Source organism: Bradyrhizobium ottawaense, from assembly GCF_002278135.3.
GTDB classification, from domain to species: domain Bacteria; phylum Pseudomonadota; class Alphaproteobacteria; order Rhizobiales; family Xanthobacteraceae; genus Bradyrhizobium; species Bradyrhizobium ottawaense.
Genome location: NZ_CP029425.2, coordinates 4,155,000 through 4,608,231 on the forward strand (window position 1 = coordinate 4,155,000; position 453,232 = coordinate 4,608,231).

The window sequence follows — 453,232 nt, forward strand, 5'->3', positions numbered from 1 at the left end:
GGCGAGCAGGTGATGGACCTGATCGCCCAAAACATCCGGCCGCGCGACATCGTCACCCGCAAGGCGCTGGAGAATGCCGCCGCCGTGGTCGCCGCCTCTGGCGGCTCGACCAATGCTGCGCTGCACCTACCGGCGATCGCGCATGAGTGTGGCATCAAGTTCGACCTGTTCGACGTTGCCGAAATCTTCAAAAAGACACCATATGTCGCGGATTTGAAGCCGGGTGGCCGTTATGTCGCCAAAGACATGTTTGAAGTAGGTGGCATACCGCTTCTGATGAAGACGCTGCTCGACAACGGCTTCCTGCACGGTGATTGCCTTACCGTCACGGGCCGTACGATCGCCGAAAACCTCAAGAGCGTGAAGTGGAATCCGCACCAGGACGTGGTGCACCCGGCAGACAAGCCCATCACCGTGACAGGCGGTGTGGTCGGTCTGAAGGGCAATCTGGCGCCAGAAGGTGCGATCGTGAAAGTCGCGGGAATGTCCAACCTCAGGTTTACCGGTCCGGCCAGGTGCTTCGACCGCGAGGAGGATGCTTTCGAGGCGGTCCAGAAGCGCACCTACCGCGAAGGCGAAGTCATCGTGATCCGCTACGAGGGGCCCAAGGGCGGCCCCGGCATGCGGGAAATGCTCCAGACCACCGCGGCGCTGACCGGCCAGGGCATGGGCGGCAAGATCGCGCTCATCACCGACGGCCGCTTCTCGGGCGCCACCCGCGGCTTCTGCATCGGCCATGTCGGGCCGGAAGCTGCCATTGGCGGCCCGATCGGGCTGCTCGAGGACGGCGACATCATCGAGATCGACGCGGTCGCCGGTACCCTTAACGTAAAATTGAGCGACGCCGAGCTCGCCCAGCGCAAGACCAAATGGACCGCTCGCGCGACTAACCACACGTCGGGTGCGCTCTGGAAATATGCTCAACAGGTTGGACCAGCGGTCGGGGGGGCAGTGACCCATCCGGGCGGCGCGCACGAGAAACAGTGCTATGCGGACATCTAGGCGTGCCATAGTTGCGTTTGTGTTGGGGGTCGGTGCGCTGGCCGCGCCGGCGCTTGCCTTCGACGGGGCTCCAGTCAACCCGAAGGACGCGACCATCCCGGTCGTGACCACCTTGCCGGGGAGCGCGGCGACCGCACGCGGTAAAGTCGCGCCGGCGGCCGTGCCTCAGGAGACCTCGCTCAGTGCGCTGCAATATGCCGCCGAGGGTGGTCACCCCATCGCGCAGTGGAAGCTCGGCCGCATGTACGCCAATGGCGACGGTGTCGCCCAGGACGATCTGCGTGCCTTCGAATATTTCAGCCGGATCGCCAATGCGCATGCCGAGGACAGCCCGTCGGCACCGCAGGCGCAGATCGTGGCCAACGCCTTCGTCGCGCTCGGCCGCTACTATCTGAGCGGCATCCCGAACTCGAAGGTCAAGTCGGACCCGGAGCGGGCGCGGGAGATGTTCTCCTATGCTGCCTCCTATTTCGGCAATGCCGACGCGCAATATGATCTCGCCCGGCTCTACCTGAAGACGCCGGACGCCTCGCGCGAGGATTTCCGCTACGGCGCGCGCTGGCTCGGCCTCGCCGCGCAGAAGGGCCAGCACGAGGCGCAGGCGCTGCTCGGCCAGATGCTGTTCAACGGCGACCGTCTGCCGCGACAGGCCGCGCGCGGCCTGATGTGGCTGACGCTGGCGCGCGACAGCGCCGGTGCCGACGAAACCTGGATCAAGGAAAGCTACAGCCGCGCCTTCGCCAAGGCCTCCGACGACGACCGCGCCATGTGCCTGCAAATGCTGGAACAGTGGGTGCAGGGCGGCCGCCGCGAGTAGGGCGGCAACTCGGTGCCGGTAGGGTGGGCAAAGCGAAGCGCGCCCACCAACTCTGCGGACGTTAGGCTGCCTCCAGATCCAGATCCGCCCACACCGGCACGTGGTCCGAGGGCTTCTCCCAGCCGCGCACATAGCTGTCGATCCCGACATTGGCCAGCCGGTCGCTGGCCTGTGGCGACAGCAGCAGATGGTCGATCCGCAGGCCCTGGTTCTTCTGCCAGGCCCCGGCCTGGTAGTCCCAGAAGGTGTAAAGCCCGGGCTCATCCGTGACGGCCCGCAAGGCATCGGTGAGGCCGAGGCCGAGCAGGGACTGAAAGCTCTCCCGCGTCTCGGGCTTGAACAGGGCGTCCTCGGTCCAGGCGGCCGGATTGTGCACGTCGCGGGCGTGCGGGATGACGTTGAAATCGCCGGCGAGGATCAGCGGCTCCTCGGTCTTGAGGCGCTCTTTCGAATAGTCAAGAAGCCGGGACATCCATTTGAGCTTGTAGGGATATTTCTCCGTCCCGACCGGATTGCCATTGGGCAGATAAAGGCAGGCGATGCGCAGCACCCCGCGCTTGAGCGTGACCACACCCTCGATGAATCGGGCATGGGCGTCCTCGTCGTCGCCGGCGAGCCCCGACTTGGTCTCGTCGAACCGGAGCTTGGAGAGCAGCGCGACGCCATTGAACGTCTTCTGCCCGTGCGTGACCACGTTGTAGCCGAGCGCCTCGATCTCGAGCCGCGGGAAGGCCTCGTCGACGCATTTGATCTCCTGGAGGCAGACGATGTCCGGCTGGCACTCCCTCAGCCAGGTCAGCAGGAGGTCGATCCGCTGCCGGACCGAGTTCACGTTCCAGGTGGCAACTCTGATGGTCATGTCGGCGGGCTCCGGGCAGGGGCCATGGTTAGAACAAACTGCAAACGCGCCCGTCAAGGACGCCGCAAAATCTCCCACAAAATTAACCCGGCTTAAGCAGGCGGCAGGCCATTGATCGTCAAAAGGTTCCGCGAATGGGATGGCCGGACAAATCGATGAAGCGAACCGAGCCGCGTGACGGCCTGATCGGCGCGTTCCTGTATTGGCTCGGCGGCTTCGAGATCGAGGACGGCCTGACCGCCGATCTCAGCGAGCGCGAGATTCGCCGCATCCGCGCCAAGCAGATCGACGCCGTAACGCGGCTGATCCCCGTGACGATGGCGGTGACGATGCTGAACGTCGCCATCGTGCTGATCCTGTTCTGGGGCCGGGGATGGAACGACTTCCTCGCGATCTGGGGCCTGACGCTCGCCGCCACCGCCTCGCTCGCGGTGCGCGCCTGGCGGCGGTCGCATCAGAACCCGCCGCAGGAGGCCTCGCCCCGCGCCGCGCGGCAGATGCTGCGGCAGGCGGTCTTGCTCGCCGCGATCTGGGGCGCGTTGCCGCTCGCTCTGTTCAGCCGCATCGAGCCGACCAGCCAGCTGATCCTGGCCTGCCTGATGGTCGGCATGATGTCGGGCGGCGCCTTCACGCTGTCGACGTTCCCGCGCGCCGGCCTCGTCTATCTCGCCACCATGACGACCGCCTGCGCCGGGGCGCTATTGCTCTGCGGCGCCGGGCCGTATCTGGTGACGGCGGTGTTCCTGCTGCTGTTCGCATTCTTCATGGCGCGCAGCATCGTCTCGCAGGGCAATCTGTTCCTCGGCAATCTCAAGGCCCAGCTCGAACTCGAACGCCAGACCGAGATCATCTCGCTGCTGCTGAAGGACTTCCAGGAGAACGCCAGCGACTGGCTGTGGCAGACCGATGCCGAAGGGCATCTGGTCGATGTGCCCGAGCGCTTCGCGGACGTCGCTCAGTTGCCGCTGCCGCTATTGAAGGGATCGCATTTCGCCGACGTGCTCGACATGCTGTGCCCCGAGGACAAGAGCGCGGCCTACAACGTCGTCGGCCTGATGGAGCAGAACGAGCCGCTGCACGAGATGAACCTCAAGGTCGTCGCCGGCGGCGAGGCGCGGCTGTGGTCGCTGACGGCCAAGCCGGCCTATGATCGCGAGGGACAATTTTTGGGCTATCGCGGCTTCGGCCGCGACGTGACCGAACGCTGGCGCGCGGAAAAGGCCGAGGCCGAGAGCCGCGCCAAGTCGGACTTCCTCGCCGTGATGAGCCACGAGATCCGCACGCCCATGAACGGCGTGCTCGGGCTTGCCAGCATGCTGCTCGAAACCAAGCTCGATCCGGAGCAGCGCGAGGCCGTGACCACGATCCGCGAGTCCGGCGACAATCTCCAGCGCATCCTCAACGACATCCTCGACCTGTCCAAGCTCGAGGCCGGGCGCTTCACCTTCGAAGTGATCGACTTCGCCCCGCAGGCGCTGGTGGAGGCTGTCGTGACCGTGGTCCGCGCGAGCGCCAAGGGCAAGGGGCTGACGGTCAAGCTGGCACTCGACCCGAACCTGCCGCCGACGCTGCGCGGCGACGTCGCGCGCATCCGCCAGGTGCTGCTCAACCTCGCGTCCAACGCGGTGAAGTTCACCGATGAAGGCGAGGTGACGATCTCGGCGACCTGCCAGGCGCGCCGCGACTTGCTGGCGACCGTCGAATGGACGGTGACCGACAGCGGCATCGGCATCGCCCCCGAAAAGCTTGGCCAGCTCTTCAGCGACTTCGCGCAGGCCGACGCCTCGATCAGCCGCCGCTTCGGCGGCACCGGGCTCGGGCTTGCGATCTCCCGGCGCATCATCGAGCAGATGGGCGGCACTATCGGCGTCACCTCGACGCCGGGCGAGGGATCGACCTTCCGCTTCACGCTGGTCCTGCCCTGGAGCCAGGCGCAGGCCTCCGAGCAGACGGCCGGCCACGATGAGGCCGACGAGCTCAAGACCCGTATCGCCGGTCTCGATCGGCCGCTGAAGGTGCTGGTCGCGGAGGACGATGCGGTCAACCGCATGGTCGTGAGCAAGATGTTGGGGGCCTTCGACGTCGAGCTGCGCGTCGTCACCGACGGCGCTGAGGCCGTCGCGGCAGCATCCGAAGGCAATTACGATGTGGTGCTGATGGACGTGCGCATGCCCGACATGGACGGGCTTGCCGCCACCCGCGCGATCCGTGCGCAAGGCGGGCGCTTCGCGGCCTTGCCGATCGTCGCGCTGACCGCCAACGCCTTCCCCGAGGATGTCAGGATCTGCCGCGAGGCGGGCATGTCGGACTTCCTCGCCAAGCCGCTGCGCAAACAGGCGCTGGTCGCGGCCTTGCTGCGTGCGCTCGACGGCCACGTGATGTCCGAGGACGCGCCGCTGCAGCCGGAGCTGATGCCGGCCGAGATGGAGTGGACGGATGAGGAGAGGCAGATAACAGGCGCGTAGGCGGTCAGACCGAGAAGCTGGTGCCGCAGCCGCAGGATGCCGTGGCGTTCGGATTGTTGACGCGGAACGAGGCGCCGATCAGGTCGTCGACGAAATCGACCTGCGATCCCGCCAGGAACGGCTGCGAGGCGGAATCGACCAGCACCACCGCATTGTCCTGCTCGATCACGAGATCGTCGTCGGTTCGCGCACGGTCGATGTCGAATTTGTACTGGAAACCCGAGCAGCCGCCGCCCTCGACCGAGATGCGCAGCATCGCGCCAGAACCTTCGCCCTTGAGGATCTCCCCAATCCGGCGTGCGGCGCGGTCACTGATGGTCACGTCGGTCGTCATGGCTTGTCTCCGATAGTCCCGCGGTCATACCAGGTTCACTTGCCCAATTCATTTGGTATCCCGCGTCCGGCATAGTTAAGTGCAAGGATACGCAGAATCAAATGGATAGGGACTAAATTCGTCGTGTCCGTCGGAATGGCTGCCCCCCATGCGCCCTATGCCTGCGATCCCGACCGCAGCCGCGGCCGGCTGGTCGCGGAGCCGCCGAGCCGGACCCGCAGCCCGTTCCGGCGGGATTGCGACCGGGTGATCCACTCCACCGCGTTCCGCCGCCTGAAGTACAAGACCCAGGTGTTCGTGTTCCACGAGGGCGACCACTACCGCACAAGGCTGACCCATTCGCTGGAGGTGGCGCAGATCGCCCGTGCGCTGGCCCGGCAGCTCGGGCTGGACGAGGATCTCACCGAAACCCTGGCGCTGGCCCACGATCTCGGTCATCCCCCGTTCGGCCATGCCGGCGAGCGGGCGCTGGACGCCTGCCTGAAGGATTTTGGCGGCTTCGACCACAACGCCCAGACGCTCCGCGTCGTCGCTTCGCTCGAGCATCGCTACCCCGATTTCGACGGGCTCAACCTGACCTGGGAGTCGCTGGAGGGCATCGTCAAGCATAACGGTCCGCTGACCGACCGCAGCGGCGCGCCGGTGGGGCGCTATCGCGAGCACGGCATTCCCGTCGGCATCGCCGACTATATCGAGACCTACGACCTCGAATTGTGGAGCTTCGCCTCGCTGGAGGCGCAGGTCGCCGCCATCGCCGACGACATCGCCTATGACGCCCACGACATCGACGATGGTCTGCGTGCCGGCCTGTTCCATCTCGACGATCTCAAGGTGATGCCGCTCACGGCTGAGATCATCGCCGAGACCTCGGCGCACTATCCCGACCTCGAAGACCTCAGGCGCGGTGCCGAGCTGGTGCGCGAGCTGATCTCGCACCTGATCGGTGCGGTGTTCGCGCAGGCGCAGAAGAACCTCGCCGCGGTGAAGCCCCAATCGGCCCAGGATGTCCGCCAGCAGAGCCGGGCGCTGGTCGCATTTCCGGCCGAGGTCGCCGAGGAGGAGGCCGCCATCAAGACCTTCCTCTACCAGCACATGTACCGTCACAAGCGGGTGATGCGGGTGATGGGGGAGGCGGAGCAGATCCTGTTCGACCTGTTCGCGAAATACCTGAAATCCCCGGGCGAGCTGCCGCCGGAATGGTTGCTGGGGGCCGAGGCGGACGATGAGGGCGACCGGGCCCGCCGGATCGGCAATTTCATTGCCGGAATGACCGACCGTTTCGCCCTGACCGAGCACCAGCGGCTTTTTGACTCGACCCCGGATTTGCGTTAGGCGGCGGCCATGCCCGACACATCCTCAGCACTGCATCTGTTCGCCGACGTGCTTGCACGCGTGCACGCCGCCTGCCGTACGCTGGCCGTGGAAGCCAACTGGCCCGAGGGCATCGATTTCTCGCGCGTGGTGGTCGAGCCGCCGCGCGATCCCTCCCATGGCGACATGGCGACCAACGCCGCCATGGTGCTGGCGAAAGAGGCAAAGGCCAAGCCGCGCGACCTCGCCGAGCAGATCGCCGAGCGGCTGCGTGCCGACGCGCTGATCGCCAAGGTCGATGTCGCCGGTCCCGGCTTCATCAATCTGACCTTGAGGCCGGCCGCCTGGGCCGAGGCGCTGCGGATGGTCCTGCGCGAGGGCGCCGATTACGGCCGCGTCCGCGGCGGCTCCAAGGTCAATATTGAATATGTCTCGGCCAATCCGACCGGGCCGATGCATGTCGGTCATTGCCGCGGCGCCGTGTTTGGCGACGCGCTGGCGAGCCTGCTCCGTTTCGCAGGCCACGACGTCGCGCGCGAATATTACATCAACGACGCCGGCGCCCAGGTCGACGTGCTCGCGCGCTCCGCGTTCCTGCGGTACCGCGAGGCGCTCGGCGAGGACATCGGTGCGATCCCGGAAGGCCTCTATCCGGGCGACTACCTGAAGCCGGTCGGCACAGCACTCGCGAAGGAACATGGCGACAAGCTCCTCGCGATGAGCGAGGTCGAATGGCTGCCGACGGTGCGCGCCAAGGCGATCGCGATGATGATGGACGAGATCAAGGACGATCTCGCCGCCCTCAACATCCGTCATGATGTGTTTTTCTCGGAGCGCTCGCTGATCGAGACCGGCAACAACAAGGTTGCCGAGACCATCGATTTCCTGAAGGCCAAGGGCGACGTCTACGAAGGCCGCCTGCCGCCGCCAAAGGGCGCGCCGGTCGAGGATTGGGAAGACCGCGAGCAGCTGCTGTTCAAGGCGACGGCTTACGGCGACGACGTCGATCGTCCGCTGATCAAGTCGGACAATTCCTACACCTACTTCGCCGCCGACATCGCCTACCACAAGAACAAGTTCGACCGCGGTTTTGCGGAAATGATCGACGTCTGGGGCGCCGACCATGGCGGCTATATCAAGCGCATGCAGGCGGCGGTAAAGGCGACGACGTCGGGCAAGGGCTCGCTCGACGTCAAGATCGTCCAGCTCGTCAAGTTGCTGCGCAACGGCGAGCCGGTGAAAATGTCCAAGCGGAGCGGGGACTTCGTCACCTTGCGTGAGGTGGTGGATGAGGTCGGCCAGGACGCCGTCCGCTTCATGATGCTCTACAGGAAGAACGACGCCGTGCTCGACTTCGACCTCGCCAAGGTCATGGAACAGTCGCGCGACAACCCGGTGTTCTACGTCCAGTACGGCCACGCTCGTGGCCACTCGATCTTCCGCAACGCGAGGGCGGAGGTGTTCCCGGAACTGCCGGAGGATGCCGGCGAGCGGATCGCCTGGCTCGCTGAGTCGGCGGTGGAACGGCTGTCAGACGCCGTCGAGCTCGACCTGCTCAAGCGTCTCGCAATATTTCCGCGCATGCTGGAAGCCGCAGCCGCGGCCCACGAGCCGCACCGAATTGCCTTTTATCTCTATGATTTAGCCAGCGAATTTCATGCACTTTGGACGAAGGGGCGCGATTTGCCCTATTTACGCTTCATTATCAATAATGATGCAGAGCTTACAAAGGCGCGACTGGCCATGGTCCAGGGCGTCGTCTCGGTTCTGGCATCGGGCCTCGCCATCCTCGGCGTCCATGCTCCGAACGAGATGCGGTAGTTTGGGGCGAACTACTTAAGGGGAATATCGGGGGTAACCGGCAGAAGCCGGATCGCTTAGACTTGGTTGAAAGCCTTGTGGGTCGAAAGCCGTGCCTTGGTCGAGGGGCGCGCGGCTTTCCCGAAGGGACGCATCATCACGATGGCCGAACGATATCAGGACAGACCGTTTCCCTCCGATGACTATGGTCGCGGTGGCGCCCAGCATGGCAAGGCGGAGAGCGATCCCTTGGCCGAGCTCGCCCGCCTGATCGGACAGACCGATCCCTTCGCAGCTCAAGGGCGGCCCGGCGCACATCCGCCGGCAGCCCCCGCGCCCGCGCAGGGCTATCAGGACGACGACTATCGGCAAGAGGATCGACAGGACGATTATCAGCAGGACTATGCCGAGCAGGCCCCGCCGGCGCAGCCCGGGCCGCCCTCATGGATGCGGCGGGCCAACGTGCAGCCGCAGCCGGCGCCAGCTCCCGAGCCAGACTATCCCGTGTCCGTAAACCCGGTCCACCCGTTGCACCGCTATTCAGCCCAGCCTGCCGCGCCCGAGCCTGAACTTCATCAGCCCCAGGCTTATCAGGATCACGCCTATCAGGCGCAATCCTACCAGGATCAGGCCTACCAGCAGGATCAGGCTTACCAGCAACAGGCCTATCAGGAGCCACATCAGCAGCCCGATCCGGCGCGTTACGACGATGCGCTCTACGGCCGGCTGGAGGCAGGCGAGCAGGATTATCAGCGCGATCCCGCCTATCCCGACGATCCCTACGCGTATCAGAGCGACTATCCGGAGGCGGAGCCCGAAGAGCCCAAGAAGCAGCGCGGCGGCATGATGACGGTCGCAGCGATCCTGGCGCTTGCCGTGGTCGGCACCGGCGCCGCCTTCGCCTACAAGACCTATGTCGGCTCGCCCCGCAGCGGCGAGCCGCCGATCATCAAGGCCGACAACACCCCGACCAAGATCGTGCCGGCGCCGACGGATTCCTCGGCCAAGGTGCCGGATCGCATGGTGAGCGGCGATGGCACCGAGAAGATCGTGCCGCGGGAAGAGGCGCCGGTCGACGTCAACGCCAAGGCGGGCGGTCCTCGCGTGGTGTTCCCGCCGCTGAACCAGAATGCGAACCCGCCGTCGGTGGCGAGCGTGTCGCCGTCTGCGGTGCCGCCGCCGAGCACGGGCGCGAGCAACGGCACGATGTCGAACAATTCGCCGCGCCCGATCAGGACTGTCGCCGTGAAGGGCGATCAGACCGACAGCGCCACGCCGCAATCGGCCGCTGCCGCCAGGCCAACGGCTGCGCCGAAGCCTGTGGCTGCGCCCGTTGCGCCGGTCGCGCCGCGCAATCCGCCGACCTCGGCCAATGCCAGCGCCAACCAGCCGATGTCGCTGGCGCCGCAATCGGTCCCGGCAGCCGAACCGCCGCAGCGGATGGCTGCGACCACCCCGACGCAAATCGCGCCCGCCAGCAGCGGCGGTGGCGGCTACATCGTGCAGGTCTCCTCGCAGCAGAGCGAGGATAGCGCGGCCGCGTCGTATCGCGTGCTTCAGAGCAAATATGGCAGCGTGCTCGGCTCCCGTTCGCCGGTGATCAAGCGGGTCGACCTCAGCGACAAGGGCAAGGGGGTCGTCTACCGCGCCTTCGCTGGGCCCTATGGTTCGGCAGAGGAAGCGACGCACGCCTGCAACAGCCTGAAGTCCGCAGGCTTGTCCGCCTGCTTCGTCCAGAGGAATTAACGGCCGTTTCCTTGACCCCCTCGCGGGTCAGGGTTAATCGGCCGTTATGAGCACGCGGGCCTTCATTACCGGTGTATCCGGAACGGAACTGACCGCCGTCGAGCGGGAGTTTATCCGCGACCAGCGCCCATGGGGCTTCATCCTATTCAAGCGCAATGTCGCAACGCCAGCTCAAGTCGCTGCACTGGTTGCGGAATTGCGGACGGCGGCAGGTGCTGCCGACGCGCCCATCCTGATCGATCAGGAAGGCGGTAGGGTACAGCGGCTCGGTCCGCCGCACTGGCCGGTCTATCCGCCGGGCGCCGTTTTCTCGACCTTGTACGACACTGATTCGGCGCTCGGGCTCACCGCGGCGCGCCTGTCCGCCCGCCTGATCGCGGCTGATCTTGCCGATCTCGGCATCACCGTGGATTGCCTGCCGCTGGCCGACGTGCCCGTCGAGGGTGCCGATGCTGTCATCGGGAACAGGGCCTATGGCACCGAGCCCGGCAAGGTCGCGGCGATCGCGCGCGCGGTCACCGAGGGCCTGGAGCAGGGCGGCGTGTTGCCGGTGCTCAAGCACATCCCCGGCCATGGCCGGGCCACTGCCGACACCCATTTCAAGCTGCCGACGGTCGATACGCCCAGGGACGAGCTGGAACGGACCGACTTCGCCGCCTTCAAGCCGCTGTCGGACCTGCCGATGGCCATGACTGCACATGTTGTGTTTAGCGCGGTCGACCCCGCCCATCCGGCGACGACATCTGCGACAATGATTGCTGACGTGATTCGCGGCGCAATCGGGTTCCAGGGTTTGTTAATGAGTGATGACGTGTCGATGAACGCGCTGTCGGGGAATATCGCCGAGCGGACCCGCGCCATCTTCGCGGCCGGCTGCGATGTGGCCCTGCATTGCAACGGCAATATCGAGGAGATGCGCGAGGTCGCCGGCCAGACACCTGAGCTGTCGGGCAGGGCGCTGGAGCGGGCGAACGCCGCGCTCGCCGCGCGCAAGGCGCCGCAACCGCTCGATCGCGTCGCCGCACGCACTGAGCTGGACGCATTGATCGCACGGGCAAACACGGCATCGGCATGACCGCAGAAATTCTATCTTTCGAAACCGGGCGGCCCGCAGAGCTTGCCGAGGGTGAGCCGGCGTTGGTGGTGGACGTCGAGGGCTATGAGGGTCCGCTCGATCTGCTGCTCGCGCTGGCGCGGCAGCAGAAGGTCGACCTCGCCAAGATCTCGATCCTGGCGCTGGCCGACCAGTATCTCCACTTCATCGAAGCCGCGCGAAAGATCCGGCTCGAGCTCGCCGCCGATTACCTCGTCATGGCGGCATGGCTCGCCTTCCTGAAGTCGCGCCTGCTGCTGCCGGAGCCGCCGAGCGCGGAAGGCCCGAGCGCCGAGCAGATGGCGACGGCGCTCGCCAACCGCCTGCGCCGGCTGGAGGCCATTCGCGAAGCCGCCAACCGGCTGATGAACAGGCAGCAATTGCTGCGCGACATCTTCCCGCGCGGCGAGCCCGAGCAGATCGCCGAGATCAAGCACCCGAAATACACGGCGACGCTGTACGATTTGCTCACCGCCTACGCCTCGCAGCGCCAGTCGCGCGTGCTGGCGAGCGTGCATCTGGCCAAGCGCACGGTGTGGTCGCTCGCCGAGGCGCGCGCCACGCTGGAGCGGCTGGTCGGCAGCATCAGCGAGCAGGACGATTGGGGCGTGCTCGACGACTTCCTGGTCCGGCACGTCGCCGATCCGACGCAGCGCGCGACGGTGTTCGCCTCGAGCTTTGCTGCTGCGCTCGAATTGGTGCGCGAAGGTCAGCTGGAGCTGAACCAGAAAGAGGCGTTTGCGCCCATCTATTTCCGGAAGGGGCGCCCCAAACCGGTGCCGGACGCAGCTCCTGCGCCTGATGCGCCGGTCGGTTAAGTGCAAGAAGGAGAAGCTGCCATGGCAAGCCTGGCTGAAGTGCGGGTAGAAGAGGCCGAGCCGATGGAGAACGAATCCCAGGCACGTCCCGAGGAATTGCGGCTGCTGGAAGCACTGCTGTTCGCTTCGAGTGAACCGCTGGATACCGCGACGCTGGCCAAGCGCATGCCCGAGGGCGTCGACGTCAAGGCCGCGCTCGAGCAATTGCAGGCGGACTATTCCTTGCGCGGGGTGAACCTCGTTCGCGTCGCCAACAAATGGACCTTCCGCACCGCCGGCGATCTCGCCTGGCTGATGACGCGGGAGAGCACCGAGACCCGCCGCCTGTCGCGCGCGGCAATCGAGGTGCTGGCGATCATCGCCTATCACCAGCCGGTGACGCGCGCCGAGATCGAGGAGATCCGCGGCGTCGTCACCTCGAAGGGTACCCTCGACGTGCTGCTGGAGACCGGCTGGATCAAGCCGCGTGGCCGTCGCAAGACGCCCGGCCGTCCGCTGACCTTCGGAACCACCGAGGACTTCCTGTCGCAATTCACCCTGGAACAGCTCGGCGATCTGCCGGGTCTCGAGGAGCTGAAGGGCACGGGCCTCTTGGATTCGCGCCTGCCGACCGGATTCAGCGTGCCGACGCCGTCGGACGACCCGCAGCTCCGCGAGGACGAGGATCCCTTGGAACCGGGCGAGGATCTCGATCTGGCGCTGGCGCCTGCGGTTGAGCCCGAGACTCCGGAGGAGGCACCGGAAGGCGGCCAAGAGGAGGGCGGCGAAGGCGGCACCGAAGAGTGAGGCCTTTGCGTTTTACCGGTGCCCTGCGACCGGTTAACACTAGCAAGATTACGTAGTGCCAACAGCGAATTGGCGCTGCCTTGGTCCTTGTTTTTGACACCCGCCAAGCCTAGGTTTCAGTGAAGATCGGCCGGGTCCCCGGCCATGCGCGTTTGGAGGGTTGCAGGATGGGTTCACTCAGCATTTGGCACTGGATCCTGGTGATCGCAGTGGTCCTGCTGCTGTTCGGCCGCGGCAAGATTTCGGATCTGATGGGCGACGTGGCGCAGGGCATCAAGGCGTTCAAGAAGGGCATGCAGGACGACGACAAGCCCGCCGAGAAGCCCGAGCCGGCCAAGTCCATCGAGCACAACAATGCGCCGACCGCGGCGCGGTCCGACGTCGGCAGCAAGGCCGTCTGAGCCAAAGAGCACGCGAGACGCGGGGTGCGGCCCGATCCTGCGCGCAAGGGATTGGGTCGGCTGCGGCTTCGCGTGAACGGAAGACCTCATGTTCGACATCGGGTGGAGTGAACTGGTCCTGATCGGGGTCGTGGCCTTGATCGCCATCGGCCCGAAAGAGCTGCCGGGCGTGCTGCGCATGGTCGGACAGTGGATGGGCAAGGCCCGCAAGATGGCCGCCGAATTCCAGGGCCAGTTCCAGGAAGCGATGCGCGAGGCCGAAATGGCCAACCTCAAGAAGAGCTTCGACGAGGTCAAGGAAGCCGCGACCGGCTTCAATCCGCTGTCCTCGCTCCAGAAGGACGTCAGCGACGCGCTCCGCGTCGACGCGCTGGACAAGCCCGCCGAGACGCCGACCACGACGGCTGTCGAACCACCGGCGACTTCAATTGAAGCGCCTGTCACTCCTACCACTCCGGAAGCGCCGACGCCCGCGACCTTCATGGAAGCCGAGGCGCATGCGGCTGCGAACGAGCCGCTCGCCATCACCCGTGAGGTCGAGCAGGCGCAGGTTGCGCAGGACACCGCGCCATCCGAAGCGATCAAGGACGCCAAAGCGTCATGAGCGACGCCGATATCGAGGCCAGCAAAGCCCCGCTGATGGACCACCTGATCGAGCTGCGCTCGCGGCTGATCAAGGCGCTGCTCGGCTTTGGCGTGGCCTTCATCTTCTGCTTCTTCTTCGCCAAGCAGATCTACAACGTGCTGGTCTGGCCGTTCGTATGGGTCGCGGGTCCGGAGAATTCCAAGTTCATCTACACGGCGCTGCTGGAATATTTCATCACCCAGCTCAAGCTCGCTTTGTTCGGCGCCGGCTTCATCTCGTTTCCGATCGTGGCGACGCAGATCTACAAATTCGTCGCGCCCGGGCTGTACAAGCACGAGAAGCAGGCCTTCCTGCCGTACCTGGTCGCGACCCCGTTTTTCTTCGTGCTCGGCGCGGCGCTGGTCTATTTTGTCGTGCTGCCGATGCTGGTCCGCTTCTCGCTCGGCATGCAGCAGGCCGGCAGCGACGAGACCGCGCAAATCCAGCTTTTGCCCAAGGTCGGCGAATATCTGTCGCTGATGATGTCGCTGATCTTCGCCTTCGGCATCGCCTTCCAGCTTCCGGTGATCCTGACGCTGCTCGGGCGGATCGGCATCGTGACCTCGAAGATGCTGCGCGAGAAGCGCCGCTATTTCATCGTCATCGCCTTCGTCATCGCGGCGGTGCTGACCCCGCCGGACGTGCTCAGCCAGTGCTCGCTCGCGCTTCCCTTGCTCTTGCTCTACGAGGGTTCGATCATCGCGGTGGGGATGGTGGAGAAGAGGGCGGCGGCAGCCTCGCAGGCGACCACCGGCACCGACGTGTCGACGCCGGCCAATCCGGCGGAGTAGGGCGCTTTCGCTCTATCATAGCGCCATTCAGCCCATGATTCGTCATACCCGGGCTTGACCCGGGCATCCACGACTTGATCTAAGGCGGCAGATACGTGGATGGCCGGGATTAACCCGGCCATGACGGGAAGACAGCCATGCACGACATCAAATCGATCCGCGACAATCCGCAAGCCTTCGACGCCGGCCTCGCCCGGCGCGGCCTGAAGCCGTTGTCGGCCTCGCTGCTCGCGATCGACGAGACGCGGCGCGCGGCGATCCTGGCCTCCGAGCAGGCGCAGGCTCGGCGCAACGCGGCCTCCAAGGAAATCGGCGATGCCAAGAAGGCGAAGGACGAGGCGCGCGCGGCCAAGCTGATGGCCGAGGTCGCCGAGCTCAAGACCACGATGCCGCAGCTCGAGGCCGCCGCGAAAGCCGCCGATGAGGAGCTGACCAAAGAGCTGTCCGCGATCCCGAACATTCCGTTCGACGACGTGCCCGATGGTGTCGACGAGCACGGCAACGTGCAGCACCACGTGTTCGGCAACAAGCGCAACTACGGCTTTGCGCCGAAGCTGCATGACGATCTCGGTACCGCGCTCGGTGACATGGATTTCGAGGCGGCGGCAAAGCTCTCCGGCGCCCGTTTCGTCGTGCTGAAGAAGGGACTGGCGCGGCTCGAACGCGCGCTCGGCCAGTTCATGCTGAATCTGCATGTCGACGAGCACGGCTATACCGAGATCAATCCGCCGCTGCTGGTGCGCAACGAGATCATGTTCGGCACCGGACAATTGCCGAAGTTCGAGGATGATCAGTTCTGGGCGATCAAGGGCGAGCTCCTTGCCTCGCCCGACCAGGAGCGGCTGAGGACAGAGCGCCTCGGCCTCATTCCGACCGCTGAGGTGTCGCTGACCAACCTCGCGCGCGAATCCATCCTCGACGAGAAGCAGTTGCCGATGCGGCTCACCGCGCTGACGCCGTGCTTTCGTGCCGAGGCCGGCGCGGCCGGACGTGACACGCGCGGCATGATCCGCCAGCACCAGTTCACCAAGGTCGAGCTGGTCTCGATTACGACGCCGGAGGTGAGCAAGGACGAGCTGGAGCGCATGCTGTCCTGCGCCGAGCAGGTGCTGCAGCGGCTCGGGCTGCATTATCGCGTGATGACGCTTTGCGCAGGAGACATGGGTTTCTCGTCGCAAAAAACCTATGACATCGAGGTCTGGATGCCGGGGCAGGGCGAGGGCGGGGCATTCCGCGAGATCTCGAGCTGCTCGGTCTGCGGCGACTTCCAGGCACGACGCATGGATGCGCGCTCGCGCGGTCCCGACGGCAAGCCGCGTTTCGTCCACACGCTGAACGGCTCCGGCACCGCGCTCGGCCGCGCGCTGATCGCCGTGATGGAGACCTATCAGCAGGAGGACGGCTCGATCGCGGTCCCCGACGTGCTTCAGCCCTATATGGGCGGCGTGAAGGTGATCGGGCGCGAGTAGGGCGTGTTACCTGCCTGAAACGCAGAAACGTTTGGTTGCGAAGATCGGGCGGCCGGCTATCCTGCCGGCCACCCGCAACGCGAACCCTCCGTTCATGGCCTTGCACCGCGACATCTTCTGGGTCGGCCGACAATGGGCGGTGACGGGGGCCGGGATCCAGGCCGTCGATCAGCGCCTGCGCGGCGTGCTGGACATCGAGATCGCCCGGCTCTGGGACGACGATCTCGTGCAGAGCCGGCGGGCCAAGCCCGGTGTGAACGCTGCCGACTTCGACAACGCGCTGACGGTGGCGCGCGAACGCTTTCCGCGAGAGCCGGAGCCGGATGCGTTCGTTGCGCAATTGGAGGCGCTCGGCGTGATCGAGGCTGCCGTCGTCAGTCCGGCGGTGCCTGCGATGAGTCTGCGTGCTGAGGGGCGGCTGGCGCGCTTCCTTCCACAATGGCGCATCCGCCGCTAACGGGTTCAGGCAGGAACCCCTGATCAGCCGGTTTGCCTGATCGGCCGGAGCCGGATAAGACGGCTTGGACCCCGCTTTTTTGGAATCGAACCTCCGCATGCGCATTCTCTGCACCAATGACGACGGCATTCACGCCCCCGGCCTCAAGGTGGTCGAGGAAATCGCGCGCGCGCTGTCCGACGACGTCTGGGTGGTGGCGCCCGAGCTCGACCAGTCCGGCGTGTCGCACTCGCTGTCGCTGAACGATCCCTTGCGCTTGCGCGAAGTCGGGCCGCGGCACTTTGCCGTGCGCGGCACGCCGACCGACTGCGTCATCATGGGCGCGCGCCATATCCTCGGTGCCAAGCTGCCTGACGTCGTGCTGTCCGGGGTCAACAAGGGCCGCAACGTCGCCGAGGACGTGGTCTATTCCGGCACCATCGCCGGCGCGCTGGAAGGCACCATCCTGGGGTTGCCGTCATTCGCGCTGTCGCAGGAGTTCAGCGTCGAGACCCGCGAGCGCCCGCCATGGGACACCGCGCGCAAGTTCGGGCCCGACATCCTGCGCAAGGTGATTGCCGCGGGCATTCCGAAGGACACGGTCATCAACGTCAATTTCCCGTCCTGCGCGCCGGAGGATGTGCTGGGCATCCGCGTCACGCGCCAGGGCAAGCGCAATCTCGGTTTCCTCAGGATCGACGAGCGCCAGGACGGCCGCGGCAATCCCTATTTCTGGATCGGATTCGAGCGCGCCGCGATGATGGATACGCCGGCCGACGGCACTGATCTGGCGGCGCTTCGCGAGCGCTATGTCTCGGTCACCCCGCTCAGGCTCGACCGCACCAACGAAGCGTTTTCGGAAGAGCTCAGCGCGACGCTGAAGTAACGCTAAAGCGCGATGCGATCAGGATGAATCGTCATCGCGCTTTAGGTTGTCGTTTAAGCATGATCTTTTCGGAAAACCGCTGCGCACTTTTCCGGATCATGCTTTAGCCACCGCGAAGCGCGGCTTCGATGGTCTTGCCGAGCGCGTCGAGCTGGAACGGTTTCTGGAGCGCCGGCCGGTCGCGGTACTGCTCGGGCAGGCCGGAGGAGCCGTAGCCGGTGGCGAAGATGAACGGGCAGCCTTTCGCCTTGATCACGTCGGCGACCGGCGAGATCACCTTGCCGTTGACGTTGACGTCGAGAATGGCGATGTCGAACTCGGTCGCCTGGGCGAGCCGCATGGCCTCGGTGATGTCGCCCGCCTCAGCTGCGACCTTGTAGCCAAGCTCTTCGAGCATGTCCGCGACCATCATCCTGATCATCACCTCGTCCTCGACGAGGAATACAGAGCGGCCGGAAAGCCCTGTCGCGGTCATAGTTGAGTCCCTTGCCCATTGCCAAAAACGTTCGCAGATAACACGAATTGACGCAATGCGCGTTTCGACGAACGGATACCTGAAAATGGTCATCGCGGCTCGCCCATGGCAAGCCAATTTGTGGTCAAATGCTCCAGGCGAAGGTTATCATGGGTTCCTGAGCAGGAACACGATTCCTGCGCCCGGGCTTAACGTCCACCGGACCCGGCACGACAGCACAAGCAGGCAATGACCCCCGATCAGCATCCGCCGGAAAAGATGATGTTTCAGCTCTCGCTGAGGCGTCGGGGCATCAGCGATCAGGCGGTGCTGCGAACCATGGAGGAGGTGCCGCGCGAGCTTTTCGTCGACGAGGCCGATCGCGAGGGCGCTTATCGTGACAGCGCGCTGCCGATCGCCTGCGGGCAGACCATCAGCCAGCCCTTCGTCGTGGCCTACATGACCGAGCAGCTCCAGCTTCAGAAGCGGCACCGCGTGCTCGAGATCGGGGCAGGTTCCGGCTATCAGGCCGCCGTGCTGTCGCGGCTCGCCGGCCAGGTCCTGACCGTCGAACGCTATCGCAAGCTTGCCGATACGGCGCGCGCTCGGCTCGAAAAGCTCGACTGTCACAATGTCGAGGTGATGCTCGGCGACGGGCTCAATCTGGCGCCCAATATCGGCCCGTTCGACCGCATCATCGTCACCGCCGCAGTGGAGCGGCTTCCGGACAATTTGGTCGAGCGGCTCGAGGTCGGCGGAATCCTGATCGCGCCGGTCGGCCCGCATCAGGGCGTGCAGACGCTGGTCCGCCTGACCCGCACCGAAGCCGGGATCGAGCGCAAGGAACTCGTCGAGGTCCGCTTCGTGCCGGCACTGCCCGGGGTGGCGCGGGAGCTGTAGATTTCCGGATCGGCTGCGCGGCCAACATCTTATTGGGAGGGTTAAGCCGTTATTTACTCGGCGCGTGTTTACTTAAAACACCAGTTCTGTTGCGTACGAGTGAGTAACCATGTCCGTCGTCGCCGAGTTGCTTTACTCGCGCCGCGTACCGCAGGTCGCGGTGCTGGCGCTGATCTCCTTCAGCTTCGCAGGGTGCAGCGCCGACATGTCGTCGCGGCTGTCCCAGTCGAACTTCTCCAACCCCTTCTCCTCTGACCAGACCGGTTCGGTGCAGCAGGCCCCGCCGCCGCAGCAGCGCGAGCTGCCGCAATATTCGCGGCCGCAGACGCAGCCGGGCTATTATCAGTCGCAGCCCTTGCCGCCGCCGGCGGTGGCCGCACCGCAATCCTATCCCGTCACGGGTGGTGGTGGCGTGTCCGGAGGCGGGCGCGGCGTCAGCTCCTACGCGCCCCCGGCGCAGCCGCATCTGGAAACCACGGCCACCGTGCCGCCGCGTTCCGTTGCCGCGGCTCAGCCGGCCGGAGGGACCAAGATCATCGTCGGCACCAGCGATACGCTCGACGTGCTCGCCAAGCGTTATCGTGTCACGCCGCAGGCGATCCTCGCGGCCAACGGCTACAAGGGGCCGCGTTCGCTCTCGCCCGGCCAGCAGCTGATCATCCCGCATCCGGCCACCGCCGCTGCACCCGCGCCCGCGTTGGCTCCCGTCGCGGCGGCTCCCGCGATGGCGCCTGCAGCCAAGCCGGTTGCGGCGTTGGCTGCGCCGCCGAGCACCCACTTCGTCAATCACGGCGACACGCTCGCCAGCATTGCCCGCAAGAACCATATATCGTCGGCTGAGCTCGCCCGTGCCAACGGCCTCGATCCGTCGGCCAGGCTCAAGCTCGGCACCAGGTTGACCGTGCCCGGTCCCAAGACCGCTGTCCTCGCGGCGCCGGTTGCGGCGGCTCCCGTGGGGGCTGCTCCGGTTGTCGGGACGCTCCAGCCGGTTGCTGCCGCTCCTGCGCCCGCCACCAAGATGGCGGCTGTCGCCGCACCGGTGCAGAGTGCTCGGCTGGCCCAGGCCACGACCAATGTCGAAGAGAAGCCCGCCGAGGCTCCGGCGAAAGCTGCGGAGACCACCAGCGCGCTGCCGACCTTCCGCTGGCCGGTGCGCGGCAAGGTGGTCACCACCTACGGCGCCAAGACCAACGGCAAGTCCAATGACGGCATCAATCTCGCGGTGCCCGAGGGGACGCCGGTCAAGGCGGCCGAAGACGGCGTCGTCGCCTATTCCGGCAATGAGCTGAAAGGTTACGGCAATCTGGTCCTGGTTCGGCACTCCAACGGCTACGTCACCGCATATGCCCATGCGAGTGAGCTGATGGTGAAGCGCGGCGATACCATCAAGCGCGGTCAGGTCATTGCCAAGTCGGGTCAATCCGGGGAGGTGGCGTCGCCGCAGCTCCACTTCGAGATCCGCAAGGGATCGAGCCCGGTTGACCCGCTTCAATTCCTGAACGGGGCGTAAGGCCTAAATTGCCTCCGCATTGAAGCTGTCGTCGCCCGGCCTGGCCGGGCGACCCAGTATTCCAGAGACAGTCATTGTTGAGCCGAAAAGCCGCGGCGTACTGGATTCCCCGCTCCAGTGCGTAATTGCGCACAAGGCGGGGAATGACAGTTGTGGGCGGGGCTATAGCTAGCCTTACTTCGCCGTCAGCTTCACGCCGAGCCGGCCCGCCAGCTCCTGCACGAACTGCCAGGCGACGCGGCCCGAGCGGGAGCCGCGGGTGGTCGACCATTCCAGCGCCTCGCGCTCCAGCGCCTCATCGTCGACCTCAATGCCGAAATGGCTGCAATAGCCGCGCACCATGGCGAGGTATTCGTCCTGGCTGCAGCGGTGGAAGCCGAGCCACAGGCCGAAGCGATCTGACAGCGAGACCTTCTCTTCGACGGCTTCGCCGGGATTGATCGCGGTCGAGCGCTCGTTCTCGATCATGTCGCGCGCCAGCAGATGGCGGCGGTTGGAGGTGGCGTAGAGGATGACATTCTCGGGCCGGCCCTCGATGCCGCCTTCGAGCACGGCCTTCAGCGATTTGTAGGACGCGTCATTGCCGTCGAAGGAGAGGTCGTCGATGAACACGATGAAGTGGAAGCTGGCGTCCCGGAGCTTCTCCATCAGCGTCGGCAGCGTTTCGATGTCCTCGCGGTGGATCTCGATCAGCTTCACCCTGTCCGCCGGCTTGCGCTCCGCGTTGATGCTGGCGTGCGCCGCCTTCACCAGCGACGACTTGCCCATACCGCGCGCGCCCCAGAGCAGGGCATTGTTGGCGGGCAGGCCATTGGCGAAGCGCTCGGTGTTCTCCATCAGGATGTCGCGCATCCGGTCGACGCCCTTGAGCAGGAACAGCTCGACGCGGCTGACCCGCGGCACGGCTGCGAGGCGGCCGTCGGGGTGCCAGACATAGGCATCCGTCTGCTTGAACGACTCGCGTTCGAGGGCCGGCTTGCCCTGGGCGGACAGGTGCGCCGCAATTGTCTCCAGCGCGCGGACGATGCGCTCCTGGGAGAGGTCTGGGGCTGCCTTGACGGCCCCCTTGGTCGTCCCCTTGGGGCGTTTTGCCGCGACGGGGGCGGGCTTGCGGGCAGGGGTGCGGGGGCCTTTGCCGGCCGGGCTTTTGCTAAGGTTTTTGGGCATGTCCGAAGTTCCTGAGAACGCAGCCTTATCGGGCCTGACGGCGCGCCGCAAGGTGGGTCAAAAGGGCAGTCTGGCAGCGTTGCAATTGGGGCAATGGCCGCTATAGTCCGCGCGAATTTGACCGAACCGGTCGCCTTTGAGGGCCTGACCGGCTTTCCCCCGTTCTCACGAGGATCGTCCGAATGCTGATTACCCCTGCGTATGCCCAGGCCGCGGGCGCCGGCGACACCAACAGCATGTTGATGTCGCTGCTGCCGTTCGCCCTGATCTTCGTGATCATGTACTTCCTGATTCTGCGTCCGCAGCAGAAGAAGGTCCGTGATCATGCCGACCTCGTGAAGAATATCCGCCGCGGCGACACCGTCGTGACCTCGGGCGGCCTCGTCGGCAAGGTCACCAAGGTCGTCGACGACGACCAGATCGAGTTCGAGATTTCCGACGGCGTCCGCGTGCGGCAGATGCGCCAGATGATCTCGGGCGTGCGCGCCAAGGGCGAGCCGGCGAAGGAATCCAAGGATAGCAAGGAAGCCGCCAAGGACGACGCCGCCTCGAAGTGAGCGCGTCCGCGGGCATCTCAAGTCTCCTGATCTGACAGGTCCAGTCGATGTTGTATTTCACGCGGTGGAAGGCGCTCGGGATCATCCTGACGGCGCTGATCGTGTGCCTCTGCGCGGTCCCGAACTTCTTCCCCGAGGCCCAGGTCAAGACCTGGCCCGCCTGGGCGCAGCGCCGGCTCGTGCTCGGCCTTGACCTCCAGGGTGGCTCCTACCTGCTGCTCGAGGTCGATTCCAACTACGTGAAGAAGGAACGGCTCGACCAGGTCCGTGACGACGTTCGCCGCACGCTGCGCGATGCCAAGATCGGCTTCACCGGCGGCGTCACCGTGCGCAACGACGCGGTCGAGGTTCGCATCACCAAGGAATCCGACGCTCAGGCGGCGCTCGCCAAGCTGCGCGAGCTGTCTCAGCCGCTGGGCGGCCTGATGGGATCCAGCGGTCAGCGCGACCTTGAGGTGACCGATGCCGGCGGCGGGGTGATCCGCCTGAGCGTCCCGCAGGCCGCGATGCTCGATCGCCTGCGCAAGACCATCGAGCAGTCGATCCAGATCGTCGAACGCCGCGTCAACGAGCTCGGCACCGTCGAGCCCGTGATCCAGCGCCAGGGCAATGACCGCATCCTGGTGCAGGTCCCCGGACTTCAGGACCCGACCCGCCTGAAGGAACTGCTGGGCAAGACTGCGAAGATGGAATTCCGCATGGTCGACACCTCCGTGCCGCCGGATCAGGCGCAAGCGGGCAGGTTGCCGCCGGAATCCGAACTCCTGATGAGCGCATCGCCGCCGCCCACGCCCTATGTGGTCAAGAAGCAGGTGCTGGTCGCCGGTGGCGATCTGACCGACGCCCAGGCGAGCTTCGACCAGCGCACGGGCGAGCCGGTCGTCAGCTTCAAGTTCAACACCTCGGGTGCGCGCAAGTTCTCGCAGGCCACGCAGGAGAACGTGGGCCTGCCGTTCGCGATCGTTCTGGATAACAAGGTGATCTCGGCGCCCGTCATCCGCGAGCCCATCACCGGCGGCCAGGGCCAGATCTCCGGCAGCTTCACCGTGCAATCGGCCAACGATCTGGCGATCCTGCTGCGCGCCGGCGCATTGCCGGCGCCGCTGACGGTGGTCGAGGAGCGCACCGTCGGTCCGGGCCTCGGCCAGGACTCGATCGAGAAGGGCGAACTCGCGGCCTATGTCGGCTCCATCCTCGTCATCATCTTCATGCTGCTGACCTACCGGCTGTTCGGGGTGTTCGCGAACATCGCGGTGGCCATCAACGTCGCCATGATCTTCGGCCTGCTGTCGCTGCTCAACGCCACGCTGACGCTGCCCGGCATTGCCGGCATCGTGCTCACCGTCGGCATCGCCGTGGACTCCAACGTGCTGATCTACGAGCGCATCCGCGAAGAGCTGCGCGGCGGTCGCAACGCGATCTCGGCGATCGACGCCGGCTTCAAGCGGGCGCTCGCGACCATCCTCGATTCCAACATCACAACCTTCATTGCCGCCGCGGTGCTGTTCTACATCGGCACCGGCCCGGTGCGCGGCTTCGCCGTGACGCTCGGCATCGGCATCATCACCACGGTGTTCACCGCCTTCACGCTGACGCGGCTGATCGTCGCCTGGTGGGTGCGGTGGAAGCGGCCGCAGAGCGTGCCGATCTAGGAGCCTGATCGTGACTCACACCGTTCTCATCGGGCTCGGCGTCCTCATTGCCGTCCTCACCGTGGTTGCCGCGCTCGGCCTGCTGCCGTCGCTGCGTATCGTCCCTGACGAAACGCATTTCGATTTCACGCGCTTCCGCCGCATCAGCTTCCCGATCTCGGCGGCGCTGTCGATCGTCGCGATCACGTTGTTCTTCACCCATGGCCTGAATTTCGGCATCGACTTCCGCGGCGGCACGCTGCTGGAGGTCAGGGCGAAGTCGGGCGCCGCCGACATCGCCGCGATGCGCACGACGCTGGATGGATTGCGTCTCGGCGAAGTGCAGTTGCAGCAGTTCGGCGATGCCGCGAACGTCCTGATCCGCGTCGCGGAGCAGCCGGGCGGCGATGCCGCGCAGCAGGAGGCGGTGCAGAAGGTTCGTTCCGCGCTCGGCGATTCCGTCGAGTATCGCCGCGTCGAAGTGGTCGGCCCGCGCGTCTCCGGCGAGCTGCTGGCCTTCGGCATGCTCGGTCTGATGCTCGCGATCGTCTCGATCCTGATCTATCTCTGGTTCCGGTTCGAATGGCAGTTCGCGTTAGGGGCCATGATCGCCAACGTGCACGACATCGTGCTCACGATCGGCTTCATGTCGATCAGCCAGGTCGATTTCGACCTGACCAGTATCGCCGCGCTGCTGACCATTCTCGGCTATTCGCTCAACGACACCGTCGTCATCTACGACCGAATCCGCGAAATGCTGCGGCGCTACAAGAAGATGCCAATGCCGCAGCTGCTCAACGAGTCCATCAACTCGACGCTGTCGCGCTCGATCATCACCCACTTCACGGTGACGCTGGCGCTGCTGGCGCTGCTCCTGTTCGGCGGGCACGCGATCCACAGCTTCACCGCGGTGATGATGTTCGGCGTGGTGCTGGTCGGCACCTACACCTCGATCTTCATCGCGGCGCCGATCCTGATCTATCTCGGCGTCGGCGAGCATCGCGAGGATGCGCCCGATACGGCACCACCGGCGAAGAAAAGCAAGGCATGATCCGAACCGCATGCCCTCGCAGGCGTTTGCGAGGGCAGTAAGCCCATTCGGACGAAGCTCATGGCCGGCGATCCCAATGCACCGCATTTCCCGCGCTCGGCGCCGATCGAGGCCTATGGCAAGGGCGGCTTCGCCTTCGCCGGCATGTCGCATCGGGGCTCGCTGCTGTGCTTGCCCGACGCGATCTGGGCCTGGGACGTGACGGATCCCCAGAAGATCGACCGCTATTCGCTGGACCGGGTCTTCACGGCCGCCAACAGCATCGACACGCTCCTGATCGGCACCGGAACCGGGGTCTGGCTGCCGCCGCCGGCGCTGCGGCAGGCGCTCAAGGCGGTGAGGGTGGTGCTGGATACGATGCAGACCGGCCCTGCGGTGCGCACCTACAACATCATGATCGGCGAACGGCGGCGGGTTGCCGCTGCACTGATCGCGGTGCCATGAACAGCACATGAGCAGCGCCGCGCCGCCGCCCGATTCCGTCACCTTCTGCGCCGATCTCGTGCGCAGCCATGACTTTCCGCGCTACGTCGCGACGCTGTTCGCGCCCGCCGCCGAGCGCCGCGCGCTGCTGGCGCTCTATGCCTTCAATGTCGAGATCGTCCGCGTCCGCGATCAGGTGAGCCAGCCCTTGCCCGGCGAAATCCGCTTTCAATGGTGGACCGACATGCTCTCCGGCCACGTCCATGGCAGCGCCGAGGGCAATCCGGTGGCGGCGGAACTGCTGCGAGCGATCCGCGATTTCGACCTGCCGGTCGAGCCGCTGTCGCTGCTCGTCGACGAGCACCAGTTCGACCTCTACAACGACCCGATGCCGACCATGGCGGCGCTGGAAGGCTATCTGGCCGCGACCTCATCGGCGCTGTTCGCTCTGGCGGCGCAGATCCTGGCGCCGCCCTCGGACGCCACCGTGCATCTCGCCCGTCATGCCGGGCTGGCGCAGGGCATCGTCCAGGTCATTGCAAACCTGCCGCGCGATGCCGCGCACCGTCAGCTGTTCCTGCCGCAGCAGCTGCTGGCGAGCCTCGGTTGCAACATGGAAGATGTGTTCGCCGGCAAGGAGACGCCGAATTTGCGTTCCGTGCTGGAGCAGCTCGCGGGCGAAGCGAGGCAGCATCTGGCTACGGCCCTGTCGTTGCTGCCGGAGGTGCCGGCAGCGGCGCGGGCAGCATTTTTGCCGATTGGACAGGTGCGGGCCGACCTCAAGCTGCTGTCGCAACCCGGGCGCAATCCCTTCACGCCGAGGCCATCGTCCCGGCTGCGCACGCTGTGGACGCTGTGGCGGGCTTCGCGGTCGCGCGAGTTTACCAAATAGCGGCTGGCTTATCGCCTGAGCCGGCCAAATGCCCTATGCTGTCCTATGGCTGACTTGTCCCCAATCCCACCCTTTGATCTCAGCGGTCTGCCGGTCGCCCCAAGCGACATTGCTGCCGCAGCCGAGACGATCAGGGGCGCCGTCGTCGAGACGCCCTGCAGCTACAGCCGCACGCTGAGCAGCATCTGCGGCTGCGAGATCTGGCTCAAATTCGAGAACCTCCAGTTCACCTCCTCGTTCAAGGAGCGGGGCGCGCTCAACCGCCTCACCGCGCTAACGCCGGAGGAGCGCGCGCGGGGCGTGATCGCGATGTCGGCCGGTAACCACGCGCAGGGCGTCGCCTATCACGCCAAGCGGCTCGGCATTCCCGCCACCATCGTCATGCCGGTTGGCACGCCCATGGTGAAGGTTGAGAACACCAGGCATCACGGCGCTGAAGTGGTCGTCACAGGCGCGACGCTGGAGGAGGCGGCCGCGTTCGCGCGAAGCCACGGCGAAGCCAAAAGCATGATCTTCGTCCACCCCTACGACGATCCGCTGGTGATCGCGGGGCAGGGCACGGTCGGGCTGGAGATGATGAGGGCCGTGCCGGAGCTCGACACGCTGGTCGTGCCGATCGGCGGCGGCGGCCTGATCAGCGGCATCGGCATCGCGGCGAAATCGATCAAGCCGTCGCTGCGAATTCTGGGCGTCGAGGCCTGGCTCTATCCCTCGATGTACAACGCCATCCATGACGGCAATCTGCCGGCGCGGGGCGACACGCTCGCCGAAGGCATCGCGGTGAAATCGCCCGGCAAGATCACGACCGAAATCGTCCGACGCCTCGTCGACGACATTGCGCTTGTCAACGAGGCCGAGCTTGAGCGCGCGGTCGCAACCCTGATCTCGATCGAGAAGACGGTCGTCGAGGGCGCCGGCGCCGCCGGCCTTGCCGCTCTGATGTCCGATCCGTCACGCTTTGCCGGCCAGAAAGTCGGTCTCGTCCTCAGCGGCGGCAATATCGACACGCGGCTGATCGCATCCGTCCTCACGCGCGAGCTGGCGCGCGAGGGGCGGCTGACCCAGCTCTCACTCGACATTCCAGACAGACCCGGGCAATTGGCCGCCGTCGCGGCCCTTTTGGCCGAGGCCGGCGCCAACATCATCGAGGTTTCGCACCAGCGGACCTTCTCCGACCTGCCGGCCAAGGCCACGCTCCTGCAACTCGTCATCGAGACCCGCGACAGCGCCCATCTCGACGAGGTGATGGCGAAGCTCAGTGCGTCCGGGCTGAGCGCGCGCTGCACCTAGGGCACGTTGAGACGCCAGGCCGAGCCGAGCGCTACTCCGGAAGGCCTGCGATGCGGAGAGCGTCGCCGAGCGAGGAAGCGAGCGCTGGCGCGCAGTTGACGCCCTGAAATTGACGGCCATAGCGGAACGTCGGGTGCAGCTCCAGCACCCGCGCGGCCGCCGCCTTCGCCTCCTGCAATCGTCCAAGCTTTGCCAGCGCCGCGGCCAATTGCACATGGGTGATGCTGTGGCGAGAATTGGCCTGAACCGAGCGGTAAGCGGCACGGCACGCATCCTCATATCGGCCGTGATGGAAGTGCCCGAGAGCCTGGGCGTCGAAAGCGGCGAAGGCCCATGGATCGAACGGGCTGAGCCGCAGGCCTCGTTCGCTCCATTCGATAGCGCGGTCAGGATCTCCGCCCCAGCCGAGCATGACGCTGCCGAGGATGTAGGTCAGCGCCGATGATGGGCTGATGGCGAGCGCGGCCTCGAACGCGATGAAGGCTGCGGGGCGATCGTGCCCGTCCATGCCGATCGAAAAGCCTGCGAGCGTGAGAGCAAGCGCATCATCCTGGCCATGGGCGATGGCCGAGCGCGCATGGCGGATCGAGGCCTCGCGATTGGCCTCCTGCAATCCGGCTCGAAGAAACAGGCAATGATGGCACATCGCTGCATTGCCGTGCGCGAGCGCATACGCAGGTTCCAGCGCGATCGCGCGTTCGAGCAGCACGAGCGCCTGGGTGACCTGGGCCGGCATGCCGGAATCGACGTCCGGCTGGGCGCGCAGGACGAGATCATAGGCATCCAGGCTGTCCGGCCGCTTGCGCCTGACCCTGTTGATCTCGGCGCGCCGCAGGCTGGGTGCGATCGCACCGACGGTCGACGATGCGATGTCGTCCTGGAGGGCGAAGACGTCTTCGGACCGGCGGTCAAATCGCTCGGCCCATACGTGCATGCCAGTCGACGCATCGATCAACTGACCGGTGATGCGGACCAGCGTGCCGGTCTTGCGGACACTGCCTTCCAGCACGTAGCGTACGCCAAGTTCGCGGCCGACCTGCTTCACGTCCACCGCGCGGCCCTTGTACGCGAACGTGGAATTCCGCGCGATCACGAACAGCCAGTTGATGCGCGAGAGGCCGGTGATGATGTCGTCGACCATCCCGTCGGCAAAATAGTCCTGCTCCTCGTCGCCGCTCAAGTTCGTGAAAGGTAGCACTGCGATCGACGGCCTGTCGGGCAGTGACAGCAACGGCGCTTGCGGTGTTGCTCGTGCGGGATCCGGATCGGACTTCGTCACGGTCGGACCGACATAGCGATAGCCACGGCGCGGCAGCGTCTCGATCCAACGCGCCTCGCCGGAGATGTCCGCCAGCGTGCGCCGCACCGCCGCGATCTGGACGGTCAGGTTGCTGTCCTCGACGGCCTGGGCGGGCCAGGCCGCCTCGATCAAGGCATCCTTCGAAACCGGCACACCAGCCTGCCGGACGAGGACCGCCAGCAGCAGCACTGCGCGCTGGCCGAGAGCGGTCGGCTCAGCACCGTGGAACAGGATCCCCGCATCGCCATCGAGCCGAAAGGGACCAAATTCAAGGATCGTGGCCATCGCCGAAGAAGGCCACATTTCGCAGGTTTTTTGCAACGTTTTCCGAACGGCTTCGCGACTTTCCGGCTGGACGGGACCACCATCGCGCGAGCCGTGAGGAACGCTGCAACAGCGATGGAGGTGTACATGACCGCGAAACACGTCATCCGCAGGCCCGGCGAGACCGAGGGGGTCACGCTGCGCGGCCAGCCAATGGCCTTCCTGGTGACGGGCGAGGACACCAGGCACACGAGCATGTTCGACTGGACAATTCCGGCAGGATTCGCCACCGGCCGGCACGTTCATCGTGTTCAGGAGGAGACCTTCTACATGCTCGAAGGCGAGTGTGAATGGTTCGTCGGGGATGAGATTGTCCGGGCAACCCCAGGAACCTTCCTCTTCATTCCTCCCGGTGTTCCCCACAACATCACCAACGCGAGCGAGAAGCCCGCGCGTGTGCTCATGACCGTATCCCCGCCGGGACACGAGCATTACTTCGAGGAGCTGGCGAAGCTGACAGCAAGCGGTCGCCCGGATGCGAAGGCCATCAGCGAGCTACGCGCCCGCTTCGATACCGACCAGCTCTCGGCGCTGACGACAAGAGCTTGAAGCCCAGACGGCGCGACTGTGGACCGACTTCAAGGCCCGGCCGCGCCGGCCTTTTGTTACCGTGCCGCCAGATCCGCCAGATGAGCGATCAGCCGATCGATCTCGGCTTCCGTGTTGTAATAATGCGGCGATGCCCGCACGACATGCGGCAAGGCGCGAAGTTCGGCATCGATGCGCGTGCTCGACGGATCTGAAGCGCCGATGGTGATGCCTGCTGCAGCGGCACTGGCGACAACGGCGTCCGCCTCGTGCCCGTCCAGCGTGAAGCTGACGATGGCACCCGGCGCGCGTCCGAGGTCGCGAATGGTGATGCCGGGAAGGGCCGCGAGGCCGTTGCGAAGACGGCCGGCAAGCATTCGGCAGCGTTGTTCGATCGGAGCGATGCCGATCTCCAGGGCGTAGTCGACGGCGGCGCCGAGGCCCAGCCGGGCCGCGTAATTGTTCTCCCAGGTCTCGAAGCGGCGTGCATCGTCGCGAAGCCGATATTCATCGCGCGAGACCCAGGGCGCGGCGAAGTGATCGATCATCGGCGGCTCGAGCCGTTGCAGCAGTGCGCGGCGAACGTAGAGAAAGCCGGTGCCGCGCGGGCCGCGCAGGAATTTGCGACCCGTGGCCGACAGCATGTCACAGCCGATGGCTTCGACGTCGACCGTCATCTGGCCGACCGCCTGGCAGGCGTCGAGCAGATAGGGAATGCCGCGTGCCCGCGCGATCTTGCCGACCGCTGCCGCCGGATTGACCAGTCCGCCATTGGTCGGGACCCAGGTGATCGCGATGAGCTTTACGCGCTCATCGATCATGCGCTCGAGCGCGTCAACGTCGAGCTCGCCGCTGGCATCGCTCGGCACGACGTCGATCGTCGCGCCGGTCCTCTTGGAGACCTGTAAGAACGCGACATAATTGGCCGCGTATTCCGCCTCAGCAGTCAGGATGCGGTCACCCTTGCGAAACGGAAGCGCGTAGAACGCCATCTGCCAGGCGACCGTCGCGTTCTCCACGAGCGCGATCTCGTCGGGTGCGGCATTCAGCAGACGCGCCACCGAGCCGTAGACCGCTTCGAGCCGGTCGGTCTCGCGATCCGCGGCCGCATAGCCTCCGATCTCGCTTTCCAGATCGATATGCTGCTTCATCGCCGCGACAACGGAAGTCGGCATGAGCGCCGCCCCCGCATTGTGGAGATACGCGAGCCGACTGGCGGCCGGTGTGTCAGACCGAATCTGGTCGATGTCGATCACCAACGCCTCCACTTCTCGCGATCCCTCATGCATGAATTAGACGCGCCGAAGGGGCCGAGCAAGACGTCAGGCCAGGGACGTCGGCTGGATTTCAGATGCAGAGGCCGAGCAGCTTGACGTGGCAGTTGCTCGATTTGGGCTTGCTTGCGGGCGCAGCTTCCCGCTTCACGGCAATTTGGGGCTCCTTGTTCTTCTTGCCCTTGCCCTTCGGCTCATAATCGCCGGCGATCACCATGGCCCAATAGGTGCGCTTGCCGCTGGCATTCCTCGCGCTGGCGATGCCGACGCGGGAGGCGTTGTGCAGCAACAGGTTCTTGCGGTGCCCGGACGAGTCGATCCACTGTCCCAGGGTCTTCTCGAAATTGTCGTAGCCGTAGGCGATGTTCTCGGCGGCGCGGCCCGCGCCGGCGGGCGCGACGCGGCGATTGAAGGGGCCGAGTGCGTCGTGACTGAGGTCATCTTTCGCCGCCATCGCGCGGGCCTGGTCCATGGCGATGCGGTCGAGGGTGGAATCGCGGACGACGCGAACTTCACCGTGCTTGAGGCGGAAGCTGGAGATCAGCTCGGCCGGGGTCTCGGCCATTGCGGGCGCGGCCGCCAGCAGCAGAAGGCCGGCAATCAGGCCGCCCACCAGATGATGCATCATCGTCCCCTGAGCGCCCATGACCCCGCCGCGCCTGCCTTGTCCGACCGCTTCTCTATCGCCAATGTGGACGCTTCAAGGCGAGGGGGGCCGTCAGTGAGTTGGCAGATCCGCCTCGAAGTTGAAGCGGTCGCGCAGATTTTTTCGCTGTTCCAGGATGTCCTTGAGGAAAGCTCGGTCCTGGTCGTTCTTCATCATCGGCTCGATCAGGTCGAGCTGGTTCATGGCAACCAGTTGCAGGATCTCGGTGCGCGGCTTGCCGCCGGCGTCGCGCGGCAGCGCGTGCACCACTTGGATGTGCTCCGGCGGTTTCGGCCCCTTTGCGGCCGCAAGCTCGTTCCGCAACTGGCCTTCGAGCGTGGCCTGGTCGGCTTCGACGAAGGCATAGAGCCCGACGCCCGAGCGGCGGTCCGCGAAAGCCACGATGGCGGTGTCGCGCACGGCCGGGTTTTTGCGGATCAGCTCGGTCAGCACCGGCGCGTCATTCACGAGCCTGCGGCCGCCGCCCTCGCGATCGGTGAAGTTGAACAGGCCGCGCGTGATCGCGCGGTAGATCTTCTTGCCGGTGACAAGCCACAGGCTGGCGGCAAATGACTTCTTCGCAAGGATCTTTCGCTCGCGCGGCGTCAGCGCCTCAGGTGCGTAGGAGCGCTTGTGTTTGAGCAGATGCCGGAGGTCTTCATAGGCCAGGATGCGATAGAGCCGGCCGCGCCGTGCAAAGCAGGCGGCGAGCTGGAAGTCGGTGACATAGGCGAGGCCGTCGCGGCCGACCAGCCAGTTCTGTTCCTTGGCAAGATCGTTGTGGCAGATACCGGCGCGGCGCAGCCGGCGCAGGGCCGCCTTGGCCGAGCGGAAATAGGCGAGGTCGCCATGCGGCTTTGCCAGATGCAAAGCGACGCCGTCGACGAAGCCGCGCACCAGCGCACGGCGTCCGGCCCACAGCAGCTCCGGACCAACGTTGAGGCCTTTGGCGAGCGCCAGAGCGTGCTTCTCGCGGGCGAACAGATGGCGCGCCAGGAGAAACGACCACCACGGCACCTCGTCGAGCCGGCGCAGCACGGCATCGACCTCGCCGCTCTCGCCGCGGAAGCGCCCGCGCTCGACGGTCGAGAACACGTCGCGCTTGAGCAGAACGCCCTCGGTCCAGCGCGCCGAGAGCGTCGCGGCGTCGTCTTTGGGGAGGCTCATCGCAAACTCACGCGGCTGCGGCAATGCGCAAATGATCGGCGATCCAGCGATCGAGATCGGCGAGTGCCAGTGCGCTCATCGCCTGCTTCTTGGCCACCGTCTTCTCGTTACCGCGCAGGCGCGTGCCGTCGGGTTTCTTCGTCGGCGCGGTCGCAAGCGGTGGGAATAGACCGAAATTGATGTTCATCGGCTGGAACGACCGTGTGCCGGGCTCGATGGTCTCGATATGGCCGCCGGTGATGTGGCCGAGCAGCGATCCGAGCGCGGTCGTGCCAGGCGGGCTGACAAGCGTCTCGCCGCGCGCGTCCGCGGCTGCATAGAGACCGGCGATCAGGCCGACGCTGGCCGATTCCACATAGCCCTCGCAGCCCGTCATCTGGCCGGCGAAGCGCAGCCGCGGCTGCGCGCGCAGGCGCAGCTGACCGTCGAGAAGCTTTGGCGAGTTCAGGAAGGTGTTGCGATGCAGGCCGCCGAGGCGGGCGAACTCGGCCTTCGCCAGCCCGGGAATGGTGCGGAAGATGCGCTGCTGCTCGCCATACTTCAGCTTCGTCTGGAAGCCGACGATGTTGTAGAGCGTGCCGAGCTTGTTGTCCTGGCGCAGCTGTACGATCGCGTAGGCTTTGGTCGTGGGATCGTGCGGGTTGGTGAGGCCGACCGGCTTCATCGGGCCGTGGCGCAAAGTCTCGGGGCCGCGCTCCGCCATCACTTCGATCGGCAGACAGCCGTCGAAATAGGGTGTGTTGGTCTCCCACTCCTTGAACTCGGTCTTCTCGCCGGCGATGAGCGCAGCGACGAAGCCGTCATACTGCTCCTTGGTCATCGGGCAGTTGATGTAGTCCGCGCCGGTACCGCCGGGGCCGACCTTGTCGTAGCGCGACTGAAACCAGGCCACCGACATGTCGATGGATTCACGATGCACGATCGGCGCGATCGCGTCGAAGAAGGCGAGCGCGTTCTCGTCGGTCAGCTCGCGGATGGCATCGGCTAGTGGAGCGGAGGTGAGGGGACCGGTTGCAACGATGACGTTGCTCCAATCGGCCGGCGGCAGGCCCTTGACCTCGCCACGGGCGATCTGGATCAGGGGATGGTCGTTCAGCGCCTTGGTGACGGCCGCGGAGAAGCCGTCGCGGTCGACGGCGAGAGCGCCGCCAGCAGGCACCTGGTTGGCGTCGGCTGCACGCATGACCAGCGAATCGAGCCGGCGCATTTCGGCATGCAGCAGGCCGACGGCGTTGTTGGCGGCGTCGTCCGAGCGGAACGAATTGGAGCAGACGAGCTCTGCGAGCCCGTCGGTGCGGTGCGCTTCGGTCATGCGGGTCGGTCGCATCTCGTGCAGCACCACGGGCACGCCGGCCTTGGCCACCTGCCAGGCGGCTTCAGAGCCGGCAAGGCCGGCGCCGATCACGTGCACGATGTTGGATTGAGGTCCTGTCATGGGGCGGACAGGTAGCGCTTTTCGGCGGGGAGTGGAATCGCCGAGATCGAGTTTTCTGCCGCTAGATGCGACAACGCCCGCACGAGGCGGGCGCTATCGGTCCGTTCCGGTGGAAGGGCTGAAACGATATCAGCCCTGATACTGACCGGCGGCAACGCGCGGGATGTCCGAGCGATCGAGGCCGATATCGGCCAGTTCGCGATCGCTGAGCTGGGACAGCTCGGCAACATTGCGCTGATAGTCCCGGAAGGCCTGGATCATGCGGATGAGCGAGAGCAGCATTGGTAGTCTCCTGTAGTTCGATTCAGCCCTTGCCCGGACTGCATCGTTGAAATGAATATAAGTGAGAGTGGTGCAGTGCGAAAGTTCCGATGTTGCGATGCAGCTAAGCGAGTAACGCATACCGTGGGTAAGGGACGCTTAACCTCTCACCAGTCCCGCCCAAGGCTTGGACGGTATGGACCGAATCTAGCGACAAACTCCCGTGAAATCACGGATTTAAGAGCTGTCGATTGATCTCGATCATAGCCGAAATAGGTTGCATTCCTGTCACCGGCAAGTCGGACGCTCAGCTTCTATACCCAAGTCCGGCATGCGTGATTCGCATGAGACGAACCTCGCCGATCTGAATTTTAATTCACTTCTTGTAATGGTCCTAGGGGGCTTTGCCGGAGCAGGTTTGGCGACGAAATGCAGCGAACGGCCCATTCGCACCCCACGATAACGCAGCGCACACACGCCGAGCGTGTGGCGATGATTACCGAGATGTAATGAAAATCAGAAATTTCGCATGCGGCTCTGCGTGGCGCGCAACATCACGCAATTCTCGCGGGGAATTTATTGCGGCAAGTTGCCGCGTCCGGGGGAAAGTCGTGGTGCAGAGGCCGGCAATGTCGCCGGGTCTGTCCCAAGATCAAGAGAAGGAAGGTAACGTCATGACGAAGTTACTCGGGGTTATCGCAATCGCCGCCGTCGCGTTCGCCGTCGCGCCGGCCCAGGCCGCCAAGCACGCCACGGGCGGTTGCAGCTCGGCCAATCTGGAGAAGACGGAGACCGCGATCGAGAACATGGCCGACGGTGACAGCAAGTTTGTGGCGCAGAAGGAGATCGCGGCTGCGCAGGATTCGCTGCTCAACGGCAAAATGGGCGCATGCGGCGCGCATCTGAACAAGGCGATGCACGCCACCATGGGCAAGTGATGGGTAGGTAGCACAAGAGAGGGCCGGTCGCCGGGCGATCGGCCCTACGCGTTTGTTGATGGGTGTTTAGGGGGCGCGCGCCAGCTGGGTGGCGAAATAGGCGACAGTCTTGGAATAGACCTCGCTCTTGTTCCACTGCTGCAGCACCGCGAAATTCGGACTGCCCGGCTGCCAATCCTTGCCCTTTTGCCAGCCATAGCCGGCAAGATAATTGGCGGTGGAGGCGAGCACGTCGGGCGCGTTGTGCAGGAGGTCGCGCTTGCCGTTGCCGTCGAAATCGACGGCGTATTTCATCCAGGACGACGGCATGAACTGGGTCTGGCCGAGCTCGCCTGCCCAGGCGCCCTTCATCTCGGCTGGCACGAGATCGCCGCGCTGGACGATGCGCAGTGCGTCCAGCAGCTCGGCGCGAAACTGCTCCGCGCGCCGGCAATCATAGGCCAGTGTTGCGAGTGAGCGGATCGTGCCGAACTTGCCGGTGTTGACGCCGAAATCGGTCTCCAGGCCCCAGATCGCGACCAGGACCTCGCCGGGAACGCCATAGGTCTGCTCGATGCGCGACAGCACCGAGCCGTACTGCTTCATCCTGTTGGAGCCGCGTTCCAGGCGCGGCGGCACCATGCGGCCGGAAAATTCCTCGAAGGTCTGGGCGAAGACCTTTTGCGAGCGGTCGCGGTTGAGCACGCTCTGATCGAGTGTCACGCCGGCGAGACCAGATGCAATGGCCTGCTGTGAAATGCCCTTGGCCGCAGCGTCGGTCTTGAAGTCCGCAAGCCAGGCATCGAAATTGCCCGAGCCGCAGGCAACCGCGGCGAACGCTGGCTGGGCGGACAGGATTGACGCGGAGAGAGCGAAGGCTGCGAGAGCGAGACGAGAAATCGTCGAGGTCATTCGAGGTAATGAATTCCGTGAAGCGATCTGGCCGGCCGGCAATCTCGATCGGAACCGCGGCCAAAGCAAGGCGTGCGACAGGCCGCGATCCTGCCCGAACCAGGGCAGGATCGCATGTCACGATATCGTCAGGCGTCCGTCCTATTACGCCAGGGGAAGAGGTTGGCCGGGAAGTCGGCAGCCGGCTTGCGCGGACGATGCGGCGGGGGCGGCACCGGACGTGCACCGGGCTCCGAGACGATCACCTTGCGGTAGAGATGCCAGGTGGCATGGCCGAGCAGGGGGATCACCACGGCAAGGCCGAGGAACGCCGGGATCGTGCCGAGCGCGAGCAGGACCGCGACGATTACGCCCCAGGCCGCCATCGGCACCGGGTTCCTGGCGACCACGCGCAGCGAGGTGCTCATCGCCTCGAACGCGCCGGCATGGCGATCCAGCATCAAGGGGAACGACACGGCGCTGATGCACAGCGCGGCGAGCGCGAACAGGAAACCGACGCCGCAGCCGACCACGATCAGCCACCAGCCCTGCTGCGTCGTCAGCACGCGCGTCATGAAGTCCGAGAGTCCGGTCACGCCCTCATAGCCGAACGCCGCAACATAGATCGCCTGCGCGGTCGCAACCCAGGTCACGAACAGCGCGAGCAGCAATGTGCCGAGGCCGAGCATCGCTCCGAACGAAGGCGAACGCAGCACCTCCATCGCATCCCAGGCGCTGGCTTCCTCATAGCGTTCGCGCCGGCTGGAGAGCTCGTAGAGACCGAGGGCCGCGAAGGGCCCGATCAGCGCGAAGCCGGCGGCCAGCGGAAACAACAGTGGCAGCACCGAATAGCCCATCACCACGCGGGCGAGCACGAGGCCGAGCACCGGATAGATCACGCAGAGGATGATGGCGTGGCTCGGCACGGCCTTGAAATCTTCCCAGCCGCGCCTCAGCGCATCGTGCAGATCGGACAGCTGGAGGGTTCGGATCACCGGTCCAGCCGCATCAGTGGGCTGGGCCATCGTGGGGACATTGCCCTGGTAGAGTGTGGCCATGGTCGCTAGCTCCCTTGCCGAGCGGCCGAATTCGGCGCCGGCAAACGGCGCGAGCGGCCGCCATTCTCTGAAGTCCCGCGATCCCGACCAGACGCGAATTCCGGATGACATCGCGAGCTGAGCTGGAAGCGTACGCCCATTTGCGAGTCCTGTCCCTCACGCTTGGGTGAAATTCGATGCCGCAGCGCAACTCGACGGTGTCATTCGGTCGTCATTTCGCCGCAGATAAGCTGATGCTGCGTGCTGGCTCGCGGAACTTTGCGGGCGCTACGCAGTAACTTGGTCTATAAGTGCCACTCAAGGCCCTTCCAACGGATCCTTTTCGGGGAGCAGACATGAGCATTTTCGGGAAAATCATGAGCGCGATCTTCGGCAGCCAGCCGGCTTCCGCCGCGCCCGCCGGTGGCGCAGCGCCGGGCAGTGCGCCCGCAGGGGCCGCGCCGGACGCTTCGGCTCCGGCAGGCGCGCCGATGGCCGCGGTCGACGTGGCAGCGATCGTCGACAAGGCGGTGGCCGCGCACAAGGGCGAGAAGCTGGAATGGCGTACCTCGATCGTCGACCTGATGAAGGCGCTCGACATCGATTCCAGCCTCGCTGCGCGCAAGGATCTCGCCAAGGAGCTCGGCTACAGCGGCGACATGAATGACTCTGCCAGCATGAACGTCTGGCTGCACAAGCAGGTGATGTCCAAGCTCGCCGCCAATGGCGGCAAGCTGCCGCCAGAGATCAAGCACTGACTGCAAGCACTGATCGACCGCCGGTCGTGTCGCAAGGGCCCGCAGTCGCGCGGGCCCTTTTGCTTTCAGGCGACCAGATCCGCGTCCTCCGGATGCCTGTCGAGATAGTCGACGACGAAGCCGCAGCCGGCAATCACCTTGCGGCCGTCGCGCCGGATCAAATCCAGCGCGCCCTTGATCAGCTCGGAGGCGATGCCGCGGCCGCGCAGCGCGCGGGGCGTCTCGGTGTGGGTGATGATGACCGCCGTCGGGGTCAGCCGGTAATTGGCGAAGGCGACCTCGTTGCCAACATCGAATTCGAAGCGGCTCCTGTCCTTGTTGTCCCGTACCGATGCCACCATGCAAGATCCTTCCGCCGTGCGTCTGACGCGTTGATCTAGGAGCCCGTCCCCGTCCTTGGCAAGGCGCAGCCATGGGAGCTTGCCGCACGGCAGATATCTGCAAACGCGCGTGCCTGTAGCTGCAGCGCAGTACGAGAAGCCATCCTTGGTGAACACCACGCCGGCTCCAATAATTACCGGCGACACCCTTGCAAGTTCCACGGCGGCTCCCACGTCCTCTCAAGGACATACGCCCGAATGCGGCCGGCAGGGTCGCTAGACATTCGGAGTGTCATGATTGCCAGCCGCAGACGTATGCCTCTTTGCAGGAGGTTACGATGTCGGACTTTGGTTTCTTGAATACTCATCGAACATGGGAAGACTGGTGCGGGATGCTGCTCGGCGCGCTCATCGTGGCTTCGCCGTGGTTTCCCATCCAGGATCCGGCGATTGCCGGGCACCCGACGGCGATCCTGAATACGGTCGCAATCGGCCTGGTCGTATTTGGCATCAGCCAGCTCGAATATGTCGCCTTGCAGCGCTGGCAAGAGGTGACGACGATCCTCGTCGGACTGTGGCTCATCGCCTCGCCTTACGCCCTCGGCTATTCCGCTGACGGCTTTCTCCGCATCTACCACACGAGCCTCGGCGCGGCGGTGGTGCTGCTGGGCATCCTTCAGCTGTGGCAGGACTGGGATCTGAACGATCAGGACATGCTCAAGCACGGACGATAGGCCGTAGATGTCGGCAGGCCCGCTGGCTTCGGGCGGCGGGCCTGTGCTCTCACCTCGCCACGAGGTCGGAATAGTCCGGATGCTTTTCGATCCATGCCTTCACGAACGGGCATTGCGGGATCAGCTTCAATCCGGCGGCGCGGACCTGGTCGAGAGCGCCTTGCACCAGCTTCGAGCCGACGCCCTTGCCGCCGAGCTCCTTCGGCACGTCCGTATGCTCGAATGTGATGACGTTGCCATCGAGCTTGTAATGCTCGGTCGCAAGATTGCCATCCACTGCGAGCTCGTAGCGGCAGTGGTCCTTGTTGTTGATGACGTTGCTCATGTTGTCGCCCCTCCAGCTGCCAGCCTCGCGCACCAAGTCATAACGCACGGTCGCGCCGGCCGGTTTCCGATGTTGAGGTCGTTCGGTTCAATCGGCCGCTTTGGCGAGCCTGGAATCTTCGGGCTGCTGCGGCGGGCGCAGGCATCCCTGGCAGATGACCAGGGAGCGGTTGACCCTGGCATCCTGCTCGGCCTCGCTGGCATCCTGCGCCTGCCACCATTCCTTCGACTGAGGCTGAAGTCCGGCCTGCGATGTGTTGCGCTCGGATCGCGCCGCGGTCCGTGCTGGTTGTGCGGCTGCCCGCGGCCGATTGGGATCCTCGCCGGCGCCATCCCAGGCGTAACGCGCAGGCTTGAAGGCGGGATCGGAGGCCAGATGCGCCTGTGGCGCCACGGCACATCCGGCGAGCGCCAGCGACAACAGGAGGAAGGCGGGCGCTTTGACCATGACGCGGCACTCTTTACGCGAGAACTGAGCGAGGGTGCGCCGATCATGTTTAAAATTCCCTGAACGATTGCGGCCGCGCCGGCGACAAACGCGCATGCGCTATTTGATGCTTCTGCTCGCTCTGTTCGTCTCCGCCGCGCGCGCGGAGGATGCAAAGCCGTTCAATCCCTCCGACTATCCGCCCGGCGTGCAGAAGGCACTGCGCTACGCCAACGAGGAATGCACCAGCCAGGACGGTGGCGAGGTGACCTTCGCGCCCGATACGGTGCGTAAGATCGACCTGACCGGTGACGGCCGCGACGACTACATCGTCGATTTCCAGGACACCAAATGCGGCGATCGCGAGACGACCTATTGCGGAACTGGCGGCTGCGTCATCAACATCCTGGTGGCGCTGCCGGACGGCAACGTTCGCCCGGTGTTTGACGGCTATGTCCTCCGCTACAAGATCATGGCCCCGCCGATGAAGCGCGGCGCTGCGCGCACCGTCCGCTTCGATCTTCATGGCAGCTTCTGCGGCGGCTTTGGCCCGCAGACCTGCGTCAAGCAGAAGGCGATCACGGCGACGCCGTTTGCCTTCAAGCAGCCGTAGGGGAGCCGTGCATCCGCCGGCCTTGCAGGGGCGCGGGCGATGGCGATAAATGGGATGCAATGAGCCGGCGGCCAGCGCGCCGTCCGCCCTCGAAGAGGAATCCCCATGCAGCCCCTGCGCATGTCCCGCCGCGTCATGAATCTCGCTCACATGCTGACCCAGAATGCGCGGCGGCATGGCGCGCGTCCCGGTTTCGTCTGGGGTGACAAGTCCTGGAGCTGGCGGCAGATCGATGCGCAGGTCTCGGCGCTGGCGGCGGCGCTCGCCGCGCGTGGCATTGCCAAGGGCGACCGTATCCTGGTCCATTCCAAGAATGGCGACGAGATGTTCTTCTCGATGTTCGCCGCGTTCCGGCTCGGCGCGGTCTGGGTGCCCACCAATTTCCGCCTGATGCCGGATGAGGTCACCTATCTCGCAGAGGCCTCCGGCGCCAAGGCGTTTCTGTGCCATGTCGATTTTCCCGAGCATGCGGCGGCCGTGAAAGGCGGCGCGCTCGAGTTCACCTGGAGCGTCGACGGCAAGGGCGCGTTCGGCGAGCGCTCGGTTGCTGAGGCCATTGCCTCGCAGGCCGGCGCCAATGTCGCGAATGTCGCTGTCGAGCACGACGATCCCTGCTGGTTCTTCTTCACCTCGGGCACCACCGGCCGCTCCAAGGCCGCGGTGCTGACTCACGGCCAGATGGGCTTTGTGATCACCAACCATCTCGCCGATCTGACGCCCGGCGTCACCGAGAACGACGCCTCGCTGGTGGTGGCGCCGCTGTCGCATGGCGCCGGCGTGCATCAACTGGTGCAGACCGCGCGCGGCGTCTGCACTGTCTTGTTGCCGACCGAAAAATTCGACATCAACGAGGCATTCCGCCTGATCGAGATCCATCGGGTCGCTAATCTCTTCACGGTGCCGACGATCCTGAAGATGATGGTCGAGCACCCCGCCGTCGACAAATACGATCATTCCTCGCTGCGTCACGTGATCTATGCGGGGGCACCGATGTATCGCGAGGATCAGAAAACCGCGCTGAAGAAGCTCGGCAAGGTCATCGTGCAGTATTTTGGCCTCGGCGAGGTCACCGGCAACATCACCGTGCTGCCGGCAGCGCTGCACGATCCCGAGGACGGCCCGCACGCGAAGATCGGCACCTGCGGCTTCGAGCGCACCGGCATGCAGGTCTCGATCCAAGACGACGAGGGCCGCGAGCTCGCGGCCAACCAGAGCGGCGAGATCTGCGTGATCGGGCCGGCGGTGCTCGCAGGCTATTACGACAATCCCGAAGCCAATGCGAAGGCGTTCCGCAACGGCTGGTTCCGCACCGGCGACCTCGGTCACATGGATGAAGAGGGGTTCGTCTACATCACGGGCCGCGCCTCCGACATGTACATCTCCGGCGGCTCCAACATCTATCCGCGCGAGATCGAGGAGAAGATCTTGACGCATCCCGCGGTCGGCGAGGTCGCCGTGCTCGGCGTACCCGATGCGACCTGGGGCGAGGTCGGCGTCGCCGTCTGCGTGGCGCGTGCCGGCGAGAAGGCAGTGAGCGAAGCCGAAATGGCGGCGTTCCTCTCGCCGAAGGTGCCGCGCTACAAGATGCCGAAGCGGTTCTTCTTCTGGGAGGCGCTGCCGAAATCCGGCTATGGCAAGGTCCCCAAGCGCATGGTGCGCGACGAGCTCGAGGCGCGCGGGCTGCTCGATCTCGACAAGACGAAGACAGGCTGAGCGCAGGTGATGAGGAGTATCACGCAGCCGGGCGCGCCCATCGCGGAACGCATTCAATGGGTGGAGGCGAGGGGGCGCGCCTTCTCGTTCACGCTTCCGGCAGGTCTGCCGCTGCTGGAAGCCGCGCGGCGTGGCTTTGCGGCGGAGGGATTTGCCGGCGGCGTGCTCAACTTCCGGCACGGCGCGCTCGGGCCGTTCGCCTATGTCATGCCGGCGCTGTCGAAGACCGGCGAGAACGCGGCGTTCTATAGCGACACGTACCGGCCCGGCGGCGTGACGCGCACGAAGCTCGGGAGCATGACGCTCGGCATGCGCGACGGCGTGCCGTTCTTTCACTGCCACGGGCTGTGGACGGAGGCGGACGGCAAGGCGAGCGGTGGCCACATGCTGCCGGACGAGACTGTTGTCGCCGAACCGTTCGAGGTCGAGGCCTTCGGCCTTGATGGCGCGATGTTCGCCGCCGAGTCCGATCCCGAGACCAATTTCAAGCTGTTCGGGCCGGTGGCGGCTGCGAGCAGCGGCGCGCGCACCACGGCCAGCGCCTTCGCGCTGCGGCTGCGCCCCAATCAGGATTTTGCTGGCTCCCTCGAAGACTTCTGCCGCACGCATGGCATCGCGCGCGCGAAGATCCATGGTGGCGTCGGCTCGACCATCGGCGCGCGCTTCAGCCATGGCGGCGTGACCGAGCCGTTTGCGACCGAGCTTGCGGTGACGGCCGGTCTGATCGCGCCCGGGCACTCCGGTGCGATCGAAGCGGCGCTCGACGTCGCGCTGGTCGACTACACCGGCGGCTTGGCGGAGGGGCGGCTGGTCCGCGGCGACAATCCCGTGCTGATGACGATGGAGCTGGTGCTGGAGGCGCTGGACTAGGTTGCGACCGGGGCTCGCGCCGGGAGCCCCTGCCACTTGCGCGGCATCATTGTTCCCGTTACGTTCCGGTTTGAGATCGCCGGTGGCGGAACGGACGGAGAGACGACCATGAGCCGGCGAGGTCATCGCACGATCAACCTGCCGGCACCGTATCTGAAGCGGGTCTGGCTCGACCCGTCGAAAGTTCACGATCGCGAGGCCTATCCGTTTTGCCTGCCCATCTTCCCGGATGATTTCGAGCTCAATTTCGACGCTGCCATCACGATTATCGTTGGAGAGAACGGCACCGGGAAGTCGACGATCCTCGAGGGCATCGCATCACTCGCCGGCTACGACGATGCCGGCGGCGGCAAGGGCTATATGCCGGTCGACCATTCCGAGGCGCGCGAGAAGATGGGCGGCCAGCTCGGCAAGGCGCTTCGCGCGAGCTGGCTGCCGAAGATCAGCAATGGCTGGTTTTTTCGTGCCGAGAGCTTTTTCTCGGTCGCGCGGTATCTGGACAAGGCCGCGCGTGATGCCGGCCAGGCCGGTCCCGATTTCCTGTCGCACTCCCACGGCGAAGGCTTCCTGCGCTTCTTCGAGGAGCGTTGTCAGCGCCAGGGCATCTTCATCTTCGACGAGCCGGAATCGGCGTTGTCGCCGGCGCGCCAGATCGAGTTTTTGAAGCTGCTGCGACGCATGGAGGATTCCCGGATCTGCCAGGTCATCATGGCGACCCATTCGCCGATGCTGATGGCGTATCCCAATGCGCGGCTGCTGCGGCTGGCGAAATATGGGCTGGAGCCGGTGACGGTCGAGGAGACGGATCATTACCGGTTGATGCGGGAGTTTTGTGCTGACCCGCGCGGGTTTGTGGAGGCGACGCTGGAGGAATAGCTGAACGTGTCTGACGGCTGTTCTCTCCGCTGTCGTTGCGAGGAGCCCTTGCGACGAAGCAATCCAGGATCTTTCCGCGGCGGCAGTCTGGATTGCTTCGCTGCGCTCGCAATGACGGTAGGTGGAGTAGCGGCATTTTCCGCTCTGGTGTCCCGGACAAGCTGCAACGCGTGAGCGTTGCGGCGCAGAGCCGGGACCCAGGAGCCGCAGGTGTCGTTGCGGCGTGGGCCCCGGCTCTGCTGCGCATCACTTCGTGCTGCGCCGCGTCCGGGGCACGAGACTGTCGGTGAAGGTCTGGCACAGGCTTTCATCCTCGCGGCACATCGTGCCCGAGCTTTTGCTTCAGTTGCCACCCTCAAAAGTGCCGAGGGCGCAGGGAAGGCCGGGTGCCGGCTGGCACCCGCGGTCCACTGTGCGAAAGCGTGTGCTTAAAAAGCTGCACAGCGGCATACAGGTGTAGCCAAACATCCGGCCTTCCCTGCGCAGTGGGTTTACGGCTTATGTCGTGCTCTCCCCGGGGAGCGATGCACTATTGCCCCCGTCGCCTTGCGGATGGCTGATGCGCGCACCCGGTCGGGCCCGCGACATCACCGCAACACTTGGCGCACAGACCCCGGGCGCCAGGACCACACGATTTTGCCGTACGCAGGCTGCACCGGTCGTGTGCGCGTTAGTCCTTGCTCACGGTGTGACCCGCCCTGCAAACCACCTTCGCGCCGACGCCGCCTGCGTCCACCACGTCCCATCCCGCGTGTCGTGACGATCGCGTTGCGCCCCTCGGCCGGGTTGGGATGATCGTCTATACTATAATCCGAAATTCTGATAAAGAGAAATATTTCGGTTTGGCGGTGTTGACCCTCCCGTGGGTGTTTTGCCCGCCGGGTCGCGCAAGGGCTTGTGGGTCGCGCCGGGCTCCGCCGCAACGGCGCCACGAACCGGTCTCCCCTCGGCCCCAAAATGCGCTAGGATGACCGCAGCGCGCATTCCAAGTCGCGCACGATCAACTGGACGTAAGAGGAAACGAGATGAGGGTGACGATTGGACGGCGCACGGCTGTGGCTGGCGCGCTGGCTGTGTGTGGGGCGGCAGGCTTGACGGCAGCCTTCGGGCCGTTTTTTTCACCGGCGGCCTGGGCGCATGGGCCGACCCGGCAGAAGGTGCGGGAATCCATCGAGATCAACGCGCCGCAGGACAAGGTCTGGGCCGCGATCCGCAACTTCCAGGACATGGGCTGGCTTCCGCCTGTCACCAAGACCACCGGCGAGAAGGGCAACGAGATCGGCGCGACGCGCCAACTGACGCTGACGGGCGGGGCGACTGTCGATGAGGAGCTCTACAAATACGAGCCCGACATGATGAGCTATTCGTACCGGATCACCAAGGTCGACGTGAAGGTGCTGCCGGTGACCAATTATTCCTCGACGTTGACGGTGTCGCCGGCTTCCGACGGCAAGTCCAAGCTGGAATGGGCCGGGGCATTCTACCGCGGCTTTCCCAACAACGATCCGCCGCCGGAGCTGAGCGACGAGGCCGCGGTGAAGGCGGTGAGCGGGCTCTACAAGGCCGGCCTCGAAGCCCTGAAGAAGAAGATCGAGAGCGGTAGCTGATCGTGCGGATGCTGGTTCTGGCGGCGCTCGCCGCCAGCCTTTGTCATGCCAGCCTCGGCAGCGCCGCTGCCGAGGAGGCGTTCGTCACCAACCAGCTCAGCGACGATCTGATGGTCGTGGATCTCGCCGCCGCGCGTAGCGTCGCGACCATCCCGATCGGCGGCAAGCCGGCCGGCGTCGCCGTCAGCGCGGACGACCGCTTTGCCTATGTGACGAGCCCGGACGCCAAGGCGGTGACGGTGGTGGACGCCGCAGCCCGGCAGGTGGTCGGGCGGATCGAGGTCGGCGGCGGGCCGCTCGGCATTGCCGTGGCGCCCGATGGCCGCACCGTCTATGTCGCCGATTGGTATGCAGCTGCGGTGCGGGTGATCGACGCCGCGAGCCGCAGCGTCACGGCCAGCATCGCGGTCGGCGCCTCGCCATCGGGCCTGGCGGTGACGCCGGACGGCAGGCTGCTGCTCTCGGCCGACCGCGACGACGACATCGTCTCGGTCGTGGACACGGCGACGCGCCAGCGCAAGGCGACCGTCAAGGTCGGCACCCGACCATTCGGTGTCACCATCGATGCCGAGGGCAAGCGCGCCTACACCGCCAATGTCGGCTCCGACGACGTCTCCGTGATCGACATCGCCGCTGGCCGCGAGGTCGGCCGCGTGCCGGTCGGCATGCGCCCCTATGCGGTGGCGCTGACGCTGGGCCGGGGCTTCGTCACCGACCAATATGGCGGCACCGTCAGCGTGTTCGATCTGGCGAGCCTGAAGCCGGTCAAGCGCATCAATGTCGGCGACTATCCCGAAGGCATCGCTGCGACCGCCGACGGCAAGCGCGTCATCGTCGCCTGCTGGGAGAGCAACACGCTAAGCATCATCGACGCGACTGATCTGAAGGTGATCGGCGAGATCAAGACCGGCGACGGCCCAAGGGCGTTCGGGGTGTTCCTGCGCAGGACGGAGTAGGGTGTGTAGGGTGTGTAGGGCGGATTAGCGAAGCGTAATCCGCCATCTTGCATCGACGATCGGTCGGCGGATTACGCTTCGCTAATCCGCCCTACGATTACACAACACGTCCGCAATCTCGTCCATCCGCTCGAACACGTGATCCGGCCCGTGCGCGCGCAGCGCCGCCGGGGCCGCATAGCCCCAGCACACTGCGCCGCAGGCAATCCCGACGCTGCGCGCTGCCTCGATGTCACGGACCTCGTCGCCGATAGCGACGACCTGGTTTGGCGCCACGCCGGCGCGGCGGATGACGCGGTGGAATTTCGCGGGCTTGCCGAACAGCGATGCCGAGCAGTCGAAATGCGAAAACAGCGCGGCGGCCTCGCCAAGCTTTTCGCGCGCATTGGCCTCGCTGTCCGATGTCACCAGCGCGAGCTGCACGCCGTTGTCCGCCAGCGTCCGCAGCATGGTCTCGACACCTCCAAACAGCGGGATCTCGCTAGCTGCCTCTCCCTTCAGCCGCCGCGCATGCCGCGCGATTGCCGGTAGCTTCCACAAGGGTACCTCAAGGTGGCTGAGGATCTCGCGCGTCGAGGCATGCCGCAGTCCCTCGACGTCCTCATCCCGCACGCGGCGAAAGCCGAAGCGGTCGGCGATGTCGTTGACGGTGCGCAGGAACCACGGGAAGCTGTCGGCCAGCGTGCCGTCGAGATCGAAGATGGCGAGGGTGTAGGGCATGGGGGAAGGGGAGTCTGGTCGAGCTAAGTGGCCGGATGTACAAGACGGAAGCAGGAAGACAAAGATGCCGGTCGATCAGATTCAACTTAGCAAGTTCTTGAGCTTCGTGCTGAGACACAAGCCCGATGAGATCGGCTTGACGCTTAGTGCCGAGGGCTGGGTCAATATTGACGAATTGCTTGAGAAAGCCAATGCAACAGGGACGATGTTTGACCGAGCTGACCTGCTCGGCGTCGTCGCAAGCAGCGACAAGAAGCGATTTTCGCTATCAGCCGACGGACTGAAGATCCGGGCCGCCCAAGGGCACTCTGTATCGGTGGAGCTCGGCTTGCCACCCCAAGAACCGCCCTCAGTCCTCTACCACGGGACGGCGACGCGATTTGTCGAAGCGATCCTCGCGGAGGGCTTGAAACCGCAGGCGCGCCAACAAGTGCACCTGTCCTCCGATGAGGAGACCGCGCGGCAAGTGGGGCAGCGCCATGGCAAGCCCCACATCTTCAAGGTCGATGCCGGCGGCATGTATGCGCGCGGTTTCAAGTTCTATCGCGCCGACAATGGGGTCTGGCTGACCGATACAGTGCCGCCGGAGTTCTTAGCCCCGGCGACGAGCAAATGACATAATGGGAAGCCGCGGAGAGGCTGCTACTCCGCCGCCTCGCTCGTGCTCCTTCGCTTCGGCTTCCTCGCCTTCTTCAGCACCGGCTCCAGAAACTTGCCCGTGTAGCTCCGCGGCGCCTTGGCAATGTCCTCCGGCGGGCCCCAGGCGACGATCTCGCCGCCGCCGTCGCCGCCTTCGGGGCCGAGGTCGATGACCCAGTCGGCGGTCTTGATGACTTCGAGATTGTGCTCGATGACGACGACCGTATTGCCCTGCGCGACGAGCTCGTGCAGCACTTCCAGGAGCTTCTTGACGTCGTGGAAGTGCAGGCCGGTGGTGGGCTCGTCCAGGATGTAGAGCGTGCGGCCGGTGGCGCGCTTCGACAGCTCCTTGGCGAGCTTGACGCGCTGGGCTTCACCGCCCGAGAGGGTCGTCGCTTGTTGGCCCACGTGGATGTAATCGAGCCCGACGCGGTGCAGGGTCTGAAACGTCTCGCGCACGCGCGGCACCGCCTTGAAGAACTCGGCGGCTTCCTCGACGGTCATGTCGAGGACGTCGGCGATGCTCTTGCCCTTGAATAGCACCTCCAGCGTCTCGCGGTTGTAGCGCTTGCCCTTGCAGACGTCGCAGGTGACGTAGACGTCGGGCAGGAAGTGCATCTCGATCTTGATGACGCCGTCGCCCTGGCACGCCTCGCAGCGGCCGCCCTTGACGTTGAAGGAGAAGCGGCCGGGCTCGTAGCCGCGCGCCTTGGATTCGGGCAGGCCGGCGAACCATTCGCGGATCGGCGTGAAGGCACCGGTATAGGTCGCGGGGTTGGAGCGCGGGGTGCGGCCGATCGGCGACTGGTCGATGTCGATGATCTTGTCGATGTGCTCGAGGCCCTCGATGCGGTCGTGCGGGGCCGCACCCTCGCTGGCATTGTTCAGCTTGCGGGCGATGGACTTGTAGAGCGTGTCGATCAGCAGCGTCGACTTGCCGCCGCCGGACACGCCGGTGACGGCGGTGAACAGGCCGAGCGGAATTTCGGCGGTGACGTTCTTGAGATTGTTGCCGCGCGCATTGACCACCTTGATGGTGCGGCGATGGTTCGGCGGCCGCCGCTCCGGCACCTCGACCTCGAGCTCGCCGGTCAGGTACTTGCCGGTGAGCGATTTCGGGTTGCGCATGATCTCGGCGGGCGTGCCTTCGGCAATGATGTTGCCGCCATGCATGCCGGCGCCGGGGCCGATGTCGAGGACGTGGTCGGCGAGCAGGATGGCGTCCTCGTCATGCTCGACCACGATCACGGTGTTGCCGAGGTCGCGCAGCCGCTTGAGGGTGTCGAGCAGGCGCGCGTTGTCGCGCTGGTGCAGGCCGATCGAGGGCTCGTCCAGCACGTAGAGCACGCCCGTCAGGCCCGAGCCGATCTGCGAGGCCAGGCGGATGCGCTGGCTCTCGCCGCCGGACAGCGTGCCGGAGGAGCGGGAGAGGGTGAGGTAGTTGAGGCCGACGTCGAGCAGGAAGGTGAGACGCTCGCGGATCTCCTTCAGGATGCGGCCGGCGATCTCGTTCTGCTGCGCGTTGAGCGCCTCGGGCACGGTCTCGAACCATGCGCCGGCGCCCTTCACCGACAGCTCGGAAATCTCGCCGATATGCTTGCCGCCGATCTTGACGCAGAGCGCCTCGGGCTTGAGCCGAAAGCCCTTGCAGCCCTCGCAGGGCACGTCGTGGAAATACTTCGCCAGCTCCTCGCGCGCCCACTCGCTCTCGGTTTCCCGATAGCGGCGGTTGATGTTGGTGATGACGCCCTCGAACGGCTTCTTGGTGTCGTAGGAGCGCACCCCGTCCTCGTAGGAGAACTTGATCTCGTCCTCGCCGGAGCCGTGGAGGATGGCGTTCTGCGTCTTCTTGGCCAGGTCCTTCCACTTGGTGGTCAGCGTGAATTTGTAGTGCTTGCCGAGCGCAGTCAGCGTCTGCACGTAATAGGGCGACGACGATTTGGCCCAGGGCGCAATCGCGCCCTTACCGATCGCGAGCTCCTTGTCGGGGATGACGAGGTCTTCGTCGACATGCTGCTCGACGCCGAGGCCGCCGCAGGCCGGACACGCGCCATAGGGGTTGTTGAACGAGAACAGGCGCGGCTCGACCTCGGGAATGGTGAAGCCAGAGACCGGGCAGGCGAACTTTTCCGAGAACAGGATGCGCTCGGGTCCGCTCTTGTCGTGGATCTTGGCGGTCTTCTTCTTTTCCTCGGCGGGAGCCGCCGCCGGCGCGTCGGCGAATTCGACGACGGCGAGGCCTTCGGCGAGTTTCAGCGCGGTCTCAAAGCTCTCGGCGAGGCGCTGGCCGATGTCGGCGCGCACCACGATACGATCGACCACGACGTCGATGTCGTGCGGGAATTTCTTGTCGAGAACAGGCGCTTCCGCAAGCTCGTGGAAGGTGCCGTCGATCTTGACGCGCTGAAAGCCCTTCTTGAGCCATTCGGCGAGCTCCTTGCGGTACTCGCCCTTGCGACCGCGCACGACGGGCGCGAGCAGATAGAGGCGGGTGCCCTCGGGCAGCGCCAGCACGCGGTCGACCATCTGCGAGACGGTCTGGCTTTCGATCGGCAGGCCCGTGGCCGGCGAATAGGGCACGCCGACGCGGGCCCAGAGCAGGCGCATGTAGTCGTAGATCTCGGTGACGGTGCCGACGGTGGAGCGCGGGTTCTTCGACGTCGTCTTCTGCTCGATCGAGATCGCCGGCGACAGGCCGTCGATCTGGTCGACGTCAGGCTTCTGCATCATCTCGAGGAACTGGCGCGCATAGGCCGACAGCGATTCGACGTAGCGGCGCTGGCCCTCGGCGTAGATGGTGTCGAAGGCGAGCGAGGATTTGCCGGAGCCGGAGAGGCCGGTGAACACCACCAGCTTGTCGCGGGGAATCTCGACGTCGATGTTCTTGAGGTTGTGCTCGCGCGCGCCACGGATCGTAATTGCGCGCAGGCTGGAGCCCGCGTTCTGTTGTTGGCGCTTCGCCTTGATCACTTCATCCATCCGAGTTGCCCTCAAGGAATCCCATGGGTGCGCGACCGCGCCAATAAAAAAGGCGCGCTCGCCCGGAACCGGGATCGGCGCCGATGGGGTTGTCAGCGAACGTAGGAAGAACGGAGACGGATTTCCAGTGGGACTTGCGAATCGTCAACGGAATGTTGGCGCGCTGGCGGCATCTGGCAGCAGTTGCTGTGCGGAACTGCGCGGGAAGCTGCCGCGAAAACAAAAAGGCCGGCGCAAGGCCGGCCTTTCGTGACGATGGGACGTCGGTAGCGATCAGGACTTCAGATCAATACCGGGCGACCACGGGGCCGCCGAAAGTGTAGTTGAGGCGGACGGTGCCCATGTCGACGTCCTGCTTGATCCGATCGATACGGTCGTTGACGCCGAGGATCGTGAACGAGTTGTTGCGCTTGCCCATGAACAGATGGTCGTATTCGATCGCCACGGACCAGTTCGGTGCGAAGCCGAATTCGATGCCGGTGCCGACCGCGCCACCCCAGCGCGTCTCGCTTGCGCTGTCGAGGACCACGCCGCCCAGCAGGCCGTTATATTTGGCGTGCGTGACGGCCGCGCCACCCTTCACGTACCAGAGCACGTTGTTCCAGGCATAGCCGACCTGGCCGGTGAACAGGCCAAGCGCGTCGATCTTGGTCTGGTTGACCAGCGGCCCAAGCACCACGCTCGTATTCGAGCCCTTCAGGTTGGCCCAGTCGCCTTGGGCTTCAAGGCCGAACACCCAGTTGGCCGACTGCCAGCGATAACCGACCTGTCCGCCGACGACGCCGCCGGTCGCATTGTGACAGCCTTCAGCCGTGTCCGGACCCGCAACACCGAAGATGTTGTTGACGTCCCAGCAATTGCGGCTCGAGGCGCCGCCGCCGTTGATACCGATGTAGAAACCGCTCCAATTGTACATCGCGATCGGCGCGACCGGAGCCTTGGTGTAGGGGCGGGCCGCCAAATCGGCCGCCGAGGCCGGTGCCAACGCGCTGAGTGCGAACAAACCGGCCGAAGCCAGCAAAAGCTTCTTCATATCCATTCCCCAGTTCCGTTTCTCTTTCTGACCTTCCGGAAAGCGGAAGAGCCAGCGGACCTATGACCCGACTAATGTCACTGCTTTACACCATTAAAGCCAAAGGTTGTGTCACCCGGGCGCCACATCTCTCCGAAAACGCGAGCGAGCCGGTTGGCGCGCGAAAAAACAAAAAAGCCGGCGCGAGGCCGGCCTTTCGTGACGATGTGACGTCGGTAGTGATCAGTGCTTCGCAGATCAGTACTTGGCAACCACCGGGGCGCCGAAGTGGTAGTTCACGCCGACCTGCACGGTGTGGAAGTTGAGCGTGCCGGTGGTGATCGGAGCGCCGAGACCGGAGAAGTAGGTCTCGCCACCGAGGCTGCGATAGAGGTACTCGCCCTTGACCGACCACTGCGGAGCGAAGAACGCCTCGACGCCGGCGCCGACGGTCCAGCCCGAGTGGAACTTGCTGTCGGAGACAGTCACGCCGAGCGCGCTGACGCTGACCTTGTTGTCGATCCAGGCGTAACCACCGGTGCCGTAGAACAGCACGTTGTTGACGGCCCAGCCGATGCGGCCGCGGACGGTGCCGAGCGCGTCGGTCTTGGACGACACGGTGAGGCCGAGAGCGGTCGCCGAGGCGCTGACGTCAGCCCAGGAGCCATCGGCCTCGATGCCGAACACGACGTTGCCGGTCTGCCAGTTGTAGCCGGCGGTGCCACCGACGAAGCCACCCTTCATCTTCGGGTCGCCGGAAGCGCTTTCCCAGGCGCCGCCACCGACGATACCGAGGTAGAAGCCGGTCCAGTTGTAGACGGCCGCCGCCGGAGCGATCGGAGCCTTGGTGTAGGGGCGGGCTGCGAGGTCGGCCGCCGAGGCGGGCGCAGCGAGAGCGAACAAACAGGCCGAAGCCAACAAAACCTTCTTCATTTTCAACTAATCCCAGTCCCAGTTTCTGTTGTTGCCTTCCTGACCGGAAGGGCAGCGGACTCAACGGCCCAACTGACGCCGTACTTACACCACCAAAGCCGCAAGTTGTGTCTCCGAAAAGCCACAGCGGTCGAAAAGGTGATGGTTACTGACTTATTGCCTCCCGTTCATGTCGCGCCAAACGAAAAAGGCCGGCGCGAGGCCGGCCTTAGACGTCAATGATATCAGATGGATATCAGTAGCGCGCGGCGACCGGCGCACCCCAGTTGAAGTGATAGTTCACACCTGCCTTGACCGTGTGAACGGTATCGGTCCACTCGGAGCGGTTGGTCACGACGGGGCTGTACTGAATCGTGCTCTTGCCGAAATCGATGTAGTTGTATTCGACCTTGGCCGACCAGTTCGGAGCGAACATGTATTCCGCGCCGGCGCCGACGGTCCAACCCCAGCGGGTGTTGTTCTGGATGAAGACGTTTCCGGGGATGCCATCGTAGCGATGCTGAATGTCGCCGACCGCAGCGCCGCCGCTGACGAACAAGAGAGCGGGGCCGGTCGAGTAGCCGAGACGGCCCTTGATGTCGCCGAAGCCGCGGATTCTCGTGAAATAGGTGTCGCCGAGGCCGGCATTGATCTCGGCAGAACGTCCGTTGATGTCAGCCCAATGATAGTCGCCCTCGATGCCGAACACCCAATTGGCCGCCTGCCAGTTGTAGCCGACTACGCCACCGACAAAGCCGCCGGTGGTGTCGTAGTTCTGACTTCCAGCAAAGATCGCCGTATTCGGACCGCCAAAGAAGGTTTCGTCGCTGCGGCCCCAGGCACCACCGCCCTGCACACCAATGTAGAAACCGGTCCAGGTATAGATCGGAGCGGGGGGCGCGATCGGCGCCTTTGTATAGGGACGGGCTGCAAGGTCGGCAGCACCGGCCGGAGCCGAGAGGGTCAGCGCAACCGCGCCGGCAAAGCCAATCAAAATCTTCTTCACTGTAATCTCCCCAGTCGTGTCCGCCTCTCTGAGTTCCCCAAGGCGGACTATCAGGCGCGAGGCCCATTGCATCAATTCCAAGCACGACGATAGCTCGATTCTGCGGCAGAGTCCGTGCCCGGAGTGCAACAGTTGGGTGTAATCGACCTACCTCTAACTTAATGAATGTTAAGTGATTTTTGCCGTTCACGGGAACCCGATTTGGTTCCATCCCAATTGCCATCACATCGCCATTTAGACGCCATCCCGTCTCCACATTTGGTGGCGATTTCTGCAGGAACAAATCTGGAACAGACCGCCGGTCGGTGCTATATGTGGGGATAACCTTGGGGGTGACGGGCTGAGCAGCCCCTGCAAGCGTATAGGGTCGCCTTAACAGGGCGCAGAGGAACGCAGCAGCGCGCTCGGCCTTAGGAAATTCAGTGGCATTCGGAGTGGAGAGCGGCGATGGCGGGAAGCGTCAACAAGGTCATTCTGGTTGGAAATCTCGGCAAGGATCCTGAAATCCGCCGCACCCAGGACGGGCGGCCGATCGCGAATCTGAGCATCGCGACCTCCGAGACCTGGCGCGACAAGAACAGCGGCGAGCGCAAGGAAAAGACCGAGTGGCATCGGGTCGTGATTTTCAATGAAGGGCTCTGCAAGGTCGCCGAGCAGTACCTGAAGAAGGGCGCGAAGGTTTACATCGAGGGCGCGCTGCAGACCCGCAAATGGACCGACCAGAGCGGCGTCGAGAAATACTCGACGGAGGTCGTGCTCCAGGGCTTCAACTCGACGCTCACGATGCTCGACGGCCGTGGCGGCGGCGGCGGAGGCGGCAGCTTCGGCGACGAGCCGGGCGGCGATTTCGGCTCCTCCGGACCCGTCAGCAGCGCACCGCGCCGTCCCGTGGCCGCCGGCGGCGGTGGCCGCAACAGCGACATGGACGACGACATCCCGTTCTGAGCAGGGACCGGACGATGAGGGGGCGCAAGCCGGCTGAGCGGCGCCTTCCCATTTCGTGTCAGCAAACCTTACTAATCGGCAGAAAGGGCTCGGGATTTCCGGGCCCGCTTCATGTTTGGGTTGAACTCGGATTGCGCCAGCGCAATCGCGTCGATGGCGCGCGCCGGCCGCGCGATTGACGAGGTCCCGGAGGTGATTTCGGAAGGCCTGTTCCGGGTCCCTCCGAGACGCTCTCCGTAAGGCCGTAAGTTGTTGGAAAAATAAGCGGAAAAAGCGCTTCCCTGAAGCCTGCGAGGGTGGTTATCACGGTCTCGATGCGCTATATGATTCCTAGCTAAAACCTCACCGGATTTCCCCTTGGCTGACGACGACGACAAGCCCGGCGACCAGCCGGCGCAACCCTCGGATATTCGCCCCGTCTCCATCTTCGAGGAGATGAAGAAGTCCTATCTCGACTACGCCATGAGCGTGATCGTGGCGCGGGCGCTGCCTGATGCCCGCGACGGCCTGAAGCCTGTGCACCGCCGCATCCTGTACTCGATGAACGAGCAGGGGCACACACCGGACAAGAAGTACGTCAAATCCGCCCGCGTGGTCGGTGACGTCATCGGTAAGTATCACCCGCACGGCGACCAGTCGATTTACGACGCCATGGTCCGCATGGCGCAGGACTTCTCGATGCGCGTGCCGCTGATCGACGGCCAGGGCAATTTCGGCTCGGTCGACGGCGATCCTGCGGCCGCCTATCGTTACACGGAAGCGCGGCTGACCAAGGCGGCGTTGGCGCTGCTGACCGACATCGACAAGGACACCGTCGATTTCCAGCCGAACTACGACAACAACGAGACCGAACCGTCGGTCTTGCCGGCCAAGTTCCCGAACCTTCTCGTCAACGGCGCCGGCGGCATTGCGGTCGGCATGGCCACCAATATCCCGCCGCACAATCTCGGCGAGGTCATCGACGCCTGCGTCGCGCTGATCGACAACCCCGCGCTCACCATCGACGAGCTCATCAACATCGTGCCGGGACCGGATTTCCCGACCGGCGGCGTCATTCTCGGACGCGCGGGCATCCGTGCGGCCTATCACCTCGGCCGCGGCTCGGTCGTCATGCGCGGCAAGGTCGCGATCGAGACCATCCGCAAGGAGCGCGAGGCGATCATCATCACCGAGATCCCCTACCAGGTGAACAAGGCGACGATGGTCGAGCGCATCGCCGAGCTGGTCAAGGAAAAGAAGATCGAGGGCATCGGTGACCTCCGCGATGAATCGGACCGCGACGGTTACCGCGTCGTCATCGAATTGAAACGCGACGCCGTGCCGGATGTGGTGCTGAACCAGCTGTACCGTTTCACGCCGCTGCAAACCAGCTTCGGCGTCAACATGGTGGCGCTCGACAGCGGCCGTCCTCGGATCATGCATCTGAAGGACCTGCTCGCGATCTTCGTCGACTTCCGTGAGCGGGTCGTCACGCGTCGCACCAAGTACCTGCTCGCCAAGGCGCGCGATCGCGCCCATATTTTGGTTGGTCTCGCGATCGCGGTGGCCAATATCGACGAGATGATCCGCGTGATCCGGACCTCGCCGGACCCGACCACCGCGCGCGACACCCTGATGTCGCGCGACTGGCCGGCCCGGGACGTCGAGGACATGCTGACCCTGATCGACGATCCCCGTCACCGCATCAGCGCGGACGGCACGATCCGGCTGTCGATGGAGCAGGCCAGGGCCATTCTCGATCTGCGCCTGCAGCGCCTCACCGCACTCGGCCGCGACGAAATCCGCGACGAGCTCGACAAGCTCGCCGGCGAGATCGCCGATTATCTCGACATCCTGCGCTCGCGCGAGCGCGTGCTGGGCATCATCAAGACCGAGCTTGCCGAGGTGAAGGCCGAGTTCGCCACACCGCGGCGCACCGTCATCATCGAGCAGGAAGGCGAGGTCGAGGACGAGGACCTGATCCAGCGCGAGGACATGGTCGTCACGGTGTCCCATGCCGGCTACGTCAAGCGCGTGCCGCTGTCGGCCTACCGGGCCCAGCGCCGCGGCGGCAAGGGCCGCGCCGGCATGCAGACCCGCGACGAGGATTTCGTCAGCCGCCTGTTCGTGGCCTCCACGCACACGCCGGTGCTGTTCTTCTCCTCGCGTGGCCAGGTCTACAAGGAGAAGGTCTGGCGTCTGCCGATGGCCGCGCCGAACGCGCGCGGCAAGGCGCTGATCAACATCCTGCCGCTGGAGCAGGGCGAGCGCATCACCACCATCATGCCGCTGCCGGAGGACGAATCCACCTGGGGCAACCTCGACGTGATGTTCGCCACCACGGGCGGCAATGTCCGGCGCAACAAGCTGTCGGACTTCGTCGACGTCCGCCGCTCCGGCATCATCGCCATGAAGCTCGACGACGGCGAGTCGATCGTCGACGTGCAGATCTGTACCGAGCGCGACGACGTGCTGCTGACCGCCGCCGGCGGCCAGTGCATCCGCTTCCCGGTCCCCGATGTGCGCGTGTTCACCGGGCGCACCTCGATGGGCGTGCGCGGAATCGCGCTCGGCGAAGGCGACAAGGTGATCTCGCTGGCGATCCTGCGCCATGTCGAGACCACCTCGGACGAGCGTTCGGCCTACCTGAAGATGCGCCGCGCCGTCGCCGGCGAAGCTGCGGCCGAAGATGCCGCCGTGGACGCCGAGGCCGAGGAGACCTCCGGCAGCTTCCAGCTCGCGCAGGAGCGTTACGCCGAGATGTCGGCGCAGGAGCAGGTCGTGCTGACCGTCTCCGTCAACGGCTATGGCAAGCGAACCCTGTCCTACGAGTACCGCACCACCGGCCGCGGCGGCAAAGGCATCGTCGCCATGAGCGTCAACAACCGCAACGGCAATCTGGTCGCGTCCTTCCCGGTGGAGGATGCCGATCAGATCATGCTGGTCACCGACAAGGGCCAGCTGATCCGCTGCCCGGTCGAAGGCATCCGCATCGCCGGCCGCTCGACCCAGGGCGTGATCGTGTTCGACACCGCCGAGGACGAGCACGTGGTGTCGGTCGAACACATCACGGAAGAAGCGGAGAGCGGGAACGGAGCGAACGGGGAGTCGAGCGGGGAGTGATAAGTCACTCCCTGCGGCCCGGATGGAGCGAAAGCGAAATCCGGGGCTCTCACGCCTGGCGAAAATCCCGGATTGCGGTTTGCTCCATCCGGACTACGAAGCTCGCTAAATCTCCAGCTCCGTGCCGAACTCCACCACCTGCTTGGTAGGCACGCCGAAGAACGCGGCCGAGCGTTCGGCGTTGCGCTGGAGGAAGGCGAACACGCCTTCGCGCCAGACCCACATGCCCGGAATGTCCTCGCTGGGAATGATGGTCTCGCGGCCGACATAATAGGTGATGTCGGAGAGGTCGATGCCGGGCAGCTTGCTCTGGCGGCAGACGAGATTCAAGCCTTCATAGATCGTCGGGTTCTGCATGAAGCCGTAATGCAGGATCACGCGGGTGATGCCGGGAATGATCTCGATCACCTCGCCGCGTTCTTCGTCCGCGATGTGCGGCAGCTCCTCGATCAGCACGGTGACCAGCAGCACGCGTTCGTGCAGCACGCGGTTGTGCCTGACGAACTGGGTGAGCGCGAGCGGCACGCCGCGCGGTGCGGAGGCCAGGAACACGGCGGTGCCGGGCAGCCTTGCGCTGCACTTGTTCACGGCGGTCTCGATCAGATCTTCCTCGGGCTGCCGCAGCCGGCCCCTCGCGGCCTCGACCAGCTTCACGCCGGCGCGCCAGGTCAGCATCAGGAAGGCGACGAGGCCGGCGAGCAGCAGCGGAAACCAGCCGCCCTCGAACAGCTTGATCGAGTTGGCCGAGAAGAAGATCACGTCGATGACGAAGAAGGCGCCGTTCACGGCCACCACCAGCCAGGGCGAATAGCCCCACTGGATCGCGACCAGCGCGGCGAGCAGCGTCGTGATCGCCATCAGCAGCGACACCGCGATGCCGTAGGCGCCGGCAAGCGCGTCCGACGTGCCGAAGCTCAGGACCGCCCCGAGCGTCGCAGCCGCAAGCAGCCAGTTCACCAGGGGCACGTAGATCTGGCCGATCGCGTCGCTCGTGGTGTGACGGATCAGCATGCGCGGCAGGAAGCCGAGCTGGATCGACTGCTGGGTCAGCGAGAACACGCCGGAGATGATCGCCTGCGAGGCGATCACGGTCGCGACCGTCGAGAATGCGACCAGCAGATAGTGCAGGGCGTCGGGGCAGAGCTGGAAGAAGGGGTTCTCGATCATCGCGGGATCGGTGATCAAGAGCGCGGCCTGGCCGAAATAGTTCAGCACCAGCGCGGGCAGGCAGATGGCGAACCAGGCGAGGCGGATCGGCAGGCGGCCGAAATGTCCCATGTCGGCATACATGGCCTCGCCGCCGGTCACCGCGAGAAAGGCCGCGCCGAGAATTCCGAACGAGATGTGGAAATCCTGGTGGATCAGGAAGTCGAAGGCGTAGAGCGGGCTGAGCGCCACCAGCACCGCCGGCGCCTTGACGATGCCGTGGATGCCGAGCGCCGCGAGCACGACGAACCAGGCCAGCATCACCGGCCCGAAGATGCGGCCGATGAAGCCGGTGCCCTGCTTCTGCATCATGAACAGGCCGATCAGGATGGCGACGGTCACGGGCACCACGGCCGGCGCAAGCGAGGGGGCGTCGACCTTGAGGCCCTCGATGGCCGAGAGCACCGAGATGGCCGGCGTGATCGCGCCGTCGCCATAGAGCAGCGCCGCGCCGACGAGCCCGACCACCAGGAGGTGGGCGCGCCATGTGCCCGGCTGGGCGTGGCGGGCATGGAGCAGCGCCAGCAGCGCGACGATGCCGCCTTCGCCGCGATTGTCCGCGCGAAGGATCAGCAGCGCATATTTCAGCGAGATGATGAGCAGCAGGGCCCAGAGGATCAGCGAGGCAATCCCCAGGACAGCGTCGTGACTGAGTGTGCCGCCATGGGCAGCCGCCTTGGCGGCTTCCTTCAGGGCATAGAGCGGGCTTGTACCGATATCGCCATAGACCACCCCGAGGGCGCCCATGGTCATGGCAAGCGGTAGCGGATCAGGATGGTGGCCGGAAGCGACAGCGGGCGTACTGGACAATGGCACCCCCCCGATGGGATCGCGCCCGACGGGCCATTCCGGCGGGCGCGAGCAAACCAGTCTGCGACGAGACGTCGCAAAACTCCATCGGGATTATGTGACGTGAAGCTGACAGGCCAGCCTACGGGGTGCGGTTGGCGGTCACGAGGCGAGCCTCGCGGACATTCGCCTTGGTGCCGGCCTTGCGCAGGCAGGAGGCCTCGAAATTCGGCCAGGCCTGCTGCGAGCAGTCCTTCCCGATGGCGCGGATATCGAGTCGGTCACTCTTGGCCAGCGGCTGCGGCACGCTGGCCTCGACGCTCGGGGCAAAGCCGGGCAGGAGGGTAAGGGCGGCGGCGACACACGCAGACAGAGCGATCGCTGAAAGAGCCTTGATCATTTGACAGTCCCCTGTGATGCGGCCGCCTACGCCCAGTGTGCGGCCCGTCATTCGTTGGCCGGATTAGTAACCATGGCCAGTTTCCGGACGTCTTCGCCGGCACGGGAAATGGTTTCGTGTCCGCGCCGCTTTGTTTCGTGGTCGCTCTCAGGACGAAACAAACCGGCCATCGCCGACACGGCCGGCGGGATATTTCGCCGGAAACGGCTGGGGAACCGGCCCGGCTTGCCGGGCCGGGCCGGGCGCGGTAGGAGGGGGCCATGCCGCGCATTGCCTTCTATCCCGGTTCCTTCGACCCCATTACCAACGGCCATCTGGACGTGGTCCGGCACAGCGTTTCCCTGTGCGACCGGCTCGTGGTCGCGATCGGGGTCCATCCCGGCAAGAAGCCGCTGTTCTCGACCGAGGAGCGGCTGCAGATGCTCCATGACGTCTGCGGGCCGCTGGCCGCCAAGGCTGGTTGCGTGCTCGAAGCTGTGACGTTTGACGATTTGTCGGTCACGGCGGCGCGCAAGCACGGTGCGACGATCATGATTCGGGGCCTGCGTGACGGCAGCGATCTCGACTACGAGATGCAGCTCGCCGGCATGAACGAAGCGATGGCGCCGGAGGTGCACACGGTCTTCCTGCCGGCCTCTCCCATGGTTCGCCCGATCACCGCCACTTTGGTGCGGCAGATCGCCGGCATGGGCGGGGACGTCTCGGCCTTCGTCCCGCCGCAGGTCGTGGCCCAGCTCAAGGCAAAATTCGCCGCATAACGGCGCGCTTCCTTTTTCTCTCTGATCCGGAGTTGTCATGATCCGAATTCTCGCAGTTCTTGCCGCGCTTCTGTTCGCGGTGCCGGCGGTGGCGCAGCAATTGCCGGCCAACCTCGACAAGGCCAACGCCATCGTCATCGACACCACCAAGGGCCGCATCGTCATCAAGCTGCGCACCGATATCGCGCCCCAGCATGCCGAGCGCATCAAGCAGCTCGCGCGCGAGGGCTATTACAACAACGTGCCGTTCCATCGCGTCATGGACGGCTTCATGGCGCAGACCGGCGACGGCCAGAACTTCAACGGCACCGGCGGCTCGAAATATCCGAACCTGAAGCAGGAATTCTCCAAGGTGCATTTCGCCCGCGGCATCGTCGGCATGGCCCGGCGCGGCGACAGCGTCGACAGCGCCAACTCGCAGTTCTTCATCATGTTCGCCGACGGCGGCAGCCTCGATAACCAGTACACCGTGATCGGCGAGGTCGTGCAGGGCATGGACGTCGTCGACAAGCTGAAGAAGGCTCCTCCCGGCTCGGCCGGCGGCGCCGTGACCGATCCCGACAAGATGGTGAAGGTGCAGGTCGCCTCCGACATCAAATAGGAGACGGCGATGGCGCGCTGTGGCGACAAGCTCCTGCTGGTTGCTGTGGTGCTGTTGCTCGGCGTGTCCAGTGCGGCCGCCGAGGATAGGCAGGTCAATACCATCCAGGATATCTTCCGGCATCTGCGCACCTGCTGGAAACCGCCGCCGGCCGCCAAGGCCCGCCCACTCGACATCACCGTCGTCGTGAGCTTTAACCGGTCCGGCGACATTCTGGGCCATCCGAGGATCTCCTATGAATCCGCGGAGGCCTCCGACAATGACCGGCTGCAATACCGGATCGCGGTGATGGAGGCGTTGCAACGCTGCACGCCGATGCCATTTACCGAGGCAATGGCTGGCGCCGCCGCGGGACGTCCATTCGCGATCCAGTTCCGCAGCCGCAAAACGCCTGACAAGACTTCACCTCCAACTCAAGAGAGACGAGCATGAGCGCCACCGAAAACACCCTGATCCTCGAGACCACCCAGGGCCCGGTCACCATCGAGATGCGGCCCGACCTCGCGCCCGGCCATGTCGCGCGCATCAAGGAACTGGTCCGGGAGGGCTTCTACGACGGCATCGTGTTCCACCGCGTGATCGACGGCTTCATGGCGCAGACCGGCTGCCCGCAGGGCACCGGCACCGGCGGCTCGGGCAAGAAGCTGAAGGCCGAGTTCAACAAGGAGCCGCATGTGCGCGGCACCACCTCGATGGCGCGCGCCGCGAGCCCGGATTCCGGCGATAGCCAGTTCTTCATCTGCTTCGACGACGCCCGCTTCCTCGACAACCAGTACACGGTGTGGGGCAAAGTCACCGAAGGCATGGAGAACGTCGACAAGATCAAGCGCGGCGAGCCGGTGCAGAACCCCGACAAGATCGTCAAGGCGCGGATGGCCGCGGACGCTGAGTAAGCGCCGCCCCTCATCCTGAGGAGCGCGGAACGCGCGTCTCGAAGGATGAAGGCCACCCTGCTGCAGTTCGGCCTTCATGGTTCGAGACGGCGCTACGCACCTCCTCACCATGAGGGTCTGGCTCCGTCGCGCCCGGCACCCACATGCGCACCGATCTGTTCGATTTCGACCTGCCCGCCGAGCGCATCGCGTTGCGCCCGGCGAGCCCGCGCGACTCCGCGAAGATGCTGGTCGTGGAGAGCGGCGCGCTGCGCGACCAGACCATCGCCGACCTCGCACAATGGCTGAAGCCGGGCGACCAGCTCGTCGTCAACGACACCAAGGTGATCGCGGCGCAATTGAAGGGCCGCCGCATCGGCCGCGAGACCGAGCCGAAGATCGAGGCGACCCTGATCAAGCGGCTCGACGGCTCGCGCTGGCAGGCGCTCGTGAAGCCTGCGAAGAAGCTCACAGCTGGCGACCGCATCCGCTTCGGCAATGAAGGCAAGGTCTGCCTGCTCGGCCATCTCGATGCCGAGGTCGAGGCCAAGGGCCTCGAGGGCGAGGTGACGCTGTCGTTCTCGTTCCACGGCCCGGCGCTGGATCAGGCCATCGCCGAGCTCGGCAGCCCGCCGCTGCCGCCCTACATCGCCTCCAAGCGCACGCCCGACGATCAGGACCTCGCCGACTACCAGACCATGTTCGCCGTGAACGAAGGCGCGGTCGCCGCGCCGACCGCTGGATTGCATTTCACCCCGGCGCTGGAGCAGGCGCTGCGCGCGCGTGGCGTCGACATCAACCAGGTCACGCTGCATGTCGGGGCAGGTACGTTCCTGCCGGTGAAGGTAGAGGACACCGAAGGCCACAAGATGCATGCCGAGTGGGGCACGATCTCGGCCGAGACGGCGGAACGGCTCAACAGCGCGCGGAAAAATGGTGGCCGCATCATCGCCGTCGGCACCACGTCATTGCGCTTGCTCGAGAGCGCGGCGAGCGAAGACGGCACCATCCAGCCCTTCGCGGCCGAGACCTCGATCTTCATCACGCCCGGCTATCGCTTCCGCGCGGTCGATATTTTGATGACGAATTTCCATTTGCCGAAGTCGACGCTGTTCATGCTGGTGTCGGCGTTTTCGGGGCTGGAGACGATGAAGGCGGCGTATGCTCATGCGATTGCGAGCGGGTACCGGTTTTATTCGTATGGCGATGCGTGCTTGCTCTTCAGGTCGCGCGGCTAAGCGCCGGCGCTGTAGGGTGGCAAAGCGAAGCGTGCCCACGTCTTTCTTGAATAGGGAAGAGTGGTGGGCACGGCGCTTGCGCGCCTTTGCCCACCCTACGATACCTGTTCCTACGGCGCCGGTTACGCCATCACCCGCTGCGGCAACAGCTCCGCGATCTGAACCGCATTCAACGCTGCGCCCTTGAGCAACTGATCCGCCGCCACGAACATCGAGATCGAATGCCCGGAGGGATCGCTGAGATCCTTGCGGATGCGGCCGACCAGGACGTCGTCCTGGCCCGAGGCATCGATCGGCATCGGGAAGTAGTTCTTGGCGCGATCGTCGACGACCTTCACGCCGGGCGCCCGGGCCATGATGGCGCGGACCTGGTCCTCGGTGATCTCCTTCTCGCATTCGAAGGTGATGGCCTCGCAATGGGCGCGGAGCACCGGCACGCGCACGCAGGTGACGCCAATCGCGATGGTCTCGTCCTCGAAGATCTTGCGGGTCTCCTTGATGACCTTGGTCTCTTCGTCGTTGTAGCCGGTGTCAGGGTCGACGGCGGTGTTGTGGTTGAAGAGATTGAAGGCGTAGGGGTGCGGCATCACCTTCGGCGTATAGACCTGCCCGTTGAGATTGGCGCGGGTGGATTCGACCAGTTCCTCCATCGCGGCGGCGCCGGCGCCGGAAGCGGCCTGGTAGGTCGAGATGATCACGCGCTTGATGCGGTTCTTCTGGTGGATCGGCCACAGCGGCACCAGTGCGGTAATCGCCGCGCAGTTCGGGTTGGCAATGATGCCCTTGTGGTCGCGGATGCGGTTCGCGTTGATCTCGGGGATCACCAGCGGCACGTTCGGGTCCATGCGGAAGGCGGAGGAATTGTCGACCACGACCGCGCCGGACTTCACCGCGATCGGCGCATACTTCTTGGAGATGCTGCCGCCGGCGGAGAACAGGGCGATATCGACGCCTTCGAAGGAGCGCTCGGTGAGCTCCTCGATCACGACCGGCTGGCCGCGGAACGACACCGTCTTGCCGGCCGAGCGGGCACTGGCCAGCGCCTTGAGCTTGCCGACGCGAAAGCCGCGCTTGTCCATGGTGGCGATGAATTCGGCGCCCACCGCACCGGTGACGCCGACAATCGCGACGACGGGATCGTTACTCACTTTGTCCTCCATTGAATTTGCGAATGAGACAACAAAAAAGCCCCGGACCAACGAGGGCGGGGCTTGCCGTAGAGCTGATGCGTTTTAGTCGACGACTACGCGCGCACGCCTCCCCGGGCCCCTGAGGCCGTGGTGGTTTTGGTCGTGCGTTTGGTGGTCGTGAACATGGTGGCGACTTATGCGGGAGAGTTTTGCGCCCGTCAATGGCTTTTCACCCCGGTCGATGCCCGGGGCCGGACTCCCGCTATTTCGCCCTGGCGCCCGGCGGCTCGAGGGTGACCTCCTTGAGGTCGTCGCCGCTGACGACGACGATCGAAAAGTTCAGCCGGCCACGTTCGCGCACCAGCCCGCCGCTGATCGCCTTGCCCGAGGCGGCGCGTTCGGCGACGCGCACGGCATCGGCGAGGCGGTGCCTGATCGCACCGAGCGCTGCGAGGTTGTCGCGATCCTCGTGGTCGAGCTCAGTGAGGGGGAGGGCGGCTTCGCCGCCGACGAGCTCGCCGGTCGTGGCATTGATGGTGTGGCGCCAGATCCGGTCGTTGTGCAGGGTCTTCACCCGATACACCGGCACGCGGGTGGCCCCGTCGAAACTCACATCCGCCGTGGTGGCGCCGGCGTGCCGGGCTTCGGCGATCGACATGGCCTGGCTGATCGAGATCGACGAGCTGCGGAAACGCTCGATCTCACGGCTGACGGCTTGGCGGTCGGCCTCGGCATCACCATCTGTGTCGCTGTGAAGGGCGGTCGGCGTACCCGCGGTCACGATCGCCCGCGCAGGCGCGACGATGAGCAGCGCAGGCAAGGCGATCACAAGCAATCGCGAGGTCCATCGTTTGGCTGTCGTCATGCTCGAAACCCTCGGCCAGCGAGTGTGCCGGATGATCGTAAAGAATTCGCGGCCGGCCTTGGGCATCGGCCGGCCGCGGAGCGCCGCACCGGGCTGTACCCGGCACGGCGATCTCAGCGGTACGGGCCACTTTTGGGGCTGGGGAAAAAAGCGGTCCGTATCGCTTATAACTAAACCATACCGTATCGTTTTATTTTGGTCAACGGCGCGGGCGGTTTCCCATGGGGAAAGCGCGCAATCTCACGGAATTGTCAGCGCGGGGGGCGTCGCCGCGACGAGGCTTTGGTGGTGCTTTGGACGCGGTCGGCAGGTCCTAGCGCCCCGGCGAGGAACAGCTTGATGGCGGTGCGCATCCGCTTTTCGGCGGCCTTCAATTCGAGCGCAGTCCCGAACGTCGCCATGCGGTGGGTGTGACCGACGACCACGTCGAGAAACACCTCGGCGGCAATTGTGGTGTCCTCGATGTCGAGCGCGCCTTGCGCCACCAGACGGTCGAAGAAACGTGCCGTGGTGGCGACGGCTTTCATCCAGCCTTCCTCCTTGCCGAGCTTGGCAACGTCGGGGAAGTTGATGGCCTGTGACGTCATCATGCGGCTGAAGGCGACAGCGTCGGGTCCGCAGGTGAATGTCAGCATCTCGCGCCCGATCTCGACCAGCCGCTGCTCGACCGAGATGTCGGAGGCGCTGGAGAGCTGCGTCTCGGCGGCGGCCGACAATGGGGCAAGCCAGCGCGCGATCTCGCGTCTCAGCACGGCGGCAAACAGGCCGCGCTTGTCGCCGTAGCGGGAATAGACGGTGGGCTTGCTGACCCGGGCCGCTTCCGCGACCGCGTCCAGCGAGGTGGCGTCGAAGCCGCGGTCCAGGAACAGGCGGGTGGCGACCTCGATCAGCCGCAGGTCGCGCTCGATGGCGGCGGTTTTCGTCGGCCGGCCGCCGCGGGATTTCGGCACTTCGCGCCGCGGCCCTGCCGGTCTCGTCCTGGTCGCAGTCAATCCCATGCCCAGTGATTCCTGCGCGTTTCTGACAGTCGTCATTCGCTCTATATCGCGCAGGAGCGGAGGCGTCATCGCGAATCTGGCCGGATTGGCCGCATCGTCAACGGTTTCGGCAGGGCCTCGTTCCGTCTCACGGCACTGTCGAGCTCCAGGCCTGACCGGCAGCGGCCTTGTCATAACCGTATTGATAGAGCGCCCGCATATAGCCGGTGTCGAACCCTTCCGACGGCGGCGCCGGATACTCGCGCGCGATGTAGGAGAGGTGGAAGCCGAGGCGGTTGCGCTTGGCGAAATCATAGGTCGAGAAGATGATCGAGCGCGTCTGCGACTGGGTGATCGCCGACAGGCTGCGCGAGGCGACATCGATGGTGCCATTGGAGACCAGCTCGAAATTGCGTTCGATCTTCTTGTTGACGAGGATGTAGATGTCCATCTTCGCGTTGCCCGGCAGACGGTTGCCCTGGAACAGCAGGGCTTCCGGCAGCGTCAGCACCGGCGCGGTCACGCCGCCGTCGACATGCATCTCCTGAAACTTGCGGCCCTGGCCCTCGGCGTCGATCATGATCGGCGGAAATACCAGGGGAATGCTGGCGGAGGCCGCCATCACGTCGCGAAACAGTTTGAGCGCCTCGGGTGTGCCGACCGCGGCGATCTTGCCCATGTCCCAGATCGCGGTGCGCTGGGTATCGAGATCGGTCGTCACCACCAGAAGCTTCCGGCCCTTGGCATTCTCGCGCGCGACTTGCGCCATGATCTCCGGCCCGACATAGCGGGCGACGAGCTCGCGCAGCCTCGTGTTGCCGAACAGGCCGGATCCGAACAGCACGCGCATGATGCTGGGATCATTCAACAGGGTCTCGGCGATGCCGCTGGTATAGACCTCCTTCAGCGTGTCGTCGTATTGCGAGCCCAGAAACGCAAACGGCGCGATCAGGCCGCCCGTGCTCACGCCCGAGACGACGGAGAAGGTGGGGCGGGTTCTGGCCGCGGTCCAGCCGTTGAGCACGCCGACGCCGTAGGCGCCGTCGGCGCCGCCGCCGGAGAGCGCCAGATAGGACTTCGTCGCGGTGCTGGTGTCCTTCTCGAAGCTGAATTTCGTGATGGGCTCGTCGGCGTAGCGCCTGAGGCCGTCGATCTCGAGCACGCGCGAGGTGCTGGCTTCTGCGGCCGTATAAGGCGTGCGGGGCAGCGAGGTACAGGCGCCGAGCACCAGGCTGCACGCCAGGAGCAGAAATCCGGCCAGGCGGCCGCCTGTCTGCCTGATCCAGTCATGCGGGCGGCCGGCGACATCAGTCGAACAGGAAGCGAAGGGCATTGTCGGTGGCTGGCGATCACGCATTTACTGCCGCCGGCAGATTTGCCGCGGCATTCTCGTCCAGCCCCCAGGATAAAACTACACTGTATCGTTTTGTTTAACAAGGGCGGTGGCGCTAAAATCCACCGTGTCCCAGTCTGAAGCACCCGCCGGCTGCCGCGTGGCGGGTTGATCGGCCTTCTCCGACACGCAATAAGCACCGCCATGAATCCCGACAACGATCTTCCCAATCACTTTGAATTGCTCGGCACTGATGGCGCCGCGCGGACCGGGCGCCTGACCACGCCTCACGGCGTGGTGCGCACGCCCGCCTTCATGCCGGTCGGCACCGCCGGCGCCATGAAGGGCATGCACTGGCGCGAGGTGCGCGATGCCGGCGCCGACATCGTGCTTGGCAACACCTATCACCTGATGCTGCGTCCGAGCGCCGAGCGGATCGCCGGCCTCGGCGGCCTGCAGCGGTTCACCGGCTGGAACGGGCCGATGCTGACGGATTCCGGCGGTTTCCAGGTGATGTCGCTGTCGGACTTGCGAAAGGTCACCGAGAACGCCGTCACCTTCCGCTCGCATATCGACGGTGCCAAGGTCGAGCTGTCGCCGGAGCGCTCGATCGAGGTGCAGCGCTTGCTCGGCTCCGATATCGCCATGCAGATGGACGAATGCGTGCGGCTGCCGGCCGAGCGCGCCGACATCGAGCGCGCGATGCAATTGTCGCTGCGCTGGGCCGAGCGAAGCAAGCGCGCCTTCGAGAGCGCCCCCGACGGCTATATGCTGTTCGGCATCGTGCAGGGCGGCGACATCCCGCAGCTTCGCCACGAGAGCGCGCGAGGTCTCGTCGCGACCGGTTTCCACGGCTATGCAATCGGCGGCCTTGCCGTCGGCGAGCCGCAGGCGGTGATGCTGGCGATGATCGACGAGACCGCACCATTGCTGCCGAAAGAGCGCCCGCGCTATCTGATGGGCGTCGGGACGCCCGACGACATCCTCGAAGCCGTCAAGCGCGGCATCGACATGTTCGATTGCGTGATGCCGACGCGCAATGGCCGGCACGGTGTCGCCTTCACGCGCTTCGGCCAGGTGAATTTGCGCAATGCGCGCCACGCCGACGATCCGCGTCCGCTGGATGAGGAGAGCTCATGGCCGTCGGCGCGCAACTGCGCGCGCGCCTATCTGCACCATCTCGTCAAGGCGGGCGAGACGCTGGGCGCGATGCTGCTGTCCGAAATCAATATCGCTTACTACCAGTTCCTGATGCAGGGCATCAGGGACGCGATCGCGCAGGGAAGGTTCGACGAGTTCTACCAGCGTACGCGCGCGGACTGGGCGAGGGGCGATATCGCCCCGCGCTAGGTCAACGGTCCAAGCTCAATTGCACACGATCCGCTGCTTGACGGCGTGCTTGGTGACGAAGCCGTAGCCGCAATTGTCGCAGGTCCAGAGATAGCTGATGACGTGGTCCGAGATGTAGGCGGATGCTTCGGCGGCGACCATGGAATCGGCGCAGACGGGACAGGTCGGCAATTCGCTGCAACGCGGATCACGCCTTAGCGCTACGGTCGGCATCACTTCAGCAACTGCTGACATCGTGTGACCTCCCTGCTTTGAGACCTAAGTCTAACATAAGCAGAATCAGTTGACGAGGTCGCAACACAAATGCGTTGGTTTTCTGCTAATTAAAGCTCACGCGATTTTGCGATGCAGCGTATTTAACATGTGCCGCAATTGTCGCTTGCGTGTCGTCGCAGGCTATCCGTAACTGCGCATGAGCCGCGTAAGAAGCGCAAATGTGGTCACAGGGAGTTCATCATGGACGCATCGTCCAACACGGGTGCAGCGCACCAACCCGGCCGCGGCCGGATCTATGACTCGATTGTCGAGGCCTTCGGCAATACACCGACTGTGCGCTTGCGCCGGCTGCCCGGCATGCACGGCGTGAACGCGACCATTTTGGCAAAACTTGAATATTTCAATCCGGCCGCAAGCGTGAAGGACCGCATCGGCGCGGCCATGATCATCGCGATGGAGAAGGCGGGCATCGTCAAGCCCGACACCGTGCTGATCGAGCCGACCTCCGGCAATACCGGCATTGCGCTCGCCTTCGTGGCGGCTTCGCGCGGCTACCGCCTCAAGCTGGTGATGCCGGAATCGATGTCGATCGAACGGCGCAAGATGCTGGCATTTCTCGGTGCCGAGCTGGTGCTGACGCCCGCGGCGCAGGGCATGAAGGGCGCGATCGCCGCCGCCGAGGAGCTGTTGAAGACGACGCCGAACTCGGTGATGCCGCAGCAGTTCAAGAATCTCGCCAATCCCGAGGTGCACCGTCGCACCACCGCAGAGGAAATCTGGAACGACACCGGCGGCAATATCGATTTCTTCGTGGCCGGCGTTGGCACCGGCGGCACGATCACCGGCGTCGGCCAGGTGCTCAAGCCACGCAAGGCCTCACTGCGCGTCGTCGCGGTCGAGCCGGAGGAAAGCCCGGTGCTGTCGGGCGGACAGCATACGCCGCACAAGATCCAGGGCATCGGCGCAGGCTTCGTCCCTGACATCCTCGATCGCGCCGTGATCGACGAGATCGTGAAGATCAACTCGACGACGGCGATCGAGACCTCGCGCGCGCTGGCGCGGCACGAGGGGATTCCGGGCGGCATCTCCTCGGGCGCGGCGATCGCGGCCGCGCTCCAGATCGGCAAGCGGCCGGAAGCGGCGGGAAAGACCATCCTGGCGATCGTGCCGTCCTTCTCCGAGCGGTATCTTTCGACAGCGCTGTTTGAGGGAATCTAGGACATGGCGGATCAACCACCGAGGCGGCCGCGCACACTCGGCGATGCCAGGACAGAGGCCGAGGCGGCGTTCAAGAAGGTGACGGCCAAGGTCGCCGCGGCGCCGCCGAAGCCGAACGTGGCACCGGGGATCAAGGAGCAGGTGACGCTACGCATCGATCAGGACGTGCTGGAGTTCTTCCAGGAGGGCGGCCCCGGCTGGCAGGACCGCATCAACGAGGCGCTGCGCAAGGCTGCGGGGAAGTAGCCAACCTCGTCATTGCAAGCGCAGCGAAGCAATCCAGAAATGTATCCGCAGAGAGATTCTGGATTGCTTCGTCGCAAGAGCTCCTCGCAATGAGGAGCATGCTGCGACACCGTCGCACAACAGAAAAAGACCGGCGCGAGCCGGGCTTTTGTGTTTTCAACCTCACCGCATCTCAGCGGCGGAACATGCCGCCCATCATGCCACCGACGACGCCACCCACGAACGCCGCGCCGGCGGCATCGCCGGGATTGCTGCGCTGGGGAGCCGGTGCCGGTGCCGGTGCGCTGCTGCCTGCGGGCGCGGCGGCACGGCGGGCCGCCTTCTGGCTGGTGTCGCTCGCGGTCGGCGGGGCGGCCTGGACCTCCGAGATCAGGGCCTTGTGCTGGTGCTTATTGAGGTAACCCGATGAGGGATAGCCGCGCGCGGCCTGCCAGCGCTTGAGCACGGTCCGGGTCTCATCGCTGAAAACGCCGGTCTGCTTGGTATCGAAGCCGAGCCCGGTGAGACGACGCTGCACGTCGCGGCGCTGGGTCTTGTCGAGGCCGATCTGATCCTCGGTGAGCTGGGTGGCCTCGTCGGTGAAGGTCGCAGGATCGACGCCGGCGTTGAGGGTGCGCGTCGCGGTCGAGGGACCGCTCTTGATGGCCGCAAGGCGTGCCAGCGCCAGCGCCTTGAACTGACCGTTGGGATAGGCGGCGAGATAGGCGTTGAGCTCTTCCGGCTTGTTGGACTCTTTCACCGAGCGCCAATATTCGAGCTCGACGCCGTCTGAGCTGCCGCTCGCCGCCGGCACGATGCCAGAAGCGGTCGGCGCCGCGTTGGCGACCTGGGTTGTCGGAGCCTGGTTGAGATAGACCGAGCCGGTCAGGTTGGTGTGGCCCCAGGGCAGCTGACCCTTGCGGGTCTCTTCATTGACCTGGGCGCGCACCGACGTCATCGCCTGCTGGATCTCGATGCCGGGCTTGGTGATGTTGTCGATCAGCGCACGGGTGAACGGGCTGTTGTTGCCCTCCTGACCGTCGAGCGCGGTCTGGCCGGGGCCGGTGGCGAACGCGATGAGAGTGCCTTCGCCGGATTTCATCTCGGCAAGACCGCTCTGCACGTTGACGCTGCGCGTCGCGGAGTTCGACTTGATCTTGGCGGCGAACGGATTGTCGCGGCAGGCATCGAGGAACACGAGCTTGACCTTGGCATCGCCCATGGTCTGCTCGAGCGTCAGGTCGATGTTGATGGCGGCGCCCAGCTTGACGTCCATCTCCGACTTGATGTCGGCGTCGACGGGCAGCAGGTAATTGGTGCCGCTGACGGCGATGCCGTGGCCGGCATAATAGAACAGCGCGATGTCGGAGCCCTGCGCCTTGCGCCCGAAGTCGAGCAGCTTCTCCGTCATCTGGTCGCGGCTGAGATTGGAGCCTTCGATCACCTCGAAGCCGACATTGCGCAGCGTCGACGCCATCGCCTTGGCATCGATCGGCGGGTTCGGCAATTGTGCGACGTTCTTGTAGGAGCCGTTGCCGACGACGAAGGCGACGCGGCGATCGGCCTTCGCGGCACTGACCGACAGCGCCATGCACATCAGCGAAGCGAGGAGGGTGAGGTAGCGCATTCTGAAATCCCCAGAATCGAATTGCAGGCAGCAACGAATTGGCAACGAACCTACACGAAGTGCCCGACTTCGCGCCACCGAAACGGCGGTCCGTTGCATGCAACCCGCTGCTGTGTGGCCGAATGTGCACGATGGGAATGTTTCCCAACGTGATCCAAATCACACGGCCACTTTGTTTTGTCGTGCGAGGCAGCGCGAGGTTCACCCCGCGCGGGCGGGAATCGCTGAGACCGGCTTCAAATTCAGGAGATTGCCGCACAGGATCAGCACAGCACCGAGCACGGTCCAGGCGTCGAGCCGCTCGGAATACAGCAGCCAGCCGACCGTCGCCGTCAGTGGAACCCGGAGGAAGTCCATGGGAACCACGATCGTTGCGTCGGCATATCGGAGCGCGCTGGCAAGGCAATAGTGCGAGAAAGTGCCGCAGACACCGATGACGAAGAGCCATCCCCAAAGGTAGGCTGACGGCCAGGTCCACACATAGAGCGTCGGCAGCAGGCCCACGACCATCTGCACGATGATCATCCAGAACAGGATCGATAAGGCGCTCTCGGTTCGGGTCAGCGATTTCGCCAGAATCATGGATACGCTGAAGCCGATTGCGGCTCCGAGCGCGATCAGCTGGCCGGGATTGATCTCCCCGGTGGCGGGCCGCACGATCATGACGACGCCGACGATGCCGAGCACGACGGCGGCGATCTTCCAGACCGTCATGCGTTCAGACAGGAACGTTGCGGCCAGCACCGCAGTCCAGATCGGCATGGTGAACTCGATCGCCACGACCTGGCCGATTCCGATCAGCGTCAGTGCGTAGAACCAGCCGAGCTGCGCGAAATAATGGACCCCATTGCGTGCAAGGTGCTGCGGCAGGCGTTTGGTCGCGACCGCCTTGAAGCCGCCGGCGCGGTAGATGAGCGGCAGGAGCAGCGTGAGACCGATCACCGAACGCACTTCCATGATCTGGAAGACGTTGAGCTCACGCGTGGTCTCGCGCCCGGCAACCGCCATGACCAGCATCAGCGACAGCCAGCCGGCCATCCACAATGCAGCCATCGTTTTGGACGGTGTCGCGCTCATTGGGCAGGGGTTTGGGGGCAGGGTGTTGGAGGTTGGAATGTGAAAGGACGGCCGGTATCGACGACATCGCCACCGTTTGCAACGGCCAAATCTGCGGATGCAGCGATGCAGGGCGACGTGCTAAGGCATCAACGAACAACGACAAAAAATGGGAGAACTCCGCTCATGCAGATCTTGCAGCCGGCCGAATGGAAAAAACCGCGCGGCTTCTCTCACGGCGTTGTGGCGGAGGGCCCTGGTCGCTGGGTGGTTCTGGCCGGCCAGACCGGCGGCGACGAGACGGGTAGCTACGCGCCCGACATGGCGGTGCAGGTCGGAGCCGCGCTGAAGCGGATCATCAAGCTTCTGGCCGAGGCCGGTGCCGGCCCCGAGCACATCGTCCGCCTGACCTGGTATCTGACCAGCCGCAGCGAATACGAGGCCGCGGGCGTGGGTATCGGCGCAGCCTGGAAGGAGACGCTCGGCCGCAATTTCCCGCCCTCGACGCTGCTCTATATCGGCGGCCTCGTGGACGAGCGGGCCAAGGTCGAGATCGAGGTCACGGCGTTCGTGCCGAACGCATAAAAAAATCGATCCGGCGCGGGCGCCGGATCGATTGCCGTGTCACTCTACAGTCTTACTTCGACAGCGAGATATTGGCGCCGCGGAACTGGCTGTCCGCGCGGATCGAGACGTTCTGCTTGTTGCCGCTCGTCTTCAGCGCGATGTTGGCATTGAAGCCGGCCGCGGAGGCGACCACTTCGAAGTTCCCGCCGCCGCCGCGGCCCTGGAGCGAGCCGGAGATGTTGCGGCTGGCCTCTGACCAGCTGCCGGTGATGGCGCTGCCCTCGGCCCTGACATTGGCTCCGAGGTTGAACTTGTAGGCATCGCTGGCACAGGTCAGCGACATCTCCATGGTCGGGCCGATCGGGGCGTATTTGGCCCGGCAGCGGATCCGCTCGGTCGAGCCGTCGTCCAGCGTGACGACGCCGCCGCCGCTCCAGCTTCCTGCCATCGGGGCGAACGGGCCGGACTGGGCCTTGCTTTCAGAGTTGGCGATCCCTGCCGCAAACAAAACGGCGGCCGCGATCAGCAGCCGCCGCTTCCGGGCGCGAGCCACACTTGGTTTACTGGCGCGATGCTTCCCACCGCCCGCTGCACGGTATGCCTGCAGATGCTCCATTCCACTTCCCCGATCCGGCGTTGCCGTTGAGTTGACCGTTGGCATATGCACCATTGATCGAAACTTTCACAAGTCCCCCGCTACCGATGGTGCCGGAAACGTTAGCGCCGGGCGCGGTGATCCTGCCGTCGGCAACTGTCAGCATGGAGCTTGCGGTCGGCTCGCAGGTGCCGCTCTTGGTGACGATGACGACCTGCCAGTTGCCGTCATAGGGGCTCTGGGCGAGGGCGGGAGCGGCGAGGGTGCCGGTCAAAACTGAAGCGGCACAGAACGCCGCGATGCGACCAAAACGCATGAATTCCGTCCTTGAATTTGTCTGATATGCTGACGCTTATTCGGACGAAATGTGACGGAAATTTGTTGCAATGCCAAATCGAAAATTGTTCCTGTGGAAACAATGGTTTATTTGCGTTCCCGGTTCCGATTTTCTAAGCGGAATCAAGGCCCCCTCACGTTAAGGGTAAACGTCAGGACAGACTCGGTGCAGAAGTCGCGAACTGCTCGTCCTGAGTCTTGGACGGCAGCGCCTTGTGGACCTTGGCATAATCGATCACGTCGGCCAGCAATTTGAGGCCGAGCGGAGCGAGCGCGCGCTCCCAGAGTTCGCGGGCGGTCTCGCCCTTCCTGACGAAGCACCAGTCCTGGGCGGCGATGGCGCCGGCGTCCATGCGGTCGGCGAGATGATAGATCGTGCCGCCGGCAATCGGATCGCCTTCCTTGATGGTCCATTCCACGGCGGCCTTGCCGCGATGGCGTGGCAGCAGCGAGGGGTGATAGCCGATCCCGCCGAACTTGGCGGCGGCGAGCGCGTCCCTGCCGATCCGGGCGTGGCTGTGCGCCGTGATGATCAGGTCGGTATCGGGGGCAATCTCGGAGGCCACCACCAGCTTCGGATTGGCCTGGACCGCGACGTCGATGCCGGCCGCCTTGGCGGTCGCGGCGAGCCGATCCTCGGCATCGGCGACGACGACCCGGACGACCGAGACGCCGTGCTCCCGGAGCATGTTCAGGGTGGTCACGCCGAAATGGCGGGAGCCGACGAGGGTAATGCGCATGGGTGTCCGATCCGGTCTCGCAACTGCGTCATCCCCCGATAACACGTCCGGACGCCCTGTCACCACCCGCGCAGCGTTTGCGCCGGTTATCAACAATGTGCCGGCGCGGGACGCGACGCATTTCGCGATTGCGCAGGCGGCCGTTCCAGTGCTCCATACCTGCATTGCACGGCTCGGGAGCGAGTGCATGCGAGGCGCCTGGCTTTTCCTTTTCGCGACACTGATCGTAGCCCCTCCGGCTCATGCCGGCGGGCCGTACCCTGCCGTGCCGCCGGAGACCGGGGTCGCGCCGTTCATGGGGCCGACCTGGGACGCCTATCGTTGCGCCGGAGGGACGGTCACCAACTTCTATCACGGTGCCTATTACGGTGAGGAGCCGCCGGCGCTCTATCGCGGCTATGCCTACCGGCCGTATTATCGCTACGGCGCCTATCGCAGATATCCGCGCACCTATTTCTGCGTCACGGACTAGCGTTGCCGCGCGGCCACGACAGGCCGGCAAGGAGGCGATAAAACCGGTTCCTGTGTTTGGTTTTTAACAGAGGTATTCGCGGCCGGCTGCTAGACATGCGCCCACCGGGGCTGGCGACATTTCAACCCGCATCCGTTTTCGAACCCGGCTTTGGCCGCTGGCGTATTCGCCAGCGGCCTTTTCGTGCCACCCATCACGAAATCATCGAATGGTAACACGATCTCAACCAGCCTGGCGTATCGACGAATCCGTCGCGGATTTGTATTGCGTACCGCGACACCGAAAATGTCCCGCCGGCCTTTGTGCGCCGCGCGGGCCTTTTTCGCCGGGACAGATTTCATGCCGAGCGCAATTGAGCAGATCGTCGACAGCTATGTGCGGCTGAAGAACCGGCGCGGGCTCGACGAGCTGATGATGCACAGGCAGCGGCTCGCGGTCGATCTGAAGAGCAGGTCCGGCTATGATTTCAGCCTGCCGATCGGCCAGATCGACGAGGAGATCGCGATCATCGAGGTCGGCCTCAGCCGGCTCAAGGCGGAAAATTCCAGCCCGGTCTAGCGGGGGCGGCGAGGCGGGCTCTCGCGTGGCGTGGGGACGACGCATCGTCGCAGCCGGAGGCCGGTTCATGCATGGTTCAGGCCGGCCATGTCTCAATCCCCGGGTTGTTTCGTGGGACACGAATCCTGCTAGGCTTGTCCCCGTGATTTGGAGGAGACGTCATGATCGAGCTTGCGCTGGCCGGCCTGCTTGCCTTTGCAACCGTGCCTGCGGCATCGCCGGAGCCCATGGTGGAGCAAGTTCAGTTCAGGGCTGCTCCGGGCGGACGATGCCCGGACGGCTATGATTTCAACCACTCGAACGGCCGCTGCTACCCCAACGATTATCATGCGCCGGGTGTCTACACGCGGAATCCCGGGCCGCACGAATACTACGGACGCCAACGCGGCGGCGGCCTCTGTCCGCACGGCTACGATTACAACTATTCGCGCGGACAGTGCTTTCCGAACGGCGCACGCGCGCCCGGCATGTACGGGCGGTAATCGATCGCCGAGCTGAGGCGGGCGCGCTCAGTCGCGCCGGCCGCCGTCGATCACCGTGAACAGCGGCCGAGCCGGGGTCGGCTCGACCAGCAATTCCTCCACCAGCGCGGTGGCTGCATCGACATATTTGCGTGTCGGCTTGTCGAGGGGGCGCTTGGCCTCGTCGTCGAGCGCGATCTTTGCGGCTTCGACCAGCTTGCGCATCCGCGCCGCATGGTCGTCGCCCGCCGTCAGCGTCGCGCGCGCCAGCGAGCGCAGCACGAACAGCTCGCCCTCGAGGCGGAGCAGGCGGTCGTTGAGCCTGGTAAGGACGGCGTTGAGATCGGCCATGTCTGCTGTTCGGCGCGGAGGATCCGTCCTGATCTAGCGGCGATCGGTGAACGGAGTCCAAACGGTTCCGGTGCAATTCGGCCGATCCCGGTCCGTCCAGGATGACCGGCGCGGCGCAATCACAGCGCCGTGGACTGCCTACCACTCGACGTCGGCCCAGCGCCTGCCGAACACGGGCGGCCGTGTCTTCACCGCCTGCCAGCCGAAAAAATGGTGCTTGCCGGACCAGGCGTGCACCACGCCGCTGCAGATGCTGCATTTGAAGCTGCCGGTGTGGGCCTCGCTGTGCTCTTCCCTGGTCGCGGTGTAGTTCATGCCGCAACCCGCACAGGTGAATTCTTCGATCGTCCAGATGCTGTTGGCCATTTGACGGAATGCTTTTTGTTGACCTCGACCCACGGTAGTCATGGGCATTTGCAGTGGCGTAAACCAGGGCAGGGAAATCCGGTTAACGGGCGTTAGCCACGCCCGGCCGCCGTCGCGGGCCATGCGAGATCGGCGCGACCTCGCAGCCGGATCAGCTGTCGCTTCGCATGTCCCGGTCGATGCGCATCTGCACCCGCCTGACCGCGAGCTGCCGCAGCCTGCCTTGCACCCGTCCGGAGCGGACCCTGGCGCCGATCGCATAGGCGTATTGCCAATAGCCCGGCGCGGCGTTCGGCCTCAGGGAATAGCGGATGCCGCGGTGCATTCCCGCGCGTGCATCGGATTCTCCGGGAGGGTCTGTCATCGCCTTTCGAATGCGGGATGGCCCCGATGTGTTCCTAATCGTGGCCCCGAGCAGTTCCAGTCGCCTTGACGCCGGATGCGTTGCTGGCAATAACGGCTGGACCTCGCAAGCACCGGAAGTTGCGTTCATGCCGCAAGGAAAGCAGTGCCCGTGAAAAGTCTCCGTCAGCTCCTGACGGGAGAGGATGTCATCCAGCTCGTGATCCGGCTCGGCCTGCTCGCCCTGCTGATCATCTGGACCTTCCTGATCATCCGCCCGTTCGTGCCGATCCTGGCCTGGAGCGGCGTGCTCGCGGTCGCGTTCTATCCGGCCTTCAGCTGGGTCGCAAAAATCCTCGGCGGCCGGCCCAAGACCGCAGCAGTGATCCTGACCCTGATCACGCTCGGTATCGTCATTGGCCCGGCCACCTGGCTGGGCATCAGCGCGGTGGACGGCGTGCGTGAGTTGGCGCATCAGCTCGGCACCGGCGATCTGGCGCTTCAGGCCGCGCCCGAGCAGCTCAAATCGTGGCCGCTGGTCGGCCCCTTGCTCTACGAGCTCTGGGACCAGGCCTACACCAACGTCCGCGCGGTGGTACGCGAGGTGGCGCCGTATCTCCAGCCGTTGGCGGGCCCGCTGCTTTCGCTCGCGGGCGATGCCGGCGTCGGCACGCTCCAGTTCCTGGTGTCGGTGTTCGTGGCCGGCTTTTTGTTTCCACATGGGCCGCGGCTGGTCGCGGCCAGCCGCGGTTTCCTGTTTCGCATCGTGCCCGAGCAGACCGAGCATTTCCTGTCGCTCGCGGGTGCGACCATCCGCGCCGTGGCGCAGGGGGTGATCGGCGTCGCGATCGTGCAGGCGCTGCTCGCCGGCATCGGCTTCAAGCTCGCCGCGGTGCCGAGCGCCGGCCTTCTCGCCTTCATCGTGCTGCTGCTCTCGATCGTGCAGATCGGCGCCTTCCTCGTGCTGCTGCCTGTCATCATCTGGATCTGGACCGCCAAGGACGTCACCACGGCGCTGCTGCTCACCGTGTTTCTCGTCGTGGTCGGCTTCCTCGACACCATGTTGAAGCCGCTCGTGATGGGGCGCGGCCTGACCACGCCCACCATCGTGATCTTCGTCGGCGTCATCGGCGGCACGCTGGCCCACGGCATCGTCGGCCTGTTCATCGGGCCGATCATCCTGTCGGTGGCCTGGGAGATGATGATGGCCTGGATCAGGACCGAGGATCGGGCGGGAGCGGCCGAGGGCTGATCTTGCCTGGCGCGATCTTTCCGCCGTGCCGCCAGGACCCGAGGGATCGCGGCCTGTGATCAAAACGTGCCGGGAACTTGTCTGTTCGACTAGACAAGTTACGATCGGGACGATTCTGGTTTCAATGACGGCAGCAATGGCGAAGTCTTCCAAACTGGTAGCCGCCCGGCGCGGCAAGGTCTTGTTGGTCAGACGCCGGTCGGACGGCCTGTGGATGTTCCCGGGCGGCCGCAAGCGCGCGCGAGAGTCCGACAAGGACTGCCTGCGGCGTGAGATCAGGGAGGAGCTGCCCAAGCTGAAGCTCGGCAGGATCAGCCTCTGGAAGGAAGTGACGGCGAGGAACAAGCGCTCCGGTCGCAAGATGAGCGACGCGATCTTCATTGCCAAGACGGCCAAAGGCAGGCTGGCGATCGGCGACAAGAAGGAGATCGACCGCGCCGCCTGGCAGAAGCCGCGCGGCATCCGTCTGACGCCGACCTCGCGCTATATCCGCGACCGCCTGTTTCCGAGGAAGCAGAGGCGGCGGTGAGCTAGTCCTCGCGTCCCGCCGATCGTGTTCGTCCGGCGAACCTCCTCGACTGCTGCCCCTGCGGTTCGGGCGCCGCCAGCTTCGCGGCCTCGGCCTCGCGCATCTCCTTGCGGACCTTGCGCGCATCGCGCATCGCGCGCTTGACGAAGGGATGCTGGGAATCCTCGGCGAAGAACAGCACCACTTCGCAGCTCGGACATTGTCTGGAATAGCCGTCCTGCAACCGCCCGGCGCGATCGCGAAACACGTTCTTGCACCGCGTGCACTGAATCTGGACTGAACTCATGCGCGGACAACAATGATTTTGGGAGATGGATCGTCAGATGATCCCAAATGTCTGAAGAAAGCTTGAATGCATTCGTGGTCGGATGCTCGCGGATCGCGCGGGCAAGCGCCATCGGCCGCGGCCGGCGGCGGAAGAGGCCGGTTGGAAAACGGTCAGCCGCTATTGCTTGGCCGCCATCGTGTCCAGGCACTGGTTGAGAAAGGCGGTGCGATCCCTGGGCAGCACTTTCTCGAGATCCGCCTTCAGCGCGCATTCGCGCTGGCGCAACTGCTCGGCCCGGCGCTTCTCGGCCGCCTCGCGGAATTCGGGAGCAACCTTGTTGGGATCGACCAGGGGCTGTGAGCGGGCGGGAGCCGTCGCAAGCAGTGCAATGGCGGCAATGAAAAAGATTGGTTTCAAATGAGCCTCCGTAAAAGAAGGCATCCTAGCGCGCGGCGGGGGCGTGCTCAAACCGGGGGAGCGCGGTACCCCGTTCCGGCGCGATTGGCCGCGCGGGCGAACCTCAGCGGCGGCTTTGGAACGACTGGGCGCTGCAGGCGTCGAATCCAGGCTCGCGGCCCATCCCTAAGTCCCCAAAGCCCCCGGGCCGCGAGAAAACCTTCCCCACAAAGGTTGGCGACCTCGGTTCACCGGGGTCGTTTGTTTGCCGCAACATGTGAACCAGTTCACAAGCGCGGGGTGAAATCGCTGCTATCATTGCTTGACCAGTTCGTTTTGCTCGAAACGCCCCAGCGTGGCTCCAAGCGCTGGGGTTTTTCGTTTCTCTCCGGGCGCAGAATGTTTACAATCGCGCCAAGCGTCGCATCGACAGACGCAGATCTCGCGCCGCGCTAGTTCCGGCCCGAGCTCGATCAACAGCCAAATTGTCGGGATCGCGGCGCCGCGCCGAACGTTGCCACCAGGCGTGCGTTCATCGGGCAAATCCCATATGCAAGGCGAGAAGTCGCCGAATCGGAATGAGGGCGGCTGGCGTTCAGTTGACGACGGCTTACGACCAGAAACGGATTCAAGTGAGGCTTACCAAAAAGGCGCGGGTGGCCAAGACGCCGCCGAAGAAGGCGTCACCGCACAAGACGTCACCGAACAAGACAACACCGAACAAGACGTCGCCACGCAAGGCGCTGCCAAGGAAGAGCAAAGATGCGCAGCGCACTGCGATCTCGTCCTCTTCGCCGCTCGGCGTGCTGGCACTCCATCTGCTTGCCCAATGGACGCAGTCCGGACGCAGCGGCATCGTTTTTCTCGCCGAGAGCGAGAACAGGGCGGAGCGCCTCGGCAGTGTCATTCACGCGCTCGACCCCTCCTGTGAGGTGCTGGTATTTCCGCGCTTGAACACTCTGCCGTTCGATCAGCTCGAGCCGTCGCACGAGCTGGCGGGGCGCAGAGCTTCCGTTCTCAGGCGCCTTGCAAAATCCAAGAAGCCGCTCTTTCTCGTCTCGACGGCGGAAGCCGTGATGGAGCGACTGCCGCTGCCGGCGAGCCTGTCGCGCCTGAGCGTGAGCCTGAAGGTGGGCGGCACGTTCTCCGAACAGGATCTTGAGACGCGCCTTGAAGCCCTCGGATACGATCTCGATGACGAGCCGGATTATCCGGGTGGGGCGCTGTTTCACGGCCAGACCTTCGAGATTTTTCCCGCCGGCGCGCTGGGGCCGTTCCGGATCGAGCATTCGGATCGCGCGATCAGGCGGATCGTGGCGTTCGATCCGAACGAGCACAGGATCATCTTCGAGACCAAGGAGCTTATCGTCGATCCCATGTCGGAGCGGCTTGGCCTTGCCGGCAAACGCGGCAAGCGCGCGAACCTGTTCGACTATTGCGGACGCGCCAAATGGATTGCCGATGCCGGCGTGCCGATGCATGCCGACGGCTGGTTTGACACGATCGAGGAGGCCGCGCCGCGTGCGGAACGTGAGCGCGAATATCTCGGACGGCGCGACTGGAAGCAGCTCTCCCGGGGGATGAAGGTGTTGCCGCGCGCGTCGTCCTTCCAGACCATCCCGGAGTTTTCGAAATTGACCTCCTCCCGGAAGGCGCTGCGTGCCTTCGTCGAGGAGACGCGCCGGGCCGGATCGCGACTGATCCTCGCCGCAGCGCATGAGGACGATCTGCGCGTGATGGAGCGGATGAGCGGCCTCAAGGCGCCGCGCTGCGAAGATTGGGACGACGCGGCGCGCGGGCGCAGCGGCGAGGCAGCGCTGCTGGCCGATCTCGATGCCGGTTTCGTCATGCCGGGGAAGAAGCCTCTCGTCGTCGTGACGGCGTCCGACGTGCTCGGCAGCCGGGCGCATCATCCGCAGCCGATGGCGCGCGCCTGGAGCGCGGCCTTCGACCATGCCGACGTGCCCGAGCAGGGTACGGTGGTCGTCCATCTCCAGCGCGGCCTCGGCGTGCTCGACGGCCTGCAGACCGTGAACACCGGCGGCGGCGCAATGCGGGAGATGATCCGCCTGAAGTTCGCCGGCGACAATGCGGTGCTGGTGCCGCCGCCCGATCTGGCCCTGATGTGGCCCTACGCGGCCGAGCTCGGCAAGCTCTCGCTCGACAAGGCGGACGGCAGCACGTGGTGGGCCCGCCGCGGTGAGGCCGAGCGCGAAATCCAGGTGGCAGGCAAGGCGCTGGCCAAGCACATCAGCCAGCGCCGCAAGCGGCGCGGCGACAAGCTGGTTCCGCCGGGCTCGGCCTACGAGAAGTTCGTCGCGCGTTTCCCTTACTTCACGACGACCGACCAGGCCAAGGCGATAGCCGACGTGCTGGACGATCTTGCGTCCGGTCACCCGATGGACCGGGTGATCTGCGGCGACGTCGGCTTTGGCAAGACCGAGGTAGCGCTGCGTGCGGCGGCCGCCGTCGTGCTGTCGGGCAAGCAGGTGGCGATCGCGGTGCCGACGACCGTGCTGGCACGGCAGCATGTCGCAACGTTCCAGAAGCGATTTGCACCGTTCGGCATCGAGGTGGGAAATCTGTCGCGGGCAACCTCGGGCGCGGAGCTGCGCGAGACCAAGGAGGGACTGCGCAGCGGCCGGATCAAGGTTGTGATCGGCACGCAGGCGCTCGGTGGCAAGGACGTCAGGTTCGACGATCTCGGCCTCGTCATCATCGACGAGGAGCAGCATTTCGGCGCGGCCGAGAAGGCCAAGCTGTCCGGCCTCGCCAAGAATGTCCATGTGCTGATGATGAGCGCGACGCCGATCCCGCGCACGCTTGCCGCGGGCCTGGCCGGCTTCCGCGACCTCAGCGTGATCGCATCGCCCCCGGTGCACCGGCTGCCGGTCGCGACCAGGATCGCGCCGCTGTCGGATGCGGCGATCGCCTCCGCGCTGCTGCGTGAGCAGCGCCGCCACGGCCAGAGTTTCCTGATCTGTCCGCGCATCCAGGATCTCGATCCGATGCTGGCGCGGGTGCAGGCAGTGGCGCCGGACCTGCGCATCGTCTGCCTGCACGGGAGACTAGCGGCCGACGAGATCGACGACCGCATGATGAGCTTCGTCGAGGGCAGGGCCGACGTGCTGCTCGCGACCAACATCGTCGAGAGCGGCCTCGACATCCCCCGTGCCAACACCATCGTGGTCTGCTGGCCGGAGAAGTTCGGCCTCGCCCAGCTGCATCAGCTGCGCGGGCGCGTCGGCCGCGGCGGCATCCGCGCCTTCGCCCATCTGTTGACCGAGACGCAGTCCGGACAATCCGAGAAGCGGCTGGCGGTGCTCGAAGAGTTCAGCCGGCCCGGCGCGGGCTTTGCCATCAGCGAGCGCGACCTCGATCTGCGAGGCGCGGGCGACCTGTTCTCGGAGCAGCAATCCGGCCACGTCCAGGTGTTCGGGCCGGTGCTCTACAGCCACCTCCTGAAGATGGCCTCGGAGAAGCTCGATGAGGGGCAGGCGGTGTGGGTGCCTGACCTGAACCTGCCGGTCGCGGACATGCTGCCCGAGACCTATGTGCAATCCGAGCCGGTGCGGCTCGAACTCTATGCGCGCGCCGCAAGATGCACGGACGAAGACGACCTCGAAGACCTCGAAGAGGAGACCTCCCGCCGCTTCGGCCCGTTGCCGAAGGTCGCGCGCGACTTCTTCGCCGCAGCCAGGCTCAGGCTGGAGTGCAAGCGCAGAGGTATCATCCGCCTCGACGTCGGGCCTGAAGCTGCGGCCGCGACGTTCCTGCCCGGACGCTTGCGGAAGTCGAAGGGAAGGTCGCTTCAACGCGACGGCGACCGCGTGGTCCATTACGCCAAGATGCAGGATGCACCATTCGAGCGGGTCGAGGAGTTGTTCGAGGTCCTGGACGAGGGGTGAGGGGCTCGCGCGTTCGTCAGCGCGAACAACTGCGAATTCGTAGCGGAATCCCTGTTCCACCCTTATAGTCAGTTGGGGCGTGGCGAAGGAGATTGTCCGATGTCACATGCCATTCCTCCAATCATCGCGATTGTCGCAAGCTCGTGTCTGTTGGCCCTGGTGCAAGCAGGCGGCGCAAATGCCGGGTCGGCAGGAGCTGGCATGGGAACCGGGCCGGGTAGCGCTGGCGGCTCGGCGCCTTCTGGAATGGGGACGAGTGCGGGCAATGCAGGTCCTTCCGCACCCGCGGGGATGGGGACAAAGGACAGCGCCGCCGGCGGCGATCTGGGCACCAACAGCCAACCGACCAATCCGAACGTTCAGCCCGCCACGCCCGCAAGGTCGCGGGCGGCAGCTCAGGCCGCGAGAAATGCCGGGGCTGGTCACGCTCAAAATGGCCTGCCGATCGGCGCGATTGGGAGCGGCACGAGCAATGAGGATCAAACGGCCACTGGTTCGGCGTCCTCCCAAAACAGATTCCGGCCGGCAACACAGGCTCAGGGAAACAGCGGCGTTGGTTCGGTTGGTCTGGCAGGGAGAGGCTCGACCCTTTCAGAGCAGCGAGCCGCACGAGCTGGAGACAAGGTGCTGGATGCCAAGGCCCAGGTCGAGCGGCGAACGACTTTGTCGCGCAAACGCGCTACGAGCCCGATAGGACCAGATTTGTAATCTGCGAGCGGATGGAGGAGCTGTTCCGAGTGCTCGATGAGGGGAGAGCGCATCAAAATGCGAAAACAACCCCATGCACAGTAGCTAAGTGCTGCTGGCGCAAGGTGTTTTGAATCCGGCGGCAACGCCCGTTTGCTTTGTCGGGCAAAACGGTGGCATGATGCCATCTTCGGGAAATCCGCTAGTCAGGATGCGGACTTAGGAACGGCTGCCGTAGGGTAGGCAAAGGCGCAAAGCGCCGTGCCCACCATGCATCCAAGCCCCGGCGATCGAAGCGGTGGGCACGCTTTCGCTTTGCCGACCCTACGGCAATGTCAGCGTAGCGCCTCCTCTTCGCACGGTCCCCCGTAGTCGGCCGGGGGCGGCGTGCTCGGCCGCTAACGTGGAATTAATCGGAAATGCTCACAATTTTAGACAGTTGTGTAAGGGTGCTGCGTACAAGGGGTCGTCGCGAGGACGGTCCAGGGGCGGTTTCCTGTTGCTCGCTCACTGGGGTCAATGCAAATGACCACGACCTTCGAAATGCAAAGCTTCGCCGAGGAACTCGACGCTGCAGCACTTGCAGCCGCCGCAGCAGCGGACGAACCCGAAATCTCCGAAGCTCCAGCCCTGATCAAACGGTCCAGCCGGAAATCGGTCCTGGCCCTGTCGGTCTGTGCCCTGGCCATCAACGGCGCGGCGGCGATCTACACATCGCCTTCCGATTTTAGTTCGCTGAATGTCGGCAGGCTGGCTGAGCTGCTTCCGCGTTTGGAGGCGTCCGAACCAAAGCCGGATCCCGTTATCGCTGCGTTGAAGGACATTCAGGCGGCCCAGCGGCAACACACCGCGTTACTGCAACAGACCAATCAGGCAACGGACCAGAACTCGGTTATGCTGCAGCAGGATTCGATGGTGCTGCTGTCGCTGCGGCAGAGCATCACGGACGAGCGGGTCGACGTGAGGAAGATCTCGTCGCAGCTGTCCACGTTGATGGCGAAGATCGATGCGCTGCAAAACACGACGACGTCGGACGTCACCTCGTCCATCCGACGAGCGCATGCGCGCTACGGACTGTCCGCCGCGATGCGCAAGCGGATGGTTCGGGAAGCAAAGCCCCTGGGTCCCGTTTCGGTCGGAGGCGCCCCGCTGACTGTGCCGGCTGCGACGGCTGCTCCGGAAAGCTGACGACCAACTTCCGGATTGACCGAGTCGAGCCGAAATTGGCCGTCAGGTCCGACAGTCCGTCACTTCGCGGCGTGGTCGATCTTGTGCTGCAGATGCCCGGTGTCGTGATCGCGACGCAACTGGCTCAGCGACGTCTCGTTCAGCTGAAGCAGGACCTCGCTGAGCTCAGTCGTATCGGGATAGCCGGCCGCAAAACCTCTTCCGTAAATCTTGCGCAACGTGCCGACCAGCGTGTTGCCGTGCTTCTTGCCGATCGCGCCATCCTTGTCGCGGTGGCGGCCATCCAGGCCGTGTTCCTTCATGGTTCGCTCCCTGTGCGGCGTCTTGAGCGCCTCGAGAGAGCCTGCTCCCAAACGAGTTGACTGGCAATGGCATGGCGCGCGGCAGTTGCGAGCTGCTTGCACCAGCGCAGGTGCCCGCGCTTCTCTCCTGCTTGTGAAGCCGCAATCGGTTGTGGTGAGCCGATCGGGCATCAGATGACAGCGGGCGATTGCTCGATTGGAGTTGCTGCGATGCGCGCTCTTATTGCCATGGGTCTGTTGCTGGCGCTGTGCACCTCCGCAAACGCCGCGCCGGTGCATCACCCCCGCGCACGCCATCCTGCGGTGGACCGGCCCCGCGCGAATGCAACTCCGCCGGCGCGCTTTGCCGTCCCTGGCTGGAGCGACGATGCAACGCTGCGCTGGCTGAACAACGCCTCGTCAAACGTCGGCCGAGGCGGATAGCCGCGGAAGCGGAGGCTGGTGATGGCTCGAATGGCGGGGCGCTAGGCGGCCTGCTCTTCAAACGAGGTGTAGATCCGGCCGGCGGGATCAACGACCCGAACGTCCCAGCACCCGTCCTCTGTAAGCTCTTTGGCTTTCTTGAGGGCGGCGGCGAGTGACAGCCGCTTGAGACTGACGACGCCCGCCGTGTCGAAACCGTTGATTTCAAACATGCCGTTCCTCCGGTTTTGGTGAATCCTACACGTTTCCGGGGGGTTGTCAGCGGGTTTTTGGGGGCGGGCCTGGGCGAACGGCGAGCTCAGAAAATCTCGCAGCATCGGCAGGCGCAGCCTTCCGCAGGCGTGTCTTTCAATAAGCGGCGCGCCTTTCTAGGGCCGAGACGGGGCAGTCGCGGTCTTCCGCTCGAGCATGGCCATTTCAACTTGGTCAGCCAGGACCGTGAGGTGGCTTGCAAGCCGGTCGAACAATTCGCGCTTGCCTGGATCGGTTGCCAAATCGCGGATCAGGGCGCATTCGGCCGCATCTTTCCGAAGTTTCTCGATCTGGACGAGATAGTCCTTCATCGGCAATTGCTCCGTTCCCCGCAAATGGAATGGTACAGGCAATGTACGAAAGCGAACAGAAGTGATTGCCGCTTTTTCCTAGTCTACGCTTGCTTCGGCCCTTCCCAAAAGGTCCAGGCACCTCCAGCGGCCCCGGCCTCCACCCCAGAAGCCCCCACAGCCGGGGCCGTCACTGGCAATGGAGCCCGCTCGATCCCCCGTGAATCTGACCTTCTGCGCGTTCGCGATAGGGGGCGTTGAGCCTTTTGCAGCGCACGCCCGCGCCTACGGCGCGGCACTTTCAATAGGAACTGTCCCCTCGCCACCGCATTTCCGATTTGCATAGTTTTCCCGGTTGTCTCGGTCGATCTTCGAGTAGCCCAGGGGGCGTACAATGGGCACTGGTGATCACGCCGCTGTGCTGAAACAGCGTTTCGACGAGCTTGCTTCCGGGCTTTCCGAGTTAGAAAATCTGCGCTCCCGCGTGATCGCGGCTGAGCAAATGCAAAAGATGCGTAGCGCCGACCGCAAACCGGCCGCATCAATCCACCGGACTGCTAAACTCAAATCATCGTCGGCAAAATCCGATCGGCCAAAGAGGCGCCTGGCGCGGCCGCCCAGCGTCGGGCAATGACGTCGACGCCGGGCTTCCGGCAATGCCAATGCCGGCTAGACTTTGGCAACCGTCATCAGCATTCGAGCGTGGCCAAAATACTCAACTAGTGAACTACGCGGAGAAAATAGTAGCCGACGCCGCCGATGACGAGCACCGTAGGGACGGCCCAGAGTATGAATACCGGCATGTCTACCTCCTTCAGTTACCTCCGGTAGCGGGATAACTTGGCAGAGATGGTGCCGTTCCCGCCTTATAAAGGCGGGGATAATCTTCGCGTTGCACACGCGTTGCACGGCTTGAGCAGGTTGAGCTTCGAGAGATTCGGATTGGCGCGTTACGGGTGTAGCACTTGCGAAACCCATCGCTGGCAAGTCGGTCGGCCACTTCGCTGCCTTTTGAGGATTGCTCCGATAACCGATGGCGGATCGCAGCGGCGCTGATCGCACGAGTGACGGGTTTTGCAAGAGCTCAAACCGACTTAGGCGCCGAGTGCTATGCCAGCGGAATGGTGTCGACGCGCAGACAGGGGCGGCACTGGAAAGCATGGACTGCAGGCAGATTGAGGATGGCAGGAAGCGTCGCCAAGAACGTCATCGGCCGTCCGCACTTGGAGCAGATCAGAACGGGCGGGCTGTCTTTCGCTGCGCAGACCATCGCCAAAATGCCTGAAGGGGTAGGGCACAATAGGCGGATGCTGCGGGGAGTTCATCTCGGGGCGACTACTGGGGTTTTTATCGGAATCTGGCACGCTCGTTTGCGGCGACGAGCTACCAGAGCTCTATTGCGCATGAACTAGAGCGCGAACCATGCTCGGCGTCGAAATCGCGACCGGCCGTCGTCGAATTGTACATTCCTCAGTCCGGAGACGTCGATTGCGTTTTTAGCCTCACGCCGCGCTACCTTCCGAAGTTCGCGCGCGACGAGGTCGCAGGGGGAGGTGCTTCTCAGCTCTGCTCAAGCGCAATTAGCAGGTCAGAAGTCCCCGGTCGGGTGCGCTTCTACAGCGGCAAGTACGGACCAGCGACAGAAAAGTGCGATTTTTTGAAACCCGCTGTCGCTAGACGTCAGCGCATGTCGAGATGGAACGACACTCCGCTCGGAGACCGTGTTCTCGGGCTGTGGGACTGACGCGCCAAAGCGCCCTCCGGAAGGGGATGCGGACTTTTCGCGTAGGTCTAGTGCAACACGCGGGCGGCCTCGGCGAGCCGAACCCTTTCTCTCAGCTCCTCGAGCTCCTGAAGCATTTTCAGGAGATCGGGCAGGACGTTTGCCCGCTTCAAAATTCGGGTCGTTTGTCCCATCGCTATACGCCTCCATAGCCTCCTGACGGCGAGCCACATCAAGGCGCACAGAGGCAAATTTTCCCCTGCAAGGGAATGAACAATCTTAACCAGATCAGGGTGGGATGATCGCGGAGCCTGGACAACGCGAAGCGATCCTATGCCGGGGATTGCGCGTCATCCGCGATAGGCGGACCATCGGCCTTGCCGGGCCTCATCGGCTCAGCGGTTGCCACAGCCAGCGTAGACAAAGCGCGGCTCGATATCAGACAGGCGGACATCATCAGGCCAGCGATCGGCGCTCAGCGCTACGTGATGGCCGCAGTGGCGGTAGACCACGACGCCCTGCAAGCCCATCTCGCGCATCTTGCCGAACATGATCTTCACTGCTCGGCCGTCCGCGTGCCTCCGTGATGATTGCGCCCACGCGTCGAGATAACGCGCAACCGTCGCGGGTATGTCCTTAAACTCCGCAGGAATGTTCTTCATGTTCACGCGCAATCGATTCGCCAACACGGGGCCCACACAGAGCTTTTCGGTTCGGTTGGTCTTGTCGGCTAAGCTGTCGATCCGGCCTTTGGTGAGCGCGCTGGGGCTCGAACCCAGGACCCCGTGATTAAAAGTCACGTGCTCTACCGGCTGAGCTACGCGCTCCCATGGCCGCTGATGGCTTAAAGAGATCGCCATCGTGGTCGGACATTCGAGAAGCATGTCTTGCCGCTGCGCTCAAGCTGGCGTCGCGGGGAAAAACCGGCTGTTTCCGGATCATGCTTTCGGCCCGCGCTGTGTAGGGGGATGGGGCGCTGAGGTCAATAGCTTGGGTGGTTGCCGAAAGACGCGGCAGGGGCGGGGATTTGCTCGCGGTTTCCGCCGCTTAAGGCGGAAAGCTCAACCCGAATTGGCGGGCCGTCATCCACGCCGAAGACCACGTATCTTTTAATCACGAGGTCCAAAGGCTATCGCGGAGCCTCAATCACTGGGTTTCCCGCCGCACCTCGTTCGGCACCGGCTGCGGCGTGCCGGGGGCCGGCAGCGCGACCGGACGCAGGCCGATCAGCTCGGCGGTACGGATCGCGCTGTCGCGCCAGAACTGGAACGAGTTGATGCGGCTGAGCTCGAGGATGGCGATGGCGACCGCGGCCAGGAACGGCAGGCTTTGCAGCACCAGCACGCCGGCGAAGATGTAGATTTCGGTGATCTGGCGGTAGCTGTTGGTGGCGATCAGCACGCCCGCGCCGATCAGGAGCAGGGTGCCGATCACGGCCTCCCAGAACGCCTGGAACTCGATCGACATCCGGGACAGGCCGCCCTTGGAGGTGCGGGCAAAGGCGATGTGCTCGGTGATGAGGCCCTGCGCCACCGCGCGCGAGACCGTCCATTGCACGCTCATCGCCGCGATCATGGCGCCGAGCATCTGTCCGGGCTTGATGGCGACGCGGGCGCGGTACATCGACAGGAAGTGCGCCAGCGAGACGATGAAGGCGCCGATGATCGGCAGCGTCAGGATCTTGTCGGGAATGGCGATGTCGGCGAAGGCGACGATCGGCACCCAGACGAGGTTGAGCAGCGCCACGACCACGCCGAGGCTTTCCGCGCCGAGCCAGTTCAGCCAGCCCAGGCCATATTCGCGCTTCTGGTCGGGCGTCAGCCGGCTCTTGCCGGGCAGGAAATAGCGCCAGTGCTTCTTGACGATCTGGAGGCCGCCATAGGCCCAGCGGTGACGCTGCTTCTTGAAGGCCTCGTAGGTGTCGGGCAGGAGGCCCTGGCCGTAGCGGTGATTGGTGTAGTGGGTGGTCCAGCCGAGTTCCTGGATCGCAAGGCCGAGATCTGAATCCTCGCAGATCGTGTCGGACGACCAGCCTCCGGCCATGTCCATCGCCGCGCGACGGATCAGGCACATCGTGCCGTGCACGATGATGGCGTTGGCCTCGTTGCGCTGGACCATGCCGATGTCGAAGAAGCCGGCATATTCGCCGTTCATGATGTAGTGCATGATCGACAGATCGCCGTCGCGATGCTCCTGCGGCGCCTGCACGAGGCCGACACGCGCATCGGCGAAGGCAGGCACGAGGTCCTTCAGCCAGTCGGGATCGACGGCATAGTCGGCGTCGAGGATGCCGATGATCTCGGCATCGGCGGCGGTGCGCTCCATCGCAATCCGAAGAGCGCCGGCCTTGAAGCCCTGCACCTTCTCGGCGTTGATGAACTTGAAGCGTTCACCGAGCGCGCGGCAATGGTCCTGGATCGGCTGCCAGAACGCGGGATCCGGCGTGTTGTTGATGATGACCACGCATTCGTAGTTCGGATAGTTCAGCCGCGACAGCGCATCCAGCGTCTGCTTGAGCATCTCGACCGGCTCGAAATAAGCGGGGATGTGGATCGAGACCTTTGGGCAGTAATTCTCGGGAACGTTCTCGACCGGCTTGCCCTTGCTGAGCAGCCGCTGCGGCGACCGGCCGAAGGCGACGGCTGCGATCTCGTCGATGCGCGCCATCGCAATGAGGACGAGGGGCACAAGCAGGATCATGCCGAGCGTGAGTGCGAAGGCCGAGCCGATGATGAAGTAATGGCTGTTCCAGAACGCGAACACGGTCGCGGCCCAGGCGCCGACGCCGTTGGCGGTCGCCGACAGCAGGAAGGCCTGCTTCGCGGTCGGCTTTTCAATCCGCAGGATCGGCAGCGACAGCAGGATGCCGACCAGGAGCGCGATGCCCATCAGCTTCCAATAGTCGGGGTTCTCGACCGGACCGGTCCAGGCGAATTTCGGCTCGCGGCTGGCGTTGAGGATGCCCCAGTAAGGACCGACGCCGCCTTCGAAGAATTTCCAGGGCTGATCGATGGCCTCGACGATGTTGTATTCCATGCCGATGGCTTCGGCGCGGCTGACGAAATTGCGCAGGATCAGGGCTTGCTGGAACGGACCCGGATCGGCGTTGCGCAAATTGTAGCCCTGGCTCGGCCAGCCGAACTCGGCGATCACGATGCGCTTGCCGGGGAACAGGTTGCGCAAGAGATTGTAGCGGTCGACGGCCTGGTCGACCGCCTGGTCGGAGCGGAAGTTTTCCCAATAGGGCAGCACGTGCGCGGCGATGAAATCGACGCTGGAGCCGAGGTCGGGATTGTCGCGCCAGATGTTCCAGATCTCGCCGGTGGTGACGGGCACGCGGACCGAGCCCTTCACCTTCTTGATCATGTCGATGAGGTCTTCGACCTTCTGCTCGCCGCGGTAGATCACCTCGTTGCCGACGACGACGCCGACGACGTTGCTGTTCTTGCGGGCGAGCTCGATGGCGGCCTTGATCTCGCGCTCGTTGCGATCCTTGTCCTTGTCGATCCAGGCGCCGACGGTGACCTTGAGGCCGAACTCGGCCGCGATCGGCGGCACCAGTTCCACGCCGCCGGTGGACGAATAGAGGCGGATCGCGCGCGTCATGGTCGACAGCGTCTTCAGGTCGGCGCGGATTTTCTCGACCGTCGGGATGTTGTCGATGTCGGGGTGGGCCGAGCCCTCGAACGGCGCGTAGGAGACGCTGGGCAACAGGCCCTTGAAGTCGGGCGCGGGTTCCTTGTCGCGCAAGACTCCCCATAGCCCTGCGTGAAGCGCAGACACGAGCAACAAAACGGCGGCGACAACGCGCATCGCGGCTAAACCAAAAGGGGCTGAGGGGGCAGGGAAGCGGATCCGACCCCGAGATCCGACCAAGTCCGCGGCAAAGGGAGCATATCTCTGCCGCGCGGTTTCTCAACTGTCATGGCCTCATGTCCTTATGAGGGCATGGCCTTTTTCGAACGACGCGCGGCGGTGCCAACCGCGTCTATGGCCGATCGTTCCTGAACGACAGCTGAAACGATCGCGGCTATTTCTGGGGCGCCGGCGTCGGGCTTGCCGCGGGCGATGGGCTGGCGGCCGGCTGCGGCTGCGCATTGTTGGCCGCGGGAGCGGCCGGCTGTGCCGCTGCGGCCGCCGCCTGCTGCGGCTGGGCTGCCGGGTTGATCCAGCAGGCATGCACGCGGCTGTCCAGGGTCTCGGCGACCTTGGGATCGATCTGGCCGCCGAACCGGGTCAGGCAGCGGAAGGCCGCCTGGATGTGGCCGCCGGGGCAGCCGAAGCGGTCATAGAGGTCGAGATGGCGGAACGCGGTATCGAGGTCATCCCGCCACATCAGCCGCACCACGCGCCGGCCGAGCCAGACGCATTCGGGATTGCCGGCCGGGCCGCTGATGACCTGGGCCGCTTCGGCGAATTCGTCGGTGCGGCGCTGGTTCTGGGCCGCATCCTTGGCGGCGTCGGCGGGCTGGGCGGCGGCCTTGCCCTGGTCCGGCGCGGGCGTGCCGCTCTGGGCGGAAGCGCCACCGAGACCGGCGAGAACGAGAAGGCAGGAGACGGCCAAGGTGGCGGCGAACTGCCGCAGGACCGCATTTCGTGACTCGAACACCCGTTGCCGCATGAATTCCCCAATGTATCCGCTGGCCGTCCGCGTCAGGATCCCGCGGACGCGCCGGTGATGGCGTCCAAATGGGTCTCCAATGCGGCGGAAAAGTCTTTCCGAGTCCATGACCTGTATTTGGAATTTTGTCCAGCAAAGTCACGATGCTAGGCCCCGGTCGAACAGCCGCAGCCCCATTCCTTTGGGGCAGGCGCGGATCCTTGAGAGTGGATCGGCATTTGGACACCCGCTTGGACACCCTCTTTGGACACCCCCTTGGCAGACGGCGTGCAAGCAGGTAATCGACGGACCCTTCGCGGAGGACGGAACCGATTTCACTTCGTACGCCACTGGCGCTTCTGCTCGTTTCACTGGGTGCGATTGCTGCCGTGTGGTGGTGGTTGGCGACGCCGATCACGCTCGCGCGCGCCCCGATCGATCCCGCCGAGAAGGTCCAATGCGTCTCCTACGCGCCGTTCCGCGGCGAGCAGACGCCGCTGAACGCGTGGACCCATATCGAGGCCGAGCAGATCGAGCAGGACCTGCGCCAGCTCAAGGAGATCACCGACTGCGTCCGCACCTATTCGTTGGAGAACGGGCTCGACCAGGTGCCGGCGATCGCCGCCAAGGTCGGCGGGCTGAAAGTGCTGCAGGGCATCTGGCTCTCCAGCAACCGAGCCAAGAATTTTGAGCAGGCCGCGCTCGCCATTCGTCTCACCAAGGAATTCCCCGCGATCATCACCGCCGTCATCGTCGGCAACGAGGTGCTGCTGCGCGGCGAGATGACGACGGCGGACCTCGTCTCGATCATCCGCCTGGTGAAGACGCAGGTCAGCGTGCCCGTCACCTATGCCGACGTCTGGGAATTCTGGCTGAAGAACCGCGAGGTCTATGACGCCGTCGACTTCGTCACCATCCACATCCTGCCCTATTGGGAGGATATGCCGGTGAAGGCGAAGTTCGCCGCCGCCCATGTCGAGGCGATCCGCGAGCGCATGGCGGTGGCGTTTCCGGGCAAGGAAATCCTGATCGGCGAGACCGGCTGGCCGAGCGAGGGGCGCATGCGCGACGGCGCGCTGCCCTCACGCACCAACCAGGCGCGGGTGGTCTCGGAAATCCTGGCTCTGGCGAAGGCGAACAAGTTTCGCGTCAATCTGATCGAGTCCTACGACCAGCCCTGGAAGCGAAAGCTGGAGGGCACCGTCGGCGGCTATTGGGGCCTGTACGACTCGGTGCGCCGCAGCTTGAAATATCCGCCGGGCGAGCCGATCAGCAATTTCCCGTACTGGAAATGGTACATGGGCGCCGGCATGGGCCTTTCCGTGCTGGTGTTCGCGGTCGCGCTCATCACGCTGCGCCGGCGGCCGTGGACGCCGCGCTTCTCGGCCTGGCTCGGCGTCGCCATTTCGGCGACGACGGCGGGCAGCCTGCTCGGGATCGGCGCCGACAAGCTGTATTATGAGAGCTACGGCGTCGGCGGCTGGCTGCTCTGGGGCGCGCTGCTCGCGGCCGGTATCCTGTCGCCGATCTTCTGCGCGCAGGCGATGGTGATCGGCCGCAGCCTTCCGACCTTCCTCGATCTGCTCGGCCCGCGCGAGGGCCGAAAATGGTCGAAGCTCACCGCGGTGCTCGGCCTGACGCTCGCGGTGACGGCCGTGATCGCGGCCGCGACTGTGCTCGGTTTCGTTTTCGACCCGCGCTACAAGGATTTCCCCTACGCCGCGCTGACGATGGCCGTGGTGCCGTTTGCGCTGTTGATGCTGAACCGGCCGCAGATCGGCCAGCGTCCGATCGCGGAATCGGTGTTCGCGGGCGTGCTGGCGCTGTCGGCCGTCTTCGTGCTGTTCAACGAGGGCCGCGACAATTGGCAGTCGCTGTGGACCTGCACGATCTATCTGTTGTTCGCGCTCACGCTGTGGCGGGCGCGGGCCGAGCAAACCCAAGAATGAACAGGCCGATCGCCAGGCCCGACAGCACGACATTGTAGAGCACGATGCCGAGGCCGGCGGCGATGATGCCGACGGTGAGCAGCACGATCGACGGCCGCATCAGGTTCAGCGTCGCAACCACCAGCGCGACGATGCCGAACACCGAATTCTTGAACAGCACCGTCGAGACCGACCGCGCCTTGCAGATCATCGTCTGAAGCCCGGCGTCGCAGGTGAGAGCGACCTGCGACAGCTCGATCGCAAGGTAGCGCAGATAGAGCGCATAGCCGACGGACGCGAAACCGACGACGATCAGGAACTGCACCTGGTAGGGCGAGAGGCGGAAGGGCTTTTTTGTCATGGCGGCAATATGGTCGTGATGGCGCGGGCAGGCAACAGGGCAGGGGATGTTTCTGTAGATCCGGCTCGCCCACGACGTGCGCGAGGGGCCGTCAAAGCCGGCTTTGCGTCGCCCGATTCTGGTCCGCGAGCCGTCGCTCGTATTTCTCAGCCAATGCAAGCAGGCGTTTTCTGATGTAGGGGTCCGCCTGCTCGGCCAGCTCGCGGATCAACGCGAGTTGCTCCCGCAGAAACTTCGCGTCCGTCATCTCCGCTCCGAATCAAAATCCGTCGCGGATACTGCCGCCTTACGCGGACCTCTTCCCTATCATTTGGTATGTTTGCCTATTTCAATCCCAGCCGGCGCTCGACCCAGCCAAGAACGAACAGCACGAGCAGCGTGACGGCGATCGCTGCGGCGACCAGCAGCCAGGCTCCGAGCGCGCAGGCAATCCCGAGGCCCGCCGCAATCCAGACGGTTGCCGCGGTCGTGAGGCCGTGCACGGTCTTCGCCTTGGCGTCGTGCAGGATGACGCCCGCGCCGATGAAGCCGACACCGGTCAGCACGCCGGCAACGACGCCCTGAATGACCCGGGAGATCGCATCGGGGTGGTCACGCAGATTCTGGAACTCGATCACGGAGATCGAGACCAGCGCGGAGCCCAGAGCGACAAGCGCCAGGGTGCGCATTCCGACCGGCTTGTCGTTCATGTCGCGGTCGATGCCGATCAGCAGCCCTGTTCCCGCCGCGACGAGAAGCCTCAGCACATCATCCAGTTCGTTCATCGAAGCTCGTGCGTTTCGGGAGACGGACGCTTGGCGTGCGCCCGGCAGATCGGGACTAAACGCCAACTTGGTGAGAAAGAGCCGCTGAGATCCAAGCGTCCGATGGTCGCATGCCCGCGCAACTCTGAGCGATCATCGGCGATCAGGCAGCGCGAGCCGCCGTTCGACAAGGCGATGGCGCCGACCAGCCTGGTCGACGCCATCTGCCAGAGTAGAACGCGACCGCGCACCATCACTTCTTGCTGGTGTTCGAGCCCGTGGTGGTCTGCATCTTCTGTCCCGGCGCGCTCTCCGAGTGGCCCGGTCCCTTGGTGGTATTGGTCTGGTGACCAGGGGCGTATTCGGACGCGCCGGGTCCTGTCGAAGGCTTCTTTGTGTTGTGCATTTGCTGACCCGGCGCGTTGCTCGAGGCGCCCGGCGATTTCGTCGTTTGCGCAAGCGCCGGAGATGCCGCCAGAAGCGCGGCCGTTGCGATGATCAATGTCTTCACGTGGGTTTCTCCCGAGGTCATGGAGGCGGGCGCGCGTGATTTCTCACATCGGCCGCTCCGGTTCACGACCGGGACAACTTGGCAATTGACGGGTGGTTTCTCTTCTCGGACCGAAATTTAGGTTCATCGGCGCGCGCAAAAACACGCCGGCATTCACCGCCCGTTCAGGCGCAATGTTTATCGCCTGAAGAACGACGACAGCGTCGATCCCGCGGACGCAGACGCGGTCTCCGGCTTCGCCGGCGCGGGCTGCGCCGCAGGCGGGGGCGCGGGCTCTTCGCGCTTCGACGAGCGCTTGGAGGAGTAGCTGCGGCGGCGCTGCGGCTTCTCGGGCTTTGCACTCGGCGCGGGCGCGGTTTCGGCTTGCGGGACCGCGTCCTGGTTCTTCTCGGAGTTCTTCTCTTGAACTCTGTCCTGGGACTTCTCTTGTCCCTTCTCCGATCCGCCGCGCATCGAGAGGCGCTGGCCGTCGAAGACGGTGGTCTCGCAGTGACGATCGTTCTCCGCGAGGCTCGCGCAGAATTTTGCGGCGGCGGCGGCGTTGACCAGCGGACCGGCACCCAGGCGAAGCTGCATGCCGAGGCCGGTGTTGCCTTCCTTGATCATGATGATCGGTCGCAGTGCTGCGATTTCCGGATTGGTTTTGCTCAGGCCGCGCCAGAGCGCGCGCAGGCCGTCGATCGAATTGGCGCCGCCGAGGTCGATCGCGAAACGCGTCTGCTGGACCGCGATGGCGGGGGATTCGTTCTCGGCTGCCTCAGGTGCCTTCGCGGCTGTCGCGACGACTTCGGTCGGGGCGGGCGCCGGCTCGACTTTCTTCTCGGCGGCCTTCTCGTTTGTCTCGGGCTGAATCAATTTCGACGCGGCTGGATCGGGCGGCGCCATGATCGACTTGGACGGCACCAGCGGTATGGTCGGCAGCGCCGAAGTCGCTGCCAGCGGCTGCTGCACGAGCGAGGCGGCGGCGGCAGTCTGCGGTGGCAGGCTCGACGGCTCCTTTGCAACTTCCTTGAGCGTATCCTTGACCGTGACCGTATCCTTGGGCGTGTCCTTGGGCGTGTCCTTGGCGGCCTCGGTGCGGGGCTTGTCGCCGGCGGAGGCGGGGGTCGAAGCGACCGGCGCGACGCTGGGCGCCGTCGGCGTGGCATCCTGCGGCTTGCCGGGCTGCGGTGGTGCGGTGGGTTGCTTGGCGATGGCGCCGGTGACGGAATCGAGCCCTTGCTCGACCACGGTGACACGGGAATAGAGCCGGTCGCGATCCGTGTTCAGCGTCTCGATGGCGGCCGCAAGCCGGCGGGCCTCGTTCTGGCTCTCCTTGGCCAGCGCCTGGAGCCGCTCTGCCTGGCGCGCGAGATCGGCGGACGCAACCTGGTCGCGCCGCCAGCCGAGTTGGGCCTGATTGGCCATCACCGCGATGACGACGGCGCCTACGGCTGCCACACCCCAGGAGCCCAGCCGCCACATCATGCGGCGGTCGAACGCGCTTTCCTCGGCCACAAGTCCGGAGAACAGCCCGCCGGTCTCCTTGGTGCCGAAGGCATCCGCCAGTGGGTCGGAATCCTTTGCCATGAACGTTAAGTGCCCAGCCCTGTCCGGCTTCCCCGAATCAATCAGGGAACATTAACAGGAAAAGCGTGTCGCACTTGAATTCCGGGCGTTTGCGGGGGTAGCAAGGCAAGAGCTTTTGAGGGTGGTTGCCCGCCCGTCGCGCCAATTGATTCGGCCGTATCTGACAGGATTTCGATGACCGCCCGTTCCAGCCTCACGATCGTGCTCGCCGCCGGCGAAGGCACGCGCATGCGATCGAACCTGCCGAAAGTGCTGCATCCGGTAGCCCACCAGACCTTGCTCGCCCACGTGCTCGCCGCGGCACCCCAGGGAACCGGCACCTCGCTCGCGGTCGTGATTGGCCCCGATCACCAGGCGGTCGCGGACGAGGCAAAGCGCATCCGGCCCGACGCGCTCACCTTCGTGCAGGCCGAGCGGCTCGGCACCGCGCATGCGGTGCTGGCGGCGCGCGAGGCGATCGGGCGCGGCGTGGACGATCTCCTTGTTGCCTTCGGCGATACGCCGCTGATCTCGGCCGAGACCTTTGCACGGCTGCGCGCGCCGCTCGCCAGGGGCGCGGCGATCGCCGCGCTCGGCTTTCGCGCCGCCGATCCCACCGGCTATGGCCGCTTCATCGTCGAGGGCGAACGCCTGGTCGCGATCCGCGAGCAGGCCGATGCCAGCGCAGAGGAGCGCAAGATCGATCTGTGCAATGCCGGCGTGATGGCAATCGACGGGCGCCGGGCGCTCGAAATCCTCGGGCAAATCGGCAATGCGAATTCAAAGGGCGAGTATTATCTGACCGACGCGGTCGAAATCGTCCGCAAGCAGGGATGGGAGTCCGTGGTGATCGAGACCAGCGAGGATGAAGTGCGCGGCATCAACACCAAGGCGCAGCTTGCGGAAGCCGAAGCCGTGATGCAGGCGCGCTTGCGGAAAGCGGCGATGGAGGCCGGCGTCACGCTGATCGCGCCCGAGACCGTTTATCTGTCCGCCGACACATTGTTCGGCAAGGACGTGACGATCGAGCCTTTCGTGGTGATCGGCCCCGGCGTGTCGATCGCCGACGGCACCGTGATCCACTCGTTCTCGCACATCGTGCAGACCACGCTTGGCAAGAACGTTTCGATCGGCCCCTATGCGCGCTTGAGGCCCGGCACCTCGCTCGGCGACGGCGCGCGGATCGGCAATTTCGTGGAGACCAAGGCGGCGACACTGGAGGCCGGCGTCAAGGTCAATCATCTCTCCTACATCGGTGACGCCACCGTCGGCGCCAATTCCAACATCGGCGCCGGCACCATCACCTGCAACTACGATGGCTTCAAGAAACACAAGACAATCATCGGGCAGGGCGCCTTCGTCGGCACCAATTCCTCGCTGGTCGCCCCGGTCAAAATCGGCAATGGCGCCTATATCGGCTCGGGCTCGGTGATCACCCGCGACGTGCCTGACGATGCGATGGCACTGGAGCGCAACCAGCAGACCATCCGCGAAGGCGGCGCTGCGCGCTATCGCGAGCTGAAGACGGGCGGCAAGAAACCGGAGAAATAGGCACTATTCTGTTGTGTCGCAGCACACGCCGCCCTCATCCTGAGGGCCCGCTGGAAGCGGGCGTCTCGAAGGAGGGCCGCGGGCGAGATGCGGGGGCTTCATGGCTCGAGACGCGCTTTGCGCTCCTCACCATGAGGGTCTTCGTCCGTAGGCGCTATTCGTCGTCGGCGAATTCGGAGAAGATCGCGCGGGTCAGGCGCCAGCCGCGCGGCTTGGCGCGTTTGGCCGGCTCGCCTTCAGCGTGCTTCAGGAAGACCGGCTTGCTTTCCTTGCCGCGCTGGGGCGGCGGCCAATGCGCCAAATGCGTGCCCGTGGTCTCGCTGGCACGCAAGTACATCGATGACAGACCTTTGCGGTCGGACGAGCCTTTCATGGCTTTGCTCTCCTGCACCGGAATCGTTGGTCAAACATATTGACAACAAGTTAACGTGCGCTGTCTAAGGCCGGCCAATTCGACGCAGGCGAAGCTCAGGTTGCGGTCCATGCTGTCTCAATCCGCAATAATTATTGAGTATATGGTTCCCTGGGAATTTCGCTAAAAACCGGGCGCGTCGTTTAGGCGATTTTTCGACGATTTGGGGGATAGTGATCCGCATGTGCGGGATTGTCGGCATTCTCGGGCGCGAGCCGGTTGCAGAGCAGCTGGTGGATTCGCTCAAACGTCTCGAATATCGCGGTTATGACTCGGCGGGCGTCGCCACGCTCGAGGGCAGGCATATCGAGCGCCGCCGCGCCGAAGGCAAGCTGAAGAACCTGGAGAAGCGGCTGGAAGCCGAGCCGCTCCAGGGCACCACCGGCATCGGCCATACCCGCTGGGCCACCCACGGCAAGCCCACCGTCAACAACGCCCATCCGCACGCGACCGAGCGCGTCGCCGTGGTCCACAACGGCATCATCGAGAATTTCCGCGAGCTGCGCGAGGAGCTCGAGAAGAAGGGCACGGTGTTCCACACCGAGACCGACACCGAGATCGTGCTGCACCTGGTCGACGATTTGCTCACGCGCGGCAACAAGCCGGTCGAAGCCGTCAAGCTGGCGCTGGGGCGGCTCCGCGGCGCCTTCGCGCTCGGCTTCATCTTCGCCGGCGACGGCGACCTGATGATCGGCGCCCGCAACGGGCCGCCGCTGGCGATTGGCTATGGCGACGGCGAGATGTATCTCGGCTCGGACGCCATCGCGCTCGGCCCGTTCACCGACACGATCAGCTATCTCGAAGATGGCGACTGGGTCGTGTTGACGCGCAAGAGCGCGTCGATTTTCGACAAGGACGGCAATGCCGTCCAGCGCGACAAGATCAAGCATGCCGCCTCGACTTCGCTGGTCGACAAGGCGAACTATCGCCACTTCATGGCGAAGGAGATCCACGAGCAGCCGGAAGTGGTCGGCCACACGCTGGCGCGATACGTCGACATGGCGACCGAGCGCGTCTCGCTGCCGGTCAAGCTTCCGTTCGACTTCAAGAATATCCAGCGCATCAACATCACCGCGTGCGGCACCGCGAGCTATGCCGGCTACGTCGCGAAATACTGGTTCGAGCGCTTTGCGCGCGTGCCGGTCGAGGTCGATGTCGCCTCCGAATTCCGCTACCGCGAGGCGCCCTTGCGCAAGGGCGATCTCGCCATCTTCATCTCGCAGTCGGGCGAGACCGCCGACACCCTGGCGGCACTGCGCTATGCCAAGGCCGAGGGCGTGCATACGGTCGCCGTCGTCAACGTGCCGACCTCGACGATCGCGCGCGAGAGCGAGACCGTGCTGCAGACGCTCGCGGGCCCCGAGATCGGCGTCGCCTCGACCAAGGCCTTCACCTGCCAGCTCATGGTGCTCGCAAACCTTGCGATCGCGGCCGGCAAGGCGCGCGGCGAATTGTCGGACGAGGACGAGACCAAGCTGGTCCATGGCCTCGTCGAGGTCCCGCGCCTGATGGCGGATGCGCTCACCACCGAGCTGCAGATCGAAAAGCTCGCGCACAGGATCGCCAAGTCGCGCGACGTGCTCTATCTCGGCCGCGGCACCAGCTTCCCGCTTGCGCTCGAAGGCGCGCTGAAGCTGAAGGAGATCTCCTACATCCACGCCGAGGGGTATGCTGCCGGCGAGCTCAAGCACGGGCCGATCGCGCTGATCGACGAGACGATGCCTGTCGTCGTCATCGCGCCTTACGACCGGGTGTTCGAAAAGACGGTCTCCAACATGCAGGAGGTCGCCGCGCGCGGCGGCAACATCATCCTGATGACGGACGCGAAGGGTGCGGAAGAGGCGACCGTCGAGTCCCTCGTCACCATCGTCATGCCCGACATGGCGGCGGCCTTCACCCCGATGGTCTATGCCGTTCCCGTGCAGCTGCTCGCCTATCACACGGCTGTCGTCATGGGGACCGACGTCGACCAGCCTCGCAACCTCGCGAAATCGGTGACCGTGGAATAGGCAGAAGGGATATCAGTCGGTCGCGGTCTTCCAAAACCTGCTAGAAGACTCTAGCTTGTGTGCTGCGACCGACCTGGAACCCGAATGACCCCCCGCGACGACGCGCCTGCGCCTCTTGATCCCCTCCCGGAACCGCATACCGGCCTGATGGGCCGCTTCCGCAACTATTTTCTGACTGGCCTCGTGGTGACGGGGCCAATCGCGATCACCCTGTATCTGGTCTGGTGGTTCGTGACCTGGGTCGACGGCGTGGTGCGGCCGTTCGTGCCGCTGGCCTACCGGCCCGAAACCTATTTGCCGTACGTCATTCCCGGCTGGGGATTGGTCGTCGCATTTTTCACGCTGACGCTGGTCGGATTCCTCGCCGCCAACCTGATCGGCCGGACGCTGGTCGATGTCGGCGAGACCTTCCTCGGCCGGATCCCGGCCGTGCGCGCCATCTATCGCGGCCTGAAGCAGGTGTTCGAGACGCTGTTCTCGGGCAAGGGCTCGAGCTTCCGCAAAGTGGGCCTGGTCGAGTTTCCCTCGCCGGGCATGTGGTCGATCGTGCTGATCTCGCAATCGCCGAATGAAGAGGTCGCGCGCAGCCTGCCGGGGCAGGAGGAGCATGTCTCCGTGTTCCTGCCGTGCTCGCCGAACCCGACCACCGGATTCTTCTTCTACGTGCCCAAGAGCAAGATCGTCGAAGTCGACATGAGCACCGAAGACGCCGCGACCTTGATCATGTCGGCCGGCGTGGTGCAGCCGGGCTCGGCACCCGATCCGAAAAAGGCCGCCGCGCTCGCGGGCATGGCGAATGCCGCGCGCATCGCCAACGCCTCGGCGCTTCGGCCCGAGCCTGCGAAGGTGGAGTAGGGCCATTCCGCTGCGGGATGGCCGCCGATCACGCGCGCGTTCGCATCCTCTGATATTCTCCGGTTCGCCTGAGCGCCTCGCTCGGAATCGATCTGGAGTATATGATGTCCAAAACCATTGCGATCCTCGCACCCGGCGCCATGGGCAGCGCCGTCGCCCGCCGCCTCAGTGAGCACGGCGCGCGCGTGCTGACGTCTTTGGACGGGCGGAGCGAGGCGACGCGGAAACGCGCGGCGGATGCCGGCATGGTCGACGCCGATGACAATCAGATTGCGGGCGCCGATATCATCCTCTCGATCGTGCCGCCGGGCGAAGCCGTCGCGCTGGCTGAGCGGCTGGCCGCGCTGATCGTCAGGCGCGAGAAGAAGCCGGTCGTCGTCGATTGCAATGCGATCAACGTCGACACGGTGCAAAGGATCGAGGAGATCATCGGCTCGGCGCAGGCGCCGTTCGTCGATGGCGGCATCATCGGCTTTCCGCCGCAGCCCGGCGGCAAGAGCCCGGCCTTCTACATGTCCGGCGAATACGCCAAGGAGGTCGCGGTGCTGAAGGATTTCGGCCTCGACGTGCGCATCGTCGAGGGCCCGGTCGGCGCCGCGTCGGCTTTGAAAATGTCCTATGCCGGCATCGTCAAGGGCCTCGCCGGCATCGGCTCGGCGATGGTGGTCGCGGCGACGAAAGCGGGCGCAGCGGACGCGTTGCGTGACGAACTGGCGCTGAGCCAGCCCGCGATTCTGGCGCGGCTCGAGGTCGCGCTGCCTGACATGATCCCGAAGGCCTATCGCTGGGTTGCCGAGATGCGGGAGATCTCCGGATTCCTCGGCCCGGATCATCCGGCCAGCCAGATCTATGAGGGCTTTGCGAGATGGTTCGAGCATCTCGCCGAGGATGCAAATGGTGAGGCGGCGGATGCCGCGCTGATGAAGGCGTTCGCTGCGGGGATCACACAGAAGAAAGCCTAGTCGCTCCCGCGAGCCGGTTTGCTTCAGATGTAAAGGTCTCTCTCCACACGAGGGGGAGTCTCCGCGAGTCCCTTTGCGACGATCTTTGCGGAAGCCCTCAGCCCGCGCCGATCAGCGGGATCGCCTCGTCGCGCTCATACAGATACAGCAGGCACCGCAGCGCCTCGCCACGCTCGCCCTTCAGCTTTGGATCGTCCTTGAGGATGCGCAGTGCCTCGTCGCGCGCCTGGGTGATGAGCTGGCCGTGGACCTCCGAGCGCGCGATGCGGTAGCCGGGCAGGCCGCTCTGGCGCACGCCCAGCACGTCGCCTTCGCCGCGCAGCTTGAGGTCTTCCTCGGCGATGCGAAAACCGTCGGTGGTCTCGCGGATCACCTTCAGGCGTGCCTTCGACATCTCGCCGAGCGGCTCCGAATAAAGCAGCAGGCAGGTCGAGGCCTCCGAGCCGCGTCCGATCCGGCCGCGCAGCTGGTGCAGCTGGGCGAGGCCGAACCGTTCGGCGTTCTCGATCACCATGATGGTCGCCGCCGGCACATCGACGCCGACCTCGACCACGGTGGTCGCGACCAGAAGGCCGATCTCGTGGGCGGCGAACTGGCCCATCACGCGGTCCTTCTCGGCGCCCTTCATCTGGCCGTGGACGAGGCCGACGCGCTCGCCGAACCGCTTCTGCAGGCTTTCGAAACGTTTGGTCGCGTTGGTGAGGTGCTCGGTGCCTTCGGCCTCGGATTCCTCGACCAGCGGGCAGATCCAGTAGACCAGCTTGCCCGCCTGCAGCGCGCGGCCGATGCTGTCAGTGACTTCGGCGAGGCGGCTGATCGAGATGGTGCGGGTCTCGATCGGCTGGCGGCCGGCGGGCTTTTCGCGCAGCTCGGAAATGTCCATGTCGCCGAAATAGGTCAGCACCAGCGTGCGCGGGATCGGCGTCGCGCTCAGCACCAGCACGTCGACCGCTTCGCCCTTGGACGTGAGCGCGAGGCGTTCGCGCACGCCGAAGCGGTGCTGCTCGTCGACGATGGCGAGGGCGAGATCATGGAAGATCACGTCGTCCTGAATCAGGGCGTGGGTGCCGACCAGGAGGTCGATCTCTCCGGCTTCGAGCTGCGCCAGCAATTCACGCCGCTCCTTGCCCTTTTCACGGCCGGTGAGGATCGCAACCCGCATGCCGGCGCGCTCGGCGAGCGGGGCGATGGTCTTGATGTGTTGGCGCGCCAGGATTTCGGTGGGCGCCATCAGGGCCGCCTGCTTGCCGACCTCCGTGACGGCCGCGGCCGCGAGCAGCGCGACCACGGTCTTGCCGGAGCCGACGTCGCCCTGGAGCAGGCGCAACATGCGCACGGGCTGTTGCAGATCGCTGGCGATCGCCGCGGCCGCGTCACGCTGGGACAGCGTCAATGCATAGGGCAGGGCGTCGATGATCTTGTTGCGCAAGTGCCCGTCACCGGCATTGCGCACGCCGGCGGGCCGGCGCAATTGCGCGCGGATCAAGGCGAGCGCGAGCTGGCCGGCCAGGAGCTCGTCAAAGGCGAGGCGCGACCAGAACGGCTGATCGGGCAGGATGTCCGTGAGCTCGACCGGCTGGTGCACGCGGTTGAGCGCCTCGGTGATCGCAGGAAAATTGCAGCGGCGCATCACCTCCGGACTGATCCATTCCGGCAAAGCCGGCAGCTTCTGCAGCGCCTGGGCGATCGCGCGGCGGAGCGAGCCGAGCGCCAGACCCTCCGTCAGCGGATAGACCGGATCGATGCCGGAGAGCTTTGCGATCGCCTCCTCGTCCAGCACGCGGTCGGGATGCACCATCTGCGGGATGCCGTCGTACATCTGCAGCGTGCCGGAGACGAACCGCTTCTCCCCCATTGGCAGCAGTTTTTCGACATAGCCGGGCTTGGCGCGGAAGAAGGTCAGCACGACGTCGCCGGTGTCGTCGCTGGCATAGACCAGATAGGGTGCGCGCGCGTTGCGCGGTGGAGGGGGGCGGTGGCGGTCGACGGTGACCTCCAGCGTCACCATGGTTCCGACCGCGGCGTCGCGGATCTTCGGCCGGGCGCGGCGGTCGATGACCTGGCTCGGCAGATGCAGCAGCAAATCGACCAGCCGCGGCGTCTCGCTGCGGCTGAGCAAATATTGCAGCAGCTTGTCCTGCTTCGGACCGACGCCGGGCAGGCTGGTCACGGGAGCAAACAGCGGATTGAGCAGGCTGGGGCGCATGGATGCGAATCTAGGATCGTTTCGGCCCGTCATGCCCGGCTTTATGCCGGGCATCCACGGCTTTTTTCGCGGCCGCACCCGGGCGGCAGGCTTGCCAAATCGAGGGCTGACACGGCCACCCCGAATGGCTATATCAGCCCCGCCCGGCACGTCCGGGCTTTCTGCGTTTGACTGGATTTGAGACATGACGGGAACGACACGATCGAGCAGCGGGCTGGACGACCGCCGCAAGCGGCTTTTGTTCCGCTGCTGGCACCGCGGCACGCGCGAGATGGACCTGATCCTCGGCCGCTTTGCGGATGCCGAGATCGGCAATCTGTCCGAGCCTGAATTGACCGAGCTCGAGGCCCTGCTCGAGGTCAACGATCCCGATCTCTATGCCGCCATCACCGGTGACAAGGTGCTGCCGGCCGATGTGACCGGTGCGCTGTTTGCCCGCATCAAGGCCTATCCGATCGCGGACCGCGACGCATGAAGCAGGGAATGAAATCTCCGGCCGAGCTGCTAGCGCCCGGCCGTGTGCTGACGCTTGCCAATGTCGCGGAAGGCGCCGAAGGCCTGGTCGTCTCCGATCTCGCCCGTGCCATCGCGGCGCGGCCGAAGAAGCCGGCCGTCAGCCTTGCCGTGGTCTGCCGCGACGGCCCGCGCATGCAGCAGCTCGAACGCGCGCTGCAGTTCTTCGCTCCCGATCTGCCGGTGCTCCAGTTCCCGGCCTGGGACTGCCAGCCCTATGACCGCGTCTCGCCGCATGGCGGCATTTTGGCACAACGCCTGACCACGCTGGCGCGGCTGGCCTCGCTCACCGGCAGCGACAAGCCGCTGATCGTGCTGACCACGGTGAATGCGATCGTGCAGCGCGTGCCGGCGCGCGAGCTCGTCGCGGCGCAGGCGCTGTCGGTCGCGCCCGGCAACGTCGTACCGATGGACACCATCGTCGCCTGGCTCGAGCACAATGGTTACAACCGTTCCTCGACCGTGCGTGAGCCCGGTGAATACGCCGTGCGCGGCGGCATCCTCGATCTGTTTCCGGCCGGCCTCGAGCAGCCGGTGCGCTTCGACTTCTTCGGCGACAGCCTGGAATCGATCCGCACCTTCGATGCCGAGACCCAGCGCACGCTGCTCGACATGCGCTCGCTCGACCTCGTGCCGATCTCGGAATTCCAGCTCGTCACCGACACCATCCGCCGTTTCCGCATGGGCTATGTCGCCGAGTTCGGCGCGCCCGAGCGCGACGATGCGCTGTATGAAGCCGTCAGCGAAGGCCGCCGCCATCCCGGCATGGAGCACTGGCTGCCGCTGTTCCAGGACCGCATGGACACGCTGTTCGATTATCTGCAAGGCGCGCCCATCGCGATCGAGCCGCAGGCCGAGGACGCCGTCCGCGAGCGATTCAAGCAGATCCAGGACTATTACGAGGCCCGCCGCGATGCCATGGAGCATCCCGGCGGCGGCGCCATCTACAAGCCGCTGCCGCCGGACCGGCTCTATTTGACCGGCGAGGAATGGACCAGGCGCGAGAGCGACATGCCGCTGCTGCGGCTGACGCAGTTCTCGGTTCCGGCTGACGGGACCAGCGTTATCGACGCCGGTGCGCGCAAGGGCCGCGATTTCGCGCCGGAGCGCAACGACAACACGGTCAACGTGTTCGAGTCCGTGGTCAGCCACGTCATGGCGCTGCACGCCCAGCGCAAGAAGGTCGTGATTGCGCTCTGGAGCGAAGGATCGCGCGACCGCATGAATTCGATGCTGCGTGACCACAAGCTGGCCCATACCACCAGCGTCAACAGCTGGCGGACGGTGCAGGCCACCCCGCGCAACGAGACCATGCTGGCCGTGCTCGGCCTCGAAAGCGGTTTCGAGACCGATGAGATCGCGCTCATCAGCGAGCAGGACATCCTTGGCGATCGCCTGGTGCGGCCGCGCAAGGCCAGCCGCAAGCTCGACAATTTCATCTCGGAGATCACGAGCCTTGCCGCGGGCGACATCGTCGTCCACGTCGACCACGGCATCGGCCGCTTCGTCGGCCTCCAGACCCTCGACGTCGCCGGCGCCCCGCACGACTGTCTCGAGCTGCATTATGCCGCCGAGACAAAGCTGTTCCTGCCGGTCGAGAACATCGAGCTGCTGTCGCGCTACGGCTCCGACCAGACCACGGTCGAGCTCGATCGCCTCGGCGGCGGCGGCTGGCAGACCCGCAAGGCAAAACTCAAGAACCGCATCCGCGAGATCGCGGGCGAGCTGATCAAGATCGCCGCCGCGCGTCATCTGCACGAGGCGCCCAAGCTGCCGGTGCAGCAGGGCCTGTACGACGAGTTCTGCGCGCGCTTCCCGTATGACGAGACTGAGGACCAGCTAGGGGCGATCGAATCCACGCTGAAGGATCTCGAACTCGGCCGTCCCATGGACCGGCTGATCTGCGGGGACGTCGGCTTCGGCAAGACCGAGGTGGCGTTGCGCGCGGCCTTTGCCGTCGCGCTCGAAGGCAAGCAGGTCGCCGTGGTGGTGCCGACCACGCTGCTCGCGCGCCAGCACGCGAAGACTTTCACCGAGCGCTTCAAGGGCTTTCCGGTCAACGTGGCGCAGGCCTCGCGCCTGGTCGCGACCAAGGAGCTCAATCTGGTCAAGAAGGGCATCGCCGACGGTTCGGTCGACATCGTCGTCGGCACCCACGCGCTGCTCGGCAAGGCCATCAAGTTCCGCGACCTCGGCCTCGTCATCGTCGACGAGGAGCAGCATTTTGGCGTCACTCACAAGGAGCGGCTGAAGGCGCTGCGCTCCGAGGTGCACGTGCTGACGCTGTCGGCAACCCCGATTCCGCGCACGCTGCAGCTGGCGCTGACCGGGGTTCGCGAGCTCTCGATCATCGCATCGCCCCCGGTTGATCGCCTCGCGGTGCGCACCTTCGTCGCTCCGCATGATCCGCTGATGATCCGCGAGGCGCTGCTGCGCGAGCGCTACCGCGGCGGCCAGGCGTTCTACGTGGTGCCGCGCATCGACGACCTCGCCGAGGTCAAGGATTTCCTCGACAAGAACGTGCCGGAGATGAAGGTCGCGGTCGCGCACGGGCAGATGCCGCCCGCCGTGATCGAGGACATCATGACCGCGTTCTACGACGGCAAGTTCGACATCCTGCTGTCGACCACGATCGTCGAGTCCGGCCTCGACATCCCCAACGCCAACACGCTGATCGTGCACCGCGCCGACATGTTCGGCCTCGCCCAGCTCTATCAGCTGCGCGGCCGGGTCGGGCGCTCCAAGCTGCGTGCGTATGCGCTGTTCACGCTGCCGGCGCAGCAGAAGATCACCGCGCAGGCCGAGCGCCGGCTCACGGTGCTGCAATCGCTGGAGACGCTGGGCGCAGGCTTCCAGCTCGCCTCGCACGACCTCGACATCCGCGGCGCCGGCAATCTGCTCGGCGAGGAGCAGTCCGGCCACATCAAGGAGGTCGGCTTCGAGCTCTATCAGTCGATGCTGGAGGAGGCGATCGTCAACCTCAAGGCCGGCGTCTCCGAGCCCGCCGCCGACCGCTGGTCGCCGTCGATCACCATCGGCATGCCCGTGCTCATTCCGGAGGATTATGTCGGCGATCTCTCGGTGCGGCTGTCGCTGTACCGGCGGCTCGCCGATCTCGACACCGAGGAGGAGATCGAGAATTTTGGCGCCGAGATGCGCGATCGCTTCGGCGTGCTGCCGGACGAGGTGCGCTACCTCTTCAAGGTCGCCGCGATCAAGGCGTTCTGCCGCCGCGCCAATGTCGGCAAGATCGATGCCGGCCCGAAGGGCGCCGTCATCGCCTTCCGCGACAATTCCTTCGCCCATCCCGATCGTCTGGTGAGCTTCATCCGCAGCTACGGCCAGGCCGCCAAGGTGCGGCCCGACATGAAGGTGGTGTTCCTGCAGGATTGGGAGACGCCGGAAGAGCGCCTCACCGGCACCACGGAGATCATGCGCCAGCTGGCGCAGCTCGCGGAAAGCAAGAAGGCGGCGTGAGGCGCTGTGATATCTGCAGAGGCGATGCGGCTTGAATCGTTGCGCGGCCTCTGGATCCGAAGACAATGACGTATGGTCACTTGCGGAATGACCGAGCAGTATCTATATCCAAATCATCGAGTTTCGGCCGAACGACTTGGCCTCGCCGCTTTCAAGCGCGCCTGACTGACGACCCTCCCTCCAGATCTCGACGACATCGACCGCGCTTTTGAGCGTGGCCAAACGCTTATCTATCGTAAAGGACGACCCCATGACGACGGGAACTGTGAAGTGGTTTAACAGCCAAAAGGGTTTCGGATTCATTCAGCCCGACCAGGGCAGCCAGGATGTGTTCGTTCATATCAGCGCCGTTGAACGCGCCGGCATGAATACCCTCAACGAAGGGCAGAAGGTTTCATTCGAAATCGTTGCAGACCGCCGGACCGGCAAGTCTGCTGCTGAAGATCTGCGCGCCGCATAGGCTGTCGCAATCGACATGACGTTGCTTTGACCACGGATGTACTGGCAGAGCTTCGGATCTCTTGACCCGCGACCGTTCACCGGCCGCGGGTTTTTTGCACCGGTTACCGCCTGATCGCGAATGCGAATGGTGGCGTTTCGCGCGAAAATACCCATATAGACTTCATGACCAATTGGCAGAAGTCGACCACGCGACAAGCACCCAAGACCAAGGCAGAGCTCCGCCTGATGCTGACCGAAGCGGTCCGCAATACGCAACCGAGCCTCGAGTCAGAGCGAAGATTGAAAGCCAGAAAGATCGCGGCCGGGACAGCTCGCGCCGATCCAGCCTCCGGGGTCGCCTTACCGGTTCGCTAAGCCGCGAGAAGGAGCAGCATGCGCAAGCTTCCCCAGCCCACCGAGCAAGAGCTTCGGGAGGGCCCTCAGGCGGTGTCCTTCCAGATCGCGAACGGGAACACGCGGCAGAGCTGTATTCTTCAAACAAATTTCCCGACCAAGGCGCAGGCGCAGAGATACCTTCTGGCGAACTGGCCGGCCGTCGAGAAGATGGCGCGCGACGCTCTCGCGATGGGGACCGTCGAGGACGGCCAGATCAAGCTCATGATGGTTTGAGCGATCGAGCCGTGCCGGCGGATGCTACGATGCCGCCCGCGACGCATCCGCCGACAGCCGCCCCAGCAGCGACCTTGCCGTATCCGACGGCGACAGCGAGTCCACGCTGACGACGGGCTCGCTGCGCATCTCGTGCTTGCCGTTGGAGGTGTGCCGCATCACCGCCGAGAGGCGGCGGGCGATCATGTGGGCGGTACGGAAGTCGGTTTCCGCGAACACGACGATGACCGAGCCGTCCTTCTGCGCCGCGCCGAAATCCATCTGCCGCATCAGCCGGCTGAGGATCCGGGCGGCATCGAGCTGGGCGCGGGAATTGCCGGGGTCGAAGGCGAAGCGTGCGACCGACAAACCACCGCCGCGGGCGAGCGTCTGCTCGACCGCCTTGGAAAAGTCGCGGGCGAAGGCTTCCACGGTGAGCAGGCCGCTGCGCGGATCGAGCCAGCCGCCGGCATCGATCGAGCGCAGCGTGCGGCTCAATTGTGCTTCCATCGCATGCTGGCGGATCAGGGGCAGCGCATTGGCCGCGACGTTCGCCGGCTCGCCCGGGATCAGCTCGAGATTGGGCAGGTCGTAGGTCTGTGTCAGCTGGTGCGCGGTGACGATGACGGGCAGGCTGCGGAAGCGGGTGTCCTCGGCGAGCACGGTGAGAAAGGCGTCGGTGACGCGCGCGGTAAAACCTTCGGCGAGCACGACGCCGTCGAGGTCACGGGTGTTGAGATGTTTCGCGGCGGCCTCGATCGAGAGCGCGCCGACGACGCCGGCACGTTCGCCGAGCGCGACGGAGAGCGCGGGATAGGCCGAGCCGCGGCCGATCAGGAGCACGGTGGCATCGCGGGCGGGATCGCCTTGCGGCAGCGCGACCTTCACTTCCGGCAGCCGGCGCAGCACCGTGGCATGCAGGGTGCGCACGCGCAGAGCGGCGCGAAGGCGCGCGATCAGGCGGTCGGAATTGCCGCCGCGCGAGGAGAACGGCAGGGCGTTGTGGGGCAGCGTGCCTGCAGCATCGAGGGCCACGAAAGGAAGGTAGAGCGACTGGTCGGCGATCTTCTTGGCGAGCGGCGCAATATGCGGCTCATGACCGCCGGACATCTGGGCGAGAACCGCGGCCGGCTGGACCTGCTCGACGGCGCGCGCTGCGCTGGCCCAGTCGGTGTCGACGACGGGAAAGAGCCGGGCCTCGTCCAGCGCCGCAATGAAGGGCGGCCGCTCGGCATTGGACACAAACAGGATCGGGCCCGCCTGGGACATTCGCAAAACTCTGATCACGCGACAGATGCCCCGCAATCTAGTTTGGCCGCCTTAATGCAGCGTCAACGTACCAGGCGAAACCGCGCCTAGCCGGGGCCGGAACGGTCGCGAAAAGCTTCGACCATCAGGGGGTTAAGCCCGAGCTCGCTGAGCGCCTCGCGGGCCCGGGTATTGTCCTGCGCGCGTCCGGCCAGCCGGTGGCCGGAAAGCCGGTCGGGCAGCGCGGTGAGCAGGGCGCCCTGGCCGAGCCGGCGAGCCCATTCCTGAAGGTCGTTGGAGAGGAAGCGGTAGCCGCCGACGGCCATGATGCCGGAGGGGGGCGCGGTGATGCAGATCGCGCCGCTCGGACGGTCGAGCCGGGCGGCATAGCCGGTGTCGACATAATCGCGCGGCGGCTGTGCGATCAGCGTGTCGCCGACCGGCTGCGGCGGGGCATAGGCCGCGATCGGCACCATCGCGCCTCGCAGGCCGAGCGTGCCCTTCGGCGTCAGCAGGATCTCGCCCGCAATGGACGAGCCGGATTGCTCGCGCGGGGCGCCGTGCGGCCCGGGCATCACCGCAACGGGCATACCGTCCTCGCCGCGGCGGGCGCCGAACAGCCCGGCCTCGCCGAACAGGTAGACGTCGGTCAGCGGGGCATGGGGCGCGATCCAGGCATCGCTCGCCGCCACCTGCTCGGGCGCGCGCCACAGGCCGATGACATTGCGCAAGGTCGGCATCCGCGCCGCCAGGTCGGCATCGCCAAGACGCAGCGCGAGCTGCGCCGGCGCGATCAGCACCTCGCATTCATGCTCGTTGATCTGCTGCTCCAGCACCTCGTTCTCGAACGGATGATGCAGCGCCAGCGCGCCGCCGGAGAGCAGCCACACCGCGAGCGAGGAGGCGAGCCCTGCGAACGACATCGGCGTGAACGCCGCCATCACGGTCGCGCCCGGCCTGATGTCGGCTTCCAGCGACATCGCAAGCCCGCCGGCGATCAGGCTGAAATGCGGCCGCGGCACCGGGCGAAAGCCTTCGGCCGTGACGTCGAAGGAGATCATCGCCGCCTTGCGGCCGTCCTGAATCACGGCGCGCGTGGTGCCGGGCGGGCGGGCCAGCACCTCGTCGAGCGAAGCCATGCCTTCCGGTAGATCGGTGCCGAAGCCGCAGACGTGACGGATCGAGAAGGCTTCCGCGGCCGCATGCATCGCCAGATCGGCATAGCTGACGCCGTCGACCGTGCTCATGGTGACGATGGCGCGCGCCGCGGTGCGGTTCAGCGCGGCGGTCAGTTCCGCGTGCCGCCAGAGCAGCGGCAGCACCGCGACGACGAGGCCGGCGCGATGGGCGGCGAGCACGGTGAGCACGAACTCGACCGTGGCAGGCAATTGGATCGCGATGACGGAATTGGCCGGCAGGCCTGATTCGACGAAATAAGCCGACAGCGCCTCGATGGCCGTGTCGGCTTCGGCATAGGTCATCCGCCGCGGCTGGTGCCCGGTCACGCGGGCCTTGTTGAGGGGATCAAGCAGGGCGGGCGCGTGCGGCTGCCGGATCAGCGTGCGCTGAAACAACGTGTCGAGCGTCGGCGATACGGCTGGCTGGTTCACGGCGTCACTTTGCTTGATGAGCTTGCGGCTGCCCCTTCGACCACCAGGTCTCCGGCAAATAGCCTGAGAGCGAGGTGGCCTTGGGCCGTTCTATCCGATTCCAGCGCGCGATCCATTGCTCGGATACGTTAAACAGGGGGATTGTGTAGAAGCCCGCGATCAGAGCGCGGTCGAGCGCCCGCACCGACGAGACGAAATCCGTATGTTCCCGGGCCTCGAGCAGGGCGGCGATCATGGCATCGATCGCCGGATCCCTGGCGCCCATGTAGTTGCGGGTCCCCGGATTGTCCGCGCCAGCGCTGCCCCAGTAGAAATATTGCTCGTTGCCGGGTGACAGCGACTGGTCCCAGCGGTTCTGGATCATGTCGAATTCGTAAGCGAGCCGGCGTTGATCGAACTGCACGGGGTCGACCGTTCGCACGCTCGGCTCGATGCCGGCGCGCTTGAGGTCGCGCTGGAAGGCGAGCGCGATGCGTTCCTGATCGCGGGTCGTGACCAGGATCTCGAAGTTGAGGGGCGCCTTGGTCTTTCGATTGCGCAGCACGGTGCCGTCGAGCTCATAGCCGGCGTCCGACAACAGCTTCAGCGCGGCGCGCAGCGTGGTGCGGTCGCGTCCCGATCCGTCAGTCACCGGCAGACGGTAGCTGCCGTCCATGACATCGGGCCGAATTTGCGCGGCGAAGGGTTTGAGCAGCTCGCGCTCGCGCGCGTCCGCGGGCCGGCCATAGGCCGACAGGTCGGAGCCGGCGAAATAGCCGGCAACGCGCGAATAAAGCCCGAAAAAGTAATTGCGGTTGACCAGCTCGAAATCGAACAGAAGCGTCAGCGCCTGGCGGACGCGGATGTCGGCGAAGATTGGACGGCGGGTGTTGAACACCAGGAATTCGGAGGGTTGCGGCAGGCCCGGCTTGACGCTGTCGCGGATCACCTCGCCGCTTTTGGCGGCTGGAAAATCGTAGCCGTCGTGCCAGCGCAGCGGCTCGTGCTCGACGCGGAAATCATAGAGGCCGCGCTTGAAGGCTTCGAACTGGCCGTTGGCCTCGCGAAAATAGTCGAGCCGGATCTCGTCGAAATTGTAGAGCCCGCGGTTGATGGGCAGGTCGCGGCCCCAATAATCGGGATTGCGGGTGAGCGTCACGCTGGCCCCGGGCTTCACCGCCGTGACGCGATAGGGGCCTGAGCCGATCGGGCTCGTCAGCGTCGTCTCCTCGAAGGTCGCGACGTCGACGGCTTGCTTCGACAGGATCGGCATCAGGCCGAGGATCAGCGGCAGCTCGCGGTCGTTGGCGCCCGCGAGGTCGAAGCGGACGGTGAGGGGATCGGGCGCCTCGGCCTTGGCAACCTTGGCATAGTATTGCCGAAGGTTCGGACGACCGCGGTCGCGCAGGAGCTGCCAGGAGAACAGCACGTCTTCGGCCATGACCTGCTTGCCGTCGGAAAAACGGGCGCGCGGATCGAGACGGAACGTGACGAAGCTCCGCTCGTCGTCGGTTTCGACGCTCCTGGCGAGCAGGCCATAGAGCGTGAATGCCTCGTCATTGCCGCGCGCGAGCAGGCTCTCGACCACGTAGCCCCGCATCTGCTGCACGGCTAATCCCCTCACGATGAAGGGATTGAGGCTGTCGAAGGTGCCCAGAACACCCCAGGTCAAGCGGCCGCCCTTGGGGGCATCGGGATTGGCGTAGGGCATGTGGGTGAAATCGGCCGGCATGGCCGGCTTGCCGTGCATGGCGATGGCGTGGGCTTCCTCGCCCCGCGCGCTGCCAGCGCACAGCCCACCCGCGAGCATAGAGGCAAGGACGCAAAGGCGGAGACCGGGGCCCTCGAAAAGGCGCTGGAACTTGAACATCGGCACACGTTGATTCGAGGACCGGCTAGCCTCGAATCCTATCACAGGGAATTTCACCGGGCGCAGCCGCGGATGTGGCCAAAGACGGTTGTCGGCATTGATCTTTTCGTCGGCCACGTTAAGAAGGCGGGCAATCGCGCAAGAGCGCCGAGCCCGTCACTTATCTGCCTCAATTGACGGGAAGAGAGCCGCGCCCAAGGCGGCTTGGTTCGGTGCTTCGGAGCGGTTCGGGCGCTTCCCGTTCAGAAAGGGTTTTCCGCAATGAATTTCCGTTACTTGGCCGCGTCCGTCCGGCCGCGTGGGCGACTTCTCGCCCTGTTGACGGCGACGGCGTTGGCCGTTCCGTTTGCCGCCGAGGCCCAGACCCCGGCGCCGGCCCCGGCCCCGGGTGCGCCCAAGGCGGCTCCGGCCCCGAAAGCGGCTCCCAAGGCCGCCCCGAAGGCTCCGGCACCGGCTGCTCAGGCCCCCGCGCAGCAGGCTCCCGCTGCAGGCGCTCCGGCGCAGCAGGGCGCGGCCCAGCCGGCCGATCAGCAGATCCAGTTGATCTACGCCCCCTGGACCAAGTTCTGCCTGAAGGGCCAGGATGCCAACGCCAAGCAGGTCTGCTTCACCGGCAAGGACGGCCGCATCGAATCGGGCCAGCCGGTCATCGCCGCCGTCATCATCGAGCCGGAAGGCGAGCCCAAGAAGATCCTGCGCGTGACGCTGCCGCTCGGCATGCAGCTCGTGCACGGCACCCGCATCATCGTGGACAGCAACGCGCCGCTGCAGCAGCCCTATGTGATCTGCTTCCAGAACGGCTGCATGTCCGATTACGAGGCGACGCCCGAGCTCATCAACAGCATGAAGAAGGGCCAGAATCTCGTTGTCCAGGCGATCAACGCCAACGGCGCGCCGCTGACCCTGCCGCTGCCGCTCGCCGGCGAATTCCAGAAGGCCTATGACGGTCCGCCGACCGATCCGAAGGTGTTCGAGGAAAATCAGAAGAAGCTCCAGGAAGAGCTTCAGAAGAAGGCTGATGAGCAGCGCAAGAAGCTCGAGCAGAGCGGTGCTGCCCCGGGCGCGGCTCCGACCGGCCAGAAGTAATCGGGCGTCAGACGTCCAGACATGAAGAAGGCGCTCATCTCGAGCGCCTTTTTTGCTGGCTGGGTGCTGGTGGTGAAAACCTAGTTCAGCGACGGGTTGCGCGGGCGATAGCCGCCGGCCTTGTCCTTGATGAAGATCTCGGCGACCTGGGAATGCCGGACCGGCTCGCCGGAATCGTCGGGCAGAAGGTTCTGCTCCGAGACATAGGCGACGTATTCCGATTCCGCGTTCTCAGCGAGCAGGTGGTAGAACGGCTGGTCCTTGTGGGGCCGCACCTCCTCGGGGATCGACAGCCACCACTCCTCGGTGTTGTTGAATTCCGGATCGATGTCGAAGATCACGCCCCGGAACGAGAAGATCCGGTGGCGCACGACCTGTCCGATCTGGAATTTGGCGGTCCGCGCTTTAATCATTCCCCGTCGATAGACCAGGATTGTGGCCGATGCTAGTGGCCTCATCTGGAATTAACGTTCACTTTGGGGGCAGATAACCCCCAAGTCTTCAGAAAACACTTCATCAATGGTCGATATCCTCAATCTGGCGCTACCTTATTTCGGCTTGATCTTCGTCGGTTTTGCCTGCGGCAAGGTCAAGTCCCTGCCGGAATCGGGTCTCGCCTGGATGAACTTCTTCCTGCTCTACGTGTCGCTGCCGGCGCTGCTGTTTGCGATCATGTCGAAGACGCCGTTTGCGGAATTGAACAACCCGCCGTTCCTGATAGCGACCACGCTCTCCACCGTCGCCGCGTTCACACTGGCGCTGGTCGTGGGCAAGGTTTTGGGACGGCTGACATTGCGCGAGGCGACGCTCGCAGGCCTCTCCGGCGGCTACGGCAATATCGGCTATATGGGGCCCGGCCTGGCGCTCGCCGTGCTCGGGACCAAGGCGGCGGCGCCGACCGCGCTGATCTTCTGCTGCGACAGCATCTTCCTGTTCACGATCGTGCCGCTCTTGATCGAGCTGTCCGACCGCGACCATCCCTCGATCGTGCACGCCTTCGGCGTCGTGCTGAAGCAGATCGTGCTCAACCCGCTGATCATGTCGGCCTGCTTTGGCGCCGCGGTCGCGGCGCTACATATCGAGATGCCGGTCGCGCTCGACCGCACCATCACCTTCCTCCAGAACGCCGCCGCGCCGACCGCGCTGTTCGTGCTCGGCGTGACCGTGGCGCTGCGTCCGTTCGACCGGGTGCCGTGGGAAGTGCCGGGCGTGATCGCGGTCAAGCTCCTGATCCATCCGCTGGCGGCGTTCGGCCTGATGCTGGCGTTCGGCCCCTTCGCGCAGCCCTGGACTGCGACCGCCGTGCTGATGGCCTCGCTGCCGCCGGCGCTGAACGTGTTCGTGATCGCCCGGCAGAACGATGCCTGGATCGAATCGGCGTCCGTCGCGGTGCTGCTCGGCACCTTCGCGTCCGTGGTCACGCTGACCAGCGTGATGTGGCTGCTTCAGAGCGGACGGCTGGTGTTTCCGTGAGAGAAGTTACCGCCGCCAGGTCGGCGTCAGGCCTTCGCGCATCGCAAAACGCCGGAGCGGGCCGATGGCGCCGAGCAGGTGCATGCCGACGGCACGGACCGGCTGAAGCGGAAGGAAATCGTTGAGCAGCGAGCGGTTGGCGATGTCGATCGCAAAGGTGCGGCTCAAAACGTCCGGACGCCGCGCGCGGTCGTAGCGTTTGAGCACGTCGGGCGCGCCGGGATCCTGGCCGGCTGCGATGACCTCGCCCGCGAGCCTGGCAACATCGGCGGCATCGCGCAGGCCGAGATTGAGGCCCTGGGCGCCGATCGGCGGAACCACATGGGCGGCTTCGCCAACCAGCGCGATGCGGTCTCGGCCGAAGGATTTCGGACGTTCGATCGCGAGCGGAAACAGGTTGCGGCCGGGCTCGACCGTCATGCGTCCCAGGATCGAATGCGACTGTTTCTCGATCGCGGCCGACAGCTCGGCATCGCTGAGGCCGCGGAGCCGCTCCGCCTCCGCAGGCGCCGAGACCCAGACGATGCTGGAGCGGTCGCCGGGCAGGGGCACGAACACGCAGGGTCCATGCGGTGTGTGGAACTCGGTCGAGACGTTGCGATGCGGCCGCGTGTGACCGACGTTGAAGGTCAGCGCCGTCTGCGTCAGCTCGCGCCGCGTCACCGCGATGCCGGCAGCTTCGCGGCACAGCGAATGTCGGCCGTCGGCGCCGACCACCAGGCGGGCCGAGAGAAACTGCGCGGAGGCGGTGTGGACCGCGACGTCGTCGGCTTCGATGACGATGGTTTCGGCCTCGTCGTCGAAACGGATGAGATTGGGCAGCTCAGCCGCACGCTCTTCCAGAGCCAGCATCAGCGACCGGTTGTCGATGTTGTAGCCGAAGGCGTCGAGCGCGATTTCGTGACAGGAGAACCGGACCTCCGGCGCGCGGAACAGCCGGCCGGTGTCGTCGACGAGGCGCATGACCTCCAGCGCGGCGGCCTTGTCCTTGCAGCGGGACCAGACGTCAAGCGTCTCCAGCAGCTCGACGGAGGCGCCGAGCAGCGCGGTGGTGCGATTGTCGGCATAGGGAACGCGCCGCGCCACCAGCGCGGTCCGCGCACCCGCCTGCGCCAACGCGATGGCCGCCGCAAGTCCGGCCGGTCCGCCGCCGATCACGGCGGCGTCATGGAGTGTCGATGCGTCTGTCATGGAGCGACAAATGACACGCTCCGCGGCAAATTCAAGCCCGCTGATTGTGCCTGATTTTATGACAGATTGTGCGACCGGGCGTCGCAATGGCGGATGTGCAAACCGGCCTCATTCTGATAGCAGAAGCCATGGATACCCAGCAGGATTCCCTGAAGCCGAAACCGGCGATCCGCGCCGCGGCCTTCTCGGTGCACATCTTCACCGCGTTCGGCGCGGCGATCGCGCTATTGGCGATGCTGGAGGCCGTGCGCGAGCACTGGGCGGCGATGTTTCAATGGCTGGGCGTCGCCCTGATCATCGACGCGATCGACGGGCCGATCGCGCGCCGGCTCGACGTCAAGAACGTGCAGCCGAACTGGTCTGGCGACGTGCTCGATCTCGTGGTCGACTTCGTCACCTATGTCTTCGTGCCGGCCTACGCGATCGTCGCCAGCGGCCTGCTGCTGCCGGTCGCAGCTCCCTTGCTCGGCGTCGCCATCATCGTCACCAGCGCACTATATTTCGCCGATCTGCGCATGAAGGCGGACGACAATCATTTCCGCGGCTTCCCGGCACTGTGGAATGCGGCTGCGTTCTATCTGTTCCTGCTGCATTGGCCGCCGCTGTGGTCGACGCTGCTGGTGGCCGCGCTCGTCGTGCTGACCTTCGTGCCGTTCCACGTGTTGCATCCGGTCCGCGTCGTGCGGCTGCGCTGGCTGACGATGTCGCTGATCGCGATCTGGGCGCTGCTTGGCCTCTACGTGCTGGAGATGGATTTCCGCGTCGGCGCCGGCGTCACCATCGCACTCTGCGCGATCGCGCTCTGGATCAGCTTCAGCGATGCGCTGATACGTCTGGTAAGATCGTTCGCATGATGCATCTGTTGACCAGTCCCGAAGCCTGGGCCGCGCTGCTCACCCTGACCGCGCTCGAGATCGTGCTCGGCATCGACAACGTCATCTTCCTGTCGGTGATCGTCTCGCGCATCCCCCAGCAGCAGGCGGACCGCGCCCGCAAGATCGGACTCGCTCTCGCGCTGATCTTCCGCATCATCCTGCTCAGCGTCCTGGTCTGGCTGATCGGCCTGACCGCGCCGGTTTTTTCATTCAAGGGCGCGGACTTCTCCTGGCGCGACCTCATCCTGATCGGCGGCGGCCTGTTCCTGATCGCGAAGGCGACGCACGAGATCCACGCCGAGGTCGAGGCCGATGACGGCGAGGCCGATCAGAAGTCCGGCGGCAGCGCCTTCTTCTGGGTGATCATCCAGATCATCGTCATCGACATCGTGTTCTCGCTGGATTCGATCATCACCGCGATCGGCATGGCCCAGGATATCGAGATCATGATCGCGGCGGTCGTGATCGCCTGCCTGATCATGTACATTTCGTCGGGCCCGGTGTCGCGCTTCGTCGCGGAGCATCCGACCACGAAAATGCTGGCACTGGCGTTCCTGGTGCTGATCGGCGTCGCGCTGGTCGCGGACGGATTCCAATTCCACATTCCGCGCGGCTACATCTATTTTGCAATTGCGTTCTCGGCCGCCGTCGAATTCTTCAACGTGCTGGCCAAGCGCAACCGCAGGAAGATCAGCAAGCCGTCGGTTTAGGCGTTCCAGCTACATCGAGTTGACAAGGCGGGCGCGATGTCTTTCGCTGGCCTTTGAGAAGAGGAGGTCAGGTGATGACCAAAGCGGTCCGTGTGCACAAGGTCGGAGGCCCCGAAGCCCTGGTCTATGAGAGCGTCGATGTGCCGGCGCCCGGGCCCGGCGAGGTGCGCATCCGCCAGCATGCGGTCGGCCTGAACTTCATCGACGTCTATTACCGCACCGGTCTCTACAAGGCGCCGGGGCTGCCCTTCATTGCCGGCAACGAGGCCTCGGGCGAGGTCGTCGCCGTCGGGCCCGGCGTGACGCATTTCCATCCCGGCGATCGCGTCGCCTACTACCACAATCTCGGAGCCTATACCGGCGAGCGCAACCTTCCCTGGGAGAAGCTGGTCAAGCTGCCCGATCACATCACCCACGAGCAGGGGGCCGTGCTGATGCTCAAGGGCCTGACGGTCTGGTATCTCCTGCACAAGACCTTCAAGGTCGAGCCGCATCATCGCGTGCTGATCCACGCCGCGGCCGGCGGCATCGGCCTCTTGGCCTGCCAATGGGCGAGGGCGCTCGGGGCCCACGTCATCGGCACGGTCGGCTCGCGCGAGAAGGCCGAGCTCGCCGAGGCCAATGGCTGCGATCACGTCATCCTCTACAACGAGGAGGACTTCGTCGCGCGCGTCAAGCAGATCAGCCGCAACGAAGGCTGCGACGTCGTCTATGACGGCGTCGGCAAGGCGACCTTCCCGGGCTCGCTGTCGTGCCTGAAGCCGCGCGGCATGTTCGTCTCCTTCGGCAACGCCTCCGGCCCGGTGCCGCCGTTCTCGATCGCCGAGCTCAACAATCACGGCTCGCTGTTTGCGACGCGGCCGAAGCTCAACGACTACGTCGGCACGCGCAAGGAGCTGCTCGAAGGCGCCGACACGCTGTTCGCCGCCGTCATCAACGGCAAGCTGCACGTACCGATCAACCACGCCTACGCGCTGAAGGATGCCGCGAAGGCGCATATCGATCTCGAGAGCCGCAAGACCACGGGGGCTTCGATCTTGAAGCCGTAGCGCTCGTGTCCCGGACCAGCCGCAACGCCTGAAGCGTTGCGGCGCAGAGCCGGGACCCAGATGCAACACGCACTGCGGAGAGATTGGCCCCGGCTCAGCAGTGCACCGTCGAAGAGACGCTGCGTTGCGTCCGGGGCACGCGACGGGTGCTACGCCACGCGCCGTGCCGCGCCGGCCTTGGTCAAGATCCCGTCGAGACAATCGATCATCTCGGCGATCTCTGCCTTCGCGACGTTCAGCGCAGGCATGAAGCGCAGCGTGTCGAGCTGCGGCGCATTGAGGAGCACGCCGGCTTCGAACGCTTGCGCGACGATGCCGGGCGCGATCGGCAGCTTGAGGTCGAGCGCGAGCAGCAGCCCGCGTCCTCGCACGCCGCCGAGCCCATGCCGGGCCGAGACCTTCTGCAGCTCGCTTTCGAGCAGCAGGCCGGTCTCGGTGACCTGTTTCAGGAAGTCCGGCTTGCCGACCTCCTCGAGCACGGCGAGCCCCGCCGCGCACATGATCGGGTTGCCGTTGAACGTGCCGCCCTGGTCGCCGTGCTCGAAGCAGGAGGTATGCTCGGTGGCAAGCAGGGCGGCGAGCGGCACGCCGCCGCCGATGCCCTTGCCGAGCGTCATGATGTCGGGCGCGATCCCGGCGTGCTCGTAGTGGAAGAGTTTTCCGGTCCGGCCCATGCCGGTCTGGATCTCGTCGAAAATGAGCAGCAAGCCGTGGGCTTTGGTCAGCGCGCGCAGCTGTTGCAGGAACTGATCGGTCGCTGGCCAAACGCCTGATTCACCCTGGATCGGTTCGAGCATCACCGCGACGGTGTTGTCATTGATCAAGCTCTCGACCGAGGCGATGTCGTTGAGCTTCGCCTTCTTGAAGCCTGCGACCTTCGGCTCGAACAGCGGCTCGAACGCCTTCTTGCCCGAGGCCGACATCGTCGCCAGCGTTCGGCCGTGAAAGCCGCCTTCGAAGCTGATGATCTCGAACGCGCCGCCTTTGTGCAGGGTGCCATATTTGCGCGCGAGCTTGATCGCGCCCTCGTTGGCCTCCGCGCCGGAATTGGCGAAGAACACCTGGTCGAAGGCGCTGTTCGCGACCAGCGCTTGCGCCAGCTTCAGGCTCGGCTCGTTGTAGAAAGCCGGGCTCGGCGTCAGCAGCCGCCTGGCTTGCGCACTCAGTGCGTCGGCGATCGCAGGCGGGGAGTGGCCGAGGCAGTTCACGGCCCAGCCCTGCACGAAATCGAGATAGCGCTTGCGGTCGTCGTCCCAGAGGTAGGAGCCCGCGCCGCGGACGAACACGGCCTTGGGCCGTGCGGTGATGTCCATCAGCGCGTCGTACGGATGCGTGGTCATGTCGAACTCCTCTGGAGGCGGGTGGAAAACGGGCGCAAAAAGCAGAAAGGCCGCACCTTGCGGGTGCGGCCTTCTCGAAAACTTCAGCTGAATTCAGTGGTTCAGCGGCGTCGTCGGACATGGCGCACCCTCTCATCGTCGCGGGAGCGACGACGGAGCATTTCGGTGCGCAGGTGGGTCCGGGAATTGATCATGGGGCGGGTCCCTACAGCCGAATGGCAGGGCTTGTCAAGCGGTCGTTTTGCAAAACACCCGCCTGGCGTGCATCGATCAGGTCCATCTTCGTTGCCCAAGAGGCTTACTCGACGCCGTAATGGGCGAACTCGTCGACGATCCCAGCGTTGATCGCTTTCGCTGCCGCGATGTCGCGCTCGGCGCCTTCGTTGTCGCCCTTCTTCCGCTTTGCGAGCCCACGGCCGTAGAGCGAGCTGTCGTACGCGGGCTTGGTGCTCAGTGCCGCGTCGTAGTCCGCAATCGCCGCGTCGAGATTGCCGAGCTTGAGGTAGGTGAGGGCGCGGCTGTCCAGGGTGTAGGGATCGTTCGGGGCCATCGTCAGCGACTGATCGCAATCGGCCAGCGCCTCCTGCAGACGGCCGAGGATCGCGCGCGTCATGCAGCGCGAATTGAATGCGCCGGGATAGCTCGCATTGGCCTTGATAGACCGATCGTAATCCTCCAGTGCCAGCGTATAATCGTGCGCATCGAAATACATGTTCGCGCGCGCATAGAAATCGCGGTCGTTGTTCGGGCTGAGCTGCAGCGACTTGGCGAAGTCAGCCAGCGCGCGGACCCGGTCGCCGCGATCGCGGTAGAGGCGTGCGCGGTTGCCGTAAGCCGGGCCGTAGGTCGGGTCGAACTTGATCGACAGATCGAAATCCGCAAGCCCACGCTCGTCCTCGCCGTGGTTGCGATAAGCGGTGCCGCGATTGAAATAGGCCAGCGCGAATTTCGGGTCGAGCTTGATGGCCTGATCGTAGTCGGCGATTGCGCGCTCGTAGTCGTTCTTGTCGATGAGGGAGTTGCCGCGGTTGTTGTAGTAGAGCGGGTCGCGGGCGTTAAACCGGATCGCGCGTGTGTAATCGGCAATGGCGTGATCTTTCTCGCCGAGATCGTCATGGGCAATCCCCCTGTTGTACCAGAGGTCGGAATGTCCAGGATTGAGCTCGATCGCACGGTTGAAGTCCACCAGCGCACGCGCGGCGTCGCCCCTTCGCCGGAGCATTTCGCCGCGATTGGCGAGCGCATGCACATCGTTGGGATTGGCCTTGAGCACCGCCGAGCAGCCCTCGACGCGCTGCTCCTCGCGGCTCCCGTCGTCGTCCGCGTAGCACCATTGGCGCAGCTGTGCGGCTGACGGGGATCGCGCCGCGGCGGGGGCGGATAGCGCGAGCAGGGCCATCGTGAGGCCGATGGCCGACAGCTTGAACCAAATTGCTGATGTTTCGTCGTATTCCATTTGCGTACCGCGTCGAAACCATTGCGCCTCTAGCGCGTTTGTGATCGAAGGACGCGACTTGGTTCGAACCGGACGCAATTCGGGCGAGACCAAGAGGGACGGGACCAACCAGACAGTTTTCAGCCTTGTCCGATACGCCTTATCCCATCGACCTCGACAGCATTCGCGGCGCATTTCCGCCGGGTATCGAAGTGCCGCCGCTGCTTGTCGACTTTGCCACCTGGCTCAAGGGGCGTCCCTGGGGCAGCGTCGGCTGCTTCTCGCTGCAGGGGCAATTCTCGGATCACGCGCCGATCACCGACGGCAGTCCCTTGCGGGACAGGTTTTCGCTGTTCATGCGGCTGCCGGACGGCTCGGCCGTCGGCGGCTGGTACGGCGCCGGTCTCGACCGCGACAATCCGCCGATCGTGGGACTGGGCTCGGAGGGCGACTACGAGCTGCTGGCGGCGAGCCTCGACGGCCTGCTCGCCAAACTGACGTCGCAACAATTCGACAATGCCTGGAGCGATCTCAAGCCGCATGACGAGGTCGAACCGCAGACGGTCGAGCTTGCGCAATGGCTGGCCGGACGGCCGCTCGGCGAGCCGGCGACGCCCGACGACAATTCGTCGGAACTGCCCGATTTCCGCGGCTTCATGGAAAAATGGAGCCGGGATCGCGAAGATTACTGGGCCAATCACCGCCTGATGGCCGAGCTCGGCTGGCGGCTGGCCGCCCATCTGCCCAAGGGCAAGAAGCCCTGGGACCGGACGAGATTCGAGATCGCGATCGTCGGCAAGCAATACCAGGCGCGCGTGCTCTCGCACGGACCACAGCCGTTCGAGGAAGCCGCCTCGGTCGAATCCCTGCTGCGCGACCTGCGCGAGGAGATGCGCCGCGCCCAGCCCGAGCTTGGCCTGTGGTACGCGATGAATTTTGGGCTCTATGCCGACGGCCGCGTCATGCCGAATTTCGAGTACGATCTACGCCCGACCATCGACGGCGATCCAGCGCTGCTCTCCGAGGCGAAAGCCGATCTCGCCCGCGCACCCCGGCCTGAGCGCTGGGTGCCGAAATGGCTGACGGAAGCCTGAAGTCTCGGAATTCCGCGACGCTGCCGTGCAGTCGGCACGCCGAGACCTTCTGCTGTCGCACCATCAGTGCGTTGTAACTCTTGCTTGACCTCGCGGGGACGGGCACCTTCGATCCCTCTTGACTTAGAGCGCGCTCGAAGGGGTATCTGTACGTGCGTCAGTACGAGAACGGGCACACATGAAGATCGGCGACCTCGCAAGACGAACCGGCTTGTCGACCCACACGCTGCGCTACTATGAGCGCATCGGGCTGCTGCCATACGCTGACCGGGATCGCTCCGGTCAACGTGACTTTGACGCATCGATCCTCACATGGATCACATTCATCGGTCGGCTCAAGACCACGGGAATGCCGATCCGGGACATGTTGCGTTATGCGGCGCTTCGTGACGACGGCGACGCCACCGGGCCAGCCCGGCGGCAGATGCTGGAAATCCATCGCGAACAGGTTCGCACGCAGATTGCCGAACTCCAGGAATGCCTGCTCGTCCTTGATACCAAGATCGCCGGCTATGCCGGCGACGAACAGAGGACGAAGGAAAATGACGCACGCCCCGACACATGCCGAAAGCCGCTTCGATCGCGGCCAGCGGGCCCTGTCACGCATTGACGGCAAGGCCGGCGAAAAGGTCGTCGCCTCACTCGCCGACATCGCTCCGGATTTCGCACGCTACGTGATCGAGTTTCCCTTCGGCGACATTTACTGCCGCCCGGATCTCGGCCTGCGCGATCGAGAGATCGCGACGATCGCCGCGCTGACGGCGCTCGGAAATGCCGCGCCTCAGCTCAAAGTGCATATCGAGGCGGGGCTGAACGTCGGGCTTTCTCGCGACGAGATCGTGGAGATCATCATGCAGATGGCCGTCTATGCGGGCTTCCCGGCGGCGGTGAACGGGCTGTTCGCAGCCAAGGAGGTGTTCGCCGCGCAGGACGGACGGCAGGCGTCGGGAGACGCGACCTGACGAACGTCGGCGCGGTGTATCGTGCATCGCCGTAGTTCAGTGCGCGCAGCCTGAACGCGGGCAAGTTGAATGGCTGGGCGCGCGCCGGTCGCGCCCGCGAGCGCTGGGGACCGCAATGGCTGTCGGCGCCTTGGAACCTCAGAACCCCGCGACGCTGCCGTGCAGGTCGTACTGGTCGGCGCGCTCGATCTTCGCGGTGACGATCTCGCCGACGCGCAAGGGGCGGCGGCTCGTCAGATAAACCGCGCCGTCGATCTCCGGCGCATCGGCCTTGGAGCGGCCCTTGGCGACGGTCGGGCCGACTTCGTCGATGATGACCTGCTGGCGCGTGCCGACCTTGCGCTTCAGCCTGCGCGCGGAGATCTTCTGCTGCCGGGCCATCAGCGCGTTGTAGCGCTCCTGCTTGACCTCTTCCGGCACCGGGTTCTCGATCGCGTTCGATGTCGCGCCTGCAACCGGCTCGTATTTGAAGCAGCCGAGGCGATCGATCTCGGCCTCGTCGAGCCAGTCGAGCAGATAGGCGAAATCGGCATCGGTCTCGCCGGGGAAGCCGACGATGAAAGTCGAGCGCAAGGCGAGATCGGGGCACTCTTCGCGCCAGCGCTTGATCCGCGCCAGCGTCTTGTCCTGCGCCGCCGGGCGCTTCATCGCCTTCAGCACCTCCGGGCTCGCATGCTGGAACGGGATGTCGAGATAGGGCAGCACCTTGCCCTCGTTCATCAGTGCGATGACCTCGTCGACATGCGGGTAGGGGTAGACATATTGCAGCCGGACCCATGCGCCGAGCTCGCCGAGTTCGCGCGCGAGGTCGAGGAATTTGGCGCGGACCTGGCGGTCCTTCCACGGGCTCTCGGCATATTTGAGATCGACGCCATAGGCCGAGGTGTCCTGCGAGATCACCAGCAATTCCTTGACGCCGGCGCCGACCAGGCGCTCGGCCTCGCGCAGCACGTCATTGGCCGGGCGCGAGACGAGGTCGCCGCGCAGCTTCGGGATGATGCAGAAGGTGCAGCGGTTGTTGCAGCCCTCGGAGATCTTCAAATAGGCGTAGTGGCGCGGCGTCAGCTTGATGCCCTGCGGCGGCACCAGGTCCACATGCGGATTGTGCGCCGGCGGCAGCGCGCGGTGCACGGCGTCGAGCACGCTCTCGTATTGCTGCGGGCCGGTGATGGAGAGCACGCCGGGATAGGCCTGCTCGATCTGCTCGGGTTCCGCGCCCATGCAGCCGGTCACGATCACCTTGCCGTTCTCGGCCATGGCCTCGCCGATCGCCGAGAGCGATTCCTGCTTGGCGCTGTCGAGGAAGCCGCAGGTGTTGACGATGACGATGTCGGCCCCGTCATGCTTGCGGGCGAGCTCGTAGCCCTCCGCGCGCAAGCGCGTGATGATGCGCTCGGAATCCACCAATGCCTTGGGACACCCGAGCGACACAAAGCTGACCTTGGGCGCAGCCGCCTGATCCATATCCAAATCTGCCTGATTGACCGGCCTGAGCTAGTCCCAATTGCCCACAATTACAACCCTTTGCAGGGCGTTCCGGCGTGCTATGGATGAATCACCTGCCGTGAGTGAGCCATGAGCGCCGAACAGTCACCCAAAATCGTGATCGTCGACGAAAGCCCGATCCGGGCTGCGATCCTGGAGGAGGGATTGCGGGAGGCCGGATTCACGCAAGTGGCCCACATCCGCGAGATGCAGAGCCTGCTCGCCCGTATTTATGCGGTGGACCCCGACATCATCCTGATCGATCTGGAGAACCCCAGCCGCGACGTGCTGGAGGCGATGTTCCAGGTCAGCCGCGCCGTGAAGCGGCCGATCGCGATGTTCGTCGACCAGAGCGATTCAGCCTCGATCCAGGCCTCGGTCGAGGCGGGGGTATCCGCCTACATCGTAGACGGGCTGAAGAAGGAGCGCATCAAGCCGATCCTCGACCTCTGCGTGTCGCGCTTCAACGCCTTCGCCAAGCTGCAGGAGGAGCTGGAGCGCACCAAGTCGCAGCTCGAGGACCGCAAGATCATCGAGCGCGCCAAGGGCATCCTGATGAAGGTGAAGGGCCTCACCGAGGACGAGGCCTACGTGCTGCTGCGCTCCACCGCGATGCGCGAGAAAAAGAAAATCGGCGAGATCGCCCAGTCGATCATCACCGCGTCGGAGATGCTGAAATGACTGCTCCCCTCCGCATCGGGTTCATCCCGCTGGTCGATGCCGCAGCCCTGATCGTCGCCGTCGACAAGGGATTTGCCGCCGCCGAAGGGCTCGAGGTCGAGCTGGTGCGCGAGGTGTCCTGGTCCAACGTCCGCGACAAGCTCAATATCGGCCTGTTCGACGCCGCGCATCTGCTCGCGCCCGTCGCGATTGCGTCCTCGCTCGGGCTCGGTCACGTCAAGGTGCCGATCGCAGCCCCCTTCAATCTCGGCATCAATGGCAATGCCATCACGGTGTCGCCGGCGCTTCATGCGGCGCTGATGGGGGAGATTGACGGCGATCGCTTTGACCCGATGGTTACGGCGAAAGCGCTGGCGAAAGTGGTGGCCAAGCGGCGCAAGGCGGGTGCCGAGCCGCTGACTTTCGGCATGACCTTCCCCTTCTCGACCCACAATTATCAGCTGCGGTTCTGGATGGCGGCGGCCGGCGTCGATCCCGACGAGGACGTGCGCCTCGTGGTGCTGCCGCCGCCCTACATGGTCGACAGCCTCAAGAGCGGCCATGTCGATGCATTCTGCGTCGGCGCGCCCTGGAATTCGGTCGCCGTCGATCTCGGCATCGGCCACATCCTGCATTTCGTCTCCGACATCCTGGTGCGCGCCGCGGAAAAGGTGCTCGCGGTTCGTCAGGTCTGGGCCGACAAGAATCCGGACGTGGTCGCTAGCCTGGTGCGCGCGGCGGTGAAGGCCGCCGCGTTCATCGAGAGCCCAGCGAACCTGGCCGAGGCGGCGCAGATCCTGGCGCGGCCCGAGCGGATCGGCGTCGATGCCGAGGTGATCCAGCGCTCGCTCATCGGCCGCCTGAAGATCTCGCCCGAGGGAGAGGTGCGCGAAAGCGGCCGCTATCTCCTGGTGGGGCGGGAAGAGGCGGGGCGGCCCGATCCGGTCCAGGCCGCCTGGCTCTATGCGCAGATGGTGCGTTGGGGGCAGACGACGCTCAGTCCGGAGGGCGTCAAGACGGCGATGGCCGTGTTCAGGCCCGACCTCTACGATGCGGCCCTCGGCCGCCGGCCGCCCGAGCAGGCTCCCGCCGCGTTCGGGGCGTTCGCCGGGCCCGTCTTCGATCCCGACGACATCCGGGGGCATCTCGAGGCCTTCGAGGTCCGGCGTTGGAAGGCCTGATTCGGAGCTGCGCCTTTTTTAGGCAAGAAGTTTCATTGCCTAAAGTTTGATCCGGCTGCCCGAATTTCGTGAGAGTGCGCCGCCCGGGGTTTCCGGGGGAGGCGTCTAATCATCTGAAATAGCGTTGTTTTCCATTTTGGCCAAGCTGGCACGCAACTTGAATGTTGCAGTGCGGCCAGCTTGTCACAGGTGCCTGCTGAGCCGAGTCCCGCAGCAACGAAGCTGATCGGACCGTTGGGTAACGAAGCCGGCTCTTAAGGGCCAGCCCAGTTCCTCACGGGTCGCGCCAATGTCCGTCGATGCCACCCAGGTGGCCGCAGGAGCTTCGTTACCGACCATGAAAATCGATACGCTCGCAGTCGACTTTACCGACGAGCAGAAACGCTATCTCGAAGGTTTTACGACCGGTTTGCAGATCAGCCGGGTCGGTCGTGGTCTCGGCGGTGGAGGCGGCGCCGGCAAGGCGAACGCCGAGCCTGTTGGCCCCGATGCCGTGCACATCAAGGCGCAGGACAAGGTGATCGCGTCGGGCAAGAAGCTCGCCGATCAGGAGAAGTTCAAGCGCGACGAGCATCCCTTCGATGCTTATCCGCGGCTTCGCCAGCAGGCGCACGACAACACGCCGCCGAGCCCGGCGGACAATTTCCGCTGGCGCTATTACGGCATCTTCTATGTCGCGCCGACGCAGGACTCCTACATGAGCCGCCTGCGGATTCCGAACGGCATCATGAAGCATTGGCAGATGTCGGGTCTTGCCGATCTCGCCGATGAGCTCTGCGGTCCCTACAGCCACGTCACGACGCGCGCCAATCTCCAGCTTCGCGAGATTCCGCCGAAGAACGCCGTGAAGCTGATCGAGGGTATCCAGGACCTCGGCCTGTGCTCGCGCGGCTCCGGCGCCGACAACATCCGCAACGTCACGGGAACGCCGACGGCCGGCATCGATCCGCAGGAAATCATCGACACGCGACCCTATGCGCGCGAATGGCACTACCACATCCTCAACGACCGCTCACTCTACGGCTTGCCACGCAAGTTCAACGTCGCCTTCGACGGTGCCGGCAGGATCGCGGTGCTCGAGGAGACCAACGACATCGCCTTCACGGCGTATGAGGTGAAGGACGGCTTCGGCATCGAGCCCGGCGTCTGGTTCCGCCTCGGCCTCGGCGGCATCACCGGCCACAAGGACTTTGCGAAATATTCCGGCATCATCGTCAAGCCGGAGCAGGCGACGGCCGTCGCCGATGCCATCGTGCGCGTGTTCATCGACCATGGCGACCGCACCAACCGCAACAAGGCGCGGCTGAAATATGTGCTCGACGCCATGGGTCATGACGGCTTTCTCAAGCTCGTCGAGGAACGATTGAAGACACCGTTCACGCGCGTGCCGGAGGAGGCGTTCCAGCCGCGCCCTGCCGCGGACCGCATGGCGCATGTCGGCGTACACAAGCAGAAACAGGACGGCCTCAACTGGATCGGCGTTTCTCTGCCGCTCGGCAAGCTTACCTGCGACCAGATGCGCGGTCTTGCCAAGGTCTCGCGCGACCTCGGCGACGGCGAGATCCGCCTGACCGTCTGGCAGAACCTTTTGATCTCGGGCGTGCGCGACGAGAATGTCGCGCTCGCCGTTGCGGCGATCAAGCAGATCGGGCTAGCGGTCGAGGTCTCGCACATCCGTGCCGGCCTGATCGCCTGCACCGGCAATGCCGGCTGCCGTTTCGCGGCGTCCAACACCAAGCGCAGCGCGGCCGAGATCGGTGATTGGTGCGAGCCGCGCGTCGCCATGGACAAGCCGGTCAACATCCACGTCACCGGCTGCCACCATTCCTGCGCGCAGCATTACATCAGCGACATCGGCCTGATCGGTGCGCGCGTGCCGGTGAACGAGGACGACACGGTCGAGGGCTACCACCTCTTTACTGGTGGAGGGTTCGGCCCCGACGCGGACGTCGGGCAGGAGGTCTATCACGACCTCAAGGCCGAGGACGCGCCGAAGACGGTCGAGGGACTGCTCAAGGCCTATATCGCCCATCGCTCGTCGCCCGACGAAACCTTCCTCTCCTTTGCGCGCCGCCATAACGGCGAGACGCTGCGCAAGCTTGCCGATGCACAGGTGTCCGCATGAACCAGATTACGCCTCCGCCGAAACTCGATATCATTCCCGCCAGCGCACCGTTCTCTGATGCGCAGCGCTCTTGGCTGAACGGCTTCTTTGCCGGGCTGCTGTCGCCTGATGTCGCCGCGCCGCTGTCGGCGGAGCAGGGCGCCGCCGTCATGCAAGGCGCAGCCGGCGACGGTGACGACGGCGAGGCGCCCTGGCACGACCAGACCATGCCGATCGCCGACCGGATGAAGCTTGCGGAGGGCCGTCCCGTCCGCCGCAAGATGATGGCGGCGATGGCGCAGCAGGATTGCGGCCAGTGCGGCTATAATTGCCACGACTATTCGGAAGCGATCGCGGGCCGCAGCGAGGCGCGGCTCAATCTCTGCGTCCCCGGCGGCAAGGAAACCGCGCGGATGCTGAAGTCGCTGTACGAGGAGCTGGACAAGGCCCCGGCGGCCAAGACCGGTGACAAGGCAGCTGACAAGACGGATGCGGTGACCGCGCCGGCCGTGACCGTGACGATCGCAGAGCCGGGCCGCTCGCGCGACAACCCGGTGACCGCGACCTTCCTGTCGCGCCGTCTGCTCAACAAGGGCAAGTCGGAGAAGGAAACCTATCACGTCGAGTTCGATCTCTCCGAGAGCAAGCTCGACTACGTTGTCGGCGACAGCTTTGGCGTGTTCGCGCGCAACGAGGTCGGCCTCGTCGACCAGATCATCGCACTGCTCGGCGCCTCCCACACCACCAAGGTCAACGGCAAGACGTTGCGCGAGGTGCTGATCGACGACGTCTCGCTTTCGCCGGCACCCGACACGTTGTTCGAATTGATCTCCTTCATCACCGGCGGCGCGCAGCGCGAGAAGGCGCGGGCGCTGGCGCAGGGCGAGGATCCCGACGGCGATGCCGCCACGCTCGACGTCATGGCGGCGCTGCAGAAGTTCTCGGGCACGCGGCCGCATCCGGAGGCTTTCGTCGAGGCGCTCGAGCCGCTGCAGCCACGGCTCTATTCGATCTCGTCCTCGCACAATGCGACGCCCGGAAAGCTGTCGCTGACGGTCGATTCCGTGCGCTACGTCGTCGGCAAGCGCAAGCGCCTCGGCGTCGCCTCGACCTTCCTCGGCGAGCGCATCGGTGAAGGCGAGAATCTCAAGGTCTATGTGCAGAAGGCGCACGGTTTCGGCCTGCCGCAGGACCCGAAGACGCCCGTGATCATGATCGGTCCCGGCACCGGCATTGCGCCGTTCCGCGCTTTCCTGCTCGACCGCAAGGCGACCGGCGCGCCCGGCAAGAACTGGCTGTTCTTCGGCCATCAGCGCAGCGATTGCGACTTCTTCTACCAGGAGGAGCTCAATGCGATGAAGACCTCGGGTCTGCTGACGCGCATGTCGCTGGCCTGGTCGCGCGACGGCGAGAAGAAGTTCTATGTGCAGGACCGCATGCGCGAGGTCGGCCGCGAGGTGTGGACGTGGCTCGCCGAAGGCGCGCATCTCTACATCTGCGGCGATGCCAAGCGCATGGCCAAAGACGTCGAGCGCGCGCTGGTCGACATCGTCGCCCAGTTCGGGGCGCGCTCGACCGACGAAGCCGTCAGTTTTGTCGCCGAACTCAAGAAGACTGGCCGCTTCCAGGCCGACGTCTACTAAAGCGATCGTCAGGCTGCCGTCATCCGGGCCGGTTCCAAACGGCTCGGATTTGAACGAATAAGATTCTCGGAACCTGCGCCTGGAGAGAATTTACGTCTGCAATGCGGCCGCTTCGGAGGAGGCGCATCGCTATTTCCTCCGGCATCTTGCCTCCCGCCCTGGTTGATCCCTCATAATCCCTCAAATGGGGCGTTGGAGATCGACCATGCGCGAACTATCGGCGGAAGCCAGGCTGCACCTCTACGCGCGCTCGCTCTCGCGGCGGACCGGGGCGAGCATGCATCATTTCGCGCTCTACAGTGCGTTTGCCGTGATCGCGGCGATCGTGTTTGGCACGTTGTCGGTACATCCGTTCTAAAGCTCTCGTAGGGTGGGCAAAGCGAAGCGTGCCCACCAACTGCCTCAATCATGTAGGCATCGTGGGCACGGCGCTATGCGCCTTTGCCCACCCTACGGCACTACGGCACCTGTCTTGCTTCACCGCGCTTGAACGGCGCGACCTCGATCCCCGCATCCTTCAAGGCCTGACGCAAGGTCCGCGCGATCTCGACGGCGCCGTGCGTGTCGCCGTGGATGCACACCGTGTCCGTGCGCATCTTGACCACCTTGCCCGTCACCGAAACCACCGCGCCGTCCTGCACCATGCGCACCACGCGGTCGGCGATGGCCTTGGCATCATGGAGCACCGCGCCGGGCTTTTTGCGCGAGACGAGGTTGCCGTCGTCCTCATAGGCGCGGTCGGCGAACACCTCGTGCACCATCGGCAGATTGGCGTCCTCGCCGGCCTTCACCAGCTTCGAATTGGCGAGCACGACGAAGATCAGGCTGGGATCGACCGCCCTGATGCCGGCGGCGATCGCCTTCGCCGTCATGTCGTCCTCGCAGGCGACATTGGAGAGCGCGCCATGGGCCTTCACATGCGTGACCTTGTGGCCGGCAGCGGTCGCAATCGCCTGCAATGCGCCGATCTGGTAGGCGACGAGGTTCTCGATCTCGGACGCCTTCAGGCCCGCGATCGGATGGCGGCCAAAACCGTGCAGGTCGCGATATCCGGGATGGGCGCCGACCGAGACGCCGCGCGCCTTCGCCAATTCCACCGTCCGGCGCATGATGTCGGGGTCGCCGGCATGGAAGCCGCAGGCGACGTTGACCGAGCTTGCAAGCTCGATCATCGCGGCGTCGTTGCCCATCTCCCACGCGCCAAAACCTTCGCCGAGGTCGCAATTGAGATCGATCGTCTTCATGGGTGCTCTCCGCCTCTGGTCGTCGTGTCGTTTATGGCTCCGCCGTCACCTGCCAGGTTCCGGCATCCATGGCGCTCACAGCATAGCCCGCGACGTTGGCATCGCTGAGCGCCTCGATGTTGAGTGCGACACTGTCGGCAGAGCGCAGACGGGCGGGCAGGTTGCGGATCAGTTGCGCAAACTTCCTCGCCTCGTCCTGCGCCTCGGCCATGCTGACCGCCCTGAAGCGGAACGCGGTTCCCGCCGAGGTCTGGGCGAGGCGGCCGACATCGGCCGTGATCACGGTTGCGATCTTGGGATAGCCGCCGGAGGTGCCGCGGTCCATCATCAGCGCGATCGGCGAGCCGTTGCCGGGCACCTGGATGCTGCCGTTGACGGTGCCGTCGGAGACGATGTTGTGGCCGTGCAGATGCTTGATGGCGGGGCCCTCGAGCCGGTAGCCCATGCGGTCGGAGGTCGCCGAGATCTTCCACTCGCTGCCCAGGAACAGCGCCTTGTTGGCGTCGTCGAACTCGTCGTCCTGCGGACCCAGCACGACGCGGATCGGACCGCTAATGGGCTTGGGCAGTTCGATGCGCAATTCGCCCGCACCGCTTGCAGCATCGACCGAAAATTCGTCACCGGCCTGGAGCGGGCGCGGGTAGGGGCTGCCGAGGCCGGCGCGGGCATTCACCGCGAGACTGCCGAACACCATCTCGCCTTTGATGGCGCCTTCGATGGCGAGATACGTAAATGCGCCGCCGCGGGCAAAGCCCAGCGTCAGCGTCTCGCCGTCCTTCAGCGTCACCGATGTGTCCATCGCGACCGGGTTGCCGGCGACGTCCGCATTGCGCGGCGCGCCTGAAATCGCCACGCGCACGGCGCCATCGCGCGCGGTGAACGTGGCGCCGAACGGACCGATCTCGACGCTGGCCGCGAACGGCTCGTTGCCCACCAGCGTATTCGCCGCCGCCAGCGACAGCCGATCCATCGCACCACTCACCGTCAAGCCATAGCGCTGCGCGCCGTGGCGTCCGCCGTCCTGAACGGAGCTTGCCGGGCCGATGCTGGCGACGACGAGCCGGCTCATGCGTCCACCTGCTCGGCGACGATCTCGCCGGCTTCCGCAGCGCGGTCCAACTCCTCGAAGGTCTTGTGGTCGATGGGGAAGAACGTGACGCGGTCACCGGGTTCGGTGAGGAAGGTCGGATCGCGGTGGAGCTGATAGGTTCTGACAGGCGTGCGGCCGAGCAGATGCCAGCCGCTGGGGGCGGCGAGGCACTGGATCCCGGCCTGGACGCCGCCGATCGAGATCGTGCCGGCGGGCGTGAGCAGCCGCGGATTTTGTCGGCGCGACATGTGCAGGGATTTGTCGAGGCCGCTGAGATAGGACCAGCCCGGCGTGAAGCCGATCATGGCGACCTTGTAGTCGCCGCCCGCGTGCCGTGCGACGATGTCATCAGGCGTGGTGTTCAGCGCCCTGGCGACATCCTCGAGGTCGATGCCGTGCTCGCCGCCATAGGCGACGGGAACGCGCCAGCGCCGCGCCTTGGTCACCGGCGGCGGCGGCTGAATGGCGACCGGCAGCAGCTTTTCGCCGAGCGCGTCGAAACCGATCTTGCCCGGATCGTAATGCACCAGCAGCGAGCGATAGGTCGGCACCGTCTCGGTGATGCCATCGATGGGGCTTGCTGCGAGCGCCTTGTCCAGCGCCAGCACGCGCTGGTTGGCATCGTCGTCGATGGTGCGGCTGAACTCGACCGTGACGGCGCAGTCGCCACTGGGCAGAAGGCGGGGCGGGGGGAGCGTCGCGGCCATTGAGCTGTCGAAGAGCTGTCGAAATCGGGCTTTTGCAGGAGCGGGCTCGAAGTTCCGCTTCACCCCTGCTTCGCGTAAATGCGCCCGCAAGTCCAATAAATTAATGCAGGAGGCCACGATAAGGCTTTGTTATCGCGTCGCATAACAGCCCACCGGCCCTGCATTATTGATAGCCTCTTGGCCCTTGACGCAAAGCGCCCGGCTCGCAAGATGCGCCCGTTCTTTCCCGCCCATCCGGAGCTCGTCTGTTTCCATGTCGCTGTCCCCCGAAGCCCGCAAGATCCTCGCCGGCATCACCACTGCCACCATCACCACGGTCCTGCTGAAAAAGGGCCTGCGCAATGTGTGGATGCGGGGCGCGCGGCCGCTGCGCCCGGGCCTGCCGCGTCTGGTGGGGCCGGCCTTCACGCTGCGCTTCGTGCCGGCGCGCGAGGATCTGGCGACGCCGGAATCCTGGTCGTCGCCGATCTCGACCCGCACCGCGATCGAGGCGATGCCAGAGGGCTATATCGCCGTGGTCGATGCCATGGGCATCACCGATGCCGGCATCTTCGGCGACATCCTCTGCGCCCGCATGATGAAGCGCGGCGTCACCGCGCTCGTCACTGACGGCGTCGTGCGTGACGTCGAGGGCGTGCTCGGCACCAATCTTCCGGTGTGGTGCGACGGCTATGCCGCGCCGCCCTCAGTGGCTGGCCTGACCTTCGTCGGCTGGGGCGAGCCGATCGGCTGCGGCGGGGTTGCCGTTTTTCCGAACGACATCGTGGTCGCCGACCAGGACGGCTGCGTGCTGATCCCGCAGGCGATGCTCGACCACGTCCTCAACGAGGGCGTCGAGCAGGAGCGGATGGAGGCCTGGATCGTCAACGAGGTGAACAACGGCGCCGTGCTGCCGGGTCTCTATCCCATGAACGCCGAGACCAAGGCGCGCTACGCCGCCAGCAAGAAGTAACGGAAGCGAGGTCATCCCCATGGAAATCACTGTTGCCGGCACGCGGCCGACCCGCCGCGCGCCCAAGGAAAACTTCACCGGCACCGTGTGGCAGGATCCCGTGATCATGGCGCCCGCGCCGGCACGGCTGAACTGCTCGCGCGTCGCGTTCGAGCCGGGGGCGCGCACCAATTGGCATCACCATCCGCTCGGACAGACGCTCTACGTCATTTCCGGCGTCGGCCGCGTCCAGACCAAGGGCGGTCCGGTCAGGGAAATCCGCCCCGGCGACACCGTCTGGATCCCGCCGGGTGAGCTGCACTGGCATGGGGCCTCGCCGACCAACGGCATGTGCCACATCGCCATGCAGGAAGCACTCGACGGCGTCTACTCGACCTGGCTGGAGCCGGTGACGGACGCGGAGTACGGCGCGGCGCTGGGCTGAGGCGCACATGTCCCGGATCGGCGGCCAGCGCTACAACGCTGCACCGCGTCCGGGACACCGCAACCTACATCCGTTCCGCCGTCCACGTGCCCCTGCACAGCGCACCGCGCCAGGTGCCGGAGCCCGAGGTGCCGCTGAGCCGGCCGAAGCCGACGGCGCGCTTGATGCCGGTGCTCAAGGTGACGTTGATGCTGCCGGCGTCCGCCACACGGCCCGATGCCGTCACCGCGGCGCTGGTCGATGCGATCTGCCCATTGTTGATACCGATCGCGACGGTGGCGCCGTTGCCGCAGGTCTCGCTCGAGGACGAGATCCGCACGTTCCAGGCGCCGTCGAAGCTGGTCGATGCTGCATTTGCCTGTCCGCAGAGCAGGGCGATGGCCGAGATCGCGGCAAAGATACCCTTGCAAGGAAGTCGCATGACACGCCCCATTGGCTGAACCTGGGGGAAATCGTGTCACGACGCGGGGCGGACCGATGTGAGGGGTGTCACGCATTGTTCGGACGCTGCCATCGCGCCTAGCGTCGCCGCATCAGCCGGGCAGAGGCGTGAAAGCAGGCGTTCGCGCCATCACCTTGCTTTCGCGGTGCGGTTGAGCACGCGCGCCAGCGCGACGGCGGAGCTTGTATCGACGAGAGGGGCCTTGCCGACAGTCTTTCGCAATGCGAACGCCTCGGACGCAAAAAGCTTGTCCGGATCGTCCGGGGCGTCCTTGATGCCGGTGAGCAGGCGGATTTGCATGCCCTTCAGGAGCTCTGTCACGGCCGGTTTGACGATTGTCTTGTCGTTGGGGTCGGCCAGGAGTGCCTCTTCCCAGCCGCGGTGAGCATTTTTCGGTGTCACGCGCTCCACGAGCTTGTCGTAGCTGGTCTGGTAGGCGCCGATGGCCACGAGACGATCGTTTTCGGCGAGCTCAGGCGAAGTGATCACCTCGGAGCGCAGCGTCAGCATCTGTTCGTCCGCATGCTCCAGCTCCCGCTTCATGATGCTGCTTGCAACACCCTGCCAGTGTCGATGAAATCCGAGCTGGGTGAGAGGGTTGATCGTATCCGGCCCCTCAGGCAGCAGGCTGGCTGTGAACTCAATGGCCAGGAGGCAATAGTCCAGGCCAGACACACGCTGACCGTCCAGCACCAATCTGTCGTCGGTCACCACCAGCCGCTTGGCAACTGCTTCGTCGAGATCGGAGCCGGCAACCAGGAGATAGCCGCTGCGGCCGAGCGCATTGCCGTCGGCGTAGGAGAACAAGGGCGTGACGATGTTGAGTCCGAACAGACCCGCGACCCGGTCGTAGATCTTTTCAGCCACGCGCAACCCGTCGGAAACACCCGGCGCGAGCCCGGTCTGTGTGGTCAGGTCGGCGGCCAATTGCAGGACCTGTTGCGCGACGTCGTGAAACGGAAGGCGGAACAGCCCGACGAACAGAGACAAATTGTCCTGCTTCATGGGCGCGCGCCTGACGGCGTAGATGTTCTTGAAGTCGACGTAACCTGGAGCGGCACCGGCCGCCTTCAGCTGAGCGGCGATCTCGTCGTTGCTCAGGATCGTGGGCCGGCGCTGACGCCCGTCGCCGAAGCTGAACTCGGTGAGCACGACGCCGAGCGGAAGGAACGAGCTGAAAAACTTGCCGCCCTCTCGCAAGCCCATTTCGACCATGCGCACGCCGAAATAGCTCGCTTCGGGCAGGAAGGTCTGTCCCGCTGTCATCGCGTTGCCACCGCTCGATGCGACGTAACCGACGTATGGGCGCCGCAACTCGCGGCTCGCCCAGTGCTCCACGACGTTCTTGAGTGTGGCCCAGACTGTCATGACATCCTTCCACTCCAAGCTGCCCAGTGGTTGCTCACTGGCAGCGTGCTGCCCAATCGGTCGACTGCGCCAGCAAGATCGGCGAGAGCCAGATCGGGCTCTCTTCATCGTAGTTCAGGCTTTCCCACGATGCGCGGCAGGCTTTGCGGAACGCGACGCAAACGGACCGCGTCTTGTAGAGCTCGTCATAGAACTCCCTTGCGAACTGCGGCGCGCGTTCGTCCTCGACATTCCAGCGGAAGCCCAAGGCGTAGGGGATCCCGTTCATCACCAGTTGCTGAACGCAGCCCTTCGAGATGCCACGGCAGGCCGAGAGGTAGACCAGAGTCGTCGTTGAAAGCCCGTCGGATGCCGCCACCCTGTCGAGCTTCAGGCCGACCGCTTGCTGCGGTTGCAGTCCGGGAAGGACGAGGGTCGCGGTCTGCTGGCCATCGCTCCAGGCGTGACCGGCATAGTGGAGAATGGTCGGCCGGAATGCGTCGAGCTGCTTCAGCAGATAGGGGGCGGCCTCGCCCGGAGGGGCATCCGACAAGTTGACGATCTTCAAATCGAAACAGCCCGCGGCACCCAGCTGTTTCACATGCTCCAGTTCGGTATCGATATTGCCAAGCTTGTCGAATTTCTTGCCATCGCAGATCGCACTGTCGAGCTTCAGATCGGGATGTTCACCGATCTGAGAACGAACGAACATCAGTTTTGCGCCCTGTTTGATCCGCGCTCGCTCGCTGGCCCTTCCGCGGACAAAGGACGGGATGCGCCGGACAATCGGCGCGTATAGAAGTACGAATGGCCCATTTTCCTCCGAGAGATAACGTACACTCGCCTCGAAGGGCACCGGATAAAAGCCTGCGTCGCTGATGACGAACCGGAACGACAGTCCCACCAATCCGCCCGCGGACTTCTCGATCTGCGAGAACAGATGTTCGCCGATCGCTTTGACAACGAAGCTCTTGAACAAGCGTGTTCCGATGTCCCGCGTTTGGCCGAGCCAGTTGTTCAGCGGCATCTCATCGCGCGCATAAGTCTGAGCGGCAGATTTGAGGTCATCGAGATCGCTGATGGTGTTCCAGCGAAGCATAGGAGAGCCGTCTTCACCCGTTCCGAGCCGGCATTCCACCTTGGCGCTATGGATTTCGATCTCGATCACGCGGAACGCGCCCGGAATCGCATTCGTCTCGTCGGGATGCCCGGTGAGAATCGCAATGAACGGGCGCAAGATCCGATGCCGGTGCAGCTGCAGCGCGTCCATCGGCAGGATTAGGGCGTTGCCTGCTGCTCTGCACTCTTCCTCCAGGTCCGCGCAGGTTCCGAACGAAGGCGCGATGACCAGCACGGAGGTGTGGGGGTCCTGGGCCAGGACGACGGTGTTGAGCACGTGCTTCGCGCCGAGTGTCGTACGTGTGTCGTAAACGGCGCTGGGATCAGTCGGCAACCGGGCGTCGAGCACGAGCAATTCAGTCTCATTCGCGATGAGCCACTCGCTGGTCTGGTCCGGGGTCATCAAAGGCTTGTCGTACAAGTCCTCCAGGGCCACTCCTGCCGCGAGCAGATGTCCCCGTAGCGTTTCGAACATGTTTGGTTCGGCGGTGGCTATGGCAATCTTCGCCGTCATACCGGTGCCTCCTGCACGCACAATGGCAGGTTGAACTCGAATCCCGCGCCGTCCAGCTCGATCAGATCGCCGTCGTGCTGCTCGGCAGCCTTGCGAATAGCCTCGACCGCGACGCTGGCCATCTGCCGTGCCCGGTGCTGGCTCTGCTCGATCGGGTCCGTCGCCGACGGTGTCAGAGCGTCGGCAATTGTCGCGGGTAAGCGCATGGACACCGAGAGACGATGCGGCGGCCGTTCCGCGATCGTCACGGTCAACCTGTCGTTCGGCGTGATGCGCAACAACAGGAGGGAGCTGAGCGCAGAGCGAAACGCAAAGCTCAACCTCTTCGTCCATCCCTTGACAAGCACCGGACGACGCATCGCAATCTCGTCGACGACGTGGATTGCGTCACGATCCTCGACGGGAAGGCCTTCGACCTCGTGATAGAGCACTTCCAATACGTCGAATTGCTCGGGGGCTTCCTGCGGCGTCTGCTGAACGGTCAGACGATCGGACAGACGTTCGAAAGTCAGGTCGGCCCTCAGCAGGTGGTTGGCGGCCTGCTCGAGCAGCTCGGCGCAATTTCTCATGAGCTCTGGTTTGCTCAGGAGCGATGCGGCGCCGCGCAGCAGGCCATCGGCCATCAACAGTGGGGCGCGGGTCTCGCGTGCGACGGCGGTGACGGTCTCTTCCAGATAACCCCAGTCGCTCTCCCGGCTTTGGTCGGCAAGGCTGGTGAACAGCCAGAGTTGATGACCATAGTCGTCATTCAACGGCTCGCGATTTGCGAGAGTCGTCAGCTCGGTGCGCGGTGCGTCGCCGATCGTCAGGTGGATGTGAAGGCGGTGCTGGATCCCGCATTCCGACAGTTGCATGGAATCTTCGTTCCGGGCGCCAAATGACGAGAGCTTCTTGTCACGCGCCCGGCCGAAGATGTTCTCCGCTGCACCATTCATGTGGCAGATCGTGCCGACGGCGTCCACGATGACGGCCGCCTGCTCGATTCTATCCATGAGCGCGTGCTCGATCGCTTCGTGCCAGCGAGCCGCAAAGATCTGTTCGCAGTCAGCGGCGAGGCCACTTGCCGCGTCCTGATCAGGCCCACGGAACGCGTTGAGCTCCGATGACTCCATGTCCAGAATCAGTTCGATCTTGCCATTCACGAACAGGGGAACTGTCATGGCGGATCGCTGATCGGGTGCGGTTTTGATGAAGCCGTAGTTCCGCTCGGTGTCGCTGATGTCAGGAACAACCAGAATGCTCCGCTCGGCCAGGCAGCTGCCGAGCATGCCGCTGGACAGCTCCTGGGTATATTCGGCCTTGCGGTCAGCTGCTTTCACGAGCAGATTCCGGTCGTTCTTGACGTGCTCGGCGACCAGCACGAACTTGCTGCGGCGGCGATCGACCCGGAATACGCCGACATACTCCCAGCCCAGGCATTTCGTGGTGCCTGTGGCCAGCAGTTCAGCGATGGCGCGTGCGCTCGCTGCCTTGTTCAAATCGTCCTTGAGTTTGCGCAAGGCGCGTGCCTGGGCATGTTCCATGGCGGCGTCTGCGGCCTGCAATATCTCCTCGACGCCGAGATTTTGCAGCGTGCGCAGATCCGAGGCGGAGTATTTGTGCTTGCGGGACAGCAGAGCCAGTGAGCTTCCAAACCGGCCTCCGGCTTTGCGGATCGGCAATACGAGCATCGACTCGAATTCGTCGGCGATGATGGCCTTGCTCACCGGGTTGTCCATTTCCTCCGGATTGAGGCGCTCGACGAACGCGGCCAAATTGTTGTCCCACGTCTTGCCCTGCTCGAGCCAATCGATCACGCCGGGCGGCACCTTGAACCAACGCGTGCTCCACTCCCAGCCAGGTCTTGGAAAGACAGTGACCGCTCGCCAGTAATCGCTGAGATCGTTGTAGACCCCGAACGTGCTCATTTCGAATGGGATGACTTTGCCGATGACCTGAAGCGTTGCCTCGATGATCTTCTGCGGATCAGCGTGCTCGGCCAAAATCGTCTTGAGCTCGCGACGGGCGCGATCTTCGGCAAGAGGGGCGAACAGCACCAATAACCCGGCCGAGCTGTTCGGTGCTTCCATGTAGGGCGTTCCGCTGACCCTTGCCAGGACAGAACGACCGTCTTTTGGGCGGAGCCTGACGAAACTCGAGAAGCCCGTCTCCTTGGTGATCCATTCGGCGAACGGATTCGTCGTTCCCTCGTCCTCGGGTCCGAATACGAGGGAGAGCGACATCTCCTTGAGCTCTGATTCCGAGAAGCCCAGAACCTGCACCGCGCGCTCGTTTGCGAACCGGATCTTGCCTGTCAGGTCGGTGCGGAGCACGCCATCCTGCAAGGCATCGAGGCGGCTTTGTTCAGCGCTCTGGTCGAGAAGGAGTGCGTAATTGCCCGGCTTTCCGTCTTCGTCGCGCAGCGGGCCGATCTCGACTCTGACCTGACGAACCGCTTCGTCGGTCTGGATGTCTGCGCGCAAACTCGTGTTGTGATTTGCCCGGAGGGCCATGCACACATCGGCTGCACGGGATCCGAACAACCCGGAGAAAGCAGCGCCGCGCCTGCCGGGAATGAGCTTGTCGAACGCAGCGTTCGAATAGACGATGCGGCCGTCGTTCGCCAGTTCGACGAAGGGAAGCTCGCTGTAATGTGCGGCTTCATCGAGCGCGTCATACCGATCCGACAATACGCTCAGCATGGCATTTTGCGATTGCAGGATCTTGCCCACGGTCTGAGCGTCGAAACCGAACTCCGAAACGAGCATCCGCATTTGCTCGTCGACCAGAGGCTGCAGCGCGGTCGTCAAGCTTGTCTGCCGACTACGGAGCGCGCCGATCACATGGCGTCGTATGCTTTCCTCCGACATCAACAAGCCGGGGCCCCAGTCACCTGAGACTAGCGATGGCGTCGCACGGAGTTCCTCCATAACAACCTCGCTCGCTTACGCAACTATCGGCGCCGAAAGAAGATCGGCAAATGGTTCTTTTCGGTCTACTCAATCTCGGCGAAACGGCGGCGACTGCGCGATAATCAGGTCGCAAATAGTCTGGCTATCAATCCAGACTAGAAGCAGCGACGGCGGGCAGAGTATGAAATGGTTCACAGTGGGGGCATTTGAATCGAGCGGTCGTACGCACGAGGCTCCGGCGGGGATAGCGACGACTATCCCGGCAGTCGGATCATCGATTGCAGGTTGTGGAGCGAAAAAGCGTCAGCCTGGCTGCGCCATGTTGGCTCACGTGCTATCAGCCGCTCAATTCACGCGCGTCCAGGTCTGGCCGCCGCAGAACATGCCGCCGAAGGCGCAGCCCTGCACGCGCAGGCGGTCGGTGCCCTTCATCGCGATCGTCGAATCGTAGGTCGAGCCGGAGTTCGGATCGAGGATGCGGCCGGACCATTTCTGGTCCTTGCTGGGCTTCATGTTGATCAGAACCTGCTCGCCATTCTGGTTCGATTTGCCGTCGACTGAATAGCCACACAGATTGGTGCCGCATTGCTCGATGCGGACCTTGCCTTCCTTCTCCTCGGTGAGCCAAACGCCGAGCGGTGAATTGAGATCGCGCGTGGGCGCGGTCGCAGGAGCTGGTGGAGCGACGGCGGCGGCCTGAACGGGGGCAGGGGCCGGTGCGGGCGGTGGAGGCGGGGCCGCAGCCGGAGGTGCGGCAGCCACGGTCGGGGCCGGCGGCGGCGCGGCGGGCGCTGCCTGCTGCTCGACCGGCGCAGGGGCCGGAGGAGAGGGCGCGGGCGGCGGCGACACGGCGGTCTCGGCCGGCGCATTGCTGGCGGTCGCGGCCGGAGGCAGAGCAGGCGGCGGGGGTGCTACGGCGGCGGGGGCAGGCGAAGGCGCCTGCGCAGCCGCTGGCGGCGGGGCGACCGGCGCAGGAGCGGGAGCTGGCGCAGCCGGCGTTTGCGGCTCGACGGTGGCTTGCTGCGGCGGCTGCTGGCCCGGGGTGGTCTCGTTCTTCTTGGCCTTCTTCGCCTTGCCCTGGCCGGTGTTGTCGTACACGCCCGGAATCTGCACGGTGCCGCGGTCCGGGTCGATGCGGATGGTGCGCCCGCCATATTCGAAGGTGTACTGCGCCTGCGCAGCGGTGCTCGCCAAAAGGAATGCGGCCGTGGCCAACAGTTTCCTCATTTCCATCTCCTGAAAAGGTGGTCCCCGCACCGACGCTTACGCGCCGGCTCGATCGTAAAAAGTGATCTAGATCACTGTCACGGTATGAGTCGTCGTCCTGCGGTTCCGGGTTCAATAGGCCAACAGCCGGTCCAAAGTTTGGCGGGGGCAGGCGACAGGAGGACGCGGCTGGAGCCCATTCAGTTCCGACGCAATCGGGACGGGGCTCTCGTTGCGCGAACCGGTACCCACTTCGTCCGAAAACGCTCTAATCGAACCAGGCGGCGTAGATTTTCCTGTAGCTGCCGTCTTCCATGGAAATGTGCAGCCATTGGTCGACGAAGGCCTTCAACGCCATGTCGCGCTGGAGCCAATAGGCCTTCTCGGAGAAGTCGAACGGCTTTTCGGGATGCACCGCGCAGAGCACGCCGGCGTGCTGCTTCTGCTGGTAGCGCGTCTCGGAGGCGTCCGTCATCATCAGATCGGCGTTGCCCTTGGCGATCTCGTCGAAGATCACGGTATTGTCGGAGAAAACGCTGATCTCGGCGTCCTTGATGTTGGCACGCGCAAAGCGCTCGTTGGTGCCGCCGGGATTGACGATCACGCGGGTGCCCTTCTTGTCGATATCAGGAAGCGTCTGGTACTTGCCGACGTCGGCGCAGCGCGTGATCGGCGTCTTGCCCTCGCGCATGATCGGCGTCGAGAAGAATCCCTTTTTCTGACGGTCGAACGTGACCGAGACGCCGCCCATGGCGACGTCGAACTGGTCGGCCTCGAAATCCTTCATCAGCTTCGGCCAGGCCGTCGGCACGAACTCGACCTTGACTCCGAGCGCCTTGCCCAGTGACTCCGCCATGTCGACATCGAAGCCGCTGAACTGCTGCGTCGCCTTGTCGAGATAGGTGAAAGGCTTGTAGTCGCCGGTCATGCCGACGCGCAAGGTGCCGCGCTTGACGATCTCGTCGAGGCGCGAGGGCGCCTGCTGCGCGTGAGCCGAAAGGTTTGCCAGCAACGCCACGGCCGCAGCCACCACGATTCGAACAGCCATCCGAACGATCATCTCTTTTCCACCCCTGCGCGAGCTGTCATTGTGCCGCCCTTGAGGGGTGGATTTAGACCAGATGCCGGTCGCTGGCGAGATGGAATTGAAGGGAATCTGGACGTGACGATCTCGATGTACGAGGCCTCTGTCGGCCTCTTCGTCCCGCATTTGCGCAACCTGTCGGGGCTGCTCGACAAGGGTGTGGCGTATGCGGAGACCCGCAAGTTCAATCCGGCCGTTCTGCTCGGTATGCGGCTGGCCCCGAACATGTACGATCTGGCGCAGCAGGTCGGCGAGGCCTGCCGGCATGCGGTGGTCGCCCCGGCCTTGCTGGCGGAGTTCGAGCCGGTGGCGCTGCCGGCGCTGGAGCACGACATGGCCGGGCTTCAGGCGCGGATCGCAACCTCGATCGAGTTCATCGAAAGCCTGCCGCGCGCGGAGATCGACGCGGCGGCGGAACGGAATGTCTTCTTCAGGCTGAAGAACGGGACCGAGCTGCCCTTCACCGGGCGCGCGCTGCTGCTGACGTTCAGTGTCCCGCAGTTCTTCTTTCACGTCACGACGGCCTACGACCTGCTGCGGCACGCAGGCGTCGAGCTCGTGAAGAAGGATTATCTGGGAAGGAAGTAGTTGCCGAGGCTCGGCGTACACCTCTCCCTTCGGGAAAGGTGTACCGAGACCTCCGGCCGGAGCGCTAGGCTTCGCCCTTGCGCTCGTAATCGGCGAGCGAGCTGCGGCCGGCGATCTCGCTGCGCAGCTGCTCGAAGCGCCTGTTCGCCTCGTCCTGCTGGACGTCGACGAAATGTACCGCGGCCTCGCTGGTCATGGGGCCGCTGACCACGGGCGTGGACTGTTCGCCGATGGTCTCGTGGACGTAATACTGGCCGTCATCGCCGCGATGGACCGTCCATTTCAGGCGGATCGCCACCATGGGCCCGGGCCCGACCTTGCTGTAGCCGTCGGCATCGGTGTGCTCCGGCACCAGCGGCTGTTCCTCGACGACCGGATGCTCGTCGAGAGCCGGCTGTTCGTCGATGACTGCCTGCTCGTCGGAAGCCACATGCTCACGCTCGCCGGCGACCACGATTTCGGTCTCGGTGTGGCGGACGACGAGGACGGGCTCGGGGTGCTCCAGGATGCTGGCGATGGTCGCCAGCGCGTGGTCGGTCGGGTCGATCTCTGACAAGGTCCATCCTCCAGCTCGACGCGGCCGGCCAGTCTGTCCCACTGCCGCCGCGGCCGGGAACATTAGGCGCGTTTGATTAAGGCTGAGTTGGGGCTCGATCTGCACCAAAATGGGACGCATTCTGGCCTTCCGAAGGCGGGTAGATTAATCCGCCCGCCTTCGGCTTGTTCAGCCCAGCACGTCCTGATTGATGATGTTCTGCCTGATGGGATCGCCGTCCAGCACGCTCAGGATATTGCGCGCGGTCTGCTCGCTCATCCGGCTCACCGCCTCCACCGTGACGCCGGCGACGTGCGGGGCGATGATGACGTTGGGCAGCGCGAACAGCGCGTTGCTGACCGGCGGCGGCTCCACCTCGAACACGTCGATGCCGGCGCCGGCGAGCTTGCCGGAGACCAGGGCGTCGTACAGCGCGGCTTCCTTTACGATGCCGCCGCGCGCGGTGTTGATGAGATAGGATTTCGGCTTCATCCGGCGGATCCGCGCCGCATCGAACAGGCCGACCGTTTCCGGCGTCTTTGGGCAGTGGATGGTGACGAAATCGGCGTGAGGCAGCGCGGCGTCGAGGTCGGCGACAGGCTCGCAGCCGGCGGCCTTGATCTCGGCGGCTGGCTTGTAGGGATCGTAGACCTGCACGGTCATTTCCATCGCCAGGCACCGCTTGGCGGTACGGCTGCCGATGCGGCCGAAGCCGATGATCAGCACGGTCTTGCCGTAGAGATCGAACGGCAGCATGCCGAGCCGGTCGGCCCATTTGCCGTCCTTGACGCAGGCGTGCAACTCGTTCGCGCGCTTGGCCAGCGTCAGCATCATGAACAGCGCCTGCTCGGCGACCGAGGGCGAGTTGGCGCTGCCCGCGACCATCAGCGGCACCTTGCGGCGGGAGAGGGCGGGCACGTCGACGGCGTCGTAGCCGACGCCGATGCGGGTCACGACCTTCATGTCCTTGGACGCCTCGAGCTCGGTCTCGCCGAAGGCGGTGGCGCCGAGCGCCACGCCATGGACCGGCGCATGGCTCTTCAGCAAGGCCTCGAAGTCCTTTGCCGAGATTAGGTTCGCAAACTCGACGAGCTCGATATCGTCCCGCTGGGTGAGGAGGGCGCGTGCCCCTTGCGACAAAGTTTGTGTAATGAAAATCTTCTTCTTGTTGGTCGCCATCGTCCCCTGCCTGCGCGAGTTTCTTGGACCGGCGTCACAACACGACGCCGGTCGCCTCGTTTAGCAGGTGCATGTTATTGAGGTCCATCGCCAAACGCATGGGTGCCCCGTCCTTGGCGCCGGCGTTGGGATCGACGCGGCCGCAGATCGGCGTGCCATCGAGCCCGAAATAGACCAGGGTCTCCATTCCCATCGGCTCGGTGACGTCGAGCACGGTGTCGAAGCTCTCGACGCCCGGCCCCAGATGCGCATGCGACTCAGTGAGATGCTCGGGCCGCAGGCCGAGCAGCAGCTTGTCGGTGCGCGGCAGCGCGTTGTAGCGCGCCGCGCGGGCCGGCGGCAGCGCGAACGCGATGCGGTCGGTGAGCCGGATCTGGAGCGTGCCGCCGGCGTCCTCGAGCCGGCACGGGATGAAGTTCATGGCGGGCGAGCCGATGAAGCCGGCGACGAAGCGCGTGGCCGGCTTGTGGTAGAGCTCGTTCGGGGTGCCGATCTGCTCGATCTTGCCCTTGTTCATCACTACCACACGGTCGGCCAAGGTCATCGCCTCGACCTGGTCGTGGGTGACGTACACAGTCGTGGTGCGGACCTTCTGGTGCACCTTCTTAATCTCGATCCGCATCTGCACGCGCAGCTTGGCGTCGAGATTGGACAGCGGCTCGTCGAACAGGAAGACCTTCGGGTTGCGCACGATGGCCCGGCCCATCGCGACGCGCTGGCGCTGGCCGCCCGAGAGCTGCTTCGGCTTGCGGTCGATCAGGTCGGTGATGTCGAGCAGGCGGGCGGCTTCCGTCACTCGCGCCTTGATCTCGGCCTTGGGATAGTGCTTCAGGCGCAGCCCGAACGACATGTTCTCGGCGACCGTCATGTGCGGATAGAGCGCGTAGTTCTGGAACACCATCGCGATGTCGCGGTCTTTCGGCGGCACGTCGTTGACGACGTCGCCGTCGATCATGATGTCGCCGTCGCTGATGTCCTCGAGCCCCGCGATCATGCGCAGCGTCGTCGACTTGCCGCAGCCAGAGGGGCCGACCAGGACGATGAACTCATGGTCGGCGATATCGAGATCGATGCCGCGCACGGCTTCGACGTCGTCGTAACGCTTAACTACCTTCCGCAATGCAACGTCAGCCATCAGACATCAACCCTTTGTCGCGCCGGCGGTCAGGCCGGCAATGTAGTAGTCCATCAGGAAGGCGTAGATGACCAGCGGCGGCGCAGCGCCGAGCAGCGCGCCGGTCATGATCTGTCCCCAGTTGAAGACGTCGCCCTTGATCAGCGTGGTGGTGATGCCGACCGGCAGCACCAACTGATCCACCGATGTCGTGAACACCAGGGGATAGAGGAACTGCGCCCAGGACACCGTGAAGGCGAAGATGGTGGCGGCGATCAGGCCGGGCAGCGCGACGGGAATGAAGATCCGCGTCAGCGTCTGGAGCCAGGAGGCGCCATCGATGAGGGCCGCCTCATCCAGCTCCTTCGGGATCGAGGCGAAATAGCCGATCATGATCCAGGTGCAGAATGGCACTGTCAGCGTCGGATAGATGAACACCAGCACGTACCATCGGTTAAGCAGCGTGATGCCGGTCAGGTCCTGGACCATCCCGAGCACCTTGAACAGGGGGATGAACAGAAGGCTGTCCGGAATCAAATAGGTGAGGAAGACGCCGGTGGCCAGCGTCGCCGAGCCCCAGAACTTCATCCGGGCCAGCGCGAAGGCCGCGGGGATGCTGATCATCATGGTCACGATCACCACGATGATCGAAATGATCGACGAATTCCAGAAGAAGCGCAGAAATTGGTTCGAGCTCAACAGCTCGACATAGTTCGATAGCGTCGGATGAAACACCCACCAGGGGTTGGTTGCCGCCGAGATCTCCGCGCTGCTCTTGAGTGAGGTGATCAGCATGTAGACCGGCGGCGTCAGGAAGAAGATGGCGAACAGCACCAGGAAGAAATAGGACCAGCGAAGCGCCCAGATGCGGTCGCGGCTCATGCTGCCGTATTTGACCTTGCGGGACGGTCCGGCCTTATCGATTGCGAGCGTGCTCATCAGGCTTCGTTTCCGCGTTTGTTGACATCGCGCAGGATGAAGATCGCAGCGACCGCCAGGATCGGCACCATGAACAGGGAGACGCAGGCGCCGAGCGGAATGTCGCTGCTCTGGATGCCGACCTGGAACGCCCAGGTGGCGAACAGATGCGTCGTATCCAGCGGGCCGCCCGACGTCAGGATGCGCACGATGTCGAAATTGGCGAAGGTGACGATCAGCGAGAACAAGGTAGTGATGGCGATGATGTTGCGCATCATCGGCAAAGTGATGTGCCAGATCTTCTGCCACCAATTGGCGCCGTCGATCTCCGCGGCCTCGTACAGCTGGTCGGGCACGGATTTCAGCGCGGCCAGATACATGATCAGGAAGAACGGCGCACCGTACCAAACGTTGACGAGGATGACGGAGAAGCGCGCCCAGAAAGTGTCGCCGAGCCAGGGGATCGGACCGACGCCGAAGAAGGACAGCGTGTAGTTGAAGGCGCTGTAGGAGGGGTCGAACAGCCACAGCCAGGCCAGCGTGCTCATCGCCGGCGGAATCACCCAGGGCACCAGCAGCATGCCGCGCCATTTGCGTTGCTTCTTGCCCGGAATGTTGTGGACGAAATGCGCGACGATGAAACCGATCAGCGCCTTGAAGACCACCGCGGTGATGGCGAAGATGCAGGACTGCCGCACCACCATCCAGAACGTCTCGCGCTTGAACAGGAAGGTGAAGTTGCTGAGGCCGACGAACTTCGTCATCGCCTTGTTCAGGGTCGCGAGGTAAACCGAGTAGAAGGCGGGATAGAGCACGAGCAGGACGATCAGAAGGATCAGCGGCAGCGTCAGGAAGAACGCCACCGTCGATTTTCGCCCGAGCGCGTTGCGCAGGCTTGATCCCTTCCGCGCGCCCCTTGCACGGGCGACGCGACCTTGCTCGACGACGACATCGGCCATCTCAGCTTCCTTGAATCAGCTCTATCTACTTCTTTGTCCACCTCGAAGCCGGCCATTGGGGTCGGCTTCCCGGCCATGCGAATCCGATGACGGGATGCAGGCGGCTCACGCAGATGGCGTGAACCGCCCGCACACCCCGGCTAGCTCCGCATGAAGCCTTCGCACTCGCCCTCGGCCCAGGCGAGGGCCTGATCCATGGTCTCGCCGCGTGCAAAACGCAGCGCCATCTTGGTCAGCGTCGCCTGGAAATAGATCTGCTGCGCGATCTTGGGCGGTGCCGGGGACGCCGCGATCGACAGCGTCTGATGCTTGTAGGGGTCGGGATAGTGAAACAGCGTTCCCTGCGGCGGTCCTTCCTCGGCCCAGGTCTTGAGCTTGGTCATATTGGCGTAGGCCGGCAGGTCGTAGCCGCCGCTCACCGCGACGAACTTCTCGATCGACGATGGCGAGGACATGTGAATGAGCAGGCTCTTGGCCGCTTCCTTGTTCTTGCCGAAGCTCCAGACGCCCCAGAAGTAAGGCAGGTACGGCGCAAACCGGCCCTTCGGACCGGACGGGAAGCCGTGCGTCCAGCACTGCTCGGCGACCTGCGGCGCATCGCGCTTGGCGACGGCCCAGGCGCTCGGCGGATTGAGGATCATCGCGCCGCGGCCGGAGATCAGCCATTTGTTGTTCGACGCGTCGTCCCAGGACGGCGCATCCGGTGGCAGGAAGGCGATCAGCTTCTTGTAGAACTCCATGGCCTGGCGAACCTGATCGGTCTTCACCGTGATATCGCCCTTGGCGTTGACGAGCTCGGCGCCGAACGACTGGAAGATCGCGCCGGCGGTGTCCACGCTGTCGGTGGTCTCGCCGAGACCGATGCCGAACGGAACGCCGGCCTTGTGGCAAGCCTCGGCTGCCTTCAGGAAGGTCTCCATGGTCCAGTTCTCGACCTTGGGTGGGCCGCCGGCCGGGTACATCTCCTGCACGTCGATGCCGGCATGCTTCTTCATCAGGTCGATGCGGGAGCAGGGACCCTTGATCTGGCTGCCGGGTGTCGCGGGCACTGCGAGCCATTTGCCGCCCGACTGACCGAGATATTTGACGGTGCCATTCACCTCACCGTTCTGCTTGAGGAGCGGCTCCATGACGTCGTTGAGCGGCTCGAGATTCTCCGAATAGGCCTGCGGCCACCAGCTCGGCATCTGCAGGATGTCGTGACCGGACTTCGCCTGGGCTTCGGCCGCGGCGGTCAGCTCGATCTTCTTGTTGTTGCTGGTGATGTAGTCGATGGAGACTTCGACCTTCTCCTTCGCGGCCCATTCATTGACGAGATCGGTGGAGGCCTTGTTGGCGCCCGGCACCCAATGGTCCCAGAAGCCGATCGAGAGTTTGCCGGCGGCGTAAGCGCCCCGGACATAGGGCGCTGTGATCAGCGCCGCGGAGGACATTGCAGTGGCAGCCACAAATTGACGTCGCGTCAGTGTCTTGCGTGACATCTCGTTTCCTCGCCTGGGTGTTTGTTGTTGGAGTTTCCTCTAAGACTTCTTTTCCGAGCTCTTGTTGGATTTTCTTATTGATGCCATCGGCCCGAGTGAACAATTCACGCAGGCCGCAGCAAATTGGTAGCGCGATCAGATCATGATTGACCGCGTCTGTCGAGAAAGCCGAACGTCTCGCGCCTAGAACTAACGTTGCGTCCCCGAACGCGGCATCGCTGTGCCGGTCGTGAGCTGCGATCGCTTGTTTTGCGACGCACACTTCGCGTGAACCGGCCCCGAACGATCCGTGCGCAATTACGCCGCAGTTTCGAATAAGCCTGCATAACCGCTTCGCGCGAAAGACTTTTCGGACGTGGACAGCATTCGGCTGCGTCTGGACCGCGAAGCGGCGGAAACGATAGAGTTGCAGCTGGCGGGTGACTCCGCCCCAACAGGCCAGTCAGATCGACGATGGAGACGAGAATGATCAACCCGGCGCCGTCTGCGCGGCTTCACATGCGGCGATGGCTTGCGCTGGGGGCCGTGCTTACGCTGCTGCTCGGTGCGGCCGCAATGGCCCAAGCTCAAGGCTTGGTCAAAGGCGTTCAGGACGGCGCGGCGGCCGGAAACAAGGCGGCAGGTCCCGTCGGTGGCGTGCTCGGCGGTGCAATCGGCGGTGTGGTCGGCGTTTTCACCGGCGTGCTCGGCGTCGGCAACAACAATGGCAATCAGGCCCCGGCCGCCAAGGATGCAGGCAAGGACGCCAAGCAACAGGGCGCGGCCAAGGACAAGGATGCAAAGGGCGCCAAGGCAGGCAAGGGCGCCAAGGCGAGCAAGGAGGCCAAGAACGCACCGCAGGGCAAGGACAATAAGGATGTCACCGTCCTCACTCAGACCGGCGCGCCGCAGCAGACCGCCGAGCAGATCGTCGCCAACAGCGATTCCTATATCGAGCGGATCAAGACTCAGCTGAACCTCACGGCTGATCAGGAGAAGCACTGGTACGGCTTCTCGAGCGCAATGCACTACCTTGGGCATAATGGTGCAGAGCGGCTCAACTTGCGGGTTGCGCGCGCCAAGCGGGATCCGCCCGACGACATTATCGAGCAGATGCGCAACGAGGCGCAGTTCCTGATCGACCGCGCCGCCGACCAGCGCAATGTCGCCGACGCCGCCGAGCCGCTGTTTTCGAGCCTCGATGACAAGCAGAAGCAGGTCTTCATTCAGGAGATGGTGCGGCTGAGCCACGAGCGAGGATTGGATTGATCAAGTTGAATCGGATCGGGCGCGTGTGAATTAACGGCGCCCGCCACGAATTCGTGAATCTTCTCCGCAATTGAGTTATGATTAGTTTGGCAAGCTGACTGCGGGGTTGATATGGCGGACGGACTCTCCGTTTTCCTGGTCGAAGACGAGGCGTTGATCCGGATGATGATCGCCGACATGGTGGTGGAACTCGGCCACCACGTCGTCGCGGAAGCGGACAATGTCCGGGACGCAAGCGCGTTCGCCATGACCGCGCAATACGATATGGCCATCCTCGACATCAATCTGATGGGCGTTTACGTCGATCCCGTCGCCGACCTGATCGAACGTCGCGGAAAGCCGTTCATGTTCGCCACGGGATACGGTCCCGAACTGCTGCCGTCCTTGCTCCGGCGCAGGCCGATCCTGCGCAAGCCGATCGCAATGGATCAGCTCAAGGCGATGATCGATTCCATGTTTCCGGGAGCCCGGTCAAAGCGCCGCACTGAGTGACGGCAAGGCGCCGCACTGGTGACGGCGAAGACGCCGCACTGAGTGACGGCGAAGACGCCGCACTGAGTGACGGCGAAGACGCCGCACTGAGTGACGGCGAAGACGCCGCACTGAGATAGCCCAACGAAAATGGCCGCCCGTCGGGGCGGCCATCTGGCGACGGAATTTGTCGCGGTCTCACATCAGGCCGGCGCCGAGGTCGATGCCGTACGTCATCAGGCCGAACGAGGCGACCAGGCCCGTGCAGCAGAACAGCAAGATGGTCTTGAAGGACGAATCGGCGAAACGCGTTTCGACGACGGCCGGCATCGCGGCGATCGAAATCATGCTCATGTCATTGCCCCCTTGTTTGACCCTGAATTGCATCAGGTGAGGGAAGCCTAGAGCAAAAAGTTTGACGTCAGATTGCGGGGCATCCTTAACGGAATCCCAATTGGATCCCGCGTTCTCCGGGGTCGCGGGCCGGATTGCAAGTCTCAGTTGCGGCCGTTCTTCAGCACCCTGGCAATGGTGTGGGCCGTCATGGCCGCGCGGTCCGAAGCGCGCTGGGCGGCCAGCCGATCTCGCGCCTTTTCCTCGATCAGCAAGTCGATCAAGGCCAGCCGCTTGTCTTCGTCATCCGCCTCGCTCAGCAGGCGATGATAGCGGTGGTAGTCGAAACCCAAATCCTGCTTACGCATGTCACGCCCCCCGCAACTACGCCACACACAAACACACGGCAGAATTGTTTCTCATCCGGAACACGCAGGCAAGCACGTTCCTGCGTGGAACCGCGTGTGCGCGGCAATCAGCTGTGTATTAATGGAACCATGAGCAGGGAGGACGACCGAATTCAGTTTGGATTGGAGTCGGCGAACATCTTCAGGCCGACGAAGCTCGCGTCTGGCTTGGTCACGAGCTTGGTCGGGATGTTGCGCAGATAGTCCTGGAAGCGCCCCTTGGCTTCGAAGCGCGCCCGGAACGCAGAGGCGAGAAGGAACTCGGGGAAGCGCGGCACGATTCCGCCGGCGACATAGACGCCGCCGCGGGCACCGAACGTTACCGCGAGATTGCCGGCGACCGACCCAAGGATGGCGCAAAACATCTCCAGCGTCGCGCGGCTGACGGGACAGGTGCCTTCCAGCGCGGCCTTGGTGATGGCGGCAGCGTCGCGGTGCGGCACCTGGGCGCCGTCAACCTCAGCCAAGGCTTCGTAGAGGTTTTGCAGCCCGGAACCCGAGAGCGCGCCACGCTCGATGGAGACGTGGCCAAGGCGTCGGCGCAAGCACGCAATCACACGTTCCTCGCGCTCGTTCTCCGCCGGCAGGGTCGCATGTCCGGCCTCGGTGACGACGGCGAGGCGCGCGCCATGGCGTTCGACCAGACACGAGACGCCAAAGCCGGTTCCGGGGCCGACCACCAGCAACGGCTCGCCGGGCAGGCCATCCTGTCCGCCGAGCGGGATCAGATCGGCAGGCCGCAAGGCGGGCAGGGACCAGGCCACCACCTCGAAATCGTTGAGCACATGGACGCTGTCGAAGCCGAGAGCCGGCTGCAGCTCGTTGCCGTCGATGACCCAGGGACTGTTGGTCATGACGCAGCGGTTGTTGGTGACGGGACCCGCCACGGCCAGCACGGCTCTTTGCGGCTGCTCGCCGCCGGACCGGCGCGCCAGCACGTCCGCGATGGCTTCCCGAACGGTCGGGAAGTCGGCGACCTTCACATAGTCGATCGGTCCGGTCTGGTCGCCGTTGCCGAGGTCGCCGCGGTCCAATTCGCTCCGGATCAGCGCGAAGCGCGCATTGGTGCCGCCGATATCGGCGAGAAGTATCTGTCCTGTCTTGCCGATATTCATGACTCCGTGGCTGCCGCCGCCTTGCGGCACGACAACCCTGTCCTCCAGTCCTTCGACCCGATCCGCGCAGTCGCGGACAGTGCGAGAATCCGCCCTTGGGTGCGCCTAGTCAACACGGACGAGGCCAAACCGTTGCATCATGGGGGTTTCCCCATGACCAATTCGCGCGGGGCTTCGCACGGCGCGGGCGGTTGCGAAGCGGCGCGGGAAGGCCGACACTCAGCGGACTTGTCCGGCGCCGGCGCGCCGGGCACATCGAATGAGCCCGGCGATGAAGATTTCCGACCGCGACGTGTTGCTGGTGATCGACGTGCAGAACGATTTCTGCTCCGGCGGGGCGCTTGCCGTTCCCGGCGGCGAGAAGGTCGTCCCTGCCATCAACCGAATCGCCCAAAAATTCGCCAATGTGGTGCTGACCCAGGACTGGCATCCGCGCGACCACGCCTCGTTCGCGCCGAACCATGCGGGCAAGCAGCCGTTCCAGACCATCGAGCTCGACTACGGCACCCAGGTGCTCTGGCCGGCGCACTGCGTTCAGGGTACCTCGGGTGCGGAGTTCCATCGCGATCTCGACGTGGTCGGGGCGAGCCTCGTGGTGCGCAAGGGCTTTCGCCGTGACATCGATTCCTATTCGGCGCTGTTCGAGAACGACAAGCGGACGCCGACGGGACTGCTTGGATATTTGCGCGAACGCGAGCTGAAGACCGTGTTCGTCGCCGGCCTCGCGCTTGATTTCTGCGTCCGCTTCTCGGCGGAGGATGCCCGCAAGGCAGGGTTCGAGGTCGCCGTCATCGAGGACGCCTGCCGCGGCATCGATCTCGACGGCTCCGTCGCCGCGGCCCATCGGAGTTTTCGCGACCTCGGCATCTCCATCGTGAGCCTCGAGGCGTTCCTGTGACGATGGTGAGATAGCCATGGTGAATCAGGCCGGCAAACAGAGCGGCGCGCAGGGGCCCGTCCCGGACGACCCGCTGCTGTGGCCGTTTGCAGCGGCGCGCCTCGCCATGGACAGCTGCTTCTGGTGGCTGGAGCGCGGTCCGGCGGAGCAGGGCGACAGCACTTTGTCCTGGACGACCCCGAGCACCGTGGCGCTGGAGCTCGCGACCATGCGCCTGCGCGATTGCTCGCAGGCGCGGTCCGGCCAGCCGGCGCTGGTCTGCGCGCCCTATGCGCTGCATCGGGCCCTGATCGCCGATTTCGCCCCCGGCCACAGTGTAGTGCAGTCGCTGCAGACCGGCGGCATCGACCGGGTCTATCTCACCGACTGGCGGTCGGCGACGCCGGATATGCGCTATCTCTCGATCGACAGCTATCTCGGCGATCTCAATGTCGCCATCGACGAGATCGGCGCGCCGGTCGATCTGGTCGGCTTGTGCCAGGGCGGCTGGCTGTCGCTGCTTTATGCGGCGCGCTTTCCGGCCAAGGTGCGGCGGCTGGTGCTGGTCGGCGCTCCCGTGGATCTGTCGATTGAATCCTCGTTGTGCCGGCTTACCCGCAACGCGCCCGAGATGGTCTACGACCAGCTCGTCGCACGCGGCGGCGGCAATGTCCGCGGCGAGGAGATGCTGCGCTTCTGGTCCAAGGCGCCGAACCGCGACGACATCGTAACGGCGTTGCAGAGAGACCTCTCGGACGAGGAGGGCGCGGCGCTGCTCGCGCGGTTCGACCGCTGGAACGCCGAGACGCTCGATCTGCCGGGCAAATACTATCTGGAGATCGTCAACCGGATTTTCAGGGAGAACCAGATCGCTAGCAGCAGTTTCGTCGCTCTTGGTCGCACGGTCGATCCGACGGACGTCAAGGCGCCGGTCTTCCTGCTGGCCGGACTCGACGACGAGGTCGTGCCGGCTGCGCAGGCGCTCGCCACCGCCGGTCTCCTCGGCACGCCGCCGGCCTTCATTGCGGCGGCTTCCGAGCCGAGCAATCATCTCGGCCTGTTCATGGGCGCGCGCACCCACGCGCACGCCTGGCCGCGGATCGCCGCGTGGCTGCGCGACGATCTGTCCGGCGTGCTGGCCCGCAGCGCCTGAGCTCGCCAAGGTACCGGGCAGACCAAGGCGCTGGGCAGATGGCGCTGGGCAGACCGCGGCGCAAATCCGTTATGCATGACGGCGGATGGCCTGCACGGGACCGGGTCGATGGGCTACATAGGGTCTGGAGCTGACGGCTTCGGCAGCGAAGAGATTAAGGGTACTGCGCTCGATGACTTTCCACTCGATCTACGCCCACGGATTTGCGCGCGTGGCGGCCTGTGTCACCACGTCCCATGTCGCAGATCCCTCGGCCAACGCAAAGGCCGTGCTGGCGGCGGCCGATGCCTGCCATGAGCAGTCGGTGGCGGTCGCGGTGTTTCCCGAGCTGTGCCTGTCCGGCTATGCGATCGAAGACCTGGTCAAGCAGGATCCGCTGCTCGATGCGGTCGAGCGCGGCCTCGTAGGCCTCGTTGAGGCCTCAGCGGGACTGATGACGGTCCTGATCGTCGGAGCGCCGCTGCGCTTTGGTCATCGCATCTACAATTGTGCCGTCGTCATTCACCGCGGCAACATCCTCGGCGTGGTGCCGAAGACGTACCTGCCGACCTACCGCGAATTCTACGAAGGGCGGCATTTCGCCTCCGGCGCCGGCATGGTCGGAGAGACGATCGCGTTCGGCGGGCTGCATGCGCCGTTCGGCGTTGACCTCTTGTTTGCGGCCGAGGACGTTCCGGGCCTCACCATCGGCGTCGAGATCTGCGAGGACATGTGGATTCCGGTGACGCCGGCCTCGGAGCTGGCGCTTGCGGGCGCGAGCGTGCTGATCAATCTCTCGGGCAGCCCGATCACGATCGGCCGGGCGCGCTCGCGCGCGCTGCTGTGCCAATCGACATCGGCGCGCTGCCTCGCGGCGTACGTCTATTCGGCCGCTGGGGCCGGGGAATCGACCACGGATCTTTCCTGGGACGGCCAGACCTCGATCTACGAGAACGGCGTGCTGCTGGCCGAGGGCGAGCGGTTCCGCCAGGGCGGCCAGATCACGCTGGCTGACGTCGATCTCGATCTGCTCAGGCAGGAGCGTGCCTCGATGGGGACGTTCGATGACAACCGCCGGCAGCGCGAGGCGTTTTTCCGCAAGGTGACATTCGCGCTGAAGCCGCCGGCCGCCGACATCGGCTTCCTGCGCAAGGTCGAGCGCTTTCCGTTCGTGCCGAGCGACGAAAGCCTGCTCGAGCAGGATTGCTACGAGGCCTACAACATCCAGGTCGCCGGCCTCGTGCAGCGCATGCGCGCGACCGGCACCAAGCGCGTCGTGATCGGCGTGTCGGGCGGGCTTGATTCCACCCATGCACTGATCGTCGCCGCCAAGGCAGTCGACCTGCTCGGCCTGCCGCGCGAAAACATCCTGGCCTACACCATGCCGGGCTTTGCCACCGGCAGTGAAAGCAAGACCCATGCATTGGCGCTGATGCAGGCGTTGCAGACGAGCTGGCAGGAGCTCGATATCCGCACCACCGCGACGCAGATGCTGAAGGATATCGGCCATCCCTTCGGCAATGGCCAGAAGGTCTACGATGTCACCTTCGAGAACGTGCAGGCCGGCCTGCGTACGGATTACCTGTTCCGGCTCGCCAACCATCACGGCGGCATCGTCATCGGAACCGGCGATCTCTCCGAGCTCGCGCTCGGCTGGTGTACCTATGGCGTCGGCGACCAGATGGCACATTACAACGTCAATGCCGGCGTGCCGAAGACGCTGATCCAGCATCTGATCCGCTGGGTGATCTCATCGAAGCAGTTCAGCGACGACGTCAACCGGACGCTTGGCTCGATCCTGGCCGCCGAGATCTCGCCTGAGCTGGTGCCGGTCGAGCCCGGCCAGAAGCCGCAGAGCACCGAAGCATCCGTCGGCCCTTACGAGCTGCAGGATTTCAACCTGTTCTACACGCTGCGGTTCGGCATGCGTCCGTCCAAGATCGCCTTCATGGCGCAGCACGCGTGGAAGGATGTCGCCAATGGCGAATGGCCGCCGGCATTCCCGAGCGACCGGCGCAAGGCCTATGATCTCAAGGACATCCGCCGCTGGCTCGAGGTGTTCCTGCGCCGCTTCTTCGCCTTCAGCCAGTTCAAGCGCTCGGCGATGCCGAACGGCCCAAAGGTCTCGGCGGGCGGCTCGCTGTCGCCCCGCGGCGATTGGCGTGCGCCCTCGGATTCGAGCGCGGCGGCATGGCTCGAGGATCTCGAGCGGAACGTGCCGAACTGATCGGGGAGGCGGATCGTTGGGGAGATGATCTGATGTTGGCAGGGGATGGAGCGGAAGCGGAGGAGGCCAGGGTCGTCAACGGCCTCTACATCTTCGACATCGAGATGCGCGACGGCAAGCGCGGGCAGGCGAGAGGCGTCGTCGTGCTGTGCGACGGACGCATCATGGGCGGCGACAGCTATTTCTACTACACCGGCACCTACACCTTCCGGAACGGCAAGTGGCGGGGCGACATGATCGTCAATCAGCATACCGAAGCGGTCGGCAGGACGCTTGCGTTCGGCGGCAGGGAGGTCACCTGCGGCTTCTCGGGCGACTATTCCGCAGGCGGTGCCGAGGTCGAAGGCATGGCACTGGTCGGCAAGACCAGCGTGACATTCACCGCCCGCCTCACGCTGAAGGACGCGATGTAAATCCGCGTGACCGGCCCTCGTTCCTGCTCAGGAACCTTCGCACCTACAGAGCGTTCGCGTCTGTTGTTGCGAATTGTCGAGGAGAGGGACCATGCGTCAACATTTGATGTTATCGACTGCGGCCGTCGGGCTCATGCTCGCGTCCGGCATCGCCTACGCCCAGGCGCCCGGTGAGCGCAGAGACGAGCCAAAACGGACCGAGGAACCGGCGAAAGGCGCCGCGCCCCGCGGTGGTGCAGCTCAAGAACGCGTCCAAGATCGCGCCCAGGGCGCACAAGAGAAGGTGCAGGGAGCCGGCCGCGAGGAGAAAGGCGGCGGCCGCCGTGCGGAGGAAGAGAAGGGACGACAAGGCACCGCCGCCGAACGCGGCCAGCCCAATGCGAAAGAGCAGGCCCAGGAGTCTCGCGAGCCATCGCGAGATCGCAACCGAGAAGCCGACACGGCGAAACAAGGTCGCGAGACCGGCAAGAGCAGCGCCGAGACGAAGCAGGATAAGTCTGCGCCGCAGAAATCAACCGCCGAGTCCGAGAAATCCAAGACCGGCCCCGCTGGCCAGCAGAACGAGCGCACGGGAGCTGCGGCCAACCAGAAAGAGCAGAACCAGCCTCCGCGCAATGCCGCCGAGCAACAGCCGGCGCAACAGAACAACCGGCCGGCCACCGCGACGGACACGAACCGCGCAGCTCCGACCAACAATGCGCAAACCGCACCTTCCGGTACGCAGACCAATCAAGCCAATCAGACCACCCAGACCAACACGCAGGTTGGTCAGCAGACCAGCGTGACCACCGAGAAGCAGGTGCGGATGTCTGAAACGGTGAGCCGCGCGCGATTGGCGCAGCCGGAGCGCAACCTGAACATCTCGATCCGGATCGGCGAGACGATCCCACCGCGCGTGCGTCTCTACCGGCTGCCGCCGGAGATCGTCACGATCGAGCCCCAATATCGGGATTACGAGTATTTCGCGACCGACGATGACGTCGTCATCGTTGAGCCGCGGACGCATCGCATCGTCAGCCAGGTGCCGCGCGATCCGTCGCGAGCCCGCGCGCAGATGGGCGGCGCGGCCTCGTCGAACGTGGCAGCCGCCGGCAGCGCGACGAACAATAGCGTGAATTGTCAGATCATGCGGCGTGATGCGTCGGGCAATGTCGCCCAGGCAGAGCCGTCAACGGTCGGCTCGACCGCGCGCACGGATTCGCTGAGCGTGACGGTTCAGATGCCGGATGGCAGCTCGTCCGCACCGGTCGCCCTTGGGGCGGCCGCCGGCAATATCGTGGTCGCGACGCAAGGGCAGGGCGACTGCTCGGTGACGATCGAGCCGCAAACGCGCTGATCGAAAGACGACGCTGAAACGACAACGCGCCGCCCGGATGCCCCAACCGGACGGCGCGTTGCTGCGTTCAATCTGAAAGTTTCGAGGTCCGGAGTGCCTAGGAGTCCGGACCTCGTCACCTTGCCCCAGCCTTCAATCCCCCGCCCCATGTGGTCCCCCAACCCCATGTAGCGCGATCAGAGGGTGATGCCCGTGGAAGTGGCCGCCGATCGATGCACGCGATGTACGTGACATCGCGATAGGATTCCATTCCGGATCACTACGGACATAGACGCCGCTTGCCATGTGCCCGTTCTGCATCGGTGGTCTGATCGCTGTTGCCTGGTCCGCGGCACGCGATCGGCAGGATGTCCACATCTCCTCGGCGCCGCGCAACTCGAATTCACGGGCCTGTCATTGAACTGGTCTAGCGCTGCTCCCGTCATCGCTGACGGCGAAGGAGCAAGCCATGTCGAAGCCGGTGCTGGGCGCCGCATTGTCCATCAAATCGATCCCTGCACATCGCGACTGGCTCCTCGACCGGCAGCGCGATCTCGAAATCCAGGATTTCTTCCGCGCCGATCTTCTCGACAGCGACTGGCGGAGCACGGCCGGCGAGATCAAGCAGATGCTGGCGGGCCATACCGGCCGGCTCGGCATTCACGGCCCGTTCTGGGGCTTCAAGATCGACAGCCACGATCCCATGATCCGCCAGGCCGTGACCAAGCGCCTGCTTCAGGGCCTCGACGCCGCCGAGTTCCTCGGCGCGACGCAGATGGTGATCCATTCGCCGTTCACGACCTGGGACCACAACAATCTCGATCTCTATCCTGACAATCGCGGCAATCTGGTCGAACGTGTCAAGGCGACGCTCGCCGAGGTGATCGCGCGCGCCGAGACCATCGGCTGCGAGATCGTCATCGAGAACATCGAGGACAAGGATCCGCGCGACCGGGTGCGCCTCGCCAGGGCGCTGGAAAGCGCCAAGGTCCGCGTCTCGCTCGACACCGGGCACGCCAACTACGCCCACATCTCCACCGGCGCGCCGCCGGTCGACTATTATGTCGAGACCGCTGGCGACATGCTGACCCATGTGCATCTGCAGGACACCGACGGCTTTGCCGACCGGCACTGGGCGCCGGGCGAAGGCAACATCCCCTGGGTCGCCGTGTTCCGTGCCCTTGGACGGCTGAATTCCAACCCGCGGCTGATCCTCGAACTCCGCAACCACGACGATGTCCGCGCCGGCGCAGCCTATCTGGCCGCGCGCGGTCTCGCCGAATAACCGCATCATCTGGGGCTACCGCCATGAGCAAATTCACCCGTCGCGCCATCCTGAAAACCGGCGGCGCCGCCGCAGGTACGCTGCTGCTGCCGCGCTTTGCGATCGCGCAGGGCGACAACCGTCCGTCGGTGACGATCGCCGTGCAGAAGGTGACGAATGCGAACGTGCTCGACGTGCTGCGCGAGCAGTCCAATGTCGGCGAGCGCGTGTTCTTCTCCTCGATCTGGGAAGGCCTGATCTCCAAGAACTGGCGCGGCAGCCTCGAGGCCGTGCCCGGCCTTGCCACCGAATGGCGCCGCATCGACGACCAGACCGTCGAGGTGAAGCTGCGCCAGGGCGTCAAGTTCCACAACGGTGACGAGTTGACCGCAGAGGACGTCGTCTTCACCTTCAGCCGCGAGCGCATGTTCGGCGAGACCGAGGCGAAGAGCCGCTCCACCATCCAGGCCTTCGAGAAGATCCCGACGCCGCGGCCGGGCAAGGAATTGCCGCCGGACGTCCCCGCGGTCGCACGCCGGATTTGGCCGGACCTCGTGCGGGTCGATGCGGTCGATAAATACACGGTGCGCTTCTACAATGCGACGCCCGACGTCACGATCGAGGGCCGGCTGTCGCGCTACGGCTCCGACATCATGAACCGCCGCGCCTGGGACGAATCCGCGAGCTATCTCGATTGGGCGCGCAAGCCCGTGACGACCGGCCCCTACAGGGTTGTCGAGCTCAAGCCCGACGTGTCGCTGACGCTGGAAGCGCACGACGAATATTGGGGCGGCCGTCCGCCGCTCAAGCGCATCCGCTTCCTGGAAGTGCCGGAGGTTGCCAGCCGCATCAACGGGCTGCTCTCGGGCGAGTACCAGTTCGCCTGCGACATCCCGCCGGACCAGATCGCCGGCATCGAGAAGAACGCCGCGTTCGAAGTGCAGGGCGGCACCATCCTCAACCACCGCCTGACCGTGTTCGACAAGAACCACGCCCAGCTCGCCAATCCCTTGGTGCGGCGCGCCTTCACCCACGCGATCGACCGCCAGGCCATCGTCGACAGCCTGTGGGCCGGCCGCACCCGCGTGCCGAAGGGGCTGCAGTGGGAGTTCTACGGCGACATGTTCAACTCCGACTGGAGCGTGCCAGCCTATGATCCAAAGCTGGCGCAGGATCTGCTCAAGCAGGCCAATTACAAGGGCGATCCGATTCCCTATCGCCTGCTCAACAATTACTACACCAGCCAGGTCGCGACCGCACAGGTGCTGGTCGAGATGTGGAAGTCGGTCGGCCTCAACGTCCAGATAGAGACCAAGGAGAACTGGTCGCAGATCATGGAGCGCGCGCCCACGCGCGCCGTGCGCGATTGGTCTAACTCGGCCGCCTTCAACGATCCGGTCTCCTCGCTGGTCGCCCAGCACGGCCCGAACGGCCAGCAGCAGCAGATCGGCGAATGGACCAATGTCGAGCTGAACAAGCTCTCGGAATTCCTGGAGACCTCGACCGACCGTGCCGCCCGCAAGAAGGCGTTCCGCCGCATGCTGGAGATCGCCGAGCGCGAAGACCCCGCCTACACGGTGCTGCACCAGAACGCGACCTTCACGGCCAAGCCGAAGTCGATCAAGTGGAAGGCCTCGCCGGCGTTCGCGATGGATTTCCGCGCCGGCAATTTCGAGGCCTGAGGTGTCACCACTCGTCAGCATTGCAGGCCTGAGCGTCGCCTTCAGCGGCGTGCCGGTCCTGCGCGGTGTCGATCTCGCTCTTGGCAAGGGCGAGGCGCTCGGCCTCGTCGGCGAGTCCGGATCGGGCAAGTCGGTGACCTGGCTTGCCGCGCTCGGGCTGTTGCCACGGCATGCCAAGGTCTCGGGCTCGGTGCGGCTCGACGGACGCGAGATCCTGGGCGCGCCGGCGGCCGAGCTCGACACGGTGCGGGGCGGGCGCGTCGCCATGATCTTCCAGGATCCGGCGAGCGCGCTCAACCCGGTCTTGACCATCCGCAGGCAGCTCTGTGAAGCGCTGGCGCTGCATCGTGATCTCCAAGGCAACGCCGTGAAGGCAGAAGCGCGACGGCTGCTCGATCTCGTCGGCATTCCCGATGCGGGCCGGCGGCTGGAGGCCTATCCGCACGAATTCTCCGGCGGCCAGGTCCAGCGCATCATGATCGCGATGGCGCTTGCCGGAAATCCGGATCTCCTGATCGCGGACGAGCCGACCACGGCGCTGGATGCCACCATTCAGGCCCAGATCCTGGAGCTGCTCTCGACGGTCCGCCGCGAACTCGGCATGGCGATGGTGCTGATCAGCCATGATCTCGGCGTCGTCGCGGAGAATTGCGACCGCGTCGCGGTGATGTATGCCGGCCGCATCGTCGAGCAGGCCCCCGCCAATCAGCTGTTCGCCGATCCCGTGCATCCCTATGCCCAGGGCCTGATCGGCGCGCTGCCGCCGCTCGACGGACCACGCCGCCGTCTCACCGCCATTCCCGGCACCGTGCCCGATCCCGCGATGATGCCTGATGGCTGCGCCTTCGCGCCGCGTTGTGCGATGGCGGCCGAGGCGTGCGGCGTTTCCGCGCCGAGTCTGGCGCCCATCGCCGATGATCGGGCTGTCGCCTGCATCCGCGCCGAAGCCTCGCGCCGCGCGCTGCTCGGGATCGCGGCCGAATGAGCCCGCCGCTCGTCGAGGTGTCCGCGATCGCTCGCAGTTATTCCCAGCGTTCCGGGATGTTCGGCCGCAGCACAGCCGTGCACGCGGTCGATGGCGTGTCGCTGACGATCCGCAAAGGCGAAACGCTGGGCCTCGTCGGCGAGTCCGGTTCGGGCCAGTCGACCACCGGACGCGTCGTGCTCGGCCTCGAGCCGCCCGATAGCGGCGAGGTGAGGTTCGACGGCAAGCCGATGGCTGCGCCGGGCACGCCGGCTTGGCGCGCAGAGCGCGCCCGCATGCAAATGATCTTCCAGGACCCGCTCGGCGCGCTGGACCGCCGTTTGCCGGTCGCGGCGCAAATCCGTGAGCCCCTCGACATTCACGGCGTCGGCTCACCCACGATGCGCGATGAGCGCGTCCGCGAATTGCTGCGCGCCGTCGAGCTGACGCCTGCGCATGGCGCGCGTTATCCGGGCGCACTGTCCGGCGGCCAGCGTCAGCGTATCGTGCTGGCGCGGGCGCTGGCGACAAAGCCCGATTTCCTGGTCTGCGACGAGCCGGTCAGCGCCCTCGACGTCTCGATCCAGGCGCAGGTGGTGAACCTGCTTTGCGATCTCCAGGCCCAACTCTCGCTCACCTTGCTGTTCATCAGCCACGATCTGCGCGTCGTCAGGCAGATCAGCAATGTCGTCGCCGTGATGTATCTCGGCCGCATCGTCGAGGTCGGCAGCGCCGACGATCTGTTCGCGCGACCGGAGCATCCCTACACCCAGGCGCTGGTGTCCGCCTCGCCGGCACCGGGCCGCCGCAGCGCAGGCCGCATCGTGCTCGCGGGCGATCCGCCGAACCCAGCCGCGCGACCGCAAGGCTGCACCTTCCATCCGCGCTGCCCGCGCGCGATCGCGCGCTGTGCGCGCGAGGTGCCGGCGCTCGCGGCTGTCGGTGGCAACAGGCAGGTCGCCTGCCATCTCGTCACGGGCGCCGAGACACGGGACGCGGCGTGATGGGACGCTACTTCGCCATTCGCATTGGACGCGCGGCGCTCACGATCGTGCTCGTCGTCACCTTCGCCTTCGTCGTGCTGCGGCTGTCAGGCGACCCTGCGCTGATGATTTTGGGACCGGAGGCGCCGCCCGAGGTGCTCGCGGCGTTCCGCAAGGCCTGGGGCCTCGATGATCCCATCTGGTTTCAGTATCTCGATTATTTCGGCGCCATCGCCAAGGGCGAGCTCGGCCGCTCCATGCGCGACGGACGGCCCGCGATCGAGCTGGTGCTGGAGCGGATTCCGGCGACGCTGGCGCTGACCTTGCCGGCCTTCGCCTTCAAGGTCGCGCTCGGCGTTCCCGCCGGCATCTACGCCGCGCTGCACCGGGGCTCCGCAATTGACCGCGCCGTGATGATGACGGCGGTGGCCGGCTTCACCGTGCCGAGCTTCGTCCTCGCGCTGCTGCTGGTGCTCGTGTTCGCCGTGCAGCTCGGCTGGCTGCCCTCGGGAGGGCAGGACAGCTGGCGCCACGCGATCCTTCCCATTGCGACGCTGAGCCTCGGCGGTGCCGCTGTGCTGGCGCGCTTCACCCGCAGTGCGATGCTGGAGGTGCTGGGCCAGCCCTATATCCGCACCGCATCCGCAAAGGGCGTGCCGTGGCGCAGGGTGGTGACATCGCATGCGCTGCCGAACGCGGCGATCCCGACCGTCACCATTTTGGGCTTCATGGTGGGCACGCTGATCGCAGGCGCGGTCGTGGTCGAGAGCGTGTTTGCCTGGCCGGGAGTAGGGCGGCTTCTCGTCGTCGCGGTCGCCAACCGCGACCTCGCCGTCGTGCAATGCATCTTGCTGCTGGTCGCCATGACCATGGTCACGTCCAACCTCGTTGTCGACTTCCTCTACGGCTTCCTCGATCCGCGGTTGCGCGCCAAAGGAGCGCACGCATGACCGACGCCACGCTGAAGGACACGGCCAGCGGCCGCCGCATCAGCCTGCCGGCGATCCCGGTCTCGGTCCTGCTTGCGGCCGCCTGGATCGCCGCGATGCTGGTGGTTGCGGCTTTCGCGGAGAAGATCGCGCCCTACAGCTTCACCCAGCTCGACCTGCGCAATCGGCTGGCCGCGCCCGGCAATGTCGCGCACTGGCTCGGCACCGACGAGCTCGGCCGCGACGTGCTCTCGCGCCTTCTGGTCTCGATCCGCATCTCGCTGCTGATCGCCTTCGGTGCGACCGCCATCTCCGCGATCGTCGGCACCACGCTCGGCTTCCTCGCCGCGCATTTTCGGGGCGCCGTGGAGCAGTTCGTGCTGATGCTGACCGACTTCCAGGCCAGCATGCCGTTCCTGATCATGGCGCTCGCGGTGCTCGCCTTCTTCGGCAATTCGCTGCCGCTGCTGATTGGCCTGATGGGCATGTTCGGCTGGGAGCGCTACGCCCGCATCGCCCGCGGCCTTGCCATCTCCGCCAATGCGCAAGGCTACGCCGCGGCGGTCCGCCAGTTGGGGGCGACGCCGCCCCGGATTTACCTCCGGCACATCCTGCCCAACATCGCCTCGACCCTGATCGTCTCGACCACGCTTGTCTTCCCCGAGGTGATCCTGATGGAGTCAGGCCTGTCCTTCCTCGGCCTCGGCGTGCAGCCGCCGATGACCAGCCTCGGCAACATGGTCGGCTACGGCCGCGAATACCTGACCCGGGCCCCCTGGATCATGCTGGCGCCGGCCGCCACCATCGTCGTGACCACGCTGGCAGTTTCGGTGATCGGCGACTGGCTGCGCGACCGGCTCGATCCGACGTTGCAGTAACGGATGCGCCTCGGGATCATCCGCCGTCATTCCGGGGCGCGCGAAGGCGCGAGCCCGGAATCCATTGTCCCGCGGGTGCTGCCGCCCGATGGATTCCGGGTTCGATGCTGCGCATCGCCCCGGAATGACGGAGAGAGGTAGGCTAGGCGCCGAAAACCCCGCGCCGGGAGCAGGGGAGCCCTGTCCGCCCCAAGTTCCCGTTGCGCGCGTTCCCCGCGTGCGCTATCCGGCCACAAAGGCCTGAGGCGGCACCAGATTTTCCCGCCCGGCCGGTCAAACCGAGGACGGAAACCGCCATGCCAGCCTATCGCTCCCGCACCACCACCCACGGCCGCAACATGGCGGGTGCCCGCGGCCTCTGGCGCGCGACCGGCATGAAGGACGCCGATTTCGGCAAGCCGATCATCGCGGTCGTCAATTCCTTCACCCAGTTCGTGCCCGGTCATGTCCATCTCAAGGACCTCGGCCAGCTGGTCGCCCGCGAGATCGAGCAGGCCGGTGGCGTCGCCAAGGAATTCAACACCATCGCGGTCGACGACGGCATCGCGATGGGCCATGACGGCATGCTCTACAGCCTGCCGTCGCGTGAGCTGATCGCCGACAGCGTCGAGTACATGGCCAACGCGCACTGCGCCGACGGCCTCGTCTGCATCTCCAATTGCGACAAGATCACCCCCGGCATGCTGATGGCCGCGCTGCGGCTCAACATCCCCGTCGTGTTCGTCTCGGGCGGCCCGATGGAGGCCGGCAAGGTCAAGCTGCAGGGCAAGACCAAGGCCGTCGACCTCATCGACGCCATGGTCGCCGCAGCCGATTCCAAGGTCAGCGACGACGACGTCAAGGTGATCGAGCGCTCGGCGTGCCCGACCTGCGGCTCCTGCTCGGGCATGTTCACCGCCAACTCCATGAACTGCCTGACCGAGGCACTGGGCTTGGCACTGCCCGGCAATGGCACGGTGGTGGCAACCCATGCCGACCGCAAGCGCCTGTTCGTCGAGGCCGGCCACACCATCGTCGATCTCGTCCGCCGCTATTACGAGCAGGACGACGCATCCGTGCTGCCGCGCAACGTCGCAAACTTCAAGGCGTTCGAGAACGCGATGACGCTCGACATCGCCATGGGCGGCTCGACCAACACCGTGCTGCATCTGCTCGCCGCCGCCCATGAAGGGCAGGTGGAATTCACCATGAAGGACATCGACCGGCTTTCCCGCCGCGTGCCCGTGCTGTGCAAGGTCGCGCCGTCGGTCGCCGACGTGCATGTCGAGGACGTGCATCGTGCCGGCGGCATCATGGGCATTCTGGGCGAGCTCGACCGCGCCGGCCTGATCGACACCTCGGTCTCGACCGTGCACGCGCCGACCATGAACGACGCTCTGGAACGCTGGGACATCAAGCGCTCCAAGAGCGAAGCGGTCCGCACCTTCTTCCGCGCTTCGCCCGGTGGCATCCCGACCCAGGTCGCCTTCAGCCAGGAGCGCCGCTACGACGAGCTCGATGCCGACCGCGAGAAGGGCGTGGTGCGCGACCTCGAGCACGCCTTCAGCAAGGACGGGGGCCTCGCCGTGCTCTACGGCAACCTCGCGCAGGACGGCTGCATCGTGAAGACCGCCGGCGTCGATGCTTCCATCCTGAAATTCTCGGGCCCCGCGCGCGTGTTCGAAAGCCAGGATGCGGCCGTCGAAGGCATCCTGGGCGGCAAGGTCGTCGCCGGCGAGATCGTGGTCATCATCTACGAAGGTCCGCGCGGCGGCCCCGGCATGCAGGAGATGCTCTATCCCACGAGCTACCTGAAATCGATGGGCCTCGGCAAAGCCTGCGCGCTCGTCACCGACGGCCGCTTCTCCGGCGGCTCCTCCGGCCTGTCGATCGGCCATCTGTCGCCGGAAGCCGCCGAAGGCGGCAACATCGGCCTGGTGCGCACCGGCGACCGCATCGCCATCGACATCCCGAACCGCAGCATCAGCTTAGAGGTTTCCGACGAGGAGCTCGCCAAGCGCCGCGCCGCGGAAGAGGCGAAGGGCGATGCCGCCTGGCAGCCGGCTGCGCGCAAGCGCAACGTCTCGACCGCGCTGCAGGCCTACGCTGCGCTCACCACCAGCGCCGCGCGCGGCGCCGTGCGCGAGGTCAAGCGGCGTTCGAAATAGCGCCTCGACACGCCTCAGGCGGGAGTCGATTTCTCCGAAGCGCTCGCGGTCCCCCGCGAGCCCGCAGATGCGCTTTGCAGGACAGACAAATGAAGCCGGGACGGGTGGTAAAGAAACGGCCCCCGCCTCCTGGGGTGTGGGCTATTGGGGGGTGGAGGCGAGAGCCGCTTTGCGAAGTGGGCACCCGACGTGCGGGCTCGCCCGCCAGGCCCTGTGAATTTAGTGTATTTGTGCCCGCTTTGCTATTTAATTTTTATTTATTTTCGTTGTTTTTTTATTTAATCGTGCAATCCTAAGAAAAATAGCCGAAATCCATTTTTCCGAATCCGGCCAGGCGGTCGCCGTATCCTCCGCAACAGTCCGGATGCCATTAGCGGAGTAAGCCATGAGTCAATCTCCATCGCTCGTGCCGCACATGACGACAGACCGGGACGTCTATCTCGTGCTCGATGATTTCGGCCGGCGGCTCGGCCGCGCCTGGTGTGAAACTGCCGAGGAGGACGCCAATCGGGCGACCCTGCTCAGACATCTCGTCGAGGGGCAATATCTCCATCCGGCACGTGTCGTGGCCTTCAATACCGCGGAAGGATGGTCACGAGATGCCACCGCAGAAATAGCGGACGAGCTGCGCCGCCGCTTTGTCGAATTCGAGGAGACAGATCCCTCGCTGCTGGAGTTTTTGGAAAGAGCGGCGAGGCGCTGAAGCGCGAGCTTGACGGAGGCGGATGAGGGCCTTTCGCGTTAATGCGCGTGGTCAATGAGTTCTTACCGGTCGGCCGCGATTGGCCTTTCGCATTAAGGATGCCCCGACGAAGTTCGGCAGCCCTGGATTTTGCGGCGTATACTGCCTGCGACCTTCGCAAATCCATTTTTGGGCAACTGGGGCACCACCGCAATGTCTCGTACTCTCGCTGTTGTTTTCTCGACCGCCGTCGCCGCGATTTCCATGACGGGCGCAGCCTCCGCCGGCTGCTACAATTGCTACGCACCGCCGCCGTGCCAGACCTGCTATCAGCAGCAATACGTGCAGCCGCAATACCGCACCGTCGACGAGACCGTGATGGTCTCCCCGGGCTCCGTCGTCGCGCACCGCTCGCCCGCGCAGTACCGCACCGTGATGGTGCCTCAGACCGTGATGGTCGCGCCGCCGAGCGTCCAGTACGAGCGCATCCCCCCGCAATACGCCACGCGCCAGCGCGTCCAGATGGTCTCGCCGGGCTATTCCTATTACGCCCCAGTGCAGATGGGATGCGCGTCCTGCGGGTACTGAGCTAGAGGCAGTCACGAAGAACATTTGCGCGGCGCTCCTCACGGGGCGCCGCTTTCTTTTGCGCGGTGTAAAGGGAGCGGATCTTTGAACCGGTAAGCCTTTGTTGCCGAGCTACATGTATCAGAAGGCGGCAGTGTTTTGCGCGAGCTTGAGGCGTCGTCCGAGAGCTTCTATCAGGTCAGCGTCAGTACCATATGGACCGTATCAGCTTCGCGGCGTTCTGCGCGTTCGAACCCAAATCTGCCAAGAAGACTGAGCATCGCAGCGTTGTCCGGCAGCACCTCCGCGGTCAGTTCCTTCAGCCTGGCTTCGCGGGCAAGGCTGATCAGGTGACGCAGCAGCAGTCCGCCGATGCCGCGTCCTTGCCAGGCGTCGATCACCATGAAGGCCGTCTCGGCGCAGCCCGGCCCGGCTGCGACATATCGCGCGCCGCCCACGATGGTGCTCCGACCTGCATTCGCCACGCACGCGACCAGCGCCACATGGTCCTTGAAATCGACCTCGACGAAAAAGGCGCGTTCCTTCTCGGAGAAATGACGCTTTAGCATGAAGAAGCGGCGCTGGAGGGACTGTGTGCCCACCTCGCCAAGCGCGGCCAGCATGGCGGCCTGGTCATCTGGCCGGAGAGCACGGATCTCCACGGCCGTACCGTCGCGGAGCTGTTCGTTTCGCGCGTAATTTGCTGCATCCGACATGCGTTCGCGTCGCAATTGTTGAGCCGCTACGTGACAACGGCACCCGTCCGATCAGGCCGCTTTCAGTCCTTTGCCGGTTGATTTGGATCAAGCCTGCAGTCCCGGTCCGGCCGCTAGGCTTTCCGCATGGCCAATCAGCCGGGCGCAGGCCGCAGACCTTGAAGACACTTCGCCAACTTTTTTCCACCAGCGACGTCGTTCAGCTCGTGATCCGGCTCGGCTTGCTTGCGCTGCTAATCCTGTGGACGCTCCTGATCATCCGTCCCTTCGTGCCGATCCTGACCTGGAGCGCGGTGCTTGCCGTGGCATTCTATCCGGTCTTCAGCTGGCTCGCGAAATGTCTGGGCGGCCACCCGCGGACAGCGGCGGTGCTCCTTACCTTCACCATGCTCGGCATCGTCATCGGTCCGGCGGCCTGGCTCGGCCTCAGTGCGGTTGAAGGGGTCAGGGAGCTTGCAGGGCAACTCGGTAGTGGCGATCTCGCGCTGCAGGCGGCGCCGGAGCGGATCAGGGACTGGCCGCTGGTCGGGCCGCAGCTCTACGATCTCTGGAATCAGGCCTACACCAACATCCGCGCGGCCGTGCGCGAAGTTGCGCCATATCTGAAGCCGATTGCCGGCATGATGCTGTCATTCGCAGGCAGCGCCGGCCTTGGCACCCTGCAGTTCCTGATGTCGGTGCTGGTCGCCGGATTTCTCTTTCCATATGGTCCGCAGCTCGTCAGCGCGATCCGCGGTTTCCTGTTCCGAATCGTGCCGGAACAGAGCGAACATTTCCTCGAGCTGGCGGCTGGGACCATCCGGGCGGTGTCGCAAGGCGTCATCGGCGTCGCCATTATCCAGGCGCTGCTCGCCGGCATCGGATTCAAGCTGGCGGTCATCCCAAGCGCGGGGCTGCTCGCCGTCATTGTTCTGCTGCTGTCGATCGTGCAGCTCGGTGCAGGGATCGTCCTCATTCCGGTCGTCATCTGGATCTGGATGGACAAGGACGTCACCACGGCGCTGCTCCTGACTGTGTTTCTCGTCATCGTCGGTCTTCTCGACAACATCCTGAAGCCGCTGGTCATGGGACGGGGCCTCTCCACGCCGGCGCTCGTCATCCTGATCGGAGTGATCGGTGGCACGCTCGCGCATGGGATCATCGGTCTGTTCATCGGACCGATCATTCTTTCGGTCGCCTGGGAACTCACAGCGGCCTGGATCAGCATCGACCGGGCCGTGCGGCCTGCGCAGCTTGTCGCTGACCGTTGACTTAAATCAACGCCTCAGCGATGGCGGCGCCTCTTGAATGCCTTGCACGACGACGCAGCGTCCTCTTTTTGGACATCAAGCGCCAGCGCGGCGATTATTGGCAACTGAACCTGCCCGCAGGGTAATTCCTACTATCGCTATTGATGAACGCAGAAGCGCAAGTGAGGTCGGTTATGGCCGGAACGAACAAGCTCTCGGTCGAGAAAGCTCTCGAAAAATTGCGCCAAGATGATCGGATCAAATCGAGCGGAGAGCAGCGTGACGAAAAGAGTGAAGACCTGCGTCGAGAGATCAAGCGCATGAGGGCGCAGCGATCGCGGCTTGATCGCGCGCCCTCCAAGTAAAGCGTAGCTGTGTCCAGGCGTGACCATCTAAGTGCGCACGGATCGAGCCGGCCAAGGCTGGAGTAAAGCGATGTGGGTGCTGATGTATGTCTTTTCCTACTCGATCAGTCCTGCCGCGACGAACGACAAGGCGGAATGGCGACTCCTTCCGACTGTCGTCTTCCAGGAGTTTTCCAACGAAGAGCGGTGCCGGAAGGCCAAAGCCACGCTTGAAGGAAGCTTGAGCGGGGCGGGCGCCAAGCTCCGAATCGGCTTGGAGGATCTCAAGAGCCTGGGTAAAGCGGATCCAGCTCAGATCATCATCGCGTACAACGTGGAATGCCTGCCGAAATAGGCCCCTAGGCCGCGGTGTAGCCCAGGTGCCCGCATCTGTGGATGCGAACCGGCAATCGGCATGAGACCGCCGGCATCGTACCGATCGGTCCAAATTGGGTCCAAGTTCGCGTTGCGCTCAGTCCAAAGCTAAGCTAACTCCCTGGCATTGTTACGAGGGAAGGGTGGCCGAGTGGTTTAAGGCACCGGTCTTGAAAACCGGCGTGCCCGCAAGGGTACCGTGGGTTCGAATCCCACCCCTTCCGCCAGTCTATCCGAACGGGGTCTCTCGGTCGGGCTTTCCCGAGCAGGTGATCGGTGGACCAGGCGTTAAATCCGGACGGGCTCGGCAAGCTCAAGCTCCGCATTCAGGCGTTGCGCGCCAAGACCATCGCCAATGGCTGCACCGAGGACGAGGCGCTGTCTGCCGCCGCCAAGGTCGCCGAGCTGCTGGATCGCCACGATTTGTCACTCTCCGACGTCGAGCTGCGCGCCTCGCCGTGCGAACGGAGGGTCTATGAGACCTATCGCAAGAAGCGAATTCCGCTCGACGACTGCATCGGCGCGATCGCTCATTTCTGCGATTGCCGGGTCTGGCGCGAGAAGAACCCGGCCGGCGAGAACATCTATGTGTTCTTCGGTCTCGGCGCCGATGTCGAGGTCGCGCATTACCTGGCCGAATTGATCGACGGCGCCGTGCGCGCCGAACTTGGCCGCTTCAAGACCTCGGTCGACTACGCCCGGTTCCGGCACCAGGAGCGGCATCTGGCCAATGCCTCCTTCGCGCTCGGAATGGTGGCGTCCATCGCGCAAAGGCTGGTGGCGATGAAGGCCAGTCGCGATCAGGTCAACGAAAGCACCGGTCGCGGGCTGGTCGTCCTCAAGACCTCGGTGGTCGATGCAGAATTAGACAAGCTCGACCTCAAGCTCCGGACCGCGCGCAGCACCAGCCGGATGGTGTCGATGACGGCCTATGAAGCCGGCGGCGCCGCCGGCGCGTCGCTGGCCATCAATCCCGGCCTTGGCGAGTCGCAGTCAGAGACCGCTCGCAAGGGAAGCTGAGGGGCGCGGCTTCGGCCGGAGTCGAGAGCATGGCGATGTCGGTCGTCTATGCTGCCGGCGTGCTGATAACATGCAGCGTCACCGTAATTCGGCGGAGACTGTGAGAGCGGAAGCGACGAGGGGCGGTAGCGACTTCGTCGCGCAGCCGGCACCGGACTCGAAGTGGAACAGCAGCTACCGCGAAGCGTCAGTAGCTGGTAGGTTCGGCACGAAGTGAGGACCGACATCATGGCGACGGACTGCTGCGAACAGAGCGGCTCTTGCTGCAGCCCCCCACCATTGAACCTCGAACCTGTTCGGCGCACAGCGTGCGGGTCCGCAGAGGCGGCGTGTTGTTGTTCCGGCGGTGTTCCGGTCTTCGACGGAATGGACCCCACGTACAAGCGGGTCCTCTGGACGGTAATCGCTGTCAACGGCTCGATGTTCTTGATCGAGATGCTTGCTGGGCAACTGGCAGGTTCACAGGCGCTGAAAGCCGATGCTCTGGATTTTCTTGGTGACACGGTGACGTATGGGCTCAGCTTGGCCGTGATCGGGGCGAGCCTGCGACGCCGAGCTACAGCCGCCCTTTTCAAGGGTCTCTCTCTCAGCGTGATGGCGCTCTGGGTTGTCGGGTCGACTGTCTACCAAACGCTCATTCTCGGTACGCCAAAAGCAGAAGTTATGGGAGTGATTGGATTTCTTGCTCTTGCGGCCAATCTCGGTTCGGTCTTGATGCTCAGGCCGTACAAGGATGGGGACGCGAACGTCCGGTCTGTTTGGCTCTGCTCGCGAAACGACGCAATAGGCAACGTGATCGTGATGGTCGCCGCCTTGGGCGTTTGGGGGACCGACACAGCTTGGCCCGACCTCCTCGTCGCTGCCGTGATGGGTGGCATCTTCCTGACCTCCTCGATCCAGATACTCCGACAGGCTTGGAGCGAGTTCAACGCGGATAACTCCGCAAGCCAGCAGACCGCTGCCGCTCGTTGACAACTCGGGCGGCTAATTAAGATTGGAAGCTTGTCCGCCAACATGAACAGTGATGCCTAGAACGTGCGACTCTTGAACACCTGAGCATTGACCAAAGCGTACGAGGAAGGCGGATGATCTGCACCCTTCCTCGCGCAGCCGTGGCCCCACACGCTTGAGTCCCCCCGTCTGTTCTGACGGGCAGCTCGACTGGAGAGAAAGCCTCAGCTCTTCGGATCGCCGCCCTTCAGCGCGTTCCAGGCGGCCTGGTTCGCCTGGTCGAACGCCTTGCGGGATTCGGCGAGCGCGGCGCTCAGGACCGACCAAGATTCGCTGCCGGCCTGCTTCAGCTTCTGCAGACGCGCTTCTGCTTCGGACGCATCGGATTTCATCTGCTTGAGCGCGGCATCGACATCGACGGTGCGGGCTGCAGCCACTTTAGCCGCGGCTTCGCGGAATTTGTCCGCCGCTTCGCGCCACGCCTTTGCCTGGGCCGCTGCAACGTCCTTGAAGGTGGCCTGCTGCTGCTCGAACTGTTTTCCGGCGCCTTCGAAGTAAGTTTTCACCTGGGCCTCGAATCCAGCCCACTGCTTCTCCAGGTCAGCCTTGGCGTCCGTCCAGGCGGCTTCACCTGCTTCCGCCTGGGTCTTTAGCATCGCCTGAAACGCGTCACGGCGCGTCGTCAGATCGGACAGAAGTTGATCCGTCTTCACCTTGGACTCTGCCTTGGCCTGACCGGCCTTGACCTCGAACGAGGCCAATGCGGCGTCCATCTCGTCGATCCGCTCCTTGGCCCAATTGAGGTAGAAGTGCATGCTGCTCTGCTGTGACATGGCCGTCTCCATCTGCTTGCCGACGGCAGGTTCCCAGAGCTTCGGCTTGCTCGTATTGACCTGTCTCAATGATCGTGATCTCACGAAATTACGACGGCGGCTTCGCACAGCGCAGACCCAGCGCGCCTGACAACCTCGACCTCCTGGATTTGTGGAACCCCTTGAGCGTTCAGCGCGTTTAGACGCGAATGCGATTGCGAGGTCCACCTGCTCCAGAGCTCATCCACCCTGATCCCCGGCGACACCGTCTGGCGGCGGTGCAAGGCGCGGCACGTGGCGGTTCTGAACGATGCTGCCGCTTATTTCGCGGCCCTGCGCGAGGCGCTGCTCGCGGCGGAAGATATCGTCTACATCATCGGGTGGGACATCCACAGCGAGACCCGGCTGGTCGGAGCGTCGGGGCGGGCGGACGACGGCTTGCCGGAACTGCTCGGCCCATTTCTGCGTGCCCTCGTGCACCGCCGGCCGGACCTGCGGATCAACATTCTCGTCTGGGACTTCGTCTCGTTCTACGCCTCCGAACGGGAATGGAATTCCGCGGCCAAATTCACCGCCGACACGGACGGCCGAGTCCGATTTCATCTGGACTCCACGCTTCCGTTCGGTTCGGCCCAGCACCAGAAGATCGTCTGTATCGATGGTTCACTGGCGTTCGTCGGCGGGCTCGATCTGACGATCAGGCGCTGGGACACGAGCGACCATCGCGCCGATCACGAACTGCGCTGCGACCCCCAGGGCAAGCCATACCCGCCGTTTCATGATGTTCAATGCGTGGTAGACGGGAATGCTGCCGCCTCGCTGTTCGAGCTGGCCGAGGAGCGCTGGCGTGCGGCAGGCCAACAAATACAGGATCGGCGTGCGCAAAAGGGGATGCGCTGGCCGGCGGATGTTCCGGTCGAGGCTGAGCTCATGCCGGTTGGGATCGCCCGGACCGAGGTGGTCTGTCCTGCAGGTTCGACCATCAGGGAGGTCGAACGCTCCTTGATTGCAGCGATCCGGTCCGCGACGAGCTTTATCTACATCGAGAACCAGTTCACCAGCGCCATCAAGATCGCGCGTGAGTTGGCGGAGCAGATGCAGCGCGTGCCGTCGCTCCGGGTTCTGGTCGTCGCTCCAAAACTGCATTCCTCGTGGCTGGAATCCCAGGCCATGCAGAATGGTCGTGGTGCGTTCATCGACTGCTTCAGCGAGGCCGGCGTGGCAAATCGTATCCGCTTCGTCTACCCGGTCTCACGAGAGGGAGACACGGAAGCGGCCGTGATGGTGCACAGCAAGCTCATGATCGTCGATGACAGGATCTTGAGGATCGGCTCGGCCAATTTGAACAACCGGTCGATGGGCGCCGACAGCGAATGTGATCTGATCTTTGAAGCCGTATCCGACGAACATCGGGAGTCCGTCGCTTCAGTTCGGCATCGCCTGATAGCCCATTTTTGTGGCCTCGACGAACAGAGCGTCAGGCAAAACGACGATCGTCTTCTTGCTCTTATGGACGAGGTGTCGAAAGCCGATGGCCCGAAGACGCTGCGGGCAGTGGAAGCCTCAGTCCTGACCAGCACCCTTGCCACGATGGTTCAGCCGGTGGCGGACCCTGAGCGGCCCCTTCATCTCGAGCGGGCGGCATCGCGCATGTGGAGCACGAAGACCGTCATCGGGATCTTATCGATCGCCGTGGCGCTTCTTGGCTTGGCAATAGCCTGGTCGTACACCTCCTTGGGCGATTTCGCCGACACGGGCCGCATCTCGAATTTGCTGTCGACCTATTCCCAGTCCGTCTGGGGGCCGCCACTCGCAATCGCGGTTTTTGTCGTCGGCGGGCTGGTGGTGTTTCCGGTGCTCGTGCTCATTGCAGCAACGGCTGCCGCGCTTGGGCCATGGCTGGGTTTCGCCACGGCGATCGCCGGTGTCTTGCTCAGCGCCTTCATCCTTTTCGTGATCGGGCGCGCCCTCGGACGGCAGCGGCTTCAGCAGTTGCTCGGACGACGTGCCGCGCGGATCCAGGACCGCGTTGTCGGCAAGGGCGTCCTGGCTGTCGTCGTCATCCGGATGATTCCCATCGCACCGTTCTCGGTCGTGAATGTCGTGGCTGGCGCGAGCACGCTGCCTTTACGCGACTTCCTGCTCGGAACCCTGCTTGGCATGACGCCTGGTATTCTTGCCATGGCCGTGCTGGGGGCTCAGATCGCGGATTTGGCCCGCAACGCATCCTGGAGCAGCATGTTGCTGTTGGTGCTGGCGTTCCTGGGCTGGCTCGGCGTCTGCGCGGGCGCGCAATTCCTCGCGACCTGGCTCGCCGGGAGGCGCTGATGGCGCCGGTGCGTTTCATGACGTGGAATGTGCACGGCACGTTCAATCTCAATCCGAAGTTCGATCTGGAGGGGGTCTGCTCCATCCTTCGCAAATGGGCCCCTGATGTCGTCGCGCTTCAGGAGGTGGATTCGCGATCGAGGTCCGACGATCCGTTTGCGAAGCTGGCGAGTGTCGTCGGCGATCACCGCGTTCACGCCAAGTCGATTGTCACTGCGGATGGCGACTACGGTCAGATGCTGCTGAGCCGCTTTCCGTTCTCCGGGGTGCCCGAAATCGTCGACGTGTCGTATCGGGAGCGCGAGCCGCGCAGGGCCATTGCCACTGGCCTCCTGACGCCGGTCGGTGACGTGCGCGTGGTTGCCACGCATCTCGGCCTGAGCATCCACGAGCGGTATGCCCAGGCACAAACCCTGGTGAGCCTGGTGAAACCCGGAAGGACCGTCGTCCTCGGCGATTTCAACGATTGGTTTTGGGTCAAGTCGGTGCGGCGGGTGCTCGCGCAGGCCTGCCCCAACCGTACGCGGCTGCGCACCTTCCCATCGCGCCTACCCCTTATGCGGCTTGACCGGATTTATGCGACGTCTGATAGCCGGATCGAGAAGGTCTGGACCGACGTGGAGGCGAGAGCCTTCTCGGACCATCTGCCCGTCATTGCCGATGTTGAGATCCAGGGGCCTTCGAGAACCCAAGAAAATCTTTATTGTCCAATAGCATAGCTACTGTGCATGGGGTTGTTTTTCGATATTTGCTGGAGCGGCCTTCGGGCACGGCGAACAGCTCGAGTTCCAATTTGCGGGTCCGCGGGGTCCACCTTATGGAACCCTTTCGCCGCGTCTGCGTTGTCTCCGCATGACTGAAGACCTTTCCTTCCGACGCAAACCCCTGACCCCCGAGCAGCGCCAGGCGCGCGATGCGGCACGCCGGATCGAGGCCGAAAAGGCCATGCGCGACCATGAAGAGGCGCAGAAGGCGTTTTACGCCAACAAGGAGCGGCTGAGGGCCGAACGGCTGGCGCGCGAGGCGGCGGCGGCGAAGGCCTGATCCTGCGCGGGTCCCTCCGGCAATATTCTGACGCGATCTGTCCGTGCGATGCCGCCGGCTAGTGCCGGTTCGGCGTCCTCGTCGCGCTCCAGGCCAGCCTCAGCGCCTGGACGGCACCTGTGAACGCGCCACGGGGCGATTGCGCTTCGATGGCTTCGGCTGCGATGCGGCAATCGTCGGCGACTTTGAGCAGCCCGCTTCGCGCGAGGTCCATGGTGGAGAGGGCGGCCTGCTCCAGGCAGACCCGTTCAAGCCGTCGAAACTCCCGCAGCTCTTTGTTCATGCGTCAGCTCTCGGTATGCCCCAAGCCATGCGGCGCTGAGTCTGCTTAACGATCGGTAAACGGTCTCTGCCTAGCCAAGTCGGCTGGCGCCGGGCTTGTGCGGGCCATGCACGCGCCCGGCGCGGGGGCGCATCGGCAGGCTTGACGGCGTTTGGCTTCCGCCGGAAGCTTCAACTGATCCGAACTGACGTGAAGCACGGAGACGTTCGCCCCCAGCCAGTCCGACACCCATCAGCGCAAGTGCAAATGGAGCTGACCATGACCACGTTCGACAAGCGCGAGCAGGGCTTTGAGGCCAAATTCGTCCACGACGAGGAGTTCATGTTCAAGGCCACCGCCCGGTCCAACAAGCTGCTCGGGCTCTGGGCTGCAGGCCAGCTCGGGCTCAGCGGCGATGCCGCGGCAAGCTACGCAACCACGCTGGTGACGGACCATCTGGAGAGCCGGGCGATCGCCGATGTCGTGGACAAGGTGTCAGGCGATCTCGCCGCCAAGGGCATCGCGCGTGAGCAGGTCGCGCTGAAGCTTCAGGAGTGCCTGCACCAGGCGCTGGCGCAGCTCGAAGTGGACAAGCAATAAGGCCGACGTTGGTAACCTCACTGGGCCTGCTTGCGCGTGCCGGAGTCACCGAGCTTGTCGACATAGGCAATGCCGATCGCCGAAACGACGAAGGTGAGGTGAATCAGCACCTGCCACATCACGCCGGTCTCGGTGAAGCCGGCGCGGTTCGAGCCGAGATTGCCGGCCTCGATGAAGGTGCGCAGCAGCGCGATCGAGGAGATGCCGATGATGGCCATGGCGAGCTTGATCTTGAGGACGCTCGCATTGACGTGGCCGAGCCATTCCGGCTCGTCGGGATGGCCCTGCAGGTCGAGCCGCGAGACGAACGTCTCGTAGCCGCCGACGATCACCATCACCAGCAGATTGGAGATCATCACGACGTCGATCAGCGCCAGCACGCTCATCATGATCTGCTGCTCGGTGAGATCGAGGGCGTGCCAGGAGAGGTGCCAGAGCTCTTTCAGGAACAGCGCGATATAGACGCACTGCGCCACGATCAGTCCCAGATAGAGCGGCAGCTGCAGCCAGCGCGAGCCGAAGATGATCATCGGCAGCAGGCCCAGGCGCGGCGGGGGCGAACAGGGTTCGGCACGAGGTTCGGATTGGGGTGAAGGCTCAACCGACATTCAGGCTGCATCCTCGCAATCGAAACGATCGCTTTTATCTAGCCCGACAACATGGCCGGCGGAAGACGCCCCGCGTGTCTCGCCTTCGGCGGACCTGGCCATTTCGTGCTAGCGTGCCGAACGGCCATCGCGCGACGATGTGGATCGGGAGGCGGGGAGTGACGAGGAGCGGCTTTCGCAGATGGTCCGGCGGCATCGCGCTCGCCGGCGCGATCATGATCGGCGCGGGCACCGCGGAGGTCTCGGCGACACCGCTGACGCCGTTTCGCTACGAGGCGCAGGCGCAGCGTCATTGCCCGCACGACAAGGTGGTCTGGCTCGACTTCAGGAAGGGCATCTACTACCGCAAGGGTCAGAAGCGGTACGGCCAGGGGTTCGACGGCAGCTTCGTCTGCCTGAACGAGGCCCGTGACGGCTTCTATCGTCGCTCCGTGCTGGGCCTGCGCTGAGAGCGGCGCCTGACGCCGGCTATTTCTGCGCCGGCAGCCTGACCGGCACGTGCGGGGAGGTGCTGATGACCCGGGGGCTGCCGTCGGGATAGGAGCGGTCGCCGCGGATCAGGGATTCCAGGACCAGGAAGAATTTCTCGGCAAGCATTCGCGTCACCCTCGTTGGTGATGGCCTCTGGAAATGAGTCGAGGCAGCGAACGCGGGAATTCAATCAACGGATTGGGAGCGGGACATCGGCGCCTGATGCGCCTGATGGAGCTGTGCTGGAGGGTAACGAAGCGGAGCGGGGCTCAGGCGAACGCCAGTGCCACGAGGCTCGAGCAGAGCAGGACCAAGCCGCCGGCGGTCAATGCCAGGAAGCCGTCAGATACCAGGTCATGGTTGCGCATGTGACACCTGCCGCTCTCGTTTTCGATGCTCGGTCGGATCGATCAAAATTGTCCGAACGCGCCGCTTGAAAGAGGTGATGCTTGCCGATCGCGCGAGTGCCCTCAGGCCCTCGTGCGGTAACCTTCAAACGCATGGGCCAGGAAGATCCCCGCGCTTACCAGACCCATCAGTGCCGAAACCGTCTCGATCATCGTTAAATTCCAAATCCCGCCCTTGCATCCGAGAGAACGCGTGCGGCCTTGCACAGTCAAAAGAATTCCAGTGAAGGCAGCGACAATGGGGGTGGAGTGAGGATTTGGCGCAACAGAATGTCCAGCCGTGGCACAGAGTCGGTGCCATCGCTCCGTAGAACAACGGAAAAATGCGAACGTCTCGTTTACCATCCCGGCGGGATCGCTGTGGGCTCCCCATTTCCGCCGTGTTCGGGTTGCGTTATCGTTACCGCTTCCGACGCGGTGGTGGGCCGCCTCGGATTAGAGGACCGGACAGCGCTCCCCGTGGCCAAAGCGGGTTGGGTACGCCTCCGGCAAAGTGGTATTTGGGGCGCATGGGGATCCGTCGGTCAGATTCGGTTTTGCGGGCCGCGCGTGGTGCTGCGGCGGTCGCGGCCTGCGTTGCGCTTGCCAATTGCGCCTCCTCCAACAAATTCGCCAGCCGCGTCGATCCGAAATACGGCGTGTCCTCGAGCCCCCGGGTCGTGGCGTTGGGGGATCCGGTCCCGAAGGGCGGCGGCACCTACCGCGTCGGCAAGCCCTATGTCGTGGCGGGCCGGACCTACGTGCCGGAGGAAGACGTCAACTATCGCGCCGAGGGCATGGCGTCCTGGTACGGCGACGACTTCCACGGCCGCCTGACCGCCAATGGCGAAGTGTTCGACATGACCTCGCTGACCGCGGCGCATCCGACCCTGCCGATGCCGTCCTATGCGCGGGTGACCAATGTCTCGAACGGCAAGTCGCTGATCGTGCGCGTCAATGACCGCGGGCCCTATCACGGCAACCGCCTCATCGACGTCTCGAACAAGGCGGCCGAACTGCTTGAATTCAAAGGCAATGGCGTCGCCAAGGTCCGCGTCGAATATGTCGGCCGGGCGCCGCTCGAAGGCTCCGACGACCGCCAGCTTCTGGCGACCCTGCGCACCGGCGTTCCGGCGCCGTCGCCCTCGATGGTCCGGGTCGCCTCGGCCAAGCCCTTCGTGCCGGAATTGCCGGGATCGAGCCGCGGTGCCATTCGCGGCGACGTGCCGATGCCGGAGGGGCGGCCCTATAATCTCGGCACCACTTCCGCCGACATGGCCTCGCTCAACGCGACCTCGGAAATGTCGGCCTCGAGCCGCAGCCGGGGCCGGGCGGTCCACAACGCCCGCGCCGTGTCCTATGAAGAGGACGGCCGCTACGCCGCCGAGAATGCGCCGTCGTCGGCCGACGGGGCCGCCGAGGCCCGCAGCATCCTGAGCGGCCGCGGGCTCTACTAGACTGCGCTTTCGTTCAGGAATTGCACCAGCGCCGCGTTCACCTCGTCGGGCCGTTCCTGCTGCACCCAATGGCCGGCGCCCTCGATGATCAGCTTTCGCTTCAGATTGGGCAGCACGCGCTCGAGCTCGTTGACGCGCTTGGCGCCGATCAGGCCGGTGATGACGGCGTCCCTGGAGCCGGCGATGAACAACGAGGGCTGATGGATCTGCGCGTCCTGCCAGGGTGCCGTCAGCTCCCAATTGCGGTCGATGTTGCGGTACCAGTTCAGCCCGCCGCGAAAGCCGGACTTGCGGAAGCTCTCGGTGAAATAGGCGAGATCTGCCTCGCCGAGCCAGGCGGGCAGCGTCTCCTCGGCGGTCGCGTGGCTGAGAAAGCCCTTGCCCTCCTGCACGAACATGGCGGCGGTGGGATCGGCAAGGCCGCGTCCGCCGAGCACGATGCGCATGGTGCGGGCGACGTCGCGTTCCAGCTCGGCCTCGGCGACGCCGGGCGCCTGGAAGTACTGCCAGTAGAAATTGGTGACGCCGCCCTGGCGCAAGAGGTCGAGCGGCTTGCCGCGGCCGCGGAACGGCGGCGGCACGCTAAGGCCGGCGACCGCCGTGAAGATGTCCGGCCGGAACAGCGCCGCGTGCCAGGCGACCGGCGCGCCCCAATCGTGGCCGACCACCATCGCCTTGGTTTCGCCGAGCGCCTGCACCAGGCCGACCACGTCGCCGACCGTGTCGAAGATCGAGTAGGCGGCAACCTCAGGCGGCGCGGCGCTTTGGCCGTAGCCGCGCATGTCGGGGGCGACGACGTGAAACCCGGCCGCGGCGAGCGCGGGGATCTGGTGGCGCCAGGAATAGGACAGCTCCGGCCAGCCATGGCACAGAACGACCAGCGGACCCTGGCCGGCTTCGCGGATGAAGAGATCGATGCCGTTGGCCTTGATCACGCGGGTGGAAGACATCGCTTTTCCGCCTTGTTTCAGGGGTTTGGTCGAGAAACATAAGGCGCCACGATAGGGGCGCGGCGAGAATCGTGCAATCTCGCGGCAGGCGTCCAACGTCGTGTTGTTCGCACCGGTTCCAGCTGTTAGAACGCCGCTCTCAGGGCTTGGCCATGGCATTTCGTCCTTCTTCGCTTCGTCGCAGCCGCTTCACCGCGAGGGCGCTGGTGCGCGGGCTGATCGCGACGGCTGTGGTCGTGGGCGTCGGCTGGAGCGGGGCACTTCTGGCCGCCAACCAGAGCATCCAGGGGGCCAAGAAGCCGGACGATGCCGGCTTCGACGGCGATGCCCCGACTGCGATCCTGATCGAGGCCTCCTCAGGCAGCGTGCTGTTCGAGAAGAACGCCGACGAGCTGCGCGCGCCCTCCAGCATGATGAAGCTGATGACGGCGGAAGTCGTCTTCAATGCCATCAAGAAGGGCGACATCAAGCTCACCGACGAGTACCGGATCAGCGAGAATGCCTGGCGCCGGGGCGGCGCGCCCTCGGGCGGCTCGACCATGTTTGCCGCCATCAACAGCAAGGTCTCGGTCGACGATCTCCTGCACGGCGCGATCATCCAGAGCGGCAACGATGCCTGCATCGCGCTTGCCGAGGCCATGGCCGGCAACGAGAAGATCTTCGCGGCCGACTTCATGACCAAGCGCGCGCGTGAGCTCGGCATGACCAAGTCGACCTTCGGCAACTCCAACGGCTTGCCCGACCCCGCCAACAAGATGACGGTGCGCGAGCTCGGAATCCTCGCCCGGCACATTATCCTGGACTTCCCCGAATTCTACAAACTGTTCGGCGAGAAGGAGTACACCTGGAACAAGATCCGCCAGCCCAACCGCAATCCGCTGCTCAACTCGATGGAAGGCGCCGACGGCCTGAAGACCGGTTATACGAAGGAGGGCGGCTACGGTATGGTCGGCTCGGCCGTGCAGAACGGCACGCGGCTGATCGTCGTCGTCAACGGATTGGAAGATCCCGAGGATCGCGCCACGGAAGCCAAGAAAATGCTGGAGTGGGGTTTCCGCAATTTCGAGACCCGCACGCTGATCGCGGCCGAGCAGCCGGTCGGCTACGCCAAGGTGTTCGGCGGCGAGAGCCGTTCGGTCAAGCTCGTCGCCAAGACTCCGGTGAAGGTGATGGTGCACAAGAACGGCAGCGACAAGCTGATTGCGCGCGTCGTCTATAGCGGTCCGGTGCGGGCGCCGGTCGAGGCCGGCCAACGGGTCGGCGTGGTCAAGGTCTGGCGTAGCGGCAACATCGCGGTGGAGACGCCGGTCTATGCGGCCGAAGCGATCGGCACCGGCTCGACCGTGCGACGCGCGATCGACGGCGCCAGCGAGCTCGTGATCGGCATGTTCCGCGCAGGCGCCGAGAAGCTCTGATCATGAGTGAGAGCGCGCCACAGCGGCCGTCCGGACGCGGACGCTTCATCACCTTTGAAGGCGGCGAGGGCACCGGCAAGTCGACCCAGATCAAGAAGCTCGCCGACCGTCTCAAGGCGGCAAAGCTCCGCATCCGCGTCACCCGGGAGCCGGGCGGCTCGCCGGGCGCCGAGATCATGCGTCATCTGGTGCTGTCGGGCATGGGCAGGCTGCTCGGCCCCGAGGCGGAGACGCTGCTGTTTGCCGCCGCGCGCGATGACCATGTCCGCACCGTGATCCTGCCTGCGCTCAACCAGGGGACCTGGGTGCTGTGCGACCGCTTCGCCGACTCGACGCGGGCCTATCAGGGTAGCCTCGGCCAAGTGCCTGAGGGCCTGATCAACGCGATGCAGCGGGTCACGATCGGCGATCTCAAGCCGGACCTCACCATCATCCTCGACCTGCCGGTCGAGATCGGCCTGCAACGCGCCGCCGCGCGCCGGGGCGGTGGCACGCCGGACCGGTTCGAGGGCGAGAAGCTGAGCTTCCACCAGGGCCTGCGCGAGGCCTATCGCAAGATTGCCGAGGACGATCCCGCACGCTGCGTGCTGATCGACGCCAATTCCGACCCTGACACGGTTGCAGGCCGTGTCTGGACGGCGCTGCGCGATCGTCTTCTTCCCACGCCAGCCTCGGTGGTTTCCGTATGAGCCCGCGTCAGACCGAGCGCGAAACCGGCATTCCGCATCCGCGCGAGACATCGAAACTGTTCGGTCATCGCGAGGCGGAGACCGCGCTGTTGACGGCCTATCGCAGCGGCCGCATCCCTCACGCCTGGCTGATCGGCGGGCCGCAGGGCATCGGCAAGGCGACCCTGGCCTATCGCATGGCGCGCTTCGTGCTAGCCCATGGCCAGCCGCTTGCGCCTTCCGTGCAGCGCGCCGAAGACCTCGCGATCGATCCCGATGACGCCGTGGCGCGGCAGGTGGCGGCCGGCTCGCATGGCGGCCTGCTGACGCTGGAGCGTACCGCCAACGATCGCGGCGTGATGCGCACCGTGATCACCGTGGACGAGACGCGCGAGACGATCGGCTTCTTCGGCTCGACTGCCGCGGCCGAAGGCTGGCGCGTCTGCATCGTCGATACCGTCGACGAGCTCAATCCGAACGCGGCCAACGCGCTGTTGAAAATCCTCGAGGAACCGCCGCAGCAATCGCTGTTCCTCTTGGTGAGCCACGCGCCCGCGCGCGTGCTCGCCACCATCCAGTCGCGCTGTCGCAAGCTTCGCCTGCGATCGCTCGCCACGAATGATGTGATCGGGGCGGCGGCGTCGGCGGCCGAGCTCGATCCGAACGATCCAGCGCTGCGCGAGGCGGCGGAGGCCTCAGAGGGCAGCGTTGCACGGGCTCTGACTCTCCTCGGCGGCGACGCGCTCAAGCTCCAGCAGCGCACGGCGGCGCTGCTCGCGCGCCTGCCGCAGGTCGATCCGCGCGAATTGCACACGCTCGGCGATTCGCTCGGCACCAGTGACCGCGTCGCGCTCGCGGCCTTCATCGACGGCATCGATCGCTGGATCGCGGAACGCCTGCATGCGGACGAGGCCAATGCCAACCAGAACCTGCCGCGCCTTGCGCGCCTAGCCGAGGTATGGGAAAAGATCGTCCGCGCCGCGCGCGACACCGAAACCTACAATCTGGAACGAAAGCCCTTGGTTTTCTCGGTGTTCGGCTGGCTGGCGGACGCAACGCGCTAAAGCATGATCCGGAACAGTGCGCAGCGGTTTTCCGAAAGATCATGCGCAAATCAATAATCGAACCCAGGTTCGTCTCCAGATTTCGAGAAGCCGGTAAAGGAATTCGTCGTGGCAACGCGAGCTAAGAAAACTGCTAAAGGCAAGGGCCGCAACAAGGCTGCGAAGAAAGCCGCAAAGAAGGCCGTGAAGGCGCGCGCGTCCAAGGCCAACGCCAAGGCGGCCAAGAAAGTCAGGAAGACCAAGAAGGCCACGGCCAAGAAGGGCGCGAAGAAGAGCGCCGTGAAGACGGCAAAGAAGGCGGTCAAGAAGGCTGCGAAGAAGCCGGCTGTCGCCAAGAAGGCTGTGAAGAAAGCCGCCAAGAAGCCAGCCAACAAATCAGCCAAGACCCCCGCCAAGTCGCCTGCGAAGACGGTGGCCAAGAAGGCGAGGGTGGTCGCGCCTGTGATCGCAGCGCCGGCCCCCGCCGCCACGCCGCCGAAGGCTGCCAAGCCGAAGGCCCCGCGCGCGCCGAAGCCCGCTGCAGCTCCGCAAGCCGCAGCGCCCGCAGCCGCACCAAAGGCTGCCGCGCCCGTTGCCGCCCCCGCACGCGACAACGTCTTCTACATCACGACCGCCATCGCCTATCCCAACGGCAGTCCGCATATTGGCCACGCCTATGAGGCGATCGCGACCGACGTGCTGGCGCGTTTTGCGCGGCTCGACGGCAAGGACGTGTTCTTCCTGACCGGTACCGACGAGCACGGCCAGAAGATGGTGCAGACGGCGGCCGGCGAGAACATGGCCGTCTCCGCGCTCGCTGCCCGCAATGCCGGTCGCTTTAAGGAGATGGACGAGCGTCTGAACGTGTCGTTCGATCGCTTCATCCGCACCACCGAGGAGCAGCATCATCGCTCCAGCCAGGAGATCTGGCGGCGCATGGAAGCGAACGGCGATATCTATGCCGACATCTATGCAGGCTGGTATTCCGTGCGGGACGAGGCGTATTACGCCGAGGATGAGACGCGCCTGACCGATGACGGCGTCCGGCTCGGCCCGCAGGGCACGCCGGTCGAATGGGTCGAGGAGAAGAGCTATTTCTTCCGCCTGTCGGCCTATCAGGACAAGCTGTTGAAGCTTTACGCGGATCAGCCTGACTTCGTTGGGCCGGATTCCCGCAAGAACGAGGTGGTGAGCTTCGTCAAAGGCGGCCTGCGTGATCTCTCGATCTCGCGCACCACCTTCGATTGGGGCGTCAAGGTGCCCGGTGACGAAGAGCACGTGATGTATGTCTGGGTCGACGCGCTGACCAACTACATCACCGGCGTCGGCTTCCCCGATGAGAGCGACAAAAACTGGCGCTATTGGCCGGCCGATGTGCACATCATCGGCAAGGACATCATCCGTTTCCACGCGGTGTATTGGCCGGCGTTCCTGCTTTCGGCCGGCATCCCGCTGCCGAAGCGGGTCTATGCCCACGGCTTCCTGTTCAGCAGGGGCGAGAAGATGTCGAAGTCGGTCGGCAACGTCGTCGATCCCTTCAATCTTGCCGACCAGTACGGCGTCGACCAGGTGCGCTATTTCTTCCTGCGCGAGGTGCCGTTCGGACAGGACGGCAACTACAACCACGAGGCCATCGTGGCGCGCATCAACGCCGACCTCGCCAACGATCTTGGCAACCTCGCGCAGCGTTCGCTGTCGATGATCGCCAAGCAACTCGGCGGCGTGCTGCCCGAGCCCGGCGAATTCAGCGCCAACGACAAGGCAATCCTGGCGATGGCCGACGGCATGGTCGCCGCATCGCGCGAGGCCATGGCAACGCAGCAGATCCATCACTGGCTCAACGCCGTCTGGGCCGTGGTTGCGGAGGCCAACCGCTATTTCGCGGGCGAGGCGCCGTGGGCGCTCGCCAAGACCGACCCGGCCAGGCAGAAGACGGTGCTCTACGTCACGGCCGAAGTCGTGCGCCAGATCGCGATCCTGGCGCAGCCAGCGATGCCGACCGCTTCAGGATTGCTGCTCGACAGCCTCGGCATCCCGGACGGGGAGCGCAACTTCGTCATGCTCGGCGGTTCCAAGCGCATCGCACCCGGCTCGACCCTGCCGGCGCCAACGCCGGCGTTCCCGCGCTACATCGAGCCGGCAGCCTAGGACGTTTGCGCGATGCTGGTCGACAGCCACTGCCATCTGGATTTTCCGGATTTTGCGGAAGATCTCGACGGGATCGTATCGCGGGCACGCGCGGCCGGCATCGGCCGCATGGTCACGATCTCGACCCGGGTCCGGAAGCTCGACCAGCTTCTGGCCATCACTGAACGCTATGACGATGTCTACTGCTCGGTCGGCACTCATCCACATAACGCGGATGAGGAGGACGGTATCGCGCCGGACGAGCTGGTTGCGTTGACGGAGCATCCCAAAGTCGTCGCGCTCGGCGAGGCCGGGCTCGATTATTTCTACGACAACGGCTCGCCAGAGGCGCAGGCGAGGGGCTTTCGCGCCCACATCGCCGCCGCCCGCACCACCGGCCTGCCGCTGGTGATCCACACCCGCGAGGCCGACGCGGACTGCGCGCGCATCCTGGAAGAGGAGGCGGCCAAGGGGGCGTTTCGCGCCGTGCTGCATTGTTACACCGGCGGGCGCGAGCTGGCGCTGAAAGCGGTGTCACTCGGGCTCTATATCGGTTTCACGGGCATCCTGACCTTCAAGAAATCGGAGACCTTGCGGGCGCTGGCGGCCGAACTGCCGGCCGATCGCATTCTGGTCGAAACGGACTCGCCCTATCTTGCGCCCGGCAAGTTCCGGGGCAAACGCAACGAGCCCGCTCATGTAGTCGAGGTCGCAAAAGTGCTGGCCGCGACGCGCGGCGTGTCGCTTGACGAGATCTCGCGCCAGACCAGCGAAAACTTCTTCCGCCTGTTCTCGAAGGTGAAAGCTTGAAACCGGGAGCCGCATGACGCTGACGCTGACCATCCTGGGCTGCGGCTCCTCCGCCGGCGTGCCGCGCCCGGCGCTCGGCTGGGGTGCCTGCGATCCCAACAATCCCAAGAACCGCCGCCGCCGCTGCTCGCTGCTGGTCGAACGGACCTCCGAGCACGGCACCACGCGCATCCTGATCGACACCTCGCCGGATCTGCGCGAGCAATTGCTCTCGACCAATGTCGATCACATCGACGCGGTGTTCCTGACGCATGAGCACGCCGATCAGACCCACGGCATGGACGATTTGCGTTCGGTCGTGATGCACATGCGCCGTCGTATCCCGACCTATTTCAACCAGTCGACGGCCAAGGACATCCTGTCGCGGTTCTCCTATTGCTTCATCTCGCCGGAGGGCAGCGACTATCCGCCGATCCTGACGCGGCATTCGATCGAAGCTGGCGAAAGCCAGACCGTTCTGGGGAAGGGCGGCGCCGTGACGATGACGGCCTTCCTGGTGCAGCACGGCAACATTCCCGCGCTCGGCTACCGCATCGGGGATGCGGCCTACACACCCGACCTCAACGACATCCCGCGCGAGAGCTGGGGTGCGCTGGAGAATCTGGACCTTTGGATCGTCGACGGTCTGCGCTACACCAACCATGTCAGCCATTTCAGCATCAACGACGCGCTGTCCTGGATCGAACGGTTCAAGCCGAAGCGCGCAGTCATCACCAACATGACGGCCGACGTCGATTACGAAGTGATCCGGCAATCGCTACCCGCGGGCGTCGTGCCCGCTTTTGACGGGCTGCGGCTCGAGACGCGCTGAGCGCACCGGCCTGGCGCGATACGGCCTCGCCGGCAATGGAGCGGGAGCCTCAACGCTGCCGAGACTTCCCGGCGGCGCCGGCCTCGATCCGCATTTTGAAATGGGAAATCAGCTCAGGCCGAGATCGCCTTCACCGATCCCACTTCGTTGCGCAGCAGGAACTTCTGGATCTTGCCCGTGGACGTTTTCGGGATCGGCCCGAACACGACGGCCTTCGGTGTCTTGAAGCCCGACGTGTGGCTGCGGCAGAACGCGATGATGTCGGCTTCGCTCGCGCTGGCGCCGTCCTTCAACTCGACAAAGGCGCAGGGCACTTCGCCCCATTTCGGATCGGGCTTTGCCACCACGGCGGCAAACAGCACGGCCGGATGCTTGTAGAGGATGTCCTCGACCTCGACGGACGAAATGTTCTCGCCGCCGGAGATGATGATGTCCTTGGAGCGGTCCTTGATGATGACGTAGCCGTGCTCGTCGAGCACGCCGAGATCGCCGGTGTGAAACCAGCCGCCCTCGAAGGCTTCCCTGGTCGCCTTCTCGTTCTTGAGATAGCCCTTCATCACGATGTTGCCGCGGAACATGACCTCGCCGATGGTTTCGCCGTCGCGCGGCACCTCTTGCATCGTCTGCGGATCGATGACGGTGACGCCTTCCTCGAGCGGGTAGGGCACGCCCTGCCGGCGCTTCATGCGCGCGCGCTCGGCCGGCGGAAGCTCGTCCCAGCCGGGCTGCTCGGCGCAGACGGAGGCGGGGCCGTAGACCTCGGTCAGGCCGTAGACATGGGTCAGCTTGATGCCGATGCTCTCTGCACCTTCGAGCACCGCGACCGGCGGCGCGGCGCCGGCGATCAGGCCGACGACGCGGCGGGCCGCACCGCCCTTGGGCGCATCGGGTGCGTTGATCAGCGTGTTGTAGACGATCGGCGCGCCGCACATGTGGGTGACGCCGCGGCTCTTGATCAGCTCGAAGATCCTGGTCGGCTCGACCTTGCGCAGGCAGACATTGATGCCGGCGGCCGCCGCGATAGTCCAGGGGAAGCACCAGCCGTTGCAGTGGAACATCGGCAGCGTCCAGAGATAGACCGGATGCTGGCCGAGATTGCCGGCAAGGATGTTGCTGACGGCGTTGAGATAGGCGCCGCGATGATGGGTGACGACGCCCTTGGGATTTCCGGTCGTGCCAGAGGTGTAGCTCAGCGCGATCGCATCCCACTCGTCCTTTGGCGGAATCGCCGTGAACGCGGGATCACCTTCCGCGACTGCCGCCTCATATTCGATCTCGCCGATGCGACTGCCGCCTTTGAACGATGCGTCGTCGACGTCGACGACGAATGGCTTTGGCCCGCTCATCTGCGCGAGCGCGTCAGTTATGACGCCCGAGAACTCGGGATCGACCAGGATGATCTTCGCGCCGCCATGGTCGAGCTGGAATGCGATCGAAGGCGCATCGAGGCGGATGTTGAGCGCGTTGAGCACGGCGCCGGTCATGGGCACGGCGAAATGCGCCTCGTTCATCGCCGGGATGTTCGGCAGCATCGCCGCCACGGTATCGCCGACGCCGATGCCCTTGCGCGCGAGCCAGGACGCGAAGCGCCTGCAGCGCTCATAGGTCTGCGCCCAGGTGAAGCTGCGGCCCTCATAGACCGTGCTGACATGATCGGGATAGACGGCGGCGCTGCGCGCGAGGAAGCTGAGCGGACTCAGCGGCACGTAGTTGGCGGGTGTCCTGTCGAGCCCGATATTGTATTGGTTCTGCCGCTCACTCATCGACACCCTCCGTCAAACGCCTCAAAGGAATCCGATCGAGATCCACGGGAAGATCGCGACGATGATCAATCCCACCAGCAGCGCCAGCAGATAGCCCCAGATCGGGCGGATGCCTTCGGCCGGATCGACGCGTCCGATGGCGCAGGCGGCATAATAGCCGACACCGAAGGGCGGGGCGAATAGTCCGATGCCCATGGCGAGAATGATCACCATGGCGTAGTGCACCTCGTGCACGCCGACGGCCCGGGCGATCGGAAACAGCAGCGGACCGAACAGCACGATCGCCGGGATGCCCTCCAGCACGCTGCCGAGGATGGTGAAGGCCAGGATCGACACGGCGATGAAGGTCGCCGCTCCCCCGGGCAATCCGGTCATGGCCGCCGCCAGCGAGCGCGAGAAGCCTGATTGGGTCAGGCCCCAGGCCATACCTGTCGCCGTGCCGATGATCAGCAGGATGGCGCCCGACAGCGCCGCAGTCTCGACCAGCATCGGAAACAGCCGCGACCAGTCGAACCGGCGGTAGACGAGGAGGCCGACCAGGGCGCCATAGACGATGCCGATGGTGGAGACTTCGGTCGCGGTCGCGATGCCCTCGACCACGGCGTAGCGGATCACGAAGGGCAGCGCCAGCGCGGGCAGGGCGACGAAGAACGTCTTGCCGATCTCGCCACCGCTGGCGCGTCGGACATGGCTCATGTCCTCGTGGCGGTAGCGCCACCACACCAGCATGCAGAGCGTGATCGCGAGCACGACGCCGGGCAGCAGGCCGCCGGTGAACAGGGCGGCGATCGAGACGCCCGTCACCGAGCCGATCGTGATCAGCACGAGGCTCGGTGGAATGGTTTCGGTTTGCGCTCCGGTCGCCGCCAGAAGCGCGACGAGATCGCCGGGCTTGGCGCCGCGTTGTTTCATCTCCGGAAACAGCACGGGCGCAACGGCCGCCATGTCCGCGGCCTTGGCGCCTGATATGCCCGAGACCAGGTACATGGCGCCGACCAGCACGTAATGCAGGCCGCCGCGGACATGGCCGAGCAGGCTCGCCAGGAACGCCACCATGGCCCGCGCCATGCCGGTCATCTCGATCAGGAGCCCCAGGAACACGAATAGCGGCACCGAGAGCAGGATGAGGTGGCTCATGCCCTCGTCCATCCGCCCGACCAGCACCATGACTGGCGTGCGCGTGGTCAGCGCGAGATAGCCGAAGATCGCAAGGCCGAAGCCGAACGCAATGGGAACGCCGGCAAAGACGCAGAAGCCGGCGACGCCGACGAAGAAGATGATGAGGTTGAGATTGCCGAGCGGCCGCAGCAACGGCTCCGCCAGCCAGAACAGGCCGGTAATGACGGCAACGCTGACGACGGCAGCTGCGACCATCCGGTAATCGGCCGCGCGCAGCAGTCGCAACAAGGCAAAGGCCGCCATCAGCCCGATGCCGGCCGGCAGCGCGGCGGCGCGCCACATATTGGAGATCTGCAGCGCCGGCGTCGTGATGTAGCTCTCTTCGTAGGCGTAGTCGCAGGCTGGCCAGACGATCAAGACCAGGAACGCCAGCGCCGCCGAGGTCGCGACCAGATCCAGATAGGCCCGCATGGCAGGCTTGGCGCTGGCGACGATCGCGGTCATACGCATGTGCTCGGAGCGGCGGAACGCCACCGCTGCGCCCAGCATGGCGAGCCACAGGAACAGGATCGAGGCGAGCTCGTCCGACCAGATCAGCGGCCGGTGCAGGCCGTAGCGCGCGACTACGCCTGCAAACAGGATCACGATCTCGGCGACGACCAGGATCGCCGCCGGGATTTCGACGACGAGACCGAGCATGCGCTCGACCGAAGCCAGCACGGAAGGTCGGCGAGGGGACTGAAACGCCGCCTCGCCCACCACTGCGGTCACCTCGACCTCGACATGAGCCATGATGGCCCCAACGCGTTACGACAGCTTGCCGACGGCCTTTTCCAGGAGGTCCCAGGCCTGATCGCCATACTTGCCCTTCCACTCGGCATAGAAGCCGGCGGTCCGCAGCTTGTCGCGGAACGGCGCCACCGTGGGCTGATTGAAGGTCAGGCCCTTGGCCGCGAGCTCCTGCTGCAGATTGGCATTGAGCTTGGCGGTGTCCTCGCGCTCCTTGACGGCAGCGGCGTTGATGTTCTTGGCGACGACGGTGCGCACGTCCTGCGGCAGCTTCTCCCAGGCGCGGCGGTTGGCCAGGAACCAGAAGCCGTCCCACATGTGGTTGGTCAGCGAGCAGTACTTCTGCACCTCGTAGAGCTTGGCAGTCGAGATGATCGCCAGCGGGTTCTCCTGGCCTTCGACGATCTTGGTCTGGAGCGCCGAATAGACCTCACTGAAATTGATCGAGGCGGGCGCCGCGTCGAACGCCTTGAACATCGAGGTCCACAGCGGCGACACCGGCACGCGGATCTTGAAGCTCTTGAGGTCATCAGGGCCGGTGATCGGCTTGCTCGACGAGGTGGTCTGGCGGAAGCCGTTGTCCCAGATCTTGTCCATGACCTCGAGGCCGGCCTTCTTGATCTCGCCGCGGACATGGGCGCCGAGGTCGCCGTCCATAGCCTTCCAGACCGTGTCGTAGTCCGGGAACGCGAAGCCGATGCCGTTGATGGAGGCCGCCGGCACCAGGGTCGACAGGATCAGGCCCGATAGCGTGAAGAACTCGACGCCGCCGGAGCGGATCTGGCTCAGCATGTCGGTGTCCGACCCGAGCTGGTTGTTCGGGAAGATCTGGAGGTCGAACTTGCCGTTGGTCTCGGTCTTGATCGCCGCCGCCATCTCCTTGGCGCGTACGTTCAGCGGATGGGTGTCCGGCAGGTTATTGGCGTATTTGTAGGTGAACTCGGCGCTCTGGGCGCGGGCCACATGGGGCGCACCGATGCCGCCCAGGACCGCGGTCGCGGCGGAGGCCTTGAGAAGCGTGCGTCGGGAAAAACTCATGGGTCTGCTTCCTCGGAAGTTTGTTGTTGTTCTGAGACGCAAACCTATACGGACGGAAGGCCTGAAGGTCATCTGCGATCTCGCGAGGCCTCGCTTATTGCAGCCGGACAAGGTCCCGGCAATATCGGCTTTCGCAGAGATGGGCCGGATTCAAAATCTGAAAAACGACCCCATGCACAGGAGCCGTCGAGAACCGGGGCAGCGTCGAGGCCCGGACCGAAAATCGCGTGAGGGCGAAGGTGCGATGACAGGAATTCCGCCTAAATAATTGATCTAATTGCATATAAGAATATTCCATAATATACCTTATGCGAATTACGGATTGGGCTATGGCCGTACGCGGCCTGCCAGTCAGATCTCGCCTGAGCTGAGCGCCTATCGCTACACTTGGTGTCTGTTCCGCAGCCGAAGGACCTGCGGCCACTGCCCCGGCCGAGCGGCCATGCGGCTCTGAAGTGCGGCAGCTCTGATTGTTGCCGTAAGCGCGTCACTCCGCCGCAAGCGATCGCAGCCAGGCCAGTCTCAAGATCGCGCGCTCGGCCAGGTGCTGCAGGCTTTCGAGGTGGGCTGCGTCGCTCGACCGCTCGGCGCCGTCGAGGTAGCCGTCGACCAGGGCTTCGGCGATCTCCAGTGGATCCTTTCGTTCCATGGAGGCCGGAAAGCTGCCGAGGCCCGCGGCGGCGTCGGCCATCGCGATCGTCTGTTGGCGCATGTCCCGTGTCCGGACCGCGGCCGGCCCGCTCAGGCGCCGTTCGATATCGCCAAGTTGAGCAATCAGGCGAAGCTCGAGCCGCCGCGCATCGATTTGTGGCGGCCGAGGTGTCGATGCGTCGGCGCTGCTCCGTTCGTGTTCGAGATGATAGGCGCGGCGCCTCTCCTTCCGCAGCGTCGCGACATGGCCGAGCTCTTCCCTGGCCATCGCCTCGGATGCTCTCTTGATGTCAGGGTCCTTGGAATAGGCGGCGAGATAGGACCAGAATGCGAAGGCTCGCTCTTCGTTGCGGACCGCCATGGCGAGCGCGCGGTACGGTGTCATCAGCCGCGATGTCTTGACTTCGGCGGCAGCTTCCGGGGCAAGCGCTTCCGGCGCTTCCCAACGCACCAAAGCGGGATCCGGGCTCTTGCCGCGGCGCGATTGCGACCACTGCGTGACGCTGTCCACGTGCTCGCGCTCGGCGGCCGCGAGCTTAGTGAATACCTCGGCGAGATCAGCCTTGCCCTGCCCGCGCATGTCTTGCGCGAGAGATTCGTACCTGTTGGCGGCTTCCTGCTCCATTGCATGCGCTAGCGCAAAGAGCTCGTCGAGAGACTCCAATACACCTGCGGGCTCAGCACTGAGCAATGATGTGCGTAGGAATGGCATACCAAGGACTCCACATGCAGATTTCTGAACCGGTTCCGCGCACGCACAAATCTCAAGAGCGGGGTTGACAGAGTCAGTCGCGCGCGATGAGTGTTGCATGTCAGCGGCGACAAATCATCGAAGAAGATATCAAGGCACGCGCGCCTCTGTCCGTCGCGCAAATCGCATTTGTATCGATATGTTGATGCGACCGGATGACGATACCGCCTTCGCAAGGCGTGCAGCGCTAGCGCTCGCAGGCTTGCTGCTGATGTGTCTGACTTATATTTCGCCCGCGTGCGCCGCCGGTGACTTACCAACATACCTGCCGAAGATTACGCCTGCGGAATTTTTCCCGAATGCGGACCGTTTCGGCCCGCCGCAAGGCGATCCGCCCATCGTACCAGTGTACCGCGGCGACCAGCTCCAGGGATTCATCTTCCTCAACTCCGATTTCGCGAACTCCGTCGGGTACTCGGGCAAGCCGATTCACTTGCTGGCCGGGATCGATCCGAAAGGCGTCATCACCGGAATCAAGCTCGTCGATCACAAGGAGCCGATCGTGCTGGTCGGCATTCCCGAGGCCCGCATCGTCGCCGCCATGAACGCCCTGATCGGCAAGGACATGAAGCCGGTCGCAAGTGGTGCCGAGAAGCCGCCGCAGGTCGACATCGTGAGCGGCGCGACCGTTACCGTACTGGTAATGGGCGACAGTGTCGTCCGTGCGGCATCCAAGCTCATTCGCAGCGGTCGCGTCGGTGGCGGCGACGGCGCGGCGGCTTCGGCAGCCCTTCCCCCCGTCGTCAAGACGCTCGATCTCGCGCGCAGTGACGTGCGCGACTGGGAGAGCCTCGTCGGCGATGGCTCGGTACGCCGGCTTCATCTCGGCATCGGCGACATCAACGACGCCTTTGCGAAGTCCGGCAGCGCCGCGGCGGGCCAGTATCCCGAACCGGGTGAAGCGAGCGATACCTTCATCGAGCTCTACGTGGCGCTCGTGACCGCGCCCACGATCGGCCGCAGCCTGCTCGGCGAGGACGGCTATCAGCGGCTGAAGGACAGCCTGAAGCCGGGGCAGCAGGCCATCGTCGTCGCCGGCAACGGCCCCTACTCCTTCAAGGGGTCGGCCTATGTCCGCGGCGGCATCTTCGACCGCATCGAAATCCTGCAGGACGGCAACAGCACCCGCTTCCGCGACCGCAACCACACCCGTCTTGGCGCACTGGACGCGGTCGGCGCGCCCGAGTTCAGGGAAATCGGCCTGTTCGTCACCCCGCCTGAGTTCACCCTGGATCCGACGCAGCCGTGGCAGCTTCAACTGCTGGTACAACGCAGCCTCGGCGGCCGCGACAAGGCGTTCCTGACTTTCGATCTCGGCTACACCCTGCCCGACGGTTATATACGCCGCGAGCAGCGTGCGGTGACGGTACCGGAGAGCGCGGCGCCTCCGGCCTCGCAGCAGGCCACCGCTGCGGCCCCCCCGCCCCCGGATGCAGACGAGCCGTTGTGGATGCGGATCTGGCGGTCGAGCACCGTCTCGATCGGCATCACCGCGTTCATGCTGGCCACCCTCACCGGTATCTTCTTCTTCCAGAATCTGCTCGTGCGCCGCCCGGTGTTCTACACCTGGGTGCGGCGGGGGTATCTCGCCCTCGTTCTGGTCTGGCTCGGCTGGTACGCAAACGCGCAGCTCTCCGTCGTCAACGTGGTCACCTTTACCAATGCGCTGGTGACGGGCTTCCGCTGGGAGTTCTTCCTCGCCGCGCCGCTGATCTTCATTCTGTGGGCTGCAACGGCCGGCGGGCTTCTGTTCTGGGGGCGCGGCCCGTTCTGCGGCTGGCTGTGTCCCTTCGGCGCACTGCAGGAGCTCACCAACACGGCCGCGAAATGGCTGAAGGTGCCGCAGATAACGGTGCCGTGGGGGCTGCACGAACGGCTATGGCCGATCAAGTACATCATCTTCCTCGGTCTGTTCGGCCTGTCGCTCTATTCGGTCGACATGGCCGAGCGGTTCGCCGAGGTCGAACCGTTCAAGACCGCGATCATCCTGAAGTTTTCGCGAAGCTGGCCGTTCGTGGCCTACGCAGTCGCCCTGCTCGTCATCGGACTCTTCATCGAACGCTTCTTCTGCCGCTACCTCTGCCCGCTCGGCGCCGCGCTCGCGATCCCCGGCCGCATCCGAACCTTCGAATGGCTCCGCCGCTGGGAAGAATGCGGGTCACCCTGCCAACGCTGCGCCAAGGAATGCCCGGTGCAGTCGATCCATCCCGAGGGTCACATCAACGTCAATGAGTGCATCTACTGCATGCATTGCCAGGAACTCTATTACGACGATCACCGCTGCCCGCACATGATCCAGGTGCGGCTCAAGCGCGAGAAATTCGCGGCGATGTCCTCGCCCGCGATGCGCTCAGGCGGCAAGGGTCCCGCGACCGTCATCACCGCCGGCGGCAAGCCTGTCGTGGCGTCACCCGTCGCAACTCCACCACCAAACTGAACCGAAAGCCGAGGAGGCAATCATGAGCGAGAACGAACAGGCAAAGGGCGTTAGCCGGCGAGCAGTGCTCGGAACGACGGCGGCTGCGGCGGGCGTAGGCCTTGCGGGCGGAGTGGCGCTGAAGGACGGCGGCTTCGTCTCGTCTGCCGACGCGCAGACCAAGAACGCAGCTCCGAAAGCGCCGGCGGCAAGGCCGGCGGTGCAGAAGACCGAGGTCGCGCCGGGAGAGCTCGACGAATACTACGTGTTCTTCTCGAGCGGCCAGTCCGGCGAGATGCGCATCATCGGCCTTCCTTCGATGCGCGAATTGATGCGTGTTCCGGTGTTCAACCGCTGCAGTGCGACCGGCTGGGGCCAGACCAATGAAAGCCTCAAGGTTCTGACCGAAGGCATGCAGCCCGCCACCCGCGAATTCCTCAAGAACCGCGGCGGCACGTTCATGAACGGCGATCTCCACCACCCCCATATTTCGTTCACGGACGGCACCTATGACGGTCGCTATGCCTACATGAACGACAAGGCCAACAGCCGCGTCGCGCGGGTGCGGCTCGACATCATGAAATGCGACAAGATCGTCGAACTGCCGAACCAGCACACGGTCCACGGTCTGCGTCTGCAGAAATATCCGCGCACGGGCTATGTGTTCGCCAACGGCGAGGATGGCGTGCCGTTGCCCAATGACGGCAAGGTCCTCGACGATCCCAAGCAGTATCACTCCATCTTCAGCGCGATCGACGGCGAAACGATGAAGGTGGCCTGGCAGGTGATCGTCAGCGGAAATCTCGACAATGTCGACGCCGACTACCAGGGCAAGTACTGCTTCGCGACCTGTTACAACGGCGAGGAAGGCGTCACGCTCGCCGAAATGACCGCCAGCGAGCAGGACTGGGTCGTCATCTTCAACATCAAGCGGATCGAAGAGGCCGTAAAGAAGGGCGACTTCAAGGAAATGAACGGCGTGCCCGTCATCGACGGCCGCAAGGGCTCGGCTTACACCCGCTACATTCCGGTCTCGAATAATCCGCACGGCATGAACACGGCGCCCGACGGAATCCACATCGTGGCGGCCGGAAAGCTCTCGCCGACCGTGACCGTGATGGACGTGCGCAAATTCGACGATCTGTTCGACGACAAGATCAAGCCGCGCGACGTCGTCGTCGCGGAGCCCGAGCTGGGACTCGGACCGTTGCATACTGCCTATGACGGCAAGGGTAACGCCTACACGACGCTGTTCCTCGACAGCCAGGTCTGCAAGTGGAGCATCGACCTCGCCAAGCGGGCTTTCAAGGGTGAGAAGGTCAATCCCATCATCCAGAAGCTCGACGTGCACTACCAGCCGGGTCACAACCATTCCTCGATGGGCCAGACCAAGGAGGCCGATGGAAAGTGGCTGATCTCGCTGAACAAGTTCTCGAAGGATCGCTTCCTGAACGTCGGACCGCTCAAGCCCGAGAATGATCAGCTGATCGACATTTCGGGCGATCAGATGAAGCTGGTGCACGACGGCCCGAGCTTCGCCGAGCCGCATGACGCGACCATCGTCCACCGCTCGAAGATCAACCCGATCTCGATCTACGATCGCGCGGATCCGATGTTCGCCGATGCGGTCAAGCAGGCCAAGGCGGACGGCATCAATCTGGAGGCGGATTCGAAGATCATTCGCGACGGCAACAAGGTGCGCGTCTACATGACGTCCACCGCGCCCGCCTATGGCCTCGATCAGTTCCAGGTCAAGCAAGGCGATGAGGTCACCGTCTTCATCACCAATATCGACGCGGTCGAGGACCTGACGCACGGCTTCTGCATCGTCAACTACGGCATCAACATGGAGATCGGCCCGATGGCCACCTCGTCGGTGACTTTCACGGCCGACAAGCCGGGAGTCTACTGGTACTACTGCTCCTGGTTCTGCCACGCCATGCATATGGAGATGAAGGGCCGGATGTTCGTCGAACCCAAGTCGGTTTGACGTCGGTCTGATTGGAGCGACCTCGTGGGTCTTCTCTTACGCATGTTTCCGGCGGCGCTGGTCGCCGCCGGATTGTCCGGCTTCGCCGATGCGGAGACGTTGACGGCTGCGCCGGGGCAGCCGCTTCAGGCGCTGCTGGATGGCGCGCGCGCCGGCGACGTCGTCGAACTTTCCCCCGGGGAATATCACGGTTCGATCCGGATCGACCGTCCCCTGGAGCTGGTTGGGAGCCGTGGCGCGGTGCTCGACGGCGACGGCTCCGGCAACGTCATCACCGTCACCGCTCCCGACGTCACGATCCGCGGTGTGACCATCCGGGCATCCGGCCGCGACCTGCAGGAGATGAATTCCGGGATATTCCTGCAGAAGACGGCAGAGCGCGCCAAGATCGAGGACAACCGGCTGGTGGGAAACCTGTTCGGTGTCTATGTGCATGGCGCCCAGGGTTCGCGCGTCGTCCGCAACGAGATCGAGGGACTGCGTGGCGGGCGTCTCAGCGAGGCTGGCAACGGTGTCTCGCTGTGGAATGCGCCCGACGTCACCATCGCCGGCAACACGTTCCGCTACGGCCGCGACGGCATCTTCACGATTTCGAGCCGAAAGGACCGCTTCATCGACAACCGCTTCGAGCAGGTCCGCTTCGCCGTCCATTACATGTACACCAACGACAGCGAAGTCAGCGGCAACGTCTCGATCGGCAACCACGTCGGCTACGCCATCATGTATTCGAACCGTCTGGTGATCCGCGGCAACTCCTCCGATCACGACCGCGACCATGGGATGCTCTTCAACTACGCGAACTATGCCCAGATCGAGGACAACCGGGTCACGGGCGGCCCGCTCGGCTCGATGACACAGAGTGCGGAGGAAGGTCCCGCCGACGAGAGAGGCATGCTTCCGCAGCAGGCACGGGAGACCACTCTCAAGAGCGGCCCGGAGAAATGCGTGTTCATCTACAACACCAATCACAACAAATTCCGCAACAACTGGTTCGAACGCTGTGCCATCGGCGTGCACTTCACGGCCGGCTCCGAAGGCAACGAAATCACGGGCAACGCCTTCGTCGGCAACGCCAACCAGGTGAAATATGTCGGCACCCGGCACCTCGACTGGTCGACCGGGGGGCGCGGCAATTACTGGAGCGATAATCCGGCATTCGACCTCAACGGCGACGGTATCGCCGACACGGCGTACCGGCCGAACGACCTCATCGATCGCGTGCTGTGGACGGCGCCGGCTGCGAAGGTTCTGATCAACAGCCCTGCCGTCCAGGTGATCCGCTGGGCGCAGGCACAGTTTCCAGCGCTGCTGCCGGGCGGCGTGGTCGACAGCCATCCGCTGGTGTCGCCGCCGCGGACCTCGGCGAAGGAAACACGATGACCAGCACGGTACGCGTCAGCGATGTCACCAAGGCGTATGGCCGGGTCGAGGCCGTGCGCGGTGCGTCGTTCACGCTTGGCCAGGGCGAGCTGGTCGCCTTGATCGGGCACAACGGCGCCGGCAAGACCACGCTCATGAAGCTCATGCTCGGGTTGATCCGGCCGACCAGCGGCGCCATTGAGGTTCTCGGAGACAATCCCGCCGCAGGCGAATTCGCCGGCCGACGACAGCTCGGCTACCTGCCGGAAAACGTCTCCTTCGACCCCGCCCTCACCGGCCGCGAGACGCAGGCCTTCTATGCCAGGCTGAAACGAGAGCCGGTCGCAAAGTCGCTGGAGCTGCTCGACGCCGTGGGTCTCGGAGCCGCCAGCCGCCGCCGGGTCGGCACCTACTCCAAGGGCATGCGACAGCGGCTGGGGCTCGCGCAGGCGCTGCTTGGCGAGCCGCGCGTGCTGCTGCTGGACGAGCCGACCACCGGTCTCGATCCGGAGCTGCGCCAGACCTTCTACGACATCATCGCCCGGCTCTCCGCTGCGGGCGCGACCGTGCTGCTGTCGTCGCATGCGCTGACCGAGCTCGAGGAGCGCGCCGGCCGGGTCATCATCATGAACCGCGGCATCAAGGTCGCGGACGGATCGATCGACGAGCTGCGTCGCCTCGCCCGCCTGCCCACCAGGATCCGCCTCAAGGTGGCCGGCCTTGCCCCGAGCGAGATGCCGCCCTGGGCGCCCAAGGACGTGGCCTGCCGTCGTTTGAACGGCCACATCGTCGAGATCGACGCTGCGCCGGAGCGGAAGATCGAGCTTCTGCATCGTGCGACGGCCGCCGGCAATTCCGTCGAGGACGTCGACGTGGTCCCGCCCACCCTCGACGAGCTCTATGCTCATTTCCTCCGGCAATCGGAGCAGGCGCCATGAATGTCCTGATCATCGCCGCCAAGGAAGTCCACCAGGCCATCCGCAATCGCTGGGTGCTTGCCGCAACGCTCCTGCTCGCCGGGCTTGCGCTGTCACTGACCTTTCTCGGTAGCGCACCGACCGGGAACGTCGGCGTTCGCACCCTGGACGTGGTCGTCGTCAGCCTGTCGAGCCTGACGATCTTTCTCGTTCCGCTCATCGCGCTTCTGATCTCCCATGACGCCATCGTCGGCGAGATGGAACGGGGGACGATGCTGTTGCTGCTGAGCTATCCGGTCGCACGATGGCAGGTGCTGCTCGGCAAGTTCTTGGGCCACCTCGCCGTTCTCGCGTTTGCGACCTGCCTCGGCTACGGCGCGGCGGTCGGAGCGCTGGCGGCGACGGGCAGCCAGATCGATAGCGATAGCTTTCTCGCGTTCGCGGCGATGGTGGGCTCCTCGGTGCTGCTTGGCGCCGCTTTCGTCGCCATCGGATATCTGGTCAGCGCGCTCGTGCGCGACCGTGGAACGGCGGCCGGCATCTGCATCGGATTGTGGCTGCTGCTGGTGCTGATCTACGACATGGCGCTGCTGGGCGTGCTTGCGCTCGATCAGGGACGCAGCATCTCGGCGAGTGTGCTCAACGCCCTGCTGCTGTCGAATCCGACCGACGCCTACCGGCTCATCAACCTGACCGGATTCGCCAATGTCAGCACCTTCGCCGGCATGGCTGGCCTTGCCCAAACCACGTCCCTGACGATACCGGTTCTTCTGACCGCCCTGCTCTGCTGGACGCTGCTGCCGCTGGGGCTGGCCGCGCTCGCTTTCTCGCGGAGGGAGCTATGAGGCGCCGAACGATCCTCTTCGCCTTGCTCGTGCCGCTCGCACTCGCGGGCTGCAACGAGAAGCAGGCCGCGAAGATTCCGCCGCCGCATCGGATGACCGCGGAAGACATCGGCCATTACTGCGGCATGAACGTGCTCGAGCACCCGGGACCGAAGGGCCATATCTTCGCCGCGAGCCTGATGGAGCCCGTGTGGTTCTCGTCGGTGCGGGACACAATCGCCTTCACCATGCTGCCGGACGAGCCCAAGGACATTCAGGCGATCTACGTGTCCGACATGGGCAAGGCGCCGGACTGGGACAAGCCCGGCGCCGACAACTGGATTGAGGCGCGCAAGGCGCTGTACGTGATCGAGAGCCGGGTCAAAAGTGGCATGGGCGGAGACGAGGCCGTTCCGTTCTCGGACCGCGCGGCGGCGGAGAAGTTCATCGGAGAGAACGGCGGCAGGATTGTCGGCTTCGACGACGTGCCCCGGGACTATGTCTTGACGTCGGTGAATGTCACCGGCGCCGCTGCGGCCGGCGAAGCGGCCGAAGCCCCGCCGGCCGAACGATCGAGGAGGACGCCATGACGCGAGCACTGACGCGCCGACGCTTCATCCGGATCAGCGCGGCGGCAGCGGGCCTCGGCGCGCTGTCCACGGGACATCCTGCTCGTGCGGAGGTCGCGCCGGTGACGTGGCGTGGCACGATGCTGGGCGCGGTTGCCACGATGGAGATCCATGACGAAGACCGCAGCCGGGCGGAACGGCTGATCTCGCTGGCCTGTGCCGAGGCGCGGCGGCTCGAGCGGCTGTTCAGCCTTTACCTGAACGATTCGACCCTGGTCGCGCTGAACCGGACCGGTGTCCTGATCGATCCCGCCGCCGAAATGGTCGATCTGCTGGCGACCTCGCAGCACTATTCCACGCTGACGGGCGGTCTGTTCGATGTCACGGTGCAGCCGCTGTGGGATCTCTACGCCAGCCATTTCGCGCGAGATGACGCGGATCCGGCCGGTCCTGCGGCAGCCGAGATCCAGACCGCGCTCGCGCGCATCGGCAGCAGCCGGCTGTCGATCAGCCGCGACCGGATCGTGATGCCCAAGGGCATGACCGTCACCCTGAACGGGATCGCGCAGGGCTACGTCTCGGACAAGGTGGTCGACCTGCTGCGGGCGCACGGCATCTCGCGCAGCCTGGTCGACATGGGCGAACCCCGCGCGATCGGCGCGCGTCCGGACGGACTGCCCTGGGAGATCGGCATCGCCGATCCCGACATCGTGGGCCGCACGAAGACGGTGCTGCCGATCGTCGACCGCGCCGTGTCCACCTCGGGCGGCTACGGCTGCCAGTTCGATTCCAGGGCGCGCTTCAACCATTTGTTCGATCCCCGATCAGGCGGCTGCGCCCACCGCTACCGCAGCGTGACGACTGTGTCCCGCAGCGCCACCGCCGCGGACGCATTGTCGACGGCGTTCAGCCTGATGCCGGAAGATGAGATTCGATCGCTCTTGCCGCATGTCGACATCGACCGCGTGCATCTGATCGATGGGGCCGGCCGATCGGTCGAATTGTCGGCCTAACCTGCGCGCTACCGCAGCGGCAGCAGCTCCAACTGGCTCTGCGCCTTCTTCACGGCCGCTGCGTACCAGCTCTGGCTCGGCGCTTCCTTGGCGAAGCATGTCGTGTAGGCGGCCATGGCCTGATCCTCGCGGGCCATGTCGCCGCGCGGATCCTTCTTGTTGACGGGTTTGGCCATCATCTGTTTCCACACGCGCTCGCAGGCCGGAATTTCAGCGGTCTTTACCGCGTCCGATGTGGCGAGGAAGTAGACCTTATCGCCCTTGATCGCGACGACGTCGATTTCATCCGGCGCTCCCTTGAGCCCGCCATTGCCGCGCAGGCCGAGCACGGCGACTGCAGCGCTCGCGGATGCGGGCTTTGTGATCGGCAGCTCGGCATATTTGGCGAAGGCGGCGTCCTGGATCGCCTGATAATAGAAGCGGTCGGACTTGAACGCGGCGCCGCTGTCCTGCGGCATGCCGTCCTCGCGATGCTCGCGCAGCCAGTGCGTGAGCAACCCCGTGGTGGTCACCACGGCCTGCATCTTGTCGCCTTCGGAAGCGAAGCCGAGCCCGTCGAGATGGCCGAACCCGATATCACTCTTGAATAGCGTGTCGACGTTCGACTTGCCGTCTGCGGGGAGCCCCTTGATCGTGACCGGTCCCACCAGGCCGCGCAGCACGCCCGCCAGCTCCTTGAGCGCCGCATCATGCTGCTTGTAGATCTCATCGCTTTCCTTGGCACTCGAGAATTTTGCGATGTAGCGGTCGCGCAGGTCGAGATAGTGCTGCTCGGGCGTGGCCGCATGGACGGGCGTCGCCAGGACAAGCAGGCAGAGCAAGGCAAGCGATTTCATTCGATGTCCGCGGACTGGGAGCGATCTCCAGTCTTTGTGCCCGCTGCAGGCGGGAAGGTTCATCCGCAACGACCTTGCGGGCGCCCTACTCCGCCGGCGTCAGCTGCCGGGTCAGACGCACCGCCGCGGTCTCGCGGACGCGGATGCGGGCGCGGCGCTTGCGCCACCAGATCACGACGCCGGTCACCGAGAGTGCGGCGACCACCAGCCCCATGATCGAGATCAGGATGCGGCCGAACAGTCCGACGATGCGACCCGAATGCAGCGGAAATTGCGCCTGGACGAAGATGTCGGCGGCAGTACCGACCCAGGGCAGCCGCTCGCCGATCGGGCGGCCGTCCTCGCTGTCGTAATAGAGCTGGGCCGGGCCGACGCCGCCGGCGCCGTGATCGTCGCCGGGGTGGAAGAAGGCGGCGGCATAGACGCCATGGGCCGGGCCGTAATTGACCGAGCCCACCGGGATCGTCCAGCCCCGCGCCTTGCCGTCGGCGGCGGCGCGTGCGGCGATGTCCGCGAAGGTGACCTTGGGCTCGATGGGATCGTCGAGATCGCGATAAGGCCGCTGCTCATAGGGTGTCGGCGTGTAGTTCGAGACCATCTTCATCAGCGGCGAGAACACCTCGAAATAGAGGTTCAGCGAGAACGCCGTGAAGGCGATGACGAACAGCACGCCCCAGGTCCAGAGACTGAAGGCGCGGTGGATGTCGAAATTGATCCGGTAGGCGCTGCCGGAGGTCTTGATGGTCCAGGCCGGCGCCCAGCGCGCCCAGAAGCCGCGGTCGAGCTGGCGCGTGACGGCAGGCGCCCGCGCCGCCTTGGCGCGCCGGCGCGAGGGCAGCGTCAGATAGAAGCCGACGAAGCAATCGATGGTCCAGATGATGGCGATCACGCCGAGCACGCGCATGCCCCAGCGGTCGCTGCCCCAGAACTCCGGGATGTGCATCGTGTAGTGCAGCTTGTAGAGAAACGAGACGAAGTTCTCCCGCGTGACGGGCCAGACCGCGCCCCAATAGCGCCGGCCCAGCTCCGCGCCGGTGTTGGGATCGAGGAAGACCTGATTGTAGTCGAGGGCGTAGCGCTTGCCGGTCGCCGGATCGATCCGCGGCATGACGAAGAACCACAGCGAATGGCCCTGCTCCGGCGTCATGAAGAGGTAGACGACGCGCGCGCGGGGATCGCGCTGCTCGATCGTCTTGGCGAGCTCGATCGAGGGGATCGCCGGGCCTTTGCTGCTGACGTCGAACAGATGGCTGTTCAGAACGTCGTCGATCTCGTGATCCCAGGAGATGATCGCGCCGGTGATGCCGGAAAAGAACAGGAATCCGGCCGTGAGCAGTCCCGCCCAGCGATGCAGCTTGCCGAATGTCGCTCTCATCGTCTTGCACTCTCATCCAGCAGGTCCGGCTCGCCATCGCCGGACCGTCTTCGATTTCACCAGCGATAAGTCAGCTTGCCGATGGCTTTCCGTCCCTCGGCATACATGCAGCCCGAAAGGCCGTAGCAGGCCGCGACATAGCGCGTGTCCGCAAGGTTGGTGACGTTCAGCGACAGCCGCCAATTGTCACGGGTATAGGCAAGAAGCGCATCCAGCACGGTCGCCGATCCCACCTTGAACGTGTTGGCATCATCGCCCCAGGTCGCGCCGACATAGCGAACGCCGCCGCCGAACTGCAAGCCCGCCAGCATGCCGTTCTGGAGCGTGTAGTCGCTCCACAGCGAAGCGCGGTTGAGCGGCACGGTGACCGGCGCCTTGCCGACATTGACCGGATCCTGCGTGACCATGGCATCGATATAGGCGTAGGCCGCCCGCAGGTTCCAGCCGTCGGCGAGCGACATCGAGCCTTCGAGCTCGATACCGCGCGACTTCACCTGCCCGATCTGCTCGTAAAAGGTGGTTGCAGGCACGTACACAGCGACGTTGTCACGCGTCAGGTCGAAGGCGGCGAAGGTGAACAGCGCATTCCAGCCGAGCGGTTGATACTTGACGCCCACCTCGTACTGCACGCCGGTCTCGGGATCGAGCATCTGTCCGGACGGACTGGTCGCGAGCTGCGGCAGAAACGACTCGGAATAGCTGAAATAGGGCGCGATGCCGTTGTCGAAATTGTACATGACGGCAGCGCGGCCGGTGAAGGCCGAGGCGTCCTTCGAGGTTGAAGTATCGGTCGGGGGCAGATTGGTATCGAGCTGCGTCGTCACGAAGTCCTGGCGGCCGCCGAGCTGGAACGAGAGCCGGCCGAGCTTGATCTGGTCCTGCGCATAGAGGCCGACCTGCGACTGCTTGATGCCCTTGTTGTCGTACATGCCGCCGAGGGCCCAGTCGTAGCTGTAGACCGGGTTGAAGACGTTGATCTCCGGCGCCGAGGTCGTGACGGCGAAGGCCGTATCGCGAAACGTGGTGTTGCGATAGTCGAGCCCGACCAGGGTGGTGTGGCTGAGGATGCCGGTATTGAACTTGCCCTGGAGTTGGTTATCCACCGCGAAGGAGTTGATGTAGGAGTTGCTGTAGCTGCCGAAACGCCCCAGCTGCCCCGCCGCCTCGTCGGTGTATCCGGTGCCGTAGAAGGTCTTTTCCTCGTTGTGCTGATAGGCGTAACGCAGGTTCTGCCGGAAGGTGATGTTGTCGGTGAAATTGTGCGACAGCTGGTAGCCGGCGGTCGCGATCTCGGTGTTGAACGCGTTGAAGCTCGGCACGCCCGCGAAGAACGAGACCGGAATGGTGCGGCCGTTGTTCGGCCACACCGTGCCCGAGGCCGGCAGGAACTGAAGGCCCCACCCTGCCCTGTCCCTCTGATAGTTGGCGAGCAAGGTAATGGTGGTGTCTTCGTTCGGCTTGAACGTGACGGCGGGGGCGATGAAGACGCGGTTGTCCTTGGTGAAGTCGACCTGGGTCTGGCCCTCGCGGACGACGCCGGTGAGGCGCCACAGCACCGTGCCTTCCTTGTTGGCGGCGCCGCCCATGTCGAACTGGCCCTGATAGCGGTTGAAGCTGCCGCCGGAGATCGAGACCTCGCCGAACTGCTGCGCCGTCGGCAGCTTGGTCACGTAGTTGAGGATGCCGCCGGTGCCGCTGCCGCCATACATCGCCGAGGACGGTCCTTTGAGCACCTCCAGGCGCTCGGCCCCGTAGGGATCGAGGCCGTTGAAGTGGACGTAGTTGCTCGAGGGAATTCGCAGGCCGTCGACATAGAGACCCGACATGGTCGTGTCGAAGCCGCGGATCTGGAGAGCGCCGAAGCGGGTGTCCGAGCCGCCATTGACGTCGCCGCTGACACCGGCGGTGTAGCGCAGCGCCTCGCCGATCGAGACCGCGCCCTGGTTCCTGACCTGGTCGGTGGTGACGACTGAGACCGACTGCGGGGTTTCGATCAACGGTGTATCGGTCTTGGTGGCCGTGCCGCTTCGCGTGGCGACGAAACCGCGCACCGGGCCATTGGCACGTTCGCCCGTCGCGCCGTTCGACGAGGCCGACTGGGTTGGCGCGGCTGGTTGCGCAGATGAGCGACGATTGGCGCGAGAGGTGCGTGTTGCCGCTCTTCGCGACGAAGCAACCGCGGCAGGACGGGCGCGCTCAACCGGCGCATCGACGGTGACAGCGGGAATCTGTGTCTGCGCCTCCACGGAACCAAAGGGAACCACGAGCGAGAATGTACTGACCGCCCCGAGGAGCAGCACCCGAATCTGTCCACGACGCGCGCATTCACGCGAAGAAAGTTGGTAGTCGGTCACGTCTTTCGAGGCCCCACGCACTGCCGGCTTTGCCGGTATCGTTTTTGGTGTCCCGCCCTAACTCAGGCGGTTTGGGAGTGCGATAGGAACGAAGTTAGAATCTCTCCAGAGGCGTGCGCGGCGCGTGCGACGAATGCGCTCATGCCGATGCCGCGTACGGTCCACGCAGCCGTCGTGCTCCACACGTTTGGAATGCTTCTAGACAGAAACATTCCCTCACCATTCGGCGATGGTCGGAAACGATCAGCTTGCTACCGCGCGAGAATCGCCAATGACCACGCCGGTCGGCGCTACCGAAGAATCCGATCGAGCCCGATCGAACTCTATGACTTGCCGGCGCGGCAACAGGATTCGTCGGCAGTGTTGCTCGCGGTTGCGAGCACGCTGCGGCTGTTGCGGTCCGGCGGGATGTCGCCGGCCGCATTGGCGGCGAAAAAGCCGGTCGGCTTCAGCAGGAAGCCGGCATATTCCACCGGCATGATCGGAAAGTCCTCGGGCTTGCAGACATGGGTGTGGCCGAAAGAGTGCCACACCACGATATCGGCATTCTCGATGTTGCGGTCCTTCGCGGCATAACGCGGCAGGCCATCGCCGCCGGCATGGACGTTGGGATAATCGCCGCTTGCGTATTTCTCGGCCGGATCGAATGCAGTCACCCAGACATGCTTGGTGGCGAAGCCGCCGCGCTTGCGCACGTAACTGCCCTCCTGCGCCAGCATCAGCGGGCTCGGATTGACGACGAGCTTGTAGGCCGGAGCATTGCCGACCGAGTTGGTCTCGTTGGGATTGCTGATCTTCCAGAACCGGCCGGTTTGGCCATTGGCGATGCCCGCCGCGTCATGCTCGCGCGACAGCACCCGCGTCGTGGTGTCGAAGACATTGCCGTGCGGATTGTCGTCACCCCAGGGCCGCGGCACGAAATCGTGCTCGGTGACGGTGTTGCCGCCGCCGTCGAGATCCATGTGCAGGCGGACGTTGAAGAAGTGCTGGTGCGTCGGTCCGCCCAGATTGTCGTCAACCATGCCGCCCCATTTGTACGTCTCGCCTGATGGCACCGCGGCGGTCTGGATGATGCCGGTGAGCTTGGTCTCCAGCTGGATCGTGCCGTCCTGGTAGAGATACCAGTAGAAGCCGTAATCGTAATTGCCGACGGTGGCGAAGAACGAGATCACGAGCCGCCGCGAGCGGCGGACCTCGAACAGGCCGTTGCGGAACTCATAGTGTTTCCAGGCGATCCCATAGTCTTCCTCGTGCATGCAGATGGCGTTCTGCATGACGAAGGGCTCGCCCTTGCTGTCCGCCGCCGGTACGTCGAAATAGCGGATGTTGCCGAGACAGTCGCAGCCCAGCTCGAGCGCGTTCGCAAGCATGCCGAGGCCGTATTCGCCGGCATCGAACGCCGACTTCCAGAAATGGTTAGCGGTCGGATCGGCGTAAGGCACCACCATCTCGGTGACGCTGGCGCGATGGATCAGGGAGCGCTTGCGCGCGCCGTCCTGGTAGGCGAGCTGATGCAGCACGAGGCCCTCGCGCGGCGTGAAGCCGATGCGAAAGCTCCATTTCTGCCAGTCGACCTTCCAGCCATCGACGCGAAAGCTCGCGCCCTCGGGTTGCTCGATGTGCAGCGGCCTGATGTCGGTGCGCAGATTGGTCATCTCATGCGCGCCGTAGTTCCGCTTCTTGCGCGGAATCGGCACGATCGGATCCTCATCCGTGAGGTCGATGACCTTGCCGCCGATCAGGTCGACGACAGCGACCACGCCTTCGATCGGGTGCGCATAGCCGTTATCCTGGAGGTGCTCGCGAAAATAGCTGACGGCACGCACGATACGGGCGCCGCGCTCGAACTCCTTGTCGAAGAAACCCGACGAGAACGGATCGACCTGGATCAGCTCGATGTCCTTGTCCGAGAGCCCGCGCCGCGCCATCGCCGCGCGCCATCCGGGATCGGCCTTCACCACGGCCTCGCACTTGAAGAACTCTTCCAGCATCACCGGCGGCTGCCCGTAGGGCGCCTCGCGGTTCGGGACGACCTTGCGGCCGACGATCTCGCCACGTCCGAGATCGACGATATGCTCGATGGCCTCGCCCGTGGTGACGTCGAGCGTCAACGCGAAGGCGCGGCGCCCTACGCCGCCTGCAGCCAGCTCATGCTTGGTCGGCTCCTCCAACCGGACCGTCGGGAAGCGGCAGTTCTCGGGTGAGGTCACGTCGGCGCGCACCAGCGTGCAGGCGGCGGTGATCTCCTCGGCCGTCAGCGGATCAAGCGGATGCGGCGTCGCGGTCTCTGGTTGCGATTTGGCCTTGACGGTATCGAGCATGGGGATGTCCAGAAATCAGGCGAGATGCGCGGTGATGGCGCTGAAGGCGGCAAACCAGCGCTGGTCGATCGGCACGTCCATCGCCTTGGGCTGTGTCGCGAGCTTGACGATGACGGTGTCCGAGTCGAGGTCGACATAGAGGTGCTGGCCATGAATGCCGATCGCGGTCAGCGCGTTGCGCGACGGATCGATCGTGAACCATTTGCTGCGGTAGCGCGCGCCCGGGAAGAACTCGGCGAGGTCGCCGTCGGCCCAGGCCTTGGGATCGCCGTTCTCGCGGATGTCGTCGATCCACCAGCCCGGCACCACCTGCCGCCCCTCGACCACGCCGCGGCAGCGGATCATCTCGCCGAAACGGATGAGGTCACGCGCGGTGACGGAGATGCCGCCGGCGATGCGGCCCATGCCGTGGCTGTCGAGCGTGAGCGAGCCGTCCTCCTCCGCGCCCAGGGGCTGCCAGAGATATTCGGAGAGGATGCGATGATAGGGCATGCCGCAGGCACGCTCATAGACCCAGCCGAGCACCTCGGTATTGGGCGAGACGTAGTGGAACACCTTGCCGTGCGGCTTGCCGGTGCCGCGCAAGGTCGTGAGATAGGCGCGCTGGTGGCCTGCCTCGGCGCCCGGCGGCGGCACGTCCCAGCCCGAGGAGAACCGATAGCGCGCAACGTCGCCGGCGGGGTCCTCGTAATCCTCCTCGAACTTGATGGCGACGGCCATATCGAGCAGGTTGCGGACAGTGCAGCCGGCGTAGACCGACGTCTCCAGCTCCGGCACGTAGCGCACCACCCTCGCCTCGGGATCGAGCAGCCCGCGCGCGGCGAGCACGCCGCCGAGCGTGCCGGCGATCGCCTTGCTGATCGAGCAGATCAGATGCGGTGTGGTCACGCCCATGCCATCGCCGTACCATTCGTGGATCAGCGTGCCCCGGTGCATGACGAGGAGCGTATCGGCAAAGGTCTCGCGGAGCGTGGCTTCGATCGTGGTCGCTTGGCCATCAGGCGCGGTGAGGCCGAGTTTTGCCAGTTCGCGCGGCGCGCTTCGCATCAGCGTCGGCTGGGCCGAGCGGCGGATTTCTGCGGTCGGCAGCACTTCGCGGGTGTGGGTAAAGCCCCAGCGGATCGCGGGAAAGCTGCGCCAATTGGCGCGCGTCACCTGCGCCTCGGGCGCGGGCGGGCTGCCGCGCATGATCTCGGTCGGTCGCATCTCGATCCCTCCGCAAAGCGCCGTCCCGGCTGCGATGTCGGAACGGCAGGACCGAAGCCTGCACCGCGGCGCCATCGGGCGTTATCGAGATCCGGCAATATTTTGCTGGACAGCGCCTATGGCCGTGCCAGTCTGGCGTGGTTCTTGCTGGCTCTTGGGTGGTGAATTTCGACGTGTCGTCATGCCCTTAGGCGCAACTCTTCCGACTCTGGACTCGGCTGCCGGCCTGTTTCAGGCCAGCAGCACCGATGTCGACGAGCATTGCGCTTCGCTTGGTCGCTGGCGGCTCAGCTACGACCAGATCAGCGCCGGAGCCTTCAGGGGCAGCTTCACCCAACTCTCCCTGCCCCAGCTCGACGTCTTCCGCGAGATCACCAGCCAGCAGGTCCGCCAATACGGCCAGCTGGGGGCCGACAGCTTCGGCATCGGTCTGCCCTGGCACAGTGACGGCGAGGTCAATTGCAACGGCGCCAGCGTTGCAGGTGCCCAGGTCATCGCCTGCATCGACGCCGAGGTCGATATGTGCACGCCGAAATCATTCGAGCTGCGCGGTGTTGTCGCCAGCGCGGCGCTGATCGAGGAGCTTGCGGCCCGGCTCGATATCGAGCTGCCGCGCGCAGTCTGGCACCAGTTGCGGGTGATCGAGATGGCGCAGGCACCGGTCGCGCGATTGCGCGCTCACCTTGCCGCGATCCACGAGACCATCTCGACTGCCCCCGAGCGGTTCGACGATCCGGCCGTCGGGCAGGCGCTGGAAGACGGCCTTCTCGTCGAGATCATGGACATGCTGCCGACCGCACGCCCCAGCGATCCCGGCCGCAGCGCCGCGGCGCGCAAGCGCACCGTCGATCGTGCGCGGGCGCTGATGCATGGCAGCGGCGATCGCTCGCTCTCGCTGCTGCAGGTCTGCAAGGCGGTCGGCGCCAGCCCGCGCAAGCTCGGCTATTGCTTCCAGGAGGTTTTGGGAACGAGCCCGATGCACTACTGGCGAGCAATGCGGCTGAACCGCGTGCGGCGCGATCTGAAACGCGCCGGCGGAACCGATGCCTCGGTCTACGACGTCGCCGTGCAGCACGGCTTCTGGCACTTCAGCCAGTTCTCGCTCGACTACAAGCGCCACTTCTCCGAAAAGCCCTCGGAGACGCTGCGACGCGCCAGGTTGGCGGCCTGACGCGCCCGCTCGGCTTACCAGGTCGGCAGATAGGTGCCCTTGAAGCGCTTCTCCAAAAACTCCTTCACCGGCGCGGAGTGATAGGCCTCGATCAGCGGCTTCACCCAGGGCTTGTCCTTGTCCTCTTCGCGAACGGCGAGGATGTTGACCCAGGGGCCGTCGGGATTCTCGCGGGCGATCGCGTCGGTCGCCGGATTGAGGCCGGCCTGCACCGCGTAATTGTTGTTGATGGAGACGACGTCGACGTCCTGCAGCGCGCGCGGCAGCTGGGCGGCATCGAGCTCGACGAAGCGCAGCTTCTTCGGGTTGTCGGTGATATCAGCGATGGTCGAGGCGACGTTGTTCGGGTCCTTCAGCTTGATCACGCCGTGCAGCGCCAAGATCATCAGGCCGCGCGCGCCGTTGGAGGGATCGTTGGCGATCGCGACACGGGCACCTTCCGGCAGGTCGGCGAGCGTCTTGTATTTCTGCGAATAGACGCCCTGCGGCGAGCCGATCGTGTTGGCGACCTTGACGATCTTCCAGCCGGTCTTGGAGATCTGGTTCTTCAGATACGGCTCGTGCTGGAACGAATTGGCCTCGAGATCCTTCAGGGCCAGCGCCTGGTTCGGGATCACATAGTCCGTGAACTCGACCACCTTGATGTCGAGGCCGCGCTCGGCGCCGACCTTCTTCACGACGTCGATGATCTCGGCATGGGGACCGGCGGTGACGCCGACGCGGATGGTTTCGGCATGGACCGTGGTCGCAAGCAAGGCTGCAGCCGCAAGGGTTGCGAGAAAGCGCATTGAAGTCTCCAGTTTCAGGATGGTGCTATCAGTGATGCCGCAGCCGGCGGTTGACCCGACGTGCCAGATAATCGCCGGCGCTCTGGACGAGCTGCACCAGCGCGATCAGCACGACGACGACGGCCAGCATCATCTCCGGCATGAAGCGCTGATAGCCGTAGCGGATGCCGAGATCACCGAGGCCGCCGCCGCCGACCGCACCGACCATCGCGGAGTAGCCGAGCAGGCTGACCACTGCGAGCGTCAGCGCCAGCAACAGGCCCGGCAGCGCCTCGGGGATCAGCACCTTGAACACGATCTGAAGCGGCGAGGCGCCGAACGAGGACGCCGTCTCGATCAGGCCGCCATCGACCTCGCGAATCGCAGCTTCGACCAGACGCGCGATGAACGGCGCCGACGCGATCGTCAGCGGCACGATTGCGGCGGTCGAACCGATCGAGGTGCCCGCGACAAGCCGGGTGAACGGGATGATGGCCACGACCAGGATGATGAACGGCGTCGAACGCGTCGCATTGACGACGATGCCGAGCACGCGGTTGACGAGTGGGGCCGCGAACAGCTCGCCTTTCCGGCTGGTCGCGAGGAAGACGCCGAGCGGCAGGCCGAAGACGGTGCCGAGCAGCGCCGCGATGCCGACCATGTACAGGCTCTCGAAGGTAGCCTGGATGATCAAATTGATGAGTTCAGGCGACATAGCCGAGATGCTCCGCCGGGAATTGATATTGAGACAACCAGGCAAGGACCCGCGCCTGCGCGTCCTCGCGGCCGGGAATGCCGAGAACGAGCGAGCCGACATGCTGGCCGCCTATCTCGTCGATGCGCGCCGACAGCAGCGCGACGTCGAGGCCGAGCTCGCGGGCGAGCCGCGCCACCACGGTGTCGCCGGCCCCTGCCCCGCGGACCTGGACGCGGATCACGGCCTGCCCGCCAACAGGCGGCTCCGCCACGATCCGGCTCGCCAGCGAGACCGGCAGGCTGTCGCCGATGACCTCCGCGAGGAAGGACTGCGTGATCGGATGTTTTGGATGGGTGAAGATGTCGGCGACATGGCCGCTCTCGACCACGTGGCCAGCGTCGAGCACGACCACTTCCTTGGCGAGCTGGCGTACCACGGACATTTCGTGGGTGATCAGCACGATGGTCACGCCCAGCTCGCGGTTGATGTTGGCGAGCAGATCGAGGATCGCGCGTGTCGTCTGCGGATCGAGCGCGGACGTCGCCTCGTCCGACAAGAGCACGCTCGGCCGCGTCGCCAGCGCGCGGGCAATGCCGACGCGCTGCTTCTGGCCGCCGGAGAGCTCCGAGGGATAACGGTCGTGCTTGTCGGCGATGCCGACGAGCGCGAGCAGTTCGGTGACGCGGGCCTTGATGTCGGCCTTGGACCAGCCGGCGATCTCGAGCGGCAGCGCGATGTTGTCGGCGGCGGTGCGCGACGACAGCAGGTTGAAGTGCTGGAAGATCATGCCGATCGAGCGCTGCGCCAGCCGCAGCTCGCGGCCCGCCAGCGCCGAGATGTCGCGGCCGTCGACGACGACGCGTCCCGTGGTCGGCTTCTCCAGCCCGTTGATGAGCCGCACCAGGCTCGACTTGCCGGCGCCGGAGCGGCCGATCACGCCGGTGATGGAACCGCGCGGGATTGCGAAATCGATATCTTGCAGCGCGTTGACGCCGGGCTTGCCGCGATAGGCCGGATAGGTTTTCGAGATGCCGGCGAAGCGAACCATCGCGTCCGGCTCGGCTGTGGCAGGTGAAATCGCTTCAGGCGGCGCAATCGGCTGTCCGACGGCGAGCGATTGGTGAGCGTTCATGGAGACGGCCTTCATGCACAATAGTTCTCTCGCCCACCCGAAAAGGCGAACGAAAGCCGGGTCGCATCAGCGACTGGAGATGGAACAGCAGCAAACGCCTCTGGGGGCAACGCGCTGCACCGCAGCAAGCACCATCGCCTTTTCCAGTCTTTCTTGCAATTTCAGATATTTGCGAGGAGATGGACGAAGATTCCCCAATCCCTCTCCGGAGAAGAATATTCCTTCGCAGAGGGTATCAGTCTCCCGCCCGGGCTCATCCCATCTGCAACCAGGGCAGCACGATCAGCAGAAGACCTGCGAAATAGAGCAGCCCGAAGAGCAGGCCAAAACCCCAGAACTGGCCCTTTCCGATATAGCCGCTGCCGAAATACATCGGCGCCGGCCCCGTCGCGTAAGGCGAGATCACGCCCATCAGGCCGAGCGAGTACATGCAGAGCATGGCGAGGGTCGTGACCGGCAGACCGGGAATGCCCGATCCGACCGCGAGCACGACGGGCAGCACGGCGGCGGCATGCGAGGTGATGCTCGAGAAGAAATAGTGGATCCAGAAGAACAGCGCGACCAGCAGCAGCATCGCGGTCGACGGCGATAGCCCGGCGAGCGGCTTTGCGTATTCGGTCGCGAACCATTTGATGAAGCCGATCTCGTTGAGGCCGGAGGCCAGCGTCAGCAGCGAGGTGAAATAGAAGAACACCTCCCAGGCACTCTTCTCGCTGACGATGTCGGCAAACTCGATCACACCGGTCACCAGCATCAGGGAGATCACGATGAACACGACGGTGGTGGCATTGACGAAGTTCGAGCCGAGCACGGGCACGTGGATGTCCGGGCTGGAGCCCGCGATCCACAGGAACATCGCGAGCACGATCAGGCCGAGCATGATCCACTCGTTGCGCGACATCGGGCCCATCCCGGCGAGTTCCTTCGCCGCCCATTCGGTGATTTCCGGGCTGCGCTTCACCTCGGGACGGCAGACCAAATAGCTGAGCAGCGGCACGAGGACCATCAGCAGGATGCCGAGCGGCGCGAAGCCGAGAAACCACTGGCCCCAGCTGACCTCGACCCCGGCGGTCTTCTTGGCGATCGCCAGTGCCGCCGCGTTGGGCGCAAGCGCGGTGAAGAACAGCGAGCTGGTGACGGCGGTCGCGGCAAAGGCCGTCCACATCACATAGGTGCCGATCCTGCCGGCGGTCGGCCCCGGCTCGGAGCCATAGATGCGCGGGATGTTGCTGATGATGGGATAGACGATGCCGCCGCTGCGCGCGGTGTTCGACGGCGTCGCCGGCGCGAGCAGGAAGTCGGACATCGCCACGGCATAGCCAAGGCCGAGCGTGTTGCGGCCAAGGCGCTGCACCAGCACCAATGCAATGCGCCGGCCGAGCTGGCTCTTGCGATAGCCGATCGAGAACACGAAGGCGCCGACGATGAGCCAGACCGTGCTCTCGGCAAAGCCCGCCAGCATCCAGCGCAGCGACTTGCCGGGATCGGGATCGATATAGCCGGCAACGCCCGCGACCGTGAGGCCGATGAAGCCGACCGCGCCGACCGGCATCGATTCCAGGATGAGCCCAGTGATGACGGCCGCGAACACGGCGAAATAGTGCCACTGATTGACGTTGAGCCCTGCAGGCACCGGCCACAGATAGATCACCAGCCACACCACGAGCGGCGCGACCAGTTTCCAGCGAAACCCTTTCGCCTCTGGCGCCTGCGAGCTAGCAGTCATGGGCCCTCCCCCTCGATCGTCGTCGCCTGTGCGGCCCGTGGGCGAGCCTGCTCTTGTCCCTGCGCCGCGTATACGAACTGCCGGTTGTGCGATCAATGGCCTGGCATCAATCTATCGCCCCTTGAAGCGTGGCTTGCGGCGGCCCAGGAACGCCTCGACGCCCTCCTTGTGATCCTCGCTGAGGCTGGCGAGCGCGAACTGGTCGACGTCCATGTGGCTGGCGAGATCGTCCAGCGCATGCGCGAGCCGGTTGACGGTCAGCTTGGTCATCGCGACCGAGAGCGGTGGCTGCGCGGCGACCTTGCGCGCAAGATCCATGGCGGCATCGAAGGCATGGCCGGGATCGACCACCTGCTCCACCAGGCGCCATTCATGGGCCTCATCCGCTGAGATGCGCTCATCAGCCAGGATCACCGCCTGCTTGGTACGGGCCGGCCCCATCAGGTGCAGCATGCGCGGGATGCTCTGCCAGCTCATGTTCATGCCGAGGCCGATTTCGGGCACGCGCAGATGTGCATCGCGGCCCATGATGCGGAAGTCGAGCGCCACGGCGAGGGCCACGCCGCCGCCGACACAAAAACCCTCGATCGCCGCGATCGTGATCTGCTCCATCTCTTGCCAGGCGTGCGTTAGGCGCGGTCCGAGCTTGAGGTGCCGCCGCAGCGTGCCGAGGTCCATCTCCTTGCGCGAGCGCCCTTCGGCGTCCTTGAGGTCGAAGCCGGCGCTGAACGCGCCCGAGCTGCCGGTCAATACGACGACCGACGTCGCGGCATCGTCCTCGAAGCTGCGCGCCGCGGCGGTCAGCTGCCGCATTGCCTCGGGTGACAGGGCGTTGATGCCGTCGCCCCGATCGAAACGCACCACCGCAATCCGTCCCTCGGGTCCGAGGCCCTTTTCGATCTTCACGTAGTCCGTCACCAACGTCTCCCCATCTGCTTGGCGGCGATGCTAGCCTACATCCGGCCTCACGAATATGGGACCCGGTTGCGCCGCAGCGCATACTCGACAGGCCTGGGCCATTGCGCTTAATCTTCGCCGCCATGAGCCATGATCACGACCATCACCACCACCACGATCACGACCATTCCGAGCTGTCGGAGACCGAGCTGCGCGTGCGCGCGCTCGAGACGATCCTGACCGAAAAAGGCTATGTCGAGCCCGCCGCGCTCGACGCCATCATCCAGGCCTATGAGACCAAGATCGGCCCGCACAACGGCGCACGCGTCGTCGCCAAGGCCTGGACCGATCCGGCGTTCAAAAAGGCGCTGCTCGAGGATGGCTCCAAGGCGATCGGCACGCTCGGCCATGTCAGCCGCGTCGGCGACCATCTCGTCGTGGTCGAGAACACGCCTGCGCGCCACAACATGGTCGTGTGCACGCTGTGCTCCTGCTACCCCTGGGAAATGCTGGGGCTGCCGCCGGTCTGGTACAAGGCGGCGCCCTATCGCTCCCGCGCCGTGAAGGATCCGCGCGGCGTGCTCGCCGACTTCGACGTCACCCTGCCGAAGGAGATCGAGATCCGGGTGTGGGATTCCACCGCCGAGACGCGCTTTCTGGTGCTGCCGATGCGCCCCGAAGGTACCGAGGGCTGGAGCGAGGAACAGCTCGCCGAGCTCGTCACGCGCGATTCCATGATCGGCACCGGCTTCCCGCGACAGCCCGGAGCGCCGTCATGAACGGCGTGCACGACATGGGCGGCATGGACGGGTTCGGCAAGGTCGAACCCGAGCCCAACGAGCCGGTGTTCCATGCGGAATGGGAATCCCGCGTGCTGGCGATGGTGCGTGCAATGGGCGCGGCCGGCGCCTTCAACATCGACACCTCGCGCTTCTATCGCGAGATGATCCCGCCGCACGTGTATCTGTCGAGCTCCTATTACAAGAAATGGTTTCTCGGGCTCGAGGAGATGCTGATCGAGAAGGGCTACCTCACCCGCGAGGAAGTCGCCGCCGGCCACGCGATGCAGCCTGCCAAGGCCCTCAAGCACGGCAAGCTGAAGGTCGAAGGCGTCGAGCGCACCATGGTGCGCGGCAAGTTCGCCCGCCCTGCCCCCGCGCCCGCCAAGTTCAACATTGGCGATCGCGTGCGCGCCAGGAACATCCATCCGGCCACGCATACGCGGCTGCCGCGCTATGTGCGCGGCCATGTCGGCGTGGTCGAATTGAACCACGGCTGCCACGTGTTTCCGGATTCAGCGGCGATGGAGCTCGGCGAGAACCCGCAGTGGCTTTACACGGTGGTGTTCGAAGGCCGTGATCTCTGGGGCGAGGATGGTGATCCCACCCTGAAGGTCTCGATCGACGCGTTCGAGCCGTATCTGGACCCGGCGCAATGAGTGGTACCGCTGCTGCCGCAGCCACCGCGGCCATACCCAGCATTCCCCGCGATGACGACGGCCCGGTGTTCCGCGCGCCGTGGGAGGCGCACGCGTTCGCGATGGCGTTGACGCTGCACGAGCGCGGCGTCTTCACCTGGCCGGAATGGGCAGCAAGCCTCGCCTCCGAGATCAAGCGCGCGCAGGCGGCCGGCGATCCCGATACGGGCGAGACCTATTATCTGCACTGGCTCGCCACGCTGGAGGGCCTGGTTGCCCGCAAGGGTGTTGCGTCGATGGAAACCCTGCACCGCTACCGCGACGCCTGGGACCACGCGGCAGATCGCACCCCGCACGGCAAGCCGATCGAGCTCAGGCCGGAGGATTTTGGTTAGCTGGCGCGAAGTTCGGCGTTGCGACGCTCGTGTCCCGGACAAGCTGCAACGCGCAAGCGTTGCGGCGCAGAGCCGGGACCCAGACGGCGACACGATACCTTGCGGAAGCATGGGCCCCGGCTCTGCAGCGCACCGCTGCCGGACGATGCTTCGCATCGCCGCGGGAGCGCTGCGCTGCGTCCGGGGCACGAGAGCAGTGCAACGAATCTACCTCCCCGCCACAAACTCCCGCCACCCCTTCGCCCGCAGGCTGCACGCCGGGCACTCGCCGCAGCCATAGCCCCACTCGTGCTGCGCGCCGCGTTCCCCGAGATAGCAGGTATGGGAATGCTCGCGGATGAGATCGACCAGCCCCTCGCCGCCGAGATCCTGCGCCAGCTGCCACGTCGCGGCCTTGTCGATCCACATCAAGGGCGTGTGCAGCTCGAATGGTCTGGCCATGCCGAGCGAGAGCGCGGCCTGCATGGCGCGGATGGTGTCGTCGCGGCAATCGGGATAGCCGGAATAGTCGGTCTCGCACATGCCGCCGACGATGTGCGTGATGCCGCGCCGATAGGCCAGCGCCGCGGCAAAGGTCAAAAACACCAGGTTGCGGCCGGGCACGAACGTATTCGGAAGGCCGTCGGCGCCCATCGCGATCGCGACATCGCGCGTCAGCGCCGTCTCGGACACTGCCGCCAGCGTCGGGATCGACAGCGTATGGCTCTCGCCGAGTTTTGCGGCCCAATCGGCGCGCAGGTCCTTGATGCCGTCGAACAGCCGGTCGCGGCAATCGAGTTCGATGGCGTGGCGCTGGCCGTAGTCGAATCCCAGCGTCTCCACGCGCGAAAAGCGGCTCAGCGCCCAGGCGAGGCAGGTGGTGGAGTCCTGGCCGCCGGAAAACAGGACCAGCGCGGTTTGTGATGAAATTGCGTCGCTCATGGTCCGCGCTTTAGCACTGCGGACGCGGCCCGCCAATCGGTGGAAATCGGCCTGTTCCGCCCCGCCGCGCTGGGAACGGCGGGCCGCTTTTGGCATAAGGTTTTGGAGCCAGGAGAGCGCCCCGCAATGACCCCTTCCCGCGACATTTCCCGCCTGATCGAGATCATGGCGGCGCTGCGCACGCCGGTGACCGGCTGCCCCTGGGACCTCGAGCAGGATTTTGCGACGATCGCGCCCTACACGATCGAGGAGGCCTATGAGGTGGTCGAGGCCATCAGCCGCGGCGATCTCGACGATCTCCGCGAGGAGCTCGGCGACCTCCTGCTCCAGGTGGTCTTCCACGCCCAGATGGCTTCGGAGCAGAGCGCCTTTGCTTTCGGAGATGTCGTCGAGGCGATCACGCGAAAAATGATCCGGCGCCATCCCCACGTCTTCGCCGACAAGGACGGCAATCTCGCCTCCTCCCACGTCAAGGAAGTCTGGGACCGCATCAAGGCCGAGGAGAAAGCCGAACGCGCCGCACGCCGGGCGCCGGAGGACATGCCTGCGCACAAATCGCTGCTGTCAGGCGTCAAGGCCGGCCAGCCCGCACTGACCCGCGCCATGGAGCTGCAACGCAAGGCCTCCACCGTCGGCTTCGACTGGAACGACCCGCGCGCGGTGCTGCAAAAGATCCGCGAGGAAGCCGACGAGATCGAGGCCGCGCTCGACCGCAACGACAAGCAGGAGATTGCGGAAGAGACCGGTGACCTGATGTTCGCCCTCGTCAACCTCGCCCGCCACGTCGATGCCGATCCGGAAGCCGCGCTGCGTGCGACCAACGCGAAATTCGAGCGGCGCTTTGCCTACATCGAACGGTCGCTGGAGGCGCAGGGCCGCACGCTGGAGCAGGCCTCGCTGGCGGAGATGGACGCGCTGTGGAATGCGGCGAAGACCGCCACTTGATACGGGGCACGCAGTGGACATCAGGCAGGACGATCCGAAGGCACCGCATGTCGCCGACTTGTTGGCACATCACCTCGAAGAACTCCGCAGCGTCATGGGCGAGCACGCGCAGGCGCTCGACGCGAGCGGCCTGTCGGCCTCGTCGGTGACGTTCTGGACTGCTTGGCAAGACGGAGTGCTAGCTGGCTTCGGTGCCCTGAAGCAGCTGGATGAGACGCATGGCGAAGTGAAGTCGATGCGGGCCGCGCCCACTGCGCGGCGAACCGGGGTCGGGCGAGCTATTCTGGACCACATCGTTGCCGAAGCCCGCAAGCGCGGTTATGCGCGTCTCAGCCTGGAGACCGGCACTGCGCCGCTGCACGGCCCCGCGATCTCGCTCTACCGCAGTGTCGGCTTCGTGCCCTGCGCGCCGTTCGCCGACTATCAGGCGAGCCTGCACAACCAGTTCATGAGCCTCGATCTGTCGAGGTGATCTTCTCAGGCAGCAGCGCCTAGGCCGAGAGGCGTGGCACTGCGTCGAACCTGTTCACCACGATATCCCGCTTGGTCTCGTCGACCCGTACGGTCATGTCGAAGCGGCCGTCGTGCAGCTCCTTGGCCAGCACCTCGGCATTGCGGTGCAGCCAGCTGATGCCGGCGCCGTCGGCGGCGTCGATGGAGAGGTCGAGCGTGGTGCGCTTGGCCGCTAACCGCTCCTCGATCGCGGCAAGCAGGGCGTCGACCCCCTCGCCTGACACGGCCGAGACCAGCATCGCGGGATGGTCCTCCGGCCTGCGCGCGGCGATGTTCAACAGCTCTTCGCGCTGCTCGGAATCGTAGCGGTCGATCTTGTTCCAGACTTCGATGATGCGGCCGGAATCATCGGGGTTGATGCCGAGCTGGCGCAGCACGGCGTCGACGTCGCTCTGCTGGGCCTCGGCATCTTCATGGGATATGTCGCGCACATGCAGGATGACGTCGGCTTCGAGCACCTCTTCCAGCGTGGCGCGGAAGGCGGCGACGAGCTGCGTCGGAAGGTTGGAGATGAAGCCGACGGTGTCCGACAGCATCGCCTTGCCGCCATGTGGCAGGTTGAGGGCGCGCAGCGTCGGGTCGAGCGTGGCGAACAGCATGTCGGCAGCCTGCACGTCGGCACGCGTCAGGCGGTTGAACAGCGTCGACTTGCCGGCATTGGTGTAGCCGACCAGCGCCACGACACGATACGGCACGCGCTGGCGGCCGGCACGATGCAGCCGCCGCGTCGCCTGCACCTTCTTCAGCTCGCCTTCGAGCTTGGAGATGCGCTCCTGGATCAGGCGTCGGTCCGCTTCGATCTGCGTCTCGCCGGGACCGCCCATGAAGCCGAAGCCGCCGCGCTGGCGCTCCAGATGGGTCCATGATCGCACCAGGCGCGAGCGCTGGTAGTTGAGATGCGCGAGCTCGACCTGGAGCGAGCCTTCCTTGGTCTTGGCGCGGCGGCCGAAGATTTCCAGGATCAGCCCGGTGCGGTCGAGCACCTTGGCGTGCAATTCCTTCTCAAGATTGCGCTGCTGGATCGGCGCCAGCGCGCAATCCATCACCACGAGCTCGACATCGAGGCTCTTGGCGAGTGCGGCGATCTCCTCGACCTTGCCCTTGCCGATATAGGTCGCGGGACGGATCTGGCTGATCGGCGCGATGATGGCGTCGGCTATGACGAGATCGATCGCACGCGCGAGGCCGGCGGCTTCATCGAGCCGGGCCTCGGCGTTGCGCTGGATATGAGTCTCCGATTGCGCGTCGGCACCGCCTGCGCGCACCCGCAAATAGGGGCCGATGACAAGCACCCGCCCCGTCTGCTTAGCCCCTGCCGACCGTGGACGGTCGGCATCCCCGTCGAAATTCCGGGGTTCCAATCAGATCACTCTCAAGCCGGCTGATCCTCGCCGCCTTCGAACAACTGGATCGGCGCACCCGGCATGATGGTCGAGATCGCATGCTTGTAAACGAGCTGCGAATGACCGTCGCGCCGAAGCAGTAAACAGAAATTGTCGAACCAGGTCACGATGCCCTGGAGCTTCACTCCGTTGACCAGAAAGATCGTCAGTGGCGTCTTGGTTTTGCGAACGTGATTAAGGAAGGTGTCCTGTAGGTTTTGTGCGCGGTCTGCCGCCATTGTTTTTTTCTCGCTTTGAGTTTCTTTTTATTGCGCCGGTTGCGGCCCTCTTTGTGAAGGTCGGAGCCTCTCCCGGTTGCCGTTCCTCATGAGATCCCCCTCGGAAGGAACAGCTGTGCAATTAGAGGACAGGTGGACCTATTAGGCAAGCCGCTTCACGCGGCAGCTGGCGCGGTATTGCCCCGAAAAACTACGGAAATCGATGAATTTCCTCGTTTTCGTCAAAGGTGTCGCCGCAACGTCGCGGCGTTAGAATCTTGTTTCGACGGCGTTTTCCTTGCACAAAAACGCGCTAGCCGACACCGAGCGCTTTCAACTTTCGATGCAGCGCCGACCGTTCCATGCCAACGAACTCGGCTGTGCGAGAAATATTTCCTGAAAAACGGCTGATCTGTGCAATCAAATAGTCGCGCTCGAACACTTCGCGCGCCTCGCGCAGCGGCAGGCCCATGATGTGCTCGCCATTGTTGCTGGTCGGCATCGCCGGCACCATGGAGCCGACGTCCTGCGGCAACATGTCGGCCGTGATGATGACCTCCGGTCCACCGGCGGCCAGAATCATGACTCTTTCAACGTTGTTGCGGAGCTGGCGCACATTGCCCGGCCAGACATGCGATTGCAGCACCGCCATCGCGTCCTGCCCGATCTGCCGCTTGGGCAGGCCGCTACCGGCCGAGATCTGCTCCATGAAATAGTCGATCAATTCCGGGATGTCCTCGCGCCGCTCGGAGAGCGCAGGCACGCGGATCGGCACCACCGAGAGCCGATGATAGAGGTCCTCGCGGAAGTGGCCGGCCGCGATCTCCTCTTCGAGATTGCGCGCGGTCGAGGAGATGATGCGCACATCGACCTGCACCTTGGCGGTGCCGCCGACGCGCTGGAACGATTGCTCCACCAGCACCCGCAGGATCTTGTTCTGGGTCTCGCGCGGCATGTCCGCGATCTCGTCGATGAACAGCGTGCCGCCATGGGCTTCCTCGAGCGCGCCGGGCTTGCGCGCCTGTTCGCCGTTGGACTGCTCGACGCCGAACAGCTCGTGCTCCATGCGCTCGGGCGTGATCGCGGCGGCGTTGATGACGACGAAGGGACCGTCGGCGCGGCCCGAGGCCGTATGCAGCGTGCGTGCCGTCAATTCCTTGCCGGCGCCGGCGGGACCGACGATCAGGATGCGGCTGTTGGCCTTGGCCGCGCGCTCGATGGTCTGGCGCAACTGGTTCATGCTCGGCGAGCGGCCGACGAGCTGGCTTGCGCTCGGCGCCAGCTGCTTCAGCTCCTTGACCTCGCGCTTGAGCCGCGAGTTCTCCAGCGCCCTGGTCGCGACCAGGATCAGCCGGTCGGCCTTGAACGGCTTCTCGATGAAGTCGTAGGCGCCGCGCTTGATCGCGGCCACCGCGGTCTCGATGTTACCGTGGCCGGAGATCATCACGACCGGCAGGTCGGCATTGTCCTTCTTGACCTGCTCCAGCAGCTGCAAGCCGTCGAGCTTGGAGCCCTGCAGCCAGATGTCGAGGAACACCAGATGCGGCCGCCGGTTGGCGATTTCAGCCAGTGCAGAGTCGCTGTCGCGCGCAGTCCGCGTGACAAAACCCTCGTCCTCGAGAATGCCTGCGACGAGATCTCGAATATCGGCCTCATCATCGACAATCAGAATTTCACTTGCCATGGGTCGCGCCTGTCTTGTCAGATGCCTGTCGAGGCTTCGATTTTCGTTGAATCATTGGTCTTTTCAGCGGCCTCTTTGGTTTCGGCCGCCAGCTCTTTTGTTTCCTGCGCCGGGTCCTTGACAGGAGCGCCGGCCTGCTCGCCGGTTGCTTCCTTGACCGCGGCCGCCGGGGCCTGCTCGGCTCCCTCGGACTTCGCGGGTTGCCCGGAGATCGCAAAGCGCATCCGCATCCAGGCACCGCGCTGGCCCTCGCGGAAGTCGGAAGCATCTTTCAGCTCGATGCGTCCGCCATGGTCTTCCAGCACGCGGCCGACGATCGCAAGGCCAAGGCCGGTGCCCTTGGCGCGCGTCGTGACATAGGGCTCGAGCAGCCGCGAGCGCGCGACCTTGGGCAGGCCGATACCGTTGTCGATGACGTCGATCAGCACGTCCTCGCCCTGACGCGACACCACGACGTCGATATGACCTTTGCCGAGCTCCTCCGGCGGCACCTGCTCGATCGCTTCGGTGGCGTTCTTGACGATGTTGGTGACCGCCTGCGAGATCAGCCGCCGGTCGAACTGGGCGCGGAGCGGATCCTCTTTGAATTCGGCCTCGATATCGATCTCGGGATGGGCGACCTTCATCAGGAACACGGCCTGCCGCACGGCGTCGGCGACGTCCTCGCCCTCCATCACCGGTTTCGGCATCCGTGCAAAGCGCGAGAACTCGTCGACCATGCGGCGGATATCGTCGACCTGGCGCACGATGGTGTCGGTGCACTGCTCGAAGATCTGCTTGTCCTTGGCCTCTGTGATGCCCTTGCCGAACTTGCGGCGAATGCGCTCGGCCGAAAGCTGGATCGGCGTCAGCGGGTTCTTGATCTCATGCGCGATGCGCCGCGCCACGTCGCCCCAGGCCGAGGTGCGCTGCGCCGAGACCAGCTCGGTGATGTCGTCGAGCGTGATGATGTAGCTGTCATGCGGCTGGTTCTTCTCGGCGCTGACGCGGACCGAGAGATTGCGCTCGGTGCCGTCGCGGGTGATCGTGATCTGGCCCTGCACCAGACGCTGGCTCCCTTCCCGCGCCGCCTTCATCATCTCGTCCAGCTCGGGCAGCACGTCGGAGAGCGGATGACCAAGCGTCTCCGATTCGGCGTGCCCGATCAGCTTCTCGGCCGAGCGGTTCAAAATGCCGACGCTGCCGGAGGTGTCGACGCCGATGATGCCGGCGCTTGCGGAGGACAGCACCGCTTCGATGAAGCGGCGGCGGCTGTCGATCAGGTCGCTGGCGTTGACGAGCTCGTCGCGCTGGCTGCGCAATTCCTGCGTCATCTTGTTGAAGGTCTCGCCTAGCTGGGCGAGATCGCCTTCCGACTGGTGCACCGGCACCTGGACATGGAGGTCGCCGGTCGAGACCGTGTGGGCCGCGTTCATCAGCCGCCGGATCGGCGAGACCAGTGAATTGGCGAAGTTCAGGCCGATCAGCACCGAGGCCATCAGGATGGTCAGCGCGATCACGGCGAACATCAGCGCGAAGGCAACCTGGATTCCGAGCCTGCGCGACTCGATCTGGGCGTATTCGGCGACGCTGACCTCGGTCTGCTTGAGCTGATTGACGACATTGGGATCAAGCGGACGGGCGACATAGAGGAAGGTGTCGCTGAAGGCGCGCAGCCGGATCACGGCGGCCACGAAGCTCGCATCGGGAAGGACCGCGATCTCGGGCTCGGACTCGTTGACGTTGCTGAGGAAGTCGGACGCGGGCGGTGAATAGGCGAGCCGCATGCCGGTGTCGGCGGATTCCAGGATGTTGGTGTTCTTGTCGATGATCATCGCGCCCGGCAGGTTGCGGGAACTGGCGCTGGCGCTCAGCATCTCCCGGAACGAGCGGCGATCCTGGTCATAGAGCGGCCGGGCATGCGCGATGTCGTTGGCCATGCCGAGAATGTCGCCGCGGATCAGCTGCGCATGGTCCTGCATATAGGCCCGCGCGATCGTCAGCGAATTCTGGATCACCTCCTTGGTCGGGCCGGAGAACAGCCGGTCGAGGCCGCGTTCGATGGTGACGTTGGCGACGACGGCGACCAGCACCGCCGGCAGCACCGCCACGATCGAGAACAGGCTGACGATCTGGACATGGAGCCGCGCCGCCGCCCTGCCCCGCCGCCGCGCCAGGATCAGCTGCCAGAGCTCTCGGACGATGATTCCGACCAGCAGCAGGATCGTGGCCGCGTTGATCAGGTAGATCGAGCGGACCACCGCCGGCGTCGGCTCGATCGTGGTCAGGCCGGTCAGAACCAGGAAGGTCAGGAAGGCCGAGAGCAGCGCCAGCGCCACGGCAAAGGGCGCCAGCCAGCGCCGCGCCGACCAACGCCGGGGCTCTTCCGCTGGGGCCGTGTCAAAGTGTGCGGCCGAGGTGTCTGCGCTGGTCATTCCGGCAATGGTGGTGCTGAAAACGGGTCCGCGATGGGCGGATACTGATGTATTCGTACCACATTGTTGCCGAATTGCGACAATTCCGCGGCGCCGCCGCCGCGGCGGAGCGGCGCATCCACAGCTCTGGCGGTGCGTGTCGTGATCTGATCGGTCAGCAATCGTACCGTCTCTGGACGGAATTGGACAAAGGCACCGGCATCGTCATTCGCGAACGAGGGTGAGCCTTGACGCAGATCAAGGGTGCGCGGTGGCCGCTCGCGCCAATGTGGCTCATTGCCCGACCGGAGTTCCGCCCATGAAGGCTGTGGCCGTTGAAGAAGCCGTTGCGATGATTCCCGCTGGCGCCAGCGTGATGGTCGGCGGCTTCATGGGCATTGGAACACCGGAGCGCTTGCTCGATGAACTGGTCCGGCAGCAGAAGACCGGATTGTCGGTGATCTGCAACGATGCCGCACTACCGGGTAAAGGCGTCGGCAAGTTGTTTGACGCATCGCTCGTGTCGCGTCTGACCGCGACGCATATCGGGCTCAATCCCAAGGCCCAGCAGCAGATGCTGGCGAACCAGATCGAGGTCGATCTCGTGCCGCAAGGCACCCTCGTCGAGCGCATCCGGGCCGGTGGTTGCGGCCTGGGCGGCGTCCTGACGCCGACCGGCGTCGGTACCGTTGTCGCCGAAGGCAAGCGAGAGATCGAGATCGAGGGCAAGCCGTTCCTGCTGGAGACGGCGTTGACGGCGCAATACGCGCTGCTCCACGCGTTTCTCGCCGACCATCTCGGCAATCTCGCTTATGCGCTGACCGCACGCAATTTCAACCCGATCATGGCGATGGCGGCCGATACGGTGATCGTGACAGCCGAGCACATCGTACCAGTCGGCGTGATCGCGCCCGACCATGTCATGACGCCGGCGCCGCTCGTCGATTACCTCGTTATGAACGGGTGACCCATGGACCCGCAGATCATTATCGCCCGCCGCGTCGCCAGGGAGCTCCGCGAGGGCAACCTCGTCAACCTCGGCATCGGCATCCCGACGCTGGTTGCGAACTACGTGCCCTCCGATCTCAAGGTTTTCTTTCAATCGGAGAACGGCCTGATCGGCACCGGGCCCATTCCCGAGCCGGGAATGGCGCATCCGCTCCTGACGGACGCCGGCGGACGCCCGATCAGCGCGCTGCCGGGAGCCAGCACATTCGACAGCGCGATGTCGTTCGGGTTGATCCGCGGCGGCCATGTCGACGTCACCGTGCTCGGCGGCCTCCAAGTCGACGCGCAGGGCCGCCTCGCCAACTGGATGATCCCCGGCAAGATGGTGCCCGGCATGGGTGGGGCGATGGACCTCGTCAGCGGTGCCAGGCGGGTGATCGTCGCCATGCAGCACGCGGCCAAGGGCAAGTCGAAGATCGTCGCCAAATGCACCCTGCCCCTGACCTCGGCGCGGTCGGTCGATCTCGTCGTCACGGACTTGGCCGTGATCGGCTTCTCCGGCGGCAAGGCGACGCTGCTGGAGACCGCGCCCGGGGTCAGTGTCGGCGACGTCATGGCGCTCACGGAAGCCGAGCTGGCTGTTCCCGACAACGTCCCGGAAATGAACGTCTGATCCGTCGGCGGCCTCAATCGATGATGTGATAGCCGCCGTCGATGTAGAGCACGCCGCCCGTGATCAGCTTGGCGCCGTCGAGCGCGAGGAACGCGGTGGCATTCCCGACATCGTCGATGCTGACGAGACTGCGCGCCGGCGCCTTCGACTGCGCCTTGTCCATGAGCTCATCGAACTCGGGAATCCCCGAAGCCGCGCGGGTGGCTAGCGGACCCGGCGAGATCGCGTGCACGCGGATGCCCTTCGGGCCGAGCTCCGCGGCGATATAGCGGACCGAGGCTTCCAGCGCGGCTTTCGCGACACCCATCACGTTGTAATTCTCCACCACCATCTGGCTGCCGTAATAGGTCATGGTGAAAAGCGTGCCGCCGTTCTTCATCAGCGGCTCGGCGAGATGAGCCATCCGCAAGAACGACCAGCACGAGACGTCCATGGTCTTGAGGAAGCCGTCACGGCCGACGTCGACGACACGGCCGTGCAGCGCTTCCTTCGGCGAGAAGGCTATGGAATGAAGCATGAAATCGAGCTGCCCCCATTCCGACGCGATGCGCTCGAACACCGCCTCGGTCTGCCCTTCGGCCATCACGTCCAGCGGCATGAAGATCGGCGCTTCCACCGCCTGCGCCAGCGGCTGGACATGCTTCTTGGCGCGGTCGTTCAGATAGGTCACCGCGAGATCAGCACCGAGCGCACGAAACGCGCGCGCGCATCCCCAGGCGATCGACTGGTCGTTGGCGATGCCGACGATCAGTCCCTTCTTTCCCTTCAGGGCGACCTTGCTGTCCGGAAATACTGGGATCATGACACCCTCTTAGGTCTCGTGTTGATCAACTGACCGTCCATCAATAGCGATAGCGTGTGCTGTGCGATCATCAGCTCCTCGTCGGTCGGAATGACGTAGACGGGGACGCGGCTGTCGGCTGCCGAGATCAGGGGCGCATGGTGGGCGTTCTCACCGGCATCGAGGCGGACGCCGAGCCAACCGAGCTGCTCGGCGATACGTGCGCGGATCGATGCCGAGTTCTCCCCGATGCCGGCAGTGAAGACGAAGGCATCCAGGCCCTGCAAGGCGGCAGCCAGCATGCCCGCGTTGAGGCCGATCCGGTAGACGAAATGCTCGATTGCGAGCCGCGCACGCGGGTCCGTGCTAGCTTCCAGCTCGCGCATGTCGTTGCTGACGCCGGAAAGCCCCTTCAGACCGCAGTCCCGATAGAGGAAGTCCTGCACCTTCGCGGCCGGCATGCCCTTCTCGGCGATGAGATAGAGGATGACCCCGGGATCGATCTGCCCTGGACGCGTTCCCATCGGCAGCCCGTCGAGCGCCGTGAAGCCCATGGTGCTCTCGACGCTGCGCCCCTCCTTGATCGCGCACATCGAGGCGCCGCTGCCGAGATGGGCAACGATGACCCGCCCCTTGGCGATCTTGGGCGCCACGCCGGGCAGCGCGCGGGCGATGTATTCGTAGGAGAGCCCGTGAAAGCCGTAGCGCCGCACACCCTCGGCATAGAGCTGCTGCGGAATCGCGTAGTGATCGGCGACGAGATCATGCGTGCGGTGAAATGCCGTGTCGAAGCACGCCACCTGCGGCAGCCCAGGGAAATTCGCGAGCAGCGAGCGGATCGGCGCGAGATTGTGCGGCTTGATGCAGCGGCGCCAAGTCGACAAGGCGTTCGAGGCGGGAGACGACGCCGTGGTCGATCAGGACCGGGCGGACATGGTCCGGCCCGCCATGAACGACGCGATGACCGACCGCGATCGGCGTAATCCGGAGCTCGTCGCGCAGCCAGTTGCCGGCAACCGACATGGCGGCGGGCACATCGGGCACAACTTCAACCGAATAGGCGCGATCGGCCAGCGCATCGCCGCTCGCACCGCTGGCGCGCAGGCGCGGGCGGCTGCCGATGCCGTCCATTTGTCCCTTGATCTGACGCCGGAGCGCACCGTCGCCCAATGCCGAATAGACCTGAAACTTGACGCTCGAAGAACCGGCATTGACGACCAGGATCTTGTCCATGGCGATCACGCGGCCACTGACGGCGCCTTCTGGCGCCGGGCGTGCGCGTAGAGCGCCGCCACAGCACAGGAGGCCATGCGCGCACGCGGCGTATCGGCGCGCGACGTCAGGACGACGGGTACCCGCGCGCCAAGGACAATGCCGGCACCATCCGCCTTGGCGAAATAGGCGAGATTCTTGGCCAGCATGTTGCCGGACTCCAGATCTGGAACGACCAGGATCTGTGCACGACCGGCGACCTCGGACTCGATGCCCTTGATGCGTGCCGCTTCCGGGTCGATGGCGTTGTCGAACGCCAGGGGACCGTCGAGCACGCCACCGGTGATCTGGCCGCGATCGGCCATCTTGCAGAGGGCGGCGGCTTCGATGGTCGACGGAATTTTGGACGTCACGGTCTCGACCGCCGACAGGATCGCCACGCGCGGCGTTCGGCCAAAGCCGGCCTGATTGTAGAGGTCGATCGCGTTCTGGATGATGTCGCGCTTGGCATCGAGATCGGGAAAGATATTGATCGCGGCGTCGGTGACGAAAATCGTCTCGGCATAAGTCGGCACATCCATGACAAAGACATGGCTGATGCGCCGATCCGTGCGCAGGCCGCCGGTCTTTGCCGTGACCGCGCGCATCAACTCGTCGGTGTGAAGGCTGCCCTTCATCAACAGCTCGCCTCTGGCGGCCTGGATGAGCTCGACGCCCTTGGCCGCGGCGTCGTCACTATGGGCGGCATGCACGATCTCGAAGCTTGATATGTCCAGATCGAACCTCGCGGCGGTGTCCCTGATCTTCCCTTCCGGCCCGACCAGGATCGGCCGGATGATCCCCGCGCTGGCGCTGTCGATCGTCCCGCGTAGCGAAGTCTCGTCGCAGGGGTGCACGACCACGGTCGGTGTCGGAGGCGCAGCCCTCGCCGCCGCGATCAGCCGGTCGTACTTGCCGCCGGTTTCGTGCGTCATATCGGCCGACATGAGGTCACTCCCGCTTTCGCCAAACTGCGCTACGACGCTCTTGCCTGAGGATCGAATGGCGCGACGTTCGACGTCATCTCGCCCTCTCCGTCCAGGCCAAACAACTCGGCGACTCGCCTCAGGCGATTGGCGCGCTCGCCGGTGATGTCCGCGCTTGCCGAGAGCACCTCGCGCATCGCCGCGAAGGCCGCGCGCCGCCGGTTCATGTCCTCGGGCAACAACCTTGGAATGGCCGCCACGGCGCCCTCGCGGTCGAGCAGCAGCATGAAGAACTGCTCGCGTACCAGCATCTTGAATTCGGACAGGGTCATCCGGGAGCCGGCATGGTCGCGCCTGACCTGGCGCAGCGCCTCGATGCTGCGCTCGTCCAACATGCCGCGCGCGGAGCCGACATAGAGCAGCGCGCGGATAGCAGCCTCTCGCAGGCCGCCGTCACCAATCTTCGCCCTCAACTCCGCAATCCTGCTTTCGAGCATGGCGCGATGCTCGTCCGACATCTCGCGGCGCCGTGTCGGCACGGCGTTGGGGTCGATGCCGACCGCGGCCTGGAGCGCAGGTGAGCCATAGACGTTGAGGAAGAGGGTCTCGCTCAGCGCCTCCTGGGCATCGCGCCAGCTATCGAGCGCATGCACAATCTGCTTCGACACCTGCTCCTGGAAGGCCAGGAACGGATTGTCCTGCGATACCGGCCTGCGCTTCTCTTCGGCGCGATCGGCCGCCGCCTTCACCATGGACATCCATGGATTCTGACTGCTGAAAGCCTCATATTGCATTCGCAGCGGATGCATGCCGCGCGCCCAGTTGGCCGCCTCTGGCGTCACCATCTTCTTGATCCAGGGCTGCACGAATTTCTGATAGGCTGCAAGATTGAGCTCCGAGATGCGCTTGGCGGTGGCGAACCGCCGCTCGTCCTCGGGGGAATTGCCGCCCATGGCCCGGATGTCGCCGAGCGTACGGGCCTCGCAACGCATTACCCATTGTCCCGTTGCAAGGTCGGCGTTGAGCGTCTCGCTGCCCCTCGCCTCGAACGTCGCCTCGTAGAGCCCGGGCGGGAGCACGTCGATCAGGTCGATGTTGCTGGAGAATTCGGCATGCTCCTTGTTGGCGACGCCGCCGGACACGAAGATCCCGAGATGACCGATGCTTTCGTGAATGGTGTAAACGATGGTCTGGCCATATGCCCTGATCTCATCGACGTCGGCGTAGCAGTCGAGAATCCAGTCCAGCGCCTGCTGCGGCGGGGTGACGTTGTCGCCCTTGGAGCAGAACACCACGATCGGCGAGCGGATATTGCGCAGGTCGACCTTCTCCCCGTCCGACATTTCGATCCGGCCAGCGGCGAGGTTGTTGCCGATGAACAGTTCGTCGACGATGAACTGGATCTCTTCGGCATTGAGGTTGACGTGACCGCCCCACCATCGCTCGAAGTCCAGATAACGGTCGGCCTCGGTGTCGACTTTGGAATAGACGTTGTATTGCTTGGTCCAGAGCGTGTTCGAGGGGTTCTGGTTCTCGAAATTCTGCACCAGCCAGGCGCCGTCGAACTTGCCGGCACCGAGATCGCTCGTCAGCGCCGTCAGCCAGCTTCCGCCCAAGAGGCCGCCGGAATAGCGCATCGGATATTTGCCATGGACGCCCGCCCAATAAGCGAGCGGCGCGCCGGCGATGATCAGCGGTCCGAACAGCTCCGGCCTTAGCGACGCCAGGATCATGATCGCCCAGCCGGCCTGACAATTGCCGATGACGCAAGGCTTGCCGTCGGCGTCGGGGTGACGGCTGATGACAGTTTCAAGAAACTTCGCTTCGGCTCGCGCAATGCGCTCGATCGTCTGGCCGGGCATGGGTTCGGGCAGAAACCCGATGAAGTAGCAGGGATGTCCCGCCTTCATCGCGACACCGATTTCGCTGTCCGCCTTGAAGCCGCCGATGCCGGGACCATGGCCGGCGCGCGGATCGACGACGACGAACGGCCGCCGCCTCATGTCGATCGCGACATTCTTGGGCGGGATGATGCGCACGAGCGCGTAGTTGACAGGCTCGTCGAGTTTGCGGCCGTCCGTAATCAACTCGGCGGCATATTGCAGCACATGCGGTGCGGTCTGCGCGACGTGCTCGCGATATTGGTCGCCGCGCTGTCGCATGATATCCAGAAACAACACGCTCCGCTGTCCGGCATCGACCAGATACTCCACGGCGGAGGTGACCAACCCCGACATGGGACCGGCAGGCAGCTTCAGATTTTCCATCGCAATCTGACCTCGTTGTCGTGCGAGGCCAGTCAAGGAGAGATGTCACCGGCGACGTTGACATAGGTCAACGGTCGGCGGTTCCGGGCATAGCGGACGCCAGAACCTTAGAACCTTCTAGAGGTAGATCGATAATGTCAGACGGGGAACTGTTTCCGGCCCTTCCGGCTTGACCCGGCATGGATAGGTTCTTCCTCGCGATAATGGTTTCTGCCGTTCTGCTGCTGATCGTGGCGTCCGATCTGCTGGTCAACGGTCCTGGTCTGCAGGAGCCGACGACAGACGTCGCGCGCCTGGTGCCGTCGACCGAACGACTGTTCAGGTGATGGATTCCCGTCGCGGGCGGCTGAATGCCTCACCCTTGTGTGACCGCGGAACATGTGTGACCGCGGAACATTTCGGCCCCCTTCCGACTTCAGCTCACCGCGTCAGCCAAAACGGCCAGCGCGATCCGGACAGGCTCAGCTCCGCTTTGGTAGGGGGAGCTGAGCCACCGTCCGCGTAATCGCGTTTGGCGTTTGTCGCGAGGGAACTAGCCGCCGCTGCGATAGACCTGGATATCGAGATCCCGGATCTTCTTGCGCAGCGTGTTGCGGTTGAGGCCGAGCAGGTCGGCGGCGCGGATCTGGTTGCCGCGGGTGGCGGCGAGCGCGGCCGTGAGCAACGGCACCTCGATCTCCTTGAGGATGCGGTGATAGAGGCCGGGCGGCGGCACGCCGTTGGGAAAGCCCTGGAAGTGCGAGAACAGATAGGCCTCCACGGCGCCGCCGAGATTGTCGACGCCCTGCTGGACCGCGGCACCCGGGCTGACCGAGGGCGGCGCGAGCTCGCCATCGATGACGGAAGCCGTGATCACGTCCTGCGGATAGAGCGCGGCGAGGCGCCGGGCGAGGTTTTCCAGCTCGCGCACGTTGCCGGGCCAGCGGTGTTGCTTCAGCCGCTCCAGCGCCAGCACGTCGAGCTTCTTGGGCGGCAGGCCGTCCTTCTCGGCCAGCGCGAAGAAGTGACGGATGAGATCGGGCAAATCCTCGATGCGCTCGCGGAGCGGCGGCAGCCGCAGCGGAACGACGTTGAGGCGGAAGAACAGATCTTCCCGGAACAGGCCCTGCTGGATCAGGACGCGCAGATCCTTGTTGGAGGCCGCGACGATGCGCACGTCGGTCTTGATCGGGGTGCGGCCGCCGACGGTGGTGTATTCGCCCTGCTGCAGCACGCGCAGCAGACGGGTCTGTGCCTCCATCGGCATGTCGCCGATTTCGTCGAGGAACAGCGTGCCGCCCTCGGCCTGCTCGAACCGGCCTGAGGCGCGGGTGTTGGCGCCGGTGAAGGCGCCGCGCTCATGGCCGAACAGTTCGGATTCGATGAGGTCGCGCGGGATCGCCGCCATGTTGACCGCGACGAACGGGCCGTTGCGGCGCTTGCCGTAATCGTGCAGCGCGCGGGCCACCAGCTCCTTGCCGGTGCCGGACTCGCCCGTGATCATTACCGTGAGATCGGTCTGCATCAAGCGCGCGAGCACGCGGTAGATTTCCTGCATCGCGGGCGAGCGGCCGACCAGCGGGATCGCCTCCATCTCGGCGTCCTCGTCCGGCGTCGAGACCCGCTCCTTCGGCTCGGCCAGCGCGCGGCCGACGATGGCAATCAGCTCCTTGAGGTCGAACGGCTTCGGCAGATATTCGTAGGCCCCGCGCTCGGAGGCGCGGATCGCCGTCATGAAGGTGTTCTGCGCGCTCATGACGATGACCGGCAGATTCGGCCGCATCTTCTTGATCCGCGGCAAGAGGTCGAAGGCGTTTTCGTCCGGCATCACCACGTCGGTGATGACGAGATCGCCCTCCCCCTGGCTGACCCAGCGCCACAGCGTTGCGGCATTGCCGGTCAGCCGCACTTCATAGCCGGCGCGGGACAGTGCCTGATTGAGAACGGTGCGGATGGCGGTATCGTCATCGGCCACGAGAATGCTACCTGCGGGCATCGTTAATCCTCATTTCGCCCCCTGTGACGCAGGCGACGGCTTCCCGGCAGAGTCGGCGCGACTGCTTTGATCGGCATGTTTCACCGATGTGGAATACATCGGCATCAGCACGCGGAAGGTGGTCTTGCGCGGCTGAGATTCGCATTCGATGATGCCCCCGTGATCGCCGACGATCTTGGCGACCAGCGCCAGGCCGAGCCCCGAGCCGGTCTGCTTGGTGGTCACGAAGGGATCGAACAGGTTGGGCAGAAGATCGTCGGGCACGCCTGGTCCGTTGTCCTTCACGCAGAATTCGAGCGGCAAGGATACCCGGGATTTTTGACCGGGGACTGACAGGCGCACGCCGGGGCGGAACGCGGTGGTGAGCTGGATCTCGGCGTCGGGGACGTCGATCAGGGCTTCTGCGGCGTTCTTCACGAGATTGAGGAACACCTGGATCAACTGGTCCTGGTTCGCCAGCACCGGCGGCAGCGAGGGATCGTAGTCCTCGATGAAGCGGATGTTGCGGGCAAAGCCGGACTGCGCCAGCCGCTTGACGTGGTCGAGCACCGAATGGATGTTGACGGGGCCGCGCAACACGGGACGCTCGTCGCCGAACACCTCCATGCGGTCGACCAGCGTCACGATGCGGTCGGCCTCGTCGCAGATCAGGCGCGTCAGCATGCGGTCCTCGGACGAGGCCTGCTGCTCGAGAAGCTGCGCCGCGCCGCGGATGCCGGAGAGCGGATTCTTGATCTCGTGCGCCAGCATCGCGGCCAGTGCGATGACCGAGCGCGCCGCGCTGCGATGGGTGAGCTGGCGGTCCATCTTGTCGGCGATGGAGCGCTCCTGCAGCATCACCACGATATGGCCGGGCCGCTCGGTCAGCGGCGCGACATGCAGATCGACCTGGCGGTCGCCGCCCATGCGCGGCGTGCCGAGATCGACCTTGTATTCGTTGACCGGCGAATTCGACGAACGCACCTGCTCGATCAGCGCCAGCAAGGGGCTGCCGAACGGCACCAGCTCTTTCAGCGACTGCCGCTTCAGGAACTGCGTCGAGATGTCGAAGAAGGCTTCGGTCGCGATATTGGCGGCGACGATCTTGCCGTCCGGCCCGATCATGAGCACGGGATTGGGCAACGCATCCATGATCGCGTCGCTGTCGGCGGGCCGGCGATGGTCAGCGGCGGAGCTCATGCAGCAGCGCTCCATCCGAAATCGTCGAAGGCATCCTGCAGCGACTGGTGGACGAGGCGCGGATCTTCCGAGGTCAGGATCTTCTGGCGCCAGGATTTCAGCTTCTCGACCGGAGCGCCGCTCGCAGCCGCGGCGACGTCGAGCGCCCAGCCGAGATGTTTTCGGGCGTGCTTGAGGCCTACGCGCAGGCCGTAAAGCGCGCAGACGCCTTCATAAAGCGTGCGGACGTAATGCAGCTGGGTGGCAAGCGTCGGCATGGCCTCAGCCACCCCGCCGTTCAGGCGGCGCCCGATCTGGCCGGGCAGCCAGGGTTGGCCCTGTGCGCCGCGGCCGATCATCACGGCATCGGCGCCGGAGGCCTCGAGCGCCGCAAGCGCTTTCTCGTAGGAAGTGATGTCGCCATTGACGACGAGTGGAAGGCAGGTGGCCTCGCGCACGGCGCGGATCGCATCCCAATCGGCCTCACCCTTGTAGAACTGGCTGCGGGTGCGGCCATGCACCGTGACGAGCTTGACGCCGGCGGCTTCCGCGCGCCGCGCCAGTTCCGGCGCGTTGCGGCTGCGGTCGTCCCAGCCGAGCCGCATCTTCAGCGTCACCGGCACCTTCACCGCCGCGATAGTCGCATCGATCAGGCTGACGGCATGGTCGAGGTCGCGCATCAAGGCCGAACCGGACTGGCCGCCGGTGACGTGGCGGGCCGGACAGCCCATGTTGATGTCGATGATGTCGGCGCCCTCGGCTTCGGCGATCCGGGCACCCTCCGCCATCCAGTGCGTCTCGCACCCGGCGAGCTGGACCACGTGCGGGCCGATCCCGGTGGCTTCGCAGCGCAACCGGGACATCCGGTGGCCGCTCGCGAGCTCATCGCTGGCCGTCATTTCGGACACGACGAGACCCGCGCCAAGCTCGGCAGCCAACCGGCGGACGGGCGAGTCCGTCACCCCCGACATCGGTGCCAGGAAGACCGGGGTGGCGACATCAATATCGCCTATTTTCAACGGCTTAGAGCCGGATGCTGCCGAACCGGTCACAGGGGTCTCGTTGACTGGGCAGGGCCTCATCGCGCCTGCCATGACCTATCTTGCGCACAATTCTTGTGCAGTCAAGCGTCATGCCTACAGTTTAGACAATTCTGCAAATCTTTCAAGTGCAGTGCAGCAAAATGCTGTTTCCAACAATCCGGGGAAACCCCCTTTTTTTGCGGGCCTGCCGTGCTAGAGGCATGCGGCAATCACCCCACTCCCCGACTCTTCATCACCAACCGAGTATTCGAGTCCTATGGCGAAATCACAACGCACCGCAGTCGTCCTCGTGGCAGCCGGGCGTGGACTGCGTGCAGGCGCCGGCGGGCCGAAGCAATATCGCGAGATCGGCGGCGTGCCCGTGATCTATCGCGCCATGGAAACCTTCAGCCGCCACGCCGACGTGTTTGTGGTGCAGCCGGTGGTGAACCCCGATGACAGCGCCATGTTCACGGCCGCGGTCGCGGGGCTCAAGCATGAGCCGCCGACCAATGGCGGTGCGACCCGGCAGGCCTCGGTGCTTGCCGGCCTCGAGGCGCTGGTCAAGTACGAGCCCGACATCGTGCTGATCCACGACGCCGCGCGCCCCTTCGTCTCGGAAGGATTGATCTCGCGTGCGATCGAGGCGGCGAGCCGCACTGGCGCTGCGATCCCCGCCGTTCCCGTCACCGACACCATCAAGCTCACCGGCGATGGCGGCAATGTCGAGGGCACGCCGGACCGCGCGCGCCTGCGAATCGCGCAGACGCCGCAATCCTTTCGTTTCGACGTCATCCTCGAAGCGCATCGTCGCGCGGCGAAGGACGGCCGCAGCGATTTCACCGACGATGCCGCGATTGCCGAATGGGCGGGATTGACGGTTGCAACCTTTGAAGGCGATGTTGCCAACATGAAGCTCACCACTCCCGAGGATTTCGTGCGCGAGGAAGCGCGCCTGGCTGCCCAGCTCGGCGATATCAGGACCGGCACCGGCTATGACGTGCACGCCTTCGGCGAAGGCGACCATCTCATGCTCTGCGGCGTGCGCGTGCCGCACACCAAGGGTTTTCTCGCCCATTCCGACGGCGACGTCGGCCTGCATGCGCTGGTCGATGCCATCCTCGGCGCGCTCGCCGACGGCGACATCGGCTCGCACTTTCCGCCGAGCGATGCGAAGTGGAAGGGCGCCTCTTCCGACCAGTTCCTGAAATACGCCATCGAACGCGTCACCCAGCGCGGTGGCCGCGTTGCCAATCTCGAGGTGACCATGATTTGCGAGCGGCCGAAGATCGGCCCGCTGCGCGACACCATGCGCGCGCGCATCGCCGAGATTTCCGGCGTCGACATCTCGCGCGTCGCGGTGAAGGCGACCACCAGCGAGCGGCTCGGCTTCACCGGCCGTGAGGAAGGCATCGCGGCCACCGCGAGCGCCACCATCCGTCTTCCCTGGAGCGTCTAGGCCATGGGCGGCAGCGACGCACGCGCCCTCTCCCGCTCGCTGCTCGACCTGTGCCGGATGCGCAAGCTGACGATCGCGACGGCTGAATCCTGCACCGGCGGCCTCGTCGCCGGCGCGCTGACCGATATCCCCGGCTCCTCCGATGTGATCGACCGCGGCTTCGTCACCTATTCCAACGACGCCAAGCGCGCGATGCTCGGCGTCGAAGCCGGCACGCTCACGAACTTCGGCGCCGTCAGCAAGGAGACCGCGACCGCGATGGCGGTCGGCGCGCTGGAGCGTGCCGGCGTCGATCTCGCCGTCGCCATCACCGGCATTGCCGGTCCCGGCGGCGCGACGCCCGGCAAGCCGGTCGGTCTCGTGCATTTCGCCGTCGCCGCGCGCGACGGCCGCATCATCCACCGCGAGCATCGCTTCGGCGCGATCGGCCGCAGCGCGGTCCGCGCCCGTTCGGTGGTCGAGGCGTTGCGCATGCTGATGGATCTGGCCCGCGGCCCGCAAGTTGCCGCCAAGCCGAAACGCGCCGCCGCAGTCACCCGCTTGCGCCCGCGCGTGACACGCTCGCCGCGCCGACATGTGGCCAAACGCCGGACGCCACGGTCGCCGCGGGGCTGAGCACCCCCGCTTACACCTTGCGCGCAATCACACGGATCGCAGCCAGATTGGCGCGATGCTGCTCGAACACCCGCCGCATTGCCAGCACCCGGCGCCGCGCCGCCCGATCCAGCAGCAGGTTCCTGGCGAGCCGCAACGCGCCCACCAGGCCCTCGTCCTGCACCAGGCGCCGGGGTCGGAGCAGATGCATCGGCGCGAACTCGACCGCCTCGATCTGAAAGCCGACGCTCTCCAGCAGCCCTCTCCATCCTTCGCCGGACAACGGACGTGCCCCGACATGGATGGCGCCGGAGAGCGCGCGATCGATCGCCTGCCTTTGGCCGAACGGCATGTCGTCCGGCGTCACGGCGAGCTCGTGGATGCCGTAACGCCCGCCGGGGCGAAGCAGCCGGAATGCCTCCGCCGCGATGCGGCGCTTCTGCTCCTGGGTCTGCATGCTCAACATCGCCTCGCCGATCACGATCGACGCAGAGCCGGCCGGCAGGGTCGTCTGATCGGCGGTCCCGACGACGACCGAGACGTTTCCCTTCGCCGGAAGCTGCCGGCTCGTCCACGCGGCAGCCTGCGCATCGCGCTCGACGCCGACATAGCGCCGCGGGCCTCGCTCCAGGATCAGGCGTGCGGTGACGCCGAGCCCCGGCGCAAACTCGACGACATCATCTTCGGCGCCGATCACCAGCCCGTGCAGCAGCGCGCGCGTCAGGCCAAGCCCGCCGGGACGCAGCACGCGCTTGCCTAGCCGGGCCAGCAGCCAATGGCCCGGCATCTTCGCCACGTCGAGATCAGCGCCCGGCAGTTCGACCGATGGCATCGTGTGGTCTGCAATCATGGGTGTCTCCTTTGCAAGTTAGAACCGCGCCCGGATGCCGCCGTAATAGCCGCGTCCGTCGCCGGGCATGAACGCGGCCTGGTCCGGCCGCGCCTGATCGACGATCAGGGTCGACGCGGCATAGGTCGCGTTGAACAGATTGGTGATCTCGCCGAACACCGCGAAGCGCTCGCTGATCCGGTACTCGGTGCGCACATCGGCGACCACGAACGGATCGGCAAACAGCGTGTTCATGTTGTCGACCGGCATGTGGCCGGGGCTCCAGCGCACCGCGCCTTCCAGCTTCCAGGCGTCGGTCGCCTGATATTGCAGGACCGCGTTGACGAGATGCGGCGGCGCGCCGGCCAGACGGTTGTTGCCGCGCAGCGGATCGTTGTCGAAGCGGAAGTCCTGGTAGGTGTAGGCGACGCGGCCGGTCAGCCGCGGCGTGATCCTGACGCCGAGGCCGAGCTCGACGCCGAGATGCGTGGTGCGGTCGGCATTGAACGCCGCCATCAGCGCGCCGGTGGAGTCGCGCAGGCTCAAGAGCTCGTTGTCGACCCAGGAATAGTAGCTGACCGCGTCCCACGACAGGATGCCCGCGCGGCCGCGCCAGCCGCCCTCAACGGTGGTGGCGGTCTGGGCCTTCAGATCGGGCGTCGCGAATGCCGCTGCGACGAGGCCCGGATTGCCCGGCGTCGGCCGCCCGGCACTGCTGTTCGGCGTCCCGTTGACCGTCGCGAGCAGATCGTCATGCGAGGGCGGCTCGAAGCTGCGGCTGACCGCGGCAAAGATGGTTTGGCCGGCCACGGGGCGGAAGGTCACGCCGAGGCTGGGGCTCCACGCCGAATAGCTGCGTGCATAGCTCGAGCTCTGCGTCGGCACCGCGCCGTTCGGCAGCAGCATCGTCGGATTTGCCGGATTGTAGGCAATCGTCGGCCGCGTCGCACTCCGGTAGACGTCGTCATTGTCGCGCGTGGCGTAGCCATAGGCGATCGCCGGCGAGACGGTGATCCGGTCCCAGACCGGCAGATTGAGGCCGGTATGCAGCGCCAGCGTGGTGGCATCGAGCCGGCTCTCGCCGAACTTGGCGCCGGTCTGCCCGGCCTGGTTGATGAAATTCTCCCGATCCGCCGATCCCACCGAATATTGCGCGGTCGTTTCGAGCAGCGGTAACGCCGCCGCGCTGTCGGGCTTGTAGGCGTAGCGGAAGACGCCGGTCGCATCGTCACCCCGCGTGGCGCGAACGCCTGAGGAGATCGGAAAGCGGAACATGTCGTCGGTGTGGGTATAGCCGAGCGCGACGTCGAACAGATGCGCGTCGAACGTCGCGGTGGTCCGCGAGCCCGCCACGAACTGCTCGGCCTCGCGGCGCGGCCGGTCACGCACGACGTTCGGCCCCGGATTGATCGAGGTCGACGGCGGGATGAAGGTCGGCCCGGCAAACACCTGCCGCGGATTGGCCTGCATTGCGCTCTTGGTCAGCGGTCCCGCCACATCGAAGCCGAGATCGGTGTAGCCGATGAAGAAGCGCGTGCTGACGTTCTCGGACAGCACGGCGCCGACATTGGCATTGAAACTGCTGCGCTCGGAGCTGTTGTAGTCGCGAAAGCCGTCGCGACGGCTGAAATCGGCCTGCACCAGCGCGTCCACATTGTCTTTCCTGCCGCCGGTCTGCGCGCTGGCATTGATCTGGCCGAAGCTGCCGCCGCTGATGGCGGCCTGCGTGCCCAGCGAGGACGATCCCGTCGGCGATACGAAATTCAGCGCACCGCCGAGCACGGTGGCGCCGAGGCGGTTGGCGATGTAGCCGCGATAGACCTCGATGGCCTCCGCCTGTTGCGGGTTGGCGAAGCCGACGATGTAGGAGCCGTCCGCCCGGTTGATGGGCAGGCCGTTCTGAAGCACCAGCAGCCCGCGCTCGACCGGATTCTGCTGCAGACCGGAGCCACGGATCTGGATACGCGGCTGGTCGTTGCCGCCGAAGAAGTTCTGCACCACGACACCGGGAACGCCGCTGAGGGCACGCGACACGGTTGGATTTCCCGTGGGCGAGAGATCCTCGCGCCGGGCCAGCGCGACGCCGCCCGCGAGCGCCTCGAAGCGCTCCTGCACCGATGCGGGCGGGGCAGCATGCCCTGCAACCTCGTCGCCGGGATTGTCACCTCTGCGAGGTTGCGGCTTGGCGGCGCCGCGCCGCGCCGCGACCCTCTCGCGAGATGCCGCCGCGGGCTTCGCCGCGCTCTTCGGTGCCTCCACCACGACAGGATCGAGCTGGACCGCCGCGCCCGGCGCCGCCGATTGCGCCAGGCAAGCCTCTCCGGCAAGGGCCGGCAGCAGCAAGGCAGACGCCGTCCAGGACAGCAGCACCGTGCCTTGCGTTCTGCCTGCGCGCCACGAACGCCCTCGCCCCAACGACGGACTCATGATCCTACTTCCCACTCCAGCCCCCACTTTTTCCCGCGGGCGACGCTGAACGCCGTCGCGATCTCGCGCGAAGCTCGCCGCGCGCACCGGGAATCTGGTTGCGCTGGGACAAACAGCGCGCTGCTTGGAATTAGTTTCGTTCCAGCTTCGGCACGAACAGCACGTTGAGAACTCGCGATGCCGCGACATGATCGCGGTGCGGATCGAAGGGGAACACGGCACGAAACACGTCGTAGGGGAATTAGCGAAGCGTCATCCACCTCTTCTCATGCCTGCTCGGCAGACATGGTGGATTACGCCTTCTCCCAACCCACCCCGCGCACCTACAAGCGGTTGCGTTGCCCGACGGGCAAAACACGCTAGCGGAGGGCAAGGCGCGCAGGCGAAAATATTCGCCTTTACAGAATTTCGGCTTTGTCGCATTGTCCCGCCACCTCACCCCGGTCAGAGGGGCGTATCGCGATCGTCACGAAACGTGGGGTGAGCTGCGGTGGACGCTAGTCACATCGGCGCGAGAGGCATTGCAGGGCGGGCAACCGTGAGCGACAGGCCTGTTGCGCACACGACCGGTGTGACATGCGTACGGCAAAACCGTGTCGTCCTGACGCCCGGGGTCTGTGCGTCAAGTCTTGCGGTGATGCGTCTTGCCCGACCGGGTGCGCGCGTCAGCTATTCGTGAGGCGACGGGGGCAATAGTGCATCGCTCCCCGGGGAGAGCTCGGCATAAGCCGTCAAACCACTGCGCAGGGAAGGCCAGGTTGTCCTGGCTACACCTGTATGCCGCTGTGCAGCTTCTTGTCACGCAGGATTCGCACAGTGGACCGCGGGTGCCAGCCGGCACCCGGCCTTCCCTGCGCCCTCTGACATCTGAGGGCGACATGACCAATGCAGGACTCGGGCAGGAACTGTCGCGAGACCGCAGCGTTATGCTCAGTTTTCAAAAAAAAGCACGCAAGTTCGTCCAATTCGATCGGAATCGCGAATGCAGACGGCGCGACCAAACGTCATCACGCGTCTCCGATCTTGCGCGAGAAAATATTGGCGCAATAATGCCGCTCTACGTTGTGATCCGGAATCAACCGGACCAGCATTTTGGAGGGCGACGAAATTGTTCGCTCGCGCCGCGGCCTCGGTCGCCGTGACCATCACCTTGGCCACCATTGACGGTGCGGCCGCACAAACGGCCAACCAGCCGCCGGATACGATGGCGGCGCGGGTCGAGGCCTGCACGCCCTGTCACGGCAACAAGGGCGAAGGCACCAGCGACGTCTATTTCCCGCGGCTTGCCGGCAAGCCCGCCGGCTATCTCTATAATCAACTGCTCGCCTTCCGCAGCGGCCGCCGCAAATATCCGCCCATGAACTATCTGCTGGAGTTTCTGCCTGATCCGTATCTGGAGGCGATGGCGGAATATTTTGCCGGCGAACATCCGCCGCTGCCGCAGCCGGCGCCGAGCGAGGTCAGCAAGGACGTGCTGGCACAGGGCGAACTGCTCGCCACCAGCGGCGATGCCAGCCGCAATATTCCGGCCTGCGTAAGCTGCCATGGCCCGGGACTCGCAGGCATGCAACCCGGCATCCCCGGCCTGCTCGGCCTGCGCGCCAATTACATCAGCGCCCAGCTCGGCGCCTGGCGCTATGGCACTCGCACGGCGAAATCGCCAGACTGCATGCAGCAAGTCGCAGGCCATCTGACCGAGGCCGACGTCACCGCGGTCGCGGCCTGGCTCGCGACACGACCGGCGCCCACGAACCCGGCTCCCGTGCCGAAAGGCAGCTACGCGCTGCCTTTCGGCTGCGGCAGCCAGCCCAACTGACGAGGCGGATGATGGGCTCGAAACTGTCGACCGCACTCATATCGATCAAGCTCCTGGCCCTCGCCGCGCTCACCACGGCCGCGCAGGCGCAAGACAAGGCTCAAGACAAGAGCAGCGACATCATCGCCCGCGGCGAATATCTCGCCCGTGCCGGCGATTGCACGGCCTGTCATACCGCGCCGGAGGGCCGCCTGTTCGCCGGCGGCCGCGCCATGCCGACGCCGTTCGGTACACTCTACACCTCCAACATCACGCCGGACCCGGATACCGGGATCGGCAAGTGGAGCGCCGACGACTTCTACAAGACCATGCACAGCGGCCGTTTCCCGGACGGCGGGTTGATCTATCCGGCCATGCCGTTCGCGTCCTACACCAAGGTCACGCGCGCCGACAGCGATGCGATCTTCGCGTATTTGCGCTCGATCGCGCCGGTGAATCAGAAGAACAAGCCGCATGAGCTGCGCTTTCCCTACGACAACCGCCAGCTCATCCTCGGCTGGCGCACGCTGTTCTTCAGCGAAGGCGAGTTCAAGCCCGATCCGAAGAAATCAGCGGAATGGAATCGCGGCGCCTATCTGGTCGAAGGCCTCGGCCATTGCGGCATGTGCCATTCGCCGATCAACGCGCTCGGCGGCACCTCGCAATCGGATGCCTTCAAGGGCGGCCTGATCCCGATGCAGAACTGGTACGCGCCCTCGCTCACCTCAAACCGCGAGGCCGGCCTCGGCGACTGGAGCATCAAGGACATCACCGACCTGCTGCAGACCGGCGTCTCCATGCGCGGCGTGGTCTACGGTCCGATGGCCGAGGTCGTGCACAACAGCCTGCAATATCTCAACGACGAGGACACTAAGGCGATGGCGGTGTACCTCAAGGGCATCGCGGAGCCCTCGCCTCCGCCGCCGGCAAGCTCGACGCTGCCGACCACCGAGAGCAGCCTGCTGATCAGCCTCGGCAAGACCGTCTACGACAAGCAGTGCGCGAGCTGTCATGGCACGCAGGGCGAAGGCAAGCCGCCGCACTGGCCGCCGCTCGCCAACAACCAGTCGATCGAGATGCAGTCGGCGGTCAATCCGATCCGCATGGTGCTCAATGGCGGCTATCCACCGGGCACCAGGGGCAACCCGATGCCCTACGGCATGCCGCCTTTCGCTGGCCTCCTGTCCGACAACGAGATCGCCGCCGTCGTCTCCTACATCCGCACCGCCTGGGGCAATCGCGGCACGCCGGTCTCGGCGCGCGAGGCCAACGAGCTGCGCTCCGCACCGCTGAATTGAGAATCACATGATCAACTCCGATCCGCCGACCAGCCCTGCTAGCGCCGACCAGGCCGTCGAGGAGGTCGTCGCGCAAGGCCCGTCCGGCGCGATCGTGCTCGCCGGCATCGCCACCGCCTGCGTGGTCGCGATGTGGCTCGCCTTCTATCTGTTCGTCTTCCTGCCCCGCGGATCGCTGCAATGAGCGCAGAGGAAACTCATCACGACAGCGCCGAGGTCGCGGCCCGCGTCGAGCGGCGCTGGGCGACCATCGCCGTGATCATCATCGTGATGATGGCGCTGCTGGCGGCTTTCGCCGGCATCCATCGCGCGACCATGCCGCAGCCGCGCGTCGAGATCACCGATCCCTCGCGCCTGCATCTGTCCGGCGAATTCGTCGAGAGCAATCTCGGCAGCGTGCTGGAGGCCAACGGCAACGTCACGGTGCGTGCAATCGGCCAGCAATATTCCTTCACGCCTGCCTGCATCGTGGTGCCCGCGGATACGCCGATCACGCTGCGGGCCACCAGCGCCGACGTCGTCCACGGCATCCTCATTCAGGGCACCAACGTCAACACCATGCTGGTGCCGGGCTACATCTCGGAGCAGCTGATGCGCTTCGCGAAAACCGGCGACTATCTGATGCCCTGCCAGGAGTTTTGCAGCTTTGGCCACGAGGGCATGTGGGGCAAGGTCAAGGTGATCGACAAGACCGATTTCGCCGATCGCGCGAAGGGTGGCGGGAGGCTGAGCTGTGTTGGTCAATAGGAAGCTCATCCTCGCCCATTTCTGGCTGGCCTTCGCCGTATTCGGCATCGCGCTCACGCTCGGCGCCTGGCAGATGTTCATCCGCAGCCCGATCGGCACCTGGCTCTCCAACCCCGAGCTCTATTACCGCTCGCTGACCGCCCACGGCACGGTGATGGGCTACGTCTTCCCGACCCTGGTGGCGATGGCATTCGGCTACGCCATCAGCGAGTCCGCGCTGCAGCAGCGCCTGGTCGGCGTGCGCTGGGCCTGGGCAGGATTCTGGTTGATCGTCGCCGGCAGCATCATGGCGGTGATTCCGATCGCAATGGGGCGTGCCTCGGTGCTCTACACCTTCTATCCGCCGCTGATCGGCAACGTCTTCTACTATCTCGGCGTCGTCCTGGTGGTGGTCGGCTCGTGGATCTGGGTCGCGCTGATGTCGATTAACTTGCGCGTCTGGCGCAAGGCCAATCCCGGCGCGCCAGTGCCGCTCGCCATGTTCGCCAACGTCGCGGGCTCGTATTTGTGGGCTTGGACCGCGGTCGGCGCCGCGCTCGAGCTGCTGCTCCAGATCATTCCGGTTGCGGCGGGCCTCAAGGCCACCATCGATGCCGGCCTGGCGCGCATCTTCTTCTCATGGACGCTGCACGCCATCGTCTATTTCTGGCTGATGCCGACCTACATCGCCTATTACACCATCGTGCCGCGCGCGATCGGCGGTCGCGTCTATTCCGACTCGATGGCGCGGATCTCCTTCATCCTGTTCCTGGTGGTGGCGATGCCGATCGGCATGCACCACACCTTTGCCGATCCGCAAGTAGGCGCCGGCTTCAAGTTCATCCATTCCGCCTTCACGGCGCTGGTCGCGCTGCCGACGCTGCTGACCGTATTCACGATCTGCGCCTCGGTCGAGATCGCGGCGCGGCTGCGCGGCGGCCGCGGCATGTTCGGCTGGATCGGGGCCCTGCCTTGGGACAATCCGATGATGCTGGCGCTGGCGTTCTCCTTCATCATGCTCGGCTTCGGCGGCGCCGGCGGCCTCATCAACATGAGCTATCAGCTCGATGCCTCGATCCACAACACGCAGTGGATCACCGGGCATTTCCACCTGATCTTCGGCGGCGCCATCGTCATCATGTACTTCGCGATCGCCTATGATCTCTGGCCGCATCTGACGGGCCGGGAGTTGATCGATATCCGCCTGATCCGCACCCAGCTCTGGCTGTGGTTCATCGGCATGATCGTGACGACGTTCCCGTGGCACTGGGTCGGCATTCTGGGGATGCCGCGCCGCATGGCCTATTTCGACTTCGGCGATCCCGCGATCGCACCGCAGGCATTCTCCGTCACCCTGTCGGCGATCGGCGGCTTCATCCTGCTGGCCTCGGGCATCATGTTCATCGTCATCCTGGCGCGTGGCATGCGCGCGCCTCAAATCGACGCCGGGCCCTATCGCTTCGCGCTCGCCGTGCATGAACCAAAGACGGTGCCGGTCGCACTCAACACCCACGCGCTATGGGTGGCACTGATGATCGGCCTCACCCTCACCAATTACGGCTATCCGATCCTGAATCTGGCGCTGAGTTCGGGCACCTCGGTGCCGGCCGTCTATGTGGGAGCGCAGTGATGAGCACGCGCGACCTCTTTACTCTCCGCAACAGCCATTTCAGGACTGGCGTCGGCATCACCGCCGCGATCCTCGTCGTCACCGCGATTGCCGGCTTCATTGTGCTGCCTTTCGCACAGCCCTGGGTTCAGTTCGCCGGCGTCTGGGATGCGATCTGCAGCGCCGCCGGCGTACCGCAGCGTGCGGCCAGCGTCACGGCGCCCGAGCAGGCAAAACGCCTGTCCGAGGTCGTGCTGACCTCGAACACGTTGTCACGTCCGAGCCAGGAGGCGATCGGGCGCGGCGCGACGCTGGCGCAGCGCTGCGCGATCTGTCATGGCCCCACCGGCGTCAGCCGCGCGGACTCGCCCAATCTCGCCGGCCAGTATGCGGCCGTGATCTACAAGGAGCTGCACGATTTCCGCTCCGGTGCGCGCGCCAATGCCGTGATGTCGCCGTTCGCGATCAACCTGACCGACCAGGAGATCGCCGATCTCTCCAACTATTACGCCTATCTGCCGCGGCTTCCAGCCTATCATCCGACGCCGCAACTGCCGAAACCCAACATCGTCATCTACGGCGCGCCGATGCGCGGGATCGCGCCCTGCGGCTCCTGCCATGGCAGCCTCGACAACAAGACCGGCAGCCCGTGGCTAGAGGGACAGTCCGAAGCCTACATGAAGGCGCAGCTTCACGCCTTCGCCTCCGGTGAACGGCGCAACGACATCAGCCAGCAGATGCGCAACATCGCCCGCGGAATGACGCCGCAGGAGATCGAGCAGGCCGCGGCGTACTACGCCTCGCAGCCGCCTGATGTGGTGAAGGCGGTGGATTGAGGATGGCTCTCGTGCCCCGGACGCAGCGCAGCTTCAGCGGTGCGCTGCAGAGCCGGGGCCCATCTCTCCGAGGCGTTCGGGCGGCGTGGGTCCCGGGCTCTGCGCAGCAACGCCGAGGGCGTTGCAGCGCGTCCGGGACACGAGAGTTACCTACGACGACGCCAGCTTCGGCCGGCCGTAGATCGCATCCGCGCGCTTTTCGAACGCGCTCGAAAACCGCGCGAAGGCGGCGTCGAACATCGAGCCCATCAGCAGCGCCAGCATGCGGCTCTTGAATTCGTAAGACAGGAAGAAACCGACGTCGCAAACGCCCTCACCTTTGGGCTCGAACGTCCAGCGGTTTTCCAGGTTGCTGAAAGGACCTTGGAGATATTCGACCAGGATCTTCTGATTGGCGCGGTCGAGGCTCACGCGGCTGGTGAAGGATTCCTTGACCAGCTTGAACGAGACCGTCATGTCGGCGACCAGCACCTCGGTGCCATCAGGCTTGGCCATGCGCTGGCGCACCTTCAGCGCGCTGCAGAGCGGCACGAATTCCGGGTAGCGCTCGACGTCGGCGACCAGATCGAACATCTCGGAGGCGCTGTGATTGACACGGCGCTTGCTCGAAAATTTGGGCATGGCGGTTCAGCGGGCGGTTGCGGCCCGCGCGGCCCTCAGTCTCGCAAAATCCTCGCCGGCATGATGCGACGAGCGGGTGAGCGGGCTCGCCGACACCATCAGGAAGCCCTTGGTGTAGGCGACCTTCTCGTAAGAGGCGAACTCGTCCGGCGGCACGTAGCGCATCACGGCGTGGTGCTTGCGGGTCGGCTGCAGGTACTGGCCGATGGTCAGGAAATCGACCTCGGCGGAGCGCAGATCGTCCATCACCTGCTGCACCTCGTGGCGCTCCTCGCCGAGGCCGACCATGATGCCGGACTTGGTGAAGATGGTGGGATCGAGCTCCTTGACCCGCTGCAACAGCCGGATCGAATGGAAATAGCGCGCGCCCGGCCGCACCGTGAGATAGCGCGACGGCACGGTCTCGAGATTGTGGTTGAAGACGTCGGGCTTGGCGGCAACGACCACCTCGAGCGCCCCCTCCTTGCGCAGGAAGTCCGGCGTCAGGATCTCGATCGTGGTCGAGGGGCACGCCGCCCGGATCGCGCGGATGGTCTGGGCAAAATGCTCGGCGCCGCCGTCAGCGAGATCGTCGCGGTCCACGGAGGTGATGACGACATGGGCAAGGCCGAGCTTGGCGGTCGCCTCGGCGACGTTCTCAGGCTCGGCTGCATCCAGCGCATTGGGCAGGCCGGTCTTGACGTTGCAGAAGGCGCAGGCGCGGGTGCAGGTGTCACCCATGATCATGAAGGTGGCGTGCTTTTTGTCCCAGCACTCGCCGATGTTCGGGCAGCCCGCTTCCTCGCACACCGTGTGCAGGCCGTTGGCGCGCACGATGTTGCGGGTCTCGCCGTAGCCGCGGGTATTGGGCGCGCGCACGCGGATCCAGTCCGGCTTCGGCGGCGAAGCGGAGTCAGGGCGATTCACCTTTTCGGGGTGGCGCGGGCGCAGCGGGTTCGTGATGGTATCGACAATAACGACCATGGGGTGTCCGGTCTGTTCAGGTCCTACCTAGTCGGTCTCGCCACGCATCGCAACCCGGCTCGCGCCGCTTCAGGGAACATGGCAGATATGGGCAATATCTTGCTCTGTTCTCAGGCGATTCTCACCTCGAATGGCTCCAGTATCGAAGACTTCCACACCGCGGCTCGGCAAGGTTCTGAAGCGGGCCTTTTTCAACCGCGACGTCCGCGAGGTCGCCCGGGACCTGATCGGTGCCACCATGCTGGTCGACGGCGTCGGCGGCCTCATTGTCGAGGTCGAGGCCTATCATCATACCGAGCCGGCGGCGCACTCCTACAACGGGCCGACGCCGCGGAACCAGGTGATGTTCGGCCCGCCCGGCTATGCCTATGTCTATCGCTCCTACGGCATCCACTGGTGCGTGAACTTCGTCTGCGAGGAGGAAGGCTCGGCCAGCGCCGTGCTGATCCGCGCGCTGGAGCCGACGCACGGGATCGCCGTCATGCGCCGCCGGCGTCACCTCCAGGATGCGCACGCGCTGTGCTCGGGTCCGGGCAAGCTGACCGAGGCGCTCGGCATCACCATCGCGCACAACACGCTGCCGCTGGACCGGTCTCCGATCGCGCTGCATGCGAGGACCGAGGAGTTGGAGGTGGTTGCCGGCATCCGGATCGGCATCACCAAGGCCGTCGAGCTGCCCTGGCGCTATGGCGTCAGGGGCTCGAAGTTTTTGAGCAAGCCGTTCCCGAAATAGCGTTCTCAGGACGCCTGCTTCAGCCGCTCCAGCGCCTCGAGCAGCTTGGCCTTGCGCGCCAGCGCGGTCTCGCGCTTTTCGCGCTCCTCCTCGACGACCTCCTCGGCCGCGTTGGCGACGAATTTTTCGTTCGCGAGCTTGGACTCGGCGCGCTTGATGTCGGCGTCGGCCTTGCCGATCTCCTTGTCGAGACGCGTGCGCTCGGCGGCGACGTCGATCACGCCCTTGAGCGGCAGCGCGGCCACCTCGCCGCGGACGAGCAGCTGAACCGCTCCGTCGGGCGCGCGATCGGCGAAGGAGATGTCCGACAGCCGCGCCATGCGCTTGATGACGTCGGTCCAGCGCGGCGCGCGCTCCCTGGTTTCGGCGGAAGCGCCGACGAGCACCAGCGCCGTCAGCGTCGCCGGCGGAATGTTCATCTCGGCACGCACCGAACGGATCTGCGTGATCAGGTCGATCACCCAGCCGATCTCGGCTTCCGCCTTGGGATCGGTGAAGTCCGCGTGGTCGAAGATCGGCATGACCAGCATCGGCGACATCAGCGGTTCGGTCGGTCCGGCCGCTGCGGCGAGGATTGCGAGCTGCTCCGGGGTCGGCTCGGCCGGCTTCAGCGGCCATTGCGCCAATGCGAGCAGACCGTCGCGCTTGGCCGTCACCTCCCACAGCTCTTCTGTGATGAAAGGCATGAAGGGGTGCAGCAGCTTCAGGATCTCGTCGCGCGCCCAGGCGACCATGGCGCGGGTCTCGTCCTTGGCGGGGCTGTCGGGGCCCAGCAGCACGGGCTTGGCGAGCTCGACATACCAGTCGCAATAGACGTTCCAGACGAAGCGATAGATCGCGCCGGCGGCATCGTTGAAGCGATAGGCCTCGATCGCCTCGGTCACCTCACGCGTGGTGTGCGCGCTCTCATGCGCGATCCAGCGGTTCAGCGTCTCCTTGGCCTTCGCCGGCTCGAAACCCTCGGGCACGGCGCAATGGTTCATCTCGGCGAAGCGGGACGCATTCCAGAGCTTGGTCGCGAAATTGCGGTAGCCTTCGACGCGGCTGGTGGCGAGCTTGATGTCGCGGCCCTGCGCCGCCATCGCGGCCAGCGTGAAACGCAGCGCGTCGGCGCCGTATTCGTCGATCAGGTTGAGCGGATCGATGACGTTGCCCTTCGACTTCGACATCTTGGCGCCCTTCTCGTCGCGGACGAGGGCGTGGATGTAGATGGTCGAGAACGGCACCTCCTTCATGAAGTGCAGGCCCATCATCATCATGCGGGCGACCCAGAAGAAGATGATGTCGAAGCCGGTCACCAGCGCATTGGTCGGGTAATAGCGCTGCACCTCGGGCGCATCCTCGGGCCAGCCGAGCGTCGAGAACGGCCACAGCGCCGAGGAGAACCAGGTGTCGAGCACGTCCTCGTCGCGCGTGATGAAGCCCTCGCGCTTGTTGCGGTCGAGCGCCATCTCGCGGCCCTGCTCGGCCGTGATGACTTCCTGCTCGACGTAGTAGCCGAGCGCGTGGCTGACGGCCTCCTCCTCGGTCTCGGCGACGAACACCTTGCCGTCAGGTCCGTACCAGGCCGGGATCTGGTGACCCCACCAGAGCTGGCGCGAGATGCACCAGGGCTGGATGTTCTCCATCCACTCGAAATAGGTCTTTTCCCAGTTTTTCGGCACGAACGACGTCTCGCCCGAACGCACCGCCGCGATCGCGGGCTTTGCCAGCGTCTTGGCGTCGACGTACCACTGGTCAGTCAAATACGGCTCGATCACGCTGTTGGAGCGATCGCCGTGCGGGACCATGTGGGTGTGCGGCTCGATCCGCTCGACGAAGCCGAACGATTCCAGCCGCTCGACGATGCGCTTGCGCGCGGCGAAGCGGTCGACCTTGTGGAATTCCTCGGCGAACTGTCCGGCGCCTTCCGGCAGGTCGCGCAGATAGTCCTCGTTGTCGACGAGATCGAGACAGCCTTCCCTGTCGATCACGCTGATCCGGCGCAGGCCGTGGCGATTGCCGACCTCGAAGTCGTTGAAGTCGTGCGCCGGCGTCACCTTGACCGCACCCGAGCCCTTCTCGGGATCGGAATAATCGTCGGCGACGATCTGGATCTTGCGGCCCACCAGCGGCAGGATCACGTTCTTGCCGACCAGCTTCAGGTAGCGCTCATCCTCGGGATGCACGGCAACGCCGGTATCGCCGAGCATGGTCTCGGGGCGCGTGGTGGCGACGACGATGAAGCTCGAGGGATCCTCAGGGCTGAATGTCTTGCCCTCGATCGGATAGCGCAGATACCAGAGATGGCCCTTCACCTCGGTCTGCTGCACTTCGAGATCGGAGATCGCGGTCAGCAGCTTGGTGTCCCAGTTCACCAGCCGCTTGTCCTTGTAGATCAGGCCGTCGCGGTGCAGCTCGACGAACACCTTGACGACGGCCTTCGACAGGCCCTCGTCCATGGTGAAGCGTTCGCGCGACCAGTCGCAGGAGGCGCCGAGCCGCTTGAGCTGGTTGATGATGGTGTCGCCGCTCTCGGCCTTCCACTGCCAGACGCGCTCGAGAAACTTCTCGCGGCCCATCTCGCGGCGGCCGGGCTGCTGGCGCTCCATCAGCTGCCGCTCGACCACCATCTGGGTGGCGATGCCGGCATGGTCCGTGCCGGGCTGCCACAGCACGTCGCGGCCGCGCATGCGCTCGAACCGGCACAGGATGTCCTGCAGCGTGTTGTTGAGGGCGTGGCCCATGTGCAGCGAGCCCGTCACGTTCGGCGGCGGGATCACGATGGTAAAGGGCACGGCGTCGCGGCGGTCGGGGCGGCCGGCCTTGAAGGCAAGGCTGTCCTCCCACACCACGGACATGCGGGCTTCGATATCGGCGGGCTGGTAATTTTTCTCGATCATGGGGCTGTTAGAAAGCCGCGTGTGCGGGTCAAGTCAACGGGAAGCTCAGCGGCAAAGGCTTTCCAGCCCGGTCCGCAGACCGAATATGCCACAGGAGCAGGGCTTTATCGGGGCCGCACGACCGTCTCAGCGGCCACCGCGCGAGACCCGCTCGATTTCGGCCTTCACGATGCGTTCAACGAGCCCCGGCAAATTGTCGTCGAGCCAGGATTTCAGCATCGGACGCAGCATCTCCTTGACCAGATCCTCCAGCGTCCGTGCATTGCTGCTGAGCACCGTATGGGCCAGGGAGTTGAAGGCGGATTCGACCGCCGAGACCGTCGACTGCGCGAGCATGGGCTGCTGCGGCGGCAGCGGCGGGGCATCGAAGTCCACCGGCGCGTAGGACGGCGGCGGGGTCGGACGCGGCGGCGGCGATTCGGCGAATTCGAGGTCGTCGCGCGGCTCGACCTTGCGGAAGCTCGGCGGCGGCGGAGGCGGCGTCGGGTCCATCGCCATCTCGTCGGTCAATTCGAGCACGTCGGGCTCAGGCTCGGGCTCCGGCTCAGGCTCGCGGACCTCCGGCGCAGGTGTTGCCGCATCGAGCCCCGCCAGCAGCGCGTCGATATCGTCCTGGTTATTGGATGCATCCGCCGCAGGTGCAGGCGGTGGGGCCGGTGCTGGCTTTGCGGCAGGGGGTGGCGCGGGTTTTTCAGCGGCAGGCTTGGCAGGGGCAACCTTGGAGGGCGGAATGTCGTTCATCGCCTGCGGCTTGGGTGCGGGCGCAGCAGGAGCTGGCGCCGGCTTTGCAGCCTCAGCCGGCGGCGGCTTGGCCTCATCGTCGGCAATGATGCGCCGGATCGAGGCCAGAATCTCCTCCATCGAGGGTTCTGTGACCTTTGCAGGCTGCGTCATCTCCGACTCCACATCATCAACGCCCTCGCATGCGTTGTTTTACACCAAGCACGACAGGATTGGCCGGTTCCGGATGGGTGGCCCGACATTTTCGTCGCGGCAGCCCGACTTGTCCCCAGATCACGGCTCAACGTGCAGCGGTGCGCCCCTGCCCCCGGCACTCAAGCTTTACGCATACGGCATCACTGCGAGGCGAATCGACCCGCATCGTCTTGGAAAGGCTATGTCAGGGATTTTGGTGATTGCAAGCAAAGCGCCGGTCGGCCTCGGCAATTCACGAAGCCGACCGGACGAGTACGGGAATCAGCGCCCGTCAGGCGTACGCACGCCGGCCCAGCTATCGCGGACCTGATGGTAGTGAACGCTGGGATCATAAACCGTCGTCCCAAGGCCGAGGACCTGCGGCGCCAGACGGCCGACGGCGGCGAGGACGTTGTACGATGCGACGACACGGTCGTGCTGCGCGGTCACGAGCGCGACGCGCGCATTGACCAGCGCTTGCTGCGCGTTGAGCACGTCGAGCGTGGTGCGCTGACCGGCCTTTGCCTCTTCACGCACGCCGTTCAGCGCGATCTCGGACGCCGTCACCTGCGCTTGCGCCGATTGCACCTGCGCCTTGCCGGCCTGCAGCGAACCCCACCACTGCACGACGGTCGCGCGGGTCTGATCCCGCGTGTTTTCGAGGTTGAGACGTTGCTGCGCCAGGTTTTCCTTGGACTGGCGGATCAGCGAATATTCGGAACCACCCTGATAGATCGGCACCGAGATCTGCGCGAGCGCGGAAGCGCTGAGCGAGCGGTACTGAATCAAAGATTGTTCGTAGGCCTGGGTCACGCCCGCCTGCAGGGTGACCGTGGGCAGCAGAGCGCCCTCGGCAACCTTGACCTGCAAGAAATTGACGTCAATGCCGAACATCGCGGCCGTGACGTTCGGATGCTCGACGAGGCCGAGCTCGACCGCGGCAGCGAGCGTCGCAGGCAGGAAGCGATCCACCGGCGAGCCGGGTGCCAGATTCGTCGGCTCGTTGCCGATGATGCGACGGAAGTTCGCGCGCGTCGTGGTGAGATTTGCTTCCGCGGTCAGGGCCTGCGTCCTGCCAGCCGCCAGCTGTGCTTCCGATTGCGCAACGTCGGTGCGCGTCACCTCGCCGACATTGAAGCGATCACGGGTCTGCTTGAGCGTCTGCTCGAGCACGCGCACGTTGCTGCGCTGGACTTCGAGCGTCGCCGCGTCGCGCAGATAGTCCATGTAGGTCGTGGCGGCCTGGAGCAGCACGGTTTGATCGAGGCTGCGCAACGCTTCGCGGGAGCCGGAAACCTGACTCTCCGCGGCGCGCGTTCTGTTGGCGGTCTGGTTGCCGTTGTAGAGCGTCTGGGTGGCAGTCAGTCCCACGCTTCGGGGATAGCCCTTACCGTTAATCGGATCGCTGTTGGTGGCACTTTTGAAGTCCGAGTACTGAATGCCCCCGCTCGCCGTCAGCGAGACCTTCGGGCGATATCCCGACAGCGCCTGCGGCACGTTTTCATCGGTCGAGCGCACCTGGGCGCGCTGTGCGTTGAGCTGCGGATTGTTCTGATAGGCGCGCACCAGCGCGGACTCGATCGTGTCCGCCAAGGCAGGCGTCGGCCCGGCAAGCGCGAGCAGCAGGACCGAAACCGCAGCTCCGGTGAAGAGCTTCACCCCATGCATCCCAAAAATTCCGTTCATTCTAACGCCCGGCTCGTGCCCGCGAGCTGGGTTACCGTCTACGAGTGGAGTCGTTGCCCCGCCGCAACATAAGACGCGGTCAAGCGCGACGGAACTACCTGAGGGTAGTTCTCGGTGGAAACTCTTCACGTGCAGCATCCCGGCCACACTTCTGATTCAGAACGGGATTTTATCGCGTTTTGGGCGTCAGAAGACGAAGGCGGCCGCCCGCTCCAGCCCGGGAAGGACCGGAGCGGCAGCGTCGAACAGGGCCCGATGGCCGAATTCACCATGGGTATGGGTCACGATTATGGCGCGCGGCGGCCTGGATTCGGCCGACACCCCCACCAGACGCCCGCCCTCCTTCAGCTGCCCGAGCAGCGCTTCCGGGGTCACCTCAGTCGCGCCATTGAGGATGATCACGTCATAGGGAGCGGCGCACGGATCGCCGTCGGCGCAGGCCGCAGCCTTGCAGGTGACGTTGGCAAGGTTCAGGGCGGCCTTGGCTTTCGCGGCCAAAGCCGAATCGCATTCGGTGGCGGTGACCTGGCCGGCCAGCTTGGCGGTCAGCGCGGCGAGGTAACCCGTGGCGCAACCGACCACCAGCACGTTGTCGCCCTCGCCGATCTCGGCGGCCTGGAGCAGCTTGCCGGTCAGCTGCGGCTTGATCAGGAACCGCTTGGCAGCGCCTTCGCTCACGTCGAGATCGAGATCGAGATAGGCCAGCGCCTGCCGGTCGGCCGGCACGAAGGCCTCGCGTGGAACCGTGAGCATGGCATCGAGAACACGACGATCGGTGACGTCATTGGTGCGCACCTGGCCATCGACCATTTTGAGGCGCGCGGTCGAGAAACCGGACATTTGCGGACCCTGCAAGGCGGACGATGCCGCGGACGAAATTCGCGGCATCTTTGGAGCATGCACGGCCAAAACGCAACACGGCCGTTAGCCTGCGCAGCTAGGGCATCCGCATGTTACCGCATCAGGGTCGGGACGGATTATTCGATGGCCACCGCGAGGCGGCCGATGAGAGCGGCGACTTCGTCCAGCCGCGCCGAATCGGGCGTCTCGACCGCACGCGCCAGACAGGCGAGGCATTCGTCGTCGCTGAGCTCGGGAATGTCGGCCGGCAGAATCGAGGGGGCCATATGGTCGACCTGGATGTCTGGCATGGGAATCAGCTCCGTTGAGATCCGGCAAACCCGAGGCTCGATTTCAATTGAGTCGATTTGGCGCCACCCGCATGGCGTGACGGCGCCCGTGCACACATCTGCTTGAGGATGATTCCGGGCAAGAATCTATGGATGTGCGGCTCAGAGAGCAAGACAACGACGTCGCGCGCTACATGAGGGCGCGGCCATAAATCATTGAATCTGCGGCAGAATTTGGCTCCCCGGGCTGGATTCGAACCAGCGACCATCCGATTAACAGTCGGATGCTCTACCGCTGAGCTACCGAGGAAAAGGCGAACCAGTCGTTCGCGCGCGGCTGCGTATAACAAAGCCGCTTGCGCTTGCAAAGGACGAATTCGTCATCATCCGCAATGCGCCGGAGGAAGGCTGGGACGCCCCCTCCTCCGGGCCGTGTCGGCCAAACGCTACTCGGCGAGGAACGAGGTGGTCTTGGTGCCGGGATCGTAGCGCAGCCGAAGCGCGGTCATCTTGCAGAGGTTGACGTTTTTCCAGAGCACGGCTTCGTCGTAGTTCTGCCAGTCGACGCGGATGTTCCAGACGCAGCCCTCGTCGTCCTCGTCGAACTCGACATAGGTGCTGGCCTGGTTCTGCAAAACCTTCTCGAGTTCATTGTCCCATTCGTCCAGGCCATCGTCCGGCGCGTTGAAGCCCAGGAATTTGATGGCATAGCCGGTCTCGTTGACGACGGTGACGTTGCGGGCATCGGCCGCGAACGAGGGCATGGCGGCGATCGAAAGGCCGATCGCGATCAGTCCAGACAGAAAATATTTCATATGAAATTCCCCGATCGAAACAGGCTTCAGCGCCTGGCGTCGATCGGCGCAGGCGCCGCGGCAACCAATGTCGTTGCCTTGGAAGGTTCGTCCGGAGTGCGATCGAAAGGTTCAAGACGATCGATCGTCACTCCGGCACGTTGCGCGACGCGAGACGCGCTCAGCCTGTTTATCGATTCGAATTCTCCGCAGCAATGAACGGGCATTCATAGATCGGCGGTGTTCGTCTTCTCCGGTGCCGGAGCCGGCACGGCGGCGCCGTTGCTCTTCCCCGTCACGGCGCCGACCAGCGCCTTCACGGGATCGTCGTCGGGCGCAAAGCCGCTCTGGCGCAGGATCTCGTCGATCATCGGACGCAGCGCATGCACCTTGAGGAGTTCGCCGGCGAGTCCCTCGCCGAAGCCGACATTGCCTCCACCGGCGCCGTTGCCGCCGAAGGCGCCGCCGGTGTGCAGGATACGGACGTCCTTGAGGTTGGCGATCGGCTTGACCATCTCGGCCAGCGCCGACGGCATCGTCTCGATCCGCTTCTTGGCGATCTCGAAGTCGATGACGTTGCTGCCGAGCTTGTTCTGCGCCTCGTTCTTCATGGTGATGACGGCAGCTTCCGCCTCACCGATGTTGCGCACGCCGACGGCCTTGATCTTGTTGGACTCGGCTTCGGCCGTGGCCAGCGTCTTCACGGCCTCGGCGCGATCGAGCGAGGCCTTCTTCTCGGCTTCGGCCGCGACGATCAGCTCCGTCGATTTGCGCTCGGCCTCGGTCCGCGCGGCCAGCACCTGGGTGAGACGGGCGCGATCGGCGACCTCGACCGCGCGTGCGGTCACGACTTTTTCCTCCGCGGAGACCGCGATCGCTTCGGCGGTCTTGGCCTCGGCGACGGCTTCAGAGGTCTGCTTGCTCTTGGAGGCGATCTGGATCTCGTTCTCCTGCGTCGCGATCTGGATCTCGCGCTGGGCGTCGGTCTTGCGCTTGTTGATCGCCAGATCCGATTCGATCACCGCGGTTTCCTTGACCTGCTTGGCGCCGGCTTCCTTCTCGGCAACGGCACGGTCGGTATCGATGCGGGCATTCTCCTCGGTGAGGCGCGCGGTCTGCGTCGCGGTTGCGACCTCGGCGCGGGTGCTCGCGGTCTTGTTGGCGATGTCGCGCTCCTGCGACAGCTCGGCTTCCTTCTTGGTGCGCTCGATGCCGAGGGTCTGCTGCCGCGCCTCGAGGTCCTTCTGGGCGATCGCCACCTCGTTGTCGCGCACGATGGCGTTGCGGTCGCGCCGGCGCGTCTCGGTGACGGTCTTGAGCTGGGTGAGACCTTCGGCGTCGAAGAAGTTCTCCGGGTTGAAGAACTTGACGTCGGTCTGGTCGAGTTTTGTGAGCGACACGGATTCGAGCTCGAGGCCGTTCGACTTGACGTCGGACTCGACCGTGGCCTGCACGTGCTTGACGAAATCGCTGCGCTTTTCCTGCAGCTCCAAAATGGACATGGTCGCCGCCACCGAGCGCAGGCCGTCGACGAATTTGGCCTCGACCTGGTTGCGCAGGGCTTCGGCGTCATTGGTCAGTGCGCCCAGCGTCTGGCTCGCAAGCGCGATACTCTCATCGTCGGGGCGGACGCGCACGTAGAATTCGGCGACGATGTCGACGCGCAGCCGGTCCTTGGTGATGAGGGATTCCCGCTCCTTGCGTTCCACGGTGAGCCGCAGCGTCTTCAGATTGACGCTGGCATAGGAGTGGAAGATCGGCAGGATCATGGCGCCGCCGTCGAGCACCACCTTCTTGCCGCCGAGGCCGGTGCGCACGAAAGCCTCGTCGCGGGTGGCGCGCTTGTAGAGGATGGTGAAGACGATCCCCAGGACGACGATCAGCGCGACGCCGATCATGGCCGGGACTGCGATGTCGAACATGATGTTCTCCGATGATGACTTGCTAGCTGTTTAGAGTGGGCTTGGAAGGTTTGAGTTCATCGTCGGCCTTGACCGCCACGAAGCGGGTGCCGTCGCGGTCGACCAGCAGGACCATGGTTCCCTGTGGCAGGGGCGATGACGCCGGCGCCGCAACCGCCCAGACGAAATGGCGGTTGCCGTGGACGTCGGCGACGCTGACTCGGCCGGGCGGCCCCTGGTCGAGCGGGCCGATGACGACCTCACCGATGCGGCCGACGAGATCCCCGAGGCCAACGGCATAGCTTTCATCCCTGGGAATGGCCCGCGCGATCGCCCTGCTGGCAGCGCGGACCAGCGGAACCGAGACCGCGACGGCCCCGACCGAGGCGAGCGTTGCCGGCAAGGGCCCCGCAACCATTCGCGCGATGTCCTGGATCAGGAAGCCGGTGATGGAGAAGGCGCCGAGCAGCAGCAGCAGGAAGATCAGAAGCGGCACGCCGCCGACATTGATCCAGGAAATGGCGTTGATCACGCCATTGTCGCTGGGGTGAGCGAAATCGATGTTGGTGCCGAGCATTTCGCTCAGGGAAGCCCCGACCAGCATCGAGACCACTTCGATCGAGCCGACGATGAGGATCATGGCCGCCGCGATCGCGAACGGCCTGACCTCCGGCGACATGACGTGTTCGAGCAGAGCGCTCATGACACGGTACTCAGGAGCGCGACTTCAATCGCGCGAGCCTCGCCGCAATTTCCTTGTCGCGATGCAGCGTGCTGAGCTCGTCGATGTCGCTCGAATAGGGAATACCCGGCGGCACGCCGGTGGCGCGTGCCACCGCCCTGCCCGCCCGCAACGCCTTCGCTGCCGCAGAGCCGCCGCCCTGTTTTCGGGATGACGTCGAGGCCTGATGGTTTGCCGCCGCCTCGCTCTTTTCGAGATCGGCACGGCGCTGCTCGGCGTCCTGGAGCGCAGACAGCACCGCGCGCAGCGAGGTGATGCATTGCTCGATCTTCTCGTTGTTCTCGTCGATGGCCCGGGAGAGCACATCGAACTGCGCCTCCAGATCCATCTGCCGCGCGATGCCGGCGCGGGCGAGATCGTCGCGGCTGTCAGCGATCGCGCCCTCGATCTTGGGGGCGAGATCGGCCATCTCACGTTCGATCTCGGTACGGCGCGCGTTGAGGCGATACTCCTCGGCACGCGCAGCGGCCAGCCCGTCGCGCGCTTCGCTCTCGGCCCGCTCGATCTCGCGGATGGCCTGCCCGACCACTTTCAGCTTGTTCTTGCCTTCCGCCTGCTCGATCGCGTCATAGGCGATCCCGGCGATCAGGCGCCCGACCCGGGACAGGAAGTTTTCGGGAGCGGCAGCGATGGTATCCATGGCGTTCTCCTCCTCTGGCAGATTGTTCGGCGTGACGCCGTAGTGAACTTCAAAGCCGTCGTCGGTGCGGATGAGGCGCGCGGGCACGCTTTGCCCCCAGCCCTCGGCATAGCCGGCATAGTCGAAGGGCACGCTGAAGCGTCCCTCGACGGTCGCAATCGAGATGGTGGCCGGCCCCTTGATCTTGGCGAGCTTGTCGTCGAGCGGCAGACGGCGGCCCTGTGCCGCGCGATACTCGGCGCGGTCACGCAGGCCCAGCGTCACCAGGCGCGAAGGCAGCGCGGTCTGTTTGCGGATCGGGTCATAGGCGTGGGCATGCAGCAGGACGACATTGGAGCCGACATTGTGGCTCCGCGCGACCTCATCGAGGATCTCCATCATGCGGTCATAAGCCCTGAACGTCGCCTCCAGCGCGGCCTTGGCGGCCGAATCAGGGGCAAGCCTGTAACGCAGCGCGGACGGCGCGTTTCGGGGCGACTGGCTCATGGAAAGCACTAAAGCACCATTTTGGTGCTTTAGAAAGAGGAGGCGCAATCACGTTTCCCTGACCCTCATGCACGCTACTTATTAGTCGTTGTGCCAGGGACCCACGTTCAAGCCGGGCGTTCACCCCTAGATCACACCCGATCAAGACTTCTTGCACGCGCGGGTTGCAATTTGAAACGAAATGCAGGGAGGGTTCGGCAAGCCGGTTGCGGCTCGCGCAGCCTTCGTGTCCCGGACAAGCTGCAGCCGTCAGCGTTGCGGCGCAGAGCCGGGCCCCGGGAAGCCGCGCACCTTGCTGATGCATGGGCCCCGGCTCTGCAGCGCACCGTCGAACCGGACAATGCTTCGCATCGCCGGGGAGACGCTGCGCAGCGTCCGGGGCACGCGAGACTAAGCGCTCCCCCGCGCAACGCCTCGCTCCACCAATTTGCAATGTGTAACGCAGACACAGATCCGCATCCTCGCGGCTCACTCTGCCCGAGCTTTGCTCATCTCATCGCCCTCTTTGTCAGAGGGCGCAGGGAAGACCGGGTGCCGGCTGGCACCCGCGGTCCACTGTGCGAAACCTGCGTGACAAGAAGCTGCACAGCGGCATACAGGTGTAGCCAGGACAACCCGGCCTTCCCTGCGCAGTGGTTTGACGGCTTATGTCGTGCTCTCCCCGGGGAGCGTTGCACTATTGCCCCCGTCGCCTTGCGGATGGCTGATGCGCTTGCCCGGTTGAGCAATACACATCACCGCAAGACTTGGCGCACAGACCCCGGGCGCCAGGACGACACGATTTTGCCGTACGCCGATCACACCGGTCGTGTGCGCGAGGTCTTTGCTCACGGCGCTCCGCCCTGCAAAACCCTTCGCGCCGATGTAACCCACGTCCACCGCAGCTCACCCCACGTTTCGTGACGATCGCGATACGCCCCTCTGACCGGGGTGAGGTGGCCGGACAATGCGACAAAGCCGAAATTCTGTAAAGGCGAATATTTTCGCATGCGCGTCTTGCCCCACGGCTAGCGTGTTTTGCCCGTCGGGCAGCGCAACCGCTTGTAGGCTAGGAGCCGGATTGCGCCTGCGATCCCATCCGGGCGACGGGAGCTGCGGCCCCCGTTGATCCACAGGCTGTCCGCAGCATATCCACAGGACCGCCATCGCGAATTCGTCAGCCGGCGCGAGCCACTTGCTGCGCACACATCCACAGGTCCTCAGCCGCCGGCCTGATCGAACACGCTGCGGCAGGCTTCGCTCAGGCTCGAGCGGTTGCGCCGCAGGCACGCCGTGATGGCGCGGACGTTGGGGATTTCGCCGGCGCAGAGCCGGTAGACGTCGGGCGTGCAGGCCCGGCGCTGTTCGGCCGTCCCCTGCGCGTGGGCGGCGGACGCAAACAGCGTCAGGAACAGCCCGACCGTGGAGGCGCGGCGCGCCCGGCTCTTCACACCCGCAAACCGCAAGAACCTCGCCTTCATGACCAGTCTCCCGTTCCGCCGTGCCCGCTCCAGCCTGCATTGAGCCGGTATGCGAAGGGGTAGGAGAAATAAACCGCCGAGGATGTGATCTCTTTCACATTGCCGGCGCGGCGGAGGAACCTAGAGTTTCCCAGGGGATTTTTTACAAACCGCTAACCAATCGGGACCCGATCGCCGGATCGTTAAAATGCGAACGATCCGCTCAACCGGGTAACAAACCGGCTTTGCGACATTGCGCCGTCCGCGTTCTGCGAGGGTGCGATGAGAAGCGAAGCCGAATTCAACTTGTTGCTGGATGCCGTCCGGGACGCCATGGTCATTGAAGACTTTGCTCGCGCGCCGGAGGAGGAGTTCGTGCCCCGCTCGTGGAGTTTTGACGCGACGCCCAAAGCCGCCAATGACAACGAGGGCGCCTGGCCCCTCCTGCCGTTCCCCGACGGATGGTACGCAGCCTGCTGAGGGCTGCTTTCACGGTGAGCCGTAGCGCCCGCTTCGCGGGCGTTTTGCCGTCGCCGGAAATCGGGCGGCGCGACGATCAGGTCTTGACGCGTTCCTCGCCATCCTGCGGCGCCCGGTCGGGTGCGGCCGATGGAAAGATGCTGTCATAGATCGCACGGGCCTCGCGGATGAGGCGGGCCCGCTCCAGCTCGGATTTCGGGACAAATCGGACGATGTCGCCCACGGGTGCTCCAGCGCTCGTTGATGTCGGTCGCATCACTTCGCAGATGCGAAGTCTATGCCAACGGGCGTGAATCGGGGGTTCCAGCGAGCTCCGGACAAACCCGGTGATCGATCCGCCTCTCACGTCGGCAGAACGTTGCGCGCAGCATCAGCGGCGCCGGCGGCGAAATCGAATTATGGTGGGAGATCAGAGGGATATGATGGAGGCCACGACCAGAATTGAACTGGTGTACACGGTTTTGCAGACCGTTGCGTAACCACTCCGCCACGTGGCCCCGTAAGGCCGGAGCAATATAGGGGATGAAGGGTTTAGGCAACCGCCTTCGTCCGATTTTGGCTGGAGGCCGCCCCGTCAGGGGGACCTTCGAACCGCTACGCCTTCTTCCCGCCGGACCCCGCCAGATATTGCGCGAGAATCGTATCGGTTGCGCCGGCCGCGATGATCTTCCCCTGCTCCAGCAGGATCGCCCGGTTGCAGGTGCTCTGGATCAGCTCGATGTCATGCGAGGCGAGCACCAGGATGCCGGCGCGGGCGACGATCTCATCCAATCGCTGCCGCGCCTTCTTGCGGAATTGCTGGTCGCCGACGCCGATCCATTCGTCGAGCAGCACGATCTCGCCCTCGACCGCGGTTGCGACCGCGAAGATCAGGCGCAGCATCATGCCGCTGGAATAGGTGCGCAGCGGCAGGTCGAGCCGGTCGCCGAGCTCGGTGAACTCGGCAATCTCCGCCCGCCGCGCGTCGATCTCGGCGCGGCGCGCGCCGATCACGAGCCCGCGCCGCATGATGTTCTCGTAACCGGTCGCTTCCTCGTCGAAGCCGGCCTGCAAATCGAACAGCGACAGGCAGCGGCCGCGCACGTCGATGCTGCCCGCCGTCGGATGATAGATGCCGGCGAGAACCCGCAGCAGCGTGGTCTTGCCGGCACCATTGGCGCCGATGATGGCGAGGCGGTCGCCGGCGCGGATATCGAGGCTGACCTCGTTCAATGCCTTGACGAGGTGCGAGACCGCCGCCTTCCGGCGCAGCGTCACGGCGCCGACGAACCGGCTGCGCAGCGAGCGGTCGCGAAACGACAGCACCGGAAACGTGACCGAGACGTCGCGTAGCACGATGTGGGCCGTGGGGGTCATGCGCATCACAGCCAATACGCCACGCGATGGCGGTATTTTGCGTAGCAGCCGAGGCCGATGACGGCCACGACGATCGCATAGAGGGCCCCTAACAGCCATTGCTCCGCATCGGTCGGCTGCGACAACAGAGGCCGCCGCACCAGATCGAGCAGCGTCGCGAACGGATTGACCCGCGTCAGCCAGTGAAACGCGGTGCCGCGCGCGCTGTCCTCGGTCCAGATGATCGGCGTGAGAAAGAAGACGAATTGCAGGCCGCTGACGATCGCCGAACCAATGTCGCGAAAACGCGCGCAGAGCATGCCGAGTGCGACCGAGCCGCCGAGCAGCGCGAGGAACAGGATCGCAAACCCGGGTAGCGCGAGCAGCATGCTCCAGTGCAGCGGCCAGGGCATCACGACATAGAGCAGCACGACGATCACCAAATGATGCGCGAAGATGAGGACGTTGCGCGCGATCATCTGGAGGATATGAACGATCAGCGGCGCCGGCACCGCCTTGATGAGATGGCCGGACGCCACGAAGATGTTGGAGCCCTCCTGGAGCGTCGTGGCGATCAGGGTCCATACGATCAGGCCGACCGCGAAGGACGGCAGGAAGGTGGCGATGTCCTGCCTGAACAGCGCCGCATAGACGGTGCCGACACTTGCGATCGTCGCGGCCAGCGTCAGCGTGATCCAGAGCGGGCCGATCACGGTCCTGCGGTAGCGCAGCGAAATGTCCATCAGCGCGAGCGTGCCCCAACGATCGGGCCGCGCCGCCTGTGCCAGAATTTCCTTTGCTGCGAGCTGAATACGACTGCCCCTCAGGTTCTCGCTCTCCGATGCCGCAACAGGAGAGCAGATCGCAACCGGTGTCGGCCGATCGTCTCTAGACGCCCGGCCCTCGCGGTGCAATCGACCGTACAGATGAACTAGGCCGAAGTCAGGCTCGTTTGCGCCGCCGGAAGTCGCGCCGGCCCTTCGGGGCAGGCTTGGGCGCCAATTCCGGCATCTCGGCCTGGACCTCGCGGTAGCGCGTTAACAGGCGTTCAAAGCTCGCATTCAGCGTCTCGGCGATGTCAGGACGCCGCTCGAGCCCGGCGAGAATCGTCGCCGCAGCCTCGATCGTGGAGAGCCCGTCCTTGCGCGGCTCCTTGCGCAGACGCCCATAGCGCGAGGGATGCGCCGGGTTGAGGATCACGCGCTGGCATTTGAGCATCCAGGGATTGCGCCACCACAGCGCCTTGGCCTGGCTCCAGGTGCCGTCGAGCAGCACGATTCCTTCGAGCTTGCCGAGGATTCCGCGCTGGTTCTCCGCGACCTCGCCCTTGCGGTTGAGCGCGACGATCTCGCCTTCCGCTTCGAGATCGGCGGCGCGGGACGAGCCGAGATAGAGCACGGCCCAATGCGAGGCGTTCTCGACCGGCCGTCCCAGCGCCTTGGACAGGCTCGGCCAGGACAGGCCGACCCGCACTGTGGCATCGGCAAAATGCCGGGCCAGCAGCCGCGCGGTGCCGAGCGCCCTGTCCTGCTCCTGCGGATGCTGCAGGATCAGGAGCCCGAGGCGGCTCTTTTCAATCGGCGTGACGCTGTCGCAGATGCACAGCGGCATCGGCTTCTGGCAATGCGGGCACTCGGGGATCGGATCGGCGGCGGCAATATCTGGCGGGTTCGACATGGGCGCCGCTATACGCTTGATGCGGCGCTTCAACAACCTATTCCGCCGGCGCAGGCACCGGACGCGGCTCCGACCGCCGCCGCAGGCGGTCGATCAAGAGGTAGATCACGGGCGTGGTGTAGAGCGTCAGGATCTGCGAGACGAACAGGCCGCCGATGATGGTGATGCCGAGCGGACGGCGCAGCTCGGTGCCGGGGCCGGTCGCGACCACGAGCGGAATGCCGGCGAACAGCGCCGCCATGGTCGTCATCAGGATCGGGCGGAAGCGCGCCTGGCAGGCCTCGAAGATCGCCTCCGCCGAGGACAGGCCGCGCTGGCGCTCGGCGTCGAGCGCGAAATCCACCATCATGATGCCGTTCTTCTTGACGATGCCGATCAACAGGATGATGCCGACGAAGGCGATCACCGTCAGCGGCGTGTTGGTGAGCTGCAGGGCGAGCAGCGCACCGAGCCCGGCCGAGGGCAGCGTCGAGATGATCGTGAGCGGATGGGCGAGGCTCTCATAGAGCACCCCGAGCACGATATACATCGCCACCAGCGCGCCGAGGATCAGCAGCGGCTGCCGGCCGCTGGTCTTGGCGAAGTCGCCGGCATTGCCGTCGAAGCTGCCGCGGATGCCTTCGGGCATGTGCAGTTCCTCCACCGCCCGCTGGATGTTCTGGGTCGCTGCCTGAAGCTGCACGTCCGGCAGCAGGTTGAACGACACCGTCGTCGAGGGAAACGACTGCGAGTGATAGACCGCGAGCGCGGCCAACCCACGCGTCGCGTGCACCACGGCCGACAGCGGCACCTGCGCGTCGCCCGCACCGGCGACGTAGATGCGGTCGAGATTGGAGGGATCGACCTGGAACTTCGGATCGATCTCCAGCACGGTCATGTATTGGTTGCGCTGGGTGTAGATGATCGAGATCTGCCGCTGCGAGAACGCGTTGTTCAGCGCATTATCGATATCCTGGACCCTGACGCCGAGCGCCGAGGCCTTCTGGCGGTCGATCGCGAGCGTGAGCTGAAGCCCGCCGGGATCGCGGTCGCTGGAGATGTCGGTGATGCCCTCGACGCTCTCCATGCGCTTGGCCACGATCGGCGCCCATTTCTGCAGCAGGCCGAGGTCGGTGCTGGTCAGCGTGTACTGGTAGTCGGAATCGCTCTGCCGCCCGCCGGCGCGGACGTCCTGGGCGGCGAACATGAAGAGGCGGATGCCGGGCACGGGATACAGCGCGCGCCTCAGACGGTCGATCACGACCTGCGTCGAGACGTGGTCGCGCTCCTCCGGCGGCTTCAGGCTGATATACATGACGCCGCGGTTCGAGGTCGCTCCCCCCGGCCCGCCTCCGGCGCCGACGGTCGAGCCGATGCCGGCCACGGCCGGGTCCTGCATCACGATGTCGGCGAGCCGCTGCTGCAGGCCGAGCATCGACTGGAACGAGATGTCGGCCGAGGCGCGCGTCGCTCCGATCACGAAGCCGGAATCGTCGGTCGGGAAATAGCCCTTGGGGACCTTGATGTAGAGCGTCACGGTGAGACCGATGGTGGCGAAGAACACCAGCAGCGTCGCCAGCGGGTAGTCCAGCACGGTGCGCAAGGTTCGGGCGTAAAAGGCGACGATGCGCGTCAGCGAGCCCTCGATGATGCGATCGAACAGCGTCGCCGTGCCGGACGTGGCCTGCCGGATGTAATGGGCGCAGATCATCGGCGTGACCGTGAGCGACACCAGCGTCGAGACCAGGATGGCGAAGGTCAGCGTCAGCGAGAATTCGCGCAAGAGGCGACCGACGATGCCGTCCATGAAGATCAGCGGCGTGAACGCCGCGATCAGCGACAGGCTGATCGAGACCACCGTGAAGCCGATCTGCCTCGCGCCCTCCAGCGCCGCCCGAAGCGGCCGCATGCCGTGCTCGAGATTGCGATACATGTTCTCGATCATGACGATGGCGTCGTCGACCACGAAACCGACCGAGATCGCGAGCGCCATCAGCGACAGATTGTCGATCGAGAAGCCCGCGACCCACATGCCGGCGCAGGTTCCGGCCAGCGCCAGCGGCACCGAGATGCCGGCCGCGATCGTCGGCGTCAGCCTGCGCAGGAACACGAACACCACGACCATCACCAGGACCGCGGTCGCCAGCAATGTCCATTGCATGTCGAGCACGCTGGCGCGGATCGTCCCGGTGCGGTCGACCAGGGTGGAGATCTCGACGCCGGCCGGAATCCACTGCTTCAGCTGGGGGACCAGCGCCTTTACCCTGTCGACGGTATCGATGACGTTGGCATCGCCCTGCTTGGTGATCTGGATCAGCACCGCCGGCTGCTTGTTGAACCAGGCGATCGAGCGCGCGTTTCGGACGGAATCCTCGATGTCGGCGACGTCGGACAGCCGCACGAAATTGCCGTTGGCGCTCTTGATGACGATGTCGCGGAACTCTTTCGCCGTGCGCATCTGCTTGTTGAGGGCCAGCGTCTCGCTCTGGCGCTCGCCGTTGAAGATGCCGACGGGGCCGAGCGGGTTGGCGTTGACGATCGCGGTCCTGACGTCGTCGGTGGCGATGCCGGCGTTCGACAGCGCGACGGGGTTGAGCTGGACCCGCACGGCCGGCTGGTCGGCGCCTGATACCGTGACGTCGCCGACTCCAGGCACCTGCGAGATGCGCTGCGCCAGCACCGTGTCGGCGACGTCGTAAATCGCGCTGGCGGATAGCGTCTTGGAGGTCAGCGCCAGCACGAAGACGGGCGCGCCGGCGGTGTTGGCCTTGCGGAAGCGCGGCAGCGTCGGCAGGTCGCTCGGCAAGTCGACCATCGCGGCGTTGATCGCTGCCTGCACGTCGCGCGCGGCCTTGTCGATGTTGCGGCCGATGTCGAACTGGAGCTGGATGCTGGTATTGCCGAGCGTCGAGGTCGAGGTGATCTGGTTGATGCCCGAGATCTCGCCGAGCCGCCGCTCCAGGGGTGAAGCCACCGTGGCCGCCATCACCGACGGGTCGGCGCCGGGCCGGCTGGCCGAGACGAAGATGGCGGGAAAGTCGACGTTCGGGACCGAGGCGACGGGAAGGAAATCGTAGGCGACCACACCCAGCAGGAACAACCCGATCGACAGCAGCGTGGTGGCAACCGGGCGGCGGATGAAGGGCTCCGAGATCGATGCCATCACTGCATCCCCTCGGTCGCGCCCGCGACCGGTGGTCCGCCGGATTCGGCCGGCGGCAGCGCCTGCTCGAGGCGGCGGTTGATGCGGTCGAGCGCGAGGTAGATCACGGGCGTGGTGTAGAGCGTCAGCAATTGGCTGAGCAGCAGGCCGCCGATGATGGAGATGCCGAGCGGAAAGCGCAGCTCGGCGCCGGTGCCGCTCTCGATCGCCAGCGGCAAGGCGCCGAACAGCGCCGCCAGCGTCGTCATCATGATCGGACGGAAGCGCAACAGGCAGGCCTGCACGATCGCCTCGTTGGGCGACATGCCCTGCCCGCGTTCGGCCTCGAGCGCGAAGTCGATCATCATGATCGCGTTCTTCTTGACGATGCCCATCAGCAGGATGATGCCGATCAGGCCGATCACCGAGAGGTCCTGCCCGCACAGCACCAGCGCCAGGATCGCCCCGACGCCGGCCGAGGGCAGCGTCGACAGGATCGTGATCGGGTGGATGTAGCTCTCATAGAGCACGCCGAGCACGATGTAGATCGTGATCACGGCCGCGAGCAGCAGCCAGGGTTGTCCCGCCAGCGCCTTGGCGAACTCGGCGGCATCGCCGGCATAGACGCCGACGATGCTGTTGGGCATTTCGATCCGGGTCTCGATCGCTTTGACGGCGTCGACGGCATCGCCGAGCGCGGCGCCCGGCGCGAGGTTGAAGCTGAGCGACACGGACGGGAATTGCGCCTGGTGCGAGATCGCGAGCGGCGCGGTGGTGCGCTTCAGCGTCGCCACGGCCGACAGCGGCACCTGCGCGTTGGGCGCGCCGGCGGTCGCGCTCGCGGCGCCCGGCAGATAGAGTTTTGAAAGGATCGAGGGATCGCGCTGGTACATCGGCAGCGCCTCCAGCACCACGCGGTACTGGTTGGCCTGGCCGTAGATGGTCGAGATCTGGCGCTGCGCGAAGGCGTCGTTGAGCGTATCGGTGATGCCTTGCAGGCTGACGCCGAGCTGGCCCGCGCGGGTGCGATCGACGTCGAGTTGCGCCCGCAGGCCGCCTTCCTGCGCCTCCGAGGAGACGTCGCGGAACAGGGGATCGCGCCGCATCTCCGTAACCAGCTTGCGCGCCCATTCCGACACCAGCGCCGCATCGGTGCCGGTCAGCGTGTACTGGTATTGCGAGCGGCTCGACTGGGTCGAGATCTGCACGTCCTGCACCGGCTGGAAATAGACGGTCATGCCGGGAATGCCCGCCACCCGCTGCTTCAACCGGCTCACGACCACGCTGACATCGTCCCGCCGCTCGCCGCGCGGCTTCAAGGTCATGACGAGACGGCCGACATTGGTGGTCGGATTGACCGAGCCAGCGCCGATCACCGAGACCACGCCGACCACGTCAGGGTCCGCCTTGATGGTGTCGGCGACCTCGCCCTGCCGCTTCTGCATCTCGGCAAACGACACGTCCGGCCCGGCCTCCGTCACCGCCGTGATCGAGGCGGTGTCCTGCAGCGGCAGGAAGCCTTTTGGGGCAACGACGTAGAGGACGAGGGTCGCAATCAGCGTGGCGAAGGTCACGACCAGCGTAGTCCGCTGGTGCTGCAAAACCACCAGCAGCGTCCGGTGATAGGCCTCGACGGTGCGGTCGATGAAGCGGCTGATGGCGGCGAGGCCCGGCACCGCCAGCTCCTCATGAGCATGCTTGAGCAGGCGCGAGCACATCATCGGCGTGAGCGTCAGCGAGACCACGGCCGAGGTCACAACCGCGATCGTCAAGGTCAGCGCGAATTCGCGGAACATGCGCCCGACGAGGCCGGACATGAACAGCAGCGGGATGAACACCGCGATCAGCGACACCGTCAGCGAGATCACGGTGAAGCCGATCTCGCTGGCGCCCTTCAGCGAGGCCTCCATCGGCCCGTCGCCATTCTCCATGTGGCGGACGATATTCTCGATCATGACGATGGCGTCGTCGACCACGAAGCCGGTGCCGATCGTGAGCGCCATCAGCGACAAATTGTCGAGGCTGAAGCCGGCGAAATACATGATGCCGAAGCTGGTGATCAGCGACAGCGGCAGCGCCACGCCGGCGATCAGGGTCGCCCGCAGCGAGCGCAGGAACAGCAGCACCACCAGCGTCACCAGCACGACACTGAGGACCAGCGTGAACTGCACGTCGTGGACCGAGGCGCGGATGGTCACGGTGCGATCGGACACGATGGTGAGGTTCACACCGGCCGGGATCGCGCGCTGCACTTTGGGGATTTCGGCGCGGATCTGGCTGACGACGTCGATCACGTTGGCACCGGGCTGGCGCTGGATGTCGATGATGACGGCGGGCGTGCCCTGGTACCAGCCGCCGGTGCGATCGTTCTCGAGGCCATCGACGATCTGCGCGACGTCGGCGATGGTGACCGGCGAGCCGTTGCGGTAGGCGATGATGACGGGCTTGTAGGCGTCGGCGGCGGCGATCTGGTCGTTGGCCGCGATGATGTAGGATTGCTGCGCGCCGTCGAGCGAGCCTTTCGGCCCGGAGACGTTGGCATTGGCGATTGCGGTGCGCAGATCTTCCATGGCGATGCCGTAGGCGGCAAGCCGCGCCAGATCGGCCTGGATGCGCACGGCCGGTTTCAGCCCGCCGAGCACCGAGACCCGTCCGACGCCGGAGATCTGGCTCAGCCGTTGCGCCAGAAGCGTGTCGGCGATGTCGCTCATCGCCCGCAGCGAGATGGTGTCGGAGCGCAGCGCCAGCGTCATGACAGGCGCGTCCGCGGGGTTCACCTTGGCGTAGGTCGGCGGATACGGCAGCGTCTTGGGCAGCACGCCCGCCGCGGCGTTGATCGCGGCCTGCACGTCCTGGGTCGCACCGTCGATGTCGCGGTTGAGATCGAACTGCAGCGAGATCTGGCTGACGCCGAACGAGCTGGTCGAGTTCATCGCCGACAGCGACGGGATCTGCCCGAGCTGCCGCTCCAAAGGCGCCGTGATCAGCGAGGCGATTACGTCGGGGCTCGCGCCCGGAAGCTGCGTCGTCACCTGCACGGTCGGGAAATCGACCTGCGGCAGCGCCGAGACCGGCAGCGCGAAATAGCCCAGCAGCCCGCCGATCAGCAGCGCGATGCCGAGCAGCGAGGTCGCGATCGGACGGCGGATGAAGGGTTCGGAGACACCCATGGGATCTGCCTGCCGCTTCAAGCGGCTGTTGTCGGGATCATGGCTGCTTGGCTCCACTTCCCGATGCCCCCGGACCTGGCGCAGGTCCTGGCGCAGGCCCTGGCGCCGGCCCGGTCTGCCCCTTCTGGTCGCCCTCGCTGCTACTCCGCTTGGCGCGGAACTCGCCGCCCTTGCCCTGTCCGTCCTTCTGGCCTTCCTTTTGGCCCTCCTTGGCACCGTCCTTGGCGCCATCCTTCTTCTGGGCGTCGGGCCCGCGCGAGCGTTTGCGCGGGGCAAGATCAGCCGACGGGGTCTGGTCGTCGCGGCCGACGGTCACCCTGGAGCCGTCGGACAGATTGGCAAAGCCCGTGGTGACGACCCTCTCGGTCGCCGACAGGCCGCTGGCGATCACGGCATCATGCTCGTTCTGCTGGGTCACCGTCACGGGCTTGGCCGAGACGATATTGTCCTCGCCGATGACATAGCTGAACGTTCCGATCGGGCCGCGCTGCACGGCTGATGTCGGCACCACCAGCGCCTGCATCAACGTCTCGACCTTGAGACGGACATTGACGAACTGGCCCGGCCAGAGCTGGTAGTTGGCGTTGGGAAATTCCGCCTTGAGCTTGAGCGTGCCGGTGGTCTGGTCGACCTGGTTGTCGATGCCAGTGAGCTTGCCGGTATCGATCACGGTGATGCCGTCATTGCCGAACACGTCGACCGCGAGCGTGCCCTTGGCGGCCGCGGCGTTGACGCGCATGATCTGTTGCTGCGGCAGGCTGAACCACACCGCGATCGGCTGCAATTGCGTGATGACCACGAGGCCCGTGGTGTCGGAGGCGTGGATGATGTTGCCCTGATCGACCTGGCGCAGGCCGGCTCGCCCCGAGAGCGGCGCCACGATCTTGGTGTAGCTCAGCGTCGCCGCCGCGTTGTCGATCGCGGCCTGGTCGGCCTTGACCAGCGCCTCGGTCTGCGCGACCAGCGCGCGCTGGGTGTCGGCCTGCTGCTTGGAGCCGGCGTTGGAGGCAGCGAGCTGCTCGTACCGCGTCAGGTCGATGCGCTGGTTGGCGAGCTGGGCCTGATCCTGCGCCTTCTTGGCGACCGCCTGGTCGTAGGTGGCCTGATAGAGCGCAGGATCGATTTCGCCGAGCACGTCGCCCTTCTTGACGTCCTGGCCCTCGGTGAAGTTCACGGCGATCAGCTTGCCGTCGACCTGCGAGCGCACGGTCACGGTGTTGAGCGCGCGGATCGCGCCGACGCCGTCGAGATAGACCGGAACGTCCTGAACGCGGGGCGTGGCCGCGAGCACGGGCACCGGCAGATCGAGCCTCTGGTTGTTGCGGTTGTTGGCCTGCTGCTGATGCGTCGCAGTCCAGCCGAGATAGAACAGGCCGCCGAGGATCGCGAGCGTGATCAGGGTCATGATGAAGCCGCGGCCGCGCGACTTCTTCGCCGTCCCCTCCTTCGCGTCCTGCTTCGTATCCGGCTTAAAGAGCATTGACCGGTTTCTCCATTCGCGGCTCCCAGCCGCCGCCGAGCGCCTGATACAGGCTGACGATGGCGAGCAAGCGGGCCAGTTGCGCCTGTGACAGCGCGTCTTCCGCCTGGAACAGGGTCAATTGAGTGTTGAGCACGGTCACGATGTCGGCGGTGCCGGCGCGCAATTGCTGCTCGGAGAGATCGAAGGCGCGGCGCGAGGCGACGACGACGTCGCGCTGCAATTGCAGCTTGATCGTGGTTTGCTTGATCGAGAACAGCGCATTGTCGACGTCGGCAAACGACTGGATGATGGTCTTGCGGTAGGTCTGGAGCAATTCGTCCTGCCGCGCCTTGGCGAACTCGAAATTGCCGAGGATCTTGCCGCCGTCGAAGATCGGCTGCGTGGCGCTGCCGACGAGCTGGAAGAAGGCCGCATGGGGCTGGAACAGCGAGACCAAGGCCGAACTCTGATAGCCGCCGTTGCCGGTGAGCTGGATGGTCGGAAAGAACTGAGCACGGGCATTGCCGATATTCGCCGTCGCCGAGGCGAGCTGCGCCTCCTGCCGGCGGATGTCGGGCCGCTGCGTCAGCAGCTCCGACGGCAGGCCGGGCGTCACGCGCGGGATTGCGATCCGGTCCAGGGAGCCGCCGAGCACGCGCACGCTTTCCGGCGGGCGCGAGACCAGCACGGCGAGCGCGTTGACGTTCTGATCCAGCGTCTGGCGCAGCGGCGGCACCAGGGCCTTCTGGTTGGCAAGCACGCTTTCCTGCTGGGCGACGTCGAGATCGGTGCCGGTGCCGGCCTTGCGCCGCTCCCTGACCGCATCGAGGATGCGCTGCGCGCTCGCAATGTTGCGCTGTGAGGTCCTGATGCGATCCTGCGAGGCCAGCACCTGGAAATAGGCATTGGCGACGGCCGCCAGCGTCGTTAGCGCGACCGTGTCGCGATCGAAGCGGTTGGCGTTCGCGGTCTCCTCCGCTGTCTGCAGCGCGTCGCGATTCTGGCCCCAGAAGTCGAGCTGGTAGCTCGCGCTCAGCGATGCCGAGTAATTGACGACCTCGCGCCCGCCGATGGAGAGGCCGGACGCGCTGGAGCCCGAAGTGCGCGAATAGGTTTCCGATCCGCCTGTCGACACGCTCGGCAGCAGCGCCGCACCCGCCTGCCGCGCCTGGGCGTCGGCCTGGACGATGCGCGCAACGGCGGCGGCGATGTCGAGGTTCACGGTCTGCGCCTCCTCCATCAGCTGCGTCAGCTCCGCGGAGCGGAACCCGCGCCACCAATCCAGTGACGGCGGCGCATCACCCTTGCCCGCATATTTGTACTGCGTGGGAACGTCGAGGGCGGGATCGGGAAGGTCCTGGGTCAGCACGCAAGCACCCGAACCGGCGGCAAGGCACAACACCGCAATCCAGCGCGCCGCGCGCAGCGTCCGGGATGCAGAACCTTCAGACCGCCGCATGGCGATCGCAGGAACATCCTCTGTCACATCCATCCCCCGCCGGGCAGATCGAACCGCCGCGCAGCCGGATTAGCCGATTCGCGGCGGGGCAGTCGGGGGGCTTTGGACAACTCGTTCACAGCGGGCGGTGCTTTCTGCGGAACCTCGAAAATCATACTAGCCGTGCGCTGACCAGCGGGACAGTCCCGCAGTTGCGAGATGGCCACGCCAATCAGGTGCGATCGAGCCGATATGAATTCGAAAAGTGACTGTCTCGCAGGGATTTCTCTCATTCTGAAACATTGGGATACGCGATCAAGCTTACCAAGATTTCATGTGTTATTGCTGCCACAGTGGCATCTGAGCCTTTCCATCCGACCGCACCAGCCCCCGCGGCGTCGGTTCAGTCGTGCGCTCCGGCCGCTCCATCTCGCCTGGCCTTCAATTCCCGAAAGGGAGCCATCCCTCGTGCAGATATGATTTCGGCCATCCAGACCATCCACGTCCCTCGGGTTTCGGCTCATCGCACCCTTGGAAAAAAGCGGTCGTGAAGCGGCTGGTGGCGACCGTCATCCTCCGTGCTCTGGCGGAGTTCAGCCATTTCCTCCTATCGATATCTCGCCGCGTGGCTGAACGCATCATCGCCGGCCTCGCCTCTCGATAATATCGCTATTTGGACAGGCGTTTCAGCTGGTTTCGCCGCAGCGCAAAAGCCTTCCCCTTTGGCCTCCCAAGCACTAGGTTCTGGCCGACCAGATCAACCCCTTGGTAGCGATTTCCCCGACATGACCATTCGAAATGACGTTGTCGAAGCCATCGGCAACACCCCGCTGATCAAGCTGAAGCGCGCCTCGGAACTGACCGGCTGCACCATTCTCGGCAAGGCCGAGTTCATGAATCCCGGCCAGTCGGTCAAGGATCGCGCCGGCAAATGGATGATCCTGGAGGCCGAGAAGCGCGGCGAGCTCAAGCCCGGTGGTCTGGTGGTGGAAGCGACCGCCGGCAATACCGGCATTGGCCTTGCGGTCGTCGCGAGCGCCCGCGGCTACCGCACGCTGATCGTGATCCCGGAAACGCAGAGCCAGGAGAAGAAAGACTTCCTGAAGCTGTGCGGTGCCGAGCTGATCGAGGTGCCGGCCCTGCCCTACGCCAATCCCAACAACTACCAGCATGTCGGTCGCCGTCTTGCTGACGAGCTGCGCAAGACCGAGCCGAACGGCGTGCTGTTCGCCGATCAGTGGAACAACCTCGACAATGCCAAGGCGCATTACGAGTCCACGGGCCCCGAAATCTGGGAGCAGACCGGCGGTAAGGTCGACGGCTTCGTCTGCTCGGTCGGCAGCGGGGGCACGCTGGCTGGTGTCAGCCGTTACTTGAAAGAGAAGAACAAGAACGTGCGGATCGCATGCGCCGATCCGCACGGCGCCGGCATGTATGAATACTTCAGGACCGGCGATCCCAAGGCGACGCCAGGTGGCTCGATCACCGAAGGCATCGGCCTCAACCGCGCAACCGCCATCGTCGAGACCGCGAAGGTCGATGATGCCTATCTCATTCCCGATGCCGAAGCCGTCGGCGTGATCTACGAGCTGCTGCAGCACGAGGGCCTGTGCCTCGGCGGCTCGACCGGTGTCAACATCGTGGGCGCCATACGCCTCGCCAAGCAGCTCGGGCCCGGCAAGACCATCGTCACCGTGCTGTGCGATTCCGGCAGCCGTTATCAGTCGAAGCTGTTCAACGCCGACTTCATGCGCGCCAAGAACCTGCCGGTGCCGGAATGGTTGGAGAAGCGCAGCAACATCAAGCCACCCTTCGTGTGACCGTCACGCGCCCCCTCGGGTCGGGGACGCGGGTCCACAACGTCAGCGCCGTTCGGCCGGTTTACGCGACCTCGCCGCGTTCCGAGGCCGCGGCACAATAGTCGCGCCAGAACTGGCGGTAGCCCTCCTCGACCCTGCGCGTGTAGATCGCGACATTGCCGGCCGCCGAGGCTGCGATCTGAGCCGGCAGGCCCGCGCGCAATTTCGCGAGATACTCGGGCTGCGAGGCAAATTTGCGGGCGATCTCGACATAGCCGTCGTCATCCTCGGCGACCCAGTCGTCAAGCCCGACCGCCGCCACGATGGCACCGCCGGCGCGCGAGGAGGCGCCGTGGCCGAGCTTGGCCACGACTGGAACGCCCGCATAAAGGGATTCCCAGGTGCTGACGCCGCCATTCTGCGGAAATGGATCGAGCGAAATATCGACTCTCGCGAAGGCCTGAAGATGTTCCGCGCGCGCTGACGAGCCCAGGCAGGTGATGTTCTCTTCTGGGATGCCCTGGTTCACGAGTCGCGCAAGAAGGCCATCGCGTACCAGAGAATCGTCAAGCAGCGTATGTTTGATGATGATCTTCGATCCGACCACCTCGCGCATCACTTTCGACCAAACGCGGATCGCCTCGTCCGAGATCTTGTTGACGCGGTTGAACACGCCGAAAGTCACATGGCCGTTGCGGAGCATGGGAAGCTCCGAAGCGGGCACATCCAGGATCGGATCGATCGTGATCAGGCACGGCAGATCGTAGACCTTTTCGGCCAGCAGATGACGGGCCGATTCCGGAATGAAGATCGGATCGGCGAGCACGTAGTCCATGGTCTGAAGGCCCGTGCCTGTGGCGTGTCCGAATCCGGTGGCCTGAATCGGGGCCGGCTTGCGGGCGAAGACCGGAAGCCTGTTGCCGGTCGTATGCCCGGACACGTCGATCAGGATATCGACCTTGTCGGCCTCGATACGATCGGCCAGCTCATCGTCCGAAAGCTGCGCGGCGTCGACCCAGACGTCCGCCAACGACTTGAACTTGGCTGTCATCTCATCTCGTACCGGCGAGCACGAATAGCAGACGATCTCGAACTTGGCGTGATCATGGTGGCGCAGCACCGGTAAGAGGCCAAACGCCGCCGAGTGGTACCAGAACTCGGCCGCGACATACCCGACCACGATCCGCCTGCCGGGATCGAGCTGCCGGGGTGCGAGCTTCCTCTGTGGCAATCTGGCGCCGATCGCATCCCACCAGGATTTGCGCGCGGCCTGCTGGACCGCGAAATCGGCCTCGGAGAGAAAGTCGAGAAAGTAGATCTTCCGCGCGATCAAGTCCGGCTGGTCCGGCGCAATTGCCAGACCGGCGTCGAGATGTTCGATGGCGGCTGCGATCTCTCCCTGGTTGGCAAAGCAGGAGCTCAGCAGCGCCAGGGCGATCGCCGAGCGCGGATTTTCCTCGAGCAACGCCGTGCAGGCCAGAATCGCCTGCGCCGTATTTCCCATGCTCAGCGCGACTTCTGCCTTCCCCCGCAAGGCCACTTCGAGTTTCGGTGAAAGCGCCAGTGCCGCGTCAAAATCCGCAGCTGCCTGTTCGGGCCGCGACAGCGCGAAACTGAGCCGTCCGCGGTGCGCGAGGAGCTTTGCCGAACCTGGCCTGATCGCGAGCGCCGCTGCGAGCGCGGCTTCCGCCTCGTCGTAATGCTTGAGCTCGATCCCGACCACGCCCTTGCCGATGAGGGCTTCGGCGTGACGCGGCTGAAACAACAGCGCGCGCTCGAAACTCTGTCTGGCGCGGTCAAATCGGCCCAGCGCCAGCTCGGCCAGACCCCGATTGCAGAGCGCATCGGGGTAGTCGGGCTTCAAGGCGATGGCGCGGTCATACAGTTCGATGGCTTGTTCCGGCAGGTTCATCTGGAGCAAGGCGTTGCCGAGGCCGGCCAGGGCCGGCGGAAAATTCGGCTTCAGCGCGATCGCTCTTTCCTGACACGCGCGGGCGGCCTCAAATTTCTGAAGGGACAGGTGGACAGCGGCGAGATTGTGATGCGCCTCGTGCGAACGTGGATCGATTGCGATCGCGCGCTCAATCAGTTGTTGCGCCTCCTCCAGGCGCCCGCCCTGTTGCACGCTGAGGCCGAGCAAATGCGTGGCGTCAAAATGATCCGGAACGGCTTGCACGATCTGGCGGCAGAGCGCTTCGCTCTCCGCATATCTGCCCTGGCCATAAGCGCTCGCCGCGGCGGAGATGATGGCGTCCGCCTGCTTCTTCAATTTCTTCTGCAATCGCGCATTCTGGAATGCGCGCGCGCCGGCGCTGCTCTGCAAAGTGTCTCTCCGGGAGATGGCCCATTGGCGAGTCTAGCTGATTCGCGCGGCAGGCCAGCCGAACCTGAAATCCCTCCGGGATATCCCGGGCTCGCCCAGGACTTGCCTGCTCAGGAACCGCTGGGTGGGTCTGCCTCGCCTGCTACAGCGTCGCCGCACTCTGCAGCCGCGGCACAATAGTCGCGCCAGAACTGGCGGTAGCCCTCCTCGACCCTGTGCGTGTAGATATCGACATTGCCGGCCGCCGAGGCTGCGATCCGAGCCGGCAGGCCCGCGCGCAACTTCGCGAGATGCTCGGGCTGCGAGGCATATTTGCGGGCGATCTCGACATAGCCGTCGTCATCCTCGGCGACCCAGTCGTCAAGCCCGACCGCCGCCACGATGGCGCCGCCGGCGCGCGACGAGGCGCCATGACCGAGCTTGGCCACGACAGGAACCCCCGCATAGAGGGATTCCCAGGTGCTGACGCCGCCATTCTGCGGAAAGGGATCGAGCGAAATATCGACTCTCGCGAAGGCCTGAAGATGTTCCGCGCGCGCTGACGAGCCCAGGCAGGTGATGTTCTCTTCTGGGATGCCCTGGTTCACGAGTCGCGCAAGAAGGCCATCGCGCACCATGGGATCGTCAAGCAGCGTATGTTTGATGATGATCTTCGATCCGACCACCTCGCGCATCACTTTCGACCAAACGCGGATCGCCTCGTCCGAGATCTTGTTGACACGGTTGAACACGCCGAAAGTGACATGGCCGTTGCGGAGCATGGGAAGCTCCGAAGGCGGCACGTCCAGGATCGGATCGATGGTGTTGAGACACGGCAGGTCAAAGACCTTTTCGGCGAGCAGATGCCGTGCCGATTGCGGGATGAAGACGGGGTCCGCGAGCACATAGTCCATGGTCTGCATGCCCGTGCCCGTCGCGTGTCCGAATCCGGTGGCCTGGATCGGGGCCGGCTTCCGCGCGAAGACCTGCAGCCTGTTGCCGGTCGTGTGGCCCGAAACGTCGATCAGGATGTCGACCTTGTCGGCCTGGATGCGATCGGCGAGCTCGTCATCCGAAAGCTGCCATGCATCGACCCAGACGTCCGCCAATGAGTTGAATTTGGCGGTCATCTCGTCTCGTGACGGCGAGCACGAATAGCAGATGATCTTGAAGTTGACGTGATCGTGATGAGCAGCACCGGCAGCAAGGTGAGTCCCGCCGAGTGTTGTCGGAATTCGTTAGCGACATAGCCGACCACAATCTGCCTTTCCGGATCGAGCGACCGCTTCGGCAGCGTCCTTTGCGGCAGCCTGGAGCCGATCCGATCCCACCAGGATCTTCGTACCTCCTGCTGGACCGCGAAATCGGCCTCGGCGCGGAAGTCCTGCAAGAAGATCTTTCCCCGGATCGCATCTTCATAATCCGGCCGGATCGCCAGCGCGCGATCAAGATATTCGATGGCGGCGTCCATTTCTCCCTGGTTCGAATGAGCAAAGCCCATCAGCGCCAGCCCCGTCTCCGAGCGCGGATTTCGTTCGATCAGGGCGGCTGCGGCCGCCATCGCCTGCGCTGTCTTTCCCATCACGAGGCAAGCCTGTGCCTTGCCCCGGAGAGCCAGTTCGAGCTTGGGCGAAATCGCAAGCGCCGCCTCGAAATCGGCAACCGCCGGCTCCAGGCGCTGCAGCTCGTAATTCAGCCGCCCGCGTTGCGCCAGTATCTTCGCCGAACCGGGCCTGATTGCGAGCGCCGCTGCGAGAGCAGCTTCCGCGTCATCGTAATGCTTGAGCTCGAGGCCGACCACGCCTTTGCCGACGAGCGCCTCGGCGTGACGCGGTTGAAACAACAAAGCACGCTCGAAGCTTTGCCTGGCGCGCTCAAACTGGCCCAGCGCCAGCTCGGCCAGACCACGATTGCAGAGCGCATCGGTATAATCGGGCTTCAGCTTGATGGCGCGATCGTACATTTCGATCGCCTGTTCGGGCAGGTTCATCTGGAGCAAGGTATTGCCGAGGCCCACCAGGGCCGGCAGAAAATTCGGCTTCAGCGCGATCGCCTTCTCCTGGGACGCACGGGCGGCCTCAAATTTTTGAAGGGCCAAGTGCACAGCCGCGAGATTGTTATGGGCCTCGTGCGAACGCGGATCGATCGCGATCGCGCGCTCGAGCAGCTGTTGCGCCTCCTCCAGGCGCCCGCCGTGTTGCGCGCTCAGGCCGAGCAGATGCGCAGCGTCGAAATGATCCGGAACGGCCTGCAGGATCTGACGGCAGAGTGCCTCGTTCTCCGCATATCTGGCCATAGGCATTCGCCGCGGCAGGGATGATGGCGTCGGCCTGCTTCTTCAATTTCTTCTGCAACCGCGCATTCTGGAATGCGCGCGCGCCGGCGCTGCTCTGCAAGATGTCTCTCCGGAAGATGGCCCGCGGCGAGTCTAACTGATTCGCGTTCCGGGCCGGCCGGTCGGCGGGACTGGAAATCCTTCCGGGCTATTCCGGGGCTCGCTGCAGGATCCGGCTCAGGAACCGCCAGGTGCGTCTGCCCCGCTTGCCGCAGCCTCGTCGCTCTCCGCGGCGGCGGTACAATAGTCGCGCCAGAACTGACGATAACCCGCTTCGAGCTCGCGCGTGTAGATCTCGACATTACCGGCGGGCGAGGCTGCGATCCGAGCCGGCAATCCCGCGCGCAACTTCGCCAGATGCTCGGGCTGCGACGCAAATCTGCGGGCGATCTCGACATAGCCGTCGTCATCCTCGGCGACCCAGTCGCCGAGACCGACGGCGGCCACGATGGAGGCGCCGGCACGCGAAGAGGCTCCAATGCCGAGCTTGGCGACGACGGGAACGCCCTTGTAGAGGGATTCCCAGGTGCTGATGCCGCCATTCTGCGGGAACGTGTCGAGCGAAATATCGATCTTGTCGAAGGCCATCAGGTGGTCGTCGCGCGAGGTGGTGCCGAGGCAGGTGATGTCCTCCTCCGCAATGCCCTGCGCGATGAAGCGTGCGATCAGGCTATCGCGCAGCAGGGCATCATCGAGCAAACCATGCTTGAGGATGATCTTCGATCCCGGCAACTCCCGCATGATGCGCGACCACACACGAATCGCATCATCCGAAATCTTGTAGATGCGGTTGAACACGCCGAAGGTGACGTAGCCGTTGCGGAGCATCGGCAGCTCGGAGGGCTGCAGATTAGTGACTGGCTCCATCGTGATCAGGCACGGCAGATCGTAGATCTTTTCCGGAAACAAATGCCGAGCCGATGGCGGAATGAAGATGGGATCCGCGAGCACATAGTCCATGGTCGGCATGCCCGTGCCCGTCGCGTGTCCGAATCCCGTGGCCTGGATCGGAGCCGGCTTCCGCGCGAAGGCCTGCAGCCTGTTGCCGGTCGTGTGGCCGGAAACGTCGATCAGAATGTCGACGTTGTCGGCCTGAATACGATCGGCGAGCTCGTCGTCCGACATCTGCCAGGCGTCGACCCAGACGTCCGCCATTGACTTGAACTTGGCGGTGTACTCGTCCGCTCCCGGCCAGGAATAATAGCAGATGATCTCAAACTTGGCGTGATCGTGGTTGCGCAGCACGGGCAGCAGGGTAAGTCCCGCCGAATGCTGCCGGAATTCGGCGGCGACGTAGCCGACCACGATCCGCTTGTCCGGATCGAGCGGCCGCTTCGGCAGCGTCCTTTGCGGTATCTTCGAGCCGATCGCATCCCACCAGGACTTGCGCACCGCCTGCTGGACCGCGAAATCGGCGTCCGCGAGGTAGTCCAGCAAGAAGATCTTGCCCCTGATCGCGTCTCCATAATCCGGTCGGAGCGCAAGCGCGCGATCGAGATATTGGATCGCGGAGTCCATGTCTCCCTGGTTGGAATAGGCGAAGCCCAGCAGCGCCAACCCCATCTCGGAGCGCGGATTTCGCTCGATCAAGGTCGTCGCCGCCGCCATCGCCTGCGCGGTCCGTCCCATGACGAGGCAGACCTGCGCCTTGCCCCGAAGGGCCAGCTCGAGCTTGGGCGAAATCGCAAGCGCCGCATCGAAGTCCGCAAGCGCGGGCTCCAGGCGCTGCAGCTCGTAACTGAGCCGCCCGCGCTGGGCCAGGATCCTCGGCGCGCCGGGCTTGATCGCGAGCGCCATGGCGAGCTTGGCTGCCGCCTCCTCGTGATGCCGCAGTTCCATGCTGACCATGCCGCTGCCGACGATGGCCTCCGCGTGACGCGGCTGAAACAGCAGGGCCCGATCGAAACTCTCCTTGGCGCGCATGATCTGCCCAAGCACGAGCTCGACCATGCCGCGATTGCAGAGTGCGTCGGCATAATCCGGTTTGATCTTGATGGCGCGCTCGTGCAGCTCGAGCGCCTGTTCGTATAGCCCGAGATGCATCAGCGTGTTGCCAAGATTGGTCAGCGCAACCGCGAAATTGGGCTTCAGCGCGATCGCCCTCTCCTGGCATCGCCGCGCCTCCTCGTAATTGCCGAGGTCGAAATGCACGGTTGCGAGGTTGTTATGGGCATCGTGCAGGCGCGGATCGAGCGCAATCACGCGCTCCAGCAGCTCTTTCGCCTCCTCGAGGCGCCGGCCGTCATGGGCGCACATGCCGAGCAGATGCACAGCGTCGACGTGATCCGGAAGGGCTTTCAGGATTTCGCGGCACAGCGCCTCGGTCTCGGCATAGCGGCCCTGGCCATAGGCGTTCGCCGCAGCGGCGATGACGGCGTCGGCCTGCTTCATCAACTTCTTCTGCAATCGCGCATTCTGGAATGCGCGCGCGCCGCCGCCGCTGTTCTGCAAGGTGTCTCTCCGGAGGATGCCCTCAGAGGAGTCTAACTGATTCGCAGGCCCGGCCGGCCGGTCACCCGACCAGCAGCGCCTCCGGGATTTCCCGGGGGCGGCGCAAGGTCGGACTACGCCACCTCGCCGCGTTCCGAGGCGCCGGCACAATGATCCTGCCAGAACCGGCGATAGGCCGCCTCGACCTCACGCGTATAGAGTTCGACGTTGCCGGCAGGCGAGGCTGCGATCCGAGCCGGCAGTTCCGCCCGCAACGTCGCCAGATGAGCGGGCTGCGCCGCATATTTGCGCGCGATCGCGGCGTAGCCGTCGTCATCCTCGGCGACCCAGTCGTCGAGGCCGACGGCCGCCACGATCGAGCCGCCGGCGCGCGACGAAGAGCCGTTGCCGAGCTTGGCGACGACCGGAACGCCCGCATAGAGGGATTCCCAGGTGCTGATGCCGCCATTTTGCGGGAAGGTGTCGAGGGAGATGTCGACTTGCGCAAAGGCCAGCAGATGCTCGTGGCGCGTGGTCGAGCCCAGGCAGGTGATATTGTCTTCGGCAATGCCCTGGGCTGCGAACCGTGCGATCAGGCCGTCGCGCAGCAAGGGATCGTCGAGCAGCCCGTGCTTGATGATGATCTTCGAACCCGCCGCCTCGCGCATCACTTTCGACCACACCCGGATCGCCTCATCCGAGATCTTGTAGATGCGGTTGAACACACCGAAGGTCACATGGCCGTTCCGGAGCATGGGAAGCTCCGAGGGCGGCACGTCCAGGATGGGATCGATCGTGATCAGGCAGGGCAGATCATGGACCTTCTCGACCAGCAAATGGCGCGCCGAGTGCGGAATGAAGATTGGATCAGCGAGCACGTAATCCATGGTCTGAAGGCCCGTGCCCGTGGCGTGTCCGAAACCCGTGACCTGTATCGGGGCCGGCTTGCGGGCAAATACGGGGAGCCTGTTGCCAGCCGTATGCCCGGACACGTCGATCAGGATATCGATCTTGTCCGCCTGGATGCGATCGAGGAGCTCGTCGTCCGAAAGCTGCGCGGCGTCGACCCAGACGTCCGCGAGGGGCTTGAACCTCTCGGTGATCTCATCCTGCAGCGGCCAGCAGGAATAGCAGACGATCTCGAACCTGGCGTGATCATGATGGCGCAGCACCGGCAACAGCGCGAACGCTGCCGAGTGGTTCCTGAATTCCGACGCGACATAGCCGACGACGATCCGCCTGTCCGGATCGAGTTCCCGGGGCGGCAGTGCCCGTTGCGGCAGTCGGGCGCCGATTGCATCCCACCAGGATTTTCGCGCCGCCTGCTGGACCGCGAAATCGGCCTCCGGCAGATAATCCAGGATGAATATCTTGCGTGCGATCGCATCCGCATAGTCCGGTGAGATCTCGAGCGCCGCGTCGAGATGCTCGAGTGCCGCCGCGACGTCTCCCTGGTTCGCATAGCAGGCGCCGAGAAGCACGATTGCGTAATCGGACCGCGGATTGTCCTCGAGCAGGATCTTCACGGCCGCGATCGCCTGCGTCGTGTTCCCCAAGAGAAGGTTGACTTGCGCCTTGCCACGCAGCGCGAGCTCGAGCCGCGGCGATTGCGCCAGTGCCGCATCGAAGTCCGCCGCCGCCTGCTCCAGGCGGTGCAGATCGAAATTGAGCCGCCCGCGCTGGGCCAGAATCCGCGGTGAACCCGGCTTGATCGCGAGCCCTGCCGCGAGGGCGGCTTCCGCCTCCTCATAATGCCGGAGCTCGATGCACACCATGCCCTTGCCCGCGATCGCTTCCGCATGACGCGGCTGAAACGACAGGGCGCGATCGAAACTCTCCTTGGCGCGCTCGGACCGGCCGATCAACAGCTCTGCCATGCCGCGGTTGCAAAATGCATCGGCATAGTCGGGCCGCAGCCCGATCGCGCGTTCGTGCAGCCCGATCGCCTGTTCGCCGAGGCCGACATTCAGGAGCGTATTGCCGAGATTGGTCAGGGTGATCGGACAATTCGGCTTCAGCGCAATGGCCTTCTCCTGGCATGCGCGGGCGTCCTGAAATTTCTGGAGATCGAAATACACGGCGCCGAGATTGCCATGGGCATCGGGCGAGCGCGGATCGAGCGCAACCGCGCGTTCGAACAGTCGTTGCGCCTCCTCCAGCCGCCCGCCCTCATACGCGCGCAGGCCGAGCAGGTGCGTGGCGTGGAAATGATCCGGAACCTCCTCCACAATGCCGCGGCAGAGCGTCTCGGCCTCGGCAAATCGGCCCTGCCGCAGCGCCTCGACCGCGAGCGACATGACGGCGTCCGCCTGCTTCCTCAACTTCTTTTGCAATCGCGCATTCTGGAATGCGCGCGCGCCGACACTGCTCTGCAAGGTCTCTCTCCGGAAGATGGCCCGGAAAGAGGCACAGCTGATTCGGATGGTGCCAGGCTGGCGGGTCAGTCAGGCCGGCGCGGGCTCCGGATGGCGAGTGCTCAGCGCAGGATCTGGCTCAGGAACAGCTTCGTGCGGGCGTGCTGGGGCGCCGCAAAGAACTCGTTCGGCGTGTTGGCCTCGATGATCTGGCCGGCGTCCATGAAGACCACGCGGTTGGCGACCTCGCGGGCAAAGCCCATTTCGTGGGTGACGACCAGCATGGTCATGCCTTCCTCGGCGAGGTCCACCATGGTGTCCAGCACCTCCTTGACCATCTCCGGATCGAGCGCCGAGGTCGGCTCGTCGAACAGCATGACCTTCGGGTTCATGGTCAGGGCCCGCGCGATCGCGACGCGCTGCTGCTGGCCGCCGGACATCTGACCCGGAAACTTGTTGGCCTGATGCGGGATCTTGACCCGCTCCAGGAACTTCATCGCGTTGATCTCGGCGTCCTTCTTCGGGATGTTGCGCACCCAGATCGGCGCCAGCGTGCAGTTCTCCAGCACGGTCAGATGCGGGAACAGGTTGAAGCTCTGGAACACCATGCCGACTTCCCGGCGCACCGCGTCGACGTGCTTGAGGTTGGGGCCGAGCGCGATGCCGTCGACGACGATCTCGCCCTCCTGGAATTCCTCCAGCGCGTTGATGCAGCGGATCAGGGTCGACTTGCCGGAGCCCGAGGGTCCGCAGATCACGATGCGCTCTCCCTTCTCGACCGCGAGGTCGATGTCGCGCAGCACGTGGAAGTCGCCGTACCATTTGTTGAGGCCGGAAATCTTGACGATGGGGTCGGACATGGTGACCTCGATCAGTTGCGACGGTGGGCGTTGAGGCGGTGCTCGACGAACAGCGAGTAGCGCGACATTCCAAAGCAGAAGATGAAGTAGATGATCCCGGCGAAGGCGAAGCCGGTGAACGCGGTCGAAGGCGTTGACCATTTCGGGTCCGAGAACGAGGCCCTGAGCGAGCCGAGCAGATCGAACAGCGCCACGATCGAGACCAGCGAGGTGTCCTTGAACAGCGAGATGAAGCTGTTGACGAGGTTCGGAATGACGTGACGCAGCGCCTGCGGCAGCACGATCAGCGAGGTCGTCTTCCACCAGGACAGGCCGAGGGCCGCGGCGGCCTCGCCCTGCCCGCGCGGGATCGCGGCGAGCCCGCCGCGGACGTTCTCGGCCTGATAGGCGCCCGTGAACAGCGCGATGCCGATCAGCGCGCGGACGAGGCCGTCGACGGTGAAATTGCCGGGCAGGAACAGCGGCAGCATGTAGGTGGCGAAGAACAGCACGGTGATCAGCGGCACGCCGCGCCAGAACTCGATGAAGGCGATCGAGAAGATCCGGATCAAGGGAATGGTGGAGCGGCGGCCGAGCGCCAGCGCGATGCCGATCGGCAGCGAGGTGACGATGCCGGTGACGGAGACCACCAGCGTCACCAGAAGGCCGCCCCACAAATTCGTCGTCACGACCGGCAGTCCACCGCGATCGAGCCCCATCAGCTTGATCACGATAGCGATGGCACCGAAGGCAACGATGCTCGAGGCCAGAGCGCGCCAGCCGGTGCGCAAGCCGCCGCCGAGACCGAAGGCGATCAACGACACGACCGCGGTGGTGACGGCGAAATCGGCCCAGATCGACTGACCCGCGCCCTGGATCTGATCGCGCAGCCAGGTCAGCGGAAGGATCAGCCAGGAGATCGCCGTGCCGACCAGCACGATAAAATTCCCGACCAACCACAACAACGGCGCGGCGGCGGATGTCTTGCTGAGACCGAGCACGGCCTGCCCGGCGCCGATGATGCTGTCGCCGAACAATTCCAGCAGGCCGGCGGTCCAGCTGAGACCAAAGCCCTTGATGCCGCCACCGTGCAGCAGAAAGAACGCGACCACAGGAAATGCGAAGAAGAACAGACTGGCGTTGAGCCCCTTCGCCGGCAGACGGGGCACGAGCAGCGGCACCAGCAGGGCCACCGCAAGAATGAAGGTGAGGTTGACCCGCCAGCGCTCGGCCTCGGGATAAAAACCGTAGATCAATTGCGGCAGCTTGGCCTGGATGTAGGGCCAGCAGGCGCCGACCGCAAAGCCGGCGTTCTCCGCGAGGCATGCCGTGCGGTCCTTGCCGCTCCAGACCGCATCGACCATCAGGAACCTGACCGAGGGAACGATGGTGAACCACAACAGCAAGGCGCCAACGATCGTGAGCAGGATGTTGGTCGGCGAGTTGAACAGGCGCGTGCGCATCAGCCCGACAAAGCCCGTGGTCTTCACAGGCGCGGGACGTTCGGTGAGCAGGTCCCGGCGGACGAAGCTGCTCGAGGCGATATCGCTCATGCGCCCAGACTCCGGCTGACGCGCCACCCGTAGACGCTCATGATCGCGCTGGTGAGCAGCGAGATCAGGAGATAGATGCCCATGGTCATCGCGATGATCTCGATCGCCTGCCCGGTCTGGCTCAGCGACGTGCCGGCGAACACCGAGACGAGGTCAGGATAGCCGATCGCGACCGCCAGCGACGAGTTCTTGGTGAGATTGAGGTACTGGTTGGTCAGCGGCGGCACGATGACGCGCATGGCCTGAGGCACGACGACCAGCCGGAGCGTGGTGCCGCGGCTGAGGCCGAGCGAGGCCCCCGCCTCCATCTGCCCCTTGTGGACCGACAGGATTCCGGCGCGCACGATCTCGGCGATGAAGGCGGCGGTATAGGTCGACAGCGCCAGCGTCAGCGCCACGAACTCCGGAATGATCCGCGATCCGCCGGCGAAATTGAAGCCCTTCAGCTGCGGCAGCTCGAAGGTAAAGGGCAGACCGAACACCAATATCGTGGCGAGCGGCAGGCCGAACAGCAGGCCAAGCACAGTGGGCCAGATCCGGATCATCCGCCCTTCCTGAAACAGCGCGCGCCGCGCATAGAAGCGCAAGGCCAGGGACGCGACGATACCGAGCGCCAGCATCGCCAGAAATGGCTCCAGGCCGCTTCCGCCGACCGGGCTTGGAATGACGAGGCCCCGATTGCTGATGAAGGCAACGCCGAGCAGCGAGATGCTCTGCCGCGGATTGGGCAAGGCCGCCAGCACCGCGAGGTACCAGAACAGGATCTGGAACAGCAGCGGCAGGTTGCGGATGAGCTCGACATAGATCTCGCCGACGCGGGACAACAGCCAATTGGGTGACAGCCGGCACAGCGCGACGATGAAGCCGATCAAGGTGGCGAAGACGATGCCCACCACCGAGACCACGAGCGTGTTCAGGAGCCCGACCACGAACACGCGCAGGAACGTGTCCGAGCCGGTATAGGAGATCAGGGTCTGGTTGACGTCGAAGCCGGCATTATTCCTGAGGAAGCCGAAGCCGGCGGCAATGTGCTGGTTTTCGAGGTTGGCGCGGGCATTGGAGACGATCTCATAGCCGATCCAGCCCAGGATCGCCGCGAAGGCAAACTGGACGGCAACGCCGTTCCAGCCTGCCTTGCCACCCAGAACGCGCCTGATCTTCAGCGCGATCTGGGGTGGCGGTTTTCGGGCCTCGGTGCTCATGCCGCAGCCAGCGGATCAGGATGATCAGCGGATCGGCGGCGCGTACTGAAGACCGCCCTTGTTCCAGAGATTGTTGAGACCGCGATTGATGGCGAGCGGCGAGCCCGCGCCGACATTGCGATCGAACACCTCGCCGTAATTGCCGACCGCCTTCACGATCCGCACCACCCAGTCCTTGGTCAGGCCGAGCTGTTCGCCGAAATTGCCGTCGGTGCCGAGGACGCGCTTCAACTCGGGATTTTCCAGCTTTGCTTTCTCGTCTACGTTCTTCGAGCTCACGCCAAGCTCTTCGGCGGTGACCATCGCGAACAGCGTCCACTTCACGATGTCGAACCACTGATCGTCGCCGTGGCGCACCATGGGGCCGAGCGGCTCCTTCGAGATGATTTCGGGAAGCACCATGTGGTCGTTGGGATTGGCAAGCTTCAGGCGATTGGCGTACAGGCCCGACTGATCGGTGGTGAAGACGTCGCAGCGTCCGGCCTCATAGGCCTTGACCGTTTCGTCGTTGGTGCCGAACGCGATCACCTCGTACTTCATGTTATTGGCCTTGAAGTAGTCGGCCAGATTCTGCTCGGTGGTAGTGCCGGTCTGCACGCAGACCGAGGCGCTGTTGAGCTCGAGCGCCGAATTCACCTTGAGCGACTTCTTCACCATGAAGCCCTGCCCGTCATAATAGGTCACGCCGGTAAAATTGGCGCCGAGCGAGGTATCACGCGAGATGGTCCAGGTGGTGTTGCGCGAGAGCACGTCGATTTCGCCGGATTGCAGCGCGGTGAAGCGGTCCTTGGCGGACAGCGGCACGTATTTGACCTTGGTCGCATCGTTGAAGATCGCCCCGGCGATCGCCTTGCAGACGTCGACGTCGAGGCCGGTCCAATTGCCCTTGTCGTCGGGCGAGGAGAATCCCGGCAGGCCCTGGCTGACGCCGCAGGACAGCATGCCCCGGTCCTTGACCGTCTTGAGCGTTTGCGCATCGGCGGCCTGGGCGGAGAGGCCGGCGGCGAGAGCAAGGGTGAGAGCCAGGGTTACGCGTTTCATGGGCTTTGGGCCTTTCAAAGTCGTATCAAGGAACGTTGTCTCAGGATCATCCCTGCCAGGGCCAGGCGTATCAAGGCCAGCCCTGCAAGAGTCATGCTGGAAAACCTTGCCGAACACCCGCCGATCCCGAAAGGCCATACCTTAATCCCCGCCGCAGCGCCGGCCGATATGGCTGTGACACAAGGTCCGGTCAGACGATGGATCGAAGGTCGCGGCAGGCCCCTCAACATGCGGCGACTGAATAGCACCTGCGCATCACAGAACGACTGGCGTGCCGGGTCAAGGGGTTGACGGGACTCTTCTGTGTTCTGTTATTAACGACAGCGGCCTTTCGGCCAGCCCGTCAGGCGCCAAGCCCGAGCGGAAACGCGGTTTTGAAAGCAGACGCATGGATTCCTCGCACCCCCAAGAGCAGCAGGCCGAGACCCGGCTGGTCACCTCCGGCCGCGACACCAAGGCGCAGAAGGGGTTCGTCAATCCGCCGGTCTTTCACGGCTCGACCGTGCTCTACCCGACTGCGGAGGACCTGCACGCCCATCGCGGCGAGTTCACGTATGGCCGCCACGGTTCCCCTACCACCAAGGCGTTCCAGGAGACGCTGATGGCGCTGGAGGGACCACAATGCGCCGGCGTCGGCATCGTCCCGTCCGGGCTGTCGGCGATCTCGACCACCCTGCTCTCGGTGCTCAAGGCCGGAGACCATCTCCTGGTCTGCGACAACGTCTATCGGCCCTCGCGCAATTTCTGCAACGGCATGCTCACCCGCCTTGGCGTCGAGACCACCTATTTCGATCCGATGATCGGCGCCGGCATCGACAAGCTGTTCAAGCCCAACACCCGGGCCGTTCTGGTGGAGGCCCCGGGCTCGCAATCGTTCGAGATGCCGGACATTCGCGCCATCGCCGAGGTCACGCATGGGCACGGCGCGCTCGTCATCGACGACAATACCTGGGCGACGCCGCTCTATCACCGCTCGCTCGAACAGGGCGTCGACATCAGCATGCAGGCCGCCACCAAATATATCGGCGGCCATTCCGACATCATGTTCGGCACGATCTCGGCCAACGCCAAGGCGTGGCCGATGGTCACTGAAGGCATCCGCCTGCTCGGCGTCTGCGCCGGACCCGACGACGTCTTCCTGGCGCTGCGCGGCCTGCGCACGCTGTCGGTGCGGCTGGCACAGCATCACCGCTCCGGGCTCGACATGGCGCGTTGGCTCGCTGCTAGACCCGAGGTCGCGCGCGTGCTGCATCCCGGCTTGGAGACCGATCCCGGTCACGCGATCTGGAAGCGGGACTTCACCGGCGCCTCCGGCCTGTTCAGCATCGTGCTGAAGCCGGCCCCGCAGAAGGCCGTCGACACCATGCTCAACACGCTCAAACTGTTCGGCATGGGCTTCTCCTGGGGCGGCTTCGAGAGCCTTGCAATTCCCTTCGACTGCGACGCCTATCGCACCGCGACCAAGTGGTCGCCGGGCGGCCCGACGCTGCGTCTCCACATTGGCCTCGAGAGCGTCGACGACCTCAAGGCCGATCTCGACCGCGGCTTCGCTGCCCTCAAAGCGGCAATGTGAGCCTGCTCACAAGGCATCTCGACCGCGGACGCGCCAACGCGCGCCGCGACGGACGCGCAATGCGCGCCGTGGGAACGTGCAGCTGGCGTAAACGTTAACGCCGACGCGCCAACAAAAGGTTTGAACCTCAAGCATTTGGCGCTAGCCTCACAAATCGACTCCAATCCGGACACGGAGCATGGGAACGTTGGTTCTGCTCGATCTGATGGGCGGCGTTGCGCTGTTGCTGTGGGGCCTGCACATGGTCCACAGCGGGATCTTGCGCGCCTTCGGTCCTGACCTCAGGCGGCTGCTCGGCAAGGCGCTGAGCAACCGCGGCAGCGCTTTCGCCGCCGGCCTCGGCCTCACCGCGCTGCTCCAGAGCAGCACCGCGACCGCCCTGATCACGAGCTCGTTCGCAGCCGAGGGGCTCGTCAGCCTTGCCGCGGCGCTTGCCATCATGCTCGGGGCCAATGTCGGCACGACGCTGATCGTGCAGGTGCTGTCGTTCAACATCGCAGCCGTCGCGCCGGTCCTGTTCGTGCTTGGCCTCGTCGCCTTCCGCTCCGGCCCGCGATCGCGGATCAAGGACATCGGCCGCGTCTGCATCGGCCTTGGCCTGATGCTGCTCTCGCTGCATATCCTGCTCGACACGCTGGCGCCGGCGGAGAACGCACCGGGCGTCCGCATCGTGATGTCGGCCATCACGGGCGATCCCATATTGTGCATCATCATCGCCGCCCTTGTCACCTGGGCCGTGCATTCAAGCGTCGCCAGCGTGCTGCTGATCATGTCGCTGGCCTATTCGCAGTTCATCACGCCCTACGCGGCGCTGGCGCTGGTGCTCGGGGCCAATCTCGGCAGTGCCATCAATCCCGTGTTCGAGGGCGCCAGGCGTGACGATCCCGCGAGCTACCGCCTGCCGGTCGGCAATCTCGTCAACCGCGTGATCGGGATTGCGCTCGTCCTGCCCTTCCTCGGCACGATCGCCGAGCACATGCACGCCTGGCAGCCTGATCTGGCCAAGATGACGGCGGCTTTCCACATCACCTTCAATGTCGGCACGGCCGTCGTCTTCATCGGCCTGCTCGACACCATGTCGCGCCTGTTGACACGCCTTCTGCCGGATCGCGTGCAGGAGGCCGATCCGGCCCGCCCGCGCTATCTCGACGAGACTGCGCTGGAGACGCCATCACTGGCGCTCGCCGACGCCGCTCGCGAGACGTTGCGGATGGGAGATCTCGTCGAGGTCATGCTGCGGAAGGTGATGGCGGCGATGATGACCGGCGACCGTGCGCTGGTCGACCAGGTCTCCAAGATGGACAATTTCGTCGACGGTCTCGACGAGGCCATCAAGCTCTACGTGACCAAGCTGATGCGGGGCAGCCTCGACGAGAGCGAAGGGCGGCGCGCGATGGAGATCATCTCCTTCGCCATCAACCTCGAACATATCGGCGACATCATCGACAAGAGCCTGAGCGAGCTCGCCACCAAGAAGATCAAGCGGCGCTTCCAGTTCTCGGCGGAAGGGGCCGACGAGCTCGCCGCCTTCCACAAGCGCACCATGGACTCGCTGCGGATCGCCTTCGGCGTCTTCATGTCCGGCGACGCCAACGAGGCGCGCAAGCTGCTGGTGGAGAAAACTGCACTGCGCAACACCGAGCTTGCCGCAGTCGAGCGCCACCTCGACCGCCTGCGCGAGGGCCGCCCCGAGACCATCGAGACGACCTCGCTGCATCTGGACGTGCTGCGCGACCTCAGGCGTATCCACTCGCACATCTGCTCGGTCGCCTATCCCGTGCTCGACGCGGCCGGCGTGCCTTATCGCAGGACCGAGGCGGAGACAGCGGCCCTGCCAGCCTCAGGCGCGGCCTCGGTGCTACCGCGTTAGAAGGCCGGGTGGGAATGTCACGACGGACCAATCCGGGAAGTCGACACGACACGAGGTCGAGCGGTCAAACCTGTCGAGCGCGCAGGCACCTGTGTCAGGGCGACGCCTGAGATCGCGAGTATCCCGCCAACGATCAGCTTTGGGCTCAAGCGTTCGTCGAGGAACAGAATGCTTGAAATCAATGCGAACACCGGAAGCAACAGACCGAAGGGCGCGACCCGCACCATCGAGCAACGGGCGATCAGCCAGAACCAAAGGCTAAACCCAACAATTCCTCCGATGAAGATCGTATAGGCGAGCGCCAGCCAGCCCCGTTCGTCCGCCGTGACAAGGCTTGCCATTTGTCCGGATTCCAGCAGCAACGACATCAACACGACCTGCGGGACCGTGAGCAGGGACGACCAGCCGATCAACATCAAGGGATCGAAGGGGCCGTAGCGCTTCGTCAAGACGTTGGACACCGCAAATGCGAAGGCTGCCCCGACCACGAGCAGCAAGGGAAGCGCATTTGCCGTCAGGCCTGGCCCCGCTGCCAACACAACCACCCCGACGAATGCCAGCACCACGCCGGCCGACGTGGCGAGAGACGGCCTCTCCGCGAGCAGTGGCCAGGCGAGCAGGACGGTGAAGGGCGCGGCGAGTTGATATGCGACGGCCGACATGCTTCCCGAGCCGAGCCCGAGACCAACGTAGAAGAGCCCGAAGTTCAATCCGCCAAGGAAAAGCGAAATGGCTGCAACAGGTCCGAGCTGCTGACGCGTGGGCCTTTCGACGAACGGAACGAGCAGCAGCGCGATCGCCAGGAAGCGCAGCGCGAGGAAGAAAAGCGGCGGAAACTCCGCAACGCCCACCTTGATGACCACGAATTGATACCCCCAGAGCAAGGGAACCGCCACCGCGCAGACGATCTGGATGGCAGACATGGCATGTCCTTTCACGACCAAACGGTCCAAATATCGTCACGTCGATGGGCGGAGACGTCCATGGGATACCTACCTGACGAAACGATCGAGAAGAGCGACGACGGTGGCTTCTGATGTCGTCCGCGCCGGTGCCGTCTTGCCGACCACTCGCAGCCCCTCGACGAAACAGACGAGGATCCGGGCGGCACTCGCAGGCTCGACCCTGTCGCCTAACTTGCCCGCAGCCTGCGCGCGGGAAAGTGCATCCGCCACCCTGGCCTCCATCGCCTTGAAAAAGCTCGCAACGCGCCGAGCGACCTCGGCGTCCTGGCCAGCCAGCTCCATGGCTGTAGCCACCAGCAGGCACCCGCGCCGACCATTCATCCCGCTGGTGCGCTCAACGTAGCCGGCAAGGTAGGTCCGCAAGCCCTCGACCGGATCCTTGCGGGAGTCGAATTCGATATCCATCCGCGCCAGGGCATCGGCGATGTAGCGGTCAAGCGCGCGCAGGAAGAGCGAGTGCTTGTCGCCGAAAGCGGCGTAGAGGCTGCCCCGCGACAGTTTCGTCGCGCGAAGAAGGTCCGGCAGCGCCGTGGCGTGGTAGCCACGGGACCAGAACACACCCATCGCGCTTTCGACCGCGGCGTCCACGTCGAAACTTCGGGGCCGCCCACGGGGCAATTGCATGCGGGATCGAGGGCTCATCGCCATATATGAACCAATCGGTCTTAAAATGGCAACCGAATTCGGATCAGTTCCAGCGGCGCAGCCGCGGGGAGCCCTGCTCAGCGCTCCAGCGTCTTCGACGCCTTGCCGCGGTTCTTGATGATCAGCATGATGTTGCGGATATAGATGATGGTCGCGAGCGATTGTCCCAGGATGATGACCGGCTCGCGCTTCACGACGCCGTAGACCAGCGTCATCAGTCCGCCGCCCATCGAGCAGAACCAGAACGCCATCGGCACCACGCTGTTGCCGGCGCGCTCGCTCGCGATCCACTGCACCAGGAAGCGCGCGGTGAAGAACAGCTGCGCGACAAGGCCGAACGCCAGCCAGAAATCGAACTTGGCGACGAAGACGTCGTAGAGATAGTTGCTCAGCGCCTGACCGTATTGAATGATCATGCGTTCACCTCAGTCACATCTGGTGTCGGCTTCTTGCGGCGGATCAGCCACCATACGCCGGCGAGATCCATGATGCCGATCCAGAGCCGGTCGAAGAAGCCGTAGTTGGACACGCCGGAATGGCGCGGCCGGTCGATCACGTCGACATAGGCGATGTCGTAGCCTTCACGCCGGACCAGCGCCGGCAGGAAGCGATGCAGCCCGTCGAAATAGGGCATCATCAGGAAGACCTCGCGCCGGAATGCCTTCAGCCCGCAGCCGGTATCCCGCGTGCCGTCCTTCAGGATGGAGTTGCGGACGCCGTTGGCCACGCGCGACTGGAATTTCTTGAAACCGGTATCCTTGCGCCCGACACGCTGCCCCGCGGCGAGGCCGACGCGCCCTGCTCCCTTCTCGACCGCCGCGATCAGGTCGGGCAGAAAGGCCGGATTGTTCTGGCCGTCGCCATCGAGGGTCGCCACGATCGCCCCGCGCGCCGCGCGCACGCCGCTGCGCACGGCCGCGGATTGGCCACCTGATCTGGCATGGCGAAGCTGGCGCAGATTGCTCCGCTGCGCCATGATCGCCGCGAGCCGCTCGCCGGTCGCATCGGTCGAGCCGTCGTTGACGTAGATGATCTCATAGGCCCAGCGGCCATCGAGCGCCGCGCCGATCTCCGCGATCAGCGGCGCGATGTTGTCGGCTTCGTTACGCACGGGAACGACGATGGAAACCGAGGGCTGGGAAACCGAAGGCTGGGACGACGACAAATCGAGGCTCGTGGTTGGAATGGGCCTTCCCGGGGAACCGGCGGCCCCGACAGGCAGCCGCTTTTATGGGGCGGATGCCCCGCGGGCAACCCTTTTGAGATGGCCCGAAACCGCCCCGGCAAGGGGCACAATGGTGCCATCGGCGCAGATGGCAAAGCCCAGCCGCCTGGCCGCGAACCAATAGCGGACCGCCATGGCGCCGACCGTGCCGACCAGGGCGCCGGCCACGACGTCGCTCGGGTGATGCGCGACCAGCACCAGACGCGTCAACAGGATCACGATTGCGTAAGTGAACATGAACACGCGCAAGCGCGGCCACAATGCCGATACTGCAAATGCCAGAGCGAACGCCGCCACGGTATGGCCCGACGGCAGGCTGGCATAAGCCCCCGTCCCCTCGAACGGCACGAAGTTGAACGGATTGGCCTTGCCGCCGACAAACGGACGTCCGCGGCCGATGATATATTTCAGGACCTCGGCAACGAATGCCGACACGGCAATCGACAGAAATACAAACTGCAGCCGTGTGCCGAGACCGAGGAGCAGCGCGCGGCTTGTGCCGTGAAGCCCGGCCGCAACGAACGCCAACACCACCAGCAAGCCCCCGAGGACCGAGAGCAGATACTCGTCCTTGCCGAAATCGGTGAGGATGCGGATCGGCCACAGGCTTGGCGTGCCGCGAGCCGGCATCAGCTGGATCTCGGTCTGGTCGAACGCGAGCATCAGCGCGATGACGAGAGCCGCGCCCGCCGCACTAAGCCACAGCGAATGCCGCGCCAGTTTTCGCGCGGCCTCTGCGCGGCGTGAATGCGAGGGCGTGCGGACGAGCTGCGCCAGCGCGCTCCGGGACACGGCGAGCAATTGCGCGGGATAGCCCGGACGGGGCGCGGGGCTGGTCGTAACAGGCATCCTATTCGGTGCCTTCCGAGCGGAAGATCGAGATCGAGATCGCGCGCCCTTGCGAGAAATTGTAGCCGTCGATGCGGGTGCCGACCTTGTAGCGCAGCCCGATCGCCTCGGCGCGCTGCACGAAGCTCCGCTCCGAACGCTGCTCGATCAGCGCAAAGCGGCAGCTCCCCTGCCTCAGGAAGTCGGCCGCGCCCGACCCGTCCGTGAGCAGGGTCTGGGTGCCCGTCAGGAAGACGAGGCTCGGCTCGTGATAGCCGGCAGCAGCCGCCTTCGGCCCGACGCAGGTGACGTTGCGCAGCGCGCGCGCGATCTCGATGCTCGGAAACAGGGGCGTCAAGGACGGCAGCACGATGCCATACACCACCACCGCCAGCATCAGGGCCGCGACCAGCGCGTTGAGCAGCGAGCGCTCGGCGCGGTTGTTGTCGTAGAGCCACCAGGCGAACAGGCCGAAGATCAGCGATGCCGCGATGAACGGCCAGGCCACAAAAGCCGGCTGCCGCGTCAGCATCACCGCACCGACCACCGCGATGATTGAGGCGGCCGCGGGGATCGCGAACCACCAGGCCGAACCGCGCATCAGCCAGGAGCGCGACAGCACGCGCCGCTCCACCGCACCGGCGGTGAGAATGGCGATCGCCGGATACAGCGGCAATACGTAATGCGGCAGCTTGGTCAGCACCGCCTCGAACACGATCCAGGACGGGATCAGCCAGGCCAGCAGAAACTGCGCGCCGGGCTCACGCCGCGCCCGCCACACCGCGGGTGCCGCCATCGCCGCGAGCGGCGCGCCCGGCCAGAACGTGATCCAGAACAGCGCCAGATACATACCGGGCGGCGCGCCGTGGGATTCCTGGGCGCCGATCTTGCTCAGCATGTCGCCGCCGACGGAATCGGCGAAGAAGGCATCGCCCGCGCGCCAGAAGATCGCGACGAACCAGGGCAGCACCAGCACCAGCATCCACATCAGGCCCCAGACCGGGCGCAGCTTCCACAGCCAGGAGGCATCGCGGTCCTGGATCGCGAGGGCGACGATGGTCAACCCCGCGAACATCAGGATCAGCGGACCCTTGATCAGGATGCCCACCGCAAGCGCGGTCCAGAAGATCGCAGGCCAGCTCCACGGCGGATGCGTCTCGTCCTCGGCGCGCTGCCAGGACAGATAGGCGCGCGCCATCGCACCCATCGCGGCGGTCACGCAAAACAGCAGCATCGCGTCGGTCTTGGCCAGCCGCGCCTCGACGCCGAGCAGCACCGAAGCGCACATCATCAACGCCGCCAGCACCGCGGCGCGCCGCGTGACGAATCCGAGCGCCGCCCAATAGGTCATGAGCACGGCGCCGATCGCTCCGAACAGCGACGGCAGCCGGTAGACCCAGATCCGCAATTCGGCCTTCGGCAGCTTGAGCATCGAGGCGGCTTCGACCGTCGCCGATTGCAACCAGTAGATGCCGACCGGCTTCTTATAGCGGACGTCCTCCTGGAAGCGGATATCGACATAGTCGCCGCTCTCGACCATCTGCTTGGTGGCCTGGGCGAACCGCGCCTCGTCGCGATCGATCGGCGGGATCGTGAAGAAGCCCGGCAGGAACAACAGCAGCGCGCACAGCACCAGGAAGGCGACGGCGCGGGCATGGCTGGCCGTGGCGACATCGAGCATGCTCACGAGCCGGCTGCCCGGATTTGCGGGCGATTTCGGCTCGCGGGGCGCTCCAAAACGGGGAGTAGGATAGGTCTCGGCCATTGGTTCCGCTTACGCTGAAACCGCCATCGCCACAACCGCTTGAGGCAGGGTCATTGAATTCGAATGACGACTGTGTCCGCGGCGCCCGTGGCGTCGATCACGGTGAGCCGCGCAAAGCCCGGACCGGGCGGATCGATCAGGCGCTGGCGGCGGCCATCGATCTCGCCGAGCGCCGTGCCGTTAACCATGACGGTCATGGGCAGCACGCCGCCAGCGACCTTGACCGGCATCGCGGCGCTCTCCTGGCCCCCGGACCGATCGACGTCGATCCGCGAGCCGTTCAGCGGAAACTGGATATGCAGCGCCTGCTCACGGCCGGTCCGCACCAGTTCCCCCACCGGGCGGAACCGCTTCAGCGGCAGCGGCAGCTTGGCGTTGCTGGCAACCAGGGTTCCCCTTGGCGGCTTCGGCAAGGCGGCCAGCGTCTTGCCGGTGCGGGCGAAGGCATCGAACAGGATCGGAGCGGCGGCGACGCGCCCGATCAGGCCCGGAACCGGCGCACCATCGGGCCGGCCGACCCAGACGCCGACGGTCATCCGGCCGTCGAACCCGACCGACCAAGCGTCGCGATAGCCATAGGAGGTGCCGGTCTTGAAGGCGATACGGTTGTGAGCGGCGTTCTCCGGCGGCGGCGTGCCCAGCAGCACGTTGCCGACCTGCCAGGCCGCGACCTGGTCCAGCAGCCGGAGCGGCTCGCGGTCGTCCTTGTCAGCCATCACCTCGCGCAGCGGCTTGGTGGTGCCGAGGCGGGCAAAGCCCGTATAGAGCTGGGCGAGATCCTGCAGCGTCACGCCGACGCCGCCGAGCCCCATGGCGAGCCCCGGCGCTTCGTCCTTAGGCAGAACCAGATTCCCGCCGGCCTGCCGGAGCCGCGAGGCCAGTCGGCTGGAGCCGACGCGGTCGAGCAGCACGATCGCGGGCACGTTCAGCGAGAGTTGCAGCGCCTTCCTCACGGGCACCGTGCCCTGGAAGGTCATGTCGAAATTTTCCGGCGCGTAGGAGCCGAAGCGGACCGGCCGGTCGTCGATCAGGCTCTCCGGATGGACGAAACCGTCCTCGAAGGCGAGCCCGTAGATGAAGGGTTTTAGCGTCGAGCCCGGCGAGCGGATCGCGCGGGTCATGTCGACCTGCCCTGCCCGGCTCTCGTCGAAGTAATCGGCCGACCCTACGCGTGCGAGCACGTCGCCGCTCTCGTTGTCGACCACGATGATGCCGACGGAGATGTTCGGCCCGAGCGCAATGGCGCGGTCGCGCGCCAATGGCTCCAGCACCTTCTGCAAATTCGCATCCAGCGTCAGCTTGATGACCGGCGTATCCTTGACCGTCGACAGCGCAGTGTCGGACGCATGCGGCGCCAGGATCGGCATCGGCCTTCGCAGTCTTGGCACGGGCACGGCCTTGGCCTGCCTTGCGTCGTCGGCGCTGACCACATGCTCCTCGACCATGCGGTCGAGCACGCGATCGCGCGCCTTGCGCGCGGCCTCCGGATGGCGATCGAGGCGGCGCGTCTCCGGCGATTGCGGCAGCGCGACCAGCAGCGCGGCTTCGGCCAGCGACAGGCGCTTCGGCTCCTTGCCGAGATAGCCGATCGAGGCGGCGCGGATGCCCTCGAGATTGCCGCCATAAGGCGCCAGCGCGAGATAGAGGTCGAGGATCTGCTCCTTGCTCATGCTGCGCTCGATCTCGATCGCGCGCACCATCTGCCGCAGCTTGGCGTAGAGCGAGCGCTGCCGCCGCGGCTCCATCAGCCGCGCCAGCTGCATACTGATGGTCGAGCCGCCTGAGACGATGTGGCCGCGCGTTGCCAGCTGCAAGGCGGCGCGCCCGAGTGCGAGCGGGTCGAGCCCGTTGTGGGCGTAGAAGCGCTGGTCCTCATAGGCGAACAGCAGCTTCAGATAGGTCGGGTCGACGCTGGATTTGGCATCGACCGGCAACCGCCAGCGGCCGTCGGCCATGGCGTAGGCCCGCAGCAGCTTGCCGTTGCGGTCGACGATGGTAGTGGACACGTGCCGGGCCTCGTCGAGCGGGAGAGGTCCGAGCGAATAGACCCAGGTCACGAAGCCGACGATGGCGAGGATGAGGGTGAGAGCAGCGCCGGAGAGGATACGAAGGCCCCTGCCCCGGACTCCGTCATGGCCGGGCTTGTCCCGGCCATCCACGCTCTTGCCGGCCGCGCCGCAGTTCGTGGATGCCCGGGCCTTCGCCGCGCCGAAGCGGCTTCGGCCGCGCAGGCGGGACAAGCCCGGGCATGACGACTGAGTATGTGGCTCCGCTGCGCTCATCCCATCAGCACTCACTTCGCCGGCCGCACCTCGACCGTTCCCGTGCCCGTCCGCCCATAGCGCGAGGGATTGTACATGTCCTCGACATAGGCTTGCGGCAGCACGTATTTGCCGGGCGAGACCACGCGCACGATATAGGCGACGGTGAAGACCGACTTCGAATCCGAGGCGCGATCGACCGCCGCAGTGAAGCGGTCGTCGCGGAACTCGGTATCTTCAGGCTCCTCGCCGTCCTCGATCCAGTCCAGCGTGCCGCTGTCGCCCGACGACACCAGCTTCGGGTTGTCGATCTCAAGGCCCGCCGGCAGATAGTCGGACACCATGATGTGGCCGTACTCAGGCTTGGCCTCGGTGATCTTCAGTACCACCGCGAAGCGCTGGTTCTGCTTGACCTTGCTGATGTCGGCCGGCTTGCCGTCGAGCGTGAAGTAGTTGCGCTCGATCTTGAAGCCGTTGGACGCAGCCGGCTCCGGCGTCACCGGCGAGCCCGACACCGAGACCACCGCCTGCACGGGCGCATCGCCGGTATTGGTGATCTTCAGCGGCTTGCCCTCCAGCGTCGCGGCCTTATAGCTGCGGTACAGCGCGGTCTTGACCGGCTGACCGTCCACTTCCATGGACAGGTTCTCCTTGGCCAGCGCCCGCGCCGCCAGCACCAGCCAAGCATTCTCCTGCGTGGAGGTGTAGGGCGTGAGCCCGCGCGCGGTCTCGACCCGCGACACCGCCTGGGTCAGCGTCGCCTTCGGCGCGTTGCCTTCGCTCGCGAGCGACACCAGAGCTGCGGCATCGCGAAGCTGCGAGCCGTAGTCGGTGCGGCCGAACTCCAGCACGGGCTTCGGCGCGAGGCTGTCGAGCGCGGCGCCGTACACGCGTTCGGCGCGGTTGCGATCGCCGACCAGAGCGAGCGCCGCCGCGAGCTGCGACTTCGCGATCGGGGTTGCGAGGTTGCTGAGCTTGGTGTCGGCGAGATAGCGGAGATCGCCGATCGGCGCCGCACCGTTACGTGCGAGCACATAGAGGCCGTAAGCGAGATCGCGCCCGCCGTCCTTCTCCGGCTCGTTGCCGTTGACGACGGAGTTTCTGACACGGTCGAGCGCGTTCTTGAACAGGACGTCCGGCACCGCAAAACCCTTTTCGCGGGCGCGGGTCAGGAAGTCCGTCACGTAGGCGTCGAGCCAGGCGTCGTCGCCGCCGGCCGACCACAGGCCGAACGAGCCGTTCGAACCCTGACGGGCCAAGAGCCGCTCAATCGCATCGCGGATGCGCTGATCGACCTCGGTGTCCATGGCCAGATGCGCACCGGCAGCAAGGTCGTTGACATAGAGCAACGGCATCGCGCGGCTCGTGATCTGCTCCGAGCAGCCATACGGATAACGGTCGAGCGCTTTCAGGATCGTCGCCGCATCGAGCGCGGTCGACAGGCTGGCCGAAACGGAGACGCTGCCGGTGCCCGGCACGAGGTCGGAGAACATGTCCGAGGTCAGCGTCAGGCTCTCGCCTTTCGCCAGCGTCCGGATCGAACGGCGTGCCAGGACCTGCGTCGCCGCCTTGACGTCGAACGCGTAATGGCGCGCCAGCGTCAGCCCGTTCGGCCCCCTGATGTCGACGTCCAGCGTCGCCTGCCCGGCCGCGGTCGCGTCGATCGCCAGCGCAAACGAGTTGCGCTGCTTGGCGGCGAGCTTGACCGTGGTGGCGGGATTGCCCGTCATCTTCACGGGGCCGCCGGTCTTCACGTTGATGACGTAGTCGCCGGCCTGTCCCTCGACATTGTCGATCTCGAGGTTGACCGTGCCGTGGTCGCCATTGAGCAGGAAGCGCGGCAGGGTCGTGGTGAGCACGACAGGATCGCGGATCACGACGTCGGTGTTGGCGCGGCCAAGCTTGGTCGCGGTCCACGCCACCGCCATCACGCGCGCGGTGCCGGCGAACTCCGGGATGTCGAAGCCGACTTCCGCGCTGCCATCGGAGCCAACCGTGACGATGCCGGAATAGAGCGCCAGCGGCTTCTGCGCGGGCGGCGAACCCTGCAGCTCGGCAGCCCCAGCGTCACCACCGGACTTGATCTGGCCTCGCGTGCCGGACATGCCGTCGATGAGCTGCCCATAGAGGTCGCGGATCTCGGCGCTCAGGCGGCGCTGGCCGAGATAGTAATCGTCCGGCGCCGGCGGCTTGTAATTGGTGAGGTTGAGGATGCCGACATCGACCGCGGCGATGACGATCTTGGCGTCCTCGCCCGGATTGAGCCCGTCGAGCTTGACCGGGATCTTCAACGTTGCGTTGGGCCGGATCAGCGCCGGCGGCGACAGCTTGACCTGCAAGGTGCGGGCCTGCTTGTCGATGCCGAACCATTTCAGCCCGATCGCCCGGCCCGGCATGCGCTGGGCAGCGGCATCGAGCGGGCGGCGCAGCGTCGCCACCACGTAAGCACCTGTGCCCCAGTCCTTACCAACCGGGAGCTTCACCTGGGCAGTGCCTTCCTTGACGTCGATCGTCTGCGTCGTCAGCAGGCGGTCGCCGAGCACGTTGACGGTCAGCTTGCCGGCGCTGCGGACGTTGACCGACACCGTCATGGTGTCGCCGGAGGAATATTGCGGCTTGTCGATCGAGGTCTCCAGGAGGTCCGGCGTGTCGGCGCTGCCGTCGGAATACCAGCCGACGTCGAACTGCACCGAGGTCACCGGGCCATCGGCGTCGTTCGACTTCACATCGAGACGGTAGCGGCCGGGCTGGGGAGTGAGCGAAATCCGCGCCGGCTTGTCGGCCGTAACGGTCACATCACCGTCGGCAACGCGCGAGGTCGACTTGACCGGCTCGTACTCCCAGTAATTGTTCTGGCGATACCACTGGTAGCGCGACTCCATCTTCAGGAGCTCGTAGCGCAGGCCGTCGCGGCGCAACCTCTCGCCCTCGGGCGAGACGAACAGGACATCGAACTCGGCCTTGTCGCCCTCGGCGACGTTCTTGTCACCGAATAGCGGCTTGACGCCGATCAGGGCGGTCGCGGGCGCCACCGGCAGCACGATCTTGCGCTCGACGGCGCGGCCGCCGGTCTCCACCATGCGGACGAAGATCTGGGCTTCCTGCGGACGGGTCGAAGCCGGCTGCTTGTCCAGCGTCACCGGGAAGGTCGCAACGCCATTGGCGTCGGCCTCGGGCAGATTCTCGAGCGGCGTGCGCTCGTTGGAGGTGGTCTCCTCGTCGGCGACGCCGAACTGGTAGCCGGCAAAGCCCGGACGTTCGCTCGCGGTCGCGACCAGCATGTCGCCTTCAAGCTGCAGGCCGGACGCGGGCGCGCCATAGAGGAAATGGCCGTCCGCCTTAAGCTCCACTGGAGCGTTAGCTTTGATCAGCTTGTCCTTGGCGGACAAGTCGAATTCGATCCGATCAGGAACGTAGTCCTCGACCATGAAAGTGGTCTCACCGACCGAGGAGCCTTTCGGGTCGGTGAAGGCGCGCACCCGCCACGTCCCGGTCGGAACGGCCGAGTTGAGCGGCACGGACAGCGTACGGCCGCCGGCGCCCTGGTCGGCGAGCACGGCACGTCGGTATTCGACGCCATCAGGGCGCTCGATCACCAGCGTCAGCGGCCCGCCGCTGACGGCATTGCCCTGCCCGTCGCGCAACAGCGCGGTGAGATAGACGGTCTCGCTGGAGCGGTACACACCACGCTCGGCATAGACGAAGGCGTCGGCGCCTGCAGGCACCACGCGGCCTGAGACGCCGCGATCGGACAAATCGAAGGCGGAGGACTTCAGGCTGAGGAAGGCATAATCGGCCTTCTCGCCCGTGACCGTCAGCATCGCCGGCGACAGGCCGCCCTCGCCGCGCGCAAGGCCCGCCTCGAACAGCACATGGCCGCTGTCGTCGGTCTTGCGCGTCGCCAGGATCTCGTTGTTGCGGGCAACGAGCCGCACCTCGGCCTTGCCGACCGGATCGGTCGAGGCCAGCGAGTTCACGAACACGTGGATACCGTCATTGCCGGAATAGGCTGACACCCCGAGATCGGAGACGATGAACCATTGGGTGGCGAGCTGGTAATCGTCGTCCGAGCCCGGACCCTTGGCGGCGGCCGTCATCACGTAGACGCCCGGCTGAAGCTCGCCGAGCGCCTGGTCAACCGGAAAGGCCGTGGTGACGTCCTGGTTCAGCGTCATCGCGGTTGCGAGCTCGCCGGTCCAGACCTTCACGCCGCGCTCGCCGCCGAGATCGGAGAGCTGGTATTTCGACAGCGTCTTCTGGAAATCGCTGTCGACCACAGTGTTGATCAGATTGCGGTCGCCGATCCGGAACACGTTGATGTTGACCGCGGGCGTGTTGACGCTGACCACGGGAATGCCGCGCTGGCCGGTCCGCGGCAGCACATAGGCCCGGCTGGTGAAGCGCACGAACGGCTTGCGGTCGCGCACATAGACGTTGAACTCGGCCGATTTCGGCAGCCCCTCCTTCACGGTGGACGGCAGGCCGGCGCGCAGACTGATGTTGTAGCGCTCGCCGTGCTTCAGCCCGTCGACGCAGAGCTGCTTGCCTTCGGCCGACAGCGCCGGCTTGTCCTGGCCCGCCAACGCCAGGAACGGCGCAAAGTCGGTGCGTTTTGCCAATTCCTCGGAGAACTGGAAGCAGGCGCGCGGGCTCGCCGAATCCGAGTCCACGGTATAGTCGAGCAGCCGGAAGCCGTGCTCGTCGCGCATCTTCTCATATTGGCCGCGGACGTCGGCGACCTCGCGCATGTCGAGCGACAGCCGCAGCGAATCCAGCGCCGGCCGCCACAGCTTGCGTTCCGACAGCGACTTGCCGAGCACGGCGAGGGCGTCGGCCTCCTCGCCGGGATTGCCGGCGCGCTGGTAGGCGATGTAGGCCGCGGTCGAGGCGCGTTCCAGCAGGAAGGTCTGCTCGCTCGAGCTCTTCGGCGATATCTGGAAGATGACCTTGGCGAGCCGTAGCCAGTTGGCGGCGTCCTCCGGCGTGGTCGCGGCGATCTGGCCGAGCACCGACAGGCCGGTGCGATAATCATTGCGCCGGAAGGCGGCGTCCGCGTCGGTGCGCAGCGTCGCGTTGGACTTGGCGACCGGCCCGGCCTCGCTCTTGATCTGGGCCTCCAGCTTGATCGCGGAATCGGCGAGGTCGTCGCGCTTGAACGCCTTGTCCGCGGCATGCGCGGCGGCGAGGCCGAGCGCCAGCGTGGCGCAGAGTGTGACGGCGCGAACAAGACCGATCATGATGGACTCCCGGAAATCGCGGACAGCCGCCCGCGGGCAGCATGAAATGCGCGGAAAGGTGACGGACTCAAGGCGATGGAACCAAAGGTGCAATTCGTCGCATTCGCCATGGAAAGGCAAGCCCAGAGGAGACCGATCAAGATACCGCCGCTCACACCGTCCTGATGGCGCAGCGATACCCGACCCGTCGACCGGCGGCCACATCCCGGAAGCTGGCCAGCGTTCCCGGCGATGTGATCCATCGTCCAGTCCGCTGCCGCTCAACCCGGCACCCTGACATGCCACCGTCTCGCTTTGTCGCGGCTCTGAGGAAAACGGTTCGGTTCAGACTTGGCGAAAGACGATATTTTTCATATTTGGCATGGTAGATGAACCAGCCGGCCTCCAAACGGAGGCTGGCGCAGCGACGGTCCCATAGCTCAACTGGATAGAGTAGCGGATTTCTACTCCGCGGGTTGCAGGTTCGAGTCCTGCTGGGATCGCCAGTCTCATTTCTAAATCCACCGCCCTTCACGAACGCGTGGGTAACCATACGCGGGCCTTTGAACCGTGCCGATCAGCCCTATGTAAGCGGCGGGCGAATTGCGCCCGCGTTAAGGACTCCGATGCTTCCTGCCGAATGGACGAGAATGGCCATCGCATCTGCGGTGGCGATCGTCGCGATGTCGTTTTTGGCAATCGACGCAGGCGTCGTGAACACCAGTGTGGTCACCAGGCCCATCAAGGTGGCTCAAGCATCGATCATTGGCGCCGCCATGGGCCAGCATCACCTTTCCTTCGCCGTTCAGGAGTGGGCGCGTCCCAGCCGCGACAACAGCGAAAAGCCGGCCTTGGAGCACTGCCTGGCGATCGACTGATCGAGGCGCCCTCTTCCGCGCAAGCGACGACATTCATCCTCGGCCACCTGTCGACTGACGAACGTGCCACCATCGCGCAATCGCCGCGGTGAGATCATCCCAGACCTCCGTCGGCAAGTCCGAGACCGCCACCCGCACGCTGTATTGGTCCGTGGTCGCGTCGTGAAACCACTCGGTCGCGGCGAAGTCGAAACCGAAGCTGCCGGCATGGCGAATCGGGAGGCCCTCGGCGCGCAGTTCGTTGCTCATGTCCTCGGCGGCCTGCCGCGCGCTCGCCTCGTCGAGAGGGCTCCTGCCCCGCAAGGTGACATAGAGACCGTGGGCGAAATGGAGTTCGGCAGAGAGCGCCGGGAGTGTTGCAGCAAAATGGCGGGCCATGCTGCGGCCGTTGCGCAGGATCGCCGCAACGCGCCTCTTTGTGAGGGCCCAGTAGACCGCGCTGCCGACAAAGGGCGGGAAGTGCGCCGGCAACGCCGCGCCGCCGAGCAATCGCACCGCGTTGCGGGTTTCGGCCGCGAGACGTGTCCATTCAGGCCGCCCTGCCCGCTGCAGGTCATCATTCCCCTGCACGAAAACCGCCGAGCCCAGGCGGCCATATTCCGCCCCGAGCGAATCGAGCTTGTTGTGGCTTCGCACCAGCACCAGTGGAATTCCGTATCGCCGGGCCCAACTCAGGACGCGCCGGATCCGGCCCGAGCTGCCCGCGAAGCATGTCGTATCGAAAATCACGAGATCGAGACTCGAGCCGTCGCTTCGGATCGCCGCCTCAAAAGCGCCGGCGCGGGAGCAGGAATCCAAAAGCAGAATTTTCGGCGAATTCGCCGAAGCAAACGCATCACCCAACGGCGGCCTCAAAGCCACGAGCCGCAAATGAGGAACAAGGCCCCGGATCAGCTCCAGCGTCTCGCCATAGGAGCCGGGAAGCACCAGCAAATCAGCCCTCTCGACGATTTGCGCGGAGGCCAGCAGGACGGCGGAGATCGCAGCCATGCCCGAGGCAGTATAGATCGCCGCGCTCATGCAGCCGCATTCGAACTCATAGAAGGAAGGACCGCGCACCGTAAGATCGGCCCGCTGGTAATCGTAACTGAACTTGAACGGCCCGCTGACGGGATCGGCGCTGTGCGACCAGGCTGTTTCCGTTGCCTTCCACTCGTGCAGCTCGTGCTCTGCCCTGAGCGCCGCAGTGATCTGGAATTTGGACCTGACGACCTCGTCGACCGATCGCGGACGCGTCAGATCGAGCCGATGGCTCAGGCAGTCATTCAACAGCCCGAGTTCCCTGTGCTTCCGTTCCAGATAGGCCTGAATAGTCTCCATGCGCGTCTTGGGCAGATCCGATCGGACGTCAACGTGCGGAAATCGCCTTGGGTCCAACGCACGCCTGCTGCAACGAACAACGATCCTGGCCGTTGAGACGGTGCAAGGAGGACAACATGTCTGAGATCAGAGAGCACATGAAAATCATCGGCAAGGACGGCGCACATGTCGGCACCGTCGACCGCGTCGAGGGCAACCGCATCAAGCTGACGCGCAAGGACAGCCCGGAAGGTCACAAGGACCATCATCACTACATCGACATGAAATATGTCGGTGCCGTCGAAGGCGATGTCGTCAAGCTTTCAATGAATGCCGACGCCGTACCGAAGACGGAAGCCGCCTGAACATTGAGCCGCCTGAACATTGAGCCCCTTCGGGGGCTTTTTGTTTGTTCACGATCCGACTCCGCTTCGTTCCAAAAGCACGAATCGTAATCGTAATGTCGGCGCCGCGCATTTCTTAACGTCGCGTTTCGTCGGATCGATCACGTCGCCATTCACGTATCCATGGGCACGAGCGTCGGCCGCAGCAGGTAGGCGTCGATCGCAGCGTTCGACAACAACAGCCTGCGGCGCTCTCCTCGCAGCATCAACCGATCGATCCTGTTCAGGATGAAGCGAGCGGAGTCCTCGTGCTCGCCTGTGAGCAAGCCGGATCGGTCGAGATATTTCCAGGCAATGTCGAAGGACTGTGCGCGTAACTCGGGGTCGGTCATGGACGGCCAACGTCCGCGGGGAATGGAGGTTCCTGTTCGAGCGCGAGCGAGGCGGGTCGCCTTGCGCAACGCCAGGCGTATCGAACACGGCACAACAAAATGAGCAGCGGCATGGAACGAGATCACGACCGGCACGTTGAATGGCTTGAAATCAAGTGGTGCCGACCTGCCAGCCCCGGTCGGCTTTGAAGGGCCCCGTGCTTGTCCCCCGAGCACGGGGCTTTCTCATGCAGATCAGCCGGCCGGCCGAGTTCGGCCCGTCATCGTCTGACGCGAAATTCCCCTAAGAATGCCCGCAGTCCGCCCGCTCATCGCGCCGGTCGCGGGCCAGCTCGTGCCAGGCCAGAGCCAATTGGATCAGCCTTTGCCGGTCGGCACCTTCCGATGCCGCGGCCCGCTTCATCGCGGCCTCCGCTTCGTGCTGTGGATCGTACTTGGTATACATGCGACCGACTCTAGCCGGCCATCTGGACAAGCCCATGGCAATTTCGTCCGTATGATTGCGGGGTAACGTCCGCGTCTCCCGGACCGAGGCAAACGCTCCGGCACGATTGCCTCACTGCACGCATGCGCTGATTGCGAAGCTATTTGGCTGGGCTTCATCCAGGCGATCTGTGAATTGTGTCACAGTCCGCGACCTGCATCTCGGTTAAACCATGTTTCGACGCTCCAGCAGCACGCGGAGGCATCGATGGTATTTCCCGTCATGAAACAAGAAGCAGCAGCTCCGGCCAACGTCCCGACGCGACGACAGAGGACCGACCTGCTCGGCATCGCCTATCTCGGGACCATCGGCATCGTGATGCTGACCTGGATCGCCGGCCTGGTCTGGGGCGCAATTGCGTTCTTCAACTGGCTCGTGTGACGCAGAACGATCCGTCGCGTTGGCGAGTAAGGCTCGCGGCCGGCTTCGTTCGCTAAACCAGGCAGTGCAGCATCTGCCCCAGCTTGATCCCGCCGCAAACGATCATGGCCCAAAGCGCCAAGCTGATCTGGATTGCATCCAGCATGTCCCACGTCCCCGCGAATCGTTTTCCCAACGTTTTTTCTTTTGAGAATCGCGTGAAGCGGCACCGGGAGCCAGTGCTATTTTGAGGCAGTTGTTGTGCGCCGCCGAACGTCGCGCCGACATACGCATCGAGACAATCGGTTGACGGCACCAGAACAAAAAGAGGTGGGCGTTCGCCCGCCTCTTTCAGGTCAGGATGCGACCAGTGCCTTAGCGGCACGCTCGCGGATCGGTCGCCACGTACTGCCCGTCCGGATAGCGGTAGTAGCAATTGCCCTGCGCCCAGTAGTAGCCCGGCTGGGATGCGGCGGTGGCACCGGCGATGGCTCCGGTCGCGCCGCCGAGGACCGCGCCCGCGGCAGCCCCTGTTGCGTTGCCCGAGATCAGTCCGCCCAGCACGCCGCCGACGATGGCGCCGCCAAGTGCGCTCGCGCCGGGATCAGCCGGCGGCGGCGGAGGTGGCGGTGCATAGGCGACCGGAGGCGGCGGCGGGGCATAGGCCACCGGCACGTCGTCGTAATATTCCTCGGAGATGTAGGCCGGCGGGCCGGCCATCCGCTGCGGATAATAATACCAGACGCCGCCAACGTCCCACCACCAGCCGGAGCGGCCGTTGTGGACTTCGTGGCGCCAGCGCCCGCCATCCCAGGAGCGATTGCCACGATAGGCATGTCCGCCCCAGTCGCGCGTCGGAGCGGGACCACGGGCGACATAGCGTCCCGGCGGCGGGCCGCCGGCGCTGTGCTGGCCGGGACCAGCATGGGGCTGGCCACCGGGCTGCGGCGCGGGTCGGGCCGCCTGCTGCGGGGGCGGGCCCCTGCGCATGTTCTGACTGTCCGGAGCCGGTGCTCCAGCGCCCGGGCGGGCCGGAGGCTGGCCGGCGTCCCTCGACGGCCCCGCGTCCCTGGACGGCCTGGCGTCCTGGGCCTGTGCCGAAAGCGCGAGCAACGACATGGCCGAAACCAAGGAAATGATGATCTTCATGCGGCTGGACGCACTCATGCGTGCTTAACCCCTACTCTTTCGATTGCTCTCGCAATTGCCGTGGTGCCTGGCGCGATAGACGATTCGGATCGCGCTCGGCTTGATGCCGGCTGACATAGCTGACCTGCTTTGTTCGGCTAAGTCGCGTTACAAATGATTAAGATCACGGCAATTTTTCGGCTCGACGGGCCGCGCTGGAGCGCTTCTAGCGGGCCGGCTCGATCACGTTGCAATTGCTCCGCCCGGACATCAGGCAGTCTTGCATCTTGCTGGCCGCGGTAAGGTCCCGCGCGAGCCACCAGCCGACACCGAGGATCAGGATCGCGATGATCAAGCCGGCGATCGCGCCGCGGCGGTTATCGCCGGATTGAGGCTTCGGCCGGGATTTCGGCTTCTCGCCCGGTTCGGGCTTGGACTCGAGTTTGGACGTGGACATGGCTACCTACCGTGCGGGCGCCGGCTTACCACCTCTGCGACGTCCCGTCACATCCCGATCGGTCCAGTTCGTCAGGTTCAGCCTCGGGTCGCCCGGATCGCATCCTTGCGCGAGGTTTCGACCGCCGGGATCGCCTGCTGGAGCCGCGGTGCACAGGTCGTGAGCACGAACGCGGTCTGCGTGCATTCCCAGTCGGCCCCCAGGACGGCGCTCTCGATGGGCTGGGGACGAGCGAGCAGCAGCGCGGCGCCGGCCACGGCTATCAGAGCCAAGGCGATTGCCAGCGCCTTCTGGCGGAAGCGGAAGATCGTCATGCCCGTGCTCCGTCTCGTATCGGGGCGGACGCTAGGCGTCGCCCCTCGTGCTCCCTTATGAGGGACATCACAATTCGGCAGTTTTTCCGGGCTACGAGATCGTCGGGGCGACGATTTTTCGTCTACCTGATCGGCTGCGATTATGGGTGGCTTCGCGACGCGCGCCGATGTACACGCTTCTGCGTCGCGTGGCGCCCGCTATGCCCAGCCGACGTACCAACACGCAGTGATGTAGGGCTGAAAGTGAGGAAGACAAGGTTCGTTCGATGAGTGGATTCAGGGAACCAGGCTTCTCCGACCGACAAAAGGCGGCGCAGGAAGCACGCAAAAATCTTTTGAACAAATTCAAGTCGCAACCGGGTCATGACGATCCGGCGGTCGCGGCACGACGCGCCGAGCGCGAGGCCCTCGCGGCCAAGCGCGCCGAGACAAAGGCAGCGCGCGAGGCCGAAAAGGCCGAGCAGAAGCGTATCGCCGAAGAAGCCGCAGCCGCGGAGGCAGCCCGGATCGCCCGCGAGGCGGAGGAGGCGGTCGCCAAGCAGGCTGAAGTCGAGGCCGAGCAGAAGGCCAAGCGCGACGCCCGCTACGCCGCCCGCAAGGCCAAGCGCAAGTAGCATTCACGGTCGCGTTCAACTGAATTTGAACTGACTATCCGGGGCGGTCCACGTGACCGCCCCTGGATTTTCGACGCACGTCCGTCTGCTGCGGACCACAGTCGAAGATCAGTTCTTCTTCATCATCCCGTCGTCCTTCTTCATCCCGTCCTTCGACATGTGATCCTTCTTCATGCCGTCGTCCTTGGACATGGTGTCCTTCTTCATCATGCCGTCCTTGGACATCGTGTCCTTTTTCATCATGCCGTCATCCTTGCCCATCTTGTCCTGAGCAAAGGCGGCCGGCGCGAGCGCGAGGCCGAGCGAGAGAGCGGCAGCGGAGACGCCGAGCACGATACGGGTGCGAATGGTCATGGATCATCTTCCCTTCAAGATGGTGTTTGTCAGCGACGGACGCCGCTATTCAATCTCGACGGATGCGAGTCCCGCGTTGTTACCCCGCCGCCGATAAATTTTTGACGAGCCCGCTGCGATCCGACGTTCGGGGGAGTCCAGAGCCTGCGGCGGGAAGAGGATGTGTGCAGCGCAGCACGGCCACCCCCTTGCCGTGGCATTCGGTCTCGAACTATCAGATGAGAGAATATCGGGTGAAAGACCGGCTAGGATGGGCCTACGTGCCGGTCACATGACCCGCCCAAATCACGCCAACAAGAACCGTTCGAAGAAACGTTCAGAGGGATCACACCATGCTCACGCGCCGCCATCTGCTCGCGACCGCGGTCGCCGCACCCGCCATTCTCCGCTTCGGCACCGGCACCGCGCAGGCCGCGACCACGCTGAAAATCTCGCACCAGTTCCCGGGCGGCACCATCGACAAAGGTGATTTCCGGGACCGGCTCTGCCGCATGTTCGCTGCCGAAGTCAGCAAGCGCAGCAACGGCGACATCGCCGCCGAGATCTATCCGAACTCTTCGCTGATCAAGACCAACGCGCAGTTCTCCGCGATGCGCAAGGGCGCGCTCGACATCAGCCTCTACCCGATGCCGTACGCTGGCGGTGAGCTGCCGGAGACCAATATCGGCCTGATGCCCGGCCTCGTGACCACCTACGACCAGGGCCTGCGCTGGAAGAAGGAGCCGGTCGGCAAGGCGCTGACCGACTTCCTCGCCGACAAGGGCATCATCCTGCTCTCCTGGGTCTGGCAGGCCGGCGGAGTCGCCAGCCGCTCCAAGCCGATCGTCGCGCCGGAAGACGCCAAGGGCCTGAAGGTGCGCGGCGGCTCGCGCGAGATGGACATGGTGCTCCAGACCGCCGGCGCCTCGGTGCTGTCCGTGCCCTCGAACGAAATCTACGCGGCGATGCAGACCGGCGCCTGCGATGCCGGCATCACCTCCTCGACCAGCCTGATCTCGTTCCGTCTGGAAGAGGTCGCCAAGTCCCTGACCTCGGGCGCAGGCGCCTCCTACTGGTTCATGCTCGAGCCGCTGATGATGTCGAAGGCGATCTTCGACAAGCTGCCGAACAACCAGCAGGACATCCTGCTCGCGGTCGGCACCGAGCTCGAGGCCTTCGGCCGCAAGGGCGCGCAGGACGACGACGTCGAGGTCGCCAAGGTCTACGAGAAGGCCGGCGCCAAGGTCTCGGTGCTCGACGCCGCGACCGTCGGCAAGTGGCGTGACATCGCCCGCGACACCGCCTGGAAGGACTACAGCGCCAAGACCGCGACCTCGGCGAACCTGCTCAAGCTCGCCACCGACGTCGCCGCATGAGCCACGGTCCGCTTCCGGATCGTGACGATCAAACCAGCGCGGCCGCAAGGACAGGCCTTGCGGCAGCGGTCGATCGTGGTCTCGCCATCCTCAACAGCATCATCGTGGTGTTCGCCGCGATCGCGCTGGTCGCGGCCTGCGCCATCCTGAGCTACAGCGTGCTCAGCCGCGCCTTGTTCAAGGCCGCCAATTACTGGCAGGACGAGGCCGCCGTGTTCCTGCTGGTCGGCGCGACCTTCATGACGGCCGCCTACGTGCAGCAGAACCGCGGCCATATCGGCATCGAGGCCTTTGTCGGCCTGCTCTCGCCGCTCGCGAACCGGATCAGGCTCTGGCTGGTCGATGCCGCCACGTTTCTGTTCTGCGCCTTCTTCACCTGGAAGTCCTGGACACTGGCCCACGAGGCCTATGTCGACGGCCAGGTCTCGAACTCGATGTGGTCGCCGCCGCTCGCCATTCCCTATTCGCTGATGGCGTTCGGCATGAGCCTGCTCTGCATCCAGATCCTCGTGCAGCTTGCGCTGCCGTTTACCGGAGCCAAGCGTCCATGAGCGTGTTCGGTATCGGCGTTGCCTACGGTGTTGCGACGCTGCTCGTGATGTTCTCGGGCATGCCCATTGCGTTCGCGCTCGGCGCGGTCGCGGTCGTGTTCATGGGCATCTACATGCCGGCGGCGTCCCTCGATACGGTGACGCAAAACGTCTACGAGGAAATGGCCTCGATCACGCTGTTGTCGATCCCGCTCTTCATCCTGAAGGGCGCCGCGATCGGCAAGTCGCGCGCCGGCCAGGATCTCTATTCGGCCCTGCATGCCTGGCTGCATCGCGTTCCCGGCGGGCTCGGCGTTGCCAACGTGTTCGCATGCGCGCTGTTCGCGGCGATGGCGGGCTCCTCGCCTGCGACCTGCTCGGCGATCGGCTCGGCCGGCATTCCCGAGATGCGCAAGCGCGGCTATTCCGGCGGCTTTGCCGCAGGGATCATCGCTGCCGGCGGCACGCTCGGCATCCTGCTGCCGCCCTCGATCACCATGATCCTGTTCGCGGTCGCAGCCGAAAAATCGCTCGGACGGCTCTTCCTCGCCGGCATCGGCCCCGGCCTGCTGCTGGTCTCGCTGTTCGGCGCCTACGCCGTGATCCGCTTCCGCCAGGAATATGCCGCCGCAGAAGCGATCTACAAGAACGGCGGCCCGGAAGCAGCGATCCTCGCCCGCGACGAATACACGCTCGCCGAACGCTTCAGCGTGCTGCCGCGCGTGATCCCGTTCGTGCTGCTGCTCACCGGCGTGATGATCGCGCTCTATGGCGGCTACGCCACGCCGTCAGAGACCGCCGGCCTCGGTGGCCTGCTGGCACTGGCGCTGATCGCGGCGATCTACAGCGTGTGGCGGCCGAGCGACCTTGCGCCCATCATGAAGTCGACGATCCGGGAATCGACCATGCTGATGATGATCATCGGCATGTCGCTGCTCTATTCCTACGTGATGAGCTATCTGCACATCTCGCAATCGGTCGCCGAATCCATCGTCGCGATGCACCTGCCGCGCTGGGAGCTGCTGTTCGCGATCCTCGTCATGGTCGTCGTGCTCGGCTTCTTCCTGCCGCCGGTCTCGATCATCCTGATGACGGCACCGATCATCCTGCCGCCGCTCCGTGCCGCAAACTTCGACATCATCTGGTTCGGCGTGGTCATGACCATCGTGATGGAGATGGGGCTGATCCATCCGCCCGTCGGCCTCAACATCTTCGTCATCCGCAACGTCGCGCCGGACATCCCCTTGCGCGAGGTGATCTGGGGCACGCTACCCTTCGTGCTGCTGATGATGCTGGCAGTGCTGCTGCTGTGCTTCTTCCCGGCGATTTCGACCGGGCTGCCGGATCTGGTGATGGGGCCGGACGGGAGCAGGTAACGGCAATCACGACTGCCGTAGACTGGGTCAGACCTGAGGTCGCGCAAGGCGCGGTCCGCAGGGCGTAACCCACCTCTTCTGTTTTTCCGGAGACGAGCAGCGGTGGGTTACGCCTTCCGACTGCGCTTTGCGCAGGCGCAAGGCTAACCCACCCTACGACTTCTCTTTGCGCCGCACCTTCGGCGCGACCACGCTACCGGCCACCACCTGCAACAGATCTTTGCGCACGGCTTCGATGTGCCGCTCCAGGAAGCGGCAGGCCTCCTCGACCTTCTGCGCGCGGCAGAGCGCGATCATATGGGCGTGCTCCTTTTCGGCCGTCCCCATCGCTTTGGTGTTGGAGAGCTGCAGCCGCGTGTAGCGGTCGCTGGTCTGGAGCAGCGACAGCACGATCGCGCGCGTGCGCGGCTGCGGGGCGTGAACATAGAGCGCCAGGTGGAAGTCGGCGTTGAGCTGGCCCCATTCGCTGACATTGCGCGCCTTGATCGCCTTCTCGAAACTCTTGTGGATGTCGTCGAGCCCGTCGAAATCGTCAGCAGTGAAATGCGGCGCCGACTGCGCCAGGAGGCGCGGCTCCAGAATGCGCCGCAGATCGAAGACGTCGTTGATCTCGTCCAGTGACAGCTCGGAGACGATGGCGCCTTTCTGCGGAACAATCCGCACCAGGCCTTCGGCCTCGAGCTGAAACAGCGCCTCGCGCACCGGGATGCGGCTGACGCCATAGGCCTCGCCAAGGGCATCCTGCCGCAACTGCGATCCGGCCGGATAGGTACCGTCGAGGATCGCCTGCCTGAGCTGGTCGACGATCGCGGCCGACAGGGTGCGATGCTTCAGAGGCTGTTTCATCTGACCTTCTGTTGTCCTTCCCGACTCGTCCGGCCGAAGCGGTCTCTCTCTTGCATGTCGGGCGCTCCAGCAAAAGCCGGGTGCCCCGCAAAGCGGCGTGCCCAGCAAAAGCGCGGCCTGCCGCCGAAATGACCCCAATCTCCGTTTGACACCCAAATTGTATAAATTATACATTTGTCGATAGCACGACAATTTTCGGGGTGTGGGGCCTCTTTCATGATCGAGCAGACGATCCCGGCCAACCGCGCGTTCAGCGTTCGACGGATGGTCATTCGCGCCTCCAGCGCCCTGCTCGCCGTGGAGCGCCTTGCGCTGATGGGCCTGATGTACGTGCTGACCGGCCTGATCCTGGTGAACGTCGTCACCCGCTACGCGCGCTTTCCGATCTACTGGATCGACGAATCCGCTGTTTATTGCGTGGTCTGGCTGACCTTCATCGGCGCCTCCGCGATGACGCGCCTGCGGCTCGACTTCGCGGTGACCATGCTGACGGAACGTCTTTCGCCGCAGCACCAGAAGATCGCGAAGGTGATCTCGACCGGCCTCGTCGTCGTGTTCGGTGCCGCCCTGATCGTCACCTGCATGCTCTGGATGGATCCGGTTGGCCTCGCCCGCGCCGGCTTCGACGGGCGCAAGCTCGCGGCCGAAACCTTCAACTTCCTCTACACCGAGCACACGCAGACGCTGAACTGGCCGACCTGGGTGCTCTACCTGACGCTGCCGATCTTCGCGGTGTCGATGACCGTTCACGGCCTCGCCAATTTGCTGGAAGATCTCGGGCTGGTGCCGCGCGTGCCGCCAAAGGGCTTCCAGCTCTCCGAGCTCGACGGGGTCAACTGATGATCACGTCAGCGGCCTTTATGGTTTTCATGCTGGTCGGCGTGCCGATCGGCCTCTGCCTGTGCCTCGCCGGGCTCGTCTACATCGCGGCATCCGGCAATCCCGTGCTGTTCCAGTCCTATCCGCTGCAGCTGTTCGGCGGCGTCGACAGCTACGGCCTGATCGCCATCCCGCTCTTCATCCTGATCGGCGAGATCATGAACGGCGGCGGCATCACACGGCGCATCGTCGACATGGCGATGGCCTTCGTCGGCTCGCTCAAAGGCGGGCTCGCCTACGTCAACATCCTCGCCAACATGTTCATCTCCTCGATCCTGGGATCGGCGACCGCACAGGTCGCGATCATGGCCCAGATCATGGTGCCGGAGATGGAGAAGAAGGGTTACGACAAGACGTTTGCGGCGGGACTGACCGCCTATGGCGGCATGCTCGGACCGATCATACCGCCCTCGGTGATGTTCGTGGTCTACAGCGTGCTCGCACAGGTCTCGGTCAGCGACATGCTGATCGCCGGCATCGTGCCGGGCGTCATCCTCACCGTGATGTTCTGCCTCGTCATCGCGCTGATGGGCTATGTCTACAACTATCCGCGTGCGGACTATCAGACACCGCGCCAGCGCGTCATGACGATCCTGCGGACGTCGCCGACGCTGCTGATCCCGGTCGTCATCGTCGGCACGATTTTGAGCGGCCTTGCCAATGCGACGGAATCCGCCGCCGTCGGCGCGGTGGCTGCCGCACTCGTCGGAAAATACTGGACCAGGGAGTTCGAGTTCTCGCAGCTGCCGCAGATGATGCTGCGCAGCGCGATCTATTCGGCGATCGTGCTGTTCCTGGTTGCGGCCGCCGCCGTGTTCTCCTGGGTCCTGATCTTCGGCAAGGTGCCGCAGGAGACGGCTGCCTGGATCCAGACGGCTGCCAAAGACCCGGTCAGCTTCATGCTGATCTGCAACGTCATCTTGTTGGTGATCGGCACGGTCATCGACGGCATTCCCGGCCTGATCATGACGGTGCCGATCCTGCTGCCTGTTGCAACCGAGGTCTATCACATCGATCCCCGGCATTTCGGCGTCGTGGTGGTCATCAATCTCGTGCTCGGCCTGCTGTCGCCGCCGGTCGGGCTCTGCTTCTTCGTCGCGGCCGCCGTCACCGGCGCCAAGCCCGGCAAGATGTTCATGGTGACGCTGCCCTTCTTCGTCATCTCCTGCGTCCTCCTCGTGCTGCTCTCGCTCTATCCGTCGCTCTCGCTGATCCTCATCAAATAGGCCCGTCCAAAAGGAAGCCCGACCATGCCGCTTACACGCCGCCGCTTTCTCGCCGCCAGTGCCGCCACATCGGTGTTCGCACCGTCGTTGGCGCTCGCCCAGACCAAGGAATTCCGCCTCGGCCTGATCACGCCGAACGGCCATTCCTGGAATAAGGCCGCGCTCAAATTCGGCGACGATCTCAAGGCCGCAACCAACGGCCGCCTGACCTTGACCGTGTTCCATTCCGGCCAGCTCGGCAACGAGCCCGCGATGATGCAGCAATTGCAGTCCGGAGCGCTCGACATGGGCTTCATCCAGGCCGCCGAGCTCGGCTCGCGCGTGCCGCACATCGCCGCGATCAACGCGCCCTACATCGTGCGCTCGACGCCGGCGGTGGCGAAATTCGTGCGGCATCCGGCGGCCGTCAAACTGTTCGACGTGCTGCCGCAGGAAACCGGAACGATCGGGCTTGGCTGGGGCATCACCGGCATGCGCGCGGTGTTCTCGTCGAAGGATTTGACGACGCTCGCCGACATCAAGGGCATGAAGCTGCGCATCAACCCGACGCCGGTCTATCGCGACTTCTACTCGTCCCTCGGCGCTGCGCCGACGCCGATCCCCACGCCACAGGTGTTCGACGCCATGGCCAACGGTCAGGTCGACGGCCTCGAGGCCGATCTCGAATTCTCCTGGAACCAGCGTTTCGACAAGGTCTCCAAGGTGATCCTGCAGATGAATGCCGTCTTCATGCCGATGGCGGCCGTCGTCTCCGGACGGGTCTGGCAGTCGCTCCCCGCTGCCGACCGCGAGCTGATCGCCAAGACGGTCAAGGCGACGCTGGATGCGCAGATCGACGAACTCGCCGGCAACGAGCCCGCGCTGATCGAGAATTTCAAGAACGCGCCGATCCCGATCCGCCAGGTCCCCGCCGGCGACACCGAAGCCGTCATTGCCGAGTTCGACAAGATCTGGCTGCCCAAGGCACCGGTTCTCGCCGAGCTGCGCAAGGTCGGCGCGACGCTCTGATCCCACCCGTCAGCCTCTTCACCACGCCCGGCGGATCCAGCCCCCCGCCGTCAATCTTACTTGGAGTCAAATCAATGAGCCGCCGCGTTTCCTGGGAAGGCGTCTTCCCGGCCGTCACCACGCAATTCCACGACGATCTCTCGCTCGACATCGATGCAACCGCGAAGGTGATGGACGGTCTGATCCGCGACGGCGTCTCCGGACTGATCGTCTGCGGCTCGGTCGGCGAGAACACCTCGCTGGAGCGCAAGGAGAAGGTCGCGATCATGGAGACGGCCAAGTCGGTCGCCGCCGGCCGCGTGCCCGTATTGTGCGGCATCGCCGAATTCACCACGGCATTTGCGGTCGAGACGGCGAAGGAAGCCGCGCGCGTCGGCATCGACGGGGTGATGGTGATGCCGGCGCTGGTCTATTCGTCCAAGCCGCACGAGACTGCCGCGCATTTCCGCGCCGTTGCCTCCGCGACCGACCTGCCCGTGATGCTCTACAACAATCCGCCGATCTACAAGAACGACGTCACCCCGGACATTCTCGCCACGCTCGCCGACGTCGAGACCGTCGTCTGCTTCAAGGATTCGTCCGGAGACACGCGGCGCTTCATCGATACCCGCAACATGGTCGGCGACCGCTTCGTGCTGTTCGCAGGCCTCGACGACGTCATCGTCGAGAGCATCGCCATGGGCGCCGTGGGCTGGGTCTCCGGCATGTCGAACGCCTTCCCGCGCGAGGGCGAGACGCTGTTCCGTCTGGCCAAGGCGGGGCGCTTCGCCGAGGCGATGCCGCTCTACGAATGGTTCATGCCGCTCTTGCACCTCGATGCGCGCCCCGATCTCGTCCAGTGCATCAAGCTGTGCGAGCACATCATGGGCCGTGGTACCGCGCTGACCCGCCCGCCGCGCCTCGCGCTGCTGCCGCAGGAGAAGGCCGAGGTCGAGGCGATGATGGCCAAGGCGCTGAAGAGCCGGCCGCGTTTGCCGGATGTCGGCCTGAAGGCCGCCTGAGCGCAAATCTCGTAGGGTGGGCAAAGCGCAGCGTGCCCACCGTTCGAGGCCAGTGATCGCGGAGAGATGGTGGGCACAGCGCTACGCGCCTTTGCTCCGCCGTCATTGCGAGTGCAGCGAAGCAATCCAGAGTCCCTCCGCGGGGACAGCCTGGATTGCTTCGCTGCGCTCACAATGACGGAACATTAGGAAGCCGCCCGCTTCTTCTTCGCATTCAGTGCGGACGCGACCCGGCTCACCGGCGGCTTGCCCAGCACGCCGCTCATCTCGTTGGTCGCTGCCAGCAGCTTCTCCATGTCGACGCCGGTCCTGACACCCATGCCCTCGAGCATGTAGACGACGTCCTCGGTCGCGACGTTGCCGGTGGCGCCCGGCGCGTAGGGGCAGCCGCCGAGGCCGCCGGCCGCGGCGTCGATGACGCGGACGCCCTCCTCCAGGCCGGCATAGAGATTGGCGAGCGCCTGGCCGTAGGTGTCGTGGAAATGCATTGCAAGCTTGGCGGCGGGAATGTTGGCGGCAACCGCGCGCAGCATCTCCTTGGCCTTATCAGGCGTGCCGACGCCGATGGTGTCGCCGAGCGAGATCTCGTAGCAGCCGAGCTCCGACAACGTGCTCGCAAGATCGGCGACGGCCTTCGGCTTGATCTCACCGTCGAACGGACAGCCCAGCACGCAGGAGATATAGCCGCGCACCCTGACGCCGTCAGCCTTGGCACGAGCCAGCACCGGCCTGAACCGCTCAATGGACTCCGCAACGGTGCAATTGATGTTGGCGCGCGAAAAGCCCTCGGACGCCGCCGCGAACACCGAGACCACTTTCGCGCCCGCGGCGCGCGCGGCGTCATAGCCCTTCTCGTTGGGCACCAGCACGTGGAATTCGGCGCCCTTGATGCCGCTCACGCCGCGCAGCACGGCATCCGAGCTTGCCATTTGCGGGATCGCCTTGGGTGAGACGAACGCCCCGACCTCGACCGTATCGAGGCCGGCCGCGACCAGCGCCTCGACGAAGGCGATACGGGCTTCGACGCTGACGGGCGTCTTCTCGTTCTGGAGGCCGTCGCGCGGCCCCATTTCGATGATGCGGACGGGGTCGCTCATGTCACTCTCCCGCAGGATCGACCACCGCGAGTTCGACGCCCTCCTGCACGATGTCGCCGACCTTGCACTTGATGGACTTCAAGACGCCGGCATAGGGCGCGCGCAGCGTCTGCTCCATCTTCATCACTTCCAGCGTCAGGATCGGCGCCCCCTTCTCGAGCTTGGCCCCCTCCTCGGCCAGCACGGCGACGACGGTGCCCGGCAGCGGCGCTGCGATCTTGTCCTCGCCGGTCTGCTCTTCGGTCTCACCGCCGAACGGATCGACCCAATGCAGGTCGAAGCGGCCGTTGCGCGTGCGCAAGTAAAGCTCATGGCCGGCGATGACTGCGGCGACCGAGGATTTGACGCCGTCAAGCGTCAGGTCGAAGCCGCCGTCGCGTGGCGTGATCGCGAACGCCAATTCGCGTTCGCCGATGACAAGCGTGGACGGGCCGCTGCCGTAGTTCAGCACGATCTTCTGCTCGGGGCCGTGACCGACGCGAAAGGCAAAGCTGCGCTGCCGGCGGCCGACCGGCTGCCAGCCAAAGGTTTGCCAGGGCGAATTCGCCTCCGCTTGGGCGGCCCGCTGCTCGTCGCTGATGATAGCGGCCACTGCGGCGCACAGTTCGAGCTCACCCGGCGCCGGCGCGGCCTGTGTCAGCACCGCCAGCTCACGCTCGATGAAGCCGGTATCGATCGCATTCGTCCGCACCTTCGGATGCGTCATCAGCGCCGACAGGAACGGGATGTTGCTGACGATGCCGCGGACATCGGACTCTTCCAACCCGCGGTTCAGCCGTTCGATCGCGACATCCCGCGTCGGCGCCCATGCGATCATTTTTGCGAGCATGGCGTCATAGTAAGGCGAGACGCTATCGCCCTCGCGGTAGCCGGCGTCGATGCGTAGGCCACCGGTCTCGGCGGGCAGCCGCCAGGTCGAGATCCGCCCGACCGACGGCATGAAGTTCTTGGTCGGATTCTCCGCGTAGACGCGCGCCTCGACGGCGTGGCCGTTGAGCTTGATCTCGTCCTGCTTCAGCGGCAGCGCCTCGCCGAAGGCAACGCGCAACTGCCATTCGACGAGGTCGATCCCGGTGATCAGCTCGGTCACGGGATGCTCGACCTGCAGGCGCGTGTTCATCTCGATGAAGAACACGTCCTTGCCGTCGGAGACGAACTCGATGGTGCCGGCACCGACATAGTTCACCGCTCCGGCCGCCTTTCGCGCGGCGGCACAGACTGCCTCGCGCTGGGCGGGATTGAGCGTCGGCGACGGCGCCTCCTCGATCACCTTCTGGTGGCGGCGCTGCAGCGTGCATTCGCGCTCGAACAGCGACAGCAGATTGCCATGGCTGTCGCCGATGATCTGCACTTCGATATGCCGGGGATTATCGACATACTTTTCGATCAGCATGCGATCGTCGCCGAACGCGGCCTTGGCCTCGCGCTTGGCGCTGACGATCGCAGGCGCAAGCTCGTCGGCCGAGCGCACGATGCGCATGCCGCGGCCGCCGCCGCCGGCGGACGCCTTCACCAGGATGGGAAAGCCGATCTTGTCGGCCGCCTTCGAAAGCGTCGCCTCGTCCTGGGCTTCGCCGTGATAGCCGGGCACCAGCGGCACGCCGGCCTTCTCCATCAGCTCTTTCGAGCCGGACTTCGAGCCCATCGCCGTCATCATCCCGGCGGTCGGACCGACGAACACCAGCCCTGCATCGAAGCAGGCCCGTGCGAATTCGGCATTCTCCGACAGGAAGCCGTAGCCGGGATGCACGGCCTCGGCGCCGGTCTTGCGCGCGGCCTCGATCAGCCGCTCGACATTGAGATAGCTGTCGCGGGCCCGCGCCGGCCCGAGCAGCACGGCCTCGTCGGCGAGCGCGACATGCATCGCGTCGCGGTCGGCCTCGGAATAGACCGCGACCGTGCGCAGCCCCATGGCACGCGCGGTGCGGATGACGCGGCAGGCGATCTCGCCGCGGTTGGCGATCAGGAGCGTGCGAAAACGACGGTAGAGCTTTGAGTGGTCCATCGCATCACATCCTGAACAGGCCGAATTTCGTCGGCTCGATCGGCGCATTCGACGCCGCCGAGAGGCCAAGGCCGAGCACGAGGCGCGTGTCAGCGGGGTCGATCACGCCGTCGTCCCACAGCCGCGCGGTCGCGTAGTACGGGTGTCCCTGGCTCTCGTATTGTGCGCGGATGGGCTCGCGGAATTTGTCTTCCTCTTCCTTCGACCAGCTATCGCCCTTGGCCTCGATATTGTCGCGCCGGACCTGGCTCAGCACCATCGAGGCCTGCTCGCCGCCCATCACCGAGATGCGCGCGTTCGGCCACATCCAGAGGAAGCGCGGCGAGTAGGCGCGGCCGCACATGCCGTAATTGCCGGCGCCATAGGAGCCGCCGATCACGACGGTGAACTTTGGCACCGAGGCAGTCGCAACCGCGGTCACGAGCTTGGCGCCGTCGCGCGCGATGCCGCCGGCCTCGTATTTCTTGCCGACCATGAAGCCGGTGATGTTCTGCAGGAACACCAGGGGAATGCCGCGCTGGCAGCACAGCTCGATGAAATGGGCGCCCTTCAGTGAACTCTCACTGAAGAGAATGCCGTTGTTGGCGATGATGCCGACCGGATAGCCCCAGATATGGGCGAAGCCGCAGACCAGCGTCGTGCCGTAGAGCTTCTTGAACTCGTCGAACTCGGAGCCATCCACGACGCGGGCGATGATGTCGCGCACGTCGAACGGCCTTCTGCCGTCGACCGGCACCACGCCGTAGATCTCCTCGGCCGCGAACAGCGGATCGCGCGGCTTGTGCATGTTGAGGTTCGGCCGCACCGACGGCTTCAGCGTGCCGACGATGCGCCGCGCGATGCCGATCGCATGGGCATCGTTCTGGGCATAGTGGTCCGTGACGCCCGACTGGCGCGAATGCACGTCGGCGCCGCCGAGCTCCTCGGCGCTGACGACCTCGCCGGTCGCGGCCTTCACCAGCGGCGGGCCGCCGAGAAAGATGGTGCCTTGATTGCGCACGATGATGCTCTCGTCCGACATCGCGGGGACATAGGCACCGCCGGCGGTGCAGGAGCCCATCACGATGGCGATCTGCGGAATGCCCTGGGACGACATCTGCGCCTGGTTATAGAAGATGCGGCCGAAATGCCGCTCGTCCGGGAAGATCTCGTCCTGCAGCGGCAGGAAGGCGCCGCCGGAATCGACCATGTAGACGCAGGGCAGATTGTTCTGCCGCGCCACGTCCTGCGCGCGCAGATGCTTCTTCACCGTCATGGGGTAGTAAGTGCCGCCCTTGATGGTGGCGTCGTTGGCGACGATCATGCATTCGCGCCCCGAAATACGACCCACCCCCGTCACGACGCTCGCCGAATGCACGTCGCCGCCATAGAGGCCATAGGCCGCGAGCGGCGACAGCTCCAGAAACGAGGTGCCGGGATCGACCAGCAGGTCGACGCGCTCGCGTGCCAGCATCTTGCCGCGCGAGGTGTGGCGGTTGCGCGAGGCCTCGCCGCCACCGCCAGCGACTTGGGCGAGCTTTTCGCGCAAGTCGGCGACAAGCGTGCGCATGGCTTCTGCATTGCGCGAAAAGTCTGATGAAGATGGATCGATGCTGGAATGGAGCGGCATGTTGATTCCAATGAGGTGAAGGTTTTAAGCCGTCTCGGACATCAGTTCGCGGCCGATCAGCATGCGGCGAACTTCGGACGTCCCCGCGCCGATCTCGTAGAGCTTGGCGTCGCGCCAGAGACGCCCCACGGGGAATTCGCTGGTGTAGCCGACGCCGCCAAGCGCCTGGATCGCCTCGCCGGCCATCCACGTTGCCTTCTCCGCGGAATAGAGGATCGCCGCCGCCGCATCCTTGCGCAAGCTGCGGGCGTGGTCGGCGCGGTCGCAAGCGCGTCCCACCGCATAGACATAGGCGCGAGTGGCCTGCCACGTCGCATACATGTCGGCGAGCTTGCCCTGCATCAGCTGGAAATCGCCGATCGGCTGGCCGAACTGCTTGCGCTCGTGCATGTAGGGCACGACCGCGTCCATGCAGGCCGCCATGATCCCGAGCGGACCGCCCGACAGCACCGTGCGCTCATAGTCGAGGCCGGACATCAGCACCTTGACGCCCTCGCCCACCTTGCCGAGCACGTTCTCCTCCGGCACCTCGCACTCGTCGAAGAATAAGGGATAGGTGTTGGAGCCGCGCATGCCGAGCTTGTCGAGATGCTGGCCGTGGGTAAAACCCTTGAAGCCCTTCTCGATCAGGAAAGCGGTCATGCCACGCGGGCCGGCCGCCGGATCGGTCTTGGCGTAGACGACGAGCACGTCAGCGTCGCCGCCATTGGTGATCCACATCTTCGAGCCGTTGAGGACGTAGCGGTCGCCGCGCTTGTCGGCGCGCAACTTCATCGAGACGACGTCGGAGCCGGCGCCCGGCTCGGACATGGCGAGCGCGCCGACATAGTCGCCGGAGATCAGCTTCGGCAAATAGCGCTGGCGCTGCGCGTCATTGCCGTTGCGCCGGATCTGGTTGACGCAGAGGTTGGAATGGGCGCCGTAGGACAGCCCCACGGCAGCGGAGCCGCGCGAAATCTCCTCCATGGCGACGATGTGGGCGAGATAGCCCATGTTCGAGCCGCCATATTGCTCCGGCGCGGTCATGCCGAGCAGGCCAAGGTCGCCGAAGCGCTTCCAGAGGTCTGCGGGGAATAGATTGGCCTTCTCGATGTCGGCCGCGCGCGGGGTGATCTCCGCCTCCACGAAGGCGCGAAGCGTGTCGCGCAGCATGCCGACGTCTTCGCCCAGTTCGAAGTCGATGCTCGGGATGTTCAAGGCGATTCCTCCGTATTTGACCTTCGAACCTAGCCGGATCGAAGCCCTCTTGCGGTCGAAAAGGTTGCATTTTCCGCCAAACTTGGCGAGGATTTTCGAGAGGAATTCCCAAAGGTTCCGCAATGCCTTTTCAAGCCGCCACCGCGACCTCGCGCCGCGCCGTGACCCCCACCGCCTTCGTGCGGGGCGTGGTTGCCGCCTATGCGCGATACGGACGGGATCCGGCCGAAGCGCTGCAGCGGGGACAGGTAGCGCCAGACCTTGTCAATTCTCCGGGTGGGCGGATCACCGCCGCCCAGTTCGAGGCGTTGGCGGGCCATGCCATGCGGGAGCTCGACGACGAGGCGCTCGGCTGGTTCTCGCGCCGCCTGCCCTTCGGTACCTACGGCATGCTGTGCCGCGCCTCGATCACGGCGCCGACGCTGGAGGTCGCGCTCAAGCGCTGGTGCCGGCATCATCGTCTGCTCACCGAGGACGTGCTGCTCGATCTCGAGCTCAGTGAGGAGACCGCGGTCGTCTCGATCCGGGAACTGCGCGACCTCGGGCCCTTGCGCGAATTCTGCCTCGTCACTCTGCTCCGCTACGCCCTCGGCTTCTCCTGCTGGGCGGTCGATTCCGCGATTGCGCTACGCGCGGCGGAATTCCCTTATCCTGAGCCGGGACACGTTTCGGTCTACCCGACCATCTTCTGCAAAAGCGTCCGCTTCGACGCGGACTGCGCTCGGATCGTCTTCGACAAGCATTATCTATCGCTGCCGCTGACGCGCAGTCCGGCCGATCTCGACAACATGCTCAAGGGCGCGCTGCGGTTGACCGTGCTGCCCTATCGGCGCGACCGGCTGCTGGTCGAGCGTGTCCGCCGCGTGCTCCGCAATGCGCGCGGACGCAGTCTCGGTGCCGAGGATGTCGCAAGCGAGCTTGCGCTCTCCACTCGCACCATGCATCGGCGCCTGCGCGAGGAGGCCACCTCGTTGCGCGACCTCAAGGAAGAGGCAAAATTCGAACTGGCAAAACAGGAGCTGATGCGAGGCCGCACGCCGATCAAACGCATCGCGGAGATCGCCGGCTTCCGCAACGAGAAGAGTTTTTCGCGCGCCTTCCGCAACTGGAGCGGCGCCAGTCCCCGCGAGTTTCGCGGGCGGTATCGCTAAGACATCATCCGGAAAGCACGTCGCGGTCTTCCGTGCGTGCCGAGAGGGCGAGCACCCTGAGGCGCCGTACTCCTCAGACGTTTGCGGCCCCCGGGATCACTCCCGAAGGCCGTAAAGGTCGAAACCACCAGTCCTACCTCTGATCAATTCGAGTTGGTCTGCGCGCCGCTCCGAAGCTTGCTGCGCGACTGCGAATGCTTCGGCTGATAGGCGAGAGAGTCGGTCGCGCTCTTCCCGCCGCTCTGCGCGCACGTTCCGCCGATACCGCCGGCAGCGGCGCGGCAGGCTTCCATCGTCGGATAGCCGCAGCCGTGAGCGGCCTGGGCACCGTTCGTGATGCAATAATCTTCCGCTTTCGCAGTCGGTGCCGTCAGCACCAGAAACGCGGACGCAAACAGCGTCGCGGCGGAAACTGCGAACGTCTTCGAAACCGAGGTCATGATGTCTTTTCCTGCTTAAGAAGTCCCACATGCGAGCCCTCGACTCGCAACGCGCGCTGAGGCTCACACCTCGCATGTAGGCCAACCACGGGAACCATCAATCACGGCTCAGCGCATTGCTGGGATGTGATAATCACATTTCTCAATTAGGTGAGTTGATAAGCATTATAGTGCCACCAGGGCGATCGCCTCCAACTCTTTCGCAATTGATGCAAGTGCAGTGCAGGCTGCCCTCGGGCGTGGCCTGCCGCTAGCCCGCAGATGCCGCCGCGACGTTCTGCAACGGCAGTGGCACATCCTTCGCGACACCCAGCACGGGGAAGCTCCGAACGTTCTTCACGTCAGGCATCGCCGCGAAATGCAGCAGCTGCTGGCGCATGCTCTCGACGCTCGGCGCCACGCATCTCAGGAGATAGTCGGTGTCGCCCGAGATCCGCCAGCACTGCTGGATGCGCGGGATCGCGGCGATCGAGCTCTCGAACGCCTCCAGCACCGGCTGGGCCTGGCTGCCGAGCTGGATCGAGACGAACGAGACCACCTCATAGCCGAGCCGCCGCTCGTCGATGACCGCGCGCACCGCCCGGATCACGCCACGGCTGAACAGCGATTTTAGCCGCCGCAGGCAGTTCGGCGCGGATACGCCGACGCGCAGCGCCAGCTCGTTGTTGCGGATACGCCCGTCCTGCTGCAGCTCGGACAGTATTTTTAGATCGACGCCGTCGAGCTGGTCACGCCCGGCCATAGCCGTACCCTCGTCATGGTCGTGTCATGCGGGGCAGCGAAGCACGCGGCGGAATTGGTGCCAAGGGTCCGAACCCGGGGCGCGACGCCATCGCGTTCGGGAGGAATGCCTCCCCCACCGTCATGGCGGCCTGTCCCGGCCACGCATGTTCGTTCACGCGCCCAAAACGTCGATGCCCGGGCCTTCGCCTCGCCGAAGCGGCTTCGGCCGCGCAGGCGGGACGGGCCCGGCATGACGAGTACATCACGTCGATTAACGTCGCAGCAGCCGCCCCTCAATGCGTCCAAGGCTCGCCGCGGCGGAAGGAGAAATTATCGGCATAGGCGGCCGGGCGGCGGATCGAATCCTGCGGCTCGATCACCTGGTACGCGATGCCCTTGCGCTCACAATAGGCGATCGCCTCTTCCTTGCTGTGGAAGCGCAGCGTGATCTGCTGCTTCATGTCGCCCGACGAGGTCCAGCCCATCAGCGGCTCGACCGAGCGGGGCTGCTCCGGCTCGTAGTCGAGCTGCCATTCCTTCGTCTTGGACCGGCCGGATTGCATCGCGTTCTTGGCGGGCTTGAAAATGCGTGCGGTCATTGGCGGTCCGGCCTCTTCGTCTTTTCGCTCGATTTCGATGCGTCACGGTAGCAGTTGGTGGAAACCTCAGGGATAGTATACAGACACCGATTGGGAACTGATCGGTGATTCCGGCCCCGGGCAACCTTCTCCGACGGTATAGTCATTATGCTGCACCGTGACAATTGCGTACCCGCCGTTCGCGCTGGGGTCCCGCCCGGCGGCACTGCTTCGCCGACATCAGCGTAACCGCCCCTCCGAGAGCTTCCGTCGCATGGCCTTCCTGAACATCAACGCCACGCTCCCTGAAAAAGGCCGTGACCTCAGGCTCGACCTGTTTCGCGGGGTCGCGAACTGGGCGATCTTCCTCGACCACATCCCCGACAACGTCGTGAACTGGGTCACGACCCGCAATTACGGCTTTTCCGACGCCGCCGACCTGTTCGTGTTCATCTCCGGTTATACCGCCTCGTTCGTCTATGCGCGGATGATGCTGGAGCGCGGTTTCCTGGTCGGCGCCACCCGGCTGACCAAGCGGGTCTGGCAGCTCTACGTCGCCCACATCATCCTGTTCGTGATCTATATCGCCTCGATCAGCTATCTGGCGCTGCGCTTCGGCGATAGCGAGATGATCAACGAGTTCAACGTCGCCGGCCTCGTCGACAACGCCACCGAGACGCTACGCCAGGGCCTGTTCCTGCGCTTCAAGCCGCTCAATCTCGACGTGCTGCCGCTCTACATCGTGCTGATGGGCCTGTTCCCGCCGGTGCTGTGGTTCATGCTGCGCAAGCCCGATTTGACGATGGTGCTGGCGATCGTGCTGTGGCTGGCGGCGCGTCACTTCGGCTGGAATCTGAATGCCTATCCGGCCGGCCAGTGGTACTTCAACCCGTATTGCTGGCAGGTGCTGTTCGTGTTCGGCGCCTGGTGCGCGATGGGCGGCGCGCGGCGCTCGATGACGCTGATCAACGCGCCGATCACGCTCTATCTCTGTCTCGGCTATCTCCTGTTCGCGCTGGTCATGACCATGGCCGGCCGCTTCCCCACGTTCGGCGGCATGTTCCCGGAGTGGCTGTTCTCGGCCTTCAACCCGAACGACAAGACCAACCTTGCGCCCTACCGCTTCCTCCACTTCGTCGTGATCGTGATCCTGGTGATCCGCTTCGTGCCGAAGGAATGGCCGGGGCTGGAATGGAAAGTGTTCGATCCCCTGATCGTCTGCGGCCAGCAGTCGCTCGCCGTGTTCTGTGTCGGCGTGTTCCTGTCGTTCGTCGGCCATTTCGAGCTGTCGATGAGCTCGGGCTCGCTGCTCGCACAGATCTTCGTCAGCGTCGCCGGCATCGCGATCATGACGACGGTGGCCTATTACATCTCGTGGTCGAAGAAGCAGGACAAGCCGCTGAAGCCACCGCCACCCAAGCCGGCGGCAGCCGCGGCGAAGGCGGCCTGATCCGGCAACGCCTGGCGGTTGAAGCGCGGCCTTCCACCGCCATGGGCCAAGATCGATGGCTCAGCAATGGCCCAAGGCGCGACGATGGTTCGGCGCGCTTCAGGCGGCTTCTTCGCCGTCGAACTCGGTGAATTTCTTGTAGATCCAGTCGCGGCCGTCATGGCGGCGCCAGACCTTGCCGACCACGAGCTGCCCGTTGATCGAGCGGCGGGGCACGATCACGGTCCAGAGGTGCCAGATCTCGCTCCAGCTCGATTGCGGACCGACGGTTTTGAAGTTGCGATCGAAAGACATGACGCAGAACTCACAGGATACGCGCGCTGCGACGAACCGTGACCTTGTGTGAGCACGAATTGCAGGCAGCCCATCGCGAGCCGGAATCGATCTGATAACGATCGCCGAAGCGGCCGCAACAACCGCTCATCCTTAACCTAACCGGTCAACCTTACTTCTCCCGGCCTGGGGCCGAGATCGGTTGAAAGCCGGCGCCGACTTATCTACAATACGCGCACGATTTGAGAATGACCGCGCCATCTTGGGCGCGTGGCGATTTGATTGAGCTGACGTCCAATTTTGTGAATTGAAATTTCGAGAATCTCGTCAGGGCGACCACAATGAATTTGCAGTGTGAACGTCTGCGCCTGGCGCTGCGATCGACACCTCCTGTGCCAATCGCAAGGACGCCGGCGCAAGAACTGACGAAAGCCGCCAACGACAACCACGGGATATGGCCGCTGCTGCCGTTTCCGCTCGGCTGGTACGCCTCGAGCTGATTGGCCGGATCCGAAAAGGCGGCAGCCGAAAAGCGCAACGCCGCGCAAGCGGAATATCATCGCTTGGCGGCGTCCGTTTAGACATTGGGCGCTGAAATCCCCAACACACATATGTCTGTGGCGACAGCCAAAGGTTCGATGCGGCATCGGGAATTCTGTCCCGGTCAGCGCGCCGCAACCGCTTGAAACATCGCGCAGAAGTCGCGGAAACGCCGCCTGTCAGATCGCGTCGGAGGTCGGAGGGAAAAGGTCCAGGAGATTCACCCTCGGGACTGGTCGGGGCAGCTGGATTCGAACCAACGACCTGCAGTACCCAAAACTGCCGCGCTACCAGGCTGCGCTATACCCCGAATGTCCGGCGAGCCCCGTCGATACACGCTTCCCAAGGCGCCAGCAAGGCTTCCAAGGCGCCAGCAAGGCTTCCAAAGCGCCGGCAAGCTTCCAGGGTCCGGCAGGCGCTCGCCCGCCCGCCTATTTGCTGCCGAACAGCGGATGGCCGACGCGGTCGCCGGGGCGGATGCCGTATTTCTGCGCCGTTCCCGCCACCACCTCCAGCACGGCCCGGGCGGGCCCCCGGGACGAGATGATCTTGGTCGACATCGGTTCGGTATTCTCGGCGATGCGCAGGATGCGGCCGTCGGCGCGGATGAAGATCATGTCGAGCGAGACATAGGTGTTCTTCATCCACATCGACACCTCCTGCTCGGGGTTGAAGTCGAACAGCATGCCTTTGCCGTCCGCCAGCTCCTTGCGGTACATCAGGCCGGTCTGCTTCTCCTCCTCGGTCGTCGCCACTTCCACCGAGAACACCTGCACGCCGTTCTTGGTGACGATCTCGAGCGGCTGGAAGCTGGCGGCGCCGGCGGGCGCGCCGGCAACAGCACAGCCGGCGATGACGAGGATGGCGGCAAGCCAGCCCTTCAGGGCGGACCAGACAGCCTTTCGATCAGGATTCATGGGGGCACTCGAGGCGTGGGACTGGACCAGTCCTTACGCGGCGGTCGCCGGAAAAGCCAGAGGCGCACCGGTCTGCCGACGCGGCCCTGCTCACGATTGCGGGAAATGAAGCTTGGGGGATTTGAAAGCTTGCAGGGACTTGGACGCCAGAGCGCGAGTCTCCTCGCGCTTAGTGCGACTGCAATCCCGGCGATCCGGTCTCGGGATGGATCTCGGCCGCCATCATGCCCTTGGAGCCGGGCCCGAAGCGGACCAGGACATACTGGCCGGGCCTGAGCTCGGTCATGCCGAAGCGGCGCAGCGTCTCCATGTGCACGAAGATGTCGGGCGTGCCCTCGCCGCAGGTCAGGAAGCCGAAGCCGCGCAGCCGGTTGAACCATTTGACCTGGGCCCGTTCCAGCCCGCTGGTCGCGGTGACCGTGACATGGGTGCGCGGCGGCAGCATCTGCGCCGGATGGATCGCGGTCGACTCGTCCATCGAAACCACGCGGAACGCCTGGTAACCCTTGGCGCGCTGGATGCACTCGACGACGATGCGGGCGCCTTCATAGGCGGTCTGGAAGCCGTCGCGCCTAAGCACGGTAACGTGTAGGAGCACGTCCGGCCAACCATTGTCGGGAACGATGAAGCCATAGCCCTTGGAGGCGTCGAACCATTTGATGACGCCGTGGACTTCAACGAGATTGGCGCTGGTCTCGCCGAGCCCGCTGAACGGACTGAGCCCGCTCTCGCGACCGGCACTGCCGTGCTCGCCCGGCGTGATCCGCCCGGGCGATGCCCCCTGCCCGGGAACCCCGAGCTTCTTGGACTCAAATCCGTCCGACGACCCCATAACCCCGGACCCCACACTGTCATGCGACCCGCCTCAGCAGCGGTATCGAATCACGCGTCTTTCGAGAACCTTCTCAACTGGACGCGACGCGAATCTTTCGACTCAAAAGATAACACTCCCGGTTGCGAGGCATAGATAAAAAAGAGATTCGCCGGAACCTATGAACAGCTTGCACAGCCGCGAATCAAATTGATGCCTCAATTGCCGACAAAGGGCCCGAGTGCTTCGCCGATGTCGTGGTGGATGACGAGATCGGCAATGTCGTCCTGCTCGGTCGGCTCGCGGTTGATGATCACCAGACGTGCACCGGCGTTCTTCGCCATCATCGGAAAGCCCGCCGCGGGCCACACCACGAGCGAGGAACCGATCGCGATGAAGAGGTCGCAGGCCTGCGACAATGCGGTCGCGCGCTGCATTTCATCATCGGGCATCATCTGGCCGAAGGAGATCGTGGCGGTTTTCACCGGCTCACCGCACGCGGTGCAGTTTGGCGCGAGGCCGTCGCCGTCGAAGCGACGCTTCACCCAGTCGAGCGGATAGGCCTGCCCGCATCCGATACAACGCGCATAAGTGGTATTGCCGTGAAGTTCAATCACGTGCTCGCCGGCGAAGCCGGAGGCCTGGTGCAGATTGTCGATGTTCTGGGTGATGATGGCGGGAACCTTGCCGGCGCGGTAGAGCGAGGCCAGCGCCCGATGGCCGCGGCCGGGTTTTGCCGCCGCGAAGACCTCCTCCATCGCAAAACGGCGGCGCCAGGACTCGTCCCGCGCTGACTGGCTCGCGACGAATTCGTCGAACGGGATCGGACGGTTGCGCGTCCAAATTCCGCCCGGCGAGCGGAAGTCGGGAATGCCGCATTCGGTCGAGATGCCGGCGCCGGTGAACGGCACGATGACCCTTGCCTCGGCGATCATGTCGCCGAGCCGTTCAACGCCGCTCTGAAGATCCGATGCAATCAATCGCGGGCCTCCGATTCGTTTCGCCTGCCAGCATCATGCACAAGCGGCAAGATTGTTGACGCTCTTATCAAGCGCTAACGCGAGACGCTCGGCAATTTTTTCCGACCTTCGCATATCACAATCCTGCAATGCCTCCTCCCCATTGACGCCCCATTCAGGAGCCCCAATGGATGGGTCAATGCGACTCAAGATGATGCGGCGGCAGTGCTTGAGTTGAGTTAAGTAAACCCGAGGGGATGGTCATGACCGAAGACGAAGAACGCAAAGCTCGTGAGCGCGATGAAATCGCCGCCCGTGTCGCCGCCTTCCGTGCCACGCAGGAAAAATTCAAGCGCGAGCGCGAAGAGTATTTCGTGTCGACCCTGGAGAACGCCCGCAAGGTCGAACGGCCCTCGCTCTGGCCGTAATTCACGTCCCGATCAATGCACGTGAAAAAAGCCCGGAGCATCGCTCCGGGCTTTTCGCTTGAAAGAGACTACCAGTGGCGCCAGTGGTGATGGTGCCGGTAGTACGGTCCGCCGCCGTAATAGCCGTAGGAGCCCGGCCCGTAATAATAGTCGGGGCCGTCGTAATAGCCGTAGCGCGGGCCGTAATAGCCGTACGGATGGGACGCTGCGACCGCACCCGCGGTGATCGCGCCGGCGGCGAGGCCGAATGCGAGGCCCGGGCCAATGCCGCGCCCGCGCGCCTCGGCAGGCGCAGGGGCCGCAACCGCGGTCACGCCAACGGCTGCGACGGTGGCCAGAACTGCCAGTGTTTTTTTCATGCTCTCCTCCTTCGCGTCTCGCGGAGATAACGACGAGCGCCTGCGATGGTTGCGCGCAGGGCGCGGAACCGGCCACAGCAAAAAAGGTCGATCCAGCCGGAACGAAATCGCCGGCCGGGGATTGCCTCCTCAAGTGCGGGAGCCTCCGCCATCCGGGTCGAGGCGACAGCACGAAGCCCCGTCAGCATCTCCGCGATGCTGGCGGGGTTTTCAGTTTCACGGGAGCAGATGGCAGCAGACCACTATTGCTGCCAGCGGGGCGAACGACCGAGGAGGAGAGTTTGCCGTTATCCGCTTTGCTGGCCCGAATCCGCAGGCTGGTTCCCAGATCCGACGATCAGCACTACGATGAGATCGTTCGCAGCTTCGGTGTCGGGACGCTGCACCCCCCGCCGACGCCGATGAGCGACGGCGAGCTGGCGCGGGCGATCGCCGAGTTCCTGAAAGAGCAGCCGTCGAGCGAATCCGTCGCGACCCTCGGCCGCCGGCTCGACCCCTCTTCTCCGCTTTGAGTTTCCTTCGAATTTCTTCCGCATTTCTTGGCAAGAGCACGGAACCAGAAATGCGCGCGGACGTTGAATCCCCCTTCACGCAGAGAGCGGAAGAGGCCCGACATGCCCGCGTGGCTCGAAGTTTTGCTCAATTTGTCCGGCTATGCCGGTTTCGTGGCGCTCGCCTCGCGCGGCACCGCGAGCCCGCAGTTGCCGGCAGACGATCGCATGTACAGCGACGATCGCTAGCGCCGCTTTAATTGGCGTGCGCCGCCTGGCCCGCCGTGCGCACCAGCCGGTCGGCCTTGACCGCGACGCGCGTGTCCTCGAGCTGCGGCCGCAGCGAGAAGCTGATCACCAGGAAAGCGAGACAGAACAGCGCGCCGACGATGGCGACGCGCCGGTAGGTCTGTCGGTCGCCTTGGTAAAAGGACGGCTCTGAAAAAGGTGTCATGATAAAATGCTTCTTGGCAAAGGTCGTTTCTTGCTTGTCCTTGCCAGACACCTACCGCAACGAGCGACAAGCGCAACGCGATTGGGCTTTTAACCTAACCGAATAGGGTTATCGGCTTCCGCGCAAATGATCGTTAGGAGTTTGCGGAGCGCCTGCGATTTCCAGCGAGCCGCTTGCCATATCGCAGGAAGCCGAAGCGACCGCAGCCTGGCGACCGGCTTTGTTCCAGCTTCGACACCATTTCGTTCTCGAAGAACGAATCGGAATTGAAGAAATCGGCGCGGAGCAACTCTTAACAAAACGTGCGCGCAGGCACGACGATCGGCTCACGTCGCATCGGGAGACGAGGCCTCGGGAGATTTCGATCCCGGCGGCGGCACTTGCGGCACCGACGGCTTGCCGTTGCGCAAGCGTGGGTGTCGATCGTACCAGAACACTTTCGCGATCTCGGCGAGAAACCAGCACGCATTCATGTCGCTCTCCCTCGCCTCACTCCTTACGGAGGAGGCGCGGGCGGGACTGTGCGAAGCATCACGTTGTCTCGTCTTGATGTGTGTGGCCGCATCGCGCGCGGCAGGCGCAACATGTTCTGCATCCGACTCCATTTCGTTCTCAAGGAACGAATCGGAGTCGGAAAAATCAGTGCGAAGCGATTCCTAACGATCGATGAAAGCGCGCGACGCAACCTCTTCAGCGGCGTGACTCGCCGTCGGCACAATCTTCGGCGGCAGGAATTTCGAGACGACCGCAAACACGATGACGATCTCGCGGCAAGGTTCGCATCGAAAGCTGTTGGCGGACGTTGCCATCATCGGCTTGGCGCATCGCGGGCATGTCATGCAGCCTAACGCTGACGGCACATATTCGTTTCCTGAAGCATCAGCGGCGAATGCTCGCGCCGGCAACCACACCCGCTGAGACGAACTTCAAGTTGATCGCCTCGTCGCCCCTGCGAAAGCCGCCGATCAAGCGCGAGCCGTCAGACCAGACGGCGCTTGCCGGGTCCCCTGGTGTCGTCGGCGTCCGCCAGAACAGATCAAGCCGCCCGCTTCACTTTCTCCTTTTCCGAGAAGCATTCCAGGATCTGGATGCGGAGCTCTTCCGCAGCCGGGCCCTCGAGCTTCCTGAGCTCGTTCCAGAGCCTGATCACTTCGCGCTGTTTTTCGACGGTCATGAGTCCACCTCCCAAGCGGTCCTTAAGGCGGCTCACTAGAACAAAATGAGAACAAAAAGTCCAGTCCCTCGCGCGCGATTTCCGGCATGTCGCGTTGAACCTTTTCAACGCCGCGTGGACCCATGGAAGCTGGGGATTTCAGCGCCCAGTCATATGGCAGCGCTGCGGTGAACGAACATATTCCGTCATCGCGGCGCTGTTGCTTTTTGGGTTTTCAACTTTAAGTTAGAAGCACGGCTGGCGGCCAGGCGCTGAAATCCCAATGCCGTCAGCCAAGAAGAGCCCCGTGCGAAAGCGCGGGGTTTTTCTTTGAGGGCAACAGCTGCCTGCCAAGGTACAGCGGGTCGTAACGGGAACGAATCTTCCAACATTCGCATTGACCCGCCGAATGAGGCGGCATCCCGCGTTTCCGCGTCCGGCCCCAGAGCCGATGCCCCGCGCCCTTCACGATCGAGGCGCCCATGATCTGCGAGTTCTGTGAGACCGAGATCCCGATCGGCCTTTCGGTCTGTCCGGCTTGCGGGAAACCGCAGAGCGCGCCGGGACGAACCGACCGGCGCGCTCTGTGGTTCGTCCTGATCGTCGTGGTGACGTTCGGCACCGCCGTCGCCGAGCATCACCTTGTCTTCAGCCATTGATCGTTGCGGCATCGCCCGCCGCAACGACATCGCCAGCGCCTTAGACGGAGTCCTTGGCCACCTTCAGCGGCGAGGCCTTGACCGACTTGCTCGCCGGCTTGGCCGCGAACTGCATCGGCTCCTTGGTGAAGGGATTGACGCCCATGCGGGCTTCGGTCGCCGGCTTGTTCACGACCGACATCTTCACGAAACCGGGAATGACGAACTCGCCGGACTCGTTGAGCTCCTTGTAACCAACCGTCGCCATGTACTCGATCACCGACTTCACGTCGTTCTTCGAAAGCTGCGTGCCCTCGGCAATTGCATCAATCAATTGAGTCTTCGTCATCTTCGCCATGTCTGAATTCCTTTTGTGCGCGCGAGCAACTCTGCTGGGGACGCGGCCTGAAGCGCGGGGGCGCGCTGATTTCATGCCAGTGGTCATGAAGTGACGGGGCTTAGAACCCATCGAGGCCGAAAACGCAAGCAGGGGTTCTGCGGGGTTCCCTACTTCCTGTGAAGATGCCGCAGGACCTTCCGTTTTTCGCTTGAACCATTTTGCGGCTGGCGCGTCATATCATTGAAGTCCCCAAAGAAATCCCCAAGCTTCACCCCACCAGAAAGCCCCGCTTCCCCCAGGCGGGGTTTTCGCTTTTGGGGGCATGGTAGAACGGCCCGGCTGCCTATAATGGTCTGAAGGTTTCTCGTGGGGTGCTCATGAAGGTCGCTATCGTCATCGCAGGTTTGATCGTTGTGGCCGTCGCAGCCCTCGTCGCGATCCAGCCGAGCTTCCTGAAGCCTGCGTCCCTCGCCCTCGTGAAGAAGTCTGACATCTTCGGCTTCTCGCCCGGGATGACATTCGACGAGACCAGCAAGCTCGTCAGTCAACGCCGCTATCTCTGCCGCCGGAGCCGCGACTCCTACACCTTCGAATGCGACATCAACGGCGCCAAGGTCACGGTCGACAGCGAGGAGGCCGACGCCAGGCACCCGATCTGGTGCGTCAAGGCGGAGTTGAACAATCCGGGGGCACAGGACGCCGCCGTCAAATCGATCTCCGACCAGTTCAACGCGCAGGCCATCAAGGACCGGGAGGGATGGACATGGATCGTCGGCCGCGGGCTCAAGCTGAGTTATGACGGCCTCGCCTTGAACCTCGTGGACGAGGCCGCGGAGGCCCGGCTTCGCAAGGACGAAGCAAAGCGCTAGAGCGTGAAGTCACCTCGTCGTGAAACTTGTGGCTCGGCACGCCTTGTTGACACTTCAGTAACCCAACGCCGCCAAGCTCCATTCAGTCTCGTTGCGTTGGAGTAACCCCACAGTGCTGGATTTTGACGAGCTGCGTGAACTCGCGGCTGATGTTCGTGTTTTCGTCGACGTCGCCGAGGACAAGGCCGAAGCACTCAGGGCCGTCATCGCGGCCTATGACGTGGTGCTGGCAATCTTCCCCACTGACGAGGGCATGGGCCTTCACGTCATCAAGGGCAAAGAGATCCTGGACAGGATTGCAACATCACGCAGCCATGCGATCTACAGCCACACGGCGATCGCGGTCCCCGACCTGCAACACGCCCAGGCGCTCAAGCTGCTGACGGCCCCGGTCGAACAACGCATTGCGGCCTGATCGAAGGCGGCGGCTCCAGCGGCCATTGCCGGGCGATGCTCTGCATCGCCGGGCGAACCCTGCGGGCCGAGCAGTTCGGCCGCCTCGCCCCGCAACTGACAGCCCCCATGCTTCGGCTAGTCGCGAAGCCGGTTGACGATCTGGAGCGGGATCCATGATCCCAGCACGATGACGATCGCAACGAGTGTGACCACGACATACTTCACCGGATTTTGCGAGGACGCGAGCGAACCTTCGAGCTGAAGGTACGGCAGCATCGCGTCCATGCCCATTCCGATGAGCGCAACCCCAAGCAGGCCGCCAAAGGCGGCGGCGACGATGTTGACGACCCAGCCGATTGCGCCGCGTCCGTTCGACCAGGCCTCGTAAATCGCGACAGCCAGCACGACGAGGGCAAGCACCAGCATGAAGCTCATCGAGCCGCCGACGCTCGACGTCGGGCCGAAGACCTCCAGCAGCACCACGGCCGCCACCGCAAGCAGTGTGATCGTCTTCACGACGCTCCCCCGTTAGTGCCCAAACAACAAGACCACAGAGCCGATCGCGATGCAGACAAGACCGAAGACGGCCGTCGCGATCTCGACGGCGTTTTCCAGGCCGAAGAACCTGACGACCGCGCTCCATGCGGCAGACAGGAGAATATCCACGATCGCGCTAAGCAGGGCATGAAGCATAGCAATTGGTCGCGCCGCCGGCGTTGGGGTTCGGTGACGGTGTATCAAATTCATCAGCCGTCGCCCCTCAGCATGAGCAAGATTATGGTGACAGTGCTGGCCTGCTCACCCGCAGGCTCTGCGGATTCGGTCCACGCTTGGCTGGTCTGTTTCCACCAGCCGCTTCCCCTGGCGCGCCCGCCCCCTGCCCCTCCTGCCCGTTTCCTGCTATCTCCTGTCCCCGCCGTCCCGGCCCAAAGCAAAACCCCACCCGTTCCAGGGAGCAACAACCATGCGATACCTCCACACCATGCTGCGCGTGCGCAATCTCGATGTCGCGCTGAAATTCTATGTTGATGCTTTCGGGTTGAAGGAGGTGCGGCGGATCGAGAACGACAAGGGGCGGTTCACGCTGGTGTTCTTGTGCTCGGCGGACGATCTCGAGGCGCTGAAGAAGCAGCCGCAGTCGCGCGGCGCGCCGCTGGTCGAGCTCACCTGGAATTGGGACGAGGAGAAGTATGGCGAGGATCGCTTCTTCGGCCATCTCGCCTATGAGGTCGACGACATCTACGCCACCTGCGCACAGCTGATGAAGGCCGGCGTCACCATCAACCGTCCGCCGCGCGACGGCAACATGGCCTTCGTCCGTTCGCCGGACCTGCATTCGATCGAGCTGCTGCAGAAGGGCGAGCCGAAGCCGCCGCAGGAGCCCTGGGCGTCGATGCCCAACACCGGCCACTGGTAGGTTCGAGACGCTGGAACAAGCCCTCGCCGCCTGCGTTCACTCTCCGACAATGCGATTGGAGGAGAAAATCATGGGACGCGGAATTCTATTGTGGATGCTTGGCGTGCCGATCCCGGTGATCATTCTGTTGTGGCTGTTCTTCGGCCGCTGAGCGACGGGTTCAACTTGCCGGTTTGTTTCGCAACGAAAGCTCCGCCTCGGGCGGAGCTTTTTGCATGAGAGGCGCGCCGCAATCGCGCATCGCTCCGAACGGCGAATTCCGCTATCACCCGCGGCAAGCGACAACGCCGCGGGAGACGCTCCATGCCTGACACCAAGCTGACGATCTGGGGCCGCGCCAATTCGGTCAACGTGCAGAAGGTGCTGTGGTGCCTCACTGAGCTCGCTTTGCCCTATGAGCGTATCGACGCCGGCATGAGTTACGGCCGGACCCGCGAGGCCGACTATCTCGCGATGAACCCCAATGCGCGGATCCCGACGCTGGCCGAGGGCGACTTCGTGCTGTGGGAGTCCAACTCGATCATGCGCTATCTCTGCCTCGCGCATGGAAGCGGCACGCCGATCTACCCGGAGGCGCCGAAGAGCCGCGCATCGGTCGACCGCTGGCTCGACTGGACGCTGTCGACGGTGCAGCCGGTCGACCGCCCGGTGTTCTGGGGCATCGTGCGCACGGCGCCCGCCGAGCGCGACATGATCCAGGTGCAGCGCGATGCCGATGCCGCCGCCGAGGTCTGGGCGATCGCCGACCGCCTGCTCTCCTCGCGCCGCTTCATCGAGGGCGATGCGTTCACGCTCGCGGACATCGCGCTCGGCTCCTATGCCCGCCGATGGCTCGGCGTCGAGGGCATCACCCGGCCGGCACAGCCGCACCTGACGCGCTGGCTCGCCGAGCTCGGCAAACGGGCCGGATTTGCACAGCATGTCGCACCGCCGATGTCGTGAGCCGGCAGGGCTGCATAAGCCGCGGTGAGAGCGCGATGAATCCGCGCTTCGGCGCAATCCTCCGGCGCCAACTCAGCACTTGACGCTACTGTGCATGGGGTTGTTTTCGCGTTTTTGTTTTGGCTCAGCGCCAGCCGCGCTCGACCAGCAGCACGCAGACGATCAGCACCAAGGTCACCACCGCGGTCGCCAGCCGCGCCGTCCAGCTCAGGCCGCGGCCGACCCACCACAGCAGCGCGCAATACATCAGCACGGGAACGATGAGGTCGAGGCGCAGCAGATCCACTGGCATGGGCCTCTAGCGCCTCACGGTGGTGTCGATGCTGATCGAGCCGCCGATCTTCACGCAGGTCCCGGTGCTCTCCACCATGACGAAGCGCGGGCCGTAAGTGGCGCAGGAGCCCGCTCGTGTCTTCCCGCCCGCACCCTTCAGCGGCACGGCCGAGCCTGCCTTCGGCTGCTCGGCAGTCGGCAGACGCAGGGCTTCCGCCGCGGCGGCGGACGTGGCGAAGAACGGGATCAGGATGAGGAGCGACACGCGCATGGCGGCCTTCTAGCCCGGACGGGCGCCGCGCGCCATCGGGGCGGCCGCGGCCGCGATCAGATGAACTTGATGCCGGCTGATTTGCCGCGGCGCCAGACCACCTGGCAGCTCCGCCCGGTGCGTGCATCGCGCGCGAAGGCGAGCCGGATCACGCCCGGGAGCTGGCTCGCGTCCTCGTCCAGCGTGATCTTGGCGCCGGAATCCGAGATGTCCTGGACCAGACAATGGCGCGCGGCGAAGCCACCGTCGAGGGTGATCCAGGCATGCTGCGACAGCAGCTTGCGGGCTGGGCGCTTTTTCGGCGGTGGCATTGGCAAAGATCTCCCCCTCCAGCGCTACTCAGGGAACCCTAAGAAACCGTTGAAATCGCCTCCGGATCACCCCGGGGCCGGCGCTGTCCACCGGGGACAAAAGACCGGTCCCGGACGGCTTGCCCGGAGCCAGAAAGGCCACTATACGTTCGCCCGCTGCAAGCCGCCGGGTTCGACTCGGCCGGCCAGCGGCTGTGCCGGGGATAACGGCAGGGCCCTGCGTTTGCTCCCTTCGTCTATCGGTTAGGACGCCACCCTTTCACGGTGGAGAGAGCGGTTCGATTCCGCTAGGGAGCGCCACCTGTGTCGTCACGGCGTTGTTTTCCTTTCACTTTTCGTGATTTTCCCCAAACTCGTGGAAGCGGTTTGGGGAAACTTGTTCGCCCGATGTTCGTTCAGCTTCACCACGGCGCGCTTGCCACCGCGCTTGCGGTCGGCTTCGCGGGTGTAGCGCTCGGCCTCGGCGAGCGTCTTGTGGCCGAGCGCGGCCATGATGTCGTGGGCCGAGCAACCAGCATCAGCAAGCAGACGGCCGAGCGTCTTGCGGAGACCATGGGGCCGGCAGGTTAGATCGGTAATGCCGGCGGCCTGGATGGCATCGCGCATGAACCCGGAGAAACCGTCGACAGTGAATGGCTTTCGCCATTCAGTGACGAGGACGCAGACGTGCTTCCGCGGTGTTGCCGCGAGCGCTTTCTCCAGATCCTCGCTGATCGCCATGTCGACCGCCACGCCGGTCTTGTGGCGGCGATAACAGGCGCCGTCGTCAACCTGGTGCCACGTGAGAAGATGAGTGTCGATGCGGGCGGTGCCCATATTCAGCATCAGTGCGTAGGCGGTGCGTTGCTTTGTGCCGATCGCCCAGCGGCGTTCATAGGCGGCGAGCTCAGCATCGGTCCACGCTCTGATCTCTTTCCCCTTCGGCCTCTTGATGCCGAGCGACGGATCATGTTTCAGCCAGCCCTTTCCGATCGCGTGCTTGATCAGTATCCGGACCTTCTTAAGGGTGTCGAGGGCGGCGCCTGGACGATCGGCCAACGGATCGAGAATGAAGGTTTGGATGCGGTCTTGAGTTAGACCGGCCACCGCACGGTGACCATGGTCGACCCGGATTTGTTCGAGCCGCGATGTATAGCCGTCCTTGCTCGTCTCGCTCAGTGCCGTGTACTGGCCGCTCGCCCTATATGACGCGATTAAAGCGCCGATCGTGCCGGGAGCATCCTTCTTGATGGTTGGCTTCGATGTTTCACCGGCCATGGCGGCGGCATAGGCATCGCGAAATTCCTGGGTGGTTGGATCATCGGGCAACCGGATCCGGGCCCCCTTCCCGATCCTGAACGAAAGATAGGTTTTCCCCTTAACGTGATTTCGGTCGACGTTCGGTGGCAGCTTGCGCGGCATGTCTCAGCCCCATCCCTGGTCTGCGGCGATCGTTTCTTCCTCGCCACGATGAGGTAGAGAGTCTACCGCGGCGTCGAGTTCCCGAACATCCCAGGCAAGGCGCCTCTGCACCAGAACTCTCGGGCGAGGCATTCGCCCCTCTTCGACCATCTTGTCGAAGGTATTCGGGGAAACGCTGATGTACGCGGCGGCCGCGTCGCGCCCGATCAGGCGTGGCGGGAGTGAAGGCGGAAGGGCGGCTTGACGACCCATCAGCCTAGCCCGCAGGTTCGATGTTCGTCCGTTCCTGGAGGATGAGCGGATTTGCAGGAGCGGATTGTTTCGTGTCCGCCGCAACCTGGCCATCCAGAATGCTTTGCCAAAGCAAGGCGGGCACGCGCAGTTTGCGGCCGAGCTTGATGGTCGGCATCTGCCCCGTACTAGCGGCGCGGTAGCTCGCATTACGACCCAGCCCAGCCATTGCTCCAGCCTGAATGACTGAGTAGGTCCGATTTTGTGCTTCGCTTGCCATGGGCCGACCTGTGTTATCTCGTGCCCGAATAACTCAAGCCGTGCCGGTGCGCCTGGTGAGATCCTCAAAACCGTTACAAAAGCATCACATGACAGCCCTCCCCCCTATCCCTCCCGAGCCATTGGAAAGTGAGTTGACGTGGAGCCGGGACGTGCTGGGGTACGAGATAAAAAGGTTTGGACGATTAGGCGCCTATATCCTGGGGCGAAGCGAAAAGACGGTACCGTTAAATCCTTTGGCCGGCGGCCAAACCTATCTTGCTTTCGCCCAAGTAGATTCGGAGGAGAGGCTGTTGCGGTTCGTAGAGCTCCACGGATTGTTGGAGCACAAAAGAACCCCCAAGCCTGTCAGAAGAAAAGCGGACCCACCCTTCGAATTGTTGCCGGAGCAAGCCGATGGGGAAAGAGTCAAAGACCTGCTTGAGCAAGCGCTGCGCTTTCGAGAGGTCCTCCAATGGAACACAAATCGGAGAAAGCGACCCTCCAAAGAGGCGATGGCCTGGATAGAACGATTATTGGAGCCTGAGGGGCTGGGAAGAGTCTATCTGGACCTCGGGTCATCAGCATTAGGCCCCGCGGGAGGATCGCTCCGGCCAGTTTTCAGGCCCGATACGCTTCTGAACGGAATGCTTTGGCAGCTCGCCTTGGCGGTATCGGGGGGCAAACACTTCAGGACCTGCGCGTGGTGCGGCTCGTTGTTCGAGGTTGGCCCTGGCTCAGGGCGGCGCGCCCATTCCGAATATTGCTCACCTGAGCACCGCATCCTTTTCAATAGCCGAAAGAGATCCAGGACAACCCGCGCGCCGGCGCCTTGATCGCTGCGCACCCGGCGATTAGAGCCACTTTTCGACAATCAAGCGATCGTAAGCCGCTCTGATATGGGCTGGCGGCATGATCTGACGCTTTCGCTCGTTCCACCCTTGGACAGCTTTCACAATCTCATCAAAGCTGGCGTCGGACTTTTCGCTGGCGGTCCAATGAACAGTTGCTAATAGCTCCATTCCGTAGGGTGTTTCGAACCCATCGATCAGTCGGCTGATGCGCTCTACTCGCGCGCCAGTCTGATCGTCAGCGTTCTCAACAAGCAGCTTCTCAGCTTCGTCGAGCGCCGGTGCTAAAACCATTATCTCGGATGGCTTCGTTCCATCACCAACCCCCGTCAAGAAAGCTCCGTCCATTTTCGTGAGCACATGACGAAGAGCTGGCGCGTAGGGACCGAACTTGTTCTTTTCGAATCTCAGCGTTCCCAGGTTCTGTCCGGCCGTTTGCAGAAAATAGGCTAGTTTCTGTACCTCGATCTGAGTCAGCGGGTACATCATTTCCCGATAAATCGATAGGAGCTTGACGATCGCCGCTCGGCCCGGAGTCATTTTAGGCGTATTGGCCTCAGGGACGAGCTCTCGGACTCCTTCGCGAGCTGTCGGTGCAAACAACTTGACCTCGACCTCCGGGAGCCCTTCAAACGCTGATTCAATCAAGGGCCTAACGTCTGACCACTCAAGGCCGCCATTCCCGCAACCCAGCGGCGGAATCGCGATCGACTTGATGTTGAGGGCCTTCACTTGCGCGATCAAATCAACCAAACCGCACTCAATGTCGGACATGCGCGACAGCTGACGCCAGTGGCGTTTTGTTGGAAAATTGATGATGTATTTGGGCTCAACAAGGCGGCCATTGTCGAACACGAACATCTTGCAAGGGACTACTTCCTTCCGTTTGCAAGCTGCTTCGTACGCCTTGAAATTTGCAGGCCACTTGCGTCGAAACTGGAGGGCAATGCCTTTTCCCATAACACCGACCGTGTTGACGGTGTTCACGATCGCGTCGACGCGCTGTTCGAGCAGGTCGCCCTCAGCGATCTTTACGGTCATTTGCTGCCTATCAATAGTACCAACCTGGATGCACAACGACTTGAGGCTGCCAGGTAGTTCCCCCCAGTGCGGTACGAACCCGCACCTCCATGTTCGCATTCCGTACCCCGATTTGGGTGATGGCGGCAAGCGGGAAGCGTTCATGGACAAGGAATTCCGCCTGCCGGATCTCCTTACGCTGAGCGTACTTCGTCGGCGAATGGCGGCTGTTCCAAAATTGGCAATAACCCTCTAGCTGAGGATCTTCATAGAAGAGGTCCCACGCGATTTCCTTGAGATCCGCCAGCGATCCGAAAAACCGGGCGTAATGGAGGGCAGCGTGAAGGTCGGTGAATACGTAGGGTAGGCCAAGCTGGGCTACCCGTTGCGCATCAGAAACAAGGTAAACGATATCGTCTTGGCGAAAAGGACAGTTTGGAACGTTGCCGCTGTTGATGGTCAAGAGCATCGGCGACCGCGGTGCGAAGTAGAATGGAACGTAGTCGTGCAGGATTCCGTTCGGGGCTAAGGTAACCTGGCGGCCGGCCCGCCGACCTTGGATGTTTTGATAAGCAATATTAGCGGCTTGGCACCCTGCCTGCGAAACAAGTGTTTTCGATAGCAGGTGCCCGGCCCCGGCAATAGCTGCCAGGTTGGGTATAGCCGTCATGTGAAAGATGAGCGTGGGGTTCCGATAGGTCACTGTCGCTCCTAAGACATAACCGCCTTGACGCTAGTTTGCTTTATGGCAAATATAGCAAACATGACAAACAGGCAAACGATTCCTTCGATGCTTCGTGCAATTCGCGCCAAGCTCGATCTTACTCAGGAACAGCTCGCTGAGCGTTTAGGCGTTTCATTCGCAACGGTGAACCGATGGGAGGGCGGCTCAAATGAGCCGCAAAAGGCCGCCCGCGAGGTCATTGCCGCCCTTGCACGCGAGGCCGACATTCTTTCCGAGACCGAGCCAGCCACCGCTGTTGAGGGAGCCGCGGCGGTAACTCGTCGTCGCCGCGGAAGCGGCGTTGCCGGAGCCGCACCTTCCACTAAACCCATGGAGCAGATGCTCTGGGATGCAGCCTGCTCCATTCGGGGCGAGAAGGACGCCGCCAAGTTCAAAGACTATTTACTGCCGCTCCTGTTCCTGAAGCGCCTGTCGGACGTATTCGACGACGAGATCACGCGACTCGCTGAGGAATATGGCGACGAGGAAACCGCGCTTGAGATCGCCGAAAGCGATCATTCCTTGCTCCGCTTCTATCTGCCGCCCGAAGCCAGATGGGGAGTCATCAGCGGTCGCAAGAGCTACGATTGGTCTCTCGACGACAAAGGCGAGAGCACGAAACCCAAGGACATTGGCGAGCACCTGACCAAGGCGGTGCGCGCCGTCGTGAAACAGAACCCTTCGCTGTCGGGCGTCATCGACGTGGTCGATTTCGCCGCCGAGCGCAACGGCGAGCGCGACGTCAACCCGGCCAAATTGCGCGCCGTTATCGAGACGTTTTCGGACGCCCGCTACCGCCTGGGCCTTTCCGACGTTCAACCGGATTTCCTCGGCCGCGCCTATGAATACTTGCTGCGGAAATTCGCGGAAGGTTCGGGGCAGAGCGCGGGCGAGTTCTTCACGCCGACCGAGGTCGGTTTCCTGATGGCCCACATGATGCGACCGCGCCCGGGCGAGGATTGCCACGACTATGCCTGCGGCTCCGCTGGCCTCCTGGTGAAGCTGCAATTGGTAGCCCGCGAGCTCGATCCGACCAGCAAGGTGCCGCTCAGACTCACCGGCCAAGAACTTCAGGCCGAAAGCTACGCCGTCGCGCAGATGAACGGCATTATCCATGACATGGAGATCGAGATCGCCCGCGGCGACACGATGATCAACCCGAAATTCCGCACGGCCGACGGCAGGGTGAAAACCCACGACATCGTCGTCGCCAATCCGATGTGGAATCAGCCTTTCAATCCGGACGTGTTCGCTAATGATCCATTCGACCGCTTCCGCACGGCGGGCGGCATCACCACCGGCAAGGGCGATTGGGCGTGGCTCCAGCACACGCTTGCCTGCCTCAACGAGCACGGTCGCGCCGCCGTGGTGCTCGACACCGGCGCGGTGACGCGCGGCTCGGGTTCAAAGAACGAGGACAAGGAGCGCAATATTCGCAAATGGTTCGTTGATCGCGACCTGATCGACGGCGTGATCCTCTTGCCCGACAACCTTTTCTATAACACCAGCGCCGCTGGCGTGATCGTGCTGCTCAGCAAGCGCAAACCGGCCCCGCGCAGGGACAAGATCGTTCTTCTCAACGCCAGCCGGCGAGTGAAGAAGGGCAAGCCGAAGAATTATGTTCCAGAGGATGATATTCGGCCATTAGCCGCGGCGTTCCTTAAAGGCGAGCCGGTAGAAGGCGAGGTTGCGATCATTACGCGCGAGCAGGCTGAGGAAGCCGACTACAACCTCAGCCCCAGCCGGTGGATTCAGCAGAATGGAGATGTCGAGCACGGCTCAATCCCTGTGCTTCTGCAGGAACTTGAGCGCCTCCACCAGCTGGACGCATCGCTGACTGGCGATGTCCTTAAAGCTCTGGGGCCGCTCGCCAAGGAGGCGACGAATGGCTAAGTGGAGGACTGAGACTGTCGAAGACTGCCTTGTTCGACTCCCTCTCGCGGCTATTCCAAAGCTCCAAACGCGAGACTATCACCCGTCTGGGCGTCACCCGATCATCGATCAGGGACAATCCCTCATTGCTGGCTGGACGGATGACGAGAGCGGGCTAATAGCCCAGAATTTGCCGGTCGTTGTTTTTGGCGACCACACACGGGCCTTCAAGTTTGTGGATTTTCCGTTCGTTCGAGGAGCGGATGGGACTCAGGTGCTCAAGCCAAAGCCGGACATTGATCCGCTCTTTTTCTACTATGCGCTCCGGGCTCTCGATCTTCCTACCCGCGGGTACAATCGTCATTTCAAAGCCCTGAAAGAAAAAGAAATCTCGGTGCCGTCGAGGCCCGAGCAGAACGATATCGGGCGCGTGTTGAAGGCGGTCGAAGGCACGCTAAACCTTCAAGATGAAGAACTGGCGGCATGGGATCGGTGCAAACGCGCGGCGATGCGGACGCTGTTCACGCGGGGGCTTCGCGGCGAGCCGGAGAAGGAAACTGAAATCGGCCTGGTACCGGAGAGCTGGAAGATTGAACCGCTCGACACACACTTTTCTGCGGTCTCGGGCGGGACACCATCGCGCGGCAACCCTTCCTATTGGACGGGTGGCGTGATCCCATGGGTGAAGACCACTGAGGTCAACTATTGCGTTATCGAGTTTACCGAGGAGCACATTACGGATGAGGGTTTGAATAACTCCGCTGCGAAGCTCTTGCCTGCGGGAACGCTATTGCTCGCGATGTACGGACAGGGCGTCACGCGGGGAAAGGTTGCGATCCTTGGAATCGATGCCGCTTGCAATCAAGCTTGTGCGGCGATGAATCCTCGCGACGACGCTATTCTCACTAAGTATCTGTATCATTTTCTTACGAGCCGCTATGAGGATTTGCGCCAGCTTGCGCATGGGGGGCAGCAGCAGAACCTGAATCTCGATATTGTTCGTGCCTTTCAGATTGCCTACCCGATCGATGTAGCAGAACAGCAAGAAATTGTCGGCGCTATCGACGCCATCGACCGTAAGATTGGACTGCACAGGCGCAAGCGCGCCGTGCTCGACGAGCTTTTCAAATCGCTCCTGCACAAGCTGGTGACCGGCGAAATCCAGGTCGGCGACCTCGATCTGTCCGCGCTCGATTTGTCCAAGGTCGCGGAGGTTGCCGCATGACCGAGATCACCAAGGATCACGTTGAATGGGCGATGGTCGGCCGCTTGCGGCTGATGCTTGAGGAGCCGCCGCATCAGACCTTCAACGTAACGCAGACCTATGCGCTCTTCACGTCGGTCCTTTGCTGGGTGATGCAGCGAGTGCGCATCAAGTCGCATGAAGTCGTCAGCAAGGACGACAAGGAGGCATCTAGTCTGTTCAAGAGGCTGGAAGGTGATTCGATCAGTGCCGATCCCTGGCGCCTTCATGTCGCCCCGACCGGGCGGATCGAGCGCGTAGGAGCGTTGGGCGTTCCAGTCCCCATGCCACGGGGGTTTGAGGCCCACACAGCAGCGCGCTTTCTTATCAATCTGCGTGACGCCACCGCTCACGGCGATGCGCGCAACGTCGAGCCGTTCAATAACGGCAGTCTGCTGGTTGGCTTCACTTTCTCGTGCGCGGAATTCAAAAACCGAAAGATTGCATGGGACGGAAGCATCACCCTTCTCGAAGCCGATTTGCGCCGGATCGGTATACAATTGGCGAAGCTTTATTGCGACGCCATTCGGCACAGTGAGCCGCATCGGCGCGATGGCCACTTCGGTAACGACGCCGCTTCGATCAAGGAGGTCGCGGCATGAAAAAGCCTCTCAAGATCAGCGAAGCCGGCACCGTTCAATTCCCGATGGTGAAGCACGCTGTCGAGATCGGCTGGACGTCTATCACCCCCGAAGTCGCCAAGCAGAAGCGCGGCGGCGAGGCCGGAATGCTGCTGCGCGACGAACTGGAGGCGAAGCTCGCCGAGTTCAACCCGTGGATGACCAAGGATGCCATCCGTTCGGTCATCGAAACGCTCGACGCCATTCCGCCAACGATCGAGGGCAACCGCGAGATGCTGTCGTGGCTACGTGGCGAGCGGCAATGGTACGACGAGGACGAAAAACGCCATCGCCGGGTGACGCTGATCGATTTTGAGCACCCCGACGCCAACGCCTTTCACGTCTCATGGGAGTGGGCTCTCAAGCCGCCGGCCCGCAAGGGCAACCGCGCCGACGTGATGTTTCTCGTCAATGGCGTGCCGGTCTGCATTGTCGAGCATAAGAATCCCAAAGACGGCGACGCCATCGAGCGCGCCATCAAGCAGTTGCGGCGCTACGAGATGGAGACGCCGGAACTGATCGGCTCCCCGCAGCTTTTCAACGTCACACATCTGCTCGATTACTGGTACGGTGTCACCTGGAATGCCAATCGCCGGTTCCTCGCCCGCTGGAAGCAGGCGCCCGATGAAGCCTATCGCTTCGCTGTGCAAGCCTTTTTCGAGCGCACCGACTTTCTGCGAACGCTCCAGCACTGGATTCTGTTCTACATCGAGGACAGCGAGACAAAAAAATCTGTGCTGCGCCAGCATCAGCGCCGTGCCATCGACACAGTGATCGAACGTTGCGCCGATCACACCAAGGATCGCGGTCTTGTCTGGCATACCCAAGGCTCGGGCAAGACCTTCACCCTGCTCACGGCTGCCCGCCTGATTTTGGAGCAAAAGGAGCGCTTCAAGAACGCGACGGTGATCCTGGTGGTCGATCGCACCGAGCTTGAAGGTCAGATGAAAGGTTGGGTCGAGAGACTGCTCGGCGAGATGCAGAAACAGGACATCGCGACCTGGCGGGCCAACACCAAGGCCGCATTGCAGGACTTGCTTAAGAGCGACAAGCGGGGCTTGATCCTGTCGATGATCCACAAGTTCGAAGGCGTCGATAGGGACAGTAACACCCGCGACAACATCTACGTTTTCATCGACGAGGCCCATCGCTCGGTCGCCAAGGACCTCGGCACCTACCTCATGGCTTCGGTGCCAAACGCCACGATCATCGGCTTCACCGGCACGCCGATCGCCAAGACCGAACAGGGCGAAGGCACATTCAAGATCTTTGGAAAAGACGACGAGCGCGGCTACCTCGACAAGTATTCGATCGCCGAGTCCATCGAAGACGAAACAACCCTTCCGATCAAGCACGTCATGGCGCCGAGTGAGATGACCGTGCCGGCCGAACGGCTCGACAAGGAGTTTTTCGAGCTGGCCGAAGCCGAAGGCGTGACCGACATCGACGAGCTCAACAAGGCGCTGGACCGCGCCGTCGGCCTTCGCACCTTCCTCACGGCTGACGACCGCATCGAGAAGGTGGCCGCCTACGTCGCCGAGCATTTCAAAGAGAACGTCCTGCCGCTCGGTTACAAGGCATTTCTGGTCGGTGTGAACCGCGAGGCATGCGCCAAATACAAGAAGGCGCTGGACAAGCTGTTGCCTGCCGAATGGAGCGTGCCGATCTACACCGAGAACGCGTCGGATATTGTCGATCGACCGCTGGTCCATGAACTCCAGGTGAGCGACGAGCGCGAAGCCGATGTGCGCCTTTTGTTCAAAAAGTCAGGTCAGGATCCGAAAATACTGATCGTCACGGACAAGCTGCTCACTGGTTACGACGCGCCGCTGCTTTATTGTCTCTACCTCGACAAGCCAATGCGTGACCATGTGCTTTTGCAAGCCGTGGCGCGCGTGAACCGTCCCTATGTCGATCCTCAAGGCATCCAGAAGCGCGTTGGTCTCGTGGTGGACTTCGTCGGTGTGCTGCGCGAACTCAAGAAAGCGCTGAAGTTCGATTCGTCCGATGTGAGCGGCGTGATCGAGGACCTCGATCTTCTTCTCAAGGATTTCCTGGACAAAATCGCCAGGGCCGAAAAGGACTATCTTGACGTCGATGAAGGCGGCGACGCCGATGAAAAACTGGAGCGCATCGTCTATGGGCGCTTCCTCGAACCGGAGACGCGCAAGGCATTCTTCGAAGCTTACAAGGAGATCGAGGCCCTTTGGGAAATCTTGTCCCCGTCGCCAGAGCTCCGAGATCACATCGTGACGTTCAAACACCTGGCGCAGCTCTATGCCGCCGTGCGCAACGCCTATGCCGAGAAGATCGGCTTCGTCGCCGACCTCGCCTATAAGACCAAGCGCCTCGTCGAGGAAAGCGCCACGCAGAGCGGGCTCGGCAACCTGACTAAGAGCGTGACCTTCGACCTGAAGACGCTGGAAGCCATGCGTGGGGAAAAGGGACTGGATGAGGGCAAGGTCTTCAACCTAGTGCGCGGGCTGCAAAAAGAGATCGACGACGACTCGAATGCCGCGCCCGTTCTGCAACCGCTTAAGGATCGTGCCGAGCGCATCCTGAAAGACATGGAAAGCCGAAAGACGACCGGCCTCGCGGCAATGGACTTGCTGGCGGCACTTGCTGCCGAGAAGGATGCCGCGGCAAGGGCTGCCAAGGAGACCGGACTTTCGGCGAAAGCCTTCGGCATATACTGGGCGCTCAAGGACGATGACGCGCTCAAGAAAGGCGGCGTTGCACCCTTGGACCTTGGCAAGGAGGCCGAGAAGCTGATGACTCGTTTCCCGAATGCCCAAGTCAATGCGGACGAGCAGAGGCAGTTCCGGGCAGCCCTCTACCGGCCGTTACTCGGAGTCGAACGCGAGGCTCGCTCCAAGATTGTCGATTTGATCGTCGAGATCGTAACGCGATGAAGTGGCCGACGAACGGGTCGCTCACATCGTCCGCGAGGCTGAAGCGACGAGTGGATGTGTGGGCGGTCAAGCTGCGGGTAATGCCCAAGACCGTGCGCGTGCAGCGTATGACCCACAAATGGGGATCGTGCTCCTCCACGGGTACGATCACGCTAGCAATTGACCTCGATGGCGAGAGCGCAGATTTTCAAGATTTCGTCGTGGTGCATGAACTACTGCATCTGAAGGTTCCTAATCACGGAAGATTATTCAAGGCTCTAATGACCGCGAACGTTCCCAAGTGGCGTCAACAGGACATCTATCGGCGCAAGCAAATTCGCCCAACTTAGACCGGTCATTGGGTTGTGCTCGGCTCTGGCGACGGTCGATCGCGTGCACTTCATGCTTGCCTCTTGGCCGCGCAAGCTCAAGAGTCAGGCGAGGATGTTGAGCGATGCGGCGCATGAGGTTACTTGCGCAGGCGCAGGAGATTGATGAACCGCATCGTCAAGGTCGTTTCGACCTGCACGACACCGTCGGACGGTGTCACGCACCAACGCCGCATTTCTAGAGAAAGAGCGATCGTCACCGAGGCCGGGGCGCTGAGCAGGATTAGCCACGGATAGTGATTTCGACCGCCTCCGGCGGGACGCCAAAAGTTTTTGCCAGTCCTGCCTTCGCCTCCATGATGGTAAGTGCCCGGATCGATTTCGTCGAGGGCGCCGGCGGAGAGGCCCCAGGATCGAGCGGTTCACTCCAGAGCGCCTGCGCCCCGAAACCATCTCCGACACCTCGGGGACCGCGCCCCTCTTCATGGTACAGCGCGATCCAGTTCGGCAAATGGCCGATACCCGCCTCTTCGTGAGCGGCCTGGTTGGCGTCGAACGCCGCCTTCATGGTGGCCTGATCGAACATGCTGACGATCATTGTGTCGTCGCCTGAGGACATCGGACCCACGACCACGACGAAATCGCTATCGTCCAAGCCGCTCCATGTTCCGTCGTCCCGCTTGCCAAATGAGATGCGGCCTCCCGTACTCGCCTTGATGACGCATCGGACCGACTTTCGATCGACCGTGAGCTCCAGTCGCTCCCCTGCCAGCACTCCTTGCCCAGAGAGGGATTTCAACGCCCCATAGCGACGCCCCAAGATGTTATGGACCCGGGGCAGCATTTCTTTTTTGTTCATTTGAATTCTCCTTAGTTTATATTTGAAGGTAACATAACTTACCTCAAAAAATAAACAAGGGGTTTAGGTAACTTCTTGACAGGCAGCACTTCTGTCCAGTATTCTCAAGAAATCTGTACAGAAGTGAGATCTAACTAGATGAGACGCAATGTAAAAAGGGTGGAAGCAGTTGCATATCTACGCACTTCGTCAGCCGCGAACGTTGGTACTGACAAGGACAGTGATCGCCGACAACGCGCTGCAATAGGAAGCTTCGCCGATTCGAACGGGTACGAGCTCGTCGGCGAGTTCTACGATGCGGCGGTCAGCGGTGCAGACCCGATTGCAGAGCGGCCCGGTTTTGCGGCGATGCTCGACCGCATCGCCGGCAACGGTGTCAGGACCATCCTGGTCGAAAGCCCGGATCGCTTTGCGCGAGACTTGGCAGTCCAACTCGCCGGTCATGATCATCTCCGCAGCCTCGGTATCACGCTGATTCCCGCGAGCTCGCCAGACTTCTTCATCGAGGACACACCAACGGCGGTGTTAGTGCGCCAAGTTCTGGGTGCCATAGCGCAGTTCGAGAAGGCAACCACGGTGGCGAAGCTTCGCGCCGCGCGCCAGCGCAAGCGTGAGGCGGTCGGAAAGGTCGAGGGCCGGAAGAGCTGGGCCGAGCTCAGTCCAGAACTGGTTGCCACAGCAAAGCGTCTACGGCGGCGGTCGCCGAAGGGCCACCAGCGCTCATTGCGTGAGGTCGCCGATGAACTCGCCAGAATGGGCTTCACCAACGAACGCGGAGCGAGATTTTCAGCATCCTCGATTGCTTCCATGGTCTCTAGCTAGGCGGCCTCCACCCATAGGCGATGTACGCTCACGCCGCATAACAGCGAAGGGTCACAAGCCGCCCCTGTGGGCCACATCAGCGTAGGTCGGTTAGTCTCCCAGAAGCCGACCTTGTCGCGTGCTGACCAGAAGTCAGCCCTGGGCCAGAAGGCGACAAGAATTGACCACTTAGTCTAACTCACCAAGCAGCGTCGTGGGCTTGCCGTCCCGATGAAGCGCCGTCTTTTCGTTTAGAAAATCATTAATGACTATTTTGAGCAGCTCGATAGCCAAGGGATCAGTTGCGGCCGAGCGCAACCTTTCGTACTGAGCTATCCTGAGATCGACTTCGTCACACCTGATGCACATAGTGCGCTCCGCTAAGGGCGGGAGCACAGGTGTCTCTCAGTCACCGATAGAGGCCGCTTACCGGGCGGTGATGCTACCCGCCTAGCACGTCCCGGGCATTATTCCTAACCGATGTCTTTCCCGACCTCTTGTCAGTTCCATCCCCAATACTAAAAGAACGATCAAAGGTCCGCTCAGGTTGAGTATACTTGGTTCGCTCTAACTTAATGAGCGCGCCTATGTCAGGTGCGGCCTAACTTCGCAGACGGGCCAACACCAGCCGCTACCGAGGGAACGGTCATGGGTCGCGCGGCTGTATTTCTGCATAGACGTCCTTTACCGCCTGATAGCACTCGCAGACTGCTTCTTTCATGCGATCATGGTCGATGATCCGGATCTTTCCTCGCCTATATTCGATCAAACCAGCTTCTTGCAAAGTTTGCGCAGCAAGCGTCACGGTCGTCCGCTGCGCGCCGAGCATTTCGGCCAAGAACTCTTGGTGAAGTCCAGCATATCGCTTCCCGATAAGTCCCTTGCTCTTAGTAGCCAGCGGCAGAGCCTCGCCTCGACCGTGTGGGACGACATGCAGGCGGCTGACTGCTGGGCCTGCGTAAACATCGCTTGCTCATGACGGATCAGCGTCGAGATCATATTCGCACTTTGCAGCGCCGTCGACGCAACGTTACCGATGTCGCAGACTAAGCAGCTGCCCGCCAGTTGCACGATCGCCCGGTTTAGGGACTTCTTGCCGGCCAATGCTGCGGATGCGCCCAGGACACCGTCTCGGCCGACCATGGCTGCTTCCACAGAGATGCCGGAACTCAGATTGATCACTAAAGAGATTACGGCGCCTGTCGGGAAATAGACGAGGGCAATAGGCTCGCCCGTTTCATAGAGAATCTTCTTCTGTGGAAGCTGCAAGCTCCTCAAGTGGGGCCGAAGCGTTGCGGCGTCAGACGTCGACAACGCCTCCAATATACGATTGGACAGTTCCGCCATGGACCGCACTCCCTGCTTACAGGCGGGAGCGCTACGGTCTCTCAGCCACTGACGCCTGCGGCTTGGGGCCGTCTGTCAGTGATGGGAACCAATCCGTCAGGACGGACATTGTTCCAATTGTGCGAGCGCGGGGCGGTTCGGCCCCTCCCGGCAATTTCGGCGCTATGTCGGGCACAATACAGACGGATTTCGCCCCGTTTCTAATCTTCTCGGGCAGTCCGATACATCGACAGCGGGGTTCCCATGACCGCAAAAAGGCGTCGCGTAAAACACACACTGACGTTTGAAGAACGACTTTCGGAGGAAGCGAGGCGTTTCAAGGAAGCCGCTGAAAGGGAGCCACCAGGCAGCTTGGCTCGCGATCTGCTCTTGCGGCGAGCGAGGCAAGCCGAAACTGCCTCGCGCATGAACGACTGGTTGCGCTCTCCCGGCTTGCAGCAGCCCAAATGAACCGCCCAAAGGTCATCATCGTCGGGTCAGGCGCGGCCGTCTCTATGTTCGCGGTCGATCTCGCTGACGAGGCCGAAGCGCTGGCGCTGGCTCGGCTCATCACGCAGCAAACAGGCCGGGTCGTAACCGTTCACGATGCCGAGGGCGAGTTCGTCGGGACAATTCGACCACTACCCAAAAACTAAGTTTGACATGGGACTAGGGGAACTCCGACGCCGAAGCGCCGGAGCCCCAGTGGCCTCGGTACTCCCAGTGCACCGGGGATCAGGCAGGAAACCACCAAGATTCTCAACGTGCGTGTTCTGGGCTCAGGTGTCATTGACGATTGTCAATCGCCGGGGCTGTACATCGTCGCACTGCCGCTGGGATAGCGCCTATGGGGCGGTAGTATGTCCGCTCTGGGTCAAGCACGGAAGAACTCAGAATGAGCAAATCCGGTCCGCTCTGCCGCAGCTAGCAGACATCGATGGGAGGCGACCCCGGCGCCTCAATCAAAGCAGCCCCAGCTTCTTTCTCACTATGGTCTCTTCCGCCCGCTCCAAAAGCGGCCTCACTAGCTTCGACGGAGGCATTTCGTCGAGCTCCGCTGCATACGCCTGCCACTCCTCTAATGAGTCCCATGGCGAAGGCGGATCGATGAGGCCAATTAAGGTAGTGTCCACATTGAACTTGCTCCATTCTCGCCGCTTCATGTCGGCATCAGTTGCCATGTAAGCGTTCACGGCGAGCCTTCGGAAGACCCGCGCCATTGCCTCCAGCCTCTCTCTTTTTTTGGGATTTAGCTCATTGATTGATTGGCAACTCAACCGGTCCGCCATTCTAAAGTGTTGTTCAGATTTGAACCGCATATCGATTTTTCTAGCTTTGAATCTGGCGAACTGTGCCCGTACGTCGTGTCATGCGCCGGTTGAGGATAAAAACTAGAGGACGCCGGACTTTCTGAGGCACTCGAAGCCGAGATCCTGGACGCGCTTGTTCAGGGCATTGGGCATCGAGGTGTTCTCGACCATGAAGTCCGCATCTGCGCGGGTGAGTATGGCGCCAACAGCGTCCCCATAGCATCGGCAAAACACACCAACACGAGAGGCACGGGATCCTTGGAAAACAGTTTTTTGAGGTGCCTCAATCTCGCATTGCTGCTTAACAAGATTGATGATGTCGTATCGATCCGCCTTGGAAATACCTCCAGGCTTTACATCGAACTCCGCCGCCCACTTGCCAACAAGTTTGCCGGCAGGCATCGCGCAGCACACTACGACGACCAGGCCGACGATGCTCGAAATGGCTTTCCTGTGCGACGGGTTCGAAGTGATGAAGCGCCTCTGTGCCCACTCCGCTGTCCCCCAACCTGCACCGAGGGCTGTAACCGCAGCCGCATAAACGAACCCTTCGGGGACGGTATGCGGACCATCTCCGAACACCAGTGCGCCCACGAACACGAAAACGATTCCGGGAATAAGTGCTCCAACTATAAATCCCGCTAGGATCACTGACACTTTCATCTCGACTCCCCCGGTCGGCGAAACCAATTTCGTGATTTTCAATCTATGCTAGCGCTTTGTTCTATATATCGAGGTGCATATTTTGAACAGATGCATTCGCTTCTCGCATGGATTTGCGAGAGGTGTTTGCAACAAACCTTCGCCGACTGCGAAATGCACAAGGGCTTTCGCAGGACGATCTCGCGTACGAAGCTGGAATGAGCCGAAGCTATTTGAGTCAGCTAGAAAAAGGCGCGTTCTATGCGAGCTTGAAGATCGTGGGCAAGCTGGCTGCGGTACTCCGGGTCGAACCTGCCGAGCTCCTCAGGTTGCCGGCGAGCAAAGCCGGTCGGGAAGCACGCAAATAGGCGCAGATTCACATTCCGGTGTCTCACCGGCCTGCCGGCGAGGGTGTCTCAGCCTAAGTCCTTGCCGTACGTTGAATTTCCACTCGCTGACGTCTGAGACACCCTGTCTCATCTGACGTGCGCGGTGACTCGCGGTGTCTCGCAAGCCGAATTCCATGCAAATCACCCTCGTAGTACGCGACTCAGTCCATTACCGCATCGTTGGTGGGCACCTCGATGCGAGCCGCAGCAGGCAGCACTGAGACACCCTGCTAATTCTTGAGGTGTCTCACCAGCAGTCTCAGCCTCTCGGAGGGTGACTCGCCTTGCCGGCCCTGCCGGCGAACGGATCTTTGTCCCGCGTTCCCCGACAAAGCCCCTAAATTGCCTAAGCGGGCACAGCTTCGCCCCTTTCCGCCTTCAGTCTGGGAAAAGTCCCATTCTGAAGCTCCTGACGAGGGAGAAAGCCCACTCGGCCTCGCGTACTCGGTTGCCCTCCGAACCCTCGTGGGATTCGCGCGGCGTTGGCCCCGCCGCGTCCGCCGTCACGCCTTGTGGAGGGGCGTCACGGTCGGGATGATTTTTTCGGCTCATCCCGCAAGTCGACCGGTTCGGGTTGTCATCCCGCTGACGGTTGCGACTTGCCTTCAACCGCTCCCGGGGTTGCCGGGCACCTGAAGGCCGCGGGAAGGAATGGGGACACCTGAACCCGCGTGTTTTTATTCCGGACCGATCGTCGATCGTAAGCGCTCCGGCGGGAGCTTGCCGCTTTGAGGCGCGGCACCTGGCGGTCATCCATCGGCGGGGGAAAGAGCTACTCTCTTCCCTCCCCGGCGACGAGATCATGGCCGATCTCGACTCGTCGCTATTCTCGCGACGGTCGGCCGAAGTACCTCGATTGCGGCGGGAACCTCCGAACAGGCCCGCAATCGCAGAGCCCACGGCTGACCGAACGCGGCGGTTCGTCAGCGCGTGAGCGCCGTTTCTTGAGCCTTCGCCTCGCCTTCGTCAGGACAGCGCACCAAGACGAGTTGAGCGCGGTCAGAGGAGACCGGCAGTTGCGTGGCCGTGACACCCGTAACGGTCTCAGTACGGTCACGGTCAGAGTCACGGTCGTTACGCAGCTTGTTACGTCGACGACGCTGGCGTTCCGCGGCAGTGCCGTCCTTAGCCCTGCCCGAGTTTCCGATAGCTTGAGTCCCGTTCGGGACCAGCGTAAACGGCAAGTCGGCGATTTCGATGATCCGACGGACGATCACTTCCGCATATTGGGGAAGGAAGACAATCCACTTATCTTCCTCCGGATATGGGACCTGCTCCCGCACAACAATGTTGCCGCGAGGGTTTTCATAGACGGCGATCGCTCCCTGAGCCGGGACGATAGTATCGTCGGTATCCCAATCAAAATCATCGCTCATGAGCGCCTCCACATGATGGCGACGCTTGAACGAAGCTCCTCGTTCGGGTATGCAGAATCAGCAGCTGCCCAAGTACCAAAGAAAGTCGGCGCCTCCCGATTTGCCCTCGGGGGGCGCTTTCTTTTGTCCGGCGGGTCCGGTTCAGGAATGGCTACGCCGAACTCGTGTTTATTTCGACGACAACCGGTGGTCTCCTCCACGGCAAGGCGTTTGGGGACCGCAATTGAAACACGTTGAGTTTCAATGAAGCGGGCTTGGCCCAAACTCTGGCCTAAGTGCTTTGAAATGCTTAAAATCATCCCTTCGCTAGGGAGCGCCAGTGCACGCGATGGCGCCGCACTGAGCCGCCACGACCGCCCGGCTGCAATTTCCGCCGCTCCCGCATGAACCTTCCCGCTGCTCGCCACCGACCAATGTCAGTTGGAACCGGTCCCATGGCACAGCGTATTCCCGAGATTGAAGGTTCGTCCGACACGTCCGCAATGACGCCGCGCCTTCCGCCATGGCTGAGCCAACCCCACCAGCATCCATCGGACCGGCGCGCCAAAATGCTGCAGCACATGGCGCGCGCCAGGTCGCTTGCGCAGCCGCAGCCAGATTCTGCGCCGGCCGCGCTCGTGCCGTCAGGCGAGAGCGCCAAGAACGTGGTCGGCGACCTCATTGGCCACGTTATCCTGTTCGGTATCCTCGCCCTGCTCTTCCAGTCGCGCATTCCGCTCTATCTCGGCGCGTTCGTCGTCCTGACCGACGGCGAGCGCATCGAAAGCGCGCTGGCAACGATCGGTATCCGCCTCGAGCCCGAAACGTTCGGCCCCGACATCGTCAAGCGCTCGGCATTCTGGTTCGGCTGGTTCGCGTTGCTCGCCACTTTGAAAGGCTCCGTCCCGGCCTGGCTCGCGCCATGGATGCCTCCAGCCGAGTCGTGGTCTTTCATCGCCGGCATCGCCCTCCTGCTCGCCATCGTCGAAGCCTTCACGGCGCTGGCGATGCGGCGCGCGTTGCCGCCGCTGGGATTGCAGATCAGCTCGAACGGCCTGACATGGACGACGATCCAGTTCGCAATGGCCGTCAGCGCGTTGGCTTTGCTGGTGCTGTTCGGAGCTCTCTAGGCGCCGCGGCGCGTCGTTGCTTACTGCGCCATCAATGACGATGTTGTGAGCTGGCCTGCAGCATAACGGGTCCTTATGCCGCGCTTTCCGCCGGGCGTGCGAAGCGCGCGTTTACCGGAAATTTACCCCTGCTCCTGTGCGCTGGTATCATTTGCTTAGAATTTGACAGCTACCGTGGAATTACGGAAGCAATCCCGAACATCATTGGCACCTCATGTCCGTCGCAGAGTTCCTCAGGCAGCGTGCAGTGGACGTCACGGTCAGCGGCAGCTACTCGCTGCCCCGCTGGTATGATTGCGAGGGCAAGCTGCGCAGCTTCGCCTGCCGCACCAAGCGCGTCTCACCCTTCCGCATGATCGTGGACGTGCCCGTCGTCGGCAAGGTCGGCGAGCGCCTCACCTCCTACTTCCAGGATTTCGGCGAATTCCAGTGCACGATCAGCGCGACGCTGAAGTCGGGTTTCCTGATGGAGCTCGACATGACGCGGGCGCGGCGCGCCTGGATGTCGGAAAAGCTGACCTGGCTCGAGAAGAAGCAGAAGGACGCCAGCGTCCAGGAGCTGCGGAACGACGCGCGTTTCGTACCTCAGGTCTCGCACACCTTCCTGACGCTCGCCAACGGCAGCAGCCATCCGTGCTTCATCATCGACGTCTCCACGGCTGGCGTCGCAATCTCCTGCGAATACGATCCGCCGCTCGGAACCCCGCTTGCGGTCGGTGCTTGCGTCGGGCGCGTGATCCGCAAGTTCGAGCACGGGTTTGCGGTCAAATTCGCCGAAAAGCAGTCACGGGATGACCTCGTCCGTCTGATCGTCCGCACGCCCTTGCTGCAGTCGGCCTGAAGCCGGCCCGATCAATCTTAACTCTTTCTTAAGTAAATACTGGAGATGGCGACCCCTGCGCGGTAGGGTGTGGCCCGGTGCGTCCGCAATCACTGCGGGCCTCGAGTATTGGAAGCCCCGGAATGTCCATCGCCGACGCCGAGTTCGCCCCGGCAGAGATCGCGCCGAACGCGCCCGTCGCACCGAAGCCGCAGCTTCCACCCGGCGTGGTCACCGAAGGGCCGCTGGTCCAGGCCAAGTTGCGCGAGAGCTATCTCCTGCTCGGCATCCTCTATGTGGGTGCGGTTGCCGGCATCATCTGGGCCGTGACGCAGGGCGTCGGCAAGGTCGAGCTGTTCACGTTCGCCTGGATGTTCGCGCTGACGACGTTCGGCATCGGTGCCGGCATGCATCGCCTGTTCGTGCATCGCAGCTTCCGTACCGGCCCAATCATGCGTGTCTTCTTCTGCGCCATCGCCCAGATGGCTGTGCAGGGCTCGATCGCCAAATGGGTCGCCAACCACCGCCGCCACCATCTCTACGCCGATGACGTCGGCGATCCCCACAGCCCGCAATTCGACGGCTTCGGCAATCGCTATGTCAGCGCGTTCAAGGGCTTCCTGCACGCCCAGGGCAGCTGGGTATTCGACCAGGCCACCACCGACAACGAGTACTATGCCAAGGATATCCTCGCCGATCCGATCGCGATGTTCTTCGTGCGCACGCGCTGGGTCTGGTACGGGATGTCGGCCGTCTTCATCCCCGGCGTGATCGGCTACACGTTCGGCGGCGTGCACGCCATGATCGGCTGCGTGCTGTTCTCCGGCCTGCTTCGCGCCTATCTGCTGATCCTCACCAGCCAGCTCACCGGCTCGGTCTGCCACGCCTATGGCTATCGCCGCTTCGAGGTCGACGACGCCTCGACCAACGAGTTCGTGACCACGATCCTCACCTTCGGCGAGGGTCTGCACAACAACCATCACCGCTTCCCGCGGGACGCCTACATCTCGCACGCCTGGTGGGAGATCGATCTCAACGGCCTGATCATCCTGGGCCTGGAAAAGATCGGTCTCGTCCACGACGTCTTCCACGCCTCGCACCGTCAGCTGGAGCGGGCGGCCGAAGCAGAGGCGGCCTCGACGGCGCGCTGAATCGGCGGGCAGCGGCCACCGCTGGGCCGTCTTGCCCCCGCATCGCCGCCCTATCGCGGCCCCATTGCGGGATCAGCTTTTGATCGTCCGTGCCTCCAGGCCGGACGTCATTTGCAGACTTGCGATCGGGGGACCGAATGGCAGTCGACAAAGTTACAGTGGACAAGATCACCTGGGACAGGGTCGGCCGGGTCACTGAGCCCGGACGCTACATGTACACTTTCGGCTGGCTCACCATCACCGCCGGCGATCTGGAGATCTGGAAGCTCTACCCGCAGGCCGCGTTCACGCTGCTGGCGCAACCGGGCGAAGCCGACACATCCCTCGGCGAGGAATTCCATCTCGGCGCCTTCGACGTTGCTCCCGGGGCGCCGCCGCTCACCACACACTGAAAGCGGAAAGCGCCGGCCGTTGCGGGAACGCATGGCATGGGCGTTGCTTTATCATCGCCATGAGACACATCCCCGCTGTCGACCAGGCCTTCCTGCTGGTGCTCGTCGTCTTCTGCCTCGGCACCTGCCTCGTCCGCGCCTTCTGGGAGCTGGAGCAGGCGCGGACGCGCCGGCTCGCCTCGCCGCCCCGCAAGGGCCCGGCGAAGCGCGGCTAGCTGGCCTACCCCGCGCACGCCTGCGTCATGAATCGAAGAAACCTGCGCACTTCCTTGATCTGGCTTGCCAATCGCGTTCCAACCGCGGCCGGGCCGTCATTACTGTGGATGACGAACAGGTGCTGTCATGCAATTGATTACGCCTGTATTTTACACCGCCACGAGCCGTGGCGGATGAACGGAAGCCATCGCACTCATTAAGCGAGCCGACAGCAAGCGCATGACACATGGTCGCATCGGTGAATGTAGATAAGCGGATCAAGGGAACCTATTTTCGGCGCCGATGTACCTGATTGAAGCATTGCCCACCGTCATCGGAACGGCCGCCATCGCCCCGGCGCTGCTGATGCTGTGGCTTGTCATCGCCGCCGAAGAGCGCCCTGGCCCGCCGGCCCAGGTCTGGACTGCGTTCCTGTTGGGGGCGGCCAGCATCTCGCTGCTGGGCCTCGCCCGCGCCCCCTTCGCCAAGATGGTCGCGGCGCCCGACGACCCCTGGGCGGCGCTGGCCATGCATTCGATCTTCGGCGTCGCGCTGCCTGAGGAAGCCGTCAAGGTGATCGCCATCGTGGTAATTTCCTCGACCAAGCGGCGGACCTTTGCCAATCCGATGGACACCGTGGTCTATGGCGCCGCGGTCGGCCTCGGCTTCGCCGCTTACGAGAACCTCGCCTATCTGGTCCAGCACGCCGAGATGTGGCGCTCGCTGGCCGCCTTGCGCAGCGTGCTGACCGTGCCATTCCACGGCGCGCTCGGCATCATCGCGGGCGCCTACCTGACGATCGCGCGCGCCGGCACGGCGCTGGGCGCGAACCGGCACCATCGCGACTGGGCCCGCCTCTCCAGCCGCCTCCTGATGCTGGCCGGCCCGCTTGCGCTGCATTCGGCCTTCGACTTTCCACTGCTGACCCTGCAAAGAATGCCCGACCTCGATCCGACGCTGCGGATGTGGCTGGGCGCCTCCAGCCTCTTGATCGGCTTCAGCTCGATCGCCTTCGCCATCCGTCTGGTCCGGCGCGTCGCCCGCCACCACGCTCCCCGGACCGATGTCGCGCGGGAGCGGCTCAGCCAGCTCCGGCGGATGTGGGCGCTGCTGCTCGCCGGCGGCGGCGTCGGCTTTCTCGGGCTCGCCTTCGTGCTGACCTCGATCCATCACTGGCTTATCAACCCCGAGCGCAATCTGACGCTGGCCCTGATCCCGATCGGTTTCGTCTCGATCCTGCTCGGCCTGGCGCTTCTGATTGTCACAACGGCGATCTATGTTCTCGGCCGCAACCGCATCCGCACCAGCGCGGAGGGTTTTTCCTCGGCGCCCGGCGGCGGGTGAGCCGCGGGATGGCGAGCGCGCTGCGCGCATACTAGAACGATCTGGAGCCTGCCGATGACGTCACCTGAGGATTTTTCGCGGCTGCAATCCATGATGAGCCAGACGGTCAAGGCACACTGGAAGGCCTTTCTGTTCGAGGGCATCCTGCTCGCAATTCTCGGCGTCGCGGCGCTGATCCTGCCGCCGCTCGCAAGCCTTGCAATCGCGATCTTCCTCGGCTGGATGTTCCTGATCAGCGGTATCGGCGGGCTGATCGTGACCTATTGGGCGCGCAGCACGCCGGGCTTCTGGTGGTCGCTGATCTCGGCTGCGCTCGCCGTGCTTGCCGGCATGCTGCTGCTGGCCCGCCCGATGCAGGCCGTGCTGACGCTGACCATCGTGGTCGGCGCCTACTTCCTGGCCGAGGGCGTCGCCACCATCATGTACGCACTGGAGCACCGCCGCGAACTCAGCGGCCGCTGGTCATGGCTGCTGGTCTCGGGCCTCGTCGACATTGCGATCTCCTTCATGGTGATCACGGGACTGCCGAGCTCGGCGGAATGGGCCATCGGCGTCCTCGTCGGTATCAACCTCCTGTTCGGCGGCGCCAGCCTGATCGGCCTGGCGCTGGCGGCGCGCAACAGCAACACCTGACCCGCCTCGTCACCTGCCGCGCCGATTGGGGGGTGACAATCCGCCGATGGCGCGCTATATGCCCTCCATGATCACCGTCGCCACCAGCTATTTTTGGTACTTTAGCTACGACAGCTCGCTGGCGGCAGGAGGATCGCGCTCAATCTGAAAATTGCAGCAAACGTCCGAACAAGCCGCCAGACCTGGCGGCTTTTTTATTGGCCGGCAGGTTCGAAACAAACAGGAGCCCGCCGTGCTGAGCACGACCGACGATCTTCGTATCCGCGAATTGAAAGAGCTGAGCACGCCGGATGAGGTGATGCGCGAAGTCCCGCGGACGCTCACCGCGACGCGCGTGGTGATGGCTGCGCGTAACGCCATCCACGCAATCCTCAATGGCCAGGACGACCGCCTGCTGGTCGTGGTCGGCCCCTGCTCGGTGCATGACCCCAAGGCCGCGCTCGAATATGCCGAGCGGCTCGCGAGCTTGCGCGAGGAACTCGCCGACCAGCTCGAAATCGTAATGCGGGTCTATTTCGAGAAGCCGCGCACCACCGTCGGTTGGAAGGGCCTGATCAACGATCCCGATCTGGACGGCAGCTTCGACATCAACAAGGGCCTGCGGTTGGCGCGCAACGTGCTGTCGGCCGTGAACAATCTCGGCCTGCCCGCCGGCACGGAATTCCTCGACATGACGACGCCGCAATACATCGCCGACCTCGTGTCCTGGGCCGCGATCGGCGCACGCACGACCGAGAGCCAGATCCATCGCGAGCTGGCCTCGGGCCTGTCCTGCCCGGTCGGCTTCAAGAACGGCACCGATGGCAATGTGCGGATCGCAGCGGACGCCGTGAAGTCGGCCTCGCATCCGCATCACTTCATGGCGGTGACGAAGCTCGGCCGCTCGGCGATCGCCTCGACCGCGGGCAACGAGGACTGCCACATCATCCTGCGTGGCGGCAGCAAGCCGAACTATGATGCGGCAAGCGTCGCGGCCGCCTGCAACGAGCTGACCAAATCCGGTGTCGCGCCGCTGGTGATGATCGATGCCAGCCACGCCAATTCGAGCAAGAAGCCCGAGAACCAGCCGCAGGTGGCGGCCGACATCGCCGGCCAGATCTCAGGCGGCGAAGGCCGCATCATGGGCGTGATGATCGAGAGCAATCTCGTTGCCGGCCGCCAGGACGTCGTGCCGGGCAAGCCGCTCACCTACGGCCAGAGCATCACCGACGGCTGCATCGATTGGCCGACTACGGCGACCGCGCTCGAGCAGCTCGCCGACGCGGTGGAAATCCGCCGCAACGCCCGGCGCGCCGGACTGCAGGAGCGCTCGGCCTAGCTCATGGCGAACGCGCGTTCGCTCTCCTCACCTCTCCCCAACGGGAGAGGTGAAAGGATCAGCAGCCGCGGCAGATGCTCTTGATCTTCCGATCGAGCTCCGCGTCTTCCTTGTTCGCGGGGGTGTTCGGATTGCTCAAATTCTTCTCGCTCGGCACGTCAGCCGCGCGCGGCTGGCGGTGACCGACCGGTGCCGGCAACACCGATCCAGAGGCTCCGCCGCTACCGCCGGACGTCGACCCCTTGGAACCGCCGGTCTGTGCTGCCGCCGCGCCGCCGAGCAAGACCACGAGCGATGCTGCCACCATGATCTTCTTCATTCTTGCTTCTCCATTCTCGAACCGGCGCGCTCTCCATCACCGCTCAGGTCTCGGGCGGATAGAGATGAACGTCGCCGCAATAGTCCACGATACGATAGCGCGTTTCGGCTCCCGCATCACCCGCATGGGGTGCGGTATTTTGCGGCGCCAAGACGTAGCTCGGCCCCACCGGGGATTTGCCGGCGCCGCCGGGAATGTCGATGACATAGTCCGGCTGACAAAGCCCTGACACCCGCCCGCGCAACTGCCGCATCAAATCCTGTCCTTCGGCAAGGGTCGTGCGAAGATGCGCGGTGCCCGGCGCGAGGTCGCCGTGATGCAGATAGTAGGGCTTGATCCGGCATTCGACGAAAGCTCGCATCAAATCCGACAGAGCGGCGATGTTGTCATTGACCCCGCGCAACAGCACCGACTGGCTCACCAGGGGAATTCCGGAATCGACGAGCCGCGCGCAGGCGGCGCGCACCGGTCCCGTCAGTTCGCGCGCGTGGTTGGCATGCAGCGCCACCCAGGTGGTCGCGCCCTCGACCTTGAGCGCCGCAACCAACTCGTCGCTGATGCGCGCGGGATCGGCCACGGGCACGCGGGTGTGAAGGCGGATGATCTTGACGTGATCGATTGCCGCGAGTTCGGCCATGATCTCGCCCATCCGGCGCGGCGACAGCATCAGGGGATCGCCGCCGGTCAGGATCACTTCCCAGATCTCGTGATGCGAACGGATGTAATCGATCGCCGCGCGATAGGCAGTGTCCGACAGCGCGCTCTCCTTGCCGGGGCCCACCATCTCGCGGCGGAAGCAGAAGCGGCAATAGACTGCGCAGACGTGAACGAGCTTGAACAGGACGCGATCGGGATAGCGATGCACGATCCCTGATACCGGCGAGTGCGGATGATCGCCGATCGGATCGGCGTCCTCGCCCGGCTGCATCTCCAGCTCCGCGGCGCTCGGAACGAATTGCCGTGCGATGGGATCGTCGGGGGCGGACGTGTCGATCAGTTCGACCAGCGCTGGCGTGATCGCCACCGCATAGCGCGCGGCAACGCGTTCGAGCGCCGGCAGCGCTGCTGCGGGCGCCAGACCTTCGGCGACGAGCTCAGCCGGATCGCGCAGGGTGCGTGCAAGGGTCGTTTTCGTCATGTCTCACTAGACGCTTCATTTGCAGGTGGCGTCCAAACCACCTGATCGATCCGCGATGCACCGCTTGCCAGCATCACCAGCCGGTCGAGGCCGAGGGCGACGCCGCTCGCCTCCGGCATTGCGGCGACCGCAGCCAAAAAGTCCTCGTCGAGCGGATAGGCTTCGCCGTAGCGGCGCTGCTTTTCCGTCATCGATTCCGTGAAGCGCTTTCGCTGCTCCCAGGCATCGGTCAGTTCCCCAAAGCCGTTGGCGAGCTCGACGCCGCAGGCGTAGACCTCGAAGCGCTCGGCAACCCTGGGATCGTCAGTCTTCACTCGTGCCAGCGCCGCCTCTGGAGATGGGTATTCGAACAAAATGGTCAAACGCCCCTGCCCCAGACGCGGCTCGACGTGCTCGACCAGCACCTTGCTGAAGATGTCGGACCAGGTGTCGTCCTCGGCCACACGGACCTTGCCACCGGCCGCCTCGGCGAGCGCGGCACGGTTACCCTCGCCGTCCCTGATTGTCGACAGCAGGTCGATGCCCGCGAAGCGTTCGAAGGCGCCCGCCACCGTCAGGAGTTCCGGCTCGGCGAAGGGATCGGCGGTCCGCCCCCGGAACGAGAAGGTGCCGATGCCGGTCGCCTGCGCCGCACGGGCGATGACGACGACGCAATCGGCCATGATGGCGTCATAGGAGGCGCCTGCCCGATACCATTCCAGCATGGTGAATTCGGGCAGATGAAGGTCGCCGCGCTCGCGGTCCCGGAACACCCGGGCGAGCTCGAAAATCCGCGTCTCGCCCGCCGCCAGCAGCTTCTTGCAGGCGAATTCGGGCGAAGTGCGCAGATACCGGAGGGCTCGGCTGCCGTCCGGCCGCATGATCTCGGTCCGGGGGGCGTGCAGATGGGTCTCATTGCCCGGGGAGACCTGAAGAACGGAGGTTTCGACCTCCACGAACCCCTGCTCGGCGAAAAAGCCCCGTAGGGACCCGGTAATGGCCCCCCTGGCCTGGAGGAACGGCCGACGGTCGAGGTGCCGCCCGGGCGACCAGAACGGTGAGATGGGCTTGTCCCCAGCCATTACCCAACCGCCCCAGACCCGAGCAAAACGCTGGCATCTAATGGCAAAATCAGTATGTTGCGGCCCGAAACGGGCGCCGAGGTCCGATTTGAGGCCCCAAGTCCCCCATCGATTTGACCACGTCCTGGCCGGTGCCGGGCCAAGCAAGCAGGAAATATAGCTTTGAGAGTCATCGCCAGTTCTATTCGCAAAGGCAACGTGATCGAGCAAGACGGCAAGCTCTATGTCGTCGTCAGCGCCGAAAACATCCACCCCGGCAAGGGTACCCCGGTCAGCCAGATCGAAATGCGCCGAATCTCGGACGGGGTAAAGATCTCCGAGCGCTACAAGACCACCGACCAGGTCGAAAAGGCCACCATTGAAGAGCGCAACTACACGTTCCTGTATGAAGATGGCGACGGCTTCCACTTCATGAACCCCGAGACCTACGACCAGGTCCAGGTCTCCAAGGACGTCGTCGGCGACGCGGCCTCCTATCTTCAGCCGGACATGACCGTCAAGCTGTCGACCCACGATGTCAACGTGGTCTCGCTCGCGCTGCCGCAGCGCGTGACGCTGGAGGTGGTCGAAACCGAGCCAGTGACCAAGGGCCAGACCGCCTCGTCTTCCTACAAGCCGGCGGTGCTTTCCAACGGCGTGCGCACCACCGTGCCGCCGCACATCGCGGTCGGCACCCGCATCGTGGTCATGACCGAGGACGGCTCCTACTCCGAACGCGCCAAGGACTGACGGGGAACAGAGCGATCGCAGGTGCCGCCGGGGGGCGAGACAGTGGTTGGGAAGGGTTTCCGCTTCGTCTCGCTTCTTTTGGCGTCGCTTTCGCTCCTCATTGCCGCTCCGCTCGCTGCGGATGAATTCCGCAGCCCCTCGCTCACGGCCCTGCGCGTCGACTGGCGCGCAGCGCTCGACCAACTCCGCACCGAGATCAACAGCCGCCCCCGCGTCGCGGACGATTTCATCTTCGCACCTCGCCGTTCGGTGCCGCGCTACGATCCGCGCGCGATGCCCGCCCTGGTGCAGCTCAACGCGGTTTCCTCGCGATTCTTCACCGGCATCACCCGCAGTCCCGTGCCGGTGCTGCTGCCGTTCGACGCCGCCGCTTACCTCGAGGCGCAACGCAGCGGCGCGACGGCGACGCTCGCGCTGTCGCGCTATCAGGCGGACTTCAATCCCGTCGACATGTTCGATGCCGGCCCCGCCGGCTACAGCGCGACTTTCTCGCTCGAGCCCGGCGCCGGCGACGGCATGCCGGGCCGGGTGTTCACAAGGCCGGTCGAAGTGCAGATCACGGGCTCGGCGCTCGTCTACGACATCGCCGATCCCGCCGGCGGCAAGGGCGAGCAGATCAAACCGCTCGCAGCACTCTACCCGGACCTGCGCAGGTTCATCCGGGAAGGCTATGTACGCTACGCTTTCACCCGTTTCGGCGTCGCCTATGTGGTGTCGATCCAGTGCCTCGACAGCGTCGCCAAGCCGCGGCGGCTGGCCTGCAAGGAAGCCTATCCGGTCGCCGAGCGCTTCCTGAGGGCCCTGCGCGTCGCGGGCGGCCAGCGCATGCGGCCATTGACGGACATTGCCTCCAACATCCTCGATCGCCCGACGGGCCGTTCGGCGGATTTCAGCTACCGGCCGAGCGGCGATATCATCCCGAACACCGGCTACCGCAAGCAGGGCGGCCATCCCGACGCAATGGCCTATGCACAAATCCGCTTTCCGCTCGAAAAGGCGCCCGCCTTCGTCCGCTCGCAATCCTATGCCAAGCGGGACAAGACGGAGAGCGCGACCGTCTATCCCTGGCGCGACAATTTCTGCGAGTCCCGCAGTTTCGAGGTCTGGCAATGCGCGGGCGGTTACGGCCATCAGGGCGAGGACATCCGCGCCGCCGACTGCCCGCCGCACGGCGAAGGCCGCGAGCCCTGCGATCCCAAGCAGCGCGGTGTCGTCGCCGTGCGCGACGCCATCGTGATCCGCGCGTCCAAGGACCAGGCCGCGACGATTCAAGTCAACAGCCGCACCGAGCACATCCGTTTCCGCTACATGCACATGAATCCGCACGCAATGAACGCCGATGGCGTGCTCAATGGCCGCATCGTCACCGAAGGCGAGAAGATCGGTGTGATCTCGAATTATCTCGATCATCCCGCCGGCACCTCGATGCATCTGCATTTCGACGTGCAGGTGTTCACACGCGACGGCTGGATCTGGGTCAGCCCCTACGTCACCCTGGTCTCCGCCTACGAACGACTGATCCGCGCCCGCGGCCGGGAGGTCGGCCCGGAGATCGCGGTCACGTCGCAGCCGGTCGCCCATGCGCTGCCGGACGACGTGATCAAGCCGGATCTGCGCGAGGGATCGAGCGGCGAGGAGAATTGAGGGCTTGCTCGCTCCAATGAAGGGCGGTGCAAGAGCTTGTTGTCGCGCGCACCGCCGGCTCAAACAAAAACAGGGATCGGGGTGATGAGTGTCGGACTGATCGGTCTTCTCGACGATATCGCGGCGATTGCAAAGGTGGCAGCGGCCTCGCTCGACGATGTAGCGAGCCAGGCTGCCAAAGCGGGCGCAAAGGCGGCTGGCGTGGTCATCGACGACGCTGCCGTCACGCCGAACTACGTCATCGGTTTTGCCTCGAAGCGCGAACTGCCGATCGTCGGCAAGATTGCGGTCGGATCGCTGCGCAACAAATTGCTGATTCTGCTTCCCGCTGCCCTGCTGCTTGGTTATTTCCTTCCCACCGCGGTGACGCCGCTGCTCATGCTGGGCGGAGCCTTTCTCTGCTACGAGGGTACCGAGAAGGTGCTCGAAGCCGTGATGCCGCATCATGCGCACCACCACGAAGCCCAGCTCGAGCCGATCGCGCTGAATGCCCGGTCGGTCGAGGACGAGAAGGTCGCGAGCGCCATCAAGACGGATTTCATCCTGTCCGCGGAAATCATGGCGATCACGCTGGCGGCCCTTCCGGCGGGCAGCATCTGGATGCAGGCGCTGGTGCTGGCGCTGGTCGGCTTCGGTATCACGGTCGGGGTCTACGGCGTGGTGGCCCTGATCGTGAAGGCGGACGATGCCGGGTTGGCCCTTGCGCGCTATGACGGCGCCTCAGTCATTGGCGCCGCGATCCGCTCGCTTGGACGCGCGCTGGTCCGCCGTATGCCCACCTTCCTGGCGGTGCTGAGCACCATCGGCACTGCCGCCATGATCTGGGTTGGCGGCGGCATCATCCTGCACGGCATCGAAAAATACGGCCCGCCGGTGGTCGGCCGCACGGTCCATGCCGCAACCGAGGCGGCCGCGCACGCCCTTCCATCCGTTGCCGGCATCATCGAATGGTCGGTCGAGGCAGCCATCTCAGGCGTGCTTGGACTACTTGTCGGCGCCGTTGCGATTCCGGCAGTCCAATACGGTCTCTCGCCGGCATGGAAACGGCTGAGGCGATCGCAGGACCGCGCCTCCTAGCCGCCATCCGGGCGACGGGTGCGGGCTACTCCAAGAACGTCGTGAGCTGCGCGCCCTCGTCCGCAACGAACACCGCGATCAATTCCGCGGGCTCCGTCGCGCTGGCGTTGGCCGAGACCAGGTGCGTCGAGCCCGGCGGTTCGAAGAAGGACTGGCCGACGCCAAACGTCGCGACAGGACCGCCGCCGAGCTGGGAGCGGATCTCGCCCTTGGTGATGTAGGCCGTCACGGATCCAGCGTGACGATGCGGCCGTGAAAACCCGCCCGGACCATAGGTCACCCGCACGATGGTGACGCGCTTGCCCGGCACGTTCGGCAATGCGTAGGAGCCGATCGGTTCGACCTTGTCGAGCGGCGAGCTCTCCGCCGCCGTGGCGCAGAGCGGCGCCAGCGCGCCGGAGACGGCATCCATCGTCACCGGCAGCGCTTTGCCGATCGCCAGCGCACAGGCCAGCCCTGCAACGACGGCGAGCGCCGTCGAACGCGACGGCGCCGGACGCTGTACGGCAGATAAACTCATTGCTGTCATCATAACCTCCCTTCGTGCCGATCAGGATGCCGCAGCATTCGCGGCCACCGGCCGCGGCGCCGGCGTCCAGCGAAACGCAGCCCCAAAGCGATTCCAGACATTGATCGAGGCGACCGCCGAGGTCAGGTACATCAGCTCGGTCTCGGAGAACTCCCGGGCAGCTTCGGCATAGACGTCCTCGCTGACGCCGTCGGGCAGGACAGTCAGCGCCTCGGCCCAGGCCAGCGCGGCGCGCTCACGCGGCGAAAAGATCGGCGCCTCGCGCCAGACTGCGACCAAATGGAGCTTGTCGACGGGAACGCCGATCCGTTCCGACAGCAGGACATGATGCTGCACGCAGAAGGCGCAGCCATTGATCTGCGAGGCGCGCAGCTTGACGAGCTCGATGAGCTGCTTGTCCAGGCCGGCTTTGGCCGCAAGCTGACCCAGCGCCAGCACCAGATCATAGACGTCAGGCGCGATCTTCTTGAAATCCTCGTATTCGCTACGGGCATGTGACATTGCCGTTCACCTCGTCTTATTGTATGAAGGCTTACATCTTATAAGAGCTCTTATATGTCACGCAAGTCCGCAGCCGCCGCAAGACCCAAAACCGCGTACAAGGCGACCGCACCTAGCGGCGACGTGCGTGTACCCGCGCCCGGAGAAGGCAAGCGTGGCGAGCAAGGTTATCTCGGCTATCTCCTGCGCCAGGCCCATGCCGCGGTCCGCCTGACGATGGAACGGGCGCTGGCCGATCTCGGCGTGACATCGCCACAATTCGCGGTGTTGACCATGCTCAACGCGTATCCGGGACTATCAGGCGCCGACGTCGCCCGCCTCACCTTCCTGACGCCCCAGACTGTCGGCGTCATCATCCGCAACCTCGAACGCGACGGCGCGATTCTGATGACGCCCCATCCAGTCCACGGCCGCATTCAGCAATGGACGCTGACGCCGCGCGGCGCGACGCTGCTGAAGGACTGCCGCGAGCGTGTGATCGCGCTCGAGAAGCGACTTACTCGGGGTTTGGATAGCAAAGCGGAAACGACAATCCGGCGCTGGCTCGCCGGAATTGCGACTGATTTACAGCAGGACCAGGTGGATTGACGTTCGTCTCTGGCGAAGCCCTACCCGTCCTTCAACGCGTCCTTGACGTCGCCGGCGGGCCAAGTCTCGGTCGCGGCGATCACCCGCACGCGGGATCGATCCGTGGCATTGACCAGCACGTGCGAAGTCACCCGGTCGCGGCTCGGCTCCAGGTGCAGAGTGGTTTCGGGCTTCCAGCTCAGCGTGATCGCCAGATCGCCCGGAAAAATCTGCCAGCGCGATCCGTCGTCGAGCTCGACGACATGGCTTTCCGCATGCGCTTGTATCTTCATTCCACCTCGAATTCTCGATGACAGGCTGCGTGCGCGGAAAAGGCCCCGGCGATCAGCCGGGGCCTGCTCCGTTAGTCGTTGTCGTGATGAATCACGGTCTTTTCGCGATTGCCGAATTCGTCCTGCTTCTTGATCACCGTGCTGCGATCAGAGGGCTCGCGCTCCCTGATGACAGTGGTGCGGTCGCGATCGCGGTCCCGCTCGCGGTACTCGTGGGACTGACCGACCGTCACGCCGGCGCCGACCGGGCCGACGTGAACGCCGACTTCATCCGCGAGCGCAGGCGTCGCAACGGCGGTGATCATGGCGGCGGCAAACAGATATGTCCTCATCATCTCTTCCTCCTTCCGGATACGAAGGGAATGCGGGACTGCGACAGTTTGTTCCGACAGAAAGCCTGATCCTGGGCCGCGCAGAATCAGCTGTGCGGCTGTCCCAGGAACCGACCCACACAGGCCATGTTTCGGGCTACAATGTGCCCATGACGCACGCTGATTCCTCCCTCCATCCGACTCGCCGCAGCCTGCTGCAATCGACGTTCGGTGCAGCCGCTCTGCTCGCATTCCAGACACGCGTCCTCGCCGCGCCTCCAGGCTTCGACGAATGGCGCGAGAGCTTCCGCGCACGTGCGATGGCCAAGGGCATTTCGGCCGCGACCTGGCAACGCGCGATGGGACGGGTCGAGCCCGACATGAGCGTGTTCAAGCAGATGCGCAGCCAGCCCGAATTCCACGAGCAGGTCTGGCAATACATCAATCGCCGCGTCTCCGACTGGCGCGTCATCAACGGCAAGATTGCGCTGAAGAACAACGAGGCGCTGCTGGCGCGCATCGAGCGGGATTTCGGTGTCGAGCGCGGCACGCTGCTGGCGCTGTGGGGCGTCGAGTCCGCTTATGGCGATCCCCTGGTGCAGCAGAACCACATGACGCCGGTATTTCCCTCGCTCGCCGCACTCGCCTGGAACGAGCCGCGCCGGAAGGCCTATTGGGAGACCGAGCTGATCAACGCGCTACGCATCGTCGACAAGGGCTGGAGCACACCCGAGCAGATGCAGGGCTCCTGGGCCGGCGCGATGGGCCATTCGCAATGGATGCCGGAAGTCTGGCTCAATGTCGGCATCGACTATGACGGCGACGGCAAGGTCTCGCCCTTCGGCAAGCCCGACGACGCGCTGGGTTCGACCGCAAAATATCTCGTCAACCGCGGCAAATGGCATCGCGGCGAGCATTGGGGCTATGAGGTGCGCGCCGCCGGCAATATGAGCGGCAGCCGCACCTATGCGGCCTGGGCGTCAGCCGGCGTCACCCGCGCCGACGGCCAGCCGTTCCCGCAGCCAAACGCATCCGCGCAAATGTGGACGCCGGTTGCGGGCGGACCGACCTTCCTGCTCGGACCGAATTTCTATTCCGTGAAGAGCTACAACCCTTCCATGAACTATGCGCTCGCGATCTGCCATCTCGGCGACCGCTGCCTGGGGGCGCCGCCCTTCATCCAGCCCTTCCCCGGCTCCGAGCGCGCGCTGACGCTCGCCGAGGTGCAGGAGATGCAGACGCGCTTGACGAAAGCCGGTTTCGACACCGGCGGCACCGACGGCCGGGTCGGCAACGACACCATGAAGGCGATCAAGGATTTCCAGCAGCGCGCAGGGATTGCGCCGGCGGACGGCTATGGCGGGCTGAAGGTGCTGGCCAAGCTGCGGCAGGGGTCGTAGGTACGCCGTCATTCCGGGGCTCGCGTAGCGAGAACCCGGAATCCATTCCTCCACATTGCTTGCTGCACAATAGATTCCGGGCTCGCGCCGAGTGGCGCGCCCCGGAATGACAGCCTGCCTCAATGCCGGTACTGCGGCTCCTCGGCATCCAGCTGCCTGCGGATCGCGGCGAGATGCAGCCGCGCGGATTCGGAATCGCCCTCGCGCATCTGCCTGTAGGTCTCGGCCGCGATCGCGGGATCGACCGGCAGCACTTTCCGCCCCGTCGACATCGCCAGCACCTGTACCTCGGCGGCGCGTTCGAGGTAATAGAGATCGTCCCAGGCTTCCGCGATGGTGGGCGCCAGCACCATCACGCCGTGATGCTTCATGAAGACGATGTCGGCATCGCCGACGGCGGAGGCGATGCGCGCACCCTCCCGATTGTCGAGCGCAAGGCCGTTGTAGTCGCGGTCGACCGCGGTGCGGCCGTAGAATTTCAGCGCGGTCTGGCCGGCCCAGATCAAGGGATCGCCTTCGGTCATCGACAGCGCCGTCGCATAGGGCATGTGGGTATGGAACGCGACCTTGGCGCGCGGCAGGCGCTTGTGCATCTCGGCATGGATGTAGAACGCGGTCGCCTCGGGCACGCCCTCGCCGTCGAGCACGTTGCCGTGGAAATCGCAGATCAGCAGCTTGGACGCGGACAGCTCGCGGAAGGCGTAGCCGTAGGGATTAACGAGGAACAGATCGTCATGACCAGGCACGACGGCCGAGAAATGGTTGCAGATGCCTTCCTCAAAACCGTTGCGCGCGGCCATGCGGAAGCAGGCGGCGAGATCCTCGCGTGCGGTGCGAATTGCATCGGTGGCGAGGTCCGGCCGGTTCGAGCGGAATGGTGCTGACGCGGGTGAGGAAGCGTGGAGGCTGTGCGCCATGGCGAAGGACACCTCTGTCGGTCGAAAGCTGCCGTCTTGTACAGGGGCTGCGCCTGCGCGTCAGCCCCTGCGACCGCCACCCTGCCCTGCGCGGCTCAGGCCCGCCGCGGCACGCCGCCGGCATTCATGCCGCCGTCGATGACGAGCTCGCTGCCGGTGACGTAGCGCGAGGCATCGGAGGCCAGATACAGCACGCCTGAGGCGATCTCCACCGCCTCCCCCGCGCGGGCGAGCGGCGTGACGACCTTGGCACGCTCCTCGGGATCGATCGGCGCGTTCTGGCCGGCGCCGGTCGCACCGGTCGGGATCTTGCCCCAGATCGGGGTATCGATGATGCCGGGATGCACGGAATTGACTCGGATGCCGTCGCCGGCCGCCGCGCATTCCATCGCGATCGACTTGGCGAACAGCCGCACGCCGCCCTTGGTCGCCGAATAGGCGGACAGACCCGGCGAACCTCGCAGGCCCGCGAGCGAGGACATCATGACGATCGAGCCGCCGCCATGCTTGCGCATCAGCGGCAGGCAATGCTTGACCGAGAGAAACACGCCGTCGAGATTGATCGCGTTCTGCTTGCGCCAGTCGGCGAGCGTCATGTCGACGATCGATGGCACGGCGATGCCGATGCCGGCATTGGAGACGAGAATATCGAGCCTGCCGTAGAGCTTGGCGATTTCGGCGACGATATCGATCCAGCGCTCCTCGCTGGTGACGTCCTGCTCCAGGAATATCGCCTTGCCGCCGGCTTTCGTCACGCGCTTGGCGAGCTCGGGCCCGCGCAGCTCATCGATGTCGGTGATGACAACGGTCGCGCCCTCGCGCGCGAACAGCTCGACGATGGCCTCGCCGATACCCGAGGCGCCGCCGGTCACCAGCGCGACCTTGCCCTCAACCTGCCCTGCCATGTTCACTCCCTTTTTTGTTGTTTGAGGTCGTTATCTTTTACGCATGATCTCTGCGCAAACGCGTTCCGCGTTTGTCGCATCAGATCTTGCGTCATCTAATCACGGATGGCCCCTGGTCCGGTAGCGCGACGTCGATGACGCGGAACTGCACCCGCTCCACGCCCTGGTAGCGGTCGACCGAAAGCGAACCGGCGACATGCAGTTGCTGGCCGCGGTTGGCGAGCAGCGCGTTGCCGAGCTTCTGGCCGATCGAGCGGAACGCGATGCCGTTGACGATGGCGCCATCGCCCGACTTGAAGCGCAGACGCAGATGCGCCTGCCCGACCTCGTCGGCAAAAACGAGCTGGTGTGCCGGCAGCGCCAGCACAGCTTCCGGATTGCCGCTGCCGAACGGACCGGCACGGTTCAGCGTCGCCGCAAGCTCAGTCGTCACCGCGCGCGCGGAGACCGCGCCGTCGATATAGAGCTCGTTGACGTGGCGCGCCTCCGCGACGTCCTGCGCCAGCGCGTTCTCGAGATAGGCGCGAAATTCGGCGAGCTTCTCTTTGCGGAGCGTCACGCCCGCAGCCATCGCGTGGCCGCCGCCCTTGAGCAGAATTCCGTCAGTGACCGCCTGCCGCACCGCCTTGCCGATATCGACGCCCGCGATCGAGCGGCCCGAGCCGGTGCCGATGCCGCCTGGCTCCAGAGCAATGGCGAAAGCGGGCCGCGAGAACTTTTCCTTCAGCCGGGAGGCCACGAGGCCGACGACGCCGGGGTGCCAGCCTTCGGACGCCGTGACGATGACGCTGAGCTTGTCCTCGAGCCCGATCGAGGCCAGCGCCTCGGCTTCGGCTTGCGCTTCGGCCGCCTGCTCGATGACGCGGCGCTCGCTGTTGAGGCGGTCGAGCTCGGCGGCGATCCGCGCGGCCTCGACGCTGTCGCCTTCCAGCAAGAGCCGCACGCCGAGATCGGCGCGGCCGATGCGGCCGCCGGCATTGATGCGAGGCCCCAGCATGAAGCCGAGATGCCAGGCCTCCGGCGGCCCGTTGAGCCGCGCCACATCCATCAGCGCGGTATGGCCGACATGGTCGCGGCGCCGCATCGCGATCAGCCCCTTGGCGACGAAAGCGCGGTTGAGGCCGATCAGGGGCGCGACGTCGGCAACCGTCCCGAGCGCGACGTGATGCAGCATGCCGAGCAGATCGGGCTCGGGCATCTCCGTGCTCCAGAAGCCGCGCTGACGCAGCTCGCGGTTGACCGCAACCAGCGTCACCAGCACGAGACCTACAGCGGCGAGATGGCCGAGGCCGGAGAGATCATCGAGCCGGTTCGGATTGACCAGCGCGTCAACCTCCGGCAGCTCGGTGCCGGCCTGGTGATGGTCGATCACGACCACGGACATGCCGAGCCGTTTTGCTTCCGCGAGCGGCTCGATACTGGTGGTGCCGCAATCGACGGTGACGAGCAGCGTGGCGCCCTTTGCCGCCAGGCCACGAACCGCTTCGACATTGGGCCCGTAGCCTTCGAAAATGCGGTCGGGAATGTGGATCAGCGGATCGAGTCCGCAATGGCGCAGGTGCCAGGCGAGCAGCGCTGCCGAGGTCGCGCCGTCGACGTCGTAATCGCCGAAAATCGCGACCTTCTCGCCCTTCGCCGCGCCATCCGCGATCCGCTTCGCCGCGGCCTCCATCTCCGTCACGGTAAAGGGGTCCGGCAGGAGCTTGCGGATGGTCGGATCGAGGAAGTCGGCGACTGCGTCGATGTCGACGCCGCGGCCGGCCAATACCCGGGCCAGCAGTTCGGGAAGCTGGTGCCGCTGCACCATGGCGAGCGCCTGGGCCGCTCCGCGGGGATCCAGCCGGTCGCGCCAGAGCTTGTCGGTCAGCGAGCGCGCAACGCCGAGAAACGCCTGGGGCGCTTCGACGGGCAAGGCGGTTGCAGGCGGCGTCATGGGTCGCAATTGGTTTGAGGAACCCGGAGCCGACGGTATCGGTCCGGCTTGCAGGACGATTGACCCGGAATCCTCAGGGATTTGCAATCTCCGCGCCGCACAAAGCGGTGGATTGCCGATTTGCTGCGCCGACTGACTATCATTTGGGCATTCGGCGGAACAGCAAATTAAGCAGGCGTTAGGCGGAATCCTCGAAAAAGAATCGTATTCGATCTGTAAGCGATTGTTCCGGGTTCATTGCAGATCAGACCTCATTGCCAAGGGAAATCCCCGATGTCTGCTGCGCTGGGTCTGAAAGCCAAGCCGATCGCCACCGAACCCGCTGACGATGATTCCGACATCTCCGCGCTGATCAACCGCCTCACCGCGGAGGTCAACCAGATCGCGGTCGACAAGACCAAGTCGATCCAGCAGATCACCAACCAGATGAAGATGCTGGCGCTGAACGCGCTAATCGAGAGCTCGCGCGCCGGCGCGCAGGGCGCGGGTTTTGCGGTGGTGGCGCAGGAGGTGCGCGGCGTCGGCCAGCAGGTCGAGACCATCGCGCGCGAGCTCGAAAGCCAATTGACCAAACGCACCGGCGATCTCGTCGCCTCGATCGACCGCATGAGCCAGCGCTCGCGCGGCGAGCGGATGGTCGACCTGTCGCTCAACGCCATCGAGCTGATCGACCGCAACCTCTATGAGCGCACCTGCGATGTGCGCTGGTGGGCGACCGATTCCGCCGTGGTCGATTGCGCGGCCTCGCCGACCGCCGCAGCGATTTCCCACGCCTCGCAGCGCCTGGGCGTGATCCTCGGCGCCTACACCGTCTATCTCGATCTCTGGCTCTGCGACCTCGACGGCAACGTCATCGCCAATGGCCGCGCTGACCGCTTTCGCGTGGTCGGCCAGAACGTCGCCCACACCAAATGGTTTCGCGAGGCGCGAACCTTGCGCTCCGGTGACGACTACGTCGCCGGCGACGTCGAGAACCAGCCGCTGCTGGGCAATGCGCAGGTGGCGACCTATTGCGCCAGCGTCCGAGCCGGCGGTCAGGCCCACGGCGCCCCGATTGGCGTGCTCGCCATCCACTTCGACTGGGAGGCGCATGCTCGCGCCATCGTGCAGGGCGTGCGCGTCGGCGACAGCGACAAGGCCCGCGTCCTGCTGGTCGATTCGAATTTCCGCATCATCGCGGCGTCCGACGGCCAGGGCATCCTCAGCGAGCGCATCTCGATCTCGCTGAACGGCCAGCGCTCCGGCTTCTACCATGACCGCTCGGGTGCCCTGGTCGCGTTCCATGCGACCCCGGGCTATGAGACCTATCGCGGGCTCGGCTGGTACGGCGTGATCGTCTGCGGGACGTGAGACAGCCGGCCGATTCAAAAACCCGAAAACAACCCCATGCACAGTAGCCAAAGGGCTGCTTTCATTGGTGTTTTCAGCTGGGCTTGCTTCCTCGTTCTCTCAAACATTTTGACACGTCGGGCAAAACAGGGGCAATCTGCGAGCATCGCAGATTGTGTTTGCGGCATGAGGGAACGACCCTTCGCGGTTTTGTGACATCGCCCCCCGGCTTCTGAAGCAGTTTCCGGCAAGCCGCGCCCGTTACAGGCAAGAGGCCCGCGTCCGTGATCGAACAGAGTCGCCTCGCATCACGTTAATCGACGTGAGCGAGTCCGCCCTGGCTAACCATCTCGCGCTCGTCACATGCCAAGGAGACATGCCATGAAGATCGTCGTGATCGGCGGAACCGGATTGATCGGATCCAAGCTCGTGGCGAAGCTCAAGCAGCGGGGCCATGACGCGGTAGCGGCCTCGCCGAAATCAGGTGTGAACGCCGTGACCGGGGAAGGCCTCGCGGCGGCGCTGGCCGGCGCGGATGTCGTGGTCGACGTGGCCAATGCGCCGTCTTGGGAGCCCGCCGCCGTGCTCGAGTTCTTCGAGCGCTCGAGCCGAAATCTCGCCGCGACCGAGGCCGCCGCAGCCGTCAAGCATCACGTCGCGCTCTCGATCGTGGGGACCGACCGCTCGCCCGACATCGCGTATTTCCGTGCCAAGCTCGCCCAGGAGACCATCGTCAAGGCCTCCGCGGTCCCCTACTCTATCGTCCGCGCCACGCAGTTCTTCGAATTCCTCGGCGCCATCGGCGAGGCGGGAGCGGCCGGAGACAAGATCGTCGTTCCATCGGCACTGTTTCAACCGATCGCCGCCGACGACGTGGTCGATTGCCTCGCAGAGATCGCAACGGGGCGGCCGCTGAATGGCACCATCGACATCGCAGGCCCCGAGAAGGCTCCCTTCAATGAGTTCGTCGCGCGCCGCCAGAAAGCCTCCGGCGACAGCCGTACGGTGGTCGGCGACCCAAAAGCGCAATATTACGGCGCTTCCATTCAGGACACATCGCTGAACCCGCTCGGCGAGGCTCGGCTCGGGAAGACGCCGCTCGCAACATGGCTCGCGCGCCTCTGAGGGGCCGCCAGTGCCGCAATCAATACAGAAACGGCAATGAAGGAAATCCCATGCGCAGATTGCTGATCGCAACGGCGGTTTACGCCGCGTCTGTCCTGACGGTCCATGCGGCCGAGACGGCAGCACCATCGGCCAAGGTCACCGTCGTATTTGACCAGGCGCTGCCAAATGTCCCCGGCAAGAGCATGAAGGGCGTGCTGGTCGAATATGGTCCCGGGGGCTCGTCGCCGGCCCACATCCACGCGCCCTCCGCCTTCATCTACGCCACCGTCCTGGAAGGCGCGATCCGCAGTCAGGTCAATGACGGCCCGGCCAAGGTCTTTCAAAAGGGGGAGAATTTTTCCGAAAGCCCCGGCGACCGCCACGGCATCAGCGCGAACGCCAGCGATACCGAGCCTGCCAAGCTGCTGGCCGTGTTCGTGGTGGATACGGCCGACAAGCAGCTGACGACGCCTCTCGCGAAGTAGCGCCAGACCGGCAGGCGGCTGGCGATTGCCACCAGCGTCAATTGGGACTCTCGACGAAAACGACTGGCGTGCCTTTCGACAGGCTCGCCGCGACGCGTTCGGCGTCCCAATTGGTGAGACGTACGCAGCCGTGAGATTCCGCCTTGGAGATCTTGCCCGGCGAAGGCGTGCCGTGAATGCCGTAGCCTTCAGCCGACAGGTTGATCCAGACAGTGCCGACCGGATTGTTCGGACCAGGCCTGATCTTGAAGGGCGTGCGGGAACGGACGCCCTTGAAGTGATAGTCGGGATTATAGCGATAGTACGGATTGCGGCTGATTTCCGTGACTTTGAGCGTGCCCGAAGGCGAAGGCTTGTCTTCGCTTCCGACCGTCGCGGGATAGAATCCAATCATGACATTTGATTTATCGAACAGCTTTACCGTCTGCCTGACCTTGTCGACCTCGACCCTGTCGGCCTTGGCAGGTGCACCATTGCCCTCGTTGCCAATGTTGACCACGACGATAATCTCGCCCGCCCGGTCGAAATGGCGCCCGGGGTTGAGCATCTCCAGGAGTTGCTCACTCATGTGGAATTTCTCGGCCAGCGCTTCGCGCGGGCTGGTGTAGCCGAGCTTCGGGATGTCCTTCATGTCTTCCATCTTCGACGGGAGCCTGGTCAGGAAAGGACCCGCCACGTCCTGCTGGGCGATGGTGTAGGTCGCGGTCGCCGGCCGGTCATCCGCTTGCAGCGCCTTCCAAACATCGTCCGATAGGGTATCGGAACTCGGCAATTGCCGCGCTTCCGCATAGGCCCGCAGCGCTTTCCTGGCATTCTCTCCGAACTTGCCGTCGATCTCGCCTAGCGAGAAGTGCGCCCGATCCAGGAGAACCTGCAAGCGCACGCCCGCCGGGGTCGGCTTCTCATTCGAAAGGCTCTTCTTCGTTGGCTGGGCAGAATTGACGGCATCCGCCGACATCTCGGCAGCAAACGCTGGCGGGGCCGCCAGGGCAAAGACAAGTAAGATGCAAATCTGCCCCGTTTTCGTCAGGGACATCGCCGCCTCCTTTCAGGTTTCCTGCGGTTGCATGTTGAACCCTGGGGCTGCAGCGGCAACCAGCTCGCGATACCGTTGTTCATACTGCCGCGCCATTCGGCGTGCGGTGAAGCGTTCCTCGAAGCGGGCACGCACCTTCCTTCGATCCAGCTTGCCCAGTTCGTCGACGGCCTTGACCGCCTGCTCCTCGTTCTCGACGATGAAGCCGGTCACACCGTGTTCGATCACCTCAGGGACGGAGCCGGAACGGTAGGCGATCACGGGCGTGCCGCAAGCCATCGCCTCGATCATGACCAGCCCGAAAGGTTCCGGCCAGTCGATCGGAAACAAAAGCGCGGCCGCCTGGCTGAGGAAGGCCTGCTTTTTGACGTCATCGACTTCACCGATGAGCTGGATCTTCTCGCCGTCGATCCGGGGCTCGAGGTGCTTCCTGAAGTAGGCGGTCTCGGCGCGTGGGATCTTTGCGGCGATGCGGAGAGGCATCCGGGCCGCGTGCGCGATCCGGATAGCGTCCTCCGGCCCCTTCTCGGCGGTCAGACGACCAAGAAATGCCAGATAGGATCCGTCCTCATATGAGGGGCGCAACAGCTCCGACGGCAATCCGTGCTGAATCGTTCCGATCCATTTCGCATCGGGAAGCGGCAAGCGCTGGTGATCGGAAATCGACACGAAGCTTGCCTCGGGGAATTGCCGGATCACGTCCGGTAACCCCGGCAGGTCGAGGCGGCCGTGCGTGGTCGTGAGGAACGGCACGCCAAGGCGAGTGAGCAGCGGCAGTGGCAGCCAGTCGACATGCGCGTGGATCACGTCGAATTCCCTCGCCCGCTTCGCGATCGCTTCCAGCAGCATCGCGCTGGCCGCCCCGGGATCCGCGCCCTTTCGGCCGAGTCGCAGCGCGCGTGGCCATACCGGGTGAAGCTTGCCGGTCGTTCGGGAGTCGCCACTGGCAAATAGCGTGACGTGGTGTCCAAGCTTGACGAGGTCGTCGACCAGCCAGGCGACTACCCGCTCGGTGCCGCCGTAGAGCTTTGGAGGGACGCTTTCGGCCAGGGGAGCAAGCTGAGCGATGCGCATGATAGCCGGCCGCTATATCGCTGATCGGACGATCAGCACGATGGCTGCGGACAGGAGGTTCGAAATCGCGAGCAACGTCCAAGCCGGTCTGGCGCTTGCGCGCGCCAGGCGGCACAGGAGTCTCTCAAGCGACATCAACATGAGTCATCGGAAAGCCGCTCGAGATAGGCAAGCCCGAAACCCGTGAGTTCCTGGGCGTCGCCGTCGCTCTCTCGCGCTTCCCGTCTCCCTCGCAGATGGCGCTCGAGCAGGCAGCGACGGCCGTCGGCAGCATCGACATCGCGATGCCGCGCGCGGTACACGCACCATGCGGTATCGACCGCTGTTCGTAGCGGGCCGTCGTCGACCATGTTCCCAGCTCCGACGTGAAGATGTTCATGGGACGCCAACTCGTCGCGACGGCGGAAGTTTCCAGTTTTTCCCGAAAGTCTAATACTGCCCGCAAGGCGAGTGCAGCAAGCGCTTGCTCCCTGGTGCGTGCAATCAGGCGGCGCGCCGCGCGGCCATCCCCGCGGCGAGCAGCAACGCGGCCCGGCTGGCTCCGATCGACGCGACGCCTTGCCCGGCGATGTCGTAAGCCGTGCCGTGCGCTGGCGTGCAGATCGGGAATGGAAAGCCGCCGAGCAAGGTCACGCCGCGGTCGAAGCCCATCAGCTTCATCGCGATCTGGCCCTGGTCGTGATACATCGTCAGCACGGCATCGAAAGCGCCGGCCTTGGCGCGCAGGAAGACGGTGTCGGCCGGGAACGGCCCCTCCGCGGCGATGCCCTCGCGCTGGCCGGCCGCGACCACGGGCGCAATGATATCGATCTCCTCGCGGCCGAAATTTCCGCCATCGCCCGCGTGCGGATTGAGACCGGCGACGGCGATGCGCGGCCGCGCGAAGCCGGCGTTGCGCATGCAGGCATCGGTCAGCTGGAGCGCACGATGGATGCGTTCGCTGGACAACTTTGCAGCAACGTCCCTCAGCGGAATATGGGAGGTGACTCGCGCGTTCCACAGCCGGTCCAGCACGTTGAACTCGCTCGCCGCGGTCTTGAGGCCGACCACTTCGGCCGAAAACGCGATCTCGTCGTCGTACTCGGCGCGGGCAAGCCGCATCGCCTGCTTGTTGAAGGGGGTGAAGCAGACCGCCTCGACGCGGCCGTCGCGGCCGAGCTCGAGCGCGTGCTTGTAGTTCGCCAGCGCAAATTTTCCGCCGGCAAGGGTCGCGGTCTTCGGCTCGACCTCCTTGGGATCGAGATGGCCGAGATCGACGAACAGCGCCTCGCCCCCCGCCGCGCGAAGATCGGCCCCTTGCTCCACCATCTTCAGCGCCGGCCTGACGCCGGCAATGCGCGCGCCCTCCTCGAAGATGCGGCGGTCACCGATCACGACGAGCCGGCAGCCCGCGCGGATGTCGTCCTGCGCCACCAGCTTGGCCGTCAGCTCCGGGCTGATGCCGGCGGGATCTCCCATTGCCAACGCAATCAGCGGCTTTGCGGTCATATGATCACCTTCTCCTGGGCGGTCGTTTCGGTCACGGGGGCGGGCTTGCGCCAGAGACGCGCGAGCTGCAACGCGAGCGGAAGCAGCAGCAGCGCGATGCCGGCCATGATCAGGCATGTCACCAGCTTGTTCGCAACGAAGATCCCGAGCGATCCCTTCGACATCAGCATCGACTGCCGGAACGCATCCTCGGCCTTGTCGCCGATGACGATCGCGAGCACCAGCGGGGCCAAGGGATAGAACAGCTTCTTGAAGAGATAGCCGACGATTCCGAAGCCCAGCATCATGACGACATCGAGATAGGAGTTCGACACCGAATAGGCGCCGACGACGCAGATGATGACGATCAGCGGCGCGATGACGACGAAGGGAATCCGCATCAAGGCGGCAAACACCGGTACGGTCAGCAGCACCAAGGCGACGGCGACGATGTTGCCGACATACATCGAGGCGATCAGGCCCCAGACGAAGTCCTTCTGGTCGACGAACAGCATCGGCCCGGGATTGAGGCCCCAGATCATCAGCCCGCCCATCATGACGGCCGCGGTCGCCGAGCCGGGAATGCCGAGCGAAAGCATCGGCAGCAGCGCGCTGGTGCCGGCGGCATGGTCAGCCGTCTCCGGCGAGATGATGCCTTCGACCTCTCCGGTGCCGAAATAGCGGCCCCGGCGCGAGAAGCGGCGGGCGATGCCATAGCTCATGAAGGACGCCGCGGTCGGCCCGCCCGGGGTGATCCCCATCCAGCAGCCGATTGCGGCGCTGCGCAGCAAGGCAACGCCATGCCGCGGCAGGCGGCCGACCGCGCGGAGCACCTCGCGCCAGTCGATCTTCGAGGACACCGCGCGGGCGTGGAATTCCTCTTCGACCGCAACCAGCAGTTCGCCGATGCCGAACAGGCCCATCACCGCGACGACGAAGCTCACGCCCTTGACGAGCTCGTCGACGCCCATGGTGAGGCGGACGCTGCCGGAGACGGTGTCGATGCCGATCGCGGCGATCGCAAAGCCGATCGCCAGCGCCACGAGGGTCTTGATCGGCGCGGCGCCGCCCATGCCGACGAAGCTGGCAAAGGCCAGGAAATAGACGGCAAAGTATTCCGCCGGCCCGAAGGCGAGCGCGACCTGCGCCACCCAGGACGCGAGGAAGGTGATCAGGATGACGCCGATCAGCGCGCCGAACGCGGCCGAGCCGAAGGCGGTGGCGAGCGCCGTGGTCGGCCTTCCGTCACGCGCCATCGGATAGCCGTCGAAGGTGGTCGCAACCGACGACGGCTCGCCGGGAATGTTGAACAGGATCGAGGTGACCGAGCCGCCGAATAGCGCCCCCCAATACATGCTGGAGAGCAAAATGATCGCCGACACCGGCTGCATGCCGAAGGTCAGCGGCAGGAGCAGCGACACCCCGTTCGGCGCACCCAGCCCCGGCAGCACGCCGACGAGAATGCCGAGCAGCACGCCGACGACCATCAGCACCAGATGCGGCACGGTGACCGCGATGCTGAAGCCATGGAGGAGTTCCCCGAGATTGTCCATCGGCCCTCCGTCAGAACCCGAAGGCGGCTGCGAGCGCGCCGTGCGGCAAGCTCACCTGGAACATGCGCTCGAACACGACGTAGAGCGCGAGCGCCGTCGCCGCCGCCATCCCCAGCGCGCGCGGCACCGATTGATGTCTGGGGATCGCCAGCACCGCGAAGACATAGAGCGCCGAGGCGACGTACATCCCGGCGAGCGGGATCGCGGCCACGAAGATCGCGGCCGGCACGAACAGGCCGGCAAGCCGGCGCAGCTCGATCGACGTGATCGCGATGGGAACGTTTGCCAGGGACGCAACCGGCAACACGCCCCGCACCAGGTTGTAGAGGCTGCCGAGCACGATGACGATGCCGGTCAGGAACGGAAACGTGCCGGCATCGACGCCCGCGCTCGACCAGCCGATGCCGTTGTCGAAGCTGGAGACGACGACGGCGACACCGAAGCCGCCGGTGAGGACGGCGGTCGCAAGTTCAAGCGCGCGGCGCGAGATCATGGGGGGCTCCGCTCAGAGGTCGGGCAATTGCCCGCTGTAGCCACGCATCCTTCCCCGGCGCTCGGTGTCGTCCCTGCGAACGCAGGGACCCATAACCCCAGGGAGGAATTTGACGAAGACTCAAGGTCACGTCGGTACAGCGACCGACACTTCTCGACAGATCACGCGGTATGTGTCCCTGCGCCTCCGCGCGCAATTGCGCGCTAGGCAGGGACGACAGCGGCGGATTTGGCATGATGGTCGACATGCTGCGGGAAGCCCTGCCCACATCGTCACCCCCGCTGCATGCGCCCCGCCTCACTTGACGAGCCAGCCCTGCTCGCCCGCCACCTGCTTGACGTGCTCGAGATCCTCCTTGATGAACTTGTCGAACTCGGCACCCGTCAGGAAGGTGTCGACCTGGGACGTCTTCTCGATGTAGTCCTTCCACTCCGGCGTCGCCTGCACCTTCTTCATGAGGTCGACATAGAACGCGGCCTGGTCCGGCGTGACCTTGCCGGGCAGCCACACGGTGCGCGGCTGCTCATATTGCTTGATGTCGAGCCCTTGCTCGACGCAGGTCGGAACATCGCCCCAGCCTTCGGTCGCGGTGACCTTGGCCCCCTGCGGCAGCCGCTTCGGGCTGAAAACGCAGAGCGGCCGCTGCGTGCCGCCGCGCCATTGCCCGAGGCTTTCGCTGGGATTGTTGACGTGGGAATCGAGATGTCCGCCGGCGAGCTGCACGGCGGTCTCGGCGCCGCTCTTGAAGGGGATATAGGTCAGCTTGACCTTGCCGGCCTTCTCGATCATGCGCGTCAGCACCTCGTCGGTGTCCTTTGACTGGGCGCCCCCCATCTTGAACTCGCCCGATCCGGCCGCCTTCAGATAGTCACCCGCGGTCTTGTAAGGCGCGTCCTGCTTGACCCAGAGCAAAAACTCGTCCTGCGCCATCGCCGCTACGGGCGTGAGATCGGTGTAGTTGAAGGCGACCTTGGAGACGAGCGGCTGCTGCCAGGCGTTCGAGGTGCCGAAAATCACCTTGTAGGGATCGCCGGCGGAGGCCTTGCCATAGACATAGCCTTCCGCGCCGCTGCCGCCGCCCTTGTTGACGACGACGATCGGCTGCTCCGTCAGCTTGTGCTTGGTGATGATGTTCTGCACCGCGCGGGCGAGATTGTCGGTCCCGCCGCCCGGTCCGGCGGTGGCCACGAACTCGATCGGCTTTTGCGGTTGCCAGGCGCTGAGCGCCGGCATCGTGCCGGCGAGCATCGTCGCGGCTGCGGAGAGCAAGAATATCGACGTCCGACCCATGATTTCCTCCAGCGGATTTTACCTTTTATCGTTGTCGTATCGACGCCCGGTCAGGCGACGCGTTCCTCGCGTCTTCCTGCGCCTAAGACGATTGCGCCTTCTTTTTCGAGCGCTTCGATTTGCTTCTGGTCGAACCCGTACTCGGCCAGCACCTCGCTCGTATGCTCACCATAGACCGGCGCGCCCGAGAGGACTTTGCCTGGGGTCTCCGAAAACTTGACGGGCAGACCGATCGTCTTCACCGGGCCGAGCGTGGAATGCTCGACCTCGACGACCATCTCGCGCGCCAGCGTCTGGGGATCGCTGAGCGCTTCCAGCATGTCGTGAACTGGGCCGCACGGCACGCCCTTCTCGTCCAGCGCCGCGAGCCAATGCGCCCGCGACTTCGTGCGGAAGCGCTCGCTCAGGACGGCTTCGAGCTCCTTCAGGTTCGCCATGCGATCGGAACCGTTGACGAAGCGCGGATCGGCGGCGAGCTCGCTCGCGCCGAGCGCTTCCAGCATCAGGAGCCAATGTTTCTTGTTGGCGCCGCCGACCACGAGCCAGCCGTCCGAGGCCTCAAAAGCCTGATACGGCGCGTTGAGCGGATGCGCCGAGCCCATCGCGCGCGGCGCGGTGCCCGCGGCGAGCGCAATTGTCGACTGCCAATAGGTCTGCACCAGTGCGGCCTCATAGAGCGAGGTCTCGACCCACTGCCCCTCGCCCGTCTTCAGGCGATGGGTATAGGCAGCCAAAATGCCCATGCTTGCGAGCAGGCCGGCGGTGATGTCGGACAGCGGCGGGCCGCATTTGACGGGCGGACCATCCGGCCGTTCGCCGGTGAAGCTCATGATGCCGCTCATGGCCTGCGCGACGAGATCGAAACCGCGGCGATGCTTATAGGGACCGGTGCGGCCGAAGCCCGACAGCGAGCAGTAGATCAGCGCCGGGAATTGCTCGTGCATCGCCTCGTAGCCGAAGCCGAGGCGCTCCATCGCGCCCGGCGCAAAGTTCTCGACCAGCACGTCGGCATCAGCGATCAGCCGCCGCAGCACCTGCTTGCCGCCTTCGGTCTTCAGATCCAGCACGATGCCGCGCTTGTTGCGGTTCATCATCAGGAAGGAGGCCGCCTCCTCGCCGATCTTCGGCGGTACCGAATGGCGGGTGTCGTCGCCGTTCGGCGATTTCTCGATCTTGATGACGTCGGCGCCCATGTCGGCGAGCATCAGGGTGCAGGTCGGCCCGGCCATGACATGGGTGAGGTCGACGACCCTGAGGCCGGCCAGCGGTCCCGAACGGCGAGAGTTGGATTGCGATCGATCGCTTTGCATCGGGGCGTCCTATTGGCCGCGCCATTGCGGCGCGCGCTTGTTGAGGAAAGCATCGAGCCCTTCGCGAAAATCCTGGCTCGTGTAGCACATCAGGATGAGATCCTCGCCTTCGTCTCCCGTCAGCCGCTGTTGCAGCCGGCCGACCGCCTGCTTGGTCGCATTCAGCGTCAGCGGCGCATGACTGGCGACGAGCCGGGCCACTTCGTCGGCGCGCCGGTCCAGCGCAGCCAGATCCTCGACGATCTCGCCGAGCAGTCCGACGCTCGCCGCCTCCGTGGCATCGACAAGACGTGCGGTGAAGATCAGGTCCTTGACGCGCGCGGCACCGATGAGTGCGGTGAGACGGCCGACATTGGACATCGACAGGCAATTGCCGAGCGTCCGGGCGATGGGGAATCCAATCTGGGCACTGCGTGTGCCGATGCGCAGGTCGCAGGCCGCGGCGATGCCGGCGCCCCCGCCGGTGCAGAACCCGTTGATCGCCGCGATGGTCGGCACCCGGCACTGTTCGAGCGTGGTCAGGACGCGATCGATACGGTTCTCGTAGTCGATCGCATCCTGCGGCGACTTGAACTCGCGGAACTGGTTGATGTCGGTGCCCGCGGCGAACGCCTTGTCGCCGGCCCCGCGCAGCACCAGCACCTTGATCGCATGATCGCTGTTGGCCTCTTCGCAGATCGCGGCGAGCCGCTCGTACATGGCGAAAGTGAAGGCGTTGCGGGCCTGGGGGCGGTTGAAGGTGATCCGCCCGATGCCGTCGTTGCATTCAAAAACGAGGTCGTCTGCCCCTACCGCCCGGTCCATTTCCTCATATCCTCTTGTTTTTTACATTTTTGAATGCAAAATCTGCGATTAGCAAGCTGGAACTTCGAAATATCGATCGAATACCCCAGTTTTGCATTCAAATTGGAGTGCTAGTCCCCCATGCTTCACGAGGACGTCGTCGGCCGTATCCGGGCCATCCTGCTCGATGGCGAAATTCCGCCTGGCGCGCGGATTCCCGAGCGCGAGCTATGTGAACGGCTCGAGATCTCGCGCACGCCGCTGCGCGAGGCACTCAAGGTGCTGGCCGCCGAAGGCCTCGTGCAGTTGCTGCCGCATCGCGGCTCGCGCGCGGCAAAGCTGACCGACAAGGACATGCGCGACCTGTTCGAGGTCTGCCAGGGCCTGGAGGCCCTCGCCGGCGAGCTCGCCTGCGAACGCATCACGGACGCCGAGATCGACGAGATCGCCGCCGCGCATGCGGCCATGGTGCTGCATTATCGCGACGGCGATCTGATCCAGTACTACCGCGGCAATCGCGCCATCCACGAGGCCATCGTCACCGCAGCCGGAAATCCCGTGCTCGCGGGGCTCTACACATCAGTGACAGCGCGCATCCGGCGCGCGCGCTACGTCACGCCGATGACGCCGCAGCGCTGGGCGCTCGCCGTGAAGGAGCATGACGCCATCCTGAACGCGCTCCAGCGCCGCGACGGCCTCGGCCTCTCCCACATTTTGCGCGCGCATCTCCGCCACAAGCGCGAAGAGGTCTTGCAGGCGGGTTTTGCCGAGACGGAGGGGAACGATCTCACGCTGAAAATTGCGTAAGGCGCAATTCGCGTTGTCCTGGCCAGTGAGTGCGTCACACGTGGCCTTCCCGCCCGGCAGCTCGTTCTCGCTCCGCGTGAATCTGCGCACTAATTCCACTTGCTAGCTTGTCGCGGCCGGAGCAGCATACTTCTCTGCCGACCTGCGGCCGCGTGGCCCGATCAGGCCGGTCCCAACGCGCGAACAATCGCGCAAAACAAAAGACAAAAGCGGAGGAAACGCATGACAATCGATGTCTCCCGTCGGTCTCTTCTCACGCTCGGAGCGGGCCTTGGTGCCAGCGCCATGCTCGGCACCAGTGCGATGGCGCGGGCACCCAAGCTCGGCACTCAGACGCCCTACTGGCATCGCTTCGTTCTCGGCGATGCCGAGGTCACCGTCGTGTCCGACGGGCCGCTGCCGCTCGGCGATCCCTCCGGAACCTTCACCGGCGTTCCCAAGGAAGAGGTGAAGAAGATGCTGGCGGACAATTTCCTGTCGCCGGACAACGTCGTGCTCGAACAGAACTCGCCGATCGTGAACACCGGCGACAAGCTCATCCTGTTCGATACCGGCATGGGCTCATCGAAGATGTTCGGCGCCAGCACCGGCCGGCAACAGAAGAGCATGACCGAGGCCGGCATCAAGCCGGGGGACATCGATGCCGTCGTGTGCTCGCATGCCCATATCGACCATATCGGAGGCATCGTCGACGAAGGCGGCAAGCCGCTGTTTCCGAACGCGCAGATCTACATCTCGCAGACCGATTTCGACTTCTGGACCGACGAAGGCAAGCTCGGCAGTCCGGCCAAGGACTTCGTCGTTCACGCCCGCAAGAACCTGCTGCCGGTCCGTGACCGGATCGTGTTCTTCAAGGACGGCCAGGAATTCCTGCCGGGCGTGCAGGCGATCTCCGCGCCCGGTCACACCGTCGGCCACACCATCTTCTTGGTGTCGTCGGCCGGCAAGTCCTTCGCCTTCCTCGGCGACCTCTCGCACCATTCCGTGCTGCTGCTCGAGCGGCCGCGCATGGAATTCTCCTACGACACCGATCCGAAGCAGGCCGCGGAATCGCGCGTCAAACTGCTGACGATGCTTGCGGCCAACAAGACCCCGGTGATGTCCTATCACTTCGCCTGGCCGGGCTACGGCCATGTCGCCAAGGCCGGTGAAGGCTTCCACTATTATCCCGAACCGATGCAGATGACCTTGTAGCTCGTCAGGTCCGGGCGGCGCGTGCGCCGCCCGGACCATGACTGCTCCTATTCCGCGGGCTCCGCGACCCCAGGAAGATTCGAGGTGGCGACGTCCGCCCGGGCACCGGGGAATATCCGCTTCACCAGCACGAACAGGGCTGGCACGAAGAAGATGCCGAGCACGGTCGCCGCGATCATGCCGCCGGCGACGCCGATGCCGACCGCATTCTGGCTGGCCGAGCCGGCGCCGGTCGCCACCGCCAGCGGCAACACGCCGAGGATGAAGGCGAGCGAGGTCATCAGGATCGGGCGCAGGCGCTGACGTGACGCGTGCAGGGTGGCATCGACGAGGCTCCGGCCGGCCGCGATCTGCTCCAGCGCGAATTCGACGATCAGGATCGCGTTCTTCGAGGCAAGACCGATCGTCGTGAGCAGACCGACCTGGAAATAGACGTCGTTGGCCTGGCTGAACAGCGTCGCCGCGAGCAGCGCGCCGAGCACGCCGATCGGCACCGTCAGCATCACCGCGAATGGGACGGACCAGCTCTCGTAGAGTGCCGCAAGGCTCAGGAAGACGATCAGCAGCGAGATCGAATAGAGATACAGCGTCTGGCTGCCGGTGAGCCGTTCCTGGAACGACAATCCGGTCCATTCGTGGCCATAGCCCTTGGGCAGCCTGGCCATCTGCTCCTCCACCGCCTGCATGGCAACGCCCGAGCTGATGCCCGGCCCCGCCTGCCCCTGCAACTCGACGGCGGCAACGCCGTTGTAGCGCTCGAGGCGCGGCGAGCCAAAGCTCCAGCGATCGGTAGCGACCGCCGAGAACGGCACCATCGAGCCCGAGGCGTTGCGCACATACCAGCGGCCGATGTCGCTGGTATCCATGCGGAACGGCGCATCGCTCTGCACATAGACCTGCTTGACGCGGCCGCGGTCGATGAAGTCGTTGACATAGGCCCCGCCCCAGGCCGCCGACAATGTGGTGTTGAGATCGCTGAGGTTGACGCCGAGCGCGGTGGCCTTGGCCTGGTCGACGTCGAGGTTGAATTGCGGCGTATCGTCCTGACCGTTCGGCCGGGCCTGCGCCACGCGCTTGTCCGCCGCGAGCTGCCCGAGCAGCTGGTTGCGCGCCTGGATCAGCGCCTCGTGACCGTTGCCGCCGGTGTCCTGGAGATAGACGTCGAATCCGCCGGCATTGCCGAAGCCGGGGATCGACGGCGGCAGCACCGCGAACACCATGGCGTCGCGGATTTTCATGAACGCCCCCATGGCACGGCCGGCCACGGCCTGCGCCGAGGCCGCAGGACTCTTGCGCTCGTCGAACGGCTTCAGGCTGACGAAGGCGAGGCCGACATTCTGCCCCTGCCCCGCGAAGCTGAAGCCGCTGACCGCGAACACGCCGTCGACGGCATCCTTCTCGTTGTCGAGATATTGATGCTCGACCTGCTTGATCACGTCGAGCGTGCGCGTCGACGTCGCGCCGACCGGGAGCTGGATCAGGGTCATGATCGTGCCCTGGTCCTCGTCGGGCAGGAACGAGCTCGGCAGCCGCTGGAACAGCAAGACCATGCCGGCGACGATCGCCGCGAAGGCGATCATCACCCCGGCGATGCGCCTGATCGCGGCGCCCGTGGTGCGCTGATAACCGTCGGCCATGCGGTCGAAGCCGCGGTTGAACAGGCCGAAGAAGCCGCGCTGCGCGCCATGGTGTTGCGGCGGCTTCAGGATCGTGACGCACAAAGCCGGCGTCAGGATCAGCGCGACCAGCACCGACAGCAGCATCGCCGTGACGATGGTGAGCGCGAACTGCCGGTAGATGATGCCGACCGAGCCGTTGAAGAACGCCATCGGGATGAAGACGGCCGAGAGCACGACGCCGATCCCGACCAGGGCCCCGGTGATCTCGCGCATGGATTTCTCGGTCGCCTCGCGCGGGCTAAGCTGCTCCTCGGCCATCACGCGCTCGACGTTTTCGACCACGACGATGGCATCGTCGACCAGGAGGCCGATCGCCAGCACCATCGCGAACATCGTCAGCGTATTGATGGAATAGCCGGCGAGCGAGAGCACGCCGAAGGTCCCGAGCAGCACCACCGGCACGGCAATGGTCGGAATGATGGTGGCGCGCCAGCTCTGCAGGAACACGAACATCACGACGAAAACCAGCGCGATCGCCTCGAACAGCGTGTGGATCACCTTCTCGATCGACAGCTTGACGAAGGGCGTGGTGTCGTAGGGGTAGACGACGCGGAGCCCCTCCGGCATGGTGGCGCTGAGCTGGGCAACGCGCGCCTTCACCGCTTCCGAGGTCGCGACCGCATTGGCGCCGGTCGCAAGGCTGATGCCCATGCCCGCGGCCGGCTTGCCGTTGTAGCGCGCGGCGGAATCATAGGACTTCGAACCGAGCTCGACCCGCGCGACGTCGCCGATACGGACCGTCTGACCGGTCGTGGCCGTGCGCAGGATGATGTCCTTGAATTGCTCGACCGTCTGCAGGCGGCTCTGCGAGGTGATGGTGGCATTGAGCTGCTGGCCGCCGACAGACGGCAGGCCGCCGAGCTGGCCGGCGGTCACCTGCGTGTTCTGGGTCTGGATCGCCGCGGTCACGTCGCTGGGCATCAGATTGTATTTGGCCAGCTTGTCGGGATCGAGCCAGATGCGCATGGCGTATTCGGCGCCGAACAACGTCACCTGCCCGACGCCGGCAACGCGACTGATCGGATCGTTGACCGAGGAGGCCACGTAGTCGGCGATGTCGCTGGCGGCAAGCCGACCGTCCTCGGAGACGAAACCCAGCACCATCAAGAAGCTCGCCGAGGACTTCACGACCTTGATGCCCTGCTGCTGCACGACCTGCGGCAGCAGCGGAGTTGCAAGCTGCAGCTTGTTCTGCACCTGCACCTGGGCGATGTCGGCATCGGCCCCGTTGGTGAAGGTCAGCGAGATCTGCACTTGGCCCGTCGAGGTGCTCGACGACGACATGTATTGCAGATAGTCGAGACCGGTCATGTTCTGCTCGATGACCTTGGTCACCGAGTTCTCCGCGGTCTCGGCATTGGCGCCGGGATAGGTCGCCGTGATCGTGACGACGGTCGGCGCGATCTGCGGATATTGCGCGATCGGCAGCCGCATGATCGCGAGCACGCCGCCCAGCATGATCAGGATGGCGATGACCCAGGCGAAGATCGGCCGCTTGATGAAGAAATGGGACATGACGGTTACTGCTCGGCTGTGGCGGCTGCAGGCCGCGCGTCGGCCTGCCGCGTCGGATTCACGGCAAGACCGGTTGCGGGATCGACCGCGACCTCGACGGTCTTGACCGGCGCGCCGGGGCGAGCCTTCTGCGTTCCCTCGACGACCAGGCGGTCGCCCGCCTTGGCGCCGGAGCGCACCAGCCAGTTGCTGCCGACGTCCTCTCCGAGTTCCAGCGTCCGCTGCTCGACCTTGCCGTCCTTGTCGACGAACATCGCCACCGCCTGCCCCAGCGGATTACGCGAGACCGCCCGCTGCGGCACCAGGATCGCGGCCGTGTCCACGCCGGCGACGACGCGGGCGCGCACATACATGCCCGGCAGCAGCGCCCGCTCGGGATTGGCGAAGACCGCGCGCGACGAGACCGAGCCGGTGCTCTCGTTGACACTGGCATCGGTGAAGCCGTACTTGCCCTTGTGGCCGTAAGCCCTGCCGCTCTCCATCAAGAGCTCGACCTGCACGCCTTCGGCAGGACGCTTAAGCCGGCCACTGGCGATCTGGTTGCGCAGGCGTTCCATCTCGGAGGTCGACTGATCGAGGTCGACATAGACAGGGTCGAGCTGCTGGATCGTCGTCATCGCGGTCGCCTGGCTGGCGGTGACCAGCGCACCGGGCGTGATGCTCGACTTGCCGATCCGGCCCGAGATCGAGGCCGTGACCTTGGTGCGATCCAGCGAGATCGCAGCCGTGTCGCGGTTGGCCTCCGCCGCCTTCACGTCGGCCTCGCCCTGCTTGTAGGCGGCGACCGCATCGTCGACATCCTGCTGGCTCGCCGCATTGGTTTGCAGAAGCTGGGTCTTGCGCGCGGCCTTGAGCTTGACGCTGACGAGCGTTGCCTCCGACCTCTGCACCGCGGCCTCGGCGCTGGCCAAGCCCGCCTTGTACTGCACCGGATCGATCTCATAGAGCAGGTCGCCTTCCCTGACCTCGGCGCCTTCCACGAAGTCGCGCTTGAGCAGAATGCCCGTGACCTGCGGCCGGACCTCGGAAACCTGGTAGGCGACGACGCGGCCCGGCAGCACCGTCGAGATCTTCGCTTCCTGCGGTTTCAGGGTCATGATGCCGACCTCTGGCACCATCTGCTGCAATGCCGCTTGCGGGTTCTGCTCCCCGCAAGCGGCAAGCAGCAGGGCAATCAAGGGAACAGCGCGGACGATCGGGGAACGCATGAGACGATCCATGGGTAAGTTGCGGCCCCTGAAGGGCATCGCGCGGAAACATTTGGAAACTATTCAGTTTCCATTGGGAAACTTGGTAGTTTCCTTCCCTGAAGTCAAGTGCTAGGCTGCCTGCACAACGGCGTTCAAGCAGTCGTGAAGCAGCTCAAATTCAAGCGGGTACGTCCATGGCGAAAGAAGCCAGCAGTCAGAGGCGCATTGCTCCGCCGTCGGAGCGGACCAAGCCGACCGTGGGCCCCGCCCCCGACGCTCGCATGAGGCAATTGCTGGCGGCGGCGAAGGACACCTTCACCAGCAAAGGGTTTGCCGCGACGACGATGGACGACATCGCCGGTGCCGCCGGGATGTCGAAGAAGACGCTCTACAAATTGTTCGAGAGCAAGACCGAGCTGTTCCGCGCCATGCTGCTGCGCAGCTTGCCGGAAGCCGATTACGCAGACACCCCTTCGGAAGGATCACCAGTGATCCGGCTTCGAAACATGCTGCGCGAGGCGGCCAACGTCGCGCTGTCGCCTGGCGAGATCGCCCTGCAGCGTTTGATCATCGGTGAACGTCAGGCGTCCCCGGAGCTGGGGCGTATGTTCGCCGAGGTCATCATGGAAAGCGGCACGGAGCATATCGTCGAGCTACTGAAGGCAGTTCGCCTGGAGCCCCGTTTTGAGGGCGTGCCGCTCCGCCTCATTGCCGAAATGCTGTTCGGCATGGTGTTCAGCCACGATCATTTCAGGCTGCTGACAGACACCGCATTCAAGTTCAATCGCCGCGCCCTGGACCGGCGGATCGATCTTGCCATTGCAACCTTCTGTGCGGCCGACGAATAAGCGTGAGCCGCCTCGCTCGGCTTGGAAGAAGGTCAGCAGCCGAGCCTATCGGCGATCCCGCCAAAGTCCTTGGCGACGATGTCCCACTTGCCGGTGGCTTCGAAATCGACCTTCTGGAGCGGACCGTACTCCGTCGGCCGTGCGACGAACGCGGTCTTCAGGCCGTTCTTCTGCGCCGCCGCGAGATCGCCGTTGTGGGCGGCGACCATCATCACCTCCTCCGGCTTGAGGCAGAGCAGCCTTGCTGCGCCCAGATAGGTTTCCGGATCGGGCTTGTAGTGCTCGAACAGCTCGGCCGACATGACGAGATCCCACGGCAGGCCGGCAAACTTCGCCATGTTGGTGAGCAGCGCGACATTGCCGTTCGATAGCGGCGAGATCACGAATTTCGACTTCAGCCGGGTGAGGCCCGCGACGCTGTCTGGCCAGGGATTGAGGCGATGCCAGCCCTTGGTGAGATAATCGAGATCGGCGTCAGTGAGGCCCTTGATCGCGAACTGCGCGACCAGCTTCTCTAGCGAGCGGCGGTGCAGATCATCCAGCATGACATAGCCGCGCTCGGGATGTTTGCGCACATCGTCCATCGAGGCCATGTACATGCCGCGCCAGCCGTCGACGAGCGCCGCCCAGTCGGCACTGATGCCGCGCTGCCTGCTCCACCACATGAAGTCGGTGATGAGGCTGGTGCGCCAGTCCACAACCGTGCCGAAGACGTCGAAGACAAGGGCTTTGACGGCGGAGAGTTCGGACATGGCGCTTCCCGTGATTGTTCTTGTTGTCATTCCGGGATGCGCCGTTAGGCGCAGGCCCGGAATCCATACTCCCGATCGTGGTTATGGATTCCGGGCTCGACGCTTTGCGTCGCCCCGGAATGACGGGCAGTTGTTATGCCCTACTTAGTCCAGATGGAACTTCGCAAGCTCGCGATGCTCGGCCTTGATGTAGCGCACGGTGCCGGTGACCGAACGCATCACCACCGTCTCGGTCTCGATCACGCCGTCCTTGCGAAATTTGACGCCCGAGAGCAGCGAGCCCGTGGTGACGCCGGTGGCGGCGAACAGGCAGTCGCCGCGCGCCATGTCCTCGATGCCGTAGATCATCTTGGGATCGTTGACGCCCATCTTGGCGGCGCGTTCACGCTTCTCGTCGGAATCGAGGATGAGACGGCACTGCATCTGGCCGCCGATGCAGCGCAGCGCCACGGCCGCGAGCACGCCTTCCGGCGCGCCGCCGGTGCCGAGATACATGTCGACGCCGGTGTTATCGGGGTCGGCGCAATGGATCACGCCGGCCACGTCGCCGTCGGTGATCAGGCGCACGGCGGCGCCGGTCGAGCGCACGCTCTCGATGATGCTGGCATGGCGCGGACGATCGAGCACCAGAACCGTGATGCCGTCGGGCTGGACACCCTTGGCCTTGGCGAGACGGCGGACGTTGTCGGCCGGCGTTGCATCGAGATCGACGACGCCCTTGTTGTAGCCCGGCCCGATCGCGAGCTTCTGCATGTAGACGTCGGGGGCGTGCAGCAGCGTACCGCCGTCGGCCATCGCCATGGTGGCAATCGAGCCCGGCATGTTCTTGGCGCACAGCGTGGTGCCTTCGAGCGGATCGACCGCGATGTCGACCTGCGGGCCGGCGTTCAGGCCGACCTTCTCGCCGATGAAGAGCATCGGCGCCTCGTCGCGCTCGCCCTCGCCGATCACGATGGTGCCCTCGATCGGGAGCTTGTTGAGCTCGCGGCGCATCGCATCCACCGCAGCCTGGTCGGCCGCTTTCTCGTTGCCGTGCCCGCGCAGCCGCGCCGACGACACCGCCGCCCGCTCCGTCACCCGCACGATCTCCAGCGTGAGGATGCGCTCGAGCAACGCGTGCGGGGGGACTGAAATATGGGTCGACATCGGCTCACTCCTTCGAAACGGTTTTGGACAGAAGTCTCTGCCCGCATCAACTCTCAACGCCCACGGTTCGTTCGTTCAAACCGCCTCATTGTTTCAGCATGACCTTTCCGGAAAACCGCTTCGCACTATGTGCTGGCGCGGTCCTTCGGATCCGGGACATGCTCAGTTCTTCTCGATCCGGATCACCTGCGGCCGTCCGCTGATCACCTTGTCCTTCTGCACGGCGGCGAGCGCGCGGCGCACCGCGTCCTCATGCGTCGCGTAGGTGATCAGGATGACGGGCACAGGAACCGCCTTGCCGTCGGCTGGCGCAGCGCCGCCATTGGGATGACGCTGCACGATCGACTCGATCGAAATCTTCTGCTCTGCCAGCCGCGTCGCGATCGCAGCCGCGGTGCCGGGGAAATCGCGCGCCAGAAGGCGGATGTAATAGCCGCCCTCGTGCCGCTCCATCGGCGCCTTCTTGGTGTCGCGCAAATGAGAAATGGGCCGGCCGAACGGATTGGCGCGGATTCCGCGCGCGACATCGGCGATATCGGCGACGACGGCGGATGCCGTCGCGGCACCGCCGGCGCCGGGGCCGACCAGCGTGATCGGCGGAATGCCCTCGCCGTCGATTGTGACCGCATTGGTGACGCCCATCACCTGCGCGATCGAGGAGGATTTCGGAACCATGGTCGGATGCACGCGCTGCTCGATGCCCTTGGCGGTGCGCACCGCAACGCCGAGCAGCTTGACGCGGTAGCCGAGATCGGCCGCCGCGCGCAGATCTTCCGGCGCGATGGAGGAGATGCCTTCGACATACACCGCGCTTTGAGCAACTTTCGTGCCGAAAGCGAGGCTGGCGAGAATGGCGAGTTTTTGCGCGGTGTCATGGCCGTCGACGTCGAAGGACGGGTTGGCCTCGGCATAACCGAGCCGCTGCGCATCCGCGAGGCATTCGGCGAAGGACAGGCCTTCCTGCTCCATCCGGGTCAGGATGTAATTGCAGGTGCCGTTGAGGATGCCATAGACGCGGTTGATGCCGGTTCCGGCAAGACCCTCGCGCAACGTCTTGATGACGGGGATCGCGGCGCCGACGGCTGCCTCGTAATTCAGCGCACCGCTGTGCTTTTCAGCGGCCTTTGCCAGTTTCAAACCGTGCTTCGCGAGCAGCGCCTTGTTTGCCGTGACCACTGACTTGCCGGCGCTGAGCGCGGCCTCGACCGCCGACAGCGCGGGATCGCCGGCGCCGCCCATCAGCTCGACGAAGCAATCGATGCCGGGATGCGTGGCCAGCGCCAACGGATCCTTGACCCATTCGACGCCGCGCAGGTCGATGCCGCGCTTCTTCGCCTTCGAGCGCGCGGTGACGGCGACGACGCGGATACCGCGGCCGCTGCGGCCTGCGAGCACGCGGGCCTGCGTTTCAATCAAACGGACAACTTCGGCGCCCACGGTGCCGAGCCCCGCTATGCCCACTTTCAGGGGTGCAACCATGATGACTTAGAAAACCTGCCGAAGAGAACTTAACGCCGATTGGCGAGCGGAACGACGTTGTGCAACGTTTCGATGCCGCTTTCAAGGAAGCGTCGCACGCCGCGCGCGGCCTGCCTGATCCGTTGCTCGTTTTCCACCATGGCGATGCGGACATATCCTTCACCATGCTCGCCGAAGCCGACGCCGGGCGAGACCGCAACGCCGGATTTCTCCACCATCAGGGTCGCGAATTGCATGCTGCCGACGCTGCGGAAGGCTTCGGGCAGCGGCACCCAGGCGAACATCGAGGCCTCCGGCGGCGGGATCTCCCAGCCGGCGCGGCCGAACGATTCCACCAGCGCATCGCGGCGCTTGCGGTAGGTGTCGCGCATCTCCTTGATGCAATCGTCGGGACCGTTCAGTGCGGCGGTCGCCGCGACCTGCACCGGCGTGAAGGCGCCGTAATCGAGATAGGATTTGACGCGGGCGAGCGCTGCGATCACGCGCTCGTTGCCGACCGCAAAGCCCATGCGCCAGCCGGCCATCGAATAGGTCTTCGACATCGAGGTGAACTCGACGGAGACGTCCATCGCGCCGGGCACCTGGAGCACCGAGGGCGGCGGATTGTTCTCGTCGAAATAGACCTCGGCATAAGCGAGATCGGACAGGATCAGGATCTCGTGCTTCTTCGCGAACGCGACGAGGTCCTTGTAGAAATCCAGGCTCGCGACATAGGCGGTCGGGTTCGAGGGATAGCAGACGACGAGCGCCAGCGGCTTGGGGATCGAATGCACGATCGCCCGCTCCACCGCCTCGAAGAACTGCGGCGTCGGCTCCGACGGCACCGAGCGGATCACGCCGCCCGCCATCAAAAAGCCGAAGGCGTGAATCGGGTAGCTCGGGTTCGGACAGAGGATGACGTCGCCGGGCGCGGTGATCGCCTGCGCCACGTTGGCAAAGCCTTCCTTCGAGCCCAGCGTCGCGACGATCTGGGTGTCGGGGTTGAGCTTCACGCCGAAGCGGCGGGCGTAGTAGCCGGCCTGGGCCCGGCGCAGTCCGGGGATGCCGCGGGACGCCGAGTAGCGATCGGTGCGCGGCTTGCCCAGCGTCTCCTTCAGCTTCTCAAGCACATGCGCCGGGGCCGGCAGATCCGGGTTGCCCATGCCGAGGTCGATGATATCGGCGCCGGCATTCCGCGCGGCCGCCTTGGCCCGATTGACCTGCTCGAACACGTAAGGCGGAAGGCGGCGGATGCGGTAAAATTCTTCCATGGCTCTCTGGGCTCCGGGGCAACCGGTCAGGACAGAATCGACAGGCCAGGACGGCGCTTCGGAAAGGCGTCCATTTTCGCCGTGAAAATTACTCAAAATCAAATGCTTAGAGCAATCATCGACGACGAAGACTGAAGTCGTTCGCCCTGACTCTCGGCTGAACGTGGTCTTTTAGCACGGCAAGGCGGGGGCGCCAGCGATTACCTTGGAGCGGCTCATTTCGCATCCTTGCCGGCGACGGCCTGGCGATCGCGCGCTGCGGCGAGCTCAGCCTCGATCTTGGCGCGCTGCTCCGGCGGGATGACCGCTTGATCACGATCCGGCGGCAGGTCGTGCACCGGCAGGTAGGTGCCGGGCTCCCTGGGATGCGCCTGCGCGTCCGCGGGGGTCATATCCGCGAGCTGGCTCGAGCAGCCGCCAACGGCGAGCGCCGCGATCAGCAGCGCGCCGCGGATCGGCAGCGTCTTTTGCAGGTCCCACAACGCCAACACTTGGGAAATCCCCTACTCGTCCCAAAGCACGGCCCCGGGCAACCTTACCCAAGACCGCGCCCAAGCTCAAACCATTGCTGCCCAAATGGTGCGAGCGAGAAAACAGCCATTGCCCACCAAGCCGAGCGGTGCGGCCCGAATGTGACGGAACCAAGAAGATTTGTCGCAGTGCAACACATCTTCGAGAGTGTTTAACGTCAAACATGCGAGCTTCGCGGTGACGAATACGGAATGAACCGTTACTGTTCTGCTCATGAGCATGGCCACGACCGATACGCCCAAACCCGAGACGAAGTTCGATGCGGAAGCCTTCGCGATGAATGTCGCGCGGGCGATGGAGAGCGGCGGCAAGGCGCTGGCCGCCTACCTCAAGCCGCGCGAGAGCGGCGAGGTGCAGGATCGCCCGCCGGCCGAGCTCGCCGAGGTCGTCAAGACCTTCACCTCGGTCGCCGAATACTGGCTGTCGGATACGTCCCGCTCCTCCGATCTGCAGACCAAGCTCGCCAAGGACTATCTCGACCTCTGGGGCTCGGCGGTGCGCCGCATGGCCGGCCAGGACGCAGCGCCCGCGATCGCGCCCTCGCCGCGCGACAAGCGCTTTGCCGACCCGGAATGGAAGTCGAACCAGTTCTTCGATTTCGTCATGCAGCTCTATCTGCTCACGACCAGATGGGCGCAGGAGCTGGTGCGCGACGCCGAAGGGCTCGATCCGCAGACCCGCCGCAAGGCGGAGTTCTACGTCCAGCAGGTCATCAACGCGATCTCGCCGTCCAACTTCGTGCTGACCAATCCGGAGGTGCTGCGCGAAACGGTGGCCAGCAGCGGCGAGAACCTCGCCCGCGGCCTGAAGATGCTGGCCGAGGATATCGCAGCCGGAAAGGGCATGCTGAAGATCCGCCAGTCCAACCCGGACAACCTCGTCGTCGGCGTCAACATGGCGACGACGCCGGGCAAGGTGATTTACCAGAACGAGATGATGCAGCTGATCCAGTATTCGCCGTCCACGGAGACGGTGCTGCGCACTCCGCTCCTGATCGTGCCGCCCTGGATCAACAAGTTCTACATCCTCGATCTCAAGCCGGAGAAATCCTACATCAAGTGGTGCGTCGACCAGGGCATCACCGTGTTCGTGATCTCATGGGTCAATCCCGACAAGCGGCTCGGCAACAAGAGCTGGGAAGACTACATGAAGGAAGGCCCGCTCACGGCGATGGACGTGATCGAGAGGGTCACCGGCGAGATGAAGGTGCACACCGCCGGCTATTGCGTCGGCGGCACCATGCTCGCGACCACGCTGGCCTGGCTCGCCGAGAAGCGCCGCCAACGCGTGTCGTCGGCGACGTTCTTCGCCGCACAGGTCGACTTCACCCATGCGGGTGACCTCCTGGTGTTCGTCGACGAGGAGCAGATCGCGGCGCTCGAGCAGGACATGAAGGCGGCCGGCGTGCTCGAAGGCTCGAAGATGGCGATGGCCTTCAACATGCTGCGCTCCAACGATCTGATCTGGTCCTACGTCGTCAGCAACTACCTGAAGGGGCAGCAGCCGAGCGCGTTCGACCTCTTGCACTGGAATTCGGACGCGACGCGCATGACCGCGTCGAACCATTCCTATTATTTGCGCAATTGCTATCTGGAGAACCGGCTCTCCACCGGCACGATGGTACTCGACAACACGCTGCTCGATCTCTCCAAGGTCAAGGTGCCCGTCTACAACCTCGCCACCCGCGAGGACCACATCGCGCCCGCTGAATCGGTGCTGTACGGCTCGCAGTTCTTCGGCGGTCCGGTGAAATACGTGCTGTCCGGCTCGGGCCACATCGCCGGCGTCGTCAATCCGCCCGCCTCGAACAAGTACCAGTACTGGACCAACGACAACATCAAGGACGTCAACGTCGCCCAATGGATGAAGGACGCGGTCGAGCACAAGGGCTCGTGGTGGCCGGATTGGCGTCAATGGCTGGGCGAGCTCGATCCGGAGCAAGTCCCGGCGCGCAGCGTCGGCAGCGACGCCCTGCCGGCGATCGAGGACGCGCCCGGCAGCTATGTCAGGGTTCGCGCATAGCGGAATCTTCCGCGCTTTTGTATAGACTCGCGCTCAACGCAGCGACGACAGAGGGGACCCGACCATGACGCGCGAACTGTTCTGGCTGACACTGACGGTGATCCTGACCGGGATCCTCTGGATCCCCTACACCATCAACCGCTGCCAGGTCCGCGGCCTCAGCGGCGCCATGGCCAACCCCTCGCGCGGCGACAAGCCGCAGGCGGAATGGGCGAACCGCCTGATGTTCGCGCATGACAACGCGGTTGAGAACCTCGTGCTCTTTGCGCCGCTGGTACTGATCCTCAACGCGATCGACTATTCCACAAAATGGACCGTGCTCGCCTGCGCCGTCTATTTCTGGTCGCGCGTCGCACATCTCATCGTCTACGCGATCGGCATCCCGGTGTTCCGCACCCTGGCCTTCACCGTCGGCTTCCTCGCCCAGGCCGTGCTGGCGCTGGCGATCTTCAAGGTGGTTTGATTTCGTGTCCCGGACGCGCGAAGCGCGAGCCGGGACCCAGAAGGCCGCTACCAACAGGGAAGAGTGGGCCCCGGCTCTGCAGCGCACCGCTGAAGGAGCGCTGCGCTGCGTCCGGGGCGCGAGACTGCCCTACTCCTCCGGCAATCCCAGCATCAGCCGCATGTTCTGTACGGCGGCGCCCGAGGCGCCCTTGCCGAGATTGTCGAGCCGGGCGACCAGCACCGCCTGGTGATATTTGTCGCTGGCGAAGACGTAGAGCTCGAGCATGTTGGTCTCGTTGAGCGCCTCCGGCTCGATCCGGCCGCCTTTGGCCGCCTCGTTCTGGAGCGGCATCACCTTGACGTATTTCGAGCCGACGTAGCGCTTGGCGAGCGCAGCCTGCAGATCGGTACCGCCGGGCTTGCCGGGCAGCGTGTCGAGCTGCAGAGGCACCGAGACCAGCATGCCCTGCCGATAGTTGCCCACCGACGGAATGAAGATCGGCCGCCGCGTCAGGTTCGAATAGAGCTGCATTTCCGGCAGATGCTTGTGCTCGAAGCCGAGGCCGTAGAGTTCAAAGGACGGCGCGCTGCCGTCCTCGAAGCTCGCGATCATCGACTTGCCGCCGCCGGAATAGCCGCTCACCGCGTTGACGGTGACGGGATAATCGGGCGGCAACAGACCGGCATCGACGATCGGCCGCAGCAGCGCAATCGCGCCGGTCGGATAGCAACCGGGATTGGAGACCTTCTTCGCCGCCTTGATCTTGCCGGCCTGGTCAGCCGTCAGCTCCGGAAAGCCGTAGGCCCAATCGGGCGCGACCCGGTAGGCGGTCGAGGCGTCCAGCACCTTCGGGCCCGAAGCGCCCATGCTGTCGACCAGCGCAACCGTTTCCTTGGCGGCATCGTCGGGCAGGCAGAGGATGACGAGATCCACCTCCTCCATCAGCGCCTTCTTGGCCGCGGGGTCCTTGCGCTTGTCGTCGGCGATCGTCCTCACGACGACGTCGTTCTGGAGTTTCAGCCGCTCGTTGATGCCGAGCCCGGTGGTGCCGGAGCCGCCGTCGACGAAGACGGTCGCGGGTTTGGTGGCAGCGCCCTTCGGGGCCTGTTTGATGTCAGCGAGGCTCATGGTGCGCTCCCTTCGAGCATGTTCGTGTCGTCTGCAAAAACCTGCGGCCTGGCCTGCCGCATCAAAAGTGAGATCTGCTTGGCGTCGGCATCGCCGGCGCCGAGCGCATTGGCGATCGCCGTGTAGTCGGCGTCGGACTTGTGCTGGTTGAGCTTGAAGCTGCCTTCGACCTCCTCAACCGTCATCACCAGACCCACAATCGCCTTCTTCATCGCCTCGAGCCGTCCGGCCGTCATCTTGTCCGATGTCCACGGCTTCTTCGGCCGCAGCCAGTTCTCGAACTTGTCGCTGAGCGTGTCGATCTGCACCGCCAACTCGTCGTCAGACAACATCCGCACCGGCCCGCTCAGATGCACCGACTGGTAGAGCCAGGTCGGCACCTGGTCCGGCGAGACGTACCAATCCGGCGATACATAGGCATCGGGGCCATTGATCGCGAGCAGCCAGGACGCTGCGCCATCCGCAAGCTTTAGCAGCGGATTGTGACGGGCGACATGAAAGGCCGCCTGCGGCGTGCCATCGGCCGCATAGGTCAGATAGAACGGCAGCGGGGAAGCGACCGGCTTGTGACCGTCAAAGGCGCACATGGTGCCGAAGCCGCGCTCTTCGGCGAACTTCAGGCTTGCGGCGCGGTCCTGCTTGAAAAAGGGTGGCGTGTACATCGTGGTCTCCTGCTGGGCCTCCTTGGGGGGCCGCCGGATCAGATCGCGCTGACAGGAGAGAGAATGCCGCGGATCGGATCCAGCGGCAAAGACGATGATCTCAAACGCGATCGACCGCCCAAACCGCTAAAGAGCGGCGGCGGCGACGAGCGAACAGGATGGTCGCGGCGTTGATCATGGCGCGCGGCTATAAGGCCAGATCGGGTTTCCGTCAAGGTTTCGGCGTCAGATCACCCGCCAGATCCATTCCATGATCTTCGCGAGCACGTCGCCGAACATCAGGAGCACGGCGGACCAGATCAGGGCCGAGACGAAATTGGCGGCCTGGAAGCTCCAATAAGGCATCTCGAAGATGCCGGCCGCAAGCGGCACCGAGGCGCGCAAGGGCCCGAAGAAGCGGCCGATGAAGATGCTGGGGATGCCCCAGCTGCGCACGAAAGCCTCGCCCCTGGGCAGGAGCTCCGGATAGCGCGAGAGCGGCCACATCTGGGCGACCTTCTCCTTGTAGCGGTAGCCGAACCAGTACGAGACCCAGTCGCCGAGCGCCGCGCCGAGGCCGCCGGCGATCCAGACCGGGTAGAAGCTGATGCCGCTCGCCCCGATCAGCGCACCGATCGCGACCAGCGCGCCCCAGGCCGGGACCAGCAGCGAGATGAAGGCGAGCGATTCCCCGAAGGCGAGCAGGAACACGATCGGAGCCGCCCAGGCCTGGTGAACGCGCACGAAATCGGCCAGGGCGTGCGCAAATTGCTCCATCTAAAAAAAAGCCTTCCCGCCCCGTCTCAAGGTGCTGCTCGATGAAAAAGACTGGTAAGCCAAGGGCTTGTGTGACATCAAGTCACAAAACTCGCTCGGCGCCGACGGTCCGGTCAAATTGCCGGGAATTGCAGGGCCTGCGGCGTAAAATCGCCGGGATTGACTCCCAACCAAACCGCCCCGGCCGCCCGCGGTAACCTTTCCAAGTCAGAAGTGGCATAGTCGGCCTAACCGATTCGCCGCTTATGCGGCCCTCAAAGCGTATCAAGATATATGTCCAAACAGTTGAAACCCAAAGCAAAAGACGATTTTTTCGGCGGCGATGAGCCAAAGCCTCGCACGCCTGCCAAGGCGGCTTCGCGCGGAACCGGCGGCGAAGCCGACTACACGGCAGCCGACATCGAGGTGCTCGAAGGCCTGGAACCGGTGCGGCGCCGACCCGGCATGTATATCGGCGGCACCGATGAGAAGGCGCTGCATCATCTGTTCGCCGAGGTCATCGACAACTCGATGGACGAGGCGCTGGCGGGACATGCGACCTTCATCGGCGTCGAACTCTCCGCGGACGGCTTCCTGACCGTCACCGACAACGGCCGCGGCATCCCGATCGACCCGCATCCAAAATTTCCGAAGAAATCGGCGCTCGAAGTCATCATGTGCACGCTGCATTCGGGCGGCAAGTTCGACAGCAAGGTCTACGAGACCTCCGGCGGCTTGCACGGCGTCGGCATCTCCGTGGTGAACGCCCTCTCCTCGCTGCTCGAGGTCGAGGTCGCGCGCAGCCAGAAGCTCTACCGCATGACCTTCGAGCGCGGACACCCCAAGGGCAAGCTCGAGGATCTGGGCAAGATCAACAACCGCCGCGGCACGCGCGTCCGCTTCAAGCCCGATACCGACATCTTCGGCGCCAAGGCTGCGTTCAAGCCGCAGCGCCTGTTCAAGATGACGCGCTCGAAGGCGTATCTGTTCGGCGGCGTCGAGATCCGCTGGAATTGCGCGCCCGAACTGCTCAAAGGCGTCGAGGACGTACCGGCCGAAGCGACATTCCACTTCCCCGGCGGCCTCAAGGATTATCTGGCGGCAGCAATTCACGCCGACACGCAGGTCCACCCGGATATCTTCTCCGGCAAGTCGGGCCGCAACGGCGCGCATGGCGCCTGCGAATGGGCGGTGGCCTGGACCGCGGATGCCGACGGCTTCCTCTCTTCCTACACCAACACCGTCCCGACACCCGATGGCGGCACGCACGAATCCGGCCTGCGCAGCGCGCTGCTGCGCGGCCTGAAGGATCACGCCGAGCGCGTCGGTCAGGGCAAGCGCGCCTCGTCCATTACGTCGGAAGACGTGATGGTCGGTGCCGCCGTCATGCTTTCCGTGTTCGTGCGCGAGCCCGAATTCCAGGGCCAGACCAAGGATCGTCTCGCCACCGCGGAAGCGCAGCGCATCGTCGAACAGGCGATGAAGGATCCGTTCGATCACTGGCTGTCGGGCAATCCGAACATGGCCAACAGGCTGCTCGATTTCGTGATCGACCGCGCCGAGGAGCGGCTGCGCCGCCGCCAGGAAAAGGAGACGGCGCGCAAGACCGCCGGCAAGAAGCTGCGGCTGCCCGGCAAGCTCGCCGACTGCACCGATGCCGGCACCGAAGGCTCCGAGCTCTTCATCGTCGAAGGCGACTCGGCCGGCGGCAGCGCCAAGCAGGCGCGTGACCGCAAGACTCAGGCCGTGCTGCCGCTGCGCGGCAAGATCCTCAACGTCGCCTCCGCCGGCAAGGACAAGCTGACGGCCAATGCCCAGCTCTCCGACCTCGTGCAGGCGATCGGCTGCGGCCAGCTCCTGCAATACCGAGAAGAGGATCTGCGCTATCAGCGCATCATCATCATGACCGACGCCGACGTCGACGGCGCGCACATCGCTTCGCTGCTGATCACATTCTTCTACCGGCAGATGCCGCGGCTGATCGACGAGGGTCACCTCTTCCTGGCCGTGCCGCCGCTCTACAAGCTCACGCACGGCACCAAGTCGGTTTACGCGCGCGACGACAAGCACAAGGAAGAGTTGATCAAAAGCGCGTTCAACGCCAACGCCAAGGTCGAGGTGAACCGCTTCAAAGGCCTCGGCGAGATGATGCCGGCGCAGCTCAAGGAGACCACCATGGATCCGAGGAAGCGCACGCTGCTCAAGGTGGTGCTGCTCGCCGACGATCGCGACACCACGGCGGATTCGGTGGAACGGCTGATGGGCACCAAGGCCGAGGCGCGCTTCGCCTTCATCTCGGACAAGGCCGAGTTCGCCAGCGAGGAGCTGCTGGACGTTTGAGCCCTCGGCCCTGTAGCGCTCCGTCAAGAGCCCCGGCGAAAAGCCGGGGCTCTTTTGCTTTGCGGGGGCGATGACGTCGCTGCGGTCCGTATGGCCTTGAGCGATTCCCGGAATCGTCGTTGCGACTCGGCCAACGACTCACGGCGCTCAGGCGGAGGCACGACTGCCTCCATTTCGGACAAGGCCGGTTTGCTAACGAAACCTTACCCAAGGTTGAATTCCAAAAATCTCGGTAAGGCTTTGAATTTATGTAACTATTACAGATCTTGACAGCCGCGGCGGAAATACCCGCGTATCGGCGTTTTCCGGCAACTGTGCCTGCCCGGCAACAGCATTCCGGCAGGAAACGTCTATAGTCCGAGCATCAGATGACACGAACTTCAGTGCGCTCGCGCTGCTACACAGACCAAGGTTGGGGATTTTAACATGAAGAAGGTTTTGCTCGCTCTGACCGCGGTTGCCGCGATGACCGGTTCGGCCTCAGCGGCCGATCTCGGTGCCCGTCCCTACGTGAAGGCCCCGATGCCGGCGCCCGTCGCCAACTGGACCGGCTTCTACGTGTTCGGCGGCGGCGGCGGCGGCCTCTCCAATGCCGACCAGCACGTCCAGACCACCGTTGGTGCGGTTCCGCTGACGATCGACCAGCGTCAGGGCGGCTCCGGTTGGTTCGGCACCGTCGGCGCCGGTTACGACTGGCAGTTCAGCGGCACCTGGGTCGCCGGTGTGTTCGCTGACGGCCAGTTCGGCAGCATCCGCGCCACCATCCAGGATCCGATCGTCGGCATCACCGGCAACCAGAAGCTGGAAACCTCCTGGGCCGCGGGCGTGCGCCTCGGCTGGCTGGTCGCCCCGAACGTTCTCTCCTACGTCAACGGTGGTTACTCGGGCGCCCACTTCGGCCAGACCAACTTCACGACGCTGGGCGGCACTCCCGCCGGCATCCACCTCAACAGCTACAACCGCAACGGCTGGTTCGTTGGCGGCGGTGTCGAGAACAGCCTGAACATCTTCGGCGTCTCTTCGCCCGGCTGGTTCATGAAGACCGAGTATCGTTCGGCCTTCTACAACGCCAAGACCTCGAACGAGCTCTTCGACGGTACCAACGCGCTGGTCGGCCGCGACATCCGCGCCAACAGCTGGAACCAGACGATCTCGACCTCGCTGGTCTACCGCTTCAACTGGACCGGTCCGGTCGTCGCGAAGTACTGATCCGACCAAGTACTGATCCGAACGCAAGTTCAGACGTCAAAGCCCCGGCATCGCCGGGGCTTTTTCGTTATGGTCTTGTCGGCGACCAAAGCTCGACTTCAGCGTCGTACGCAGCGGCGAGCTGAGCTTCGATCACTCACATGACGTTGGTGACCGCCTGCCCCCCCGCATCGCGACATGCGCTGGGCTTCGCCGCGTTGGCTTCTGCCGGCGGCGCCATTGTATCCGGACCAAAGCTACGGCTACTGTGGGCCCAAGCTCTCCTGACCGTGGCGATTGATGCCGCGGGTCGCGACGGAAGCGGACCGACGGGGAGGAATGCATGCGCAGATTTCTGCTTGTAGCAGGCCTGTTTGCCCTCGCCGTCGGGCTGCTCTGGATCGGACAGGGCACGGGTACGGTGCCCTGGCCGCGATCGAGCTTCATGGTCAACCAGCTGCATTGGGCCGGCTATGGCGCCGCCATGGCCGGCTTCGGGCTGGTGCTGATCTGGCAAAGCAACCAATAAAAGAAACCAGGGAATACAAGCATGACATCCAGCCGGTTCGAGCTCCGCGGCAAGGTCGCGGTCGTAACAGGAGGCAATGGCGGCATCGGGCTCGGCATGGCGCGCGGCCTTGCCGATGCCGGCGCCGACATCGCCGTGGTCGGACGCAACGAGGCCAAGTCCAAAGCAGCAGTCGAAGATCTCAGCCAGCGCGGCGTCAAGGCGATCGCGATTGCGACCGATGTCACCGATAGGGCCGCCATCGAAGCCATGATCGCGCGCGTGGTGAAGGATCTCGGCCGCATCGACATCCTCGTCAACAATGCCGGAATGAGCATCCGCAAGCCGCCGCACGAGCTCGAGCTCGACGAGTGGAACAAGGTGATCGACACCAACCTCACCAGCGCCTTCCTGTGCTCGAAGCTTGCTTATCCGGCCTTGAAGGCGTCAGGCAACGGCAAGGTGATCAACATCGGCTCGATGATGTCGATCTTCGGTGCGAGCTTCGCCACCGCCTACGCGGCGAGCAAAGGCGGCATCGTGCAGTACACGCGTGCCTGCGCCAATGCCTGGGCGCCCGACAACATCCAGGTCAATGCGATCCTGCCGGGCTGGATCGACACCGACCTCACCCGCGGCGCGCGGCAGCAGGTGTCAGGATTGCACGAGCGGGTGCTGGCGCGCACGCCTGCGGGGCGCTGGGGCGACATCGACGATTTCGCCGGCATCGCCGTGTTCCTGGCATCGTCCGCGTCGAACTTCGTCACGGGCACCGCGATCCCCGTCGATGGCGGTTTCTCGGTGATGGCCTGAGGCCGGGCCTGTCGGCCATTCAACAACGCAAAAAAGAAGCCCCGGACAAATCCGGGGCTTTTGAATTTAGGCAGTGCCTTTTTTGATCGTTGGTCGCGTTGCGTCGTCGACGTGCTCAGTAACGGGCAATGACAGGTGCGTCGAACCTGTAGCTCGCGCGCACGACGGCCCACTGGATGTCGCGCGGCTTGGCATCGAAGGTGTAATTCCCCGACGTGCCGCCGAGCTGATAGGTCTGGCTGCCGAAGGCAGCGTAATTGTATTCGAGGCCGACGATCCAGTTGCGGGTGACGCCATATTCCCAGCCGGCGCCGACGGTCCAGCCGTTGGCCCAGTGGGTCTGGCCGCCCGAGCCCGACACACCGACGGTGTCGCTGACCGACAGACGGTTGTTCGCGCCGGCATAGCCGCCCTTGACGTAGAAGAGGTTGTTCTGCACGGCGAAGCCGGCGCGGCCGACCACGGTCGCGAGCACGTTGGTGCGCCAGGAGAACACGTCGTCGCCCGCACCGAACGCGGTGTTCGTGAACGAGCCCTTGTTGTCGAGGCCGGAGATCGTGCCTTCCATGCCGAACACGTAGTTGTTGGCTTGCCAGTTGTAGCCGATCTGGGCGCCGCCCATGATGCCTGCGCTGCGCTGACGATAGCCCTCGCCCGGGACGAGATCGCCGAACGGCGCACCGGTCCCGTTGTTGATGAACTGCTGGTTGGTCCATGCACCGCCGATGTGACCGCCGACATAGAAGCCGGTCCAGTTGAACAGCGGCTCCGCATAGGCGGGCGCCTTGGTGTAGCGCGCACCGAGATCGGCGGCGGAGGCCGCGCCCGCCGAAACCAGAGCGGTCGTGCAGGCGAAGGCGGCAATCAATTTGTTACGCATGGTACAACCCCGTGTCCTTTGATGGACGCACGGTCACAGACGGGTGTTACTAAAATTCGAATCAACAGAGTTAACGCGGCCATGGGCACGCGCTGGTCCGCAGATCCGTCGGCGCTGTTGCTCGCCGGCAACGCCGCACGCGCGACTTAACGCGACATTATCCCTACCGAATTCCTGCGCTACGATGCCGCTTTCGAATGCACGTGCTCGGGCCGCACGCCGAGCGCAAGCAGGCGCGCCGGAATGCCCTGCAGCCATGGCAGCGCGGTGATGAGGCGCACGATCAGCGGCACTTTGAGCGGCCGATCGCGCTCCTGCAAGGCACCGCTGATGATCTTGTTCTGCACGATCACCTGCATCCGCTGGGTCATCTTCACCGGGAATTCGCGGCGACGGCGCACGGCATCGAGATCGTTGTCGGACGGGCAGCCGTGCTGCATCTTGTCCGCCAGCAGATTGGCGGTCGCGACTGCGTCCTGCACGGCGAGATTGACGCCGACGCCGCCGACCGGAGACATCGCATGCGCGGCATCGCCGATGCAAAGCAGACCCGGCCGCGTCCAGCGCGTCAGGCGGTTGATCGCGACGGTCAGCAGCTTGACGTCGTCAAAGCTCTTCACGTCGGCGATGCCCGACCTGAGGATCGGGGCCATGCGCACGACGTCGTCGAGCAGTGCCTGCAGTCCCCTCGCCTTCACCGCTTCGTGCTGTCCCTTGGCGATGACATAGGCGCACTGCCAATAGTCGCCGCGATCGAACGTGATCATCATCCTGCCGGGCTCGACGCGCGCGAACACGCTTTCCGTCTCGTCGGCCTTGCGGCCGGCGCGGAACCACAGCACGTCCATCGGCGCGCCGATCTCCTCGACACCAAGGCCGGCGCGCTCGCGCACCGTCGAATGCCGGCCGTCGCAGGCGATGGTGAGATCGGCTTCGATGTCGACGACGCCGTCAGGCGTTTTCGCCCGCACCCCCGCGATCTTCTCGCCGCGGCGGATCAGATCGACCGCCTCCGTGCTCATCATCACCTCGAGTGAGGCAAAGCGCTGGCCGGCCTCGCGCAGGAAATTCAAAAAATCCCATTGCGGCATGAAGGCGATGAAGGGGTATTTGGTGTGGAGCCGGCGGAGATCGGCGATGCGCACCGGCGTACCGCCGAACAGGCCGTCCATCTTCTGCAGGCGTTGATGCGGCAGCTTCAGGAAGCCGTCGATCAGGCCGAGTTCGTCCATGACCTCGAGCGTCGAGGGATGTACGGTGTCGCCGCGGAAATCGCGGAAGAAATCCGCATGCTTCTCCAGCACCACGACCTCGATGCCGGCCCGCCCCAGAAGATAGCCGAGCATCATGCCGGCCGGCCCGCCGCCGACGATGCAGCAACGGACTCTTTTCGTCCGGTTCGGTTGTTGGTCGGAGGTCATTGCAGCCGCTATCCGCGATGCGAGTATCGATCAAGATATGCCGGACGATTGTAACGCCGGTTCAGGTCGATCGCAGCCTCAATCTGGACGGGTCTCGGCAAGGACGGCTGGCAGCTTCGGATCACGCCGGCCCTCGCGGCCCCGGAATAAACCGCGGGCCCCGTTGTTATGGGGAATACGACCCAAACGGCATCAGCGGGAACGTTCAACGTGGCATGGTTGCTTGCAGGCGTGGCAGCCTGGCTGGCCATCAACATCGCGCTCGTCTATCTGCGCACGCGGCGAAGCGGCAATGCGGAAGAGAGCGAGCCGAAGGTCTAGCTTTGCCTGCGGCGACGGCCGCGCCCGGCTCAGCCTTTCTCGTCAGAGCAGCCGGTCGCCACTTGCGAGGCAACGAGAAAGGCCCGCGCTGCGCGGGCCTTTCATGCAGCAGAGCCAGACTATTTCTGATCTTCATTGCTGGTCCCGGAGCCCGGAGTGCCGATCGGCAATCCGTTCGGCGCGTGACCAACACCAGCGTTCCGCTCGGCTTGCGCCGCTGTCGGCGACGTGCCGTTCGCAGTCGGCGACTGAACGTTCGGATTGTTCTGACCTCTGTTGGTGTTGACGTTGGCCCCGGTGGTGGTGCTATGCGTCCCCATTCCTGAAGGAGCCGACGGCCCTGAATTGGCACTGCTGGATGACGTGCCTACTCCAGCACCCGAGCTGGCCGCGGATCCCGCACCGGCGCCGCCGGTCCCCGTACCGGCAGCGGCACCCGCGCTGGCGCCGCCCGCACCACCGCTGCCCGCACCACCGCCGCCTCCCCCGCCTCCCTGGGCAAAAGCGGACGTCGAAAGTGCAGCGCATGCGAAAGCTACGAGGATGGACTTGCGGATCATGGATCGTCTCCCTGGTTTGGTGGACAATCCAGGTGACCAAGGAGTTGTTCCTTCGCCTGCGGCGAACAGGCGCCCGCTACCTCAAGGCTTCGACTTCCGTTCCCATGGGCGCTTGCCGTCGGCGTCGCGGTCCCAGGGACGCGTCATCGGAGCTCCCTTTTCATCCTCGGCGGCCTTCGCACGGTCCGCTTGGACGCGTTCCCGGTCGGTCAGTGGCGGCGTGGGGATGGGAGTAGTTTGCGCCAGAACCGGAAGCGTCGTGAGGAGCGCGACGAGGATGAATTTTGTCATCCCCGGCTCTAACATTTCCACCGTTGACTTGTCCGATTTAAGTTCGTCCATCCCGCCACGCCCGCCCGATCGACACGCCCTCAATTATTGCTGCGGTTCGCGCTGCGGAAACTCTTGATCTCCGAGACGCTGCCGTCGCGATAGGTCAGCTCTACGGAGACGGACTGTGTGCTCGGTGCGAGCTTCATGTAGAGCGGCATGCCCGCAGTGATCGCACTGGGGTCGCGCATGTCGCAAGCAGGCATCTTCAGCACCTGGTTGGGCACGGCAGTGTCGATGCCGATGCGCACCTCGCGGATGGCGCAGCGATAGGACACGAGGTGCGTGTAGTAGACCAGCAGCCCGTTGAACTCGCGGAACGACAGCCAGCTCGTCGATGTCATGTCGAGGATCTTGCGCTGGTCGCGGATCAGCGCGGCCTCGGGATCGAACCGGATCGGGAACGGCCCCTGCATGTCGCCGGACTGATCGACATAGCGGACCTCGATGGTGCCGGCCGCAGCATCCGGCGGCAATTCGATCGACGGGTTCGGCATCCGCTTGCGCGTGCGCGGATCGAGCGTGTCGATGAATCCGGTCTCGCGGAAATCGCCCTTGCCGGCCATGCGCCAGGAAATGCCGAGCGTCGGGTCGGCGAACGAGAACACCACGCTCCAGCCGCCATTGTGCCGCGAGAAGCTCGCGATCGGCGCGTTGAGGGTCTCCTCCTTCGGCAGTTGCGGCACCGACACCGGCGGTAGCGCCGCGAGCTTCTGCGGTGGCGGATCAGCCGGCCGCGCGACGGCATCCTTCGCCATGCCGCTGAGGAAGACGTCGTCGACCATCTGGTCGAAATAGACCGGCACCTGCCTGTGCTTGACGGTATCGGCCATCTCGCTGACGGCACGGCGGGTGCGCTGCGCCACCTGCACGAGGTTCTCGCCGGGCTGAAGCAGCTCCTTGGCGAAAGTGCGCGTGAACACCGAATTGGGATTGGCGTCGTCGTTGGAGAGGCGATCGAGCGCGGTCTGGCGGGGACCAGCCGAAAACACCGAGAACACACCTTCGGGCAGCTGCACCATCGGAGCAAGCCCGCCGCCACCGGCCACCGCGCGGGTACCCTTGCGCTCGAACGGGTTGTTGCGGCAAGCGTCGAACACCAGGATCGAGGTCCGCGCCTTCTTGTTCTGGAGGCGCTCGACGATGCGGTCGGCCAGGATCGAGGCGTCACGCACCAGCTCTTCCTGCCCTTCGGTCGCCGCCGGCACGTCCGTCGGCAGCAAGTAGTTCTGGCCTGCGATCTCGAAGCCGTGGCCGGCGTAGAAGAAGAACGCCGTGTCACCTGGCTCGATCGCCTTGTCGAAGGCGAGCAGGGTCTCGGAGAATTGCTGCCGGCTCTGGTTCTCGGCGATCATCACCGAGAAGCCGAGCTGCTTCAGCGTGTCGCCCATGGTGCGGGCGTCGTTGACCGCCTTGAGCAGCTTCGGGACGTTCCTGTAGTCGTTGTTGCCGACGACGAGCGCGACACGCTTCTCGGCATGGGCGGGAGCTGCGAAGCCGCTCAGGCCCGCCGCCAGGCCAAGGGCCGCCAGAATTCTGAAAAGCCGACGCGTCATCGCAAGATTCCCGTTGTAGAACGGCGCCAAGCCGCTTCCCTCGAACAGCAGTTCATTGGACCCCCTGCCGCTGTGTGATAGTCGGCCCAGACGTTACCGTGGTTCAAGGAACCTGGGCCGCGGTTCCATGATCTGGCTATGGCAGATTCCCGTGGAATCTGCTCTTTCTAGGGCAATTGCGCTGCAAGCGAGGGCTGCCGTGTATCGCTGGTGTACCGACGAGGTCGAGCCGCACGATCGCTTCGACTATTGGCGCGAGGTGCGCTCCAAGGGATTGTTCGGTGTCACTGCCGAACTCGCGCGCGAACGGCGCGCGGACTTCTTCGGCGAGTTCTCGCTGCGCCAGCTTGGCGGCGCCGGCCTCGTCGAGCTGAAGGCCTCGCAATATGCGGTCGAGCGCAGCACCTCCGACATCGCCTACGCACCCGGCGACAGCATCTGCGTCTACCAGCAGCTCGGGAGCGGCGGCTGGTTCGGCGGCATGCGCGGCAACGACTTCGCGATCGCCCCCGGCAGTTTCGCCACCAGCCATACCGACCTGCCCTACCGCACGGCGCCGCTCGGCGCCGGGGGCTTTCACCTGCGGATCCTGAAGATTCCGGTCAGCACCATCCCGGCGCAGGACAAGCGCATGCGCGAGCTTGCGCCCCGGACGTTCGGCGACCCCACCCTGGCGCCCCTGCTCGGGGCCTGCTTTGCCGAGCTCGGCGAAGCCTCAACGGATCAGGGCGACAGCGATGCGACCTCTCTCGTCCAGGCTTTGGCCCATCTGGCGATGATCGAGCGCGGCATCGTCAGGCCCGGCAGCCGGCGCGGACAGGCCGCGCTGCGGACCGCCCGCCTCTCGCGGGCCCGGCGCCTGATCGCGGGCCACCTGCAAAACCCGGATCTGGCACCGACGATGGTGGCCGACGAGCTCGGCGTGTCCGTGCGCCACCTGCACATGCTGTTCGAGACCGCGGCGAAGAGCTTCTCACAGACCGTGACGGACGAACGCCTGAAACAGAGCCGCCGCCTGATGCGTGAGGCACCCGAGCGGCTGATCGCCGACATCGCGACCTCCTGCGGCTTCGAGAGCCTGGCAACCTACTACCGGGTCTTCAATGCCGCTTATGGCATGGCCCCGGGTGACTTCCGGGCGCAGGGCTCGGATAGGCGTTAGCCGCCGTTTTGGCGGCTCAGGCCGGAGCGCGGGGTTGGGCGGAAAAACCCCAGTCGCACCCGCTATTTGGTAAAAACCTCAGGTTTTTTAGGACCTTCCCGCGCCCGCTCCATTGACTTTGGCCGATTCCCGCCTATGTTCCGGGGCGACGCGGCTCAGATCGAAGACCGATTCCTGAGCCTGGCGCTTTGTTCGCGTGAGTCAGCACCCCCAGCTTCTTTGAGAGCGCGCCGTTTCGGGGTGGAACGCGACAGCCTTATTACCCTCGATTCCGAACGGCGGTTTCGACCAGAGGCTCAATGTCCTTTTCAGATCTCGGACTGTCCGAAAAAGTCCTCGCCGCAGTGGCGGCCACCGGTTACACCACCCCCACCCCCATTCAGGAACAGGCGATCCCCCACGTCCTCGCACGCAAGGACGTGCTCGGCATCGCCCAGACCGGCACCGGCAAGACCGCGGCCTTCGTGCTGCCGATGCTCACCATCCTCGAGAAGGGCCGGGCCCGGGCGCGCATGCCGCGCACGCTGATCCTCGAGCCGACCCGCGAGCTCGCGGCCCAGGTCAAGGAAAACTTCGACCGCTACGGCGCCGGCCAGAAACTCAACGTCGCGCTTCTGATCGGCGGCGTTTCCTTCGGCGACCAGGATGCCAAGCTGACGCGCGGCGTCGACGTGCTGATCGCCACCCCCGGCCGTCTGCTCGACCACACCGAGCGCGGCGGTCTGCTCCTCACGGGGGTCGAGCTGCTCGTCATCGACGAGGCCGATCGCATGCTGGACATGGGCTTCATCCCCGACATCGAACGCGTCTGCAAGCTCGTCCCGTTCACGCGACAGACCCTGTTCTTTACCGCGACCATGCCGCCGGAAATCCGGCGCATCACCGAAGCCTTCCTGCACAATCCGCAGAAGGTCGAAGTGTCCAAGCCTGCCACCACTGCCGTGACCGTCACGCAATCCCAGGTGCCAGCCGGGCGCGAGGCGCACGAGAAGCGCGAGCTGCTTCGCCGCCTGCTGCGCGAAGCCAAGGATCTCAAGAACGCGATCATCTTCTGCAATCGCAAGCGCGAAGTCGCCATCGTTCACAAATCGCTCCAGAAGCATGGTTTCAGCGTCGGCGCACTGCACGGCGACATGGACCAGCCGGCCCGCATGGCGGCGCTCGAACAGTTCCGCAAGGGAGAGCTACCGCTCCTCGTCGCCTCGGATGTCGCCGCCCGCGGCCTCGACATTCCCGAGGTCAGCCACGTCTTCAATTTCGACGTTCCCCACCATCCCGATGACTACGTCCACCGCGTCGGCCGCACCGGCCGCGCCGGTCGCACCGGCACCGCGATCTCGATCGTGACGCCGCTCGACCAGAAGTCGATGGTGGCAATCGAGAAGCTGATCGGCCAGAGCATTCCGCGCGCCGAAGGCGACTTTGAAATCCACGCCGAAGCCTCCGATGGGACCGAGCGTCCGCGCGAGTCGCGTGGCCGCGAACGTTCACGCGGCGGACGCGGCAAGCCGCAGCGCGGCCGCGACCGTGAGCGCAGCCACGAGCCGCGCGAGCCCCGTGGCGAGGCAAGACATGCTTCCGAGGCCAAACATTCTTCTGAAGCAAAGAGTTCTTCGGAGGCAAGACAGCCCGCCGAAGCAAGGCATCGTTCCGACGACAAGCGCAGGGCGGAGCCGCGTCACGACGCGCGCCAGCAGGCCAATAATTCGCACGTGCCGTCGATCGGCCGTCCCGAGCCTCGCCGCCAGCGCGAAGCCGACAGTGAGCCGGGCGATCACTCGCATCTGCCGGCGTTTCTGCTGCGGCCGGTCCGCTCCCCCGCCGGAGCCTGAGGCGCGAGGCGCACCAGGTTTCGGTTGAGCAAAGCCGCCGCACAATTTTTTAGATGCATTCGTGAACGTATATTTACGGGGTGTTCACGATCGTCCGTTAGCCTACGAACATAATTTAAGCATTGCTGCGGTCGACGGCGCACCGACCGCTGTGGGGTATGTTCCGTGGTCAAGGTTCTCGACGAACACGAACGCACGATGGCGTTCGCCGAGGTAGCGCTCGGGCAGATCCGATCGCTGCGGCAGACGGCAATTCCCCGCAACTATGAGATTTGGTACGTCTACGCCACCGGCTACAACGCGCCGCTCAACAAGATCGTCAATGAGACGCTGGCGCGCAGCGGCAAGCTGACTGAAGCCGATCTCGAGCAGATCTACGAGACCTATCTCTCCCACATCAAGACCACCGACCGCATCGACAAGGTCGGCGCGCGCGTCATCGGCGAGATCGACGACGTGATGAAGGTCTTGAGCGATGCACTCGGCATGACCGGCTCCTACGATGCCAGCCTGTCGGGGGCCACAGAGAAACTGGCGTCGGCCAAGAACCGTGAGCAGATCAAGGCGATCGTCGAGACGCTGCTCCGTTCGACCAGCGAGATGCGCGAAACCAACAAGACGCTGGAAGACCGGCTGACGCTGTCGAAGAACGAGATCAGCAATCTCCAGCAGAGCCTGGAGGCGATCCGCGCCGAGAGCCTGACCGATCCGCTCACGGGCCTTGGCAACCGCAAATATTTCGACCGCATGATCGACATGGCGGTGCAGAGCGCCCTCGCCTCGGGCGAGCCGCTGTCGCTGCTGCTGTTCGACATCGATCATTTCAAGTCGTTCAACGATTCCTACGGCCATCTCACCGGCGATCAGGTGCTGCGGCTCGTCGGCCTGTCGCTGAAGCAGACCATCAAGGGCCAGGACATCACCGCGCGTTATGGCGGCGAGGAATTCGCGGTCGTGCTCCCCAACACCGCACTGCGTCAGGCCCTCACGGTGGCCGACCACATCCGCCGCGCAGTGATGGCGAAGGAATTGAAGAAGAAGTCCACCGGCGAGATCCTCGGCCGCGTCACCATCTCCGTCGGAGTCTCCATGCTCAAGCAGGGCGACGACACCGACGCGCTGATCGAGCGTGCGGATGCCTGCCTCTATGCCGCCAAGCGTAACGGCCGCAACCGCGTGATCTGCGAAGCCGATCCGGAATACGCGGTCGAGACCCACAGCCGGGTGGCGTGACGCGATCGCGGCATGTCGAACGGCTGTGCTTGACATTCCAACCTGACGACCGCCATCTTCTGCGCCGCCAGACCGCGAGCGTTGAGGACTTGTCGTCGTGCCTAATCCCCATGATTTTCACACGCCGCAACCGTCCTACACCAGGGACGAACTGCTGAAATCGAGCGACGGCGGCTATTTCGGGCCGGGCAATGCGCAACTGCCGGCCCCGCCGATGCTGATGATGGACCGCATCACGGAAATCAGCCTGGACGGCGGCGAATTCGGCAAGGGCCATATCGTCGGCGAGCTCGATATCGTGTCGGACCACTGGTTCTTCGATTGTCACTATCGAGGTGATGCGATGATGCCGGGGAGCCTGGGCCTGGATGCGATGTGGCAGATGGTCGGCTACTGGCTCGGCTGGTCGGGGTCACCGGGCAAGGGCCGCGCCATCGGCGTCGGCGAAGTCGAGTGCACGGGCACCATCACGCCGGAGACGCGACGCGTGCGCTACGAAGTCGCCATGCGGATGGTCCGCCGCGGCAAGCTGGTGCTCGGAATTGCCGATGGCCGCGTGCTGGCAGATGGCATATCGATCTTTGTGGCGAAGGATATGCGAGTTGGTCTGACTAAGGCTACAGACTGAGATCCCATAGGGTGGGCAAAGGCGCGTAGCGCCGTGCCCACGATCTCTCGCGATGACATCCTGATCGTGGGCATGCTCCGCTTTGCCCACCCTACCGCACCTTCCTTTTGGCTGCCTTCTTGGCCAACCGCTTCTTCGGCGCGGCTTTTTTTGCCGCCGCCTTTTTCTTCGGCCGCGTCTTCACCTTGGCGCGCTGGGCGGCGGCGAGTGCCGCCCTCGCCCATTGGGCGAGCTCGGCGGAATCGTCGAACAGGCGCGCCGGCAGCTCCCAATAGGAGTTGACCACCACGGTCCTGGCGCGGGTCGAGTACTGAAACGGCTTTGAGCCTTCGGCTTCAAAGTCCGGGATCGTCACCTCGTCGGCGCGCAAGAACAGGCCGGCACGCAGTGACAGCGCGAAGTTGATGCCGTCGGCGGAGATGCCGTAGCCGGAGAACATTTTCCGGATGGTGACGGGCCCGAAATCGGCAAACAGGTCGGTCAGGAATTCGCGGTCCATGGGCCCCCTCGTGCCCCGGACGCAGCGCAGCGTGTAACGATGCGCTGCTGAGCCGGGGCCCAGTCTTTTGCGCTGGTGACTATAGCGTGGGTCCCGGCTCTGCGCAGCAGCGCGAGGAGCGCTGCGGCACGTCCGGGACACGAGAGTCTTGGGAAGGCGTTATCCGTCGATCTTGGCCGGCCGCAACTCAACCGACTCGCCGCAGCCGCAGGCGGAAATCTGGTTCGGATTGTTGAAGACGAACTGGGCCTGCATCTTGTCGGCCTTGTAGTCCATCTCGGTGCCGAGCAGGAACAGCACGGCCTTGGGATCGACCAGGATCTTGACGCCCTTGTCCTCGACGACCTCGTCGGTCGGGCGGACGTCGTGGGCGTATTCGACCGTGTAGGACTGGCCGGCGCAGCCGCCGTTCTTCACGCCGACGCGCAGGCCGACGATCTCCGAATCGGCGCGCTGGGTCAGCTCGGTGATGCGCTGGGCAGCAGCGTCCGTCAGCCGCATCACCTGCGGGCGCGGCCGCCGCGGCTTCGGAGTGGATGCTGGTGTCGCCTGGGTCATCTTATCTATCTGGTCCGTTGCGGAGCAAATTCAATGCTGAGATTAAGCGTCACCACATGTTGAGCACGAGGCGCGCCTCGTCGCTCATGCGCTCGGGCGACCACGGCGGCTCCCAAACGACCTTGACGTCGACCACGCCGACGCCGGGGACGCTGGCAACCGCGTTCTCGACCATGGTCGGCAGCTCGCCGGCGGCCGGGCAGTTCGGCGTCGTCAGCGTCATCTGGACGTCGACGGAGCGATCGTCCTTGATTTCGACCTTGTAGATCAGGCCGAGCTCGTAGATGTCGGCCGGGATTTCCGGGTCGAACACGGTCTTCAGCCCGGCGATGATCTCCGTGGTCAGCCGCTCGGTCTCCTCCGGCGGCAGCGCCGAATGGGTCTCCATCGGACTAGCTTTGATTTCGGCCGTGTCACTCATGCGAACAAATCCCGCGCCTTCAAAAGCGCCTGTGCCAGATGATCGACTTCTTCCCGCGTATTATACATGCCGAACGAGGCTCGGCAGGTGGCTGTTACGTTGAACCGCTCTAAAAGCGGCATCACGCAATGGGTGCCGGCGCGCACCGCGATGCCCTGGCGGTCGATCACGGTGGCGACATCGTGGGCATGCGCGCCCTTCAGCTCGAAGGAGATCACCGGGCCCTTGCCCCGTGCCGTGCCGATCAGCCGCAGCGAATTGATCTCGCGGAGCCGATCCTGGGCATAGGTGGTGAGATCGTGCTCGTGCGCGGCGATGCGCTCCTTGCCGATCGAATTGACGTAGTCGATGGCAGCGCCAAGGCCGACGGCCTCGACGATCGCGGGCGTGCCCGCCTCGAATTTGTGCGGGGGGTCGCCATAGGTCACGACATCGCGCGAGACCTCGCGGATCATCTCGCCGCCGCCGTTGAAGGGGCGCATCGCGACGAGGTGGTCGTACTTGGCCCAGAGGATACCGATGCCGGTCGGCCCGTAAACCTTGTGGCCGGTGAAGACGTAGAAATCGCAGCCGATGTCCTGGACGTCGACGGGCAGATGCACCGCGCCCTGGCTGCCATCGACCAGCACGGGAATGCCGCGCGCGTGGGCGATTCTGACGACCTCCTTGACCGGCACGATGGTGCCGAGCGCGTTCGACATCTGCGTGATCGCGACCAGCTTGGTCTTGGCCGTCAGCAGCTTCTCGAACTCGTCGATGAGGAAATTGCCCTCGTCGTCCACGGGCGCCCATTTGATCACGGCACCCTGGCGCTCCCTCAGGAAGTGCCACGGCACGATGTTGGAGTGGTGCTCCATGATCGAGATGACGATCTCGTCGCCTTCCCCGATGTTCGGCCCGCCCCAGGACGAGGCAACCAGATTGATCGCTTCGGTCGCGTTGCGGGTGAAGATCACTTCTTCCGTACGGGGCGCGTTAATGAACTGCGCCACCTTGGTGCGACCGCCCTCATAGGCTTCGGTCGCGGCATTGGCGAGGTAATGCAGGCCGCGATGCACGTTGGCGTATTCGCTAGTGTAGGCCTGCGTCATGCGATCGAGCACGGCGCTCGGCTTCTGCGCAGAGGCGGCGTTGTCCAGATAGACCAGCTTCTTGCCGTAGACCTGCATGGCGAGCGCCGGAAAATCCTGGCGCACGCGCGCGACGTCATAGGCACCGTTCCTGACTGCGGGATGCGTGCTCATGACCGCCGCTCCAGCCAGCGCTCGGCGATGCCGATCACGTGCTCGCGCAAACCGTCATCGGCGATCTGCTCGATCGCCTCGCCCACGAAAGCCTGGATCAGCAGCGCCTGGGCCTGCTTCTCCGGCAGGCCGCGGGCCTTCAGATAGAACAACAGGCTGTCGTCGAGCGCGCCGGCGGTGGCGCCGTGGCCGCAGGAGACGTCGTCGGCAAAAATCTCGAGCTCGGGCTTGTTGTCGGCCTCGGCCTCATCCGAGAGCAGCAGCGCGCGCGTCATCATCTTGCCGTCGGTCTTCTGCGCATCGGGACGGACGATGATGCGGCCCTGGAACACCGAATGGGCGCGATCGTCGATCACGGCGCGGAAAACTTCGCGGCTGACGCAGTTCGGCACGGCGTGGTCGACCACCAGCGTGGTGTCGCCGTGCTCGGTCTTCTGCAACAGGTTGACGCCGTTGGCCGAGAGCTCGCTGCCCTCGCCCGCCAGCGTGATGAAGCCCTGGAGGCGGCTGACCGCGGCGCCGGTCGTCATGTTGAAGAAGTTGAGCTTCACGTTGGCGCCGACGGTGACGAAGTGCGACGAGACATTCAGCGCGTCAGGCGCATCATCCATCAGGCGGATATGGGCCACGTCGGAATCGTCGCCGACCGTCACCAACACAGCGTCATGGACCTGGTAAGTCTTGGCGCCAGCCGCGACAAAACTCTCGATGATGGTGGCGCGCACGCCCTTCCCGACCGCGACCTGCGAACGGGTGAAGGCCGACGCCGACGCGGCCGTCGCAATGTGGATGATCTGGACCGGCGCGGACAGCTGCGCGCCGTCGGCAATCGACAGCACCACGCCATCGGTCGCCATCGCCGCGTTCAGCGCGATCACGGCATCGGTGGACGCGGTCTTCAGCAGACCGGCATCCTTCTCCAGCGTTTCCCGCAACGTGCTGAAGCCCGCCTCGGCTGCCAGCGCCTTCACGTCGGAGAGATCGGCCGCGAACACGCCGTCGACCAGCACCAGCTTGCGGGCGCCCGCGATCGCATGCACCTTCACAGCGTCCGCGGCGCGCTTCAGCGCGGCCGCGTCGGGCGCGGCCGCAAGCGGCAGCACCTCGCCGACCAGCGCGCGCAGGTCGGTGTATTTCCATTCCTCGATCCGGCGGTGCGGAAGGCCGAGACGCTCATAGGTCTCGAACGCCTCGCGTCGCACGGCGGTGACCGCGGTCGAACCCGGCAGCCGGCCCTCGGCGCTGGTGAAGAGATCGCTCACCGCGCGGCCCTTTCCGGTCTTTGCCACAGCAACGTTCATCGCAAAATTCCTTACGCGGCGTCCTCGAACTGGGCATATCCGGAGGCTTCCAGCTCCAGCGCCAATTCCTTGCCGCCGCTCTTCACGACACGGCCCTTCGACATCACGTGCACGACGTCGGGCACGATGTAGTTCAGCAGCCGCTGATAATGGGTGATGACGACCATCGCGCGCCCCGGCGAACGCAGCGCGTTGACGCCGTCGGCAGCAATGCGCAGCGCGTCGATGTCGAGGCCGGAATCCATCTCGTCGAGGATGCACAGGCTCGGCTCGAACAGCGCCATCTGCAGCACCTCGTTGCGCTTCTTCTCGCCGCCGGAGAAGCCGACATTGACGCCGCGCTTGAGCATGTCCTGCGGGATGTTCAGCGACTTCGAGACCTCACGAACCTTCTTCAGGAAGTCCGGCGTCGAATATTCGCTCTCGCCGCGTGCCTTGCGCTGGGCGTTCAGCGCGGTGCGCAGGAAGTTCATGGTGGCGACGCCGGGGATCTCGACCGGATACTGGAACGCCAGGAACACGCCCTTGGCGGCGCGCTCGTCAGGCGACATCTCCAGGAGATCCTCGCCCCTGAACAGGATCTGGCCGTCGGTGACCTCGTAACCGGGCTTGCCGGCGATCACGTGGGAGAGCGTCGATTTGCCGGAACCGTTCGGCCCCATGATCGCGTGCACCTCGCCCTCGTTCACGGTCAGCGTCAGCCCGTGGAGGATCTCACGCTCCTCGACACGAACCTTGAGGTCTTTCACTTCAAGCAAAGCCATTTTGGTGTCCAGTCTATTCAAATGATGCATGGAGCGCTTAAGCGCACCGCGAGGGTCGGTATTAACCGACCGACCCTTCAAGCGAGATCGAGATCAGCTTCTGCGCTTCCACCGCGAATTCCATCGGCAGCTGCTGCAGCACGTCCTTGACGAAGCCGTTGACGACGAGGCCGACCGCCTCCTCCTGCGAAAGGCCGCGCTGGATGCAGTAGAACAGCACGTCCTCGGAGATTTTCGAGGTCGTCGCTTCGTGCTCGAACGTCGCCGAGGAGTTCTTGGCCTCGATGTACGGCACGGTGTGCGCGCCGCATTTATCGCCGATCAACAAGGAGTCACAGGCGGTGAAGTTGCGCGCGCCGGTCGCTTTCCGGTGCGCGGTGACGAGGCCGCGATAGGTGTTCTGCGACTTTCCGGCGGCGATGCCCTTGGAGATGATGCGGCTCGACGTGTTCTTGCCGAGATGGATCATCTTGGTGCCCGAATCGACCTGCTGGAAGCCGTTCGAGATCGCGATCGAGTAGAACTCGCCGCTCGAATTGTCACCGCGGAGAATGCAGCTCGGATACTTCCAGGTGATCGCCGAACCCGTTTCGACCTGGGTCCAGGAGATCTTCGAACGGTCGCCGCGGCAGTCGCCACGCTTGGTGACGAAATTGTAGATGCCGCCCTTGCCTTCCGAATTGCCGGGGTACCAGTTCTGCACCGTCGAATATTTGATCTCGGCGTCGTCATGCGCGACGAGCTCGACCACGGCGGCGTGCAGCTGATTCTCGTCGCGCTGCGGCGCGGTGCAGCCTTCGAGATAGGAGACGTAGGAGCCCTTGTCGGCGATGATCAGCGTGCGCTCGAACTGGCCGGTGTTGCGCTCGTTGATGCGGAAATAGGTCGACAGCTCCATCGGGCAACGCACACCCGGCGGCACGTAGACGAACGAGCCGTCGGAGAACACCGCCGAGTTCAGCGTCGCGTAGAAATTGTCCGAGGTCGGAACCACCGAGCCCAGATATTTCTGCACCAGCTCGGGATGCTCGCGGATCGCCTCCGAGATCGGCATGAAGATCACGCCGGCCTTCTTCAGCTCCGCCTTGAACGTGGTCGCAACCGAGACCGAATCGAAGACAGCATCGACCGCGATCTTGCGGCGCGCCGGATCTTCCTCGCCGGGCTTGGGTTCCACGCCCTCGAGCATGGCGACTTCCCGCAAGGGAATGCCGAGCTTCTCGTAGGTCTTCAGGATCTCCGGATCGATCTCGTCCAGCGAGGTGACCGTCTTCTTCGGCTTCGGTGCCGCGTAGTAGTAGAGATCCTGGAAATCGATCTTGGGATAATCGACGCGCGCCCAGGTCGGCTCGGTCATGGTCAGCCAGCGCCGATAGGCCTCAAGCCGCCACTGGAGCATCCAGGCGGGTTCGTTCTTCTTCTGCGAGATGAACTTTACGATCTCTTCCGACAGCCCCTTGGGGGCCTTCTCGGTGTCGATCAGGGTCTCAAACCCATAGCGGTATTGGTCGACGTCGATACGCTTCACGCGCTCGACCGTCTCTTGTACGGCTGGCATTCCATCCTCCGCTCGCGGTTTCAAGGACCGCGGTGGATCAAACTCGAACGATTATTACGGTGTCTATTACGATGTTTTTTGGCGGAAAGCACGCGCTTAGAACCGTTCAAGCCGTGTTTCATCGCTTAGCTCTTAAGTAGGGTATTACCGAGCTTTCGCCAAGCCTCTAACGCCCTGTTGATGTCATCCGGTTCCGTGGACCAGCCCAGACTGAGACGCACCGCTCCCTGGGCCACGGCGGCATCGTACCCCATGGCCGACAGCACGTGAGAGGGTTGGACCTTGCCCGAGGAACAGGCCGAACCCGAGGAGACTGCGATGCCTTCGAGGTCAAAGCCGATCACGGCGGTCACAGCCTTGAGGCCGGGCGCGGTGAAAAGGACGGTATTAGGCAACCTCTTCACCTCATCCGAGAGGATCGTTGCGCCGGCGATTCCCCGGATGCCATTTTCCAAGCGATTTCTGAGGGTTGCCATCTGCTCCGCATCTTCCGAAAGAGTCTGAAGCGCGACCTTCACCGCTGCGCCAAAGCCCGCGATTCCCGCAATATTCTCGGTTCCGGCGCGCCGGTTCAGCTCCTGGCCGCCTCCCCGCAGCAGCGGCTCCAATCCCGTCAGTCCCTCCGCCACGACCAGGGCGCCGACACCCTTGGGGCCGCCGACCTTATGTGCAGAAAAAGTCGCAAGATCTGCGCCCATAGCGTTGATCTCGAATGGGATTTTGCCAAGCGCCTGGATTGCATCGACGTGCAGGAGGCCGCCGGCCTCATGGACGATCCGGGCGACCTCCGCGACCGGCTGGAGCGCGCCGGTTTCGTTGTTCGCCGCCATGACGGAAACCAGTGCCGGAGCGCCGTCGCGGAGCAGGCTCCTGAGATGGTCGAGGTCAACCACACCGGAACGCATCACCGGGATCAGGCCGATCTTGTCCGCCGCGAACCGGCCACCGGCCAGCACCGAAGCGTGCTCCACGGCCGAGAGCAGCAGCCGCTCGACCGGGCCGCCGGATGACCGCCGCAGGCCAGGCGACAGCGCCAGCGCGTTGGCTTCCGTGCCAGCGGAGGTGAAGACGACGTTCCGCGGCAGCACCCCTACCGCCACCGCCAGCGTGGCGCGGGCCTCCTCGATCAGCCGTCGCGCCTCCCGCCCCTCGGCATGGACCGATGACGGGTTGCCGACCAGATCCCAGGCGGCGAGCATTGCGCGTCGCGCTTCCGCACGCAGCGGCGTGGTCGCATTCCAGTCGAGATAAACGCGGTTCCGCATGTAGTATTATCTTACCTTGCCTGGCAAACTTGACCCGTTGGGCCCATCCAGCCCGACATGGCGCCCCGACACGCGCTTGGCAACGGGCGATTCCATACCCGCGGCAGCTGATGACGCGACCATGACACGCTAACATCTTGAGCCCATTGAGTGATGTTCAAGATGCTTGCTTTTTGACCCTCAGCCTATGTTAGAACCCGCACCGTCAAGTCACCGCACGCCTTCAGCGCATCACCGCAAGGCGCGCCTTCTCACCCTTCATTCGCGCTTCCGTCGGTACCTGCCGATGAGGCCACAATCGGTTGATTGCCGAGGATCGTCTCTCCAGCACATCAATCAAGAGATCATCGATGCCTGAAGTTATTTTCACTGGCCCTGCCGGCCGTCTCGAAGGCCGCTATCACCCGGCCAAGCAGAAGAACGCGCCGATCGCGATGATCCTGCATCCGCATCCGCAGTTTCACGGCACGATGAATCATCAGATCGTGTACCAGTGCTACTATGCGTTCGCGCATCGCGGCTTCTCGGTGCTGCGCTTCAATTTCCGCGGCGTCGGCCGCAGCCAGGGCTCATTCGACCATGGTACCGGCGAATTGTCGGATGCCGCCGCAGCCCTCGACTGGGCGCAGACCATCAATCCCGAAGCGCGCGCCTGCTGGGTCGCCGGCTTCTCCTTCGGCGCCTGGATCGGCATGCAGCTCCTGATGCGCCGCCCCGAGGTCGAGGGCTTCATCTCGATCGCGCCGCCGGCCAATCTCTACGACTTCTCGTTCCTTGCGCCCTGCCCGTCGTCGGGCCTGATCGTGCATGGCGAGAAGGACGCGGTGGTGCCGCCGAAGGACGTCAACACCCTGGTCGAGAAGCTGAAGACGCAGAAGGGCATCGTGATCGACCAGCAGGTCATCCCCGGCGCCAACCATTTCTTCGACGCCAAGCTCGAGCCGCTGATGGAGACCATCACGGCCTATCTCGACATGCGTCTGGCCAACGTGCGCTAAGCGAGCTTTAGCGCGGCGATCCCCATCAAGACGAGCGCGATGCCCGCAAGCTTCATCGCGCTCAAGGTCTCGCCGAACAACACGACGCCCATCACGAAAGTGCCGGCAGCCCCAATGCCGGTCCACACCGAATAGGCGACGCCGACCTCGAGCACCTTCAAGGCCCGCCCGAGCAGGACAACGAAGGCCGCGAGCAGCACCACCGAAACGACGCTCCAGCCTAAGCGCGTGTAGCCCTCCGCATATTTCATCGAGATCGCCCAGCCGACGTCGAGCGCGCCGGCGATCACCAGCATCAGCCAGGCCAGGGATTGCGACATCGGCATCGTCTCAGGCGGCGAGCTTGAGCAGATGCGCGTCGTGCCGCACCAGGAAGGCGCGCAGCAATTGAGGATAGTCCGCGCCAACCGCGGTTCGTACGCTCGGACGCTTCGCAAGCTGCGCGCGCCACGCCCGCACCTTCGGAAGATCGGTGAAGATGCCGTGCTCGGTCAGTTCGTCGAACAGATCGAAATAGCGGAAGATCGGCGCGAACACCGCATCGACCAGGCTGAACGCATCGCCAGCGAAATAAGGTCCCGCGCCGAGCGCCCCTTCGACACGCGCGAATTTCGCGGCGAGCGCCTGGCGCTTGGTTTCGAAGGTCGCCGGATCCGTCGTCGTCTCCAGTCCCCAGAGATCGCCGAGGATCGCCGAGCCGAACTCCATCCAGGCGCGATGCTCGGCACGCTTCAGCGCATCCGCCGGATGCAGCTTGAGGCCCGCTTGCGTCTCCTCGATGTATTCACAGATCACGTTGCTCTCGAACAGCGCGACTTCGCCGCTATCGGTCGTCACCACCAGCACCGGCACCTTGCCGAGCGGCGAGAGCTTTAGAAACCAGTCGGGCTTGTTGGCGAGATCGATGTCGATCCGCTCGAACGGCACGCCCTTTTCCGTCAGCGCGATCACGGCGCGCTGCACGTAGGGGCAAAGCTTGTGGCTGATCAGTTTGAGCGAAGCGGTCATGGCCAAGATCCCGGCGTTTCAATGCAGCTGCACCCATATAGATGCACTTGCATGCAACTGTCAAGATCAATGCAATTGCATTAATTTGGCGCCGGCCGATCACCCTGCCGTTATCGGCATCGGCACGCGTCGGGCAAAACACCCAAAACCCGTCAATCCCCGTCCGCAAAAATATTCCACTTTCCCGAATTTCGGATTTATGGCATACACACGCCATCCCGGCCCTGCCAGAGGGGCGCTTCGCGATCGTCACGAGATGCGGGCCGGGGTGCGGTGGACGCGGTAGCGCCGGCGCGATGTGCGTGAGGACAGGGCGGGCGACCGTGAGTCCCGGCACAACGCGCATACGACACGGCGCGGTCACAGCGGTTTGGTCGATGCTCTGGGGCGGGCACACGCAAGCCCCGGATGTTGAGACCAAGCCGTCCGCGGACGGAGAAGTCGTGTGGTCCCGACGCCCGGGGTTCTGGCGTCAAGGCTTGCGGTGATGCGGCGGCCCGACCGGGCACGTGCATCAGCCATCCGCAAGGCGACGGGGGCAATAGTGCAACGCTCCCCGAGGAGAGCACGAAGGACACCGTTAAAACCATCCGCGCAGGGAAGGCCGGGCGACCGGCACACCTGTGGTCCACCCCGTGTGCGTTCTAATCGCCCACGGACCTGCGGGTGCCGCCGGCGCCCGGCCTTCCCTGCGCCCTTTGGTCTTCAAGGAGCGCGAACGACAGCAAGGCTCGGGCGAAACCTGCCGCGAGAGTACGAAGGCGTGTCTGCAATCTTGAAAGCCGATTGGAAGGGCGAGGCAGTGCCCCAATTCGGGAAGCCGCCCTCAGGGCCGCGCGATCACCCCGCCCGTCATCGGCATCGGCACGCCCGTGGTGGCCGGATAGGACAGCGGCAGGCCCTTCAGCCCACGCGCGGCGAGGAAGCCGAAGGCCTGGGCTTCGATGGCGTCGGAGGCCCAGCCGAGCGTCTCGGCGGCCTCGACGGTCGCCGATCCCACCCGCTCCCGCAGCATCCGCAGCATGGTGAGATTGCGGGCGCCGCCGCCGCAGACGATCCAGCTCCGCGGCCGACGCGGCAGCAACGGGATGATGCGGGCGATCGCCGCCGCGGTGAAGGCGGTCAGCGTCGCCGCGCCATCGGCCGGGGCGACATCGCCGAGCTTGAGCGCGGCGAAATCGTTGCGGTCGAGCGATTTCGGCGGAGGCAACGCAAAAAACGGCAGCTCGAGCGCACGCGCGATCCAGGCCTCATCGACCTTCCCGAGCGCTGCGAACTTTCCTTCCGCATCGAACGCCTGGTTCATGGTGCGGTACATGAAATCGTCCAGCAGCGCGTTGCCGGGGCCGGTGTCGCAGGCGATCAGCGTGTCGTTGCCGTCGATATAGGTGATGTTGGAGACGCCGCCGATATTGACCACGACGATCGGCCCCTCGCGATCCAGCGAGTTGGCGAGCGCGCGGTGGTAGACGGGTACGAAGGGCGCCCCCTGCCCGCCGGCCTCGACGTCGGCGGCGCGGAAATCATGCATCACGGGGATATGGATCGCTCTCGCCAGCGCCGGCGCGTCGCCGATCTGCACCGTCAGCCGTCTCTCGGGGCGGTGCAGCACGGTCTGGCCGTGGAAGCCGACGATGTCGATGTCCTCGGGCTTCATGCGGTTCTGGGCAAAGAAGGCGGCAACCGCCTCGGCATGGGCCCGTGTCACCGCGCGCTCGGCCTCGGCCAGGATGCCTGGCCGGGCGTCACGTTGCAGCAGGTGCACAGCCTCGGAGAGCGCCTGGCGCAGCAGATTGCGCTCCGCAGGGCTATAGGCCCGGTAGCCGGACGGCCCGAATGCCTTCACCTGTTTTCCATCGGTTTCGATCAGCGCGACATCCACCCCGTCCAGCGAGGTGCCGCTCATCAAACCGAGTGCCGTCAACATCATGGATCAGCGTCCTCAAGAGACCCCCTCCGGCATGCCGATCTTGTGCCAGAGGGACACATCTTATAATGCCACAGGCCAAAGTGGCGGGCAGCAATCGAGTTCCCACGGAAGACCCTTAAATTGCGCCCAAAACAGTAAACCAAGAATTGTCAGGCACGCCGACAGATGACTGCATTTAAATCGGATTTCCTCAACACCCTGCAGGAACGTGGATTCATTCACCAGTGCTCCGATTTCGAGGGGCTGGACGCGCTCGCCGCCAAGGGCGAGGCGACCGCCTATGTCGGCTACGATTGCACCGCCCGCTCGCTGCATATCGGCAATTACCTCACCATGATGATGCTGCACTGGCTGCAGCAGTCCGGCAACAAGCCGATCACGCTGATGGGCGGCGGCACCACCATGGTGGGCGATCCCTCCGGCAAGGACGAGACGCGCGCGATGCGCACCGTCGCCGAGATCGAGGCCAACAAGGAATCGATCCGCGGCGTGTTCGCGAAAGTGCTGCGCTACGGCAGCGGCGCGAGCGACGCCATCATGCTCGACAATGCGGAGTGGCTGACCAAGCTGAACTGGATCGAGATGCTGCGCGACGTCGGGCGGCACTTCTCGGTCAACCGCATGCTGACCATGGACTCCGTGCGGCTGCGCCTCGAGCGCGAGCAGGAGATGAGCTTCATCGAGTTCAACTACATGGTCTGCCAGGCTTACGACTTCGTCGAGCTCGCCAAGCGCACCGGCTGCAAATTGCAGATGGGCGGCTCGGACCAGTGGGGCAACATCATCATGGGCGTCGATCTCGGCCGCCGCATGGGCACCCATCAGCTGTTCGCACTGACGACACCGCTGTTGACGACGGCGTCCGGCGCCAAGATGGGCAAGACGGCGCAAGGCGCGGTCTGGCTCAACGCCGACGCGTTCTCGCCCTATGATTTCTGGCAGTACTGGCGCAACACGGAAGATGCCGACGTCGGCAAATTCCTGAAGCTGTTCACGACGCTGCCGATGGCTGAGATCAGGAAGCTCGAGGCGCTCGGCGGCTCGGAGATCAACGAGGCCAAGAAGGTGCTCGCCACTGAAGCGACCGCGCTGCTGCACGGCCGCGAGGCCGCGAACGAGGCGGCGGAGACCGCGCGCCGCACCTTCGAGGAAGGCGCGCTGGCCGAAACCCTGCCGACGGTGCAAATTCCGCAGGGTGAGATCGACGCCGGCCTCGGCGTGCTCAACGCCTTCGTCAAGGCGGGCCTCGTTGCATCCAACGGCGAAGCCCGGCGCCAGATCAAGGGCGGCGGCCTTCGCGTCAACGACGAGCCGGTCACTGACGAAAAGATGGCACTGTCGGCAAACAATCTGACGCCCGAGGGCGTGATCAAGCTGTCCTTCGGCAAGAAGAAGCACGTCCTCCTTAAGCCTGCATAGGCGTATGAGCTTTTCGCTGCTTGTCAGGGCGCACGGATGCGCGCTCCCTGACGGGCAATGGATCAGAACACGCCCAGGGAGAACGTCGCGAGCGATCAGCGGGACGCTGTTCGCACCGCGCTCGTCGTGCTCGCTCTGTGCTTCACGCTGGCCGTGCTCGGCCGCGGGCTCGGCGACAGCTTTACGGTGTTCCTGAAACCGATTTCGGAAAGTTTTGGCTGGGACCGCGCGCAGATCGTCTCGGTCTATTCACTGACCTGGCTCGCGAGCGGTCTCACCGCGCCCTTCGTCGGACGCCTGTTCGACCATTCCGGACCACGCATCGTCTATGCGCTCGGGCTGTTGCTGCTGGGCGCGGCGTTCCTGGTCGCAGCCCACGCGCAACATCTCTGGCAATTCCAACTCTCGATCGGCCTCTGCGTCGGCATCGGCGTTGCCTTCATCGGCATCGTGCCGAACTCGATCCTGCTCGGCCGCTGGTTCGGCCCTCGTCTGCCGACGGCAATGTCGGTGGTGTATTCAGCGATGGGCGGCGGCGTGCTGGCGCTGTTGCCGGCTTCGCAGCTCCTGATCGATCACATCGGCTGGCGCGACACCTACCAGCTATTCGGTTTTACGGCACTGGGCCTGTTGCTCCCGCTGATGCTGCTGCCGTGGCGGCTGTTCGCCGCGGGCTCGCCGCATGTCGTGAAGAGGACCGACCCTGATTTCGTCGACAATGGCTGGACCCTGCTCCGTGCCATGCGCCATCACGCCTTCTGGGCGCTGTTCTGGACCTTTTTCTTCACTGCCGTCGGCATGTACTCAATCGCCGCACAGATCGTGGCCTATCTGATCGACGCCGGCTTTCCGCCGCTGCAGGCTGCGACCGCCTGGGGTTTCTCCGGCGTCGTGCTTGTGTTCGGCATGCTCGGCGTCTCCGCGCTCGACGGCCTGATCGGGCGCCGGCCGTCGGTGCTGCTGAGCTACGCGATCTCGATCCTCGGCATCGTCCTGCTCTGGCTGTTGCAGTATTCTCCGAACATCCTGCTGCTCACCGGTTTCGTCGTCTGCTTCGGCAGCATGATGGGCTCGCGCGGCCCGCTGATCAGCGCCACGGCGATGAGGATTTTCCAGGGCAAGCGGGTCGGCACCATCTACGGCACCATCTCGATCGGCAGTGGCCTCGGCTCGGCGTTCGGCTCCTGGAGCGGCGGCCTGATCCATGACGCGACCCACGGGTACAACGCGCTGCTTGCGTTCGCACTTGCGAGCGTGGTGCTCGGGATGATCCCGTTCCTGATCGTGCCCGCCTTGCGGCGGTAGGTGTCCTGGAGGTAACTTGCGCGCATCCGCGTCACCGGGAAATTACGGATGGGCGCGACGCGGAATACGCGCGAAAGCTGCGGTCGTACGCGGCTGAAATCCTGGCCTGCGGTGTTTTGTCCGACATGACGAAAATGTCAGGACGAATCGAGTGCGCACGGCTTGCAGGGCGAAACCGAATGCGGTCCAAGTCGCAGCATTGGATGGAGGGCACAAACCAATGAACTTTCCGTATCTCACTCGCTTTCAACCGGTTCTCTTGAGCCTGTTTCGCTTCGTCACCGGATTGCTGCTGTTCCAGTACGGCATCGCAAAGATCTTCAAGTTTCCGGTGCTCCCCTACTTCGCCAACATCCCGCCGCTGATCTGGACGGCAGGTGCGCTCGAACTCGTGCTCGGCGCGCTTCTGATGCTCGGCCTGTTCACCCGCCTCACCGCTTTCATTCTCTCGGGCGAAATGGCCTTCGCTTACTTCATGGGCCACATGCTCAAAGGCGAAACGCCGGTGCTCTTGCCGCTGCTCAATGGCGGCACCGCAGCAATCCTGTTCTGCTTCGCCTGCCTCTACCTCGCGGCCGCCGGCGGCGGTTCGGTCAGCGTAGATGCGCTGATGGGCAAGGAGAGTGACGCGGCGGGCGATGCCTACGCACGGCGCTGAGGCGCTCGCAAATTAACCTGAACGCAAGTCGGCACCGGCGGATCTGCCGGTGCCGACTCAGCGCGCGCCCAGCACGTTCCAGATCAGGACGAGGGCGGCCACGAGCAGCACGGCCATGACGATGCGGTGAACGAATCGGTTCATTGCCGCTCCGGCCGGGCTCGGTCACCACCACATTCCGACATCATCTGTCTCGGCGACCTGACGCGCCACGCACTGGCGAAGCGCGTTTCCGCCTGCATGCGTGCGCATCCGGCTGCGGACGCTGCGCGCGCGGCAGCACGTCGCACGCGTCCATTCATGATTGGTAAGAACTTCATGCTACCGACGCGAGCAATAACAACCATTTTTTTCGAGGCTGCGATGAAGCTGATGAGTCATCTCAAGATCCGGACCAAGCTCGCCAGCATGGTCTGTCTTTCAGCTCTCACAGTCACAGCCATCATCGGCGTATCGTCCGTCCTCAGCAAGAGCCGCATGATGGAGGACCGCGTCCAGCAGATGCGGACTGCGGTAGAGCTGCTCTACAACTACGCGCAATCTCTTCAGGAAGAGGTTACCGCCGGCAAGCTGACGTCGGCCGACGCCAAAGCCCAGTTCCACCAGCGTGGCCGCCGCATGAACTTCAACGGCAACCAGGGCTACCCCGTCGTCTACAACCCCGACACCTCCATCCTGGTGAACGGCGCCAATCAGCAGCTGGAAGGCAAGATCACCGGAGCCAAAGACTCCAACGGCGTCCTGATCGCCGACGCCATCATCAAGGCTGGCGGCGAGACCGCGCAGGGCGGAGTGACCTCCTATCTCTACCCCCGCCCCGGCCAGACCGAGCCCGTGCGCAAGACCGTCTTCGCGCGCAAATTCGCGCCCTGGAACGCGACCATCAGCTACGGCCTCTATGTCGACGACATCGACGCCGACGTGCGCGCCCTGACGCTGGAGCTCGGCGCGATCGGCGTCGGCCTGATGCTGCTGATGGCGACGCTGTCCTGGCTGATCGCTCGCGACGTGCTCGGCGCGCTCGACCGCCAGAAGAACCGCATGCAGGAGATTTCGGAAGGCGCCATCGATAACCCGGTCGAGGAGACCGACCGCGGCGACGAGATCGGCCGCATGGCCGAGACACTCGAAGTGCTCAGGCAGACCGCGCTGACGGCGCGGAACCTGGAAGCCGAGCAGGTCGCCGCCAAGACCCGCAGCGAGCAGGAGAAGCGCGACGCCCTGATCGCCCTCGCCGATCGCTTCGATGCCTCCGTCGGTCAGCTCGTCGGCCTGATGGCCTCCGGCTCCGGCGAGCTCGAGACCACCGCGAAATCGATGTCATCCACGGCTGAGGGCACCAACCGCCGCGCCGCCGTGGTCGGCACGGCCGCCACCGAGGCCAGCCAGCGCGTCCAGACCGTCGCGGCCGCCGCCGAAGAGCTCTCCTCCTCCATCACCGAGATCAGCCGCCAGGTCGCCCAGTCCGCCGAAGTCACGGGTCGCGCCGTGGACAGCGCCCGCCGCACCGACACCATCGTGCGCGCGCTCTCGGACGGTGCCCAGCAGATCGAGCATGTCGCCGAGTTGATCTCCAGCATCGCGGCGCAGACCAACTTGCTCGCTCTCAACGCCACCATCGAGGCCGCGCGCGCCGGTGAAGCCGGCCGCGGCTTTGCCGTGGTC

General features: G+C 64.6%; 431 protein-coding genes, 7 tRNA genes and 4 pseudogenes (2 of these 442 only partly in view). 208 read left to right on the top strand and 234 right to left on the bottom strand.

The genetic code is table 11. The features are described 5' to 3' along the window. Positions 1-1,002 carry the 3' portion of a dihydroxy-acid dehydratase gene (gene ilvD / locus CIT37_RS19865; RefSeq protein ID WP_028145391.1) on the top strand. The gene continues 723 nt to the left of window position 1, outside the view, so only the last 1,002 of its 1,725 coding nucleotides appear in the window; its start codon lies beyond the left edge, outside the window; its stop codon occupies positions 1,000-1,002. Next, entirely contained in the window at positions 989-1,819 is an 831-nt protein-coding gene (locus CIT37_RS19870) for a tetratricopeptide repeat protein (protein ID WP_038973357.1), read from the top strand. Before ilvD (CIT37_RS19865) ends, CIT37_RS19870 begins: the two co-directional genes overlap by 14 nt. A 61-nt stretch (positions 1,820-1,880) precedes the next feature. On the opposite strand, the gene xth is transcribed toward CIT37_RS19870, so the two are convergent. Beyond that, the gene (gene xth, locus CIT37_RS19875) at positions 1,881-2,678 is read right to left on the bottom strand and encodes an exodeoxyribonuclease III (protein ID WP_038949167.1); all 798 of its coding nucleotides are present in this window, start codon (positions 2,676-2,678) and stop codon (positions 1,881-1,883) included. Between the two features lie 134 nt (positions 2,679-2,812). Here xth and CIT37_RS19880 point away from each other — a divergent pair, with 134 nt between their 5' ends. Beyond that, a complete protein-coding gene (locus CIT37_RS19880; RefSeq protein WP_095424103.1) occupies positions 2,813-5,143 on the top strand; it encodes an ATP-binding protein in 2,331 nt (776 codons plus the stop codon). A 4-nt stretch (positions 5,144-5,147) separates the two neighbouring features. On the opposite strand, the gene erpA is transcribed toward CIT37_RS19880, so the two are convergent. Continuing rightward, positions 5,148-5,477: an iron-sulfur cluster insertion protein ErpA gene (gene erpA, locus CIT37_RS19885; protein WP_038949166.1), complete on the bottom strand. Its 330-nt coding sequence runs from the start codon at positions 5,475-5,477 to the stop codon at positions 5,148-5,150. A gap of 123 nt (positions 5,478-5,600) precedes the next feature. Here erpA and CIT37_RS19890 point away from each other — a divergent pair, with 123 nt between their 5' ends. From CIT37_RS19890 to surE, 12 genes are all read left to right on the top strand, one after another. Further along, positions 5,601-6,809, top strand: coding sequence for a deoxyguanosinetriphosphate triphosphohydrolase (locus CIT37_RS19890; protein WP_095424104.1), 1,209 nt, complete (start codon positions 5,601-5,603; stop codon positions 6,807-6,809). 9 nt (positions 6,810-6,818) lie between these two features. After that, positions 6,819-8,609 carry an arginine--tRNA ligase gene (argS, locus tag CIT37_RS19895; protein WP_095424105.1) on the top strand — a complete coding sequence of 597 codons (1,791 nt, stop codon included), beginning with the start codon at positions 6,819-6,821 and terminating at the stop codon, positions 8,607-8,609. Between the two features lie 141 nt (positions 8,610-8,750). Next, entirely contained in the window at positions 8,751-10,334 is a 1,584-nt protein-coding gene (locus CIT37_RS19900; RefSeq protein WP_095424307.1) for an SPOR domain-containing protein, read from the top strand. Positions 10,335-10,380: 46 nt separating this feature from the next. Continuing rightward, a complete protein-coding gene (gene nagZ, locus CIT37_RS19905) occupies positions 10,381-11,409 on the top strand; it encodes a beta-N-acetylhexosaminidase (protein WP_095424106.1) in 1,029 nt (342 codons plus the stop codon). Beyond that, a complete protein-coding gene (locus tag CIT37_RS19910; protein WP_018317872.1) occupies positions 11,406-12,245 on the top strand; it encodes a segregation and condensation protein A in 840 nt (279 codons plus the stop codon). The genes nagZ and CIT37_RS19910 overlap by 4 nt, the downstream gene beginning before the upstream one ends. A 21-nt stretch (positions 12,246-12,266) precedes the next feature. Then, complete coding sequence (gene scpB / locus CIT37_RS19915) at positions 12,267-13,031, top strand: SMC-Scp complex subunit ScpB (RefSeq protein WP_028145382.1); 765 nt, start codon at positions 12,267-12,269, stop codon at positions 13,029-13,031. Positions 13,032-13,198: 167 nt separating this feature from the next. Beyond that, on the top strand, positions 13,199-13,432 hold the full coding sequence (locus CIT37_RS19920) for a twin-arginine translocase TatA/TatE family subunit (RefSeq protein WP_028145381.1): 234 nt from the start codon (positions 13,199-13,201) through the stop codon (positions 13,430-13,432). 88 nt (positions 13,433-13,520) lie between these two features. Next, entirely contained in the window at positions 13,521-14,036 is a 516-nt protein-coding gene (gene tatB / locus CIT37_RS19925; RefSeq protein ID WP_095424107.1) for a Sec-independent protein translocase protein TatB, read from the top strand. After that, positions 14,033-14,848 (top strand): twin-arginine translocase subunit TatC, encoded by an 816-nt coding sequence (gene tatC / locus CIT37_RS19930; RefSeq protein WP_028145379.1) that lies wholly within the window; start codon positions 14,033-14,035, stop codon positions 14,846-14,848. Before tatB ends, tatC begins: the two co-directional genes overlap by 4 nt. 137 nt (positions 14,849-14,985) lie before the next feature. Continuing rightward, the gene (gene serS, locus CIT37_RS19935) at positions 14,986-16,317 is read left to right on the top strand and encodes a serine--tRNA ligase (protein WP_028145378.1); all 1,332 of its coding nucleotides are present in this window, start codon (positions 14,986-14,988) and stop codon (positions 16,315-16,317) included. Between the two features lie 94 nt (positions 16,318-16,411). Then, on the top strand, positions 16,412-16,774 hold the full coding sequence (locus tag CIT37_RS19940; RefSeq protein ID WP_028145377.1) for a hypothetical protein: 363 nt from the start codon (positions 16,412-16,414) through the stop codon (positions 16,772-16,774). Between the two features lie 97 nt (positions 16,775-16,871). Then, positions 16,872-17,639 (top strand): 5'/3'-nucleotidase SurE, encoded by a 768-nt coding sequence (surE, locus tag CIT37_RS19945; protein ID WP_018317879.1) that lies wholly within the window; start codon positions 16,872-16,874, stop codon positions 17,637-17,639. A 103-nt stretch (positions 17,640-17,742) separates the two neighbouring features. On the opposite strand, the gene CIT37_RS19950 is transcribed toward surE, so the two are convergent. Then, complete coding sequence (locus CIT37_RS19950; protein WP_008547195.1) at positions 17,743-18,114, bottom strand: response regulator; 372 nt, start codon at positions 18,112-18,114, stop codon at positions 17,743-17,745. Positions 18,115-18,342: 228 nt separating this feature from the next. Between CIT37_RS19950 and CIT37_RS19955 the strand changes: the two genes are divergently transcribed. Both CIT37_RS19955 and CIT37_RS19960 read left to right on the top strand, forming a co-directional pair. Then, entirely contained in the window at positions 18,343-18,993 is a 651-nt protein-coding gene (locus CIT37_RS19955; protein ID WP_028144473.1) for a protein-L-isoaspartate(D-aspartate) O-methyltransferase, read from the top strand. 109 nt (positions 18,994-19,102) lie between these two features. Next, positions 19,103-20,503: a LysM peptidoglycan-binding domain-containing M23 family metallopeptidase gene (locus tag CIT37_RS19960; protein WP_095424108.1), complete on the top strand. Its 1,401-nt coding sequence runs from the start codon at positions 19,103-19,105 to the stop codon at positions 20,501-20,503. A gap of 174 nt (positions 20,504-20,677) precedes the next feature. On the opposite strand, the gene CIT37_RS19965 is transcribed toward CIT37_RS19960, so the two are convergent. Further along, complete coding sequence (locus CIT37_RS19965) at positions 20,678-21,670, bottom strand: ATP-binding protein (RefSeq protein ID WP_095424109.1); 993 nt, start codon at positions 21,668-21,670, stop codon at positions 20,678-20,680. A 182-nt stretch (positions 21,671-21,852) separates the two neighbouring features. On the opposite strand from CIT37_RS19965, the gene yajC reads away from it, so the two are divergent. The 6 genes from yajC to CIT37_RS19995 are packed head-to-tail and all read left to right on the top strand — an operon-like array spanning position 21,853 to position 27,514. Further along, complete coding sequence (yajC, locus tag CIT37_RS19970; protein WP_014495068.1) at positions 21,853-22,227, top strand: preprotein translocase subunit YajC; 375 nt, start codon at positions 21,853-21,855, stop codon at positions 22,225-22,227. Between the two features lie 47 nt (positions 22,228-22,274). Continuing rightward, on the top strand, positions 22,275-23,879 hold the full coding sequence (secD, locus tag CIT37_RS19975) for a protein translocase subunit SecD (RefSeq protein WP_028144476.1): 1,605 nt from the start codon (positions 22,275-22,277) through the stop codon (positions 23,877-23,879). A gap of 10 nt (positions 23,880-23,889) precedes the next feature. Then, entirely contained in the window at positions 23,890-24,909 is a 1,020-nt protein-coding gene (secF, locus tag CIT37_RS19980) for a protein translocase subunit SecF (RefSeq protein WP_028144477.1), read from the top strand. Positions 24,910-24,969: 60 nt separating this feature from the next. Continuing rightward, positions 24,970-25,353 (top strand): Mth938-like domain-containing protein, encoded by a 384-nt coding sequence (locus CIT37_RS19985; protein WP_028144478.1) that lies wholly within the window; start codon positions 24,970-24,972, stop codon positions 25,351-25,353. A 7-nt stretch (positions 25,354-25,360) separates the two neighbouring features. Continuing rightward, complete coding sequence (locus CIT37_RS19990; RefSeq protein WP_038973367.1) at positions 25,361-26,224, top strand: phytoene/squalene synthase family protein; 864 nt, start codon at positions 25,361-25,363, stop codon at positions 26,222-26,224. A gap of 45 nt (positions 26,225-26,269) precedes the next feature. Beyond that, positions 26,270-27,514: a threonine ammonia-lyase gene (locus CIT37_RS19995; protein WP_038973368.1), complete on the top strand. Its 1,245-nt coding sequence runs from the start codon at positions 26,270-26,272 to the stop codon at positions 27,512-27,514. 31 nt (positions 27,515-27,545) lie between these two features. Here the strand turns inward: CIT37_RS19995 and CIT37_RS20000 are convergent, their stop codons facing one another. Continuing rightward, on the bottom strand, positions 27,546-29,099 hold the full coding sequence (locus CIT37_RS20000; RefSeq protein ID WP_038973369.1) for a winged helix-turn-helix domain-containing protein: 1,554 nt from the start codon (positions 29,097-29,099) through the stop codon (positions 27,546-27,548). A gap of 126 nt (positions 29,100-29,225) precedes the next feature. On the opposite strand from CIT37_RS20000, the gene CIT37_RS20005 reads away from it, so the two are divergent. Continuing rightward, the gene (locus CIT37_RS20005; protein WP_038949151.1) at positions 29,226-29,687 is read left to right on the top strand and encodes a cupin domain-containing protein; all 462 of its coding nucleotides are present in this window, start codon (positions 29,226-29,228) and stop codon (positions 29,685-29,687) included. Between the two features lie 56 nt (positions 29,688-29,743). On the opposite strand, the gene CIT37_RS20010 is transcribed toward CIT37_RS20005, so the two are convergent. From CIT37_RS20010 to CIT37_RS20030, 5 genes are all read right to left on the bottom strand, one after another. Further along, positions 29,744-30,922, bottom strand: a complete 1,179-nt coding sequence (locus CIT37_RS20010) for an aminotransferase class V-fold PLP-dependent enzyme (protein WP_028144483.1) — start codon at positions 30,920-30,922, stop codon at positions 29,744-29,746. Between the two features lie 91 nt (positions 30,923-31,013). Then, on the bottom strand, positions 31,014-31,565 hold the full coding sequence (locus tag CIT37_RS20015) for a CAP domain-containing protein (protein WP_161966442.1): 552 nt from the start codon (positions 31,563-31,565) through the stop codon (positions 31,014-31,016). 93 nt (positions 31,566-31,658) lie between these two features. Beyond that, the gene (locus CIT37_RS20020) at positions 31,659-32,753 is read right to left on the bottom strand and encodes a serine/threonine protein kinase (protein ID WP_028144485.1); all 1,095 of its coding nucleotides are present in this window, start codon (positions 32,751-32,753) and stop codon (positions 31,659-31,661) included. A gap of 7 nt (positions 32,754-32,760) precedes the next feature. After that, a complete protein-coding gene (gene trmFO / locus CIT37_RS20025; protein WP_028144486.1) occupies positions 32,761-34,188 on the bottom strand; it encodes a methylenetetrahydrofolate--tRNA-(uracil(54)-C(5))-methyltransferase (FADH(2)-oxidizing) TrmFO in 1,428 nt (475 codons plus the stop codon). Between the two features lie 129 nt (positions 34,189-34,317). Further along, a complete protein-coding gene (locus CIT37_RS20030; RefSeq protein WP_007590701.1) occupies positions 34,318-34,470 on the bottom strand; it encodes a DUF1127 domain-containing protein in 153 nt (50 codons plus the stop codon). 590 nt (positions 34,471-35,060) lie between these two features. On the opposite strand from CIT37_RS20030, the gene CIT37_RS20035 reads away from it, so the two are divergent. Then, complete coding sequence (locus CIT37_RS20035) at positions 35,061-35,387, top strand: hypothetical protein (RefSeq protein WP_028144487.1); 327 nt, start codon at positions 35,061-35,063, stop codon at positions 35,385-35,387. Between the two features lie 66 nt (positions 35,388-35,453). Here CIT37_RS20035 and CIT37_RS20040 read toward each other — a convergent pair whose 3' ends face one another. After that, positions 35,454-36,278, bottom strand: coding sequence for a lytic murein transglycosylase (locus CIT37_RS20040; RefSeq protein ID WP_028144488.1), 825 nt, complete (start codon positions 36,276-36,278; stop codon positions 35,454-35,456). A gap of 128 nt (positions 36,279-36,406) precedes the next feature. Then, on the bottom strand, positions 36,407-37,315 hold the full coding sequence (locus CIT37_RS20045) for a DUF2189 domain-containing protein (RefSeq protein ID WP_095424111.1): 909 nt from the start codon (positions 37,313-37,315) through the stop codon (positions 36,407-36,409). A 335-nt stretch (positions 37,316-37,650) separates the two neighbouring features. Between CIT37_RS20045 and CIT37_RS20050 the strand changes: the two genes are divergently transcribed. Further along, a complete protein-coding gene (locus CIT37_RS20050; RefSeq protein WP_028144490.1) occupies positions 37,651-38,052 on the top strand; it encodes a DUF3597 domain-containing protein in 402 nt (133 codons plus the stop codon). A gap of 65 nt (positions 38,053-38,117) precedes the next feature. On the opposite strand, the gene CIT37_RS20055 is transcribed toward CIT37_RS20050, so the two are convergent. Continuing rightward, on the bottom strand, positions 38,118-38,393 hold the full coding sequence (locus tag CIT37_RS20055) for a GNAT family N-acetyltransferase (protein WP_028144491.1): 276 nt from the start codon (positions 38,391-38,393) through the stop codon (positions 38,118-38,120). 317 nt (positions 38,394-38,710) lie between these two features. On the opposite strand from CIT37_RS20055, the gene CIT37_RS20060 reads away from it, so the two are divergent. Continuing rightward, the gene (locus CIT37_RS20060) at positions 38,711-39,106 is read left to right on the top strand and encodes an SPW repeat protein (protein ID WP_028144492.1); all 396 of its coding nucleotides are present in this window, start codon (positions 38,711-38,713) and stop codon (positions 39,104-39,106) included. A 49-nt stretch (positions 39,107-39,155) separates the two neighbouring features. Here CIT37_RS20060 and CIT37_RS20065 read toward each other — a convergent pair whose 3' ends face one another. Together CIT37_RS20065 and CIT37_RS20070 are read right to left on the bottom strand one after the other, a co-directional pair. Further along, complete coding sequence (locus tag CIT37_RS20065; RefSeq protein WP_028144493.1) at positions 39,156-39,431, bottom strand: GNAT family N-acetyltransferase; 276 nt, start codon at positions 39,429-39,431, stop codon at positions 39,156-39,158. Positions 39,432-39,518: 87 nt separating this feature from the next. Beyond that, positions 39,519-39,878: a hypothetical protein gene (locus CIT37_RS20070; protein ID WP_028144494.1), complete on the bottom strand. Its 360-nt coding sequence runs from the start codon at positions 39,876-39,878 to the stop codon at positions 39,519-39,521. A gap of 94 nt (positions 39,879-39,972) precedes the next feature. On the opposite strand from CIT37_RS20070, the gene CIT37_RS20075 reads away from it, so the two are divergent. The 6 genes from CIT37_RS20075 (at position 39,973) to CIT37_RS20100 (ending at position 46,492) form a co-directional block, all read left to right on the top strand. Continuing rightward, on the top strand, positions 39,973-40,470 hold the full coding sequence (locus CIT37_RS20075) for a hypothetical protein (RefSeq protein WP_028144495.1): 498 nt from the start codon (positions 39,973-39,975) through the stop codon (positions 40,468-40,470). A 105-nt stretch (positions 40,471-40,575) separates the two neighbouring features. Continuing rightward, the gene (locus CIT37_RS20080; protein WP_028144496.1) at positions 40,576-42,183 is read left to right on the top strand and encodes an acyl-CoA synthetase; all 1,608 of its coding nucleotides are present in this window, start codon (positions 40,576-40,578) and stop codon (positions 42,181-42,183) included. 9 nt (positions 42,184-42,192) lie between these two features. Then, positions 42,193-43,053, top strand: coding sequence for a PCC domain-containing protein (locus tag CIT37_RS20085; RefSeq protein ID WP_028144497.1), 861 nt, complete (start codon positions 42,193-42,195; stop codon positions 43,051-43,053). A 108-nt stretch (positions 43,054-43,161) separates the two neighbouring features. After that, positions 43,162-43,929 carry an AAA family ATPase gene (locus CIT37_RS20090; RefSeq protein WP_028144498.1) on the top strand — a complete coding sequence of 256 codons (768 nt, stop codon included), beginning with the start codon at positions 43,162-43,164 and terminating at the stop codon, positions 43,927-43,929. A gap of 1,025 nt (positions 43,930-44,954) precedes the next feature. Next, positions 44,955-45,536, top strand: coding sequence for an SRPBCC family protein (locus CIT37_RS20095; RefSeq protein WP_028144499.1), 582 nt, complete (start codon positions 44,955-44,957; stop codon positions 45,534-45,536). A gap of 2 nt (positions 45,537-45,538) precedes the next feature. Continuing rightward, on the top strand, positions 45,539-46,492 hold the full coding sequence (locus tag CIT37_RS20100; protein WP_028144500.1) for a YVTN family beta-propeller repeat protein: 954 nt from the start codon (positions 45,539-45,541) through the stop codon (positions 46,490-46,492). An 81-nt stretch (positions 46,493-46,573) separates the two neighbouring features. On the opposite strand, the gene CIT37_RS20105 is transcribed toward CIT37_RS20100, so the two are convergent. Beyond that, positions 46,574-47,212 carry an HAD family hydrolase gene (locus CIT37_RS20105; RefSeq protein ID WP_028144501.1) on the bottom strand — a complete coding sequence of 213 codons (639 nt, stop codon included), beginning with the start codon at positions 47,210-47,212 and terminating at the stop codon, positions 46,574-46,576. Between the two features lie 64 nt (positions 47,213-47,276). Between CIT37_RS20105 and CIT37_RS20110 the strand changes: the two genes are divergently transcribed. Beyond that, entirely contained in the window at positions 47,277-47,828 is a 552-nt protein-coding gene (locus CIT37_RS20110; protein ID WP_028144502.1) for an RNA 2'-phosphotransferase, read from the top strand. Between the two features lie 26 nt (positions 47,829-47,854). On the opposite strand, the gene uvrA is transcribed toward CIT37_RS20110, so the two are convergent. The 4 genes from uvrA to CIT37_RS20130 form a co-directional block, all read right to left on the bottom strand. Beyond that, positions 47,855-50,830 (bottom strand): excinuclease ABC subunit UvrA, encoded by a 2,976-nt coding sequence (gene uvrA, locus CIT37_RS20115; RefSeq protein WP_028144503.1) that lies wholly within the window; start codon positions 50,828-50,830, stop codon positions 47,855-47,857. 286 nt (positions 50,831-51,116) lie between these two features. After that, complete coding sequence (locus tag CIT37_RS20120; protein WP_095424308.1) at positions 51,117-51,863, bottom strand: outer membrane protein; 747 nt, start codon at positions 51,861-51,863, stop codon at positions 51,117-51,119. A 237-nt stretch (positions 51,864-52,100) separates the two neighbouring features. Next, positions 52,101-52,775, bottom strand: coding sequence for an outer membrane protein (locus tag CIT37_RS20125; RefSeq protein ID WP_028144505.1), 675 nt, complete (start codon positions 52,773-52,775; stop codon positions 52,101-52,103). 235 nt (positions 52,776-53,010) lie between these two features. Further along, positions 53,011-53,760, bottom strand: a complete 750-nt coding sequence (locus tag CIT37_RS20130; RefSeq protein ID WP_038949133.1) for an outer membrane protein — start codon at positions 53,758-53,760, stop codon at positions 53,011-53,013. Between the two features lie 447 nt (positions 53,761-54,207). Here CIT37_RS20130 and CIT37_RS20135 point away from each other — a divergent pair, with 447 nt between their 5' ends. Next, positions 54,208-54,705, top strand: coding sequence for a single-stranded DNA-binding protein (locus tag CIT37_RS20135; RefSeq protein ID WP_018317913.1), 498 nt, complete (start codon positions 54,208-54,210; stop codon positions 54,703-54,705). 357 nt (positions 54,706-55,062) lie between these two features. Then, positions 55,063-57,807, top strand: coding sequence for a DNA gyrase subunit A (gyrA, locus tag CIT37_RS20140; RefSeq protein WP_095424112.1), 2,745 nt, complete (start codon positions 55,063-55,065; stop codon positions 57,805-57,807). A gap of 105 nt (positions 57,808-57,912) precedes the next feature. Here gyrA and CIT37_RS20145 read toward each other — a convergent pair whose 3' ends face one another. Both CIT37_RS20145 and CIT37_RS20150 read right to left on the bottom strand, forming a co-directional pair. Further along, positions 57,913-59,766: a potassium transporter Kup gene (locus tag CIT37_RS20145; RefSeq protein WP_028144509.1), complete on the bottom strand. Its 1,854-nt coding sequence runs from the start codon at positions 59,764-59,766 to the stop codon at positions 57,913-57,915. Between the two features lie 178 nt (positions 59,767-59,944). Then, positions 59,945-60,202: a hypothetical protein gene (locus CIT37_RS20150; RefSeq protein WP_018317917.1), complete on the bottom strand. Its 258-nt coding sequence runs from the start codon at positions 60,200-60,202 to the stop codon at positions 59,945-59,947. A 260-nt stretch (positions 60,203-60,462) separates the two neighbouring features. Between CIT37_RS20150 and coaD the strand changes: the two genes are divergently transcribed. The 5 genes from coaD (at position 60,463) to queA (ending at position 63,671) form a co-directional block, all read left to right on the top strand. Next, on the top strand, positions 60,463-60,960 hold the full coding sequence (coaD, locus tag CIT37_RS20155) for a pantetheine-phosphate adenylyltransferase (protein ID WP_028144510.1): 498 nt from the start codon (positions 60,463-60,465) through the stop codon (positions 60,958-60,960). Positions 60,961-60,997: 37 nt separating this feature from the next. Continuing rightward, positions 60,998-61,561: a peptidylprolyl isomerase gene (locus CIT37_RS20160; protein WP_028144511.1), complete on the top strand. Its 564-nt coding sequence runs from the start codon at positions 60,998-61,000 to the stop codon at positions 61,559-61,561. Positions 61,562-61,570: 9 nt separating this feature from the next. Next, positions 61,571-61,993, top strand: coding sequence for a UCP034077 family protein (locus tag CIT37_RS20165; protein WP_028144512.1), 423 nt, complete (start codon positions 61,571-61,573; stop codon positions 61,991-61,993). Further along, positions 61,990-62,454: a peptidylprolyl isomerase gene (locus tag CIT37_RS20170; RefSeq protein ID WP_028144513.1), complete on the top strand. Its 465-nt coding sequence runs from the start codon at positions 61,990-61,992 to the stop codon at positions 62,452-62,454. Before CIT37_RS20165 ends, CIT37_RS20170 begins: the two co-directional genes overlap by 4 nt. A 143-nt stretch (positions 62,455-62,597) precedes the next feature. After that, entirely contained in the window at positions 62,598-63,671 is a 1,074-nt protein-coding gene (queA, locus tag CIT37_RS20175) for a tRNA preQ1(34) S-adenosylmethionine ribosyltransferase-isomerase QueA (protein WP_095424113.1), read from the top strand. Between the two features lie 122 nt (positions 63,672-63,793). Here queA and CIT37_RS20180 read toward each other — a convergent pair whose 3' ends face one another. The 4 genes from CIT37_RS20180 to CIT37_RS20195 form a co-directional block, all read right to left on the bottom strand. Continuing rightward, positions 63,794-64,831: an aspartate-semialdehyde dehydrogenase gene (locus tag CIT37_RS20180; RefSeq protein ID WP_095424114.1), complete on the bottom strand. Its 1,038-nt coding sequence runs from the start codon at positions 64,829-64,831 to the stop codon at positions 63,794-63,796. Between the two features lie 232 nt (positions 64,832-65,063). Next, positions 65,064-65,666, bottom strand: coding sequence for a PepSY domain-containing protein (locus CIT37_RS20185; RefSeq protein ID WP_038970390.1), 603 nt, complete (start codon positions 65,664-65,666; stop codon positions 65,064-65,066). Positions 65,667-65,917: 251 nt separating this feature from the next. Further along, the gene (locus CIT37_RS20190) at positions 65,918-66,664 is read right to left on the bottom strand and encodes a TetR/AcrR family transcriptional regulator (RefSeq protein WP_028144517.1); all 747 of its coding nucleotides are present in this window, start codon (positions 66,662-66,664) and stop codon (positions 65,918-65,920) included. Between the two features lie 127 nt (positions 66,665-66,791). Next, the gene (locus tag CIT37_RS20195) at positions 66,792-68,000 is read right to left on the bottom strand and encodes a patatin-like phospholipase family protein (RefSeq protein ID WP_038949129.1); all 1,209 of its coding nucleotides are present in this window, start codon (positions 67,998-68,000) and stop codon (positions 66,792-66,794) included. Between the two features lie 180 nt (positions 68,001-68,180). Between CIT37_RS20195 and tgt the strand changes: the two genes are divergently transcribed. Next, on the top strand, positions 68,181-69,326 hold the full coding sequence (gene tgt / locus CIT37_RS20200) for a tRNA guanosine(34) transglycosylase Tgt (protein WP_095424115.1): 1,146 nt from the start codon (positions 68,181-68,183) through the stop codon (positions 69,324-69,326). Positions 69,327-69,341: 15 nt separating this feature from the next. On the opposite strand, the gene CIT37_RS20205 is transcribed toward tgt, so the two are convergent. Beyond that, positions 69,342-69,560 (bottom strand): hypothetical protein, encoded by a 219-nt coding sequence (locus tag CIT37_RS20205; RefSeq protein ID WP_028144520.1) that lies wholly within the window; start codon positions 69,558-69,560, stop codon positions 69,342-69,344. 222 nt (positions 69,561-69,782) lie between these two features. Here CIT37_RS20205 and cysK point away from each other — a divergent pair, with 222 nt between their 5' ends. Together cysK and CIT37_RS20215 are read left to right on the top strand one after the other, a co-directional pair. Continuing rightward, complete coding sequence (gene cysK, locus CIT37_RS20210) at positions 69,783-70,760, top strand: cysteine synthase A (RefSeq protein WP_095424116.1); 978 nt, start codon at positions 69,783-69,785, stop codon at positions 70,758-70,760. A gap of 3 nt (positions 70,761-70,763) precedes the next feature. Beyond that, positions 70,764-71,006, top strand: coding sequence for a BrnA antitoxin family protein (locus tag CIT37_RS20215; RefSeq protein WP_028144522.1), 243 nt, complete (start codon positions 70,764-70,766; stop codon positions 71,004-71,006). Positions 71,007-71,178: 172 nt separating this feature from the next. On the opposite strand, the gene CIT37_RS20220 is transcribed toward CIT37_RS20215, so the two are convergent. Then, on the bottom strand, positions 71,179-72,612 hold the full coding sequence (locus CIT37_RS20220; protein WP_038949125.1) for a caspase family protein: 1,434 nt from the start codon (positions 72,610-72,612) through the stop codon (positions 71,179-71,181). A gap of 201 nt (positions 72,613-72,813) precedes the next feature. Then, entirely contained in the window at positions 72,814-73,689 is an 876-nt protein-coding gene (locus CIT37_RS20225; RefSeq protein ID WP_038949123.1) for a DMT family transporter, read from the bottom strand. A gap of 165 nt (positions 73,690-73,854) precedes the next feature. On the opposite strand from CIT37_RS20225, the gene CIT37_RS20230 reads away from it, so the two are divergent. Beyond that, entirely contained in the window at positions 73,855-74,253 is a 399-nt protein-coding gene (locus CIT37_RS20230; RefSeq protein WP_028144525.1) for a RidA family protein, read from the top strand. A 52-nt stretch (positions 74,254-74,305) separates the two neighbouring features. Here CIT37_RS20230 and CIT37_RS20235 read toward each other — a convergent pair whose 3' ends face one another. The 3 genes from CIT37_RS20235 to CIT37_RS20245 all read right to left on the bottom strand — a co-directional run bounded on the left by CIT37_RS20235 (position 74,306) and on the right by CIT37_RS20245 (position 75,906). Continuing rightward, on the bottom strand, positions 74,306-74,851 hold the full coding sequence (locus CIT37_RS20235; RefSeq protein ID WP_028144526.1) for a hypothetical protein: 546 nt from the start codon (positions 74,849-74,851) through the stop codon (positions 74,306-74,308). Beyond that, a complete protein-coding gene (locus tag CIT37_RS20240) occupies positions 74,796-75,146 on the bottom strand; it encodes a hypothetical protein (protein WP_080670293.1) in 351 nt (116 codons plus the stop codon). The genes CIT37_RS20235 and CIT37_RS20240 overlap by 56 nt, the downstream gene beginning before the upstream one ends. A gap of 172 nt (positions 75,147-75,318) precedes the next feature. After that, positions 75,319-75,906, bottom strand: coding sequence for a formyltransferase family protein (locus tag CIT37_RS20245; RefSeq protein WP_095424117.1), 588 nt, complete (start codon positions 75,904-75,906; stop codon positions 75,319-75,321). Between the two features lie 187 nt (positions 75,907-76,093). On the opposite strand from CIT37_RS20245, the gene CIT37_RS20250 reads away from it, so the two are divergent. From CIT37_RS20250 to CIT37_RS20260, 3 genes are all read left to right on the top strand, one after another. Then, positions 76,094-76,378 (top strand): hypothetical protein, encoded by a 285-nt coding sequence (locus CIT37_RS20250; RefSeq protein ID WP_028144528.1) that lies wholly within the window; start codon positions 76,094-76,096, stop codon positions 76,376-76,378. Between the two features lie 339 nt (positions 76,379-76,717). Then, a complete protein-coding gene (locus tag CIT37_RS20255; protein ID WP_095424309.1) occupies positions 76,718-76,936 on the top strand; it encodes a hypothetical protein in 219 nt (72 codons plus the stop codon). Positions 76,937-77,097: 161 nt separating this feature from the next. Beyond that, positions 77,098-77,418: a hypothetical protein gene (locus CIT37_RS20260; protein WP_038949116.1), complete on the top strand. Its 321-nt coding sequence runs from the start codon at positions 77,098-77,100 to the stop codon at positions 77,416-77,418. 27 nt (positions 77,419-77,445) lie between these two features. Here the strand turns inward: CIT37_RS20260 and CIT37_RS20265 are convergent, their stop codons facing one another. The 3 genes from CIT37_RS20265 to CIT37_RS20275 form a co-directional block, all read right to left on the bottom strand. Then, positions 77,446-77,748, bottom strand: coding sequence for a hypothetical protein (locus tag CIT37_RS20265; RefSeq protein ID WP_018317940.1), 303 nt, complete (start codon positions 77,746-77,748; stop codon positions 77,446-77,448). Between the two features lie 138 nt (positions 77,749-77,886). Beyond that, positions 77,887-78,114 (bottom strand): hypothetical protein, encoded by a 228-nt coding sequence (locus CIT37_RS20270; RefSeq protein ID WP_028144530.1) that lies wholly within the window; start codon positions 78,112-78,114, stop codon positions 77,887-77,889. 151 nt (positions 78,115-78,265) lie between these two features. Then, positions 78,266-78,478: a hypothetical protein gene (locus CIT37_RS20275; RefSeq protein ID WP_028144531.1), complete on the bottom strand. Its 213-nt coding sequence runs from the start codon at positions 78,476-78,478 to the stop codon at positions 78,266-78,268. Between the two features lie 150 nt (positions 78,479-78,628). Here CIT37_RS20275 and CIT37_RS20280 point away from each other — a divergent pair, with 150 nt between their 5' ends. Together CIT37_RS20280 and CIT37_RS20285 are read left to right on the top strand one after the other, a co-directional pair. After that, positions 78,629-79,708, top strand: coding sequence for an AI-2E family transporter (locus CIT37_RS20280; protein ID WP_370092373.1), 1,080 nt, complete (start codon positions 78,629-78,631; stop codon positions 79,706-79,708). Positions 79,709-79,844: 136 nt separating this feature from the next. Then, complete coding sequence (locus CIT37_RS20285; protein WP_018317944.1) at positions 79,845-80,237, top strand: NUDIX hydrolase; 393 nt, start codon at positions 79,845-79,847, stop codon at positions 80,235-80,237. Between the two features lies 1 nt (position 80,238). Here the strand turns inward: CIT37_RS20285 and CIT37_RS20290 are convergent, their stop codons facing one another. Both CIT37_RS20290 and CIT37_RS20295 read right to left on the bottom strand, forming a co-directional pair. After that, positions 80,239-80,523: a hypothetical protein gene (locus CIT37_RS20290; RefSeq protein WP_028144533.1), complete on the bottom strand. Its 285-nt coding sequence runs from the start codon at positions 80,521-80,523 to the stop codon at positions 80,239-80,241. A gap of 159 nt (positions 80,524-80,682) precedes the next feature. After that, positions 80,683-80,922 carry a hypothetical protein gene (locus tag CIT37_RS20295; protein WP_028144534.1) on the bottom strand — a complete coding sequence of 80 codons (240 nt, stop codon included), beginning with the start codon at positions 80,920-80,922 and terminating at the stop codon, positions 80,683-80,685. Between the two features lie 782 nt (positions 80,923-81,704). Here CIT37_RS20295 and CIT37_RS20300 point away from each other — a divergent pair. Both CIT37_RS20300 and CIT37_RS20305 read left to right on the top strand, forming a co-directional pair. Further along, positions 81,705-84,809: a DEAD/DEAH box helicase gene (locus tag CIT37_RS20300; RefSeq protein ID WP_161966547.1), complete on the top strand. Its 3,105-nt coding sequence runs from the start codon at positions 81,705-81,707 to the stop codon at positions 84,807-84,809. Between the two features lie 1,206 nt (positions 84,810-86,015). Beyond that, complete coding sequence (locus tag CIT37_RS20305; RefSeq protein ID WP_028144536.1) at positions 86,016-86,684, top strand: hypothetical protein; 669 nt, start codon at positions 86,016-86,018, stop codon at positions 86,682-86,684. Positions 86,685-86,743: 59 nt separating this feature from the next. Here the strand turns inward: CIT37_RS20305 and CIT37_RS20310 are convergent, their stop codons facing one another. From CIT37_RS20310 to CIT37_RS20320, 3 genes are all read right to left on the bottom strand, one after another. After that, positions 86,744-86,986, bottom strand: a complete 243-nt coding sequence (locus CIT37_RS20310) for a hypothetical protein (RefSeq protein WP_028144537.1) — start codon at positions 86,984-86,986, stop codon at positions 86,744-86,746. Positions 86,987-87,450: 464 nt separating this feature from the next. Then, positions 87,451-87,621 carry a hypothetical protein gene (locus CIT37_RS20315; RefSeq protein WP_162832273.1) on the bottom strand — a complete coding sequence of 57 codons (171 nt, stop codon included), beginning with the start codon at positions 87,619-87,621 and terminating at the stop codon, positions 87,451-87,453. A 156-nt stretch (positions 87,622-87,777) separates the two neighbouring features. Further along, on the bottom strand, positions 87,778-87,972 hold the full coding sequence (locus tag CIT37_RS20320) for a hypothetical protein (RefSeq protein WP_028144539.1): 195 nt from the start codon (positions 87,970-87,972) through the stop codon (positions 87,778-87,780). A gap of 373 nt (positions 87,973-88,345) precedes the next feature. Here CIT37_RS20320 and CIT37_RS20325 point away from each other — a divergent pair, with 373 nt between their 5' ends. Further along, entirely contained in the window at positions 88,346-88,585 is a 240-nt protein-coding gene (locus tag CIT37_RS20325) for a hypothetical protein (protein ID WP_131233202.1), read from the top strand. A gap of 1,484 nt (positions 88,586-90,069) precedes the next feature. On the opposite strand, the gene CIT37_RS20330 is transcribed toward CIT37_RS20325, so the two are convergent. From CIT37_RS20330 to CIT37_RS20345, 4 genes are all read right to left on the bottom strand, one after another. Further along, entirely contained in the window at positions 90,070-90,342 is a 273-nt protein-coding gene (locus CIT37_RS20330; protein ID WP_131233203.1) for a hypothetical protein, read from the bottom strand. Between the two features lie 83 nt (positions 90,343-90,425). Beyond that, positions 90,426-90,501, bottom strand: a tRNA-Lys gene (locus CIT37_RS20335). Between the two features lie 319 nt (positions 90,502-90,820). Next, positions 90,821-93,487 (bottom strand): glycosyltransferase, encoded by a 2,667-nt coding sequence (locus tag CIT37_RS20340; RefSeq protein WP_028144540.1) that lies wholly within the window; start codon positions 93,485-93,487, stop codon positions 90,821-90,823. 217 nt (positions 93,488-93,704) lie between these two features. Next, a complete protein-coding gene (locus CIT37_RS20345) occupies positions 93,705-94,295 on the bottom strand; it encodes a hypothetical protein (RefSeq protein ID WP_028144541.1) in 591 nt (196 codons plus the stop codon). Positions 94,296-94,663: 368 nt separating this feature from the next. Here CIT37_RS20345 and CIT37_RS20350 point away from each other — a divergent pair, with 368 nt between their 5' ends. Further along, entirely contained in the window at positions 94,664-96,223 is a 1,560-nt protein-coding gene (locus tag CIT37_RS20350) for a glycoside hydrolase family 17 protein (protein ID WP_161966443.1), read from the top strand. Here the strand turns inward: CIT37_RS20350 and CIT37_RS20355 are convergent. From CIT37_RS20355 to CIT37_RS20375, 5 genes are all read right to left on the bottom strand, one after another. Beyond that, positions 96,183-96,563, bottom strand: a complete 381-nt coding sequence (locus tag CIT37_RS20355; protein WP_028144543.1) for a hypothetical protein — start codon at positions 96,561-96,563, stop codon at positions 96,183-96,185. The genes CIT37_RS20350 and CIT37_RS20355 overlap by 41 nt on opposite strands. Positions 96,564-96,654: 91 nt before the next feature. Next, positions 96,655-96,810, bottom strand: coding sequence for a hypothetical protein (locus CIT37_RS20360; protein ID WP_161966444.1), 156 nt, complete (start codon positions 96,808-96,810; stop codon positions 96,655-96,657). 76 nt (positions 96,811-96,886) lie between these two features. Continuing rightward, positions 96,887-97,327 carry an MgtC/SapB family protein gene (locus CIT37_RS20365; protein WP_018317958.1) on the bottom strand — a complete coding sequence of 147 codons (441 nt, stop codon included), beginning with the start codon at positions 97,325-97,327 and terminating at the stop codon, positions 96,887-96,889. A gap of 232 nt (positions 97,328-97,559) precedes the next feature. Further along, complete coding sequence (locus tag CIT37_RS20370; protein WP_028144544.1) at positions 97,560-97,817, bottom strand: hypothetical protein; 258 nt, start codon at positions 97,815-97,817, stop codon at positions 97,560-97,562. Positions 97,818-97,994: 177 nt separating this feature from the next. Next, positions 97,995-99,386 carry a hypothetical protein gene (locus CIT37_RS20375; RefSeq protein WP_028144545.1) on the bottom strand — a complete coding sequence of 464 codons (1,392 nt, stop codon included), beginning with the start codon at positions 99,384-99,386 and terminating at the stop codon, positions 97,995-97,997. 174 nt (positions 99,387-99,560) lie between these two features. Here CIT37_RS20375 and glmU point away from each other — a divergent pair, with 174 nt between their 5' ends. After that, positions 99,561-100,916, top strand: a complete 1,356-nt coding sequence (gene glmU / locus CIT37_RS20380; protein ID WP_038949108.1) for a bifunctional UDP-N-acetylglucosamine diphosphorylase/glucosamine-1-phosphate N-acetyltransferase GlmU — start codon at positions 99,561-99,563, stop codon at positions 100,914-100,916. Between the two features lie 154 nt (positions 100,917-101,070). Here the strand turns inward: glmU and CIT37_RS20385 are convergent, their stop codons facing one another. Further along, a complete protein-coding gene (locus CIT37_RS20385; protein WP_038970382.1) occupies positions 101,071-101,289 on the bottom strand; it encodes a hypothetical protein in 219 nt (72 codons plus the stop codon). 221 nt (positions 101,290-101,510) lie between these two features. Here CIT37_RS20385 and glmS point away from each other — a divergent pair, with 221 nt between their 5' ends. The 3 genes from glmS (at position 101,511) to CIT37_RS20400 (ending at position 105,154) form a co-directional block, all read left to right on the top strand. Next, on the top strand, positions 101,511-103,337 hold the full coding sequence (gene glmS / locus CIT37_RS20390; RefSeq protein ID WP_095424121.1) for a glutamine--fructose-6-phosphate transaminase (isomerizing): 1,827 nt from the start codon (positions 101,511-101,513) through the stop codon (positions 103,335-103,337). An 84-nt stretch (positions 103,338-103,421) separates the two neighbouring features. After that, positions 103,422-104,192, top strand: coding sequence for a DUF502 domain-containing protein (locus CIT37_RS20395; RefSeq protein ID WP_028144549.1), 771 nt, complete (start codon positions 103,422-103,424; stop codon positions 104,190-104,192). A 104-nt stretch (positions 104,193-104,296) separates the two neighbouring features. Next, positions 104,297-105,154: an NAD(P)-dependent oxidoreductase gene (locus CIT37_RS20400; RefSeq protein ID WP_095424310.1), complete on the top strand. Its 858-nt coding sequence runs from the start codon at positions 104,297-104,299 to the stop codon at positions 105,152-105,154. A 97-nt stretch (positions 105,155-105,251) separates the two neighbouring features. On the opposite strand, the gene recG is transcribed toward CIT37_RS20400, so the two are convergent. Further along, positions 105,252-107,360, bottom strand: coding sequence for an ATP-dependent DNA helicase RecG (gene recG / locus CIT37_RS20405; protein WP_095424122.1), 2,109 nt, complete (start codon positions 107,358-107,360; stop codon positions 105,252-105,254). Between the two features lie 184 nt (positions 107,361-107,544). Between recG and CIT37_RS20410 the strand changes: the two genes are divergently transcribed. The 4 genes from CIT37_RS20410 (at position 107,545) to CIT37_RS20425 (ending at position 112,421) form a co-directional block, all read left to right on the top strand. Continuing rightward, the gene (locus tag CIT37_RS20410; protein ID WP_038949104.1) at positions 107,545-107,835 is read left to right on the top strand and encodes an FAD assembly factor SdhE; all 291 of its coding nucleotides are present in this window, start codon (positions 107,545-107,547) and stop codon (positions 107,833-107,835) included. Continuing rightward, positions 107,832-111,350 carry a transcription-repair coupling factor gene (gene mfd, locus CIT37_RS20415; protein WP_095424123.1) on the top strand — a complete coding sequence of 1,173 codons (3,519 nt, stop codon included), beginning with the start codon at positions 107,832-107,834 and terminating at the stop codon, positions 111,348-111,350. The genes CIT37_RS20410 and mfd overlap by 4 nt, the downstream gene beginning before the upstream one ends. Positions 111,351-111,600: 250 nt before the next feature. Then, a complete protein-coding gene (locus tag CIT37_RS20420; protein ID WP_028144554.1) occupies positions 111,601-111,810 on the top strand; it encodes a cold-shock protein in 210 nt (69 codons plus the stop codon). A 374-nt stretch (positions 111,811-112,184) separates the two neighbouring features. Continuing rightward, on the top strand, positions 112,185-112,421 hold the full coding sequence (locus CIT37_RS20425) for a hypothetical protein (protein ID WP_038949101.1): 237 nt from the start codon (positions 112,185-112,187) through the stop codon (positions 112,419-112,421). 24 nt (positions 112,422-112,445) lie between these two features. Here CIT37_RS20425 and CIT37_RS20430 read toward each other — a convergent pair whose 3' ends face one another. From CIT37_RS20430 to CIT37_RS20440, 3 genes are all read right to left on the bottom strand, one after another. After that, positions 112,446-113,669 carry a hypothetical protein gene (locus CIT37_RS20430; RefSeq protein ID WP_095424124.1) on the bottom strand — a complete coding sequence of 408 codons (1,224 nt, stop codon included), beginning with the start codon at positions 113,667-113,669 and terminating at the stop codon, positions 112,446-112,448. Positions 113,670-113,755: 86 nt separating this feature from the next. After that, entirely contained in the window at positions 113,756-115,258 is a 1,503-nt protein-coding gene (locus tag CIT37_RS20435; protein WP_095424125.1) for an AMP-binding protein, read from the bottom strand. A 4-nt stretch (positions 115,259-115,262) separates the two neighbouring features. Further along, complete coding sequence (locus CIT37_RS20440; protein ID WP_271596256.1) at positions 115,263-117,047, bottom strand: extracellular solute-binding protein; 1,785 nt, start codon at positions 117,045-117,047, stop codon at positions 115,263-115,265. Between CIT37_RS20440 and CIT37_RS20445 the strand changes: the two genes are divergently transcribed. Then, a complete protein-coding gene (locus CIT37_RS20445; RefSeq protein ID WP_271596257.1) occupies positions 116,949-117,284 on the top strand; it encodes a hypothetical protein in 336 nt (111 codons plus the stop codon). The two genes, CIT37_RS20440 and CIT37_RS20445, sit on opposite strands and share 99 nt — an antisense overlap. Before the next feature lie 84 nt (positions 117,285-117,368). Next, a complete protein-coding gene (locus tag CIT37_RS20450) occupies positions 117,369-118,193 on the top strand; it encodes an invasion associated locus B family protein (protein ID WP_038970376.1) in 825 nt (274 codons plus the stop codon). Positions 118,194-118,273: 80 nt separating this feature from the next. Here the strand turns inward: CIT37_RS20450 and hspQ are convergent, their stop codons facing one another. Further along, positions 118,274-118,606 carry a heat shock protein HspQ gene (gene hspQ / locus CIT37_RS20455; RefSeq protein WP_008564941.1) on the bottom strand — a complete coding sequence of 111 codons (333 nt, stop codon included), beginning with the start codon at positions 118,604-118,606 and terminating at the stop codon, positions 118,274-118,276. Positions 118,607-118,712: 106 nt separating this feature from the next. Here hspQ and CIT37_RS20460 point away from each other — a divergent pair, with 106 nt between their 5' ends. Then, positions 118,713-119,666 (top strand): AEC family transporter, encoded by a 954-nt coding sequence (locus tag CIT37_RS20460; protein ID WP_038949096.1) that lies wholly within the window; start codon positions 118,713-118,715, stop codon positions 119,664-119,666. 6 nt (positions 119,667-119,672) lie between these two features. On the opposite strand, the gene CIT37_RS20465 is transcribed toward CIT37_RS20460, so the two are convergent. Beyond that, positions 119,673-120,857, bottom strand: a complete 1,185-nt coding sequence (locus tag CIT37_RS20465; protein WP_095424126.1) for a UbiH/UbiF family hydroxylase — start codon at positions 120,855-120,857, stop codon at positions 119,673-119,675. Positions 120,858-120,943: 86 nt separating this feature from the next. Between CIT37_RS20465 and pcsA the strand changes: the two genes are divergently transcribed. The 3 genes from pcsA to CIT37_RS20480 all read left to right on the top strand — a co-directional run bounded on the left by pcsA (position 120,944) and on the right by CIT37_RS20480 (position 123,491). Next, on the top strand, positions 120,944-121,711 hold the full coding sequence (gene pcsA, locus CIT37_RS20470; RefSeq protein WP_028144562.1) for a phosphatidylcholine synthase: 768 nt from the start codon (positions 120,944-120,946) through the stop codon (positions 121,709-121,711). Next, a complete protein-coding gene (locus CIT37_RS20475; RefSeq protein WP_028144563.1) occupies positions 121,708-122,442 on the top strand; it encodes a TerC family protein in 735 nt (244 codons plus the stop codon). The genes pcsA and CIT37_RS20475 overlap by 4 nt, the downstream gene beginning before the upstream one ends. A gap of 74 nt (positions 122,443-122,516) precedes the next feature. After that, positions 122,517-123,491 (top strand): quinone oxidoreductase family protein, encoded by a 975-nt coding sequence (locus CIT37_RS20480; RefSeq protein ID WP_028144564.1) that lies wholly within the window; start codon positions 122,517-122,519, stop codon positions 123,489-123,491. 149 nt (positions 123,492-123,640) lie between these two features. Here CIT37_RS20480 and CIT37_RS20485 read toward each other — a convergent pair whose 3' ends face one another. Then, positions 123,641-124,831 carry an acetylornithine transaminase gene (locus CIT37_RS20485; protein WP_095424127.1) on the bottom strand — a complete coding sequence of 397 codons (1,191 nt, stop codon included), beginning with the start codon at positions 124,829-124,831 and terminating at the stop codon, positions 123,641-123,643. A gap of 298 nt (positions 124,832-125,129) precedes the next feature. Beyond that, a complete protein-coding gene (locus CIT37_RS20490) occupies positions 125,130-126,287 on the bottom strand; it encodes a tetratricopeptide repeat protein (protein ID WP_095424128.1) in 1,158 nt (385 codons plus the stop codon). 125 nt (positions 126,288-126,412) lie between these two features. On the opposite strand from CIT37_RS20490, the gene CIT37_RS20495 reads away from it, so the two are divergent. The 3 genes from CIT37_RS20495 (at position 126,413) to CIT37_RS20505 (ending at position 128,322) form a co-directional block, all read left to right on the top strand. Next, the gene (locus tag CIT37_RS20495; RefSeq protein WP_095424129.1) at positions 126,413-127,360 is read left to right on the top strand and encodes a hypothetical protein; all 948 of its coding nucleotides are present in this window, start codon (positions 126,413-126,415) and stop codon (positions 127,358-127,360) included. A 178-nt stretch (positions 127,361-127,538) separates the two neighbouring features. Next, positions 127,539-127,970: a MerR family transcriptional regulator gene (locus CIT37_RS20500; RefSeq protein ID WP_028144568.1), complete on the top strand. Its 432-nt coding sequence runs from the start codon at positions 127,539-127,541 to the stop codon at positions 127,968-127,970. Beyond that, the gene (locus tag CIT37_RS20505; RefSeq protein WP_038970367.1) at positions 127,903-128,322 is read left to right on the top strand and encodes a carboxymuconolactone decarboxylase family protein; all 420 of its coding nucleotides are present in this window, start codon (positions 127,903-127,905) and stop codon (positions 128,320-128,322) included. Before CIT37_RS20500 ends, CIT37_RS20505 begins: the two co-directional genes overlap by 68 nt. A 138-nt stretch (positions 128,323-128,460) precedes the next feature. Here the strand turns inward: CIT37_RS20505 and rimO are convergent, their stop codons facing one another. Next, positions 128,461-129,786, bottom strand: a complete 1,326-nt coding sequence (gene rimO, locus CIT37_RS20510; RefSeq protein ID WP_095424130.1) for a 30S ribosomal protein S12 methylthiotransferase RimO — start codon at positions 129,784-129,786, stop codon at positions 128,461-128,463. 111 nt (positions 129,787-129,897) lie between these two features. Here rimO and CIT37_RS20515 point away from each other — a divergent pair, with 111 nt between their 5' ends. From CIT37_RS20515 to CIT37_RS20535, 5 genes are all read left to right on the top strand, one after another. Next, the gene (locus CIT37_RS20515; protein ID WP_027542860.1) at positions 129,898-130,488 is read left to right on the top strand and encodes an ANTAR domain-containing response regulator; all 591 of its coding nucleotides are present in this window, start codon (positions 129,898-129,900) and stop codon (positions 130,486-130,488) included. Next, the gene (locus tag CIT37_RS20520) at positions 130,485-131,648 is read left to right on the top strand and encodes a CmpA/NrtA family ABC transporter substrate-binding protein (protein WP_028144571.1); all 1,164 of its coding nucleotides are present in this window, start codon (positions 130,485-130,487) and stop codon (positions 131,646-131,648) included. The genes CIT37_RS20515 and CIT37_RS20520 overlap by 4 nt, the downstream gene beginning before the upstream one ends. A gap of 337 nt (positions 131,649-131,985) precedes the next feature. Then, positions 131,986-133,773, top strand: coding sequence for a NirA family protein (locus CIT37_RS20525; RefSeq protein ID WP_161966445.1), 1,788 nt, complete (start codon positions 131,986-131,988; stop codon positions 133,771-133,773). Continuing rightward, positions 133,770-135,395, top strand: a complete 1,626-nt coding sequence (locus CIT37_RS20530; RefSeq protein WP_038949089.1) for a sulfite reductase subunit alpha — start codon at positions 133,770-133,772, stop codon at positions 135,393-135,395. The genes CIT37_RS20525 and CIT37_RS20530 overlap by 4 nt, the downstream gene beginning before the upstream one ends. Before the next feature lie 205 nt (positions 135,396-135,600). After that, on the top strand, positions 135,601-135,753 hold the full coding sequence (locus CIT37_RS20535) for a hypothetical protein (protein WP_167456571.1): 153 nt from the start codon (positions 135,601-135,603) through the stop codon (positions 135,751-135,753). A 100-nt stretch (positions 135,754-135,853) separates the two neighbouring features. Here the strand turns inward: CIT37_RS20535 and CIT37_RS20540 are convergent, their stop codons facing one another. From CIT37_RS20540 to CIT37_RS20550, 3 genes are read right to left on the bottom strand one after another with little or no spacing between them, the layout of a single operon-like run. After that, positions 135,854-136,639, bottom strand: coding sequence for a LamB/YcsF family protein (locus CIT37_RS20540; protein WP_095424133.1), 786 nt, complete (start codon positions 136,637-136,639; stop codon positions 135,854-135,856). A 31-nt stretch (positions 136,640-136,670) separates the two neighbouring features. Next, on the bottom strand, positions 136,671-137,708 hold the full coding sequence (locus CIT37_RS20545; RefSeq protein ID WP_038970363.1) for a 5-oxoprolinase subunit C family protein: 1,038 nt from the start codon (positions 137,706-137,708) through the stop codon (positions 136,671-136,673). Next, positions 137,705-138,436, bottom strand: coding sequence for a 5-oxoprolinase subunit B family protein (locus CIT37_RS20550; protein ID WP_095424134.1), 732 nt, complete (start codon positions 138,434-138,436; stop codon positions 137,705-137,707). Before CIT37_RS20550 ends, CIT37_RS20545 begins: the two co-directional genes overlap by 4 nt. A 253-nt stretch (positions 138,437-138,689) precedes the next feature. Here CIT37_RS20550 and CIT37_RS20555 point away from each other — a divergent pair, with 253 nt between their 5' ends. Together CIT37_RS20555 and CIT37_RS20560 are read left to right on the top strand one after the other, a co-directional pair. Then, positions 138,690-139,388 (top strand): ribonuclease activity regulator RraA, encoded by a 699-nt coding sequence (locus CIT37_RS20555; RefSeq protein ID WP_095424135.1) that lies wholly within the window; start codon positions 138,690-138,692, stop codon positions 139,386-139,388. A 19-nt stretch (positions 139,389-139,407) separates the two neighbouring features. Beyond that, positions 139,408-139,812, top strand: a complete 405-nt coding sequence (locus CIT37_RS20560) for a (R)-mandelonitrile lyase (protein ID WP_028144578.1) — start codon at positions 139,408-139,410, stop codon at positions 139,810-139,812. Between the two features lie 64 nt (positions 139,813-139,876). Here the strand turns inward: CIT37_RS20560 and CIT37_RS20565 are convergent, their stop codons facing one another. The 6 genes from CIT37_RS20565 to CIT37_RS20590 all read right to left on the bottom strand — a co-directional run bounded on the left by CIT37_RS20565 (position 139,877) and on the right by CIT37_RS20590 (position 148,379). Then, positions 139,877-140,233 carry a hypothetical protein gene (locus CIT37_RS20565; protein WP_028144579.1) on the bottom strand — a complete coding sequence of 119 codons (357 nt, stop codon included), beginning with the start codon at positions 140,231-140,233 and terminating at the stop codon, positions 139,877-139,879. A gap of 150 nt (positions 140,234-140,383) precedes the next feature. Beyond that, positions 140,384-141,730 carry a hypothetical protein gene (locus CIT37_RS20570; protein ID WP_152036343.1) on the bottom strand — a complete coding sequence of 449 codons (1,347 nt, stop codon included), beginning with the start codon at positions 141,728-141,730 and terminating at the stop codon, positions 140,384-140,386. Further along, positions 141,657-143,234 carry a CHAT domain-containing protein gene (locus CIT37_RS20575; protein WP_038951089.1) on the bottom strand — a complete coding sequence of 526 codons (1,578 nt, stop codon included), beginning with the start codon at positions 143,232-143,234 and terminating at the stop codon, positions 141,657-141,659. The genes CIT37_RS20570 and CIT37_RS20575 overlap by 74 nt, the downstream gene beginning before the upstream one ends. After that, complete coding sequence (locus tag CIT37_RS20580) at positions 143,231-146,023, bottom strand: PAS domain-containing protein (protein WP_161966446.1); 2,793 nt, start codon at positions 146,021-146,023, stop codon at positions 143,231-143,233. The genes CIT37_RS20575 and CIT37_RS20580 overlap by 4 nt, the downstream gene beginning before the upstream one ends. 447 nt (positions 146,024-146,470) lie before the next feature. After that, positions 146,471-147,352, bottom strand: a complete 882-nt coding sequence (locus CIT37_RS20585) for a DUF2147 domain-containing protein (protein ID WP_095424311.1) — start codon at positions 147,350-147,352, stop codon at positions 146,471-146,473. A gap of 247 nt (positions 147,353-147,599) precedes the next feature. Then, positions 147,600-148,379, bottom strand: a complete 780-nt coding sequence (locus CIT37_RS20590; RefSeq protein WP_028144584.1) for a transporter substrate-binding domain-containing protein — start codon at positions 148,377-148,379, stop codon at positions 147,600-147,602. A 126-nt stretch (positions 148,380-148,505) separates the two neighbouring features. Between CIT37_RS20590 and CIT37_RS20595 the strand changes: the two genes are divergently transcribed. Further along, the gene (locus CIT37_RS20595) at positions 148,506-149,003 is read left to right on the top strand and encodes a DUF1993 domain-containing protein (protein WP_161966548.1); all 498 of its coding nucleotides are present in this window, start codon (positions 148,506-148,508) and stop codon (positions 149,001-149,003) included. 64 nt (positions 149,004-149,067) lie between these two features. Here CIT37_RS20595 and CIT37_RS20600 read toward each other — a convergent pair whose 3' ends face one another. The 6 genes from CIT37_RS20600 to CIT37_RS20625 all read right to left on the bottom strand — a co-directional run bounded on the left by CIT37_RS20600 (position 149,068) and on the right by CIT37_RS20625 (position 155,189). Then, entirely contained in the window at positions 149,068-149,559 is a 492-nt protein-coding gene (locus CIT37_RS20600; RefSeq protein WP_028144586.1) for a hypothetical protein, read from the bottom strand. Between the two features lie 168 nt (positions 149,560-149,727). Further along, entirely contained in the window at positions 149,728-150,717 is a 990-nt protein-coding gene (locus tag CIT37_RS20605) for a hydroxyacid dehydrogenase (protein ID WP_028144587.1), read from the bottom strand. Between the two features lie 34 nt (positions 150,718-150,751). After that, complete coding sequence (locus tag CIT37_RS20610; protein WP_028144588.1) at positions 150,752-151,852, bottom strand: ABC transporter ATP-binding protein; 1,101 nt, start codon at positions 151,850-151,852, stop codon at positions 150,752-150,754. A gap of 6 nt (positions 151,853-151,858) precedes the next feature. Beyond that, the gene (locus CIT37_RS20615; RefSeq protein WP_028144589.1) at positions 151,859-152,770 is read right to left on the bottom strand and encodes a carbohydrate ABC transporter permease; all 912 of its coding nucleotides are present in this window, start codon (positions 152,768-152,770) and stop codon (positions 151,859-151,861) included. Next, positions 152,770-153,708, bottom strand: coding sequence for a carbohydrate ABC transporter permease (locus CIT37_RS20620; RefSeq protein ID WP_028144590.1), 939 nt, complete (start codon positions 153,706-153,708; stop codon positions 152,770-152,772). The genes CIT37_RS20615 and CIT37_RS20620 overlap by 1 nt, the downstream gene beginning before the upstream one ends. 140 nt (positions 153,709-153,848) lie before the next feature. After that, positions 153,849-155,189 (bottom strand): ABC transporter substrate-binding protein, encoded by a 1,341-nt coding sequence (locus CIT37_RS20625; protein WP_095424139.1) that lies wholly within the window; start codon positions 155,187-155,189, stop codon positions 153,849-153,851. A gap of 465 nt (positions 155,190-155,654) precedes the next feature. On the opposite strand from CIT37_RS20625, the gene CIT37_RS20630 reads away from it, so the two are divergent. Both CIT37_RS20630 and CIT37_RS20635 read left to right on the top strand, forming a co-directional pair. Beyond that, the gene (locus CIT37_RS20630) at positions 155,655-156,437 is read left to right on the top strand and encodes a Spy/CpxP family protein refolding chaperone (RefSeq protein WP_028144592.1); all 783 of its coding nucleotides are present in this window, start codon (positions 155,655-155,657) and stop codon (positions 156,435-156,437) included. Between the two features lie 111 nt (positions 156,438-156,548). Further along, positions 156,549-156,929, top strand: coding sequence for a response regulator (locus CIT37_RS20635; RefSeq protein ID WP_095424140.1), 381 nt, complete (start codon positions 156,549-156,551; stop codon positions 156,927-156,929). 177 nt (positions 156,930-157,106) lie between these two features. Here CIT37_RS20635 and CIT37_RS20640 read toward each other — a convergent pair whose 3' ends face one another. From CIT37_RS20640 to glk, 3 genes are all read right to left on the bottom strand, one after another. Further along, positions 157,107-157,262 carry a hypothetical protein gene (locus CIT37_RS20640; RefSeq protein WP_162832271.1) on the bottom strand — a complete coding sequence of 52 codons (156 nt, stop codon included), beginning with the start codon at positions 157,260-157,262 and terminating at the stop codon, positions 157,107-157,109. Between the two features lie 143 nt (positions 157,263-157,405). After that, the gene (locus tag CIT37_RS20645) at positions 157,406-157,609 is read right to left on the bottom strand and encodes a hypothetical protein (protein WP_028136378.1); all 204 of its coding nucleotides are present in this window, start codon (positions 157,607-157,609) and stop codon (positions 157,406-157,408) included. Positions 157,610-157,761: 152 nt separating this feature from the next. After that, entirely contained in the window at positions 157,762-158,763 is a 1,002-nt protein-coding gene (gene glk, locus CIT37_RS20650) for a glucokinase (protein WP_095424142.1), read from the bottom strand. 259 nt (positions 158,764-159,022) lie between these two features. On the opposite strand from glk, the gene pncA reads away from it, so the two are divergent. The 14 genes from pncA to CIT37_RS20720 all read left to right on the top strand — a co-directional run bounded on the left by pncA (position 159,023) and on the right by CIT37_RS20720 (position 174,844). After that, a complete protein-coding gene (gene pncA / locus CIT37_RS20655; protein ID WP_095424143.1) occupies positions 159,023-159,661 on the top strand; it encodes a bifunctional nicotinamidase/pyrazinamidase in 639 nt (212 codons plus the stop codon). Positions 159,662-159,677: 16 nt separating this feature from the next. Further along, positions 159,678-160,793: an alpha/beta fold hydrolase gene (locus CIT37_RS20660; RefSeq protein WP_095424144.1), complete on the top strand. Its 1,116-nt coding sequence runs from the start codon at positions 159,678-159,680 to the stop codon at positions 160,791-160,793. 172 nt (positions 160,794-160,965) lie between these two features. Beyond that, positions 160,966-162,999: an NAD(+) synthase gene (locus CIT37_RS20665; RefSeq protein WP_095424145.1), complete on the top strand. Its 2,034-nt coding sequence runs from the start codon at positions 160,966-160,968 to the stop codon at positions 162,997-162,999. A gap of 32 nt (positions 163,000-163,031) precedes the next feature. Then, positions 163,032-163,412 carry a GrlR family regulatory protein gene (locus CIT37_RS20670; RefSeq protein ID WP_038951104.1) on the top strand — a complete coding sequence of 127 codons (381 nt, stop codon included), beginning with the start codon at positions 163,032-163,034 and terminating at the stop codon, positions 163,410-163,412. 133 nt (positions 163,413-163,545) lie between these two features. Next, complete coding sequence (locus CIT37_RS20675; RefSeq protein WP_240536269.1) at positions 163,546-164,748, top strand: DUF1236 domain-containing protein; 1,203 nt, start codon at positions 163,546-163,548, stop codon at positions 164,746-164,748. Positions 164,749-165,196: 448 nt separating this feature from the next. After that, positions 165,197-166,012, top strand: coding sequence for a sugar phosphate isomerase/epimerase family protein (locus CIT37_RS20680; protein ID WP_095424146.1), 816 nt, complete (start codon positions 165,197-165,199; stop codon positions 166,010-166,012). A gap of 23 nt (positions 166,013-166,035) precedes the next feature. Beyond that, positions 166,036-167,673, top strand: a complete 1,638-nt coding sequence (locus CIT37_RS20685) for an ABC transporter substrate-binding protein (protein ID WP_095424147.1) — start codon at positions 166,036-166,038, stop codon at positions 167,671-167,673. Position 167,674: 1 nt separating this feature from the next. Next, positions 167,675-168,658, top strand: a complete 984-nt coding sequence (locus CIT37_RS20690; protein ID WP_038951108.1) for an ABC transporter ATP-binding protein — start codon at positions 167,675-167,677, stop codon at positions 168,656-168,658. Next, entirely contained in the window at positions 168,655-169,641 is a 987-nt protein-coding gene (locus tag CIT37_RS20695; RefSeq protein WP_095424148.1) for an ABC transporter ATP-binding protein, read from the top strand. The genes CIT37_RS20690 and CIT37_RS20695 overlap by 4 nt, the downstream gene beginning before the upstream one ends. Then, positions 169,641-170,570, top strand: coding sequence for an ABC transporter permease (locus CIT37_RS20700; protein WP_038970327.1), 930 nt, complete (start codon positions 169,641-169,643; stop codon positions 170,568-170,570). Before CIT37_RS20695 ends, CIT37_RS20700 begins: the two co-directional genes overlap by 1 nt. Further along, entirely contained in the window at positions 170,567-171,427 is an 861-nt protein-coding gene (locus CIT37_RS20705) for an ABC transporter permease (RefSeq protein ID WP_095424149.1), read from the top strand. The genes CIT37_RS20700 and CIT37_RS20705 overlap by 4 nt, the downstream gene beginning before the upstream one ends. Positions 171,428-171,723: 296 nt before the next feature. Beyond that, positions 171,724-173,574, top strand: coding sequence for a dihydroxy-acid dehydratase (gene ilvD, locus CIT37_RS20710; protein WP_038946817.1), 1,851 nt, complete (start codon positions 171,724-171,726; stop codon positions 173,572-173,574). Positions 173,575-173,959: 385 nt separating this feature from the next. Continuing rightward, entirely contained in the window at positions 173,960-174,277 is a 318-nt protein-coding gene (locus CIT37_RS20715; RefSeq protein ID WP_028144607.1) for a hypothetical protein, read from the top strand. A gap of 243 nt (positions 174,278-174,520) precedes the next feature. Next, entirely contained in the window at positions 174,521-174,844 is a 324-nt protein-coding gene (locus CIT37_RS20720) for a hypothetical protein (RefSeq protein WP_038970325.1), read from the top strand. A 173-nt stretch (positions 174,845-175,017) separates the two neighbouring features. On the opposite strand, the gene CIT37_RS20725 is transcribed toward CIT37_RS20720, so the two are convergent. Further along, on the bottom strand, positions 175,018-175,539 hold the full coding sequence (locus tag CIT37_RS20725; protein WP_095424150.1) for a GNAT family N-acetyltransferase: 522 nt from the start codon (positions 175,537-175,539) through the stop codon (positions 175,018-175,020). A gap of 158 nt (positions 175,540-175,697) precedes the next feature. On the opposite strand from CIT37_RS20725, the gene CIT37_RS20730 reads away from it, so the two are divergent. From CIT37_RS20730 to CIT37_RS20755, 6 genes are all read left to right on the top strand, one after another. Further along, entirely contained in the window at positions 175,698-176,789 is a 1,092-nt protein-coding gene (locus tag CIT37_RS20730; RefSeq protein WP_038970324.1) for an AI-2E family transporter, read from the top strand. A 173-nt stretch (positions 176,790-176,962) separates the two neighbouring features. Continuing rightward, positions 176,963-177,133 (top strand): hypothetical protein, encoded by a 171-nt coding sequence (locus CIT37_RS20735; protein WP_162832270.1) that lies wholly within the window; start codon positions 176,963-176,965, stop codon positions 177,131-177,133. A 70-nt stretch (positions 177,134-177,203) separates the two neighbouring features. Beyond that, entirely contained in the window at positions 177,204-177,467 is a 264-nt protein-coding gene (locus CIT37_RS20740) for a hypothetical protein (protein ID WP_028144611.1), read from the top strand. A 157-nt stretch (positions 177,468-177,624) separates the two neighbouring features. After that, positions 177,625-177,714, top strand: a tRNA-Ser gene (locus CIT37_RS20745). A 49-nt stretch (positions 177,715-177,763) separates the two neighbouring features. Continuing rightward, on the top strand, positions 177,764-178,507 hold the full coding sequence (locus tag CIT37_RS20750; RefSeq protein ID WP_028144627.1) for a DUF7168 domain-containing protein: 744 nt from the start codon (positions 177,764-177,766) through the stop codon (positions 178,505-178,507). 228 nt (positions 178,508-178,735) lie between these two features. Then, a complete protein-coding gene (locus CIT37_RS20755) occupies positions 178,736-179,479 on the top strand; it encodes a cation efflux transmembrane domain-containing protein (protein WP_095424312.1) in 744 nt (247 codons plus the stop codon). A gap of 203 nt (positions 179,480-179,682) precedes the next feature. Here the strand turns inward: CIT37_RS20755 and CIT37_RS20760 are convergent, their stop codons facing one another. Continuing rightward, complete coding sequence (locus tag CIT37_RS20760) at positions 179,683-180,291, bottom strand: sll1863 family stress response protein (RefSeq protein WP_038970338.1); 609 nt, start codon at positions 180,289-180,291, stop codon at positions 179,683-179,685. A gap of 273 nt (positions 180,292-180,564) precedes the next feature. Between CIT37_RS20760 and CIT37_RS20765 the strand changes: the two genes are divergently transcribed. The 3 genes from CIT37_RS20765 (at position 180,565) to CIT37_RS20775 (ending at position 183,642) form a co-directional block, all read left to right on the top strand. After that, the gene (locus tag CIT37_RS20765) at positions 180,565-182,598 is read left to right on the top strand and encodes a VTT domain-containing protein (RefSeq protein ID WP_028144629.1); all 2,034 of its coding nucleotides are present in this window, start codon (positions 180,565-180,567) and stop codon (positions 182,596-182,598) included. Then, on the top strand, positions 182,598-183,317 hold the full coding sequence (locus CIT37_RS20770) for an endonuclease/exonuclease/phosphatase family protein (protein WP_038946790.1): 720 nt from the start codon (positions 182,598-182,600) through the stop codon (positions 183,315-183,317). The genes CIT37_RS20765 and CIT37_RS20770 overlap by 1 nt, the downstream gene beginning before the upstream one ends. 133 nt (positions 183,318-183,450) lie before the next feature. Beyond that, positions 183,451-183,642, top strand: a complete 192-nt coding sequence (locus tag CIT37_RS20775; protein ID WP_028144630.1) for a hypothetical protein — start codon at positions 183,451-183,453, stop codon at positions 183,640-183,642. 58 nt (positions 183,643-183,700) lie between these two features. Here the strand turns inward: CIT37_RS20775 and CIT37_RS20780 are convergent, their stop codons facing one another. Beyond that, a complete protein-coding gene (locus CIT37_RS20780) occupies positions 183,701-183,925 on the bottom strand; it encodes a hypothetical protein (protein WP_028144631.1) in 225 nt (74 codons plus the stop codon). A 258-nt stretch (positions 183,926-184,183) separates the two neighbouring features. On the opposite strand from CIT37_RS20780, the gene CIT37_RS20785 reads away from it, so the two are divergent. Beyond that, positions 184,184-184,504, top strand: coding sequence for a DUF1476 domain-containing protein (locus tag CIT37_RS20785; protein ID WP_038970337.1), 321 nt, complete (start codon positions 184,184-184,186; stop codon positions 184,502-184,504). A 17-nt stretch (positions 184,505-184,521) separates the two neighbouring features. Here the strand turns inward: CIT37_RS20785 and CIT37_RS20790 are convergent, their stop codons facing one another. Continuing rightward, positions 184,522-185,112: a TIGR00645 family protein gene (locus tag CIT37_RS20790; protein WP_095424151.1), complete on the bottom strand. Its 591-nt coding sequence runs from the start codon at positions 185,110-185,112 to the stop codon at positions 184,522-184,524. Between the two features lie 158 nt (positions 185,113-185,270). Between CIT37_RS20790 and CIT37_RS20795 the strand changes: the two genes are divergently transcribed. Beyond that, on the top strand, positions 185,271-185,561 hold the full coding sequence (locus tag CIT37_RS20795) for a hypothetical protein (RefSeq protein ID WP_028144633.1): 291 nt from the start codon (positions 185,271-185,273) through the stop codon (positions 185,559-185,561). Positions 185,562-185,580: 19 nt separating this feature from the next. Here CIT37_RS20795 and CIT37_RS20800 read toward each other — a convergent pair whose 3' ends face one another. Continuing rightward, the gene (locus CIT37_RS20800; protein ID WP_256379428.1) at positions 185,581-185,709 is read right to left on the bottom strand and encodes a hypothetical protein; all 129 of its coding nucleotides are present in this window, start codon (positions 185,707-185,709) and stop codon (positions 185,581-185,583) included. A gap of 790 nt (positions 185,710-186,499) precedes the next feature. On the opposite strand from CIT37_RS20800, the gene CIT37_RS20805 reads away from it, so the two are divergent. Then, the gene (locus CIT37_RS20805; protein WP_095424152.1) at positions 186,500-187,426 is read left to right on the top strand and encodes a septal ring lytic transglycosylase RlpA family protein; all 927 of its coding nucleotides are present in this window, start codon (positions 186,500-186,502) and stop codon (positions 187,424-187,426) included. Here the strand turns inward: CIT37_RS20805 and CIT37_RS20810 are convergent. Next, the gene (locus CIT37_RS20810; protein ID WP_038970320.1) at positions 187,423-188,376 is read right to left on the bottom strand and encodes an alpha/beta fold hydrolase; all 954 of its coding nucleotides are present in this window, start codon (positions 188,374-188,376) and stop codon (positions 187,423-187,425) included. The genes CIT37_RS20805 and CIT37_RS20810 overlap by 4 nt on opposite strands. A 152-nt stretch (positions 188,377-188,528) precedes the next feature. On the opposite strand from CIT37_RS20810, the gene CIT37_RS20815 reads away from it, so the two are divergent. The 6 genes from CIT37_RS20815 (at position 188,529) to CIT37_RS20840 (ending at position 195,250) form a co-directional block, all read left to right on the top strand. Continuing rightward, on the top strand, positions 188,529-189,791 hold the full coding sequence (locus CIT37_RS20815) for a D-alanyl-D-alanine carboxypeptidase family protein (protein WP_161966447.1): 1,263 nt from the start codon (positions 188,529-188,531) through the stop codon (positions 189,789-189,791). Between the two features lie 2 nt (positions 189,792-189,793). Beyond that, on the top strand, positions 189,794-190,480 hold the full coding sequence (tmk, locus tag CIT37_RS20820) for a dTMP kinase (protein ID WP_028144637.1): 687 nt from the start codon (positions 189,794-189,796) through the stop codon (positions 190,478-190,480). Next, positions 190,477-191,523 carry a DNA polymerase III subunit delta' gene (locus CIT37_RS20825; protein WP_028144638.1) on the top strand — a complete coding sequence of 349 codons (1,047 nt, stop codon included), beginning with the start codon at positions 190,477-190,479 and terminating at the stop codon, positions 191,521-191,523. Before tmk ends, CIT37_RS20825 begins: the two co-directional genes overlap by 4 nt. Positions 191,524-191,631: 108 nt before the next feature. Further along, the gene (gene metG / locus CIT37_RS20830; protein ID WP_095424154.1) at positions 191,632-193,650 is read left to right on the top strand and encodes a methionine--tRNA ligase; all 2,019 of its coding nucleotides are present in this window, start codon (positions 191,632-191,634) and stop codon (positions 193,648-193,650) included. A 12-nt stretch (positions 193,651-193,662) separates the two neighbouring features. After that, positions 193,663-194,439 carry a TatD family hydrolase gene (locus CIT37_RS20835; RefSeq protein ID WP_038946785.1) on the top strand — a complete coding sequence of 259 codons (777 nt, stop codon included), beginning with the start codon at positions 193,663-193,665 and terminating at the stop codon, positions 194,437-194,439. Between the two features lie 13 nt (positions 194,440-194,452). Continuing rightward, entirely contained in the window at positions 194,453-195,250 is a 798-nt protein-coding gene (locus CIT37_RS20840) for an MBL fold metallo-hydrolase (RefSeq protein ID WP_095424155.1), read from the top strand. A gap of 113 nt (positions 195,251-195,363) precedes the next feature. Here the strand turns inward: CIT37_RS20840 and CIT37_RS20845 are convergent, their stop codons facing one another. From CIT37_RS20845 to CIT37_RS20860, 4 genes are all read right to left on the bottom strand, one after another. Next, the gene (locus CIT37_RS20845) at positions 195,364-197,013 is read right to left on the bottom strand and encodes an acyl-CoA synthetase (RefSeq protein ID WP_161966448.1); all 1,650 of its coding nucleotides are present in this window, start codon (positions 197,011-197,013) and stop codon (positions 195,364-195,366) included. Positions 197,014-197,034: 21 nt separating this feature from the next. After that, a complete protein-coding gene (locus tag CIT37_RS20850) occupies positions 197,035-198,924 on the bottom strand; it encodes a TRAP transporter large permease (protein WP_095424157.1) in 1,890 nt (629 codons plus the stop codon). Between the two features lie 15 nt (positions 198,925-198,939). Then, a complete protein-coding gene (locus CIT37_RS20855; RefSeq protein ID WP_028144644.1) occupies positions 198,940-199,959 on the bottom strand; it encodes a TRAP transporter substrate-binding protein in 1,020 nt (339 codons plus the stop codon). Between the two features lie 487 nt (positions 199,960-200,446). Further along, positions 200,447-201,322 (bottom strand): ferritin-like domain-containing protein, encoded by an 876-nt coding sequence (locus CIT37_RS20860; RefSeq protein ID WP_095424158.1) that lies wholly within the window; start codon positions 201,320-201,322, stop codon positions 200,447-200,449. 250 nt (positions 201,323-201,572) lie between these two features. Here CIT37_RS20860 and CIT37_RS20865 point away from each other — a divergent pair, with 250 nt between their 5' ends. Genes CIT37_RS20865 through CIT37_RS20895 form a run of 7 tightly spaced genes read left to right on the top strand, consistent with a single transcriptional unit; the run spans position 201,573 to position 210,449 of the window. Further along, the gene (locus tag CIT37_RS20865; protein WP_038970334.1) at positions 201,573-203,798 is read left to right on the top strand and encodes a NosR/NirI family protein; all 2,226 of its coding nucleotides are present in this window, start codon (positions 201,573-201,575) and stop codon (positions 203,796-203,798) included. Positions 203,799-203,820: 22 nt separating this feature from the next. Then, positions 203,821-205,767, top strand: a complete 1,947-nt coding sequence (gene nosZ / locus CIT37_RS20870; protein WP_038974086.1) for a TAT-dependent nitrous-oxide reductase — start codon at positions 203,821-203,823, stop codon at positions 205,765-205,767. Positions 205,768-205,791: 24 nt separating this feature from the next. After that, positions 205,792-207,147 carry a nitrous oxide reductase family maturation protein NosD gene (locus CIT37_RS20875; RefSeq protein ID WP_028144648.1) on the top strand — a complete coding sequence of 452 codons (1,356 nt, stop codon included), beginning with the start codon at positions 205,792-205,794 and terminating at the stop codon, positions 207,145-207,147. Continuing rightward, positions 207,144-208,064 carry an ABC transporter ATP-binding protein gene (locus CIT37_RS20880; RefSeq protein ID WP_028144649.1) on the top strand — a complete coding sequence of 307 codons (921 nt, stop codon included), beginning with the start codon at positions 207,144-207,146 and terminating at the stop codon, positions 208,062-208,064. Before CIT37_RS20875 ends, CIT37_RS20880 begins: the two co-directional genes overlap by 4 nt. Next, entirely contained in the window at positions 208,061-208,888 is an 828-nt protein-coding gene (locus CIT37_RS20885) for an ABC transporter permease (protein ID WP_028144650.1), read from the top strand. The genes CIT37_RS20880 and CIT37_RS20885 overlap by 4 nt, the downstream gene beginning before the upstream one ends. Next, complete coding sequence (locus CIT37_RS20890; protein WP_028144651.1) at positions 208,885-209,457, top strand: nitrous oxide reductase accessory protein NosL; 573 nt, start codon at positions 208,885-208,887, stop codon at positions 209,455-209,457. Before CIT37_RS20885 ends, CIT37_RS20890 begins: the two co-directional genes overlap by 4 nt. Continuing rightward, positions 209,454-210,449: an FAD:protein FMN transferase gene (locus CIT37_RS20895; protein ID WP_028144652.1), complete on the top strand. Its 996-nt coding sequence runs from the start codon at positions 209,454-209,456 to the stop codon at positions 210,447-210,449. The genes CIT37_RS20890 and CIT37_RS20895 overlap by 4 nt, the downstream gene beginning before the upstream one ends. Positions 210,450-210,457: 8 nt before the next feature. Here CIT37_RS20895 and CIT37_RS20900 read toward each other — a convergent pair whose 3' ends face one another. The 5 genes from CIT37_RS20900 to CIT37_RS20920 all read right to left on the bottom strand — a co-directional run bounded on the left by CIT37_RS20900 (position 210,458) and on the right by CIT37_RS20920 (position 218,541). Continuing rightward, on the bottom strand, positions 210,458-211,285 hold the full coding sequence (locus CIT37_RS20900; RefSeq protein WP_028144653.1) for a hypothetical protein: 828 nt from the start codon (positions 211,283-211,285) through the stop codon (positions 210,458-210,460). Positions 211,286-211,370: 85 nt separating this feature from the next. Next, the gene (fsrB, locus tag CIT37_RS20905; RefSeq protein ID WP_028144654.1) at positions 211,371-212,660 is read right to left on the bottom strand and encodes a siderophore utilization protein FsrB; all 1,290 of its coding nucleotides are present in this window, start codon (positions 212,658-212,660) and stop codon (positions 211,371-211,373) included. 56 nt (positions 212,661-212,716) lie between these two features. After that, on the bottom strand, positions 212,717-214,711 hold the full coding sequence (locus tag CIT37_RS20910) for a TonB-dependent siderophore receptor (protein WP_161966449.1): 1,995 nt from the start codon (positions 214,709-214,711) through the stop codon (positions 212,717-212,719). Between the two features lie 626 nt (positions 214,712-215,337). Then, positions 215,338-217,335, bottom strand: a complete 1,998-nt coding sequence (locus tag CIT37_RS20915) for a primary-amine oxidase (RefSeq protein WP_095424160.1) — start codon at positions 217,333-217,335, stop codon at positions 215,338-215,340. Positions 217,336-217,350: 15 nt separating this feature from the next. Next, positions 217,351-218,541, bottom strand: coding sequence for a serine hydrolase domain-containing protein (locus tag CIT37_RS20920; RefSeq protein ID WP_095424161.1), 1,191 nt, complete (start codon positions 218,539-218,541; stop codon positions 217,351-217,353). Between the two features lie 181 nt (positions 218,542-218,722). Here CIT37_RS20920 and CIT37_RS20925 point away from each other — a divergent pair, with 181 nt between their 5' ends. After that, entirely contained in the window at positions 218,723-219,712 is a 990-nt protein-coding gene (locus tag CIT37_RS20925; RefSeq protein WP_095424162.1) for a helix-turn-helix domain-containing protein, read from the top strand. Between the two features lie 14 nt (positions 219,713-219,726). Here CIT37_RS20925 and CIT37_RS20930 read toward each other — a convergent pair whose 3' ends face one another. The 5 genes from CIT37_RS20930 to CIT37_RS20950 all read right to left on the bottom strand — a co-directional run bounded on the left by CIT37_RS20930 (position 219,727) and on the right by CIT37_RS20950 (position 224,952). After that, positions 219,727-220,500 (bottom strand): MetQ/NlpA family ABC transporter substrate-binding protein, encoded by a 774-nt coding sequence (locus CIT37_RS20930; protein ID WP_028144659.1) that lies wholly within the window; start codon positions 220,498-220,500, stop codon positions 219,727-219,729. A gap of 28 nt (positions 220,501-220,528) precedes the next feature. Next, a complete protein-coding gene (locus CIT37_RS20935) occupies positions 220,529-221,194 on the bottom strand; it encodes a methionine ABC transporter permease (RefSeq protein ID WP_038946766.1) in 666 nt (221 codons plus the stop codon). Further along, a complete protein-coding gene (locus CIT37_RS20940) occupies positions 221,184-222,323 on the bottom strand; it encodes a methionine ABC transporter ATP-binding protein (RefSeq protein WP_174719462.1) in 1,140 nt (379 codons plus the stop codon). Before CIT37_RS20940 ends, CIT37_RS20935 begins: the two co-directional genes overlap by 11 nt. Positions 222,324-222,561: 238 nt before the next feature. After that, positions 222,562-224,034, bottom strand: a complete 1,473-nt coding sequence (locus tag CIT37_RS20945; RefSeq protein ID WP_038946763.1) for a DASS family sodium-coupled anion symporter — start codon at positions 224,032-224,034, stop codon at positions 222,562-222,564. Positions 224,035-224,145: 111 nt separating this feature from the next. Further along, complete coding sequence (locus CIT37_RS20950) at positions 224,146-224,952, bottom strand: enoyl-CoA hydratase/isomerase family protein (protein WP_095424314.1); 807 nt, start codon at positions 224,950-224,952, stop codon at positions 224,146-224,148. A gap of 122 nt (positions 224,953-225,074) precedes the next feature. On the opposite strand from CIT37_RS20950, the gene nthA reads away from it, so the two are divergent. From nthA to CIT37_RS20965, 3 genes are read left to right on the top strand one after another with little or no spacing between them, the layout of a single operon-like run. After that, positions 225,075-225,710 (top strand): nitrile hydratase subunit alpha, encoded by a 636-nt coding sequence (gene nthA, locus CIT37_RS20955; RefSeq protein ID WP_095424163.1) that lies wholly within the window; start codon positions 225,075-225,077, stop codon positions 225,708-225,710. Beyond that, positions 225,707-226,369, top strand: a complete 663-nt coding sequence (gene nthB, locus CIT37_RS20960) for a nitrile hydratase subunit beta (RefSeq protein WP_095424164.1) — start codon at positions 225,707-225,709, stop codon at positions 226,367-226,369. Before nthA ends, nthB begins: the two co-directional genes overlap by 4 nt. Beyond that, positions 226,366-226,743, top strand: a complete 378-nt coding sequence (locus CIT37_RS20965) for a nitrile hydratase accessory protein (RefSeq protein WP_095424165.1) — start codon at positions 226,366-226,368, stop codon at positions 226,741-226,743. Before nthB ends, CIT37_RS20965 begins: the two co-directional genes overlap by 4 nt. Before the next feature lie 207 nt (positions 226,744-226,950). Here CIT37_RS20965 and queC read toward each other — a convergent pair whose 3' ends face one another. Further along, positions 226,951-227,664 (bottom strand): 7-cyano-7-deazaguanine synthase QueC, encoded by a 714-nt coding sequence (queC, locus tag CIT37_RS20970; RefSeq protein ID WP_095424166.1) that lies wholly within the window; start codon positions 227,662-227,664, stop codon positions 226,951-226,953. A gap of 126 nt (positions 227,665-227,790) precedes the next feature. Between queC and mazG the strand changes: the two genes are divergently transcribed. After that, the gene (mazG, locus tag CIT37_RS20975; protein WP_095424167.1) at positions 227,791-228,609 is read left to right on the top strand and encodes a nucleoside triphosphate pyrophosphohydrolase; all 819 of its coding nucleotides are present in this window, start codon (positions 227,791-227,793) and stop codon (positions 228,607-228,609) included. Between the two features lie 13 nt (positions 228,610-228,622). Next, entirely contained in the window at positions 228,623-229,081 is a 459-nt protein-coding gene (locus CIT37_RS20980; protein ID WP_028144669.1) for a GNAT family N-acetyltransferase, read from the top strand. 19 nt (positions 229,082-229,100) lie between these two features. Here CIT37_RS20980 and hflX read toward each other — a convergent pair whose 3' ends face one another. From hflX to CIT37_RS21000, 4 genes are all read right to left on the bottom strand, one after another. Then, a complete protein-coding gene (gene hflX, locus CIT37_RS20985) occupies positions 229,101-230,483 on the bottom strand; it encodes a GTPase HflX (protein ID WP_028144670.1) in 1,383 nt (460 codons plus the stop codon). A gap of 11 nt (positions 230,484-230,494) precedes the next feature. Further along, complete coding sequence (hfq, locus tag CIT37_RS20990; protein ID WP_007591126.1) at positions 230,495-230,743, bottom strand: RNA chaperone Hfq; 249 nt, start codon at positions 230,741-230,743, stop codon at positions 230,495-230,497. A 292-nt stretch (positions 230,744-231,035) separates the two neighbouring features. After that, positions 231,036-232,406, bottom strand: a complete 1,371-nt coding sequence (gene ntrX, locus CIT37_RS20995) for a nitrogen assimilation response regulator NtrX (RefSeq protein ID WP_018320442.1) — start codon at positions 232,404-232,406, stop codon at positions 231,036-231,038. Between the two features lie 17 nt (positions 232,407-232,423). Then, positions 232,424-234,820 carry a sensor histidine kinase gene (locus CIT37_RS21000; RefSeq protein WP_028144671.1) on the bottom strand — a complete coding sequence of 799 codons (2,397 nt, stop codon included), beginning with the start codon at positions 234,818-234,820 and terminating at the stop codon, positions 232,424-232,426. 47 nt (positions 234,821-234,867) lie between these two features. Between CIT37_RS21000 and CIT37_RS21005 the strand changes: the two genes are divergently transcribed. From CIT37_RS21005 to CIT37_RS21015, 3 genes are all read left to right on the top strand, one after another. Next, complete coding sequence (locus tag CIT37_RS21005) at positions 234,868-235,044, top strand: hypothetical protein (protein WP_240536267.1); 177 nt, start codon at positions 234,868-234,870, stop codon at positions 235,042-235,044. Positions 235,045-235,118: 74 nt separating this feature from the next. After that, a complete protein-coding gene (locus CIT37_RS21010) occupies positions 235,119-235,766 on the top strand; it encodes a CoA transferase subunit A (protein WP_028144672.1) in 648 nt (215 codons plus the stop codon). Between the two features lie 3 nt (positions 235,767-235,769). Then, positions 235,770-236,420 (top strand): 3-oxoacid CoA-transferase subunit B, encoded by a 651-nt coding sequence (locus tag CIT37_RS21015; protein ID WP_038946758.1) that lies wholly within the window; start codon positions 235,770-235,772, stop codon positions 236,418-236,420. A 13-nt stretch (positions 236,421-236,433) separates the two neighbouring features. Here CIT37_RS21015 and fabI read toward each other — a convergent pair whose 3' ends face one another. From fabI to CIT37_RS21035, 4 genes and pseudogenes are all read right to left on the bottom strand, one after another. Further along, complete coding sequence (fabI, locus tag CIT37_RS21020) at positions 236,434-237,222, bottom strand: enoyl-ACP reductase FabI (RefSeq protein ID WP_028144673.1); 789 nt, start codon at positions 237,220-237,222, stop codon at positions 236,434-236,436. After that, positions 237,219-238,434 (bottom strand): annotated as a pseudogene (locus tag CIT37_RS21025) (acetate/propionate family kinase). Before CIT37_RS21025 ends, fabI begins: the two are co-directional and overlap by 4 nt. Before the next feature lie 5 nt (positions 238,435-238,439). Then, complete coding sequence (locus tag CIT37_RS21030) at positions 238,440-239,399, bottom strand: phosphate acetyltransferase (protein WP_095424168.1); 960 nt, start codon at positions 239,397-239,399, stop codon at positions 238,440-238,442. A 29-nt stretch (positions 239,400-239,428) separates the two neighbouring features. After that, positions 239,429-241,645: a DUF3141 domain-containing protein gene (locus CIT37_RS21035; protein WP_161966451.1), complete on the bottom strand. Its 2,217-nt coding sequence runs from the start codon at positions 241,643-241,645 to the stop codon at positions 239,429-239,431. Between the two features lie 203 nt (positions 241,646-241,848). On the opposite strand from CIT37_RS21035, the gene CIT37_RS21040 reads away from it, so the two are divergent. Continuing rightward, positions 241,849-241,971 (top strand): hypothetical protein, encoded by a 123-nt coding sequence (locus CIT37_RS21040; RefSeq protein ID WP_256379429.1) that lies wholly within the window; start codon positions 241,849-241,851, stop codon positions 241,969-241,971. Positions 241,972-242,177: 206 nt separating this feature from the next. Here the strand turns inward: CIT37_RS21040 and ntrC are convergent, their stop codons facing one another. Genes ntrC through dusB form a run of 3 tightly spaced genes read right to left on the bottom strand, consistent with a single transcriptional unit; the run spans position 242,178 to position 245,797 of the window. After that, complete coding sequence (gene ntrC, locus CIT37_RS21045; protein ID WP_095424169.1) at positions 242,178-243,620, bottom strand: nitrogen regulation protein NR(I); 1,443 nt, start codon at positions 243,618-243,620, stop codon at positions 242,178-242,180. A 9-nt stretch (positions 243,621-243,629) separates the two neighbouring features. Continuing rightward, positions 243,630-244,799 (bottom strand): two-component system sensor histidine kinase NtrB, encoded by a 1,170-nt coding sequence (locus CIT37_RS21050; protein WP_095424316.1) that lies wholly within the window; start codon positions 244,797-244,799, stop codon positions 243,630-243,632. Further along, the gene (gene dusB / locus CIT37_RS21055; protein ID WP_095424170.1) at positions 244,796-245,797 is read right to left on the bottom strand and encodes a tRNA dihydrouridine synthase DusB; all 1,002 of its coding nucleotides are present in this window, start codon (positions 245,795-245,797) and stop codon (positions 244,796-244,798) included. Before dusB ends, CIT37_RS21050 begins: the two co-directional genes overlap by 4 nt. Positions 245,798-246,077: 280 nt before the next feature. Here dusB and CIT37_RS21060 point away from each other — a divergent pair, with 280 nt between their 5' ends. After that, entirely contained in the window at positions 246,078-247,259 is a 1,182-nt protein-coding gene (locus CIT37_RS21060) for a bifunctional 2-C-methyl-D-erythritol 4-phosphate cytidylyltransferase/2-C-methyl-D-erythritol 2,4-cyclodiphosphate synthase (RefSeq protein ID WP_038970299.1), read from the top strand. A gap of 3 nt (positions 247,260-247,262) precedes the next feature. Next, entirely contained in the window at positions 247,263-247,874 is a 612-nt protein-coding gene (locus CIT37_RS21065) for a CinA family protein (protein ID WP_038946748.1), read from the top strand. A 10-nt stretch (positions 247,875-247,884) separates the two neighbouring features. On the opposite strand, the gene CIT37_RS21070 is transcribed toward CIT37_RS21065, so the two are convergent. Together CIT37_RS21070 and CIT37_RS21075 are read right to left on the bottom strand one after the other, a co-directional pair. Continuing rightward, on the bottom strand, positions 247,885-248,703 hold the full coding sequence (locus CIT37_RS21070) for a class I SAM-dependent methyltransferase (protein WP_244611254.1): 819 nt from the start codon (positions 248,701-248,703) through the stop codon (positions 247,885-247,887). An 18-nt stretch (positions 248,704-248,721) separates the two neighbouring features. Further along, positions 248,722-251,109 carry a TonB-dependent receptor family protein gene (locus tag CIT37_RS21075; protein WP_095424172.1) on the bottom strand — a complete coding sequence of 796 codons (2,388 nt, stop codon included), beginning with the start codon at positions 251,107-251,109 and terminating at the stop codon, positions 248,722-248,724. Between the two features lie 1,108 nt (positions 251,110-252,217). Between CIT37_RS21075 and CIT37_RS21080 the strand changes: the two genes are divergently transcribed. The 6 genes from CIT37_RS21080 to CIT37_RS21105 are packed head-to-tail and all read left to right on the top strand — an operon-like array spanning position 252,218 to position 257,373. Beyond that, positions 252,218-252,925: a c-type cytochrome gene (locus CIT37_RS21080; RefSeq protein ID WP_038970296.1), complete on the top strand. Its 708-nt coding sequence runs from the start codon at positions 252,218-252,220 to the stop codon at positions 252,923-252,925. 8 nt (positions 252,926-252,933) lie between these two features. Further along, the gene (locus CIT37_RS21085; RefSeq protein WP_085967555.1) at positions 252,934-254,202 is read left to right on the top strand and encodes a cytochrome c; all 1,269 of its coding nucleotides are present in this window, start codon (positions 252,934-252,936) and stop codon (positions 254,200-254,202) included. Between the two features lie 7 nt (positions 254,203-254,209). Further along, entirely contained in the window at positions 254,210-254,386 is a 177-nt protein-coding gene (locus CIT37_RS21090; RefSeq protein WP_018320427.1) for a hypothetical protein, read from the top strand. Then, positions 254,383-254,949 (top strand): cupredoxin domain-containing protein, encoded by a 567-nt coding sequence (locus CIT37_RS21095; RefSeq protein ID WP_028144687.1) that lies wholly within the window; start codon positions 254,383-254,385, stop codon positions 254,947-254,949. Before CIT37_RS21090 ends, CIT37_RS21095 begins: the two co-directional genes overlap by 4 nt. Beyond that, on the top strand, positions 254,936-256,558 hold the full coding sequence (locus tag CIT37_RS21100) for a b(o/a)3-type cytochrome-c oxidase subunit 1 (protein WP_028144688.1): 1,623 nt from the start codon (positions 254,936-254,938) through the stop codon (positions 256,556-256,558). Before CIT37_RS21095 ends, CIT37_RS21100 begins: the two co-directional genes overlap by 14 nt. Next, positions 256,558-257,373: a c-type cytochrome gene (locus tag CIT37_RS21105; RefSeq protein WP_028144689.1), complete on the top strand. Its 816-nt coding sequence runs from the start codon at positions 256,558-256,560 to the stop codon at positions 257,371-257,373. Before CIT37_RS21100 ends, CIT37_RS21105 begins: the two co-directional genes overlap by 1 nt. A 150-nt stretch (positions 257,374-257,523) precedes the next feature. On the opposite strand, the gene CIT37_RS21110 is transcribed toward CIT37_RS21105, so the two are convergent. Beyond that, on the bottom strand, positions 257,524-257,994 hold the full coding sequence (locus CIT37_RS21110; protein WP_028144690.1) for a type II toxin-antitoxin system RatA family toxin: 471 nt from the start codon (positions 257,992-257,994) through the stop codon (positions 257,524-257,526). Between the two features lie 6 nt (positions 257,995-258,000). Next, complete coding sequence (lipA, locus tag CIT37_RS21115) at positions 258,001-258,957, bottom strand: lipoyl synthase (RefSeq protein ID WP_028144691.1); 957 nt, start codon at positions 258,955-258,957, stop codon at positions 258,001-258,003. Positions 258,958-259,087: 130 nt separating this feature from the next. On the opposite strand from lipA, the gene CIT37_RS21120 reads away from it, so the two are divergent. Then, entirely contained in the window at positions 259,088-259,690 is a 603-nt protein-coding gene (locus tag CIT37_RS21120; protein WP_038946739.1) for a DNA-3-methyladenine glycosylase, read from the top strand. Between the two features lie 5 nt (positions 259,691-259,695). On the opposite strand, the gene CIT37_RS21125 is transcribed toward CIT37_RS21120, so the two are convergent. From CIT37_RS21125 to CIT37_RS21175, 11 genes are all read right to left on the bottom strand, one after another. Beyond that, a complete protein-coding gene (locus CIT37_RS21125) occupies positions 259,696-262,572 on the bottom strand; it encodes a valine--tRNA ligase (protein WP_095424173.1) in 2,877 nt (958 codons plus the stop codon). 126 nt (positions 262,573-262,698) lie between these two features. After that, positions 262,699-263,466: a PopZ family protein gene (locus tag CIT37_RS21130; RefSeq protein WP_038946737.1), complete on the bottom strand. Its 768-nt coding sequence runs from the start codon at positions 263,464-263,466 to the stop codon at positions 262,699-262,701. A 303-nt stretch (positions 263,467-263,769) separates the two neighbouring features. Then, positions 263,770-265,155 carry a TolC family outer membrane protein gene (locus CIT37_RS21135; protein ID WP_028144695.1) on the bottom strand — a complete coding sequence of 462 codons (1,386 nt, stop codon included), beginning with the start codon at positions 265,153-265,155 and terminating at the stop codon, positions 263,770-263,772. A 204-nt stretch (positions 265,156-265,359) separates the two neighbouring features. Further along, the gene (locus tag CIT37_RS21140; protein ID WP_095424174.1) at positions 265,360-266,013 is read right to left on the bottom strand and encodes a protein-L-isoaspartate O-methyltransferase family protein; all 654 of its coding nucleotides are present in this window, start codon (positions 266,011-266,013) and stop codon (positions 265,360-265,362) included. 137 nt (positions 266,014-266,150) lie between these two features. Next, positions 266,151-266,324, bottom strand: a complete 174-nt coding sequence (locus CIT37_RS21145; RefSeq protein WP_018320416.1) for a hypothetical protein — start codon at positions 266,322-266,324, stop codon at positions 266,151-266,153. Positions 266,325-266,538: 214 nt separating this feature from the next. After that, a tRNA-Asn gene (locus CIT37_RS21150) sits at positions 266,539-266,613 on the bottom strand. Between the two features lie 136 nt (positions 266,614-266,749). Then, positions 266,750-267,118 carry a hypothetical protein gene (locus tag CIT37_RS21155; RefSeq protein WP_028144697.1) on the bottom strand — a complete coding sequence of 123 codons (369 nt, stop codon included), beginning with the start codon at positions 267,116-267,118 and terminating at the stop codon, positions 266,750-266,752. 206 nt (positions 267,119-267,324) lie between these two features. Further along, positions 267,325-269,019, bottom strand: a complete 1,695-nt coding sequence (locus CIT37_RS21160) for a flotillin family protein (RefSeq protein WP_028144698.1) — start codon at positions 269,017-269,019, stop codon at positions 267,325-267,327. A gap of 22 nt (positions 269,020-269,041) precedes the next feature. Then, positions 269,042-269,701, bottom strand: coding sequence for an OB-fold-containig protein (locus CIT37_RS21165; RefSeq protein WP_028144699.1), 660 nt, complete (start codon positions 269,699-269,701; stop codon positions 269,042-269,044). 10 nt (positions 269,702-269,711) lie between these two features. Beyond that, positions 269,712-270,875, bottom strand: coding sequence for a PspA/IM30 family protein (locus CIT37_RS21170; RefSeq protein ID WP_038970288.1), 1,164 nt, complete (start codon positions 270,873-270,875; stop codon positions 269,712-269,714). A 1,190-nt stretch (positions 270,876-272,065) separates the two neighbouring features. After that, positions 272,066-272,326, bottom strand: coding sequence for a hypothetical protein (locus CIT37_RS21175; protein WP_015686208.1), 261 nt, complete (start codon positions 272,324-272,326; stop codon positions 272,066-272,068). 261 nt (positions 272,327-272,587) lie between these two features. On the opposite strand from CIT37_RS21175, the gene CIT37_RS21180 reads away from it, so the two are divergent. Then, a complete protein-coding gene (locus tag CIT37_RS21180) occupies positions 272,588-272,785 on the top strand; it encodes a hypothetical protein (RefSeq protein WP_038970287.1) in 198 nt (65 codons plus the stop codon). Between the two features lie 76 nt (positions 272,786-272,861). On the opposite strand, the gene CIT37_RS21185 is transcribed toward CIT37_RS21180, so the two are convergent. From CIT37_RS21185 to CIT37_RS21225, 9 genes and pseudogenes are all read right to left on the bottom strand, one after another. After that, a complete protein-coding gene (locus CIT37_RS21185) occupies positions 272,862-273,008 on the bottom strand; it encodes a hypothetical protein (RefSeq protein WP_162832223.1) in 147 nt (48 codons plus the stop codon). Positions 273,009-273,208: 200 nt separating this feature from the next. Further along, positions 273,209-273,282, bottom strand: a tRNA-Cys gene (locus tag CIT37_RS21190). Between the two features lie 97 nt (positions 273,283-273,379). Next, positions 273,380-273,985, bottom strand: a pseudogene (locus CIT37_RS21195) (ABC transporter ATP-binding protein); the annotation flags it as partial. 161 nt (positions 273,986-274,146) lie between these two features. Beyond that, on the bottom strand, positions 274,147-274,863 hold the full coding sequence (locus tag CIT37_RS21200) for an ABC transporter permease (protein ID WP_028144703.1): 717 nt from the start codon (positions 274,861-274,863) through the stop codon (positions 274,147-274,149). A 199-nt stretch (positions 274,864-275,062) separates the two neighbouring features. Further along, positions 275,063-275,797, bottom strand: coding sequence for a tRNA-uridine aminocarboxypropyltransferase (locus CIT37_RS21205; protein WP_095424175.1), 735 nt, complete (start codon positions 275,795-275,797; stop codon positions 275,063-275,065). A gap of 37 nt (positions 275,798-275,834) precedes the next feature. Further along, complete coding sequence (locus tag CIT37_RS21210) at positions 275,835-278,939, bottom strand: efflux RND transporter permease subunit (protein ID WP_095424176.1); 3,105 nt, start codon at positions 278,937-278,939, stop codon at positions 275,835-275,837. Further along, on the bottom strand, positions 278,939-282,088 hold the full coding sequence (locus tag CIT37_RS21215) for an efflux RND transporter permease subunit (protein WP_038970282.1): 3,150 nt from the start codon (positions 282,086-282,088) through the stop codon (positions 278,939-278,941). The genes CIT37_RS21210 and CIT37_RS21215 overlap by 1 nt, the downstream gene beginning before the upstream one ends. Before the next feature lie 37 nt (positions 282,089-282,125). Next, positions 282,126-283,568 carry an efflux RND transporter periplasmic adaptor subunit gene (locus CIT37_RS21220; RefSeq protein ID WP_095424177.1) on the bottom strand — a complete coding sequence of 481 codons (1,443 nt, stop codon included), beginning with the start codon at positions 283,566-283,568 and terminating at the stop codon, positions 282,126-282,128. Further along, positions 283,558-285,042 (bottom strand): efflux transporter outer membrane subunit, encoded by a 1,485-nt coding sequence (locus CIT37_RS21225; RefSeq protein ID WP_085968199.1) that lies wholly within the window; start codon positions 285,040-285,042, stop codon positions 283,558-283,560. The genes CIT37_RS21220 and CIT37_RS21225 overlap by 11 nt, the downstream gene beginning before the upstream one ends. A gap of 731 nt (positions 285,043-285,773) precedes the next feature. Between CIT37_RS21225 and CIT37_RS21230 the strand changes: the two genes are divergently transcribed. After that, positions 285,774-286,808, top strand: a complete 1,035-nt coding sequence (locus tag CIT37_RS21230; protein ID WP_095424178.1) for a cysteine synthase A — start codon at positions 285,774-285,776, stop codon at positions 286,806-286,808. Between the two features lie 61 nt (positions 286,809-286,869). On the opposite strand, the gene CIT37_RS21235 is transcribed toward CIT37_RS21230, so the two are convergent. From CIT37_RS21235 to CIT37_RS21270, 8 genes and pseudogenes are all read right to left on the bottom strand, one after another. Continuing rightward, on the bottom strand, positions 286,870-289,110 hold the full coding sequence (locus CIT37_RS21235; RefSeq protein ID WP_161966452.1) for an O-linked N-acetylglucosamine transferase, SPINDLY family protein: 2,241 nt from the start codon (positions 289,108-289,110) through the stop codon (positions 286,870-286,872). 110 nt (positions 289,111-289,220) lie between these two features. Continuing rightward, positions 289,221-291,485, bottom strand: a pseudogene (locus tag CIT37_RS21240) (O-linked N-acetylglucosamine transferase, SPINDLY family protein). A 116-nt stretch (positions 291,486-291,601) separates the two neighbouring features. Beyond that, positions 291,602-293,875 (bottom strand): O-linked N-acetylglucosamine transferase, SPINDLY family protein, encoded by a 2,274-nt coding sequence (locus CIT37_RS21245; protein WP_038970277.1) that lies wholly within the window; start codon positions 293,873-293,875, stop codon positions 291,602-291,604. 113 nt (positions 293,876-293,988) lie between these two features. Next, positions 293,989-296,229, bottom strand: coding sequence for an O-linked N-acetylglucosamine transferase, SPINDLY family protein (locus CIT37_RS21250; RefSeq protein WP_161966453.1), 2,241 nt, complete (start codon positions 296,227-296,229; stop codon positions 293,989-293,991). A gap of 101 nt (positions 296,230-296,330) precedes the next feature. Next, a complete protein-coding gene (locus tag CIT37_RS21255; RefSeq protein ID WP_094974216.1) occupies positions 296,331-297,068 on the bottom strand; it encodes an amino acid ABC transporter ATP-binding protein in 738 nt (245 codons plus the stop codon). A gap of 11 nt (positions 297,069-297,079) precedes the next feature. Next, the gene (locus CIT37_RS21260) at positions 297,080-298,600 is read right to left on the bottom strand and encodes an amino acid ABC transporter permease (protein WP_095424179.1); all 1,521 of its coding nucleotides are present in this window, start codon (positions 298,598-298,600) and stop codon (positions 297,080-297,082) included. Next, positions 298,597-299,802 carry an amino acid ABC transporter permease gene (locus tag CIT37_RS21265; protein ID WP_028144714.1) on the bottom strand — a complete coding sequence of 402 codons (1,206 nt, stop codon included), beginning with the start codon at positions 299,800-299,802 and terminating at the stop codon, positions 298,597-298,599. Before CIT37_RS21265 ends, CIT37_RS21260 begins: the two co-directional genes overlap by 4 nt. Positions 299,803-299,826: 24 nt before the next feature. Beyond that, a complete protein-coding gene (locus tag CIT37_RS21270) occupies positions 299,827-300,843 on the bottom strand; it encodes an amino acid ABC transporter substrate-binding protein (protein ID WP_028144715.1) in 1,017 nt (338 codons plus the stop codon). Positions 300,844-301,231: 388 nt separating this feature from the next. Here CIT37_RS21270 and metC point away from each other — a divergent pair, with 388 nt between their 5' ends. Both metC and CIT37_RS21280 read left to right on the top strand, forming a co-directional pair. Further along, entirely contained in the window at positions 301,232-302,416 is a 1,185-nt protein-coding gene (gene metC, locus CIT37_RS21275) for a cystathionine beta-lyase (protein WP_028144716.1), read from the top strand. A gap of 178 nt (positions 302,417-302,594) precedes the next feature. After that, positions 302,595-304,286 carry a Na/Pi cotransporter family protein gene (locus tag CIT37_RS21280; RefSeq protein ID WP_028144717.1) on the top strand — a complete coding sequence of 564 codons (1,692 nt, stop codon included), beginning with the start codon at positions 302,595-302,597 and terminating at the stop codon, positions 304,284-304,286. A gap of 17 nt (positions 304,287-304,303) precedes the next feature. Here CIT37_RS21280 and CIT37_RS21285 read toward each other — a convergent pair whose 3' ends face one another. The 8 genes from CIT37_RS21285 to CIT37_RS21320 form a co-directional block, all read right to left on the bottom strand. Continuing rightward, on the bottom strand, positions 304,304-305,209 hold the full coding sequence (locus CIT37_RS21285) for a DMT family transporter (RefSeq protein WP_028144718.1): 906 nt from the start codon (positions 305,207-305,209) through the stop codon (positions 304,304-304,306). Positions 305,210-305,278: 69 nt separating this feature from the next. Beyond that, positions 305,279-305,839 carry a TetR/AcrR family transcriptional regulator gene (locus CIT37_RS21290; protein WP_439648443.1) on the bottom strand — a complete coding sequence of 187 codons (561 nt, stop codon included), beginning with the start codon at positions 305,837-305,839 and terminating at the stop codon, positions 305,279-305,281. A 134-nt stretch (positions 305,840-305,973) separates the two neighbouring features. Beyond that, positions 305,974-306,312 (bottom strand): lipid-A-disaccharide synthase N-terminal domain-containing protein, encoded by a 339-nt coding sequence (locus CIT37_RS21295; protein WP_028144720.1) that lies wholly within the window; start codon positions 306,310-306,312, stop codon positions 305,974-305,976. Then, entirely contained in the window at positions 306,309-307,061 is a 753-nt protein-coding gene (locus CIT37_RS21300) for a glycosyltransferase family 2 protein (protein WP_028144721.1), read from the bottom strand. Before CIT37_RS21300 ends, CIT37_RS21295 begins: the two co-directional genes overlap by 4 nt. Before the next feature lie 63 nt (positions 307,062-307,124). Then, positions 307,125-307,970 (bottom strand): phosphatase PAP2 family protein, encoded by an 846-nt coding sequence (locus tag CIT37_RS21305; protein ID WP_028144722.1) that lies wholly within the window; start codon positions 307,968-307,970, stop codon positions 307,125-307,127. Position 307,971: 1 nt separating this feature from the next. Then, positions 307,972-309,714 (bottom strand): ArnT family glycosyltransferase, encoded by a 1,743-nt coding sequence (locus tag CIT37_RS21310; RefSeq protein WP_028144723.1) that lies wholly within the window; start codon positions 309,712-309,714, stop codon positions 307,972-307,974. Positions 309,715-309,764: 50 nt separating this feature from the next. Beyond that, positions 309,765-311,873 carry a penicillin-binding protein 1C gene (gene pbpC, locus CIT37_RS21315; protein WP_038970279.1) on the bottom strand — a complete coding sequence of 703 codons (2,109 nt, stop codon included), beginning with the start codon at positions 311,871-311,873 and terminating at the stop codon, positions 309,765-309,767. A gap of 134 nt (positions 311,874-312,007) precedes the next feature. Further along, positions 312,008-317,212, bottom strand: coding sequence for an alpha-2-macroglobulin family protein (locus CIT37_RS21320; protein ID WP_095424180.1), 5,205 nt, complete (start codon positions 317,210-317,212; stop codon positions 312,008-312,010). A gap of 408 nt (positions 317,213-317,620) precedes the next feature. Between CIT37_RS21320 and CIT37_RS21325 the strand changes: the two genes are divergently transcribed. Both CIT37_RS21325 and CIT37_RS21330 read left to right on the top strand, forming a co-directional pair. After that, positions 317,621-317,697 (top strand) — tRNA-Arg (locus tag CIT37_RS21325). A 144-nt stretch (positions 317,698-317,841) separates the two neighbouring features. Beyond that, positions 317,842-318,069, top strand: a complete 228-nt coding sequence (locus CIT37_RS21330) for a hypothetical protein (RefSeq protein ID WP_157158010.1) — start codon at positions 317,842-317,844, stop codon at positions 318,067-318,069. 33 nt (positions 318,070-318,102) lie between these two features. Here the strand turns inward: CIT37_RS21330 and CIT37_RS21335 are convergent, their stop codons facing one another. After that, on the bottom strand, positions 318,103-319,389 hold the full coding sequence (locus tag CIT37_RS21335; RefSeq protein ID WP_028144727.1) for a hypothetical protein: 1,287 nt from the start codon (positions 319,387-319,389) through the stop codon (positions 318,103-318,105). 116 nt (positions 319,390-319,505) lie between these two features. Here CIT37_RS21335 and CIT37_RS21340 point away from each other — a divergent pair, with 116 nt between their 5' ends. Further along, entirely contained in the window at positions 319,506-319,733 is a 228-nt protein-coding gene (locus CIT37_RS21340; RefSeq protein ID WP_028144728.1) for a DUF2171 domain-containing protein, read from the top strand. A gap of 152 nt (positions 319,734-319,885) precedes the next feature. On the opposite strand, the gene CIT37_RS21345 is transcribed toward CIT37_RS21340, so the two are convergent. Beyond that, a complete protein-coding gene (locus CIT37_RS21345; RefSeq protein ID WP_028144729.1) occupies positions 319,886-320,104 on the bottom strand; it encodes a hypothetical protein in 219 nt (72 codons plus the stop codon). Between the two features lie 283 nt (positions 320,105-320,387). Then, positions 320,388-320,549 (bottom strand): hypothetical protein, encoded by a 162-nt coding sequence (locus tag CIT37_RS21350; protein ID WP_162832224.1) that lies wholly within the window; start codon positions 320,547-320,549, stop codon positions 320,388-320,390. Between the two features lie 261 nt (positions 320,550-320,810). Between CIT37_RS21350 and CIT37_RS21355 the strand changes: the two genes are divergently transcribed. Continuing rightward, a complete protein-coding gene (locus tag CIT37_RS21355) occupies positions 320,811-320,969 on the top strand; it encodes a hypothetical protein (protein ID WP_028144730.1) in 159 nt (52 codons plus the stop codon). A 52-nt stretch (positions 320,970-321,021) separates the two neighbouring features. Here the strand turns inward: CIT37_RS21355 and CIT37_RS21360 are convergent, their stop codons facing one another. From CIT37_RS21360 to CIT37_RS21375, 4 genes are all read right to left on the bottom strand, one after another. Continuing rightward, positions 321,022-321,333 (bottom strand): hypothetical protein, encoded by a 312-nt coding sequence (locus tag CIT37_RS21360; protein ID WP_131233215.1) that lies wholly within the window; start codon positions 321,331-321,333, stop codon positions 321,022-321,024. Further along, positions 321,324-322,115 carry a hypothetical protein gene (locus CIT37_RS21365; protein ID WP_028144731.1) on the bottom strand — a complete coding sequence of 264 codons (792 nt, stop codon included), beginning with the start codon at positions 322,113-322,115 and terminating at the stop codon, positions 321,324-321,326. Before CIT37_RS21365 ends, CIT37_RS21360 begins: the two co-directional genes overlap by 10 nt. 187 nt (positions 322,116-322,302) lie before the next feature. Continuing rightward, entirely contained in the window at positions 322,303-322,533 is a 231-nt protein-coding gene (locus CIT37_RS21370) for a hypothetical protein (protein ID WP_028144732.1), read from the bottom strand. 77 nt (positions 322,534-322,610) lie between these two features. Beyond that, complete coding sequence (locus tag CIT37_RS21375; protein ID WP_028144733.1) at positions 322,611-322,847, bottom strand: hypothetical protein; 237 nt, start codon at positions 322,845-322,847, stop codon at positions 322,611-322,613. A gap of 266 nt (positions 322,848-323,113) precedes the next feature. On the opposite strand from CIT37_RS21375, the gene CIT37_RS21380 reads away from it, so the two are divergent. Then, complete coding sequence (locus CIT37_RS21380; RefSeq protein ID WP_028144734.1) at positions 323,114-323,461, top strand: DUF6481 family protein; 348 nt, start codon at positions 323,114-323,116, stop codon at positions 323,459-323,461. Between the two features lie 108 nt (positions 323,462-323,569). On the opposite strand, the gene CIT37_RS21385 is transcribed toward CIT37_RS21380, so the two are convergent. Further along, the gene (locus CIT37_RS21385; RefSeq protein WP_018323138.1) at positions 323,570-323,815 is read right to left on the bottom strand and encodes a pentapeptide MXKDX repeat protein; all 246 of its coding nucleotides are present in this window, start codon (positions 323,813-323,815) and stop codon (positions 323,570-323,572) included. A 332-nt stretch (positions 323,816-324,147) separates the two neighbouring features. Here CIT37_RS21385 and CIT37_RS21390 point away from each other — a divergent pair, with 332 nt between their 5' ends. The 3 genes from CIT37_RS21390 to CIT37_RS21400 are packed head-to-tail and all read left to right on the top strand — an operon-like array spanning position 324,148 to position 327,076. Continuing rightward, on the top strand, positions 324,148-325,170 hold the full coding sequence (locus tag CIT37_RS21390) for a TRAP transporter substrate-binding protein (RefSeq protein ID WP_095424181.1): 1,023 nt from the start codon (positions 324,148-324,150) through the stop codon (positions 325,168-325,170). Then, positions 325,167-325,721 (top strand): TRAP transporter small permease, encoded by a 555-nt coding sequence (locus tag CIT37_RS21395; protein ID WP_028144736.1) that lies wholly within the window; start codon positions 325,167-325,169, stop codon positions 325,719-325,721. Before CIT37_RS21390 ends, CIT37_RS21395 begins: the two co-directional genes overlap by 4 nt. After that, positions 325,718-327,076: a TRAP transporter large permease gene (locus tag CIT37_RS21400; protein ID WP_018323135.1), complete on the top strand. Its 1,359-nt coding sequence runs from the start codon at positions 325,718-325,720 to the stop codon at positions 327,074-327,076. The genes CIT37_RS21395 and CIT37_RS21400 overlap by 4 nt, the downstream gene beginning before the upstream one ends. A 153-nt stretch (positions 327,077-327,229) precedes the next feature. On the opposite strand, the gene CIT37_RS21405 is transcribed toward CIT37_RS21400, so the two are convergent. Then, positions 327,230-327,922 carry a GntR family transcriptional regulator gene (locus tag CIT37_RS21405; RefSeq protein ID WP_095424182.1) on the bottom strand — a complete coding sequence of 231 codons (693 nt, stop codon included), beginning with the start codon at positions 327,920-327,922 and terminating at the stop codon, positions 327,230-327,232. Between the two features lie 216 nt (positions 327,923-328,138). Here CIT37_RS21405 and CIT37_RS21410 point away from each other — a divergent pair, with 216 nt between their 5' ends. From CIT37_RS21410 to CIT37_RS21425, 4 genes are all read left to right on the top strand, one after another. After that, complete coding sequence (locus CIT37_RS21410; protein WP_038946713.1) at positions 328,139-328,762, top strand: TRAP transporter small permease; 624 nt, start codon at positions 328,139-328,141, stop codon at positions 328,760-328,762. Further along, a complete protein-coding gene (locus tag CIT37_RS21415; RefSeq protein WP_028144739.1) occupies positions 328,762-330,027 on the top strand; it encodes a TRAP transporter large permease in 1,266 nt (421 codons plus the stop codon). The genes CIT37_RS21410 and CIT37_RS21415 overlap by 1 nt, the downstream gene beginning before the upstream one ends. 24 nt (positions 330,028-330,051) lie before the next feature. Beyond that, positions 330,052-331,035 (top strand): TRAP transporter substrate-binding protein, encoded by a 984-nt coding sequence (locus CIT37_RS21420; protein ID WP_028144740.1) that lies wholly within the window; start codon positions 330,052-330,054, stop codon positions 331,033-331,035. Between the two features lie 74 nt (positions 331,036-331,109). Next, entirely contained in the window at positions 331,110-332,036 is a 927-nt protein-coding gene (locus tag CIT37_RS21425) for a dihydrodipicolinate synthase family protein (RefSeq protein ID WP_095424183.1), read from the top strand. Between the two features lie 185 nt (positions 332,037-332,221). On the opposite strand, the gene CIT37_RS21430 is transcribed toward CIT37_RS21425, so the two are convergent. The 4 genes from CIT37_RS21430 to CIT37_RS21445 are packed head-to-tail and all read right to left on the bottom strand — an operon-like array spanning position 332,222 to position 337,899. After that, a complete protein-coding gene (locus CIT37_RS21430; protein ID WP_095424184.1) occupies positions 332,222-333,133 on the bottom strand; it encodes a hydroxymethylglutaryl-CoA lyase in 912 nt (303 codons plus the stop codon). 1 nt (position 333,134) lies between these two features. Continuing rightward, positions 333,135-335,138 (bottom strand): acetyl/propionyl/methylcrotonyl-CoA carboxylase subunit alpha, encoded by a 2,004-nt coding sequence (locus tag CIT37_RS21435; protein WP_161966454.1) that lies wholly within the window; start codon positions 335,136-335,138, stop codon positions 333,135-333,137. A 4-nt stretch (positions 335,139-335,142) separates the two neighbouring features. Then, the gene (locus CIT37_RS21440) at positions 335,143-336,747 is read right to left on the bottom strand and encodes a carboxyl transferase domain-containing protein (protein ID WP_095424186.1); all 1,605 of its coding nucleotides are present in this window, start codon (positions 336,745-336,747) and stop codon (positions 335,143-335,145) included. 24 nt (positions 336,748-336,771) lie between these two features. Beyond that, complete coding sequence (locus tag CIT37_RS21445; RefSeq protein WP_085967564.1) at positions 336,772-337,899, bottom strand: isovaleryl-CoA dehydrogenase; 1,128 nt, start codon at positions 337,897-337,899, stop codon at positions 336,772-336,774. A gap of 167 nt (positions 337,900-338,066) precedes the next feature. On the opposite strand from CIT37_RS21445, the gene CIT37_RS21450 reads away from it, so the two are divergent. Continuing rightward, a complete protein-coding gene (locus CIT37_RS21450) occupies positions 338,067-339,095 on the top strand; it encodes an AraC family transcriptional regulator (protein WP_028144746.1) in 1,029 nt (342 codons plus the stop codon). A gap of 143 nt (positions 339,096-339,238) precedes the next feature. On the opposite strand, the gene CIT37_RS21455 is transcribed toward CIT37_RS21450, so the two are convergent. The 3 genes from CIT37_RS21455 to CIT37_RS21465 form a co-directional block, all read right to left on the bottom strand. Then, entirely contained in the window at positions 339,239-339,535 is a 297-nt protein-coding gene (locus CIT37_RS21455; RefSeq protein WP_038946709.1) for a DUF3551 domain-containing protein, read from the bottom strand. 250 nt (positions 339,536-339,785) lie between these two features. Continuing rightward, positions 339,786-340,277 (bottom strand): Lrp/AsnC family transcriptional regulator, encoded by a 492-nt coding sequence (locus CIT37_RS21460; protein ID WP_038946708.1) that lies wholly within the window; start codon positions 340,275-340,277, stop codon positions 339,786-339,788. 274 nt (positions 340,278-340,551) lie between these two features. After that, positions 340,552-340,857, bottom strand: coding sequence for an ETC complex I subunit (locus CIT37_RS21465; RefSeq protein WP_028144749.1), 306 nt, complete (start codon positions 340,855-340,857; stop codon positions 340,552-340,554). A gap of 253 nt (positions 340,858-341,110) precedes the next feature. On the opposite strand from CIT37_RS21465, the gene CIT37_RS21470 reads away from it, so the two are divergent. Then, positions 341,111-342,286, top strand: a complete 1,176-nt coding sequence (locus tag CIT37_RS21470) for an OpgC domain-containing protein (protein ID WP_028144750.1) — start codon at positions 341,111-341,113, stop codon at positions 342,284-342,286. Between the two features lie 99 nt (positions 342,287-342,385). On the opposite strand, the gene CIT37_RS21475 is transcribed toward CIT37_RS21470, so the two are convergent. From CIT37_RS21475 to CIT37_RS21495, 5 genes are all read right to left on the bottom strand, one after another. After that, complete coding sequence (locus CIT37_RS21475) at positions 342,386-342,580, bottom strand: hypothetical protein (protein ID WP_028144751.1); 195 nt, start codon at positions 342,578-342,580, stop codon at positions 342,386-342,388. 752 nt (positions 342,581-343,332) lie between these two features. After that, positions 343,333-343,409: transfer RNA gene (locus tag CIT37_RS21480), tRNA-Pro, on the bottom strand. Positions 343,410-343,530: 121 nt separating this feature from the next. After that, a complete protein-coding gene (locus CIT37_RS21485) occupies positions 343,531-344,016 on the bottom strand; it encodes a DUF192 domain-containing protein (protein WP_028144752.1) in 486 nt (161 codons plus the stop codon). A 169-nt stretch (positions 344,017-344,185) separates the two neighbouring features. Beyond that, positions 344,186-344,848, bottom strand: coding sequence for a cold-shock protein (locus CIT37_RS21490; protein ID WP_026202878.1), 663 nt, complete (start codon positions 344,846-344,848; stop codon positions 344,186-344,188). A 197-nt stretch (positions 344,849-345,045) separates the two neighbouring features. Continuing rightward, positions 345,046-345,807 carry an SIR2 family NAD-dependent protein deacylase gene (locus CIT37_RS21495; protein WP_028144753.1) on the bottom strand — a complete coding sequence of 254 codons (762 nt, stop codon included), beginning with the start codon at positions 345,805-345,807 and terminating at the stop codon, positions 345,046-345,048. Positions 345,808-346,049: 242 nt separating this feature from the next. Here CIT37_RS21495 and CIT37_RS21500 point away from each other — a divergent pair, with 242 nt between their 5' ends. Further along, on the top strand, positions 346,050-346,214 hold the full coding sequence (locus tag CIT37_RS21500; protein ID WP_162832225.1) for a hypothetical protein: 165 nt from the start codon (positions 346,050-346,052) through the stop codon (positions 346,212-346,214). 68 nt (positions 346,215-346,282) lie between these two features. Here the strand turns inward: CIT37_RS21500 and CIT37_RS21505 are convergent, their stop codons facing one another. Next, on the bottom strand, positions 346,283-346,573 hold the full coding sequence (locus CIT37_RS21505) for a hypothetical protein (RefSeq protein ID WP_095424187.1): 291 nt from the start codon (positions 346,571-346,573) through the stop codon (positions 346,283-346,285). A 245-nt stretch (positions 346,574-346,818) separates the two neighbouring features. Here CIT37_RS21505 and CIT37_RS21510 point away from each other — a divergent pair, with 245 nt between their 5' ends. Together CIT37_RS21510 and CIT37_RS21515 are read left to right on the top strand one after the other, a co-directional pair. Further along, a complete protein-coding gene (locus tag CIT37_RS21510) occupies positions 346,819-347,085 on the top strand; it encodes a hypothetical protein (RefSeq protein WP_244439101.1) in 267 nt (88 codons plus the stop codon). A 102-nt stretch (positions 347,086-347,187) separates the two neighbouring features. After that, the gene (locus CIT37_RS21515; RefSeq protein WP_109866604.1) at positions 347,188-347,313 is read left to right on the top strand and encodes a hypothetical protein; all 126 of its coding nucleotides are present in this window, start codon (positions 347,188-347,190) and stop codon (positions 347,311-347,313) included. A gap of 7 nt (positions 347,314-347,320) precedes the next feature. Here the strand turns inward: CIT37_RS21515 and CIT37_RS21520 are convergent, their stop codons facing one another. The 3 genes from CIT37_RS21520 to CIT37_RS21530 all read right to left on the bottom strand — a co-directional run bounded on the left by CIT37_RS21520 (position 347,321) and on the right by CIT37_RS21530 (position 348,692). Then, on the bottom strand, positions 347,321-347,518 hold the full coding sequence (locus tag CIT37_RS21520) for a hypothetical protein (protein ID WP_095424320.1): 198 nt from the start codon (positions 347,516-347,518) through the stop codon (positions 347,321-347,323). Positions 347,519-347,844: 326 nt separating this feature from the next. Further along, positions 347,845-347,991 (bottom strand): hypothetical protein, encoded by a 147-nt coding sequence (locus tag CIT37_RS21525; RefSeq protein ID WP_162832226.1) that lies wholly within the window; start codon positions 347,989-347,991, stop codon positions 347,845-347,847. A 563-nt stretch (positions 347,992-348,554) separates the two neighbouring features. Further along, positions 348,555-348,692 carry a hypothetical protein gene (locus CIT37_RS21530; RefSeq protein ID WP_162832227.1) on the bottom strand — a complete coding sequence of 46 codons (138 nt, stop codon included), beginning with the start codon at positions 348,690-348,692 and terminating at the stop codon, positions 348,555-348,557. Positions 348,693-349,153: 461 nt separating this feature from the next. On the opposite strand from CIT37_RS21530, the gene CIT37_RS21535 reads away from it, so the two are divergent. Beyond that, positions 349,154-349,330: a hypothetical protein gene (locus tag CIT37_RS21535; RefSeq protein ID WP_154694133.1), complete on the top strand. Its 177-nt coding sequence runs from the start codon at positions 349,154-349,156 to the stop codon at positions 349,328-349,330. Positions 349,331-349,370: 40 nt separating this feature from the next. Here the strand turns inward: CIT37_RS21535 and CIT37_RS21540 are convergent, their stop codons facing one another. Then, positions 349,371-349,667, bottom strand: coding sequence for an HU family DNA-binding protein (locus CIT37_RS21540; RefSeq protein WP_007591377.1), 297 nt, complete (start codon positions 349,665-349,667; stop codon positions 349,371-349,373). 359 nt (positions 349,668-350,026) lie between these two features. Here CIT37_RS21540 and CIT37_RS21545 point away from each other — a divergent pair, with 359 nt between their 5' ends. Together CIT37_RS21545 and CIT37_RS21550 are read left to right on the top strand one after the other, a co-directional pair. Then, positions 350,027-350,518: a hypothetical protein gene (locus CIT37_RS21545; protein ID WP_095424189.1), complete on the top strand. Its 492-nt coding sequence runs from the start codon at positions 350,027-350,029 to the stop codon at positions 350,516-350,518. A gap of 112 nt (positions 350,519-350,630) precedes the next feature. After that, on the top strand, positions 350,631-350,933 hold the full coding sequence (locus tag CIT37_RS21550; RefSeq protein ID WP_028144758.1) for a hypothetical protein: 303 nt from the start codon (positions 350,631-350,633) through the stop codon (positions 350,931-350,933). Between the two features lie 116 nt (positions 350,934-351,049). On the opposite strand, the gene CIT37_RS21555 is transcribed toward CIT37_RS21550, so the two are convergent. After that, on the bottom strand, positions 351,050-351,430 hold the full coding sequence (locus tag CIT37_RS21555; protein WP_095424190.1) for a hypothetical protein: 381 nt from the start codon (positions 351,428-351,430) through the stop codon (positions 351,050-351,052). A 12-nt stretch (positions 351,431-351,442) separates the two neighbouring features. Next, on the bottom strand, positions 351,443-351,607 hold the full coding sequence (locus CIT37_RS21560) for a hypothetical protein (RefSeq protein WP_154694134.1): 165 nt from the start codon (positions 351,605-351,607) through the stop codon (positions 351,443-351,445). A gap of 271 nt (positions 351,608-351,878) precedes the next feature. On the opposite strand from CIT37_RS21560, the gene CIT37_RS21565 reads away from it, so the two are divergent. Next, positions 351,879-352,331, top strand: coding sequence for a VOC family protein (locus CIT37_RS21565; protein ID WP_095424191.1), 453 nt, complete (start codon positions 351,879-351,881; stop codon positions 352,329-352,331). 303 nt (positions 352,332-352,634) lie between these two features. Next, positions 352,635-353,273, top strand: a complete 639-nt coding sequence (locus tag CIT37_RS21570) for a glutathione S-transferase family protein (RefSeq protein ID WP_038970231.1) — start codon at positions 352,635-352,637, stop codon at positions 353,271-353,273. Positions 353,274-353,397: 124 nt separating this feature from the next. Here CIT37_RS21570 and CIT37_RS21575 read toward each other — a convergent pair whose 3' ends face one another. From CIT37_RS21575 to CIT37_RS21585, 3 genes are read right to left on the bottom strand one after another with little or no spacing between them, the layout of a single operon-like run. Next, a complete protein-coding gene (locus CIT37_RS21575) occupies positions 353,398-353,565 on the bottom strand; it encodes a hypothetical protein (RefSeq protein ID WP_085967565.1) in 168 nt (55 codons plus the stop codon). A 6-nt stretch (positions 353,566-353,571) separates the two neighbouring features. Beyond that, positions 353,572-353,817 carry a hypothetical protein gene (locus CIT37_RS21580; RefSeq protein WP_095424192.1) on the bottom strand — a complete coding sequence of 82 codons (246 nt, stop codon included), beginning with the start codon at positions 353,815-353,817 and terminating at the stop codon, positions 353,572-353,574. A 56-nt stretch (positions 353,818-353,873) separates the two neighbouring features. After that, the gene (locus tag CIT37_RS21585; RefSeq protein WP_095424193.1) at positions 353,874-354,128 is read right to left on the bottom strand and encodes a PilZ domain-containing protein; all 255 of its coding nucleotides are present in this window, start codon (positions 354,126-354,128) and stop codon (positions 353,874-353,876) included. A 225-nt stretch (positions 354,129-354,353) separates the two neighbouring features. Between CIT37_RS21585 and CIT37_RS21590 the strand changes: the two genes are divergently transcribed. After that, positions 354,354-354,428: transfer RNA gene (locus CIT37_RS21590), tRNA-Glu, on the top strand. Positions 354,429-354,437: 9 nt separating this feature from the next. Here the strand turns inward: CIT37_RS21590 and CIT37_RS21595 are convergent. The 4 genes from CIT37_RS21595 to darT form a co-directional block, all read right to left on the bottom strand. Continuing rightward, positions 354,438-355,529 carry a tyrosine-type recombinase/integrase gene (locus CIT37_RS21595; RefSeq protein WP_095424194.1) on the bottom strand — a complete coding sequence of 364 codons (1,092 nt, stop codon included), beginning with the start codon at positions 355,527-355,529 and terminating at the stop codon, positions 354,438-354,440. A 256-nt stretch (positions 355,530-355,785) separates the two neighbouring features. Continuing rightward, positions 355,786-356,040, bottom strand: coding sequence for a hypothetical protein (locus tag CIT37_RS21600; protein ID WP_152036344.1), 255 nt, complete (start codon positions 356,038-356,040; stop codon positions 355,786-355,788). Between the two features lie 832 nt (positions 356,041-356,872). Then, entirely contained in the window at positions 356,873-357,910 is a 1,038-nt protein-coding gene (gene darG, locus CIT37_RS21605) for a type II toxin-antitoxin system antitoxin DNA ADP-ribosyl glycohydrolase DarG (RefSeq protein ID WP_095424197.1), read from the bottom strand. A gap of 10 nt (positions 357,911-357,920) precedes the next feature. After that, positions 357,921-358,592, bottom strand: a complete 672-nt coding sequence (gene darT / locus CIT37_RS21610) for a type II toxin-antitoxin system toxin DNA ADP-ribosyl transferase DarT (protein WP_244611255.1) — start codon at positions 358,590-358,592, stop codon at positions 357,921-357,923. Positions 358,593-358,679: 87 nt separating this feature from the next. Here darT and CIT37_RS21615 point away from each other — a divergent pair, with 87 nt between their 5' ends. The 5 genes from CIT37_RS21615 to CIT37_RS21635 are packed head-to-tail and all read left to right on the top strand — an operon-like array spanning position 358,680 to position 365,589. Then, complete coding sequence (locus CIT37_RS21615; protein WP_244611256.1) at positions 358,680-360,506, top strand: N-6 DNA methylase; 1,827 nt, start codon at positions 358,680-358,682, stop codon at positions 360,504-360,506. Further along, entirely contained in the window at positions 360,499-361,710 is a 1,212-nt protein-coding gene (locus CIT37_RS21620) for a restriction endonuclease subunit S (RefSeq protein WP_095424200.1), read from the top strand. Before CIT37_RS21615 ends, CIT37_RS21620 begins: the two co-directional genes overlap by 8 nt. Then, positions 361,707-362,330, top strand: a complete 624-nt coding sequence (locus tag CIT37_RS21625) for a hypothetical protein (protein WP_095424201.1) — start codon at positions 361,707-361,709, stop codon at positions 362,328-362,330. Before CIT37_RS21620 ends, CIT37_RS21625 begins: the two co-directional genes overlap by 4 nt. After that, positions 362,327-365,260 carry a type I restriction endonuclease subunit R gene (locus CIT37_RS21630; RefSeq protein ID WP_095424202.1) on the top strand — a complete coding sequence of 978 codons (2,934 nt, stop codon included), beginning with the start codon at positions 362,327-362,329 and terminating at the stop codon, positions 365,258-365,260. Before CIT37_RS21625 ends, CIT37_RS21630 begins: the two co-directional genes overlap by 4 nt. Beyond that, on the top strand, positions 365,257-365,589 hold the full coding sequence (locus tag CIT37_RS21635; protein ID WP_095424203.1) for a M48 metallopeptidase family protein: 333 nt from the start codon (positions 365,257-365,259) through the stop codon (positions 365,587-365,589). The genes CIT37_RS21630 and CIT37_RS21635 overlap by 4 nt, the downstream gene beginning before the upstream one ends. A gap of 262 nt (positions 365,590-365,851) precedes the next feature. On the opposite strand, the gene CIT37_RS21640 is transcribed toward CIT37_RS21635, so the two are convergent. Beyond that, positions 365,852-366,427, bottom strand: a complete 576-nt coding sequence (locus tag CIT37_RS21640) for a hypothetical protein (protein ID WP_095424204.1) — start codon at positions 366,425-366,427, stop codon at positions 365,852-365,854. 138 nt (positions 366,428-366,565) lie between these two features. On the opposite strand from CIT37_RS21640, the gene CIT37_RS21645 reads away from it, so the two are divergent. Then, a complete protein-coding gene (locus CIT37_RS21645; RefSeq protein WP_095424205.1) occupies positions 366,566-367,249 on the top strand; it encodes a recombinase family protein in 684 nt (227 codons plus the stop codon). Between the two features lie 625 nt (positions 367,250-367,874). Here the strand turns inward: CIT37_RS21645 and CIT37_RS21650 are convergent. Beyond that, positions 367,875-368,057, bottom strand: coding sequence for a helix-turn-helix domain-containing protein (locus CIT37_RS21650; RefSeq protein WP_244611257.1), 183 nt, complete (start codon positions 368,055-368,057; stop codon positions 367,875-367,877). Next, the gene (locus CIT37_RS21655; RefSeq protein ID WP_244611258.1) at positions 368,030-368,575 is read right to left on the bottom strand and encodes a Crp/Fnr family transcriptional regulator; all 546 of its coding nucleotides are present in this window, start codon (positions 368,573-368,575) and stop codon (positions 368,030-368,032) included. Before CIT37_RS21655 ends, CIT37_RS21650 begins: the two co-directional genes overlap by 28 nt. Before the next feature lie 446 nt (positions 368,576-369,021). Here CIT37_RS21655 and CIT37_RS21660 point away from each other — a divergent pair, with 446 nt between their 5' ends. Beyond that, a complete protein-coding gene (locus CIT37_RS21660; RefSeq protein ID WP_095424208.1) occupies positions 369,022-369,210 on the top strand; it encodes a hypothetical protein in 189 nt (62 codons plus the stop codon). Between the two features lie 306 nt (positions 369,211-369,516). Here the strand turns inward: CIT37_RS21660 and CIT37_RS21665 are convergent, their stop codons facing one another. Next, positions 369,517-369,873 (bottom strand): hypothetical protein, encoded by a 357-nt coding sequence (locus tag CIT37_RS21665; protein ID WP_109866607.1) that lies wholly within the window; start codon positions 369,871-369,873, stop codon positions 369,517-369,519. 72 nt (positions 369,874-369,945) lie between these two features. Next, positions 369,946-370,527: a hypothetical protein gene (locus tag CIT37_RS21670; RefSeq protein ID WP_095424210.1), complete on the bottom strand. Its 582-nt coding sequence runs from the start codon at positions 370,525-370,527 to the stop codon at positions 369,946-369,948. A gap of 107 nt (positions 370,528-370,634) precedes the next feature. Between CIT37_RS21670 and CIT37_RS21675 the strand changes: the two genes are divergently transcribed. Beyond that, on the top strand, positions 370,635-370,874 hold the full coding sequence (locus CIT37_RS21675; protein WP_095424211.1) for a helix-turn-helix domain-containing protein: 240 nt from the start codon (positions 370,635-370,637) through the stop codon (positions 370,872-370,874). A gap of 944 nt (positions 370,875-371,818) precedes the next feature. Here CIT37_RS21675 and CIT37_RS21680 read toward each other — a convergent pair. Then, positions 371,819-372,271: a hypothetical protein gene (locus tag CIT37_RS21680; RefSeq protein WP_152036345.1), complete on the bottom strand. Its 453-nt coding sequence runs from the start codon at positions 372,269-372,271 to the stop codon at positions 371,819-371,821. Positions 372,272-372,705: 434 nt separating this feature from the next. Between CIT37_RS21680 and CIT37_RS21685 the strand changes: the two genes are divergently transcribed. The 8 genes from CIT37_RS21685 to CIT37_RS21720 all read left to right on the top strand — a co-directional run bounded on the left by CIT37_RS21685 (position 372,706) and on the right by CIT37_RS21720 (position 379,233). Continuing rightward, on the top strand, positions 372,706-373,380 hold the full coding sequence (locus CIT37_RS21685; RefSeq protein WP_038946699.1) for a hypothetical protein: 675 nt from the start codon (positions 372,706-372,708) through the stop codon (positions 373,378-373,380). Between the two features lie 214 nt (positions 373,381-373,594). Then, positions 373,595-374,221, top strand: a complete 627-nt coding sequence (locus tag CIT37_RS21690) for a PilZ domain-containing protein (protein ID WP_038946697.1) — start codon at positions 373,595-373,597, stop codon at positions 374,219-374,221. A 122-nt stretch (positions 374,222-374,343) separates the two neighbouring features. After that, positions 374,344-375,351 (top strand): acyl-CoA desaturase, encoded by a 1,008-nt coding sequence (locus CIT37_RS21695; protein WP_095424213.1) that lies wholly within the window; start codon positions 374,344-374,346, stop codon positions 375,349-375,351. A gap of 137 nt (positions 375,352-375,488) precedes the next feature. After that, on the top strand, positions 375,489-375,743 hold the full coding sequence (locus CIT37_RS21700) for a hypothetical protein (RefSeq protein ID WP_028144766.1): 255 nt from the start codon (positions 375,489-375,491) through the stop codon (positions 375,741-375,743). A gap of 59 nt (positions 375,744-375,802) precedes the next feature. After that, on the top strand, positions 375,803-375,958 hold the full coding sequence (locus CIT37_RS21705) for a hypothetical protein (protein ID WP_167456572.1): 156 nt from the start codon (positions 375,803-375,805) through the stop codon (positions 375,956-375,958). Positions 375,959-376,241: 283 nt separating this feature from the next. Continuing rightward, positions 376,242-377,282 carry a PrsW family glutamic-type intramembrane protease gene (locus CIT37_RS21710; protein WP_028144767.1) on the top strand — a complete coding sequence of 347 codons (1,041 nt, stop codon included), beginning with the start codon at positions 376,242-376,244 and terminating at the stop codon, positions 377,280-377,282. 54 nt (positions 377,283-377,336) lie between these two features. After that, positions 377,337-377,915, top strand: a complete 579-nt coding sequence (locus tag CIT37_RS21715; RefSeq protein ID WP_028144768.1) for an HdeD family acid-resistance protein — start codon at positions 377,337-377,339, stop codon at positions 377,913-377,915. Between the two features lie 232 nt (positions 377,916-378,147). Next, positions 378,148-379,233: a 3-deoxy-7-phosphoheptulonate synthase gene (locus tag CIT37_RS21720; RefSeq protein WP_038946693.1), complete on the top strand. Its 1,086-nt coding sequence runs from the start codon at positions 378,148-378,150 to the stop codon at positions 379,231-379,233. A 58-nt stretch (positions 379,234-379,291) separates the two neighbouring features. Here the strand turns inward: CIT37_RS21720 and CIT37_RS21725 are convergent, their stop codons facing one another. The 3 genes from CIT37_RS21725 to epmA are packed head-to-tail and all read right to left on the bottom strand — an operon-like array spanning position 379,292 to position 381,751. Then, positions 379,292-379,552 (bottom strand): hypothetical protein, encoded by a 261-nt coding sequence (locus tag CIT37_RS21725; RefSeq protein ID WP_028144770.1) that lies wholly within the window; start codon positions 379,550-379,552, stop codon positions 379,292-379,294. A gap of 43 nt (positions 379,553-379,595) precedes the next feature. Further along, a complete protein-coding gene (locus tag CIT37_RS21730; RefSeq protein WP_028144771.1) occupies positions 379,596-380,690 on the bottom strand; it encodes a lysine-2,3-aminomutase-like protein in 1,095 nt (364 codons plus the stop codon). Further along, entirely contained in the window at positions 380,687-381,751 is a 1,065-nt protein-coding gene (gene epmA / locus CIT37_RS21735; RefSeq protein WP_095424214.1) for an EF-P lysine aminoacylase EpmA, read from the bottom strand. Before epmA ends, CIT37_RS21730 begins: the two co-directional genes overlap by 4 nt. Before the next feature lie 162 nt (positions 381,752-381,913). Between epmA and efp the strand changes: the two genes are divergently transcribed. The 3 genes from efp (at position 381,914) to CIT37_RS21750 (ending at position 385,201) form a co-directional block, all read left to right on the top strand. Further along, positions 381,914-382,480, top strand: a complete 567-nt coding sequence (gene efp / locus CIT37_RS21740) for an elongation factor P (protein ID WP_018323088.1) — start codon at positions 381,914-381,916, stop codon at positions 382,478-382,480. Between the two features lie 21 nt (positions 382,481-382,501). After that, complete coding sequence (locus CIT37_RS21745) at positions 382,502-384,124, top strand: peptidoglycan DD-metalloendopeptidase family protein (RefSeq protein WP_095424215.1); 1,623 nt, start codon at positions 382,502-382,504, stop codon at positions 384,122-384,124. Positions 384,125-384,208: 84 nt separating this feature from the next. Then, positions 384,209-385,201: a DUF808 domain-containing protein gene (locus tag CIT37_RS21750; RefSeq protein ID WP_038946689.1), complete on the top strand. Its 993-nt coding sequence runs from the start codon at positions 384,209-384,211 to the stop codon at positions 385,199-385,201. A gap of 25 nt (positions 385,202-385,226) precedes the next feature. On the opposite strand, the gene CIT37_RS21755 is transcribed toward CIT37_RS21750, so the two are convergent. Together CIT37_RS21755 and CIT37_RS21760 are read right to left on the bottom strand one after the other, a co-directional pair. After that, positions 385,227-385,730 (bottom strand): cupin domain-containing protein, encoded by a 504-nt coding sequence (locus CIT37_RS21755; RefSeq protein ID WP_028144775.1) that lies wholly within the window; start codon positions 385,728-385,730, stop codon positions 385,227-385,229. A 21-nt stretch (positions 385,731-385,751) separates the two neighbouring features. Continuing rightward, positions 385,752-386,231: a carboxymuconolactone decarboxylase family protein gene (locus CIT37_RS21760; protein ID WP_028144776.1), complete on the bottom strand. Its 480-nt coding sequence runs from the start codon at positions 386,229-386,231 to the stop codon at positions 385,752-385,754. A gap of 54 nt (positions 386,232-386,285) precedes the next feature. On the opposite strand from CIT37_RS21760, the gene CIT37_RS21765 reads away from it, so the two are divergent. Beyond that, positions 386,286-386,819 carry a MarR family winged helix-turn-helix transcriptional regulator gene (locus tag CIT37_RS21765; RefSeq protein ID WP_028144777.1) on the top strand — a complete coding sequence of 178 codons (534 nt, stop codon included), beginning with the start codon at positions 386,286-386,288 and terminating at the stop codon, positions 386,817-386,819. 20 nt (positions 386,820-386,839) lie between these two features. Here CIT37_RS21765 and CIT37_RS21770 read toward each other — a convergent pair whose 3' ends face one another. Together CIT37_RS21770 and CIT37_RS21775 are read right to left on the bottom strand one after the other, a co-directional pair. Next, on the bottom strand, positions 386,840-387,091 hold the full coding sequence (locus CIT37_RS21770) for a hypothetical protein (RefSeq protein WP_028144778.1): 252 nt from the start codon (positions 387,089-387,091) through the stop codon (positions 386,840-386,842). A gap of 71 nt (positions 387,092-387,162) precedes the next feature. After that, positions 387,163-387,423, bottom strand: a complete 261-nt coding sequence (locus CIT37_RS21775) for a hypothetical protein (RefSeq protein WP_095424321.1) — start codon at positions 387,421-387,423, stop codon at positions 387,163-387,165. A 149-nt stretch (positions 387,424-387,572) separates the two neighbouring features. Between CIT37_RS21775 and CIT37_RS21780 the strand changes: the two genes are divergently transcribed. Continuing rightward, complete coding sequence (locus CIT37_RS21780; RefSeq protein ID WP_095424216.1) at positions 387,573-388,802, top strand: lytic murein transglycosylase; 1,230 nt, start codon at positions 387,573-387,575, stop codon at positions 388,800-388,802. Positions 388,803-388,921: 119 nt separating this feature from the next. On the opposite strand, the gene CIT37_RS21785 is transcribed toward CIT37_RS21780, so the two are convergent. From CIT37_RS21785 to recJ, 3 genes are all read right to left on the bottom strand, one after another. After that, a complete protein-coding gene (locus tag CIT37_RS21785) occupies positions 388,922-389,719 on the bottom strand; it encodes an aldolase (protein WP_095424217.1) in 798 nt (265 codons plus the stop codon). A gap of 95 nt (positions 389,720-389,814) precedes the next feature. Then, positions 389,815-390,624: an SDR family NAD(P)-dependent oxidoreductase gene (locus tag CIT37_RS21790; protein ID WP_161966455.1), complete on the bottom strand. Its 810-nt coding sequence runs from the start codon at positions 390,622-390,624 to the stop codon at positions 389,815-389,817. Between the two features lie 91 nt (positions 390,625-390,715). Next, positions 390,716-392,557, bottom strand: a complete 1,842-nt coding sequence (recJ, locus tag CIT37_RS21795; protein WP_095424219.1) for a single-stranded-DNA-specific exonuclease RecJ — start codon at positions 392,555-392,557, stop codon at positions 390,716-390,718. 273 nt (positions 392,558-392,830) lie between these two features. Here recJ and CIT37_RS21800 point away from each other — a divergent pair, with 273 nt between their 5' ends. From CIT37_RS21800 to CIT37_RS21810, 3 genes are all read left to right on the top strand, one after another. Further along, positions 392,831-393,907 (top strand): methyl-accepting chemotaxis protein, encoded by a 1,077-nt coding sequence (locus tag CIT37_RS21800; protein ID WP_095424220.1) that lies wholly within the window; start codon positions 392,831-392,833, stop codon positions 393,905-393,907. A gap of 360 nt (positions 393,908-394,267) precedes the next feature. Next, entirely contained in the window at positions 394,268-395,011 is a 744-nt protein-coding gene (locus CIT37_RS21805; protein WP_095424221.1) for an SDR family oxidoreductase, read from the top strand. Positions 395,012-395,061: 50 nt separating this feature from the next. After that, complete coding sequence (locus CIT37_RS21810) at positions 395,062-395,478, top strand: cupin domain-containing protein (protein ID WP_028144786.1); 417 nt, start codon at positions 395,062-395,064, stop codon at positions 395,476-395,478. Between the two features lie 37 nt (positions 395,479-395,515). Here the strand turns inward: CIT37_RS21810 and CIT37_RS21815 are convergent, their stop codons facing one another. The 9 genes from CIT37_RS21815 to CIT37_RS21855 form a co-directional block, all read right to left on the bottom strand. Next, the gene (locus CIT37_RS21815) at positions 395,516-396,514 is read right to left on the bottom strand and encodes a L,D-transpeptidase family protein (protein WP_095424222.1); all 999 of its coding nucleotides are present in this window, start codon (positions 396,512-396,514) and stop codon (positions 395,516-395,518) included. Between the two features lie 12 nt (positions 396,515-396,526). Further along, positions 396,527-397,588, bottom strand: a complete 1,062-nt coding sequence (locus CIT37_RS21820) for a glycosyltransferase family 4 protein (protein ID WP_095424223.1) — start codon at positions 397,586-397,588, stop codon at positions 396,527-396,529. Positions 397,589-397,722: 134 nt separating this feature from the next. Beyond that, positions 397,723-397,938: a hypothetical protein gene (locus CIT37_RS21825; RefSeq protein ID WP_081494253.1), complete on the bottom strand. Its 216-nt coding sequence runs from the start codon at positions 397,936-397,938 to the stop codon at positions 397,723-397,725. 133 nt (positions 397,939-398,071) lie between these two features. Next, positions 398,072-399,076 carry a 4-hydroxythreonine-4-phosphate dehydrogenase PdxA gene (locus CIT37_RS21830; RefSeq protein ID WP_095424224.1) on the bottom strand — a complete coding sequence of 335 codons (1,005 nt, stop codon included), beginning with the start codon at positions 399,074-399,076 and terminating at the stop codon, positions 398,072-398,074. Then, complete coding sequence (locus CIT37_RS21835) at positions 399,073-400,608, bottom strand: tripartite tricarboxylate transporter permease (protein WP_095424225.1); 1,536 nt, start codon at positions 400,606-400,608, stop codon at positions 399,073-399,075. The genes CIT37_RS21830 and CIT37_RS21835 overlap by 4 nt, the downstream gene beginning before the upstream one ends. A 10-nt stretch (positions 400,609-400,618) precedes the next feature. After that, positions 400,619-401,101: a tripartite tricarboxylate transporter TctB family protein gene (locus tag CIT37_RS21840; RefSeq protein WP_028144791.1), complete on the bottom strand. Its 483-nt coding sequence runs from the start codon at positions 401,099-401,101 to the stop codon at positions 400,619-400,621. A gap of 297 nt (positions 401,102-401,398) precedes the next feature. Further along, positions 401,399-402,391, bottom strand: coding sequence for a Bug family tripartite tricarboxylate transporter substrate binding protein (locus tag CIT37_RS21845; protein ID WP_038946677.1), 993 nt, complete (start codon positions 402,389-402,391; stop codon positions 401,399-401,401). Between the two features lie 50 nt (positions 402,392-402,441). Continuing rightward, on the bottom strand, positions 402,442-403,701 hold the full coding sequence (locus tag CIT37_RS21850; protein WP_038946676.1) for a CaiB/BaiF CoA transferase family protein: 1,260 nt from the start codon (positions 403,699-403,701) through the stop codon (positions 402,442-402,444). Positions 403,702-403,710: 9 nt separating this feature from the next. Beyond that, positions 403,711-404,505: an enoyl-CoA hydratase/isomerase family protein gene (locus CIT37_RS21855; protein WP_028144794.1), complete on the bottom strand. Its 795-nt coding sequence runs from the start codon at positions 404,503-404,505 to the stop codon at positions 403,711-403,713. A 120-nt stretch (positions 404,506-404,625) separates the two neighbouring features. Between CIT37_RS21855 and CIT37_RS21860 the strand changes: the two genes are divergently transcribed. Further along, positions 404,626-405,291, top strand: coding sequence for a GntR family transcriptional regulator (locus CIT37_RS21860; RefSeq protein ID WP_038970218.1), 666 nt, complete (start codon positions 404,626-404,628; stop codon positions 405,289-405,291). A 222-nt stretch (positions 405,292-405,513) separates the two neighbouring features. Next, complete coding sequence (locus CIT37_RS21865) at positions 405,514-406,485, top strand: MBL fold metallo-hydrolase (RefSeq protein ID WP_095424226.1); 972 nt, start codon at positions 405,514-405,516, stop codon at positions 406,483-406,485. 47 nt (positions 406,486-406,532) lie between these two features. Here CIT37_RS21865 and CIT37_RS21870 read toward each other — a convergent pair whose 3' ends face one another. Both CIT37_RS21870 and CIT37_RS21875 read right to left on the bottom strand, forming a co-directional pair. Beyond that, positions 406,533-409,679: an efflux RND transporter permease subunit gene (locus CIT37_RS21870; protein ID WP_095424227.1), complete on the bottom strand. Its 3,147-nt coding sequence runs from the start codon at positions 409,677-409,679 to the stop codon at positions 406,533-406,535. Positions 409,680-409,684: 5 nt separating this feature from the next. Beyond that, on the bottom strand, positions 409,685-410,887 hold the full coding sequence (locus CIT37_RS21875; protein ID WP_049801653.1) for an efflux RND transporter periplasmic adaptor subunit: 1,203 nt from the start codon (positions 410,885-410,887) through the stop codon (positions 409,685-409,687). Positions 410,888-411,063: 176 nt separating this feature from the next. Between CIT37_RS21875 and CIT37_RS21880 the strand changes: the two genes are divergently transcribed. Next, positions 411,064-411,717: a TetR/AcrR family transcriptional regulator gene (locus CIT37_RS21880; protein WP_028144799.1), complete on the top strand. Its 654-nt coding sequence runs from the start codon at positions 411,064-411,066 to the stop codon at positions 411,715-411,717. A gap of 32 nt (positions 411,718-411,749) precedes the next feature. Here CIT37_RS21880 and CIT37_RS21885 read toward each other — a convergent pair whose 3' ends face one another. The 5 genes from CIT37_RS21885 to CIT37_RS21905 all read right to left on the bottom strand — a co-directional run bounded on the left by CIT37_RS21885 (position 411,750) and on the right by CIT37_RS21905 (position 416,835). Further along, entirely contained in the window at positions 411,750-412,469 is a 720-nt protein-coding gene (locus CIT37_RS21885; RefSeq protein ID WP_095424228.1) for a haloacid dehalogenase type II, read from the bottom strand. A gap of 144 nt (positions 412,470-412,613) precedes the next feature. Continuing rightward, the gene (gene glpX, locus CIT37_RS21890) at positions 412,614-413,615 is read right to left on the bottom strand and encodes a class II fructose-bisphosphatase (RefSeq protein ID WP_018323059.1); all 1,002 of its coding nucleotides are present in this window, start codon (positions 413,613-413,615) and stop codon (positions 412,614-412,616) included. 162 nt (positions 413,616-413,777) lie between these two features. After that, the gene (locus tag CIT37_RS21895) at positions 413,778-415,094 is read right to left on the bottom strand and encodes a homoserine dehydrogenase (protein ID WP_028144801.1); all 1,317 of its coding nucleotides are present in this window, start codon (positions 415,092-415,094) and stop codon (positions 413,778-413,780) included. Between the two features lie 29 nt (positions 415,095-415,123). Beyond that, positions 415,124-416,344: an LL-diaminopimelate aminotransferase gene (locus tag CIT37_RS21900; protein ID WP_028144802.1), complete on the bottom strand. Its 1,221-nt coding sequence runs from the start codon at positions 416,342-416,344 to the stop codon at positions 415,124-415,126. 215 nt (positions 416,345-416,559) lie between these two features. Beyond that, positions 416,560-416,835, bottom strand: a complete 276-nt coding sequence (locus CIT37_RS21905) for a hypothetical protein (protein ID WP_038946669.1) — start codon at positions 416,833-416,835, stop codon at positions 416,560-416,562. Between the two features lie 253 nt (positions 416,836-417,088). Here CIT37_RS21905 and CIT37_RS21910 point away from each other — a divergent pair, with 253 nt between their 5' ends. Then, positions 417,089-418,897 carry a PHA/PHB synthase family protein gene (locus CIT37_RS21910; protein WP_028144804.1) on the top strand — a complete coding sequence of 603 codons (1,809 nt, stop codon included), beginning with the start codon at positions 417,089-417,091 and terminating at the stop codon, positions 418,895-418,897. Positions 418,898-418,961: 64 nt separating this feature from the next. Beyond that, positions 418,962-419,360 (top strand): MAPEG family protein, encoded by a 399-nt coding sequence (locus CIT37_RS21915; RefSeq protein WP_028144805.1) that lies wholly within the window; start codon positions 418,962-418,964, stop codon positions 419,358-419,360. Positions 419,361-419,489: 129 nt separating this feature from the next. On the opposite strand, the gene argC is transcribed toward CIT37_RS21915, so the two are convergent. The 3 genes from argC to CIT37_RS21930 form a co-directional block, all read right to left on the bottom strand. Further along, entirely contained in the window at positions 419,490-420,470 is a 981-nt protein-coding gene (gene argC / locus CIT37_RS21920; protein WP_038946668.1) for an N-acetyl-gamma-glutamyl-phosphate reductase, read from the bottom strand. Further along, the gene (locus CIT37_RS21925; RefSeq protein ID WP_095424229.1) at positions 420,467-421,132 is read right to left on the bottom strand and encodes an FMN-binding negative transcriptional regulator; all 666 of its coding nucleotides are present in this window, start codon (positions 421,130-421,132) and stop codon (positions 420,467-420,469) included. The genes argC and CIT37_RS21925 overlap by 4 nt, the downstream gene beginning before the upstream one ends. 225 nt (positions 421,133-421,357) lie before the next feature. Continuing rightward, positions 421,358-421,888 carry a DedA family protein gene (locus CIT37_RS21930; RefSeq protein WP_038946665.1) on the bottom strand — a complete coding sequence of 177 codons (531 nt, stop codon included), beginning with the start codon at positions 421,886-421,888 and terminating at the stop codon, positions 421,358-421,360. 273 nt (positions 421,889-422,161) lie between these two features. Between CIT37_RS21930 and parE the strand changes: the two genes are divergently transcribed. The 4 genes from parE (at position 422,162) to CIT37_RS21950 (ending at position 426,716) form a co-directional block, all read left to right on the top strand. Continuing rightward, positions 422,162-424,207, top strand: coding sequence for a DNA topoisomerase IV subunit B (gene parE / locus CIT37_RS21935; protein WP_095424230.1), 2,046 nt, complete (start codon positions 422,162-422,164; stop codon positions 424,205-424,207). A 426-nt stretch (positions 424,208-424,633) separates the two neighbouring features. Beyond that, positions 424,634-425,416, top strand: coding sequence for an outer membrane protein (locus CIT37_RS21940; RefSeq protein ID WP_018323049.1), 783 nt, complete (start codon positions 424,634-424,636; stop codon positions 425,414-425,416). A gap of 322 nt (positions 425,417-425,738) precedes the next feature. Next, a complete protein-coding gene (locus CIT37_RS21945) occupies positions 425,739-425,924 on the top strand; it encodes a hypothetical protein (protein ID WP_028144810.1) in 186 nt (61 codons plus the stop codon). A gap of 21 nt (positions 425,925-425,945) precedes the next feature. Beyond that, positions 425,946-426,716, top strand: a complete 771-nt coding sequence (locus CIT37_RS21950) for an SDR family NAD(P)-dependent oxidoreductase (protein ID WP_095424231.1) — start codon at positions 425,946-425,948, stop codon at positions 426,714-426,716. Between the two features lie 115 nt (positions 426,717-426,831). Here CIT37_RS21950 and CIT37_RS21955 read toward each other — a convergent pair whose 3' ends face one another. From CIT37_RS21955 to CIT37_RS21970, 4 genes are all read right to left on the bottom strand, one after another. After that, on the bottom strand, positions 426,832-427,596 hold the full coding sequence (locus CIT37_RS21955) for an outer membrane protein (protein ID WP_095424232.1): 765 nt from the start codon (positions 427,594-427,596) through the stop codon (positions 426,832-426,834). A gap of 179 nt (positions 427,597-427,775) precedes the next feature. Beyond that, the gene (locus CIT37_RS21960) at positions 427,776-429,017 is read right to left on the bottom strand and encodes an FAD-dependent oxidoreductase (protein WP_095424233.1); all 1,242 of its coding nucleotides are present in this window, start codon (positions 429,015-429,017) and stop codon (positions 427,776-427,778) included. Positions 429,018-429,979: 962 nt separating this feature from the next. Continuing rightward, positions 429,980-430,240, bottom strand: a complete 261-nt coding sequence (locus tag CIT37_RS21965) for a hypothetical protein (RefSeq protein WP_244611260.1) — start codon at positions 430,238-430,240, stop codon at positions 429,980-429,982. Between the two features lie 29 nt (positions 430,241-430,269). After that, the gene (locus tag CIT37_RS21970; RefSeq protein ID WP_038946661.1) at positions 430,270-431,784 is read right to left on the bottom strand and encodes a caspase family protein; all 1,515 of its coding nucleotides are present in this window, start codon (positions 431,782-431,784) and stop codon (positions 430,270-430,272) included. Between the two features lie 199 nt (positions 431,785-431,983). On the opposite strand from CIT37_RS21970, the gene CIT37_RS21975 reads away from it, so the two are divergent. From CIT37_RS21975 to fabA, 4 genes are all read left to right on the top strand, one after another. Continuing rightward, positions 431,984-432,946 (top strand): helix-turn-helix domain-containing protein, encoded by a 963-nt coding sequence (locus CIT37_RS21975; RefSeq protein ID WP_095424234.1) that lies wholly within the window; start codon positions 431,984-431,986, stop codon positions 432,944-432,946. Between the two features lie 299 nt (positions 432,947-433,245). Then, on the top strand, positions 433,246-434,778 hold the full coding sequence (locus CIT37_RS21980; RefSeq protein ID WP_038946660.1) for a DEAD/DEAH box helicase: 1,533 nt from the start codon (positions 433,246-433,248) through the stop codon (positions 434,776-434,778). A 165-nt stretch (positions 434,779-434,943) separates the two neighbouring features. Next, positions 434,944-436,011 carry a GGDEF domain-containing protein gene (locus tag CIT37_RS21985; protein WP_028144818.1) on the top strand — a complete coding sequence of 356 codons (1,068 nt, stop codon included), beginning with the start codon at positions 434,944-434,946 and terminating at the stop codon, positions 436,009-436,011. A gap of 97 nt (positions 436,012-436,108) precedes the next feature. Further along, positions 436,109-436,639: a bifunctional 3-hydroxydecanoyl-ACP dehydratase/trans-2-decenoyl-ACP isomerase gene (fabA, locus tag CIT37_RS21990; protein ID WP_038946657.1), complete on the top strand. Its 531-nt coding sequence runs from the start codon at positions 436,109-436,111 to the stop codon at positions 436,637-436,639. Between the two features lie 69 nt (positions 436,640-436,708). On the opposite strand, the pseudogene CIT37_RS21995 reads toward fabA, so the two are convergent. The 8 genes and pseudogenes from CIT37_RS21995 to CIT37_RS22030 all read right to left on the bottom strand — a co-directional run. Then, positions 436,709-437,138: pseudogene (locus CIT37_RS21995) on the bottom strand (TfoX/Sxy family protein); the annotation flags it as partial. A 159-nt stretch (positions 437,139-437,297) separates the two neighbouring features. Continuing rightward, on the bottom strand, positions 437,298-437,696 hold the full coding sequence (locus tag CIT37_RS22000; protein WP_018323036.1) for a HesB/IscA family protein: 399 nt from the start codon (positions 437,694-437,696) through the stop codon (positions 437,298-437,300). Between the two features lie 49 nt (positions 437,697-437,745). Further along, positions 437,746-438,117, bottom strand: a complete 372-nt coding sequence (locus CIT37_RS22005) for an SUF system Fe-S cluster assembly protein (RefSeq protein ID WP_018323035.1) — start codon at positions 438,115-438,117, stop codon at positions 437,746-437,748. Continuing rightward, the gene (locus CIT37_RS22010) at positions 438,114-439,361 is read right to left on the bottom strand and encodes a cysteine desulfurase (RefSeq protein ID WP_038946653.1); all 1,248 of its coding nucleotides are present in this window, start codon (positions 439,359-439,361) and stop codon (positions 438,114-438,116) included. The genes CIT37_RS22005 and CIT37_RS22010 overlap by 4 nt, the downstream gene beginning before the upstream one ends. Further along, positions 439,358-440,662 (bottom strand): Fe-S cluster assembly protein SufD, encoded by a 1,305-nt coding sequence (gene sufD, locus CIT37_RS22015; protein WP_038946652.1) that lies wholly within the window; start codon positions 440,660-440,662, stop codon positions 439,358-439,360. Before sufD ends, CIT37_RS22010 begins: the two co-directional genes overlap by 4 nt. Before the next feature lie 11 nt (positions 440,663-440,673). Continuing rightward, positions 440,674-441,426, bottom strand: coding sequence for a Fe-S cluster assembly ATPase SufC (gene sufC / locus CIT37_RS22020; protein WP_038946651.1), 753 nt, complete (start codon positions 441,424-441,426; stop codon positions 440,674-440,676). Positions 441,427-441,487: 61 nt separating this feature from the next. Continuing rightward, positions 441,488-442,984: a Fe-S cluster assembly protein SufB gene (gene sufB / locus CIT37_RS22025; protein ID WP_095424235.1), complete on the bottom strand. Its 1,497-nt coding sequence runs from the start codon at positions 442,982-442,984 to the stop codon at positions 441,488-441,490. A 125-nt stretch (positions 442,985-443,109) separates the two neighbouring features. Beyond that, positions 443,110-444,249: a cysteine desulfurase family protein gene (locus CIT37_RS22030; RefSeq protein WP_095424236.1), complete on the bottom strand. Its 1,140-nt coding sequence runs from the start codon at positions 444,247-444,249 to the stop codon at positions 443,110-443,112. A gap of 350 nt (positions 444,250-444,599) precedes the next feature. Here CIT37_RS22030 and CIT37_RS22035 point away from each other — a divergent pair, with 350 nt between their 5' ends. Beyond that, positions 444,600-445,247: an alpha/beta hydrolase gene (locus tag CIT37_RS22035; protein WP_014495555.1), complete on the top strand. Its 648-nt coding sequence runs from the start codon at positions 444,600-444,602 to the stop codon at positions 445,245-445,247. On the opposite strand, the gene CIT37_RS22040 is transcribed toward CIT37_RS22035, so the two are convergent. The 3 genes from CIT37_RS22040 to CIT37_RS22050 all read right to left on the bottom strand — a co-directional run bounded on the left by CIT37_RS22040 (position 445,244) and on the right by CIT37_RS22050 (position 448,185). Further along, complete coding sequence (locus CIT37_RS22040) at positions 445,244-445,567, bottom strand: DMT family transporter (protein WP_028144825.1); 324 nt, start codon at positions 445,565-445,567, stop codon at positions 445,244-445,246. The two genes, CIT37_RS22035 and CIT37_RS22040, sit on opposite strands and share 4 nt — an antisense overlap. A gap of 10 nt (positions 445,568-445,577) precedes the next feature. Next, positions 445,578-446,255, bottom strand: coding sequence for a glutathione S-transferase family protein (locus tag CIT37_RS22045; protein ID WP_095424237.1), 678 nt, complete (start codon positions 446,253-446,255; stop codon positions 445,578-445,580). A gap of 826 nt (positions 446,256-447,081) precedes the next feature. Beyond that, positions 447,082-448,185, bottom strand: coding sequence for an anhydro-N-acetylmuramic acid kinase (locus CIT37_RS22050; RefSeq protein WP_095424238.1), 1,104 nt, complete (start codon positions 448,183-448,185; stop codon positions 447,082-447,084). A 165-nt stretch (positions 448,186-448,350) separates the two neighbouring features. Here CIT37_RS22050 and tyrS point away from each other — a divergent pair, with 165 nt between their 5' ends. The 4 genes from tyrS to CIT37_RS22070 form a co-directional block, all read left to right on the top strand. Further along, positions 448,351-449,604, top strand: a complete 1,254-nt coding sequence (gene tyrS, locus CIT37_RS22055) for a tyrosine--tRNA ligase (RefSeq protein WP_095424239.1) — start codon at positions 448,351-448,353, stop codon at positions 449,602-449,604. A gap of 57 nt (positions 449,605-449,661) precedes the next feature. After that, on the top strand, positions 449,662-450,909 hold the full coding sequence (locus CIT37_RS22060) for an MFS transporter (protein WP_095424240.1): 1,248 nt from the start codon (positions 449,662-449,664) through the stop codon (positions 450,907-450,909). Between the two features lie 220 nt (positions 450,910-451,129). After that, positions 451,130-451,567: a DoxX family protein gene (locus CIT37_RS22065; protein WP_028144830.1), complete on the top strand. Its 438-nt coding sequence runs from the start codon at positions 451,130-451,132 to the stop codon at positions 451,565-451,567. Positions 451,568-451,930: 363 nt separating this feature from the next. Then, on the top strand, positions 451,931-453,232 hold the 5' portion of the coding sequence (locus CIT37_RS22070; protein WP_028144831.1) for a methyl-accepting chemotaxis protein. 393 nt of this gene lie beyond the right edge of the window; 1,302 of the gene's 1,695 nt are visible here — the first part of the coding sequence; its start codon is at positions 451,931-451,933; its stop codon lies beyond the right edge, outside the window.

Coding starts and splice junctions, on each gene's coding strand:
- CIT37_RS21535 (WP_154694133.1), top strand. CDS start 349,154: ATGATCTGCGAGTTCTGTGAGACCGAGATCCCGATCGGCCTTTCGGTC.
- CIT37_RS20695 (WP_095424148.1), top strand. CDS start 168,655: ATGAGCCCGCCGCTCGTCGAGGTGTCCGCGATCGCTCGCAGTTATTCC.
- CIT37_RS21270 (WP_028144715.1), bottom strand. CDS start 300,843: ATGAAACGCGTAACCCTGGCTCTCACCCTTGCTCTCGCCGCCGGCCTC.
- CIT37_RS21595 (WP_095424194.1), bottom strand. CDS start 355,529: ATGCCGCGCAAGCTGCCACCGAACGTCGACCGAAATCACGTTAAGGGG.
- queA (WP_095424113.1), top strand. CDS start 62,598: ATGCGCACCGATCTGTTCGATTTCGACCTGCCCGCCGAGCGCATCGCG.
- CIT37_RS21400 (WP_018323135.1), top strand. CDS start 325,718: ATGAGCGTGTTCGGTATCGGCGTTGCCTACGGTGTTGCGACGCTGCTC.
- CIT37_RS21220 (WP_095424177.1), bottom strand. CDS start 283,568: ATGCTCTTTAAGCCGGATACGAAGCAGGACGCGAAGGAGGGGACGGCG.
- CIT37_RS21090 (WP_018320427.1), top strand. CDS start 254,210: ATGATCAACTCCGATCCGCCGACCAGCCCTGCTAGCGCCGACCAGGCC.
- uvrA (WP_028144503.1), bottom strand. CDS start 50,830: ATGGATGAAGTGATCAAGGCGAAGCGCCAACAACAGAACGCGGGCTCC.
- CIT37_RS20670 (WP_038951104.1), top strand. CDS start 163,032: ATGTTGGCAGGGGATGGAGCGGAAGCGGAGGAGGCCAGGGTCGTCAAC.
- CIT37_RS20890 (WP_028144651.1), top strand. CDS start 208,885: ATGAGGCGCCGAACGATCCTCTTCGCCTTGCTCGTGCCGCTCGCACTC.
- CIT37_RS19990 (WP_038973367.1), top strand. CDS start 25,361: ATGAGCAGCGCCGCGCCGCCGCCCGATTCCGTCACCTTCTGCGCCGAT.
- CIT37_RS21135 (WP_028144695.1), bottom strand. CDS start 265,155: ATGCATGGGGTGAAGCTCTTCACCGGAGCTGCGGTTTCGGTCCTGCTG.
- CIT37_RS21885 (WP_095424228.1), bottom strand. CDS start 412,469: ATGTCCGAACTCTCCGCCGTCAAAGCCCTTGTCTTCGACGTCTTCGGC.
- CIT37_RS21355 (WP_028144730.1), top strand. CDS start 320,811: ATGAAACAAGAAGCAGCAGCTCCGGCCAACGTCCCGACGCGACGACAG.
- CIT37_RS21565 (WP_095424191.1), top strand. CDS start 351,879: ATGCGATACCTCCACACCATGCTGCGCGTGCGCAATCTCGATGTCGCG.
- CIT37_RS20225 (WP_038949123.1), bottom strand. CDS start 73,689: ATGAGCGCGACACCGTCCAAAACGATGGCTGCATTGTGGATGGCCGGC.
- CIT37_RS21050 (WP_095424316.1), bottom strand. CDS start 244,799: ATGAGCTCCGCCGCTGACCATCGCCGGCCCGCCGACAGCGACGCGATC.
- CIT37_RS21330 (WP_157158010.1), top strand. CDS start 317,842: ATGGCCATCGCATCTGCGGTGGCGATCGTCGCGATGTCGTTTTTGGCA.
- CIT37_RS20535 (WP_167456571.1), top strand. CDS start 135,601: ATGCGCGAACTATCGGCGGAAGCCAGGCTGCACCTCTACGCGCGCTCG.
- CIT37_RS20635 (WP_095424140.1), top strand. CDS start 156,549: ATGGCGGACGGACTCTCCGTTTTCCTGGTCGAAGACGAGGCGTTGATC.
- CIT37_RS20305 (WP_028144536.1), top strand. CDS start 86,016: ATGCAAATGACCACGACCTTCGAAATGCAAAGCTTCGCCGAGGAACTC.
- ntrC (WP_095424169.1), bottom strand. CDS start 243,620: ATGCCCGCAGGTAGCATTCTCGTGGCCGATGACGATACCGCCATCCGC.
- CIT37_RS20790 (WP_095424151.1), bottom strand. CDS start 185,112: ATGTCGGTTGAGCCTTCACCCCAATCCGAACCTCGTGCCGAACCCTGT.
- CIT37_RS21160 (WP_028144698.1), bottom strand. CDS start 269,019: ATGTTCGACATCGCAGTCCCGGCCATGATCGGCGTCGCGCTGATCGTC.
- ilvD (WP_038946817.1), top strand. CDS start 171,724: ATGCCAGCCTATCGCTCCCGCACCACCACCCACGGCCGCAACATGGCG.
- CIT37_RS21705 (WP_167456572.1), top strand. CDS start 375,803: ATGAGACACATCCCCGCTGTCGACCAGGCCTTCCTGCTGGTGCTCGTC.
- CIT37_RS21545 (WP_095424189.1), top strand. CDS start 350,027: ATGAAGGTCGCTATCGTCATCGCAGGTTTGATCGTTGTGGCCGTCGCA.
- CIT37_RS20315 (WP_162832273.1), bottom strand. CDS start 87,621: ATGTTTGAAATCAACGGTTTCGACACGGCGGGCGTCGTCAGTCTCAAG.
- CIT37_RS20385 (WP_038970382.1), bottom strand. CDS start 101,289: ATGAAAGGCTCGTCCGACCGCAAAGGTCTGTCATCGATGTACTTGCGT.
- CIT37_RS20050 (WP_028144490.1), top strand. CDS start 37,651: ATGAGCATTTTCGGGAAAATCATGAGCGCGATCTTCGGCAGCCAGCCG.
- CIT37_RS21455 (WP_038946709.1), bottom strand. CDS start 339,535: ATGACCTCGGTTTCGAAGACGTTCGCAGTTTCCGCCGCGACGCTGTTT.
- CIT37_RS21215 (WP_038970282.1), bottom strand. CDS start 282,088: ATGGGTGTCTCCGAACCCTTCATCCGCCGTCCGATCGCGACCTCGCTG.
- CIT37_RS21625 (WP_095424201.1), top strand. CDS start 361,707: ATGACCGAGATCACCAAGGATCACGTTGAATGGGCGATGGTCGGCCGC.
- CIT37_RS20085 (WP_028144497.1), top strand. CDS start 42,193: ATGAGGAGTATCACGCAGCCGGGCGCGCCCATCGCGGAACGCATTCAA.
- CIT37_RS21205 (WP_095424175.1), bottom strand. CDS start 275,797: ATGTCGAACCCGCCAGATATTGCCGCCGCCGATCCGATCCCCGAGTGC.
- fsrB (WP_028144654.1), bottom strand. CDS start 212,660: ATGAGAGCGACATTCGGCAAGCTGCATCGCTGGGCGGGACTGCTCACG.
- CIT37_RS21525 (WP_162832226.1), bottom strand. CDS start 347,991: ATGAATGCGTGCTGGTTTCTCGCCGAGATCGCGAAAGTGTTCTGGTAC.
- CIT37_RS20135 (WP_018317913.1), top strand. CDS start 54,208: ATGGCGGGAAGCGTCAACAAGGTCATTCTGGTTGGAAATCTCGGCAAG.
- CIT37_RS19910 (WP_018317872.1), top strand. CDS start 11,406: ATGACCGCAGAAATTCTATCTTTCGAAACCGGGCGGCCCGCAGAGCTT.
- CIT37_RS21015 (WP_038946758.1), top strand. CDS start 235,770: ATGGACCCGCAGATCATTATCGCCCGCCGCGTCGCCAGGGAGCTCCGC.
- glpX (WP_018323059.1), bottom strand. CDS start 413,615: ATGTCGACCCATATTTCAGTCCCCCCGCACGCGTTGCTCGAGCGCATC.
- CIT37_RS20150 (WP_018317917.1), bottom strand. CDS start 60,202: ATGATCAAGGCTCTTTCAGCGATCGCTCTGTCTGCGTGTGTCGCCGCC.
- CIT37_RS21380 (WP_028144734.1), top strand. CDS start 323,114: ATGAGTGGATTCAGGGAACCAGGCTTCTCCGACCGACAAAAGGCGGCG.
- CIT37_RS21260 (WP_095424179.1), bottom strand. CDS start 298,600: ATGAGCGATATCGCCTCGAGCAGCTTCGTCCGCCGGGACCTGCTCACC.
- tatB (WP_095424107.1), top strand. CDS start 13,521: ATGTTCGACATCGGGTGGAGTGAACTGGTCCTGATCGGGGTCGTGGCC.
- CIT37_RS20005 (WP_038949151.1), top strand. CDS start 29,226: ATGACCGCGAAACACGTCATCCGCAGGCCCGGCGAGACCGAGGGGGTC.
- CIT37_RS21910 (WP_028144804.1), top strand. CDS start 417,089: ATGAGCATGGCCACGACCGATACGCCCAAACCCGAGACGAAGTTCGAT.
- epmA (WP_095424214.1), bottom strand. CDS start 381,751: ATGGCTGGGGACAAGCCCATCTCACCGTTCTGGTCGCCCGGGCGGCAC.
- CIT37_RS20660 (WP_095424144.1), top strand. CDS start 159,678: ATGGTGAATCAGGCCGGCAAACAGAGCGGCGCGCAGGGGCCCGTCCCG.
- CIT37_RS20700 (WP_038970327.1), top strand. CDS start 169,641: ATGGGACGCTACTTCGCCATTCGCATTGGACGCGCGGCGCTCACGATC.
- CIT37_RS20595 (WP_161966548.1), top strand. CDS start 148,506: ATGTACGAGGCCTCTGTCGGCCTCTTCGTCCCGCATTTGCGCAACCTG.
- CIT37_RS21970 (WP_038946661.1), bottom strand. CDS start 431,784: ATGACGCGTCGGCTTTTCAGAATTCTGGCGGCCCTTGGCCTGGCGGCG.
- CIT37_RS19940 (WP_028145377.1), top strand. CDS start 16,412: ATGGCCTTGCACCGCGACATCTTCTGGGTCGGCCGACAATGGGCGGTG.
- CIT37_RS20055 (WP_028144491.1), bottom strand. CDS start 38,393: ATGGTGGCATCGGTACGGGACAACAAGGACAGGAGCCGCTTCGAATTC.
- CIT37_RS21370 (WP_028144732.1), bottom strand. CDS start 322,533: ATGTCCACGTCCAAACTCGAGTCCAAGCCCGAACCGGGCGAGAAGCCG.
- CIT37_RS21075 (WP_095424172.1), bottom strand. CDS start 251,109: ATGAGTCCGTCGTTGGGGCGAGGGCGTTCGTGGCGCGCAGGCAGAACG.
- CIT37_RS20550 (WP_095424134.1), bottom strand. CDS start 138,436: ATGGCCGCGACGCTCCCCCCGCCCCGCCTTCTGCCCAGTGGCGACTGC.
- CIT37_RS20095 (WP_028144499.1), top strand. CDS start 44,955: ATGAGGGTGACGATTGGACGGCGCACGGCTGTGGCTGGCGCGCTGGCT.
- CIT37_RS20810 (WP_038970320.1), bottom strand. CDS start 188,376: ATGTCTTCCACCCGCGTGATCAAGGCCAACGGCATCGATCTCTTCATC.
- sufB (WP_095424235.1), bottom strand. CDS start 442,984: ATGCCAGCCGTACAAGAGACGGTCGAGCGCGTGAAGCGTATCGACGTC.
- CIT37_RS20235 (WP_028144526.1), bottom strand. CDS start 74,851: ATGGAGCATCTGCAGGCATACCGTGCAGCGGGCGGTGGGAAGCATCGC.
- CIT37_RS21470 (WP_028144750.1), top strand. CDS start 341,111: ATGGCCTTCCTGAACATCAACGCCACGCTCCCTGAAAAAGGCCGTGAC.
- CIT37_RS21445 (WP_085967564.1), bottom strand. CDS start 337,899: ATGCTGCGCGACACGCTTCGCGCCTTCGTGGAGGCGGAGATCACCCCG.
- CIT37_RS20720 (WP_038970325.1), top strand. CDS start 174,521: ATGACGGGCGCAGCCTCCGCCGGCTGCTACAATTGCTACGCACCGCCG.
- CIT37_RS20045 (WP_095424111.1), bottom strand. CDS start 37,315: ATGGCCACACTCTACCAGGGCAATGTCCCCACGATGGCCCAGCCCACT.
- CIT37_RS20755 (WP_095424312.1), top strand. CDS start 178,736: ATGGCGACGGACTGCTGCGAACAGAGCGGCTCTTGCTGCAGCCCCCCA.
- CIT37_RS19985 (WP_028144478.1), top strand. CDS start 24,970: ATGGCCGGCGATCCCAATGCACCGCATTTCCCGCGCTCGGCGCCGATC.
- CIT37_RS20520 (WP_028144571.1), top strand. CDS start 130,485: ATGACTGCTCCCCTCCGCATCGGGTTCATCCCGCTGGTCGATGCCGCA.
- CIT37_RS21850 (WP_038946676.1), bottom strand. CDS start 403,701: ATGCAAAGCGATCGATCGCAATCCAACTCTCGCCGTTCGGGACCGCTG.
- CIT37_RS21790 (WP_161966455.1), bottom strand. CDS start 390,624: ATGGCAGGGCAGGTTGAGGGCAAGGTCGCGCTGGTGACCGGCGGCGCC.
- CIT37_RS20620 (WP_028144590.1), bottom strand. CDS start 153,708: ATGGCCGATGTCGTCGTCGAGCAAGGTCGCGTCGCCCGTGCAAGGGGC.
- CIT37_RS20675 (WP_240536269.1), top strand. CDS start 163,546: ATGCTCGCGTCCGGCATCGCCTACGCCCAGGCGCCCGGTGAGCGCAGA.
- CIT37_RS20190 (WP_028144517.1), bottom strand. CDS start 66,664: ATGGGATTGACTGCGACCAGGACGAGACCGGCAGGGCCGCGGCGCGAA.
- CIT37_RS20530 (WP_038949089.1), top strand. CDS start 133,770: ATGAACCAGATTACGCCTCCGCCGAAACTCGATATCATTCCCGCCAGC.
- CIT37_RS20800 (WP_256379428.1), bottom strand. CDS start 185,709: ATGCTTGCCGAGAAATTCTTCCTGGTCCTGGAATCCCTGATCCGCGGC.
- CIT37_RS21320 (WP_095424180.1), bottom strand. CDS start 317,212: ATGATCGGTCTTGTTCGCGCCGTCACACTCTGCGCCACGCTGGCGCTC.
- CIT37_RS20825 (WP_028144638.1), top strand. CDS start 190,477: ATGAGCCCGCGTCAGACCGAGCGCGAAACCGGCATTCCGCATCCGCGC.
- CIT37_RS20525 (WP_161966445.1), top strand. CDS start 131,986: ATGAAAATCGATACGCTCGCAGTCGACTTTACCGACGAGCAGAAACGC.
- CIT37_RS21645 (WP_095424205.1), top strand. CDS start 366,566: ATGAGACGCAATGTAAAAAGGGTGGAAGCAGTTGCATATCTACGCACT.
- parE (WP_095424230.1), top strand. CDS start 422,162: ATGTCCAAACAGTTGAAACCCAAAGCAAAAGACGATTTTTTCGGCGGC.
- CIT37_RS21460 (WP_038946708.1), bottom strand. CDS start 340,277: ATGGCCGGGCGTGACCAGCTCGACGGCGTCGATCTAAAAATACTGTCC.
- CIT37_RS20480 (WP_028144564.1), top strand. CDS start 122,517: ATGACCAAAGCGGTCCGTGTGCACAAGGTCGGAGGCCCCGAAGCCCTG.
- CIT37_RS20460 (WP_038949096.1), top strand. CDS start 118,713: ATGGTCGATATCCTCAATCTGGCGCTACCTTATTTCGGCTTGATCTTC.
- CIT37_RS20325 (WP_131233202.1), top strand. CDS start 88,346: ATGGGCACTGGTGATCACGCCGCTGTGCTGAAACAGCGTTTCGACGAG.
- CIT37_RS21200 (WP_028144703.1), bottom strand. CDS start 274,863: ATGGACATTTCGCTGCGCTACCGCAGGACCGTGATCGGCCCGCTCTGG.
- CIT37_RS20610 (WP_028144588.1), bottom strand. CDS start 151,852: ATGGCTGACGTTGCATTGCGGAAGGTAGTTAAGCGTTACGACGACGTC.
- nthB (WP_095424164.1), top strand. CDS start 225,707: ATGAACGGCGTGCACGACATGGGCGGCATGGACGGGTTCGGCAAGGTC.
- CIT37_RS20920 (WP_095424161.1), bottom strand. CDS start 218,541: ATGCGACCGACCGAGATCATGCGCGGCAGCCCGCCCGCGCCCGAGGCG.
- CIT37_RS21770 (WP_028144778.1), bottom strand. CDS start 387,091: ATGAAGATACAAGCGCATGCGGAAAGCCATGTCGTCGAGCTCGACGAC.
- CIT37_RS20570 (WP_152036343.1), bottom strand. CDS start 141,730: ATGAAGAGAGCCCGATCTGGCTCTCGCCGATCTTGCTGGCGCAGTCGA.
- CIT37_RS20040 (WP_028144488.1), bottom strand. CDS start 36,278: ATGACCTCGACGATTTCTCGTCTCGCTCTCGCAGCCTTCGCTCTCTCC.
- CIT37_RS21295 (WP_028144720.1), bottom strand. CDS start 306,312: ATGATCATTCAATACGGTCAGGCGCTGAGCAACTATCTCTACGACGTC.
- CIT37_RS20925 (WP_095424162.1), top strand. CDS start 218,723: ATGCCCTTAGGCGCAACTCTTCCGACTCTGGACTCGGCTGCCGGCCTG.
- CIT37_RS20560 (WP_028144578.1), top strand. CDS start 139,408: ATGGAAATCACTGTTGCCGGCACGCGGCCGACCCGCCGCGCGCCCAAG.
- CIT37_RS21640 (WP_095424204.1), bottom strand. CDS start 366,427: ATGAACAAAAAAGAAATGCTGCCCCGGGTCCATAACATCTTGGGGCGT.
- CIT37_RS20105 (WP_028144501.1), bottom strand. CDS start 47,212: ATGCCCTACACCCTCGCCATCTTCGATCTCGACGGCACGCTGGCCGAC.
- CIT37_RS21835 (WP_095424225.1), bottom strand. CDS start 400,608: ATGGACAATCTCGGGGAACTCCTCCATGGCTTCAGCATCGCGGTCACC.
- CIT37_RS20290 (WP_028144533.1), bottom strand. CDS start 80,523: ATGAGTTCAGTCCAGATTCAGTGCACGCGGTGCAAGAACGTGTTTCGC.
- CIT37_RS21420 (WP_028144740.1), top strand. CDS start 330,052: ATGCCGCTTACACGCCGCCGCTTTCTCGCCGCCAGTGCCGCCACATCG.
- sufC (WP_038946651.1), bottom strand. CDS start 441,426: ATGGCTTTGCTTGAAGTGAAAGACCTCAAGGTTCGTGTCGAGGAGCGT.
- CIT37_RS20715 (WP_028144607.1), top strand. CDS start 173,960: ATGAGTCAATCTCCATCGCTCGTGCCGCACATGACGACAGACCGGGAC.
- CIT37_RS21765 (WP_028144777.1), top strand. CDS start 386,286: ATGTCACGCAAGTCCGCAGCCGCCGCAAGACCCAAAACCGCGTACAAG.
- CIT37_RS20965 (WP_095424165.1), top strand. CDS start 226,366: ATGAGTGGTACCGCTGCTGCCGCAGCCACCGCGGCCATACCCAGCATT.
- CIT37_RS21085 (WP_085967555.1), top strand. CDS start 252,934: ATGATGGGCTCGAAACTGTCGACCGCACTCATATCGATCAAGCTCCTG.
- CIT37_RS21440 (WP_095424186.1), bottom strand. CDS start 336,747: ATGCCGCTCCATTCCAGCATCGATCCATCTTCATCAGACTTTTCGCGC.
- CIT37_RS20160 (WP_028144511.1), top strand. CDS start 60,998: ATGATCCGAATTCTCGCAGTTCTTGCCGCGCTTCTGTTCGCGGTGCCG.
- CIT37_RS20615 (WP_028144589.1), bottom strand. CDS start 152,770: ATGAGCACGCTCGCAATCGATAAGGCCGGACCGTCCCGCAAGGTCAAA.
- CIT37_RS21005 (WP_240536267.1), top strand. CDS start 234,868: ATGTATTCGTACCACATTGTTGCCGAATTGCGACAATTCCGCGGCGCC.
- CIT37_RS21515 (WP_109866604.1), top strand. CDS start 347,188: ATGCCCGCGTGGCTCGAAGTTTTGCTCAATTTGTCCGGCTATGCCGGT.
- CIT37_RS20395 (WP_028144549.1), top strand. CDS start 103,422: ATGACCCCCCGCGACGACGCGCCTGCGCCTCTTGATCCCCTCCCGGAA.
- CIT37_RS21540 (WP_007591377.1), bottom strand. CDS start 349,667: ATGGCGAAGATGACGAAGACTCAATTGATTGATGCAATTGCCGAGGGC.
- CIT37_RS21375 (WP_028144733.1), bottom strand. CDS start 322,847: ATGACGATCTTCCGCTTCCGCCAGAAGGCGCTGGCAATCGCCTTGGCT.
- CIT37_RS21110 (WP_028144690.1), bottom strand. CDS start 257,994: ATGCCCAAATTTTCGAGCAAGCGCCGTGTCAATCACAGCGCCTCCGAG.
- CIT37_RS21060 (WP_038970299.1), top strand. CDS start 246,078: ATGGCGAAATCACAACGCACCGCAGTCGTCCTCGTGGCAGCCGGGCGT.
- CIT37_RS20515 (WP_027542860.1), top strand. CDS start 129,898: ATGAGCGCCGAACAGTCACCCAAAATCGTGATCGTCGACGAAAGCCCG.
- CIT37_RS20630 (WP_028144592.1), top strand. CDS start 155,655: ATGATCAACCCGGCGCCGTCTGCGCGGCTTCACATGCGGCGATGGCTT.
- pcsA (WP_028144562.1), top strand. CDS start 120,944: ATGGCGGATGTGCAAACCGGCCTCATTCTGATAGCAGAAGCCATGGAT.
- CIT37_RS21585 (WP_095424193.1), bottom strand. CDS start 354,128: ATGCCACCGCCGAAAAAGCGCCCAGCCCGCAAGCTGCTGTCGCAGCAT.
- CIT37_RS21925 (WP_095424229.1), bottom strand. CDS start 421,132: ATGTACACGCCACCCTTTTTCAAGCAGGACCGCGCCGCAAGCCTGAAG.
- pncA (WP_095424143.1), top strand. CDS start 159,023: ATGAGCCCGGCGATGAAGATTTCCGACCGCGACGTGTTGCTGGTGATC.
- CIT37_RS20900 (WP_028144653.1), bottom strand. CDS start 211,285: ATGAAATCGCTTGCCTTGCTCTGCCTGCTTGTCCTGGCGACGCCCGTC.
- darG (WP_095424197.1), bottom strand. CDS start 357,910: ATGACCGTAAAGATCGCTGAGGGCGACCTGCTCGAACAGCGCGTCGAC.
- CIT37_RS19965 (WP_095424109.1), bottom strand. CDS start 21,670: ATGCCCAAAAACCTTAGCAAAAGCCCGGCCGGCAAAGGCCCCCGCACC.
- CIT37_RS21615 (WP_244611256.1), top strand. CDS start 358,680: ATGCTTCGTGCAATTCGCGCCAAGCTCGATCTTACTCAGGAACAGCTC.
- CIT37_RS20585 (WP_095424311.1), bottom strand. CDS start 147,352: ATGAGGAAACTGTTGGCCACGGCCGCATTCCTTTTGGCGAGCACCGCT.
- CIT37_RS21000 (WP_028144671.1), bottom strand. CDS start 234,820: ATGACCAGCGCAGACACCTCGGCCGCACACTTTGACACGGCCCCAGCG.
- CIT37_RS21030 (WP_095424168.1), bottom strand. CDS start 239,399: ATGTCGGCCGATATGACGCACGAAACCGGCGGCAAGTACGACCGGCTG.
- CIT37_RS21520 (WP_095424320.1), bottom strand. CDS start 347,518: ATGACACCTTTTTCAGAGCCGTCCTTTTACCAAGGCGACCGACAGACC.
- CIT37_RS22035 (WP_014495555.1), top strand. CDS start 444,600: ATGCCTGAAGTTATTTTCACTGGCCCTGCCGGCCGTCTCGAAGGCCGC.
- CIT37_RS21855 (WP_028144794.1), bottom strand. CDS start 404,505: ATGGACCGGGCGGTAGGGGCAGACGACCTCGTTTTTGAATGCAACGAC.
- CIT37_RS21700 (WP_028144766.1), top strand. CDS start 375,489: ATGGCAGTCGACAAAGTTACAGTGGACAAGATCACCTGGGACAGGGTC.
- CIT37_RS21670 (WP_095424210.1), bottom strand. CDS start 370,527: ATGAAAGTGTCAGTGATCCTAGCGGGATTTATAGTTGGAGCACTTATT.
- CIT37_RS21530 (WP_162832227.1), bottom strand. CDS start 348,692: ATGACCGTCGAAAAACAGCGCGAAGTGATCAGGCTCTGGAACGAGCTC.
- CIT37_RS20880 (WP_028144649.1), top strand. CDS start 207,144: ATGACCAGCACGGTACGCGTCAGCGATGTCACCAAGGCGTATGGCCGG.
- CIT37_RS20240 (WP_080670293.1), bottom strand. CDS start 75,146: ATGCGTTTTGGTCGCATCGCGGCGTTCTGTGCCGCTTCAGTTTTGACC.
- CIT37_RS20490 (WP_095424128.1), bottom strand. CDS start 126,287: ATGGAATACGACGAAACATCAGCAATTTGGTTCAAGCTGTCGGCCATC.
- CIT37_RS21805 (WP_095424221.1), top strand. CDS start 394,268: ATGAAGATCGTCGTGATCGGCGGAACCGGATTGATCGGATCCAAGCTC.
- recJ (WP_095424219.1), bottom strand. CDS start 392,557: ATGACGCCGCCTGCAACCGCCTTGCCCGTCGAAGCGCCCCAGGCGTTT.
- CIT37_RS21415 (WP_028144739.1), top strand. CDS start 328,762: ATGATCACGTCAGCGGCCTTTATGGTTTTCATGCTGGTCGGCGTGCCG.
- CIT37_RS20735 (WP_162832270.1), top strand. CDS start 176,963: ATGGCCGGAACGAACAAGCTCTCGGTCGAGAAAGCTCTCGAAAAATTG.
- CIT37_RS21755 (WP_028144775.1), bottom strand. CDS start 385,730: ATGACAGCAATGAGTTTATCTGCCGTACAGCGTCCGGCGCCGTCGCGT.
- CIT37_RS19920 (WP_028145381.1), top strand. CDS start 13,199: ATGGGTTCACTCAGCATTTGGCACTGGATCCTGGTGATCGCAGTGGTC.
- CIT37_RS21815 (WP_095424222.1), bottom strand. CDS start 396,514: ATGTCCCTGACGAAAACGGGGCAGATTTGCATCTTACTTGTCTTTGCC.
- CIT37_RS20860 (WP_095424158.1), bottom strand. CDS start 201,322: ATGCCATTCCTACGCACATCATTGCTCAGTGCTGAGCCCGCAGGTGTA.
- CIT37_RS21685 (WP_038946699.1), top strand. CDS start 372,706: ATGGCACAGCGTATTCCCGAGATTGAAGGTTCGTCCGACACGTCCGCA.
- CIT37_RS20400 (WP_095424310.1), top strand. CDS start 104,297: ATGTCCAAAACCATTGCGATCCTCGCACCCGGCGCCATGGGCAGCGCC.
- CIT37_RS22005 (WP_018323035.1), bottom strand. CDS start 438,117: ATGAGTGACACGGCCGAAATCAAAGCTAGTCCGATGGAGACCCATTCG.
- CIT37_RS21825 (WP_081494253.1), bottom strand. CDS start 397,938: ATGGTCGACGACGGCCCGCTACGAACAGCGGTCGATACCGCATGGTGC.
- CIT37_RS21435 (WP_161966454.1), bottom strand. CDS start 335,138: ATGGACCACTCAAAGCTCTACCGTCGTTTTCGCACGCTCCTGATCGCC.
- secD (WP_028144476.1), top strand. CDS start 22,275: ATGTTGTATTTCACGCGGTGGAAGGCGCTCGGGATCATCCTGACGGCG.
- CIT37_RS20375 (WP_028144545.1), bottom strand. CDS start 99,386: ATGGCAAAGGATTCCGACCCACTGGCGGATGCCTTCGGCACCAAGGAG.
- CIT37_RS21285 (WP_028144718.1), bottom strand. CDS start 305,209: ATGTCTGCCATCCAGATCGTCTGCGCGGTGGCGGTTCCCTTGCTCTGG.
- CIT37_RS21140 (WP_095424174.1), bottom strand. CDS start 266,013: ATGTCCGGTTTCTCGACCGCGCGCCTCAAAATGGTCGATGGCCAGGTG.
- CIT37_RS20485 (WP_095424127.1), bottom strand. CDS start 124,831: ATGACCACGCATCCGTACGACGCGCTGATGGACATCACCGCACGGCCC.
- CIT37_RS20740 (WP_028144611.1), top strand. CDS start 177,204: ATGTGGGTGCTGATGTATGTCTTTTCCTACTCGATCAGTCCTGCCGCG.
- CIT37_RS21665 (WP_109866607.1), bottom strand. CDS start 369,873: ATGCGGTTCAAATCTGAACAACACTTTAGAATGGCGGACCGGTTGAGT.
- CIT37_RS21830 (WP_095424224.1), bottom strand. CDS start 399,076: ATGACCGCAAAGCCGCTGATTGCGTTGGCAATGGGAGATCCCGCCGGC.
- CIT37_RS20185 (WP_038970390.1), bottom strand. CDS start 65,666: ATGACGACAGCCAAACGATGGACCTCGCGATTGCTTGTGATCGCCTTG.
- CIT37_RS22045 (WP_095424237.1), bottom strand. CDS start 446,255: ATGACCGCTTCGCTCAAACTGATCAGCCACAAGCTTTGCCCCTACGTG.
- CIT37_RS22065 (WP_028144830.1), top strand. CDS start 451,130: ATGAACTTTCCGTATCTCACTCGCTTTCAACCGGTTCTCTTGAGCCTG.
- CIT37_RS19995 (WP_038973368.1), top strand. CDS start 26,270: ATGGCTGACTTGTCCCCAATCCCACCCTTTGATCTCAGCGGTCTGCCG.
- CIT37_RS20540 (WP_095424133.1), bottom strand. CDS start 136,639: ATGAAGACGATCGATCTCAATTGCGACCTCGGCGAAGGTTTTGGCGCG.
- erpA (WP_038949166.1), bottom strand. CDS start 5,477: ATGACGACCGACGTGACCATCAGTGACCGCGCCGCACGCCGGATTGGG.
- CIT37_RS21155 (WP_028144697.1), bottom strand. CDS start 267,118: ATGAAATATTTTCTGTCTGGACTGATCGCGATCGGCCTTTCGATCGCC.
- CIT37_RS20645 (WP_028136378.1), bottom strand. CDS start 157,609: ATGCGTAAGCAGGATTTGGGTTTCGACTACCACCGCTATCATCGCCTG.
- CIT37_RS21760 (WP_028144776.1), bottom strand. CDS start 386,231: ATGTCACATGCCCGTAGCGAATACGAGGATTTCAAGAAGATCGCGCCT.
- CIT37_RS21225 (WP_085968199.1), bottom strand. CDS start 285,042: ATGGATGTGACAGAGGATGTTCCTGCGATCGCCATGCGGCGGTCTGAA.
- CIT37_RS21485 (WP_028144752.1), bottom strand. CDS start 344,016: ATGAATCCTGATCGAAAGGCTGTCTGGTCCGCCCTGAAGGGCTGGCTT.
- CIT37_RS21165 (WP_028144699.1), bottom strand. CDS start 269,701: ATGAGCGCTCTGCTCGAACACGTCATGTCGCCGGAGGTCAGGCCGTTC.
- CIT37_RS21395 (WP_028144736.1), top strand. CDS start 325,167: ATGAGCCACGGTCCGCTTCCGGATCGTGACGATCAAACCAGCGCGGCC.
- CIT37_RS21390 (WP_095424181.1), top strand. CDS start 324,148: ATGCTCACGCGCCGCCATCTGCTCGCGACCGCGGTCGCCGCACCCGCC.
- fabI (WP_028144673.1), bottom strand. CDS start 237,222: ATGATCCCAGTATTTCCGGACAGCAAGGTCGCCCTGAAGGGAAAGAAG.
- CIT37_RS21950 (WP_095424231.1), top strand. CDS start 425,946: ATGACATCCAGCCGGTTCGAGCTCCGCGGCAAGGTCGCGGTCGTAACA.
- CIT37_RS21040 (WP_256379429.1), top strand. CDS start 241,849: ATGGTTTCTGCCGTTCTGCTGCTGATCGTGGCGTCCGATCTGCTGGTC.
- CIT37_RS20075 (WP_028144495.1), top strand. CDS start 39,973: ATGCGCTATTTGATGCTTCTGCTCGCTCTGTTCGTCTCCGCCGCGCGC.
- CIT37_RS21070 (WP_244611254.1), bottom strand. CDS start 248,703: ATGATTGCAGACCACACGATGCCATCGGTCGAACTGCCGGGCGCTGAT.
- scpB (WP_028145382.1), top strand. CDS start 12,267: ATGGCAAGCCTGGCTGAAGTGCGGGTAGAAGAGGCCGAGCCGATGGAG.
- CIT37_RS20000 (WP_038973369.1), bottom strand. CDS start 29,099: ATGGCCACGATCCTTGAATTTGGTCCCTTTCGGCTCGATGGCGATGCG.
- CIT37_RS20665 (WP_095424145.1), top strand. CDS start 160,966: ATGACTTTCCACTCGATCTACGCCCACGGATTTGCGCGCGTGGCGGCC.
- CIT37_RS20090 (WP_028144498.1), top strand. CDS start 43,162: ATGAGCCGGCGAGGTCATCGCACGATCAACCTGCCGGCACCGTATCTG.
- CIT37_RS20575 (WP_038951089.1), bottom strand. CDS start 143,234: ATGACGGCGAAGATTGCCATAGCCACCGCCGAACCAAACATGTTCGAA.
- CIT37_RS21895 (WP_028144801.1), bottom strand. CDS start 415,094: ATGGTTGCACCCCTGAAAGTGGGCATAGCGGGGCTCGGCACCGTGGGC.
- nthA (WP_095424163.1), top strand. CDS start 225,075: ATGAGCCATGATCACGACCATCACCACCACCACGATCACGACCATTCC.
- CIT37_RS21955 (WP_095424232.1), bottom strand. CDS start 427,596: ATGCGTAACAAATTGATTGCCGCCTTCGCCTGCACGACCGCTCTGGTT.
- CIT37_RS21305 (WP_028144722.1), bottom strand. CDS start 307,970: ATGCCTGTTACGACCAGCCCCGCGCCCCGTCCGGGCTATCCCGCGCAA.
- CIT37_RS20475 (WP_028144563.1), top strand. CDS start 121,708: ATGATGCATCTGTTGACCAGTCCCGAAGCCTGGGCCGCGCTGCTCACC.
- tatC (WP_028145379.1), top strand. CDS start 14,033: ATGAGCGACGCCGATATCGAGGCCAGCAAAGCCCCGCTGATGGACCAC.
- CIT37_RS20365 (WP_018317958.1), bottom strand. CDS start 97,327: ATGAACGAACTGGATGATGTGCTGAGGCTTCTCGTCGCGGCGGGAACA.
- CIT37_RS20070 (WP_028144494.1), bottom strand. CDS start 39,878: ATGGTCAAAGCGCCCGCCTTCCTCCTGTTGTCGCTGGCGCTCGCCGGA.
- CIT37_RS21660 (WP_095424208.1), top strand. CDS start 369,022: ATGAACCGCCCAAAGGTCATCATCGTCGGGTCAGGCGCGGCCGTCTCT.
- CIT37_RS21230 (WP_095424178.1), top strand. CDS start 285,774: ATGACCATTCGAAATGACGTTGTCGAAGCCATCGGCAACACCCCGCTG.
- CIT37_RS20840 (WP_095424155.1), top strand. CDS start 194,453: ATGACGCTGACGCTGACCATCCTGGGCTGCGGCTCCTCCGCCGGCGTG.
- CIT37_RS20205 (WP_028144520.1), bottom strand. CDS start 69,560: ATGTCAGCAGTTGCTGAAGTGATGCCGACCGTAGCGCTAAGGCGTGAT.
- CIT37_RS21255 (WP_094974216.1), bottom strand. CDS start 297,068: ATGTCCGACCCCATCGTCAAGATTTCCGGCCTCAACAAATGGTACGGC.
- CIT37_RS20355 (WP_028144543.1), bottom strand. CDS start 96,563: ATGACAAAAAAGCCCTTCCGCCTCTCGCCCTACCAGGTGCAGTTCCTG.
- CIT37_RS20895 (WP_028144652.1), top strand. CDS start 209,454: ATGACGCGAGCACTGACGCGCCGACGCTTCATCCGGATCAGCGCGGCG.
- CIT37_RS20230 (WP_028144525.1), top strand. CDS start 73,855: ATGCAGATCTTGCAGCCGGCCGAATGGAAAAAACCGCGCGGCTTCTCT.
- CIT37_RS20930 (WP_028144659.1), bottom strand. CDS start 220,500: ATGCGCTTTCTCGCAACCCTTGCGGCTGCAGCCTTGCTTGCGACCACG.
- serS (WP_028145378.1), top strand. CDS start 14,986: ATGCACGACATCAAATCGATCCGCGACAATCCGCAAGCCTTCGACGCC.
- CIT37_RS20835 (WP_038946785.1), top strand. CDS start 193,663: ATGCTGGTCGACAGCCACTGCCATCTGGATTTTCCGGATTTTGCGGAA.
- CIT37_RS20865 (WP_038970334.1), top strand. CDS start 201,573: ATGTGTCTGACTTATATTTCGCCCGCGTGCGCCGCCGGTGACTTACCA.
- CIT37_RS21785 (WP_095424217.1), bottom strand. CDS start 389,719: ATGGCGCACAGCCTCCACGCTTCCTCACCCGCGTCAGCACCATTCCGC.
- ntrX (WP_018320442.1), bottom strand. CDS start 232,406: ATGGCAAGTGAAATTCTGATTGTCGATGATGAGGCCGATATTCGAGAT.
- cysK (WP_095424116.1), top strand. CDS start 69,783: ATGGACGCATCGTCCAACACGGGTGCAGCGCACCAACCCGGCCGCGGC.
- coaD (WP_028144510.1), top strand. CDS start 60,463: ATGCCGCGCATTGCCTTCTATCCCGGTTCCTTCGACCCCATTACCAAC.
- CIT37_RS20080 (WP_028144496.1), top strand. CDS start 40,576: ATGCAGCCCCTGCGCATGTCCCGCCGCGTCATGAATCTCGCTCACATG.
- tmk (WP_028144637.1), top strand. CDS start 189,794: ATGAGTGAGAGCGCGCCACAGCGGCCGTCCGGACGCGGACGCTTCATC.
- CIT37_RS21690 (WP_038946697.1), top strand. CDS start 373,595: ATGTCCGTCGCAGAGTTCCTCAGGCAGCGTGCAGTGGACGTCACGGTC.
- CIT37_RS20060 (WP_028144492.1), top strand. CDS start 38,711: ATGTCGGACTTTGGTTTCTTGAATACTCATCGAACATGGGAAGACTGG.
- CIT37_RS19950 (WP_008547195.1), bottom strand. CDS start 18,114: ATGACCGCGACAGGGCTTTCCGGCCGCTCTGTATTCCTCGTCGAGGAC.
- CIT37_RS20270 (WP_028144530.1), bottom strand. CDS start 78,114: ATGGCCAACAGCATCTGGACGATCGAAGAATTCACCTGTGCGGGTTGC.
- CIT37_RS21340 (WP_028144728.1), top strand. CDS start 319,506: ATGTCTGAGATCAGAGAGCACATGAAAATCATCGGCAAGGACGGCGCA.
- CIT37_RS20145 (WP_028144509.1), bottom strand. CDS start 59,766: ATGACCATGGGCGCCCTCGGGGTGGTCTATGGCGATATCGGTACAAGC.
- CIT37_RS20250 (WP_028144528.1), top strand. CDS start 76,094: ATGCGAGGCGCCTGGCTTTTCCTTTTCGCGACACTGATCGTAGCCCCT.
- CIT37_RS21265 (WP_028144714.1), bottom strand. CDS start 299,802: ATGAGCACCGAGGCCCGAAAACCGCCACCCCAGATCGCGCTGAAGATC.
- tyrS (WP_095424239.1), top strand. CDS start 448,351: ATGACTGCATTTAAATCGGATTTCCTCAACACCCTGCAGGAACGTGGA.
- CIT37_RS22010 (WP_038946653.1), bottom strand. CDS start 439,361: ATGAGCACGCATCCCGCAGTCAGGAACGGTGCCTATGACGTCGCGCGC.
- CIT37_RS20170 (WP_028144513.1), top strand. CDS start 61,990: ATGAGCGCCACCGAAAACACCCTGATCCTCGAGACCACCCAGGGCCCG.
- CIT37_RS20465 (WP_095424126.1), bottom strand. CDS start 120,857: ATGACAGACGCATCGACACTCCATGACGCCGCCGTGATCGGCGGCGGA.
- CIT37_RS20555 (WP_095424135.1), top strand. CDS start 138,690: ATGTCGCTGTCCCCCGAAGCCCGCAAGATCCTCGCCGGCATCACCACT.
- CIT37_RS21620 (WP_095424200.1), top strand. CDS start 360,499: ATGGCTAAGTGGAGGACTGAGACTGTCGAAGACTGCCTTGTTCGACTC.
- CIT37_RS20110 (WP_028144502.1), top strand. CDS start 47,277: ATGCCGGTCGATCAGATTCAACTTAGCAAGTTCTTGAGCTTCGTGCTG.
- argS (WP_095424105.1), top strand. CDS start 6,819: ATGCCCGACACATCCTCAGCACTGCATCTGTTCGCCGACGTGCTTGCA.
- CIT37_RS21065 (WP_038946748.1), top strand. CDS start 247,263: ATGGGCGGCAGCGACGCACGCGCCCTCTCCCGCTCGCTGCTCGACCTG.
- CIT37_RS21900 (WP_028144802.1), bottom strand. CDS start 416,344: ATGGAAGAATTTTACCGCATCCGCCGCCTTCCGCCTTACGTGTTCGAG.
- CIT37_RS20850 (WP_095424157.1), bottom strand. CDS start 198,924: ATGGCTCATGTCGAGGTCGAGGTGACCGCAGTGGTGGGCGAGGCGGCG.
- glmU (WP_038949108.1), top strand. CDS start 99,561: ATGACCGCCCGTTCCAGCCTCACGATCGTGCTCGCCGCCGGCGAAGGC.
- CIT37_RS21490 (WP_026202878.1), bottom strand. CDS start 344,848: ATGGGGTCGTCGGACGGATTTGAGTCCAAGAAGCTCGGGGTTCCCGGG.
- CIT37_RS21365 (WP_028144731.1), bottom strand. CDS start 322,115: ATGAGTGCGTCCAGCCGCATGAAGATCATCATTTCCTTGGTTTCGGCC.
- CIT37_RS20015 (WP_161966442.1), bottom strand. CDS start 31,565: ATGCATCATCTGGTGGGCGGCCTGATTGCCGGCCTTCTGCTGCTGGCG.
- CIT37_RS20020 (WP_028144485.1), bottom strand. CDS start 32,753: ATGAGCCTCCCCAAAGACGACGCCGCGACGCTCTCGGCGCGCTGGACC.
- xth (WP_038949167.1), bottom strand. CDS start 2,678: ATGACCATCAGAGTTGCCACCTGGAACGTGAACTCGGTCCGGCAGCGG.
- CIT37_RS20255 (WP_095424309.1), top strand. CDS start 76,718: ATGCCGAGCGCAATTGAGCAGATCGTCGACAGCTATGTGCGGCTGAAG.
- CIT37_RS20935 (WP_038946766.1), bottom strand. CDS start 221,194: ATGTCGCCTGAACTCATCAATTTGATCATCCAGGCTACCTTCGAGAGC.
- CIT37_RS21750 (WP_038946689.1), top strand. CDS start 384,209: ATGAGTGTCGGACTGATCGGTCTTCTCGACGATATCGCGGCGATTGCA.
- CIT37_RS19880 (WP_095424103.1), top strand. CDS start 2,813: ATGGGATGGCCGGACAAATCGATGAAGCGAACCGAGCCGCGTGACGGC.
- CIT37_RS20640 (WP_162832271.1), bottom strand. CDS start 157,262: ATGAGCATGATTTCGATCGCCGCGATGCCGGCCGTCGTCGAAACGCGT.
- CIT37_RS21725 (WP_028144770.1), bottom strand. CDS start 379,552: ATGAAGAAGATCATGGTGGCAGCATCGCTCGTGGTCTTGCTCGGCGGC.
- CIT37_RS21450 (WP_028144746.1), top strand. CDS start 338,067: ATGCCTTTTCAAGCCGCCACCGCGACCTCGCGCCGCGCCGTGACCCCC.
- CIT37_RS21630 (WP_095424202.1), top strand. CDS start 362,327: ATGAAAAAGCCTCTCAAGATCAGCGAAGCCGGCACCGTTCAATTCCCG.
- CIT37_RS21820 (WP_095424223.1), bottom strand. CDS start 397,588: ATGCGCATCGCTCAGCTTGCTCCCCTGGCCGAAAGCGTCCCTCCAAAG.
- CIT37_RS21930 (WP_038946665.1), bottom strand. CDS start 421,888: ATGGAGCAATTTGCGCACGCCCTGGCCGATTTCGTGCGCGTTCACCAG.
- tgt (WP_095424115.1), top strand. CDS start 68,181: ATGAATCCCGACAACGATCTTCCCAATCACTTTGAATTGCTCGGCACT.
- CIT37_RS20410 (WP_038949104.1), top strand. CDS start 107,545: ATGACGGGAACGACACGATCGAGCAGCGGGCTGGACGACCGCCGCAAG.
- CIT37_RS20320 (WP_028144539.1), bottom strand. CDS start 87,972: ATGAAGGACTATCTCGTCCAGATCGAGAAACTTCGGAAAGATGCGGCC.
- CIT37_RS21710 (WP_028144767.1), top strand. CDS start 376,242: ATGTACCTGATTGAAGCATTGCCCACCGTCATCGGAACGGCCGCCATC.
- CIT37_RS20760 (WP_038970338.1), bottom strand. CDS start 180,291: ATGTCACAGCAGAGCAGCATGCACTTCTACCTCAATTGGGCCAAGGAG.
- CIT37_RS21810 (WP_028144786.1), top strand. CDS start 395,062: ATGCGCAGATTGCTGATCGCAACGGCGGTTTACGCCGCGTCTGTCCTG.
- CIT37_RS21865 (WP_095424226.1), top strand. CDS start 405,514: ATGACAATCGATGTCTCCCGTCGGTCTCTTCTCACGCTCGGAGCGGGC.
- CIT37_RS20685 (WP_095424147.1), top strand. CDS start 166,036: ATGAGCAAATTCACCCGTCGCGCCATCCTGAAAACCGGCGGCGCCGCC.
- CIT37_RS21870 (WP_095424227.1), bottom strand. CDS start 409,679: ATGTCCCATTTCTTCATCAAGCGGCCGATCTTCGCCTGGGTCATCGCC.
- CIT37_RS21840 (WP_028144791.1), bottom strand. CDS start 401,101: ATGATCTCGCGCCGCGCGCTTGAACTTGCGACCGCCGTCCTCACCGGC.
- CIT37_RS21335 (WP_028144727.1), bottom strand. CDS start 319,389: ATGGAGACTATTCAGGCCTATCTGGAACGGAAGCACAGGGAACTCGGG.
- CIT37_RS19870 (WP_038973357.1), top strand. CDS start 989: ATGCGGACATCTAGGCGTGCCATAGTTGCGTTTGTGTTGGGGGTCGGT.
- CIT37_RS21695 (WP_095424213.1), top strand. CDS start 374,344: ATGTCCATCGCCGACGCCGAGTTCGCCCCGGCAGAGATCGCGCCGAAC.
- CIT37_RS21715 (WP_028144768.1), top strand. CDS start 377,337: ATGACGTCACCTGAGGATTTTTCGCGGCTGCAATCCATGATGAGCCAG.
- CIT37_RS20815 (WP_161966447.1), top strand. CDS start 188,529: ATGGCATTTCGTCCTTCTTCGCTTCGTCGCAGCCGCTTCACCGCGAGG.
- CIT37_RS21575 (WP_085967565.1), bottom strand. CDS start 353,565: ATGCCAGTGGATCTGCTGCGCCTCGACCTCATCGTTCCCGTGCTGATG.
- CIT37_RS21430 (WP_095424184.1), bottom strand. CDS start 333,133: ATGAGCGACCCCGTCCGCATCATCGAAATGGGGCCGCGCGACGGCCTC.
- CIT37_RS20915 (WP_095424160.1), bottom strand. CDS start 217,335: ATGCTCGATACCGTCAAGGCCAAATCGCAACCAGAGACCGCGACGCCG.
- CIT37_RS22040 (WP_028144825.1), bottom strand. CDS start 445,567: ATGTCGCAATCCCTGGCCTGGCTGATGCTGGTGATCGCCGGCGCGCTC.
- CIT37_RS20940 (WP_174719462.1), bottom strand. CDS start 222,323: ATGAAGGCCGTCTCCATGAACGCTCACCAATCGCTCGCCGTCGGACAG.
- argC (WP_038946668.1), bottom strand. CDS start 420,470: ATGAGCCTCGCTGACATCAAACAGGCCCCGAAGGGCGCTGCCACCAAA.
- CIT37_RS21410 (WP_038946713.1), top strand. CDS start 328,139: ATGATCGAGCAGACGATCCCGGCCAACCGCGCGTTCAGCGTTCGACGG.
- CIT37_RS20625 (WP_095424139.1), bottom strand. CDS start 155,189: ATGTCACGCAAGACACTGACGCGACGTCAATTTGTGGCTGCCACTGCA.
- CIT37_RS20340 (WP_028144540.1), bottom strand. CDS start 93,487: ATGCGCGTTGTCGCCGCCGTTTTGTTGCTCGTGTCTGCGCTTCACGCA.
- CIT37_RS21175 (WP_015686208.1), bottom strand. CDS start 272,326: ATGAAGGCGAGGTTCTTGCGGTTTGCGGGTGTGAAGAGCCGGGCGCGC.
- CIT37_RS20275 (WP_028144531.1), bottom strand. CDS start 78,478: ATGACAGACCCTCCCGGAGAATCCGATGCACGCGCGGGAATGCACCGC.
- CIT37_RS21405 (WP_095424182.1), bottom strand. CDS start 327,922: ATGAAACAGCCTCTGAAGCATCGCACCCTGTCGGCCGCGATCGTCGAC.
- CIT37_RS21780 (WP_095424216.1), top strand. CDS start 387,573: ATGACGCACGCTGATTCCTCCCTCCATCCGACTCGCCGCAGCCTGCTG.
- CIT37_RS20590 (WP_028144584.1), bottom strand. CDS start 148,379: ATGGCTGTTCGAATCGTGGTGGCTGCGGCCGTGGCGTTGCTGGCAAAC.
- CIT37_RS20120 (WP_095424308.1), bottom strand. CDS start 51,863: ATGAAGAAGCTTTTGCTGGCTTCGGCCGGTTTGTTCGCACTCAGCGCG.
- sufD (WP_038946652.1), bottom strand. CDS start 440,662: ATGAACGTTGCTGTGGCAAAGACCGGAAAGGGCCGCGCGGTGAGCGAT.
- CIT37_RS20505 (WP_038970367.1), top strand. CDS start 127,903: ATGACGCACGCCCCGACACATGCCGAAAGCCGCTTCGATCGCGGCCAG.
- CIT37_RS21560 (WP_154694134.1), bottom strand. CDS start 351,607: ATGCTTCATGCCCTGCTTAGCGCGATCGTGGATATTCTCCTGTCTGCC.
- CIT37_RS20430 (WP_095424124.1), bottom strand. CDS start 113,669: ATGTCCCAGGCGGGCCCGATCCTGTTTGTGTCCAATGCCGAGCGGCCG.
- CIT37_RS20310 (WP_028144537.1), bottom strand. CDS start 86,986: ATGAAGGAACACGGCCTGGATGGCCGCCACCGCGACAAGGATGGCGCG.
- CIT37_RS21730 (WP_028144771.1), bottom strand. CDS start 380,690: ATGACGAAAACGACCCTTGCACGCACCCTGCGCGATCCGGCTGAGCTC.
- CIT37_RS21675 (WP_095424211.1), top strand. CDS start 370,635: ATGGATTTGCGAGAGGTGTTTGCAACAAACCTTCGCCGACTGCGAAAT.
- CIT37_RS21120 (WP_038946739.1), top strand. CDS start 259,088: ATGGCTCCAGTATCGAAGACTTCCACACCGCGGCTCGGCAAGGTTCTG.
- glmS (WP_095424121.1), top strand. CDS start 101,511: ATGTGCGGGATTGTCGGCATTCTCGGGCGCGAGCCGGTTGCAGAGCAG.
- CIT37_RS19955 (WP_028144473.1), top strand. CDS start 18,343: ATGACCCCCGATCAGCATCCGCCGGAAAAGATGATGTTTCAGCTCTCG.
- CIT37_RS21310 (WP_028144723.1), bottom strand. CDS start 309,714: ATGGCCGAGACCTATCCTACTCCCCGTTTTGGAGCGCCCCGCGAGCCG.
- mazG (WP_095424167.1), top strand. CDS start 227,791: ATGACCCCTTCCCGCGACATTTCCCGCCTGATCGAGATCATGGCGGCG.
- CIT37_RS21475 (WP_028144751.1), bottom strand. CDS start 342,580: ATGTCTTTCGATCGCAACTTCAAAACCGTCGGTCCGCAATCGAGCTGG.
- CIT37_RS21875 (WP_049801653.1), bottom strand. CDS start 410,887: ATGCGTTCCCCGATCGTCCGCGCTGTTCCCTTGATTGCCCTGCTGCTT.
- CIT37_RS20845 (WP_161966448.1), bottom strand. CDS start 197,013: ATGAGTGAGCGGCAGAACCAATACAATATCGGGCTCGACAGGACACCC.
- CIT37_RS21505 (WP_095424187.1), bottom strand. CDS start 346,573: ATGAAAAAAACACTGGCAGTTCTGGCCACCGTCGCAGCCGTTGGCGTG.
- CIT37_RS22050 (WP_095424238.1), bottom strand. CDS start 448,185: ATGATGTTGACGGCACTCGGTTTGATGAGCGGCACCTCGCTGGACGGG.
- CIT37_RS19900 (WP_095424307.1), top strand. CDS start 8,751: ATGGCCGAACGATATCAGGACAGACCGTTTCCCTCCGATGACTATGGT.
- hspQ (WP_008564941.1), bottom strand. CDS start 118,606: ATGATTAAAGCGCGGACCGCCAAATTCCAGATCGGACAGGTCGTGCGC.
- CIT37_RS21980 (WP_038946660.1), top strand. CDS start 433,246: ATGTCCTTTTCAGATCTCGGACTGTCCGAAAAAGTCCTCGCCGCAGTG.
- CIT37_RS20195 (WP_038949129.1), bottom strand. CDS start 68,000: ATGCGTGATCGCCAGCCACCGACAATGCCCTTCGCTTCCTGTTCGACT.
- CIT37_RS20680 (WP_095424146.1), top strand. CDS start 165,197: ATGTCGAAGCCGGTGCTGGGCGCCGCATTGTCCATCAAATCGATCCCT.
- lipA (WP_028144691.1), bottom strand. CDS start 258,957: ATGGTCGTTATTGTCGATACCATCACGAACCCGCTGCGCCCGCGCCAC.
- CIT37_RS20450 (WP_038970376.1), top strand. CDS start 117,369: ATGAATTTCCGTTACTTGGCCGCGTCCGTCCGGCCGCGTGGGCGACTT.
- CIT37_RS20885 (WP_028144650.1), top strand. CDS start 208,061: ATGAATGTCCTGATCATCGCCGCCAAGGAAGTCCACCAGGCCATCCGC.
- CIT37_RS21800 (WP_095424220.1), top strand. CDS start 392,831: ATGTCTGCTGCGCTGGGTCTGAAAGCCAAGCCGATCGCCACCGAACCC.
- CIT37_RS21775 (WP_095424321.1), bottom strand. CDS start 387,423: ATGAGGACATATCTGTTTGCCGCCGCCATGATCACCGCCGTTGCGACG.
- CIT37_RS21145 (WP_018320416.1), bottom strand. CDS start 266,324: ATGCCAGACATCCAGGTCGACCATATGGCCCCCTCGATTCTGCCGGCC.
- trmFO (WP_028144486.1), bottom strand. CDS start 34,188: ATGACAGGACCTCAATCCAACATCGTGCACGTGATCGGCGCCGGCCTT.
- CIT37_RS20220 (WP_038949125.1), bottom strand. CDS start 72,612: ATGCGCTACCTCACCCTCCTCGCTTCGCTGATGTGCATGGCGCTGTCG.
- CIT37_RS21345 (WP_028144729.1), bottom strand. CDS start 320,104: ATGACCGACCCCGAGTTACGCGCACAGTCCTTCGACATTGCCTGGAAA.
- surE (WP_018317879.1), top strand. CDS start 16,872: ATGCGCATTCTCTGCACCAATGACGACGGCATTCACGCCCCCGGCCTC.
- CIT37_RS21125 (WP_095424173.1), bottom strand. CDS start 262,572: ATGATCGAGAAAAATTACCAGCCCGCCGATATCGAAGCCCGCATGTCC.
- CIT37_RS20545 (WP_038970363.1), bottom strand. CDS start 137,708: ATGAGCCGGCTCGTCGTCGCCAGCATCGGCCCGGCAAGCTCCGTTCAG.
- CIT37_RS21965 (WP_244611260.1), bottom strand. CDS start 430,240: ATGGACGAACTTAAATCGGACAAGTCAACGGTGGAAATGTTAGAGCCG.
- CIT37_RS20780 (WP_028144631.1), bottom strand. CDS start 183,925: ATGAACAAAGAGCTGCGGGAGTTTCGACGGCTTGAACGGGTCTGCCTG.
- CIT37_RS20440 (WP_271596256.1), bottom strand. CDS start 117,047: ATGCTCGCGGGTGGGCTGTGCGCTGGCAGCGCGCGGGGCGAGGAAGCC.
- CIT37_RS20345 (WP_028144541.1), bottom strand. CDS start 94,295: ATGCGGCAACGGGTGTTCGAGTCACGAAATGCGGTCCTGCGGCAGTTC.
- CIT37_RS21960 (WP_095424233.1), bottom strand. CDS start 429,017: ATGACCTCCGACCAACAACCGAACCGGACGAAAAGAGTCCGTTGCTGC.
- CIT37_RS21600 (WP_152036344.1), bottom strand. CDS start 356,040: ATGGCAAGCGAAGCACAAAATCGGACCTACTCAGTCATTCAGGCTGGA.
- CIT37_RS22000 (WP_018323036.1), bottom strand. CDS start 437,696: ATGACCCAGGCGACACCAGCATCCACTCCGAAGCCGCGGCGGCCGCGC.
- CIT37_RS20125 (WP_028144505.1), bottom strand. CDS start 52,775: ATGAAGAAGGTTTTGTTGGCTTCGGCCTGTTTGTTCGCTCTCGCTGCG.
- CIT37_RS21635 (WP_095424203.1), top strand. CDS start 365,257: ATGAAGTGGCCGACGAACGGGTCGCTCACATCGTCCGCGAGGCTGAAG.
- CIT37_RS20420 (WP_028144554.1), top strand. CDS start 111,601: ATGACGACGGGAACTGTGAAGTGGTTTAACAGCCAAAAGGGTTTCGGA.
- CIT37_RS20565 (WP_028144579.1), bottom strand. CDS start 140,233: ATGCGACTTCCTTGCAAGGGTATCTTTGCCGCGATCTCGGCCATCGCC.
- glk (WP_095424142.1), bottom strand. CDS start 158,763: ATGAATATCGGCAAGACAGGACAGATACTTCTCGCCGATATCGGCGGC.
- CIT37_RS22060 (WP_095424240.1), top strand. CDS start 449,662: ATGGATCAGAACACGCCCAGGGAGAACGTCGCGAGCGATCAGCGGGAC.
- CIT37_RS21860 (WP_038970218.1), top strand. CDS start 404,626: ATGCTTCACGAGGACGTCGTCGGCCGTATCCGGGCCATCCTGCTCGAT.
- nosZ (WP_038974086.1), top strand. CDS start 203,821: ATGAGCGAGAACGAACAGGCAAAGGGCGTTAGCCGGCGAGCAGTGCTC.
- CIT37_RS21845 (WP_038946677.1), bottom strand. CDS start 402,391: ATGGGTCGGACGTCGATATTCTTGCTCTCCGCAGCCGCGACGATGCTC.
- CIT37_RS20770 (WP_038946790.1), top strand. CDS start 182,598: ATGGCGCCGGTGCGTTTCATGACGTGGAATGTGCACGGCACGTTCAAT.
- mfd (WP_095424123.1), top strand. CDS start 107,832: ATGAAGCAGGGAATGAAATCTCCGGCCGAGCTGCTAGCGCCCGGCCGT.
- nagZ (WP_095424106.1), top strand. CDS start 10,381: ATGAGCACGCGGGCCTTCATTACCGGTGTATCCGGAACGGAACTGACC.
- CIT37_RS21105 (WP_028144689.1), top strand. CDS start 256,558: ATGAGCACGCGCGACCTCTTTACTCTCCGCAACAGCCATTTCAGGACT.
- yajC (WP_014495068.1), top strand. CDS start 21,853: ATGCTGATTACCCCTGCGTATGCCCAGGCCGCGGGCGCCGGCGACACC.
- CIT37_RS19960 (WP_095424108.1), top strand. CDS start 19,103: ATGTCCGTCGTCGCCGAGTTGCTTTACTCGCGCCGCGTACCGCAGGTC.
- CIT37_RS21465 (WP_028144749.1), bottom strand. CDS start 340,857: ATGACCGCACGCATTTTCAAGCCCGCCAAGAACGCGATGCAATCCGGC.
- CIT37_RS20805 (WP_095424152.1), top strand. CDS start 186,500: ATGGGGATCCGTCGGTCAGATTCGGTTTTGCGGGCCGCGCGTGGTGCT.
- CIT37_RS20265 (WP_018317940.1), bottom strand. CDS start 77,748: ATGGCCGATCTCAACGCCGTCCTTACCAGGCTCAACGACCGCCTGCTC.
- CIT37_RS20030 (WP_007590701.1), bottom strand. CDS start 34,470: ATGCTGCTCTCGCTCATCCGCATGATCCAGGCCTTCCGGGACTATCAG.
- CIT37_RS21425 (WP_095424183.1), top strand. CDS start 331,110: ATGAGCCGCCGCGTTTCCTGGGAAGGCGTCTTCCCGGCCGTCACCACG.
- CIT37_RS21350 (WP_162832224.1), bottom strand. CDS start 320,549: ATGTATACCAAGTACGATCCACAGCACGAAGCGGAGGCCGCGATGAAG.
- CIT37_RS20260 (WP_038949116.1), top strand. CDS start 77,098: ATGATCGAGCTTGCGCTGGCCGGCCTGCTTGCCTTTGCAACCGTGCCT.
- CIT37_RS20705 (WP_095424149.1), top strand. CDS start 170,567: ATGACCGACGCCACGCTGAAGGACACGGCCAGCGGCCGCCGCATCAGC.
- CIT37_RS20945 (WP_038946763.1), bottom strand. CDS start 224,034: ATGACTGCTAGCTCGCAGGCGCCAGAGGCGAAAGGGTTTCGCTGGAAA.
- CIT37_RS20165 (WP_028144512.1), top strand. CDS start 61,571: ATGGCGCGCTGTGGCGACAAGCTCCTGCTGGTTGCTGTGGTGCTGTTG.
- CIT37_RS21680 (WP_152036345.1), bottom strand. CDS start 372,271: ATGAGCGATGATTTTGATTGGGATACCGACGATACTATCGTCCCGGCT.
- CIT37_RS20855 (WP_028144644.1), bottom strand. CDS start 199,959: ATGAGTTTTTCCCGACGCACGCTTCTCAAGGCCTCCGCCGCGACCGCG.
- CIT37_RS21570 (WP_038970231.1), top strand. CDS start 352,635: ATGCCTGACACCAAGCTGACGATCTGGGGCCGCGCCAATTCGGTCAAC.
- CIT37_RS20245 (WP_095424117.1), bottom strand. CDS start 75,906: ATGCGCATTACCCTCGTCGGCTCCCGCCATTTCGGCGTGACCACCCTG.
- CIT37_RS21280 (WP_028144717.1), top strand. CDS start 302,595: ATGGGAACGTTGGTTCTGCTCGATCTGATGGGCGGCGTTGCGCTGTTG.
- CIT37_RS21130 (WP_038946737.1), bottom strand. CDS start 263,466: ATGACGCAGCCTGCAAAGGTCACAGAACCCTCGATGGAGGAGATTCTG.
- CIT37_RS20360 (WP_161966444.1), bottom strand. CDS start 96,810: ATGACGGACGCGAAGTTTCTGCGGGAGCAACTCGCGTTGATCCGCGAG.
- CIT37_RS21580 (WP_095424192.1), bottom strand. CDS start 353,817: ATGCGCGTGTCGCTCCTCATCCTGATCCCGTTCTTCGCCACGTCCGCC.
- CIT37_RS21385 (WP_018323138.1), bottom strand. CDS start 323,815: ATGACCATTCGCACCCGTATCGTGCTCGGCGTCTCCGCTGCCGCTCTC.
- CIT37_RS21095 (WP_028144687.1), top strand. CDS start 254,383: ATGAGCGCAGAGGAAACTCATCACGACAGCGCCGAGGTCGCGGCCCGC.
- recG (WP_095424122.1), bottom strand. CDS start 107,360: ATGCGCCCCAGCCTGCTCAATCCGCTGTTTGCTCCCGTGACCAGCCTG.
- CIT37_RS21210 (WP_095424176.1), bottom strand. CDS start 278,939: ATGGCATCGATCTCGGAGCCCTTCATCCGCCGCCCGGTTGCCACCACG.
- CIT37_RS20065 (WP_028144493.1), bottom strand. CDS start 39,431: ATGAGCAACGTCATCAACAACAAGGACCACTGCCGCTACGAGCTCGCA.
- CIT37_RS20785 (WP_038970337.1), top strand. CDS start 184,184: ATGACCACGTTCGACAAGCGCGAGCAGGGCTTTGAGGCCAAATTCGTC.
- CIT37_RS21650 (WP_244611257.1), bottom strand. CDS start 368,057: ATGCTCGGCGCGCAGCGGACGACCGTGACGCTTGCTGCGCAAACTTTG.
- CIT37_RS20425 (WP_038949101.1), top strand. CDS start 112,185: ATGCGCAAGCTTCCCCAGCCCACCGAGCAAGAGCTTCGGGAGGGCCCT.
- CIT37_RS22030 (WP_095424236.1), bottom strand. CDS start 444,249: ATGCGGAACCGCGTTTATCTCGACTGGAATGCGACCACGCCGCTGCGT.
- CIT37_RS21915 (WP_028144805.1), top strand. CDS start 418,962: ATGACGCGCGAACTGTTCTGGCTGACACTGACGGTGATCCTGACCGGG.
- CIT37_RS21010 (WP_028144672.1), top strand. CDS start 235,119: ATGAAGGCTGTGGCCGTTGAAGAAGCCGTTGCGATGATTCCCGCTGGC.
- CIT37_RS21940 (WP_018323049.1), top strand. CDS start 424,634: ATGAAGAAGGTTTTGCTCGCTCTGACCGCGGTTGCCGCGATGACCGGT.
- CIT37_RS21035 (WP_161966451.1), bottom strand. CDS start 241,645: ATGGAAAATCTGAAGCTGCCTGCCGGTCCCATGTCGGGGTTGGTCACC.
- metC (WP_028144716.1), top strand. CDS start 301,232: ATGGATTCCTCGCACCCCCAAGAGCAGCAGGCCGAGACCCGGCTGGTC.
- CIT37_RS21655 (WP_244611258.1), bottom strand. CDS start 368,575: ATGGCGGAACTGTCCAATCGTATATTGGAGGCGTTGTCGACGTCTGAC.
- CIT37_RS20215 (WP_028144522.1), top strand. CDS start 70,764: ATGGCGGATCAACCACCGAGGCGGCCGCGCACACTCGGCGATGCCAGG.
- CIT37_RS20500 (WP_028144568.1), top strand. CDS start 127,539: ATGAAGATCGGCGACCTCGCAAGACGAACCGGCTTGTCGACCCACACG.
- CIT37_RS20775 (WP_028144630.1), top strand. CDS start 183,451: ATGACTGAAGACCTTTCCTTCCGACGCAAACCCCTGACCCCCGAGCAG.
- CIT37_RS21945 (WP_028144810.1), top strand. CDS start 425,739: ATGCGCAGATTTCTGCTTGTAGCAGGCCTGTTTGCCCTCGCCGTCGGG.
- CIT37_RS21500 (WP_162832225.1), top strand. CDS start 346,050: ATGACCGAAGACGAAGAACGCAAAGCTCGTGAGCGCGATGAAATCGCC.
- CIT37_RS20725 (WP_095424150.1), bottom strand. CDS start 175,539: ATGTCGGATGCAGCAAATTACGCGCGAAACGAACAGCTCCGCGACGGT.
- queC (WP_095424166.1), bottom strand. CDS start 227,664: ATGAGCGACGCAATTTCATCACAAACCGCGCTGGTCCTGTTTTCCGGC.
- CIT37_RS20605 (WP_028144587.1), bottom strand. CDS start 150,717: ATGGCGACCAACAAGAAGAAGATTTTCATTACACAAACTTTGTCGCAA.
- CIT37_RS20285 (WP_018317944.1), top strand. CDS start 79,845: ATGGCGAAGTCTTCCAAACTGGTAGCCGCCCGGCGCGGCAAGGTCTTG.
- CIT37_RS21880 (WP_028144799.1), top strand. CDS start 411,064: ATGGCGAAAGAAGCCAGCAGTCAGAGGCGCATTGCTCCGCCGTCGGAG.
- hfq (WP_007591126.1), bottom strand. CDS start 230,743: ATGGCGGCAGACCGCGCACAAAACCTACAGGACACCTTCCTTAATCAC.
- CIT37_RS20180 (WP_095424114.1), bottom strand. CDS start 64,831: ATGGAGGACAAAGTGAGTAACGATCCCGTCGTCGCGATTGTCGGCGTC.
- CIT37_RS21180 (WP_038970287.1), top strand. CDS start 272,588: ATGAGAAGCGAAGCCGAATTCAACTTGTTGCTGGATGCCGTCCGGGAC.
- rimO (WP_095424130.1), bottom strand. CDS start 129,786: ATGGATCAGGCGGCTGCGCCCAAGGTCAGCTTTGTGTCGCTCGGGTGT.